Origin of the sequence: Methanoculleus marisnigri JR1 (assembly GCF_000015825.1) — an archaeon.
Lineage (GTDB): Archaea > Halobacteriota > Methanomicrobia > Methanomicrobiales > Methanoculleaceae > Methanoculleus > Methanoculleus marisnigri.
Window position 1 is genome coordinate 2,075,186 of sequence record NC_009051.1, and the last position, 402,916, is coordinate 2,478,101.

Consider the following 402,916-nt stretch of genomic DNA (forward strand, 5'->3'; position numbering starts at 1 on the left):
GGCGGAGAGAGCGCCTCGTCGCGAGGGGATCTCATCTTCCGGTAGGAGGTCGTCCGGGTGAGAACGGATTGCATAATCTCAGAAAAGCTCCAGGTGATACCTCCTTTGGTTTCTCCAGAGGGTTGGCCCCCACACGAGCGGTAATCAAATGAGCAGGTAACATCATGACCAGCATAAAGGGGTTTACGATAACTTCTACAGACCATGGTGGCCGAATGCGTGCCGGATCGACGCATGGATCGCGAGAACAAAGAAGAATTGGAGGGCTGATGGTAATCCTCTCAGTCCTTCTTTTTTGCTGTACGGGTTGCGTTGAAGAGCAACCGGTGAATCAATCGGAATATATCAATATCTCACTTACAGAACCCATCTCTCAAGCAGATGCAGTCATCGTTGCCCTATCCCACCCGGGAGTTGCTAAAACAATTGAGAACGATTCGTTCCGGATCACCGTCGGAAAGTTCAGCGCCTCTGACGTACGTGAGGGAAGGCTTAAAGAATTCCATATGGTCTACATCGATCGCTTCAATAGCACTACGCACGAACCGCTCGAAAGTTTACAGGTTATTGTGGCCTACGACGGGAATGTTTACAAAATTTGGCGGTCGTTCCCTCCGGTTAATTCTTCAGTTTCTGAAGAGTGAAAAGCCAGTCTATCGCTTCATTGTATCTGAGCAGGCGCATGGGCAGATAGCGTGATCCTCCACCGCCCTACTCCCAGCAGAACGTCTCCATATCGTACCCGGCGTGGGGCATCCCCGGCGGAACCAGGTGGCTCATGTGGACGCACCGGTAGTCCCTCGCCCCGACGCCGCGGGCGAACCGGACGGCCTCGACGTAGTTCATGTGCTTGGTGATATTATAGCCCTCGGGAGCGATGGCGTCGACGAAGAGGAGATCGATGTCGGCCTTTTGGAGGAGATCCCTGCTCGCTTCCGGGATATCCTCCCGCGTGTCTGCGGTGTAGGCGACCGCCACGTCGTCGTGCTCGAGGAGGAGCCCGCAGGTGTAGACCGGCGGGTGGTTCACCTCAAAGAACGTGAACGTCACGCCGAAGAGGTCGAACGGCTCGTAGACCGGAACCGGGTGCTTCTCGAACGGCAGGAAGTGGAGGTAGCCCGAGCAGTAGTCCATCACCGGCGGCGCCGCGTAGGCCGGGGGCACCTTCTGCACCCGGTAGAACTCGCCGAACCCGATGAAATGGTCGTAATGGCCGTGCGACCAGAGGACGGCGTCGATATGGGGGGAAGAGGCCCGGAGGAGCTGCTGCCGGAGGTCCGGGGACGACTCGATGAGGATGTGCTTGCCCTCAATCTCGACGAGGAAGGACGTCCGGAGCCGTGACCGCCCCGCCGCGACCATCGCCCGGCAGTTCTCGCAGTCGCATCCAATCTTCGGCGTCCCGATGGCGTCCCCGGTCCCGAGCAGCGTGATCTGCATCTCAGCGCCCTGTCCGGATGACGTTCCTCTCCTCCGCCCGAAGGAGACCCTGCTCGATATCCACCGGGCCGACCCGGTGCCGGTCTTCCATCAGCGCCGACATCACCGCCTCTTTCATCATCATCCGCAGATCGGAGCCCGAGAACCCTTCCGTCCGGGCGGCAAGGTCCGCGAAGTCGCAGTCGCACTCGATCGTGGCGGCGACCTTCTCGAGGATCGCCTGCCGCATCTCGCGGTCGGGGAGCGGGAACTCCACCACCTCATCGAACCGCCGCCAGGCCGCCTCGTCGAGGATCCTGGGGTGATTCGTCGCCCCGATGAGGAGGACGCCGTTTTTGACGAAACTGATCTGGTCGATGTTTTTTAAGAGCATGTTCACCGCGCGCTTCATCGCACCGTGGTCGTCGCTGACCCGGGTCTTCGCGACGAAGTCGAACTCGTCGATGAAGAGGATGCAGGGGGCGATTTTCTTCGCGAGGTCGAAGATCCGGTCGATGTTCTTCGAGGTCTCGCCCAGGTACTGGGAGGTGACCATCGCGAGACGGACCTCGAGCACCGGCATGTGGAGTGCCCGCGACATCGCGAGCGCAAGCGAGGTCTTCCCGGTTCCGGGCGGGCCGACGAAGAGGAGCCGGCCGAACTCGTAGATGCCGTGCCGCTTTAAGAAGTCGCGGTGCTCGAGGGCGACGCCGATCTTCTTGATGGTCTCCTCCTGCCGGGGCGTGCAGACCAGTTTCTCGACGGTAAACTCGACCTCGTTCGGTGCGCTGATGATGATGAGGTCACGGGCCTCCCGCATCTCCTCGCTCTCCCCGATGATCCGGGAGACCTTTGCCTCCACGTACTCCCGGGTATCCTCGAACCGGCGATTTTTCGCCCGGACGTCGCGGTACCGGACTGTGACGCCGTCTTTCCCGTCGAAGAAGTACGCGAGAACAGGGTTCTCACCGACCCGTTCCTCCCCTCCCTTCTTGAGGAACCATCCCGCCGCCGTGTCGAGCGAAGGCAGGCTCAGCCGCTGCCCGAACTCTTCGTAACTGACGAACGGATTTGCGCGAACCGCCTGGTAGACGGCATCCGGGGTATCGAGCACCTTCTTGATCGCGCCCTCGCTCACGATCAGGGGACGCTTCACCTCGGGGCTCCCGCCGCTCCCGGCACCGAAGAACTCCCGGCACCGCGGGTGAAGGTCATTGATATTGAGTTCCTCGTTCCGGTTGAATATCTCCGCGGTGAGCAGGAGTTCCATGATGGCGAGGACATCACGTGTACCAGTGTCGCCGGTCATATCTATGAGCAGACATATTTGCGTGCGGCATCAATAAGCGTAACTCACCGGGTGGTGACCTCGCACCCCTCTTCGGTGACGATCATGGTGTGCTCCGCCTGCGAGACAAACGAGCCCGGGACGTCGTGCAGCATCGGGAAGGGATGAAGGATCCCGTTCCGCACCAGAGTGGCGAGGCCGATCTCGACTTTGTCTCCCGGAACCCAGCGGCGGGAGAACGGGAGCCCCCTGCGCGGCCGTGCGGTCTCGAGGATCCGCTTTGCCGACGGGAGACGTGCGGGCCGGGCTGCGATCTGTTTGTAGATCTCCACGCGCGCCGCCTCGGTGACCTTCCCCGACCCCGTTGTCGCGAAGGGCTCGATTGCAAAGGCCATCCCCTCCTCGAGGACGGTGCCGCCGTTCATCGCGACGTTCGGGATCATGGGCTTTCCGTGGAGGTCGTAGCGATCGAGGCCGTGCCCGGTGAGGTTTGCAACCGGTCTGTAGCCGTGCTCCTCGATCGCCGCCTGGATGATCGTCCCGAGCTCCCCGGTGACGACACCCGGCCGGACGGCCCCGATCGCCGCTTCGAGGGCCGCACGGGACGCCTCGACGAGCGCCCCGTGGTCGCCGAGGTCGACGGTCATGGCGGTGTCGGCGATGTAGCCGTCGACGTGTATCCCGAGATCGACCTTGACGAGGTCGCCCCGGGTAAATACCCGCTCGTCGCCGGGCATGGCGGTATCGTGCGCCGCGGCCTCGTTGAAGGAGACGTTCAGGGGGAAGGCAAGAAGCGCCCCCTCCTCCGTCACCATGTTCTCCGTCTCTTCGACCATGTCGAGGAGGGGCGCCCCCTCCTTCACGAGCCCCGCACCCCGGCGGAGCACCTTCCTTGCCAGCGCTCCTGCTTCCCGGTAGGCGTTGTAAACTTCATCATCCATGTTCATAGCGTGAGCTCCTCTTTGTATTGGGTGAACCGGTCAAACCCGGTCTCTGTCACCGCGCCCATATCTTCCAGGCGGACGCCGCCGGTGCCGGGGTAGTAGAGCCCCGGTTCGATCGTGACGACGTTGCCGGCACAGAGCACCCCACCCTGCGGACCGAGCGACGGCTCTTCGTGCACCTCGAGCCCGACGCCGTGGCCGAGGCTGTGGGTGAACCCCTGCGTGTTGCTCTCGTAGCCGCGGTCGCGGAAGAACTCCACCGTCGCGCGGTAGAGGTCGGCGCCGACGGCACCGGCACGGAGCATCGATGCTGCGTTGGCTTTTGCATCCCGCACAGCCTCGTACATCTCCCGGATTGCAGGAGAGGGCTCGCCTTTCACGACCGTCCGGGTCATGTCGGCGTGGTAGCCGGTCAATTCGTCCTGCGGGTAGATGTCGATGACGATGGGTTCGTTCTCCCGGAGCAGTCCGGTGCCTGCGTTGTGCGGGAGAGCAGTGTCGGGACCGCAGGAGACGATGGTGTCGACCCCGCGGTATCCGTGGGCGAGAAGGTAGGCATGCATCCCGGCGCGGACGGCTTCAGAGGTGAGGGGGGCGCCGTCCCGGTGGAGGATGCCCCCTTTCGGGACCGACGACCGGATGAGCGCCATCCCGTGCTCCATCGCGGCCTCGGTGGCCCGCTGGACCGAGCGTATCCACTCGACCTCTTCCGGCGTCTTGATCGCCCGCATCGCCTCGACAGACCCCTGCTCGTCGAGCACGACCGGCTGGAACGATTCGAGTTCTCTCGCGAGGGCAAGCGGGAAGTTCGCGGGGACGAGGACGGGGCCGCCGGCGAGGTCGGCGATCATGTGGGCGGTCGCACGCCAGCGCGGCTCTCCCGCCTTGATGTACTCGAGGTACCCGGCATCGGCACGGGTGGCGACCGCCGCCGTCGATTCGCGGACGGCACGCTCGTGCTCCATCTGCGGAACGACGATCATCCCGCGCTCGCCCGGCTTTCCCACGTAGACCACGGGATCGGTGGTGCGGAACCGGGTCAGGTAGCGCACGTTGGCATCTATAGACGAGCCGTAGGCCGCGTATGCCGCCGCACCCGCATCGCGGATAGCCGAATCCAGTCCATTCATTCTACCAACTCTTCCGTTGAAACCACAAGTACTTTTACCCCCGCGTTCAAGTATGAATAATGGATGAGGCAACCAAGCAGGTCTTCAAGGCAAAGTTCGTCATGCTGACGGTCATGCTCAACGTCATCGTCCTCTGCTTCGCCATGGGTGTCTTCGTCCTCTTCCGGTTCGCGCCCGAAGGGACCATCGGCCTTGCGATCGGTCTCTTCCTCCTCGCGGTAGGGGCGATCCTCTCCATATCGTTCCGGAAGCAGTATGCCCGGGCGAAGGTCTGGCTGCACGAACAACCATAATGGTGCGCGTGGCACCCACGCAGGCAAACCCATGCTGGCAAAGATCAAATCCGAGATTGAACTTGTCTCAAGGCACCTGGAGGTGATCCGGGCGGTCGTGGAGCACCAGCCCATCGGCATCATGAAACTCGCCGACATCCTGGATCTCCCCTACCACCGGGTCCGCTACTCGCTGCGGATCCTGGAGCAGGAGGGCTACATCCGCGCCTCGCCGGCCGGTGCGGTGGCGACACCCCTTGCAGGCGACCTTCTTTCCACCCTGGACGCCGAGGTCGACGAACTGATCGATCTTCTCCTGGTTATCCGGAAAGAGAATTCCCGTAATGTTTAATACGATTCAGTCAAGACGTTATAGAGCACTTGTGTGCCGCCATAACTCAGTTGGTAGAGTGGCTGGCTGTTAACCAGCATGTCACAGGTTCGAGTCCTGTTGGCGGCGTTTTCGTCTCCTGTCTTTCCAGCAGAATCACGCCATGTTTCACCCCGTTTTTTCATTCCCGTGATCCCTCCCCCCTGAAGGGGCGAAGATCCGTACACCCCACTGTTGTCCCAATCGTTTTCACAACGCCTAAATCCGCAGAACTCAAACCTCCGCCTATGGATGCGCAAATTCCCGGAACGCCGCCGGCAGGTCGCCGGCTGCTCACCGTCACGGGCGCAGTATTGATCGTTCTTGCCGCGCTCTGCGCTGCGGGCTGCACCGCCACATCCCCGGCCGAGACCGTTATAGCGTCCGAAGCCGCGAACGCAACCGAATTTAAAGAACGGATCGACGCCGTCATCTCGCAGGAGCGGTATGATTACGCCACGTGGGGCATGATGGCGCGGGACACCTCCACCGGCGAGGTGCTGCTCTCGATGAACGGCGACCGTCTCTTCACGCCGGGTTCGACGACGAAGGTCTTCACCGTCTCGACCGCTCTCGACGTTCTCGGCCCCGACTACCGGTTCAGGACGCCGGTGTACCGGGTCGGCGACGATCTGGTGCTGGTGGCCTCGGGCGACCTTGCGATGGGCGGTCGGGCCGGGCCGAACGGCACCCTTGCGTTCACGAACGAGGATCACGGCGATGCCCGGGCATTCGGGGACTGCCTGCTCGTCGACGCCGACCCGCTCGCCGGGCTCGAGAACCTGGCCGAACAGGTTGCTGCGGCCGGGATCACGGCGGTAGACGACGTAATCGTCGACGACCGGCTCTTTTGCGAGACGCAGATGATGTCTGAAGGGCTGGTGACGCCGATCGTCGTCAACGACAACCTGATCGACGTGACGATCGTTCCCGGGCGCGAGGGAGAGCCGGCGACGGCCGACTGGCGGCCGCGATCGTCCGCATACACGATCGAGAGCCGCGTCGTGACCGGGGCGCCGGGTTCTGACCCGGCGGTGGCGATCCCCGCCTACACCGGGCAGGCGTTGATCGAGGTGACCGGGACGGTGCCGGCGGACGCAGGACCGGTCAACCTGACCTCGAACGTGGAGATCCCGGCGGCGTTCGCGAGAAGCCTCTTCATCGACGCGCTTGAGAACGCCGGGGTGGCGGTCGTGGCACCGGCGGCCGGGGAGAACCCGTCGGGCCGCCTTCCCGACGAGTACGGGTCGGTCGGGAGAGTCGCCGAACTCGTCTCTTTGCCGTTCTCCGAGTACGCGAAGGTGACCCTGAAGGTGAGCCAGAACCTCTACGCAAACTGCCTGCTCGGGATCATCGCCGCCCACGAGGGCTACGATACGGTCGAGGCCGGGCTCTTTGTCGAAGGGGCGTTTCTCGAAGAGATCGGGGTGAACCCCGACACCCTGCTGCTTGCCGACGGCGAGGGGAGCATCGTGAACCGGATCAGCCCCCTCGCGGCGACCGATCTCGCGGCCTACATGGCGGGGACGGACCTGTATGCCCCGCTCTCCGACGCCCTGCCGGTCCTCGGCGTGGACGGGACGCTTGCAGCCAATGCCAAGCCGGGAGACCCGGGTTACGGTGCGATCCGTGCCAAGACCGGAACCTCGGCGGGCGGCGACCAGCAGGGCGGGATCTTCCTCTATACCCGCGGCCTGCTCGGCTACATGACGACGGCGAAGGGAACGCCGGTCACGTTTGCGATCTACGTCAACAACATCGCCGGCCTTGCGTCGATGGACGACCTGCAGGGCGTGACGGACGATGTAAACGACGTCGCGGTTCTGATATACGAGTATCTCTGAACCCTTTTTTTCGGCCGGACGGTGTTGCGGTCTTTCGGAGGAGGGCGGGGTCGACGGACTGATCGATCTCCTTCTGGTTATCCGAAAAAAGAATTCCCGTAACGGTTAATACGATTCAGCCGAAGTCTTTCTGAATCCCCGTTGCCCTTCGCGAAGGCTATTCGACCGGGTCGGGATAAGCCACCGTACCGAAGTCTCCACCCTTCGACGGTGAATGTCGATCTGCGCCGCTACGCACAGAACCTCATGACGAGACGGGTCCTGTCGGGCAGGGTTACCTGCTCCAGGGCGATTGACCCGAGACCAGGAATCTCTCCGACGGGTGCTCTCCCTGGCCGGCGTCCTGCTTTGCCGCCGCTTCCCGGCACTCCACGCTGCAGAACAGTCCGCTTTCGCCTGCGGCTCGCTCCTTTATCGGGAACTCCCGCCCGCAGTATCCGCAATAGGCTGATTTCGGCATCCGAACTCACCTGAGATGATAGAAGGCGTATCAGAGGATAAACCTTTCCTCAGGATCCGGATAATCGCCATACGACGATCCAGAACAGTCCATTCGGCTAACCGATGAGCAAAACCCGGCGGTTAGTCGCGTGTATGGGAGTGCCGCCTATTTTTACCGGCAGCAGGAGACGGTGCCAGGGACTTTTGCGCAGCCGGCTTCAGCGTAAACCGGAACGCCGCCCCCTCCCCCGGCCGGCCGGGCACCCGGATGCGGGGGCGGCGTTTGTGTTCACGCTGAGGAAAGCCTCGGCCGTCCACGAATAGAGTCACGAGTTCTATCTGTTTCTTCGATAAAGGCCATGCAGTCCTGGAGCACGAAAGGAAACGTTCGTAACCCCTGAAGTCGAGCTCCATGCATCGATGGGGAGGTCGGGATGCCGAGGCTGGTACTGATCGATACGGCGACGGGAACGCGGGTCCGGCACCGCATCAGGAGCTGGAAGCAGGCCTTGAAGCAGCAGGAGTGGTACGAGGCGAAACTCGGGCGGCGTGTGCGGATCGAGAAGGAGTTTACGCGGTAGCGCTGCCGGGGAACACACGGTGCCGTCGACCGACCCCCGTCCACCCGCATAACCCCCTCACCTCAGCCACCCGAGCTTGTAGAAGACCCAGCCGACCACGAGCATCGAGATGATCGTCCAGGCGGTCACCTGCCAGATGGAGAGGCTGAAGGGGGTGCCGAGGATGTTCGTCCCGAGCACCTGCCCGATCAGGGTCGGGATCAGCACGAGTGCCGAGAGGACGGCGATCACCCGCATCGCCCGGTTCATCTCGTAGGAGACGGTGTTAATGTGGACGTCGATCAGGGAGAGGAGCCCCTCCCGGATGTTCCCGGCGCTCTCGTGCAGATAATCCGTCTCGTTCGCGAGCGCGTCGAAGATGCTCTTCTCTCCTGCCCGCGATTTCGTAGAGGGGAGATCCCTCGCGATGACCGTCGTCACCTCCCTCTGGTGGAAGAGGCTTGAAGCCAGAACGCTGCTCACGCGCTTGAGCTGGAAGACGGTATCAAGGAAGTCCTTCGACATCTCGTTGTTGGGGGTTCCCTCAAGCCGCATCAGTTCGGCCTCCAGCTCCGCGAGGATCCGGGCGTAGTTCTCGTTGATCCCATCAAGGGAGCCGTAGAGGACCCGGGTGTCCAGGGGCACGCCGGCGAGTGCGCTCCCGTCGAGGCCCGCCCGGATCGGTCCGAAGAAGCGGTCTTCTGCTTTCGAGACGGTGACGATCGTCTTGCCCCGGTTCACGATGATGAGCCCGACGTTTGTCACGACCGGGACCCGCACCCCGTTTTGAACGCGGAGCGTCCGCTCCGGCGCCTGCACGAAGATGAGCCGGGTCTTGTCGGCAAACGTAATCCCGGGGTGCGACGGTCGCATCAGCCGGCTCTCGAAGAAGACGCCGGGCAGATCGAGGAGCCCGGAGAGCACCGGGAAGTCCGGACGCGACACACCGGAGAGGTCGAACCAGGCCTCGACCCGGGGGTCGTCAAGATACCTCTTCACCTCGGCGGGGGTGAACCCCCTCTCGCCGTCTCTGGAATCCCCCACTCTCCCCCGGATCCGCATCGTCGAGAACGCCGGTTCCGCAGGCACCGCGACGGCAGTCTCCGGCTCGATCCGCCGCTCAACCGATCTTCCGCCGGCCGCCGCCACCCGGACCACCCGGAGGAGCCGGAGCGCCGGCGAAGACCTCGCGAGGGTCGAACCGGCAACCGGCACCACCTCGAGGACCGGGAGCGTGATGATGACAAGATCGAGGAGATGCCAGCGGTCCAGGAAATGACTCACCGGGTCCTCCGCAAGGGCCAGTTTGAGGACGTATTCGAGGACGAAGATGGCGATGATCGTGGTATCGGCCATATTGAGGAATTCGACGACCGGTGGGGAGAGGGTCGGGAGCAGGAGAGGTATGATGACGATGGGGGCCATTACCAGGCCGAGGAAGATCATCAGGCCGTCGGAAAGGATGCGGTAGACGAGACCCCTGAGATCTGCCTTCCTCTCCTGTCGGGTCTTTCCTGCAGCCTGTTGCATACCGTCACCAGAAACCGGACCCGCAGATCCCGGCGTCACCGGGTATACGCCTTTCCGTATATAGCAGGTGGGAGGCCGATCGCCGGGGACGGACCGGAACCCGTGCATGCCCCCTCTCGGGAACCCGGGAAAGAATGATAGTCCTGCCGGGCGTACCTGACAATCATGGACGGCGATGCGGCGGAACGGGTCTCGCTTGCGGACGCTATAGCGGCGGCGGAGGTATCCCGCCGGGAGAAGAAAAAGAACCCGGCGATAGCCGCAGGGCTCTCGCTCCTCTTCAACGGTCTCGGGCAGGCCTACAACGGGCAGTTCGCACGGGGCGTCCTGGTGCTGCTCGGAAGCCTCCTCGGCCTCTTTGTCATGATCGTTCCGGGAGTGGCGATCTGGGCCTGGGGCGTTTACGATGCCTACCGGACGGCGAAAGGGATGAACGAGGGGCTCCTCCCCTACCGGGAGACGAGCGCGCTTGCGGTTGTCGCGTTCGTGGCCGTCTGGGCGGTGACGATCTTCTCGCTCTCGGCGGCGTCGGCGATGCTGCTCGTCTTGCTGGGGCAGCAGGGGATGCTGTAGGCGACCGGGCCACCAGCCCGATATACTTCCGAACACCCGATCTTCAGACTTGTTAGCACATTAAGAAACATTCATATTACCTGATCGACAAACGCAAACCCATGATGGGTCTCCCGGCAAACCGTCTCTTCTGCCTCGTCCTCCTGTTTCTCTTCGTTCCGGCCGCGGTCTGCGGCGCCTCGGTCACCCGGACGCTCTCGACCGCCGAACCGGGGGCGGGGGAGGTCTTTACCGTCTCGCTCTCGATCGACGGCATCGACCTCGGCGGGGTGGTCGAGACGCTGCCGACCGGCTACGCCTTTGCGGGGACCGACCACCCGGACGATCGGGTCCTCGTCCGGGGGCAGAAGATCGGGTTTGCCGTGATGAACGATACCGCCATCACCTACTCCGTCACGGCCCCCGCCTCCGGGAGCGGGGATATCACCGGCACATGGGAGGACTTCCTCGATGAGACGGACGGGGAGGTAGCCGTCTCGCACGTCGCGGTGGACGGGATCGAGACGGCGGCGGAGAGCGCCGGGGAGAAGCCTGCCGCACAGGAGGCAGCCCCGCGGTTTGCGGTCGTCGCTGCGGCTGCCGCTCTCCTTCTTGCCGGACGGGGTGGTCGGCGATGAACCGGTGGTACCTCCTCACCTTCCTCCTGCTCCTCGCCGTCCCGGCATCGGCGGCAGAGGGCATCCCGGGGGACGCCGACGCCGACGGGACGCTCGCCCGTGCCGAGTACGCCTCGGCGGCCCTCGCCTACCTCGACGCCGCTTACATGGACGGCGCCGGCGACCTCGACCGGGACGACATCCGCGACGCCGCCTGGGTCTACGCCCGCTGGGACGGGAAACCCCGCGAGGTCACCGACTCCACGGGGAGAACGGTGACGCTCTACCGCCCCCTGCGCCGGGTGGTGACCTTCAGCGGCGAGTCCCTCGAGACCCTGCGGTCGCTCGGGTTCGATATGGACAAAGTCGTCGCCGTCGACAAGTACAGCCACGAGAAGGAGACCTTCTTCCCCGAGTGCCGGGATAAGGCGAACGTCGGGTCGATCTGGTCTCCCGACATGGAGAAGGTTCTCATCCTCAGGCCGGACACAGTCATCCTCTACGCGACGATCAGCACCGCGGCCTGCGACGACATCCAGAAGAGGCTCGAGGCGAGCAGCCCCGGGATCCGGGTGCTGCGGTTCGACTGCTTCAAGCCCGCCACCTACGCGGGCGAGATCCGCACGATCGCCTCGATCGTCGACGAACCCGAACGGGGAGAGGAGTTCGCCTCCTTCTACGGCTCGACGATGGACCGGATCCGGGACGGCACGGCGGGGATCCCGGACGATGAGAAGACCCGGGTCTACTTCGAGTACTGGTTCGACTACACGACCGTTGCCGCCAGTGCGGGCTACAACGAGAAGACCGAACTCGCCGGCGGGAAGAACCCCTTCGCCACCGGGACGACCGAGTATCCCGTCGTCGACCCCGAGGCGATCATCGTCGCGGACCCGGAAGTCGTCGTCAAACTGGCCGGGCAGGGCCTGGCCGTCGGCGGCTACGCGGGACACGATCCCGAAGCGCTCGCCGCGATCAGGTCCGCGCTGCTCGAGCGGCCCGGGTGGTCGAGGATCTCCGCGGTGAAGGACGACCGCGTCCACGTCATCCACTCCGACATCCTCGGCGGCGCCCAGCACTTCATCGGGACGGCCTACCTCGCGAAGTGGTTCTACCCCGACCGGTTCGCCGACCTCGACCCGCACGCTATCCACCAGCGCTACCTCACCGGGTTCCAGGGGATCGACTTCGACCTCGCATCCCAGGGGACGTTCGTCTACCCGTGACCGGTGACGCCATGGAACAGCACGTCATCATCCAGGAGGGGTATACCCGGCTGAAGAAGACCCGCGCCCTCTTCATCGGCGGTCTTCTTGCCGGCCTCGTCATCCTCATCGGCATCGCGGTCACGCTCGGGTCGGCCGGCCTCACCGTGGGTGAGTCCTACCTCGCGATCCTGGCCGGCCTCTTCCCCGGGGTATTCAGCGCACCCGACCTCGCGACGACCATCGTCTGGGACTTCCGGCTCCACCGGGTGCTCTTCGCGGTCTGTGCCGGGTTCGGGCTCGCGGTGGCGGGCTCTGTCATGCAGGGGATCCTCAGAAACCCGCTCGCAAGCCCCTTCACCCTCGGGATCGCCTCGGCGGCCGCCACCGGCGCCTCGATCGCCATCGTCCTCGGCGCCGGGGTCGTCGGCGGGGAGTACCTCGTCATCGGCAACGCCTTCCTCTTCTCTCTGCTGGCGGCGCTCGCCATCTACGGGATGGCCCGCTACCGGGGCATCGGTTCCGAGACGATGGTGCTTGCCGGCATCGCGCTCATGTACCTCTTCTCGGCGGTGACGTCGCTGCTGCAGTACGTCGGCAGCGCCGAGCAGCTCCAGGCGGTGGTCTTCTGGATGTTCGGCTCGGTGGACAAATCCACCTGGCCGAAACTCGGCATCGTCGCCCTCGTCCTCGCCTGCACCATACCCTACCTCCTCTACCGCGCCTGGGACTTAAACGCCCTCGCGGAAGGAGATGAGGTGGCCGCCAGCCTCGGGGTTCCCGTCGAGCGGTCGATGACCGTCCTGATGATGATCGCCTCCCTGATCACCGCGGTGATCATCTGTTTCACCGGGACGATCGGGTTTATCGGGCTCGTCGCCCCGCACATCACCCGCATGGCCATCGGCAGCGATTTCCGCACGCTTCTTCCCGCTTCGGGCCTCGTGGGGGCTCTCCTCCTTCTTTCTGCCGACAGCATCGCACGCAGCGTCCTTGCTCCGCAGGTCCTTCCCGTCGGGATCGTGACCGCGTTCCTCGGGGTGCCGTTCTTCATCTACCTCTTCCTGCACCGGAGGAGTGCCTGATGGTGCGGCTCTCGGTCAATGATCTCTCGTTTGCCTACCGCGACCGGGAGGTGCTCTCCGGAATCACCTTCTCGGTGGACGCGGGCGAGGTCCTCGGGCTCGTGGGGCCGAACGGGTGCGGGAAGACGACGCTCATCCGGTGCGTCGACGGGATGCTCTCCCCCGACGGGGGGAGGGTGATGCTTGACGGGCGGGAGCTTCGCACGATGCACCGCCGCGAGGTCGCGCGGGCGATGGCCTACGTGCCGCAATCGGCCGGGAACGGGACCGCGGCGACGGTCTTCGAGACCGTCCTGATGGGGAGGCGGCCCTACCTGAACTGGACGGTGAACAGGACCGACGAGGAGAAGGTGGTTGCGGCGCTCGACCTCCTCGATCTCGGGGATCTCGCGCTCCGCAAAGTCGCCGAACTCTCGGGCGGGGAGCGCCAGCGGGTGATGATCGCCCGGGCGCTCGTGCAGGAAACCGGGGTGATCCTCCTCGACGAACCGACGAGCAACCTGGACGTCTGCCACCAGATGGGGGTCATGGAAGTCCTCCGCGGGCTTGCCGGGGAGAAGCGGCTCGCGGTCGTCATCGCGCTCCACGACCTGAATCTCGCCGCCACCTACTGCCACCGCCTCATGGTGATGAAGGCCGGGGCGGTCTACGGCTACGGGACGCCGGACGAGGTGCTCACCGAGGAGATGCTCAGGGAGGTCTACGGGATCGAGGCGGTGGTGAAACGGGACCTTTCGGCGCCATACATGGTCCCTGTCCGGCCGGGGCACCTGAGGGAGGGGGCGTGAAAGCCCCTCCTCAGCCCCTGAGAATGGTCAACGCTTCTTTTGATTCCATGACCGGATGCACTTCTCTGTAGCCGAGGTCACTCCAGGAAAAACCGACCTTCATGAGGGCGACGGGGTCGTCGGTCTCGATCAGCCGGAAGACCATGTTCCCTACGAGGTCGACCCACTCGTTGATCAGGGTCACGCCTTCCGGAATCTCCTCCCTGGCCCGCGCCTCCATGATCTCGGCCGTCTTCCCGGGCTCCCAGGTGAATATGTGTATGAACTGCATGTTCTTCCCCCCTCGTTGCCGCATCCCGGCGTGCCGGGATGGACGGTCGGCGCCATGGGTTCCGGAGTATAAAAGCCTGGTGCAGGGCGGACCGTCCGCTACGGCTGCCCTCCCATTCTCTCCTTCACGGCGGCAGCGATGACCATGGCGGTGACGGCGGAGATCACGAGGAGCACGACCGTGTACTGGTCGGCCGTGCCCACGACCGCGACCAGGAGGATGGAGGTCAGGGGCGCCCCGAGGGCGAGGGTGAGGGCCGCGACCTCGATGCAGAGCACGAAGATGCCGAGCGGGATGCCCGGGAAGGCGAGGTTTAAGGCGAGCCCGATCAGGGTGGACGAGAAGATGATGGGAAAGAGGGGGCCGCCGATATACCCGCTCTTGAACGAGAGCGCGAGCAGGAGGATCTTCAAGACCGCTACGCCGAGCAGCATCCCGACCCCGAGCCGGGCCGGGTCGGCGATGATCCCGTGGATCTGGGCCTCCCCGGAGAAGAGCACCTCCGGGATGAAGTAGCCGACGCAGGCGATGACCGCCCCGGCGGCGAGGACGCGGGCGACGGGCGCGTCGCCGAATATCCGGTCCATGACCGTCCCGGCGGCCTGCATGGCGCCTCCTGCAAATACCGCAAGCAGCGATCCGAGGATCCCGAGGGCGATCGCGCAGAGGATGTAGCCGGGATGCAGCTCGCCGATCGGCTCGAACGGGATGCTCCGCGCAAAGGAGGGGAGCCCGAGGAGCAGGTAGAAGAGGTAACCGACGGTGCCGGCGAGCAGGTTCCAGGTGAGGAACCGGAAGGCGTTCCTGTTTCCGCCGATCTGGAACTCGGTGGCGAAGACCCCGGTAAAGAGCACGTTGCCGACGATCCCGTTGAACGCCGATGCCAGAGCGGCGACGTCGAACCCGAGCGCGGCCCCGGGGGACCCGATCCTGAGCCGGTCGCGGACGTACGAGGAGACGTAACCGATGAGAACGGTGATTGTTCCTTCCGGCCCGATGCTTGCCCCGGAGAGAAGCGAGAAGAGCGACGAGAGGAGGGCACCGGGAAACGTCCGGTAGTTGGGTTTCTCGCCTCCGCCTCTGAGCGATTCGGCGAACCCGCCATGGATCACGTCGGGTGCGTGCAGATACCTGCGGCAGAGGCCGACGAGCAGCGAGAAGGCGAGGACGCCTGCCGGAACCGCCCAGGGGTTGGCCTGCACGAAGTTGTTCTGAGACCAGACGACGTTGTTGAGCAGTCCGTAGAGGGCGAGGTAGGCGACCGTAAAGAGGATCGCGATTACGGCGATGAGGGCGACCTGCCGGAGGTTTGGGGTTCCTTCCCGGCTACCGGGCTCAACGCAGATCCGCTCTTCCGGCGGCGCCGGACCGTCTGCAGGTGCTGGCATGGCAGGCACGATGCGGCCCGTTCGGCGGTTCCGGGTAATCTTCCTTGCGGTCGACTTCCTATGCCTGCCGGAAAAAGAGTGGTCGTTCCCCGAACCCGGAGTCCGGGGTTACCTCCGCCTGGGCCGCGTCTCGACCCGCTCCGTCGTGATGACCTCGGACGGCGGGGGCTCCTCCCGCTTCATGGCTTCCGCCTCCTCACGGGTCGGCGGGGTCATGGTTCCGGCTGACTGGATCAGGCTGTAGTCCGCTTCCCGGGGCCAGAGGTCTTCGTCGAAGCCCGGCTCGTCGTCCAGCCGCTGCTTGTCGATGTTCACGACAAAGTTGTCGTCCCCGGGGCGGTAGATCACGGCTTCGGGCGGGACGGCGAACCTCTTTGCCGCCATGCCGAGCACGCCGCCGTACCTGAGCACCAGGTACTTCACCTTGCCATCGGGGAAGCCGATCCGCATATCCGAGATCTCCCCCAGATCGTCTCCCTGCGGGTTGATCACGTTTTTATCCAGGATGTCGTCGGCCGACATGAACCACTCTTCGCCGGCCGTCCGCGTCCTGCGTTCCAGGATAACCTCCGATCTCTCCTGCATCTTCTTCATCTCCATCGCCCCCGTATCCGGGGGGGACACGCCCCACATCGGGGGCGTGCACTGAGTGCCGGGAGTCCTTAAAATGATTTGCACACCGCGGCCGGGGGGTAGCCCGGCCTCCGGGGAGGCGGGGCCCCGGCCCGAATGAACGCTTTTGAGTCGCGCATCACCCCTGAGGAGCCCTATATGGGCCCTGAGTGAAATGGATGAAGTTATTACCGGGTGAGTCAATCCCCTTTTCATGGGGCCTACTGTCAAACTGGATCTCACCACGATCCTCGAGGCAACAGGCGAGTTGCAGCACTTTCTTGATCTGGGCGCTGCCCGCCTGCGTGCGGAAGGGCCGTTGCCGGAAGAGGCATCCGAGGAGTTGATATTTTCCATGGCCGACGAACTTGAGGAACACCTGCGGGCGATGCGCGACCGGCAGGGGTCCGCCAGCATCGGCGATCTCCGGGTCTGGACCCGGACATGGATCGACGGGCGGCAGGAGGCGCTCGCCCAGAAGCAGTTGCAGGGTGGCGAACGGGGGTAACCGTCCCGGGCGCGCGGCCCCCTTCGGCAGACCCCATGGTTTATCAGCCCGCGCACCCATGCGCACCCGATGCCTCACTTCGACCTCTTCTTCAAGACCGAAGATCTGCGGCAGAGGCTTGAGCCGCACCTCCGGCTCATCCCGCCGTACTTTCAGTTCACCGTCCGGACCGGCACCCCGGATGTCCGCTTCTTCGACCAGAAGGACCCGATGTGGAAAGGCTTCCCGTTCCCGGTTCCGAAAGGAACGGTCTACGTCTTCGACGATGCGATCCCCGCCCGGGCCCTCGGGGGCGGGATGCATATGCGGGCGAGCGTCCGGGTCACGCGCGAGGACAGGGACGACGAGGCGATTGTCCTCCGTATCTGGCACGAGATCCTGCACGCGATCGGGCAGCCGGCGGACGACATGGCCAGACGGGCGGGCGAGTGGCAGAGCGTGTCCGAGAGGGTTATGTGGGCGGCCTGGCAATCTCTTTCCCGGCCGCTCGACGTGCCGTTCTGGCACCGGAAGTTTTACGTGTGGCTGACGGAGCGGGCGGAGAGCGGCGCGGGGGGGAGGTAGGAATGCGGCCGGGTCCCGTCCCGGCCCGTCACCGGTAACGGGTGGCTGCATGTGGAATCGGGAGTTGCTCGCTTCATCGCCTCCGAAATAGGGTTGCCACGGATCAAAATTCTTATTCCTGGAAAAGAGACAATCTCCTTGTGAAATACATTCTTCTGACCATTCTCCTGATCGTATGCCTCGCCTGCGCCGGATGCGCCGACCCGGCCGGGACAGCGGTTCCCGGCGATGTATCGCAGTCGCCCGGGAGTGGATTCGCCCTCAACGAGTCCGTCCATCCGGGCGACGACTTCTATGCCTACGTGAACGATGCATGGATAGCGGAACACCCTATCCCGGCAGATAAGCAGTACTACGCAGTATTCACCGGGATGAGGGACGGGGTGGATAACGACCTCCGTGCTCTCCTCGAGGATGCGGCCGACGCGCCGGAGAGTGCCGATCGGAACGCCACCCTCCTCGGAACGTTCTACCGGTCGGGCATGGATACCGGGACGATCGACCGGGAAGGGCTCGACGGTCTCTCCGATCTCCTCGCGGCGATCGACGCGATCGATTCCCGTGGCGATCTGACCGAAACCACGATCGTTCTCCTGGAACAGGGTTTCCCGCCGGTCTACTTCTACGGGGCCGGGACCAACCCCGAGAACAGCAGCGAGATGATCCCGTGCCTTTACCAGGGCGGGATCGGGCTGCCCGACCGGGACTATTACTTCCGGAACGATGCGGGAAGCCCTGGGCTCCGGGATGCCTACCGTGAGCACATAGCCCGGGTGCTGGTGCTCGCCGGCAGGTCCCCCGAAGAGGCGGCCGCCGACGCAAAGACCGTCTATGCCATGGAAGCGGCCCTTGCCGCGGCCCACCTCGGCCGGGAGGAGAATCGCGATCCCCAGAAGACCGCGAACATCCATACTCTCGCCGAACTCGAAGAACGGTACCCCGCCGTCGGGTGGGGGACTCTCGCCGCCATCCCGGGTTCCGGGTCGGTCGGCAGGGTGCATGTCTACCAGCCGGGATACGTAGAGGAACTTGACTCCCTGCTCGCGACCGCGCCGCTCGACGACTGGAAGGTCTACCTGCGCTACCGGCTGATCGATCAGGCGTCTCCCTATCTTGGGGCATCGTTCGAGGAGGAGCACTTCGCCTTCTACGAGACGACGCTCTATGGTGTCCCGGAGATGAAGCCCCGGTGGCAGCGCGTCGTGGCGGCGGAGAGCGAGTTCCTCGGCGATCTGGTCGGCCGGGCATACGTCACCGGATACGTGGACCCCCGGACACGCGGGATGGTGTCGGGGATGGTCGTTGCCATCCGGGAGACCTTTGATGCGCGAATGGCAGACCTCACCTGGATGAGCGAGCCGACAAAAGCCGCGGCCCGCGAGAAACTTGCCGCCATGGGGGAGAAGATCGCGTATCCCGACCGGTGGACGGACTACTCCGGGCTGAACCTCTCGGATTCGTATGTGGAGAACGTCCGCGCCGCAAAAGCGCACGCCTTCATCCACGGCCCCGAAGGGCTTGAGAGGGTCGGCGGGCCGGTCGACCCGGGCACCTGGTTCATCACCCCGCAGACGGTGAACGCCTATTACGACCCGACCAGAAACGAGATGGTCTTCCCCGCGGCCGTCCTCCAGCCGCCCATCTTCGACCCCGACAGAGACCCTGCCTTCAACTACGCCATCCTCGGCTGGTTGATCGGGCACGAGATGACGCACGGCTTCGACGACCAGGGAAGACAGTACGATAAAGACGGGAACCTGAAGGACTGGTGGACTGAGGAGGACGCCGCGAACTTCAACGACCGGACGGCCCTGCTCGTCGCCGAGTACAACGCGTTCGAGGCGCTCCCCGGCCTTTACGTCAACGGCAACCTCACTCTCGGGGAGAACATCGCCGACTTCGGGGGTCTGACCATGGCCTACCACGCGTGGAAGAAGGCGGAGAACGGGTCGGCCGACCCCGCCGCCGACCGGAAGTTCTTCCTCGCGGCCCCGTGCCTCTGGCGGGTGAACGACCGGGGGGACTCGCTCCGGAACCTGGTGCTGGCCGATCCGCACTCACCGGAGAAGTTCCGGGTGAACGGCGTCCTGTTCAACATCCCGGAGTTCTAAGAGGCTTTCCCGGAGATCCGGCCCGACAACGTCCTCTACCGCGAGGTCGAGGAGAGACCAGTCATCTGGTGACGGGTTTTAGAATACACTTTTTCTCGTCTTCGAGCCACCCGATCATGACCGGAAGGGTTCCGGACGCGGCGGGGACGGCTCCTGCACGCCGCGCCCTTCCACGCTCCTCTGCACCCACCGTCGGGCGGGGCTTGCCGCGAACGAAACGATAAACAGTGCTGCAATACCGACAACCCCGCACCACCATTCGGGAACAGCCGGGTAAGCGGTGATCCGGAGGCCGATGTAGAAGAGGAAGATGACGAAGCATACCGCCGAAACCGTCACGTACTGTAGCGGCCGCTCGTGAGGGGTCACGATTGCGTGGTATTCCGGGAGTAAATATACGATGGTATAGTATAGCCCGAGAATCCCGAGGAGCGTCCCGGCGATAAAGATTAACCATGGTGAGATCCCGAGCCCGTGATTGATGTTGCCAAAGTCGTCGTGTTGCAGGAAGGAGCGGGTGAAGACATACTCGAAGACCATCGCGAACGTGATGACGCACGTCCAGAAGGTGCAATGGTATATCCAGCGGTGGTTCTTCACGCTTTTTGTCGACATGAGCCCGACGGTCACGAAGAAGAGCATGATGTTTGAGAAGGGGCCGGCAAATGCGATGGCCGCGGCGGCCGGACCCTCTCCCGCGGCAAAAATAGCCGAATAATCGACGTTCTCGTCCCAGTGCGCTCCTATTATGCTCCCGTAGATGATATCCCACGGATCGGGTTTCCAACCGAGGAAGTACGCATAGAAACTATGCGAGAACTCGTGCATCACGATAATCAGGAGGTGCAGGAAGAGGAAGGAGACGACCGTTATCGTGAGGAGCATTAAGACCGTTTTTAACTGGAAAAACCGGTCCGACCGGCCGGTTCCCGTTCCAGGAACGGTCTCCGCGGCCCCGGACGCCCCTCTCCGGCGGTCGATCTCCGGCAGGATATACCCGCAGTAGACCAGGTACACGAGGAGGACCGAGAAGAGGACAGGCGATGTCTCCAGAAATTCCATCGCTATGGCGAAGAGAAGAAACATCCCGCCTGCTGTCGCTATCAACCGGGCTGCAGCATTAAGATAGTTTCCAGCCTCTCCGGTCATACGAGTTCCTTACAAAGAGTAAAAATGCCCGACGTCCGGATTAATCTTCTGAAATGCATTCCACGGCAGATCGGGGGCGTACCCGTGTTCCGGCACGAGCCGTCGTGGCGGTTTCTGCGGGTAGTCGAACTGCGGAATAATGGATCTCTGGTCATGCAAGGGACGGCCCCGGGGACTGCAATGACCCCTGGGCCGATCGGTTCCGGATCAGGTGCATTATTAAGAACGGTTCTTCAAACCGGGCGAGTTCTTCATCACTCTCGCGTCCGGCCGGCCCTGTCCGGGACAACACATTTAGGATGTGTTATATGGATCTAATCCAATGATATAATATTTTCCATTGGGAAAAATCGTTGATTCCGAGACACACCGGATTACGGAGGAGATTAATTCTATATTACTGAATTCACTGAATTTCCAGGGGTGTTGAGCAACAATGGCAAACGACGACAAAGTGAACGAAATTTTTGGCAGGTGCAAGGAAGTCGCATCCGTTGCCGCCGATAAGGCAACCGTGATGATTGACTCTGCATCGGCCAATGTTTCAGCGAGTATCAAGGAGATGCGCGAAGAATCTGCGGCATCTTCGCGTACAGACGACGGCAACTATGCCCGGGACGGCGACGCCCGCGCAGCGGCGGAGGCGGGCGAGTGCGTGCTCTCCGGCGAGCTGGCCGTGTCCGGTGCGGCGGACGATGCGGCAGGCATACCGGTCAAGCATTCTGCGGGCGAGGTCGTGAAAGGATGCGTGCACAAGAGGATCGAGGGATTCAAAAGCGGTCTGCACAATAAAAAACTCCTGATCACCGCGGGAATCATGGCTCTGGTCTGGCTGGCGCTGACCATACTTCCGGCCCTGGGGTTCAACCCGGCGCCCGTGCAGTCCCTCTCCTTCCTGACCTTCGCGCGGGGCGGGCTCTCCGGCGGCGTGCCGGGGCTCATTGGCGGCCTCATCGGGAAGGGCCTGATCGCCTACTTCGTGACGCTGCTCATCGTCGGAGGAATATCCGGCGAGAGCATCGTCTCGAACGTCCGCTCTCTTGCCGCGCAGTTCTCCGGAGGGAAGTGGGACCTGGCGGCGATCTCCCCGCTTCTCGTCGGCGGCGGCGCGGCCCTCTTCGTCTACAACTTCCTCGCGGGAACGTCGACGATCATGAACTGCATGGTGGGAGTCGTGGCGTTCCTCATTGCGGCCCGTGCGCTGGCGAACCGGGCGGGATGCGTGCGGCAGGTCTTTGCCGCGGTCTTTGCGAGAGAGGGCAGGGCCGACTCCGGGCTGGTCACGAAGGTGATGGCGGGATGGGCCGGAGGGTTCGCTCTCGGCGTCGTCCTCTCCGTCTTCGGGGGGTATATCTGTTACATCGCCGGTTTCGTCCTCCTGGCGGTCGGTGCTGTTCTCATGGTTACGGTTCAGAAGCAGGCAGGGGGCGTCCCGGCATGAGGGCGATGACGAGACTTCTGCTCGTACTCCTTGCAGCCTCACTCCTCTCCGGAACCGCGGCTGCAAGCTACTCGCTCACCGATACCAACAACTACGACTACAAACTGGCGAGCAAGTACATCCACAGCATGGAAGACGAGGGGTTCGTCGTCGAGATGCCGATCGGCGTCTACAAGAAAGGGACGGACGAACTTCTTGCGACCGAGAACACGCTGCTGATCATCGGCAACCTCGGAAAGATTGACCCCGAGGCTGAACGGCTTGTCCTGACCGAGATCCCGACAGACGTCTACAGTTACACCTATCAGGGCGACGCAGGCGGCGGCGAGATCAGGAAGAGTACGGGAGAAGTCACCTGCGGCCGCTACATCTTCACCGAGTTCGGCCTCACCACGAAGTACAAGACGGTGAGCGAGTATGCCAGCTACTTGAAGACCGAACTCGAAAAATCGGTCGCAACTTCCAGCGCAAGGATCGAGTACGTGGATACGACCATAAACGGACACCGCGTCGTCGGCGTGCGCGAGTTGACGGACGACTCCAACTGGGCGGCCGGCGGCGGCTCCATGGACAACCACCTGGAGAACACGTTCACCTACTACGTGATCCGTGAGGACTTCTACCCGGCGGGCTCGGGGCTCGCCCACATCAGGTTGCGCGGTCATGTCGGCCTCGAACATGACAACGGCCGGTCATTGACGTATGATCCGTATCCCTCGGAGAACCAGGTAGCTATAGCACTCTCCGAGATGAAAAGGGCGTACGAGGATGCGAACGAGGTCGTGGACTCGATCATCGCCGATGCGGCGAACGCAAAGGCAACGCTCATCGTCGGGAACTATGAAGAGGTCTTCGGCGGCTACGGCGCCGGCTCGTTCACCATCAACACTCCGGGCGGGGGCGCCGGTGAGAGCGATTACGGCATACCGCTCGCGGTTATAACCGGGATCGGTGCCGCGGGGGCCGCGGTTGCGGGCGCTGCAGCGGCGGCCGGCGGCGGTGGCGGCAACGGCGGCAGCGAGACGGAACGCACCAGCACCTACCGGATGAGGACCCGCAAAGACTTCGAGGATTATATCGTCTGCGGAAAGAGCCCCGAGACCATCTACGCCCAGATGATCGAGATCACCGCGGAAGGCCAGACGATCGAGCGTGACGACCTCACCGCGACGCTCTCGATAACCTCCGGCGGCGGGCTCCGGGTCGAGGATCAGACGCTCGCCGGCAGTTACATGGGAGCGTTCGTGTCTGCGGACGAGAACGAACTCGCGGAAGAGGGTATCGTCAGGGTGGCCTACACCGGAAAGGGCGGGTCGTTCACGAACAACATCCACTTCCGGATCATCGGCGAGCCGAGGATCAAGTTCCCCGAGCAGGGGGCGGCGATGGACATGCGGCTGAACGTCCTCTACGGCGACGGGCTGACCTACGACGTCGAGGTCGAACTCGTCGACTTCATCGAACCGCCCAAGGAGGTCACGATCACCCAACTCGACGAGGCGCCGTTCACGAGCTCGCTAGAGAAGATCGACGATACGCACTACATTGCAAAGATCGTCAACACGAGCCCGCTGCCCGAGAAGGGAGCGCCGGTGACGAGATACGGCGCCAGAGTCATCGCCACCTGCGAGGATGACGAGATCGTCGAAGAAGCGTTCACGGTGATCTTCTATCCCGAGGGTCTCAGCGTCACCGACGTCGTCTACGACGACGAGGGACACGCCCAGTTTGCAGCCTACGACGATCTCGACACGGAAGAAGACGACGTTGCAGCGACCGGATTCATCGTGAACCTCGCCGTCAGGGTGACCGAGAACGAGAAGGAAGTGGTGAAACTCCTGGACGGGACGGAGTACGCGCCCGAGTTCGGCGAGCTCAAGGGAACCGACCAGAGGACGGAGGTCCTTGCCTCGAGGTTCAAGTACACCATCGAGAAGAAGCCGGACAACACCAACAAGGCCTACAAGTTCACCCCCGCCCAGCAGATCGGCGAGGACGAGAGGAACCCCTACTTCCTGGAACTCCCGATCACCTGCGAGTACGGCGACGAGACCTATGAACTCGATCTCCCGATCCGCCTCATCGGCGACAAACTCGGGGTGCGCAAGGACCGCGAGACCGAACTTGCGAACTTAAAGAAGAGGATCCAGAAGTTCGGCATCAATCCGGACACCGCCCGGTTCCTGCGGGAGAACGTGCAGAACTTCAATGCCGCCGAGCTCCGCCTGATGAGCAAGAAGATCGTCTATGACTCGATCGTCTACTACACCCAGGAGTCGGCGGACTTCATGGAGACCGCCGACACCATGGACGACTGGATCACCTTCCTCTCCGTCGTGAAGTGGTTCGGCGACCAGGCGTTCTCCTACCTCATGACCATCTACACGGGGCCTGCGGGAGAGGCGATCCTCACCCCGACGAAGGAGCTTACGGTCGAACTGATCGGCGAGCTCTCGGCCGACCTCTTCATGGGTAACGGGGTGAACTGGGATGAGATCAAGGTCGGTGTGCACATCTCCGAGATGATCGAGAACTACACCAAGTCGTGCTTCGAGGATATCGGGAAGGCGAACCCGAAGAAGCTCGCCCAGGTGATCGCGGGGCTCTGCGTATTCAACCTGGTGCGCCACTACACCTTCGATCTCGACGAGAACGGCAAACGCAGCCTGTACAACGCGATCATCTCGTCGTTCTCCGACATCTCGCTCGAGTTCTTCAAGAACAAGTTCGGCAGTTTCCTCAAGGGCAAGGTCAACGACCCGAATTCGAGCCTCTCCAAGCTCCTGAACTCGTCGGCGGCCAAGATGCTCGAGGACATGATGCCGGAGGGCAAACTCGCGGTTCCGGGCGTGAACACCCTCACGGAGGACGTAGCGGTAGGCCCCATCCTCCAGAAGTACGTGGAGGAGATCTTCGGCTTCGGCGCGTCCTATGTGACGCAGGAGTTAGGAACGGCGGCTGCCGAGACTCTCTATGTGAAGGTGAAGGTCGGCGTCCCCAATTCGGACCGGGAGATCGACTGGTATGTCTTCATAGACCCGATCAAAGCGGCCGACAAACTCCTGGACTACATCTTCACGTCGCTCTTCGAGAAGTTCCCGTTCCCGACCGCGGAACTGGGAGAAGCCTCCAAACCTCGCGACCCGCTCTACATGGATCCGAAGACCAACCAGCGGATCGGATAATCCTCTTTTTTTGAGTGGTTGCCCGGCACTCTCGGGCAGCAGGGAACCGTCTCGCGAAGGGGTGTCGCGGGCGGCGCCACGCAGATTTCGCGAGACTATATGATCATTGCGGGTACCGTGTTCTTTACCGCTGTTTGTGATATTATTTTTCCTTAAATCCCAGAATCCGCCAATATTATTCACACCCGGCGGTTTTCTTTACTAATATTTTTTATACAAGATATTTCATTCACTATTATGCAATCCCTATCGAACTGTTGTCGTCTCCTTCTCATCTTCGGGCTCCTCATGCTCTGCGTTCCGCCGGCAGCGGCGCAGGCCGGCTCGCATACCACACTGCAGGTCTACACGGATGAGACTGTTCTCGGTCGAATCGTCTCGATCACCCCGGCTTCGGATGTCGGTGCGTATTCCATCACCATCACGCGCGGCACGAGCGTTCAGCCTGCCGGCGTGGGCGACACACTCCGCCATAAAGATATCATCACCCTGCAGCGCGGCTCGTTTGCAGACATCCAGCTCGTCGACAGGAGCGATACGACGATGCTCGGCGGAGGCACCGGGGGAACCGCGATCCTGATCGAACGGGCAGGCGGCAGCTCCGGACAGGCGGCGGCTCCCGAGGTGACGGAAACCCCGTCGGGCAGCGGGATAATTTACGTGGATTACGGACAAACTGAAGCAGGAACGGTGACATCTATTCAGGGCAGAGCGGAGATCCTTAGAAATGCCCGGATCTTTCCTGTATATAGAGGAGATAGCCTGCTTGTCGGCGATACCCTGTTTATCAGAGAGGGTGTGGTGACCGTTGAGATCTGGGACTCCGGGACAAGGACGATCTATGAGGGAGGGATACTCAGCGTTGAACAAAGAGCGAAACCCCAGGAACTGCTCGAACCGGTCTTCACCTTCTTCAACGATCTAAAGAATTCCCTTGAACGCGCTCTGGGATTTGAAGTCAGGGTCCCAACCGACACAGCCGGGGTCCGGGGATAACGGGATACGGGGGAGGAGCCCTCCTCCGGCTATTTTTATCGCTACGACCGAACCGGTCAGCGCTTCGTGCGGCGGTCGAGGTCTTCAGCCGCCGCCCTGAACTCTTTTAGGCGGTCTTCAACCGATCCGTCGGCGTCGCGAAGGGTCACAAGCCTGCCGCAGCCGCCGCAGACGATCGGTCTGTTCTCTTGCAGGTGCTCGACCGTAACCTGAAGCGGAAGATTGCAGTCCGGGCAGCGTATCGTTGGTATGGGGTGGGTTCCGGGGTTCATATTCAGGATTGCGGACGTTGATGGAATAATCTTTTCATACGCAGTTTCTTACCGCTCTAATCCTGTCAAACCGGATTACGATGCGCTCTCCCCACCTCCGCCACGGGGATCTTCGCGGATTCCGCGGGGGATCGCCAACCGCAAGCCGACGGGATTGCATACACTCCGCTCTCACCCCTGCTCATCCGGTCTCGAGTGGAACAACGACGAATCATCGATCACGGCAATCTGCTACTGTATTCAGGTGCACTTCCTTCATGTCGCATTACGGACAACTGAATAAGGCATGGTTACACCGTTCAGACCAACGAGATGGACGCTGCTTTTCCTCCTGCTTGCAGCCATGATGGTTCTCATGGGAGGAGCTGCAGTCGCGCCGGCTCTACCGTTGATCAGCGAAGCATTTCCCGATGAACCAGAAGCCACGATCTCCATGATCATTACACTTCCCGCGCTTGCGATAGCCCTCACCGGCTTTTTCGTCGGAGAACTCTCGGACAGGATCGGTAAAATACCGGTCCTTGCCGTCTCTGTTGCTATCTTCTCCATCGCGGGATGCTCCGGATATTTCCTCACCTCCTTACCCGCAATACTGGCCGGGAGGTTCATCCTCGGGATCGGCATCGCCGGGATCATCTGCACGACGTCCGCCCTGATCGTCTGTTATTACGATGGGATCTCCCGCACCAGGGTGCTCGGATACCAGGCGGCCGCAATGGGCATGGGAGTGGTGGTCCTCGAGACCAGCGGCGGTTATCTCGCAGGGATATCCTGGCGTGCGGCGTTTCTCATCTATCTGGTCGGTGTCGTCATTCTCGCGGGCGTTCTCCTGACGATGAGGGAACCCGCTCGCGTGAACGTCGAGAAGACGGCGGGAGCACCCGAAGAGACCTTCCCGGCCTCCCTCCTCCTCCCTGCATATGCAACCGTGTTCCTCGGGAACCTGCTCTTCTTCCTGGTGCCCACGAAGTTCCCCTATCTGATTGCGAATCTGGATGCAGCGCGGATCCTGGGCGAAAACTTCGCGCTTACCGCCGGGATATTCCTCGGAGCCATGGGCTGCGCCTCCTCGCTCGTGGGACTCGTTTACGGGAGAGTTGCCTGGAGGTTCCACCGGTATACCCTGCTCACCCTCTGCTTTGCCTGCTTCGGAACCGGTCTGTGCGGCCTCGGGTTTGCCACGTCGCTTCCCGCCGTCGGGGTCTCCGTGATCCTCGTCGGTCTGGCCCAGGGCATCCTGATGCCGACGATCCTGAGCTGGATCGCCGCGATCACGCCGAAACCGTTCATCGGCAGGGCAAGCGGCGGGTTCTCGGTGGCCATGAACCTCGGCCTGTTCGTCTCCACGCTTGCCATGGTGCCGGTCATCGCGGTTGTCGCGACCTACGGCAACCTCTTCCTGGCGTTCGGATCTGCGGCGTTTGCGCTCGCTCTGCCGTATCTTTTCTCGATGGTGAAACGGCAGTTTGCCCCGCCGGGGGTTGCCGTCGACGTGAAGCCCGGGGCGGAGTGAAACCTTTTTTTGCGGGGTTCTGTAGTTCAGGTTGTGCTAAAAACCGGGTCCGGTTGAGTACGAGAGCGTTGTCATCACCCTCCGCCGGGCGCACCTCTGCGATCACGGGGAGGGCGTCCCGAACCCCCCCCTGTATCGCTGCCCAGCTCATCATACCACCGGCGCATGGCGGGGCCGGACAGTTATGCAACCTTTTTTTAATAGGCGACGTATCGAGAGTCCGCACGAACATCGCAACCATTATCTCCCCTGTTACGTGATCCTTTTACGATCCACCGTGAAACCCGGCAGAACCCTGATAACCACGATCACCCTTTTCATCGCAATCCTCTCCGTCGTCTTCGCGGGCTGCAGCGCGACGGGCGAGCAGTCGCCAGTATCGCCTCCCGCCACGCCGGTTGCCGCACAGGCCTCCGACTGCCCGGCGCTCGTGTTTACGGATCGGGAGTTTGCGTTCGAACTCCAGCGGACACTCGGCGCCTCGTATTCGGGAGAGGCCGATATCGGCGAGTGCCTTGCCACTGCGTCCAGGATCAGGGAAGGGGACTTCGAGAGCTGGTATGGCGAGTGGAAAGCGACCGCAGACAACTTCAGGGCGGCGGGCGACGAGAGTCTCGCCGCCGGGCACAGGGTCACCGCAATGGAAGCGTACTACCGGGCCGCGACGTATTACCGCACGGCCGAGTTCTTCCTGCACGGCAACGCCACCGACCCCCGCATCGTGGAGACGTGGGGGATGAGCCGGGAAATGTTCCGCAACGCGCTCGCGCTCGACGCCGTCCCCTACGAGATCGTCGCCATCCCGTACGAGAATACCACGCTGCCGGGCTACTTCTATGCGGTCGACGACTCCGGCGAACCCCGGCCGCTGCTCATCGTCCAGACCGGCTTCGACGGCTGCCAGGAGGAACTCCACCCGTACGCGATGGAGGGGATCCGGCGCGGATACAACGTCCTGACGTTCGAGGGGCCGGGCCAGGGCGAAGTGATACGGGTTCAGCAGATCCCGTTCCGCCACGACTGGGAGAAGGTGATCGGGCCCGTCGTGGACTACGCGGTGAGCCGGCCCGACGTCGACGAAGGTCGGATTGCGCTCTGGGGGATCTCGCTCGGGGGCTACCTCGCTCCCCGCGGTGCCGCATACGAGCCCCGGATCGCGGCGCTGGTCGCGGACGGGGGCACCTACGATGTCGGACAGACGCTCCTCGCGAACCTGGAGGCCGGCGGGGCAGGGAACCTGACGGAAGACGAACTCCGGGAGTGGCTGCAGACGGATCCGGTCGAGTTCAACGACGCCATCCGCGACGTCATGGCCCACGATACCGGCACCCGATGGCTGAACGAGAACGGGATGTTCGTCTTTGATGTCGGGTCGCCGGCGGAGTTCTGGGCGAAGTGGATGGAATTTTCGCTCGCCGGGGTTGCCGAAGAGATACGCTGCCCCACGCTGGTCTGTGCCGGTGCGGCCGACCACTTCGACCCGGACGGGGTGCAGGCGAAGGCGCTCTACGACCACCTCACCTGCGAGCGGGAACTTATGGTCTTCTCCGACGACTACGGTGCCGGGTCGCACTGCCAGCTCGGGGCGTTCGCGCAATCGTTCGGCGCCAAGTTCGACTGGCTCGACGATAGGATGGGGATGGCGGGGACTTCTCCCGGCGATCACGGGGAAGGCGTCTCGAACCCCTCTCCTGCAAGATAACCGGAGACTATCTCGAAGATCTCCCCGGCATCGTGCACGGTTCCGTTTGCGGAGGCTTCACCGTACGTCAGACCATAGTCGGCGGCCTCCCGTGCGGTCTTCGCCCTCCGGAGGTCGGAGACAACTGCAGCAGGGAGCACACCTTTTTCGACGAATAGCTCTTCGATGGCGGCTATAAGGCACTCGTGGCTTTTCTCGACGTAACCGGCGCTAAAGAGCAGCGATTTGCAGGTGTGGAACATAGAATAGTATGCCTTGATGATCGTCCACTTGAAGTCCGAGTCACAGAAAGAGTTCTTCGCCGAATCGAGATCTCGTTTCGCTTCGACTAACTCCTTCTCGACCATCGCCCTGCTTGCGGGGCGTTTGACCACACCCCGGCGGTTCACGCAGTCCTGAAACCTGTATGACATTCTTCACCCGCTTAGAACAATCCCCTGTCGGATACTATCGAAGAATGGGGCATCCCCAGTCTTTAATCGATAGGTTTCGTCCGGGGTATGGACGACCGGGGAGAGTTCCCGCGAGAGAGCGGCCCGGTGCCGTTCCAGCACCTCCCGGACGGGTTCTTTTTCGGCGGTCTCGATATAGAGGTCGATATCGCTCGCAGACGTGTCTTCCCCTCGTGCACAGCTGCCGTAGAGGATGACGCTCGTCGTCACCTCCTGCAGGTCGCGGACGAGGGGCTGCAGTTCCAGGAGTGTGAACCAGACCTTCGTCTGCCGGAGGAGGACGCTCTCCATCCTCGCCTGGTAAAAGGCAAGGTTTCCCACGTCTTCACGGGCGACCAGACCCATCGCCTCCAGGTCTTTGAGGTTTCTGCTGACGAGCGAGACGTCGCGCCCCACCATCCGCGAGAGATCCCGGACGTGAAACTGTTTCGTGTATTCCCTTCCGAGGACGACGAGGAGGATCAGCGACGACTTCCGGAGGAGCGAGCCGTAATCGTCCAGGAAGTCCCAGGGGTGGAGGTCCCCGGCCGGGGTGGGCTCCGGGGTCTTGTTGTGCGGGGGTTGCCGGGTGGGGTTATCCATTTGTTGAGTTAAATTCAACACATGTTGATCCCTTGTCATCATTTGTTGAGTATATGTCAACTGAGATACATAAAGGCATCTGTGGGGAATTGTCATCTGCACAGGCGTACCCGAGCAACCTCTCTATCCCCTCATCTACAACATCTATCAATTTGTTACATTTTGATAGATAATGATAATAAGGATCGAAGCAATAGATGAAATTAAACCATGAAACCCCCTCGCACTCCCGAATACTCTCCGGCAGATGTAAAGAAGGCCTGGGAGCATGCGGATACCAGAGATGTGATCGACGCGGTCTTCAACTACAACAAACGGTACCTGCACTGGGAGGAACTCAAATGGCGCGATCTCCCGGTAGACCCCCTTTACGTCTGGATACTGATGAAGGCCTTCAGAGAGAGGGATATGAAATATGTCTCGTTCGACGATCTTCGGCTGAAATATAACCTTCTTGATGATTTTCTCGAAAACCTTCATTTTCTCGACAGATCGGCAGCGGAGATCATCTCATCGGGCCTCGATTCGCGGCCCCAGGATCGGAACCGGTTCATCACCAACTCCCTGATGGAAGAGGCGATTGCATCGAGCCAGATTGAAGGAGCCGCAGTCACGAGGACGATTGCAAAAAAGATGCTCCGTGAACAGAGGAAGCCCGCCACGAAAGACGAGAGGATGATCCTGAATAACTACATCACGATGAAGAGGATCACGCAGGTAAAAGACGAAGATCTGACCCCGGAGTTGATCTTAGAGATCCACAAGACCATCACCCGGGATACGCTCGAAGATCCGAACGACGAAGGGAGATTCAGGGACAACAACGAGATCAGGGTCTTTGATATGCGGGGCAATGTCCTGCACACGCCTCCCGATTTCGCGTTGATCGAAGGACTCATCGAGGAACTCTGCGCCTTTGCAAACAACGACGACGGGCAGTTCATCCATCCGGTGATCAAAGGCATCATCCTGCACTTCCTGATAGGATACATACATCCGTTCAATGACGGAAATGGTCGGACTGCACGGAGTATCTTTTACTGGTATATGCTGCGGAAGGACTACTGGCTGTTCGAATATATGGCGGTATCGAGAGCGATAAAAGACGCGGAGGGGCAGTACAAACTCGCATACCTCTACACCGAGAGCGACGAAAACGACCTCACGTATTTCATCCGCTACAATCTCGCGGCAGTAAAGACCGCGGTCGACAATATCCGGAAGTACATCGAGAAGAAGCAGGGAGAGAGCAAACAGACGTTGACCATTCTTCAAAAGAACGAGGGGCTGAGCCTTCGCCAGGCAGAGATCATCAAATCCCTTATCAAACATCCGGATAAGCCGATCACGATCAAGGAGATCGTCGAGACATACCGTGTGGCCTATGGAACGGCAAGAAGCGATCTCTTCCGACTCGAAGAGCTGGGATACCTGGCGAAGCGGAAGTCGGGCAAGGAGTATATCTTCATATTCAGGGGTTTGAAGGAGTGAACTCCTGATGTCGTTCAGGTACCTATTATTATTGAAGTTGCTCTTTCTCGGCCAGCCGGATTGCAACCTGCAACATCTCACGCCCGCGTTGCGGCAGCTCCTCATGGCCTTCCATATACCGGTGAAAACGCAGCGCATCTTCTCCAGTCAGTTCCAGCCCGGTTTCCAGTGGCTTCGCCATGGTTTCACAATCGTCGTTCGGTGAGATATTATTATCGGAATCAGTAGTCCGGATCCTTTGGCATTCCCTCTCATTAGGGCCGATTTGGGGAGTTGCCCATATCATTCCCAATATCTGGATTCTTTGGGATGAGTTTGGGAAGCCGGCGGGTGTGAGAACACGGTCCGGGTGGACGGGGATCCAGACAATGACAGCAATGACAGCAGTTTTCAGCAGAGTGACAGCAACTGCTGTCAACGCCCGCCAGATTAATGGAAGATTATCAGTATACTCATACTGGAAGGAGTTCGATCCAATCACGGCAGAGGACGAAGCAGGTGCAATCCATCAAATGGCCCGGCGGATGGCGGCCGCGGTAACAAAGGGAGATCTCGGATTGCTCCTCGCCGAAGAAGTCAGTCGTTACTCGCTCATGGATCTTCAGATCATCGGGGGGCGGCTGCACGCGGAGATTATCCGGCTGCCCGAACCCTACCGGAAACAGGTGCACCCCTTCATCACCGAGCAGTTATTCGGCGCTCACCACCAGCTTCTCGCCATGCACCGGTCGGGCCGGTTCCGGTCCATGACCGAACCGATCACTGATCGTGCAACGTTCGTTGAGTTCTGCAATATGATTCCCGATGGATGCTTCCGGCGGGATGAATCTCCGGAACGGATCCCGTTTCGGAATACACCCCGACATCGGGCCTTTTATTACCTGGTCTCGGCATTTACGATCTTCGTGCTCGACCGCCCGGGTCACCCGGTGGGAATGCCGTTCCCGGGAGGGTTCCGGGTCGAAGAGCACAATGGGTCTTTTTATTGTCTCATCCGTGACCGCGAAAAGGATGTCCCGTTCTCGATCTGCAACTTCTGCCCCGCACTGCAGACCGAGGACGGGTGATCCCGGATCTCCTGTCCGGATGCAATCACCGCGTCTCCGGCTCCGGGGCCGGGGAGATCTCCCTAAAAAAGAATGACTTCTACTAAAATGAGTATTTTCACAGATCGTTGTCGATCGCTTCCAGGATATCGAGGAACCGTTCGTTCCCGTCCCTCATAACGGCACTGCCTCGTTGAATATCCGCTTTTTGTAGCGCTCCTTGAGTGCCGTCTCCGTCACCACGTCCACCCGGCACTCAAGGTCTTCCTCCAGGTCCTGGATGAGCGCGATGTGGTCAAGGAGGCTCCTGCCCGGCTCCAGTTCCACCAGGAGGTCGAGGTCGCTCTCCGGCCCGGTCTCTCCCCGGGCGACCGAGCCGAAGACCCGCAGGTTTGTTGCCCCGTGCCGCCCGGCTATCGCGAGAATCCTGGACCGCTTTTTCCGGATCTGATCCAGCGTGACGAGAATAGGTGTTCAATGCATTCTATCGGGAGCAGGGGATATGAATTTGCCTCACCGTGGTGTATTGTAGAAAAGAACCGGCTGCCGGAATCCGGATGGTTATGTGTTGTCAACAGCGCCGGCCTGGATGCACGCGTCGACCACCTTGACAATCTTTCAGACACCTCGTTTGCAATATCTATCAGAATGTATCAAACTGATAGATGGCGGTAATAACAATCGAAGCAATTTCTGAAATTCCAGAAGTACATCGAGAAGAAGCAGCGAGGACAAGCGGGCGCTAATCATACTTCAGAAGAACGAAGGGCTGAGCCTTCGCCAGGCAGAGATCATCAAGTTCCTCATCAAACACCCGGATAAGCCGATCACGATCAAGGAGATCGTCGAGACATACCGTGTGGCCTATGGAACGGCGAGAAGCGATCTCTTCCGCCTCGAAGAATGGGAATACTTGGCTGCATTTTGCTCAAAAACTGAACTCTATCTCCATTTTTGCCTGCATTCATCCTAATGGTAACTCTTTATATGAGAATGCTTATAACCTACCTTTAGGCGTTATATGGGATTTATTGTAGAAGTTTTAAGAACACTTGAAGTAATGGGGTTTCTAATTGCAAACGTCATAGCTTATCTGTTTTTCAATCAATTCCTTCCAGGGCTACCGTTGCTTCTCTTTCTAGGGGCCGGGGTTATATCGGTACTACTTTTAAAAACACATTGGGTCTTTTGGTTATATGAGAGATTAAAGCACGAAAAATCACCAATATTTCTTGAAAACCCTGCTACTGTCGATAAGATCTCAAATACAACCTCTAAAACGATATCAAAGCTGCGGAACATTTCATTGATCAAGGGCGGTCCAATAGGGTTCAAAACAATGAGTTTTAATGTTCTTTACGAACTTTTTCCCGTTTTCCTGATCTGGTTAGGAGTAATTGGGGCAGCGTATCTTATCAGCAACGTGCTCTTGGAAGTCTCTTATTCCCCAAGTCCACATTTTTTTGAGATTATTGCATCATTTGGGATTATCTTAGGAGTTTTCCAGTATTATCTACAAAGGCAAGAAGGAAAGATTGCCGTCAGGATTAGTATATATGGTAAAGCGATTTCTGAGATTATTCGCGAAGAAACGACGTTTGATAAGTTTTATGAAAGTCTTTCAGATATAAGGTTCGGCCTGGAAATCCAGAGATGGATTGATAAGAAAATTGACCCAAAATTGCAATTAATCGAGGTTCTAAGGACATTATCAGAGAATAAAGCTGCGAAAGAAGTGGCCGTACACATGCTGAAACGAACCAGACCAAGTACACTCTTCAATGTCCACCTAACATACTTGGACTCGGACAAAAAGTATGAAATGTTGGAAGCATCTGCTTCGGCTGAGCAGATGAAACTAAAGTTGATTTCGGCTTACGATTCTTTCTTCAATTCTACAGAAAAAATTGACGAAATCATCTTGAAAATCAATAGTATGATAGATGTCCGTGAATTTGGAAATCTTTGCCTTAGCAATATCAATATGGTCCCGGAGGTCTTTGCCCAACTGATCAATAGTCAATTGCAAAGCTCTGTTGAGGATCTATTGATCGAAGGGGGCGAGGATATTGGTATTGAGAATACTTTTTCATTCCGAAGGCAGAGAGAGTTGCTTGAGGGGCGGGTTACTAAACGGTTATTAGATGATATCTTTAATTGAACCGGAGAGGTATCCTCACAACACTGCCTTCCGAAGATTCTCTCAAGAAGATCTAGATACTAGTGCCATCACGCCCTCAAATATTCGATCTCGTTTGATGTTATGGTAACTCATACCTCACCAAATTGTCGGTACTTGAAAGCCAAGAAACTCTTATCCAATCTCTTGATCGAGCAACTGAAGAAATACGTAAATCTCTGTATTCATTGAAGCACCTACTAAAGGGATAGAACTCTATCGTCCAACCTTTGTAGTTTAGGGGTGGTTCTCTGGGTGTACCAATTATTTTGTGAAATGTATTATATACAAGAGCTCTTGGTTTTTTCTCAAAATAAATGACATTTGACCAGCAGATTGTGATTTCATCAAGGCCTCCAACTTCCACTTCATCAAGGTGCTTTACCACGTCTTGAATTTCATCTGTATCTAGAAGACCAAGTATGGTGCAGTCCTCAAAGGAAGTAAAGCGATCCTTACCATATTCAGATATGTCCAGTATGAGATGCCACAAGTGTTCGCCATCTTTTAGAAACTTTTCAGAACTTGAGAATTGTTCGAGGGAACTATTGATCCGCTTTTGTGCTTTTGCAATGATGTGCCGAATAAGTTCTTCTCGTCCTTTTATTTCCCGCGACGGATGAATTCGCTTACATTCAATTAATGTTGGCGAGATTCCATTACCTTTAACTTGGAAGTCACATGCTGGCATCCCTTTCGGGGCTACACATCTCAAGTCCTTGCTGATATGATACTGCGGAGATTCACTTCGGATCCAACCTTGAAACAGCGTAGCACACATGTTTTGGCGTACTTGATGATCTGATCCTCTGTATGCTCCCTTTAAATCTCTCTTTCGACCAATAAGTGTCGTATCGCCGAGTTTCAATGGTTGTATGCTACCTTTAGTCGCGGACACAAGCCCTATACAATCGAGTAGTAAACTGAAAAACTGGAAAAGTTCATTGTTGCGAACCTTGCCTAATGTTAGATTGCTCGTTTTTTCAATATTTTTCAAGAATTTTATTGCTTGAATAACAAAGTTATTATCGCTATCAGAAAGTGATTTTTCGGAAATTAATGTTTCATAGACCTCTATGATTTCACTCATTAATTGTGGGAATGGGTCCTGCTGATTCATGGAATATTGCTCCTTTAATCATCATTTTCAGGGGATGTTCTTATCTTTTCAAACTTCTAAAACAATATAGGGACATTCACTGCAGAAGAATGTCGTATAAATTCTATATAGCAGATTAGGGTATAGCTCACTTGGCATCAGGGTTTCAGTCGTTCATTCACTTATTATCTCGAAATAATTAACATTGTTATACTCGGGATTAACGTCTCAGTATCTCTATAAGTTACCTGAGATCCGTCCCCTTGCCAGATTATTCCTTCTACACCGTCAAAAACCTTCTGCCGCCGCCCTCGTTATGTTGCATTTCCAATGTAACTTCTCCAGATTACAGAACTGGAGAAACATCTATCTGGATAGAACCGATCATGCAGAGGGTATCGTGAATGTGCATCTGTGGAAACAGAGGGGTAAACAGGAAGATCGTATGGCTACTAAGATCGCTTGGATGCCAATTTTGCTCTTTGTGTTTGGTTTGCTCATTAACAAGGGACTGTAATTTGTAGATCCTTCCTTTTAGTTAAGTTCTATGCTTGAGATTAGAGTTTCAACAAAGTCGTTACGTAAAATTTTTTCATTAAGGATCATATGTTGATACATGGAAATATCTGAAAATGAAAGGTTAATCCTCATAAAGAAGAAAGAAGAGATTGCTGAATTAACAAGTGAGATTTTGAACATATATCGTAAACCCGAGCATGCAGACGAGGTTAAAGCCAAAATAAGTAAGATTCTGTCAAATATATCTACAATATCGTGGTATTCAAGTTCAAAAAACGGGGGAATCGACACTCTCGTCATGAGAGCCTGTCAAATAAACGATGTGATGGAGAAGGAGGGGTGGAGTTGGGATTTTGTGATAAAAGATGTGGATGAATTTTGTGTTTTAGCAAATGCGATTCAAATTGAGTTTACTAACAGTGGCTTGAATATTCATATCCCAAAGGTTGAAATTCCGGTATTTCAAGTAAAATTATGATAAGGAAATCCCTTTTTTGCGTATTTTGATAGCCAACCTTTGTACTACTGAAGAGTCCCGAAACGGTCAGAAACGTGGTTTAAAATACTTATCAATGTGAACTTGTTAATTAATGAATGATATTAAATTGCACTTTTCACGAAAACTGGTGTTCAGGAGCAAAATGCGAGTGGCAGGATTCGAACCTGCGAACTCCTTCGAGAATCGATCTTGAGTCGATCACCTTTGGCCGCTCGGTAACACTCGCGCCTGTACCTCTTGAACCTCAAAAGTAATGAGTTTGATGGCGGGCGGCCCCGCCGGGACGGACACCCCGACATCCGCCGGCCGCCGGAGCCCCGGCCGCGAACCCGCTCTCACATAAAATCCGCGAGCCCCAGTTGCTTCTCCGGGGGCTCGCCGAAGGTCGACTCGATCTGCATGAAGAGCACCTCCACCCGCTGCTTCGTGTAGTCCGATATCGCGTAGGTTGCGCAGATGTTGCGCGACATCTCCAGGTACTTCTTCACCGAGCCCTCGTGGACCGTCGGGATGACGTGCCCCCCGCAGCGGGTGCACTTCCCCGCGAGCGGCATCCGGCGGTACTTCGCGTTGCACTTCATGCACCGGACTTTCTGCTTGGAAAACGCGTTGAGGTTCCCCTGGAGGTCGCGGATGAAGTGGGTGTTCAAGACCCGCTCGGCGACGTCGTCCTCGTCCACCGCCCGGATCCTCTTCGCGAGGTCGAGCTCCGCCTCGAGTTTGTCGAGCATCGACCCGAGCCTCGTGTAGGTGGACTCGAGCGGCCCCGCCGAGATGTTCGATGTCTGGTGGGTGAAGAGGAACCCCTCGCACTGCGCCGGGGTCCCGAGCCGCCGCTCCACCCGGTCGACGAACGCATCGAGGTCTTTGGGGTGGGCGTAGGCGAGACAGCCGTTGTAGACCTCGATCGGATAGTGGTCGCAGACGTCGACGTTGTGGCTCTCCTTGTCGACCTCTGAGGGGTCGATCCGGGTCGTCAAAACCAGCGGTGCGTCCATCGTCCCGCCCCGGGTCTCGGGGAGGTAGGCGCGGGAGAAGTTGATCAGGCCGTCGAGGAGGAGCATCACGCAGTCCTCGTCGCCGTCGCACTGCCCGCAGAAGATACCGTTCGCGACCAGCGTGTGGTTCTCGGCGACCGTCAGGCAGTAGACCCGGTCGTCGAGCGCCTGCACCGTCTCGCGGGAGACGACCTCGTCCGCCACGACGAGCCCGCCCTCCTCCACCGGGACGCGGTCGCCGACCGCGACCTCGAGCGCCTTGATCTTCCGGAGGTAATCCGTGTCCCAGACCAGCATCGCGTGATCGGGCGTCACCGTAAGGACCCTCCCCCGCCTTGTCGCGAACCGGACGAGGTGCGCCGGGGCGCGGTGGACGGAGACCGAGGTCACCCTCTTCAGGCTGGTCTTCCCCTGCGAATCGATGCTCCGGACGTAGAACGGCTGGCGGGGATCGGAGTAGAACGTCCCCACGTGGTCAAGCCCCGGCTTCGATATATCGAAGTTCTCCGTCACGAACTGCCGGATCGGCAGCGACATCCACCGCCGCCCGTCGGAGACGGTGATCTCCGTATCGCCTGCGAAACAGTTCCGCCGTTTCGCCGCGTGGAAGAACGGGTGGCCGTAGCCGACCGGGGCCTTCGAGAACCCGATCAACCGGACGAGCACCCCGGCGCTCGTGTGCGGGGCAAGCCCCATCAGGAGGTGGCCCACGAGGTCGAGGGGTTTCTCCGCCTTATAGAACGGTTCGAGCCCGTACAGCCGCACCAGGAGATCGTCGACGAACTTCGCCACCCGGACGAGCCACTCGCCGCAGCCCTCCGAGACCAGGATGTCCTGGTGACGGAGTTCCAGCACCTGGTCGTCCGAGACGAGTTCCCGGCCGTAAGTATCGTGGGTGTAGCCGAGCTCGCGGAGCCGCTCGATCGGAACACCGACCTCGTCCGGCCGGAAATGAGTCAGGGGAAGGTCGATCATATCGTAGCGGACGGTGCCGTCCTTGAAGACATAAAGGTTCTGCAACGCCCGGAGGATCCCCTTCTCGATCGGCTCCACCGGCCGTTCGCGCGAGATCAGGCCCTTCACGCCCTTTAAGAGCGCGACCGAGGACTCGCGCACCCCGAGGCTCTCCATCGCCGCCAGGTACTCCGCTTTCACGTTGATCGTGACCTTCTGGAGGCAGACCGTCTCCGCATTGCACCGGGGGCAGACGTCCTGCCCGACGTCCTTGCCGCACCTCGGGCACCGGAAGACCGGGTTCGTGTGCGCCCCGCACTCGCAGAGGTTCTTGTAGGTGAAGGCGCCGCAGGCAGGGCACTGCCGCTCCCCGACCTCCGCCTCGATCACCCCGCCGTCGGTGTTCGACCGGGGTTTCGAGGAGCAGGCCGCCTGGAACGACCGGCGGGCACCGCCCTCGTCGCCGATCGGGAAGAGCGAGTGGGGCGGCGGGCGCATCTCCCGCGGCTTCGACTTCCCCGGCCGCCCCATCCGGCCGCCGATCCGGGTTCCCGCCCGCGAACGCACCGTAAAGCCCGAGAGGTGCATCACCAGATCGAGCGAGTTCTCCATCGGCGCGTCCTGCCACGCCGGCCGCTTCGTAAGCTGCAGCGTCAGGCCGAGGCAGGCGAGGAACGCCAGATGCTCGCGGATCGCCAGCCGGTCCCCCGAGAGGTGGTGGGGTATGAGGAGTTCCTCGAGGATCGCCTTCGTCTCGGGGGTGTTTCGGATCATCAGCACCCCGTCCTCGACCGTCCCGCCGGTGCCGACCGCTTCCGCGAGGCGGGCGATATCGGCCGGGGCGACGTCGTCCCACATGTAGGTGTAGTCGGGATGGAGCGGAACCCCGTCGAGCGCAAACTCGATCGCTTCGAGTTCGTTCTCCGGGTGGCGGGGGCCGCCCTCGAGCATCCACCACTCCTCGCAGTAGGCCGGGGGCATCAGCGGGTGGTTGTTCTCCATGAACTCCCCAAAACTGACCAGCATCTCACCGACGTCCAGGATCTCGTCCACCTGCCCGGCAAGCCGCCGGGCCTCCGCCGCGTCGTCCACCCGGCGCACCTCCCCGCTCCGGAGTTTGACCGTCGGTCCCTGGATCGAGTCCACCGGCACGACCCCCGCCGCCTTCCCCGGCCGCTCGACCTTCATCTGCGTCCCGACCGCGAGGAAGTCGCCGAGGATGTGCAGCGTCGCCGGGTTGAAACCTGCGGCCGCAAACCCGGTGTTCCGCGCCCGGCCGAGGCGCAGCCGGAACCCACCCTTCCGCATCGGGTAGGAAAAGACCGGCCGGCCGCCGATCAGGTCGCGGATGTACTTGTCTTTCGGCTTGATCGCGGCACTCGCATCGTCGTCATCGCTCTTCGGGCCGCCGCCGATCATCTCCTCGATCCAGTCCCAGCCCTCCATCTTCATCTTGCGGACGTTTTTTAAGACTTTCGGGGCCTTCAGCGCCAGCCCTTCCGCGACGACGAGCGCCATCCCGCCCCGGACGGTGTTCGTCTCCACCCGCTCCAGGTTCCGGTAGCCGCTCACCTCCTGCTGCTCCGTCGGCTCGCCGTCGATGCAGACCGGGCAGTTCTCGATGATCATCCGGAGTTCCTTCTCGCTCGGGAGATACTGCAGGCTCATGATGTTGTTGTACTGCCGGATCTCCTCGATGTAGCGCTCCACCTCCTCGGGCCGGGGAATGTAGCGGTTGATCCCGAGCGCCTGGCGCACGTAGTCGCCCACCAGCACCGAGAGCGCCTGCGCCGTCCCGCCGGCGCTCCGGATGGGGCCCGCGTAGTAGATCTTTAAGTAGTCCGTCCCGTCGTCGTTCTTCCCGAGACTGACCTTCCCGATCCCCTCCGTCGGGGCGGCCACCACGCCCTCCGTCAGGAGCGCCATCGCCGCGCGGATGGCGTGGTCGAGGATCTCCTCCGGCGTGGTCTCGCCGAACTTTCGTGCCGCAAAATCGTCTCCGATGCGGAGCGCCGCCTCTTCGCGGGACATCTCCGCCTCGAGTTCCCGTATCCGGGCCGCGATCCCCTTGTAGCCGAGGAGCGCCTCCACGCGGTCGGCGAGGTCGCTTGCCACCGGGATCTCGATCTCCGTTCTCGGATCGAGTCCCCGGGCGCGTGCGGCGGCGGCGAGCCGTATCGCGGCATCGAGCTCTCCCTCGAGTTCCTCGAAGTACCGGGCGATAGCAGGCGAGACCTCCATGCATGAAGTATGGGCCCTTCACGCATTTAGAGCAGTCGTTCGGGTTCGCCGGCCCCGGTTCAGGCAGGCTGCAACAAAGGCCCGAGCGTCAGATGATTCCGGCGAAGCGGATGATATTCTCGCGGATCGCATCCGGCGGGAGCATCTGGTCCACCCGCCCGGTCGCGAACGCGGCGCGGGGCATGTAGTGGATGGCGCAGGTCCGGAGGGCCTGTGCGAAGGTGGTCCCCCCGATGGACTTGATGTGGGAGATCCCTTCGGCGCCGTCGCTCCCCATCCCCGAGAGGATCACCCCGGCGAACCGGTCGGTGCCGCGCCGCGTAAGCGACATCATGGCGACGTCGATCGAGGGGCGGACGTACTGCACCTTCGCGTCGTCAAAGAGGCTGATCGTTCGGTTTTCGACGAGTTTCAGGTGGAGATCGCTTGGAGCCACGTAGATCGTGCCGTGCTCGATCTCTTCGCCGTCCTCCGGAACCCGGACATCCATGAAAGAGATCTCTTCGATATGCCTGCAAAGCGCGCTGTTCATAGAGTGCGGCATGTGCTGGACGAGGATGACGGCGGCATCGACGAGCGGGAACTGGGAAAAGACGACCTCGAGCGTTCGCGCCCCACCAGTCGACGAACCGATGACGACAATCGTCCGCCCATCGCGGGGAAGAGATAAGGGATATTCCATGCAATCTCCACCTTACGGAAGGTAATTGAGGTACCCCTTCACGAGGGCCACGATCTCGTCCGGCTCGAACGGTTTCGTGATGTAGTCGATGACGTGCTCCTTGAGACACTCCAGTTCCATGTCCGGGACGTCTTTTGCCGTGAGCATCGCGATGACGTTCCTCTCCATGAGATCGCGATCGATCATCTCCTGGATCGTCTCCCACCCGTCCTTTCGGGGCATCATGATGTCCATCAGGATGACCCCCCGAAACCCGTCTGCGAGTTGTGCGATACATTCATCGCCGCTCTCCGCGGCAACGACCTCGATCCCCTCCGGTGCAAGGAGTTCCTCCATCACCTCGAGGATGAACACGTCGTCGTCGACGACCATAATCCGCCGGTTCGATTCCTCCGCCATCTGCTGCCTCCCCGGGACCCGCCGGGTTGTTAATTAACTTCTCTCGCCCGGAACAATATATAACCCTGCGGATTCTTTACAGCGTTTCTACTGCCTCAAGGGTGAATATGATGGTCGAACCCCTCCCCTCGCCGGCACTCTCGGCCCATATCCGTCCTCCGTGCCGTTCCACGATCCGCCGGCAGATCGTGAGGCCGAGCCCCGGCGACTCGAGGTCGTGGCGGGAGGCGTCGGCCTTGTAGAACTCGGCAAAAGCCTTTTCGAGCTGCTCGCGGGACATGCCGATCCCGGTATCCCTGACCGAGACGACCACGGCCTCCTGCTCGCGGGCGGCGTCGATGGTGATCGTCCCTTTCCCGTCCTCGATGTACTTGACGGCGTTGGCGATCAGGTTGTTGAAGATCTCCCCGAGGAGAACCCGGTCGGCCCTGACGGCGATCCCGGCCGGGATGTTGTTGTTGAGGGTGATGGTCTTCGTCTTGAAGAGGACGGCGTAGTTCCGGAGCGTGTTGTCGAGTTCCGTCTTGAGGTCGAGGGGTTCGAGATCGAGCTCGACGTAGAGGGAGTTCATCCGGGCGAGCTGCAGGGTTTTCTGGACCAGGTCCTTCATGTAAGTGACGTTGTGGCCGGCGATCTCGAGGAGGCGCCGGAGATCCGGGTCCTGCTCCCGCGCGACGATCCTCGGCATGAGGGCGACCAGCGGCGTTAAGGGCGTCTTCAAGTCGTGGCCGAGCTGCGATATGAACTCGTCCTTCTGGGCGAGGAGTTTCTCCACGTCGGCGGTCCGCTCCCGGACCATCGCGTCGAGTTCCTGGTTGACGACGGAGAGCTGGCTCCGTAGCATCTCCAGTTCCCGGTTCTTCGTCTGGAGGTTCCCGGCAAACCCCTTGAGCGCCTCTTCCGCCTGCACCCGCTGGGTGATATCGATCCCGAGCTGCAGCATCAGGGGCGCCCCGTCCGTATCGGTGAACGGGTAGGCGTGAACCTCGTAGGTTTTCCCGTTCATATGATCCCATTCCCAGTGCTGCGGGCTCCGGAGGGTGAAGACCATCGCCCCCTTGCAGGGGTTGCAGGGTCTGCGGGAGCCGCGTTGCACCTCGTAGCAGAGCCCGCCCTCCGGGTCGCCGAAGGTCTCCCGGAACGCCCTGTTGGCAAACCGGATGGTGTGATCCTCCCCCTGCAGGGTGACGTAAGCGGGAAGGGTGTCCAGGATAGAGAAGAGACGGCGGCGTTCGGCGTTCAGGGCCGCTTCCGCCTCCTTGTACCGGGTGATCTCCGAGACCCGGCAGGTGACGACGACATCGTCGAGGCAGCGCCCCCGGAGAACGAGCCAGCGCGTTCTGCCGTCCCGGCCGAGGAACTGCGTCTCGACGACCACGTTGCCTGCGCCCGGCTGCGCCTGCGCAAAGAACCGCTCGCGGTCGTCGGCATACGGCCAGATCTTCGATAGCGGGAGGTTTTCCAGGTCTCCCCTTGCATACCCGAGGAGTTCCGCAAAGTCGCGGTTCGCGTCCGCTATCGATTCGTCATCCCGCCTGAGAAGAAACGCGCCGCCGGGAGCCCGTTCCATGGCCTCCCGGTAGTGGATCTGCTCCCGGGCCGAGTAGCCGACGGTCGAGGCGAGCGACGCAAGAGCGACCATGGCGACGAAGGGGAGGAATATACTCGGGTTGGGCGGGTAGGCGCGCCCTGCCGTGATGCCGAGATAGACGAGCCCGAGCACGGTGGCGGCAACGATCCCCTTCTCGCGGTAGAGGTAGCCGACCGCCGCGGCCGGGACGAAGAGAAGGGCCCAGAGAATGAGGTTGGTGCCGGGCGGCTCCACGAGAAGGGCGGCTAAGATCGCCGTGCCCGAAGCGCCGGCTACCAGAATTTTCCCGGGTTCGCGGAGGTCGCCTTCCTGCAGGTGCCGGAGGGGGCCCTCCGTCGTACGAGATGCCATCAGACCTTAGAGATCTGAAGGCGTCTCGATCATTTATTGTTCGCGGATTGGTCTTTCGCCTCCAGCGCCTCGGTGAGCGGGCCGGCGCCCGTCTCTCCCATCTTCCAGAGGAGGAGTGCAGCGCGTTCCTGCGTCTTCGCATCAGGGCTCTGCATCAGGCGGACGAGCGGTTCGACCGCCGGATCCCCGATCCGGCAGAGGGCCATCGCGGCGAACGGCTGGAGATCGGCGTCGGCGTTCTCGACGACGGCAACGAGGGGTTCGACGGCGGCGGCGCCGATCCCCGCGAGAGCCGCCGTGGCGTATCGCCGGAAGTCGCGGTCGTCCGCGGCGCGCATCGCCGCGAGGAGGGGATCGATCGCCGGCTCCCCGATCCGCACCAGCGCACGGGCGGCGTACCACCGGACGTCGTTGTTTCCGGCCTGCATCACGCCGATGAGCGGTTTTACGGCCGCTTCTCCGCTCTCACCGAGATCGGCGGTCGCCGCCCGGCGCGCCGCGAGAGGGCCGTCCCGGAGATCGGCGATCAGTTCCTCGATCCGGGTGCTGTCAGTCATAGCGTTCAGGTGCACACTTGCTGTTGTTATGTCTTCCTGATGCCGCCGAGCGCCTCCCGGGCAGCCTCGCGCACCTCTTCCCGCTCGTCTTCGAGCGCCCGGATCAGGATACCGGCCGATCCGCGATCCCCGATCTCCCCGAGAGCCCGCGCGGCTCCCGCGCGGACGCGCCGGTCGTCGCCGTGCCGGAGCGCCATCGCGAGCGCGGGGACGGCGGGCTTCCCGACAAGGCCGAGAGCGGCGACCGCCCCCCGCCGGAGGAGTTCGCTCTCCGTCCCGAGCGCCTCGATGAGGGGCCGGACGGCGGGCTCGCCGATATCGCCGAGCGCACCGGAGGCCCGCAGCCGCACCTCCCCGTCCGGGTCGCGGAGCGCTTCGATGAGGGCCGCGATACCGCTCTCCCCTCCGATGCTCCCGAGCGCGATCGCCGCCCCCCACCTGACGTGCTCGTTCCCGTCAGAGAGGGCGGCGATGACCTCCTCACGGGCCGGCTCGCCGATAGCCCCAATCGCCAGGGCCGCCCTGCTCCGGACGTAGGTGTCCTCGTCATCGAGTGCGGCCATCAGCGCCGGGACTGCCGAGGGATCGCCGATATCGCCGAGAGCGACCGCGGCCATCCAGCGGACGTCGACGTTCTCGCTCCTGAGGCTCTCCGTGAGCGGCCCGACGGCCGGGGACCCCAGTCTTCCGAGCGCCTCCGTCGCCTTCCACCGGACGCCGACCTCCGGGTCCGCGAGGAGGGCGGCGAGCGGTTCGACCGCAGCGGGATCGCCCGCGTCGCCCAGGCACCCGGCCGCCCGGTAACGGGTATCGGGGTCGCGGCTCGAGAGCCGGCCGATCAGCCGTCTCGTGTCCCGGTCGCACGCGATTTCGCCGGAAGGCTCGCCGATGCGAAAGTGGAGACCGCCGGCACGCCTGCCCGCGGCCTCGAAGAGGTAGCCGAGGAGGTATGCGGCGACGACGAAGGCCCCCGCACTCACGAGGATTCCGGCGTTCGGGATGCCGTAGAGGAAGGAATAGACGGTGACGTGGACCACGGCGAGCAGAATCCCGACGACGATCGCATGCCGCCGATACCAGAACGCGGCGAGGATGAGCACCAGGTGAAAGAGGTGGGTGTACGCGACCGTGCCGAAGGCGAGGTCCAGGAGAACGGCGAGGGCCGTGATGAGGACGATGACTGCGGGCCTGCTCCATGCCTCTCCCGACAGACCTGCAGGACTCATCCTGAAGAGGAGGTGCGGGCCGCACCCATAAAGAGTTTATGCGGTGCGGCTCCCGCCTCACTGCTGCCCTGCAGCCGCAGCCCGGGTCTCCTGGCCCGGGGTCTCCTTGAGTTTCGCGAGCGACGCCTCGATGAACGCGGGGATGTCGTCCGGCTGCCTGCTCGAGACGATGTTGCCGTCGACGACCACCTCCTGGTCGACGTACTCCGCACCGGCGTTCCTGATATCCTGTGCGACGGACTTCCAGCCGGCAACCTTCCGGCCGCGGAGCACCTGCGCGGTGATCATGAGCTGGGGCGCGTGGCATATGGAGAGAACCGGTTTGCCGCTCTCGACGAAGCGGCGCACGAACTCGACGGGCGCATCGTGAGCCCGGAGTTTGTCGGGCGAGTAGCCGCCCGGTATGAAGAGCCCGTCGAAGTCGTCCGGCGAGACATCCGACGCGGCCCGGTCGATCGTGACCGGTGTCCGGTCGGCCTTCCCGTGCACGGTCTCCCCCGCGGAGAGGCCGACGTGGATGAGATCGTGGCCGGCCTCCCGGAACGACGCAGCGGGCTTTGTGTACTCGACATCCTCGAACATATCCGTGATCAGGACTGCTATTCTGCTCATTCTCGTTCCTCCCCGGACCGGTCGCCCGACCCGGCACCGGATCGGTTCGGCCGAAGGATATAATCCTGCCGGAGGTCCGGCAGATCCGGGGACGAACCGGCCGCTGCTGCGCCGGTTTCGCGGCAGGACGAGCGATCTCTATACCTTTTTATAGCCGGGCGCAGAACCGGGAACATATGCCCGTGCCGACTGGAGAGTCTGCAGGTGGAAGACCTCTGCCTGACTGGCACGCCCTCTCCGCGGAGGAGGTGCGCCGGGAGGTCGGCACGGATCCCGCGGGTCTCTCCACGGGCGAGGCGGAGGAGCGGCTGCAGCGCTACGGGAAAAACGTCCTCCGTGAGGAGGCGCGGGAGACCCGGCTCCAGGTATTTTTGCGGCAGTTCAAGAGCATCCTCATCGTCATCCTGATCATCGCGGCCGCGGTCTCGTTCCTGGTCGGCGAAGCCCTTGACGCCGCCGCCATCCTCATCATCGTCGTCTTAAACGCCATCCTCGGGTACTCGCAGGAGTGGCAGGCCGGCGAGGCGATCGAGGCCTTGAAAAAGATGCTCGTCCAGCACGCCGTGGTCGTCCGCGACGGGGAGCGGCGGGAGATCGATGCGGCGGGGATCGTGCCGGGAGACGTCGTGCTCCTCGAGATGGGGGAACGGGTGCCCGCCGACATCTACATCGCCGATGCGACGTCGCTCGAGGTGGACGAGGCGCCGCTGACGGGCGAGTCGTCGCCCGTGGACAAGGCGCCGGGCCCGCTCCCTGCCGGGACGGCTCTTGCCGAGCGGAGCAACATGGCGTTTGCCGGCACGACGGTGACGAACGGGCGCGGCCGGGGGGTTGCGGTCGCCACCGGGATGCAGACGGAGTTCGGGCGGATCGCCGGCCTCTCCCAGAGGGTCGCGGACGAGACGACGCCCCTCGCGCGGCAGATGGATCGGCTCGGCCGCGATCTCGGGCTGATCGCCCTCGGGATCGCCGTTCTCGTGGTCGCCGTCGGCCTCCTGCAGCAGCGGGGCCTCCTCGAGATGTTCCTCGTCGGCGTCTCCCTTGCGGTGGCGGTGATCCCGGAGGGGCTCCCGGCGGTCGTGACGCTGACGCTCGCCATCGGGATCAAGACCATGATGCGGAGGAACTGCCTCATCCGCCACCTCCCGGCATCGGAGACGCTCGGCGCGGTCTCGGTGATCTGCACCGACAAGACCGGAACGCTCACCCGGAACGAGATGACGGTCGTCCGGGTGCGGACGCCCGATACGGAGGTCGCGGTCACCGGGGCGGGGTATCTCCCGATGGGGGAGTTCCTCCTTGAGGAAAAACCCATCGACCCGCTCGCCGACCCGGGGCTCCGGCAGTTCCTCCGCACCGTCCTCCTCTGCAACCACGCGACCCTTGCTCTCGAGGAAGGGGGGTGGCGGATCCTCGGCACGCCGACCGAGGGGGCGCTCGTGGTCGCGGCGGAGAAGGCCGGGCTCTCGCGCGACGACGTCCCGGAGGCCGTGAAGGAGTTCTCGTTCAACTCCACCCGGAAACGGATGACGATCATCTACCCCGAAGAGGGAGGGGACGTCGCCCACGTGAAGGGGGCGCCGGAGGTTCTGCTCGCCCGCTCGTCCCGGCTCCTCCGGGGAGGTTCGGCCGTCCCGCTCACGGACGAAGACCGGGACGCGATTCTTCGCGAGATCGAGGAGTATGCGTCGCAGGGGCTCCGGGTGCTCGGGGCGGCCTGCCGCCCGCTCCCTGCGGGCATCGAGTGGACGGCCGATACCGTGGAGACCGATCTCGTCTTCCTCGGGTTTGCCGGGATCGTCGACCCCCCGCGGCCCGAGGCGGCGGAGGCGATCCGGCTCTGCCGGAGCGCCGGGATCGACGTCATCATGATCACGGGGGACAACCCGCTGACCGCCTACGCCGTCGCCCGGGATCTCGGGCTCTCGAGCGAGGGGGCAATGACCGGGGCCGATCTCGAAGCGCTCGGCGACGACGAACTCGAGGGGCGTCTCAAAACGACGAAGGTGCTCTCCCGGGTCACCGCGGAGCACAAACTCCGGGTGATCGATATCCTCTCCCGCGACCGGGAGGTCATCGCCATGACCGGCGACGGCGTCAACGACGCTCCGGCGCTCAAAAAGGCGAGCATCGGGATTGCCATGGGCATCAAGGGGACGGATGCGGCCAAGGAGTCGAGCGACATGGTACTCGTGGACGACAACTTCGCGAGCATCGTCGCCGGCGTCGAGGAGGGGAGGCGGGAGTACGACAACATCGCCCGGTTCACCCGCTACCTCCTCTCCTCCAACGTCGGGGAACTCGTCGCGATCGTCGGCGCGCTCCTCCTCGGCCTGCCGCTGATCCTCATCCCCGTCCAGATCCTCTGGATCAACCTGGTCACCGACGGTCTCACCGCGCTCGCCCTCGGCCTCGAACCCGCCGAGCGGGACGTCATGCAGAGACGGCCGCGCGACCCGCAGGAGTCCATCCTCACGCGGAGCGCCTACCTTGTCATCCTCGTCCTCGGGGCCTGGCTCGGTCTTCTGACCATCTACGTCTTCATGGGCCACTACGCGGTCGACCTCGACCGGGCGCGGACGATGGCGTTTACCGGGCTCATCATCTTCGAGCTCTACAACGTGCTGAACTTCCGGTCGTTCCGGTATCCCCTTCACCGGATCGGGTTCTTCTCGAACCCCGCCCTGCTCCTCGCCATCCTCGGGAGCCTCGCCCTCCAGGCGCTGGTGGTCTACGTCCCGATCTTCAACGTCTTCCTCGGGACCGCCCCCCTGACCCTCGCCGACTGGGGTCTGCTCGCCCTGCTCGGCCTGCCGGTGCTGCTCGCCGGGGAGGCGTACAAGATCTTCCGCCTGCGGGTCCGGGGCAGGTCCCCCGCGTCGGGCTGAACCGGGCGAACGCCCTCACCCTTCCCTGGTTTTACGCGCCGGATCTTCCCGCATCCATCCTCCCGGCAACGGTGCTGACCGGCATGGTTATGGGAGGAACGCGCATACCTGAATCCTGCAGTTCATTCTTTTCGGAGAGTTCCATGGCATATCGTCAATCTCTCGCGGCATACCTCGCAGTCCGCGGCCCCAACCCTCACCGGGGTGGGAACGCGTGATCGGCCCGGAACTGATCGCCATCGCGGTCTTCCTCTTCACCTACGCGCTCATCATCGACGAGCGGATCCACCGTGCGGTGGCGGCGATGTTCGGCGCTTCCGTCATCGTCTTCCTCCACATCGTCCCGTGGGAGAAGATCCCGGAGTACATCGACCTCGGCACCATCTTCCTCCTGATGGGGATGATGATCATCGTCAACACCGCCCGCGGCAGCGGCCTCTTCGAGTTCATCGCCATCAAGACGGCGAAACTCGCGAACGGGAGCCCCATGCGGGTGCTGCTCCTCTTCTCGCTCGTGACGGCCGTGACGAGCGCGTTCCTCGACAACGTCACCACCGTCCTCCTCCTCACCCCGATGCTCCTCTACATCGCAAGCGTGATGCGGATAACCCCCCTGCCCTTCCTCATCGCCGAGATATTCTCCTCCAACATCGGCGGGGCGGCGACGCTCATCGGCGATCCCCCGAACATCATGATCGGGTCGGCCGCCGGCCTGACGTTCAACGAGTTCATCGTCAACCTCGGCCCGATCATGGTCGTCGACCTCGCCGTCGTCATGGGGATGCTCGTCCTCATCTACCGAAAAGACCTCCACGTCTCGCCCGACGAGCAGGCGGGGATCGAGAAGACGTTTGCGGACTTAAACGAGCGGGAGGCGATCCGCGACATGCCGCTCTTCAAAAAATCGGTCGCCGTCATCGCGCTCGTCATCGGGATGTTCTTCGTCCACGACCTCCTCGGGCTGGAACCCGCTCTCGTCGCCCTGATCGGCGCATCGATCCTCCTCTTCTGGAGCAGGCAGAATCCGGAGGAGATCTTTGAGAAGATCGAGTGGCCGGCGCTCTTCTTCTTCGGCGGGCTCTTCGTCGTCGTCGGCGCCCTCGTCGAGACGGGGACAATCGCGGCCGTCGCCGGGTTCGTCGTGAACAACGTTCACTCGGAGGGCGAGGCCATGATGATCATCGCCTGGTTCGCGGCGATCGCCTCGGCCATCGTGGACAACATCCCGCTCACCGCCACCCTGATCCCCCTGATCCAGGATCTGGGCGTCTCGATGGACACCTACCCGCTCTGGTGGGCGCTCTCGCTCGGCGCGTGTCTCGGCGGGAACGGCACGGCTATCGGGGCGTCGGCGAACGTCGTCGTCATCGGGATCGCGGCACGGAACAACCTCTCCATCTCGTTTCTGGAGTTCCTGAAGGTGGGAATGCTCGTGCTCTTCGTCACGGTCGGGATCGGGACGGCGCTCCTCTACCTCAACTTCGTCGTCCTGTAGGCCGGTGCTACCGGGCGGCCTCGATCTCCCGGAGCCGGCCGACCACCCACTTATACGCGGTCGCGGCCGCCTCCCTGACCGAGGCGCTCGGGTCCTCGCTCTTCACCCTCTCAAGCGGCTCCTTCGCCCTCGGGTCGGCGAGAGTCCCGAGCGAGAGGGCTGCCTGCGACCGGACGAACTCGTCCGGGTCGGCGAGCGCCCGGATCAACCCGTCGACGTCCCGGGCATCCCGCATGGTATCGACCTCATCGATTGTCGGCATAGCAGTCTCCTGGTCGTTTCGCGTAGACGTCCCGGGAATATATATGCCTTACCGGGTGCAGGCTACGATTCGCGGGACCTCCCCTCCGCCGACTTCCTGTCCGCGAGCCTCCCCACCACCCGGGCGTGCGCGAACGACGCGGCCCGCCGGACGCCCGCATCGGAGTCCGAGAACTTCAATCGCTCGAGCGGCTCGAGCGCCCGTTCGTCGCCGACGGAGCCGAGGGCATCGACGGCGGTCAGCCGCACGATCTCTTCGGGCTCGAAAAGTGCTGTAACCAGGCCGTCGATGTCCCGGCGCCTTCGCATGGTGTCGATATCAATTCTTCGTGTCATGTGGCTTCCCCGTTCGGCCGATAAGTGCATCTATGCGTTTTTGGGGATATGAACGTTCCTGCAACGGCCGGGTTTGCGTGAGCGATAGCGGCGGGATGAGGATACAGCGTTACACGGGTTTTCGGCGAACGGAGGTCGGGGGCTCCCGCCGCAGAAGAAAAAAGAGGTCAGTAGGTCGCCAGGTACCGGTCGATCTCCCAGGGGTGGACCGTCGTCCGGTAGGCGTCCCACTCGGCTTCGGCAACGTTCGTGAGCGCCTCGACGACGTGGGGGCCGAGCGCCTTGCAGATGAGGTCGTCGGCGAGCAGGGCGGAGTGAGCCTCGTGGAGGTCTCCGGGAAGCGTCTCGATCCCGTTGTGGCCCCGCTCGGTGGACGTCATGTGGAAGATATTCTTGTGAACATCTTCCGGGGGCTCGATTTCGCTCCGGACGCCGTCCATCCCGGCCGCGAGCATCGCCGTGAAGGCGAGGTAGGGGTTGCAGGTCGGGTCGGGGCTGCGGAACTCGACCCGGGTGCTGTTGCCGCGGGGCGCCGGGACCCGCACCAGCGCCGACCGGTTGCTCGCGCTCCAGCTGATGTAGCAGGGCGCCTCGTAGCCCGGGACGAGCCGTTTATAGGAGTTGATCGTCGGGTTCGCGACCCGGGTGATGGCCGGCGCGTGTTTGAGCAGCCCGCCGATGAAGTGCATGCAGGTCTCTGAGAGCTGGAGGGGGGCATCCGGGTCGTAGAAGGCGTTCTTCCCGTCTTTCGCGAGCGAACAGTTGGTGTGCATCCCGCTCCCGTTGATGCCGTGGATCGGCTTCGCCATGAAGGACGCGTGCAGGCCGCGCATCAGCGCCATCGTCTTGACCGCGAACTTGAACGTGATGACGTTGTCGGCCGTATGCAGCGCGTCGCTGTACTTGAAGTCGATCTCGTGCTGGCTCTCGGCGACTTCGTGGTGCGACGCCTCGATATCGAATCCCATATCGGTGAGCGCAAGAATCGCCTCGCGCCGGAGGTCTTCCGCGAGATCGGTCGGCGCGAGGTCGAAGTAGCCCCCGACGTCCTGGAACTGCGTGGTCGGCCGGCCGTCGAGCATCTTGAAGAGGAAGAACTCAAGCTCCGGGCCGGTGTTGAAGACGTAGCCGTCCTTCGCCGCGTCCTCCATCGCCCGCCGGAGCACGGAGCGCGGGTCGCCCTCGAACGGCGTGCCGTCCGGTTTGCAGACGTCGCAGATGAACCGGGCGACGCTCTTCTCCCGGGGCCGCCAGGGCAGGAGGGTGTAGGTCGAGAGGTCGGGTTTGAGCACCATATCGGACTCCTCGATCCGGACGAACCCCTCGATCGACGACCCGTCGAACCCGATGCCGTCGGTAAGTGCCTTCCCGACCTGCTTCGCCGGAATGGAGACGTTCTTGGGCATGCCCAGGAGATCGGTGAACTGCAGCCGGAGGAACCGGACATTGTCCTGTTCGATGCGCTCGAGCATCGTTGAGATGTTGTCGGCACTCATATGGAAGGAAACTTCCTTCCAATATTATATATAGTTGACGGATATACACCTATCAGAGCGTTCCCCGACCACCCGGAGGTGGAGGGGGGCGGGTCGACCGTGATGGTTATGTGCGGCATAATTGGCGTAATGGACAGATCTCGCCGGACGATGGACGGTTCCGGCATCCGACAGGCCCTCTCCATGATGAACGAGCGCGGCAGCGGCGAGGGTGCGGGGTACGCAGCCTACGGCATCTACCCCGACTACCGGGACTGCTACGCCCTCCACGTCTTCTTCGACAACCCTCGCGAGAACAAGCCGCTCCTCGACTCGACGCTCGCGCAGTGGGGAACGGTCGAGCACGACGAGGCGATCCCCACCTGCGACCGGCCGGGCCTCCGGGCGGTTCACACCCCCTGGCGCTACTTCTTCAAGCCCGACGCATCCCCTGCGGCACCGGAGGACGAGATCGTCAGCGCCCTCGTGATGCAGGTCAACGCCGCCCGCCGCGGCGCGCTCATCTTCTCCTCCGGCAAGGACCTCGGGGTCTTCAAGGCCGGCGGGTGGCCCGAGGACGTCGCGGACTTCTACCGGATCGAGGACTACGAGGGTTACACCTGGCTCGCGCACAACCGCTACCCGACGAACACCCCCGGGTGGTGGGGCGGGGCGCACCCGTTCAACCTCCTCGGCTGGAGCGTCGTGCACAACGGCGAGATCACCTCCTACGGGACGAACCGGCGCTACATCGAGAGTTTCGGCTACACCTGCACGATGTATACCGACACCGAGGTCGTCGCCTACTTAGTCGACCTCCTGGTGCGGCGGCACGGCCTTGACGTCGATATCGCGGTTCGGGCGCTCGCCCCGCCCTTCTGGGAGGAGATCGACCGGATGCCCGCGGCCGAGCGGGAGTGGAACGGAGCCCTCCGGCTCGCCTACGCATCCGCGATGATGAACGGGCCGTTCGCCATCGTGGCCGCGAACCCCGATATGATGGTCGGGTTCACCGACCGGACCAAACTCCGGCCGATGGTCGTCGGCGAATGCGACGACCGGCTCTACATCTCGAGCGAAGAGGCTGCAATCCGGGCGATGGAGCCGCGGGTCGAGTCGATCCGGATGCCGGCCGCGGGCGAGCCGGTGATCGGGAGGGTTGTCTCATGATCGGGAGCCTCCCTCCCCGCTACCGGATCAGTATCGACCCCGTCCGGTGCATGGAGTGCGGGCGGTGCATCGAGAACTGCTCTTACGGCGTCTTCTCCCGGGACGGCGACCGGATCCAGGTCAACTCCCGGAACTGCACCGCCTGCCACCGCTGCGTCGCCTGCTGCCCCCGGGACGCGATCGGCATCGAGGAACACCCCTGCGACTACCGGAGCCACCCGCTCTGGACGAGGGAGGCCCGGGAGGCGATCTACAACCAGGCCCGGACGGGCAAGATCATCCTCGCGGGGATGGGCAACGCCCTCGACTATCCGGTCATCTTCGACCGCCTGGTGCTGGACGCCTGCCAGGTCACGAACCCGAGCCTCGACCCGCTCCGCGAGCCGATCGAACTGACGACCCACCTCGGGAAGAGGCCGGCGCGGCTCGATCTCCGGCGGCGGGAGGGCGGCGACGTCGAACTCAGGACCCGCCTCACCCCGAACCTCCGGATCGAGACGCCGGTGATGATCGGGCACATGAGTTACGGGGCGATCAGCCTCAACGCCCAGCTGGCCATGGCCCGGGCGGCAAAAGAGACCGGGACCTATATGGGCACCGGGGAAGGCGGGCTGCACGCCGCCCTCCACCCCTACCAGGACCGGATGATCGTTCAGGTCGCGTCCGGGCGGTTCGGGGTGAACATCGACTACCTGGAGCGCGGCGCCGCTATCGAGATCAAGATCGGCCAGGGGGCGAAGCCGGGCATCGGCGGCCACCTCCCGGGGGAGAAGGTCTGCGCGGATATCTCCAGGACGAGGATGATCCCGGAAGGCAGCGACGCGATCAGCCCCGCGCCGCACCACGACATCTACAGCATCGAGGATCTCGCCCAGCTCGTCCGCGGCCTCAAGGAGGCGACGGAATGGAAGAAACCGGTCTTTGTGAAGATCGCCGCCGTTCACAACGTCGCCGCCGTCGCCGCGGGCATCGCCCGCTCGCCGGCCGATGCGGTCGTCGTCGACGGGTTCCGCGGCGGAACCGGCGCGGCGCCGACGGTCTTTCGCGACCACGTAGGGATCCCGATCGAGGCGGCGGTCGCGAGCGTGGACAAAAAACTCCGCGAACAGGGGATCAGAAACGAGATATCCGTCATCGCGAGCGGCGGTATCCGGGGAAGCGCCGACGTCGCGAAGGCGATCGCCCTCGGGGCGGACGCGGTCTACATCGGCACCGCGGCGCTCGCGGCGATGGGCTGCCGGGTCTGCGGGAACTGCTACCGCGGCCTCTGCCCCTGGGGGATCGCCACCCAGCGGCCCGATCTCGTGGCGCGCTTGAACCCCGACGAGGCGTCGGAACAGGTGGCGAACCTGATCCGGGCGTGGACGCTCGAACTCGCCGAACTCCTGGGTGCGGCCGGGATCAACAGCATCGAGAGCCTGCGGGGCAACCGCGACCGGCTCCGGGGCTACATGCTCGACGAGAGCCTGATGGAGGTCCTCGACGTCAGAGCGGTGGGGGCGTGAATTGGCCTGTTCGGACAACGGTAGATTCCGGGTGAAGCCGCGAAGGAAGTCGCCTGCACACGTATGCCGAACTTCGCGTCCTTCGCGGCTTCGCGCGAGCTAACAGGTTATAAGCGATGATACGGCCTCACGCGAAGAGCGCGAAGCCGCGAAAGGGAGTTACAAGTAACTATACCGAACTTTGCGCCTTCGCGTGCGATATCGGTTGTTGATAGTGATTCACGGCTTCGGGTGAGGGAATTGGTGAGGATAACGGCACGCCCTCACGACGTCGCGACTTCGACGCACTCTTTCCTCGTCCCGATCCGGGCGAGCGCCCCGCACATCCCGGGGACGTAGGCGAGGGCTTTGCCCGAGTCGACCATGATCGAAGCGAACTCGTCCATCCGGGGCGAGACAACCATGCAGGTGTCCGGGATCACCCGGGCGCCGCTCCGCTCGATGACGCTCACGAGGTCGGGGTTGTGCTTCGCGACCCCCCTCGCGGCGAAGATGTAGAAGGGTTTCGTCGTCGTCTTCCCCCGCAGGAGTTCCGCGAGTTCCCGGAGCTCGTCGGCGGAGCAGTGCGGGCACCCGACCGCGACCGCCTCGACCTCGGTCTCGGTAAAGAGGGCTTCGACCTCGTCCGCCGTCACCGTCACCCGGTCGAGGTTGTCGGTGTCGAACGTGAAGACCCGGCTCTCCGGGGTGATCTTGTCGACGTGGAAGAGGGCGACCGCGCCGGTCGCCGCCATCGCGGCGCCGAGTGCTTTGAGCTGGTCGCGGTTCGGCCGGATCCCCTGGAAGATCGGGATTTTGTTCCCCACTTTCTTCCCGGCGACGTGGCCGATGCCGCCCCAGTGGCCGGCGTGCGGGCCCGTGCCGCACTCGACCTCGACGACGATCTGCGGCCGCCGGTTCTCGACGACGTGGAGGCCGTAATAGGGGGTCTTCCCGACGATCGCCGCCGCAAGAGCGCTCGGCCCGCCTTCCCGGTTCGTCCGGGCGCCGAGAACCGAGTTCGCGTAGGCGACCGCCGAGGACTCCGACCAGGCCAGGTGCTCCCCGTACTCCGTGATCCGCAGGTAATAGGGCGTGCAGGTGCACTCCACCCGGATCCCGAGCTTCCGGTAGGCCTCGACGACCTCTTCCTGACGACGGGCGAACTCCTCGTCGATCCCGAACTCCTGCCACCCCTCCCGCGGCATCCCGATAGGGTTCAAGACCGCCGGGACCGCCGCCCGGGCGTTGAGGCTCTGCAGCCAGGCAAGCCCCCATTTTCCAATGGTCTTGTAGGACGCACCGCTCACCTGGGCGCTCGTGATCGGGACGAGTTTCTCCGCCCCGTAAACCTCCCCGAGCGCGACCAGGATCTCCATCATCTTCTGCCGGGTCTCGCCGAACTCGCCGGCAAGCACCCTCTCGTCATCGTTGTCAAGATACATCTACACCCACTCCGCTCTTCTGAATTCGTCTTCTCTGCCCATGACCATCGTGGCGTCGACCCCGACCTTCACGTTCGTCCCGTCACCCAGCCGCGTCGGATCGAGCGACGAACCCCGGACGCCGGTGACGACCATGATATCGGTGTCGCCCCGCACCCTCGTCGCGATCGCGTATTCGACGTCGTGGGGATCGTGGATGTCGATATCCTCGTCCACCACCACGACATGTTTGAGGGATGTATGGGCGGCGAACGCCGCCATGATGGCGTTCTTCGCGTCTCCCTGCGTATTTTTGCGGATCTGCACCACCCCGTGAAGGTAGCCGGCGCCGCCCTTCGTGAGGAGGACGTCTCTGACCGTCGTCACCTCGCCCACGGCGCGGTAGATCTTCGGCTCGTAGGGCGCTCCCATCAGGAGTTTGTGCTCGTCGCCGGCCGGGAGGATGCCGTGGTAGATGGGGTCCTCCCTGCAGTACATCTTCGTGAACTCGATCACGTGCTGCTGGCGCACGGGGTCGTAGGTGCCGGTGATGTCGACGAACGGGCCTTCCGTCGCCTTTTCGGCACTGATGTAGCCTTCGAGGACGATCTCGGCGTCGGGAACCCGGACACCGTTCTCGCACTCCCGGACAGGGAGTTCCCCGCCCACCAGTTCCGCCGCGTAGGCGAGTTCCTTACCCTCCGGGACGCGGGTGCAGGCGGCGAACGTCACCAGCGGATGGGTGCCGACGGTGACCGCGACCGGGAGTTTCTCCCCGCGGGCGAGCGCCTCTTTGAGGAGGGTATGGGTATGCCGGCCTTCCACCAGGCGGGCGACGACTCTTCCGTCGTCGAGGACCATCATCCGGTGGATGGAGGCGTTCTCGACGCCGTCGTAGCGCGAGAAGACGATCCCGGAGGTGAAGTAGCGCCCGGCGTCGCCGGGGAAGTGTTTCATGACCGGGAGGCGGGAGAGATCGGCAGGAATGCCGCCCTCAAGCCGTCCGGCATCCACGACGCGGCCGTTGTAGGTCATGCCCGCGAGGTGTCCGACGAGGTCCCGCTCCTCCACGCCGAGCGCCGCCGCAAGCGATCGGCGGTCGGAGAGGAGGTTCATCACTCCCCGGCGGCCGTCGAGGTCGTGGAAGAAGAGGATCTTATCCGTCCGGCTCGCCATGCGGGGAGCCTCGTAGACGGTCGAGCAGGGGCTCTCGATCTCCTCGACCCTGCCCTGCTGGCGCATCAGTTCGATAAAGTTACGCATCGTATCCGCTCCATCGGGTTCCGAGGTCGTGTTCGACCCCCATGTGGTCGAGCACCCGGGCCACCACCATATCGACGAGGTCGTCGATGGTCTGCGGGCGCTGGTAGAAGGGAGGGCTTGCGACCATCACGGTCGCGCCGGCATCGTCGGCGGCAAGCATGTTTTTGAGGTGAATCCGGGAGAGCGGCATCTCCCGCAGCAGGAGGAGGAGCGGGCGCTTCTCCTTGAGGCAGACATCCGCCGCCCGGGCGATCAGGTTGTCGGCGAACCCGTTGCTGACGGCGGCAAGCGTCTTCATGCTGCAGGGCACGATCGCCATCCCGTCGTAGCAAAACGATCCGCTCGCGATATCGGCCGCGAGGTTGCTGTTCTCGGCGTATATTGCGTCGAACCCCTCAAGATCGACATTCTCGATCCCGGCTATCTGCCGGGCGGTATCGGAGATGACGATATGCACCGTTGCCCGTTCGCAGAGCACTTCGAGGAGGCGGCGGGCGTAGACGACCCCGCTTGCCCCGGTGACCCCGACGACGAATTCTTTCTTCATGCGCACTCCATATACTATGTCACTACGAGTTTATCCTGTTTTGTTGCCCGCTTCACCCGGAGCACCTCCGTCGCCGCCTGCTCCACGGTGTCCCGGTGCTCCTGTATGGTGTAGACGCCGAGACGCCACTGCTGTCGCCGGGTGTCGTTTAAGGTGTTGATGAGGGGGGAGACCTCCTCGATCTCCACCATCGCGTGGCTGTTCCTGACCCGGACCTCCATCGAGAGCGCCCGGGGGAGCCGGGGGATATCGACGAGAACCTCGTCCTCCGTGACCCCGGCGGTCTCGGCGATCTCGCGGGCGATCTCCCGCTCCCGGGCGGGGCCGAGTTCCTGGCGGAAGGCTGCGGCGTTCACCCGGTCTTCGCCGATATACAGCGCCCGCTTGTAGAGGTCCCGGGCGTAGACCCGGCGGGCGAGGTCGCGGGTAATTTCGCAGGAAGAGTGCTTCAGCCGCTCCATGCAGGCGGCGTCGTCCATCCGCATCAGTTCGTGTGCGTCCGTGCCCGGGGTGTTCTGCACCTCCTCGCGGAGGGCGTGGACGAACATGCTCGTCGCGATCCGGCTCACGTGGTGGAAGTAGACCGCCGGGCGCATCAGGGTCCGGGCGATGAGGAGCGACTCGGCGGCGTTGATCCCGCCTTCGTGCAGAGCGATGCCCGATTCGGTGAAGATGGTGCTCCGGATAAGCCGGTGTGCGTCGACCGTCCCGTAGGGGACGCCGGTGTAGTGGGCGTCCCGCATCAGGTAGTCCATCCGGTCGACGTCCAGGCTCCCGTGGATGATGCTCGCGAGGCGGTGCTTTCCCGCGACGACGGCGCAGACCTCGGCGGGGTCGAGCCCGTCGCCTTCGAGGATACCCGCGGTCGCTCCCTCGCGGACGAGGCGGTCGATCTGGTGGTGGCTCCTTCCCGTGAACTCCTCCATCACCGGCTCGGTGACGTGGGAGAAGGGGCCGTGGCCGATGTCGTGGAGGAGGGCGGCCGTGGTGACGAGTTTCGTCTCATCCCTATCAAGCCCGAGCTGGCCCGACATCAGGCCCGCGAGGTGCATCGTCCCGAGCGAGTGCTCGAACCGGGTGTGGTTTGCCCCGGGGTAGACGAGGTTTGCAAACCCGAGCTGGGTGACGTGGCGGAGCCGCTGGACGACCCCCGAGTCGAGCAGCCGGAGCGCGAGCGCATCCGCCTCGACGTAGCCGTGCACCGGATCTTTGATGATCTTCATCGGTTCTGTTAAGATTCTTGGGAGATGGAAGATAAAGGTATTTGAAGGCGCGCGGCGTGCGGGGCGGTTTTCTTTTGGGGGGAGCGGAGTGTGGGTGTGGGGGTTGAGCGCTCAGGCGGTGGGGAGGGACGTTCCGGCAGGGAAAGGCCGAGTATATCAAATATGAGTTATATGGATAATTGGTGAAGAGTTGCTCTCAGAACAGGATTGATTTGCTTTTTTTCGAGATTAATGACCATAAGTTCATTTCGTTACCTTAAAGCAGGTGTACAAGGAGTCAGTTCATGTGAATAACCATGCCAAAGTTCTGTCCCGAGTGCGGGACGCCGTTACAAAACATCAATGCAAAGTTTTGCCCTGAGTGCGGCACCGGACTGATCCAGGGAACGCCGACGCCCATTGCCACCACCGGAACCCAGACCCAACCTTCTACAGACGATGACTGGTCAAAGCCTATCGACTGGTCGGAAGAGGAATACCCGGAAGAAGTTGCCCAGCCATCTGTGAATGCCTACGAACTCGGCACGAAACTGGAAGAGATTCTTGATTCGATTTACCGTGCGGAGGGCTATAAGACAGAGCGACGGGTCAAAATGCCCGGACAGGGCGGTTACACTAACGAGATCGATGTCATCGCCAGAAGAAAGAATGAGCAGGTAGCCATCGAGTGCAAGAATTTCGCATCTGCAGTCGGCATCAAAGAGATCCGGGACTTCTCCAAGAAACTTGATGACCTCGGTCAGGGCTGGCGTGGTGTCTTCGCCGCTTTCAACGACTTCACGCTCGAGGCCCAGAACTTCGCAGAGAGCAGGAATATCGAGACCCTCGGTCACAAAGACATCATGGAAAAGTGGTTCGCCGTCTCTGCCGGGAGGGTCAGCCGGCAGGGAGAGCGGTTGACGTTAAGGTCCGCCCTGTCCATCAAGTCCGATTATCTCATGGTAACGACATTGCCGCTGCAAAACAAACACCTGGTCGAGGTGAGCAGCGCCCGGCTTACTTTCCATCCCTACGTCAAAGTCCCGTATGCCTTCAAAGCTCGGGTCTACGATCCGACCAAGAAACTTCATAGATTTTCCGACGACGGGACGATCATCATTGATCTGCTCGACGGCAAGGTGCTCAACAAGCAGGCGCGGAAAGGGGGTTCCATTTTAAACTCCCTGAGTTCCTCGAAGCAGAGCACCGACAATGTTCAAGCGCTCAAGACCTTCAAGGAAGTGATGGACTTCTCGCCCTCCCCCGAATACTCCATAACGATCGGTTCAGACTATCAGATCACCGAACTGAAACCCGAAGTTACCAAGCGTACGGTAGAGAGAGCAGCAATCGAATACATCACAGCAAGGAATACTCAGGACATGGCGTATACCCCTGCAAAAGGGGATGTCATTCTGGACACGAGGCACCGAAAGTTCGTGCCGCGAAGGGGCGACATAAAACTCTTCAAGAGTGAAATGGTTCAGGTCCCCAAATGGACGATTTATTTCAACGCGTTCGGCACAATTTACACGAAAGAAGTCTTCGCTCACTCCGGGACTGTCCTTGAGAACACCATCCAGTACTGCCCGCAGCACTTCAAACTCGGTGCCATCAACGTCAAGAAAGAGACCACTGCCGTTTGCGAGGTCTGTGGCAAGGCCTATTGCAGTGAACACATCTCTCAATGTCCTGTCTGCGGAAGATGGGTCTGCAGTGATCACGCTTCGGTCTGCAGTTCATGTGGCAAGACGTTCTGCAAAGAGCACGCGAGTAAGATCTGTCGGGAGTGTCACCAGCCGCTCTGCTCCGATTGCGAGGTCGAATGTCCGATCTGTCACGAGCCATACGGAGCGAACCATACCCTGATCTGCGATAAGTGCGGGGCGGCCGTCTGTCCGAGTTGTATCACGACATCGGGGTTGCTGCGAAAGACGAGAATATGTAAGAACTGCCAATAATTTCCCGAAGAAAATTACGAGAGAACTGATTGAAAACTTACCCACAGAAGGTCAGAGCAGTAGATAACTTATGGAGTGAACCTGATGCATGAGGAAAATCTTCCAATGATCAATTATTTCCTTAGGAATGAAGGATTTACAATACCTAAACCTATTTTCAAACAAGAGTTTCTAATCGGGCTAGAAAAGGCCATTTCAGTAGGAAATTTTGCAATTCTGGCCAAATTTCTAAGAAAAACGGCGGATGATTTCGAAGAGATATGTAACGAAGCAGGCATCCGTTCACTGGTCAAAAGAATAAGTGCTCAGAAAAAAGATCTGGAGAAACTTCACGGATGTTTTTTAACATCGGACGACCTTTCCGCGCTACAGTTCATCGTAGGACTATCAAGTAATCCAATGGGGGATTTTCTGGAGGTATCCGGCCCATTGTATTATTTATCCGAGATCGCTAGTGAATTAGAGAAAAATACAGAGAACATCTCTGAGATTATACTGATCAGTAGCATACTGTGGGTTTATGTGAATTCTTTTGAACTAACACTCCATTTTATCGATAGAAAACTAATCAATCACATCGAAGATAAAAAAATTCCGCTTAACAGGAATATAAAACCGTTCTATAACGTTGAACGGAAATCTTCCTTGAGTCACGCATCCGCGGAGAGAATACACCATACTCTTTGCAATTTAATGGGTGCCGATCCAAACAAATTTGACTCCATTTTAAGTCATTCGAGTAAAACGAAGGGCTTTAGAAATAAGGTGTCGCATTCAAACCTATTTTTCGATTCGCAAAAAAGGGCCATTGTAACTTTGTCTGGAGAAGAATGCTCAATTAGTGAATTTCTAAAGGAATATTATAGAATCAATGCTTTTCTGATAAAATGGCTTGAACTTTCAATAGGTTGTAATATCGATGATCCAGAGGTTACAGAGAAAATAACCACCGGATTGAAAGAATACTATTCAATTTACTCTACGAGATATATAAAACACTCACGTGCTGGGCTTACACCTCACTTTTACAATTTTGTTGTTAGCATCAGGAAAGGAAAAGGCGATGAATACTTAATGAAACAACGGATAAAAAGGAAAATATTGAGGAAACGACCCCTTCCCAAAAGGCACTGTTGGAGGAAGTAGCCGTTCCGTCAACATAGTAATCACCTTAAGCACGCGGTTTCCCAAGTTCCCACTTCACTCGAATCCCATAGACGAACGCCCCCGACCAGTACCACAACGCAGATGGCCGGGAATCGTGGCGGGTCGGGAGGCAGTATAGCCCGATGGCTATTGCGATCACCGGGAGGCTGATTGTTGGAACTAGGGGAGATAGTCCAATTTTCGTAGAGAGTCAGGAAGTCGGAGAGTGAGAGCATTCAACAATCACCCTCCGACATGGTCGCATATACGCCCTCGCCGCGACGGAATGAAACCGTTAACCCCCCGGACACCCCACATACATGACATTCAGCCATGATCACCTTCCTCTCCGGCGGAGCCGGGACGCCTGCGCTCATCCGGGGCGTCCGCCAGATCCTCTACGACAGCGAGATCGCCGTGGTCGCGAACACCGCCGAGGACCTCCGGGTATCGGGCGGCCACTGTGCGCCCGACATCGACACCGCCGTCTTCCTCTTTGCCGGCATCCTCGATACCAACCGGTGGTGGGGGATCAAGGGCGACACCTACACCACCCACAACTACCTCCCGAAGGTGGCGGGCGGCGAACCCTTCCCGGTCGGGGACCGTGCCCGGGCGGTCCAGATCGCCCGGGCGGCGCTCCTTGATGAGGGCCTGACCCTGACAGACGCCGTCCGGGCGCAGTGCCGCTCGCTCAACATCGGGGCGACCGTCCTCCCGATGACCGACGGCGACGCCGCCCTCTTCGTCGATACCGGCACCGGATGCCTCCCGCTCCTCGAGTACCGGATGGCCGCCGATCCCGGGACGGAGGTCCGGGAACTCGTCGGGCAAAAACCCCCGGCGGTCACCGACGGGGTGCGGGCGGCGATCGAAGCAAGCGACGCCGTGGTGATCGGCCCCGCGAACCCGGCGGCGAGCATCCTCCCCATCCTCGGCTGCGCCGGGATGCGGGACCTCCTCCTTGAGAAGTTCGTCGTCGCGGTCTCGCCGTTCTCGGGCGGCGTCGCGCCGGACCCAAAGGACGCCGCCCTCATGTACGCCGTCGGAGAACCACCCACCGCTGCCGCGGTCTCCCGGCTGTATGGGGAGATCGTCGACGTCTTCGTCCAGGACATCCACGACCCCGACGACGTCCCCGGATCGCTCCGCCTCGAGACCCGCCTTTTGCACGAACGGCAGGCCGAATCGCTCGCCTGGGACATCACGGCGGTCATACGCCACGCCGTTTCGTGAAAATAGAGCGTTGACCCCCGGGCAAAGTTTGGGAAAATTCATATACGGATGCATTTGATACGCTAATTATCCTATGATAACCTTCCTCTCGGGCGGGACCGGGACCCCGAAACTCCTCCGCGGGGTGCGGGAACTGCTGGATGAGCGGGACATCGCGGTCATCGTCAACACGGCCGAGGATACCTGGCTCTCCGGCAACCACCTCTCGCCCGACATCGACACGGTCATGTACCTCTTTGCGGGCATCCTCGACACCAACCGGTGGTGGGGAATCCGCAACGACTCCTACATCACCCACGACCTCCTCGCACGGCTCGGCATCGAAGAGTACATCGCCGTCGGCGACCAGGACCGGGCTATCCATGCAGCACGGGGAGAGATGCTCAGGAACGGCATGGGGCTGACGGAGATAACCCGCACACTCTGCCGCATGCTGGATGTCCGGGCGACCATTCTGCCGATGACCGACTCCGTCGTGACGACCTACGTCCGGACGCTCCGGGGCGAGATACACTTCCAGGAGTACTGGGTGAAGCACCGGGGCGACGTCGCGATCGACGGCGTCGTCCGGAAGTTCGATGCGCCGCCGGTCGCGACCCGCGAGGTCATCGAGGCGATCGAGGAAAGCGACGCCGTCGTGATCGGGCCGAGCAACCCGGTCACGAGCGTATCCCCGATCCTCGAATGCGCCGGGGTGCGGGAGGCGCTCCGCCGGCAGCACGTCATCGCGGTCAGCCCGTTCATCGGCGATACGCCGGTCAGCGGCCCGGCGGCTGCCCTGATGCGGGCGTTCGGAAAAGAGCCCTCGTCCGCCGGAACCTACGGTCTCTACGAGGACTTCGTGGACGTCTTCATCCAGGACACCCGCGACCCGGTCGAACTCGAAGGGGCGCTGCGCCAGGACACCCTCATGGTCAACCGGGGCAAGAGCCTCGACCTCGCAAAGAGCATCCTGACCCTGGTCTACGGGTGCTGAGACACCCCCTCACTCTTTCTTCTGCTTCTCCCGGTAATCCTCTATCGCCGCGTGGAGCGCGTCCGCCGCGAGGTTCGAGCAGTGCATCTTTTTGGGCGGCAGCCCGTCGAGTTCGGTCGCGACGTCGTCACGGGTGAGCCTCATCGCCTCGTCGAGCGTCTTCCCCTTGGCGAGATCGGTCACCATGCTGCTCGTCGCGATCGCCGACCCGCACCCGAACGTCCGGAACCTGATATCCTCGATGACGTTGTCTTTGACCCGGATGAAGATCTCCATGATGTCGCCGCAGACGGGGTTACCGACCTTGCCGTAGCCGTCCGGGTTCTCGATCACCCCGACGTTGTGCGGGTTCATGAAGTGCTCCATCACCTTCTGGCTGTATCCGATCTGGTCTGCCAAATCCTTCACCTACAGCGGTGTAATAGCCCGCAGGCGTTTAACTGTTTCTTCGACCCCTCCGGGGCGCCCGGGCGGCGGGGCCGTCGATCCGGGAGAGAAACCAGCACGGCCGGCCGGTCACGTCGCTTTTGCTGCCGGTGCCGCTCCCTTGCGAACGATGAGGGTCGTCACGCCGCTCGCGACGTGCTCTTCCTCGATCGTATGCCCGTTCTCATCGGCCCAGGACCTGACCGCCTCGACAAGATCGTGCCTGTCGGCCGTCACCTGCATGACCTGTCCCCTCTCGAGCACCGCCATCTCCCCCTGGATCAGAAGCATCGGCGACTGGCAGCTGCCGACACAATTTACCGTCTTATCCGCGTACATCCATCTCACCTCACTTCATCTTCCGGACGGAGAACCGCATGGCCCCGTCACCCTCGTGCCCCGCCCGGTTCGCCCGGAGCCGGATATCCTCCTCCGCGGCAGGGTCGGCCGGGAGCGCCTCTTTCGTCATCGCGATCGGCACGGGGCAGTAGAGCCCGATGCAGTCCGCGACCGCTGCAGGTTCTCTCTCCGGTTCCACCGCCGTACCGTCCGTTGCGGGGCGCGCATGGGAACCCGGGTCCGTGACCCGTCCGCGGCACACTCCCCGGGAGCACCCGATGCTGTCCCATCCCATATAAGCGTTCCTTCGAGGGTGTCGGCGGTAGAGAACGGCAACGGGTGGTTCCTGTGCCTCCGGGAGAAGATCAGAAAGATTATACACCATCTCCTGCCACCTACCATCATCGGAGAAGATTGATCATCCGGAGGATACCAATGGGACTATGGAATCGGCTCGGACGCAAGAAGGGGGAGGAAACGGACGCATCGGTCGATGCGGAGGAGGATGCCCGGGTAGCGGGACTCGCCGAATCGCTTGAGAGCGAAGATATCGTGATCAGGTGGAAGGCGGTTCGGGCGCTCGGCGAGATCGGCGAAGCAGCGATGCTCCCGCTGATAAAAGGGCTCGGCGATGAGGACTGGTGTGTCCGGCGGGAAGCGGCGGCCGCCCTCGGCCGGGTAGGGCCGGCGGCGATCCCGCACCTCATCGGAACGTTCGAGCACGCGGACGACGCCATGCGGCAGGACGCCGTCCGGGCGCTCCGGTCGCTCGGGAGCCCGGCGGCGGATGCCCTGAAAGAGGCGGTGCACTACGGGGACGCGGCAGTCCGCCTCGGGGCGCTGAATGCGCTCGAGGGCTTCCGGGCAGGGGACGCCTTCCTGGAGGCGCTCGCCGACGACGACCCCGGGGTACGGCGGTGCGCGATCGCCGGGGTGCAACGATCCCGTGACGAGCGCGGCATCGAGGGACTTGTCGCCCTCCTCCGCGACCCGGACGAGCAGGTTCGGGCGCTCGCCGCCGACGCGCTCGCCGACTTCGGCGAGACTGCGGTCTCGTCCTGCATCGAAGCGCTCGGCGACGAGGACGAGGACTTCCGGCGGCGGAATGCAGCGGTTCTCGCCCGTATCGGCGTTCCCGCGGCCAGCTCCCTCTCAGCGGCTCTCGGGGACGAACGGCCGCCCGTCCGCCGGTGGGCCGCCCGGGTGCTCGGTGAGATCCGATCCGGCGAGGCGGTTGCGTCGCTCATCGGAGCGCTTGCCGACCCCGACCGTGAGGCGAGGTGGCATGTCTGCGGTGCGCTCGCGGGTATCGGTACGCCGGCCGTCGGCCCGCTCGTCGAGGCTCTCGGGAACGGCGACGACGCCGCACGGCACCGGGCAATGGAGGCGCTCTGGCGGGTAGGAGAGGCGGCGGCACCGGCCCTGATCGAACTCACCGGTGCCGGCGATGCCGAAACACGGCGCAGGTCCGCCATCGTTCTCGGCGAGATCGCTGCTCCCGGCGCGTCCGAAGCGCTGCAGCCCCTTCTCCAGGACTCCGACAGGGACGTCCGGCGGGAGGCGTTCGAGGCGCTGGAGGCGATCAAGGCGCGGGGAGAACTCGCCTGACGGATGCGCTCCCCACTGCCCACGGCGGATCCGCGGGGGTTTTTCCGGGGTGCCGGCGAAGGTGACGGCAACCCCGGTTCGGGTCGGTCTTAAGGACTGAACCGGCGTAGCCGCAGTCATTCAGGGGCATACGAACCACCCGCGTTTTTCCGGGTAATTTCCGGTTTTCCGGCATTTCACCCACCTAATGTCAAAATGAGGGGAAATTTCCCCCCTTTTTTGATTTGTGACTGTTATAACCGAAAATATTAAAAAATTCAAGCGATAAGAAGATCTCTAATGTTCGTTCCGACCAAGTGTTTCTTTACGAAAGGTGTAGGCATCCACAAAGACAAACTGGCATCGTTTGAACTGGCTCTCAGGCAGGCGGGCATCGAGAAGTACAATCTGGTCTACGTCTCGAGTATCTTCCCCCCGAACTGCCAGCTGGTCTCGAGGGAGGACGGCCTGAAGGAACTCTCCCCGGGCAGCATCGTCTACGTTGTCATGGCCCGGAACGAGACCAACGAACCGAGCAGGCTCGCATCCGCCGCCATCGGGCACGCGATGCCCAAGGAGAGCAACGCCTACGGCTACCTCTCCGAGCACCACGCCTTCGGGGAGACGGAGGAGATCTCGGGCGAATACGCAGAAGACCTTGCGGCAACCATGCTCGCGACAACGCTCGGGATCGAGTTCGACCCCGACAAAGCATGGCAGGAGCGGGAACAGATCTACAAGGCGAGCGGCCGGATCATAAACACGACCCACACCTGCCAGGCGGCCGAAGGGGTCATGGACGGCCGCTGGACGACGGTCATTGCCGCAGCGGTCTTCCTCTAAGACCCGCATTTTTCAGGACAGCCGTTCCCTTTTTCCTGCGGCTGCCCCGACGAAATTTTCTCCGGGACTGGAGCGCAAAACAAAATACCTCCCGGGGCCCACACTGTATCCAGGTTTTTCACATGCGTCTACCAATACGAGCCGTAACCCCGGAAACGGAATCTGCCGAGATCGTCGGCTGGGTGCACGAGGTTCGCGATCTCGGAGGACTCTCGTTCTTCCTGATCCGCGACCGGACCGGCATCATCCAGGTGACCATCCCGAAGAAGAAAGTCCCGGCAGAGATCCTTGATACCGCCCGGAGCGTCTCGAGGGAATCCGTGGTCAGGGTCCGGGGCACAGTCAAAGCAATCGAGAAAGCGCCCGGCGGGCGCGAGATCGTCCCCGAAGAACTCGAGATCATCAGCACCGCAGAGAGCCCGCTCCCGCTCGACGTCGCCGAGAAGGTTTCCGCCGAGATGGACACCCGGCTCGACTCCCGGTTCCTGGACGCGAGAAAACCGCGTGTCCGCGCCATCTTCTTCATCCGCTCGGCGGTGACCTGCGCCGCGACCGCGTTCCTCGCCTCCCGGGGCTGCATCAACATCGCCACCCCCAAGATCGTCGCGGCGGCGACCGAGGGCGGCACCGAACTCTTCCCGATCGCCTACTTCGAGAAAGAGGCGTTCATGAACCAGAGCCCGCAGCTCTATAAACAGATGATGATGGCTGCCGGGTTCGAGGCGGTCTTCGAGATCGGCCCCATCTTCCGCGCCGAGGAGCACAACACCGTCCGGCACCTCAACGAGGCGACGAGCCTCGACGTCGAGGTCTCGTTTGCGGACCATAACGACGTCATGGAACTCCTCGAAGACCTGATCGTCCACGTTTACGACCATGTCGCGAAGGACTGCAGCGAACACCTCGCGGAACTCGAGATCGACCTCAAGGTTCCGTCAAAGCCGTTCCCGCGGATACCTTATGCAGAGGCGATCGAGATCGCGAACAAGACCATCGAAGAGAAACTCGCCTTCGGCGACGACCTCTCTCCGGCGGCCGAGCGCGCGATCGGGGATACCGTCGGGCAGCACTACTTCATCGTCGACTGGCCGACCGACATCAGGCCCTACTACGCGATGCCGTATCCCGACCGGCCCGAGTTCTGCAAAGCGTTCGACCTGATGCATCCCCGGATGGAACTCTCCTCCGGCGCCCAGCGTATCCACGACCACGACCTCCTCGTGGAGCGGATCAGCGCAAAGGGCCTCTCTCCCGAGAGTTTCGAGTTCTACCTGAAACCGTTCCGCTACGGCATGCCCCCGCATGCCGGATGGGGGCTCGGCATCGAGCGGCTGGTGATGACGATGCTCGACCTGCCAAACATCCGCGAGGCGGTGCTCTTCCCGCGCGACCGGCACAGACTGATGCCATAACATTAATTGCACCGGCGACCCACGGATCGATGTTGTTCCCATGACCCTGACAAGCGTGCTCCTCCCGACCACCGTGGTCGGGAGCTACCCGGTGGTGAAAGGATCGGGGCTTTTCGCCCGCATGGACCCGCTGAAACATGCGGTGGAGGTAGCGGTCGCCGACCAGATCGGCGCCGGGATCGACATCATCTCCGCCGGCCAGGTCCGGGGCGACATGATCCGGGCCTTCACCTCCCACCTCCCCGGGATCCGGGGGTCTTCGGTCGTCGGGAAGGTTCAGCCGGCCGCCCGGCCCATCACCCTCGCGGACACGAAATACGCCCTCTCCCGGCACCCGAAGGTGAAAGGTATCCTCACCGGCCCGAGCACGCTCGCGCACGGTCTCTCGATCGAGACGCCGTTCTACCGGAACAAAGACGAACTGGTTCTCGATATCGCGCAGGCGCTCGCGGTCGAGGCGAACTACCTCCAGGACGCCGGTGTTGCGCTCATCCAGGTAGACGAGCCCATCTTCTCGACGGGGGCGGCAAACCTCGCCGTCGGCCGCGAGGCGGTGAACGCAATCGCCGGCGTGCTCCGCACGCCCGTCTGCCTCCACGTCTGCGGAAACCTCGGGGACGTCATCGACGACGTCCTCAAGATAAACGTCGCAGTATTCGATTTTGAGTTCGCGAACAACCCCCAAAACCTCGAAGTGCTCTCGGAAAAAGACCTGCGCGGCCGAATGATCGGTTACGGCTGCGTGGACTCGGCCGATCCCGGTATCGAGAGCATCGAGACGATCAAAAAACGGATCGAGGCCGGCATCGACGTCTTCTCCCCCGAGACGATGCTCGTCGACCCCGACTGCGGTCTTCGGATGCAGTCGCACGACGCGGCGCTCGAAAAACTGAAGAATATGGTTGCCGCGGCGGGCGAGGTCAGGGCCGAGTATACCGGCTAGACCGTTACAGTTTCACGTAAAAAATACGAAGGGGTCCGGCCTAGACCACCCTGCTCGTCGTCGAGAGCTCGAGCCCCACCGCCATGATGTTGTAGGGGATGACGCGCTGCGGCACATCGGCATCTTTGACTTTCTCGATGGCCAGCACCCGCTCGAACTCGTTGCCGTTGACCTCCTGCCTGAGAGAGAGGAAGATATCGGCTGCCCGCATGATCCGCGCCTCTTCGGAGGGGCTGTGGGCTCCCGTGTAGAGGAGGTAGACGATGTTTGCTTCCCCCTCGATGATCGGGCGGGTGTCTTCGAGGACGAACTTTGCGGCCCTGTCGATCCCCCAGGCGGCGATCAGCGTGGAGAGAGAGTCCACGATGATCTTCTTGCCCTCCATCGCCGCCGCCATCGCCGCGGGATCCATGCCTCGTGCGTCGATCATATTCTCTCCCGGCGCGGTATCGAGCATCAGATAAGATCCCGCCCCCTCTCCTTCCTTCCAGAATTGCTGTGCCAGGAGTTCAAGGCCGCTCAGCGGAGATCCGGAGATGACGATACGGGTGCCCGGAGAGAATCCTCCGTCAAGCGCAAGGTCCAGACCCGCGATTCCTGTCGAACGTTTGTTGGTGTCTGCCACGTCTGTACCTCGGATATTTGTCCTCAAGCAGGATCTTTGCTGCTCTATCCTAATAACTGCTCTGTCGTATGCGCTTCGTCACGCGCCGCCGGCACCGCAGTACTCCTCCCGGAGCCGCTTGCGCAGAAGTTTCCACCCGTTCACCCGGGGTATCTCGCCGGCGATAATGATCCGGCGGGGAACCTTGTAGCCCGCGAGACGTTCGCGGGCGAAGGCGACGATCTCGTCGGGCGAGATGCTGTCGCCGGCGGGAACCACCACGGCCACCGGAACCTCGCCCCGGTGCTCGTCGGTGCACCCGAAGACCGCCGCGTCGCGGACGCCCGGGTGCTGGACGAGGACGTCCTCGACCTCGGTCGGGTAGACCTTCCAGCCCGACATCACGATCATGTCCTTTTTGCGGTCGGTGATGTAGAGCATCCCGTCCGCGTCCAGGTGGCCGACGTCGCCGGTCAGGAACCAGCCGTCGGGGAGGAAGACGGCGGCGGTCTCTTCGGGCATCTGCCAGTAGCCGAGCGCCACCCCCGGCCCGCGGAGGGCGATCTCGCCGTCCTCACCGGGGCCGAGTTCCTGCGCGGGGTCGCCGGCATCGACGATCTTCACCTCCGAGAACCCGACCGGGGTGCCGACGCTCCGGAACTCGTCGGCGGTCGCGTAGTGCTCGGGGCGGATGGCGGTCCCGGTTCCGACGACGACCGTCTCGGAGAGGCCGTAGGCATTGACGACAGGAATACCGAACCGCTCGTGGAAGGGTTTCCAGACGCCGGGCGTCAGGGGGCCGCCGCCGCTGATCATCGCCCGGGCGGTGGCGAGCGCCGTCTCGGTCCCCGGCGGGGTCTGGATGAGGGAGTGGATCACCGGCGGCATCCCGGCGACGATCGTGGCCCGGTACTCGCGGGCGAGGTCGAGGTAGCGGTCGAGCTCGAACCGCTCCATGACGACGTAGGTTCCGCCGGCCCGGAGCGCCGCGATCCCCCAGCTGAGGCCGACGTGCCCCATGGGGTAGATCCCGAGGTAGACGTCCGTATCGGTGATCCGGAGAACGTCCCGCTCGGCGTCCATCGCGGCGATCCAGTTCCCGTGCGTGAGCATGGCGCCCTTCGGTTTTCCCGTGGTGCCGGAGGTATACTGGATCTGGCAGAGATCGTCAAACCGGCAGTGGACGGCACGGCAGTCCGCCGGGGCCCGGAGGAGGTCCGCCCACGGCGTTGCGCCCGCGGCCTCCCCGCCGACGGCGACGACGTGCCGGAGCGACGGCGCCTGATCGCGGATGCGGTCGACAAGCGTCGCACCCTCCGCGTCGGTGATGACGGCGACGGCCCCCGCATCGCGGACCGCGTAGAGAACCTCGCTCTCGCGGTAGACCCGGTTCGTCGGAACGGCGACGGCGCCGATGCGCCAGAGGGCGAAGTAACTGACGAGGTATTCCGTCGAACTGTCGAGGTAGATGCAGACGCGGTCCCCGCGCCCGACCCCGAGGTCGAGGAGGCCGCGCCCGACCCGGCAGACCCGGTCGAGGAGGTCGGCGCGAGTGTAGGACTCCCCGGTCGAGGGGACGATGAGAGCGGTCTTTTCGGGGTTACAGGCGTTGGCGTCGAGAAACGTGGTGCAGTTCGGCATGGGCAGGCTCCGGGCGGCAGGTATGCGCTTTGATGTATATGCTTGTTCATGGGGCGGTAAATAGGTTGCCCCCGGGGATGTGATGCGCCGATTCTCAGGGGTGACGGCGGATAGAGATACACCGCCCGCAGATGCAAGGTGCGACCGGCCCAAGGGCAGGAGTTTGAGCCCGCAGATGCGAAATGTGGCAAACAGAGTAATCAAAACGGGAAAATATCCTCATGGCGATACCACCCCGGAATCCGTGTCCGGGACACAATCGAGACTTCTCTGGAGAGGGTCACAACAAAGCCCGGACAAAAACAAAAGCAAATTACCAAAGAGGCAGATCGAGATATATGCAGAGCGACACGCTGCTCGTCCGGGAAGCCGCCGAAAACGACCTCGCCGCCGTCCTCTCCCTCTATACGCACCTGCACGACGCCGATGAGAAGGCCGACGGCCGTGCGCTGGAGCGAGCCTGGCGGGAGATCCTCGCCGACCCCCGGACCCGTCTCTTCCTCCTCGAATACGAAGGCGTGCCGGTCTCGTCTTGCGTCCTGCACATCCTCCAAAACCTCACCCGGGGCGCACGGCCCTACGGGCTCATCGAGAACGTCGTAACCCGGCGGGAGTTCAGGAACCGGGGGTTCGGCACGGCCCTCCTTGACCATGCGCTGGGTCATGCCTGGCGGCAGAACTGCTACAAGGTGATGCTCCTGACCGGCAGGAGCGAACAAAACGTCTTCCGGCTCTACGAGAAGGCGGGGTTCGTCCGGGGCGCCAAGGAAGGGCTCATCGCGTATCCGCCGCAATGACCCCGGGCTATAGCCGGGAACGCCGGTATCGTCCGGAGTATTTCGTCGTTTCCGGTTACCATAGAGATGATTGCCGGATACGGTTCGACAGGCGTATTACGTGCGATGTGTGAGAATAACATATGGGATCCTCTCCTGCAGAACATCCTTACGACCCCCGCTCTCCGTCGACGGCACGGCGGGAAGTGACCGTCTTTCTGGTGCTTGCGTTTGCCCTGAGCAGTATCGGCTGGTTCTTTACGACCCGGAGCACTGCGGCGGAGGCGCTCCTCCTCTCCACCGTCTTCACGATGTGGTGCCCGGGTATCGCCGCCGTCGTAACGCGGCTCTACTACCAGCGGAACCTGGGGGGATTCGGGTTCCGGGTGGGAAAGACCCGGTGGCAGATGGTCGCGATCTTCCTCCCTATCCTCGTCGGCCTCCTGATATTCGGGCCGGTCTGGGCGACCGGGATCGGGCCGTTTAACCCTGAGAGTGCTGCAACGGTCTTCAGCATCGGATTCATCCCGGTCTTTCTCGTCTCGATCATCTTCAGCCTCTTTGCCGCCGCGGGAGAGGAGATCGGGTGGCGCGGCCTCCTCGTCCCGGAGATGGCGAAGTTCATGGGGTTTACGAAGCTCGCTCTCCTCTCCAGCGCCATCTGGGCCGTGTGGCACTTCCCCCTGATCATCTTCTCCGACTACCACGGGGCGGGCCCGCTCTGGTACTCGCTCGCGGTCTTCGTCCCGTCGGTCATGGGCGCGGGGTTCATCCTTGCCTGGCTCCGTCTCCGGTCGGGGAGCGTCGTTGCGGCCGTTCTCTTCCACGGGTTCTGGAACTACTTCATTCAGCAGTTCTACCCGCTCCTCACGATGGAGACCCCGGAATCGGTGATGATCACCGGAGAGTTCGGGTGGGCGGCCGCGGCGGTCTACATCCTCCTTGCTCTGGTCTGCTGGCACTTCCGGGGAACTGTCGAGTTGGAGAGGCCGGGATCGCCCTCCACGCCCGGCGGGGAACCGTTGCAGTCATGACGGGGGAGACGCCGGAAAGAAACGCAATGGTCAAATTCCGCCGGAGAGCGTGTATTACTGAGAAATATCATTTTCCCGAATCTTTGAGCCGGACGGTGGCCGGCGGTGAGGGCGGGGGAGGAAAGGCCCTCCGTTCACAATACTCCATATAAAAAAGAGTTCTCCGGGGGATAACCCCCCGAGAGCCGCTCACTGGTATTCCGGCGGCTGGATATCCTTCGGCAGCCCGCCCTTGAAGTGCTGCTGCACCTTCCCGTAGTACTGCCGCAGCCGCTCGTTCATCGTCGCGTGCACCTTCTCCCGTGCCTGCTCGAAGTGCGACGGCTTCACGACGGCGGCACCCTCCCGCATGGCGAGCATGGCCGCCTCCCGGGCGAGCGCCTCGAGGTCCGAGCCGACGAACCCGTCGGCGCCGGTCGCCACCTTCTTGACGAGTTGATCCCTCGCCGGGTCGTCGACGGTCACCTTCTGCTGTGCGAGGAGGTCGACGAGTTTCTTCCGCCGGACGTGGCCTGCGAGCCCTTCGTCGTCGCTCGCCTCAATCGCAGCGCGGTGCTCCCTCACTTCTTCGACGGTCACGTGGTGGTTGGCTCCCACGGCGAGAACCAGGTCCTCGAGACCGTTCTCCGAGAGCCCTTCCGTCATCGCCACGAGGTCTTCCATCGTCGAGCCCTCGAGCGGCATGTAGCGGGTGTGGATGGAAAGGATCTTCTCCCGGTCGTCCCGCCCGGGCTCGCCGATGTAGACGAGCCGGTCGAACCGTCCGGGCCGGAGCAGCGCCGGGTCGACCATGTCCGGCCGGTTGGTCGCGCCCATCACCACCACGCCCCGGAGTTCCTCGAGGCCGTCGATCTCGGTGAGGATCTGGTTTAGCACGCTCTCGACCACGTGCGACTCGGTGCCGCCGCCCCGGGCGGGGGCGAGGGCGTCCAGCTCGTCGAAGAAGATGATGGACGGCGCCACCTGCCGGGCCTTCTTGAAGATCTCGCGGACCGCCCGCTCGCTCTCGCCGACCCACTTCGAGAGGAGCTGGGGACCCTTGACCGGCACGAAGTTCGCCCCGCTCTCGCTCGCGACCGCCTTTGCGATGAGGGTCTTACCCGTGCCCGGCGGGCCGTAGAGGAGGACACCCTTCGGCGGCTCGATACCGAGGTTCTCGAACCGCTCGCGCTCGGTGAGCGGATATTCCACCGCCTCGCGGATATCCTGTTTCGCCTCTTCGAGTCCTCCCACGTCTCCCCAGGTGGTGTGGGGCACCTCGAGGAGAACCTCCCGCATGGCGCTCGGGCCCACGTCGCGGAGGGCGTCGCGGAAGTCCCTGGCCTGCACCTCCATCCTCTCGAGGATCTCGGGAGGGATCTCCTCAGCTTCGAGGTCGATCTCGGGCAGGTAGCGCCGCAACGCCTTGATCGCCGCCTCACGGGCCAGGGCGGCGAGATCCGCCCCGACGAACCCATGGGTCTGCTGGGCGACGTCGGCAATCGCCACGTCGTCGGCAAGCGGCATGCCACGGGTGTGGATGTGGAGCACCTGGGTCCGGTCGTCCTCCGCCGGAACGCCGATCTCAATCTCCCGGTCGAACCGGCCGGGACGGCGCAGCGCAGGGTCGATGGCGTCGAGCCGGTTCGTGGCCCCGATCACCACGACCTGCCCCCGTTCCTCGAGCCCGTCCATCATCGTGAGGAGCTGGGCGACCACGCGCCGCTCGACCTCCCCGGTCACCTCTTCCCGCCGGGGAGCGATCGAGTCGAGCTCGTCGATGAAGATGATCGCGGGAGCGTGCTGCCGTGCATCCTCAAAGACCTCACGGAGCCGCTGCTCGCTCTCGCCGTAGTACTTCGAGATGACCTCAGGCCCCGCGATCGAGATGAAGTGAGCGCCGCTCTCGCTCGCGACGGCCTTTGCGATGAGGGTCTTACCCGTGCCCGGCGGGCCGTAGAGGAGGACGCCCTTCGGCGGCTCGATCCCGAGCTTTCTAAAGATCTCCGGGTGCCGCATGGGGAGTTCGATCGTCTCGCGGACACGCTGCAGCTCGCCCTTGAGACCGCCGATATCCTCGTAGCTGATCCTTTTGACGCCCTCGAATCCGGCCGCAGGCTTCTCGGAGAACTCGATCTTCGTGTTCTTGGTGATGATCACGGCGTTCTCCGGCTCGACCACCACCGCCTTGAACGCGACGAGCTGGGGCTGCATGAACGGGAGCCCGGCCTGAATGGGAACGGAGTCATTCTTCACGACAGGAAAGTCGATCAGTTTGTTGACGACGCTGCCGTAGTTGATGGGGAGCTGTTTGGGGAGGTCTTCGGGCGGCGCGAGCACGACCAGTTTCGCCTCGGCCTCCTCATCGAGCGTTCGTATCTTGACCCTGTCGCCTATGCTCGCACCGGTATTGAGCCGGGTAAAATTATCGATCCGGACCTTGCTCTGGTGCCAGTCGTTCACCATGGCGCGCCAGACCTTGGCTACGGTGCGACGCTTTCCTTCGATAGCGACGAGGTCTCCCGGGTTGAGCCTGAGCTGCAACATGGTATCAGGGTCAAGCCGTGCCTTGCCTGCCCCCTGATCCTCCGGATAAGCGCTATCTACCTTCAAGTATATCTCGGGCATTACCTCTAGTTCTTATATTTCGGGGATTTATAAGTACTGGAGACGCATGATTATACTTCTCTTCGATCCGTTCAACGGAGCCGCAGGCGACATGATCATCGGAACCCTTCTCGATCTGGGAGCCGATGAGGGGCTTGTCAGGGCAGCCATGCGTTCCGTCGTCGGGGAACCGACAATCGAACGGGTAGACCGCTCCGGGATCCGGGCCGTCCAGGTGAGAGCGCATGCCCCGGTGCACCACCGTAGCCTCGACGAGGTGCTCGACCGGGTGGCCGAGAGCGACGCTCCCGCCCCGGCTCAAGAGATGGCGCGGCGGGTCTTTCTCCGGATACACCGGGCCGAGGAGAGTATCCACGGAGAGGGGGCGCACTTCCACGAGGTGGGTGCGGACGATGCGATCGCCGACGTGGTGGGGGCCTGCACCGCCCTTCACTCCCTCGCCCCCGACGGGGTCGCCGTCCACCCGCTCGCCCTCGGCCGGGGGTTTGCAGTCGGCGCCCACGGCACCTTCCCCGTCCCTGCACCGGCGACCGTGGCAATCCTCGCGGAATCGGATCTCACGACAGTCTCCGGAGACGAGGAGCGGGAACTCTGCACCCCGACGGGAGCCGCGCTCCTCGCCGAGTTCTCGACCGTCCGGCCCGAAGACCTCGGCCCGACGGAGATCAGGGCGGTCGGCTACGGGGCGGGGAGCAGGAACCCACCGGGAAGGCCGAACGTCCTCCGGTCGATGCTCCTCTCTACAAAAGATGCCCCGGGAGGCGACCGGGTGGACATCCTCGAGACGAACGTCGACGACGTCACCGGCGAAGCCCTCGCCTACGCGATCGGCTGCCTGATGGAAGAAGGGGCACGGGACGCGAGCGTTACTCCCGTCGTGATGAAGAAGGGGCGGAGCGGTCACCTCGTCCGGGTGATCTGCCGCCCTGACGCGACCGACCGCCTCACGGGAGTGATGGCGCGGGAACTCGGGACGCTCGGGATACGGTGCATCCCGATGGTGCACCGGGCCGTCGCGGAACGGACCATCGAACCGGTCACGGTGACCGTGCGGGGGAAGGAGACGACGATAGACGTGAAGTGCGGCTGGTCGGGCGGGAAGATCGTCTCGTTCAAGGCCGAGTACGAACAGGCGGCGGCGTGCGCACGGGAGACCGGACTCCCGTTCCGCGAGGTCGCCGGGACGGTCGAGGCGGCAGCACGCCGGATCTTCGTCGAGCGGGGTGTGCTCGAACCATGAAGACCGACCGGGTCAGTACGGGAAGCACGGCGTTCGACGACCTGCTCGGCGGCGGGCTCGAACGCCGGGCGATCACCCAGATCTACGGCGAGCCCGCGAGCGGCAAGAGCACCCTCTGCCTGATGGCGGCGGTGGCCACCCTCCGGGCCGGGAACTCGGTGGTCTACATCGACACCGAAGGGTTCTCGGTGGAGCGCTTTACGCAGATCGCCGGGGAGAACGCCGGGACACTCGCCGACCGGCTCTACCTCTTCGAACCGCTCGACTTCGCCCAGCAGGGGACGATGATCGCCGATGCGGAAGGGCTGCTCAAGAACGGCCACGCCCCCGTGGGGCTGCTGGTGATGGACTCGGCCACCGCCCTCTACCGGACGGAACTCGATCTCGGGCGGGAGGCGATACGGAAACTCTCGCACCACATGATCAAACTCCTCGGGCTCGCAAAGAAATACGACATCCCCGTCCTGATCACGAACCAGATCTATATGGATGTGGAGCGGGACCGGGTGGCGGGGCTCGGGGGGACGGCGCTCGAGCATCTCTCGAAGGCCATCATACGGCTTGAAAAGAAGGATAGTGCCCGGCGGGCGATGCTCCGGAAGCACCGGTCCCGGCCGGAAGGGCTCTCGTTCGACTTCACGATCACCGAAGACGGGATCAGAACGGTATAACGCCGGAAAAGACCGTCTCGGCGGGACCTTCCATCGTGACGGTCTCGCCGAACCGGATCACGAGCGGGCCGCCTTTTGTCTCTACCCTTACCGTATCCCCGACTTTGCCGAGGTGATGGGCGACCGCGGCGGACGCCGTCGCGCCGGTGCCGCAGCTCTCGGTCTCGCCCTCGACGCCGCGCTCGAACGTCCGGATCCGGATCGTGTCGTTGCCGGCCTCTTCGACGAAGTTGACGTTCGCGCCCTCTACGAAGGAGGGGTGGTTCCTGATGGCCGGGCCGACGGCGGCGATATCGACTGCGCCTATTTCTTTGACGAAAACAACCGCGTGGGGAACGCCGGTGTTCGCGGCATACACGGTGAAGTTGCGGATCTCCTCCTTGTATTCGCCGTTCCCGGCGGCCGGGATGGCGCTCCGCTCGAACGCGGGCGCCGGCATCGTGATCGTCGCGGTGAACTCGTCGTCCGCGTAGCCTGCCGAGACCTGGACGATCCCCGCCCCGGTCTCGACCGAGCAGGACTCTTTCACGTAGCCGGCGTCATACGCGTACTTCGCGAGGCAGCGGATACCGTTCCCGCACATCGCGGCCTCGCTCTCGTCGGGCTGCAAAAGCCGCATCCGGACGTCGGCCTTATCGGACGCCTGGAGGAAGAGGACGCCGTCGGCGCCGATGCCGAACCTGCGGTCGCAGAATAGCGCCGCAAACGCCCCCTTCATATCCTCCGGGATGACCTCGCCGTCGTGCTCGTCGATCAGGACGAAGTCGTTGCCGTTTCCCTGCAGTTTGGTGAACGCGATCTCCATGATGTAGCCTCTCCTGTAGGTATGGCAGCGGCGGGTGATAAACCGTGGGGGTTCGTGGGGGATGCGGGGCCGGGGATCAGGCCCCCCTCATGGTGCACCGCACAGGCGCATCCACCAGGGAGAATGCATTCGAGGACCGAAGACCAGTTCCGGCGGAGAGGTGAATACCGTGATGTTCCCGGGATTCGAAGCGGACGGAGACGAGAATAGAATCGGTGTTTGTCCCATAAAACTCATAAAACACAGGTCACAACAATCCATTATGACATCGGCAAAGAGAAAATACGGGGCTTTTGTCCTGCTGCTCGCCGTTGCCTTCCTTGCCGTGCCTCCTGTATCGGCGAACGAAGGCGTCGGATACACGGTCCGCCCTTCAACATCGGATGACCCGGTGACGACGCTAGGGCTCTCCGACACCGTCGGCCAGGGCGAGACCAACAGGCACCAATTTTATGTCGGAAGCGGCGTCGAGTACCTTGAGGTATACCTTAACTGGGGTTCGACCTCCGATTCTCTGGCGTTGACCATCTACGCCCCATCGGGAAGCAGGATCGGCACGTTCCGCGACAGTAGCGACGGAATGATGGATGGCAAGATTCATATCGACATTGACCCAGATGGCAATTATGTGGACCATGGAACCTGGACGTTCGATGTATACGGCGAGAAGGTATCATCAGAGAGATCATACACCCTCAACCTCTACCAATACTAGGCCCGGTGGACATCTCCGGTTGCTTATCCTCTCGATCCTTTTTCTGGTGCTGCTGGTAGCGGTTGCCGATGCCACCGAATACACGGTCCGGCCCTCAAGAAACGTCGGGCAAGAGCCCGGCATGTCCATATCGGGCGAGAAGGTGCAGGAGGTAGACCCGATACCGCTCTGGCTCTTTCTGCTGCTGTCTGTATTTCCCCAGTTGACGGCAGCCCCGATCGAGACCCTCATTCCGTTGAAGGCCGCCGGATACCTCGGGTACAAACGGATTTGCAAAGAAAACGCCCTTGAGAGTCCGCAGAGACGCAAGATCTTGAGATTTGTCAAGAGGAACCCGGGATTGCACTTCAGGGAGATATTGAGGCGTGTGCCTCTGACGCGAGGGACGCTTGATTACCATATGAAAACGATGGAATCCGTGGGTCTCTTAAAGACGATACTGGAAAGAGGGAGGACTCATTACTTCGTTGCAGGTGCCCCATACTCGGCCGAGGAGGAGAACCTCATCATCGCACTGAGGAATGAGAGTCTGCGGAGAATTATAACAGAGATCTATCTCAATCAAGGCGCATGCAACGAAGAAATTGCAGAAGACGTCGAGTTATCAGGAGTTACAGTTTATGAACACATACGATACTTGGAAGATCTGGGTGTTGTGATCGCAGAGAGGGATGGGCGATGTGTGCGGTATACTCTCGCCGAGAACTATTCTCGTATACTGATGGATATGCGGACCCGCCTTAAACCGGCCCGGAGCGCGGCAGATCCCGCTGGATGGATCAGCCCCGGGGGTGTTCCCTCCCGGTAGGTGAGTTTCAGAGACCCCTGAATGTTATCGGTGTTCCCTCGGTCTCCCGTGTTGGCGATCGTTCGCCGTGACGCTCACTACGGTGGGAAGGTGCGCGCACTCCGCCTGCACACCAGTCTTTGGGGAAAGCACTGGAGTATCAGGCTCTGATACCTGCACTCCCGCTCTTTTCCCTGGACTTGAGGCCTATGAACGCCCGGATGAATCGGTGTTTGTCCGAGAAACGGTATAAAGAAGAACAGCGAAGTCTCCATCGGTGATACCGCACGCGGTATCCCGCGGGAGCCGGGTGTCTCGATTGGCGTCGTGCCCCGGCCCCCACCGCGTGCCCGGAGGCTAATGGTGCTGTTGGCTATCATCAGAGATAGCCGTTGCGGTTCCACGGCCTCCCGGGTACGCATGAACGGAGGTAAAAACATCATGAAACAGAAAAAAATGTTCGGACCGTGTGCCGTTGCCGTCATCGGCCTGCTTCTCGTCTGTATGACGGTGGCGTCGGTCAGCGCTGAGAACGGGCTGCATGCCGTGGCCATTAATGGGGGCTCGCTCCTGATCAATGAGGACGGAGGCATCGACTGCACTGCTTCAGCTGATACGTACGCCGGCTCCTATATACCCGGGGTAACCTACCAGATCGACGTGGATTGTGAATACAGGGATTATAATGAGGTAGTTGGACAAACGGCCCAATTCCGCTTGGAAGGGCCGGATGGTTCCGTAGCCACGAAGTCCATTTTCGACGTTCCGCTCATCAACAACAACTGGAAGGGCAAGCTGTCGGTACCTTTTACGCCCGCCAGTCCCGGTTCGTACCACTGGGAGATCACGTGCAGTGAAGGTTCCGAGAGCGCCTCGGCTCGCGGGGACCTCATCCTGGTGTAAGGATAACCCACAATGGCGGCAGATTCCTCCTCTTCCCAACTTTTTGGCCCCCTCATTGCCGGGATCCCGATCATCGCCGCTTTGCTCCTCCTCGGCACGACGATACCTACCCCGGCCTGTGCCGAGGATATGAATTCATTAACCGAGATCATCGGGGTGCTCACCGACTACCAGCGGGTCCCCGGCTTCGACGACGGACCGGCTGCCGACTACATCGCCGGGAGACTGGAGGAGGACGGATATGACGTACAGCAGGAGGTCTTTGCCGTCGAGACGGATGCGGGACCGGCCACGACCCAGAACGTCATCGGTATCAAGAAGGGCTCCGGGCCGGGGATCGTCGTCGTCTGCGCCCACTACGATGTCTACGGTCCCGACTGCCCCGGAGCGGACGACAACGCCGCCGGGGTCGCCGTGATGCTTGAGGTCGCACGGGCGCTCCGGACGGAATCCCTGGACCGATCGGTCTACTTCATCGCCTTCTCCGGCGAGGAGGTCGGGCTGCAGGGGAGCGCCGACTGGCTGGACCGCCACGCGGACCTTGCCGGGGATATCATCGCGGCCGTCAACCTCGACTGCGTTGCACGCGGCGACGAACTCCATGTCGATACACTCCCCCAGTACAGCTGGATACTGGACACCGTCCCCGAATCCCCGGCGATCAACCATCTGATTGGATCGAGTCTCGGGGGCGACCACTGGCGCTTCTGGGAGCACCATATCCCCGCCGCCCTGATAACCGACAACAGCGGCTACACCCTGCGGCATACCCCGGACGATACCCCCGAGACCCTGAACCTCTCCCTGGCGGCGTCCTGCACCGAAGCGGTGACCGGCATGGTCCGGACCCTTGCCGCCGCAGACGACACGACGCCCCCGGCGGTGGAAGGGTCGGTCGAGGAGGACGGGACGATCCGGTACGCCGTCTCCGAACCCGCGGTGACGCACCTCATCGTCGACGGGACCGACTTTGGCGCCCTCACATCAGGGCAGGTCACCCTCCCGCCGGGCCAGCATAGCGTCCGGGTCATTGCCTACGATGCGGCCGGGAACCGGGGCGTCCTGGACCTGGAGGCCGACGTGCCTGGTACCGGCCGCGACACCCCCGGGTCCGACCATCAGCCGGGGGGTATCAGCATCCCCTGGAAGCGGACGGAAGAAGACCGCGAGAAGTATGGAATGCAGCATTATGGCACCCCGTTTGTCTCCCTCTCCTACGACGGCCCGCGAGAGGAAGACCCAGAGACCCGAGTCGACGGCTACGTCGACGGTATCTGGATCACCGGGCTTGAGGGGGGGCATACCATTATCCATGCCTCGGGGCTCCACCGCTACGAGGTGGCGGCGGTCGCTGGCGGGGATGTCGTAGGGTATGACGAGACGACGTATCTCGTCAGACGATTGTATGACGACCCTATGCGTTACTACATCCAGAACAGCGCTGTGCGGGAGGCACAAGCCCCTGAGGACCCGCTCCCCCTGGTCCCGGTCGCGTGCACGGTCGCCGCCTCGCTCCTCGCTGTCGGGTACCTCATCTCGCGGAGGCGGTAGGCAGAATGAACGATCATATGACACACAAGAGGTAATGATATGGCAGCAGAACGAGTCTTCACCGTGGCCGGGAAGGAGTTCACCGACCACCTCACCAGCCGGAAATTCCTGGTGATCCTTGCGTTGCTCCTGATGTTTGCCCTGCTCGGCATGCACCAGGGGATCGACCAGTACAACAAGAACCTCGAGTCGTATAACCAGCAGTTACAGGAAGCAGGAGATTCCGCAGGACCCGGCATGATGCCTGAGCGGCCGTCGATCCTCTCCGTCTTCGGGTATCTGGTCAGCTCCCTGGTGCCGTTCGGAGGAATGCTCGCGATCGCGACCGGGTTTGACCTGATATCAAAGGAGAAGGAGTCCCGGTCGCTCAAAACCCTCCTCGCACACCCGGTCTACCGGGACGAGGTCATCAACGGCAAGGCGCTCGGCGGGGTTGCGGCTCTCGGGGTTGCCCTCGTCACCGCGTTCGCTCTCACTCTTGCCGTGCTCCTCGTCTGCTCGATCGTGCCGACGGCGGGCGAGGTTGCCGCTATCGGGGTCATTGGGTTCGCCTCGCTCCTCTACCTGCTGGCGTTCTTCGCCCTCGCTCTCGCCCTCTCGGTCGTCACAAAGGAGAGCGGGCATGCGGTGATCTACGGCCTGGCACTCTTCTTCGCTATCGCCTTCCTGCTGCCGGTCTTCGGGACGGCTCTTGGGGATGTGGTCGCGGGCGACCCGCCGCAGAGACCAGAGATGCCGGTGACCGTGGACGGGCGTCCGGTTGATGAAGCGGTATGGATGGCATACGAGGAGGAGTGCAGGCAGCATACCGGGGAGATGGAAGAATACCGGGGCAGACGACAGGTGGTCACTGATACGGTCAACCTCTTCTCCCCAATAGTGAGTTATCATGCGGTGGTCTGGCCGGTCGCCGATCCTTCGGGTATGCCACTGGAAGATGCCGAAGACCAGATCTGGCGGGGTGTTGCGGCGTTGATCGTCTTCCCGTCGGTCTTCTTCGCCGCCGCGTACGGGAAGTTCATGCGGATGGATATCCGGTGAGAGCGGGGAGCGGCCCACCCTGCACGCACTCTGCCTGCACCTGGACCCCGGGGAAAGCACTGGAGTATCAGGCTCTGATACCTGCACTCCCGCTCTTTTCCCTGGACTTGAGGCCTATGAACGCCCGGATGAATCGGTGTTTGTCCGAGAAACGGTATAAAGAAGAACAGCGAAGTCTCCATCGGTGATACCGCACGCGGTATCCCGCGGGAGCCGGGTGTCTCGATTGGCGTCGTGCCCCGGCCCCCACCGCGTGCCCGGAGGCTAATGGTGCTGTTGGCTATCATCAGAGATAGCCGTTGCGGTTCCACGGCCTCCCGGAGCACGCATCGAGGTGTGGAACCATGAAACCAAAATTCCTTTCCGGAATCGGCGCAATGTTTGCGGCGCTGATGATCGTCGGCGCGATCTTCGTGCTGGCGGTGGGTGCCGAGGCAGTTCTCTCTACGAGTACTGCTCAGGAAACGCTGCGAATTGCCCCCAATAGTTCAGGCATGTCTGAAGATGAATTTATGGCCTACGCCGGGAGAATGGAGCAGAAATACGGTTCGGAGGCCGTGAGCGCATTAAGACTGCACATCCCTGACGAAACCCGCGGTCCATCTCAGGGGGCGGGTGCGACGCCGAATATCCGGTATGTGTCGGCATGGAGCGGCAGTCTGGAGATCAGGAACAATGACGGCGTGGTCCTGGCAGATTCCGACAATGCACTGGTTCTCTATGCGTTAGACCTGACCGACGAGCAGGGCAGAGATCATTACTACTGGTGGCAGTGGGGCGCTGCGAAAAACCGCGAGGATACCTGGATAGGCGACGACTCAAACCTTCGGAACTTTTGGAGCCGGGTAGAGTTCGAAAATTCCACATCAAACTTGCTATGGTACGCCCCCGATGGGGATATGCGTGGTGTTGAAAATACAGTTACATTACGGTTCGGACTCGAGTTTTCGGGTCCGGATTGCCACAACATCAGCAAGGACTTCATCCTGCACCAGGGCAAGATCAGGCCGAAACCGGGTGAATGCCGGGTGGGAAACGCCGGGAAGTATGCGGTTGACTGGGTTGGAAGTTATGAAGGAACACAGTCTATCTATGGTATCTGCGAAGAGAGGCGGCAGGACAGCGCGGGTTCGGCAGTTCTATGGACATATTGCCTGACGGCGAGTCAGTTTTAGGCTGTAGTAGCGAGTACCGGAAGCAAATTGGGGGACGTAATGCACGTTCCCGCAGCGGGAGGAGTGAAGAGACGATGGAAAAGGAAAGGAGCAGGCTTAAAAAGACAGTGCCGGCCCCTATGCTCTCTCTTGCTATTCTGGGGTGTGTCCTTCTTATGGCCGGGTGTACGAGCGAGGGGGTACTTGGCGATGTGACTTCGGTACCGACCCCCCACGTTCCAGCCAGACATCTTGGATAAGCCGATCATCAACGCTCCTGCTGGCAAGGAGGGGGCTCCTCCTTTCCTCTTTGAGTTCGATACGGGGAACTCCTCGGGCTTTGAGGAAGTGAGGGTCGATCGCCCGGGAGCGCCGACACTCATTCTGGGATCGAATGCATCGGCGACCCTCCTGATCATCGTCTCCTCGGAGGCCGACACCAGTATTGATGTCAGGGTCGTTCGGACCGACGGGTTGCCCGATGATGTATGCGTCTCCTATGTCCCGGACTCCTTCACCCTTCGGATGGGGGAGAAGGTACGCCTCAAGATGCACCTTACCGCCCTGGACAATCGAACCATGCCGGCAGAGGCGATCGTTGTCTGGATGGAGGGTGTGGGATGGGAGGTTGGGAGAGGTTTCTTCCTCGGACTGGATCATGGCGAGGCGTTGCCGGGAATGCCGGGGGACTGGACGCCTCGTCCGGCAGACAACCCCGGGGAGGATACCCCCTACATCGAGATTCACCGCGCAGGAGGCCTGAGCGTCTTCCTCCACCCGGAAGACCCCGGGTATCCCGCCATCGAAGCAGAATGCGGCGAGCAGATCCGGTGCATCTCTGCTCAGTACAAGACGGGGTTCTCGCCGGAGGAACTGGAGGCCATGAAACAGAACGGCACCTACGTCGCGATGAACTTCCCGATCCCCACGACGTTTGAGACAGGTTATCTCGTTGACGGGTCGCCGAAGGTGGTCACGGTAAACGAGGTGATAATTTTTCTGGATCTCGAAGATTATCCAGAGGCCATGATCATCACGCGGGCAGATGATGAACCCGGGGTCTGGGACACATCGCGCGACCGCAGGGAACTCCGCGACCTGGTCGCGCCGGACGTGCACGGGTCATAAGGACCGGGAGGGATCATCACGCGGCATGGCTCCCCGGCCACAGCGCTCCTGAAGCACTGACGCAGCGGAGGATGATCCGGACCCACCCATACCTATATACTCCTCACAAAACCAAACATAGTTGCGTATGGCCATGAAACTCAAACTCCTGGAGCTGACCGACGATAAAGCCCGGATCCTCTTTGAAGGCGAAGGCAACACCTACATCGACGCGCTCGCCACTGAACTCATCCGCGATCCGCAGGTGGACGTTGCGCAGCGCAAGCAGGCATTCCGGTTCACGGACCCCGAACTCGTCGTCACCACGGTCGGCGGCCGGCCACCTCTTCTTGCAATCACCGACGCGGCAAAGCGGCTCTCCGGCTACGCCGGCGAAATCCTCAGCCAGATGGAAGCGCTCGAAACCGCGTAGGCGTCCCATGAAGAAGAGCGCCGAAGGCTTCGCCCGGATTGCCCGGGAAGTCTTTGCTCCCATCTACCCCGTCATCGCGGAGCAGGCGCTCGCGTGGTCGGGGATACGGGACGGGATCGCGCTCGACCTCGGGAGTGGCCCCGGCCACCTCTCCGTAGCGCTGGCGGAGAAGAGCAACCTCTCCATCATCGCGCTCGATGCCGACCCGGCGACGTCCCGGATTGCCCGAACGACCGCCGCCGGGTGTGGCGACCGGGTGATCCCGGTCACCGGCGACGTCCACTGCATGCCGATTCGGGACAATACCGTCTCGCTCGTCGTCAGCCGCGGCTCGATCTACTTCTGGGAAGACCGGGCGCGGGCATTTTTAGAGATCGAGCGCATACTCCGGCCCGGCGGCGTCGCGTACGTCGGCGGCAGTTTCGGGACGCCTGAACTCCGGGAAGCGATCTTTACAGAGATGCGGCGGCGAAACCCGAACTGGGACAGCGACATCGCCCGGCGAAGCGGGCAGGCGACCCCGGAGACCCTCCGCCGGGAACTTGCCGAAAGCGGTGTCGCCCACGCCCGTATCAGGGACGAAGAAGAGGGGATGTGGGTGGAGATCAAAAAAGACGCGATCAGTCCACGCGCTCGGTGAAGATGATCGTCCCGGCGATCCGGGTGATCTTTATCTTCACGGTCTGGCCCGGTTTTGCATTCGCAACGTACATCGTGTAGCGATCGATCTTCACCACGCCGTCACCGCGCTTCGAGAGGAACTGCGGGGTGACGTCCATGATGGCGCCCTCGGTCGGTTTCGACGCTGCAGAGGGATCGACTATCGCTTTTCGCTTCCGCACCGGCCGGTGACCGCCGCAGGCGTCGCACTTGAGCGTCAGAACCCGCTCGGTCTTGACCAGACGGGTGTCGGGCTTCCCGCACTCCGAGCAGATGACGTAGTCGTCGACGTAGCCCTTGATGATCGTGTTGATCTGCTCCTGCTCGAACTTCCCGGAGAAGACAGCACGTGTCCCCTCCACCTTGCCGGCAGTACCGAGCTCGCCGAGGAGATGCTTCATCAGGTGATCCTGCTCGCGCCGGAGGGTACTCGCGATCTCGGCGAAGTTCTCCAGAACCGTGGTCTTCCCCTCGATAAAGGCGCGGGCGGTCGGAACCGTGAACCGGTCCTCGAACTCCGTCGGTTCCGTGATATTGGTATACGCCTTCTTCAGAAGGTCTTCGTATGACGGGCTCATACCTCACTATTGATCGCGCGACGTCAAAAAGTGGTTACCTTGCACCGGGACTCGCACACGTATGCAGGTGGGCGGCCCACCAGGTCTTCAATATGCTGCCGGCAGAAGACCGTGCGGTGCGTTACTGAGCAGCCATCTCTCTTCGCGACTGCCGGACGAGATCGACCAGGGGCTTCACCGCCTCCGGTCTCTTCGCGGTGCGTGCAGTGAGCGGAACCGCGCCCCGGACGTCGGCACCCCTCTTCGCGAGCATCGCCGTCAGCGTTTCGAGCGTCTTTCTCGGTGACCCGCCCGACGTGCAGAAGACGATCGTGGGTTTCCCCTCGATGCCCCGGAGAGTATTGACCGCAGCGTTGATCGCGGGAGTAGGGTTTCCTGCCCATACAGGGGTTCCGACGACGACCGTCTCGTAGCCGGAGACGTCGATAGCCGCGGGTTCGATATCGGCAGAATCTCCCCTCATGGCCCGGCGAGCGCCCTTCAGGTACATCCCCACCTTCGAGTAGTTCGCAAGGTCCCTGACCCCGATGAGATCGCCGCCGGACGCAGCGGCGACCTGTTCGGCGACCGCCCGGGTGTTGCCGGTCTCCGAGTGATAGATGATGCAGACGGACATACCGGAGGGTGACGCGGCCGGGTATAAACGGGTATCGGGTGGGGCCGCGTGGAGCAATGCTCACGGCCCTCACACGAACTCCGGCGCAGGTACCGGCAACTTCCCTTCGCGCCTTCGCGTGAGGTTACCGGTTCAAGGACGGCGATGTAGTTTCACGCGAAGGACGGAAAAAAGAGGAGGGCCTTACTTCCGGAACTGCGGCATGAACCCGCGGATCTCGGCGCCCACCTGCTCGATCAGGTGCTCCTCATCCGCCCTCGTCAGCGCGTTAAAGACCGGGCGGTTCACCATGTTCTCAAGCATCCACTCCTTCGCGAACTTGCCGTTCTGGATCTCCTCGAGGATCTCCTGCATCGCCATGTAGGTCTCGGGCCCGATGACGCGGGGACCGCGGGTCAGGTCGCCGTACTGGGCGGTGTTGCTGATCGAGTCGCGCATCTTCGTGAACCCGCCCTCGTAGATCAGGTCGACGATGAGCTTCGTCTCGTGCAGGACCTCGAGGTAGGCCATCTCGGGCGCATACCCGGCATCCACCAGGGTCTCGAACCCGGCCTTGATGAGCGAGGTAATCCCGCCGCAGAGAACCGCCTGCTCGCCGAAGAGGTCGGTCTCGGTCTCCTCGGCAAACGTCGTCTCGAACACCACCGCACGGGTCGCGCCGATCCCGCGGGCATAAGCGAGCGCGATGGCACGTGCCTGCCCCGTGGCGTCCTGGTGGACGGCGATGAGGGCCGGCACTCCCTTACCTTCCTCATAGGTCCGGCGGACCATGTGGCCGGGCCCCTTCGGGGCGACCATGACCACGTCGACAGTGGGCGGGGGGACAATCTGGCCGTAGTGAATGTTGAATCCGTGAGAGAACATCAGACAGGCGTTCTCCCTGATATTGGGGCTGATCTCGGCGCGGTAGACGGCCGCCTGGTTCTCGTCGGGGAGGAGGATCTGGATAACATCGGCGCGCTTGACTGCTTCGGCCACGGAGTAGACCTCAAAACCGTCTTCGGATGCCTTCTGCCAGCTGCCTCCCGGCCGCAGGCCGATGACGACCCGGCACCCGGAATCACGCAGGTTCAGCGCCTGTCCGCGTCCCTGGGATCCATAGCCGATGACGGCGATGGTCTTGTCCTCCAGGGTGCGAGGGTCCGCATCGGACTCATAGTATTTTTGCACCATAGGTTCTCACTCCCGGTTAGACAGCAAACCTGATAAATATTATATCGAAGAACCCCGGTGGTGCACTGAGGGTCATTTTAAGGTTGATGAAGAGAAACCTTACTCTCAATACGCTATTGAGGATTTGTAATGGAACTGCCAGATGTCCAGTCCAGCCTGCCGGAGGTCCGGATCAACCTGACCAGGGTGGGTGTCAAAAACGTCCAAAAACTCGTTGAAGTCGCCCGCCCCGGTAAACGGCCGGTCATCTTCATCTCCAACTTCGACGTCTTCGTCGATCTCCCCGGAAGCCTCAAAGGGGCGAACCTCTCCCGGAACTTCGAGGTTATCGACGACGTGCTGCAGCAGGCCATCGACGGGGATGTAAACGAGATCGAGGAACTCTGCAGCGCAGTGGCGAGGAAACTCCTCGACCGGCACGAATACGCGGAACGAACCGAGGTTCGGATGCGAAGCAAGTTCATGGTCCGGCGGGAGACGCCGGTCAGCGAGACGAGTTGCCATGAGGTCGTGAACGTCCACGCGAAAGCAATAGCCCAGAGGAACGAAGGGGACCCGATCATCCGAAAGAGCATCGGCGCCGAAGTGACCGGAATGACCGCCTGCCCCTGCGCCCAGAACATCATGAAGGATCATGCCCTGCATGTCCTCGAGAACCTCGGCGTGGCGGAGGACAAGATCGAGGCGTTCTTCAACGAGGTGCCGATGGCCACGCACAACCAGCGTGGGCGGGGTTTCCTCTGCATCGAGATCGACGACGATCAGCACATCAGCCTCGAGAAGATCATCAAGATCCTGAAGGACTCCATGAGCGCACGTATCTACGAGCTCCTCAAGCGGGGCGACGAGAGTTACGTGGTGATGGAAGCTCACAAGAATCCGCGGTTCGTCGAAGACTGCGTACGCGAGATGGCTCGCAAGGTGATCGCGCAGTTCCACGATCTGCCCGGAGACTCCGTAGTCACTATCAAGCAGACGAACGAGGAGAGCATCCACCAGCATAATGCATACGCTGAGCGAAAGGCAACGATAGCCGAACTCGTCTCGGAGATGGACAAAGGCACACTGTAAATCCGGCATAATTCCACATTTTTATACGCGGCCCGGACATTCTGACATTAAGTACTACTCTTTTACAACATCGTAATATTAGAGTGTGTCCCGAAGCGAAAGATATAAACTCTGTTTTCTTCATAATCCTTGTTGACGTACTCGCGTACGTTTTCAGTACAGAATTGTGTGGTAACACCAGTATAGTGTTCAGAACACCATAATATCGGAATGAGGCGATATATTTGTCGAAAGTTGTAGAGATTTCCCCAACTACGAGACATGAAGGCCATTCAAAGCTCGTTCTAAAGGTCAACGATGAAGGCATCGTCGAGCGTGGAGACTGGCTTAGCATCACCCCGGTGAGGGGTGTCGAGAAACTCGCCATCGGCAAGACGATGGAGCAGGTTCCAAAGATCGCATCGCGCGTCTGCGGCATCTGTCCCATCGCGCACACCCTGGCGGGTATTGAGGCGATGGAAGCATCCATCGGGTGCGAGATCCCCGAGGACGCGAAACTGCTGCGGTACATCCTGCAGTGTGCCAACAGGATGCACAGCCACGCCATCCACAACATCCTGTCCCTCCCGGACATGTACATCCCCGGAACCGACGTAAAGATCAACCCGTTCACCAAGGAAGAACCGGTCAGGAGCGTTGCTCTTCGGATCCAGCGGCTCCGTGAGATCGGCCAGACCATCGGCGAGATCGTCGGCGGAGAGGCCATCCACCCGAGCAACCCCCGTGTCGGCGGTATGTACAAGAACATCACCCCGCGGGCGAAGGCGAAACTCTACGATCTCGCCAAGGAATCTCGTGTCCTTGCCCAGGAACAGATGGAGTTCATGATCGCGGTCTTCCGGAACTACCAGAACCGCGACTGGTCTGAAGTCGGCGGCGTCGAAGTCCCGATCACGAAGGACCTCGGCTACCACAACCAGGGCTACATGGCTACCGCGCCGGTCTACGGCAGCTCGAGCCTCGACGAGACCCCGATGTGGTTCCCCGATCGGTTCACCGAAGTCCGCCCCTGGGACTGGTACATGGGCGAAGTCGAGATCGACGAAGCCGACCCGAACTACCCGATCGGCGGCACGACCCCCGTAGGGAACAAGGCCTGGCCCCAGATGGAGGCCTGCACCGGCGTCCCGCTCTACGACGGCCAGCCCGTCGAGGTAGGACCGCGTGCACGTCTCGTCCAGTTCAAGAACTACGACGAGAAGGGCGCCATGGGCCTGCAGATCGCTCGCCAGATGGAATTCCCCGAGACTGCCTACGGCATCATCGACGCGCTCGACGCGCTCGACACCTCCGGATCGGTCCTCGCGGACGAGATCCCGCAGGGTGACGGATCCTTCGGATGGGCCGCAAACGAGGCTCCCCGTGGAACCGACGTCCACATGGCCAAGGTCAAGGACGGCCGGGTGGAGTACTTCGGGATGCTCGTCCCGACGACCTGGAACTTCCCCACCTGCAGCCGTGCACTGACCGGTGCACCCTGGCGGCTTGCGGAAGTCATCATGCGTGCATACGACCCCTGTGTCTCCTGTGCGACGCACATGCTGGTGATCGACGAAGACAAGAGACTGGTGGCCCAGAAACTCATTCAGTGAGCGTACACGCATGCTATTCCGTGAGATCGTGATCGCAGGATGCGGCAACCCCCTCTTTGCAGATGACGGGTTCGGTCCTGCAGTCGTCGAGGAACTCCAGAAACTACAACTGCCCGACAACGTCAAGGTAATCGATGCCGGCCTTGGCGCCCCTCACTTCCTCTTTACCCTGATGGAAGATGCAGAGGTGCCGGTCAAGAAGCTGATCATCATCGATACCGCCGACTTCGGCGCCAACCCCGGTGATGTGACGAAACTCCGGCCCGAAGACCTGCCGCCGGGCACCTACCGGGATGCCCATTCGTGGGATCTCTCAGAGCCGCTACAACGATTGAAAGACGTCATCGATATCACGATCATCGGGTGTCAGCCCAAGCGTGTCGCGAGCCATGAGTTTGAACTGGGGCTCACTGAGGAGGTTGAGGGTGCCATTCCCAAAACAGTGCGCATCGTGCTGGAAGAAATTGGGGTAGAATATGGGGCTACTATCAACCATCAAGGAACGCATCTTTGGGCGTCGCCGGGAGAAACCACCGGAGATGCCGGGGAGAACCCCGGAGAGAAGGTCTGAGGGGCGGCCGGCGGCAACCCAGCCGCAGGCGAAGCCCGCGGTGAAGCCCTCTGATGTGATTGTAAAAGAAAAGGTGGAAGTTGTACAAAAGGAGGAAAAGCCTGTGGCAGAAAAGATTACGATAGGTGAATTACACCTGAGCGGATGTACGGGATGCCTCGTTACCCTTGCGGATAACTACGAGGGTCTCTTCAAGCTGCTCGATGATTACGCGGACCTGGTCTACGCGTTGACCCTGGTCGACGTGCGCCATGTCCCCGAGATGGACGTGTGCCTGGTCGAGGGTTCGTGCTGTCTGAACGACAAGATCTCGGTAGAGGAACTGAAAGAAGCAAGGGCGAAGTCGAAGGTGCTCGTCGCCTACGGCGGCTGCGCGGCCTACGGCAACATCACCCGGTTCTGCCGTGGTGGTCAGTGGAACCAGCCGGCCCAGGAGGCATTCGTGCCGATCAGCGAGGTCGTCGATGTCGATCTCTACATCCCGTCCTGTCCCCCGTGCCCGCAGCAGGTCAGAAACGTCGCCGTCATGGCCTACCTGCTGCTTCGCGGCAACGACGAACAGAAGAACCTCGCGACCGCCTACCTGACCCCGCTGATGCAGCTTGCACAGCGCGGCAACGAGGCATGCGGCTGCGACCTGATGTATGACGTCATCAACCAGGGTCTCTGCATGGGATGCGGAACCTGCGCCGGCACCTGCCCGGTCCGTGCCATCACCATGGAGTACGGCAAGCCGAACGTGAACCGCGACCTCTGTATCAAGTGCGGCGCCTGCTACGCGCAGTGCCCCAGGAGCTGGTTCAACTTCGACGTCATGAACAACTATGAGGGCATCATGGATGCCATCAAGGGAGCCATGGAGTGAGGTGAGAAAGATGGACGTACTCGGTAACTACAAGTCCGTAATCTCGGCGCGCTCGACCGACAAGGACATCACAAAGAAGTCCCAGGACGGCGGCATCATCACGACGCTCTTCGCGTATGCGCTCGAAGAGGGTATCATCGACGGTGCCATCGTCGCAGGGCCGAGCGACGAGCCCTGGAAGCCGGAGCCCATGGTCGTGACCACGAAGGCCGAACTTCTGGCTGCTGCCGGAACGCGCTACACCATCAGCCCGAACCTCAACCTGATCAAGGAGGCGACCCGGAGCTACGGTCTCGACCGCGTCGGTATCGTCGGCACGCCCTGCCAGATGCAGGCCGTCCGGAAGGCTCAGCTCTATCCGATCGGCATGCGCGATGTCGACGACAAGATCGCCCTCGCGCTCGGCATCTTCTGCATGGAGAACCTCTCCTACCAGGCGCTCGAGGCAATCGTCGAGGACCACTGCAACCAGAAGATGGAGTCCGTCAAGAAGATGGACATCGGCAAGGGCAAGTTCACGGTCTACACCGAACGCGGTGCAGTCAGCCAGATGCCCCTGAAGCTGATCCACAAGTACGTGCAGCCCGGCTGCAACGTCTGCCTGGACTACGTCGCGAACCTCGCCGACATCTCGAGCGGCTCTGTTGGGAGCCCCGACGGCTGGAGCACGGTCTTCGTGCGGAGCATGAAGGGTAACGCGGTCTGGGACGGCGCGATCGCCGCCGGCTGCTTCGAGACGAAGCCGATGGACCAGGTCAAGCCCGGCCTCGACCTCGTGACGAAGCTCGCCACGGAGAAGATCACGAAGAACCAGAAGAACGTGGATGCACGCAAGACTGTGGGCCTCAAGGCGGACGGAACCCCCAAGGGTCTCCGGAACCCCTACGAGTCCCCCTGAAACACTTTTTTTCCGGTCGTTTCGGCCTCCCCTCAATCGGAGATCTCCGATGACTGAGTTTTACCGGGTTTATGTGAAATCAGTCGTCGTTCATACCGAACGCACATAATTTGAACCATGCACCAGTCTTTCTGATCAGTGAGGGGTCAGGATTTGTGCTGTATCTTCGAGACGACAAATAGCCGTCCAACCTCGGCCAAGTTGCCCAGGTCGTCACTGATTGGGCATATCACCATGCAGTGGACCGTGGTGGCCTGCGCACCTTCGCACCTTCGGTGCTCAAACTCCGTTCCTGAAGGAACGTCGTTCTTCGGTGCTCGAATTCCCGCCGTGCCGCCGGTCGTTTATCGCCATTGGGGGAACGACTGTCCACAGGACAGGAGTTCGAGAAACCCGAAGGGTTTCGCTGTGGGGCTGACGGGGAGGGGGCGTGCCCCCTCCCCTGTCTCTCCCTCATAAGACTATCTGCAACCCCCACCCCGCCCGGCCTCCTCCCCCGCACCTTCGGTGCCTCAACTCCGCTCCTCGAAGTCTGATGGCTTCTCAAACTCCCGTCTCGCACCTTCGGTGCTCACGCTCCAGTTCTAGCGAACTGTCGCGTCCTGCGGACGGTCGTTCCTAGCGGAGCGTCGTTCCCCGCCCCAGGGGGGGGGCAGTGCGTGGCGATATCCCACGAAATCCGTGCAACAGGGTCTTACAAAATAGACTCGTCTGGACAGCCCGGTAGGTCCAGACGTCCGGGCCGTCATCGTTGAAAAAATCGAGAGGGGATCTTCCCCCCACGGCGGGTTCCTGTTTAATCGGCGAGAGATGGCAGGTGCTCTCTGCCGTCATACGTTACGCTGAAGTGTTCTTCCGGGTAGTATGTTCGTATTCAGTCCCTGAACAGTACCTGATACGTTACCGATTCTGCTCCAAAAAAGTCCCTGCAAAACTCCGCTGCTCTCGCGGGCTCGTATTCCTTGCAGCTGAAGATATCGAGGTAGGCTGCGTTGGTCTCGTTCGCGAAGTGACCGGAGACGAGCGATGTCTCGATGAGCTGGGTCATGGAGAATCCTGCGACCCTCTCGCAGGGGCCGAAGTGGATGATCTGCGGTTCGCCGAACCTCTTCATCTCGATGAGGTCGCACAGTTCGACGATGAACCGGTGGATCTTCTCTGCGTCCCTGATCGATGCCGGGTCGCACCCCTTCAGGTCCACGCTCGTGTACAGTCCCCAGCACCCGCGCTGCTTGAACTGTGCAACGATCTCTGCGTCGCTTACGGTCTCTGCCATAACGTTGCTTGCAGCAACGTTGTTTGTCATTACTTTACTTGCCATGATCTCACCTTCGAGACAAACTCTGATCGATTGATCTCAGTAGATTTTGATAGTTCTGATTTTAAACTTATCCATGCTGCTAATGAAAAATAGCCCTTATTTCCCGGTTAGGCGTGAGCAATTCCGCGGTATCCACAATTTTAAGGCACATTCTCGACCGATTTTTAAATCGGTGACTTTACTCGGCCTATTCATCGTTTAGTAGTCAAAAACCAATACAACATTCATACCAAGTATGAATAACCCCTGAGGGGAAATTTTTTCCGCGGACTTTGCTCCGGGGGTTTTCAGGCAGAAGGGGCCTTAAAAGACAGATCTTTTTTCGGCACGGCTTCCCGATATCATTTCGGATGTGAAAAACCAATAAGTTGGAGATAGGAAATATCCACCCTCGCACAGGCCTGTATCCCGACCGAAAGGCAGTCGGGCGACGACTACGGAACCCCTCTCCCGGCACCTGAAATCAGGGCATCTTTGCCGGACAACGCGCACCCCCGACCCGCAGTCACGCACCCCGCCGGGGTCTCTGGACACGACCTGCCGCAGGCAGATTCCTTCACCGGACCTCCGGGGGGCGCCGGTGCATGCGCCGGACGTGCGCATGTAGATCTTCAACCGTGGGATACCGCCTGCCGCAGACCGGGCAGATGAACTCGCCCATCTCAGCGGGGATATCGGGGGGCCTCCTCCGCGGCGGCTCGCCCGTCACTCCTTCCTCCCCGCTCCGATCTCCTCGATCGTTCGCCCGGAGACGACCGATCGGGGCTCCGTCGCGACCGGGTTTCTGCCGGGGTCGGCCTCGGCATCGTCCATCTTCACGAGGAGCCAGGCCTCCCCTTTCCCGGTCCTGAAACGGGTGAGAGCGTACCCACCCCGGATCTTCTCCCCATCGAGCAGGAAAGAGACGTGGCCCCTCCTCACGGCCTCAGCGACCTCGATCCTCTCCCCCTTCCTCCCCGTGAGGTTCTGGTAGGTCCCACGGTCCCAGACGAGAACCGTTCCCGCACCGTAACTCCCCTCCGGAATGACGCCCTCGAAGTCGGCGTACTCGAGCGGATGATCCTCCGTCGGCACGGCGAGGCGCTTCTCCTTCGGGCTCATTGACGGCCCTTTCGGAACCGCCCAGGACTTCAGCACCCCGTCGACCTCCAGGCGGAAATCGTAGTGGAGCGTGGTCGCTGCGTGTTTCTGGATGACGAAGATGGGACGGGAGGAAACCTCCCGTTCCCCCGGCGGCTCCGGCGTCCGGGAGAAATCCCTCTTCTCGTGGTACTCATCAAGCATGTCAGGGCCGGCCATACCAGAACACCGGCGCTGCCGGGAGATAAGAGTTTTCCCGGTCAGGGCTTCCGGCCGGATGTCGGGACGATCCGGACGTTCATCTTCTCCGAACCGATGATCAGGATCCCCTCTCCCGGCTGGAAGTTGAGAAGATCCTTCTCGCTCACCTCGAAGAACTTGGCGTTTTCCTGGGCCTGCTTTTTGTTCTCGGAGCGCATACAGAACTTCACGGCGATGTTTGCAAGGATCTCCTCGTTGAAGTGGGCGATCAGCTGCGACGCGAGGATCAGCGAGACCCCGAATTTCCGCATCTCGGTCGCGTACTTGTTCAAGACCGCCTTGATCGAGGACTTCGAACCGCTCTTCTGGCTCACCAGGAGTTTCGCCTCGTCGACAATCACGAAGAGCCGGAACTTCGCCCGCTCGTCCTCCGTTCCGCGCGGGATCTCGCCCGTCGCCTGGAGGGTATAGTAGATCCGCCGGAGGAAGAGGTCCGCGAAGAGGTAGCGCAGGTTCTCCGGGAGAGCGTTTAAGTTGATATGGGTGATCCCGCCGGAGAGGATCGTGGGGATCGAGATCTTCTCCTCCCCCGAGAAGAGCTTGTAGTCGAAGATGTCCTCGAGGTAGGCCGGTATTGCTTCGTCCTCGCAGTTCATGATCTCGCCCTCGATGTCGTCGAAGTCGAGCACCCGTGTCCAGGTCTCGGTCTTCCCCGTGATCCCGGACATCCGGTAGCAGTCCTTGATGATGTTCTTGATCTTCCGGCGCTGCTGGATGCCGAGCGTCGGGAAGTTGATCGAGATGGCGTCGACGAAGTCCGAGGTCGCCCGGAGCGGGGTGATCTCGTCGATATCGGGGTCGAGTTCCAGCGGGTTGAAGTAGTACTCACCGCCCTCGCGGATCTTGTACGACCGGATATCCCCGTCGCTTGCGGCCATGTCCCCGTGGAAATCGATCAGGACGACCGGCATCTCCTTTGCCGCGAGCTCTGAGGCGACGCACCGGATCGTCTCGGTCTTGCCGGCGCCCGAACCGCCGAGGATGATCATGTGGCCGTTGTTGAGCTGGCCGGGCGACCAGTTGACCTGCTGCCCGTCCTGCGCATGCCCGAGGAAGATGTCGAACCCCCCCGACCGGGGTGCTCCTGCCGGGACGTGTGACGGTTCGGGGGAACGGCGTTCCACAAAGACGGCATTTGAGGAAGGGCCGGGGGACGGGGCGGCACGCCGGCGTGCGGGCGGCGGCGTGATCGGGAGCGGTTCCTCCATCTCCTCTTCCTCCTCTTCGTCGGGGAAGACGAACTCTTCCCACTCCTCCTCGGCCGCGGGTGTTCCGACCGGGATCTCTTCCGCGGCGGGAGACGGTTCCTCCGGGGTGGGGGAGGAAGGCTCCGCTGCCGGGGCGGAACCATCGATGACGATCTTCTCGGCGATCTCGGCCATCAGCGCCTGTTCAAGGTCGCGCAGAAGCGTATCGTAGAGGTTGCGGTCCTTGACGATGAACCGGGCGAGGTCGACCCCGTCCTCCTCGCGCACCCCCTCGAGGACGTAGATCGCGTCGTCGAGTTCCGAGAGCACCCTCGCGAGTTCGCGGCGGTGGGCAGGCGATGCGCGGATACGGTCGTAGTCCTCGCCGCAGGCAAGGTAGCGCAGAACGGTGAACGTCGAGTAGAACGACTCGAGGAGCATGTCGTAGTGCTCCCTGATCGCCGGATCGATCTGTTCGAGCACCCCCTTGAGGATGTACGCGAACTCCGGCGGGAAGGTGTAGACGACGCCGTCGGCCTTTGCACCGTCGAGATCGTAGGCGTAGGCGAGAACCGCGCACCCGGCGGCCCTGAGCCGGGAGGCGAACCGTTCGCACTCGAGAAAAAGGCCCGGACTGTTGTTGAGGAGGAAACTGATGAACGTCTCTTCGGTGCGGGGGAGCGTGGATGGGAAGGTCTTGTTGACGAACGACCCCTTCACGGTCCCTGCGAGAAGTGCCGGGACGATCTCGTGGATCTCGCGGGCGAGACTCTCGATGTCCAGCGCCCGGAGCCGTGCCTCCATCAGCGGCCGGGCTATCGCCTCGCCGGTAGAAGTCGCCGTTAACACCGTCGTGCCGTGCCAGGAGGCGGACTCGATGAGGCCGACCTGCCTGAGCGCAAAGAGCGGCCCGGACGTGTAGGCGTAACAACTCTGTTCGACCACCCCCGCCCCTTCTCCCCGGGACGACGCGCTGTTCTGGGCGATGTAGATGTAGAGAAGTGTCTCGACGATGTCGCGAACCTCCTGCAGTCGGAAATCCCGCAGGTACTCGGTGACGGCGGGAGGGAATGACTCCATCAGGGGAGGAATCTCGGCATCTGCATAGCCTGTTGCTTTAAGTGCTTTGGCAAGGTCTGTTGACACGGATTCACCAGCGGGTGCATTCTTCTCGTGGTGCCGGGCTTTCCCGGGCAGTGACGGCACGGTGCGCTGCACGATACCGCGTCACGCGACGCGGCCCTGCGGGCAACCGCACCAGTGAAGCGGGTAGTTGGAATAGTTTCGCTCTACGACCTATTAAACATAGGCAGTTTGCAGAAAACCGGCTGCATCCGGCAGAATGCTCCCGTACCGGGGAAGCGCTCCGTTGCATCCCTCCGGGAGAGGCGGCGGCCACAACCCGGCGGATCTCCTGTTTCCAACCCCCTCAAAAATCGCCACATAGACCCTGATTTCCGACAACCCGCCGGAATCCCGGGGCAGCATTCATACTCACAATTATATATTATTATGATTATATATTTCCCTGCCGAGGTGGTACCCCGTGACTACCCTTACCGAACACCAGCGAGTGGCCATCGTCATGGCACTCCTCGCAATATCGGTCTTCCTGACCTACTACTTCCACGCCATCCTGATGCTCGGGACCGTCTTTTCGCACTTCTTCTACATCCCGATCATCCTGACCGCGCTCTGGTGGGAGAAACGGAGCATACTGGTCGCCATCTTTCTCGGCGGGCTCGTCGTCATCAGCAGCCTCCTTTATCGACCCGAACTCCTGACCCTGAACGACTACGGGCGCGCGCTGATGTTCGTCGTCATCGCTTTCGTCGTCGCGTCCCTCTCCGAGCAGCTCAAAGGGCGGGAGCAGGAGGTGAAGAGACAGAGGGATCTCGTGCAGCGTTACCTGGACGTGGCGGGCGTCCTCTTCGTCGTCATCGGCACCGACCATACCATCCGGCTCGTCAACCGCCACGGGTGCGAGGTGCTCGGCTACCGGGAAGAGGAACTGCTCGGGAAAGACTGGTTCGATACGGTTGTTCCCGGAGCGTTCCGGGAGGTGCGACGGCAGACCTTTAATGAGATGATTGCCCGGAAAACCAGCATTCCAGGGCAGCGGGAGCACCCTGTCGTCACGCGGAGCGGCGACGAACTGATCCTCGCGTGGCAGGACACCGTGCTTACCGGAGACGACGGTCAGCCGATCGGGATAATCGGGTCGGGAGCCGACATCACCGATCGTATCCGGGCCGAAGAGGAGATGCGGAAGGCCCATGACGAGGCAAACCTCTACCTCGACATCATGACGCACGACATCAACAACGCGAACGGCGTCGCTCTCGGGTATGCCGACCTGCTCGAGGCGATGCTCGACGGGGGGGGCCAGGAGATGGTCCGAAAACTCAGGGCCGGCGTCGGCCGGAGCATCGAGATCATCCAGAACGTCACGACGATAAGAAGGCTACATTCCCATGAGACAGCGACGAAGCCCGTCGACCTCGACGCTGTCGTCAGGGCCGAGATTGCCCACCATCCTGGTGCCCGGATCGCCTACAGCGGAGAGACAGTCAGGGTCATGGCCGACGACCTTCTCTCCGAAGTCTTTGCCAATCTCATCGGCAACAGCATCAAGTTCGGGGATCCGGGAGTCGAGATCGCCGTCAGGGTCGAGGAGAGCGGCGATAAGGTTCTGGTCTCGATCGAGGATACCGGGCCGGGAGTATCCGACGCGGTCAAACCAACCCTCTTCACCCGTTTTGCGCGGGGGACGAGCAGCAGGAGCGGAAAAGGGCTCGGCCTCTACATCACCCGCACCCTGGTCGAACGCTACGGCGGTCGGGTATGGGTCGACGACCGGGTTCCGGGGCGTCCCGGACGCGGCGCGGCGTTCCGGTTCATCCTCCCCCGGTCGAGCCGGGCTCGGGAGCCGCCGGCCTCTCCCGCGCCGCCGGCGGCCTGCCGGATAGTCACCGCCAGACCTTGACCGGGTCAATGGCGGCGTCGATGATCAGGTCGAAATCAAGAGCGTCGAGCCAGCCCATCTTCTCAAACATCTGCATGAAACAGATGCCCACGACCTTCGCCCCGGGATGGGCGGCGACGACCGACTGCACCGCTTCTTTCTCGACCGGGACGCCCGGCATCGCGAGCCCGCCCATCAGGACGATCACCTTCGGGTCGAGGCTGACCGCGTCGCCGGAGACCTGCATCCCGACACCCTCGACGGGGCGAACCGTCTTCGCCGCCGCCTCGTCCACGTACGGCACGTAGACCTGCTCGAGGGGGAGATCCCGGACGGCGAACCCCAGGAGTTCGATAAAAGGGGTGCAGGTGCCGGGGCAGCCGTAGTAGACGACCTGATCGCCCTCTTCGAGGCCTGCCTCCTTGAGGTATGCCTTGAACGGCCGGAGCATCCCGGGGACGCCGGAAAGTTGCTCTTTTAATTCCATAAGGGTCTGGTTGTCGCCGGGGCATATACCGTTTCCGGATGCGGCCAATCCTTAGAGCAACCCGCACCCGGAGAGGTGGTAGAGCCGCTCGACCCTCCCGGCCGCCTCCTCCGATACCGCCTCACGGATGCGAACGAGAACGGTCTCGATATCCTCTTCGGGCATGCACCCGAGGTCCTCCCGGCCGGCGAGGATCTGGTCGGCGAGGTACCCCCAGTCCTCGTCCGAGAGCCGGGCGACTCGCTCCGCAAAATCCTCCTCGTCCGCTGCGATGTGGTTGGAGACCGGCGGGAGGATCGAGTGGAACTCGTGGCCCGACTCCGGGCAGAGGACACCGCTGTACTCGGGCGCCAGTTTTCTCAGGATGGCAAAGTCCCTCTCGTCAAGTTCGCGTGCCATGGTTCCGTCCGTTCACGGGAGGCGTCTTTTAGCAAAAAAGTGTTCGGCGATCAAGGTGCTACGACTCCGAGAGGAGTTTTCCTGCCCGGGCGATGCTCTCGGTCTTGAGTTCCTCGAAGAAGATGGTGACCACCTGCGGCTCGACGCCGAACGTCTTCGTGACCGCGGCGGTGATCTCGTCTGCGAGTACCCGTTTCTGCTCAAGCGTCCGTCCTTCGGCCATACGAATGGTTATTACCGGCATGATCTCTCAAAAGAGTGTGGGGCGGAGCGGTATTTATCGTTGCGCAAACGTCTCGAAGCAGGGAATCGGGAACGGCGTGCCGTCACCCGGCAGGCACTTCTCCCGCCATCGTGAGCCCCACGATATCCCTGACCGCCTGCCCGAACGGTTCCCACGCTTCCGGCGGCACCCGCCGCCGTCCGGCGTTCGTGATCCGGGCGGCCGCACCGCTCACCTCCCGCTCGAGAATCCGTCCAAGCGCCTGCCGGGTTCCGTTATTCCCCGGGACGCACCGGAGGAGGAGCGCCTCCGACCCCGGTCGGGAGCCCCGGACCCCCGCACCGGGTGCGCGGAGATCCGCGATGTCGTCGGCGACCTGCATCGCCTTCCCGGCGGCGAGGCCGAACTCGCCGAACGCGGCGACGACCGCATCCTCCTTCCCCGTCACCATGGCACCCCAGGCGGCCGCGAGCGAGAAGAGGCACCCCGTCTTTCTGGCGACGATCGCGTCGTAGAGTTCGGCCGCCGGGAGATCCGGGCCCCCGAGCATCTCCCAGGCCACGCCCCGGGCCATCTTCCGCTGGGCCGACGCAAGCATCGTCACGTATCCGGCACCGTAAGGAGCGGCAAGCGCGTAGGGGAGGGCGAGGATGCCGACGGCGTCGAGAACCGCCCGCCCCTCTCCCCGGGTGAGGTGAAGAGAGGGAACGCCCCGCCGTGCGGTATCCCCGTCCAGCATGTCGTCGAGGATGAGGCTTGCGGCGTGGGCGAGCTCGACGGCGCAGGCGAGGTCGAGTGCCTGTCGGGTGGGTGCTGCCGTGCGGGCGAGACCGGCGTGGATGTAGAGAAGGAGTCCTGCCCGCATCCGCTTTCCCTTCGAGAGGAGAGCGAGGACGGCGGAGTCGATCTCGCCCTCGCCGCCTGCCGTCTCCGCGATCCGGCGGTCGACGACAGGCCGGATCTTCTCAAGAAATTCGCGAAACGGTATCATGGCTCGTCACCCACGCCGATGCCGGTGCACCCGGTTAAGACGTCGGGACGGTAAAAAGGTGTGGGTCTCCACGAGTATCTTCATTGCCCTGCAGAACCTCAGGACCTCCCGGTGGTACGGCAGTTGATCACCGGGAAAGGATACCTGAAGGCCGACGATGCGTTCGGGAACTGGCTCGCGGAAGTCCTCGCCGACCGGTTGGCCGGGTGGCACGGTACGATCCGGGCTTGCCGGATGGAGCCTGCATCGCATGTCGTCTGCCGGTACGAGTTTCCCGGAACGGGATTGACCGTAGTCGGCAAATTCTTCGGCGCGCCGACCGGTGCGAGAACCCGCTACAACGCAGATGCGGCGATGAAAAACGAGTTTTCGCGGCTCCACCGTGTGTCCGGCTGGATCCGCGTCCCCCATGCCATCGCCACGAACAGCCGGTTTAAATTCGTCCTCGTGACCGAGTACGTCCCGGGCCCGACCCTGCGGGAACTCCTCGATGCGGGGGTATCCCTGTACGACCCCCTGACCGGCGTCGCACACCTGCTCCGCCGGCTCCACGACGGCACGCGAACCTCATGCAAACGGGAACGCGATTTCGCCTACTTCCACGCAGTGCTCGACCAGAACGGCCTTCCCGGACCCTTGAGGAAGTGGTTCGACCGCCTGCTCGGGGCGTGGTGGCACAGTACGCGGCTCGACCGGGAGGGGTGCACGGTCCACGGCGATGCCACGCTCAGCAACTATCTCTTCGACGGCGGGGTCTGTGCGATCGACTTCGAAGGGGCCCGGAACCACACCCACCCGGTTCGCGATCTCGGCATCCTGGCCGCGGAACTCAGGGCATCGGGCGGGAGCATTTCGACTGCCGAAGACTACATCGGCCACCTGCTCTGGCACTACAGCCGTAGTGAAGAGGAGTTCCGGCACCATACCGCCGTCCTCCCCTTCTTCATGGCGCTCGGGCACCTCAGGATCGCACGGCTGCCCTGGCGGACGGCGGAACGTGACTGGCTTTTAGCGGAGGCGGAGGCATGTCTCGGCGCGATCCACCGGTAACGGGAGTTCTCTTCGACTGCTACGGGACGCTCATCGACGTCCTGACCGACGAAGGGGATATCGAGACCTACCGGTGCCTCTCGCGATGGCTCATCTACCAGGGGGTCAGGATCGCTCCCGAGGACCTGCAGGATCTCTACACCGGCGGGGTCAGGGAGGCGATCGAGCGGGCCGGAGGCCCCTACTCCGAGGTTCGGGTCGAGGAGGTCTTTGCCGGCATCTGTGCCGAACATGCCGTCTGGAAGATCGACACGAAGCGGCTCGGCATCGAGTCCGCCCGGGCGTTCCGGGCCGCGTCACTCCGGCGTCTCGGTGTCATCGAGAGGACCCGGGAGCTGCTCGACCTCTTCGGCGCAAAGAAGACGGGGGTCGTCTCGAACGGGCAGCGGGTCTTCTCGGAGCGCGAGATGCGGGCGCTCGGGCTCTACGACCGTCTCGGCTTCGTCATCTTCTCTTCAGACCTCGGCTACCAGAAACCGGATGACCGGATATACGCGGCGGCGCTCGAGCGGATGCGGCTTTCCGCCCCCGAAGTTCTCTTCATCGGGGACAACGCCGAGAACGACGTCGATGCTCCCCGGAGATTCGGGATGCAGGCGCTGCACGTCGAGGAGGCGTGGGAGCGCTACGGGGTGTAAGAGTTGCGGACCCAGACACGGGTTTCAAGAGCCGGGGTGCGATGGACCCCCACAATAGACGAAAAACGGCGGGTGATCGCACCCGGCCCGGGCCATATCCTCCTCCCGGTCATGCTCTACGCCAGCTGCGCCCGGATGTGCTGCACCGTCTCGGGATACTGCTTCTCGAGCCTCTTCTTTTTGAGGTTCTCTCTCACGATCCACCGGATATCCTGATCGTCGAGGGTCGCAAGTTGCCGCAGGTACTCAAAGCCAAACGCGGGAAGGGCGGCGATGACCACGCTGAGCGTGTAGCCGAGCGCCTTTCGAAGCGCGCGGAAAGCCTCGGACTGCCGCTCTTTCGCGGTGTAGACGCGGATCAGGATCTTCCGGTGGAACCGGAGCGCCGTCTCTGCGAGGTCGGGTTCGGCCAGGAGGTCCGGCTCGGCAATCCCCGCGACCGCGGCCCGCATGGCAAGCCAGGAACCCCCCTCCACCCAGCCTTCCAGTTCCGGAACCGCCGTATCCCGCTGCCGGGAGAGGAGATCCTGAAGCCCCATCGCCACCGCTTCCCTGATTCGCCACCGCGGATCGGCGGAGGCCTCCGCGAGATGTTTGAGCGCCGCCTCGACGCATGGCGGCGATACCGACCCGATCGCCCCGATACCCCGAACACCGCAGAATCCGAGAAACTCGTGCGGATCGCCCGTCGGGGCATCCTCGGGCGAGACGCAGGCCAGCTCGACGCAGAGGTTCCACAGGATCTGCAGATCGTCGGGATCGGCAACGGCAAACTCCTGCACGGTCCCGGCAAACGCCGCCGCAAGCTCGAGATTCGCCCGGGGCCCGGGAAGACGGCTCTCCGCGCTCAGGTAGGCAAGAAGATCCCCGGCGTCGCCGCTCGAAAGAAAACTTGTGAGCAGCCGGGCAACCTCCTTGATATGGGTCTCTTTGCGGGTCATTGTCCGTAGAAAAGAACGACCCGCTGGCAGTAAAAATGATCGCTACCTGGCGGGCAGAGTCGCGACAAAGGCGTCAAGAGCCGCATGGACGTTCTCGCCGTTTCGCGCGGAGATTGGATGCACCATCTCCCCGGGGAGATCCCGGCTGACGGCCTCGGGCACCGCGCCGGGACTGTCGCACTTGTTCGCCATGAACGCGAGCGGCACCTTGAGGTCTTTCAGCTGGCCATACAGGTGCCTTGTCATCGCGTCCACTCCCGTGGTGGCGTCCACGACGATGATCGCGCCGTCCATCCCCCGCGAGAGGATCTGCCGGACAAACTCGAACCGCTCCTGCCCCGGTGTCCCGAAGAGAAAAACGGCCCTGTCTCCCACCGTCAATCTGCCGAAATCGAATGCAACGGTCGTGGGGCCCTCTTCCGAGGACGCCTCGATGTGACGGCTGCGGGGATCGAGCGCCTGGATGAAACTGGACTTGCCCGCATTGAAGGAACCAAAAACGACAATCTTGAGCCTGCCTTCTGCCATTAGACTTCTATCTGCACCAGGATGTTTTAGGGTTTCGCTATGGTGGCGGCATGGCGAGGATGAGGACGTCTCCGGCCACCCTGAAGAAAAATTATTTCCCCGTGCACCGGCAGAAGAGAAATGATCAATCCCCGGTTCCGCAGGGGGCTTCGCGCCCTCCCCGGTGCAGGCGCCCAACATCCATATAACCGGTAAATCCAAGGTACAGATATGGAGCCGGACGAAGTGGATTCGGTCGCACAGGAGATCATGGCCACCCTGGACAACCTCTTCCTTGCGGAGAGGCAGGCCCGGCTCCAGGTATCCGCACTCGAGGAACGGCAGTACCCCCTGGCCGCGACGTTCGAGATGGTCAGGGACATGGGTGCAGACACCGCCATCGAGGAGGCGCTTTCCGGGTTCGGCTTCGAGTACCACACCATCGACGAAGACGCCGAACTCTGGATCTCGGACGAGCACGGGTTGATGGTCTTCCTCTTCTTCACCGCCCCGGACGGACGGTATTACAACTACAGGATCGTCGCGTTCGACGTCGTCGGCGAGGAAGAAGAAGCATCCGCGTGACCGGCGCGCGGGGCGGCGAATCCTCCGCCGGCAGGGCGGGAAGACGTCGTGCCAGGTGCTATATACCGTAAACGACATCTGGTGTGCGGCGATAATCAGGAGGGATTGAGATGGAGCGCTCGGTAAAACGCCTCATGGAGGACAGGGAGAAGCGGCGCGAGGAGAACATCGGCAAGTACATCGAGCAGCTCTCGGACGAGAGCACCCCCTACCGGCTGCGGGCGGCCGAGGCGCTCGGGGAATGCGCCGATCCGCGGGCAGTCGAGCCGCTGATCGCCGCTCTCGCGGACCGCGAGAACGAGGTCAGGTGGGTCGCCGCGCAGGCGCTCGGGAGACTGCGCGACGCGCGGGCAGTCGAACAACTCCTCGTCCTCCTCGAGGACCGCGACCGGTGGGCGCGGCGCGGTGCCGCCTGGTCTCTCGGCGAGATCGGCGATCGGCGCGCGGTCGAGCCCCTCCTCGGCCTTCTCGGTGACAACAAGAAAGACGTCAGGGCTGCCGCTGCCGAGGCACTCGGGAAACTCCGCGACAGGAGGGCAGCAGGCACCCTCTCCGCCGCGCTCGAGGACGAGGAGGAGCCCGAGGTCCGAACGGCGATCCGCCGTGCCCTCCGCGAGATCACCGGCGAGGCGGGATTTTGACCGGGAGAGAAAGCGGAGAGCGCAGGCTCTTTCGCTACTACCCGGAGGACTTCGGGGCGCTCCCCGTCCGGGTCGTCCACATGGATCTCGTCTTCGACGTCTACGACGGGCACACCCGGGTCGTCTCCGCCCTCACCGCCGAGACCTTTGACGCGCCGCTTGCGTCCCTCGCCCTGAACGCCCGCGACCTGGACATCCTCCGCGTGGAGTCCGCCGGATACACCGTCACCCATACCTACGACCGGGACGCCGCACTCCTCACCGTCGCCTTCGACCCCCCCGTCCCGCCCCGGACACGGTTCACCCTCGATACCGAGACGATCTGCCGGCCGAGCAGCCACGTCCTCGAAGGCCTCTACTACGACGGATTCTACCCCGGCGGGCCGCCCACCCAGATCACCCAGTGCCAGCAGTGGGGGTTCCAGCGGCTGGTTCCCTGCCTCGACGACATGACCGCGAAGTGCACCTACACGACGACGATCGTCGCGGATAGCGGGTATACGAACACCATATCGAACGGGGATCCGGCAGGGCCGCGGATCCCCTGCGCTCCCGGCCGCTCCGTGCAGAGGTACGAGAACACCAGAACCCCCATGGCCCCCTACCTCTTCTTCCTCGGGGTGGGGTGCTACGACACCTATCGGCGCGAGTTCGAGTACCCCGACGGACGGACGTTCTTCCTCGAACTCCTTGCGAAACCCGGCTCGGATGCTACGGCTGCGGAGCGTGCGCTCGAGATCCTCGCGGACGCGGTGATGTGGATCCACCTCTTCACCGGCCAGGCGCAGTACCGTGACCGCGAGACCCGCGAGGAGGTGTGGCGGCTTGTGCGGGTTCGGGACGAGGCGAAACGCTCCGGGGATCTTGAGGCGCTCGAAGAGACCAGGAAGACGCTCAAAGACCTCATCTCGACCATCACGCCGGGCTACGCCTACACCGGGGCGGTCTACCGGGAGATCGCCATGCAGAACTCCGACTTCGGCGGGATGGAGAACGTCGGGAATACGACGATCGCCGCAAACCGGATCATACCCGGCCCCGATACCACCGACCCGGCCCTCGAGTACCTGGTCAGGGTGAAGGTCCACGAGTACTACCACAACGAGAACGGCTCCGAGGTGACGGGGTGGAGCCCGTTCGAGATCTGGCTGAACGAGGCCGTGACCGTCCACGTCGAGAACCAGCACCACGCCTTCCTCTTCGGCGAGGCCTACTCGCGGCTCAAGACCGTGCTCGAACTCCTCGACCCTGCGGACGGGACGCTCACGCTCGACCGGGGCGCGGGTTCGATGCCGATCGAGCCGGACGGGTTCAACGACCCGAACGACCTCATCACCGGCGTCACCTACGTGAAGGCCCCCGAGTTCGTCAGGATGATCGAGACGCTGATGGGAAAAGAGGCGTTTGCAGAAGCGCTCGGCCGCTACCACGACCGGTTCCGGCACGCGAACGCCTCGCGGACGGACTGGATACGCTGCATGGAGGAGGTCTCGGGGCAGGACTTCACGGGGATGGCCGCGGTCTGGCTGAAGGAGAAGGAGTACCCGGTCCTCACGGTAACCTCCTCGTATGACCCGGGCGAGCGCCGGTTCACCCTCGCCTACAGCCAGAACCGCTCGCCCGGCGGCCGTCTCCGGGAGTTCCCGTTCCGGTTCGCGCTCGTCGATGCCGACGGGAGGGATATCAGGGAGACGACCGCCCGGATCGCCGACGAGGCCGGAGAGATCGTCCTCGACGGCGTCGATCGGCCCGCGTTCCTCTCGCTCAACCGCGGCTGCTCCTTCTACGGGAAGACGGCATACCAGCCGCCGGAGGACGAACTCTACCTCCAGGTCGGGAAAGACCCCGATGTCGTCGGCCGGTTCACCGCGTTCCTCGCGCTCGCCGACCGGGAGATGCTCCGGCTCCTCGAGGAGCCGGACGCAGCCGTCTCCGACCGGTTCGCCGACCTCTGCGCGGCCCTCCTCGCCGACGACGCTCTCATGGAGGAGGCGGGCGGGCAGTTCCTGACCATCTTCCCCTCGGTCGAGGACGAGCGGTTCGCCCACCGTTACCGCACACTCCATGACGCGCGGCAGACCATCTATGCCGCCGTCGCCGCACGGGGCGGCGAGACCCTCCTCCGCATCTACCGGCAGGCGGCAAAAGACGCTCCCGCCGCGTCGGGGAACCTGGAGGAAGAGGCCGCGGCGATCCGGCAACGGCAGAGGAAAAACGCCTGTCTTTCGATCCTCGCGACACGCGACACCCCGGAGGTTCACCGGCTGCTCCTCCGCCAGTTCCGGGAAGCAACGGCCGCCACCGACCGGCTCACCGCGTTCTCGCTGATCCTCGAGAGCAGCGCTCCGGAACGGCAGGAGATCCTCGAATCGTTCGCGGCAGAGTCGGCAAGAAGCCCCGGCGCGTGGGAATCCTTCCTCGCCGCCGTCGCCGGGAGCGACTGCGACGACCTCGTTCCCATCCTGCAGCGGATCGAGTCCTCGCCGGCCTTCGCATTCGAGCAGGCCGACCAGCAGCGGGCGCTCTATGGGCGGTTTGCGCTGAACAGGAAGCGGTCGCTCGAGACCGAAGAGGGGCGGGCCTACCTTGCGGAGGTGCTCCGGCGGCTCGCCCCGGTCAACGAGTACAGCGCCGTCCGGGCCCTGGATGCGTTCGCGTTCATCGATGGGATGGAACCCCGCCACCGGGTGCCGGCGGTCGCGGTGCTCGCCGACCTCCTCTCCACCCTCGATCCGGGTGCACACCCGGCGATCTATAACAACGCCCGCCGCTTCCTCCTCGGCGCCCCAAAGGCCGTCCGCGCCTACGAGACGGAGCACGGGGCGATCCCGGCCCTCGGGGGGTCCAACTCCTGAAATCACTTCAAAACCCTCAAGACGGGGAGGGAGAGCCGTTCGCAATGGCAGGTGCAACCCGGAGCATAGGAGCGTGTTGATACATCCCTTCGCGGCTTCGCGCTCTTCGCGTGAGGCTTATTTGCCATCCCGATGACAACCTCGCGCGAAGCCGCGAAGAGCGCGAAGTTCGGTATGTCGCTGAGAGGAACTCCTCTTCGCATCTTCGCGTGAGCCAGTAATGCATGGATCATTGGGAGGGGATTCGATCTCAGGAAAAAGGCGTCTACAGATACCGGCCCTCCGGGAACCCGCCCCCTGATCTACCCGTACTCCAGGTGCAGCCCGACGCCGGTCTCGCGGACGTTCGCCACCTTTGCAAGGGCAATCTTTGCCGCGAGGTCGGTGCAGTGGCAGGGGTGGAGGGCAGCCGGCCGGACATCGGAAAAGTAGTCGAGGATACCCTCTATCTGCTCCGGCGGCGCATCGAGGAGATGGAACCCGCCGATGACGTCGGCAACCCGGTCTTCGTCGCAGACCTCGCGCGCCTGCTCGACAATCGAGCAGATCCCTGAGTGAGAGCAGCCGGTTATGACGACGAGCCCATCCTCGGTCCTGCAGGCGAGCGCGGTATCGTCGACGACGGTGTCGTCCCGGATGCCGTCCGGGGTGTAGATGTAGCCGCACGGGGGCGCCCTCTCGAACTCGAACCGCCGCTCGATCTCGCCGAGGAAGACCAGGTTCTCCGTCAGCCAGAGCGGGGCCGCGGTGAGGAGGACTTTCCCGTGCCGGAAGAGTTCCTCGACCGAGAGGTGGCACCCGATCTCCCCGACGCCGTCGCAGCTCCGGGTGAGGAACGCATCGGGGTGGGCGATGAACGTGGGTTCGACACGCTCGCGGCCCTCGAAGATGGCCTCGGTATGGAGCCGGATGAGAGCGTCGAGTCCCCAGGTGTGGTCAAGGTGACCGTGGGAGATGACGACATCATCGACGCGGAGGAGGTCGATCCCCATCTTCCGGGCGTTCTCGACGAAGATACCCGAGTAGCCGGCATCGAAGAGAACCCGGGTCCCGCCGTCCTCGATGTGGATCGAGAGCCCCGGTTCCGCGAGGAAGTAGCGGTCGGTGAGGGTGGTGTTATCCACGAGGACGGTCAGTTTCATCCGCAACGCCTCCGGCAGATAGCGGCGGAAGGGGTTCTCCGGGACGCTGCTTCGGCCGCAAACGGATCCATGCAGGTACTGGGGATGTCGCGGTTAAGAAAGTATCCCGAAGGCGTGCGGAGCGTGCCGCCGGAGAAAAGAAGTTACTCCCCGTGAAACGCTATGGAGGAGGAAATACCATGACAGAATCGGGTTATGAGACCTTCTCTCCCGGAGAACCGGCGGGACTCGAAGCGATCGGCCTCGCAGTCGGCGGACGGCTCGGGCTCGATCGCCTGAAAGACCTGCAGGAACGCCGCGACGTAGCGATCATCCTCTACTTCGACGAGGACCTCGCCCGGAACTCGACGCTTGATTCGGACTATGCGGACTTCCGGATCGTCCCGGTGCAGGCCCGGCCGTTCATGCCGCTTGCGGTCTTCCTGCGGGTGATGACGAAGCACGATCCGGAGTTCCCGGACCGCATGCGGCGGGAGCCCCCGACAGTCGAGGTTCTCGAGACCGGGACGATCGACCGCTACTCAGGGTGCGTCGCCTGTACGCGGCCGTACGTGAAAGCGCTGCTGTTGTAACTCCGTTCTACCGGCGAGCCGCCGTCCTGCCGCGATCGCCGTGCGCCCGGACGCCGAGATCGAACCCGGCAAGGATCCGGCGGCAGGTACAGTGGCTCCCGAGGTGGCAGAGAGCGGCCTTCGCCGCCTCGAACCGGACGGGGAAGTCGATCCCGGGTATGATCTCCGGGAGATCGCCGAACCCGATCGTGATGTGCGGCGAGTAGTGCTCGTACGCGGAGGTCTTCTGGAACCGCAGAAGGCAGTCGACGGACGGGGCGGACGCTTCCCCGGCAAACATCTCCGGACCCGCCGCGGGCGCCAGGTAGGGTTTCAGGGCGTTCATCACGCTCTTGTGAAAGAGCTGGAGGATCTCCGTCCGGAGGATGTGGAAGGTGGAGACGATCTCTCCCGCGTTCTTGTGTTTCGCAACGGAGTCGATGGTCAGGACCATGGGGGAGCATTGCCGCGCAATCCGCTCAACCTTCGCGGCGATCTCCGGGATATCCCCGCTCCTTGCCGGGAACATCGCGACCGAGATGTGCGGGAGGCAGTTCTCCCTGTCGAGACGTATCCCTCCGTCCAGGTTGCCGGCGAGCAGCGTCCGGTTCGCGCCGACCGCCATATCCATGATCGGGCCGGGCGGCAGGAGAACGACATCGACGGCGATCGTTTCGGGAAGTTCATGCATGGGGCCGAAGAGAGCGGTGGGGTAAAAAAGCGTTTTCCCCCGGAGATTCGCTTCCCGCCGCATGACGCCGCAGGCTCGTCCCGGCCGCGCTCACCACCTTACGCCGAAGATCGGCTCCTCCTCAACGAGGTTCGTTATCCTCCGGACGCTCGCCTCCACCGGGATGTCCTCTCCGCTGCAGAGTCCGAGTTTGAGCTGGTCCAGGCCTGCAGCCACCGAGTCGTCCTTTGAACGAACGCCGCTTACCGTCACCCTGAACGTCAGCGTCACCAGCCATTGGGTCGCCCCCATCTCTTCCCCCCTCATACGTGGACGGGGTATACCGCCGGTGGCTCATAAAGCCAGCTCATGACCGGGAGGCTATACCCGGGATACCCCGTGCGAAGAGCCGGCCCCTCCGGCAAGAACTGCAAAAAATGGTGGACTGATGAGTGAGATCGGAGAGCAGCACGGCGTTATGAGAACGTACAGAGGGGTGTTGAAGCGTTGCATCACGAATGGAGGTATCGTTGCAGTCACGCATCCGGTCAATCGATCCCGTACCGGCTCGCCCGTATCCCGAGCATAATATATTATGCAGGTGATAAAAATGTTTTCGCGATACCCGGCATAACGCACCACCCTGAACAGGCGGGAGCAGCCGTGCACAACGAATATATATAAACACCAGGGACTCCAGGACTCCGACGATCCGCCCGGGAGGGATGGGGAATGATCCAGGTATTTACGGCTGCGCCCCGGAGGGGCATGAAAAGGGAAACGATCGGTTGTTTCACGGGCGCACTCATTCTCATCCTGGTGCTCATCCCGGCAGCGGCGTCCGCGGCCGCCCCGTCGGTGATCGTCTCCAACTACACCGTCACCCCTGCCGTCCTGATGCCCGGCGACGAAGGGACGATCACCGTGGTGCTCACGAGCACGGCTATGCCGTCCTCGGGATCGCCGCTCAACATCATGCTTGACCCCGGCACCGGGGAGACGAACACCTCTGCGGAGACGGAGGAGAACGCCTACATCGAGAACGTGCTCCTGCACAGTACGGACGTCGAGGTCATGAGCGGGAGCTTCCAGGATATCGGCGAGATCGGCCCCGGCCAGTCCTTCCCGCTCACGTTCCGGATTCGCGCCCCGGGAGAAGAGGGGATCTACTTCCCGGAGGTCTGGGTCAGCGTGCGGGACGGGGCCAGCGTGCGGTATCCCGTGCCGGTGAACGTCAACTCCGCGCACGCCCTGATCAAGAGGCCCGCGCTCCGGGTGGAGAGAACCGTCCCGGCGTCCGTCGACCCGGGCGACCCCTTCAACGTCACGCTGACCATCCATAACGACGGTCAGGCAAGCGCGAGCGACATCTCCGTCGGCGTCAACGCCACCTCCGGCGGGATCGCCCCGCGGAACTCGGAGAACTACTACATCCCCGAACTCCAGGCGGGGAATGACGCCGTCCTGAACCTGACCTTCGAGACCGATGCCAGCGCACGGCTCGGGCTTACACCGATCCTCGTCACCGTCGATTACCGGGGTGCCGATCTCGCGCCGTCCAGACAGATCGCGACGATCGGGATCCCCGTCGTCGGCAGCGCCGAGATGGGCGTCGCTTCCGTCAGAACCGAACCCGCCCGGATCGCTGCCGGGGACACGGTCGACCTGACGATCCGGCTGGAGAACACCGGGACGGCGGATGCGGAATCGGTCAGGGCGACCATCGAGGATCTCGCCCTCCCGGGTTCGAAAGAGGCGTTCCTCGGGACGATTGAGCCGGGAAACGACGGGCCCGCCATCTTCTCACTCGTTGCCGACGAGGCGGGAGAGTTCGGCTACACCCTCGTCGTCCGGTATACCGACGACTACGGCGAACATACGGTCAGGCAGCCCCTGCAGGTTGTCGTCACCGAACAAAGCCCGTTTCCGATGATCGTGGCCGTGGCAGCCGTCCTCGTCGTCGCCGTCGCGGCCGCGATCTACTGGTACCGGCGGCGAAAGGAGGAATGACCGCGGTGTTTTCAGGCATCAAGGTCTCCGCGTTCCTGGCATGGAAGTCAATCCAGCGCGGGAGCCAAGGAACGCTCGCCCTCACCATCATGATCATCGCCCTCATCTTCGTGAACCTGGTCTTCCTCCCCTCCATCATCTCCGGGGTCGTCGTGACCTTCGACGCCCAGTCAATCGACTTCGACGTCGGAAACCTGGTCGTCGAGCCCCGGGAAGGCAGCCGGTATATCGACGGCGTGGACGGCCTCCAGAAGAAGGTCGAGCAGATCCCGGGAATCACCGGCACGTCGCCCCGTATAACCGCCGGGGCGACGTTCGTTTACCGGGGGCGCAACGCCGCCAGCACGCTCTACGGCATAACCCCGGAAGACGAGCGGTCGGTGACCAGGATCGCCGAATATATGACCGCGGGAGAGTTCCTCTCGGACGGCGATACCGACGCCATCATCATCGGCGCGACCCTCGCGGGGACGGAAGGGGTGGAGGAAGGCGGCCTCCCTTCGCTCCGGGGGGTCGAGGTCGGCGATTCGGTGGAGGTGGCCTACCCGAACGGCGAGACGCGAACCTACCGGGTGAAGGGAATCTTCGAGACCCAGTCATTCGGCGTCGATACGGCGGCCTTCGTCACCACCCGCGAGATGAGCGAGGTGCTCGGGCTCGATGATCAGGCGTCCGCGATCCTGGTGAAGACCGCGGTAAACGGCAGGGAGGAGGAATACAAGAGGGAGATCCTCTCCTACGGCGTCCAGGAGGATGTCCTGACGTTCCGGGAGAAGTCGGGAGGGTTCGTCGAACAGGCGATCCAGAGTTTCAACATCATCAACGCCATCTCGACACTCGTCAGCCTGATCATCGCCATCGTGGTGGTCTTCATCGTGATCTTCATCAACACCGTGAACCGGCGCCGCCAGATCGGGATCCTGAAAGCAATCGGCATCGACCAGCAGATCATCATCAACTCCTACGTCCTCCAGGTGCTCTTCATCACCGCCGTCGGGGCTCTCGTCGGGATCGGGCTGAACGCCGGGGTGACGACCTACCTGACCGCCTACCCGCTCGTCTTCCCCGGCGGCCCGGTCTACCCGGACGTGGAGGCGTCGGCCATCCTCCGGAGCATCGCAAGCCTCTTCGCGGTCTCGGTGGTGGCGGGCTACATCCCGGCGTGGCGGATCGCGCGGGAGGATATCCTCACCGCAATCAGGGGATGAAGAGATGATCGTCGCGGAAAACCTCATGAGGGTCTACACGATGGGGAAGGTGGAGGTCCGCGCCCTTGCGGGGGTCTCGCTCGAGGTCGCAAAGGGTGAGTTTGTCGGGATCATGGGCGCGAGCGGCAGCGGCAAGTCGACGCTCCTCCATATCCTCGGGCTCCTCGACCGCCCCACCTCCGGTGCGGTCACGATCGACGGAACCGACGTCCTCGCCCTCTCCGACCACCGGCGAACCCTCTTCCGGCTGAACCGGCTCGGCTACGTCTTCCAGGACTACGCGCTCATCGGGGAACTCACCGCGCTCGAGAACGTCTACTTAACGTCGCTCGTCCGGGGAGCACCGAAAGCCGAGTACATCGAGCGGAGCACCGATATCCTCCGGCGGGTCGGCCTCGGCGACCGGATGGATCACCGGCAGAGCGAACTCTCGGGCGGCGAGCAGCAGCGCGTCGCGATAGCCAGGGCGCTCGTGAACAACCCGAGCATCCTGCTCGCCGACGAACCCTGCGCAAACCTGGACAGCCGGACCTCGAAGAGCATCCTCGACCTCTTTGCGCGGTTAAACGAGGAACTCGACCAGACGATCGTGATGGTCTCGCACGAGGAGTGGCACAAGGAGTACTTCTGCCGCATCGTCACGCTCCGGGACGGGCTGATCGGGGAGATGGTGGAATGCAGGAAGGAGACATAACCCCGCCATCCCGGCCAGGGTAGAATCGGAAAAAACGGCGGAGACATTTTCATCTCGCCGACGGCAAAGAAGTTCAGCCCGGAGCATGCGGCGGCGTTGATGGCGGAGGCGGGCCTGGAGGTCAGGACGGTGGCGGAGTCGGGACCGTATCACTACATCGTCACGACCGTGCCGGGGGATAAAAAGAAGGGTTAGGGATTACTTCAGGTTCGCGATGCCGCCGTAGTTGACGGCGTTTACGAACGCATGGAGGTCCTGCTCAGAGCCGCCTTCGACGCTGACGTAGACCATGAACCGTTCGTTCACGCCGACCCAGGTGCCGTAGGAATCGGGTTTGCTGAAATACTCCCAGGACGGGTGGCCGCTGACCGTGCCCTGCTTGTAGTAGCCCTCGGTCGTCTCGAACGAAACAAACGAATCCCAGGACTCCCAGTAGCCCACGTCGTAGTGGGCTGAATCCTGGAGCAGGATCGTCGCCCGGGCATCGTCCCTGTTGTAGTCACGAGACGCCCAGGTCCACTGGCCGTCCTCGACGGTCCATGACGCCCCTACAGGCTCTTCTGCAGTCCATCCTGCAGGCGCATCCGGGAGGAACGAGATCAACGTCGTATACGAAACCGCGGTCACACCGCCCTCTGCGGCCCCGGAGACGGTGGTGCCGGCGGCGGCCGGAACCGTCGTGGCACCGGGGGTAACCCCCGGATCGGTCGTATCCGATGAACCCGATGTACAGCCTGCCGTCATGAGACAAAACGCGAGTAACACGACGAGCGCCGGAAAGATCATTCTGGGAGAGAGTATTTTCATAATAATCCCCTCAAAACGTCGTAAAGGACAGATTAATATTTATAGGTTGTTGTTTTGCAGTGCCGGCCGTTAAAATCATCCCGAAATCATTTTGGAGTGTGCATAGACATCACTCTAAAAGACCGGTTCCGAAACGATCGGATCCGGATACGCTCAAATGGCGAATATCATTGCCAGGGGTTTAAGAAAAGTATTTAACAATCGCGGGATACCTTACCGCATGGTTCAGAGAACGAGCATCTGCAGCGTCCTGGTTGCAGGACTGCTGGTAATGTGCCTCCTCGGTGCCGGCTGCACGTCGCAGCCGACGGAGGAGGGAACCCCGACCGCAACGCCCACTCCGGCAGAGACCACGCCCGCCCCGGCGGAGGAGTACGCCTTCAACGAGACGAACGCCAACGAGACCGTCACCCTCCCGGCAGGGAGCGAGATCACGATCAGCCTCGCCGAGAACCCGACGACCGGCTACGAGTGGAACGTCACCTCGTCGACCGGACTCGAGTACGTGAACGACACCTACATCCCGCCGGAGACCGAACTCGTTGGCGCCGGTGGAGTCCACGTCTGGGAGTACGTCGCCGCCGAGGAGGGCGCCGGTGAGTTCTCCGCGATCTACAAGCGGCCCTGGGAAGAGACGACCGGAAACGAGACCACATTCTCGATGGCGTTCATCATCGAGTAACAACCCATCCCTTTTTCTGCACATCCCCCGTCACCGGCTGTTCCCGAACCGCCCCGACACCTCCGTACCCGACCACGGGCCGCCGTGCGCCGCATAGATCCGTTCCACCCCCAATGCAAGGAGTCCCCGGATGCTTCTCCTCGCCGCGGCAGAGTCCTCCGTCCTGAACGGCAGCCGGGCCCTCCCGCCCGGAAACAGGGCAGAGATCAGGTCGCCGACGATGGCGGTCCCGCCGGCGACGAGAACCGAGACCGAGCCGGGGGTATGCCCCGGCGTGGGGATGACCCTGCCCCTGATCCCGAAGGCCGCAAGGTCGGCAACGCCACCGATGACGATATCGGGTTCAACGCCCCCCGGGCCGGGGGTGGCATTGCCGGCCGCAAGCCCGATCAGGCGCGGGACGATCCCGACCGGAAAGCGCAGGCCGCCGACCCCGACCCGCACGGCATCGGCATCGGCATCGTGAACGGCGATCGGTGCGCCGGTCAGTTCCCGGAGCGCGTCGGCACTCCCGTAATTCTCCTGATGCCCGTGCGTGATCAGGATCAGGGAGACCTCATCGGGCCTGATGCCCGCCTGCTTCATCGCGACCAGAACGACCGCCTCATTCCCGGGGTTACCGGTATCGACCAGGAGCACGCCCTGATCCCTGACGATGAACGCAGAGGTCGCGCCGAGCGGCACGGCGACGACCGCCGGAAGACGGCGGACGGCGGGGCCCTTCCCCTTTCGTCCCGGGGGCCCCCCGCTCCCGGCAGAACCCCCCGCATTCGGACAGTCGGCCTTCATGGCATCCCCACCATGGGATGGCCTCTCCCTACATCAATGATTCGGTCGAGAGAGGAAGAATCCGTGGGACGGAGCAGAAAACGGCCGAAAAAAAGGGAAAATCACCGGACGAGGAGCGAGAGCTCCGACAGCATTTCAATATACATATATATCGTAAAATCAAGTTTGGAACTATGACGTATGAGAAATTGACATCCCGACATCTCCTCGCAATCTTCCTAGTCTTTTCCCTGGCGCTCGCCGTCCCGGCAGCCGCACAGGAGACCGGTATACAGCAGGTGCAGCCCGGCGATACGATCGAGGTGGGGCCCGAACCGATCACCCTCGACCTCCTGGGTCTCCGCAACGCGGATTCGTTCAGCCAGATCACGGAACTCCGGAAATACCAGGATGACAACCCTGCAAAATCGATCCAGCGGGTTATCGGCGTGGCGAAAGACGGTTACTTCACGATCAACGTCTATACGTTCAAAGGGCATTACGGACGGTATTTCCCGTACAGCAAGTCAGACGGCCTGCTCCATGAGAACAGCATCATGTTCGTCCACGCCTCGACCCCTACCGCCACAGAGACCGTAGCCACGGTCACGGAGACGCCTACGGAGGAACCGACGGCCACGGAGACGCCGGAACCGACGCGGGCGCCGCTCCCGGGACTGATCGCGATTACCGCCCTCGGTATCTGCGGGCTGCTCGCGGCGGCACGGAAACGATAGGCGAACCCGCGGCAGAACAACTCCGCACTATTTTTTCTAACGAAACCATCGTCCCGCCCGTCGACGGCCGGGGAAAAAATGAAACGGGAGGGTATATCGATACTCGTTACGCCAGGTAGTCGTCCGGGCGCGGGATCTGTTCTTTTAGGCCCTTGCGCTTGCGGATGTCCTTGACCACATCGTTCACAATACCGGCGGGGACGAGTTCGAACCCGGCGAACTCGGTGCTCCACATCGCGCGCCCTTCGGTTGCGGACCTGATGTCGCCGGCAAACCCGAAGAGCTCGGCGACCGGGGCCTTACCGACGATCGTCATCGTGTCGCCTTCGCTCAGCATATCGAAGACCTGACCGCGGCGACCCTGGATCTGGGAGGTTGCCGCACCCATCTGCTCGCTCGGGACCGTGATCTGGATCTTCTGGATAGGCTCGAGGAGCGAGTCGCCGGCCATCAGCACGCCTGCCTTGACGGCGCTCCTGACCGCCGGGATGACCTGTGCGGGGCCGCGGTGGATGGCGTCCTCGTGGAGTTTCACGTCTACCAGCCGGATCTTCAGGTTCTGGACCAGCTCGTCGGCGAGCGGGCCGCCGCGGAGTGCTTCGCGCCACCCGTCGAGGACCAGTTCCATCGTCTCGTTGAGGTACTGGATACCCTTCGTCATGTCGATGAACATGTTGGTGGCCTCGATCGCCTTGACGTTCTTGGCCTCGTCCTTGTCCATCCCGGCTGCAACGAGAGCGTCACGCCGCTCGATCGCCTGCTGGTTCATCGAGATCTCGCCGTCCAGGATCATCTTCACGATCGCCGGGTCCATCGGTTCGAGCTCGATATAGAACCGGTTGTGACGGTTCGGCGACTTCCCTTCGACCGGGCCGACGCTGCCGGTGATCGTCTCACGGTAGACGACGATCGGCGGGGAGGTGAGGATATCGACACCCTTGTCGCGCTTGATACGGCCGGTGATGATCTCGAGATGAAGCTCGCCCATGCCGCTGATCAGGTGCTCGCCGGTCTCCTCGTTGATCGAGACCTGGACCGTCGGGTCTTCCTTCGCAATCTGGCGGAGAACCTCGACGAGTTTCGGGAGGTCCTTCATGCTCTTCGCTTCGACGGCGACGGTCATGACCGGCTCGGAGTAGTGCTTCAGCGACTCGAACGGAGTCATCTCGATGAGCGACGTGACGGTCGAACCGACGATGGCGTCTTTCAAGCCCGTGACGGCCGCGATGTTGCCTGCCGGGAGCGCTTCCACCTCGATCCGCTCGGCACCCATGAAGATGCCGACCTGAGCGAGGCGGTTGGCGCGCTTCGCCGCGCCTATGATGTAGCACTCGGTACCCCGGCGGAGCGTCCCCGAGAAGAGACGGCCGGTGGCGACCTCGCCCGCGTGCGGGTCGAACGATATATCGGTGACCATCATGCAGACAGGACCGTTCGGGTCACAAGCGACCATGGCCTTGCCCTCAGGAGTATTGTAGTCGCCGTGCCAGATGATGTGGATACGGCGGTCCTGGGCCTGGAGGGGGTTAGGCAGGTGCTTGACCACCATGTCGAGGAGGACGGCGTGCAGGGGACTGTTCTTTGAGAGCCACTTCATGTCGCCGGCATTGCACTTCTCAAAGACATCCTTGAACGAGACCCCGCTGCTCTTCATGAAGGGGACGGAGACGGCCCAGTTGTAGAGCGCGGAACCGAAGGCGACGGTGCCCTTCGCGGCATCGAGCTTCCAGCCGTCGTTGTACATCTTCTCGTTCATGCCCTTGATCAGCTTGTTGACCTTGTCGATCACCTTCGCGAGGCGGATCTGCATCTCCTGCTCGTCCACCTTCAGCTCGTTGACCAGCCGGTCGACCTTGTTGATGAAGAGGACCGGGCGGACACCCTCCTTCAAGGCCTGCCGGAGCACGGTCTCCGTCTGGGGCATGGTGCCCTCGACCGCGTCCACCACGACGACGGCGCCGTCCACCGCACGCATGGCGCGGGTCACGTCACCGCCGAAGTCCACGTGGCCGGGGGTATCGATCATGTTGATGAGATACTCTTCCCCGCCGTACGTGTGGACCATCGAGACGTTGCTCGCATCGATGGTGATACCGCGTGCCTGTTCCTCCTCGTCGGAGTCCATGAAGAGCTGCCGGCCGGCGAGTTCCTCGCTGATCATGCCTGCGCCGGCGAGCAGATTGTCCGAGAGTGTTGTCTTTCCGTGATCGATGTGGGCGACGATACCGATGTTCCGGATGCGATCCGGCTTGTCCATCAGCTCCGTCACCCGCTCTACCATCTTCTTTCGTCTGGTCATGAAAATACACCGAAAAAATAATAGGGAATTTTAGCGGGCTGCCTTTGCAATACGCTCTCTTTCTTCTTTCTTTGAGACGGCATACGAGCGGGTATCACCGTTCGCCGCACCGATCAACTCGTCGGCAAGCGCTTCGCTCACGCTCTTCTTCTTCTTGTGGCTCGCCTGCAGGACACCGGCGGTGATGAACCGGAGCGCAGTGTCGACACGGCGCTGGGGGGCGGTATCGACCGACTTCGGGACGTTGATGCCGCCGTACTTCAGCCGGACGGTCTCCTCGCGGGGCCCGGTGTTCGCGACCGCGTCCACCAGCACCTGGACCGGGTTCTTCTTGGTCTTCTTGTTGACGATCTCGAAGGCGTCCCGGACGATGCGGATGGTAAGTTCCTTCTTGCCGGTGTTGTTCTCGGTCTGCATCATCTTGTTGATCAGCCGCTCGACGATCAGCATGTTGCTCTTGTTGAACTGCTGACCGACGAGCTTGCCGCAGGAGTGCGGCACGATCATCGCGTGCATGTTCACGTAACGGGCAAGGCTCGGATCGTGGATCTCCACCTCGCTCATGTCCCAGCGGTTAAAGAGGAGCTGCTGGGGCTGCTGTGCTCCTGCCTCTGCTTCTACCATTGCTTACTTACCTCCGCGGCTTCTCCTTGCGGCCCGTGACCATTTCACGCAGGCTGACGTTGTTCACCTTGGTCACGACAAAACGGACGCCGGGGATATCACCCTTCGACCTGCCCAGTCTGCCGCCGATGCCCTCGATCTCGACTTCATCGTGCTCGTCGATGAAGTTGATGGCACCGTCGCCGACGGCGAACGCGGTTACCTGCCGGCCGTTCTTGATCAGCTGCACGCGGACGCACTTTCTGATCGCAGAGTTCGGCTGCTTTGCCTCGACACCCACCTTCTCGAGAACGATCCCGCGGCCCTGCGGTGCTCCCTCAAGGGGGTCAGCTTTTACATCGAGCCCGAGCTGGCGTCGCGCGTAGCCAGTGTCATGCCACCGGTTATTATTTGCGTCGCGCTTCAGTTTTCGGGCTGCAAATTTTCCATTTCCCATCGAATACCCTCGAATTAGTTAAATTTGTGGATAGGAGCAACTCCTGGTGTGCTATAAAACAACGCGCGTTACGGATTTATATATTGTGGAACCCGCTTGCACGCCGATCTTCTGCCCTAGGTATTAGATCGGGAGCTGATATAATATTATATCCTGGCGGGCAACCTTCATTGATGAATACCCGGATATACAAAGAGGTTTTTTTCGAGGCGACCCACCGCCTGATCCATTACCGGGGGAAGTGTTTCCGGCTGCACGGTCACCAGTGGCGCGTGGAGGTCTGGATCGATGGGAAGGCCGACGAACGCACGGGGATTGTTCTCGACTACAACTGTATTAAAGAGGTCGTCGGGCGGTTCGACCACCAGGTGATCCTGAACAAAGACGATCCCATGGCGGCATGCATCGAAGAGTTCCACCCGGTCGTCACCACCTCCGGCGACCCGACGAGCGAGCACCTCGCAGGGCTGATAGCAGAGATGATCGACGCCGAGGCCGCGCGGCAGGGACACGACGCCCGCGTCGCAAAGATACGGGTCTGGGAGTCGACAACCTGCTACGCAGAGCGCACCTATGATCGTCAGTGAGATCTTCCGGAGCCTCCAGGGGGAGGGGAAGAACCAGGGACGGCCCTGCACGTTCATCCGGCTCGCCGGGTGCAACCTCAGGTGCGCCTGGTGCGACACCCCCTACGCTCGTGAAGGCGGGGAAGAGATGAGCGTTACGCAGGTCCTCGACCGGGTCTGGCTGCTCCGCGGGACGCACATCTGCATCACCGGCGGGGAGCCGCTCCTGCAGCGGGAGGATGTACTCAAACTCCTCGAGAAGTTCAGCCTGCACGGCTACACCGTCGAGATCGAGACGAACGGCACCTGCGACTTCCGCGATATGCAGCCGTATGCCTCCATCTGCATGGACGTCAAGTGCCCCTCGTCGGGCGAGAAGAGCGATCTATCGCTCCTCTCCTTCATCACCCCGCGCGACTGCGTCAAGTTCGTGGTGGCGGACGAGGACGACCTCCTCTACGCCCGGGCGGTGATGAGCCGGTGCGAGATCCGGGGCGAGGTCTTCATCTCGCCGGTGGAGGGGTCCGACTACCGGGCCGTCGCGGACCAGATCGTCGAGGAGAACCTCCCGGTGAGGTTTCAGTTGCAGCTCCACAAGATCCTGGGGGTAAAATGAAGAAAGCGGTATGCCTTCTCTCGGGCGGCATGGACTCCACCACGCTCGCCTACGTCGCAAAGGATACGGGCTACGATATCGTCGCGCTCCACTTCACCTACGGCCAGCGGACGGAGGCAAAAGAGCGAGAGTGTGCCCGCGCCGTCGCCAAAAACCTCGATGCTCTCGATTTCGTCGAGATAAGCCTCGAACACTTCACAAAGATCGGGGCATCGAGCCTGACGGATACCTCGATCCCGGTCGAGGAGTACGCCGGCGAGGAGGAGGGCGTCCCGAGCACCTACGTTCCTTTCCGGAACGCGAACCTGCTCGCCATCGCGACCAGCCTCGCGGAAGCCCGGCGGGCGGAGGCGGTCTTCATCGGCGTCCAGACCGGGGACTACCCCGGATACCCCGACTGCCGGCCGGAGTTCATCGAGGCGTTCCAGCGGGCTGTCGACCTCGGCACGGCGGCGGAACCGCGGATCGTCCTGATGACGCCGTTCGTCCGGATGTCGAAGGTGGATATCGTCAGAAAGGGGCTCGCGCTCGGCGTCCCCTACGAGCTGACCTGGTCGTGTTACCAGAACGACGACCGGGCCTGCGGGGTCTGCTCCTCCTGCCATTACCGGAGGGAGGCGTTCCGGGAACTCGGGCTCGAGGATCCGATCGAGTACGAGAGGTGACCATGGAAATCTACCGCGGCAAGCGCCTCAGCATCGAGAAGAAAGTGTTTACGCTCCCGAACGGCAGGACAAAGGAGAAGATCGTCGTCCATCCCGGCGGCGCGGTCGCGATCCTCCCGATCGCCGGGGACGACTGCTACCTCATCCGGCAGTACCGGTTCGCCGTCGACGACTACATCTATGAAGCGCCGGCAGGCACCATCGACGAGGGTGAGGAGCCGCACGAGACCGCATACCGGGAACTGATCGAAGAGACCGGGATGAAGGGGGAGACGTTCGTCCCGAAAGGCTGGATTTACCCCTCTCCCGGCTACACCGACGAGCGGATCTGGCTTTACCGGGCCGAAGGGCTCTCCCCCTGCTCCGACTACGGGATGGACGACGACGAGGTGATCGAGGTCGTCCGTGTCCCTATCGCGGACGTCGGGTCGATGATCGCGGACGGCAGGATCGTCGATGCAAAGACGATCTGCCTCATCTGCCGGTGCCTGTGGTGAGGGGGCACACGGGACCGGCGGATGTGCGCAGATTTATGCCCTTCCTCAGAGAAACATATAGTAGCTTCGACAATTGAACAACATTCAGCTGGCCTGGTGAAACCCCCATGGAAGAGACGCAAGAGATGGATACGCCGCGAAAGCGCTACGAATTTAAGAAGATGCTTGAGAGGCTGGCGGAGAAGGAAGGGAGCGGCACCGAGCTGATCACCCTGTATATACCTCCGGATAAGCAGATATACGACGTGACCGCCCAGCTCCGCGACGAGTTCGGGCAGTGCGCCAACATCAAGAGCAAGCAGACCAGGACGAACGTCCAGAGTGCCATATCCTCCATCCTCTCCCGCCTGAAATACTATAAGCGCCCGCCGGAGCACGGCATGGCGGTCTTCTGCGGCACGATCAACGTCGGCGGCGACCGCACCGACCTCGACTGCGAGATCATCGAGCCGCCCGAGCCGCTCAACACCTACATGTACCGCTGCAGCTCCTCGTTCGAACTCGAGCCGCTGGAGCAGATGCTCGGGGAGAAAGAGGTCTACGGCCTCATCGTCCTTGACAGAAGGGAAGCCTACGTCGGGTTTCTCCGGGGCAGCCGGATCGAGCCTGTCCGCGGAGTCACCTCGACCGTACCCGGCAAGCAGCGGAAAGGTGGACAGTCGAGCGTTCGTTTCCAGCGGCTGCGGCTGATCGCCATCAACGAGTTCTACAAGAAGATCGGCGACCTCGCGAGCGAGGTCTTCCTCGCCGAGAAGGACTTCTTCGAGCGGTTCAAAGGCGTGCTGATCGGCGGCCCGACACCAACCAAGGAGGAGTTCGAGGCCGGCGGTTTCCTCCACCACGAGCTGCAGAAGCGGATCATCGGGCTCTTCGACGTCTCCTACACGAACGAGTCCGGGCTTGCCGAACTCGTCGAGAACGCGTCGGATGCCCTGAAAGGCCTCGATATCATCAAGGAGAAGGCCGTGATGAACCGGTTCCTCCAGGAACTGGTCAAGGACGACGGAGCGGCCGCTTACGGGGAAGAGAGTGTTCGAAAGAACCTGGAACTCGGTGCCGTCGACACCCTCCTCCTCTCCGACAAACTCCGGAGAGCCCGGCTGAAACTTGCCTGCCAGAACGGCGATTACACCGAGGAGCGGACGGTCAGCATCGAACCGGGCAAACACATCAAAGACCTCGACCTCGGCACCTGCCCCAAAGACGGCGGATCGCTCTACGTGGCCGAAGAGGCCGATATCATCGACGAACTGACCACGCTCGCCGACCAGAGCAGCACGACGGTCAGGATCATCTCGGACGACTTCGAAGAAGGTTCGATGCTTTACAACGCATTCGGCGGGATCGCTGCAATCCTGCGCTACAGGACAGGATACTAATGATGTATCAGGAGAAGTACCACCAGATCGAGCGCATGCTCCGGGCATGCACCGGCGAGGAGGATGTCCTCCTCGCGAAAGGCGGGGATCACGCCGATCTCGCCTCGACGATAGCATTCAAACTTGCGAAGACTGAGAAACGGGCCCCCCAGAAGATCGCCGCCGATATCGCGGAGAAACTCTCGGGGAACCCCGAGCTCGGCGACGTCCGGGTCGAGGCGGCAGGCCCTTACGTCAACTTCCGGTTCGGCCCGACGCTTCTTTCGGAGGCGGTCAGGGAGGCGATCGAGCCGGGTTACGGGGCCCTCCAGCGCCGTTCCGGCAGGGTCGTGCTCGAACACACGAGCGCGAACCCGAACGGCCCGCTCCACGTAGGCCACATACGAAACACCGTCATCGGCGACACCCTTGCCCGGACGTTCCGGAAGGCCGGGGACCCGCTCGAGGTGCAGTATTACTTGAACGACATGGGCCGCCAGATCGCCATCGTCTCGTGGGGATTCGACCACCTCGATATCGCCCGAAAGGAGGGCGAGAAGGAAGACCACTATGTCGCCCGCGTCTACGTCGCGGCGAACCGGGAGATCGAGAAGAATCCCGGGATCACCGAGGAGATCGACCACCTCATGCAGAAGGTGGAGCGCGGCGACGCGGAGACCGTCGCGAAGTTCCGGAGAGCCGTCTCCCTCTGCGCGGAAGGGATCAAGGCGACCCTCGCGGCCTTAAACGCCCACCACGACCGGTTCGTCTGGGAGAGCGATTTCGTCCGGATCGGCGACGTCGACCGGATCGTCGAGCAGGTGCGGCGGCTGCCGCAGGCCCACGAGGACGAGACGCTCTGGGTCGATCTTTCCGAGCAGGGCTTCGAGAAGAAGTACATCCTCCGGCGGAGCGACGGCACCTCGGTCTACAGCACCCGGGATCTCGCCTACCACACCTGGAAGGCGCGAAACTACGATAGGATGATCGACGTCCTCGGGGCGGACCACAAACTGATCGGTGGCCAGCTCCGTGCGACCCTCGAACTCCTCGGCGAGAAGGCGCCCGAGATCGTCTTCTTCGAGTTCGTCTCCCTCCCCGAAGGCTCGATGAGCACCCGGGCGGGCAAGTTCGTCTCGGCGGACGAACTGATCGAGGAGGTTGCCGCGAAGGCGTTCGACGAGGTGACTGCCCGCCGGCCGGAACTCCCCGAGGAGGAGCGGTGCGCCATCGCAAAGTCGGTCGCCATCGCCGCCATCCGCTACGACATCGTGAAGGTCTCGCCGGAGAAGAGCACGGTCTTCAACTGGAAGGAGGCGCTGGACTTCGAGCGGCAGAGCGGGCCCTACATCCAGTACGCCCACGCCCGGGCCTGCAGCATCCTCGAGAAGGCCGGGGAGTTCGAGCGGGCCTACACGTTTGAGACCGACCACGAGGTCGCGCTCGCCCGGCACCTTGCCCGGTTCCCGGCCGCCATCGAGCAGACCGTGCAGGAACTCCGCCCGCACCTCCTCGCAGCCTACGCCCGCGAGCTCGCCGACCTCTTCAACGCCTTCTACCACTACGACCCGGTCCTGAAGAGCGAGGGCGAGACCCGGAACAGCCGCCTCGCGCTCGTGGACGCGGTCAGGAACACCTTACAGGAGTCCCTCGAGACTCTCGGGATCGATGCGCTCAGAAGCATGTAAGGCCCTCAAAAAGCAGGGCTACCAGTTCATCACCCCGACCTCTTCGGCGGCCGTAAAACCCTGTATGTGGAACAAGCGGGCGCTCAAAGGTGGCGAGATGTGCTACAAGGCGCAGTTCTACGGCATCGAGAGCCACCGCTGTGTCCAGATGACCCCGACTCTCAAGTGCAACCAGCAGTGCCTCTTCTGCTGGCGGTCGTTCGAGCACGAGGTCGTGGAGGAGGAGGAGTGTCCGCCGGACGTCATCGTCGAGAACCTCCGGCGCGTCCAGAAGAGGGCGCTCTCGGGCTACAAGGTCTCGCCCTACGTCGCGCCCGAACGGTTCGCGGAGGCCCTCGACCCCACCATGGTCGCGATATCACTCTCGGGGGAACCGACCTGCTACTCGCGGCTCCCGGAGCTGGTCGATGCCCTCAACGCGGACGGATATACGACGTTCCTCGTCTCGAACGGCACCCGTCCCGACGTCCTCGCCCGGTGCCGGCCCTACCAGACCTACGTCTCCCTTGACGCCCCCGACCGGGAGACCTATCTTGCCCTCTGCCGGCCGCGGGAGGACTACTGGGACAGGATTCACGAGAGCCTTGCCGGGCTCCGGGAACGCCGGTCGGCCATCCGCACCACGGTGGTGCGCGGCTACAACGACTTTTCTCCCGAGCGCTACGCGGCGATCTACCAGGACTCCGGAGCCCGGTTCGTGGAGGTAAAGGGTTATATGTATCTGGGGTACAGTAGAAATCGACTGCAGAGGACGCAGATGCCCGAACACAGCGAGGTACGGGCATTCGCGGAAAAGATCGCGGAATACTGCGACTATTGCATCATGGACGAGAGCCCGGTGAGCCGGGTCGTCTGCCTGGAGCGAGATGTATGAGATTCGATGTGGAAGAGTTCAAAAAGAGGGCGAGAGAGGACTTCGAGCATGCCTGGCACGAAGGGCCGTCGGTTCTGACACCGGCCGGGGTCTCCGGCCGGTACCCCCGGCTGAGGTACACCCGGGCGACACCGCACCCGATCTTCGAGATCGTGCAGCGGCTCCGCGAGACCTACCTCGCGATGGGGTTCGACGAGGCGATGAATCCCCTGATCGTCGAAGAATCGGATATCTACCGGCAGTTCGGTCCCGAAGCCATGGCCGTCCTCGACCGGGTCTTCTACCTCGGCGGGCTGCCCCGCCCGAACGTCGGGATTGCAAGAAAGCAGCTTGATGAGATCGAGGCCATCCTCGGCCGTGCAGTCTCCCCCGGCACCGAGGAGAAACTCCGCGAGACCCTTCACGGCTACAAGAAGGGAACGATCGACGGCGACGAACTGACGCACGAACTCGCGGCCGTCCTCGAGGCAGACGACGCCGCCGTGGTGCATATCCTGGATGCGGTCTTCCCCGAGTTCCGGGAACTGGCGCCCGAGTCGTCGCGCAACACCCTCCGGAGCCACATGACGAGCGGCTGGTTCCTGACGCTCTCCTCCCTCTGGGAGAAGCGTCACCTCCCAATAAGGCTCTTCTCGGTCGACCGGTGTTTCCGGCGGGAGCAGGAGGAAGGCCCCACCCGCCTGATGGCCTACCACTCGGCCTCCTGCGTCGTCGCGGGCGAGGACGTCACCCTCGAAGAGGGCAAAGCCATCAGCGAGGCCCTCCTCTCGGCCTTCGGCTTTACGGAGTTCCGGTTCCAGCCCGACGAGAAGCGGTCGAAGTACTACATGCCCGAGACCCAGACGGAGGTCTACGCCCGCCACCCGGTCCTCGGCTGGGTCGAGGTCGCCACCTTCGGCATCTACTCCCCCTCGGCGCTCGCGGAGTACGGGATCGGCGTGCCGGTGATGAACCTCGGCCTCGGGGTGGAGCGGCTCGCGATGATCGCCTACCAGTCAAACGACATCCGCCAGTTGACCCATCCGCAGTTCTTCCCGCAGGAGATCTCCGACCGCGAGGTCGCCGGCGCCGTCCACCTCCGTGAGGAGCCGAGAACCGTTGCCGGGAAACGGATGGCGGAGGCGATCCGCGCTACGGCCGCCGAGCACGCAACCGCCCCCGGGCCCTGTGCGTTCACCGCCTGGAAGGGCGAGATCGCGGGAAGGGAGGTTGAAGTCATCGTCGAGGAGCCCGAGTCCAACACGAAACTCTGCGGTCCTGCCTGCGCAAACGAGGTCTTCGTCCACGACGGCTCGGTGCTCGGTGTCCCGGACATCGAGAAGTGGGCGACCGTCCGGCAGGAAGGCGTTTCCACCGGGATAACCTACCTCGACGCGGTATCGAGCCTCGCCGCCGCCCGGATCGAGGAAGCGGCACGGTGCGGTGAAGAGGCTCACGTCCAGGTGAAGATGTCGAAACTCCCCTCGGACGTCAACCTGCGCATCGAGGAGTACGCGATGCGGCACATCACCGACCACAACAAAAAGGTGGATCTCCGGGGCCCGGTCTTCCTGACGGTCAGGTCCGTCATCCCGGAGCAGCCGACTCGATAAGGCCCTTCTCTCGCCCCGGCCTCTCTTTTTTCCCGGAAACGCCTTTCTTATCGCACTCGATGCACCTCCGGAGCAGGGGCAGCACGTCCCGCTGGGCAACCAGGTTGAATCTGGCCCTGCTCGGGGCAAGTCCGACCTTGATCGAGTAGGCGTCCGGCGGCATCGCCTCGAAGAGATCTTCGTCGGTCCTGTCGTCTCCGATGGCGAGGATGAATTCCCAGGCGTGCCGGGAGACCCAGTTCAGCGCTGCTCTGCCCTTGTTGACGACATTGTTCTTGATCTCGATGACCTTGTTCCCGTCCATGACGCCGACGTTGAGGTTGGAAGTCAGGTGCAGCAGGTCGTCTTTGAGATCTTTCGCCCGTTGCGCCCCGAGCAGCGGATCGGTTCTCCGGTAGTGCCAGACGAGAGAGTAGTCCTTCTCCTCGATGAAGGCGCCGGGCGTGCGATCCGTGTAGAGTTCGAGGAGCGGGTAGATCTCCCCTTTCCACTCGTCCGAGAGGGGCTCGGGCATCCGCCACTCCCCGGAGCGCTCTTTCACCCAGACGCCGTGCTCGGCGATGATCCCGATATCCAGCTCCCCGAACCAGTTGTCCAGCGTGGACCGGTCCCTGCCGCTGATCACCACCACCTCGTTTCCGGGCGTCCGGGAGAGAGACTTGAGCACCTCCCGGGTTGCGTCGCCGGGAACCGCCTTCTGCGGCCTTGCGGCGAACGGCACCAGGGTGCCGTCGTAGTCGAGGAGGAGGAGCCGGCCCTTGCCGGCAGCGTAGTCGGAGACCAGCTCGTCCCTGATGGCGGGGGTGACGATCTGTTCGGAGCGTTCGACCCGGACCGTCCGGGCGTCGCCGAGGCGTGTGAGGAAGTCGCCGACCCAGTGCTCGATGTCGTAGCGCATCAACCTCCTCTGCATCGTCCGGTTCCGCTCGATCTGCTCCTTCTCCGGCATGGCGAGCGCCGTCTCGATCGCCTCGATCACCGCGTCCCGGTCGTTCGGGTTGACGATGATCGCTTCGCCGAGTTCCTCGGCCGCACCCGCCATCTCGGAGAGGATGAGGACGCCCGTGCCGTCGGTTCTCGTGGCGACGTACTCTTTTGCCATCAGGTTCATGCCGTCCCGGAGCGGCGTCACCAGGGCGACATCGGCGGCGCTGTAGAACGCCACCAGCGTCTCGAACGGGAGGAAGTTGTAGAAGTAGCGGACCGGAACCCAGTCGGTCGTCCCGTACTTCCCGTTGATCCGGCCGACGAGCTCGTCGATCCGTTTCTTCAACGTCTGGTAACTCCTGACGCCGGTCCTGGACGGGACGGCGACGAGGACGAGGGAGACCTTGCCCTGGTAATCCGGCTTCTTCTCGAGGAGCGCGTCGAACGCCTCGAGCCGGAGCGGGATACCCTTCGTGTAGTCCATACGATCGAAGGAGAGGATGATCTTGCGCTTCCCGTACATCTGCCGGATCCGGGTTATCTCCTTCTGGACGGGGGCACTGCCCGCGGAGTCGGCAAACCGGTGGTAATCGATCCCCATCGGGAAGAGGTCGGTTCGCACCACCCGCGTGCCGGTTCTGACCTCCCCGAAGGTATGCTCGTAGCCGAGGAGACGCCGGACGCTGGAGAGGAAATGGCGGACGTAGCCATAGGTATGGAACCCGATGAGGTCCGCTCCAAGGAGGCCGGAGAGGATCTCTTCCCTCCAGGGCAGGTGCCGGAAGACCTCGAACGACGGGAAGGGGATGTGGTGGAAGTAGCCGATCTCGGCATCGGGGAGACGCTCCCGGAGCATCTGCGGGAGGAGCATCAGGTGATAGTCGTGGACCCAGATGGTGTCGTCGGGCCGGGCCACCTCCATCACGGCGTCGCAGAACTTCTCGTTCACCCGCTGGTAGACCTGCCACGTCTTCGGGTCGTACTCTGCATGGAGGTTGAAGTAGTGGAGGAGCGGCCAGAGGGTGTTGTTGCAGAACCCGTCGTAGTAGTGCCGGATATCGTACGGGGAAAGGAAGACCGGATGGCACTGCTCTTTTCTGAGCACATCGACGATCCTCTCTTTCTCTTCGTTCTGCTGCTTCTGGATGTTTATCCCGGGCCAGCCGACCCAGAGGCTCTCGTAGGATTTGTAAAACGAACCGACCCCGGTGGCAAGGCCGCCGACGCTCCGCTGGAGACGGAGATCGCCGTTTTTGCGGGATACGCTGATCGGAAGCCTGTTTGAGACTATCAGTAACCGTTTCATGGTTCGACCCTGTTCACGATAGGATATGATCAGCACCCAAAGAATCTCAACCAAAATTAAGGTTTTGGAGAAATCTCGAGAAATTGCAGACATCGAAGATCGGGAAGTCAACCCTTCTCCCCGGCTCCGCCGTTCCCCGGAGACACCATGCATACCGTGCACGCCCGAACGCGGCGATCCCGCCGGGGCATCCGCGGCAGCGGGGGCGTTTCAGGACGCTAATTCCCCGGAAACGTGATCAGGGCAGGTATTTACGGCCTACCCGGCGTCTCGTCCCCGGAGCCTGACCGCTCAAGACCGATAAAGTTATATTTTTCTAACACCATGTTAGATATACATAACTGGTGCAACGATGAAGAGACGTTATGCGGTTCAGATTGCGGCGGGAGCGGTTCTCGGCGCTGCAGGTATCCTCCTCCCGTTCCTCGTAGACAGGACGGAGGCGCTCTCCTCGCTTATGGTGACGATCGGTCTCGTGATCCTCGCGGTGGCCGTGGTCCGGCACTGGAGGTTCCGGGACGGGCCGGAGAGAGACGAGCGGACGCAGAAGATCGGGGCATACGGCATCTCCTACTCCTGGCTTCTCACCATCGTCTTCCTCGCGCTCCTCTTCTGGGTGGACTATCTCGGCGTGGTCGCCCTCACGGTCGAGGGCGTGCTGCTCTCCGCCATCCTGCTGATGGGGCTCTCCGCACGGCTATTCCAGTGGTACCTCTTCCGGCAGGGGGACGTGGCGTGAGGCCGACGAACGCCATCGGACGGCGCCTGCTCCGGGAGGGGGACGCCGGGTGAAGACCCGGATCCGGGAACTCCGGGCGAAGGCGGGGATTACCCAGGAGGAACTGGCGCAGCAGGTCGGGGTCAGGAGGGAGACGATCGTCTTCCTCGAGAAGGGGAAGTACAACCCCTCCCTGAAACTCGCCTACAAAGTGGCCCACACGCTCGGCTCCACCATCGAGGAGGTCTTCACCTTCGAGGAAGAGGATCTGGCATGACCGTATCATACGGGTGGCTGCACGATGGATTACGACACGAGGGTGACGAACTGCGAAAAAAGATATTGGGGGCAGTTTCTAATGTCTGAAACAGGACATACAAAAACATTTTGCTTCTTTATTTCCGATATATTGCTCCTGATTTGCAAAAAAACATAATTTAAGACCCGTATAGAACATTCGCATTTTTATTAACCGGTAAACATACAATCAAGAAATATACTCACTTTTCGGGATGTGCGCGGTATGGAGGAAGTATTTTTTCATCACCCTCCGGATCGGTCTTGATATTTTCCGTCCCCCCGCCCCTTCCCGGCGGGGACCGGCACGGTGCCGCACCGCCCCCGTCATCTCCCCGGAGAAGCGCGAAGAGCCGGGCAAGCGAGACGATATCCTGCCGGTTATGTTCCACGACCGGGACAAGCGGCCCGGGACTTCCGGTCCGGCGGTAGGTCTCGTAGAACTCCGGCACCATCCGGCTCGGGACGTCGTCCGCCCGGGCGACGCCGAGAACCCCCGTCTCGAGCGCACCAAGCCTGCAGGAGGGGAGCGATCCCCTCCACCGCCGGCGTGCGAAGTGGAGAACGTCGAAGTGAGGAACGGCGAGGTCTGCCGGGATGCCGTGGCAGGCGAGCCTATCCCGGATGTAGGGGACGTCGAACGCCCGGCCGTTGAAGGTGACGAGGGCCGAGCCCTCCGCCTCCAGGTCGGGCAGGACGGCGGCGAGCGCCGCTCCCTCTTCTTCGGCCGACCTCGAGAGATACTGGCGGACGGCGATCGACCCGCCGCTTACCCTGGCGAGGCCGATGAGGATGATCGGCCGTGAAAAGAGCCCCAGCGTCTCGATGTCGAGAAAGACGAAATCTTCGGGTGCGTGGAGCCGGCTGGCCTCGAGGAGGAGCGGATCGCTCCTTCGCCGCCGCCGCTCGATCTCTCCCACGAGATCGCGGGCGTCCCCTTCCGCTATCGAATCGAGGAGCCGTGCGGCATCACGGCGGTAGCGAGGGTGCCTCATAAGATCGGCGACCGACCGGCAGCCCCGTCCCTCCAGCCGCCGCCGGGTCGCTTCGCCTATGCCGCGGACCAGGGTGAGGTCGCCGAGGAGGGCCGCTGCCGCCCGGTCGGGGTCCCGGGCATCGAGGCTCATGGGGCTTTCGGACTCGATGACGTAGCACGTCCCGGAAAGGCACACCGTTTCACGGCCGCAAAAGACGTCTTCAAGCGCCCGGCCCCGGTATCCGGCGACGAGGTCGTCCCGGAGCCTCCGGGCTTCCTCGTCGCCGGAACGGCTGATGAACGGCGACCGGATGCCCGGGGCGTACCTCCCTCTCAGGTTAAACGCGCGAACCATTCTTCCGGCAGAGGGTTTGCACTCCGCCCGCATTCAAGATACCCACCGCACGGTGAAAGTGAACGGGGGGGCGTGCCCTCCCGCGTCACTGCCGTGCAGGCCTCACCACGATCGAGCACGCTTCGTCGCCGGCACAGATGGCGCTCCGGTACTTCGGGGCGTAGTCCCGGTTCAGGCCGGGTATCGCGGCGTTCGTGTAGGCATGACAGGCGTTGCAGGCAGTGAGCGGGTTCTCCCCCAGTTCTTTTGCCCGGGCGGTCATCGCGCATCCCCTGACGGTCAGAACCGCCTCTCCCGGAGCCGAGTCCCGGACCTCGTACCGGTATTCCGGCCCGAAGAGCAACTTCGTCGCCGCCGCAAACGCCTCCGCAACCTCCCGTGCGTTCCCGAGCGGCATCCCGAAAGCACGGGCTATGACGCCCGCTTCCCGGCCCTGCTCCCGCCAGACCGCACGCTCGACCTCGTTGTAGAGGTGGTCGTCGGCGCCGTCCCTGATGACTCTCCGGTAGGCAAGCGGCAGCGCGGAGACCTCCCGGGCGGCGAGTTTCCAGCGTACGTCCACCGGTATCCGTTCGAATGCATCCATATCCTCATCCCCTCCTCATGGCGGTTTTCAGATCGGGGCCGGGTACACCTGCAACCCCATGAAGGTTCTTACGGATGTTCCGCCCCTCCCGGACACCGCATAAATACTCCCACGGACAACAGAAGGAGAGACATGAAGGTAGGAGCAGTCCTGATCGACATCGACGGCGTCCTCTACGTCGGCGACCGACCTGTCGCCGGCGCCGCACACCTGCGGGAAGGGGGTCGGACCCGGTGCTTTCTCCTCACCACCCCCGACGCCCGGACGGACTTCGAGGAGGCCGGCATCACGGCCGTGGAGGAGGGGGCCGATGCGGTCGTGGTCGCCGATGCGGGGGACTGCCTCACCTACGAGTGCCTGAACCGGGCATTCCGCCTCCTCATAGGTGGTGCGGACCTCGTCGCGCTCGAGAAGGACCGGTACTGGATGGGGGCGGACGGGCTGATGCTCTCCGCCGGCCCCTTCGTTACCGCGCTCGAATACGCCGCCGGGAAAGAGGCGGAGGTGATCGGGAAACCCTCCCCGGCGTTCTTCCTCCGGGCGCTCCGGGATATCGGGGCGGAGCCCGGGGAGGCGGCGATGGTCGGCGACGATATCGTCACCGATATCGGCGGCGCCCGGGCCTGCGGGATGAAGGGCATCCTGGTAAAGACCGGCAAGTACCGGGAAGAGACGGTCCGCCACTCAGGCATCACACCGGACCTCGTCATCGACTCGCTCGCGGACCTCCCGGAGTATATCTGATCCGATGCGGCGACAAATCCTCATCGCGTTCGCCCTCGCCACCGTGATCCTCGCGGCCGGGTGCCTGGGCGGCCTCCTCCATCCTGCGGCCGTCCCACCGGCGATCGTGCCGGTCGAGGGGGCGGCCCCGGGAGAGGTGCCGGTCTACACCTTCCCCTTCGGGGACGGGGAGGAGACGATCCGGATCGAGCCCGACCCGGCGGTCTACGCCGGTGCGAAAGAGGCAGACAGGCAACTCTACCTCTATGAAGACCTCGCGAAAGAGGAGTGGATCCCGATCTATTACCTGGCGTTCGTCAACGACTCCCACCAGGAGCCCTTCTATACCGACCTGCTCGCGACTCTCCGCGAGATCCGGGACCGGGAAGAACTCGACGACGACCGCTACCTCGAACTGATCGCGGCGTTCGTGCAGTCAATCCCCTACAGTACCGATGCCTCGATGACCGAACCGAAGTTCCCGATCGAGACCTACGTGGACGCCGAGGGTGACTGCGACGACAAAAGCCTCCTCCTCGCCGGGCTCCTCGCACGGGAAGGTTACGGGGTCGCGCTCCTCTACTTCGGGGAGGAGAAGCACATGGCCGTCGGGGTGAAGAGCGCCGGGTGCCGCTACCGGAACACAACGTATGCCTACATCGAGACCACGAACAGAAGTTACGTCGGCATCCCGCCTGCGGCGCTCGCGGACGGAACGATTCTCTCCTCCGATCCGCTCGTGATACAGGTCGGGGACGGAGACGGACTCTATGCGGCCTGTGAGGAGATTAAGACGATCGAACGCGCCCTCTCCGCATCCCGCGATCGGGTCGATGAACTCGAAGAGGAACTTACCGTGCGCACCCGCGAGCTCGAAGCTGACCGGAAGGCTCTCACGGCCCTGGACTCAAAGATGGCCGATCTCTTCCGGTCGGGAAAGACCGGGGAGTACAACCGGCTCGTCACGGAATACAACAGGATGGCCGGCGACTACAACGAAGCGATAGACGCCTACAACGTCATGCTCGATGAGGCGGAGGCCGCCGTGAACCTCCACAACCACCTCGTCGGCAACGCCCACGACCGACCCGGGTCGTACCTCCGGGCCCGTGAATATCTCACGGGGTGACCGGCTGTTCCCGGACCTACGCGTGGCTCTCTGCCTCGAGAAAGGTGCGGTTCCCGGGGGACCTGGAGGCGAAGTACACCGTCTTACGCATCTGGCTCCGCCGAACAACGGTCGGATACCGGGCGGCCCGCTCGGCGAGACAGGCAAACGTGGTGAATGCAGATTGTTCCATACAAGAAACGGCGTGAGGGCGTTACTTAACCGTAGGCCGCGTGCGGGGTGAAAGTGAACCGCCGCGATTCCGTCTCCAATCCCAACCCCATTTCGATTGGGCGGCAACCCATACCAGCAAATACCCCAAAGCACCGCCAGACCGGCGTCGTTCGACCTCCCTCCGGCCGAAACGAGAACTGTTCCGTTGGCAAGTGTTAATGTATCCCCTGACAAATACATGGAACGGAGTGCCGTATGCTGGATATCAGTGATTTGCACGTGGAAGTGGATGGCACCGAGAAGCTCCACGACATCAACCTCCATATCGGGCAGGGGGAGACCCATATCCTGATGGGGCCGAACGGCTCGGGAAAGAGCACGCTGCTCAAAGCCATCATGGGATTCGGCGGCTACACGATCACGTCCGGGTCCATCGTTTTTAAGGGAACGGATATCACCAGGATGCCGATCCACGAGCGCGCCCATCTCGGGATCGGCATGATGTTTCAGCACCCGCCCGCGATATCAGGGCTGAAACTCGGAAAACTCCTCACCGCCACGTCACATCTCGGCAACGACGCGCTAGAGGCGCTCGCGCAGACGGTCAACATGGAGCACTTTCTCGCCCGGGACACCAACGTCGGGTTCTCCGGCGGCGAGATCAAACGGAGCGAGGTCCTGCAACTGAAGGTCCAGCAGCCCGATTTCCTCATGCTGGACGAGCCGGAGAGCGGCGTCGACCTCGAGAATATGGGCCTGATGGGCAAAGAGATCGCGAACCTCCTCGAAAAGGACGTCCATATCGTCAACCGCCGCAAGAGCGGCCTCATCATCACCCACACCGGCTACATCCTCGACTACCTCGAGGCCGACCAGGGACACGTGCTGATCGACGGCCGGATCCGGTGCCACGGGAACCCCCGCGAGATCCTGCGCGTGGTCAAAGAGAAAGGATACGGAGAGTGTATGCGTTGCAAACAGATGTAGGCGATATCGAACAGCTCTCGCAGGAGGACCGGGAACGTCTCGCTCTGACCGGCCTCGAGGTCGGAATGCAGAACCGGTGCGGGAGTTTCTTCCAGATCGACCAGGATGTGATCCAGACCACCTGCGGGGCCGAAGGGATCGAGATGATCCCCATCAAGGCCGCTCTCGAAAAGTACGACTGGGTGAAAGACTACTACTGGAACGCCGTCTCGCGCGACAAGGACAAATACACGCAATACCTGGCAAAACAGGAGAACCCGCAGGGCCTCGTCGTCATCGCCCACGAAGGCGTGAAGGTCGAGATGCCGCTCCAGGCCTGTCTCTTCCTGCGCGACGAGCCGGTGCAGCACGTTCACAACCTCTTCATCGCGAGGGAAGGCTCGGAGATCAACATCATCTCGGGCTGCGCGAGTTCCTGGCAGAAGGAGCACGGGGCGCACATCGGGGTGACCGAGATCTACGTCGGCAAAGGCGCCAAGGTCACGTCCACGATGATCCACAACTGGAAAGAGGGGATCAGCGTCTTCCCGCGAAGCGCCACCGTCGTCGAGGAGGACGGAACCTTTCTCTCGAACTACGTCTGCATGCAGCCGGTCAACCGGGTCGACATGTACCCGACGGCCCGCCTGGTCGGGAAGAACGCCGTTGCCCGGTTCTCGAGCATCGTCGTCGCGACACCCGGTTCGACCCTCGATCTCGGCTCCCGGGCCATCCTCGGCGCCGAGAACACGAGCGCCGAACTGATCACCCGGGCGATCACCACCGGCGGCACCATCATCTCCCGCGGCCACATCCTCGGCGAGAAGGACAACACCCGCGGCCACATCGAGTGCAAGGGCCTGATCTTAAAGGACGGCATCGTCCACGCCATCCCCGAGATCGAGGGAACGCTGACCGGCACCGAACTCTCCCACGAGGCCGCCGTAGGAAAGATTGCCCGCCACGAGATCGAGTACCTCATGGCCCGGGGACTCTCCGAGGAGGAGGCCACCGCAACCATTATACGCGGGTTTTTGGATGTGAAGATCAGCGGTCTCCCTGCGGTCCTGCAGGAGCAGATCGACGCCGCGATCGACAAAGCTGAATCAGGATTTTGATTCGGGAGACGGGAGGATGGAGGCCGATCCCTGCAGACGGGAACGCGAGGAGATGGTGGAGTTCCAGATCCGGGCACGGGGGATCGGTGACGAACGGGTGCTCGCCGCGATGCGAAAGATCCCCCGCCACCTCTTCGTGCCCAAAAACCTCGAACGTGTGGCCTACGAAGATCGGCCGCTCCCCATCGGCGAAGGGCAGACCATCTCACAGCCCTACATCGTCGCCGTCATGACCGAACACCTGGAGATCCGCTCCCACGACCGCGTCCTCGAGATCGGAACCGGCAGCGGCTACCAGGCGGCGCTCCTCGCCGAACTCGCCGCAAAGGTCGTCTCCGTCGAACGCCTCCCGGACATCGCCGACCGGGCGCGAGAGAACCTCGCGCGGGCAGGGGTCACCGGCATCGAGGTGGTCGTCGGCGACGGCACGCAGGGCTATCCGCCGGAGGCGCCCTACGACGCCATCGTCGTCACGGCAGCATCGCCCGAGATCCCCCAACCCCTCATCGACCAGCTTGGCAAGGGAGGGCGGTTGGTCGCTCCCGTCGGGCCGCGGGAGTGCCAGGATCTCGTCAAACTCGTCAAACGCGAAGGCAGGGTGGAGACGATCCCGCTCGGCGGCGTCTGCTTCGTGCCGCTGATCGGGCAGTTCGGGTGGCAGGGGGAGGTGTCCCCGTGACGGTCTACGACATCACCCGGGACCTCTCCGGGGACGCCGTCCTCTACCCGGGAGACGTCCGGCCCCGGTTCCGCGAGATCGACAACGGACAGTACCGCGTGACCGAGATGACCCTCGGGAGCCATACCGGGACGCACCTCGACGCCCCGTCGCACTACATCAAGGGGGGATTGACGGTCGACGAGATCCCGCTCGCGGTGCTGATGGGGGGCGCACGGGTGCTCGACTGCAGCGACGTAAGGGAGATCATCGAACCAGGTCACCTCGCCGGCCGCCTCGACGGCGCGAAGACGATCCTCGTAAAGACCTGGTTCTCGGGACGGCGGGAGTTCGATCCCGGGTACCCGTCGCTCTCCCCCGCTTCGGCGGAGATGATCGTCGAGGCCGGGATCACCTGCATCGGGACCGACGCCCCGTCGATCGAGTCGTTCAACTGCGACGGTTCCGTCCACCGCCGGCTGCTCGGGAGCGGGACGGTCGTCCTTGAGCTCCTCGATCTCTCCGCCGTGCCGGAAGGAGACTATCTCATGACGGCACTTCCGATGCGGCTCAAAGGAATCGACGGGTCGCCCGTGCGGGCGATCCTGTCGGATACGGAGGAAAAACCATGAGTTTCTGGCACGATGCAATCGAGAGACTGGAGACGATCCTCGCGGACAGCGGGTGCGAGGACGGTATCGTGACGCTCGCCGTGAACCACGACGCAGATGCCTGCCAGTACCCGAAAGGCGTCCGCATGGAGGGGCGCTTCGGCGGGCAGAGCGGGCAGTTCGTCACGAGCGAGCCGGTCCGGGCGAACACCCGGATCTCCTTTATGTTCGGTGCGCCGCTCACGAATCAGAAGCAGCGAAGTGCGGCGGGCGCGATCATCAACACCGTCTCGGCGTTCCTCTGCCTGGCACGGAGGCTCCGGCCCTGCACCCCCGACAGCTACGGTCCCTGTCTTGCGGAACTCTCCCGCGAGGTCGCCGGAAAGAAGGTCTACCTCGTCGGTTCGATGCCGGTGCTCGAGCGGGCGCTTGCGGAACAGATCGTCGATACGCCGGAGGCGGCCGAGATCCTCCTGGTCGGCGGAGACGGCATGACGAGCGATGCGGGGGTCGCCTGCATCGAAGAGTACCGGGAGAAGAAACGGACGATATTCCTCGGACCCTCGGCCGCCGGGGTCAGCGGCCTTATAGATCTCGAGCACTGGTGCCCCTACGGACGATGAATACCTTTTTTTAGGAAAGAAAGGATTATACAGGAGTATGCTTTTCGGCTCTTCCGGCATCCGGCAGGAGTTCGGCCCCGGTCTCGTCGACCTCGCGCTCCGCATCGGAGCAGCGATCGCAGCCGGAGCCCCGGGGATCGCCGTCGGCCGGGACACCCGCACGACCAGCGAACTGCTTGAGCACTGCGTCGTCTCCGGGATGTTCTCGGCCGGTGCAAGCGTCTATTCCTGCGGGATCGCGCCCACGCCGACGGTCGCGCACGCGACGCGGCAGACGGACGCGGGCTGCATGATAACCGCCTCGCACAACCCCGAGTCCTACAACGGGGTCAAACTGTTCAACCCCGACGGGTCGTCGTTCACCCTCCGGCAGCAGGCGGCGATCGAGGACGCAATCGAGAGGACGCACTGGAAGAACTGGGACGAGCAGGGGCACGTCCGACCGATAGACGCGGTGGACGCGCACCGGGAGGCAATCCTCGATAAGGTCAGTCTTTCACGCCCCATCACTGCCGTGCTCGACTGCGGCAACGGTGCCGGAAGCGTCATTACCCCCGACCTCCTCACCGGGGCCGGGGCGACCGTGATCGGCCTGAACTGCAACGTCATGGGCAGGTTTGCCCGCCCATCGGAACCGCTCGAGGCAAACCTCCCCTACATCGGCGAGATCGTCCGGCGGCGGGACGCAGCGTGCGCGGTGATCCACGACGGCGACGCCGACCGGATGATGGCGTTCGACGAACGTGGCCGCTACATCGACGGAGACCACCTCCTCATGCTCTTTGCGAAGTATCTCGACCGCAAGCGGGTGGTCACCACCGTCGACGCCTCGATGGCAATCGAGGAGGTCGCGGAAGTCCGCCGCACGCCGGTCGGCGACAGTTTCGTCTCCGAAGAGCTCCTCTCATGGGGGGATTTCGGCGGGGAGGCGTCGGGGAGCTGGATCTTCCCCGAGCACTCCTACTGCCCGGACGGGATCTACGCCGCGGGCCTGCTCTGCGAGATCGCGTCGGAGTGGTCGATTGCAGAAGAACTCGACCGGATGCCCCGCTACACCCTCCTCCGGGAGTCGCACCGGGCCGGTGCCCCGCGGGAGGTCATGGCGGCGATGGGAGCAGACGAGCCGACGCACGGAATCCGGGTCGAGGATGAAGACGGCTGGTACCTGATCCGGGCAAGCGGCACCGAACCGAAGGTCCGGATCACGGCCGAGGGAAGAACACCCGCAAAGGCAAAAGAGATGCTTGAAGCGGGGCATACCGCCCTTGAGCGGGCGAAACGTATTCTGGAGTAGATAAATGCAGTGTGTCGTACTGGCAGCAGGAGAGGGGAAACGGATGCGTCCCCTGACCGCCCGGCGCCCGAAGGTGATGCTTCCGATCGCGAACCGCCCGATGATGGAGCACCTGGTCGTCGCGGCCCGCGATGCGGGAATCACCGACTTCACCTTCGTCGTCGGGTACTTCGAACGCGAGATCCGGAACCACTTCGGAGACGGCAGCAGCCTTGGCGTGAATATCGCCTACGTGACCCAGCGCCACCAGCTCGGCACCGCCGACGCCCTGCGGTCGACGGCAGGGATGATCGACGACCGGTTCCTCCTCTTGAACGGGGATATGATCCTCAAATCCGACGATATCGGGAGATTCTGCCGGATGGACGCTCCGTGCGTGGGGATTCACGAGACCGACCACCCGCAGGACTACGGCGTCGTGACGGTGAAAGGAGGCCGCATCACCGGTCTCGAGGAGAAGTCCGAAGACCCGAAGAGCAACCTGATCAACGCGGGCGCCTACCTCTTCGAACCCGACATCTTCGACCTCCTTTCGGGGCTCAAGGTATCGGGCCGGGGCGAGTTCGAGCTGACCGACGCGCTCGAGACCTATATCAATGAAGGAACGCTCAGGGCATATTCGCTCGCCTACTGGCTCGACGTGGGGCAGCCGTGGGACCTCCTCGACGCAAACGAGGGGCTTCTCTCCTCGATCCGCCACGAGCGGCACGGAACGGTCGAGGACGGATGCACCGTCCCGGAGACGGTCTGCATCGGAAAAGGGACGGTCATCCGGGCCGGGACCTATATCGAGGGAGCCTGCGTCATCGGCGAGAACTGCGTCATCGGCCCCCACGCCTATATCCGGGGCTCCACCGCCATCGGTGATAACTGCCATATCGGGCACGCGACCGAGCTCAAGAACTCCATCATCATGTCGGGGACGAAGATTCCCCACTTCAACTACATCGGCGACAGCATCGTCGGGAGTAACTGCAACTTCGGAGCGGGCACCAAGGTCGCGAACCTCAGGCACGACAACGGAGCGGTGAAAGTCTGCGGGAAGACTACCGGGCGGAGGAAGTTCGGCGCCATCATCGGCGACGACGTCCTCTTCGGGATCAACTGCTCGGTCAATGTCGGAAGCCTCGTCGGCAGCGGCACCCGGGCGGCTCCCCACTCCCTCGTTGAAGGATGCATCGAGGACAACTCAATCATCAGGTGATATGATGCAGGCAGTCATTCTAGCAGCGGGAGAAGGGAGCCGTCTGCGGCCGCTGACGAGAAGCAAGCCCAAGGCCATGCTCCCGGTCGCAAACCGGCCGATCATCGAGTACGTCATCGACGCCCTCCTGGAGAACGGAATCCGCGACATCGTGGTGGTGGTCGGGTATCGCAAAGAGGAGGTCATCCGGCACCTCAACAGGCTCGACGCCCCGATCCAGGTCGTCGTCCAGGAGCGCCAGCTCGGGACCGCGGATGCTCTCCGGGCGGCCGAGTCGGAGATCACGGACAACTTCCTGGTTCTTCCCGGCGACAACTACATCAACGCCGAATCGATAGCCCGGATCAAGGAGGAGCAGAACGCCATGCTCGTCGCCGAACACCCGAACCCCTCGAACTTCGGGGTCGTGGTGATCAGGAACGGCATCGTTCGCGAGATCGTCGAGAAACCCGAAGACGCCCCGACGTTCACGGTATCGACCGGGATCTACTCGTTCACCCCCGACGTCTTCTCCTACCTCCAGACAAACGAGATCCCCGACGCCCTCTCCACCATGATCGCATCGGGCCGGCGGATACGGGCGATCCCGGCAGACGACTGGCAGGACGCCGTCTACCCCTGGGATCTCCTGAAACTGAACAGCCGGATGCTCAAGGAGATCAAGCCCCGGATCGCGGGGGCGGTCGACGCATCCGTCATTCATCGGGGCACCGTGCATATCGGGACCGGAACGACCATCGGCCCGAACACCGTCATCTGCGGCCCCGTAACCATCGGAAACAACTGCAGCATCGGCCCGAACACCGTGATCATGCCCGATACGAGCATCGGCGACGGGGTGGTGCTCGAACCGTTCACCTACGTCGCCGACTCGCTCGTCATGAGCGACGTCACGATCGGGTCGCATTCGAGGATCGTCTCGGCGGTCTTCGGCCAGGGGTGCATCCTCGCCGACCACACCACCACCTACCCGTCCGCGAGCCTCCTTGAGGTCGGAGGCCTCATACAGAAGGAGGAATTCGGCGCAGTCCTCGGTGAGGGAGTCCGCGCGGCACCATTCACAACGTTTAAGAACTGCATCGCCGGTAACAGTGTCACCGTCGGGGAGGGGAAGACGGTGATCGGCATCATCGAGGACGGGACACGGGTGATGTAGATGTGCGGAATCGTCGGCTATATCGGGAGACGGGATGCAACCCCGGTCCTGATCCAGGGCCTGAAGCGGCTTGAATACCGGGGCTACGACTCCTTCGGCATCGCGACGGTCGGGAGCGCAATCGAGGTTTACAAGAAGACCGGCCGCATCTCGGACGGCGAGTCAGGGGCGGCCGATCTCCGGGGATACGCCGGGATCGGGCATACCCGGTGGGCCACCCACGGCGAACCGAGCGACCTCAACGCCCACCCGCACACCGACTGCTCGGGAAGGATCGCCGTGGTGCACAACGGGGTCATCGAGAACTACGGCGAACTGAAGCGGCAACTCGCAGGGCGCGGTCACACCTTCCGGTCGGAGACCGACACCGAGGTGATCGCCCACCTCATCGAGGAGCACTACGACGGCGATCTCCTCGCGGCGGTCAACGCGACCCTCCCCCTGCTCAAAGGCTCGTACGCCGTCCTCGTGATCGCGGAGGATACGCAGCAAATCGTCGCAGCCCGCGACGCAAGCCCGCTCGTTCTCGGCGTCGGGGACGGCGAGGTCTTTGCCGCCTCGGACATGACGCCGCTCCTCGAGTACACCGAACGCGTGATCTTCCTCGAAGACGGCGACGTCGCCGATCTCGCATCCGGTCGCTGCACCATCTACCACGACGGCCAAACAGTGGAGCGCCCGATCGAACTGATCAACTGGTGCGTCGAGGATACCCGGAAGGGCGGGTTCGCCCACTACATGTTAAAAGAGATCTACGAGCAGCCCCAGTCATTCTACGAGACCATCAGGGCGGGCATCGACGAGCACGTGCGCCGGATGGTCACGGAGACCGACGAGATCACCCTGGTCGCGTGCGGGACGTCCTACCATACCGCTCTGGTCTTCAAGTACCTGGCCGAACCGCTCTGCGGCATACCGGTACGGGTCGAGATGGGGTCGGAGTTCAAGTACTTCACCCCACCCCTTCGCGGCCTCGTGATCGCGGTCTCGCAGTCGGGGGAGACGGCGGACACGATCGCCGCCCTGAAGATGGCGAAGGCCCGCAACTGCCCGACGCTCGCCATCACCAATATGCAGGGGAGCACGGTCACCCGGGTTGCGGACGAGACACTCCTGATGAGGGCCGGGCCCGAGATCGGCGTCGCCGCGACCAAGTCCTACACGGCGCAACTTGCGGCGCTGATGGAGATCGTCAACCTGCGCTGCGAGGGGGCGTTCGACGATACCCTCTCACACGCGCACCTGGCCATCGGCGACGTCCTTCTCCAGGACATCAAGGAAGCGGTCGCCCTCTGCTCGAAGGCCGAACACGTCTTCTTCGTGGGAAGAGGGCCGTTCTACCCGGTCTCGATGGAGGGCGCCCTGAAGATGAAGGAGATCAGTTACGTCCACGCCGAGGGGTATGCGGCGGGAGAACTCAAGCACGGGCCGTTCGCCCTGCTCACTCCCGAGACGCCGGTGGTCGCCGTCTGCACCCCCGGTTCGACCTACGGCGTGATGACCTCGAACATCAAGGAGATGAAGGCAAGGAAAGCCCCGGTCATCGCTCTCGGGGTTGCCGGGGATACGGAACTCGCCGAGATCGTGGACATCTTCATCCCTATTCCGAACACACACCATCTGGTGCAGGTGCTGACCGCGTCGGTCGTCCTGCAGTTGCTTGCTTACCACACCGCATGTGCCCTGCAGCGGGACGTCGACAAGCCGCGAAACCTGGCAAAGAGCGTGACCGTTGAATGATTGAGTATGGACGTAACGCCCTCGGCGAGGGGGCGACGATATTCGAGCCGGTGACCGTCGGGTTTCCCTCCCGCGACCGGATGGGAGAGAGCGACTACCCCGGCACCACCATCGGGAGGGGCGCCGTCCTCCGGTCGGGCACGATCATCTACTGCGACGTCGTGATCGGCGATGCCTTTCAGACCGGCCATAACGTGCTGATCCGCGAAAAGACGACCATCGGCGACCGCGTCGCGATCGGGACGGCGGCGGTGATCGAGGGCGACTGCACGATCGGCGACGACGTCCGGCTCCAGAGCCTGGTCTACGTCCCCACCGGCGCCCGGATCGGGGAACGGGTCTTCGTGGGCCCGAACGCCGTGCTGACGAACGACCGCTACCCGCCCGGCCCGCACGAATCCCTCCGGGGGCCGGTGATCGGGAACGATGCCGTCATCGGTGCGAACGCGACGATCCTCCCCGGCGTCACCGTCGGGAAGGGAGCGTTCGTCGCCGCGGGCGCGGTGGTGACGAAGGACGTCCCGCCCGCGATGCTCGCGGTGGGGGCTCCGGCACGGTTCCGGCCGCTCCCCCCTGAAGCGAGGCGGTGCCGGTGAAGGTTCCCATCGCCCGGCCGCTCGTCGGCGAGGAGGAGATCGCGGCCGTCGCCGACGTGATGCGGTCGGGGATGCTCGCCCAGGGGTCGGTCGTTACGGAGTTCGAGTCACGGTTCGCGGACTACTGCGGTGCCGCCCACGCAATCGGCGTCAACTCGGGCACCGCGGCGCTCCATGCGGCTCTCCTCGCCGCCGGCGTCGGGCCGGGGGACTCGGTGGTCGTCCCGGCATTCACGTTCTTTGCAACGGCGTCAAGCGTCTCGATGTGCGGGGCGACACCGCTCTTTGCGGATGTCGATCCTGCGACGTTCAACATCGACCCGGACTCGGTCGCGGCTCTCATCCGGCCCGACACCCGGGCGGTCGTCGGCGTCCACCTCTTCGGGCAGCCGTTCGACGTCGGTGCGGTTCGCGAGGTCTGCGACGACCATAACCTCGTCCTCGTCGAGGACGCGGCCCAGGCGCACGGCGCGGAGTACCACGGGAGACGGGCGGGGAGTCTCGCCGACCTTGCCTGCTTCTCGTTTTACCCGACGAAGAACATGACCACCGGCGAGGGGGGTATGGTCACGACCGACGATGATGCCCTTGCGGAACGCGTCCGGCTCCTCATCAACCACGGCCAGAGCCAGAAATACCTTCACTCGGCCGTCGGCTACAACTACCGGATGACGAACATCGACGCCGCGATCGGCCTCGTGCAGCTCGGCCGGCTCGAGGGCTTCAACGAGCGCCGGATCGAGAACGCCCGCTACCTCGACCGCCACCTCGCGGGCACGGGGCTCGCGACGCCCTGCGTCGCACCGGGCGTCCGGCACGTCTACCACCAGTACGTCGTTAAACTCCCGGCCGGCTACCCGCTCACGCGAGACACGTTCATGAGCGCTCTCGGCGGTAAGGGGATCGGGACCGCCGTCCATTACCCCATCCCCGTCAACCGGCAGCCCGTCTACGAAAACGAGCGCGCTTCCTGCCCGGCATCGGACGACCTTGCGGCATCGGTCGTGAGCCTGCCCGTCCACCCGGCGGTGACGGACGAAGAACTTGCGTATATCTGTGAGGCGGTGCGGGAACTCCAGGCCGCATAACCCACCATCTACGATAACAATGAAGATCCTCCTCGTCTCCACACAGGACTACATCCACCACCCGATCCCCTCGAGGCATCACAACATCTTCGAGGAGCTCGCGAAACGGCACGAGGTTCATGTCCCCCACTTCCACGTCAGCCGGGGCAAGGAACGCGAGACCCTTCTTCACGTCCACGAGGCGACGCGGTTTCCCGTCGAGAGCCCGTTCCTCCACTACACCCTGAACGCACCCCGTCACTACCGGGTGATCAGCGAGATCATCCGCGACCACGATATCGACGTCGTCGTCGGGGCTCACGTCCTTGCGGGGACGGCGATGGTTCGGGCGGCGAAGAAGTCCGGCGTCCCGGTGGTCTTCGACCTCAAAGACTGGTTCCCCGACTCCGCCGCCGCTTACTACAAAAACCCCGGCGTCCAATGGCTGCTCCGGGAAGGCGTCCTCGCCATAACCCGCTACAACCTGGACCACAGCGATGTCGTCACGACGGTCTCCCCGGGGCTCGTCGAGAAACTCCGGGGGTACGGCTACGATGCCGAGCTGATCACGAACGGCGTCGACACCGACCTCTTCCGCCCGACCGACGACGGGGCGATGCGTTCCGCCCTCGGGATCGCCCCCGACGCCTTCGTGCTCGGGTTTGCGGGAGCGGTTGAGCGGTGGTATGCCCTCGACGAGGTGATCCGGGTATTCCCGGATGTTCTCACGAAGCACCCGAACGCGGAACTCCTGATCGTCGGCGGTTCGCTCTTCACCGGCTACCTGGACGAACTGCGGGCGCTCGCTGCCCGGCTCGGGGTTGCCGGCCGGGTGCACTTCACCGGTGCCGTCGACTACCGCGACCTCCCCGGCTACATCGCGCCGATGGACCTCTGCCTCATCCCGCTCTCCCCCCCGCAGTGGATCGATATTGCGCTCCCGAACAAGTACTTCGAGTACTCGGCCTGCGGGAAACCGATCCTCTCCACCCCCATCCCCGATATGCTCCGGATGGGCGGCGACCATATCGCCGTCTACCGGGACAGAGATGAGTTCCTGGAGCGGGTCGACGAACTGGCCCGCTCCCCGGGGCGGTGCCCGGCCGGGATCGAGGAGCACAGCTGGAAGAAGAAGGCCGAGGCGTTCGAGAAGATCTTTGAGCGGTTGACGGGAACACGCTGAAATCCACTCTTTTCCCAGTGTCGCGGATACGCCAAGGTTATTAATGGTTCGAAGGGAAACAGATTCGTAACAAGGAGTGTCCGATGGCTCAGATGGATCTCAAGAAGTACCAACCCTACATCATTATTGGTATCATCGTTCTGTTTGCCCTGCTCACGCTATGGACGCGGGGCATCCCTTCGGAAGGTCTGGTGACAGCCGAAGGCGTCAATCTCCTGGGCAACGACCCCTGGTACAGCCTTCGCCAGGTGGAGCAGAGCGTCGCGAACTTCCCGAACTACGCCTGGTTCGACACGATGACGCTCTACCCAACCGGCGACGTCATCTACTGGGGGCCGCTCTTTGTTCAGATCATAGCAGCGCTCTGCGTCCTCACCGGCGCAGCGACGCGCCCCGAGATCATGCTGGTCGCGTCCTGGGTCCCGCCGCTGATGGCCGTGGCGATGGTGCCGGTCATCTACCTGCTCGCGAGAAAGATCGCCGACTGGAAGACCGGCCTCATCGCGGCGGGCCTCATCGCGGTCATCGGCAGTAACTACGCCTACCGATCCCTCTTCGGCTTCGTCGACCACCATATCGCAGAGACGCTCTTCTCGACGATCTTCGTCCTCGCCTACGTTGCGGCGCTGCTCGCGGCACGTGACCGGCAGATATCCCTGAAGAACTTCGAGACCCTGAAGATCCCGGTGATCACGGCGGCTCTCGCCGGTATCGCGTACCTCCTCGGGTTCTTCAACATGCCGACGATGGTTCTCTTCGCACTCATCGTTGTAGCCTTCACTCTGGTCCAGTTCATCCTCGACTTCTTCCAGGAGAGATCGAGCGAGTACCTGGTTCTCGTAAACGCCGTTGTCTTCGCCGCCGTCATCGTAGGGATGGCTGCATTCGGCTTCCCGCACCCCGGCCTCGGCCTCTCCCTGTACAGCATCGGGCACGTCATCGCTTACGCCGGCCTCATTGCGGGCACGCTCGCGCTCTACGGGCTCTCGGTCTTCCTGAAAGACCGGCCGAAGTACTATTTCCCCGTCGCGCTCGCGGCCGCCGCGGCGCTCGCCGTCGCGGTGCTCTACGTCGCCCTGCCGGAGATCTACAATCTCCTCATATCGAGCCTCGTCTCCTTCTTCGGTGAAGCGGCGGTCACCACGACCGTCCAGGAGGCACGGGCATGGTCGTTTGCCGCCGCCTGGGCGACGTTCCACTGGGGCCTCGTACTCGCGGCCGGCGGGGCTGCCGCCCTCCTCTGGAAGAACCTTGAACGGGTGAACCCGGCCCATGTCTTCGTCCTGATCTGGTCGGGGATCATCCTGGCGTCGACCGCCGCACACGTCCGCTACGAGTACTACCTCGCCGCAAATATCGCCCTGCTCTCGGCGGTCTTCGCAGGCGCGGTCATAGATGCGACCTGGAAAGACGTTGCACGCCTCCTCGGGAGAGGGGGCGGCAGCAAGGCATCTCCCGCACCTGAAGCCGCCGAAAAGCAGGAGACACCGGCAAAGAAGGGCAAGAAGGGAGGAAAGGCTCCCGATACCCGGAAGGCAAAGGCCCCTAGGCGTGACCAGCCGGATTATCTCAAGATCGGAGCGCTCGCCGCGGTCGTCGCCGTCACGCTCCTCTTTGCCGGGACATCCCTCATGGGGAACATCGCTCTCGCCACCGGCGCGAAGTATTCCGGCATGGACTCAGAGTGGATGGAAGCCCTCGAGTGGATGGGCGAGAACACCCCCGACCCCGGCGTCGATTACTACGCGATCTATGACAAAGAGACCTTCGTCTACCCCGAAGAGGCCTACGGCGTCATGTCCTGGTGGGACTACGGTCACTGGATCACCTTCGTTGCGAAGCGGATCCCGAACAACAATCCGTTCCAGCACGGCGTCACCGGCCCGAACGGCTCTGCGACCTACCTCATCTCGACCGATGAAGAGGCCGCAAACCGGGTTCTCGACAACATCGGCACCCGCTACATCGTCACCGACATCCTGCTCGACACCTCGAAGTTCCATGCCCCGGCGACCTGGGCAGACCCCGACGTGGGGCAAGAGCCCTTCCAGCCCTACTACCTCCTCCCGGAGAGCGGCGGCTCGACGAACTACCAGGCGGTGCCGTTCAACAACCAGGAATACTACCTGACGATGATCTCCCGGCTCCATAACTTCGACGGGTCCATGACCGATCCGACATCGCAGGTGATCTACGCCGAGTACCTGGAACCGGCCAGGGCGAACACGTCCCTCCCGGTCATCACGCGTACCCAGCAGATGAACGCCACGGAAGGCGCGGCCGCGGTGGAGGCCTATAACCAGAACGCGCCGCCGGGTTCGGGCGCGACGCTGCTGAACATGTACTACCAGTACCGTGGGGACTCGATCCTCCAGCCGCTCGAGCGGGTGCCGGCGCTCCAGCACTACCGGCTCGTCCACGAGACGCCCGGAAACGTCTACGGCAACGTCGGTGAAGACGGGCCCGACCTTAAAGCCGTCAAGATATTCGAGTACGTTCCCGGAGCCACGATCAGGGGCGAGGGGATCATCGAAGTCCCCATCGTCACGAACACCGGCCGGGAGTTCACCTACCGGCAGGAGAGCGTGAACGGTACGTTCGTCGTCCCGTACGCAACGTCCGGGTGGTCGGGCGAGGTGAAGGCGACCGGGCAGTACCGGATTGCGGGCACCGGTCAGGCGTTCGATGTCACCGAAGAGGATATCCAGCAGGGACGCACCATCAACTGACGAGGATGCGGTCTTCAGTCATCTACGGTGACGTCTTTACCAGGCACGACATGGAGGCTCACCCCGAGTCGGGTGCCCGGTTACGGGCGGCCCTCTCGGGGATCCCTGAAAACGTGAGGTGGCGTGCTCCCGTCCGCGCCACCGAGAGCGACCTGCAACGGGTTCACGACCCCCGGTACGTCCGGTGGGTGCGGGAGATGGCAACGGGAACCTGTTTTCTGGACGTGAACACCTACGTCACCTGCCACTCATTCGATGCCGCATCCTATGCCGCCGGATCGACCTTCGCGGCGGCGGAACGCACACTCGAGGGCGAGCACCTCTTCGCACTGGTCCGCCCGCCGGGCCACCATGCGGAGCCCGACCGGGCGATGGGGTTCTGTATCTTCAACAACGCCGCCGTCGCGGCGGCGAAAGCACTCCAGTCGGTCGACCGGGTCGCGATCCTCGACTGGGACCTGCACCACGGCAACGGCACCCAGACGGCTTTTTACGGGAGCGACCGGGTGCTCTACTGCTCGGTGCACGAGGAGAACAGTTTCCCGAAGACCGGGTGGGTGGACGAGATCGGCACCGGGAGAGGTCGCGGCTACACCCTCAACGCCCCGATTGCGCCGGGATCGACCATCGCCGATTACGCCCTGGTCTTCGAAGAGGTCTTCGTCCCGGCGATCACCCGGTTCCGCCCCGACGTCCTGATCGTCTCGGCCGGGCAGGACGGCCTCGCCGACGACGAGCACGGGCGGATGAACCTCGAACCCGACGATTATGGGGTCCTCGCCGGGATGCTGATCGACGGCACGGATCTCCCCCTCGCGCTGACGCTCGAAGGGGGCTACGGCCCGTCGATCGGGGAGGCGATTCACGCAATATTTCAGGCCCTCGCGGGGAAGCGGTTCGAACCCGTGGAGAGACCGCTGAACCGGGGGACGAGGAGGGTCGTGGACATCCTGAAGAAGGTCCGGTTCTGTTGAATGCGACGGTTCGTAGAACCGGAGCTTGAGAAAACGCGAAGCGTTTTCGAGTTGCGACGGGCGGAACGCCCGGAGCGGGAGCGCCGCGGAGGTGAGGGGCAGGAACCTCCGGGACTAAAACCTGGGGAGATCCTCGCCCTGCTCCGCCCGCTTCCGGCCGGGATCCATATAGGAGACCTCGAAGCCCGGGACGACGACCCGGACCACCGGCACCGCCGTCCTCGAGAGGTCGCAGACGCAGACCCTGTCTGTGTGGGGGCCGATCTCCTCGAGCACCTGCTGGATGTCGAGGTCGAACCGCCGGGTGCTCGCGTCGGGGACGGCGGTGATATCGACGGTTTCGGCGTCGGCAAACCAGATCCGGTTGATCCGCTTCAGCCGTTCGTATCCGGCCTTCCTGATGACCATCTCTCGCTGGGGGTCGTTCGCGCCACCCTGGAGGTAACTCCCCCGGCTCTGGGCGACCTCGGTCAGGGCACGGAGCGCCGCGATCTCCGGGGAGAGATGCGTCCCCGACCCCATGACGAGCATCGCCGGATCCTTCGTGACGGTATCGTCCGCGGCCGCCGCAACCGTGGGGATACCGGTCTTCCCGTCGAGCAGCCAGAGGTGGATATCGATCCCGTTCTCCTCGAACCGGTCGATGACCTCGCGGGCGGCGCACTCCTTCTCGATGACGAGGCGGCGGCCGAGGTCGCGCTTCTGGTCGGCAATGCTGAGCGCGTCCCGCTCGATCACTTCGAAGAGGGCGTGCAGGATCGCCTCTTCGATGACGTTGCCTGATGCCAGCCCGTTCGTGTCGCTCCGAAAGAGCGGGAACGCCATGCCGAGCGAGTCGTAGGGGTGGAAGACGGCGTTGCTCGGGACGTAGATCTCCTCGCCGTTCAGGAGATCCCACGCCGGCGTCCAGTGAACCATCTCCCCCTGCTCGAGTTTCCGGGGGAGGAGAAGGTCTTCGGGATGCACCGCCCTTCCCGGGCCGATCTCTTCGTACGTCGCACACTCCATCCGGTCGCCCCGATACTCAGCGCAGTAGCGCTCGAGCGCCTCCATCATCGCCGAGACCCGGGCGTGAACCGGCTCCTTACCCTTTCCCGCATGGACGCGGGCCGCTCCCCGGGCCGCTCCCGGCCGAACCGCCGCAAAAACCGGGATCCCGATACGGTCGAGCGGGGTGACGTCGATGATCTCGGTGACGCCGATCTCCGTCATCAGCGGCTCCACGGCGGCACGAGTCTCCTCAGGAGACCGGGAACGGTGGGTTCCATCGAAGTATAGTTTCTCTACCGGGCGAATCGTGATTGCCATTGAAGATACCTTGGAGGTGATACCTTAATAGTATGGCAGATATACTACCTCGTATGAGCACGGATGACGTAGCAGTGGGCGCAGTCGTCCGGTACCCCCGCACCGGCACGACCGGGAAAGTCGTGCGGATCGAGGAGATCGACGGCCGGAGGTACGCCGAGATCGACAGCACCGGACTCTATTACCGGGTGGACGAACTCATCGGCGCCGACAAAACGACCGGGAAGGTAGAGAGAGAAGAACGCTCTCTTGAGGAATACCTCAAGGAGCACAGGGAACTCCAGGAGCAGCTCGAGGAGGTCTGGAATAAAGGGACCGATCAGAGCTGCGAGGGCGGCGGTTAACCCTCGACCGGTATGGTGGTGAGTTTCACCGCCTCAACGCCTTTCTGCGCCATCAGTCTCTCGGTAATGTCCTTCAGTACGGCCCCGTCCCCCCGGATCAGGATCACTTCGAGGCACTTGTTGTGGGTCACGTGCGAGTGCAGAGATGCCTGAATGCTGCTGGCATACTGGTGCTGGATCTCGGTGAGCGTCTGGAGCAGCCCACGCTGGTCATGGTCGTAGACCATGGTGATGACGCCCTGGCGCTCGCCTTTTACGTCGGAGATCCACTGGTAGTGAGTGATATAACTTCGTATTGAATCCCGTATCCCTTCGGAACGGGAGGAATACCCCCGGAGGCTCAGGATCTCGTCGAACTTATCGAGGAGGTTCTTGGGCAGCGAGATCCCGATACGTGAAAGTTCAGCATCGCCTGGCATTGCGATCAGTTTTCATATCTCTCTTCATAGAGTATAAATATTCGCTAACAACCAGGGCATTATTCATACTTCGTATGCCGAACAGGAGGTGGCAACCGGGGGATCACCCGCGCGCAGTATAAAAGCGCGGTACCGGGCGGCAGAATAATCCCTACTGATTATGTATAAGTAGTGTCACTATATATTGGATAAGGAGGTTCGAAAACTTTTGCGAGATGCATTCATTCCCGGTGTCAATATTGGGCTCGTAGGTCATGTCGATCACGGCAAGACCACTCTGGTCAGCGCGCTGACCGGAACCTGGACGGACAGGCACAGCGAGGAGATCAAGCGCGGCATCTCCATCCGGCTCGGCTACGCGGACACGACTTTTTACAAATGCGAGAACTGCGAGGGGGCTGATGCCTACACCTCGCAACCGGAATGCCCGGACTGCAAAGAAAAGGCGGTTCCATTCCGGACGGTCTCGTTCGTCGACGCCCCCGGCCACGAGACGCTGATGGCGACGATGCTCTCGGGTTCCGCGCTGATGGACGGCGCGATGCTCGTCATCGCTGCAAACGAGGTCTGCCCGCAGCCCCAGACCAAGGAGCACCTGATGGCGCTCGAGTTGATCGGTATCAAGAGGATCGTCATCGTCCAGAACAAGATCGACGTGGTTACGCAGGCCGAGGCACTGGAACACTACAAACAGATCAAACGGTTCGTCAAGGGCACCATTGCCGAGAACGCACCCATCATCCCGGTCTCCGCGCAGAAGGGAGTCAATATCGGTGCCCTGATCCAGACCCTCGATACGGTCATCCCGGAGCCCGAACGCGATCCGGAGATCGATCCCCTGTTGCTCGTCGCGCGGTCGTTCGACGTCAACAAACCCGGCTGCAACTGGCGGGACGTGAAGGGCGGCGTCATCGGTGGTTCGCTCATCCGGGGAGTACTGCGTGAGGGGGACGACATCGAGATCCGTCCCGGCCGGCAGGTCCAGATCGAGAACCGGACGAAGTGGGAGCCGATCGAGACGAAGATCACCTCCATCAACGCAGGCAAGATCGGCGTGACCGAGGCAGCGCCCGGGGGCCTCCTCGGCGTCGCGACGAAACTCGATCCGGCACTGACGAAGAGCGACGCCCTCGCCGGGCAGGTCGCCGGGCTCGCGGGAAAACTCCCGCCGGTCTGGGAACGGCTGAAGTTCGACGTTACGCTCATGGACAGGGTGGTCGGCGCGGACAGCGAACAGATCATCGAGCCCTTGAAGCACAAGGAGCCGCTGATGCTCTCGGTCGGCACCGCCGTCACCGTCGGCGTGATCGTGAACACGAAGAAGAACCAGGTGGAGGTTCAGCTGAAACGGGCGGTCTGCGCGGAGGTCGGCGCACGGATCGCCATCAGCAGGCAGGTCGGCGGACGATGGCGGCTGATCGGCATGGGTGTTCTGGTCGAGTGAGGGTGCTCCTCGACACGAACGCCCTGTTGATGCCGGCCCAGTTCGGGATCGACCTGTATGACGAGCTTATGGGCCTCTTCGGGGATTTCGAACCGGTAACGCTCGAAGAGGTGGTCGGTGAGCTCTCGGGGCTCGCCCGGGGCCGCGGCCGCGATGCGGCTGCCGCCCGCGTGGGCCTTGCAATGGCCCGGCGCTCAACGGTCGTCCCGAGCGGGAGTACCGCGGAGCATGTGGACGACCGGGTGATCGAGTACGCCCGGCAGAAAGGATGCGCCGTGGTGACGAATGATCGGGAGCTCCGGAACGCTCTCCTCCGCGAGGGGATCGACGTTGTTTCGATGCGGAGAGGGAGAACACTGGAGCTGATGAGGGGATAAGTGAAACCATGTATTATAAGATGACGCTGGAGGACAAGGTGCGCGTTCCGCCGCACCGCCTCGGGGAAGACCTGGAGAAGGTTATCCTCAACGTACTGCAGGAACAGCTGGAAGGCAGCATCGCAAAGGAGATCGGCATCTTCATTGCGGTGACGAATATTCTCAACGTCGGCGAGGGGGAGTTGATCCCCGGAGACGGTGCCGTCTACTACGACGTCAGGTTCGAGGCGGCGGTGCTCCGCCTGGCGCTCCAGGAAGTGATCGAGGGTCAGGTGGTAGAGACGACGAGTTTCGGCGCCTTCGTCAGCCTCGGGCCCATCGATGCCATGCTCCACGTGAGCCAGATATCGGACGAATACATCAACTACGACGAGAAGAACGGCAGGCTGGTCTGCCAGGACTCGAAGCGAGCGATCACCGTCGGCGACGGTGTCCGGGCCCGGATCGTTGCGCTCTCGCTGAACGAGCGTGAGCCGAGGGAGAGCAAGATCGGCCTCACCATGCGCCAGTCGGGTCTCGGGACCACGACCTGGCTGGAAGAGGAACTCGAAGAGGAGAAGAAGGGGGCGGCATAGGATGGTCGTCCGTAAGAAGGTGCTCAAGGTCTGCCGCGAGTGCCACCGGGTCGTCGAGGGAGAGAGCTGCGTGATCTGCGGCACGTCGAACCTGAGCGAGGACTGGGCGGGCTACGTCGTGATCATCGATCCGGAGCATTCGGAGATAGCAAAGAAGATGAACATCACCATGGCCGGCAGGTACGCGCTGAAGGTCCGCTGATGCTCCGGCTTCCCGAAGCGCACCGGGATCTTTTCAAAAAACCGTTCGGCACCCTTTATACGAGTGTCGACGAACTCCTCCCCCGGCTCGAAGGCCGGGCGGTCTACGCCGTCGGCGATGTGGTGACCCACAACCTCCTTGCCGCGGGAGTCGTCCCGGACATCGCCATCATCGACGGTTACACGATGCGCACACCCTGCAACCGTTCTCCCCTCCTCCGGGCGAGACGATTGACGGTGAAGAATCCTCCCGGCACGATCACCGGGGAACTCACGGACGCAATCGACGAGGCGGTCCGGGGTCAACCCGCAGTGATCTTCGTCGACGGCGAGGAGGATCTCGCGGTCATTCCGCTCGTCCTCGCCGCGCCGGACGGGGCCGCCGTCCTTTACGGCCAGCCGGCGGAGGGAGTCGTCCTCCGGCTCGTGGACACTGCGGCGAAGCAGGAGGCCGCATCGATGCTGAGCATCTTCGTGCGCGAGTGAGGGATGCGGGGAAACCCGCACTCCATCCCAGAGTATAAATAAACCGGTCGACAATATTTTAGGGATATCGATGGACTTCGAAATTACCCGTGATGTGAGGAACGAGGTGTTGAAGAGGAGAGAACTTGAGTTTACTCTCACCTTCGACGGGGCGACGCCCTCGCGGAAGAGCATCCAGGAGAAGCTCGCCGCACTGCAGAACAAGGATGAGAACCTCCTCGTGCTGGACCTGGAGAGAACCCGGTTCGGGAAGATGGAACTTCTCGGCCGTGCCCGGATCTACGACGACGAGGAGACCAAGAAGTCGACCGAGCGGGAGTACCTGCTCAAGCGCGGCGAGCCGAAGGCGGAGAGCGAGGCGTAAGGCATGGCGGTCAAGAGACACGAGTGCTATGAAGTCAAGGGCGATACGGCAGTTCTGCAGAAGCGGCACTGTCCCCGGTGCGGCCCCGGCGTGCTGATGGCCGCGCACAAGGACCGGGTAGCCTGCGGCAAGTGCGGCTACACTGAATTCCAGAAGTAGATCCTCACGCGGATACAAGATACGGACGCGGCAACGGCCGCGGCCGGCCTTTTTCTCGTAACGGAGCGATACCTGTTTTTATGCCGGATATAATGCCCGACGATGGGCTGGTGCTGGGGCTCGAAGGAACCGCATGGAACCTCAGTGCCGCTCTCTTCGGGGACGACCTGGTCGCCCTCCATTCGTCGCCGTACGTGCCGCCGAAGGGCGGGATCCACCCGCGGGAGGCCGCGCAGCATCACGCCTCGGCGATGAAGGAGGTCGTCTCCCGGGTACTTACGGAGCCGGAGCGAATCCGGGCGGTCGCCTTCTCCCAGGGACCGGGGCTCGGGCCGTCGCTCCGGACGGTGGCGACCGCCGCACGCGCCCTCTCGATCGCCCTCGACGTGCCGCTCGTCGGCGTCAACCACTGCGTGGCGCACGTCGAGATCGGGAGGTGGGCGACCGGGTTTTCCGACCCGATCGTCCTGTATGCGAGCGGCGCGAACACGCAGGTGCTCGGTTACTTAAACGGCCGCTACCGGATATTCGGGGAGACGCTGGATATCGGGCTCGGGAACGGGCTCGACAAGTTCGCCCGGAGCCACGATCTCCCGCACCCGGGCGGACCGGCCATCGAGCGGCTTGCGCGCGAGGGGAATTACATCGAGCTCCCCTACACGGTGAAGGGGATGGATCTCGCCTTCTCGGGGCTTGTCAGCGCCGCCCAGGAGAGCAGTGCGCCGCTCGAAGACGTCTGTTTCGGTCTGCAGGAGACCGCGTTCGCGATGTGTGTCGAGGTGACGGAGCGCGCGCTCGCCCACGCGGGCAAAGACGAGGTGCTGCTGGTCGGCGGGGTCGGCGCGAACGGCCGGCTGCAGGAGATGCTCCGGGTGATGTGCGAGGAGCGGGGGGCAGCGTTCGCTGTTCCCGAACGGACGTTCCTTGGCGACAACGGCGCGATGATCGCTTATACGGGCAAGATCATGCTGGAGCACGGTGTCGTCCTCCCTCTTGATCAGTCGCAGATACGCCCCGGTTACCGGGCGGACGAGGTTGAGGTCGCCTGGCGGACGGAGCCCGGCGAAGTCTTTTCTATCGGGCCGCACGAGGGCGGCGTTGCCCGCGGCGCGGAGGCGGTCGTGGAGATCGGGGAAGGAAACGTGATCAAGCGCCGGACGGGCAAGCGCTACCGTTACCCGGCTCTCGATCGGCGTCTGATCGCTGAGCGGACCCGGGCGGAGGCGCGCCTGATCGCGACGGCGCGGCGGGCGGGCGTTCCCACCCCGGTGATCCGCGACATCACCGCGGACACGATCGTGATGGAGCGGATCAAGGGCGAGGTGCTGAAGTACGTCACCGCGCCGGAGACGATCCGGCTCGCGGGCGAGGCGGTCGGGCGGCTGCACGGGACGGGGATCGTCCACGGTGACCTGACGACGAGCAACATGATCGTCCGCGACGGCCAGTGCGTCTTAATCGACTTCGGGCTTGCGTCGACGTCTTCCGAGGTCGAGAGCCGCGGGGTCGACCTCCACGTCTTCTTCCAGACGCTCGAGAGCACGACGGAGAACTTTCAGGAACTGAAGGAGGCCTTCGTCGAGGGCTACACGGCCGTTTTCCCGGGGGCGGGCGAGGTTCTCGCCCGGGAGCACGAGGTCGAACTGCGGGGGCGGTACCTGTGAAGGTCGCGGTGGTGACGAGCAACGCCAACAAGGCGCGGGAGGTGGCGGCCTACTTTGCGGGGGTGCTCACGATCGAGCACGTCGCGCTGGAATGCCCGGAGTTCCGTCACGCCGACGTGGGGGAGATCGCCCGCGGGAAGGCGGAGTTTGCCTACAGGACGCTCTCCCGGCCGCTGATCGTCGACGATACCGGGCTCTTCGTCGACGCGCTCGGCGGGTTCCCGGGCCCGTACGCTGCCTACGTTCACGACACCATCGGCAACGCCGGGGTCCTGAAACTGATGGAGGGCGTGGAGGATCGGAGCGCCCGGTTCGAGACGGCGATCGCGTTCGCGCGCGAGGACGGCATCCGGGTCTTCCGGGGAGTTCTCCCCGGGACGATCGTCGCCCCCCGGGGGGAGGAAGGGTTCGGCTACGACCCGATCTTCGAGTATGACGGTCGGACGCTCGCCGAGATCCCGCTCGCCGAGAAGAGCAGGATCTCTCACCGGGCACGGGCGCTCGAGGCGTTCCGCGCCTGGGTCGAGCGGGAGGCCGGAGACGACAGAACTGTTAATATGAGCAAGAACGAATAGTACCCAACTGACAAGTGGTGTTTTTAACATGGCGAGATTTCCCGAAGCTGAAGCACGTCTGCTCAACGTAAAGATCTGTATGAAATGCAACGCACGGAACGCGATCCGCGCGACCAGCTGCCGAAAGTGCGGCTCGGACGAACTCCGCGCCAAGTCCAAGGAACGGAAGGCGTAACGCCGCTCGTCCGGCCCCCGGCATACCCTTTTTCGCGTTGTTTACGGGTAAGCGCCCGGTTCTTCAGGCGCTATAATAGGTGACTTTTCTGCCCTCTTCGCTGTACTCGCCCTTGTAGGTCTCGATGTTGCGCTTGTAGCCGATCCGCTCCGTAAACCCGAGCTCGCGGAGCCGTTCGCGAACGCGCATCACATCGGCCTCGTCCGCCCAGTCCCGGGTGTAGACGTAGATGACAGACCGCTCGTCGCGCGAGTCCGGGTTCGGTTTGGCGGTGCTGACCTTCGCAGATATCCCGAGGGTTCCCTTCACCGTTTCGTCCCGAACCTTCTGCCACGCCTCGTCTACCTCGCCCGCGGCGACGAATATGAGCCATTTCCCGACCTGATCGTCGTCGAGGCCCCGCCCCGAGGGGGCGGGGGCGTCCTGGACGATCCAGTACATCCGGGTCGTCTTCGAGGGGAGGATCCCTTCGCCCTCCCGGAGGGGCGCATAGATCGCATCGATCCCGCCGAACCGTCGGAGGAGGGCTTCTGCGAGCTCCGGGTAGTCTTCCTCGAACCGCCCGAAGATCTCGCGGACGTCGGCCTCGAAATCAGCTCCCTGTTCGATGAGTTCGAACAGGTACGGGCCGCGGAGACGGATCTCGCGGTTGAGGTAGACCTCAAAGATCCCGTACGCGACCTCGGCCAGGGGTTCCGGATCGATCTCTTCCATACTTATTGGTAACCGCCGGGGCGGTGAAAAGAGTTTTGAAGTGTTACCGGCCGAGCCTCTCCGCAACAAGTTCCGCGGCCCGCTCCCCGGAAAGGAGCATCCCCCCGAAGATCGGCCCCATACGACACTCCCCGGCAACGGCGTTCGCCGCCATCCCGGTGACAAAGAGGCCGGGGAAGACCTCTTTTGTGTGGGCGAGGATCTGCGACTCGGCGCGCTCGGCCCACATGAAACTCTCGCCCTTCACCGTGAGTGCGCCGCCTTTCTTCTCGACCATCCTGGCGATCATGGCGTCGTGGCCGGTCGCATCCACGGTGCAGGTGCAGGCCATGGTGAGCGGGTCGACGTGCAGCCCGGCCATATCGACCGGCGTCCAGTTGACGACGAGGCCGCCGATCCTGCCGTCGCCCCGAATCATGACGTCCTCGACGGTGGTGAGGTTGAAGAACTCGACGCCGGCGTCGCAGGCGGCTGCGGTGAGCTTCGCGACCGCTTCGACCGATTTCGCGACGTAGTAGCCCTCCTCGAACGCTTTGTAGGCGATACCAAACCGGTCGAGGAGCCGGCGCGCGTCTTCCTGGACGACGATCCGGGGAAACATCATCCCGCCGCCCCACATGCCGCCGCCGATGCTGAGTTTCTTCTCGATGAGTGCGCACTTAACACCCTTCTCTCCGAGGAGCGCGGCACAGGCGAGCCCCGAGGGCCCCCCGCCGATGACGGCGGCGTCCATCTCGAGGTGGTCGATGAGCGCCCGGTGCTGCTCCTCGAGAATGGCCCTGCTGATGGTCACTTCGTTCAGCGTCATCCGATTCTTATCTATGGCACCGGAGAGAGATAAGGGCACTGGCGCGTGCGCAAAACGCACCGGAGCGCGGTTCAAACGGAAGCAACCGGAGAGAGTGGCACAGACCTTAATAGCGATCCGGCACAATATTATTTGTACTATGAAGTGGACGCGCGACTTCGGTCTCACTATGAGGATGTTTCTCACGTCGTTCCTGCTCCTCATAGTCTACCTGATCTTCCTAGGCGTCCTTTCCGCCCTGGGATTCCCCTTTGAGTTCCTCCTGCTGGTGGCCGCCGGGATGGCGTTCCTCCAGTTTTTCTTCTCCGATAAACTGGTGCTCTGGAGCACCAGCACCCGGATTGTCGAGGAGGACGAGTACCCGGAGTTGCACCGTATGATCGAGAGCCTGGCCGCGAGAGCGGGCCTCCCGAAACCGAGGGTAGGGATCATGACCTCCCCGGTTCCGAACGCGTTCGCGACCGGCCGGAGCCCGAAGAACGCCGTCGTGGCGGTCACCGACTCGATCATGCGGACGCTCAACCGCGAGGAACTCGAGGCGGTGCTCGCCCACGAGATGTCGCACGTGAAGAACCGGGATATGCTGACCCTGACGATGGCGAGTTTCATATCGATGCTCGCCTTCCTGATCATGCGCAACTGGTTTTTCATGGCTCTCTTCGGCGGCGGCGGCGGCAACCGCGACAGCAACATGGGCGCGCTGATCCTGGTCTACATCGTCTCGATCCTCGTCTGGGTCCTGAGCACCCTGCTCACCCGTGCGCTCTCCCGCTACCGGGAGTTCGCCGCGGACCGGGGCAGCGCCGAACTGACGGACAACCCGCGGGCGCTGATATCGGCGCTCCAGAAGATCAGCGGGCGGATGGACTACGTCCCCGCCGAGAAGAAGCAGGAAGTGGAGGGCGCAAACGCGTTCTTCATCATCCCGGCGCTCTCGGGCAACACCCTGATGGAGCTCTTCTCCACGCACCCGCCGCTTGAGAAGCGGGTGGCCGCCCTCGAGGAGCTGCAGGCGCAGCGGCGCGGGTATTAAACCCGCCCCGGCTCCTCTCTCACCCAATATTTAATATTCAGCACGGTCAATCTATGTAGGCATACCGTGCATTGCATCGATGGTCTAGTGGTATGACTTTGGCCTTCCAAGCCAATAGCCCGGGTTCAATTCCCGGTCGATGCATGGGGCTCGTGGTCTAGCTGGTTATGACGTCGCCTTCACACGGCGGAGGTCTCGAGTTCGAATCTCGACGAGCCCACTCGCAATTGCGGAAACAGTCACTATCGCTGACTGAATCCCCTTTTCCGCTCCTTTTATCAACTCATCTATGAAACGGGACGCATTCGTAACGTTGTTTTGCAGAAAATCACGGGCCTGATCTGATAGGGTAAAGGTGCATTTTCTCCGTTTACGGTCGTATTTCTTTTCTTTCGACGGGCGGGACATTTTCTCTTCTCCGTTCTACTGTCCATATAGTTATTCCACTGACCATACGGTTTCAGGTATACCAAAGATTCAGTGTAAGGAGGCTTACAGAGGCGGTAACCAAAAAAAAGGGTGTAGCGGCCGCGCGCGCAAATATAAATGATTATATATGCGCACTCAGATTCTCAATCAGTGGTATGTCCAACGATGAAGATCCCTTTGTGGTAGAGCGTGAGACTGTTCTCATCAACGGAGAATGGTATGAGGTCGAAAATGCTACTCATTTTGTGGATGACGGCCAAGAATACATCCTACTTGATGATCGGGTGTACGAGCTAAATGGATCTATCTTGGGCGACCCGGTTATGTCTGTAGTGCGGCGCGAGTCTGTTTACTTTAACGGGGAGAGATATGACCTCGAAAATACTCCGCATATGACAATAAACGGGCAGGAATACATTTCGATTGATAGTAAATGGTATGAGGTGAATGGTGCGTTCCTCGGTAATGAAGTGGATGAGGAGGAATTAGATAGACTGATGGAGGGGGACAATAACGACGTGTTCCAGTACGAACCGCCACAGAAGTATGAACCCCCCTCGCAATCTGAAGGATGGGGATCTATTCTCACATCCGTGCTGTACTTTCTCATCGGTGTAGGACTGTTCGTTGTGGCGGCGAATCAGTTAGGGTACATTCAGCTCGGTGGCGGTGGTATCGATATCGACCCTCCGGCTTCCGTGATCGCGGTAGGGACAGCGACCCCGACGGCTACCTCCTCCTCGGTTAGCGTGACCAGGACCGCCACGCCGAGAGTTACACCCACTCCCGTGACGTCATACGGAGATACTCAAGCTTCGAAAATCGTCGAAGCGATGGATTACACTAACCCCACAACCCGGGATTTCGCTCTGAGTCTGATTGATAAAGACCATGGTGGGAATTATAACATCGCGCAGATATGCGACATGTGGGAAAAGATTTACAAGCGATGGACTTATGTGAACGATCCAAAGGGCACCGAGTACTACTCTCCTGCAAGCAGGACTATCAACCTTGGATTGAAGGGAGATTGTGACGATTTTACAATTCTTGTGGCATCAACGATGTTGGCAATAGGTGGTACTCCTCGGGTAATCCTGGCATCGGATAGTGTTGAAGGTCATGCTTATGCAGAGATCTGCATAGCGAACAATAAGGATAGTCTCCAGAAAGCCGCGAACTACATCTGTCAGAGATACAAGTGTAAGAATATCGCATACCGGACAACTAACGCTAACGGACAAACACAATACTGGCTTAACCTCGACTGGAGTTCAAAACATCCGGGAGGATCATATTTCCAGAACGACGGTGCTACCGTCGCGATCTACCCGAACAAGCATTGGGTGAGGCTGAAGTAGTCAGGCCGGACCGCGGCCACGACCTCTTCCACGCACTCCGCCGGGATGCCATAAAGTGCAGAGGCCCCCTCCACGACCTGCTCAGGGGGATATGCCGTCCCAGAGCATCCCGGCAACGGTGCGCTTAACTTCGTAGGTGATCTGCAAGGGATCTCAATCAATGCCCGGACGGGGACGATATCGGGCCCTTCCTCAACTCAGATACTTCTTATTGACAGGGGGAGCAAATCAAGAACTTCCCATAAACATTTCACAACCCCTTTCATGCTGCACACGAAAACCCTGTACACGTACCATGAACAACAGAACGACACCCTACCCGGACCGGGAGATCATCAACAGGTGGGCAATCGCAGAGATCGATGCCGGCATCTCCGGTATCCTCTCCGCGAAAGGACTGATGCGGCCGGACGCGGACAGGTGCATCGGCTTCTTCTACGTCGATCACGAGGACGGAATCACCTTTCGCATCCACTCCCTGTGCCGGACCGGGGCGGGAAAGCCGCCGGAGATCGTCGTAAACTTCGAGAACCACGGCGAAGGCCTCATACTCTCCTCCGATGAAGTCGAGGCGTATACGCTCCTGTCGAACGACGAAGCGAACCGTCTCTCGCTGCTCGAAGAACAGCGATGGCGCATCTACTACGAGCCGGAAGCGCTCCAGGCAGTAAGGAAGAGGGCCGACCTCGACAGGTTCAGGGCTCCGGGGTATTTCGACGACGTATCGGTGATCCTTTGCTCAAAAGACCGCGAAACGATCCCCGAAGGAGTCTGGGTCCGCCTGGAAGGCCAGTCGGACGACGGCGCGTCATTGCGGGGAACGCTCCTGAACGAACCCTATTCGGACTTCGGCGTGCACGAAGGGGAGATGGTCACGGTATGCTTCGCCGAAGGCGAGGAAGGGCGAATCCTGGTCGCGGAGACGGGATCGTAATCCCCGGACCCCTCACAACGCTTCGATCACGTTCTCGACCACGGATTCGAGATCCTCGCCCGAGCACGCGACGGTGAGATCGGCGTACTTCTCATACAGCGGGACCCGTTCGTCGTACATCCCGCGAAGGCTCTGGCCCGGAAGGAGGAGTATCCCCCGGGTCGTGATGTTCTTGAGCCGCTTTTCCATCTCCTCGTACGAAATTTTCAGGTATACGGCCAGCCCTCCCGACTTCAGGTGCGCCATCGCATCGGGGCTGCAAACCACGCTGCCGCCCGTCGCGATCACGGCATTGCGGGGGTGAAGGGAGAGGATCGTCTCCTCCTCGATCCGCTTGAACGCATCCGGCCCGTCCGTATCAAGGATCTCCTGGAGCATCTTCCCGGCCCGTTCCTGTATCAGGATGTCCGTATCGATGAACTGCATGCCGAGCGTTTTCGCAAGGACGACGCCCACGGTGCTCTTCCCCGCGCCGGGCATGCCGATGAGGATGATGTTTTTGTGATGCTGCATACCGCTCTCCCGTGACCCGATGGACAGAGGGGTCCTTTATTGGTACCTAGATGGGATTTCGGGGGAGATGAAGGTTGTTTGGCAAAAGGTGCAATCGCCCGGTGTTATCCCGGTCATGTTCATAGCCGGGAATGAATGTCGGGCGGCGTCACGACCCTGCAAAGCGGAAGTTATTTTACCTGCATCAAAAAACGGCGTTTGATCGAGCATGAATGCGAAAGGAGTTGTTGGAGCACTTCTCGGCGCTTTTATAGGTTTTCTCGGCCTGCTGTGGTTTCTGCAGGGCACGGGAATCCTTCGGATGCGCCCGATAGTATGCATCGCGAACTGCGAGGAGGTCGTCGGCCCATCCCCAACCTGGGCGGCGGCGGGAGCGGTTGCTCTCATCATCGGGGCCATCGTCGTAGCCGTAAGCGTGAGGCGCGGCAGAACACCCTGAGACGCAAGCGGACTGAAATATCGGGATGCAGCAGACAGGCCAGGATTTTAATTCTCGTTCATAGCCTGATGCCTCCGGCCGGTCGAGGCATCTCACCCGGATCTATAAACGAAGAGATCACCGGGGCGAAGCGCCGGTCTCCTCCCCATGATTCACGACCACATCGTCGATCACTTCCGCAAGCGTTGCCGCGGAGGTCGCCCTCATCTCGACTCCCGCCGCCTCAAGCGCGTAGCCGGCCGCCCTCCCAGAGAGCGAGTGATGCACGAAGACCACATCGATCTTTTGCGCGAGCAGCATCTCAGCCACCTGTCCGCCCTTCCGCTTCTCCACATCCGTAAATGGATTGGAGATGGTGTCCTGGCGCTCGATGCGGTTCTTCTCAACGTCATAGTCAAGGATTGCGAAATACGGCGCTTCGCCGAAGTGAGCGCTGACCGACCCCTCCCGGTCCTGCAGCGGCACCGCATACCGTAGATGCGTCTTCTTCCGGGGTTCATAGTGGATGAGGACCCGCTCGACGTTCTGCACCCGGAGCCGTATATCCTGCTCGATGCGCTCGCTCTCCCGGTGCGCCTTCCCAAAATCCGACTCCGCCATCTCGACCATCGCCTCCACGAAGATGTAGCGCCCGGAGTTGCGGCCCGTGATACTCTTGATGCCGCTCACCTTCGGATCCGAGAGGATGATGCTGCGGATCTCGTTGAGCGTATCGTAATCGACCGAGGCATCCAGGAGAGTTCGCATGCTGTCTTTTAAGATCCCCCAGCCCGCCCGGACGATGAAGACAGCGACAACGACGGCTGCGATCCGGTCCAGGGGTATGCCGAAGAACTGCCCGAGGAGCGCAAAGAAGACAACCGAGGAAGAGAGAACATCCACCCGGTGCTGCCTCCCGTCCGCGATCAGGCTCGGGGAGTTGTACTTCCGCCCCACGTTCACCTCGTAGGTGCCGAGGATATACGGCACCGGGATGAAGGCGGCAACGGCGAGGAGGACCCACCCGCTGTAGGGCTGGGCGGCGGCATCGCCCGTCACCGCCTCCGCCGCAATCTCGAAGGCCGTGAAGAAGATGAGGAGGGCAATGGCTACCGCGACGACATTCTCCACCTTATAGAGCCCGTACGGGAAATCCCGGCGTTTGCGCGAGGAGAGGTACACCCCCACGATCAGGGCAAGCGAGGCGACCACGTCCACGAACGAGTGGATGCCGTCCGCACGGAGGGCAAGGCTGCCTGTATAGACCGAGAGTAGCAGTTTTGCGACGACCAGCCCGGCATTGACGGCAAGCGAGAGAAAGGCGACACGGAGGATGACGGACTCCGGCGTCCGGTAAGATCCTGCCGTCTTCCGAACCGCTTCCTGCATACCGGATCGCCCCTTAGTGCATTCCTTGGCGTGATGTTTCCATTAATCTAACTATTATGGCCTATTTGATGGGGAAGAGGGCATCGCGGCAACTCCTCATGACGGAGGATACGGCGGTACTTCGCATGACGCCCACCTGCGGCGATGCATACGTTGCGGCGGACCTGATGACCCGCTCCCAGGAAGAGGGAAACCGAATTCATACGCTCGGAACCATTATGCAACAGGATAGCCGTCCGGTTTTCCGCCGGAACCGTTGAATACCACGGAACCGGTTAAGTCGCCCCTCGACCCATAATACCGTATGGATATCTTCGACTCGGTCTACCGGAGCACGCCACCCTGGGACATCGGCCGCCCCCAGAAGGCGTTCGTCGAACTGGCCCGGGCAGGAGAGATCACGGGTTCCGTCCTGGACATCGGATGCGGAACGGGGGATCACGTCCTCTTTTTTGCAGGCGAGGGGCACGAGGTGCTCGGGATCGACACCGCCTCCCTGGCGATCCGAAAGGCCCGGGAGAAGGCTGCAAAAAGAGGACTCCAGGCACAGTTTTTCGTCGGAAATGCACTGGAACTCTCCGCCCTCAACAGGACGTTCGATACCGTCATCGATTCGGGGCTCTTCCACACCCTCTCCGACGAAGATCGGCCGGCCCTCGCCGAGAGCCTCGCGGCCGTCCTCGCACCCGGCGGGAGATACTTCATGCTCTGCTTCAACGAGCAGAACCCCGGCGAATACCCTCTGCCGAGGAGGATCACGCAAGATGAGATACAGGATGCCTTCCGGGACGGGTGGGTCATCAATTACATCAGGCCGGCGGTCTTTGAGAACAGCATCCAGGCCGACGGGCACCATGCCTGGCTTGCGTCGATATCGAGACCGATGCAGGGTTGACAGGGGCGGATCTGTTGACGGATCCTCCTATTCTCCGCCCCTATTTCCCCCTGTAGCCGCACACGCCTGGCCGGTGCCGGGGAAGAAAACCTATGTATGGGGGATATGCTTCTACTGTTACATGGAAGATCGGCCCATAAAGGTCCTGGTCATCATGGGCAGCGCCCGGAAGGCGAATACCTACCGTGCAGCGGAACGGATCCGCGAGATCCTCGAGGAGGAGGCACCGGTGGACTGGGAGTACGTCATGCTCAAGGACGTCAACCTGGAGCAGTGCCGCGGGTGCTACACCTGTTTTGACCGCGGGGAGGAGTACTGCCCCATCAAGGACGATTCGGCCCTCCTGGAAGAGAAGATGCATGCCGCGGACGGGGTGATCTTCGCCACCCCGGTGTACGGGTTCCAGGTCTCGGGGCTGATGAAGGTCTTCATCGACCGCCACTCCTACATCTTCCACCGCCCCCGGTTCTTCCGGCAGAAGGCGCTCCTCCTCACCACCGTCGGGGTGATGGGGGATAAGGACGTGCTGGACTACCTCAATGCGGTGGCCCGCATCTGGGGCTTTGAGGTTGCCGGTCGGGCGGGGATCGTCTCCCACGCGAAGATGGGCCCTCTCCCCGCCTACCGGCTGCGGGAGAACGAAGAGAAACTGCAGGCGGCGGCAAAGGCCTTTCTCGCCGCGCTCCGGAGGGAAACGCCGAGGAGGCCGGGGCTCTTCAACGTGATGGCGTTTCATATCGGGCGGGCGCCCTGCGACGAGCTGGGCGAATCGGCTCCCGCGGACCACGCCTACTGGAAGGAGCAGGGGTGGTTCGAGAGGGGGAGGCGCTACTACGTGGACGTGCCGGTCAATCCGGTCTACCATGCGTTGGGCATGGCGGCGGAGTGGTATATGCGACGGCGGGTGCGGAGGGATTTGCGGGAAGTGGGGTGAAGGGGGGCGGGTACAGAAGATAGGATGAGTTTGTTGTGACCGCTACGGAATGAGTCGTGGCATGGGTCATGGATTTCTCGAAGGGGCGGGTGCTGCTCTACCATAGACTTCAATTCTTAATGAGAATAATCTCACGGAACTTTTTTTCCAGATATTCATTTCGGAAGGGTTATAAATAGATAGCAATTGTTATTGAATATGGCGAAATGCTATTTCTGTGGTCGCCAAATTGAAGGATTACCCTACGTCTGTAGACGATGTGGAGAAACATTCTGCATGGACCACAGATTGCCAGAATACCATAATTGTGTAGGAAAAACATTTTGCGCGGACCACAGATTGTCAGAATACCATAACTGTGTACAAGAACGATATTCTTACACCGAAAACAGTGAAGATTACTCCCGATATAGTGATAATGCGAATGGCCACTCAAGAAAAACATCCTCACAGAGACTCGCACGGCAAACCGAGCAAGAGATTACGAAAACTCTTGCCGTTTTAGCGATTGTTGTGGGTCTTGCTTTATTCTATCCTCAAATAGTTTTGTTCGTTTCTCAGTTAGAAGACGATTCTGGTGGATCTACTGCCCTGATGCAGCAGGACCCCTCATCAACAAAGGTGACCTTACCGGATACGACACCAGAGAATCAAGCGTTCAAGGCCTCGGATATCCCTATTATTGGCGACATTATTGACCCTTCCGAATCGTTTAAGGACTCCCCAAAACCACACAATTATCCCTACTACGCTGGGGGTCGAAGAACTCTGAGTTTTACAACCTATGGCGGATTAAACGAGTATTTTTCAAAAGAAAGTCACACATACCGGTACAATTACGTGGATGAAGTCATAATGGAGTTGCTAAAAAACTCCTATCAGGATGAGTATTTAGATCCTTTCATTGAGCAGATCGAAAAGACATCCAGTTCACCAGAGGCTCAAGCTCAAGTGGCAATCAGCCTTGTCCAGCATATACCTTACAGTTGGAACCGATATTCTGGGATGGATAGCGACTGGTATTACCCCTACGAAACACTTCACAATAATCAGGGGGTATGCTCCGACAAATCGTTGCTCCTGAGTTACCTCTTATGCCAGTTAGGCTACGATGTGGTATTGTTTGAGTTTTCCGACCATATGGCAGTCGGAGTAAAATGTAACGGCCAATATGACTTCCAGAACAGTGGATACGCGTTCATAGAAACCACACAACCAACAATAATCACGTACATTCCAGAGGATTATTTGGGAGGGTTTAGAGTTACGTCGGATGTGAAGATCATTCACGTACAAGGTGGAGATAAGTCCTTAGACGTGAGCGGGGAGTATCGGGATGCTCAAGAATTAAAGAAACTTGACTCGATGGGACAGGTCTTAGACCAGTATCACTACGCACGGTGGCAAGCACTCACAAAGAAATACGATCTACAATACGACACCTGATTAACCCATTTTCTGCCTTATCCAGAACAGCACACGATTACGTGATGAACAGACAGAATGATATGATAGATGTCCCTAGACATCATAGAAAAGGATATACCGCCCAGTATGGCCCCACATGCAAATTATCTCATTGAATATCGGTTTCAGGGATCCTCCAAACACGATATTCGCAAAATGATTCTGCGTCTTACAAACAAGTTTCACTTACATTATGCCCAACCAAAAAGACCGGTACCCCATATCACGCTTGCAGGAGGATTTACAGCAAATAACGAAAAACAACTCGTGAAAGACTTTGCCTCCCACTGTGCTGCCACCCCACTATGCAGGTTCACCGTGAACGGGTTTGGCTATTTTCACAACCCACGTGTTGTTTTCATTGATATCAATCCAAGCGACAAGTTGAAGCAGTTCCGTTGGGATCTAGCGCAACGCCTTCAGCGATACTGTAATTTAAAAAGTTACGACTATCAAGAGGATTTTGCATTCCATGCTACTCTTGCGTTACACTTAGGGGCATCTGATTTTGCCAAAGTCAGAAGATATATTGACAGCCAACCCAAGCCAAAATACAAGCACTACATGATTCGGGCAACCCTCCTGAAAAATGGGAAAATACTTTGTGAATATGACTTTCTACAGCGGCGATTGCTGAATCGAAGTGAAGCACTTGACGGGCGGTTGCTATCACGTACGTTTCAACTTCTCGATGATTTCTTTAAGGGAAATTACGATCCGAATGTGAAATTAAAACCTCAAGATAGTATACCTGAACAGAGAATCAATGTCCAAAAAGAGGAGAGTCATAGTATAGTTCAGACCATTTTTAGTTTTATTAGATCAACGTTAGGAAAACCATAGAGCCTGTTGCCATCACCAATAAGATCCTCAAAACCCCTCCCCCTTCCTCAATTTAACAACAACCACGCCCCCGCGTTCCTGAACAACAATCCTCCCCATGATCTCCTCCCGCAGCCCCGCGGGGAGCCTTCCCGCCTGCCACTCCCGCTCCCGGGCAACACTCACCGCGGCATTCGCCGGGTCCGCCGCCGCGACGGCTTTCAAAGCGTAATAAGCGCCCCCGTAGGCGTGCTGGGGGACGTGTGCGGTCGCCACAGCCTGGCCCGCGGCCCGCGCAGCGAAGTGAGCCGCGTCGTTTCCCTTCGCTTCGCGGGCGGCGGCATGGGCGGCGAGCGAAGCCCCGCGGATCTCGGCCATCGTGAAGACACCCGTCCGGACCCATGTCCTGCCCGTCTCAATGGCCCTCCGCGGCCGGTCGTCCCCGGGATAGGCCGCTTCAAAGAGGGGAAGCACCCGCTCGGCGCAGTCCGCGGCCCAGGCCGCCATCGTTGTCTGATCCTGTCTGCTGTATTTCTTCATGGACAATCAACTATATTCGCGTCCCTTCCTCGATGATCCTGACGTAATCCACAAACATGTACTGCTTATACCGTTCCTTCCCGGTGATCTCTTCCACGATACCGATATCCTCGAATTTTCCTACAAGCTTGGTTGCGGCCTGACGACTGATGCGCAATTCCTCTGTTATCTGCCCTATTGTGATGATGGGGTGATCAAAGAGCGTATCGATCAGTTTAACCGCATTGACGCCGCCGATATTGTTCTCCAGCAATTTTTCAATCAGCGTTTCCTTGAGTTGAATGATTCTCTTTGCTGTTTCGATGGAATTATTGGATACCTCTATTACGCCCTGAAGGAAGAACTCCAGCCACGCCTCCCAGTTCCCCTGGTACCGGATGCCGTTGAGGAGCGTATAGTACTTCTCCCGATTTCTCTTCAGATAATAACTGAGATACAACAGCGGCCTCGCCAGGACGTCCTTAGAGCAGAGATAAAACGTGATCATCAACCGGCCCATTCTCCCGTTGCCATCCAGGTACGGATGGATCGTTTCCAGTTGAGCGTGGATGAGAGCAGCCTTCACAAGCGTCGGCGTTCTATCGTGGCTCTGGATAAATTGCTCCAGATCCTGCATAAGCCCCGGAACCTGCTCCGGCGGCGGCGGAACGAATACTGCATCCTGGATGGTTCCTCCCGGTACACCGATCCAGTTCTGAACGTGCCGTAACCGGCCTGGAAGTTTATGCGATCCCCGCGTCCCCTGAATCAAAAAGCGGTGAATTTCATTCATCAGATCAAGAGACAGGGGTGAGAACCCCAGTTTCTCTATGCCGTGATGAAGCGCTTTTATGTAGTTCAAGACCTCCTGGATCTCGTTGATGTCGTCTCTGGGCCGGATGTGGGCTTCGAATTCGAGAACACCCTGAAGGGATGCCTGCGTACCCTCGATCTGCGAACTTAACAGCGCCTCCTTTTTAATGTACATCGCCACGAAAAGGTCCGGGTTCGGGAGCACCTGGGTAACTCCGTCAAGGCGGGCAAGAGCGCCATCGGCTCTCGATAATAGATAGAGAATTCCCTCATCGAAAACCAGGTCCGGGGGCGGTAAAGGGTGCGGAATAAACGCGTCATACCCATCTTGGCGGACGAAGACCCCCGCTCTATTATCGGGATACCTCTCCATGCAGTACACTTCAATCTAGAACAATATAAATTGCCTTACAAGTCAACACAAGTTGACTTAGACGCGATTCGGAAATCTAAGTCAACCAGACGTAACTTACAGAGAGGCAGTGGTGTATATGTCAATCCCGGTTGACGTAGCATTGACATCTCCCTTCTAAGTCAACGCAAGTTGACATAGCGTCGACACCTCTCTTCTAAGTCAACCTGCGTTGACGTACACAGACCCGCCTCACCCATGAGCACCGCAACGGAGAACCGGTGGGATCTCCAACAGGGCGACCAATCCCCCGGCGGCACCACAGCCGCAAACGGGCGTGGGAGAGAGGTTCTGAGACGGAATTACCCCCGTTTTCCTGAACTCCCCGGATATTTCCGGTTTTTCACTCTTCTTGCGATCAAGTCGAGAGTATCTCTTCGTACAGCGATATTTATGGTCAGTCGCCGTCACCTCTAATAACGAATAACAATAAGATCACGTTCTACCGAGAATGATCTTCCTTCGTCAAATCACCCAGGACGACATTGCCGTCATCAAAGGATGGCCTCCCTACCCTGCTGAATTCAGCGATCTCGATTACGCGCTCAGAGACAGGGGCTGGCTGGATGAATACTCGCAAAGACCCGACGCGGATATTCTTATCGCCGACGATGAAGGAACGATTGCCGGTTTTTCGATCATTGCACGCGAGCCCGGCGGCATTGCCGAGTTCCGGATCGCACTCCACCCGGAGAGATGCGGGCGAGGGGTAGGAAGAACCGTCATATATCTCTCACTCGTGCATGGATTTTCCGATACCGCAACCGGCACCATCCGCCTTATTGTACGGAAGAATAATCCGCGTGCAAAAAGACTGTATGAAGAGATGCACTTCCGAACTACCGGCGAGTGCATAGAGGAGATCCAGGGAAAACCTGTGGAGTTCTATCGGATGGAGATCAACAGGATTACATTTTACGGGGCCGATACATGATGAAGGAAGCATTACTGGTCATCGATGTCCAGAACGAATATTTCTCCGGCAATCTGCCGATAACATACCCGAAGGCGAGCCTGACCAGCATCCTTCAGGCGATGGACGCCGCACGTGCTGCAGATGTCCCGGTCGTGGTGATCCGGCACACCAGCACCGTTCCGGATGCCCCGTCGTTCCGGTCCGGAACCCCGGCATGGGAACTCCATCCCGAAGTGAAGAAGCGGCCGTATGACCTGCTCATCGAGAAGGCTCTGCCGGGGAGCTTCACCGATACCGGCCTTGATGCCTGGCTTAGAGAACATTCCGTCAGTTCCGTGACCATCTCCGGCTACATGTCCCAGATGTGCTGTGATTCGACCGCCCGGCAGGCATTCCATAACGGGTACGGCGTGAAATTCCTCTCGGATGCCACCGGGACGCTCTCCGTTACCAACCGGGCCGGGACGATCTCCGATGCCGACCTTCACCGGGCAGTCCTCGTGACCCAGCAGATGCGATTCTCGCAGGTGATGACGACCGCAGAATGGATCCGGTCGCTGGAAATTGCGTATGGGTAGCGGTATTCCCCCTGATCACGTCCGCGGGACTCTCGCGGGCTCCTTTCCTCTTCTCCTTTGAGTGGCCGCCGGTGGTGTATGCACCGGACATCCTCGCGTGGGACATCTTGCCCCCCTCCCGATGATCGTTGCCGCACCGGAGTTCTGGAGAGAACGCTCCAGATTCTTATGGTCATCGGCGGCATACAGAGCCTCGCGGGGTTAATCGGCGCGGCGCTTGCCGGTATGGGTATCCGGAACATCGGTATCCTGGGCTACGTCGGGGTCAGTCTGATCGTATTTCCCCTGCTCGCAATCGTCTTCGGGCAGGCCCCGGAAGGGGCCGGGTGACACCGGTCCGCGATCTCCCGGTGAATGATCTCACGGCACTCCCCGGCAAACCTTGAATCACCGGTACATCCTATCCATACCCACACAAGGACGGGAGAGGGCATGAGCAAGACAATCATTACCGTCGTCGGAAAGGATGCCGTCGGCATTATCGCGAAGGTCTGCACGTATCTTGCCGATAACCAGGTCAATGTCGAGGACATCTCGCAGACGATCGTGCAGGGCTACTTCAATATGATGATGATCGTCGATACCGGCAGATCGACAAAACCGTATGCCGGGATGGTAACCGAACTCGACGACCTCGGCGAGGAGATCGGTGTTAAGATCCGGTGCCAGCGGGAAGACATCTTCACGAAGATGCACCGCATCTGAGGGGTTCCATGATCAATATTCTCGAGGTGAACGAGACCAACAAGATGATCGAGCAGGAGAAGCTCGATGTCCGGACCATCACGCTCGGCATCAGCCTTCTCGACTGCTGCGACTCCGATCTCGACGCCTTCAACCGGAACATCTACGACAAGATCACCCGACTGGGCAAAGACCTCGTCTCGACCGGGAGGGAGATCGAGCTCGAGTACGGGATCCCGATCGTGAACAAGAGAATATCCGTAACCCCCATCGCACTCGTCGCCGGGCGGGCCTGCAGGTCCGAGGAGGATTTCGTAGAGGTTGCAAAGACGCTGGATAAAGCCGCACGGGACACGGGGGTCAACTTCCTCGGGGGCTACTCGGCCATCGTCTCGAAAGGCACGACCCCGACCGACGAAGCCCTCATTCGCTCAATCCCGGCGGCTCTCGCCGCGACCGGGAGGGTCTGCAGTTCGGTGAACATCGGCTCGACGAAGACCGGGATCAACATGGACGCCGTGAAACTGATGGGGGAGATCGTGCGGGAGACCGCCGAGGCGACGAAGGAGAACAACTCCCTCGGCTGCGCGAAACTCGTCGTCTTCTGTAACGCCCCCGACGACAACCCGTTCATGGCCGGGGCGTTTCACGGCGTCTCCGAGGCCGATGCGGTCATCAACGTGGGCGTGAGCGGCCCGGGGGTCATCAAGCACGCGCTCGAGGATGTCCGGGGCAAGAACTTCGAGGTTCTCTGCGAGACGGTCAAGCGGACGGCCTTCAAGGTGACCCGCGCCGGGCAGCTCGTCGCCCAGGAGGCGTCGGAGAGGCTCGGGATCCCGTTCGGGATCGTGGATCTCTCTCTTGCCCCCACGCCCTCCGTCGGGGACAGCGTCGCCGGGATCCTCGAGGAGATGGGGCTCGAGTCGGTCGGTGCGCCGGGGACGACGGCCGCCCTCGCCCTCTTAAACGACCAGGTGAAGAAGGGAGGGATCATGGCGAGCTCCTTTGTCGGCGGGCTTTCGGGCGCGTTCATCCCCGTCAGCGAGGACCAGGGGATGATCGATGCGGTGAACCGCGGTGCCCTCACGATCGAGAAACTCGAGGCGATGACCTGCGTATGCTCGGTCGGCCTCGATATGATCGCGATCCCGGGCGACACACCCGCCTCGACGATATCCGGCATCATCGCGGACGAAGCCGCGATCGGGATGATCAACAACAAGACGACCGCTGTCCGGCTGATCCCGGTGATAGGAAAGGATCTCGGCGACACCGTCGAGTTCGGCGGGCTGCTGGGGCATGCACCGGTCCAGAGGGTGAACGGGTTCGGCTGCGCCGACTTCATCAACCGCGGCGGACGGATTCCCGCACCGATTCACAGTTTCAAGAACTGAGTGCCGGGATACCCCCTCACCCGGTCTCGAAACTCGTGACGCCGTAGCACTCATCAAGCGGGAGGTCGGGGATCTCCTTCGTGTACATCCGTGCCGTGCCGAAGACCGGAACCATCCCGTGCCGCTCTGCGAGAAGAATACCGGCGCGGTTCGGCTCCGGCACGTCGAGGAAGAGCGGCTGACCGGGGACCGCCGCCGCAAGGCCGCAGTAGATCCGTTCGGCGATCTCGGGCGTATCTGCAAAGAGCGGACCAATCTTCGCGCCCCTGCGGCACGGCCGCACCTGTCCGTAGCCGCGGACCTCCCCGACCTCGAGGACCCCCAGCGCCGTCGCGCCCGGCTGCGCCAGCCAGTGGCGGAGGAACGCCGGCCGCTCTGCCGGGAAGTGTCGGGCGTCGTAGCGGACGAGGGCGTCGAAGGGAACGTCCGCGGCGTCCGTGAGGCCCGGAGGACGGGAACCCCCTCCGAGACCCTCGTACCTGATGTTCCGGTGCGAGAAGAGGAAGCCGTGGGCCCTGTAGCGGGCCTGCATCTCGAAGACCCCGTCGATCCCGAAGTTGTAGGGCCCGGCGAGCCGGTCGATGTGCTCCATGATCGCAAGGCCGATCCCCTGCCCGCGGTATTCTGGTTCCAGCATGTAAAACCCGCCGAAGGCGAACTCGTCCGAATAGACCACGATCGAGAACGAGCCGATCAGGCGGCCGTCGAGAAGCACCGCGAAGAACGCCTGCGGGTCGATCGCGAAGTAGCATTCTCCGTCGGAGAGGCCGGGGTTCCAGCCCTCCCGTTCCGCCCAGTCGACCGCGACCCCGACCTCGGTCTTCGTCATCGGGCGAATCGCAATCTCACCTGATGCTGCCATACGATACTATGCGTACAACGTAGCGATGAAGGTTCGGAACCGTTCGTGCTCCGGCCGCACCGCGATATCCCCCTCACCGGGCTCCGCCCGTCGTGAGCGATTCACAGCAAACCTTTTCTTCGAAGGAGTCGTGCCGGGAAGACGGAAAGAGGAGATCCGATATGCCGAAAATAGATGTGACCGTACAGTATCCCGTCGTCATCACCCCGAATCTCGAGGATTGCAGGGACTTTTACGTCGAACACTTCGGTTTCGACGTCGTCTTCGATGCCGACTGGTACGTGCAGTTGAGGCACGCAAACGGTATCGAACTCGGGTTCATGAAACCCGGGCTCTCCAGCCAGCCCGGGTTTCTCCACGACGCGTACGACGGAAAGGGCATCATCGTCACCTACGATGTGGCGGACGCCGGAAGAGAGTACGAGAAGGCGCAAAAGATTGAGGGCGTAAAGATCGTATATCCCTACATCGAGGAAGAGTGGGGCCAGAAACACTTCATCCTCGAAGATCCGGCCGGCGTGTTCGTCGATATCGTCGAGCAGGCCTCGTAAGGGTGCCGCCTTCAGGCCCCGGAGAGCGCCGCCGCAAGGTCCCGGCCGCACCGGTATGCCTGCTCCAGAACCTCCTTCTTCGTCCCGACGATCCCCGGCTCGAAACAGTTGAGGACCGGGAGTTCGGCAACCACCTCGTAGCCGAGCGGCCGGAGCGGCAGGGAGAGCGCTTCGAGTGCAACACCGAGGTCGGCGGGGTCCGCCTGCTCGCCCACCGCAAAGACCATGGCCTTGCGCTTCCGGCCCGCAAGACGACTGGAGTAGCCCCGGGGACGCTCGTCGGTGAAGTCGTAGAAGGCGTAGAGCCGATCGATGAACGCCTTCATCTGGCTGGTGACGTTGTAGTGGTAGACGGGCGAACCGAGAACGAGCGCATCCGCTTCCACGATGCGGGGGTACAGCATCGTCATGCCGTCGTTGAAGCGGGTGCAGGTCTTATCAAGCCTGCACCGCTCGCAACCGACGCAGCCGGCGATGGTATATTCGGAAAGACTGGCGGCGCTCACCTCGCCGCCTGCGTCGGAGACCCCGCGGAGAACCTCCGCCAGGAGGCGGGCGGTGTTCCCCCTCGCCCTCGGGCTCCCGCTGATGCCGAGCACCTTCATGATCGGAGTTCTCGCTGAACAGAGGAATAAGGGTTCCGGGGGTGCGGCGAGGGACCGGCCCGCTCACACCTCGACATCCCGGATATGCCGCTCGCCGGACTCCTCCCACGGGGGGACGGTGACGAGCACCTGCCGAAGACGGCCCCGGAAATAGATGCTGTTTCCCGGCGGCACGACGACGACGTCTCCCGGCCGGACCCGGTGCTCGACGCCGTCGATGACGTAGATCCCCTCCCCCTCGACGATGTAATAGATGAACGCGCTCTTCTCGTGGCAGAACTCTTCCGCATGCCCCGATTCCGTCTCCTGGTAGACGACCCCGGCCGGGGCGCCCTCTGCCGTATAGACCCGCATTCTAACACCGCGCTTCTCGAGATTAACCCCCTCCTCGCGCCTGATGACCGCCGGTTTCATGAGAGAAGAGTCGCGCCGCGGGGCTATGAAGGTGGTGTACGCCCTTCCTCCACCGGAACCCAAGGGTTGATATCCATCCCGCCGTATCGTGATGTCCCATGACCCGGGAATACCCCCGGCCCCGCCTCGTCGTCAGCCGCTGCATCGAGTTCGACCCGTGCCGCTACGACGGCTCGAAGATACCCTCCCCCACGGTGGCACGCCTGAGGAAGCATGCCGACTGTATCCCGGTCTGCCCGGAGGTCGAGATCGGGCTCGGCATCCCCCGCTCAACCGTCAGGATCGTCCGGATAGGGGGTTCCGATCGCCTCGTGCAGCCGGCTACCGGGCGGGACGTTACGGAGGAGATGTCCGCTTTCGCAGCCCGGTTCCTCGATTCCCTGCCCCCTGTCGACGGTTTTATCCTCAAAGGCGGCTCACCCACCTCGGGGACCCGGAACGTCCGGGTGTATCCGTCAATGGAAAAGTCCGCGGCGATCGCGAAGTCCGCAGGATTCTTCGCCCGCGAGGTGCTGAAGCGATACCCGGATCTCCCCGTAGAAGACGAACTGCGCCTGAACAATGCACGGATCCGCGACCACTTCCTCTCCGCGGTCTTTACCCTGGCGGCGTTCCGGGGTGTTGAAGCAACTCAGGATCGGGAAGCCCTCGTGCGGTTCCATGCAGACAACAAGCTCCTCCTGCTCGCCTCGAGCCAGAAGATGCTACGGGAGGCAGGAAGGCTCGTAGCAAACCGGGCAGAGGTCAGACCGGGAGAACTCTTCCTCCGGTATCGCCGGATGCTCTCTGCGGCGCTCGCACGGCCTCCCCGGTATACCGGCAACGTCAACGTTCTCCAGCACACCCTGGGCTATTTCCGCGACCGCATCTCAGACGAGGAGAAAGCGCATTACATCAGGCTGATCGACCGTTACAGGGAAGGCCACGCGACGCTGGGCGAACCCCGCGGCCTGCTCCGTTCATGGGTTATCCGGTTCCGGGAGCCGTACCTGATGAACCAATCGTTCTTCGCTCCATACCCCGCCGAACTCGTAGACCTGCCAGGCGATGTGACCGATCGCGGACGGGACGTCTGGAATGGCAGAGGGGAGACGTCATCGTAATTGCGGCCCTGCTCCCGGCAGACCGGCCGCCCAACACAACCGTGATCACCGCGATTACGATCCCGATGAACGATGACCCGAACCCGTACAGCAGGTTCGAGAAGAAATCCCTATCAAGGGTCCCTATGTAGCCGATCCTGAAGCCCGTCCGGTTCCCGGCGCTGCCCGCGAGCGAGCGCTTATAATGTTCCGGGCGAGAGGAACCTGTATGCACCGGATCATCGACTGGAACGAGCTCTGGAAGGCGCTTCACGCCGGTTCGTCCGAACGCGCCGAGAAAGACCGCGATCCCGCCGCCCACTGGGACAAACGCGCCGCCGCCTACCGGCGGATCACCCAGGACGAGAAGAAGGCGACCGAGCACGAACTCGCGATCCTGGACATCCGGCCGGAGGACACCGTGCTCGATATGGGTGCCGGGACGGGGAGGCTGGCCGTGCCGATTGCCCGAACCGCCGCCCACGTGACGGCCCTCGATCCCTCGGAAGGCATGCTCTCCGTCCTCCGGGAGCGGATGGCAGCGGAGGAGCTCACGAACTACTCCACGGTCACGATGCGGTGGGAGGATACCGTGATCGGCAGGGACGTCGAACCGCACGACGTCGTCGTCGCGGCGTTCTCGCTCGGGTTCTACGACCTCGCCGCCGCCCTCGAAAAACTTGATGCCGCGGCTCTCCGGGCGGTCTACCTCTTCTGGCACGCCGGCGAGTGGCGGAACCCCGATGAAATGGCGCTTTATCGGGCGGTCTTTGGGGAGGCGGCGACCGTCCAGAAGGGCTACCCGGACTACATCTACCCCGTCAACATCCTCCACGACGCCGGGATCTACCCGAACGTCACGATATACCGTGCCGTCTGGGACGCGGTCTACGACTCCCCCGAAGAGGCCGTCCGGACCTGGGCGGCGATGCACAACCCCGGGATGGAGGAACTCGCCCCCGTCAGGGATTACTTCGCACGCGCGCTCCGCAAAAACGAGTCCGGGAAGTACGTCGAGACGACGGTGCGGCCGACCGCGGCGGTCTGGTGGGAGAAGACGGACGGTTAATCGATACGCCGCAGCCGCACGGCGGGATGCAGAGATCCGTGCCGGAGAAGCGCCGTCTCCGGAAAAACAATATCCCTATTGTGATTATAGAGTTGTCTATATCCGACGTCGAGAACCAATATACCCCATCATATTCTCGTTCATACCATGGCAGGAAAGAGTCTGTCTGGTGCAACCACGGTTGCCGTCGCCGGCATCCTCGTGGTATTTCTCATGGCGGCCGGGTGTGTCGGCGGCCAGTCGTCCGGTTCTCCGACGTCGGAGCAGATCACGGTAACGGGCTCGACGACGGTGCTGCCCATCGCCGAAAAAGCGAGGGAAGCATTCGAAGAAGAATACACCTCTGCCGAGATCATGGTGAGCGGGGGAGGCTCGAGCGTCGGGATCAAAGCCGTCGGCGAGGGTACCGCGGATATCGGCATGACCTCGCGCGACCTCAAACCTGCGGAGATCGCAGGCTACCCCGGTATCGTCAGGCACCACGTCGCCGATGATGCGATCCTCCTCATCGTCAACCCGGGAAACAGCGTCGAGAGCCTCACGCTTGATGAGGTGCGGGGCATCTACAACGGCACCTACACGAACTGGAACCAGGTTGGCGGGTCCGACCAGCAGATCGTCGTTGTGGGAAGAGACAGTGCTTCGGGGACGCGGGAGTTCTTCTCGGAATACGTGCTGAAGAACGAGGACTTCGTCAAAACACAGGAGGAGTTCAACTCGAACGGCGGAATCCAGCAGAAGGTATCGCGGACTCCCGGCGCGATCGGCTACGTCGGCCTCGGCTACACCGAAGGCGTGAAAGTGCTCTCGCTGGACGTCGACGGAACCCCCGTCGAGCCCACGCTCGAGAAGATCAAGAGCAAACACTACCCGATCAGCCGGCCGCTCTTCATGCTGACGAACGGAGAGCCGGACGGTCTCGCACGGCAGTATCTCGACTTCATCATGAGCGCGGAAGGGCAGGAGATCGTGGCGAGCGTCGATTACATCCCGGTGCAGGAGTGACCCCGCCTCTCTTTTGAGCGCCCGGAGCGACCATGAAGAAAGAACAGGCTGCACCGGTTCCGTTCCAGGGCTTCGGGCGGCTCCGGCAACCCGAAGCCGGGATCGATCCCTCCTCAATCGGGGCAACGAGGCAGATCGTCGACAGAATCGTCGGCAAACTCCTCTTCCTCGTCGCGCTCTTCGCGATCGTCACCGTCTTCTTCATCATCGTCTTCCTGCTCCGCGACGGATACCAGATCGTTCTCGAGACCGGCGTATGGGACTTCCTGACCGGCCCGGACTGGAACCCGGCGGGGCACGATCCGGCTTACGGCGTATTCCCGCTCATCGTCGGGACCGTCCTGGTGACGGCGCTCGCGATGGTCATCGCCGGCCCCCTCAGCATCTGTACGGCCATCTACATCGCGGAGATCGCCGGCCCCCGGACAAGGGAAGTGATCAAGCCGGCCGTCGAACTCCTGGCCGGCATCCCCTCCGTCGTCTACGGGTTCTTCGGCCTGATCCTCCTGACCGACTGGATCCGCATCGCCTTCGACCAGCCGTCGGGATCGAGCTGGCTTGCGGGCTCGATCCTCCTCGCGATCATGGCCATCCCGACGATCACGAGCGTCGCCGAGGACGCCGTCAGTTCGGTCCCCCGGGAGTTCAGAGAAGGCAGCCTTGCTCTCGGGGCAACGCACTGGCAGACGATCCGGAGGGTCGTCGTGCCCGGCGCGCTCTCCGGCATCAGCGCAGCGATCATACTCGGGATGGGGCGTGCCATCGGCGAGACGATGGCGGTGCTCATGATCACGGGGAACGCCGCCGTCATCCCGGACCCAATCTACGACGTCTTCTCCCCCGTACGGACGCTGACCGGGACGCTGGGCATCGAAATGGGCGAGGTCGCGTTCGGAAGCACGCATTACCATGCGCTCTTCGGCGTCGCGGCGGTCCTGCTCTTCATCACGCTCGCGATCAACAGCGCGGCACGGGTCATCATCACCCGGATACAGGGAACGCAGGGTACGGCACGACCCACGCCGTCCGGGCGGGTGAAGACCGCAACCCGGGGCTCCGTGCCGTACCGGGCGCTTACCGCGGCGGCCTCACGCATAACCCACGCCGCATCGGCGCCGTTCGGAAGGCTTCTCCCCCCGAGGGCCTCGCAGCGATGCGCGTTCCTCCTGATATCGCTCTCGGTCGCAATCGTGATCGCGGCTCTCGGGGTGATCCTCTTCGAGATCGTCGTCAACGGGGCCGGAGCGATCTCCTGGGAGTTCCTGACCGGGTCCCCAAGAGATCTCGGGAGAGCGGGAGGAATATTCCCCGCGATCGTCGGGACGTTCTACCTCGTGGGAGGAGCCCTCGCCGTCGCCCTTCCGCTCGGGATCGCGACGGCCGTCTATCTCATCGAGTACACGGCCGAGACCCCGCTGACGCGGAGCATCCGGGCCGCAGTGGACCTGCTGAACGGGACGCCGTCCATCGTCTTCGGGCTCTTCGGGTTCGCGTTCCTGGTGCTCTTCATGGGCTTCGGGGTCTCGCTGATCGCCGGACAGATCACCCTCGGGCTGATGATCCTCCCGACGATCATACGGACGACCGAAGAGGCGCTCCGGTCGATCCCCGGCTCCCTCCGGGAGGGAAGTTACGCTCTCGGCGCCACAAAGTGGCAGACGATCTCGCGGGTGGTTCTCCCCCCGGCACTCCCCGGGATCCTCACCGGAGCGATCCTCTCCATCGGGCGCGCCGCAGGCGAGACGGCACCCATCATGTTCACGGCAGCGATCTTCAGCAGCAGATTCCTGCCGTCTTCGCTCACGGAACCGGTGATGGCGCTCCCGTACCACCTCTTCGTCCTCACCACGACCATTCCGGGGGCGGCCACGCAGAGTTACGGGACCGCGTTCGTGCTCCTGCTGCTGGTCCTCACGATCTATCTCGCCGCGATCCTCGTTCGGCGCCGATACCATCGGGAAACAGTGATGTAAATGACCGGATCCACAATCCTTGAGACAACAAACCTCAACCTCTGGTACGGGCAGAAGCATGCCCTCATCGACATCTCGATCAGGATCCCGAAGAACAGGGTCACGGCGCTGATCGGGCCGTCGGGATGCGGGAAATCGACCCTGCTCCGGTGCTTCAACCGGATGAACGACCTCATCGACTCGTCCAGCGTGACCGGAGAGATCCGCTTCAACGGGAACGATATCCACGATCCTCGTGCGGACGTATACGCGATCCGTGAGAAGATCGGCATGGTCTTCCAGAAGCCGAACCCCTTCCCAAAGAGCATCTACGAGAACGTCGCTTACGGCCCCCGCATTCACGGGATGCGGGAGAAGGGTACGCTCGACCGCATCGTCGAGGAGAGCCTGAAGGGGGCCGCGCTCTGGGACGAAGTAAAGGACAGGCTCCACGAACCCGCCCTCTCCCTCTCGGGCGGGCAGCAGCAGAGGCTCTGCATCGCACGGTGCCTTGCGGTCGAACCCGAGGCGATCCTGATGGACGAACCCTGTTCCGCACTCGACCCCATCGCCACGGCGAAGATCGAGGACCTCATCATCCAGATCGCCCGGGAGCACACCGTCGTCATCGTCACGCACAACATGCAGCAGGCCGCACGGGCCAGCGACTACACCGGGTTCATGTACCTGGGAAGACTGGTGGAGTTCGATAAAACCACGAAGATCTTCGAAGATCCCGGTGAAGAACTGACGGAGAACTACATCACCGGACGGTTCGGGTAGGGAGACCATGGTAGAGAAATTTCATACGGAACTTGCATCCTTAAAAGAGGACGTCCTGGAGATGGGCTATCTTGCGCGGGACATGCTGAATCGGTCGCTCACGGCGCTGGAGACCCAGGATGTGGCGCTGGCCGGATCGATCGACCGGGATAAGAAGAGGATCGCAGACCAGGATCACGAGATCGAACAGAAGTGCCTGAGACTCATCGCCCTCAACCAGCCGATGGCAAAAGACCTGCGGACGATTGCAGCCTCGATGAAAATGATCACGAGTCTGTACCGCATCGGGCGATACGGGAAAGACATCGCCATCGTTGTACCCGATCTCGCCGGGGCGCCGCATGTGGGAAACCTTGTCGGCATCCCCCACATGGGAGAGGTCGTCGGCGGGATGATCACGGACACCCTGGTCGCCTTCGAACGCGAAGACCTCACCGCGATAGACGATATCGTGGAGAGGGAGGTGGCTGTCGACGCACTCAGGTACTCCGTATTCCGCGGATGCCTCGCCTGCATGATGGAAGACCCGAAGAACATCACGCAGTGCACGAACTACGTCATGATCGCCCGGTACCTCGAACGGTGCGGAGACCACGCGTGCAAGATCGCGGAGAAGGTGCACTACATGGTGACGGGGGAGCGGATCGAGATCCGGTGACCCGGCAGCCGCCCGTCACCGCCCGGCATCTTTGCCGGCGAAACGGACGTAGACCACTTCGTCGAAGGCGGCGCCGTTCTTTGTTATGGCCATCCGGTGAACCGCCTCGCGGGTAAAGCCGCATTTCTCGAGGACGTGCATCGAGGCGGGGTTGTTCGAGAAGACGCCCGCCTCGAGCCGGACGATATCGAACCGCTCGAAGGCAACCGGGACGAGCGAGCGCACTGCGTCGGTGACGATGCCCCGGCCCCAGAACGGCTCCGAGAGCCAGTAGCCGATCTCGGCCGTCCTGTGTTTGACGTCATCGAGCGGCTGAACCCCGATACCGCCCACGGCCTCGCCGCAGACCTCGATCGCGAGGTAGAGGTGCGACGTCGTATCCATGGCCGTCTCGATGAACCGGCGGGCGTCCGCAGGCGTATAGGGGTAAGGGAACCTGTCGCGCATCGTTGCCGCGATCCGGGGGTTGTTCGCGTGCCGTGCCAGGGCTCCGGCATCGTCGGGCGTCCAGGTGCGGAGCACGGAACCGGGTGTGACGATCTGCATGCTTCAGGTATACCGGTCGGCGCCGGGGTAATTAATGGTAGCCGGGCACGACTCGTCTGCTATATATGCCCGCAAGCAGATCTTCACAGAGATGCAGAACCAGCAGCCCGTCAACCTCAAGGGCATCGCGTGGGCGGCGATGCAGCAGTACGGTTTTATCCCCGGATTCCCGCCGCCCGTCCTCCGCGAGGTCGAGGGGCTCGACGCAAAGGTCTTTCCGGAGACACTTGACGACCCCCACGACCTCCGCTCGCTCCTCTGGTCGTCGATCGACAACCACGACTCAGAAGATCTCGACCAGATCGAGGTCTGCGAAGAAGGGCCGGACGGCGCGATCCTTGTCCGGGTCGCTATCGCCGACGTCGATGTCTACGTCCCGAAAGACTCGGAGACCGACCGGCGCGCCGCCCACAACGGAACTTCGGTCTACACCGGCGTTACGACCTTCCCGATGCTCCCCGACCGCCTCTCGGCGGGCATCACCTCGCTCCTGCCCGGCCGCGACCGGATGGCGATCGTCATCGAGTACACCGTTCTTCCGGACGGGAGCACGGTACCCGGCGACGTCTACCGGGCAATTGTTGCGAACCGGGCAAAACTCGTCTACGAGGAGGTCGGCGCCTGGCTGGAGGGGACCGGGCCCATCCCGGAGACGGTCGCGGAGACGCCGGGCCTCGAGGAGCAGGTCCTCCTCCAGGACAAGGCTGCCGTGCGGATGAGGGAGCGCCGGACGGAGAGAGGTGCGCTCGCCCTCGAGACGATCGAGGCCGAACCGCTCGTTGAGGAGAACCGGGTCCTGGGCCTCGTCGTCCAGGAGCAGAACCGCGCGCGGTGCCTGATCGAGGAGTTCATGGTTGCGGCGAACGGAACCCTGACGGCGTTCCTGAACACCGCCGATCTCCCCATGATCCACCGGGTCGTCCGCACCCCGAAGAACTGGGACGGGATCGTTGCCGAGGCGGCGGAGCGCGGCGAGACGCTGCCCGCCGGGCCGGACGCCGAAGCGCTCACCCGGTTCCTCATCCGGCAGAAGGCGGCCGATCCCGACCGCTTCCCCGACCTCTCGCTGACGGTGGTGAAACTGATGGGGGCAGGTGAATACGTGGCCTTCCGGCAGGGCGACGAGCCTATCGGCCACTTCGCCCTCGCCGTCACCGACTACACCCACGGCACCGCCCCGAACCGGCGCTACGTCGACCTCATCATCCAGCGGCTGGTGAAATTCGTCGTCGACGGCGGGCGCGACCCGCCCTACACGCCGGCCGAGCTCGATGAACTCGCCGCCCGGCTCACCGACCGGGAGAAGGCGTCCCAGAAGGTCGAACGCTACGTCCGGAAGGCTGCGGCCGCCGTCCTCCTCCGGGAGAGGATCGGCGAGGCGTTCGATGCGTTCGTCACCGGCGCCTCGGAAAAGGGGACCTACGTTCGGCTGATCGACCCGCCGGCCGAAGGAAGGGTCGTCCTGGGCGAGGAGGGGCTCAGGGTCGGCCAGAGGGTGCGTGTCCGCCTGATGGCGGCGGACCCCTACAAAGGCTTCATCGACTTCGGGCGCACCCGGTGAGGGATGGCCGGAGCCGGGCGATGGATATCTACGAGGACGCACCGTCTTCAGCTCGTTGAAACCCGGAAATCCTCCTGGCTCATAGTGAAGATGCAAAGACCGTTAAGATCTTAAAAAAGAAAGGCAGCCTTTCGTTCATCCCGGGCTTTTCAGCCGCGAGAGTTCCCGCTCTGCCGCCTTCACCCCCGGGGTGAATCCTCAGAGAAGCCCCAGGATACCGATGACGATCGCGATGACACCGATGATCGTCTGGAAGCCGCCCAGCCACGTGCCGAACTTCTCGAGATACTTACCGAGACCCGGGATCACGTGGAACGCACCGGTCAGGAGGATGACCCCTACCAGGAAGGCAACTATACCCTGCAGTGAGAAGATCCCCAGCAGTCCGAGGACCATCATGACGATCCCTATGATGACCTGGAAACCGCCCAGGAATTTGCCTGCCTTCTCAAGGAAGCCACCGAGAACGGGCAGGACCCCTATAATCCCTGCACACAATACCAGTCCACCGATTATGTTCATTATCGCGGTTATTGCCACAATTTCACCTCCAACCCATCACGTTACAAAGTGGGGTTATAAATAATCCTCTGATACAGCAAGTTAATTTACGTAACGCCCGGTATTAATTTAACAAAATATATTGACCCGCCGGACAGGAGCTGCCTGCTTAACGCTTGAAAGGCGTCACTTACATGACAACTCATCCTCTTCGCACCGGGAGCATCCAGGAACATTTTCAGCCCCGGTCCGGCATCCTGCAATACAGCCTGGATATCCCGGTGACAGGCAGTCCCGTACCGGGAACGCTTCGGCGATCTCTTTCCGGGGAGCAGGGAACACCGCATCCTCTGCCGGGCGGAGGGAAGCCCTAAAACCACGGGGACGATGTCCATAGAGAGCCCCACAAAACCGGGAAGGCTCCCGACGTAAATCTGCAAAAATAGAAGAGATCTATTGGACCCGGTCCAGGTGGATGTCCACCTGCGGGAAGGCTATCTCGATTCCGGCCTCCTTGAACGCCCCGACGATGTCACGGGTCAGATCCCACTGCACGTCCCACATATCGGACGTCTTCGCCCACGCGCGCAGGGAGAGGTTCACCGAAGAGTCGGCAAGTTCGGTGACGAGAACCGTAGGTTCCGGCGATGGGAGCACCCGTTCGTGGGCCGCCATCAGGTCGGTGGCGACCCGGATCGCTGTATTCAGGTCGCTGTCGTAAGCGACCCTGACCTTGACCTCGGCACGACGGGTATCCATGCGGGTGGAGTTGATCACCGGGCTCCCCCAGACCAGAGAGTTCGGGATGGTGATGTAGGTGTTGTCGAACTTCAGCAGCTCGGTCGCCATGATGCCGACCGAGGTGACCGTCCCGGATATGCCGTTGACCTCGACGAACTCACCCTTGTCGATGGGGCGGAACGCCGCCAGCCAGACCCCGGCGGCGAGGTTGGTGACGGTATCCTGGAGGCCGAAACCGAGGATGAGCCCGATCACCGCCGAGAGCCCGAGCACCATGGAGGAGACGTCGAACCCGAGCGTCGCGAGGACAATGAGGGCGAGGATCACGTAGAGCAGGACCGAGAAGAACCGGACCAGGAATTCGATGACCAGGGCGGGCAGTTTTGACGCCCGGGAGAGCATCTTTGTGAAGACAGACGTAAGCACCTTCACCACGATCCACCCGATGATCGCGACAAGCACGGCGAGAACAACGCTTTCAAGCGTGATGTCGGAGAGCGGAACGGGGAAGCTGAGGATTTCTGCGATCTCCATGCATTAAGGTAGCACGGGCGGTCAGATATACTGAACCCCCGGATTGAGGAGAGAGGGGGGGTAGGGTTGACCCCCGCCTCGCAAAAGAGGTGAACCGGGCATACGCCTGCCGTGAAGACACCGCCCTTCACATGAGCGGGCAGGCCCGGTGCCGCCGCGCGGGACAGCCGGATTCAGTAGCCGAGCCGCTCCCGGATCAGGACCAGGGTTATCCTCCCGTCGGTGTCTTCGTGGTCGAGGATGACGTGTTTGCCGATGTAACTCCCGATATTGTAGGCATGCTGCGCACGCTGGTTCTCGAGAGGCAGGGCGTACTCCCGGCACCGCCGGAGCGCATCGTCGAGGGTCGGCACGATCTTGTTCGTCCCGGAGACGAGGATGAGGTGGGCCGCCGCGTGAGGCCATGCTCCCATCCGGCTCCCGGTCTTGTCGCACCCGACGATCTCGCCCGACTCGGCGATCGCCTGCACCCCGGAGAGGAAGTAGTCCGCGGCGACGCTTTTCCGGCGGAGCGCGTGCCGCTTCTCGGTGTCGTTCTCGCCGGTGATGGCCGCGTGGTAGTCCCGCCATCCCTTCGGGTTCTCTTTGAGCACCCGGTCAAACCCCATCTCGACCAGGGTCGTCGAGTAGCCGTTCATGACCTCGGCTCCTTCGGGCAGCAGGTCGACGAGGGTCCGGAGGCCATCTTCCGCCGTATCGACGAGGAACACTTTGAAGTTCCGGGCCTCCATCGCCTCGACCGTCTTCTTGAGCGTCGTTTCGTCCGGCTTCCGGCTCCACCGCTCCGCATCGACTCCGGCATCGGCCGTCAGGTTGGTCGCACTGTACTCCGTGGCTTTCGCCATCTGCTGGGTAATATTCGCCATCAGATCACCTCACGGTCGGGGGATGCGATCCCACATATACCTCTCGATGAGCGGGATCGTACCGGTTTCACGGCGAGGAAGGTTCCGGCGTGTTTTTTTGGTATTCCACCCCACAGGAAATTATGAAAAGATGCTACCTCGTCGGCATGGCTCTCCTTCTGGTGCTTGCGGCCGGATGCAGCGGCCCTGCCGAACAGAAGGCCGTGGAGGAGAATACGACCACGGGAGACCTTGCGGACTTCGTCCGGGAGGCCGCCGCCTACGCGGCGACCGCCGGAGAAGACGCGGCCCTCGCTGAATTCAACAACGAGGCGGGCAGGTTCTCGCAGGGAGCCCTCTACGTATACGCTTACGATTACAACGGGACGCTCCTTGCCCACCCCTACGAGAAGGAGGCGGTCGGTTCCGACCGCGGGAACTGGACCGATGTCCGGGGGCTGCCGGCGATCCGCATCGGCGCGGATACGGCGGCGAACGGCGGCGGGTACATCGCCTACCTCTACCCGGCACCCGAGAACGGGTCGATCGACGAGTCGGCGGTGGAAACCTATGTCCCGAAGGTCGGCTACGTCGCTCCTGCCGGTGAAACGTGGTGGGTGGCTTCAGGCGTCTACCTCTCCGACGCGGCCGGACCCGGAACCGAGCCGTATCCGGGGCCCGTCTCCGCGATGGTCGACCTCGTCGAGCGCGGGGCCACCTACGGCCGTGAACTGGGGGCGGAAGCGGCGTTCGCCGAGATCTCGAACGCCTCCGGGATATTTGTCGATCCGGAGGGGCACTACCTCTACGCCTACGACTACAACGGGACGCTCCTCGCCCACCCCCACCTGCAGGACGCGATCGGCACGAGCCTGATCGAGCGGCAGGATCCGTTCGGGATGGAGAACATCCGGGCGCTCAGGGATACCGCAGAGTCGGGAGGAGGGTTCATCGTCTTTATCTGGCCGAACCCCGAGCAGGAGAACCGCGACGAACTCAAGATCGGCTACGTCCTCCCGGTCGACGATACCTGGTGGGTCGGCTCCGGGGTCTACTTGAGCGAGATCACGGGAGAGACCGCATCGCTCCCCTCCCCGACACCCTGAAAAATCAGGGGGCCTGACCTGCCCCCACTTCCTCGCTGTCCCAGACCAGGGGGCTCTTCATCTCGGTCATGATCACCCTCGACCCCGCGGGAACCCGGATCGCGTCGCCGATATCCTCCGGGGCCCCCGCCCAGACGACCTGGTGTTTGACGTCCCCGTCGGGCATCAACACGACGACGCTGTAGGTGCTCATACCCTCCTCGGGGACGCCCTCCCCCTCGCCCGGCGTTACCCGGTAGCAGGTGAACGTGACCGGTCCCGACTCCTCTCCCATGCTCTCTTCTGCTCCGCTTTTCATGACACATACCTCCATCACCCGGGTGAGCGCCGGGCTCTCGGGGTTTCGAACGCCCCCCCGGACTGCGGGAGGCCGCGCCCTCCGCCCACCGGAAAACCCGCCTCTCTCCCGGGAGCCACCTCCTCTGGTACCCTCCTGATAATAAGCTTGCCCCGTGCCGCAGCCGTTGCATGCGGGTGATGGGCGGTGTGACGGGGACCGACAGGTGCCGGCGGGGGTCGAAAAAAAGTATTCCCTGGTTCTTACGCTACGTGGAGGAACTCTTCAACCAGTTCCCGGATCGCGTCGTTGTTGCCGTAAAGCCTCTCGCTCAGCCCCCGGTCGTCGAACGCCTTCAGGGTGGCGATCCGACTGTCGATCATGCCTGCCGGGAAGATCCCGTTCTCCTCGAAGATCGCCCGCTTCGCCTCGAGCGCTTCGGCGGACTCGACGCAGGAGGCGGGAAGCTGGCGGAACTCAGCGAGCCGCTCCTTGAACTCGGGACGGAATATATTCCCGCTGACGTAGAGGTTTTCGGCCGCCTCGAGCGCGCCGGGCATCCCGGTTCCGCGCAGCGCCGCCACGATGAGGGCGGAGACGATCAGGTAGGGATCGGCCGAACCGTCGGCGACCCGGTACTCGAACGTCTGCTTCGATGGGCGGTTCGGGGTAAGACCGTTCTCACCGGGGTTGGCGTCATGGGTCATGCTGTCGGCGCCGATCCAGCCGAGAGGCACCCGGACGACGACCGAGCGGTTGCGGTCGCCCCAGCAGACCGTCGTCGGCGCTTCCTGGTGGGGAACGAGACGGAGGTAGGAGGTCGGGATGGTGTTCCCGAAGGCCGTCAGGGCGTCGGAGGCGTCAAGGATACCGGCGATCATCTTCCGGGCGAGCGGGCTCAGTCTGCCCTCCTCGACCAGCAGGTTCCTGCCGTCCTTCTCGACGAGCATGTGGAAGTGCAGCCCGCTTCCCGCCTTGCCGACGGTGATCTTCGGGGCGAAACTGATCTCGACGCCGTACTGGTTGCCGAGCATCCGGAGAACCCACTTCGCGACGATCAACTGCTCGACCGCCTGCTCCACCGGCATCGGCAGGAACTCGATCTCGTGCTGCTCGTAGTAGGTGTCGTCGTTATAGAAGCACCCGACCTCGGAGTGGCCGTACTTGATCCTGCCGCCGGCGCGGGCGACGAGGAGCATCGCCTCGTCCCGCAGGTCCGCGAACTTGACGAAGGGTTCGGCCGAGTGGTAGCCTTTCTGGTCGCGGCCGGGGTAGAGGTCGTCCCGCGGGCTGATGACGTAGTACTCGAGCTCGCCGAGAGCCTTGAAGGTGTATCCGGTCCGGCGGGTGAACTCCTCGTCCGCCTTGCGGAGCACGTACTCGGGCGCGCTCTCGAGAGGTTTCCCGTCGCTGTCGTAGAACGAGCAGAGGAACTCGAGCGTCGGCACCTCGGCGAACGGGCTCACGAACGCCGTGCGGTAACGGGGGATGACGTAGAGGTCGCTGCTCCCCGCCTCGATGAACGAGAAGAGGTTGCTGCCGTCGACGCGCTCGCCGTCCGAGAGGATGGTATCGAGGTGTTCCTTTGAGGATATGACGAAGTTGAGGGTCTTGAGTTTGCCGTCCTCCGCGGCGTAACGGAAGTTGACCATCTCAATCCCGTTCTCCTCGCAAAACCGTGTGATGTCCTCTTTCGTAAAATCGGCCGGATCCTTCTTGAGAAAACGTACCAGCTCATTGGGGTTCATCAGGATCTCAGAATCTTTCATATTTTTTTAACGTTGGCTTCGACCGTATAAAAAAGAGTGTTCTCCTCTCCGCATCCGGTCCGGCGAGGGCATCGTGCTCCCGGATACAGGGGGGTGTTTCTCCGGATCGGAGACGAGAGTGCCCTCTTCCGGGGGTGAAAACGGCACCACGATCATCCCGCCTCCCCTGCGCGACGGATAACGGCTCCGTTCCGATCGTCAATCCGCCCCGTCCAGTCTTCCGGAGAGGTCCCACACCACCATCGGGGCCTTCGGGATGGCGGCACCGGCCTCCTCGTCCCGGAACCCGGCCACCTCCGCGAGCACCGAGAGGCCCAGTTGAGCGTTCCTCTTCGCATACCCTAACGAGACCTGGTCGACGGTGTCGTCCGGGGAATGGGCCGGGCCGTGCTCCTCGCAGTGGGTCGTCACGGCCGGGTAGCCCCGTTCCCGGAAGGATACGTGATCCGAGGTGCAGGTATGGACGTTCTCGGTCAGGGTGAAGTTCGTGGAGTAAAGGGTGTTATGGTCCGCCATGAGTGCCGCGATACCTGCCGATCGCTCGTCGTAGACGATGTCGAGGACCGAACGGTTCAGCGGATCGTAGCAGGCCGAATCGTAGTTGAGGTAGAGCACGATCGGGGTCGCCGCCCGGGCAGCGTGGTCGATGCTGCCGAGACGCCCAACCTCTTCGGCGTTCCAGAACGCGAACTGCACCGTCCGGTTAAACGAGTGCTCGCTCATCACCCGGGCGAGTTCCAGGACGATCGCGACGCCGCAGCCGTTGTCGGTAGCCCCAGGCGCGCGGGTAAGATCCGTCGACGTGCTGTCGTAGTGCGCCCCCACCACCACGACCTCGTCGGAGGCATCGGCGCTTCCCGGGAGCGTGGCAACGATATTGTTGAGTTCGCCGTCCATGGACTCCACCTCGAGCCCGGGGATGGCGGCAAGCCTCGCGGAGAGGTACGCACCCGCCTCCCGGTTCCCGTCGGTGCCGTATGCCCGGGTCGAGAAGTTCTGCAGGTCGTAGGTCGTGTCCCGGAGTTCGGACTCATCGATCTCCGCGAGCATCGCGGCGATCCCGGGGTCGTACTCCCCCCCGGGCGTGCCGGTGGCGGCTGCCGGGGCGGCTACCAGGAGAACCGCTACGCCGGCGAGCAGCAGAACATAGAGAGGCCCCCCGGGGGAGCAGGCATGCCGTCGAGTCTGTTTCCGGTGCGCTGAATTTCGTTCCATACATGATCACGCAGAAGAGACCGAAAGGGGGGGTGGAAATATATACTTTCCGCCGGGAGATGAGAGCGTTATGATCCGATAAAGGGGGGCTTTCGGACCCGGATCGGCGAATTTGCGCCCGGGGTCCCGGATAGGAAGACGCGCCATCCGGGGCCAGGTATATATCGCACGGCAACGAGATCAGTCTCTCAACCCGGCCAGGAGAAAAATCGCCACAGGAGCGGATATGCCCGACCGACCATCAGCAAGCGACGAGTCGACCCTCTTACGATGGATGCGGCTTGAGATCGGCAGGATCAACGACGACGTCGTTTCAGAGCGTAAACGCCTCTCCCGGCTCCTCGCGGAGGAACACCCGTCGTCGGTCACGAAGGGGGGGAGCCGCTACGACTTCGACCGGGACGTCCTCCTCCGCCTCGAGCAGGTTCTGCCGGGCGAGTTGCAGCGGCGGCTCCGGCTCCCGATCCTCTTCTACTTCGACTCCACGGTCCCGGACAGTTTCTTCCTCGCGGACGAGGCCGCCGTGCAGGCCCTCCAGACCCTCGGGGAGATCAGTTCCCTCAGGAGGATGCAGGGCGGGAGGCTCTGGATAGCAAAACCCCTCGTCTACGCCGTCATGAACAGGTACCCGACGGTCATGCAGATCGTGATGGGGTAGGGGATCAATCCCCCACCGAGAACAGGATGAACGTCTCCCCGGCGCCCGACAGGGTACCCGCCACCCGGTGGCCGACGATGGGATACGCGGCCGGCGAGGCGCTCGCCGGCATATCGCCCGCATAACGGGCCTCGGTGATCGGCGGGACCGCGGGAGACGGCCGATCCTGTGTTCCAACGACGATACAGGCTACTAACCCGCCGACAACCAGTATCTGAATGGCGACGGTCAATATTATGGCCACCTTCTGCTGGGAAATTCTATCACCCCGCGTGCCGGTAGCGGGAATCTTATTTATATTTTACTGATTTTATTTTTTCGAATAATATTCGTTGACCTGTATGCATCTTCGGGGTAACGGGGGACGGCACCCGGGGATCCGGCGGCCCGGGCGGTGCACGCACGACGTCACCCGGAACGGCCCGGAGACTGGCCGGAATCGCTCTTCTTCGCGACCGTTCGCCGGAACCGGTCAAGCACCGGGCGGGTGACCTCGTCCATCTGCCGGTCGAAGTAATCCACCCATTCCGCGACGAGGGCGAGTTGCTCCTGCTGCACGGAGAGCCGCTCCTCGAGGTCGTCGACGGCCTTCCGGAGCCGGTCGGCCTCCTCGACCCTCAGTTCACGCTCCCGCTCGAGTTCCTCGACCAGACGCACGATTCGGCGTTCCTGCCGGGCCAGCGTATCCCGCATCACCTGAAGCTCGATCACCACCTCGGGCGGAAGCGGGGCGGCGTCCCGGTCGAACTCTTCTGCCGGTTCTTCCGGCGCGGCCGGCTTCCTGCCGGATTTTACCTCTTCGGCGATCTCATCGGGCGAGAGCCCTCTCCCGGAGAGTTCCGCGAGTTCCCGGACGATCTTCACCGCCTTCTGCGGGAAGAGCCGGGCCCGCCCGATCGTCCGGTAGGTGAAAAGACTATCGTATGTCTGGATGAGTGCCCGGACATCCTGCTCCGAAAGCCCGGTGAGGTGCGCGATATCACCGATCTTCAGTTCCTTCTCGTGCATGCTGCCGTCCTCCGCACCCGCCCACTTCATGGGACGGGAGCCCTACGTAACTCTTTGTCGCCATCAGGTATAGGTACGTGCCGGATCACGTTTTTTTCTGCCGGCGTCCCAGTACTGGTATCATGAACCGGGGAGAGAAGGAGAGCGTCGCGGATGGAACGACCGTCGTTTTGAAGGCGGTGCGGTCCGCCCGCCTCCAGGTGCGGCCGGACGGAACCCTCCGCGTGGTCGCCCCCCCGTCGTTCGACGTCGAGGGGTTCCTGCAACGCAACGCGGCCTGGATCGAGAAGCGGCGCCGGGAACTCGACCGGCTGGCTGCCGAAGGCTGCGGACGGGAGGAGATGCTCCTCCTGCACGGGCGGTTCTGCCGCGTGGTTTCGGGCGCGCGGTTCGCGATCGACGAGGACTCGGGTACCGTCGCCTCTCCGTCCGCCCCCGCTCTCCGGAGAGGGCTCTCCCGGATGCTGAAGGAGGAAGTCCGCGACCGGCTGGAGGCCTGCCCCGACCTCACCGGCCGGTGGCAGGGGCGGATCGCGGTGAAGATGCAGAAGACGCGGTGGGGGAGCTGCTCGGCGCTCGGCAACCTCAACATCAACCTGCGCGTCGTAGCCCTCCCTGAGTCCCTGCGGGAGTACGTCGTCGTCCACGAGGCCGCCCACCTCCGCGAGCAGAACCACTCCAAACGGTTCTGGCGTCTCGTCGGCGATCGTTACCCCGATTACCGGGCGGCGGAAGCCGAACTGCGCCGCTACTGGATCATCCTCGAGCGGAACAGGGTGTGGGGGACGCTCGCGGATACACGGTGAGAGGCATCAGGAGTACTTCCGCCAGAACATGGAGAGTCTCCTCGACTCGCCCCACCGTTCGTCGAGCTGGTCGATGATCCCGTTGATCCGCTGCACCTGCTGGCGGATCTTCTCCGTCGTCTCGGTATCGTCGAGCAGTTCGGCCCGCCCCATGATCGCCTGGAGCGGGTTCCTTATATGGTCGGCGAGGAGAGCGAACTGCTCCATGTTCCGCTCGATCTGATCGTAGGCTTTCGATTTCAGGTCTTCGACCTCCCTCTGGGCAGTGACGTCTCTCGCGACGGTGACGACCCTCGCGACCTCGCCGTGCTCGAAGATCGGGATCCGTATCTCCCGCAGAATCATGGTCCGGTCGCCCGTCTGAAGAGACCGTTCCGACGTCAGCGGCCGGCCGGTCCGGATGACCCGCTCGTAGAGCTGACGCGTGGCGGGGGGGAAGAACGGCACGACGGCGAAGAGATCCTTTCCAACGACGTTTGTTTCGAGTCCGAGGTCTTCGCACCAGGCGACGAAGGCATCGTTCGCGAGAAGAAGGGTGAGGCGGGTATCGACGACGGTGACGGTGTCGGTGATGGCGTCGAGGACGATCTGGTAGAGGTCCTCCGACTCCCGGAAGATGTACTCGGACTGCTTTCGGTCGATCGCGCCCGCGATGATATGGACAGCCGCAGAGAGAAGCGCCACGTCCTCGTCCGTAAAACGGGGCCCTTCGCCGTCCGTATCGAACCCGACAAAGCCGACGACCGACCCGTTCAGCCGGAGCGGGATCATCAGGGCCGCGGTAGCGCCGTGCCGCTCCAGGAAATCGCGCTCTTCCCTCTCCGGCCGCCCGTTCCCGGACACCCCGTTCACGATCACGGTCTCGCCTTCGAGAACCTGCACGGTCCACCGGGGCGGATCGCCCTTGAAGAGGTTGCGCGACTCGCCCCGTAGCGGGGCCTGCCCCGCCCGGCACCATTCATGCGTCGTGCCAAGCAACGTCCGCAGGTCGTTGAAGAGAGCGAGATAGACCCTGGACGCCCCGCACGCGCGGCCGAGATCCTCGAGCGAGTCATCGATCGCCGGATCGATCTCTGCCGGGTCCATGAACCGGGCGGGCGTCGCCGCGACGGCCGCTTCAAGGCTGCGGCGGTGACCGGGTGCATCCTGAGCCCCGCGCCTCACATCGACCTCGATGCAGGAGAGGAGGAGCCAGACCTCGGCGGTTCCGGGGTCACGGACGGTGCTGAGCGATATTCGGGAGGGGAACGAGGAAGCATCCCTCCGCCGGGCGGCAATCGTCCCGGTCCACTGTCCGGAGGCGAGAGCACAGTCGATGCAGTCCCGCCCCCCTTCGGGGGAGAGCCAGAGGCGGGTCACCGGTTTTCCGACCACCTCTGAGAGGTCGTACTCCCACATGGCAAGCAGGGAAGGGTTGGCAAAAGCGATGCATCCCTGCCGATCGACGATACAGATCCCGGAGAGCGAGGTCTCGATCACCTGTTGCAGCATCGTAGCGGTGACATCAGGCACCGCCTTTGGGATCCCGCCGGCCTCCAGGCGGCTCATCATATTCGAATCCATACCCTGACCGTCCCGGGCGACCCATCAAAGCCGCCCCTGGCCGTCCCGGGGAGCGGCGGCACGCGACCTCCCCGGATGGCCAGGATGATTAATCCCCGGGCCCGGTATAATAAATTTTCGTTTGCGCTGCGCCGACTCCCACCTCTCAATGGGATCAGGCGCCGGTTTCAGCCCTTCGCGAATAACTCCGGTAGGTCACGAGAAGTGCGGCGCCGATCAGGAGGAAGACGGCAAGCGAGACCCAGAACCCGGCTCCCGGCGGGATGAGGTTCACGACGTAGTCGATGCCGAGGGCGATGGCAAAACTGCCGATGAAGCCGCCGATGGTGATGCAGGAGATGACCTCCGTCTTCGTCATCCCGAGCACTCTCCCGACGACGGAGCCGACGATGCTCCCCGACCCATCGAAGGGGAGAGCCACGAAAGCAACGAGACCGACGAAGTAGAGCCGCTCAAGCCACGGCCGCCGGTCGAGGAACGTCCTGCCTGCTTCCGTAAACCGGCTGACCCGGGGGCCGATGTGGGGGATGCGGAGAACCAGCGGAAAGTTCCAGGCCATAAAAAGCCCGCCGGCGAAGTCCAGGAACGCCAGGGCGAACGCGGTCAGCCACCACGGAATCCCGCAGAGGATGCAGACCGGGATGATCGTCTCCCGGCCGAGCGGCGGGACGATGTAGGCGACCATCATCCCCAAGAGCAGGAGCCACTGCTCCGCCGGAAGGAAGAACCACACGACGGCAAGGAAGAGCCCGCAGAGCAGGAACGGAACCGAGACCTTCAGCCAGCTCGTCTCATCGCCGTCATCGCCCCACACATCGATCTGCCGCATGAACCGCCGTCACCTGCGGGTATTTCCCGCGCATTCCGGGGGCCCCGGAGTCACTCCTCACCGTGAGAGCCGGTGGGATCCGGGGGCCCCCGGGTATTCAGGATACGTTCGATGATCTTCGACGAACTGGCAAGCGAGCCGGGATACCCGGGTATCCGGACGACGTCCGCGTCGAGCCCGCGCTCCCGGAGTTTCTGCCGGAGATGCTCCTCGTCGAAATGCTGGTTAAACCCGAGCGTGATGATGTCGGGCCGGATCTCCGCTATCGGCCTGAACATATCGTGGAGATCGCCGAGGAGCGCGTGGTCTACCGGCTTTAACGCCCGGATCATCCGGAGCCGCTGGTCTTCCGGGAGGAACGGTCGCGGCTTATGCTTCACGTTCGCGTCCCGCGCCACGATCACGGAGAGCTCGTCGCCGAGGTTCCGGGACTCCTCGAGATAGTAGAGGTGCCCGGGGTGGAGGATATCGAACGTCCCCGTTGCGACCACGCGGATCACTCGACCACCTCGAGGCGTGTCGTGCTGCCGTCCGCCCGGTAGCACCGCCAGTCCCTCTTCCCGTAGGGGTAGCCGACGATGATATGGTACCGCCCCACCGAGGGGAAGAACCTGAGATCCGCCGACGACGGGGAAAGGACGCCGTTCGGGTGGCTGTGGGCGCTGCCGGCCTGGTGGGTGTCCAGCGGGAGCATATCGATGAAGAACGAGGCGCTCTCTTCCCCGACGATGGTGCCGGGCACCAGATCGAGGTCCCGGATAACGCCGTCCCGCTCCCGCAGCACGGCAACGAATTCGTCCGGGTGATGTTCCCGCCCAAGTTCAAAGAGCATCGAAAGCAGATCCCTGCTGATCCCGCATATGGCCATTCCACTGAATGGTAGGGGAGAAGGAAACATAAGCCCTCGCGTCGGGTCTGCGGAGGGTCTTGAGAAAAATGAGATAGGTTAAGGGATGACCCGTTCTTCCTCCGGGCCCTCCGCGGTCACGTTCTCCACCACAGTCTCATTCTCCGCGGTCACGTTCTCCAGCGGCAGGAGATCCGGCGGCACGAGAACCACATCGATGATGTGGACGATGCCGTTGTCGGCCGCAAGATCGGAGGCGACGATGGTGGCGTTTTCTACCGTGAGATTGCCGTCGGCCACGCTGACGTTGAGGCTGTCTCCGGTGAGGGCCTCAAGAACCGTCTCGTTGGTGACGTTCGCCTCTTCCATCAGGTCTTCTACGGTGTAGTTCCCCCTCACCACATGGTTCATGAGGAGGGTGTCAAGCATCTCCGTGTCGTTTAAGAGCGCAGTAAGGGTCTCGTTATCGAGTGCCTCGAAAGCGGCATCGTCCGGAGCAAAGACCGTGTACGGCCCGCCGGCATTAAGCACCGTCTGCGCGAGCCCGGCCTTCCCGACGGCATCCGCAAAGGAAGTCAGGTTCTCGTCCCCGGCGACCAGATCGGCCAGCGTCATCCTCGCCGGTTCCTCCTCACCGGTTTCATTTCCGTTCTCCTCGACCATCGTCCCCTCCGGGACGGCGATAACGACGCCCTGCATGGGCGTCCGCTGCGTCGAAGCGTTGAGCGTACAGCCGTACGGGTAGGTTCCCGTATCGGCAAACGTGTAATTGAACGTCTCGTCCTGCTCTATCGGGCCGGAGTCGAAGACCCCGCCCGCGCTGGTGACGGTATGGCTCACCTCATCGTAATTCATCCAGGTTACCGTTGTATTCCCCTCGACCGTGAGCGAGGCGGGGATGTACTCCCCGCCGCGTATATCGACGTCGGCGGTCGCCGCGAGAACCGGCAGGGCAACGAGTCCGATGACCAGGACGGCTGCGAGCCCGAGTATGGTTGAATTCATTCTCATGCAGTCTCACCACATTTACGTGTCCTGACAGGGAGAACAGCCGGGACCATCCCGGGATCGAACCGGAATGGTTCGGCACCGCTCGCCGCTGCCACGGGCAGGAAAATAACTGCACAATTATATAAGTATTGTTATAAATTTCGGAGATCGACATCCCGGCCGTCCCTGCCCCGCCTCGCATGAGGATCTGCGGGAGCAGGCTGCTCAGAACGGTCCGTCCTGTTCGAAGCTCCTCTTCATCCTGATGGCGAGTTCCGCCTTGAAGAGTTCCTTCCCGAGGTAGGCGGCGTGATCGAGCCGGGAGAGGCTTGCGTTTGCAAGAAGCGTGTAAAAGACGTCTTCCCACCGCTTCCCCCGCACGGCGCGGTTCCGGTGAACCGCGACGATGCAGTCTCCCTCGATGCCGATACGGATGCATCCCAGGGGATCGTAGACGATCTCGTCGGGCATGGGAAGCGCATCCTCGACGCTCCCGTACTCCAGCGGCGGTTCCCGCCGCCGTCGCTTCTCCTTCAGGATCAGGAGATCGAGCCCAAGGTCCTTGGGGTACGGGCGCTCGGTCGTAAGGACCATCATCTCGGTTGCCCGCCGCATCTCCGCGACCGACCCTCGCGTCTTGTCGCTGTGCTCGCTCGTGAAGACGACCGCGGCCCCGACCTCGTGCGCCATCCCCGCAAGCAGGGCGTTCGCCCCGGGGGAGTCGGCGTCCAGCAGTTCCACGACGTTGCCCGCCCCGAAGAAGAGCGGACGGGGGGCATCGGCGAACCCGGCAAGCGAGTCCGTCAGCCCGGAACCCGCCGGCTGGAGGAGGGGATCGGCGATAAGACATCGGATCCCGGCCTCTCCGGCGGCGGCAAGGTTCTCTTCAAGCGTCCGCTCGCGCGGCACCACGACCGCCGCCGCTCCGGCATCCGCGACCGCGCCCCCGACGGCGGGGATATTCCCCTCGTGCAGGGAGAGTACCAGGTCGGCGCGGAAGAGCGCCGCCGCGATGAGGTCCGGGTCCTGCGTATCGACGGCGAGAGGGCCCTCGATATCCGCGAGGGCCGAAAAGCACCGCTCGACGTCGCCGGGGGTCGCGTCGAACCCGAACCCGAGGTCGACGATATCGGCGCCGTCGGCAAAGAACCGCCGGACGTCGGCGGGGAGATCGTCGCGCTTGTGCGCATCCATAATCTCCGCGAGCACCTTCATCCTCGAATCTCCGCCGATCTTCACGCCGCGGACGATGAAGTCAGCCTCCGCCTCCGCTTCCCGGAGCGCCACCTGCCGGCAGGCCTCCTCGCGACGTTTCTGCGCGAGGAACTCGTCGGCGGGGACGGTCTTGGAGAGCCGGACGGTATCCAGCATCGAGAGAACCGGGATAAGATCGGCCGCATGCCGCGGGCCGCGGTAGACCGGGACGCCGGTCTCGCGCTCGACGTCGGCAAACGACGCGGTGCACATCCCGGAGACGATCGCCATATCGTAGTTGCCGCCGGCAAGCAATCGCCGGAGTTCTCCGGGGGCAAGAAACGATGCAATTTCACCGGTGACCGCCACGACTATCTCGTAGCGGTCGCTAAAGCGTTCAGCCGCCGACTTCACGATGCCGACCGTTGCCGATCCGGTCGGGAGGAGAATGCGCATACACTTCACTTATTACTCTGATGATGACAAATAATCTGATCTCATGCTGCGGTGCGATCTGCATGTCCACACCAGGCACTCCAAGGACGGAGAGAGCAGTGTGGAGGAAATACTGCGACGAGCGGAGGCGGTCGGGCTCGACGCCATCGCGATCACCGACCACGATACGGTGGAGGGTGCCCTCTACGCCCTCGAGTGCGACACCCCCGTGACCGTGATCCCGGGCACCGAGGTCTCGACAAAACAGGGCCATCTCCTCGCACTCGGCATCACGGAACCCCTCCCGGACGGTCTCGACTTCTTCGAGACCGTCGCCGTCGCACGTGTCCGGGGCGCTCTCCTGATCCTCCCGCACCCCTACCACCGCTGGCGCCACGGCGTCGGGAGGAGGCTCGCGGCCGGTATCAGCGCGGTGGACGCGGTGGAGGTCTTCAACAGCCGCTACATCACCGGATCGGCGAACAGGAAAGCCGCAGTCATAGCACGGAGGTTCGGGAAGCCCGGTGTTGCCGGGAGTGACGCCCACAACGCCCGTTACGTCGGGTTCGGGGTCACCTACGTCACGGCCGAGCCGGATGCAGCCTCCATCCTCGCCGCGATCCGGGAAGGGCGGACAATGGCGGGAGGGAGGATGACCCCGCTGCACACCTACACCCGCCAGTCCCTCAAGGGCGCCCTCCGTAGAATCCGGCGGACGGTACACCGATGAACCTGGCGTTCCGCTTCTCGTACTTCGGTGACCGGTTCTTCGGTTCGCAGATGCAGCCCGATCTCTGCACCGTGGAGGGCGAGTTCATCGGGGCCTGCAGGCTTCTTCGGCTCTTCGACGACTGGAGGGAGGCGAACTTCGCTACCGCCGGCCGCACCGACCGCGGGGTGCACGCCCGGTCCCAGGTCTGTTCGTTTTTGACCGATAAGCCGGAGCGCGCGATCGAAGCGCTGAACCGGGTGCTCCCGGCAGACATCTGGTGTACGGGGTGGGCCGAGGCCCCGGACGGGTTTCACCCCCGGTATAGCGCCGTATCGAGGACATACCGCTACTACTTCTCTGCCCCCGGTGATGCCGCCGCCATGCACGAGGCGGCGCAGGAATTTCTCGGGCGCCACGACTTCTCGGCGTTCGCCCGTGCCGGCGACCGGAACCCCGAGCGGAGGATCCTCGCATCACGGGTCTTTATCGACGGGGAGTTCGCCGTATTCGAGGTGACGGGCGAGAGTTTCCTCTGGAACATGGTCAGGTGCATGGCAACGATGCTCGGACGGGTGGGAAGAGGCGAGGCCGAAGCCGGGGAGATCGCACGGCTTCTTACCGGGCCAGTGGAGCGGAGAGTCGCTGCGGCTCCTCCCGAAGGGCTGATCCTCTGGGATATCGATTACGGAATTCCCTTTACGCCCCTTCCGATCGACGCCGGGAGCAGCCGGCATCTGGGCGACCGGCATCGCTATCACGTCCTCATGGCAAAAATCTCCGCACACCTCGCACAGGATCACCGGCAGCCCGACACACCCGGAATATAATACTTCCCAATGGAGCACTACGGTTCAGAGGGGATCGGGAAACTGACCTCCCTTATTGCCGCTGTTTTGAAAGGATCAGGCCACAGACAATGGATCTTCCGGAGGCGGTGCGGCAGCGGAAAACAGTCGTTTCTCCCGTCATCCGGGATAACTTCATTTAATCCTTCTGAATAACGGCATTCGATACGACCGGACATAGCAGGAATCGGAGTGTGCGGATCTCCTGCCCACTCCCGGCAAAGGATGGCGACCATTCCTCCCCGGGCCGGAACGTTTATCAGGCCAGATGCGGTTTTAGGGACAATCCAGTAAATAAAAATATCTTTACTTTTTACAATAGTTTAGCATTTTAGGTTAATAATAACCTATTAATATATCCCGGCACAGTCCCGTTTCAGTACGTCAAGAGGGGAAAGTGGATGTACGACAAGGATCCGGTTCGGGCGAGGCCCCCCGCTCACCAGGAGGGGTGGTTCGCCGAAGAAACAACTGTGCCGTTGCCGCAGTACCTAAATGCAGAGAGAGACAGATGGATCGAACGACACGTCCCCCGGAGCGTCGGGCAGGAGAGCGTGACAGGCGTCCCGGCCCTCCGCTGTGAGGTTCAGGAGCAGGTAAACCCCCTGAGAACGCCTGCGGCTCCGGGAAACCGACGGGTGGCGAACGAAACCGCCCAGGGTGCCGCCGTGGTGTCCCGACGGTCGAGCAGGATGCGGACGCTTGCGGCGATCCCCTGTTTCGACGAAGAGGTCGCGATCGGTTCCGTCGTCCTGCGAGCCCGGCAGCATGTCGACGAGGTTCTGGTGATAGACGACGGGTGTACAGACAACACCGTGAAGGTTGCCCGGGAGGCCGGGGCGACCATCATCTCGCACGGAGCCAGGAAGGGGAAAGGACAGGGGATCAAGAGCGCTCTTAAGTATGCAGTCGATCACGACTACGACTGTCTGGTCTTCATGGACGGCGACGGCCAGCACGACCCCGGGGAGATACCCCTCCTGGTCGAACAGATCCGCGCCGATGCCGCCGATCTCGTCATCGGCTTTCGGACACTCGACCAGATGCCGTTTTACAGGCGGTTCGGCCGGGCAGTGCTCGATATCGTCTCCAGCACCGGAAGTCCGATAACCGACTCCCAGTGCGGTTTTCGGGCGCTGAACAGAAAGACCATGGAATCGATGCTCAGCTCGCTACGGATGGACGATTTTTCGACGGAATCGGAGATGCTCCGGATCGCCCAGGAGAGACACCTGCGCATCGGGGAGACGCCGATAAACTGCAAATACGGTGATTTCGACACATCCACAAAGAACCCCCTTTCTCACGGAATGGAGGTAATCGGATCGATATTCTGGCTTGCCGTGGAGAGAAAACCTCTCCTGTACATCGGCCTGCCCGGGCTTGCCGCGATGGTTGCCGGGATTTTTTTCTTCCTCCAGTTCCTCCGGGGATTCAGCGAAACCGGCCTCGTCCCGATCGAACAGGGCATGCTTGCATCGCTCTTCCTGATCCCGGGGACCATCGCAGTCATGCTGGGCCTGGGGCTTGCCCTCGTTGTAAGGATGCGGGAGTGAGCGGGGTGAACAATACGATGCAGAGGAGACGTGAAGAATGATTGGAGTGATACTCGGCACGCGGCCGGAGATCATCAAGATGTCCCCCGTCATCAGGGAATGCGAGCGGAGAGGTATCGACTACTTCCTCCTTCATACCGGGCAGCACTACTCCTACGAGATGGATCGGCTCTTTTTCGAGGAACTCGAACTCCCCGACCCGGACTACAGCCTCGACGTGGGTTCCGGCACCCATGCCGGCCAGACGGCAAAGATCATGACCGGCGTCGAAGACGTCCTCGTAAAGGAGTCGCCCGACGTCGTCCTGGTGCAGGGGGATACGAACACCGTCATGGCCGCGGCTCTCGCGGCATCGAAGTTGCACACGAGGGTGGGGCATATCGAAGCGGGGCTCCGGAGTTTCAACCGCTGGATGCCCGAAGAGATCAACCGGGTGCTCACCGACCATATCTCGGATTACCTCTTCGCCCCGACGGAGAGCGCGAGAGATAACCTTCTCCACGAGGGGATCACCGAGCGGAAGATCTGCGTGACCGGCAACACCGTCGTCGATGCGGTCTACCAGAACCTCGGTATAGCAGAGAAAAAGGGCAACGTACTAAAAGAGTTCGACCTCGAGCCCCGTGAATACTTCCTCGTCACCGCCCACCGGCAGGAGAACGTGGACAACCGGACTCGCCTCAAAGAGATCTTAAAAGGGCTCGAAGGGGTGCAGAGGGAGTTTTCCCTGCCGGTCGTCTTCCCCGTCCACCCGCGAACCGAGAAACGGATCAAGGAACTGGGAATCGGCGTCGACGGGCTGAACCTCACCAAACCCTTCGGGTTCCTGGAGTTCCTGCAACTTGAGTCGCAGGCGAAATTCGTGCTGACCGATTCCGGCGGCGTCCAGGAAGAGGCCTGTGTTCTCGGCGTTCCCTGCGCTACGATGCGTTACGATACGGAGCGGCCCGAGACGCTGGACGTCGGATCGAACGTCCTGGTCGGTGCCGACTCAAGAAAAATACTCGAAGCGGTTCGTTCGATAGAAACCTGGAAATCCGGGTGGAAGAACCCTTACGGCGATGGAATCGCCGGAAAAATGATTGTCATGGTCTGTGCCGCCGCACGGCCCCAATGATTGCCCGAGGAGAATGCACATGAAGATCTGTGTACTGGGATTAGGATACATAGGATTGCCGACTGCACTGCTATTTGCGGCTCACGGAGCGGATGTCGTGGGCGTCGACGTGAAGCAGAGCGTGGTGGATTGCCTCAATAGCGGGAACCTGCCGTTCGGGGAGCCGGGGCTCAACAACCTTTACAGCGAGGCCAAAAGCCGGTTCCTTGTCAGAACCGAACCGGAAGCCGCGGACGTGTTTCTGATTGCCGTGCCGACACCCCTGGATCCGGCAACGAAAGTCTCCAACCTCTCCTACGTCAAGAGTGCAGCCGACATGATCGTCCCCCACCTTCGCGGAGGGAACCTGGTCACCCTCGAATCGACCGTCCCTCCCGGAACCAGCGAACGGGTCGTCATCCCGAGACTCGAGAAGAGCGGTGTTGCCGTCGGAGACTTCCTGTACGCCCACTGCCCCGAGCGGGCGATACCGGGGCGAACCCTGCAGGAGATGACGGGCAACAGCCGCATCATCGGCGGCTACGACCGGGACTCCACCGACCGGGCGACCGCGATCTACCAAACCTTCGTCCGCGGGCAGATATACCAGACCGACACGAGGACGGCCGAGTTCGTCAAATTGATGGAGAATACCTGCCGCGACGTGAACATCGCACTCGCAAACGAGTTCGCCCAGCTCGCGGAAGAGTGCGGGATCAACGTCTGGGAGGCCATCACCCTCGCAAACAAGCACCCACGGGTCACCGTCCTCAACCCCGGCCCGGGTGTCGGGGGACACTGCATCGCCGTCGATCCCTGGTTCCTGACCGAGAACTCGACCCGGTGCAGGATGATCTCCACCGCCCGGGAGATCAACGACTCCATGCCGAACTACGTGCTGCGTGTCGCACGCAGCCTGCTCGCCGGCGTCCGGGACCCGACGATCAGCATCCTCGGCGTCGCCTACAAGGGCAACGTCGGCGACACCAGAGAGAGCCCGGCATTCAAATTCATCCAGCTCGCCGAGAACGAAGGGTATGCCATCCGGTGCCACGATCCGTATGCGGCGGCATTCGCGCACCCCCTCATGGATCTCCCGGAAGCGACCGCCGGGAGCGACTGTATCGTCATCCTCACCGATCACGACTGCTTCCGGAAACTCGACCCGGCAGGGCTCCAGGTGAGGACGAAACTCGTCATAGATGCCCGGAACATCCTCGACCACGAGAAGTGGACCGACCAGGGCTTTGCCGTCCGCGTGCTGGGCGACGGTTCATCGGTGCAGCAGACGGTTCCGGGAGATATCGCGGCCCCGACAGGCCTATATCCCGCAGGCGCCGCGCGGTCGATTGCATCCTCATCGCCACCGTCCATATCCCTGCTCTCTCCGAACGGGCGGGAGGGCTACCTTTAGTCCTCCCGTACGCGGTTTCGCAGGGCGGGAACCATCGACCGGCCTTCCACGATCATTCAAATACCACGAGGAGTTGCATGAAACAGGTATGCATCGTATCACAACACTTTCCGCCGGAGAAATCGGGAAACGCGTCACGAATACACGACACCGCCGTACACCTTGCAAAACTGGGGATCGGCGTGACCGTGCTTGCGCCGCACCCCACGTTTCCTACCGGATCGTTCCCCCGTACCTGGAAGCGCTCGGGCATGCAGGAGGTCGACGGGCTCCGGGTCGTCCGCCTCTGGACCTGGCAGCCGGGCACCGGTGATCCGGGGTTTGGGAGTAGGATGGCCTACTACCTCTTATTCCCGATCCACGCCGCACTCTGGCTCCTCTTCACCCGGAGCCGGTTCGACGCAATCATGACGTCGGCGCCGCCGCTCTTCACCGGGATCCCGGGGTACGTCCTGAAGCGGACATCAAGGGTGAAGTGGATCCTCGATGTCCGCGATCTCTGGATCGATGCATCGATAGGCCTTGGTTTCCTCCGGGAGGGGAGCATCTACGAGAGGATGAGCCGGAAGTTCGAGCAGATGTGCCTTGCCCGGGCAGATCTCATCGGGGTCACGACGGAAGAACTCGGGCGGAGGATCTCGTCGCACTACCGGGTTACCGCTCCCATGGAACTGATGCCGAACGGCGTCAATACCGAGTTCTTCCAGCCCACAGACGGCGGGAAGAAGCGGCAGATCATCTACGCAGGAAACGTCGGACACGCCCAGGATCTCGATAAGGTGGCCCTCGCCATCAAGTCGATGAACGGCACCTATAACCTGAAGTTCGTCATCGTCGGCGACGGCGACACCAGGGAGAGCCTTGAGAGGCTGGTGAAGGCGGAGAGCCTGACCGACTCCGTCATCTTCACGGGCACCCTTCCGCGCGAGGAGATCCCGCGGCTGCTCTCGGAATCGCTCGTGGGGGTGGCGCCCTTAAAGCGGCTCGCGAACCTCGAGTACGCCGCCCCCACCAAGGCCTACGAGTACATGGCGTGCGGGATACCCTTCGTCGGCTGCGGGAACGGCGAGATCGCCCAGCTCGCGAGGGAGTCGGGTGCAGGGGTCATCGCCGACAACACGCCGGAGGCGATCGCCGCGACGCTTTCTGCGCTCCTCGACGACCCGGAGAAGATGGAGGAGATGGGGCGCCGTGGCCGGGAGTACGTCGCGGAGCACTACGACCGGCGATCGATCGCCCTGAAACTGAAGCAATGTATCGAGAGGATGACATGGACGGGCGCGTAAGATCGCTTCTCTCCCGCGTTGCCGGGGAGGTCAGGGGGCTCGCCGTCGTCGACGGGGAGACCGCGTACATCCGCGACCCGGTCTTCCCGGTCATCCGGAACCGCGTGCATGCCGAGGTCGCGAAGACGCTGCTCCGGTTAGACGGCGACCCGCTCGTGGGCCCGATCCTGAACTACGCCGCAGGATGCCAGAACCCGGACGGGTCATGGAACGAGGTTCACGTCAACTACAACGAGCCTTCGGCCCTGATCACGGCGTTTATCGGCGACGCGCTCCTGGAGGCAGCGGAGCGGTATCCGCACGAGGAGGCACTCCAAAAAGCCGGGGACTTCGTCCTCGCCGCCGAAAGAAACCGCGGGTGCTTCCTGAAGTCCCGGGGGTACACCGCCGACCACCTGAACGTCGACGCCTCCTGCGGGGCGTTCCTCGCCCGGTATGCGGAACGCTACGGCGACGAGGACGCCCGTGCGGCGGCGCTTCGGGCGGCGGAGAACGTCGTCAGCCACCAGTGTAAATGCGGCGTCTACCCCTACGCGGTCGATAAGGGGACCTATCCTTTCGTCTTCAAACTCCCCTGCGTGCACTACCAGGGGGTGACGATCTACTACCTCGCCAAGGCAAACGACGTCCTGTGCGACGAGCGGATCGACGAAAGCATCGCTAAAGGGGTGCGGTGGCTCGCGGACGCCCAGCGTCCCGACGGGCGGTTCGACTGGTCGCGGAGCGGGCTATCCTTCGCCTACTACCTTTCCGGTGCATACGCGTTCGCCCTGGCCTCCTTCGTCTATGCGTCGCGGGCGGACGAGCGTTACCGGGAACACGCCAACCTCTGCCTTGGCCGGCTTGAGAAGGACGTGCAGGGGCTTGCACCCCGGTGGGAACCGGGCTCGTGGCTTGGTCTCGTCCCGTCCGTCGCCACGGCGGCGAAGACGGCGTCGCTCGGGCACTACCCATTGCGGCACCGGGCGTTCCGGTTCGGCTACGGCATGTACCGCGAGATCGCCCGCAGGCGGTACGGCGAAACCGCAGAGACGCGATCCTTCGAAGCCCTCTGCCGGGTGCTCGGAATCCGGTCGTCGACCGTGGAACCGTCGAATAACTTCCCCGATCTCTTCATGACCTCGGAGGTGCTCGACTGTCTCAGCCAGTCGGGAATCTGGGGGGAATCTACGTGAAACAGGTATTGCTCAATCTGCAGTCAGGGTCCATCCAGGTGGAGAACGTTCCCGTTCCCGCCGTAACGAGGGGGGTCGTCGTCGAGAACGCCTACTCCCTCATCAGCGCCGGCACGGAGTCGTCGCTGATCAACCTCGCACAGCAGTCGCTCGTCGGCAAGGCGAAGGCACGCCCCGACGACGTGAAGAAAGTCCTCCAGAAGGTCGGAACGGACGGCCCTCTCTCGGCCTACCAGCAGGCGATGAGCCGTCTCTCCAAACCCGAACCGCTCGGCTACAGTTCTGCGGGCACGGTGGTGACAACGGCATCCGACGAGTTCGAGGTCGGCGACCGCGTCGCCTGTGCCGGAGCAGGGTACGCGGTGCATGCCGAGTATGTTGCGGTCCCGAAGAACCTCTGCGTCAGGATCCCCGACGGTGTCGGCTTTAAGGAAGCGGCGTTCACGACCGTCGGGTCGATCGCGATGCACGGCGTCCGGAACGCCGAAGTCTCGGTGGGCGAGAACGTCGCGGTGATCGGGCTCGGGCTGATCGGGCTTCTCTCGGTGCAGATCCTCAAAGCCGCGGGATGCCGGGTGATCGGGATCGATATCGACCCCGAAAAACTTGCGCTTGCGGCTGAGCTCGGTGCGGACGTCGTCTCGAACTACGACGGCCTCTTCGAGAGGGCGCGGGCGTTATCGTCGTTCGGGGCGGACGCAGTCATCATCACCGCGGCCACCAGATCGAGCGCCCCAATCGAGGCCGCCGGCCGCCTGGTCAGGGATAAAGGCAGGGTCGTGGTCGTCGGGAACGTCGGCATGGACGTGCCCCGGGATGTCTTCTACGAGAAGGAGGCGGAAGTCGTCGTCTCCCGCTCCTACGGCCCCGGCCGCTACGACAGGAACTACGAGGAGCGGGGGATCGACTACCCGATCTACGTCAGGTGGACGGAGAAGAGGAACATGGAGGCGTTTCTCGAACTGGTGCGGCAGAAGAAGATCGATCTCGACCGCCTGATCACCCATACCTTTCCGCTCGACGACGCGCCGGGGGCCTACGACCTCATCAACACAGGAAAGGAACGGTTCATCGGGGTTCTCCTGCAGTACAGCCCGAACGGTTCGGGCGCCTCCGGCACCGTCGTCAGCCTCGCAAAGCCCGGCGCACGGAAGCGCAAGGTTCCGGCCGCGGCCCGGACGCTCGGGTGTATCGGCGCCGGGGTCCATGCCCAGAGCGCCCTCTATCCCCTCCTGCCGAACCTCCCGGTGAACCTCGGGGGGCTTGCGACCGCGACGGGACTCTCGGCGCAGACGGTCGCAAAGAAGTACGGCTTTTCCTACTGCACCACCGACTACCATAAGATCCTCGACGATCCCGATATCGACGCGGTGATGATCGCGACGAGAAACGATCTCCACGCGCCGATGGCGATCGACGCGCTCTATGCCGGAAAAGACGTCTTCGTGGAGAAGCCGCTCGCGACCGATATCGAGAGTCTCCGCCGGATCGTCGAGGCCAGAAACGAGTCCGGCCAGCGGCTGATGGTCGGGTTCAACCGCCGCCACTCCCCGCTTGCGGTGAGGATGAAGGGGTTCTTCGCAAACCGGGCAACCCCCGCCGTCCTGCACTACCGGGTCAACGCCGGGCAGATCCCGCCCGAACACTGGGTGCACGACGACGAGCAGGGCGGCGGGATGCTGATCTCGGAGTGCTGCCACTTCATCGACTTCATGCAGTACGTCACCGGGGCGCGGCCGGTCCAGGTCGTTGCCCGGGCAATCGAGCCGACCGGGACGCTCCAGAAGTACGACAACTTCCAGGCGACCCTGACGTTCGACGACGGGTCGCTCGGCACCGTCACCTACACGACGCTCGGGGATCGCTCCTACCCCAAAGAGACCGTCGAGGTCTTCGCCGGCAACGCCGTCGGGAGGATCACCGACTTCCGCGACCTCGAACTCCGGCGGGAGGGGAAGGCATCGAGGGAGAAGCGGTGGCTCGCCCAGGAGAAGGGGTTTGCCGAGGAACTCCTGGCGTTCGTGAAGGGCGAGGAACCGGACTTCGCCGGCAACGTCGCGACGACGCTCGCAACGTTCGCGGCATGGGAGTCGATCGATACCGGGGCGGCGCAGGAGATCGATACCGGGCGGGTGGGGTTGTGATGTGGTTTAAGCGTTGAGAGCAGGTTTTTTGCCCCGCCACAGCGAGGGCAGTGCGTGGTGACATCACCATCGCGGGGGGCGGCTCACGGGGAGTGCGAGCGTAGCGAACACGAGAAGAACGAAGTTCTTCGAGGGGGCATGCCCCTTCCCCTGTCTCTACCCTGCTACAATAATGCCTACAACCCCCCACCCCGCCCGCGCTTCGCGCTCCTCAGACGCACCTGCGGTGCTCAAACTCCCGCCGTTCGCTACGCTCCGGCAGAGTCGTTCCCCGCCCGTGGGGGGCGGGGGCAGTCATAGCGATAAGCGATGGTTCGGAGAACCGGAGCTAGAGCACCGACGGTGCGAAGCCGGGGGAAAGCCGTGTCCCGGAAGCGAGCCGGAACCCCGTTCTTCTCCAGAGCCTCCCCATGCAGTGGACCGTGGGGACTACGCACCTTCGGTGCTCGTGCTCCTGCCCTTCGGCCAGTCGCATATCGCCATGGGGGTGGCGGCCCGCGGGGAGTGCGATGGTTCGTAGAACCGGAGCTCGACCACCGTCAGGTGGGAAGTGCGAGCGAAGCGAGCTTGAGCACCGGAGGTGCGAAGGGGGTGAACCCCCTCCCCTGTCTCTACCAGATTCGAGGACACCACGAACCTCCACCCCGCCCGGCCTCCGGCCTCCTCACTCGCACCTGCGGTGCTCAAACTCCTGCTGTTCCAGCAGTCGTTTTCCCCGCCCCGGCAACGGCCGGTGGAAAGCCGGGACGCCGTTCTTCTCCAGAGTCTCCCCCCATACCCGCGGGTGGTGAAATCCAGACGCAATGCCCCACTAACGGATTCTCATGCTCCGTTCCTGCGAAACATCGCAAGTCGCACCTAAAGGTGCTCCCGCTCCGCTCCTCGCACCTAACGGTGCTCACGTTCGCTTTCGCTCACGCCTCGAAGACCTTCGGTCTTCTCGAACTCCTGTCCGAAACCCTTCGGGTTTCTCAAGCTCCGGAATCGAAGCCTGACGGCTTCTCATGTTCCGTTCGCACTTATCAGTGCTCAAGCTCCTGCCCTTACGGGCAGTCGCATTCCGTTGGAACGTCGCACCCTGCGGGCCATCGCATCCTGCGGACAGTCGTTCTCCGGAGCGTCGAGCAAAAAAACACCCGGGGAAAGCCCGGGCCCCCATATCCGGGCCGGGTTCAACGCTTACGAAGAAGAAGGCTGGGTACTTTGGATATACGCCAGCTGCTCGCGGATCCGCTCCGGGATCGTGCGGGGATCTTCTGCCGTAACGGCCTCCTTCCATTCCTCCCGGCACGAGCCGTCCAGTCCGTCGAACTCTGTCGTGTCGAAACGGGAGTTGTATCGCTGGATCGCCTCCGTGATCTCGGCATCGCACTTCCCGCAGTTCCGGGCCCAGTCGAGCGACTCGACCGAGTAGTTCCAGGGGCTGACGTAGACGTGAGCACGGTTCCCGAACCGCTCCCGGCACTGCTGCAGGAGTTCGACGAGCGTCCAGAGCCACGGCGGGCGGTAAAGGTCGTTCTTCCAGAGTTCGTGCACGACCGTGTTCTTCTCGACCGTCGTCACCTCGAGGTCGACGTAGTCGATCCCGCGGGAGATGCAGTAGGAGATGGTCCGCAGGATATCGTCTATCGCTTCTCCTTCGGTGAGAAACGGCGGTTTTACCAGGAGGAGCGGTTTTGTCAGCACGCCCATCCCCCGCATCCTCGAATGGAAGAGATCGAAGTTGTTCGCCGAGAACCCCTTGTTGATGCAGAGGTTCATCACCTGGGCGTTTGCAGACTCGAACCCGAACGCCACCTCGAGCTGCCGCCCGTTCAAGGCCTTCTTCATCTTTGCCACGTGCTCGTCGGGGGAATAATCGATCCTCGACTCGACGACCACCTTCCGGATGTTTTTGTAGCCGTCGATGTACGAACAGATCTTCTCGATGGCGGCAACCGGCATCTCGCGTTCGTTAAAGATATTGCCGTCGTTGTATATCGAGACGATCGGGTAATCCCCGAGATCGACGGCATCCATCACGTGCTCGAACTGCGCGATGTATTCGTCCGCCGATACCTCCCGGCCCCGGGACGTTGCACAGTAAAAACCGCACATGGTGCACCCTCCCGTCTTCTCGACCCATTCGCACCCCGTGGAACGGAGGAAGATGATCAACCGCCTGATAGGCTGATCGTCGAGGTGCCCTATCCGCTCCTCCCAGCCGATGGGAACCGTAAAATCGAGGTCGTGCGGAGCGTTTCCATTCCGTTTGCGCAGCCCCCCGGCCAGTGCTCGGATCTCGTTTAGAATATCATTCTCCGATGAGTGACCCGTGAAGGTCTCTGCGCTGCTACTGCTATCAGGTACGGCCCTATCTAGAATTATTATCCCCCCTGTTCCGGGCAGGCACCTTCATGCCGAAGGCGCACGTCCCCGGTGACTGTCGCCTTATCTTACCAAGACATACCCCTGATAGGCTTTCGCATATTTATAGTTTATCCAATTAGTCCGATTATCGGGCCATGTTCGCGAAAAGGTTTTCTCTGACAGGAAATCCGGGAAATTTTGACAAGAAATCCGGGAAATCAGGCAGTCCATTGAGAAGAATCGGATCCGGACTCCCACCGTATTCCCCCGGAGGACGATCCGTTCGTCCACAGAACCCTGATCCCGAATGGGAGAGATGACGGTATGCCAATTTTTATATACGTTGTTCAGGGGTATAGTATCCCGATGCACCGGTGGAGGGTCGTCCGGGCGGATCACCCGGAAAACAGGAAAAACGAGCCCGGTAAAAACCGGAAACCAATGGGGCGAAGATGCGATATCACCGTGCATTTTCGGCAGATACGGCAGAAGAGCGTATGAGAAGGGGAACGAAGATTATGATTCGACTGGGAGAGAGGATCTGCGGCAGGGAATCGTTCACTGCAAAAGCTCTCGGGCTTCTCCCGGCCTATAACGTCTATCGAAAGACCTACACCCTCCTCCGGGAGTCCCAGAGGTGGAGCCGGGAAGAACTCGCGGCCTACCAGGCGCAGGCGCTCTCGCGCCTCCTCGACCACGCCTACCGAAACGTCCCCTACTACCGCCGGGTCTTTCAGGAGCGCGGTCTCGTCCCGGAGGACATCCGGACCCCCGACGACCTGGTGCTCCTCCCGTTCCTGACCAAGGAGATCGTCCAGGCCAACCTCCCCGACCTGAAGGCCCGGAACTACCCGGAGTCCGCCTTCGAGTACGTCACCACCGGCGGCTCCACCGGGATCCCGGTCGGCTTCTACTACGAGAAAGGGGTCTCCCGCGCCCGGGAATGGGCGTTCATGAAGACCCAGTGGGACCGCGTCGGCTACCGGTTCACCGACCGCTGCGTCGTCCTCCGGGGCTACATCGTCGGGTCTGCCAGAGACGGCGTCTTCTGGAAGAAGACCCTCTGCGGCCGATGGCTGCTGATGTCCTCCCATCACATGACCGAGGAGACGCTGCCCGCCTACATCGACCGGATCAAGAGGTTCAAGCCACGATTCATCCAGGGATACCCCTCCACGGCCGTGATCCTGGCGCGGCACATGCGGGAGCACGGCATCGAGCCGTTCCCGACCGTCAAAGCCGTCCTCTGCGGGTCGGAGAACCTCTACCCCTGGCAACGCGACCTGCTCGAGGAGGTATTCGGGTGCCGCGTCTTCTCCTGGTACGGCAACTCCGAGCAGACGGTGCTCGCCGGGGAGTGCGAGGAGAGCACCCACTACCACATCTTCCCCGAATACGGGATCGTCGAACTGATCGGGCGCGATGGTCGGCCCGTCGAGGGGCCGGGGGCCATGGGCGAGGTGGTCGCGACCAACCTCACCAACTTCGTCTGCCCCCTCATCCGATACCGCACCATGGACCTTGCCACGGCGGCCGGGAGAGGCTGTTCCTGCGGGCGGAACTACCCGGTGCTCGAGCGCGTGGAAGGGAGGGTTCAGGACTTCATCGTGACGGGCAAAGGCGAACTTCTCTCCGGGATTGCCATGAACATCGATACCAATGCGTTCGATAACGTTAAACAGTTTCAGTTCTACCAGATGAAGGTCGGGGAAGTCATACTGAATATCGTGAGAAAACCGACGTTCAGCAAGCAGGACGCGGAGTACCTCTACCGGGAAGTGAGCCGGAGTTGCGGCGACGACGTTCTTATCACCATCAGGTACGTCGACAACATACCGCTCACTGCCCGCGGCAAGTATCGCTACTTCGTTCAGGATCTGCCGATACACTTCAGCGAACGGGAGGGGGGGGGTGTCGAGCATGTGTCCTCAGATCTGCTCGCCTGATCCGGGAGGTATGGATACGAAGGCAGGTCTTCATCGATGGGTGTCGCGCGCGAACCCGCTCACCGTAAAGGCACTCAGCCTGGTGCCGTCTTACCGCACCTACCGGCAGATGTACGCGCTCCTCCAGCGGTCACAGTGGTGGAGCCAGGAAGAACTCGCGGCCTACCAGACGCAGGCGCTCTCGCACCTCCTCGACCACGCCTACCGAAACGTCCCCTACTACCGCCGGGTCTTTCAGGAGCGCGGTCTCGTCCCGGAGGACATCCGGACCCCCGACGACCTGGTGCTCCTCCCGTTCCTGACCAAGGAGATCGTCCAGGCCAACCTCCCCGACCTGAAGGCCCGGAACTACCCGGAGTCCGCCTTCGAATACGTGCGCACGTCCGGCTCCACCGGCACCCCCATGGGGTTCTACTACGAGAAAGGGGCCTCCCGTGCCCGGGAATGGGCGTTCATGAAGACCCAGTGGGACCGCGTCGGCTACCGGTTCGGCGACCGTTGCGTCATACTCCGGGGACACATCGTGGACGGGGCATCCAGCGGCACCTACTGGAGGCGAGCGCTCTTCGGCCGGTGGCTGATCATGTCCTCCCACCAGATGACCGAGGAAACCCTGCCGGACTATATCATCTGGATCCGGACGTTCAAGCCCCGCTTCATCCACGCTTACCCCTCCACGGCCGTGATCCTGGCGCGGCACATGCGGGAACACGGCATCGAGCCGTTCCCGACCGTCAAAGCCGTCCTCTGCGGGTCGGAGAACCTCTACCCCTGGCAACGCGACCTGCTCGAGGAGGTATTCGGCTGCCGCGTCTTCTCCTGGTACGGCAACTCCGAGCAGACGGTGCTCGCCGGGGAGTGCGAGGAGAGCACCCACTACCACATCTTCCCCGAATACGGGATCGTCGAACTGATCGGAAGGGACGGCCGGCCCGTCGAAGGGCCGGGGGCCATGGGCGAGGTGGTCGCGACCAACCTCACCAACTTCGTCTGCCCCCTCATCCGGTACCGCACCATGGACGTCGCGGTCGCCACGGAGAAGCAGTGCTCGTGCGGCAGACAGTACCCCCTGCTCGAGAAGGTGGAGGGGAGGCTCCAGGAGTTCATCGTAACCCGGAGCGGGCACCTGATCTCCGTCACCCCCATCAACTACGAGTCGGAGGCGTTCGAGAACATCAGGCAGTTCCAGATGTACCAGGAGGAGGTGGGCGAACTCATCATGAAGGTCGTCAAAAAACCCGCCTACACCGAGAAGGACACCCGGCAGCTGACCGACGAACTCCGGTGCCAGCTCGGCGACGGGGTGAACGTCCACGTCCGCTTCGTCGACGAGATCCCCCGCACCGAAGGCGGCAAGTTCCGGTACCTCATCCAGAAGATCCCCATCTCGATCGGCGACCTCTGACGGGCTCAGTCGATGTAGGGGACGACTCTGCGTTTCAGCCGGGGATTGTTGAAGACGGAACTGTATGCCCATTCCGCCAGGGCCCCGACGATATCCTTCCGGCAGACCTCCATGTAAATGCCGAGAACCGAACAGAACTTTGACTTGAAGAAGTTGAGGTCGGGCGTGTTCGCCCCGATGTTCTCCAGGTACGAGTAGCCTTCGGCCCGTGCACGCTGGACCAGAAGCCACTGGAGATACTCGTTCCCTGCGTGAACACTCTCGATCCGCGGCGTGCCCATCCAGAGCAGGAACCGCTTGTACTCCTGGGTGGCGACGGCCCCCGTGAGCGCACCTTCCCGGTCGTAGAGGTAGTATGCCGCGAGATGATCCGGGTACGCCCGGAAGACGTCCTCAAAGTAACGCCTGCTGATCATCGGGATGTTCATGTCCGGCTGGCTGAACCGCCCGGCAAGCGCCGTATAAAGATCCGAGATATCGGTGCTCCGCACGAGATCCATCCCGGCCTTCTCGGCTTTTCTGATCTTATTCCGGAGTTTGTAGTGGAAATCGCCCCAGATCGTCTCGAGCGGCCGCGTAAGATCGATCACGTAGGTGTAGTGGACCTTCGGCGTATACCCCCTCCAGATGAACTGCCTGACGTCGATGAGGCCGGGGACGAAGGTCAGAGAGAAGTAGTGCGGCGATATCGCGTCGATCTCTGCAGAGAGATCCGTCGCAACGAGATCCATGATCGCCTCCTGTTTGCCCAGTTTCAACGCGGCAAAATCCTTCGCCGGGATAAGGCCCAGGTAGGGGATGACCGCCTGCATGGGCGGCGGCGAGAAGAGCGTCTTGACCCCGTGCACGCTCCTGAAGAAGAGCGGGGCGAGGCAGACGAGTTCTTCCCCCTTGTAGATGCCGTACGGGAGGAGCCGGTACCCCGTATGCCGGGCTGTGATCGTTATGTAGTCCCACCTGTGGAAAAGCAGCCCGTACGGACTTGCATCGACAAATGAATCCCACACGCCCCTGTCTTTAACAAGTTCGAGCACCATAGAGTCTGACTTCCAGCCGAACGGTCATGCCTGACCGGGCCCGATACAGGATACCCGGAGGGTATATTTATATCTTTCCCGGTAACGCCGGTGAGAGCGGAGCTGCAGCGATTTAAGCGGACCCGGGAGATTCCTGGCACCTGCAGGCCCCTCCCGATCACCTGACGTAGGGGACAAACCTCTTCTTGATCAGCGGCCTGTTGGCGATGTTGCTGTATGCCCATTCCGCGATCCTGCCCACGCCGTCTTTTCTGCTCACCTCAAAAAAGATCGCAAGATCCGGGTTGTACTTCGCCTTATGCACGTTCAGGTTCGGGTTGTTCGCCCCGGTATTCTCGAACTCCAAGAAACCCTTCTCTTTCGCGTTCCGGATAAGGCACCACTGGAGATACTCGTTCGCCGACGTGCCGTCGATCTTCGGCCCGCCGACCCAGAGGATATAACGCCTGTATTCCAGGGTCGTGCCGACCCCTTTGAGGTCGCCGGCCCGATCGTAGAGATGGTAGACATGGGCGTGATCCGGATACGCCCGGAAGATATCCTCGAAGTAGTCGCGGTTGATCATCGGGATGTTCATATCCGGGCGGCTGAACCGCCGGCGCACCGTCTCGTAGAACAGGGTGAGACCGTCGCCCTCCTCCAGGTGGTAACCTTCCTTCTCGAACCGCCGGAGGCTCGTGCGCAGCTTCGCGTTCACGTTCCCCCAGAGGGTCTCGATCGACGGTGCGAGGTCGATCGTATACGAGTAGTTGACCCCGGTCCGGTATCCGTCCCAGATGAACCGGCGGATGTCGTGAAAGCCCGGGACGAACGTCATCGAGAGGTAGTTCGGCGCGAGATCGCGGAGAACTTCCTCGAGCCCGTCGGCCACCCCCTGCAGCATCGACTCCTTCTTGCTCTGCTTTGCCGCTGCATAATCCCTGCCCATGACCACCCCGAGATACGGTATGACCGCCTGCATGGGCGGCGGCGAGAGCACGACGGTGACGCCGTTCGTCCGCCTGCAGAAGAGGGGGCAGACCGCGAGCAGTTCTTCGCCCTTGTAGATGCCGCAGGGAAGAAACATATACCCGGTATGCTGCTTCGTGATCGTCAGGAAGTCCCACTTATGAAAGAGGAGGCCCGAGGGACTTTCGTCGACAAACGCGTCCCAGGCATCTCTGTCAGCGATGAACTCGACCGGCAAACAGTTCTTCCTCCGCTCTACCGGAGATCTCCGGCAGTATCCACCTCCTGCGGTCGGCCATATAAACGTAACGGCCGGGGAGGTCATGCCGGGGCATAGAGCCCGAGCGGCCGCACGAACACGGCATCCATTCCGGCTTTTCCGGTCATCGGGAGTCCTGAACCGAGATTTCTGGGATACCGTATGTCACCCGATGCCGCGAGACACCGGGGAGAAGAGGGACGGCTGCGAACCCTAAACCCTCCCGGTCGCCATCATCAACCGTTTCACAAAGGAGCGGTATGCCCACTCGGAAAACGCGCCGAAGGCGTCTTTCTTCTCGATCTCAAAGTACATCGTAAGATCGGGGTTGAACTTCGATTTGAAGAAGGCCAGATCGGGGTTGTTCGCACCCATGTTCTCGAACGTCCGGTAGCCTTCGGCATGTGCATGCCGGATCAGGAGCCACTGGAGATACTCGTTCCCCGCGTGAGCGCTCTCGATCTTCGGCGTTCCCATCCAGAGCAGGAACCGCTTGTACTCCTGAGCGGCCACCACGGCTGCGACCTCGTCCTCCGCATCGTAGAGGGTGTAGACCCCGATCCGGTCAGGGTAGGCACGCACGAGATCCTCGAGGTAGTCGCGCCTGATCGGCGGGATATCGAGCGACGGGTCACGGTAACGATCGGAGATGAGTGCATGGAGCGTGGAGATATCGCCGGATTTTTCCAGCCGGAGACCCGTTTTCGCTTCCTTCTTCAACTTGTTCCGGAGCTTGTAGTGGAGGTTGTTCCAGATATCCTCGAGCGGCCGCTCCAGATCGATGGTGTAGGTATACCGGACCCGTGCATCGCACCGGTCCCAGAGGTAGTGGCGTATATCGTGAAAGCCCGGGACAAAGGCTATCGAGAGGTAGTTCGGCGAGAACTCGAGGAACTCCCCGCGTATCTCCTCCGCGATCACCCCGAGAAGGGATTCTTTCTTGCTTCGCTTGAGCGACTCGAACTTCCCGCTCGTCACGCACCCGAGGTGGGGAATCACCGTGAGGGGCGGAGGTGAAAAAACGGCGTTGACGCCATGCATTCGCATCCGGAAGAGCGGAAACACGCAGAGCGGCTCGTCTCCTTTATAGATCGCGTACGGAAGGAGGGTGCTCTTCGTATGTTTTGCCGTCAGGTGCAGATAGTCCCACTTATGGAAGAGGAGGCCCGAAGGGCTCTCGTCGATGAAGGCATCCCAGGTATCTCTGTCCTCGACTCTGATCGCTGTCATCCCTTCCGTCACCCCCGCGCAGTCATACAGTCTGCGGCTCGGCGACCTCTAATCATCTCCCGGACTCATATATACCTTTCTCAGGTTCCGCCGGATCGTCCGGCATCGCGGACAGGAAATCTTTATATACCGGAGCACGTGAGGTAGGGGCATGGTCGCACTCCGCCTCCTCGCCATGGACGACGTTTCGTTCCGCTCGTGGGAAGGCAACGGTTCGGGTGCATACGCCGACATCTGGGTGATCATCCCGGAAAAAAACCTCTTTCCTGAGTTCCTGAAACACTTTTGCCGTGCATCCGACCGGGATCTGATCGCGATCCCGTACTCCGAGAACTTCTTCTGAACCTGCCGGGTGTCCGGGGAAGCCGGTCGTCTTCATGGTGCTGCCGGTGTCGTCCAGCCCTACCGTGAGCAAAACGTTTAATGCAGAGTATGGATATGAGCACCTCCGATGGGTGTGCGGTTGAATCATCGGGAATCGAGGGCTTTCCGGCTTGAGAATTCTGTGACCGCGAGGGCGCTCCGCATCCTCCCCGCATACTCTGCATACATTAAGACCTACACCCTCCTCCGGGAGTCCCGAAGATGGAGCCGGGAAGAACTCGCGGCCTACCAGGCGCAGGCGCTCTCGCGCCTCCTCGACCACGCCTACCGAAACGTCCCCTACTACCGCCGGGTCTTTCAGGAGCGCGGTCTCGTCCCGGAGGACATCCGGACCCCCGACGACCTGGTGCTCCTCCCGTTCCTGACCCGGGAGGATCTTCAGGCCAACCTCCCCGACCTGAAAGCCCGGAACTACCCGGAGTCCGCCTTCGAGTACGTCACCACCGGCGGCTCCACCGGGATCCCGGTCGGCTTCTACTACGAGAAAGGGGTCTCCCGCGCCCGGGAATGGGCGTTCATGAAGACCCAGTGGGACCGCGTCGGCTACCGGTTCACCGACCGCTGCGTCGTCCTCCGGGGCTACATCGTCGGGTCTGCCAGAGACGGCGTCTTCTGGAAGAAGACCCTCTGCGGCCGGTGGCTGCTGATGTCCTCCCACCACATGACCGAGGAGACGCTGCCCGCCTACATCGACCGGATCAAGAGGTTCAAGCCACGGTTCATCCAGGCGTATCCCTCGGTGGCGACGATCCTGGCGCGGTACATGCAGGAGCACGGCATCGAGCCGTTCCCGACCGTCAAAGCCGTCCTCTGCGGGTCGGAGAACCTCTACCCCTGGCAGCGCGACCTGCTCGAGGAGGTATTCGGGTGCCGCGTCTTCTCCTGGTACGGCAACTCCGAGCAGACGGTGCTCGCCGGGGAGTGCGAGGAGAGCACCCACTACCACATCTTCCCCGAATACGGGATCGTCGAACTGATCGGGCGCGATGGTCGGCCCGTCGAGGGGCCGGGGGCCATGGGCGAGGTGGTCGCGACCAACCTCACCAACTTCGTCTGCCCCCTCATCCGGTACCGCACCCTGGACGTCGCGGTTCTCGGGACGGACGCCTGCACCTGCGGTCGTGCCTACCCGATGCTCGAGCGGGTCGAGGGGAGGCTCCAGGAATTCATCGTGACGAAGAACCGCCGGTTCATATCGATGACCGCGGTAAACATGCACTCCGACATCTTCGACAACGTTGCACAGTTCCAGTTTCACCAGGAGAAGGAGGGAGAGACCCTGCTACGAATCGTGAAAAAACCCGGGTACGGCGACCGTGACACGGAACGCATTCTCCGGGAACTCGACAGAAAATTCGACGGCGACGTGGACGTCACCATCCGCTTCGTCGATGAGATTCCCCGCACCCGGCGCGGTAAGTACCAGTTCCTGATACAGGAACTCCCGCTGGGTCAGGGGGGCATTTCGGTGTGAGAACCATGCAAGAACTCAGATTAATTGCAGTAGGAGACATATGGGTTCGGACGGCGAACTATCAATATCCGTTCGGGGAGGTCGGCCATCTTCTCGAGGGTAAGGACGTCCTCTTCGGGAACCTGGAGACCACCCTCTCGGATACGGGTGAACCCGCAGAGAAGCACCACGTGATCTTCACATGCCCGGATTCGGCCCGGCACCTGAAGGAGGCGGGGTTCGACGTCATGAGCGTTGCAAACAACCATTCCGGCGACCTCGGTGCCGAGGGATTCAAGAATACCCTGAACGCACTCGAGAGCCGGGGCATCCTCGCCATTGGCGGCTCGGCGACCGAGGACCGGCAGGAACCGGTCATCCTCGAGAAGAACGGCATCTCGATCGGGTTTGCGGGCTATACGATCGGCAAACTCGCCATATCGCGCGAGCTCTCGGTCAACCGGCTGGTCGAGGAGGACGTCCTCAAGGATATCGAGTCCCTCAAAGGCCGGTGCGATCATATCGCCGTCTCGTTGCACTGGGGGACGGAAATGGCCTACTACCCGTCTCCCGAGCAGATCGACCTCGCCCACCGGCTCATCGATGCCGGGGCCACCCTGATCCTCGGGCATCACCCGCATACCATGCAGGCGATCGAACGCTACCACGGGGGGCTCATTGCCTATTCGCTCGGCATGTTCCAGTTCGAACCGCGCTGGCCCCATAACATCTCGCGGGAGGCGATCATGCTCTCGGTCGACCTGCAGAAGAACGGCGTCGTCGGGGCGCATGAGACGGCGCCGCTCATCATCGACGACGACTTCATACCCCGTCCCGCGGAGGGGCCGATGGCCGAAGAGATCCAGAACTTCCTATCCGAGATCTCGCGGCCGGTCGCCGAAGGCAGGCTCACCAGAAGCAGGTGGTTTGAGGAGATCGCGCCGGTCTACATGAAGATGAACCTCGAGAGTTACCGTTACCGGATACGCCGCAAAGGTCTCTTCCCCCTCATGGAGATGGGAGCCTGGTTTTTCACGCCGTTCTGCCTGAAATGCTGCGCAGGCCTGATCCGGCGGCTGTTTCGCCCGGAGCTGGCGCGCAGGAGGCGCGCCCCGGGACAAAACGCCGGGGACTGAACGAAAGTGAGTGCCGGGGCACGCAGGTGTCCGGTTAAACCGGACGCCGCCCCGGGCCTGTTCTTCGACGGATCCCTCATTGCAGCCGGCCGTTTCCCGGGAAGGCCATCGGGCGCCCGGCGACCGGATCGCAAAACCCTCATTACAATTGATGACAAATATAAACGCGAGGAGTGTAACCAATTTGTCAGCGATTCCAAAGGAGGAGTATCTCTATAAGTGCACGTCCGCCTGCGCGGGGTGCAGCTCTTCCCTGTGTCTGCGTTACGTGCTCAAAGCCGCCGGACCCGACTCCGTCCTGGTCGTACCCGCCTGCTGCACCAGCGTTATCCAGGGGATTTACCCCGCCACGGCGATGAACGTGCCCGTCTACAACGTGGCGTTTGCAGCAGCCGCAGCCTGCGCCTCCGGTATGAGCGAGGCGTTTGCGGCAATGGGGAGAGAGACCAACGTCATCGTCTACGCGGGCGACGGCGGCACGGTCGATATCGGGATTCAGGCCCTCTCCGGCGCTTTCGAGCGCGGCACCAATTTCCTGTACATCTGCTACGACAACGAGGCATACGGCAACACCGGCATGCAGCGGTCGGGTTCGACACCGCTCGGGGCGCGCACCACCACGACTCCCGGCGGCAAGCCCACGACCAAGAAAGACCTCGACAGGATCGTCGAGGCGCACAACCCGCCCTACATGGCGACCGCCTGCAGCGCCTACCCCCTCGATCTCTACAAGAAGGTCGAGAAGGCGCTCTCGATCGAGGGGCCCAAGTTCATCCACATCCTCGCACCGTGCCCGCCGGGGTGGCGCTACCCCACGGAGAAGACGGTCGAGATGGGGAAACTCGCCGTGAAGACCGGGACATGGATCCTCTACGAGCGCGAGTTCGGGAAACTCTCGATCAGCGGCCCGTCGAAGGCGGCGATGAAGCGGCCGGCGCCTCTCGAGGACTACATCGGGGGCCAGGGCCGGTTCAAGAACCTGAGCCCCGAGACCCTCGATCTGATGCGCCAGCAGGTGCAGCAGAGCATCCAGCGGCTCTCCCGCGAGGAGGCAGGCGTATGCTGACGATCGCGACCGGCAACAGGGCGGTGGCCGACGCGGTGAAGGCCGCGAAACCCGGCGTCATCGCCGCATACCCGATCACCCCCCAGACCGAGATCGTCGAGCAGATCGCCGAGTACGTCACCGCCGGCGATCTTGAAAGCCGCTACATCCCGGTGGAGAGCGAGCACTCGGCGATGGCGGCCTGCATCGGGGCGAGCGTCGGGGGCGTCCGGACGTTCACGGCAACGAGTTCTCATGGCCTCCTCTACATGCACGAGATGGTTCACTGGGCCGCGGGCGCACGCCTGCCGATCGTGATGGCGAACGTCAACCGCGCCCTCGGGCCTGGATGGAACACCTGGGCGGAGCACACCGACGCCTTTTCCCAGCGCGACACGGGCTGGCTGCAGGTCTTCGTGGGCACCGTCCAGGAGGCCTACGACGCCACCCTGATGGCGTTCAAGATCGCCGAGGACGAGAGGGTTCTCCTCCCGGTGATGGTCAACCTGGACGGGTTCACGCTCAGCCACATCACGCAGTCGCTCGATACAATGGAGATCGGCGACTTCCTGCCGCCCTTCCACCTCCCGCACGCCATCGACACGGCAAACCCCCTCGGCTACGGGCCCATGACCGGGCCGGCCGACCACTTCCGGTTCCGGTGGGACATCGAGCGCTCGATGCGCGACTCCCGGGGCGTGATCGCGGAAGTCGAGCGTGAGTTTGCGGAGCGGTTCGGCCGTTCCTACGGCCCCACCGAGGACTACCGCTGCGAGGACGCCGACGTCGTCGTCGTCGCGATGGGAACCCTCGGCAAAGAGGCGGAGGTGGCGATCGACCGCCTCCGCGACGAAGGGATCAGGGCCGGTTCCATGCGCCTGCGCTGGTTCCGTCCCTTCCCGGACCTCGATCTCGCCGGGCGCGACGTCGTGGTGATCGACCGCGACTACTCATTCGGCTTCGGCGGCGTGGTGGCGCACTCGATCCGGTCGAAGACCGGCGTCGAGCCCTACAGCGTGATCGCCGGCCTCGGCGGCCAGGAGGTCACTTACAACGATATCGCGGACTTTGTCCGGAACCGCCATCCGGGCGAGGAGATGTGGTTCGGGGTGAGCGACCATGTATGAGATCAGGATCCACTCCCGGGGCGGGCAGGGCGGCGTCACCGCCGCGAAGCTCCTCGCCCTCGCGGCGTTCAGGGACGGAAAGCACGCGACCGCCTGCCCGTTCTACGGGGCTGAGCGGCGCGGGGCGCCGGTCGTCTCGTTCGTCCGGATCGACGACGAACCAATCAAGGTATATAGCCAGATCCACGAGCCGGATCTCGTGATCGTGCTCGACACGAGCATCATGGACGTGGTGGACGTTCTGGACGGCCTCAAGGCCGACGGGACGGTTCTCTTAAACAGCGCCCATCCGGTTGCCGGGTGCAACGGAACCTGCCGTCACGTCGACCTGACCGGGATCGCGCTTGCACAGAACCTGGTGGTCGCGGGAAGCCCGATCCTCAACACCCCGGTACTCGGGGCGCTCGCGAAGGTGGGAATCGTCACCCTTCCGTCGGCACTGCAGGCGATCCGGGAGATGTTTGCCGACGAGCGGAACGTGAAAGCTGCTGAAGCGGCATACGAGGAGCTGAAGGTATGAGAGAGAGACTTGCGCTCAGCAGGCCGAAAGAGGCCGCGTCGGGGAAGACCGGGACGTGGCGGACGTTCCGGCCCGTTGTGGATAGGGAGACGTGCAACGCCTGCGGGCTCTGCGCCCAGTACTGCCCGGACGGGGTCATCGACGAAGACCTCAACATTGACCTCGACTACTGCAAGGGGTGCGGCATCTGCGCGAACGAGTGCCCGAAACAGGCGATCGCTATGGTTCGGGAGGAGCGCTGACCTCCTGGTCGATAGGGCTTTTCGCCATATACTCCAGGTTGAACCGGTAGAAGTGCGCATAACCGCAGTTGCGGCACCGGGTCGTGAAGTGGTTGCACCCGATCGCGAGGTCGTGCGGACCCGCGACCCCGCAATGTTTGCATCGTCCGTCTGCCTCGAGGGTCCATAGATCGTAACGCCCGATCAGCGTGCAGGTCCCGACCACCCCGGTGTTCTCGAACCGCGGGATGAATATCCGGGTCGCCCCGCAGGCAGAGCAGAACACCTGCGCCTGCGCGGAGACCGCTTTTATGATCTGGTCGGCATCCTCGCCGCAGTGGTAGCAGCGGGTGCGGTGCCGGGTGAAGATGAACCGCTCGCTCATGCATGATACTTGAGGAGCGCAAGATAAAACCTCCGTCCCGGAGTACGGCCGCCCGCACTCCGGGTCGGCGGGTTGGTGCCGCCCCCGGGCCGGGTCATGACGGGAGGCAAACGTTAAATAGCACCGCCGCACCTCTGTTGCCGAATAGGAGGATATGAGATGGCAGCGTTGAGAGTCGCACCCTATGTCTGCGCTTACTCGGATGAGAACGAAGAGAACCTTCACATCGAGATCGAGCTACCCGGGGTCGATAAGAAGGATATCACGTTCAAGATGCAGGAGACCAGTTTTTCCATCGATGCAACCCGCGGCGACGTACGCTACGTCGGCACCTACGCGATCGGCTGTCCGGTCGACACCAGCAGGGCGAAGGCGACATTCCGAAACGGCCTCCTCGCCGTGGACGTCCCCTACATGCAGCCGGCCGCGGAGGAGACGAAGGAGATCCCCATCGCGGAGTGAAGGGTCTTCGGCCCGGGCGCACCTTCTTTTTTACCGCGAGGCGCCGCCGGGGGCCCTTCGCCCCGATAGCAGGAGATACGCGTTTCCGCCCCACGGGCACCCCTCCCACCGGGAGGAGTCACCTTTATTAGCCTGCATCCGCACGTCAGGGGTATGAACCCGGCACGCGGACATGACCCGGAAGCACCGGAAGCGCCAATGCAAGAGAAATCGCCACCAAACCGGCTGATCAACGAACAGAGCCCTTACCTCCTCCAGCACGCCCGTAACCCCGTCGACTGGTACCCCTGGGGGGAGGAGGCTTTTTCACGGGCACGGGAGGAGGGAAAGCCGATATTCCTCTCCATCGGCTACTCGGCCTGCCACTGGTGCCATGTCATGGAGGAAGAGTCGTTTGCCGACCAGCAGGTCGCGAAACTCTTAAACGACGTCTTTGTCTGTATCAAGGTGGATCGCGAAGAGCGGCCGGATATCGACCAGGTGTATATGGCGGCCGCCCACGCGCTGACCGGGGCCGGAGGATGGCCGCTCACCATCCTCATGACCGCCGATAAGAAACCCTTCTTTGCAGCGAGTTACATCCCGAAGGAGAGCCGCTACGGGATGACCGGTCTTTTAGACCTCATCCCCCGGATCAGCAAGGTCTGGCAGACCCAGCGGCAGGGACTCGAGAACGCCGGCGACCAGGTGCTCCAGGCGCTGCAGAGCGCGGCCAGAACTCCGCCGGAGGAGGGCGAACTCGCGGAGGCGGTCCTCGACGAGGCTTACAACATGTTCTTCCGGGTCTTCGACGGGGAGAACGGGGGGTTCGGGGATGCGCCCAGGTTCCCTACCCCGCACAACCTCATCTTCCTGCTCCGGTACGGGAACCGGACCGGGAAGGAGCCGGCATACACGATGGTCGAGAAGACGCTGCACGCCATGCGGCGGGGGGGGATCTTCGACCAGGTCGGCTATGGGTTCCACCGTTACTCGACGGACGCGGAGTGGTTCGTCCCGCACTTCGAGAAGATGCTCTACGACCAGGCGCTCCTCGTCATGGCATACACGGAGGCTTACCTTGCGACGGGGAGAGAGGAGTTCGCGAGAACCGCCCGGGAGACGATCGCCTACGTCCTGCGGGAGATGACCGACCCGGATGGCGGCTTCTACTCGGCGGAGGACGCCGACAGCGAGGGCGAGGAGGGGAAGTTCTACCTCTGGACGAAGGACGAGATCCTCGGCGTTCTCGGGGAAGAGGACGGCGAGCGGTTTTCGCGGATCTTCAACGTCACGGAGCCCGGGAACTACCGGGAGCAGCCCGGAGGGAAGAGGACGGGCAGGAACATCCTCCGCCTGCGCCGGCCCCTCGCATCGTGGGCGCACGAGTTCGAAACCCCGGAAGACGATCTGGCGTGGTCCGTGGAGGAGGGACGGCAGAAACTTCTTGCGGCCCGCAAGCAGCGTGTCCGTCCGGGCAGGGACGACAAGATCCTCACCGACTGGAACGCCCTCATGATCGCCGCCCTCGCGAAAGCGGCCCGGGCCTTCGACGAACCGGACTACCTGGCGGCGGCGGAGAGGGCGGCGGCGTTCGTCCTCGCCAATCTCCGCCGGGAAGACGGGCGGCTCCTTCACCGCTATCGGGGCGGCGAGGCCGGCCTCGCGGCGACCCTCGACGACTACGCGTTCATGATCTGGGCGCTCATCGAGGTCTACGAGGCGTCGTTTGCCCCCGGCTACCTCAAGACCGCCGTCGACCTCTCCCGGGACCTCATTGCCCGCTACTGGGACTGCAACGAAGGAGGGTTCTTCTTCGTGCCGGACGACGGGGACGTCCCCGTCCGCCAGAAACCGGTCTACGACGGGGCGATCCCTTCCGGCAACAGCGTGGCCATGTACGCCCTCTTCGTCCTCGGACGGATGACGGCGAACCTCGAACTCGAGGAGACGGCGGAGCGGATACGACGCGTCTTTGCAGGAACCGTCAGCGAGTCTCCTACCGCCTGCTCCCACTTCCTCACCGGCCTCGAGTTCATGCTGGGGCCGAACTTCGAGGTGATCATATCCGGTGTTCCGGACGCGGAGGATACGAGAGCGATGATCGGCGCCATCCGGTCGCACTACGCGCCCGATGCCGTCATCATCTTCCGTCCTTCCGACGAAGAAGAACCGGAAATCGTGGAGGTAGCCGGGTTTACCCGCGATATCGTGATGATCGAGGAGAAGGCGACGGCATACGTCTGCACCAACTACGCCTGCGACATCCCGACGACCGATCCCGACGAGATGGTGCGGCTCGTGAAATCGGCCGGACGGCCGTCGGAACCGATCGTCTGATATAGGGGGGAGACCATGAACGGGCGAAACGGGGTCGATATGGAGCGGGTGGACGCCCTCAAGACAGTGATGCAGGGGGATCCGGCGGCGGGCAGAAAGACCCTCTCCGCCATCACCAGCTGGAACGGCGGCGCCCATTCCACCACGATCGCCCGGAACTTCGCCGTCCCGGCCGACGAACCGGCCGCCCTCGGCGGGACCGACCGGGGGGCAAGCCCGACGGAACTGATGCTGGCGGCACTTTCCGCCTGCATCGCGATCGGTATCGCCTACAGCGCGGCGGAAGACGGGATCGAGGTCGGTTCGATCGAGATCGATGTTGTGGGCGACCTCGATCTCAGGGGGTTCCTCAATATCGGCGATCTTCGACCGGGACTCGCGGAGATCCGCCTGACCGTCCGGGTGGATGCCGACGCACCGCGGGAGACGATCGAGGAACTCGTGAACCGCGGCTACCGGCGCTCGCCGGTCGCGGCATCGCTTGAAGGCAGGGTTCCGGTCAGGGTCTGCATCGGGCGGGAGGAGACGACGCTCTCTGAACCCCGATCCGGGGCCTGAACACGTCCCGGCCCCTACAGCGGCGGAGAGGCGGAAACAGTTCTCTCCTCTTCTTTGACCAGCGGATAATTCGCCGCCCTCCAGCCGATGGTCCCGCCGAGCAGGTTTATGACGTTTCTAAACCCGTGCTTCTCGAGGATGCTCGCCGCAAGGCTCCCCTTGTACCCGGCGTCGCAGTGGACGACGATCCGCTTATCCTCCGGGATCTCCTCGAGATGCTCCTCGAGATGCCCGACGTAGATATGATGCGACCCCTGGATGTGGCCATCCCTCTCCCGGTGGTTGACGTTCCTGACGTCGAGCACCCAGACCGACGGGTCGTCCAGGTTCTCAGCGAGGTCGGGAGGAGACCAGGTGCCGGAGCGCTCGACGATCTCGCCCTGCTTGAACCAGGCCGCAAACCCCCCCGCGAGGTATCCCGCGATGTTGTCGTAGCCGAGCCGGACAAAGTGGCGCACCGCGTGATCCAGGTCCAGGTTGAAGTCGTCCACGAGGACGATCGGGTCCTCGTAATTTAAGTAGTAGCCCATGTAGAGGGGAAGGCCCTCCCGCCAGATGCTGATGGTCCCCGGGATATGCCCGCCGGCGAAACTCGTGGGGGATCGGATATCGACGACCTGTACCCCCCGGTCCATGAGTGAGCGGATATCCCGGGGCGAATACGCTTTCAGGTGCGGCAGGTTGTAGATCAGGGGCGGCCCTTCCCGGTTGAGCTTGCGCATCATCGCAATATACTGCGGCTCGTAGAGCCGCTCGCTCATCTTGCGCTCGACGAACTCCTCCTTCGAGAGGGAGAGCAGCCCGTTCGTCGCCTTCTCAAAACCGATGGTCGTGTACTCCCGGTCGCCGATGTTCCCGCCGCAGACGGATCCCGCGCCGTGGGCGGGGCAGACGATCGTGCTGTCGGGGAGCGGGAGGATCTTCTGGTGCAGGCTCGCATACAGCATCTCCGACATTTCCCGCCGCTTATCCTCGCCGGCGAGATCGGTCCTCCCCACATCCCCGGCAAAGAGCGCATCGCCGGTAAAGACCATCAGAGGATCGCCGGAGACCGATCGGTCGCGGAGCAGGAGCGATATACTCTCAATGGTATGGCCGGGCGTCTCCAGGATCTCAAGCTCGAGCGAGCCGACCGTAAACGTCTCCCCTTCGTGGACGCCGGTGCCGAACCCGAACTCCTCCCGGGCTCCGTGCAGGATCTCCGCCCCGGTCGGGCGGGCGAGCTCACGGGAGCCGATGACGTAATCCTCGTTTTTGTGCGTCTCGAAGATCTTCGTGATCTTCATGCCCTCGCGTTCGGCGACGGCCGCGTAGATCAGGCAGTCGCGCCTTGGATCGATGACCGCCGCCTCCCCGCCCGCCCCGACGATGTATGAGTTGTGAGCAAGGATATCGGACTTAATCTTCTCAAACAACATCCGTATTCATCTCCCCGGGTGGTGGAACCCGTTCCGATGAGCCGGGATATGGGGCGGACATATAAAATGTTTCCGGGAGATACGGGGAGAGACCGGACGCTGCCGGCCGGCTCACGAGGAGCGGAACTCCTCATTCCTGCCGGACGGCCCCGACCTCGAGGATACTGCCCACCGCCTTGAACGCATCCTCGAGCTCTTCGAAGTTCGGGATCCGGGAGCCCCGGAGGATGCGCAGCCCGCTCCTGATGCTGTCGCCGCCGAGCATGCAGCCCACCACCATCTTCTCCGTGTTCCGGGAGAGTCGGACGATTTCGTTCGCGACGTGCGCCGGATCGACGAGCGTGGTCGGCACGGCGATCACGAACACGATGTCCCAGAAGTTCTGGTGCCGTATCAGCACGTCGAAGAGAGCGGCGAACCGGGTGGCGTCGGCGTCCCCGAGGATATCCATGGGGTTTGCGTGGTTCCAGAACGGCGGGAGGAACGCGTTCAACTCGCGGAGCACGTCGTCGGGGAGGTCGACCATATCGACCCCGTAGGTCTCGGCGTAGTCGGAAGCAAGGACGGCGAACCCTCCCGCACTGGTGACGGCGATCGCGCGCTTCCCCTTCGGGTAGCCCTCGGAAGCCAGGAGTTCGGCCAGGTTGAAAGCGTCCCGCAGGCTCCGGGCCACTATCACCCCCGCCTGCCTGAACGCCGCGACGTAGACGTCGTAACTCCCGGCAAGCGACCCGGTGTGGGACGATGCCGCGGCCCGCCCCTTCCGGGACGACCCGGACTTCACCGCCACCACCGGCTTTCTTTTGGCGACCTCACCGACGATCTGCATAAACCCGCGCCCGTCCTGGATCTCCTCGACATAGAGGGTGACCGACCGGGTCTTTTCGTCCTGCTCGGCGAACCGGAGAAAGTGCTCGAACCCGAGATCCGCCTGGTTGCCGACGCTGATGACGGTCGAGAACCCGAACTCTTCAGGGAGGCTCCAGTCGACGACGGTGGTGATGATCGCGCCGCTCTGGGAGATGAAGGCGACGTCTCCCGGCCTCGGCGAGACGGGGTCGAACGTGGCGTTGATCCCCATATGAGGCATCATGATCCCGAGACAGTTCGGGCCGATGATCCGGATTCCGTGTCTTCGGGCGATCGCCGTGACCTTCTCTTCGAGAACCGTGCCTTCGCCGCCGATCTCGCGGAACCCGGCGGTGACGATGACCGCGAGACGGATGCCTTTCTTCCCGCACTCCTCCATCACCTCCGGGACGATACGGGCGGGCACGGCGACGACAGCCCAGTCGACCGGGTCCGGGATGCCCGTAACGGAAGGGTAGGTCTTTCGCCCGAAGAGTTCCGTTCGGGACGGGTTGACCGGATAGAGGTTCCCGGGAAACGAGAGGAGGTTGCGCAGAACTGAGTAGCCCACCTTGTTCGGGCTTGCGGAGGCACCGATCACGGCGATCGAAGCCGGATAGAAGAGATCCGGGGGGGCCCGGACCCTGAGGCGGGCGGGCGCGCCCCCGGCGGTATCCCCGACGATGATCCTCGCGTCGACGACGCTGACCCCTTTCTCGTAGACGATGACGGGGTTCAGGTCGAACTCCCGGATCCGGGGGTCTTCGATGAAAGCCTGTGCCATCGCGGCGATGACGCGGACGAGCGCCTCCTCGTCCTTCGGGGACTCACCCCGGTATCCCCGGATGAGCCGGTACCCCTCGATCTCGCGGATCATGGCACGGATCTCGCTGTCGGTGACGGGTAGCACCCGGATGGAGACATCTTCGAGGAGTTCCACCAGTTTCCCCCCGAGACCGAACGTGATGACCTTCCCGAACGACGGGTCGGTCTTTCCGCCGATCAGCACCTCGAGCCCCGCGGGCATCTGCTTTTCCACGATGATCCCGGCGACCGTCGCCTCCGGGGCACGGGCGGCGGCGTTTTGCATGATTGTCCCAAACGCCTCTTCGGCCCCATCGGGGCTCTCGATCCCGGTGATGACTCCGCCGACGTCGCTTTTGTGGACGATCTGGGGGGAGATGACCTTCATGACGACGGGATAGCCAATCCGCCCGGCGGCTGCCCGTGCATCCTCGGCGCTGGTAGCCAGATGGTTGGGCGGCACCGGTATCCCGCACGACTCGAGCAGGCGGTAGCCCTCAGATTCGGTTAACATCCTCTCCGGCATGGGTATTCCTCGCGGTAGGCCGATCCTGCCAGGCATGACCGGTGCCCTGTTGCACGGGTTGGTCGGACCGCCCATAATAATTATCCACCCCGGAGGAGTGAATCCGATTCCCACCAAACAAACTGCAAAACCGGCATGTGGCGGGACGGCCCCCATGAAGCGGCAGAGGGCGGCTGGAGACGGAGTTTGAACCCCGGTGGATGTCGCAACCGCACCAGTACAACTTCTGTAAGTTTAGTCCCATCATATAAACAAAATTTAGAAAGATATAATAAAGGGTGCTACTATCTTTTTTGATCGTATGTATTCGCCAAAATACACCGGAATGTTCACGGCCGCAGTGCTCGCGGCCCTCGTTCTCGCCATGTTCGCCGCCGGGTGCACCGGCACCGGGACCGTCCAGGGCGGCACCGGCGAGACCGTCACGGTCACCGACGGGTTCGGCCGGACCGTCGCCGTCCCGTCGCCCCCGGAGAGCGTCGTCTGCTCGGGCTCCGGATGCCTCCGCTACCTCGTCTACCTCCAGAGCCAGGACCTCGCCGTCGGCGTCGACGACATCGAGAAAGAAGAGCGGACGATCGAAGGCCGTCCCTACTCCCTCGCCTACGGATCACAGTTCAAAGATCTCCCCCTGATCGGTGAGTTCCGGGGCAAGGACGACCCCGAGAAGATCCTCGGGATAGGCCCGCAAGTCGTTTTCAAGACCGGCTCCACCGGAACGGCATACGCGACCAGTGCCGGTGATGCAGATAAACTCCAGGAGAGAACCGGCATCCCCGTCGTGGCGTTCCCCTACGGCTCGCTCCGGAACGACGCCGAAAAGGCTGAGATGTACACCGGACTCCGCACGATGGGCGGGGTTCTCGATAAGCAGGACCGCGCCGAAGAGGTGATCGCCTACATCGAGGCGACGATCGCCGACCTCAAAGCCCGGACCGCCGACATCCCCGAGGCGGAACGGAAGACAGCCTACATCGGCGGCGTCTCCTCGGCGGGCGCTCACGGCATTATCTCCACAGAACCCGCCTACCCACCATTCCACTGGGTCAACGCAAAGAACGCCGCGGCCGGACTCGGCACCGCCCACGCCGACGTCGCGAAAGAGGCCCTCGTCGACTGGAACCCCGGGTACATCTTCGTCGATGTCGGCACCATCCAGATGGAGAGCGACGGGGCGATCGGGGAACTGAAGAGCGACCCTGCACTCCAGGGGCTCTCCGCCGCGAAGGAAGGCCGGGTCTACGGCGTCCTCCCGTACAACTTCTACAGCACGAACTACGAGACCGTGCTCGCCGACGCCTACTTCATCGGCAGGACCCTCTACCCCGAGCGGTTCGCCGACATCGACCCCGAGGAGAAGGCAGACGAGATTTACACCTTCTTCATCGGGAAGCCGGTCTTTTCCGACCTGAACAGCCAGTACAGGGACCTCGGATTCGCGGAAATCCCGTTGTAACCCGGGACAGGGGCGCGGAAGTGGAAGAGAATCATGCGTGCAGCAGGTAGGACCCCACTTCTTCTCCCTTCCCGGCCGATGTAGCCCGGGCATGGGCTCCTTCTCTCACGCTCCGGGCATGCGAACGGGAGGGTCTGCCGAACCCGGGGGCGTTGCACCGGTTCGGCCGATTATCAGCGCAGGTATTACGAATCAGAATTGAGTCATACCCGATAGGTGACGATTCGATAACTATAATACACAATGTTACTACTACTGATATTAGTATGCCACCGTTCCGATATAGAGGAGCCCTCGCGGCTGCGGTGCTCGCGGCCCTCGTTCTTGCCATGCTCGCCGCCGGATGCACCGGCACCGGGACCGTCCAGGGCGGCACCGGCGAGACCGTCACGATCACCGACGGGTTCGGCCGGTCGGTCGCCGTCCCGTCGCCGCCGGAAAGCGTCGTCTGCTCGGGTTCCGGATGCCTCCGCTACCTCGTCTACCTGCAGAGCCAGGACCTCGCCGTAGGTGTCGACGACCAGGAGAAGAAAGATCAGGTGATGGAAGGCCGTCCTTACGCCCTCGCTTACGGGTCACAGTTCAAAGACCTCCCCCTGATCGGTGAGTTCCGGGGCAAGGACGACCCCGAGAAGATCCTCGGGATAGGCCCACAGGTCATCTTCAAGACCGGTTCCACCGGAACGGCGTACAGCACCAGCGGCCCCGAGGCCGACAAGCTTCAGGAAAAGACCGGCATCCCGGTCGTGGCGTTCCCCTACGGCTCGCTCCGGAGCGACGCCGAAAAAGCCGAGATGTATGCCGGACTCCGCACGATGGGCGGGGTTCTCGATAAGCAGGACCGCGCCGAAGAGGTGATCGCCTACATCGAGGCGACGATCGCCGACCTCGAGAGCAGAACCGCCGACATCCCCGAGGTGGAACGGAAGACAGCCTACATCGGCGGCGTCTCCTCGGCGGGCGCCCACGGCATTATCTCCACAGAACCCGCCTACCCACCATTCCACTGGGTCAACGCAAAGAACGCCGCGGCCGGACTCGGCACCGCCCACGCCGACGTCGCGAAAGAGGCCCTCGTCGACTGGGATCCGGAGTACATCTTCATCGACCTCGGCACCATCCAGATGGAGAGCGACGGCGCGATCGGCGAACTGAAGAACGACCCCGCGCTCCGGGGGCTCTCCGCCGCGAAGGAAGGCCGGGTCTACGGTGTTCTCCCGTACAACTTCTACAGCGTGAACTACGAGACCATCCTTGCCGACGCCTACTTCATCGGCAAGACCCTCTACCCCGACCGGTTCGCCGACATCGACCCCGAGGAGAAGGCGGACGAGATCCACACCTTCTTCATCGGAAAACCGGTCTTCGACGATCACAACAACGAGTACCGGAACCTTGGGTTTAGGGAGATCCCGCTCTGATGCCGGGCTCGATCAGGAGGATATGACGAGATGCACTTTGCAGACGGGGCCATCCCCGCCGACTACATGGGCTACGTGCGCCGAAAGCACCTCTGGATACTCGGTGGAGTGGTCCTCCTCTTCCTCCTCCTGATCGTATCCATATCGGTCGGCGCGGTGAGCATCCCCCCGTACGAGGTTTTTCTCTCTATCGTGAACGGTATCGTCGACCGGATACACCTTCTTCTCAATCCCGGCACCGTCCTCAACCCCACCAGCACCGACCGGATCGTCTGGAACATCCGCCTCCCGCAGGCGCTTGCCGCGATCGTCGCCGGGGTGGGGCTCTCGGTGGCCGGGGTCGCCATGCAGTCGATCCTTCGTAACCCGCTCGGATCGCCGTTCACGCTCGGCATCTCGAACGCCGGCGCCTTCGGGGCGGCCGTCTCGGTCATCGTCCTCGGCACCGGGCAGATGCACTCCTCAGTCGCCGACGCCGTCACCATAAACAACCCCTACGTGACGACGCTGATGGCGTTCATCTTCTGCCTCCTTGCGACAGCCGTGATCCTGCTCATCTCCCGGCTACGCGGGGCGTCTCCCGAGGTGATGGTGCTCGCCGGCGTCGCCCTCTCTTCGCTCTTCACGGCGGGGACGATGTTTCTCCAGTACTTCGCCGACGACACCCAGCTCGCCGCCGTCGTCTTCTGGACGTTCGGCGACGTCGGCCGGGCCAGCTGGCAGGAACTCGGGATCATGGCCTTCGTGACCATAGCGGCCTCGCTCTACTTCATCGCGAACCGCTGGAACTACAACGCGATCGACGCCGGCGACGAGACCGCGAAGGGCCTCGGCGTCAGCGTCGAGGCAGTCCGGGATATCGGGATGGTCGTCGCGGCGCTCGTATCCGCCGTGATCGTCTCGTTCCTCGGGGTCATCGGCTTCGTGGGGCTCGTCTGCCCGCATATGGTGAGGAGGCTCATCGGCGACGACCAGCGCTTCCTGATCCCGGGCTCCTGCGTGATGGGCGGAATCCTCCTTCTCGCCTCGGACACGGTCGCCCGGGTCATCGTGGCTCCCTACATCCTCCCGGTTGCCGTGCTCACGGCATTTTTAGGCGCACCGGTCTTCATCTACCTGCTGCTTAGGGGGTACCGGCGATGATCCTCGACGTCGACGGCGTGGCGTTCAATTACCGGAGCGCTTCGGTCATCCGGGATATCACGTTCGACCTTCGACCGCACCAGACTCTCGCGATCCTGGGGCCGAACGGTGTCGGGAAGACGACGCTCTTGAAGTGCATGAACACCATCCTGCGGCCGAAGGCCGGGTCCGTCCTCATCGAGGGGGCCGACCTCCTCACCGCGGACAGGATGGAGATCGCACGGAAGGTCGGCTACGTCCCGCAACGGTGCGAGGCGGCCCGGTTGACCGTCTTCGACGCCGTCCTCCTCGGCCGCCGGCCGCATATCGGGTGGGACGTGACGGACAAGGACATACGGATCGTCGAGGCAGCAGTCCGGATGCTCCACCTCGAGGACCTGAAGCTGCGCTACATCGACGAGATGAGCGGCGGGGAGCTCCAGAAGGTGAGCATCGCGAGAGCGCTTGTGCAGGAGCCCCGGGTGCTCCTCCTCGACGAACCGACGAGCAGCCTCGACCTCAAGAACCAGCTCGAGATCCTCGGGATCGTCCGGCACGTGACGACGGAGCACGACGTCGCCGCGGTGATGACGATGCACGACCTGAACATGGCGCTTCGCTACGCCGACCGGTTCATTCTCTTAAAGGACGGCATCATCCATGCCGCGGGGGGCCCCGACGTGGTGACGCCGGAGATCATCGAGGCGGTTTACGGCGTCCCCGTGACGGTCGAGCGGTACAACGGATACCGCTTCGTCGTGCCCCTGGAACCGGAGAGCGCCTGAGAGCCCGGGCCCAGTAACGTATAAGCCCCCCGTCGCCGATATGCCCGGCCGGGGGCATATGGTGCTCGAGACGTTCGTCGGGATCACCGCGACGGTCCTTGGGATATTCGGGGCGCTCTTCATCGTCTACGGAGCAGCGATCGCGATCGTCGAACTCCTGATGCGGGAGATGCGCATCAGAGCGATCAGTTACCGCGACATCCGGTGGGTCTTCACCACGCGCATCCTGATCGGTCTCGAGTTCTTCGTTGCCGCCGACGTCATCAAGACGATCCTCGAACCGACGCCCCAGGACCTGGCCATCCTCGGGGCGCTCGTCGCGATCAGGACGGTCGTGAGTTACTTCCTCGGGAAGGAGGTGAGCGAACTCCCGGAGGAGAGAAAATTGTAGCGATGAGCGGGACAGGTTCTTTCGATCACGCGCTCTTTTGGTTCGAAAACGCCTTCAGGTGCTCGTGCGCCCCCTCGACGACTCTTCTTGAGTTCGCGAAGGTGATCGTCTGCAGCGCCTCGTCGTAGGGGAGCCACCGGTAGTCGATGTGCTCGTCCGAGATCGTCACCTCCTCCACCGGGGTCTCGATGAGGTAGTAGACAACCTCCTTGTAGACCGTATGCGCCCGACGCTGGAAGAAGTAGTGAACCTCCTCGCGGAACCCTGGAACGAACTCTGCGCGGGTGATCCCGGTCTCCTCCTCGAGTTCGCGAAGCACCGTCTCCTCCTCGCTCTCGCCACGTATGCCGTGCCCCTTCACCAGATCCCAGTGGCCAGCCCCGTACTGCAGGATGAGGTACTGGAGATCCGCATCCCGTCGGACGACGACTGCCCCGCATGAACGCTCTTTTACCATGATTCCTTCAATCCTGTGTCGTGAAGTCTCCGGCCTCCGCGAGTTCGCGCCCGATGATCAGGAAATCCTCTTCCAGGGACTCCCGGTATCGGGGGTTGTAGAGCGCGGCGGCAGGGTGGAGGGTGGGGATGAGGCGGACCGGATGGCCGAAGAGGAGGCCGGGGTAGACCGTCCCCCGGATCTCCGTGATCCGGTCGAACTCGACCGGCAGGAAGGAGAGGATATACCTGCTCGAGTGCCGGCCGAGCATCACGATCACCTTCGGCCCGATGATCCGGATCTGCTCCTCGAGGTACGGGGTGCAGGCCCGGATCTCCTCTTCACCGGGGTCGCGGTTCCCGGGCGGCCGGTGCTTGACGATGTTCGCGATGAAGACGTCGTCGCGCGATAAGCCGATACCCGATAGGAGGCCTTCGAGGAGTTTTCCCGCCCGACCGACAAACGGCCTCCCGGTGAGGTCTTCCTGTTTCCCCGGCGCTTCGCCGATGAGCATGAGGTCGGCCCGGGGGTTCCCTTCTCCCGGGACTGCATGGTGAGTGTTCTCCCAGAGGAGGCATTTCCGGCATTCGCCGATGACGGCGGCAAGTTCCTCTATCGCCGCCTCTCCCCCCGCATCCTGTACCATGCCCACACTATTGAGGATAACTCGTATAACCTTCTTATGCATTGTGTTTTGGCGCCGGGAATTGTCTTACCCCGGCCCGGAATCGGTCCGAGAGGGGGAGAGGAGCGGTGCCGGCCGTTCGGCTACGGATCTCACCAGACGGCGCGGCACTGTTTTCGTGCTTATAGAGGCCGGTCTTCGGGGGGGTGGTCCGGCACGGGTCTGACGTGTAGATGATTGTCACAGAAAAGGGATATAGAAGAACGTTGAGCTCTCCAGCGCGGGTACCGGAACCGGCATCCTGCCCGACACGTGCAGGGATACCCACTCCCGGTTGGCGCCCCGAACGACGGACGGATGATCTGCATGAGATTCCTTCAAAATGAGAGAACCAGCAGGGTCGCACTCGTTCTCCTCCTAATAGCCGTCGGTGCTTTCGGCGCCCTTTTGCTCCTCGATCTTCTCACGATCGGTCCCGGGCATCCTCCCCCCGGGGCCCTGCAAAAATGGTATATCCCCCGGCCCGGGTATGGGTATGCAGAGAACGGGTCGGTCGTCGTGAACAGAACAATCGATAGAGATGTCATTCTGATCGGGGACGTTGAAGAGGGGTGTCCGCCCCCGTTTCCGGATTGCTCCCCGTACTGCAGCCACGCCGTGTATCTCGACACCGGGTCGGGCGACCGGTATCTGGTCGTCAACTGGTACTTCGACGATGACGCGGATCTCGCGCGGGCGGAAGGGAACCTCTGCAGTGACCTTCGGTCGTCCGGGAACGTCGCCTCCGCCGGGTTGATCCTCCCGGGAGAACCGGATAGATCGCCGGACGCACCGATCGTTAGCCCCATCACCGTGACGAAATACGAGAGCGAAACATCGTCCGGTTACTTCGGCGTCGTTGAAAAGCCGCTATCCCCGGAACACGACGATTACTTCATCGTTTACTACGGGGTCTATGGGCCGGCCGTTCTCCCCGATCACGCCGCTGCACTGGAAGGGCTTATGCTCCGGAGTTCCTCGCTCCGGGGCGCAAGATCGCTCGCGTCCTGTACGTGAGCGGCAGGGATGTGATCGGGCACGGCACAACCAGGCCGGAGAGCCGTCATACAGGCCTGGGACGATCCGGAACTGTGAAACATTACCATGCTGCGCGATCCCGACTAGCAGCCTGTTACGGTAGATTTCAGGTAAGGATTCTACCCGGCAGTCTCAACGTGTAGACGCGTGAGACAGAAATCGTTTATAGAGGGACGCCGAGTCTCAATCATGACGTACAGCCTCCGACAGCCGTCCCTGCCCGGATCGGGTACCACCGGCAGGCGGAGACCGGCCAGAACCCCTCACGGGCACGACTCCATACCCGCGGAGAGAGCCGGATGAGACAGAACCCCGTTCTCCTTGTTGCGCTGCTGCTCCTGGCATTCGGGGCCGGGTGCACCAGCACACCGGAAAACGCCACCCCCGCACAGGTCCTCCACTACGAGCAGGGAAACACCTCGATCCCCATCAACGTCTCCGAGATCCCGGTGAGAACGTTCGATGTCAACGCAACAGAGGTGATCGGGATCGTCCTCGCCGACCAGCGGGCCGGGATCCTGCTTGAGGGCGGCTGGAAGATCGCTTCGATCCGGGCGGGCTTTGAGGAGGAGGACCCGAACAGGGAGCACATCGACGCAGAGTTCAGGAACGATGAACTTTCGCTGTCGTTCTTCATCGAAGTGGACGAACGGGAGGAACGTGCCACGAGGGGGCGCTGTAGCCCCATAGTCTGGGGGGGACGCCCATGGCCCGATTCCAAAGAACCGCGGCCTGAAGACTACTACCAAAACTACTACCTTCCGAAAACGGACCAGTTCGCCGTCATCGATTGTCAGAACGAGCGGATCGTGATGGTCTATAACAAAACGACGATCTTCTACCTCTACCCGTCATACGGGGATGCGAATGTATGGGATCCTGATCGAAGCGAAACCGGCGCACCTCAACCATCGTCATACGGGCAGAACGGCATAAATGCGTAGGAAAGCGCGATCAGAAGAACTGCGGATAAAATCACCGTAGGAGGAAAACAAGATGGACAAAAATACAGGAAGGCGCCCCCTCTGCTCCGGGCTATGTTGCCGGCAGGCGCAAGCCATACCTCTCCTTTCCCTTGCGCTGCTGCTCCTGGCGTTCGGGGCGGGCTGCATCGACTTCCCGGAGCAGAATGCAACGGGAAACGTCACACCCGCCCCGGTCCTCCACTACGAGCGGGGGGACGTCTTGATCCCGATCAACGTCTCCGAGATTCCAGTGCGGGGATTCGACGCCAATGTCACGGAGGTTATCGAGATCCTCCTCGCCGACCCGCGGGCCGGGGCCCTGCTTGAGGGCGGGTGGAAGATAACTTCGGTTCGGACGAACTTTGAGGGGTTCTACTCGGTCGACCCGACCAGGACATATGTCGACGTAGAGTTCCGACGCGATGAACCGTCACCGTCGTTCTTCATCGAAGTGGACGACCAGGAGGGGCACACGGGAAGAGGTTTCTGCAACGTCCCACGCTGGCGCGGGGGGCCGTTTGCAGGTCCACGTCCCGAGGACTACCACAAAGACGAGGCGGTGAGAGATGGCACAAACTGGTGGTATGTTTACGATCACCACAACGACAGGGTGGCAATGGTCTATAATGGAACGACGATCATCTACCTCTACCCATCGTACGGGACACAGTGGTACGAAACCGTAGGGAAAACAGGCGACACGCGCCATCTGGGGGCATTGTAATGTTCCGGAATGGACAGAGGGGCGCGACAATCATCTATCTCTACCCCTCATACGGGAGAGAGTGGTATGAAAGCGTGGAGGCGTCAGGATGAAGCGAATCTTCATTCTCTCCCTTGCGCTGCTGCTCCTGGCGTTCGGGGCCGGATGCATCGGCTCCCCGGAGATGAATGCAACGGAGAACGTCACCCCCGCCCCGGTCCTCCACTACGAGCAGGGGGATGTCTCGATCCCGATCAACACTTCCGAGATCCCGGTGAGAAGGTTTGATGTCAACGTCACGGAGGTGATCGAGATCGTTCTTGCCGACCAGCGGGCCGGGGCTCTGCTTGAGGGCGGGTGGAAGATCGCCTCGGTCCGGACAGGCTTTGATTACGACTTGAGGACGCATGTCGACGTAGAGTTCCGAAGCGACGAGCCGTCACCGTCGTTCTTCATTGAAGTGGACGAACAGGAGGGGCAGACCGGCTGGGGACGCTGCAACGTCCCACGCTGGCTTGGGGGGCCGTTTGCAGGCCCCTATCCTGAAGACTACCACCAGAACCGGACATTCTACCACACCTATGTCTTCGATCACCACAACGATCGGGTGACGATGGTCTACAACGATACGACGATCTTCTACCTCTACCCCTCATACGGGAGAGAGTGGTATGAAAGGGTGGAGGTGTCAGGATGAAGCAGGTCTTCATTCTCTCCCTTGTGCTGCTGCTTCTGGCGTTCGGGGCCGGTTGCATCGACTTTCCGGAGACGAACACCACGAAAACTGCCGCGTCGACCCCGATCCTTCACTACGAGCGGGGGAACATCTTAATCCCGATCAATACTTCCGAGATCCCGGTGAGAACGTTCGATGTCAACGCGACAGAGGTGATCGAGATCGTCCTTGCCGACCCGCGGGCCGGGATTCTGCTTGAGGGGGGCTGGAAGATCACTTCGATCCGGACGGGCTTTGAGGAGGAGGACCCGAACCGGGAGCACATCGATGTGGAGTTCCGGAGCGACGAACTGTCACTATCGTTCTTCATCGAAGTGGACGAACGGGAGAGGCAGACCGGCAGAGGGCGCTGCAGCGCCACGATCTGGAGGGGACACCCATGGACATCGGACCCCTTCCCTGAAGAGGAGGACTATCACCAGGCGGTAAATCCATACATGGGCCTGTTTGTGGTCGTCGATCATCACAACGAGAGGGTGATGATGGCCTATGACGATAAGACGATCTTCTACCTCTATCCCTCATACGGGGATGTGACTGAATGGGAGTGACCGAAGCAGAACCGGCGCCCCTCTCCCCTCTCTCATGGAACAGGGTGATGTGAAAGCGTAGGGGAGGGCGATCCGGGAAAATGCAGGTTGTCGGAACGATCATGAAACCACCATAGGAGGGAAGCAAAATGAACCAAAAAGCGGGAAGGCAGGCGCAAGCCGTACCTGCAACCGGCGGGAGCAATTACGTGAAGCAGATCGCCATTCTCTCCCTTGCGCTGCTGCTCCTGGGCGCGCTGTCTCTCCTGCACGGATCTGGCCCTGCGGCCAGTCGCACTACGCTCCTCCCACCAGATGGTGCTCAAACTCCGGCCGCTCGTAGTCGCACCTCTGGTGCTCTTGCTCCGCTCCTGCGGAGCATCGCACTCCACCCCCGCCCGTCGTTCGTCGCCACTCGCGCCTTACGGTGCTTCGGCTCCTGCTCGAAGACGCTTCCGCGTCTTCTCAAGCTCCTGCCGTTCCGGCAGTCGCACCCTTCGGCCAGTCGACCACTCGCACCTGCGGTGCTCGGGCTCCGCTCCTCACGGAGCGTCGCCAATTTAATACCCCCAGAGATGAACACTATATAGAATTTCCCGGCGACTTCACCGCCCGGTCTCGCCGGAGCGGCGCCTGACCCGGATTTCCGGCCGGGTTCCGGGCTGCAGGAAGAATGGAGCGATTTACACAATGAGCGATATGGATCACACCTGTTTTGACACGGCAAAGATCGATAAGTTACAGGAACTGCGCGAGCGCGGGGTGACGGTCTACCCCTACACCTTCGACCGCAGGGATACCGTCGAGGAGATCAAGGAGCGGTTCTCCGCGATCGAGCACGATAAGAGCGAGGAGGAGGTCAGCACCGCGGGGCGGGTCTACGTCGTCCGCCAGCACGGCAAGACGATCTTCGCCGATATCGGCGACTCCGAAGGCCGGATCCAGCTGTATCTGCGGAAGAACGACCTCGGCGAGGAGCAGTTCGACCTCTTCAAGCAGTACGTCGACGCCGGCGACATCGTCGGCGTCGTCGGCCACGTCTTCCGGACGAAAATGGGCGAGATCACCGTCTGGGTCGACCGGTTCGAACTCCTTACGAAATCGGTCTGCCCGCTTCCCGAGAAGTTCCACGGGCTCAAGAACGTTGAGACCCGCTATCGGCAGCGCTACCTCGACCTGATCATGAACGAGGAGAGCCGCGAGACCTTCAGGGCGCGGAGCAGGATCATCTCCCTCCTGCGACAGTTCCTCTTCGAGCGGGACTACCTGGAGTTCGAGACGCCCACCCTGCAGCCGATCTACGGCGGCGCGAACGCCCGGCCGTTCACCACCCACCACAACGCCCTCGACCAGAAACTCTACCTCAGGATAGCGCCGGAACTCTACCTCAAACGCCTGGTCGTCGGCGGGTTCGATAAGGTCTTCGAGATCGCGAAGAACTTCAGGAACGAAGATATCGACACCAACCACAACCCCGAGTTCACGATGGTAGAGGTCTACGAGGCCTACCGCGACTACAACGACATGATGAACCTCACCGAGGAGATCCTCTCCCACCTCGCGGAGAAGGTGCTCGGGACGACCGTCTGCTCGTTCGCCGGGCACGACCTGGACTTCTCCCGCCCCTGGCGCCGCCTCACGATGGAGGAGGCGGTGCGGGAGTACGCCGGGATTGACTTCCCGGCCATGAGCCTCGAAGAACTCCACGCCTTCGGCCTCGAGCACTGCGTCGAGGGCTGCGAGAGCGCCGCGACCCGGGGCGAGTACCTGGTGCTCTTCTTCGAGCACTTCGGCGAGAAGCACCTCATCCAGCCGACATTCATCTACGACTTCCCGATCGAGAACTCGCCGCTCGCAAAGAAGCACCGCTCAAAAGAAGGGCTGACGGAGCGGTTCGAGCTCTTCATCGCCGGGATGGAGATGGCGAACGGCTTCTCGGAGTTAAACGACCCCCTCGACCAGAAAGCCCGGCTCGAACAGCAGGACGCGAAACGCCGGAAGGGCGACCTCGAGGCGCAGATGATCGACTACGACTTCATCAACGCGCTCGGCTACGGGATGCCTCCGACGGGCGGCGTCGGGATCGGGATCGACCGGCTGGTGATGCTCCTCACCGGCAAGGACTCGATCAAGGAGGTCCTCCTCTTCCCGCAGATGAAGACCGCCGTCCCCGGGCAGAACGGGGACAAAGCGGAAGAAGGCGATGGGGAAGAGTGATCGCCCCTCAATTTTTGTCATGAACGGACGGAACAGGGCCGCCATCAAACCCGGGATGACGGTGGATATCGTGCTCAAACGCGACCAGCGGACGGGGAAGCGCACCCGGGGCGTCGTCGCCGAGATCCTGACGAACTCATCGTTTCATCCCCACGGGATCAAGGTCCGGCTCCGCGACGGGCAGGTCGGGCGGGTTCAGGAGATCGTTGAGTAAGGTCACCCGGCCTTCCGGAGGGTGAACCGGACGGCCGCTCCCTCCTCCGGCTCCCCCTCCACCCGGTCCTCCGCCCATATCCTCCCACCGTAGCGCTCAATAAGCATCCGGCAGATATAGAGACCGAGGCCCCGACCGCTCTTTTCAACTCCCCCGCCGCCGAAACGGGTGAACAGGCGTTCCTTCATCTCGTCGGGGATACCCGGCCCGGTGTCCTCGACCGAGACCAACACGTCTCCGCCGTGCTCCTCGACCCGGATGGCGATCTCGACCGCGGGCCCGCCGAACTTCACCGCGTTGCCGATGAGGTTCGTGAAGACCTCGGAGAGGAGATCGTCGGCGAGCACCCGGGCGGTTGTCCCCGCGTAGGTGATCCGCACATCGGGAAAGTGCTCGATCTCCGCCCGGATAACGGGATCGAGAGCAACCGGGCCGAGGACGGCAGCCTCTTCCCGGATCTGCCTGATGGTGTTGACGTTTCTGATGATCTCGACACTCTTTTTGAGGCTTTTCTGCACCTTTTCAGTATAATTCCGCTGCTCGCCCTCGAGTTCTTCCGTGAGGAGATCGGTGTAAAGCGTGGCGGTACTGATGGTATTTTTGATGTCGTGCGTCATGATGTCCAGGTAAAGGTTCGCCCGCTCGGTCGACTCCTGCAGTTCCGCCGTGCGTGCTGCAACCTGCTCCTCCAGGTGCCCGCTGTACTCCCTGATCGTCTCTTCCGATTCCCTGAGGCTCTTCATCCCCGCTTGGAGAGCCGCGACCATCGTGTTGATGCTCCGCTCGAGTTTCATCACCTCGCGGGTTGCCGAGACACGGATCGTATGGTTGAGGTCTCCCTGCGCGATGACGTCGACGTCGTCGATGATCTCCTCGAGGGGGCGCGTGAGGCGGCGCGCTACAAGGAAGATGACCGCGCTCGAGAGAACGATTGCAAGGATTGCAACGACGGCGCGGGAGTAGAGCAACTGGTCGAGCTGGCTCTGTATGAGTCCCGTATCATAGGTCAGTTCGACGACGACGCTCGGGTCGGACGGGTAATCCGGGTCTTTCAGGTCGATGAAGAGATACTGGATCCGCCTTCCGTGCTCATCCTGCACCGCGTAATCAGTTCGGCCGGGGATGACCGTCCCGGTGACGAACTCCCGTGTCCGGGCATCGACAGAGCCGTCCGGCATCCCGACGGGGTTGCCGAAGATATCGTATACGCGGATCGAATCGAGATACGGGTTCATGGCAACGAACTCCTGCGTGCTCTCCTGCGAGCGCAGACGGTTCCGCTCCTCCATGAACGCATCCGGCGCGAGCCCGAGTTCGAGAAGGTAGCGGTGATCCGGCGTGGGCATATACGCATACTTCCGGACCTGCCCGGTTGCGGGCTCGTACACCACGCGGTCGGGGGAGAACTCGTCTCCAAGACGCATCCGGGTGAGCTCGTCATAAAAACCCGGGACGTTCCTGAAATCGAGGCCTCGATCGGGAGGATAGGTGGTGTACTCGACGACTCCCGACGAGTTGACGACATAAAGATCCATATCTCCCCCGAGCTCGTCTTTGAGCGCCGGGAGGTTCATCTGCGACGGATCCCCTCCCGCCCGCTCATACTCCTCAAGAAAGAGCAAAAACCCCCTCTGCAACCGCAGGTTGAGGGAATCGTCAAAGAGTTTGAGGCCGGTATCCACATCCACGATCGATTCCCTGACGCTCTTTTCGGTGACGCTCTGGAGGGTGGCGAGGTCGGAGGTCATCCTCTCTTCCGCCAGAACGTAGTCGTGGGCCGCGAGGAGGGCGATGGCGGGGATGACGATGAGCAGGATGGCTACGACAAGAGTAGGCGTAAACGGCCAGCCTTCCGAAACAGGTGTGCGGTCGTTCTTCATAAGCCACGGTCATGCAGGGACGGGACGCGCGCTCGACTGGCCGGCGGATACACCCCGGCCGTACCATCTGTACCGGATCGTGCCCGCTCCGCTGAACAGGATGTTCCCATCTTAACGGGCACTAGTGGCTGTCTCTCTACCTTAACCTTCGCGATCAGGATAGGGTCTCGGGGGAGCAGACAGGGTGCGAGCGATCGTTATTCCCCCGGCACCTTCCGGAGCGTGAACCGGACGGCCGCTCCCTCCTCCGGCCGCCCTTCCACCCGGTCGTCCACCCATATACTCCCGCCGTACCGCGTAATAAGCATCCGGCAGATGTAGAGCCCGAGACCTGCCCCCGTAAGCGGGCCTTCCCCTCTCCGGAAGCGGCGGAAGAGTTCGCTCTTCACCGCATCGGGGATACCCGGCCCGGTATCCTCGACCGAGACCAGCATCTCCTTCCCGCGCTCTTCGACCCGGACAGCGATCTCGACCGCCGGCCCGCCGAACTTCACCGCGTTGCCGATGAGGTTCGCAAAGACCTCGGAGAGCAGGTCGTCGGCGAGGACTGCAATCGGGTGCCCCTCATACCGGATCCGGATCGCGGGATGGTTCGCCATCTCCGTGCGGATCACCCGGTCGAGATCCACCCGCGTCAACGCGTTCCCGCTCTCCAGGGCCTCCCGGAGAGTGGCGATGCCCCCGATGATCGCGGAACTCTGTTCGAGCCGGGAGAGCATCTTCTCGGCCATCCCCCGCCGTTCTCCTTCAAGCGCATCGACGAGGTGCCGGGTATACCCGATAGCGACGGCGTTTGCATTGTTGATGTCGTGGACCATGATATCCAGAAAGAGGGTTGCCGCCCGGTTCGATTCCTCGAGGTCGGCGGTCCGTTCCCGGACCTGATCTTCAAGCCGGGTGCTGTACCCTCGTGCCGTCTCCTCCGAAGCGTGAAGGCGCCGGATATTCTCTTTAAGAGCGTCGACCATGGCATCGATGCTTCCTTGGAGACGGGTGAACTCCGTTCCCGCGGATACCCGGATCCGGTGATCGAGATCCCCCCGGGCTATGGTGTTGACGTCGTCGACGATCTCCCGTACCGGGCGTGTTATCTGCCGCGAAACCGGGACCGCGATGCAGCAGGCGGCGAGACTTGCGAAGAACGCGAGGAGAACGTGAGTGAGACGCATCTCGGCAAGCCGGGTATCGAGAGGGGCGGTGCTGTAGGTCAACTCGACGACCCGGCTCGCGTCCGAGGGGGATCCGGCAGCGGAGAGGTCGACAAGGACGTACCGGACGATCTGTCCCGCTACCGGATCCGTTATTGTCCGGTCCCGTTTCTCTTCATAGACCGCACGGGCAACGAAATCGATGGCGGCGGGATCGGTTGGGCTCTCCGACTCGGTCGCGTTGACGGATCTCCCGTAACAGTCGAAGATCCGGATCCCTTCGAGCGCGGGGTTCAACCGCATCAGGTCGTCTTTGAGGGCCCGGTATTTCAGATCGAACCGGTCGGTCCCCACGGAACTGCAGACGAGCCCGAGCTCGAAGAGGTAGCGGTGATCCGGGGAGGGCATGTAGGCGTACTTTCGCAACCGCCCGCTCGCCGGCTCCGCCATGACCCGGTCGGCCGTGAACGCGTCGCCGAGCCGGATTTCCGTTATCCGGTTGTAAAAAGACGGAACCTCACGGAAATCGATGCCGAGGTCCGGAGGGTAGGTGGTATACTCGATGACACCCGAGTCGTTGATGATGTAGACGTCCGTCTCCCCCCCGAGGAGTTCCTTGACGCGGGAGAGATCCATCTCTTCCGGATCTCCTCCCGCCCGCTTGTATTCGGCCAGAACCGGGATGAACGCCTCCTGCATCCGGTGATCGAGCGTGCAGTCGAAGAGGTTCAGGCCCGCGTCCATAAGACGTATCGACTGGACGGCGCTCCTCTCCGTCTGCTCCCGGAGGCGATCCTCCTCGGCTATCAGGGCCTCCTCGACCTGCCGGTAATCCAGGGCCGAGATCAGCCCGATCACCGGGAGCGTGATCACGATCATGACGAGGACCAGGTGCGTACCGAATCGGAGCGGTCTCCCGCCCCCGGCCGCCGTCATGGATCGCCCTCCTCTGTGGCCTTGCGGAGCGTAAACCGGATGGCGGTGCCGCACTCCGGGCACCCCCCCACCCGGTCGTCCGCCCATATCCTCCCGCCGTAGCGTTCGATGAGCATCCGGCAGATGTAGAGACCGAGTCCCGTCCCCGCCGTGCCGTGGGTTCCCCGAACCAGCCGCTCGAAGAGCCGGACCTTTACTGCGTCCGGGATGCCCGACCCGGTATCCTCGACAACGACCAGTACCTCCTCTCCGTGCTCTTCGACCCGGACGACGATCTCGACCGCCGGCCCGGCGTGCTTCGCCGCGTTGCCGATGAGGTTCGCAAAGACTTCGGAGAGGAGGTCGTCGGCGAGGACGATGACCGTGGTGCCGGAATAGGTTATTGGGACGGAAGAACGCTCAATCTCGGCCCTGACAACGGCATCAAGGTTGATCGGGCAAAGCGACGGCACGCCACCCTGAACCCGCTGGATGGTGTTGACGTTGTGGACGATCTCAATACTCTTCGTAAGCCCCTTCCTCGCCTTCCCGAGCACCTCGGCCTCGGGCTCTCCCTCGAGTTCGGCGTGGAGAAGGTCGGCGTAGAGGTTTGCGACGTTGTTTGCGTTTTTGATATCGTGCCCCATGATGTCCAGGTAGAGGGTCGCCATCCGGTTGGACTCCTCGAGGGCAGCGGTCCGTTCCCGGACCTGTTCTTCGAGGACACGGCTGTGCCGGACGATCTCCTCCTCCGACTCCCGGATCTTCTGGATAGTTTCCGTTAAGGATCCGACCATCGCCGAGACGCTCTCCGCGAGGTGTACGAACTCCTCGTCCCCGCTCACCCGCACGGGACGCTCCAGATCGCCGCGGGCGATGGCATCGACGTCCTCGACAAGGATGCGTATCGGCCGCGTCAGGTGGTGCGCGGCGAGGGCCGAGAGAGAGCCGACGCAGAAGAACGCAATGAGCAGGACACCCCCATGCCGGTCGAGCATTCCGGCAAGTTCCGCCTCCGCCCTCCTCGTGGTATAGGTCAGTTCTACGACCAGGCTCATGTCGGATGCGTAATCGAGGTCCGCCATATCGACGAAGACATAGCGTGTCAGTTCGCCTGCAGTGGCGTTCTCCACCTCGATCATGGCCTTCTCCCGGTAAGCCTTGCGGACGAACTCCAACCGCCGGTCATCGTCGGGATGCGCCTCGCCGGTGATCATCTCCCCCAGGCAGTCGAAGATCCGGATCTCGATAACGTCCGGGTTTTCGTCCACAAGTTCCCTGACGGTCTCCCGGTACTTCAGCGCTGTGCGGTACTGCTGGAACTCGGAACTCGCAAGACCGAGTTCGAAGAGGTAGCGGTGATCCGGAGAAGGCCGATACGCGTACTTCCGGAGTTCCCCTGACGAGATCCCGGAGACGACCCTGTCGGCAGCAAACGAATCTCCGAGCCGGATCCCAGTTATCCTGCCGTAAAAATCGGGAATTTGCCTGAAATCAAGACCAAGGTCAGGAGGGTAAGTGGTATAGACGATGACGCCGTCTTCGTCGATAATATAGAGATCCATCCTGCCCCCGAGTTCCTCCTTAACGCGGGAGAGATCCATCTCTCCCGGATCCCTTCCCGCCCGCTCATACTCGGCGATAAACAGATCGAATCCTTCCTCCATCTCCTGGTTCAACGTCCTGTCGAAGAGTTTCAACCCGGTATCCACCAGGTTTACCGCGAGGACGATGCCGGACTCGGTCTGGTTCCGGGACTCTTCGGTATTCACCTCCAGTTCCTGCCGGACCGCCGCCGAATCGACAACCGAGAGCAGGAAGACGACAGGGACCGTCGCGAGGAGAATCGCAAGCAAAAGATAGAGCATGAGTGGAAGCGACGGTCGCACGGGACTCTTCGCCGTCATTTACGTATACACTCCGCTCCTCATGCGATGCCTCCGGGGGGGGGCAGGATCAATTCCTCAAGGAAGGGTATATCTGTAACTATATAGTATGAACGATTTTGACGCGAAAGAAGGAATTTGAACGGATCATTTCGTCGTGAGATGCCGCAGAGAGCAGGATAACGCTCCCCTGCAGACCGGGCTCGGGAGTGGGAGCACCGAAGAACGATGTTCCTTCAGGATACGACGGTTCGTCAGAATCGGAGCTGGAGAAACCCGGAAGGGTTTCGGGAACGGAGTTCGAGCACCGGGGGTGCGAGGTGCGGGTGCAGTTCCCGACGGGGGAAAGGTGCAAAAAAAAGAATACCGGGACCGGATCGCGATCCTGGATCGTATCGTGGGACGGTATGGTGATCTTACATCGGGGGCATGCCCATGCCGCCCATGCCGCCCATGCCACCGCCCATGGCAGCCATCTCCTCAGGAGAGGGGCCGGCGGACTTGGACGAGGCGATGACATCGTCGATCCGGAGGATCATGACGGCTGCCTCGGCGGCGCTTGCGATTGCCTGGGTCTTCACCCGCAGGGGCTCGATGACACCGGCCTTGAGCATATCGCCCGATACGGCGTTGAAGACGTCAAGTCCCATGTACTTTGCGTTCTTGCCGCCCTTCTCGTGGGCTGCGCGGAGGGCGACGAGCATGTCGATCGGGTCGAGGCCCGCGTTCTCGGCAAGCGTCCTCGGGATGATCTCGAGCGCGTTCGCAAACGCTTCGATGGCGAGCTGGGCGCGGCCGCCGACACTTGCGGCGTACTCGCGGAGCCGGAGCGAGAGCTCGATCTCGGGCGCACCGCCGCCGGCGACGAACTTCTTGTCCTCGACGGCAACGCTGACGACCCGGAGCGCGTCCTCGATGGCGCGGTCGAGTTCGTCGACGACGTGCTCGGTGCCGCCGCGGATGATGATCGAGACCGCCTTCGGGTTCTCGCACTCGGTGACGAAGATCATCTCTTCGCCGGAGACCTTCCTCTCCTCGACGCTGCCCGCCTTACCGAGTTCCTCGGGGGAGATGGCGTCGATGGAACTGACGACGGCCGCACCGGTGGCGCGGGCGAGTTTCTCCATGTCGCTCTTCTTGACACGGCGGACGGCAAAGATGCCGGCCTTGGCGAGATAGTGCTGGGCAATGTCGTCGATGCCCTTCTGGCAGAAGAGGACGTTTGCACCGCTTGCAATGATCTTGTCGACGATGCCCTTGATCATCCGCTCCTCTTCATCGAGGAACATCTGGAGCTGGTCGGGGCTCGTGATGCTGATCTCGGCGTCGACCTCGGTCTTCTTGAACTCGACGGCGGCGTTCAGGAGCAGGATCTTCGCGCTCTTGACGGCACGGGGCATCGCAGGGTGGACGCGCTCCTTGTCGATGATCATGCCCTCGACGATCTCGGACTCCTCGATGGATCCGCCGACCTTCTTCTCGACCTTCACGAACTCGGTGTCGACGCTGCCGTCGGCGTCGGCGACCATCGTGATTGCCTTGACGACGAGCTCGGTGAGTTTCTCCTTTGCAGCCTCGGCGCCCTTGCCGGTCATGGCGGTGTCGGCAAGCTTCTTGAGCATCGCCATGTCGTCGGGCTTGACGTCGACGGCGATCTCGTCGAGGATATCCTGAGCCCTGTCGGCTGCCATCCGGTAGCCGTGGGCGATGACCGTGGGGTGCACGTCTTGGTCAAGGAGATCCTCTGCACGCTTCAGGAGCTCGCCTGCGATCACCACGGCGGTCGTGGTGCCGTCGCCGACCTCATCGTCCTGGGTCTTGGCGATCTCGACCATCATCTTCGCGGCAGGGTGCTCGATATCCATCTCTTTCAAGATGGTCACACCATCGTTCGTGATGACGACGTCGCCGATGGTATCGACGAGCATCTTGTCCATGCCCTTGGGCCCAAGCGTTGTCCGTACAGCGCTTGCGACGGCCTTTGCGGCTGCGATGTTGCCCGACTGTGCGTCACGACCGCGGGTACGCTGGCTACCCTCTTTTAGAATAAAGATTGGTTGTCCTCCAAGACTTGACATAGGTATCACCGTTGTTAAGCGATAGAAAGGTAGGTTTGTGGTTCTATATAAACTTATTCACTCGTTTATCATATCTATGAGTTCCGAGCCGTCTTCGAGGGTGTGGAGATGTTCTTCTCCGATAAGAAGCGTTTTGCCGATCTTTTTTTGCTTTTTGTAATCCGTGACGACGCACATGGCAAACGTCTTCGTGATCTGCGAGATGTTGCCGATGAGCGAAGCGCGCTTCACGATCTTCTGGGAGGTGCCGTACGCCGTCAGGATCGTGTGCCGATCGAAGAGCGCCAGCGCCTGGAACGGGGCCTGCCGCATCGCATGGATCTCCATCCCCATACGTTCGAGGTCGGCCAGAACGTCGCCGGGCGTGGACTCCAGATGCTTCTCGGGTTCGGGAGTGCGGTAACCGAGGAGCTCGATCGTCTCGACGAGGGGGGCGTTGAAGATCTCCTCGAGCTTGATGGCAACGTCGAGCGTGGTACCCATCCCGCTCTCGTACTTGCTGATTGTCCGGCGGGAAACCCCGAGGTGCGACGCGAGATCCCCGAGCGACATCCTGAAGCGCTCCCGCACCTCCCGCAGAAGGTCGCCCTTGATCCTCACGTAGAGGCCGCCGGGGGAGGCGTAGACCATCGGCGAGAGCCCTTCCACGAAGTAGTCGTAGAGTGTCTCGGGATTGAGGGCAAAGAGCCCGTAGCGGATGTAGACGACACCGCGTTCGAGATCCGTATCGCGTGCCCGCTCCCCGACGATGAGGGGGGTGGCCTCCAGGTAGCGGGCGATCAGGTTGAGATCCCAGGTGATGTCGGCGCTCACGCTGTCGATATGAGAGGCGACTTTGATGATGACGAGGTTGTCGCCTTTCTTCGCGATAAGGTCGAAACTCCGCGGACGGATGTTGCATCGCTCCGAGACGTCGAAGTTCGCGAGGAGCATGATGCTGATGACCATCTGAGGAAGGCGATCCTGCGACATAACCCGTAAGAATCGATATAGCCGGAGACGATATAAACTAGAGGGTTATGTGGATCGGGATCGACGATACGGACTCGCCTGCCGGGATGTGCACCACCTACCTCGGTGCGGTCCTGGTGCGGCGGCTCGCGCAGGCGGGGTTGCGCGTCGTCGGCGCCCGCCTGGTCCGGTTGAACCCGAACGTCATCCACAAGACCCGGGGGAACGCGGCGATCGCCATCGAGGCCGACGGCGATCCCGAGACGGTCTTCGCACTCGCCACCGCGTGCGTCGAAGAACTCGCGGAGTTCGGCGATGAAAAGACCAACCCCGGCGTGGCGGTGGCGAGCGTCCGCCCGCCGCCGGACTTCTACTACGCGGCGCTCCGGGACTACTGCACCGTGGACGAGGCCGTCGGGGTGCTCGAGGCGGCCGGGGCCCTGTACCGGGGCTACAAGAACCGGCGCGGGCTCATCGGCGCAACGGCGGCGATTTCAAGCGATTTCCCCGACCTGACCTACGAACTGCTCGCCTACCGGAAGCGCCCGGCGTGGGGGACACACCGGCAGGTGGATGCGGCGAGCCTCTTTCGCGCCGAGGAGAGGACCTACCCGCATACCTGGGACACGGTCGACCGGGAGAACGGCGTGGTGGTCGGGGTACCCCACACACCCGACCCTGTCCTCTTCGGCATCCGGGGGGAGAGCCCGGCATGGGTAAAAGAGGCGCGTTCTTTTGTCCGCTCAGAGGAGCCTGCCTGCGAGCAGGTCTACACCACCAACCAGGGAACCGACGCTCACCTGGTGCCGGGATCGGCCGCAACCCTCCGGGAGGGGCGGTCGTACCTGGTGGTGGGCACGGTCGCGGAGATCGCGGCCACCGGGGCCGGCGGCCACGTCACGTTCCTCCTGAAAGATTGCGGCGTCGATCTCCGCTGCATGGCCTACGAGCCGACCAAGGGGTTCCGGGGCGTCGTGAGGGCGCTCGTCCCGGGCGACGTGGTGGCCGCGGCCGGGAGTTACAAGGGAGGGAGCCTGAACCTCGAGAAACTCGGGGTCGCCCGCCTCGCCGACGCGGTTCGGATCCGCCCGCCGGTCTGCCCGGCCTGCGGGAAACGGATGACGAGCGCCGGAACCGGCAAAGGCTACAAGTGCAGGGTCTGCGGCGAGCGTAGTCGCGAGCCCGAGACCGAGGCGTTGGAGCGCCGGATCCGGCCCGGGTGGTACGAGGTACCCCCTACCGCCCGCCGGCACCTCGCACGACCCCTGGTGCGCGGCGTCCCGGCATGGGAAGAGAACGTGCTGCAACACGGCCGGGGATGCGATGCCTCCCCCACCACGTCAATCAAATGAACTTTACAAAAAAAGATTTATAATGTTTGTGAGTTAACTTACTCTCTGGTGATCCCGTGCCGACGATCTGCGGCGAAAGTATGCGTGCCCTGACCTCTCCGTCCGCGACGGTGCCACCCTTGTCGGACGGGGTTTTACGGCAGGCTGTACGAGTTCGCGGCCGAGTATGCACGGAACGAAGACGAAGGTAGGCCTTCTGGACGCCTTTCCGTTTCCGGCCCGAAAGTCCGCTCTCTAGAGAGATGGTCCGGGTATACCGGATCCCGACACGGCGGGACGAGTGGGATCATCCCGTGTCGGATAACCAGTCATCCCCTGTCTGGCAGTGGGGGCCCGACCACCGGGCCCCCGCAATATCATGGCATTTTTAGCAGGACATCCCTTTCAGCCGACGGGCACTCCCCGGCGGCCCGGCGAAAAGACGATCCATTATCGTGCATGAATGCCAATATCTCGTACAGAAGCTGGTGTAACAGTATCATGACCTTCAAGTACGGGGAAGCGGTTCAGCAGGCACGGGTGCACCCCGGGATGACGGTCGGCGAACTCGTCGACGAACTCGGGAAAGCCGGAGCCTACAACGGGGGATCGTTGTGGCAGGCGGTCAACATCTACGAACGGATGCTCCGCGACGAGAAAGCGCTGAAGTTCTTCGGCCTCTCGGGCGCGATGGTGCCCGGCGGCATGGGAGGCATCGTCGCCGACCTCATCGAGAGAGGGCATATCGACGTGCTGGTCTCGACGGGGGCGAACCTCACCCACGACGTCATCGAGGCGATCGGGTGCCACCACTACCACGGGACCGCTCAGGTCTCCGATACCGAACTCTGCGAGGAGGGAGTCAACCGGATCTACGACATCTTCCTCCCGAACGAGGCGTTCATCCGGTTCGAGGAGTTCCTGCAGGACACCTACTCGTCCCTCCCCGAAGGCTCGACGGTCTCGATCTCCGATCTCCTCGGCCGGATAGGGAGCAGGCTTGACTCGGGGATCCTCTCCGCGGCGGCAAAGGCCGGGGTGCCGGTCTACTGCCCGGCCATCCAGGACTCGATGATCGGACTGCAGTACTGGCTCTTCTCCCAGACACACAAGGTCACGGTCAGCGCGTTTGCCGACATGCCCGGGCTCCTCGACCGGTGCTTTGAGGCCGAACGGGCCGGCACCATCCTCGTCGGCGGCGGCGTCCCGAAGAACTACATCCTGCAGAGCAAACTGATGACCGAGACCGGGTTCGATTACGCGGTGCAGCTCACCGGCGACCGGCCGGACCTCGGCGGCCTCTCGGGGGCGACGCTCGACGAGGCCCGGTCGTGGGGCAAACTCACCGGCGAGGCCACCGCCGCAACGGTCTACGGCGACGCGACCATCAACCTGCCGCTCCTGGTTGCGGCAACCCTCGAGAGGCTGGGGTCATGACCGAGCTGATCCTCTCTCTCGACGTCCTCGACCGGAAACAGGCGGTGAGCATCGCGGAGTCGTGTGCACCCTTCATCGACGCGATCAAGATCGGCTACCCTCTGGTCCTCTCGACAGGCCTCTCGATCGTCGAGGAACTCGCCGATCTCGCCCTCCCGCTCATCGCCGACTTCAAGGTCGCGGACATCCCGAACACCAACCGCCTCATCTGCGAAGCGATCTTCTCGGCCGGGTTCGACGCCGTGATCGCCCACGGGTTCGTGGGAGCCGATGCCGCGAGAACCTGCGTCGAGGTGGCTCACAGGCATAGCGGAGCGGCCTACATCGTCGCCGAGATGAGCCACCCCGGGGCGACCGAGTTCTTCCACGGCGGCGTGGGCGAACGCCTCGCGGAGCTCGCCGTCGCCTGCCGGGCCGACGGCATCATCGCTCCGGCCACCCGCCCCGAACGGATCGCCCGGCTCCGGGAGATCGTCGGGAGCAAGGCGATCTACTCGCCGGGCGTGGGGGCGCAGGGCGGCGACCCCGACGCGGTTGCCCGGCTGGTCGACGGGATCATCGTGGGGAGAAGCATCTACGAGGCGGAGGACCCGGGCGCCGAAGCCGAACGCCTCTCCCGCATCCGCCGGTGATGAGTTCTCCGTTCTGATCCCCGTCAGGGGAGATGACGAACCCTATGAGTGATCTGAGGCGGATGCGGCTTATCCCGCATCTGAAGGATTATATATTCTCCCGCAGATACTCGTATCATGAACTGGAGTCCCGAACAACTTAAACTGGCGGAGAAATACCGGAGCCTCGATGAAATCCCCGCGGGAGAACGGCGGTACAAGTGCCACACCTGCCACTTCGTCGTGGACGAGAACCCCTGTCCTCACTGCGGCGAGACGTCGCTCGAGGTCATGTGTCCGCTCGACCACTGCGACTGCCACCACGAAATCGTCGAGAGCATCGAGTACTGTCCGCTCTGCGGCAAGGCCGTCTGCCCGGAGTGCGGGAGCCACGATGTCATGCAGATCAGCAGGGTCACCGGGTACCTCCAGGACGTTGCGGGATGGAACGCGGGCAAGCAGCAGGAACTGAAAGACCGGACCCGTTATTCCGTCGTATGAGACATTTCGTCAGGGACGAGACTCTTTTTCTTCGCGGCCGGTTCAGGGCGGCGAGCACCGGCGTCAACGGTGGTATCGCCGACGTCACGACGGTCCTGAACCACACCGTGCCCCGCGACTTCGCGGGCGATCCGGTGCGCCATCTCGACCTTCTCGCGGCCCGGCACGGGATCTTCCGGGACTACTTCGGCCTCCTGACCGCTGTTCGGATGCACCACCTCTGCGTGCTCCAGTACGACTTCGTCACCGTCTTCATCACCGCCGGGGTGACCAACCCGACGGGGAGGCCCACGAGGGCCGACGCCCCGCACACCATCAACATCATCGTCTACAGCCGGGAGGGGATGTGTGATTCGGCACTCCTTGAGACGATCGTGACCGCGACGGGGGCGAAGGCCCAGGCGCTCCACGACCTCGGCTACGACTTCCCGGGGACCACGACGGACGCGGTCGCCGTCGCCTGCGAGCGGGACACCTTCGGTGTGCAGACCTACGCAGGGACGCTGACGGAGATCGGACGGCGTGTTCACGCGGCGGTTCTGCACGGTCTCCCGGAGGCCCTCGCACGGCAGCAGGGGAAGATCCAGCGGAGCGAGCCGTCATTCTTCATTTACAGCCGCTACGGCGGGGATCACTGGGTGGAATGGCAGAAGGAGAACTGCCCCTACTACCCCTGCCATTTCCCAGGCCAGCGGTGCGACTACTGCTACTGCCCATGCTACCCCTGTGCGGACGAAGAACTCGGTGAATGGGTCGATAGTTCCAACGGCGGCAGGATCTGGGGGTGCGCCGGCTGTACGCTGCTGCACATCCCGGAAATTGCAGATTACATGAAAAGAAATCCGGAGGCCGCTCTCGCCGAACTCAAGCGCCTCCGGGAACGATTATAGTCGGTTACGCCTCGGCGACGCCGAGGGCGGAGAGCATCTCTTCGAGGGGAATTCCGTGCGCCTGGGCGGCCTCCCTGATCGTCTCGTTGTTTGCGATGGCGCAGCCAAGGCAACCCATGCCGAACCGGAAGAGTACCTGTGCCGATTCGGGCTTCTCCCGAAGGAGTTCCGCGATTGTACTGTCCGCAGTCAATGCCATGCATCAGCTGTATGGCCTTGCCCCTATATATACATTCAAGTATCGGGTGCAGAGGTGCCCCGATTTGCTCGCGGACACTTAAACGGCGCATTCGCCCACCCCGGCAGGTGCAGGCAACCAGCGACCCGCATGGATACCGCCCCTCCGGTCAACGGGGACACGTGCGTCGCGTGATAGTCGGGGCGACCGGCTCCTGCCGTGCTCTCTTCCGGCCCGGGCGCACGGCGGGCGTTCAGGGCAGACTCCGAACTTACTTTCACATCGCGGGCCGAGTTCTTAATACCCTCGCGAGGTGAAGTACAGACTGGAGATGTAAGTATGAACCTATCAGAGGTAACAGAGAGAATCTCCCGGAAACTTGAAGCAAAAGGCGCACAGCCCGATCGGCAGAAGATCGAATCACGCCTCAGCCGTCTCGTCGAGGAGTTCGGCGTCAACGTCGACGAGGCCGAACGAACCGTGACGGCCGATCTCGCCCGTGAGTACAACGTCACCGGCGTCGGGAGTTCTTCCACCGAGCTCCGCCCGATACACGAGATCGTTCCCGGCGAGTGGGTCACGATCGAGGGGAAGATCGTTGCCCTGACCCCGCCTGTCTCGCCCTCGATCGCGCAGACCGGGATCATCGCCGACTCGAGCGGCGCCATCCGTTTTGTCACCTGGGCCCGGGCGAACGCTCCCGCGATGGAGTACGGCCACTGGTACCGGCTCGAGTCCGCGGTCGTCGACGAGTACAAGGGTGCGCCGAACCTGAAGATCCACTCGGGCACCACCATCGCCCAGATGGAGAAGGACGCCCCGCTCCTCCCCTCGATCACGCCTATCGCCGAGCTGAAGCCCGGTGTCGGGAGCGTGCGGGCCAAGTTCGTCCAGGAATGGGAAGCCTCCCACGACCGGATGCTCCAGACGGGGCTCCTCGGCGACGAAACCGGCACCATCAAGTTCGTTATCTGGAAAGAGGACGGAGCCGGCCCGGCGGCTCCAGAGGAGACGCCGGGGAAGGATAAGTTAGACCTCGATGCCGTCTACAACATCTACTACGCCACCGTCGACGAGTACAACGGCAGGCTCTCCCTCGCCCTGAACACCGCGATGTACATCGCCGACGAGGGCGATATCGAGGTCGGGCGAACCGAGACCGAGATCCAGGGAGCTCTCGTCCACGTCGCTCCCGGCTCGGGCCTGATCAAGCGGTGCCCCGTCGAAGGCTGCAACCGGACGCTCTCCCGGCAGAACTACTGCCCGGTACACGAGATCCAGCCCGAGTTCCGCTACGACCTCCGCATAAAAGCGGTTCTCGACGACGGCATACGCGCCAGAAACGTCCTGATGCAGCGCGAGGTCGTCGAAGCCCTCGCCGGGATCACCCTTGATGAGGCCATTCAGATCGCGGAGACGAACCCGCTCGGCATGGACGAGATCTTCTACCGTATCAGGAACATGGTGCTCGGGCGCTACTACACCTGCAGCGGGAACGAGTTCGGCGGCAGGCTGCTCGTCAACTCCTGCACCCCGATCGTGTTCCAGCCCGAAGAACTGGCTGCACTGTTGAACCGCGCCGGGGGTGAACCGGCATGAAGCCCCAGAGCGCATTCGAGCGCGAACCGGCACGAAGGGTCTTCGCATCCGAGCTCCGCGAGACTCGCTACCAGTTCAAGGACGGCGAGGACGAGAAGAGCCCGACCTACGTCATCCTCCCGAGCGGGATCCGGAGCAACCGGATCTTCATCGCCGGGACGCTCACCGAGAAGCAGCGGCAGGGCGACCAGAACATCTTCTATCGCGGAAGGGTGGTCGACCCGACGGGCACCTTCTTCATCATGGCGGGCTCCTACCAGCCCGAGGCGATGCAGCAACTTGCCCGGATAGAGCCGCCGGCCTTCGTCGCCGTCGTCGGGAAACCGAACCTCTACACGACCCCGGACGGGAACTGCCTGGTCTCGGTCCGCGTGGAGTCGATCACGGTCGTGGACCGCGAGACCCGCGACCTCTGGGTGCTCGATACCGCCCGCGAAACCCTGGACCGGTTGGATGCCTTCGGCACCACCGACGACTCGAAGAAGGCCCAGGAGGAGTACGGGACACAGCCCGACCTCTACAAAAAGATCGTCTACGACGCGCTCACCCAGGTGCAGTTGTAGAGGTTTTACCTCCGAAAACTCTTTTTTTTGCTGGCAACTGCCATTCGTTCTTGGGGATGCTCCCGAACGCTGCCGCATCTGTTGCGTGATCCCTTGTCCCCGGTTACAGCGGCTCTTTTCCATGAAGGGCGGTATGAAAGCGCCAATCTGTAAAGAGACTGGACAGAAAGAGTATATAGCAAAAGATTCGATTCTTACGCTGGCGATGCAGTCCCGGTTCCGATGCGAGGAACACGGGCGGAACGGTCAGGAGACATCTTCACCATGAACCGAAAAAAGATACTCACCTTCATTCTGGCCTTCGGAACCCTCTCTCTCATCTCGGCAATCTCTTACCTCGTAGACATCTGGGAGGAGGGAGCGAAGAGCGGCTACGCCCGGGTCGTCTTCATGATAGGCGCGGTGCTGGGCATGATCGCGATCCTGGTTATCACCCGGATCGAGTCGTGGATAACAGAGAGATACAACGATCAGGAGTAGCCGGAACAGAGGATTTTCCGGGAGGGATCACTCCTCCGGCTCCTGCCGGGCGCCCTTCCACTCCCCCTTCAGTTCCGGGTAGTCCGCGAGGATCTTGCTGACCGTGCTCCTGCTGACGTCGAACATCCGACAAATCTGGCTGATGCTCGTCCCGGACTGTCGTACCGTGAGGAGAGCCTCGACCTGCCCCTCGTTGAGCGCTTTCGGCCTCCCGATGGGGCGCCCGTCATCCTTCTTCGTCTTCTTCGAGACAGGAGGGGCGGTCTTCCGGCCACTCTCGCGGTACTCTTCCATATACGTGATGAAGTTGCCGATCGCCGCCCTCCTCTGCTCCTGGTCGTCCCGGAACCCGAAGAAATCGTTATTCACGCAGTAGACGGTGTAGTGCTCGTTCATGGTTTTGAGTGCGGCAAGCCCGGCGTCCGGGTCCCTCGCGAGGCCCGCAAGATCGTAGATAACGATATCGGGACAGTTATTGGCGGCGCAATACTCCAGCATCTCCGAAAAACCCTTCCGCTTCTCCGGGGGCGTTGCATTTGCCCGGTGATCGTGGAAGATTTCAACAATCTGAAACCGGTACTTGCAAAAGTCCTCGACATCCCCCTTTTGTGCTGCGAAATCCCCCTTCTTTCTCGTATTCAAGTATGCCACAGCATCTCTTTTCATCCGTTTATGGTGCCGTACAATCGTATATATTGTTTTTGAAAATACACGAGTTGCGCCGTTTTGCGGCGCAACCGGAGAGCCCGAGCACGTTGCGGGCGATGTCCAAAAAGGTCCCGAGGAATACTTTCCGGGAGGCGGGCTTTGCGGGGAAGGATCGAAAAGAGGTGGGTATTATTGCAGTTTCTCCGACTCCCACCGGTCCAGAACGTTTTTCCCCTCGATGAAGACAAGCCCGTGCTTTCTCGCATACTCCATCGCACCCTCCTTCGTGAGGGCAAACCCCGTCTCGTCGTCCAGCATCTCGCAGATCGTGACCGCCGGAGTGATATCGGCCATGGTCGCAAGCGCGATCGAGAGCTCGGTCTGCCCCCGCCGCTCGTCGAGGAGCCGGTCGGCTGCCCGGAGAAGCGCCATGTGTCCCGGTGTCCGGAAGTGCGCCGCAAAGTCGTGCCCGCCGCCGTTGAGCGACTTGCTCACCTCATCTGCAATGGCGGTGACCGTCAGCGCCCGGTCACGGTCGGTGACCCCGGTATAGGTCTCGCGGTGGTTCACCCAGAGGGAGAACGAGGAGTGGTTCTTCGGGTCGTACGGGACCTCCCCGTCCCTCTCAACGAGGCTGCAGGCCCGCAGGACTTCGTGCGCAAACGGCAGACCGAGCCTCTTTGCAGCCTCGGGGTGGACCGCCGTGCAGATCAGCCCGCCGCCGTCTTTACGCATCTGCCGGATGTGGGCGGGCGTGACGGCGTCTGAGCGGATCGCGAAGTCCGTCTCGCGCTCGCGGTTGTCAAAGTCATATAGCAGGACGAATTCGCCCCTTGCAAGGGCCTGTATGGCTGCATCAATCATGGGTAATCTCCACCTCGATCGTATCGTTATCGTTCAGGTTCAGGGCTTTGCGGAGTTCGCACCCGGCGATGACCTCGATGGTATCCTCCGGGTAATGAGTGCGGGAGGGCACGACTATCGCGCACCTGTACCCCCTGATCAGGCAGGGGAGCACCCGTGCGCCGCCGAACGTCCGATCGTCGGCGGTGAATCCGGGAACGTCGATCCACCCGGCGTGATCGAGATGCTTTCTGACCGCGATGCTCGCCGCATCGAGCCTGATGTTCAGGGTTCCGGGGAAGGGTTCGAACCCGAGACACCCGCCGAACTGCTCCTTGTAGTGAGGGATGCTCATGTAGTAACGGCCTTCCCCGAGCCCGCTGATCACCGTCCCGGTCAGGGTGTACCCCCTCTGATCCGGGTTGAAGATCCGGACGTAATCCGCGTATTCCCGCTTCAGCGCCTGCTCGCCCTCCCGGGTGACGGCGACGTACTGACCGTCGGGCTTCATCGATCGGGTGACGAACTGCTGCCGCTCAAGCGCGATCAGCCGCCGCGAAGCGGTCTGGGGGCTGATACCCAGTACGCTACCGAGCGACTGCGACGAGAGCCAGATAGGCCCCCGGCACCCGCCGAGCAGGGCGATCGTCTTCAGGGACTGCAGATCTTCCGCTTCAACCATTATACCATAATTGAGATGCATACTATATACGGGTTGCGCAACGATCCCATCCTCGCGATCTTCGTGAAATGTCGATGTGGGATACGCTAATTATTTAAGTCGGGGGTGCTGACTGTACCTGTATGAAATCCGGGGTGCGGCATCAACTTGCCGAGAAAATGGCAGGAGAAATCACACTCTCGGACTCACCGGGTCAGGCCCTCAAGAAGTGGCGGCAGAGCTTTAACATCCCCCAGGGATTGCTTGCCGAGCGATTGGAGGTCTCTCCCTCAGTTATCAGCGACTACGAAAGCGGACGGCGAAAGAGTCCGGGAACTGCCATCGTTGGAAAAATCGTCGATACGATCCTCTCGATCGACGAGGACAACGGCGGCCGGTTCATCAACAAATTTGCGAAAATCCTGTACAGCGAATTCGACGAAGACGTCATCTACGACATCCACGAGTACGCGTCCCCGGTGACCCTCTCCGACTTTGCAGAGGCCATCGGCGCCGTCACGCTCTGCGGGCCGGCGGATCAGGCCCTCTATGGGTATACGGTGATCAACAGCCTCAACGCGATCCTCCAGCTCTCTTCGAGCGAGTTCAACCGCATCTACGGCTGGAGCACGGAACGTGCCCTCATCTTCACCGAGGTCTCGACCGGAAAGTCTCCCATGGTGGCGATCCGGGTCACGCCGTTCAAACCGCGCTGCGTGGTGCTGCAGGGCATCGGCCCGGACGAGGTGCATCCACTGATCCCGGGTCTCGCGGAACGCGACCGGATCAGCGTGCTCTGCACCGAGATGGATGTCGAGACGATCATCAGTTCACTACGAGGAAAACTATGGTAGGCATCTACTCATACGGCGTCTACATCCCGCGATACCGGATAAAAGTCCCGGAGATCGCGCGGGTCTGGGGCGCCAACGCAGACGACATCACGAGAGGTCTCGGGGTCTTTGAAAAGTCCGTCCCCGATCTCGATGAGGATACCGCAACGATCGCCGTCGAGGCGGCACGCGCCGCACTCCGGCGGAGAAACGTCGACACCGAGGCCATCGGCGCCATCTACGTGGGGAGCGAGTCGCACCCCTACGCGGTCAAGCCCACGGCCTGCACGGTCGGCGAGGCGATCGGGGCGACCCCGAACATGACCGCCGCCGACTACGAATTCGCGTGCAAGGCGGGAACGGCAGGCATCCAGACCTGCATGGGCATGGTCAAGAGCGGGATGATCCCATTCGGGGTCGCCATCGGTGCGGACGTGGCGCAGGGCGCTCCCGGCGACGCGCTCGAGTACACGGCGGCGGCCGGCGGGGCGGCGTTCGTCATCGGCAACGAGGACGTCATCGCCGAGATCAACCACACCTGCTCGTTCACCACCGACACGCCCGACTTCTGGCGGCGCGAAGGCCAGAACTACCCCCGCCACGGCGGTCGGTTCACCGGCGATCCCGGCTACTTCAAGCACGTCCAGGGCGCCGCCCGGCTGATGTTTGAGCAGGCGGGGACGAACCCGAAGGACTACGATTACGCCGTCTTCCACCAGCCCAACGCGAAGTTCCCGCAGCGGGTGGCAAAGACGCTCGGGTTCACGGCTGAGCAGATCGAACCCGGCCTCGTCGTCCCGAGGCTCGGCAACACCTACTCGGGAGCGTCGATGATCGGGCTTGCGGCCACGCTCGATGTGGCGAAGCCTGGCGACCGGATCTTCGTCACCTCGTTCGGGTCGGGAGCGGGGAGCGACGCCTTCGACATCACGGTGACCGATGCCATCGACTCCGTTGAGTTCGACCGGACGGCAGCACCGAGCGTGGAGAAACTCCTCGCAGATCCGACATACCTCGACTATGCACTGTATGCCAAACACAAGGGAAAGATCGTGATGCAGAAATGAGAGACGTAGCAGTAATCGGAGTCGGGTGCACGGAGTTCGGGGAGCACTGGGGAACCTCGTTCCGCGACCTCTTCGTCAAGGCCGGGGCGCTGGCGCTCGAGGATGCCGGTGTCACCGGCGAGAGGCTCGACGCTCTCTATGTCGGGAACATGAGTGCCGGACGGTTCGTCGAGCAGGAGCACATCGGTGCCCTGATCGCGGATTACGCCGGTCTTGCGACGAACAACACTCCCTCGACCCGTGTGGAGGCGGCCTGCGCCTCCGGCGGGCTTGCCTTCCGGCAGGCGGTGATCGCGGTCGCGAGCGGCATGGAAGATGTCGTCGTCGCGGCGGGCGTCGAGAAGATGACCGACGTCGGGACCGGGGCGAGCGTGGACATGCTCGCGAGCGCCGCGGACCGCGAGTGGGAAGGGTTCGCCGGGGCGACCTTCCCCGGGCTGTATGCGATGATTGCAAACGACTACATGCACCGCTATCCCCTCACCCGGGAGCAGCTTGCACTGGTCGCGGTGAAGAACCACGAGAACGGCGCGAAGAACCCGATCGCACAGTTCCGGAACCGAATCACGGTCGATACTGTTCTAAATTCGTCGCTCGTGGCCGACCCGCTGCGGCTCTTCGACTGCTCGCCGATCACCGACGGTGCGGCGGCGGTCGTGGTGGTGCCGCTCGAGCGTGCCCGCGAGTTCACCGATTCGCCGGTCAGGGTGCTTGCAAGCGCCCAGGCGAGCGACACCATCGCGCTCCACGACCGGCGGGACATCTCCACCCTGGACGCCTCGGTCGCCGCAGGCAAACGGGCGTTCACCCAGGCGGGCCTCACCCACAAGGACATCGACATGCTTGAGGTCCACGACTGCTTCACGATCGCGGAGATCTGCGCGATCGAGGACCTCGGGTTCTGCAAGAAGGGCGAGGCAGGGAGACTCACCGCGGACGGGGCGACGGCCCTCGGCGGGGAGATCCCCGTGAACACGAGCGGCGGCCTGAAGGCCTGCGGCCACCCGGTCGGTGCGACCGGGATCAAACAGATCTACGAGATCGTCAGCCAGCTCCGCGGCGAGGCCGGGGGCCGGCAGGTGGACGCGGAGATCGGTATGGCGCATAACGTCGGCGGCACCGGTGCGACGGTCGTCGTGCACATCCTGGGGGCCTGAAGATGTCGGTTTCACGGTTCTGGAGAAAGATCCCGCAGCGCTACAACCTCGTCGGGACGAAGTGCACGACCTGCGGGCAGCACTTCTTCCCGCCCCGGTCGCTCTGCCCCGACTGCCGGCGGAGCGGCAACATCGTCGACCACAAGTTCACCGGCGAAGGATCGGTCGTCACCTACACGGTGATCCGGTCGGCAAGCGACCAGTTCGAGAACACCACTCCCTACGTCCTCGCGGTTGTCGAACTCGACGAGGGGCCGAGGCTCACCACCCAGATCGCATGTCCCATCGAGGATATTAAGATCGGGATGCGGGTCAAAAGCGTCTTCCGCCGGATAGCGGCGGACGGCGAGAGCGGCACCATCCACTACGGCACGAAGTTCGTGCCGGCGGAATAAACACTTTTTCGGGCTGCCCGGAGAGCAGCCCCGGACGGCGTCTTGCGCGTTTGCGCGAGACGCCATCCCTATACCTCCACTTCTATCGCTCTAACCTGCGGAGTCTGCAGGGTTGCCGGAGTCTCTTTCGCGATCTTCACGACATCGCGTGAGACCCAGGAGCTATCCCCTACGACAACCTCGCGCGAAGTTCGGTGGATGGTTACTGGTGACCCCCACTACACGATACACCAGAGAGGGGAGCAACCTGACTGAGGGAAAAACCCGGTACACTGGACCGTGGGAGATATCGCGCCTGGGGGTGGTGGGGCTGGCGGGGAGGGGGGAGCATCCCCCATCGCAGTCTCACCCCCCCACAATGTGATGCTCGGTGAGCAGTGGGAGATATGCCCAGCCAAAAAAGAAGAAGCATATTTGATTACTGAAAATGCAAGAGCTGCAATCCAAGGGATCCCCTTACTTCTCCACCACGATATCATACACCGCGTGCCACCTCCCCGGCGAATACGACCTGACCTGCCGCTCGGCGACCTCCCCACGGGTAACCTCCCTGATCAGGGGGAGGTATTCGCCCTCCTGCTCCTGGAGCGCGTAGAGGTGGATCGTCCCGCCGTCCCGGCAGAGGGCGGCCGCCGCCGGGAGGAACTCCGGCGCGGCGAGGGGGAGGTTCATGACGACCCGGTCGAACGGGGGAAAGCCGAGCCGGGGGAGGTGGGCGGCGTCGGCGAGCACCGGGATGACGTTTCCGGCGCGGTTGAGCGCGATGTTCTCGATCAGGAGGTGGACCGCGGCGGGGTTGAGGTCCGCGGCGACGACGATTCCCGCCTTCCCGGCGAGGGTGATCGCAAACGGCCCGACGCCGGCGAACATATCGAGCACCCGCTCTCCCCCCGCCATCGCCCCGAGAATCCGCTGCCGCTCGGTCGAGAGCCGGGCGGAGAAGTAGGCGAGGGAGAGATCGACGTCGAAGGAGTGACCGTACTCCGTCACCCGGGTGCGGGTGGTGGGAACTCCCGCAAGGACAGAGAACCGGCGGGTGCGGTACTCCCCCTCGACCGCGGTCTCGGGGAAGAGCACCGTCTCAAGCGACGGGCGGGAGGCGAGCAGCCGCTCCGCGCCCCCGGGATCGTTCTCCTGCATGATGGCAATCCCGCCCACGAGCTCGTGGCGGGGGAGGTCGAGGCGTTCCGGCACGGCCTCGAACTCGCACCGGACGGCGCCCGGAACTTCCTCCGTCACCGGGAAGAGGATCACGTCACCCTCCGGACGCGGGCGGAACCGCCGGTCGAGGAGCCCCTCCTCGAGCAGCCGGCGCCGCCTCTCTTCAGCCTCTCGTCTCGGCACCGCAAGGCACCACTGTTCCTTCCCCACATCGACCACCAGCCATCTTTAGGTATGAGTTCTCATACTTATTCATGGATGAGTATATCGAGAGGCTGAAAGACGGGTCTCTCAAACTCTACGCGCTCGAGAAGGAGCTCCCCCCCGAGGAGGCCGTCCGGGTGCGCCGGGCATTCGTCGAGGGCGAGACCGGCGCCGCCCTCCCGAAGGTCGGGTCGTTTTCCATCGGGCTTGACCGGGTCGTGAAGCGCAACATCGAGAACATGATCGGCACGGTGCAGGTGCCGCTCGGTGTCGCGGGACCGCTCCGGGTGAAGGGCGAGTACGCCGACGGGTCCTACTACCTCCCGCTCGCGACAACCGAAGGGGCGCTCGTCGCCTCGGTGAACCGCGGCTGCTCGCTCGTCACCCGGGCCGGGGGCGCGGACGTGCGGATCATGCGGGACGGGATGACCCGGGCGCCGGTCTTCGCCGCCCGGGACGTCGTCCACGCCCGCGAGGTGGCGGCCTGGGTGGAGAGCCACGCCGCGGAAGTCCGCGAGGTCGCAGAGAGCACCACGAAACACGGCGAGTTCCGTGAAGCCGTCACCTACGTTGCCGGGACAAGCGTCTTCGTCCGGCTCGAGTTCGACACCAAGGACGCCATGGGCATGAACATGGTGACGATCGCGGGTCAGAAGGTCGGCGAACTCATCGAGCGGGAGACCGGAGCCCGCCTCGTCGCCACGTCCGGGAACATGTGCACCGACAAGAAGCCGGCGGCGATCAACCTGGTCCGGGGTCGGGGGAAGACCGTGGTCGCGGGCGTGCGGCTCACCGACGCGGCGATCGTGGATCTCCTGAAGACCGACGCGGAGACGCTCATCGAGGTCAACTACAGGAAGAACCTTGTGGGCTCGGCCCGGGCGGCCTCGTTCGGGTTCAACGCCCACGCGGCAAACGTCGTCGCCGCAATGTTCATCGCCTGCGGGCAGGATCCCGCCCACGTCGTAGAAGGGAGCACCGCGATCACCACCGTCGACCGGGTGGACGGCGGGGTCTACGTCTCGGTCACCCTCCCGTCTCTCCCGGTCGGGACGGTCGGCGGCGGCACGGGGGTCGACACCCAGCACGAGTGCCTCGCGATGCTCGGGGTCGCCGGGGGCGGCGACCCGCCGGGAACCCACGCAAAGGCGTTTGCCGAGATCGTCGCCGCCGGGGTGCTCGCCGGCGAACTCTCCCTCCTCGGCGCCCTCGCAGCCCAGCACTTGGCCCGTGCCCACCAGGAGCATGGGCGGGGGTGACGGTCCGATACTCCCCGGCACCACAGCAGCGCCGGGGAGTAAGAGCGCATGAGAACATTTAAGACACGCGATCGTCGTAAGTACTTCTTGGGCATGAATCCGGGAGCAGATATCTATACCCTTCTCATCCAGAAGCGGGATGAGATCCTATCTCTCGCGCACCGGAGGGGAGCCAGAAACGTGCGGGTGTTCGGATCCGTGGCACGAAACGAAGCCCGGGAAGACAGCGATATCGACCTCCTGATCGATCTCGATCCCGACCGGAGTCTCCTTGACGTGGGCGGTCTTGCGATGGATCTCTCGCTCCTGCTTGGTCGTTCGGTTGATGTTGTGACCGAAGCGGGACTTCGGGAGCGTATTCGATCAAGGGTTTTACAGGAAGCGCGGCCTTTATGAGAGACGATCGTGAACGGCTGCTGGATGTTATCGAAGCCATCGAACGAATTGAAAGAGTATCGGCCCGAGGACGCGAGTACTTCTACAATGATGAGATGGCACAGGTTTGGGTGATCCACCACCTTCAGATCATCGGGGAAGCCGTAAGGGGGATTTCATCAGAATTCAGGACCGAAAACCCGGGAATCCCCTGGACGGACATCATCGGAATGAGGAACGTCCTTATTCACCACTATTTTGGGATCGACCGCGATGCGGTCTGGAATGTGATAGAACACGATCTGTTGGAACTGAAAAGCCAGATCCTGTCCAGGGTCGGGGAGTAGGAACGGCCTGGAGCGGTGGTGAGCTGCTCCGGTTCTACGAACCGTCGCAAGTCGAAAACGCTTCGCGTTTTCTCCCGCTCCGCTCCTTGCGGAGCGTCGCGTCTAAAACCTGAACCACTTCATCATGACCAGAGCATCCTCCTCGTTCGCGTAGTATGCGGCGACCTGGAAGACCTCCCGGTAGCCGAGACGGCGGTAGAAGTCCTGCGCCCCGGTGTTCGTTACGCGGACCTCGAGCTGGACAGCGCTCGCGCCTAAAACAACATACTCCCGCTCCAGGCGGCGGACGAGATTCCGCCCGATCCCCCGGCGCCGGTATCCGGGGGCGACCGCGAGGTTCATGATATGCCCGTACACCTCTTCCCCGGTGTCTTCAACGCCCCCGGCGACGAAGCCGGCCACGTCACCGTTGTTCCTGGCCACGAAGAACGTCTCCGGGTAGTAGGCAAGGGATTCCTGGAGCGTCTTCTCGTCCCAGGGGTCGGCGAAGGCCATTCTCTCGACGGCAACTACCTGCGAAATATCTGCGGGCTGTGCCCGGCGAATGATGAGTTGGAGCGGCATCATTATTGGCCTCTCCCTCCTGGAGTGCCTCACCTAATTATAGTGTCAGGAGACAAAATAGTAGGCACATACGAGTGGCGGTATTTATGGTTCAGATCTATAGTTTCGCGGCGGTCCGTCCGGGGCAGCCGTACTCCGAAAAGATTCCCTCCGTGCCCTACGATGTGGTGACGGCGGAAGAGGCCCGGGAGTGCATCGAGAAGAACACCATGAGTTTCCTGCGGGTCAGCAGGCCGGATGCCGAACTCCCCGACCTCCCGCCGAACGACGACCGGGTCTACCGGCGGTCGCGGGAGGTCTTCGACGGGATGCTCGCGGACGGCCTGATGGAGCGTGACCCCGAGCCCGGGGTGTACGTCTACCGGGCAGTCCAGGACGGCGAGGAGTTCGTCGGGCTGGTCTGCTGCGTGGGAACAGAGGACTACGAGAACAGAACGATCCGGCGGCACGAACTCACCCGGTACGACAAGGAGGAAGACCGGACCCGGCACATCGACGTCGTCGGCGCGAATACCGGGCTCGTCTTCCTGCTCTACCGCGACTCGGGCGAGATCTTCTCTCACGTCCGCTCCCTCATCGACGATGTGCAGCCCGACGGGAGCACAACGACCGCATCGGGCGTGCTCCACGAGGTCTACCGGATCGCCGACGAGGCCGTCCTCGCCCGCCTTGAGAGCCTCTTTGCAGCGGTGCCGGAAACCTACATCGCGGACGGGCACCACCGCGCCAAATCGGCGGTGAACGTGGCCGAGCGGCGGCGAAGCGAGGGGAGGTTCACCGAAGAGGCCGGGAAGTTCATGGCGGTCCTCTTCGCCCACGACCGCGTCCGCATCCACGGCTACAGCAGGCTTGTCACCGACCTCGGCGGCTACACCCTTCCGGGGCTCATCGATGCGCTCTTAACGGCGGGCTGGACCGTCCGCCCCTACGGGAAGGTCGATGCAGCGGGCTACCAGATCCAGCCGCTCGCGGCCCGGGATGCGCCGGTGCACGTCATGCACTTCTACCTGGAAGGAACCTGGTATGAGGTCTCCCGGCCGGTCGCGGACCCCGCCGACCTGATCGGGTCCCTCGACGTCTCGGTCCTCCAGAAAGACGTCCTTGAAGGGATGCTCGGGATCTCCGACCCGCGGGGCGATCCCCGGCTCCATTACATGGGCGGGGCAAAACCCCTCCGTGAACTCGAGCGGCTCGTGGACACCGGCAAATACGCCTTCGCGGTAGCGATGCAGCCGGTGCCGGTCGAGACGGTGCTCGCGATCGCCGATATGGACGGCGTTATGCCCCCGAAATCCACCTGGTTCGAGCCGAAACTCCTCTCGGGGCTCGTCGTCCACACCATCGACTGAACGATCCATATCATCATCTTTAAACTCTTTTTTGCCCGATCATCTCTTATGATCACGATTGCGCTCCCGAAGGGGAGCCTTGAGGCGCAGACGCTCCAGCTCTTCAAGGAGGCAGATCTCGAGGTCAGGCGGACAGACCGCGATTACAACCCCCGGATCAACGATTCACGGATCGGGAAGGTGAAGATCCTCCGCCCGCAGGAGATCCCGCTCTACGTTCAGATGGGTTACTTCGATCTCGGGATATCGGGGCTCGACTGGGTGCAGGAGAGCGGTGCCGACGTCGTCGAGGTCGCAAATCTCTCCTACAGCAAGACAGGCGACGGGAACGTCAAGATCGTGGTCGCTGTCCACCGCGACGAGCCGATAGAAGATGTCGCCGCCATCCGCCCGGGCAGCCGGGTGACGACCGAGTACCCGCGGATCACGGAGCGATTCTTCGCGGACCTCGGGGTCCCGGTCACCCTCTTTCCCTCCTACGGGGCATCCGAAGCGAAGGTCCCCGACCTGATGGACGTCGTCGTCGACCTCACCGAAACCGGGAGCACGCTCAAGAAGAACGGGCTCAAGATCGTCGGGCAGATCATGGAGTCGCACACCGCGCTCCTCGCGAACCGTGAGTCCCTCTATGACCCGGAGAAGCGCCGCGAAATCGAGGAGATCACGACTCTCCTCCTCGGCGTGATCGAGGCGCGCCACCAGGTGCTCCTGACGATGAACGTGCCGTCGGCCGCGCTCGACCGCGTCATCGAGGTCCTCCCGGCGATGAAGAAGCCCACCGTCGGCAGGCTGCACGGCATCGACTACTTCAGCATCCAGACGGTGGTGCAGAAAGGGCTCGTCAACGGCCTCATCCCGCCGCTCAAGGCCGCGGGGGCTGAGGACATCCTCGAGATCCCGATTGCAAAAATAGTACGCTGAGGGGTGGGCCCTCACAGGTGCCGGGAATACTCCCGCGAGCAGGCGTAGCAGACGAACTTCCCGTCTTCGACCCTGACGCGGGACTCGGCGGTCATTTCGCCGCATTTTGCGCACGGCACCGACCGGAATATCCGGGCCCGTTCGGGGATCTCGGCGTCGACCTCGCGGATGATGAAGAGCTGCTCGGCGGGCGCCTTCATGATGGCTTCGACGATCCGCCTCGTCCGCTCGTGAAACTCGGCGTGCTCCGCATCGGTCGCCAGCCCCTGCATCACCCGCGCCCGGAGCGGCGCAAGGTCGGGGTCGAGTGAGTCGATGTTGAACGACGGGTTTGACACCACGCGAATTGCGGCCCCGGTGTTGCGGTTGATAAACGTAAACGCGTGCTTGCCGTGATCCTTGAAGAGGAGGTTTCCTTTTCCTGCGGTGCAGCCCGTCAGGACCTGGATGCCATCGACGCCGCAGGCGTCGGTCTCGGCGATGGTGACGAGTTCCTCGTCCTCCGAGCGTCCGGAGCGGAGCCGCGCGAGGGCGACCTCTGCCGCCCGGTAGCCCGTCGCGAGACCGGGACAGACGTGGCCGTGAAAGGCGGCCGCTTCGGCGAACCGGTCATGTGCTTCTCCCGGCGTGCCGGGGGGAATGGTATTACACATATGCTTACCCTGCATCAGATGTTGTTACTATCTTTCGGATATATGTTACGATAGCGCGCCGGAACCCGCGGCCCGGAACGCCGGGCATATAAGGGAGGAGCCACTCCGTCCGGCGAGCTTGCATGCAAAATGAAATATTTTTGCGCTAAGTTCTCTGCACGTTTCCAATATCCCGATTTAGGGGCAAATCTTTGAAGATACAAGAGTGGTGGTTATTTATATGCCCTCGGGTATAATGACTGCTTTACATGAGAGTTCCCGGGGGAGTTCTAGCCCTGCTTGCCGCAGCCTGTATCCTCTGCACCGCGTGTGGTTGTCTCGGCGCATCCTCGCCGCCGCCACCGGGCGGCGGCATCACCTCCATCGATCTGCCGGAGCCGGAGGGCTATACCCTCACCGAGGCTCTCGCGGAACTCGATATGCTCAGCGTCGAAGGCGGCCTGAACATCACCGGCACTTCGATGCGCCAGGTGCTCGGGAACCGCGTAACCCTCGACGGCCGGGCAGCTGCCTGGGCCATCGGCCTTGAGGACGGCGAAGAGGCGCGCTGGTTGACCTCCGGTGTCACGGGCTGGAGGGAGACCTCGCTTCGTGCCCCCTTGCCCGACGAGGAGGTGAATATGACCGGGATCCTCTCCCCGGAGGATCTCCTCGCGGCGCAGGAAGAGGCGATCCGGCCGGCGATGGTGCGCCTCGATGCGAGCACGGTCGATCTCGTGCTCGCGGAGGGAATCTACACCATCACGATTCGTTCGGACGCCGGGGTGGAGGTTCTCACGTTCCGGGCAGATAACGGGGAGGCGATCGTATAAAACCAGCAACAGATGACGGCGTGATGTCGCTTGACTTCCTCGCGGGATTCACGATCTTCATGCTCGCCCTGATCATGGTGGTGAGCATGGTGCCGGGGCTCCTCGCGAGCCTGGAGAGCAGCGGGATCGACTACGATGCGGTCGCCTACCGCACAGGGGTGATCCTGGTGGAGGATCCCGGCTGGCCGGTATACCCACCATGGGAGATGAAGACCGAGGCCTATAAGGACGAGATCGAGCGGATGGGGCTCGCGGTCTCGAAGGAGACCCCGAACATCCTCCTCTCGACGAAGGTTAACGCCTTCTTCAACGACTCGTTCTTCACAGAGGACGACTACCGCGGCAAGGCGATCTTCGGCGACATTCCCTACTCTTACAACTTTTCGCTCCGGAGCGGTGGCGAAGTCAAGCAGGTCGGCGACACACCCCCTTCCGGCTACGGCTACATCCGCCGGGTGGTGAAGATCAAGGAGCCGGGGGTGGCGAATATCAGTTACAACAGCAGTTTCAACGAGACCACGCTCGGCCCTTCGGAACCACGGATGTTCACCGTCCAGCTCAACTTCAGCCAGCTGCTTGACCAGAACATCAGCCCGGCCTACCGGATCGACCCGAGGATCGAACCGGTGAACGTCACGATCACGGAATTCGACAGGTACCTGAACAGGACCGAACCCTCGGTCACGAACGCAAAGCTCAAGAGCGTGGCATTTTTGAAGAAGGATCCGACGAATCCTAACTCGGGGTTCAGCAATATTCCGTTCTTGTATGCTACACTCGATCCCGATCTCTACACCCTGCGCATCGACGGCACCGACATCCAGCACTCGCTCAGACCAGATGCCGCTGTCGAATCCAACATCTCTCTGGTGCTGAAACCGGCGGCCATCTCGCTCTTCACCCTGGACCAGAACAGCATTCTGGATATCCGGTTCACCTTCGATGACGGCAACCCACAGAGAACCTTCATGAACGGCACGTTCCTGTATGACTACAATAACGTCACCCGTCCCGACATGAAGCCCGCTGCCCTGGAGGTGGCGATATGGTGAACGATGGAGGACAACTCTACACGATGGAGGGGGTCGCGGCCGGGGTCATCATGCTCCTCACCGCGTACATCGTCATCAGCACGACGAGCGTCTACACCCCAGGAGATACCCACATCCCGGACATGCAGCTTGAGCAGCTCGGGAGCGACGTGCTCGCGATGATGGATACGCCGGATGCGGATGGGAGCGAGAGTCAGCTCACCACGCTCGTCCAGGGGGGAGTCCCCGACGGCGAGATACTCAGGGAACAGTTCCTCGACTACTGTAAAATGCGAGCGGGAAGCGACGACAACGACCTCAGGGCCCAGGTCTACCTTTCCTACAGGACAACGAGCGGCAGCGTAAACACAACGCCTCTCTCTTTACTGGACCCGGAGTTCACCGGGCGTGAGAACACGGTGCGGGTGACCCGGTGGGTGCACCTGAATGAGAACCCCCCTGGGAATCCCCCCGGAATTCCTTCGGATATAGGGCCTTTCCGCCCCCGGACAGTTCTCCTGGAGGTGCTGCTATGGCGTGCATGAACGAGGACGGCCAGTGGATCGTCCTGATGGGGCTTCTCGTCGCCGTGGGGCTGTTCTTCCTCGCGCTGATCATCAACCAGTCGGCGCTCGTCGGGCAGACGACCGCGGAAGGAGTGCTCGAGTTCCCGAAGAACGATATCCGGGACCTGCGGTCGGAGATCTTTGATCACTATGACCGTTACGAGAGCCTTGGCCCTCTGGATCGTCCAAACAACGTGGAGGACATCGTCAGGATATCCCTTGAGCGGAAGAACGCCGTGGTGTACTTCTGGAACGGTACACCAGAGGAGATCTCCGGGCGCACGCTCTGCCCGATACACATCCACTACTACAACGGGGTGACGAAGTACGATGAGACCGTGTATTACTGAGCCGCCGAACGAAGAAGGCGTCACGAGGCTGATAGAGTACGTCATCATCAGCGGCATGCTCCTCCTGCTGATGGTCGTCATGATCTTCACCGTCAACGCCGTCTTCATGGAAGGGCCGGCGAACAATCTCCGCTACCATGCCTTCGTGGATATCGGGAACGGGGTCAGCACCCGGATCGTCGACCTCTACGTGATCGCACCCGGGAACGGGACGATAGCGACGAAGTTCGATATCCCCGACGACGTTGCCGGGGCGGACTACTTCGTGAATGTAGACATGACACGTGCAAACCAGGTGATCCAGGTGCAGGGCGGTGGAATCCAGAGCAAGATCGCCATCGCCGGCATCGGAGCGACGAGAGGCGTCATCGGCAACACCACCGGCGCCGGATGGAACATGATCCAGTATGACTCAAGCGGGGTTTAGGAGGAGATAACCGTGAAGATAAATGAGAAGGCGGTATCAGAGGCGATCGGGTTCATCCTGATCCTCGGGATCGTCATCACCGGCATCGGGCTGGTTACGCTCTACGGCTACCCGGTGCTCGTCAAGGAGCAGAGCAACACCGACGTAAGGAACATGGAACGGACAATGATCGTCATTCAGAACGACATGAAGAGCCTCTGCTTCAAGAACGTGCCCTACAAGGAGACGGCGCTCCAGGTGAGCGGCGGGACGTTCGAGGTGATCAACGCCAGCGATTACGGCGGCTACATCAACGTCACGAACGGCACCACCCTGTTTCAGGAGAACTACACCGTAGGTGCACTGACCTACCGCTCCGACCAGGGCACCGGGGTGATCACCCTCGAGAACGGTGCGGTGATGATACGCCAGGAGTGGGCGGCGGGGTCGGCGATGCTTGCCGAACCGCGGTGGTTCTATGACGACGAACTGAGCGAAAGAACGTTCGTCATCTACATCATGAACATCACCACCGACACGTATATGGCGAAGTCCGGGATGACGACGGTGAGGATGAGCCTGGAGAGTTCGGAGACGCAGTCGGTACCTGTTCCCGGAGGCAACGTGACGGTAAAGTATACGAGCGGTTCGTCGGGCGACTACTCGACGGCGTGGGAGAATTACCTGACCGGCAGCTCGGTCGGGATGCAGAAGACCGCGCCCGACAACTACAAACGGAACGACGTCGACAAACTCGTCATAAAAGAGTACAGGATCAAGATTCACGACATCTAAACTTTTTTAACCCGATACAGCACTTCTGCTGCTGTTGCCCGATTTTTCGCCGGGCAGGGAGATACGATGTAAAAAAGATATCAGAGGTACCGGTTCTTCCGGAGCCACTCCACCTGAGGTTTCGTGTATCGGTAGACGATATCGCACTTCTCGTCCTGGAAACTCCAGGGGACGATCACCAGGACGTCTCCCTCCCGGATCCAGACTTTCTTCTTGATCTTGCCCTTGATCCGCCCGGTGCGCGTCACCCCGTCAAAGCAGCGGATCCGGATGTGGTTTGCCCCGAGCATCAGTTCGGCGCTCCCGAACATCTCGCGGTTCCTCTTGTTCGGCAGGCGCACACGGATAACTTCATCCCCCGCTTCCCCTCCATTGGACCCGGGTTTGCGCTTCGTAGGATCTGTCAGTTAATCAACCCCATGTTCCAGAGTATTCGGTCTTTTGTGTGTCAAATTTATACAACTGCTAGGTTATCAAATATTCTCCCGCGAGCCCAACGAGCGGCGGACCCGCTCCGGTTGACCGCGATGGAGCCTGAGCACAATTCCAGGAGATTGCCGGCGGAGCGGTTATGTATATTTGTCTGGAGTATCCATTCAACGTCTCCATGGCATGCCCGAACCCCCCGCGCGGGATCTACCTCACCTACATCATCCAGGGTCTCATACTCCTCGCCGCAGTCTCGAGTATCCTGGCAGGCGAGTACTTCCTCGGGATCTCGGCAGGCACCGCGTTCTTCCTGACGATGACGCCGTCCCTCATGACGAGAAATCTGCGCCTCTGCCTCCCCTGGGAGATCAACCTCCTCGTCGCCGTCTCCTTCTACCTCCACGTCATGGGGCACGTCGGGGAGTATTACGTCACCCTCGCGCCCTACTACGACAAACTGACCCACCTCGTCTCCTCGGTCACCGTCGCACTTATTGCCTTCTTTCTCGCGCTCCTTGCCGACCACCAGGGGGAGATCCGGCTGACGGGTCCGGCAATCGCCGTCTTCATCCTGACGTCCACGCTGGCAGCGGGGGCGGTCTGGGAGATCTACGAGTTTGCGGTCGACCAGGTCTTCGGCACGAGCCTCCAGCTCGGCAACACCGATACCATGTCGGATCTCATCGTCGATCTCGTCGGGGGGGCGATCGTCGCCGCCTTCGCCGCTATCGTCCTCGCGAGGGGCGAAGAACATCGATTTGTCCGGTTCTTCACCGAACCGCCCTCCGGTGCGGAACCCTCCGAGATCATGGGCGATCCGATCGATCCGGCTCGCAGCCGCTGACCCGCCCGGATCCGATCCTGCGGATCGTATTTATATTCTAAAAGTAGAATAAAATGCAGTGAATCTGAAGGCACCCGGTGCGCGACATATGGCGATACTCATGCTTATCGTGCTTCCTTCCATGACGGGCTACATGGCCTGGGAAGCACGTGCCGTCGAGGTGACCGTTCTTGATATCGAGGGGGCGCCCGAAGGCATCGTCTATATCACCGATCCACACGTCAGGGCGTCCAACATCGACCACGTCCGGGAGGTGATCGATGAGGTCAACCGCCTGAACCCCTCGCTTGTCCTGATCGGCGGCGATTTCGTCACCGGCGAGGAAGAAGACTTCGCCTCGCAGGAGGTATGGAACTCGCTCGACGCCCCGGCCTATGCCGTGCTCGGGAACCACGACTACCGGGTGGGGATCGACGGCCCGACGGGCATCGAGAGGACGCTCGCCACCCGGGCGTCGGCCGTGGTCACCGCCGACGCCTACGACGTCTCCGCCTTGAACGACGGTTCCGCCGACACCGCGTTTGCCGACAATCTCACCGCAGCGCTGGAGGAGAACGGGGTGCGCGTCCTCAGGAACGATTACGTCCGCACCAGTGTCGGAAACGAGGAGATCGTCATCGTCGGCGTCGACGACGGGTGGGCGGGGATGGCAGACCCGCCCGACGTCCCGGCAACCGATGCATTCACCGTCTACCTCGTTCACGAACCCTCGTGCCGGGCGGACTGGGACGCCGACCTCATCCTCGCCGGCCACACCCACGGCGGTCAGTTCCTCTTCCCGGTCGTCAAACAGCTCAACGACTTCGGCGTCATCGAACTTGCCGGCCTCTTCGACGGCGACGGGAGGACGCCCACCTATATCTCCCGCGGGGTCTGCACCTCGAGTGTTGCAGGAGTGGAACTCCGGTTCAACTGCCAGCCCGAGATCGTCCTCATCAACCCGACCGGGGAGCAACTCCGGGCGCTCGCCTGATCTCACGCCTCAAGGATGGCACGCGCCCGCCCGGCGATCAACAGCACCTTCTTGAGGGGGATGCCCGTGTCGCGTGCGATGGCCGCGGCGTCGCCGTAGGCGACCTGTTTTGCCGTGACGAACCCGGCAGCGGCCAGCCTGGCCGAGACCGACCGGCTCACCCCGGTAACGATGGTGACCGGGTAGGACTGCGTCTTCTCGATCATCGTCCGGAGGTTCTGCTCCTCCGGGTAGTCCCACCCGATATGCCCGATCCCCCGACAGGTGGCGTAACGCTTCGCATGCCCGGAGAGTTTGGTGTTGCAGACGATCAGGGCGCCGTCGATCGAGACGGTGCACCGTCCCGCCCGGAACCCCTCCTGAAGGTCCTCGATGATAGCCCGGGCGATCCGGCCTTCGTCCAGGCCGGTCACCCGGTGGTGGCTCGCGTGGTGCTTCACCTCGACAAAGATGGTGGCGCCGTCTCTCTCTGCGATGGCGTCCACCTCGTGCTCTCCGCACAGTCCGGCGAGAACGCATCCGGTCTCCACCCGGTAGCCGTGCTCCCGGAGGAGGACCCGCACGAACTCCTCGAAGTCCGGTTTCGAGCGCAGAAGGCCAAGCGCTCTCCTGAGGTTCGTCCGGTGCCCGGCGGCGGGGCGGACTGCCTTTGCCCGGGAGCGGATAATCCGGAGAACCGTTGCGGTCTTCACCCCGTCCGGCACCGATTCCTCGATCTCGTGGGCGATCCGTTCTGCATCCTCCGCGCCGACGCCCATGTTCCGGAGCGTCCGCTGCACCCTCCCCCGGTCGAACGGCTGCCGGGCACCGTTGACCTTCGTGACGTGCTTCATCAGGTACGGTAGCTCGGCACCAGGGACGAAAAGCGTTCGCCATCCGGTTCCCGGGGGCTCCGGGCCCGCGATACCGCACCGTTATCATCTTCTGGATCCAACAGCAACTACGGGAAAAATGGAGTCACTAAAACGCCCGGCCGTCCTGATCCTCGGCGCGGGGGCGGTCGGCCTCTCGCTCGCCGGAAGACTGAGCCAGGTCGCGACGGTCTACGCGGCCTGCCGACCGGTGCATGCCGGCGCGATCCGGGACCGGGGCCTCGTGATGGAGGGCGTCTGGGGGGACCGCACCGTCGGCACCGTAGCCTGCGTCTCCGGGCCGGCCGACGTTCCACCTGCGGTCGATGTTGTCGTCGTCACCGCGAAGGGCACCGGCACCCGGGCGATCTGCGAGGAGTACGCCGGGGTGATCCGGGGCCGGCCGACGGCAAGCCTCCAGAACGGGATCGGGAACGAAGAGATCATCGCTGAGTACACCGATACCGTCATCGGCGGAACCGTGACGACGAACTTCTCGGTCGCGGGCCCGGGGCACGTCCGGGTCCTGAGCGAGAGCGCCCCGATGCACCTCGGGGTCTGGTCCGGCGGGGGCGGGGAGGCCCTCGGACGGCTGATCGGGATCATCCGCTCCGCCGGGATCCCGGTCGAGGCCGACAGCGATATCCGCTCCGGCAAATGGACGAAAGCCCTCCTCAACATCGCGGTGAACCCGATCTGCGCTCTCCTCCGCGCCCCGGTCGGGGCGGCCGTCGACGAGGAGATCCGCGAGATCGTCGACGGCCTCGTCCGCGAGACCTTCGCCGTCGCCGGCGCCGAAGGGGTGCGGCTCCCCTGGGCGACCGCCGACGACTACCTCGACTACCTCTTCCGCGTGCAGGTGCCCGACTTCGCCGCGGTCTACCCCTCGATGTACCACGACCTCCGGCAGGGACGCCGAACGGAGATCGACCTCCTCAACGGGTATATCGCGGCCCTCGGGGAACGCCACGGCATCGCAACGCCGCAAAACCGGTGCATCGCCGGCCTCGTCCGCTACGCAGAGGCGCACCCGGACGCGCGGTGACGCATCACTCCCTGCCGAGGTTCGCGGCGAGCCGCCGGGCCGCCTCTTTTGCCTTCGCTTCCGTCATCCAGAACCCGGTCTTCCCGACGGGATGTTCGTCCCGGTCATAGAGTTCCACGTAATAGCCGCCGTCCTGGCGGGCAAACCGGACTTCTCCGACGATGCCGGGGCCGTATTCCTGCATACCCTGAGAATGTGGGCGCGAAGGATATGATGGTTCCGCGTCCTGCTGCTCTCTATGGGATGAGTGCACTACCCCGCCCGGAGGGATGGTGATGATCCTCATCGTATACTACTCCGGCGAGGGGCATACGGAGAAGGTGGCGACGGTGCTTGCAGAAAAGGTCGGGGGCCGGCTTGCGAGGATAGAGCCGGTATCCGAGGTGGGGATGTTTCGAAAGGGCATGATGCCGATGTTCGGGACGCGGGCGGAGATCCGGCCGATGAAGACGGATCTCTCCGACGTCGACTTCCTGGTCGTTGCAACCCCCGTCTGGTCGCGGAAGGTTCCGCCCTACGTGAACGAGTACCTCGCCGGGGTCAAGAACGCCGCGGGAAAACCCTTCTCGGTGCTCGCGGAGATGGGCGGTTCCGGGGGGGAGAACGCCGTCGAGATCGTGAGAAAAAGCCTTGAAGCAAAGGGGATGCGGTTCGTCTCGTCGGCCGTGACCGTCGAGAGCGAGGTCGATGCCGGGCGGTTCGGCCCGACAATCGAGGAGTTCGCCCGGACGATCGCGGGGGTTGCCGCCCCGGCTTCGTAGTTCTCAGAGCGTCAGCGGTATCCCGAGGAGGTGCAGCACCACCGTGATGATGACACCGAATATCCCGCCGATTGCACAGATCAGGACGGTGATGATGTTGATCGGGATGTCGTCGGGCTGACCGAGGAGTTGCATCAGGTCGAGGAGGTTGATCAGCCAGAGCAGGATCACGCCCACGACGGCGTTGATGATGAGACCGGTCACGCTTTTCACGGCCTTGTAGAGGACGAACGCAAGGACGATCACCAGGATCAGAGCAAGGAGTCCCGTGAGTAAGCTCATACCGCTCATATGACGCGCCTGGTATTGAACGTTCCTGCGCGAGGGCCAGGAGACCATTCAGAGGTAGCCCAGCGCCTCAAAGACGGGCTGGAAACAGACCCCTTCCCCGATTTTCACGCACCGGACCGCAGGATTTCCTTCATAAGCGCCCATTGTCCGGCCGTCGCCGAGTTCGACCCAGTCGTGGACGGCAACGCCCTTCCCGAGGATCTCGACGTGGAGGGCGTTTGTCCGGAACGCTTCCGTATCCCAGACCATGATGCCGTGAACCGGCCGGGCAGGGACGCCGTTCCGGCAGAGAACTTCCGCCCTGAGGAGCGCGAGATCGGTGCAGTCGCCTACCCCGCAGGCAAGGGTCGCGTTGAGACCCGAAGGAAACAGGCGGGGGGAACCGTCGACGCAGGCGAACGTCGTTCTGTCCACCCGGTCGATGAGGGTGTCCCGGGTTTGCTCCGGGAGGGGTTCGGAAAGAAGGGCAATCCTGTCTATTTCTGCTTCGCTCACAGTGCTGAACCCATCACCCCCTTCTCCCCCGTCATAGATCAGGTAACCCTGAGGGATGAGGAGAGAGAGAAGGAAAATCGCGTTAAGAATGCCCCAAACCACGTTATTTTCCCAATATATTTTAATGATGTCTCAGATATATCAGGCATTCTATTTTTCTTGCAGAGATATATATGGCGGATATATGATTTGCCGGATTATGATCGAGGAGAGAGGCCCACACGCGCACCCCGCGAGAGATGGATCTTATGATGTACGGTTGAGAGAACCGGGGGTCCCGGAGGTCACCGGGAAGCGTAAACGCCGGCGATATGCCCTGCGGCAAGCGCTGCCGTGGAGAAGGCGGCCTGGAGATTATAGCCGCCGGTGTCGCCGTCGATATCGAGTGTCTCGCCGATGCAGTAGAGGTTTTCGACGATCTTTGACGCCATCGTTTTTTTGTTGATTCCCTCGAGAGCGACCCCGCCCCGCGTCGCCATCGCTTCGTTGAACCCGCCGAGCCTCTCCACCCGGAACGGGTACTCCGCGAGGGATGCGGCGAGCGCGTTCCGGGAATTTTTCCGGAGCTGGGCGCAGGTCTCTCCCGCCGGAATCCCGGCGAGGTCGAGCAGCCGCCGGACGAACCGTTCGGGGAGGGCGAGATCGCAGAGCACGGTCTTTACCTGCCGGGCCCCGCCCGCCGCAATCGCGTCGGCGAGATGCTTTCGCACCTCCTCCGCGCTCGCCCCGGGGAGGAACGTGACCCGGAGTTCGTCGCGGGGGCGGATGGAGCGGGAGAGATCGAGAATACCCGGGCCCGAGAGCCCGGTGTGCGTCAGCAAAAGATCGCCGGCGTGCCGCCCGACCCGCTTTCCGTCGCGGTAGACGGCCAGGGTGAGGTTCTGAAAGGAGATCCCGGCAAGGTCGGCGAACGGGTAGTCCTCGACGTAGACCGGGGCAAGCGCCGGGGCGACCTCCGTTGTCGGCTGCCCGAGCGCCCGGGCGAAGGCGTAGCCATCACCGGTCGAGCCGGTGGCGGGGTAAGAGGCCCCGCCGGTGGCGAGGACGAGGACGCCGGTCCGGACGGCCGCCGTCGCCGTCCGGACGATGAACCCGTCGCCGTCGCGTTCGACGGCAAGGACAGGGTCGTTGCACCGTATCTCCACCCCACGGGCGGCGCACTCCGCGAGGAGGACGGCGAGGACATCGGCGGACTTCCGGGTCGCCGGGAAGACCTTACCCCCGGGCTCGGTTTCCATCCGAAGGCCGCGGTCGGCAAAAAACGCAATGAGATCCCGGTTCGTGAAGTTCATGAGCGCCGGCCGGAGGAACGCCCCGTGATCGCCGTAATGGGAGAGGAAGTCAGCGATATCGCCGTCGTGGGTGATGTTACACTGCCCCGACCCGGCAATGAGGAGTTTCCTCCCCGCTACGGGCTTCTTCTCGAAGAGGACGACGTTTTTCCCGGCTTCTATCGCCTGCAGGGCGCAGAAGAGCCCGGCAGGGCCTCCCCCGATGATCGCGATGATCTCGTTCACGGCATTAACCGGTGTACCGTGCTCTTCCACGAAGCATCAGCGTTGGGGTGCGGCAGCCGCTAGTTGCATATAGAAGCGGGTTCCCACGGGGGGCGGATTACCATGGATGCCATCTGGATTGTTCTCGTCGGAGGGGGCGCCGCTCTGCTCCTCGCGGCCGTTGCCGGGGCTGCTGCAGAGCTCCCGGACGCCGCCGTCCCCGTTACGGATACACCCGCGGACGTGACCCCGCACTACTGGTTGGGCGGCGATACCCCCGGGGTCTTCACCCACCACCGGACGGTGTCGATCGACAACCCCTCCGACGTCGATGGTCTTGCGGTCCTCTTCAACGCAACCCACCTTCCCGGGATGCGGCCGGACTTCGCCGACATTCGCTTTACGGAAAGAGACGGGACGCCTATCCCCTACTGGATCGAGAACGCGAGCGCCGGCTCCCATGCCCGCATCTGGCTCGCCCTCCCGGCGAACGCGACGGCGGTCACGATGCTTTATAGCAACCCAGAGGCCCGGGACGCCGGCGATCCCGACGCGGTCTTCCTCTTCTTCGAGGACTACGAGAGAGGCGGCCTCTCGCGGTGGTCGTTCTGCGGTTCGAACGCCGGGATTCAGTCCGACGTTGTCCGAGACGGTGCATACGCCGGGGATATCAACGTCTCCGAGCCGGATCTCCCGGAGTTTTCCAACAACCGGATATGCCTTGCAGACATCTCCGCGGGCCCGATGGTCATCGAGGGGGACTTCCAGGTCAGCGAGTTCGGGAGATGGTGCGGTTCGGGCTACATCCAGGCCTGGAACGGGACCAACCGGCTCTACGCCCTCCACCTCCGGAACGGCTCCGTGCAGCACTACGACGGCGATCACCGGAACTTCTCCGCCGATGCCCGGGCCGAGACCGATACCTGGTACCACGTCAGGGTCGTCCTGGATACGCCGAACGCCACCGAACACGCCTGGATGGACGGCGAGTACCTGGGGAGCGCCCCCATGCGGTTCTCCGACGGGTCACCGGTGCCGAAGGATACGGTCTTTGACGACTTCGCCCTGATCGGGTCTTCGGCGTGGTACTCCGGCAATCCGCACCACTTCTACGCCGACAACGTCGTCGTCAGGAAGTACGAGCCCGCCCCGCCGGTGCTCTCCTACGCGGACGACGCATAGGGGACAGAAGGCTGCGGCAGACCCATATCCAGGAAAAGTATACAAGGCCTGCATATGGCGCCCCACCATCGCCCTCGGCGGGGTCGCGGTCCGAGAATGTCACCCCGGGGTGCATCGACCTTTCGCTCCGGCTGGTCGTCGACAACCCTGGAATCTATCGGAGCCGGAATATGAGTACAGGCTACTTCCAAGTTATTGTCTCACAAAGTGGCTGAGGAGGGATGCATCGCTCCTAGCGGGGACATCCTGGGATCATCGTCTCGGTCATAACGTTATATTGATTTAAGACTAGCAGTATAGAGGAACAATCAATAAAAAATAGGGGCACCGCCCCCGCGGAATGGCAAATCATGGTTCATATTATAGCACAACTAAGGGATCTCCATAATTTGTTCAGACATCCCTTGTATCTGAATTCATTTTATATTTTACTTACATATCTATCAAGTGCGTTTTTTGGGTTCATTTTTTGGATCGCTGCCGCGAAGATGTATACCCCACAAGAAGTCGGGATCGCTACAGCTCTGATCTCCTCTATGAGTCTGATCGTTCTCCTAGCAAAAGTGGGTTTGGACTTCTCGATCATCCGGTATTTTCCTGCGCGGGATAAGAGCGTAGTATACAGCACATCTATAGTCATCACGACACTATTTTCCCTGATCTTCGGGTTGATCTTCATCCTCGGAGCGGATCTCTTCTCGCCGGAATTAAAAGACATTTATACCCTTGAATCAGCAGGATTGCTGTTCATATTCATCATTGCAAATGCAACAGCCAACTTAGCGGGAATCGCATTTGTAGCGCTTCGGCGTTCAGAATACTATTTGCTTCAGAACCTTCTTGCAGGGTCGAAAATTCTCTTCCTATTCCCACTGGCGTACCTTGGAGCGTTCGGGATCTTTGGTTCCGTTGGTATTTCGTTCATACTCACCGCCGTATTCTCGTCGTTGCTGATCGCGAAGTCCGGCATAAAGCACTCGTTCCGTGTGGATAGGGAATTTATAGCAGGATCTTTTCACTTCTCATTGGGAAACTATCTTGTCGGGCTCTTTCAGACCGCCCCAAACTTGGTCCTGCCAATCATGGTGTTAAACATCCTCGGAGCTGATGCGGCCGCGTATTATTATATTGCATTTTCCGTCGCCTTCATTCTGTTCATCGTCCCAAACGCAATCAGCACATCACTGTTTGTCGAAGGCAGCAATGGTGAATCCTTGCGACAGAGCACGATCCGATCCTCGATCGCGATCTACGCGCTGCTCATTCCTGCAGTGGTAATCCTATATTTCTCCGGGGATATCATCCTGGGGCTCATCGGAAAAGAGTATGCAGCGAACGGGTTTGAGCTCTTCCGGGTGATGATCTTCACGAGCCTCGTCCTGCCCGTGACCTACATCTACTCCGCGGTGAAGCGCGTCCAGAACGGGGTGCGCGATCTGGTACTGCTGAACGGGGTTGTTTTCGCGTCGCTGATACTTCTTGCCCAGACCTGTACGACGGCGTACGGGATCGTCGGGATCGGCTACGCCTGGGTGATCAGCTACGCCGTCGGTGTTCTTTTGATCGGTCTGGGCACACTCTGGGAGCGGATTGCAACGGCCGGTACCGGATCGCACGTCTAGTGAGGCGCGTCCATGCATGGGAGGAAGTACCTCCTCACAGATCCGAAGAGCAGCAAACCAATTTATGCATACCTGCTTACACAGCCGATGTCACCGGAAGAGTATATTTTATTCAGAAGAGGATTCTCGTCGAGGGTGCTCCGGTAGTTGGACCAGGAGTTGAACGTCACCCAACTCTCGGCGGAAAAGTAGGTCAGCCGATAGTTGATGATGAAAACATCGTCTGGATTTTTCAGCCCTTCATCATCATGCAGCAAGAGCAACGCCATCTGGTCTTCAGAGAACGTCCGGGGGTAGTACCTATCGACCAGCTCCGTCTTCTTCATCCCGGCCGCTATAAGGCCTCCGGTAAATACGTCCGTATACAGAGACCCCTCTACACTTGGGTCATCGTAAGGGGCTTTCTCTACATACCAGTCGGCGGGAACAGTGACGTATCCGAAGCTGTTGTAGTCCCGAATCCCCCGGTACTGATCTTCATATGACATCATCGTAATGTAGCCGTTCAACGCCAGCAGGACGAGCAGGGAGGCTACAACAAGGTGCCGATGCATCGTTGAGCCTCTCGCTATACTGTATAGCAAGAGGTAACCGATCAACCCCGAGTATACAAGGTACTCAAAGACGGACAGCCCCAGGAGATTATAAATGCCAAATACGCTGATACCAGCGAGGATAAACCCAAAAGTGACTTTTTCACCGTTCGAAAGTTCCTCGCCCCGGTAGAATTTATATGCGAGGTACAGCGTGGTCACCAGTACGCTGAGCAGTAGCAGTGCCAGCCAGACGGTCAGGGCATTCCGCACGCCCGCAGGGTATGTGAAGTAGTATGCGTCGAATGGCGTTGCATTCGGGTTGTAAAACGAAAGAATTAGTTTATCCAAGCCCGAGAACGGCGATTCCGAGGCTTCCTGCAGTCGGGGGATGAAACCCTGGTATAGGATCTGATTAAAGGCAAAGGTGAACACTATCGAGAAGAGGGCCAGTTTCGTAAGGCCCGGGCGGAAGCGAGACTCACCCCTCCACCGGAAGTTATACAGCCAGTCGACGACCAGAACGCCAACTACGAGAACAACACTGAAGAATACCAGTTTGTACGAGATGTAGTTCAGACTGAACACGATCAAAATGATGAGTATCGATAACGCCTGCCGTTTTTCGAGAGCGAGCGACTTTAAGTAGAGCAAAAGAGTCAAGCACAGAGTTATTGCCAGTACAAACCCCAACCCGTGGCAATAATACATGAAATAACTTTTGTTCCCATACTTCGAGACGAACACCAGCATAGCCAGAATGAGGGCGAGGGCAGAGTAAGATCTCCGGCCGACGACCCCTCTCAGCAGCGCGATAGAGACGATGATGACCGCAACTGCTTGGAGCGGCAACGTCGGCAACGCTTCATAGGGCAGGGAAGCCAACTCGGCTATCATGACTCCAAAGACGTAGTAGCCCGCATTCTGATAGTCCGGCTCTATATGCCCGCTCATACCAACGGATATTGCCTTTCCCACATGCCAGAAGTCGAAGTTGTCGGATACGACAGGGTAGTAGAAGAGATTAAAGAACGATAGGAAGACGCACAACACAATGATTGAGACGTAAGTGATTCTCATTGAGGAAAAAGAACTGTTTTCCATACTCTACCTGGCCATCACAGGATCATTCCATGCCAACGACGAACACCTGTCTGTAGAATCAAGTCATATGTCAGGAGCCGGAGTACCGGCGGGCATATATGACCTCTAAATCCGCACAGATCCTCTCCCAGTTGAACTTCTCGGACACGAGGCTCCTGCAATTCTCGCGGAACTGCGACGTCCGCACATCTTGGCTCAGTATACGTGCCATGGCTTCGCTCACTTCAGTCACAGAATACGCCGTCGAGAACCCCGCGACGCCATCGATCCAATCCAGGTAGTCTCCCGCATTGGTCGTGACGATCGGGAGCCCGCAGGCGCACGACTCCGCAAACGTTATCGGAAACCCGTAGAATTTGGGCGTCACGAAGACGTCGCTGTCAATGAACGCCGCATACTTCTCCCGCTCCGGCACAAGCCCGGTAAACCGGACCTTCTCTTCGATACCCAGGTCGGTGATCTGTCTCTGCAGATCAGACTCGAACCCGCCATCGGGCCCAACGAGCACAAGCCGTGCGTCCTCTATACGCGGCGCCAGATCTGCGAACGCCTCGACGAGGAGGTCAATCCCCTTGCTCTTATGCAGTCGCCCCAGGTAAAGGACGACCTTCGCATCGGGTTCGATCCCGTACTTCCGCCGGAACTCACCCCGACCGGGTAAGTCCTTGAACCGCTCCAAGTCGACCCCGTTCGGCAGCACGTGAACCTTCTCCCCGGCAACCCCGAGCCGCCGGTGCGCGTCGGCCTCGCTCTGCGAGAGCGCGATGAAGGCCGAAGCGCTCGCAAGCAGCCTGCTCCCCCACACCTGGTCGTAGAGCCACTTGATCCCCTTCCGTTCCACAATCCGCATGATCGACCCGTGCGCCTGGAGGACGATAGGAACGTCGTTCTTGGTGGCCTGGCTCATGACCACGGAGTTCTGGTAAGAGCGCGCCCCGTTCAGATGCACGACGTCGTATTCGCCGATATGCGTTCTGCACCAAGCCTTCAGGCTGGGAGAGGGGATGTAAAGGCAGTAGTTGAAGAGGTGCTCGAACGGGATGACCTCGACACCGATCTCCTTGATCGTCGCCGCGTAGTCCGCATCGAAGAGGTAGTCGGTCGTCGCAATTGTCACATCGTGCCCGCGCAGGGCGAGGTGCTTGGAGAGGTTGTAGGCTACGTCGACGCCACCACCGAGGCTCGGGTTGAATCGTGGAATGACCTGCAGTACCTTCATGACCAAGACCTACCCAATCAACTCGGCAACGAGCCTCGCGTTGAGGAGAGTTCTCTCGCGGAGTACCTCTGCTGCCTGCCGTTGTTTCGCCGCATAGAGCGCTCTGTTCTCCCAGACCGTCTCGAAGTTCTTGCAGAACTGTCCAGCAAAGGTCTCGGTACCCAGATCCTCGACATCAAGGTAGAAGCCCTCAAGGCCGACCAACTCCAGATAACTCTTCACCTTACCGCAGTAGGAGATCGGGACGACTGGCACCCCCATCATGGTGGCGAGGATCAGCGAGTGGAGGCGCATCCCCACCAGGACATCGGCACGGGACAGCGCCGCGAAGACCGCGGTGAAGTGGGGGTTGTACTCCAAGACATCTGCCTTTTCCGACGAGGGCATGAGGTCCCGGATGGCCGCATAGCCTTCGCGGTCCACCTTTACCGTCGGGACGAGCAGCATCCTCTGATCGTGTTCGCGGACAATGGACTCGAAGATCCCGGCCAAACTCTCTCTCCGATCCCGAAGATCCTGTGCTGCCTCAACCGCGTTCCGGGAGAGATCTGAATCGTGCAGCCAGTTGTAGGCAGTACTCGCGATGTAACGGTCGCCGTTGGTTATGTTCAGTGACGTGAGATAGGTGCCGATCACCGTCGGATCGGGCACCTCGATCCCGAACGCCGGGTCCGCGGTGCGGATGACGTCCCGGACGCCGCATCTTTCGAGAACCTCCTTCGACATCGAGTCGCGGACGGTCACGAGGTCGGCCTCGTTCAGGATGGAACTGCACAACTTCCGGCCGAGGTGGGTATCGATGGGGCCTGCACCGATGCCATAGATAACCGTCTTCTTCCCGTATCTCTGCGCCAGTCTGACGAGGGAGAGGAGGGCGGGAAGATAGTAGACCCTTAAGTCCTGCAGAAGGGAGCCCCCGCCGAGGATGAATATATCGCAGTTTCTGATCTCCCGCTGGATGGCCGCAAGCTCCCCTTCGAGGATCGTCCTTCCGATGAACCTCAGAACTCCCTTCTTGAAGGACTGCCGCACGGGCCTGACGTTGTGCAGCGTCCGGGTCTCCTCCAAGTTGTTTGTTATGACCGAGACGTGCGGATCGTCGATGTACTTCCTCAACGAGGTCACCATCCCGGCGAGTATCGCTTCGTCACCGATATTGCCGAGCCCATAGTAGCCCGCTATGAGAACATTCGTCATCGTCATCCCTCTCAACAGCCCTCATACGCTCCGAATCGCCTGGCGCTTCTCTGCACCGAGGTATTCGAGGAACACTTTTGCAGACATGAGCATGATCTTCAATTCGTGAAGACCATGCCTCCGCAAGATGTTGCTCAACGCGACGGGCACGAACGATGGGTTTAGATAGTACTCTTTGAGCGCCCTGTTGACGTAGTGCTCGATATCGACCTTGGTGAAATCAGGATACGAAAGGATGCATTTCTGGTAACCACTCTGATCAATACTCTCCTCAAGGTTGTCAACCAGCAGGTACCCATTCTCTTTGGCCCAGTCGTAGAACTTCGTTCCAGGTATCGGGGTTGCCACAGCCACCTGAAGAATATTTGGCTTTAGTTCTCTGATGAACTTAAGCGTCTGCTCTGCGGTCTCGTTTGTCTCACCGGGAAGGCCGATAATGAAGTCACCATGAATCATCAACTTGGCTCTCTTTGCATCCCTGGTGAACGCTCTCATCTGCTGGGTACCCACACCCTTCCTGATGGTCTTCAGGATCTCATCATTCCCAGACTCATACCCCACGATCAAGAGCCTGCAACCGGCGCTCTTCATCTCTTGCAATGTTGAGTAATCAAGGGTAGCCCGGGCATTGCAGGACCAGGTAATATCTAGTTTTCGTTCTTTTATTTTCCTGCAAACATCGAGAACCAGATTTTTGTTTATGGTATACGTATCGTCCTCGATGAAGATCTCTTTGACTTCCGGAAGATTCTGACAGATATATTCGAACTCGTCAACGATGTTGTCAGCTGTTCTTGAGCGGTATTTCCTCCCCATCAAATTCTCAGGCCAAGAACAGAACGTACAGTGAAACGGGCACCCTCTCCCCGTGAAGATCTGGACTTCCGGGTAGAGAGTCTGGCTCAAATAGTAATCCTTGATGTTCAGGTGCCTCTTATAGACAGACGATACAAAGGGTATCCGGTCAAGATCCTCGGAAGTAGTGTACTCTCTGATGGGGTTGTGAGCGATCTGCCCGTTCTCTTTATACGAGATGCCGTGAACGTTCTTTAGTGGCAGACCCCGCCCCACAGCTCTGGCAACATCAAGCAACGTAAAATCATATTCATAGAGAGCAAGGATATCTACCCCCCCATTGCCAAGGATCTTCTCCGGGAACCGTGCTGTCGGGGGACCGACCATAACTGTCGTTGCACCGCACGCTTCCTTGAGTTTCTGCGTAACGCCGATGTCATTTCCAAGGCTGGAAAAGTTTGTCTCAACGACGACCAGATCAGGCTGAAACTGCTTCACATCGTTGATAATATCGGCTGTGTGTAACTGACTCGCTGGTGCATCGACCAGTTTTACCGCGTGCTCCGTCTCCAGTAACCCGGTTGCATATGCAAGCCACTTCGGATAATCAAGGCCGCCACTGCGGGCTGCAGCACCCTGCCATCTGCCGCACCGGACAAAATTTTCAACGAACGGTGGATTGAGCATGTATATTTTCATAACTAGCACCCCGCTTTAATCAAAATACGATCTAATTTCTTTGCGATGGCGGCCCACTGATACTCATCCGCGACGATGCGGCTACCCTCTGCTCCCAACCTGCTACATAACTTGGGGTCCTGATACAGTTCCATGATCCCCTGTACATACTCGTTGACATCGGAGACAAACCGAACCGTCTGACCGAAGCCTTTCTCGATAGCATCTACGTGAGTGGAAATGACCGGTATGCCGCACGCCATGTATTCAAACAATTTCAGGGGGAGTGAGTTGTTTGAAACGTTATCCTGTTTGAACGGAATCACGCCCACATTCATACACGATATGTATTCAGGTACCTGAGAGTACGGAACCGTGCCGGTGAAGACAGTATGTTCCTGTATCCCCAGGTCTCTTGCCATCTCGACAGTTTTATCATAACCTGCGCCTCCACCGACAATAAGTAACTTGACATTGCTCTTCGAGGCTAACTCTCTGATCGCAATGAAAAGCGGCTCCAGATCCAGCCACTCTCTGAGGACACCAACATGACCAACAACGAATGAATCTTCAAGGCCGTATTTCTCTTTGATATGGCCACAAGGCCGGGGCGAAAATAATTCGATATCAACTCCGTTCGGTAGCAGCTCCCACTTCTCGCACGGAATGTCATAGGTTTGGCAGAGTGATTCCGTTGTTATCGTGACTCTCTCTGAAGTACGGATACTCCAGTTCAGGATCGCTTTCCCGACCCAGCCGCAAGTAGACCTCATAAATGAGGGAATTTGGGGAGACGTCCGGACCATTTCCGGCAGATCGTCAGCGATGTCGTATACCGTCGGGATTCCGCGGGAGTGGGTAGATCTTCCAACTGCATACCCAGAAACCATGCCATTGTAATTGAAATGCACATCGTAGTCCGATATCCCGATCTTATCAAGGGTGCCTCCCACAGTTGCAACCGATAGAGCTTCCTGGACGACCGGGCTTACCTGCCTATCGGTTAGGTAAAAAAGATCGATGTTCTCAAAGAGATCCTTAAAGCTCTGATTGTAGTTTTCTGCCGTCCGGTCCCACCTGGCTTTCCAGCAGTCGTTTACACTTAAGACGGAAATGTCATGATCGCGTGAAAGGTACTTCAAAAACTGGTGGAGCCTGCTGTTATGGACAGAGTTTTTAAGATCGATGATCGATGAAACCAGGATTTTCATTATAATCTCCCTTGACGGCGCTTATTCGTGTTTGAAATCCGGAAAGATTGACGAGGACATGTCTAGACCTGGTCGATGCAGCTCGGTGTATTGGATTTGATCGGTACCTTCCTCATTCCAGGCAAACCCCCGCAAATCGTAACAATCATCCTGCCCGCCATACCGTCCCCAAAGGGGTTCTCCCAGGTCCCTGTTCGGGAGAGCATCTGCCCGACAGATGTCAGAATCTTACCGGCCCCCGTCCCGGCCAGGACGTTCGCCCCCACCTCGATCGTCTCGGGGCGCTCGGTGTTCTCCCGGAGGGTGACACAGGGCACCCCCAGGATGCAGGTCTCCTCCTGGACGCCGCCGGAGTCCGTCATGACGAGGCGGGCGTTGGACTCGATCTGCAGGAATTCGAGGAAACCGATGGGGTTCATAACGGATACCCCGTCCAGGGACATTCCGAACTGCTCGACCATCTTCCGGGTACGGGGGTGCATCGGGAAGATGACGGGGAGCGAGTACTCCCGGTGGACTGCCTCCAGCCCCGTGATGATGTTCCGGAGGTTTTCGGGATTGTCGACGTTCTCCTGCCGGTGGGAGGTAACAAGGAAGTACTCACGGGGCTCCAGTCCAAGAGTATCGAGGATGTTTGCTCTCTTCTTCGAGATCTCCCTGTTCTGGAAGACCGCGTCGACAATAGTGTTCCCGGTCCTGCAGATCTTGTTCTCCTCGATCCCCTCGTTCAGGAGGTAGCGTCGTGCATTCTCCGTGGGGACGAAGAGGTAATCGGAGATGTGGTCCGCGACCACCCGGTTGATCTCTTCGGGCATCGTCCGGTCGAAGCTCCGGAGGCCGGCCTCGACGTGGCCGACCCGGATGTGGAGTTTCGCGGCAGCGAGGGCCCCGGCCATGACAGTGTTGGTGTCGCCCTGGACGAGGACGATATCGGGCTTCTCCTGCATGAGGACCTTCTCGATGCCGGTCAGGATCTTCCCGGTTTGTTCGGCCTGAGTCCCGGATCCGACATCGAGGTTGTACTTCGGCTCGGGCAGTTCGAGATCCTCGAAGAACGCCCAGTCCATCTCATAGGAATAGTGCTGCCCGGAGTGGAGGATGAAGTAGTCGAGGTTTCGTGCTTCGCATTCCCGGATGATCGGGGACATCTTGACGATCTCCGGTCGGGTTCCAAGTACAACCGCAATCATTCGCAGATCCTCCCTAGTGGGAGCTCCCCTGCTCAGCCTTTCCGGCCCCCTTTCCAACTGCGGTTCCGACCGCGGGAGCGATTACTGCTCCCCCGCCCCCCTGCATCAACTGCACGAGCGAGTACAGGGCGACCCCCATCGTCGCGAGCAGGAGCCCCAGGATCAGCATGGAGAACCCGCCGGTGAAGACTATGTAGTGGAACTGGGCGGTGCGGTAGTACTCGGAGAACGTGTAGATCTCCGCAATAATCCCGATAAACACAAAGAGCGCCCCGGGAATCCCGAAGAGGAGGAGCGGTCGGCGGAGACTGATGAGCCGCACAATGTTCATCAGCACCCCGACACCGTGGGAGATCGGGTTCGCGCTTGAGGTCCCTTCGATGTCGTAGCGCACCTTGATCGGTACCTCGGCGACCTTCAGGCGGTGGTCGCTGATCTGGATCAGGATCTCCGAGCCCGCGCTCATCCCCTCGCCGCTGATTCGGATCGCCTCGATCGCTTTCCTCCCATAGGCCCGAAAACCGCTCTGGGAGTCGGTGATCGCGAGGTTGTTTCCGGCCATCGTGGTCACGGTATCGAGGACCTTCATCCCGACCTTACGGTAGGCCGGGATCTTGCCTGCAGAGCCCTCGACGAACCGGGAGCCGATGACGACATCGTTCCCCTTTCGGAGTTCGGCGAGGAGCCGGGGTATGTCCCGGGGGTTGTGCTGGCCATCGGAGTCGATGATGACGAGCTCCTCCGCGCCGAGGTCGCAGGCGGCGGCAAAGATCGACTGGAGCGCCCCCCCGTAACCCTTGTTGGTCTCGTGCCGGACTACGCGTGCCCCAAGGGCCTCCGCAATCGGGACGGTGTCGTCCGTCGAACCGTCGTCGACAACGAGGACGGCACTGGCATACTGTCCGGCACCGATGACGGTCTTTGCTATATACGCCTCCTCGTTGTAGGCCGGCATGGCGACGAGGGTTCGGATGCTGCCGGCCTGTTTCCGGGATTGTTTTCCGGAGGCGTGGCCTGCGTTTTTCCCGAAGGGGAAAGTTGCCCTTCCCCCGTTATCGCCGTATTCGAGGACCGTATCCACACCACCCGCTACAGGGGTGGCACTCATGCGGCCGGTCACCGTGATCCCCCCGCAGATGTGGTGAACCGACCCTGTCCTCGTGATCTCCTGCAGCCGGGTCCCCGGAGCCTGCGGCTCACCGGGAGTCCGGTGACCTGCCGCTCGTTGCGCACCGACTCTGCAACGTGTGTCGCATGGGTGCTTCCTCTTCGCGAGAGGTGTTTGAAGTTAACCGACTCTGTCATAGGCCATCCGGGGATACGGGCCTCTCTGAGGGGACCGGACAGTCGCAGGACTCCAGACATGGGCCCGTACCGATATAGGTGAATACCCGGGCCTTATTAAAAAATTTTTCGATCCTTCCCCAGGAGTCGCCGTTGATTTAGAGGTACGGGATCCGCCCTATAGATAAAAGAAGCTCATAAAACGATTTACACAATTTGTAAATATAAGCAGATCCGGAACATACAGTATAAATATATTTCCAAATCATTCGAGGACATACCCGTAGCCGATTCGAATAAAATTACCTCTAAGGGAACGTTCGCGGAAAATTGTTTCGTTTGCCCTGTCTCGACGGGGCTCTCTGCAGGGATGGCCCGGAAGATAGATGTATAACTGTTATAACCCGAAAACTCGGGTCAACAACGATTTTTAGCCGCGGAGCGACGATGAGGGCGGTCCGGTTCATGACCCGGCGGCAGGTTGGCCGGAACCGGCAACCCGGCGGACCCGCCGGATCCCCCCGTGGGAGCGGAATACGGATTTGCGGGGTTTGATGAGTATGCGCGCCACCGAATCGGCGCCAATCTGAGATGAGACCAATATCCAACGATTTTCGGAATGTCCCCGGTGCGGGGAGCCCCCGAGCCCGCGGCATGCCCGTCATCGCCTGCGAGCGGGAGATCGTACCGGCTCGCTCCCTGCATGCCGGGGTCTGTAGGTTCCCCTGTCGTTCGGAGCCGCACCTTCTCCAGAACCCGTGAGTTAAAAAAAGCGTTCCCGATTCTCATACGCTCCGGTGGGAGAACACAGGAGGCCTGAACCCTTTTTTACGCAAGGCCGGGAGTGCTCTGGCTGGCTCCCGGGGTTGAACTGCCGCGCTCTCCGGCTCGGGCCGGGCAGAAAGATCAGAGGGTTCGCTGCCGCGATTCCGGGAAGCCTGTTTATCCCCGGCGTACGGGGTGGAGGGCAGTGGAGGACCGACGATATTGTCCGGGACGCACCGGCCCGCACGCATCCGGGACAACAACAATTCAATACCATTATTTGCCGCAGTGAGAATGTAAGGTTCGATGGCGGGTACAAAGAAGTACTCTGCGGTGGCCGTACTCGCAGCCTGGCTCATGGTCGTGGCCTTCTTCATGGTCCTGAACCGTACGCTCGACCTCGAGGTCTTCTTCGCCCTCTCCCTCATCGGCCTCCTCGTCGTCGCGGTCCTGATCGATGGGGCCTTCTCGCGCCCGCGTTACATGCGCTACCTCGGGTACCTCATCGCCGCCGAGGTCGCCCTCTTCGCCTACATCATCACAGAGAAAATCCTGGAGATCCTTGCTGCATGAAAACCTGGACATCGCATGCCATCCTCGCGGTCGCCACCGTCGCGACCCTTCTCCTCCTCGCGGGAGAAGCGACCGCTCCGGTCCTCTACACTGCGGCAAACATCTCGACCGCTGCCCACGCCGACCCCACAACGATCGAGAAACGATCCCCGGGCGACGCCGCCGCCGCCGTCCCGCTGATGGACGACCTCCTCGGCGAGACCGGAACCCTCGCTCTCACGATCCGGCTCAAGGACTACGAGAGCGCCGAGCGCGACCTCGCCCGCTACAGCGAACTGTCGGCCCGGTTCGACCGGCTTGTCGTCACCCTGGACGTCTCCGGCACCGATATCGGCGAATTCCAGCGGAACAACCGACAGAACCTTGCCTCCCTTGAGACACTCCTCAACGACACCCGGCGGTTCGACGACTTACAAAGGCTTGAGATCGAAGTCCGGGGAGACGACGACCAGCACATGGCCGTCGTCTACGAGGGCGAGGCCCTCCGGCAGAAGATGCGGGAGGGGTTTGCCGCCTACGCGGATCGCGAGGCCACGATGACCGGGATAGCCGGACACTACAACATCAATGCCACCCCGTATAAGAAGAGCATCGAAGACTTCGCGGTGATCGCCGACGCAGCGGACGACTGGCAGGCGGGGACCAGGGTGGATACAAAGTCTCCCCTCGACATCGCGGTCGCCCCGGGCGAGGGGCGCTACGGGGACCTCCTCACGATCACCGGGACTTACACCGGCGGTCTCCCGGGGGCCTCCATCGAGATCTACGTCGATAGCCGGATCGCAGGTAACGTCAGCCTCGACGAGAGCGGTAACTACATCTACCCCTACCGGATCGACCGGCTCCTCGCCGGGCCACACCTCGCCTATGCGACCGCAGGTGCGGTCTACTCAGATATCGCGACGTTCCGGGTCCACCCGGGCGATACCGCCATCACCCTTGCCCTTGCAGAGGTGAACCGGACGGCATTCGCCTGTACCGGGAATCTCACGACCGGGGGAGATCGGCCGGTCGCGGGCGCCCCCGTCCTCCTCCGGATCGACGAGACAACCCTGGTCAACACGGAGACCGATCGAAACGGCACGTATGCCCGGGACATCGTCCTCCCCGCCGGGGAACATACCGTCCGTGCTGAGTTCCACCCTGCAGGATACCCCCTGAACGCCTCCGAAAGCCCGATGGAGACGACCGTCGTCCGTGGAGAAGACCTCTCCCCCCTCCCGTTCGCCGCGGCAGTCGGCGCCGTGCTCGGTACCGGCTGGTACCTCAGGCGCCGGTATCGTGCGACGGAGGAGAATCCTGCCGTGGAGCCGCCTGACATCGTGGTGGAGGACGAGGCCGTCAAGACCCCGCCGCAGGTGGAGATCGCGGGGCTTCCTCCCCGCGAGGCCGCGACCATCCTCTTTTGCGCCTTCCGTACCCGGCTCGGCCTCCCCGAGACGAAGACCCCGCGCGATTGCACCCGACTCTGCCCGGCTCATGCCGGATTCTTCGAGCGCTACGAGCGGATCCGGTACGCGGGAGAGATCCCGTCGGAGGAGGAACTTCACGCGATGGAGGGAGAAACTCTCGGGAGTGATGAAGGTGCGGCGTGAGGTTTGGGCGGTCATCCTCATCCTTCTCCTCGCCGGTGCCGCGGCGTACGTCCACGTCACCACCACCGCCGAAGAGTACAGCCGCTACAACATCGGCTGGAACGGCACCTCGGGCTTTGCCGGGGAGGAGCTCTCCGACCTCCGGGACCTCGGGCAGCACCCGGAGGAGACGCTTCTCATCCTCGCGCCTGGGACGGAGTTCACGGCCGACGAGGTGGGGTACTGCCGGGCGTTCCTTGATGCAGGCGGGCGGATTGTCGTTGCTGACGAGGAGGGGGCGGCAAACCGATTCCTCACCGATCTCGGGAGCACGATGAGAGTTCGGCCCGGAAACCTCGCGAGCCTTGAGAGGGATCACATCGACCCGGGCCTCTTCACCACCAGGGTCGTCGGGAACGCAAGTCTCTTTGCCGGGGCCGAGACTGTCCTGGTCAATCGCCCGGCGGCGGTCGAAGGCGGCGACCCGGTCCTCGAGACCTCGGTCCTCACCTGGGACGACGCGGACGGCGACGGCCGACCCGGTGCCCGGGAAACCTTCGGGACCATGGTCGTCTGCGCACAGGAGGGCAACCTCACCGTCCTCGGTGACCCGAGTCTCTTCATCAATGCCATGCTCGGCGAAAACCCGCGGTTCATTGAGAACCTTCAGCCGGCCCTCATCGACGGCGTCCACAGCAGGACCGGCACTAAAAACCCAATCATCAACATGGTCATATGGCTACAGAAGACGCCGCCGGCAGCGGCTGCAATTGTCGGCCTGGCCATCCTGCCGGTTGCCTACCGGTTCGGGAGGAAGGAAGATGAGTGACGAAAACCTGAGAGAGCGTATCGGAACAATTGCCAGAACTTACGAAGACATCAGACAGATCACCCAGCAGGTGGTGGTCGGGAATGCGACCCTCATCGAGGAGATCTTCATCAGCATGATCAGCGGCGGCCACCTTCTCATCGAAGGTGTTCCGGGAACGGCCAAGACCACCATCTGCAAGATCGTTGCCCGCCTGATAGATTACGAGTTTCGGCGGGTCCAGGGGGCCGTAGACATCCAGCCCGCCGACATCATCGGAGTCCGGGTCTACGACCGGAACAGGAGTGAGTTTGTCCTCCAGAGAGGCCCGATCTTCACGAACTTCCTGATGGTCGACGAGATGAACCGCCTGACCCCCAAGACCCAGAGCGCCCTCCTCGAGGCGATGAGCGAGCGCCAGGTGACGATCGACGGGACGACATACCTGCTCCCCGACCCCTACTTCGTCATCGCCACCCAGAACCCACACGAGGCCGAAGGGACCTTCCCGCTCATCGAGGCGCAGCGCGACCGGTTCATGTTCAGCACCGTCCTCACCCATCTCGACCCGAAGGACGAACTCGAGGTCCTCCGGCGGGAGTGCTCCGGGGAACTGGACTGGGGTGTCTACCGGGACCGGATCACGCCCATCCTCGGCCCCGCAGAGATAAAGACCATGGCCGCGACCATCCGGGAGATCCGGGTCGACGAGACGGTCCTCGGCTACATGCGCGACCTCGTACTCGCCACACGTGCCCACAGCGATATCCGACTCGGTGCGAGTTCCCGTGCGTCCATCGCTCTCTTCCGGGGTTCGACGGTACGTGCGGCCCTGAACGGCCGGACCTACGTCATCCCCGACGACGCCCGGGCTCTGGCCCTCCCGGTCCTCCGGCACCGCATCCTCCTCACCCGCGAGGCGTTGATCACGGGGGTCACGCCGGAGGCGGTCGTCAGCGAGATCGTCGAGAGCGTCGGGGTGTCCTAGATATGATCCGGCCGACCCGCACGAGCGTGGGAATTGCGGCCCTCGCGCTCGCACTCACCGTCGTCGCCCTTCTCCTTTTGATGCCGGCTGCAGCTCTCGCCGCCGGCTCTCTCGCTCTCTTCCTCCTCTGGCGGGGCTGGCGGTTCGAGTGCGACCTCATGTCTGCAGTCGCCTCTCTTGCCGTCGACCGCGAGGTCGACCGGACGATCCTCCGGCAGGGGGCGACCGTGAACGTCAGGGTGCAGGTTACCCTTGCCGTCCCGACCGGGATGGAGGTCAGGGTGCGCGACCTCCCGCCGGCGATCGCGGCTGGTGAAGGCGCCCTCTGCGACCCCGGGCGAACCGCGGCCTACACCTTCCGACCCATGGCCCCCGGCGAGACAGCGTTTTGCGGAGTCGTCCTCGAGGCGAGCGACGCTTTCTTCTCGCGGGATCTCGTCTGCCGCCGGTTCGGTGCCCCGCATCTCCGGGTCTTCCCTGCAGGAGCCACGGAAACCGGCCGGGGTAAGGGTTCCAGCGGCGGGGACGCCGAGGTGGACCGGCAAGCGGAACTTTCCGGCCAGAGCGTACGCGGGTTCCGGCCCTACCAAACAGGCGACGATCCGGGGCTGATCGACTGGAAACTCTCTGCGCGGCGCAACGCACCCTACATACGCCAGTTGACCGCCCTTGAAGGCGGCACGCCCCTCATCGTCGTCGACCTCCCGGCCCGGATCGAGGATGATCCGGAGGGCTTCGCCCGCTTCTCGATGGCCGCCTGCAGCGCGGTCGAGGGTGCGATCGATTCCCATGACGGCTGTTCCCTCATGGTCGTCGCCGGCGGAGAGATTGTCAGGTACCTTCCCCTGACACAGGATCTCCGGGAAGCGCTCGCTGTTCTCGGCGGGCTTGCCCCGGTCGAGCCCCGCACTCCTCTTTACCGGGCGCCGGGACCCGCCGTCCTCGCAGCCCGGGTCCATCGTTCCGGTGCAAAGGGCAGCCCGGGGGAAAGGACATACGGGGAGAGGCTCGGCGGCGTCCTTTCGGCGTTTGCAGCAGAAAGCCCGGCGCCTTTCACGGCGGCGGTGCGGTCGGCGCTCGGCCGGGCGGGGACCACGGAGGCCTGGATCTACTCCCTCCTCCCGGCCGGAGACATGAGTCACCTCATCCAGATTACCTATGAGGCGAAGGTCCGGGGGATGCGGGTCGTCCTGAAGGCTCCCTCCGGCGCTGGTACAATTCCCGGAATCGATGCCGTGGAGGCGCTCTGATGGAGGTCGATCGTCGATTTCTCCTCCTCTGCGCGGGTGAAGTGCTGGTCGTTGCCGCGGGCAACCTTCTTCTTTTAACGCTCTTCCTCCAGGCGCTTGTCCTCGGTGCATTCCTCGAAGACCGGCGGGGCTACCCGATCTTCGTCTTCGGAGTGAGTCTGATCGGTGTCGTCCTCGCCGTCAGCGGCACCGTTTTCCTCCCCCTTCTCGCTCTCGCAGCCGCCCTCGGGTGCGGCTACGTTGTCCTCGCCCTCCGGGACTACCGACTCGTCCGGTGGGCGGGAGGTGAGACATGATTGTAAACAGCCCCTATCGGGCGGCCTTCCTCCTCATCGTCGCGGCCGCAGCCCTCCTCGCCCTTGCGACCGGGACGGGCCGGGGTGACCTCACCACCGCGACCCTCGTCCTCGCAGGCACGGGGTGCTTCATAGCCGGGGTTTTTCTTCTCGCGCTTCACAAAGGCGAGCCCCTCGACCCCGAGATCACAGCTCTCCTCCCCGTCCAGGGGACGATCGGGATCGCCACCCTCTGCGCGGACCTCGGGGTCCAGGGAGACGCCTGGTTCGTTCCGGAGGGGGAAGCGGTCATCGAGATCGTTCCGGTCGCGACCAGCCTCCCGGCGGCGGCCGATGACGACTACTCCTACATCACCGGTGAGGGCGGATGCGCCGTCCGGCTCGTCCCGACATGCGCCCCGCTCCTCGCGCGGCTCCGGGAGAAGCACGCTCTCGAGATCCCCAAAGAGGAGGAGGACCTCCTCGCCTGCATCACCGAGGTCTGCGACGACCTCCTCGAGATTGCAGGCAAGACCGGGGCCGTGAAAGACCGCGCAAACATCGTCGTCACCCTCGCCGGCTACCGGCTCGTGCCCGGATGCCGGGCGGTCCGGGCGGCATCCCCGAAGTGCTGCACCATGGTCGGCTGCCCGGTCTGCAGCCTGCTTGCCTCGATCGCCGCCCTTGGGACCGGAGCCCCGACAAAGATCGAGCACGCCGCCGTCGATGAAAATAGGGGAGTACTCCGGGTTATTCTCACCGGACCCGCACCCAGAGATGCAGGTCCCGGTAACTCGCGTTGATCCGGTCCTGCTCCGTGACCCCCTCCCCCGGCACCGTCTCGTTGAAGAGCAGGAACTCGATCCGGTTGTATTCCGGCGAAGAGACGGAGAAATTCCAGATGACCTCTTCTGTCTCGTTGTGCGGGACCGTGATCGCGAACCGATCGAGCGGCACGGTCGCGTGAATCGTAGACGTATTCGTCACGGGATCGAAAGTCCGGTTCATGGCGAGCACCTCGACCGTGTAGGGAACCTCCCGATGCTCGTGGTTTCCGACCCCGACGATCAGCGTCTGCGTCGAGCCTGCCGGGAAGTCAGTCGGGTAGTCTGCGGCCTTCCCACCCGGGCCGAGGATGTAGAACTCGGTAAAGTGTTCTCCCTCCTTCGGCACCGCGACGACGTAGACCGTCGTCGCGAGTGCCGTCACGATCGAGACCACGAGGAGAACGGAGAGCCCCCGGTCGAGCCGGGATGCCGCGGGGTCATATAACTCAGCCCACGCCCCGCCGATCATCTCCCTCGCCGGAACCGCAAAACGCTCGTCGGCCGGGAGAAGGAGCCGCCGGTACCAGGCGATCAGGGTCATCGCGAGGGTGAAGAGGGTCAGCGATACAAGGATCGGGTCGAGCCGGATCCCCCAGGGGGTGTAGTTCAATGCAAACCCGATCAGGGGGGATACGGCGATCGAGAGCCCGAACGAGAGGGCGACCCGCTCGATCCCGTCGAGATCCCCGCGCGCCGGGAAGAGCGCGGCGATCAGGGCGTAGCCGGGGATGAAGAGAACCATCGTCACGCCGAGGAGAATCCGGAGAAAACTCTCGTTCAGCACCGGGACGTAGACGCAGGCAAGGGCCGCGACCGTGACGGCAACGACCGTAAGGAGGTCACCGGGACGGTACCCGGCGATCTCGAGGAACAGGGGGTTCTGGTCTTTCGTAGTCATGGGCAGGTCTGTTAGTCTCTTCTCTTCCACCCGAACATCAATATGGCGAGAGCGATGGCGGGGAGGAGAGGGGTGACAGGTGCGGCGGCGGGGGTCGTCGTTACGGGGGGTGCCGAAGTCGTCGTCACAGGTGCGGCCGGCTCAGCCGCCGATACGGGGACGAGGAGGAGATAGGATCCCGCCCGGGAGACTGATGCCGTGATCCGGTCGCCCCCGATCTTCGAGGGGATCGGCGTCCAGGCACCGTTCTCGTAGCGGGCGAGGGTTGCCGTCGCGTCGGCCGACAGGAGCCGGAAGGAGAGGGTCGCGGCGGGGTCGAACACCCGGCCCTCCGGAGTCACGGCGTAGGCGCTCTCGGGAGCGGACCAGCCGCCGGGGACGATGCCCTCCACGGCGAGGGGGAGGAGGCCGACGTCCTCGAGATCGGTTCCGGTGAGGGAGACCTTCCCGTCGGTTGAGGCCACCGTCGCGGACCCGGCAGCGGGCGCGGGGGTGCTGCTGCCGTTACTGATGCCGTTGCTGCTGCCGGGAGAGCCGCCACTGCCGCTGCCGCCGCCCTGCGTGGTGGGCGGTCTCGGGGAGGTCCCGATCGCGATCGTCCGGGCAAGGGTTTCGCTCCCGTCGACGTAGACGGTGACCGTCGCGGTGCCGTGTTCGATCCCCTCGACGGCAAAGGAGATTGTGCCATCGTCAGGCCCCTGCTTAACGCCCTGCATCACCACCTCGGCGATGACGCGCTCGGTCGTGGGCGCGGCCCGCCCATCCAGGGTGATCGCCGCGTAGGTTCCGCTGGAGATGTTGTAGGCCTGGGTGGTCCGGAACTCGCCGTTCGCGTCGGCGTTGTTGCTCAGGCTCACCGAAGCCCCGTCCGGCATCTGCACCGCAAGCCCGGTCCACTCCGTACCCCTGCTGTAGGCGCTCACCTCGCCCGAGCCGAGGGAGAAGGGGAGAACGAGGTTTCGGGCCGTGAACGCAAACCGCTCGCCGGGGATCACGGTGAACTCACCGCGGATCCCGAGTGAGAAGGCGGCGCCGTCGGGAAGGCTCTGCACGTCCACGGTAACCACGTCACCGGGGTCGATCGCGTCGGGGGTGATGGAGATCGTCGCCGCTGTTGCGGCGGGAATCAACAGAACAAGCACCAATAGAGGCAAACCAAGTCTAGACATAGGGGAACTCCGTTTTGGTTGAACAACCTATAGACAACCGATTCAAATAAAAAGGTTTATGTTATGGGAAAGAAAAGCGAGGCTCATGACTCAGCAACGTAGGTATCTCCTCCCGGGCGTTATCCTCGCCCTCCTACTCCTCCCCGTGGTGGCAGCAGCCACGGGAGGGACTTATATCACAGTGGAGGGGGACGTCAAGGAGTATAAAAAACTGTGCATCGGCACTGTCGATGCCCTCGATCCTCTGCATGTAAGCAACACACTGGTGACCCTTGGCAGCACCGAAACGGGCGACCTCGACGAATTCGAGTACCCGCTGTTCGGGGACATCGTCCGTGAGTTCGATCCGGCAAGCGGCACCTACCACGGTGTGGACGTGACCGTGCACTATCCGGAAAAGACCGTCGACGGGCGCACCCTCCCGTGCGAGTACCGGGTTTATGTCAAACCGACGATCCCGAGCTTCACCGTCAAGGTTCCCGGCCGGTGCGGCAACGTCCTCCTGATCAAAGTCCCGGAGAACCTTCCTGAAGGCGCCACCTTCACCGAGCTCTTCAAGGCCGCGTCGAAGGAAGGCTACCTCTTCAAGAGCGACGCCATCATCTACATGAACCAGACGGGCATCACGGCCCACGGCACCATCTCCAGCGATGACTACGACGTGAACAACCTGACCTACACGCTGCTCAAGAACGAGGTCAATCTCAACTGCTTCCAGACAAGAGCGAACCTCGCGCGGAGCATGATGGACGCCAAGCCCTACACGCGGCCCGAGGCCGGGGAGTACCTCATCGCGGCGGTGGAGTATGACAGTGACTGCGACACGATGCATCTCCTTGCCGCCATGCCGGTCGTCATCCTCGATGGGAACCAGGCCGTCGGCTGGGACGGTGGCGACCCCTACTACCAGGACCAGAACAAGGACGTGAACGTCTCCTTCTCCGGCGCGGACAAGGTCGCCTACGCCCTGGTCAAGGAGGGGACAAGGTACGCTCTCTCGATGACGGTCGATACCGGGAAACTCGCAGAGCAATCCATCCCGGTCTCGGCTGCAGATCTGGTAGAGATGCTGAGAACGATCGCGGGTGAGGCGAGCCCGGTCACCTACACCCTGTGCTGCGACGGCTCCCCGGTCGACGTCGACGTACACTCCGGCTTCGTCACCGCCGAAGGTTACGGATGCTCCGGGTATGCGAACGCGTCTTCGGTGACCGTTGCGGCAGCGACCCTCAAGACACTCAAACCCGGTACTTATTCTCTCTACGCCCAGGGCCTGGACGACAACAGGGTCATTGCAATCGACCAGAAGTCCATAACCATCGCTGCCGTCGCACCGACACCGACACCGACATCCACCCAGCACCACGGCGGTGGCGGTGGCGGTGGCGGCAGCGCACCCTCCTCTTACACGGAGACCGGCACCCTGAAGATCAGTAGTTCAGGCACCGTGCTGCGGTCCATCATAGTTAAGGCCGGGGACAACGTCGGGAGCCTCCTCGTTCCGATCGGTGTCAAAGCGCTCGACGCGAACGGCAACCCACTCACCAATATCTCCCTCACCCCCCTCAGCAGCGATACGATGCCCGCAGTCCCGGGCGGAGCGGTGTTCCAGTTCGCCGGATTCGTCTACGAAGCCAAACCCAAAGCCGCAACCTTCGGCCCGGGGATCACCCTGACCCTTAAGCTCCCCGAGGATGTCTGGAACACGCTCGACCTCCCCGACCAGCAACTCACGGTGAAGTGGTGCAACAAGGAGACCGGCCAATGGGAGGACGTCCCGACAACCACCTCTCAGAGCACAAGAAGCGTTGATGCAACGTTAACTCACTTCAGCATCTTCGCGCTCTTCACCGAACCGGTGACGACGGCCACGCCAGTTGATACAGGGACCTCAGCAACCCCGACAACAGCAACGGGCGAAGAACAGCCTGCTGAAGGACTGCCCATTACAATGATCCTCTTCGTCGTCACCGCCGTCATCATCGTCGCGGCGGTTGGCTACTACTTCATGACGAGGAAGTAAAACACCCCTCTTTTTCAGGCCGAAACGGCCGCGTAGATGAAATAGATGACGACAAGCCCCTGGAAGAGGAAGTAACCCACGATATTCGCGACTGCGAAGGGAAGGGTACACGCCCGTCCGGCGCACCGGTGCAAGAACCCCCACAGAGCAATCCCGAGCGGGATGAGGGATACGAGCGCGACCGGCCAAAAGTCCACGGGCGCGAAGAAATCGGTGAGGGCGAAAACGGCGAGCGACGCGGTCGCGAGGGTCGCCGCGAGGGCGATGAGCCAGAACCCGAAGACGCGGCCTTTCCGGACGACGAGCGTCCGCTTGCCCCCGGCGATGTCGCCTTCCCTGTCCGGGATCTCGACGCTCGTGATGAAGACGAGCCCGTAAAGGCAGAGCGGAACGGCAAAGGCAAAGAAGGCGGCATCAAGCGTTCCCATCGCGACGAAGTAGCCCGCCCCCGGCATCAGGAGGCCGAAGGTGATCATGTTCGTGACCTCGCCGAGGTTATGGTAGGCGAAGGCGAGCGGCGGCGCCGTGTAGAACCAGCCGAGCAGGTTGCCCGCGATGCCGAAGACCAGGAAGACAACCGGGTAGGCGTAGACAGTCACGAAGAAATACCCGATCAGGACCGAGACCGCCATCAGGGCGACGGCCGCCCGGAACGCAACGGGTTTCAGGTCCGGGTTGGCGGCAAGGACGCCGCTCCCCCCGGATATCGGCGTCGTCTCGACGAACCGGTCGGCGTCGGCGTCGAAGTAGTCGTTGCTGTAGTGGACGGAGAGGTGCGCCGCCGCCATGGCCGCGTAGCCGATAAGGAACTGGGCCGGGGTGAACCGCGCCCCGAGGAGGAACGCGAGGAGCGCCCCGGCGGTGAACGGGATAAAGCCCGAGAGGAGGAAGGGGAACCGGCCGAGCCGGATGAACTCGCGGAGGGAACGGGTGTCCATGAAAGAGTCTCCCGTTGCGGGATGGGCGGAGCGGGTATATAGCCTTTTTCCGGTCCCTACCCAGTCCGGCCGTACGCGAGGAGCGGCACCACGGCCCGCAACGCATCGACACCCCCTTCGACGTAGATAAGGCCGAGAACCGCCCGGGCAAGGGTCTCCTTCTCTTGCTCGAGTTTCTCGCCGTCCGGAGAGCAGCGGAACCCGGAACCGATCCGGCTCTCGTGAAGACCCCACCGGTCGCAGAGAGCGGCGAGGCCTGCCGCCCCGACGTCTCCGCCGGGGAGGACCTTCAGCCGCAGGGTGACGTCACCGATGAGAGCAAGGGCGTGAGAATCGTCGGCGAAGTTCCCGAGCATTGCCAGGTCGTTTGCACAGATCGGGAGCGCATCTTCGGGGAACCCGGCAAGTATCTCCGAAAAGAGCTGCTTTGTAGGAGGGGCCATCAGAACCCGGGCAAGCCCGTCCGGGCCGCGGAAGGCATGCCCGGTCTCCTGCTCGATGCGGGGAAGGGTGCGCTGTGTCACACAGGCGGCCTGCTCCGCCAGGCGGCCGGTCGCCCTCCACCACCCGCGTATCCGCCGGAGCCGCCGCGATCGGCGGGCCGAACGCCGGTGAGCGGGGAGGTAATCCAGACGGTACTCGCGCATGAGCCCCTCCTGCAACGCCGCGAAGACCTCCTCGAGCGGGCGGGAGAGCGCCCCGTACTCGTACGCCATACGATATGGTGGGATAACGGATTGATTATAACTTTGTCCCCATGTAAACCCTCATCAGTTGATGAGAGGTTACACAAATCCCGTGACGAGCGCGGTGGCAAGCACGAGGTGGAGGAAGAGGAAGAAGGGGACGAGCCGAAAGAGCGGCTTCTGGGTCTTGTGCCGGAAGGCACGCATCGCGGCAAAGGCCCCGAACGGCCCGAAGAGAGCGATGACGAGGAGCGTCTTCTCCGGCGTTCTCCACGCCGATCGTTTCGCCGACCGTTTGTCGCGGTAATAGGCGATGAACGAGACGGCGTTTGCAAGGAGGTAGACCGCGATCGCGGCGAGAGCAGGGGTCACGCAGATTGTTTCTCCTGCCCGGGCGTTTTTCGCCGGATACGTTCGCAGATCCCGGAATCCGATTGAAGTACCTCGACCAGAAGCCGGATCTGCCGTATCGTCTCCGGGTGGAGTTCGTGCTCCATATAACAGGCGTCGGAGTTGGCAATCTTCTCCGGGACGTTGATGGCCATCAAGAACTCCTTTAAGGTATCGTGACGGAATTTGACGGCCTCGGCAACCTCGCGCCCGGTAGGGGAGAGCACCACCCCTTCGTAGCGCCGGTACTCGACAAGGCCCATACCGTCAAGTTTCTGGAACATCTCCACGACTGTGGACGGGCTGATATCCAGCTCGCACGCCACGTCCTTGGTGCGGGCGTATCCTTTCTCCAGCGTGACGTTGAGGATGGCCTCGAGGTAATCCTCGACCCTCCTGCTGAGGTTTACTGCACATCCCCGGTGTCTCATACGGCACATATGTTTCATACGGCAAACGATATATGATCTTTTGGGACGAACCCATATATCAGCATTCCATCAGTTTGATGAAACGTAATCTGTTTTCAGTGCATTTTGTCAGGGCACGATCCGAGATCCCTCTACCGGGTCATCTCCACCCGCCTTTCTATCCGATCCCTTTCGGAATTGTTGCGTTAAAAAGAGGCGGCGATCCTGTGGACCCCCTCATCCAGGGTATCCATGCACACTACCTGCGCTTCTTCCCCATCAGCACGATACCTGCACCCATTATGCAGAGCAGGGCCAGAAATACCCCGCCGCCCAGGACATCCAGTTCCTCCTCTTCAGGAGGCTCGATCTCGATGAACAACTCATAGTCCGGTTTTTGCAGGAGATCGGCCCTGAGAGAAGACCACTTCTCCAGGAATTCGGCACTCTCGGCCTCGGTCGCAGTCTTATCAACGTTCACCGCCCTGCGCAGTTCAAGAAAGTCTTCCGGGAAGACGTCCTCGCGGAGCGTGAGCGTCGCGGACTCACCCGTGGAAAGCCGGGTTACTTCAAACCGGTAGTCGTCAAGGCACCGGTTCTTTGCAATCCCCATCCTCGCCTGTGTTGAATAGTCGGTCAGTGCAGACCCGTTGGGGGCAACCAGCGTCAACCGACCGGCGGAACCGGCGTCCATCCCGGGGCCGGTGCCGGTCACGTACCAGGCGGTATGGAGAGCTCCGTCCGAAACCAGGCGGCTCTGCACGCCGATATCGGACCGTTCGGGGATTTCATCGCCCCAAACCTCGCTAATACCGGCCAGCAGGACCCTGTACATGCAGACGCAACAGATACAGGCATCGGGCTCTTTTCCTTCCAGCCCACCATGGTATGCCGCAATATCGTCGATGCCGATCTCCACCGGGACACCGTTATCCAGAACAACAATCGGACCGAGATCCGCCTCGGGCGCCGGATCGGCGCCGGGCATGTGGGCAAGAGCGCCCTGGCAGAGCACCAGGGCGGCAATCAACACAATGAATCCTTCTCTCCTCATACCTCATCAAACCTCCCGTTGAAGAGGAAGTAGACGATCCCCAGCGTAAACGGCAGGAGGAGGATCGCCGGCGAGTAGGGCGGGGCAAACCCGCCGACGAACCCGGCAACCGAGTTGAAAAACTCCGGCGCCTCCTCGCCGGCGGGAATGCTCTCGCATAACCGGGCGAAGATATCGGTGCCGGCAATGATCCAGATCATGATCGCGCCGAGCACCGTCTTCCCGAACTGTTCCATGGTTCCACGGCCCCTCAGGCTGCCGAGCATGAACAGGCCGCCGAAGACCAGAATGGCGCCTCCCCATGCCCAGCGGAAGAAGTCGCCGCCGGCGATCTCAAGAATGCCGATTGAAAAGCCGGGACTCGCCCCGGCCCAGACGAGGATGTCGGCGAGGCCGAACGCAAGCGTAACGAGGCCGAGCAGCCCGGTGTAGAGTGTAAACATACTGGAATTCCGGTTCATTTATGCAACCCCCATGAGGATGCCGACGGCATGGATCAGTCCGCCGTAGATGAAGACCGTCGCCACGAGCACTGCAACCGCCGCGGCAAGTTCCTTCCACCCCTCCCGCAGCATCACCACGAAGGTGGCCACGCAGGGGAAGTAGATGGAGACGAGCACCACGGCGGTGATCATCTGATACGGCGTCATGGCGATGGCGGAGAGCTGAGCGACAGCGAGGTCTTTCCGGAGGAAAGCCGCAATGAGCGGCCCCACCGTCTCTTTCGGCACCCCGAACCAGGTGACGAAGAGCGGTTCGAAGAGATCGGCGAGTGCGCCGATGATACCGGCCAGATAGAGAACGTTGACGACCAGTACCCCGAAGAGGACGAACGGAACCGCATCTTTGAGGAAACTCTTCGTCCGGTTCATGAGCTTTTTAGCGACGTTCTCCCACAACGGCCAGTGATAGGGCGGGACGTCGATGAGGATCTCGGGGTTGCTGCCGGGGATGATCCGGTCGAGGATAAACCCGAAGATTCCGAATCCGATAAGCAGGAAGAGCATGACCCACCCTACCGCATCGGGAATGACCTCGAGCATCACGCCGAGCTGGGCGCCGCAGGGGATGAATATGGCAAGCAGGGTCATCATGATGAACCGCTGTTTCCGTGTCTCCAGGACACGGGTCGCCGTCACCGCCGGGGCGTTGCACCCGAGCCCGAGGATCACCGGGACGATGGCGTAGCCGTGCAGCCCGATCCGGTGGAAGACAGTGTCCATCAGGACGGCGAGGCGCGGGAGGTAGCCGGAGTCCTCAAGGACCGTCATCATCAGGTAGAAGATGAGGACGGCCGGCAGAACCACCCCGATCGAGACGAAGAGCCCCGACGTGAGCATCCCGAACGCCTCGAAACAGTTTTCCGCCAGCGGGTCACCGACGAAGAGGAAGTAATGGATGCTTGCCGGATCGGGCCAGACTTCCTGGAGCCACGGAAGCCAGTAGTTGTCGAAGGCCTTGACCATGAAACCGTCCGTGACGAGGGCACCCGCGAACGAGGAGAAGATACTCCAGAACGCGTAGAGCACCGCAACCGCGACGGAAATGCCGGTGAGCGGCCTGACGGTGAGGTCACCGAGAACGTCGCCGAGGTTCTGCCGGTAGACCCCGGCGGTCACCGTTTTTCTGGCGATTGCATCGACAAGGTCCCACCGTTCCTGCACGGGAAGCGCCATCCTAGCATCCCCCGCACAGGCCGCACCCGGCACACTTGCCGGACCGTTCCGGCTCATCGAACCGTCCGTCGGCCCGAGCCCGTACCTTCTCTATATCGGCCTTCTGCGCCTTGCGGATCATCTCCGCAAGGTCCCGGACGCCTTCGCCGCTGACGGCCGATGTCGGCACCACCGGCACGCCGAGGATCTTCTGGAGCACGTGGGTATCGACCACGATCTGCCGGTCGCGTGCGGCGTCGATCATGTTCAGCGCGATGACCGCCGGACGGCCCCGTTCGATCACTTCCAGAGCCAGGTAGAGCCCCCGTTCGACGCGCGTCGCATCGAGGACGACCAGAACCGCCGCATCCGAATTCTCCGAGATCAGCCGGACCGTCACGCTCTCGGCGGCGTCCCGTGCCTCCAGGGAGTACGTCCCCGGTGCATCGATGACCTTGTATTCCCGCCCGGCGACGACGAGGACTCCCTTCGTGTAGTCGACCGTCGTTCCCGGGTAATTGGAGACGACCGCGTCTCCCCCGGTGAGCCTGTTGAAGAGCGCGCTCTTCCCGACGTTCGGGTTGCCGACCATCAGCAGTGTTCCGAACGGTTCCGTCATACCCCGGCCTCCCCGTGGCCATCGGTCTCAATGACGACCCCTTCGGCGATCTCCAGCCCCATCGCCACTTCCATGTCGTCGACGACGACGACAACGGGACCTTTGATAGGCTGGCGGGTGACCATCTTCACCTGTTTTTTCATCCTGATGCCGAGACAGTTGAGTTCGTGTTGCGAGGCTCGAATCTCCCGGACCAACCCGGATTCGCCATATTCCAGTTCGGACAATCTTTTCACGAAATTACACCTTCCGTACCTGAATTTTCCGCGCCATCCCCCGGCCGAGGACGAGCGTCTCATCGCTAATCCGAACGACAACCGGGCCGAATCGGCCGGAGAGGGCGGTGAGGGTGCACCCCCCGGCAAGCCCGCGCAGCGCGAGGTGCTGGCAGAGGCACTGCCCGCCTTCGATCGCAACAACCCGGGCACGTTCATTCGGAAACAAGTCAGTCAGTTGCATTTTCTCGTAAAACGGGTATCCAATTCGGCCGTAATCAACCAGAGCCGAACACTTTTCGGAAAACCGGGGATTCCCCGGAGAGGTTTCGGAAGAAGATGGTGAACCGAAAGCCGACCGGCTCTCTGGCGAGCAGCGCCACACGCCCTTTCATGGGAATGCGATGCGCTCAACAAGATATGAAACAGGATCCCGTCCACCCTGCAGCGTGAGTCTCAGCCTCACGGGAATTCAAAAAAGAGTCGTTTATCGGATGATGTAAGATCTGGTACGTTGTACAGAGTGAGGCTCTACCATGGTTATTCTATCCTCTCCCTGACCCGAGTGATAACCTGGGAGAATGCTGACTTCAGCGAACAGCTACACCGGATCACCTCCGGGGTTTCGGCCTGCATGGTTCGGTGCCGGACAGGTTCCCTCCTCCAGGGGAACGATCCGGAGGGACTCCGGGCCAGAGAATGCCGCGCAACCGTCACCCGTCTCGAGTCGCGCGATCACGGCGAACGCCTGCGCGGGTTCTCCGCCCCTCTGTGGGGCTGCTTTTTTCGGCTTCATCACTTTTTGTCTCCTGGCGGACTCCGCCGCCACATACCCTGTGTGTTGTTCGGGGGGCATGTACTCTCCCCGCATCCTGTTCGGTTTTGCCCTGAAAACGAGAGAACTGTTCGGTTCATCGCCAAAACCAAAACCCCCGGAGGCAGGGGTTCGACCCGGGCTACCCGGCCCGTGGTTCTTCCCGCCGCTCCGGGTCCAGGCAGGAGAGGCGTCGGACGAACTCCTGGATCGCCTCTGGATCCCGGACACCGCGGATCGAAGCGCCGCTGCTCATCTCAACCCCCCCTGAACAGGAATTCCGACTCTGTATCAGCGGAAAACTCTTCTTCGTCTTCTCATATCTCGTGCCTTTCATCTTCATGGCCTCCCGTTCCCGGTATATCCGGTAAGGTGTTCGGGAGAGATGATTCTCACCCGAAATGAGTTTGGATCCGTACAAATGCCCGGAAAACGAGACGAACTGGAGAGCCCACCCGGCAAGAGGGGGCGGGAAGCGCCAGTCCCCCGGGAGGACTTCAAACGCGGCTCACGGCGGAGAGCCCGCATCACCGGTCATTTCGTCATAGATGTGCCCGCATATCGAGCAGCGGCAGGTCTGCATGGTCGTGGGGTGTGCCTGCAACGCTTTTTAACCCGGAACGTAGATCTCAGGAGGTAGATCATGAGAGAGACCCTCGCGGCGTTCGCGGACCTGACCCGCGCCCACTTCTTCTTCGTCTGGCCCCTGCTCTTCTGCTCGGGGCTCGCCCTCGCGTTCGCCAACTACGGCGGGTTCTCGTGGGAACTCGTCGGCCGTGCGGCGCTGATCGGCCTCTTTGGGTTCGAGGCCGGGTTCGTCCTGAACGATTACGTCGACCGGGAGTACGACAGGAGAGATGTTGACGGCTCGCTCACCCGCTACTGGCGGCCGTTCGGCGAACGGCCGATACCGGCAGGGAAACTCTCCCCCGGGGCGGCATTCGCCGTCTTTCTCGTCCTCGCCGGCCTCGCGGCCGCGCTCGCCGCAACCCTTCCTTCGCCGCACAACCTCTACGTCCTCGGGATCATGGGCTATTCATACCTGGTCGAGTACTTCTACCAGACAAAGAAACGGAATCAGACCGTTCCCGTCGCCCAGATGGTCGGGCGGACGGATTTCGCCCTCTTCCCCGTCGCCGGCTACCTGGTGTACGGGAATCCGGACGCGACCGCTCTCCTCTTCTTCCTCTTTTTCTACCCCTGGACGCTGGCGCACCTCGGGGCAAACGACATCGCCGATATCGTGAACGACCGCGCCCGGGGGATGGCGACGATCCCGAGTCTGACCTTCGGTCTGACCGGGTCGGCTCCGGAGGACCCGACTCCGGTCCTCTACGGCATGAAGGGCGCGGCCGCCTGGGTTCTCGGCTTCTCGGCCATTCACGCGGGTATGGCGCTCGTCTTCGGCCTCACGCTCGGGCCGATCGCCATCGCCGGGTTCGGTGCGGGGCTCATCCTCCTCGGGGCTGCAAACTACCTCATCCTCCGGGGGAAGACCGCGGACGCTGCGATGCGGGCGCTCCCGCTCATGCACGCATCGCTGCTCATCTACGCCGCGGCGATCATCGCGGGTGCCGTTCTTTAGAGGCTCTTCTGCATCCAGACGACGTCGAAGAGGGAACTTCGCGCCCGGCTCCGACGTTCTGGAACCGGGTGCGATCGCCGCGAACCCGAAGGTTGCCGGCGGGGCCTCCTACGTCACGATGAACGCCCCGTGCATCGCAGGATGGACGTCACACCGGAAGAAGTAGTTTCCCGGGGTCTCGGGCGCCGTGAGGGTGTAGGTGGCGCGGGTGGGGCCCATGACGATCTCGCCGACGAAGATCGCATCGCTTGCTGAGGAGTCCGTGTAGACCGCGACGTTGTGCGGAACCCCGTCATCCCGGTTGTCGAACTCGATCGTCACCTCCGCGCCTGCGGGGACCGTTATTGTCTCCGTACTGAAGCCGAAGTTCTCGGCCGCGATTGCGACGGTCACCCTCGCGACGACGCGGGCCGCTTCCGGGGTCACGCCCGCACCCCCGTACCGGACGCCATGACTACGGTTATTCGTGCCATGAGTCCCCCTCCAGGCGGCCGGGAGGCATAAAGGTTGTCTTGCCTGCGCTATAGCAACCCCCCGGTGCGGCGACCACGCTCTAAAAAGGAGAGGGAGGCTCCCTCTACTCAACAACGAACTCTCCGTCCATCGGGGGATGGACGTCGCACCGGAAGTAGTAGGTTCCGGACTCCTCCGGCGCCGTGAAGGTGTAGGTCACCTGGCCCGGGCCGTCGATGATCTCGCCGACGAAGATCTCCTCGGCCACGGAAGAGTCCGTGTAGACCGCGACGTTGTGCGGGATGCCGGTATCCTGGTTATCGAAGACCATCGTCACGTTCGCCCCCGCCGGGACGGTGATGGTGGACGTGTTGAAGGCAAAGGCTTCGGCCACAACCCCCACGGTCACGTTCCCGGCCGCGGCCGGCGTAACGTTTCCAGTCGGGATTGCGGTCACGTTCGTGGTCACGGCAGGTGTCGTGGTCACGTTCGCAGTCGGAACCGCCGTAACGTTTTCAGTCGGCGTTACGGTCACATTCCCGGTCACGGTCGGCGTTGCAGTCATATCCGCACCCGGAACCATCGTCACGTTCGCCGTCGGAGTCGGCGTCTCCGTCACGTTCGCCGGGACGATCTTCCAGACCGTCCCGGTCGCATTGGCGGCGTCCGGGCCCGCGTCTTTGGACGTGAGCGCGTAGAGTTCCGACTCTCCATCCTCACCGAATCCCAGGAGGTAGGCGTCCAGGGTTCCCGCGGGCGTCCCGGTCACGTTGAGCCTCTGCAGGCTCCACATCGCGACGTCTTCGGGAGTGAGGTTCTCCGCGGAGTCCGGGAACGCCGATGCGTTCCACCCCGCCGGGGGTGTCGCGACGAGCAGGGTGGCGTTCCCGACGCCGAAGCCGGTGCTCCAGTAGCCGAAGATGTAGCGTCCCATAAGATCCGGGAGCGCCGTGCCGTTGTAGACCCGGCCGCCGACGAAGACGACACCCAGGTCATGCCCGCCCTCGATGACGGGGCCGATCAGGGGTTCGCCGGAGGAGCCGTTTGCCGGGCAGGTCGCCGGGGGCGTTTGGGGGTTTTCCGGATCGAAGCAGTGGGTTCCCTCCCGGAGGCGCCACCCGTAGTTGCCGCCGTTCACCACAAGCGAGACTTCCTCAAAGAGATTCTGGCCGGCATCCCCCACAAAGAGGTTGCCTTCGGCGTCGAACGTGATGTACGCCGGGTTCCGGAGACCGTAGGCGTAGATCTCGGGCGGGATGCTTTCGTTCGCGACGAACGGGTTGTCCGCCGGGATTCCGTAGAGGGGACCCGCCGCCGTCGTCCGGGTGGCGTTCTCCAGCGGCTCCGTCACGTTCCTGGCGGTGACGTTGTCCACGTCGATCCGGAGCACGCTGCCGTAGATCTTCGTCAGGTCCTGGGCGTTCCCGATCTCCGGGGTGTGGCCGGTGCCGTTGTCGTTCGCCGCGCCCCCGTCCCCGAGCGGCACGTAGAGGTAGCCGTCACGCGGGCCGAAGGCGATGCTCCCGCCGTTGTGGGTGGACTGCGGTTTGTCGATCTCCATTAAGATCTTCTCCGAGGTCGCGTTGACCTGGTCGGGGTTTGCGGGGTCGACCTTGAACTCGGAGAGGCGGTTCGTGCAGTCCCAGTCATCAGGCGCCTCCTCGCGGAGGGGCGTGCTGTAGAATGCAAATACCCGCCCGTTCTCCCCAAAGTCGGGGTGGAAGGCGATCGAGAGGAGCCCGCGCTCGTCGAACGACGGGGTGAGGTTGACCATCCGGTCGCGGACGTCGAGGAACGGTTCCTTGATGAGTGTGCCGTTCTCGTCGATGATCGAGACCGTCCCGACCTGGTCGACGACAAAGAGCCTGCCCGTGCCGTCGCCGGCATCCGTGAGCATCAGCGGCGCGACGAGGCCTTCGGCTACGAGTTCGAGACTCACGTTAATCGTCTCGTTCTCCCCGGCAAATCGGGTGAACGAGGTGTTGTTCAGGAGTTCCGCCGCGTACGCCGACCCGGCGTTCGTCAGGTTTCCGGCAAAGGCCGTTATATCCTCTTCTTCGGGAGCGGAAGTCTGCGTGAGGCCGGTTCCACCGTCCGGGTACACCCCGGCCCCGGCAACGCCTGCCAGGGCAAGGAGCACGAGGACGGATATCATGACTGCAGTTACTCGTGTCATGGGCCCCTCCTGTCGGGGACGAGCATATATTCGTTACCCTCCCCGTTCGTATATCCTGACACCCCCCTCGTCGTAGATGAGACGAAGCTCCCGGTCCGGCAGCCGGACGTCGTAGCGCTCGTGCTCGGGCTCGCCGACGTAGAGGAGGGTCGCGTTGTACTTCTCCATCAGCGCGACGGTCTCCTCCGGATTCTCATAGATCGCCCGAATATCAGCCGGACGCTCCGTGTACCAGGCGCCGTTTCCCCGCCACGTCAGTTCGTGGCCGATCTGCCCGAGAATCGTCGGGATGCCGGAAAAAGACGAGACCCTCGAGTAGTAGCCGTAGTCGCCGTTCTCCGCCTCGACGATCCGGTGATCGCCGTCGAGCGTCCGGAGGAAGTCGATCGCCGCGGCTTCACCCGGCCGCGTGGCCTCGAGGTAGGCAAGCCCGTCCAGAGTGGTGTAGCCCGCCGGGGGGTAGTCGATCCCGAGGAGGCCCCGGCCGATATCGACGTCGAGAGCGAACGGGGCGACGATGAGGGCGACGGCTGCGGCGACGGCAAGCCACCGCCCCGCCGGGAGGGCCGGCCGCCGTCCTGCAAGCCACTTCCCGGCGAGGAGGAGGGAGCCCGTGCCGAGAAGGATCCAGGCGTCGAAGTAGAACTTGAAGATGGTGTTGAACCGGCTGTAGTCGCCCCCGAGCATCTCCTCAAGGTAGAAGACCTCGCAGAAGATGAGCACCGAAAGACCGGCGATACAGAGGAGGTCCGGGAACGCGTGACGCCTCCGCAGGAGAAGGTAGGCGAGCGGCACCAGGAGAATCGCGAGCGCGGCGTAGCCGGCGACGAGGGGCGGGACGGCGACGGCGAGCGCCACCGGAAATCGCCGGATATCCCGGACGACGGCTGCGTAGACGATTGCGAGGAACCCGCCCCAGACCGCGAGGAAGGCGAGCGGGTCGGTGGGAGGAAGGCCCCACCCGATCCCGCCGATACCCGCGGGTTCGAGGTACAGGTAGTAGGGGAGATAGATGAGGAAGGCGACCGCGGGGACCACGGCGGCGGCGACGAGGGGGGAGCGGTCGCGGAGAGAGAGCACGAGGAGGAAGGCGGCGACGATGGGGCCGTAGACGAGGGCGTCCCAGGAGGAGAGGAGCGGCATCGAGCCGATGGAGAGGGCCAGGAGAAGGGCGAGGGTCCCACGCGCCCGAAGATCGAGCCCGCCCCACCGGCACCATGCAAACCCGAGGAGGAGGAGAAGGAAGGCCTGGTTGAACACGGCCATCTCGAAGGCGTGGACGTTCCCGAGAAGGAGTGAGAAGGCCGGAAACTCGAACCGGGCGCCGGCAATGATCCAGTTGGCGTCCTGCAACGCGTTATAGAGGTCGGCGCCCGCGGCGAGGAACCAGACGACCGACGGCGGGACGAGGAGGAGGGGCGCGAGGGGGAGCCACCGCCACCGCGAAAGAAGGAGATGCCCGAGGGCATAGAGCGCGACAAACGACGTCCCGTAGACCGTGGCCGGGATGAGGTTGAAGGCCACCTCCGACGGTATGGCGGTGACGATTGCAAGGCAGCCCATCAGCCAGTGCCCGAGGTAGTAGTAGACCGTAAGGTGCCCGCCTGCAAACCAGGGATCGAGCGGCGGCACCACGGGCTCCCGGATGACGCTCGCGAGGAAGGCGTGGTTCATGTACTGCTCGCTGAAGTAGCCGATGGGCGGGTTTACGAACCGGACCGCAAGCGCAAATAAAAAGCCGACAAGGAAGACCGCGTCCCAGAAAAGGAGGCTCCGAAGCTCCCCTAACCGGTAATCGCCCCGCTGGATGCCGTATACGGCGAGACCAACGAAGAGGAGGAGGGCGAGGGCGACCGGGACGCGGAGGAGGCCGCAGTACCAGGTCGCGAGGGCGAAGAGGAGGAGGGAGGCCGGGTAGGCCGCCGGGTAGGCATGGTCCCCGAGTGCCGGGCGGAGCCGGGGCCAGAGGGCGAGCTGGAGGCCTTTGAGGAGGGCGGCCCAGAGGAGCACGTCGTACGCCTGCAGGATGAGTTCCACACCCTGCTATCGGGGGCCCGGGTATATGCGGTTTGCGCTCGCCCCCAACGGGATGATTTAACCAGGGGTCCCGCCATACCACTCAGCCAGGATATGATCGACACAAAGAAGACCAGGACTTCGGGGGTCATCAGCCTCCGGGAGAGGGGGAAGATCGCCATCCGGGGAAAGGTTCTCGCCGGCGTGATGACCGCGCCGCAGATGGCGGCAGTGTCCCGGATCGCAGAGGAGTTCGGGGACGGCACGGTCGGGCTGACGGCCCGGCTCAACGTGGAACTCCCCGGGATCGACCGGCGGGACGCGGGAGTGGTTGCAGAGCGGCTCCGGCAGGCCGGGATAGAGCCGGGGAGCACCGGGGCCACCCTTCGATCCGTCGTCGCCTGCAAGGGTACCGTCTGCAGGCACGGGTGTTACGATACCCAGGGGCTCGCCCGGGCGATCGAGGAGCGTTACGGGGGGTGCGACCTCCCCCGGAAACTGAAGATCTCCGTTGCAGGGTGCCCGAACAACTGCGCAAGGGTTCAACTCAACGATATCGGGATCATGGGGAGGCGGTTCCCCCTGTTTGCCGATGAATGCGAAGGCTGCGGGGCGTGCGAGAAGGTCTGCCGGGAGGGAGCCGTCCGGGTCACCGACGGCAAGGTTCTCTTCTCGGAGGAGGCCTGCATCGGTTGCGGCGACTGTATCACAATCTGTCCAGGAGAGGCGATCGGTACCGCTTCGGAGGGAGTGCGCTTCTTCCTCGGCGGGAGGTCGGGCAGGGTGCTCCGGGTCGGCACCGGGGCCGACGATCTCGTCGCCGAAGAAGAGGCGGTCGCGATCGTCGGAAGGTTGATTGACTGCTTCCGGGAGAACGCATTGCCGGGCGAACGGCTCGGGGAGATGATGGAGCGCGTGGGGACGGGGATCATCTTCGCAGCCGCCGGGATGAGGCCGCGGGAGTGAGCCCCTCTCCCTTACTGCGGCGGCGCCTCCGCTCTCGGCCCGCCGTCCCAGTCACCGCACTCGGTGACGGTCAGCCATGTCTCCCTGAACCTCTCCTCCTCCAGCCGCACGATCCGGGCGGTCCCGCCGAGGCTCTCCTCGACCTCGAAGAACTCCCGCGCCTTCTGCGCGTTGAACGGGCCGTAGCGCCTGATGCCGTCACGGTCGTCGAGGACCTCGACCCTGTACTTCAGTCGGGAAACGTTCATCGTCATTCACCGGACGGGAGAATCGCCTGCGGATCCATAAACCTTGGGGCGTCCTGCCGGAATCCAGTGGGTCGGGAAAGTGTCGGGGGCAGATTGGAGAGGGCGATCCGGATTCCACCGCGCGGCATCGCCCCGAACACCAATCATCTCCCGGCGTAACGCTTGATGAGAGAAGCTCAAGGGGATTGACTGCGCATTCTTTTTACGGCTCTCCTGCTGTCTGCCCGTCCCGATGAGCTACAATATATACTATCCAGTCATATCTCTACAGGCAGTGTTCTATCTGCATGAGCAATCCAATGGATTATAACAGAGGAAACAGAAATTTTGGCGGTCCCAGAAACTTCGGCGGCCCCCGTGAAATGACGAAGACCGTTTGTTCGGACTGTGGAAAAGAGTGCGAAGTCCCCTTCAAGCCGACCGAAGGCAGACCCGTGTATTGCCAGGACTGCCTCCCGAAGCACAGAAAACCCCGGTTCTAAACCAATACATTCTTCTTTTTCGAGAATCGTTAGAGTGAGGTTCCGGTCGAGACCGGAGAGTCACGAGACAGTCTTGCCGGATCACCGGCAACACCCAATTCCTCCGGAGCGGAGCGTCCCGGGGTACCGTGACAACCCCGGGAGAGCGGGCTCACCGGAGCCCGAGTTCAGAGAAGAGATTGTCCCGGAGCGCCCGGAGAGCATCCCCCGCCGCCGAGTCACCCCGGGTCACGGGGCGGCCGTTCCGGACGGCGTCGACTACTGCCGGATCGAACGGGATCTTCCCGGCCACCGCGATACCTTCTTTCTCGCAGTAGTCCTCGATCCTTGCACAGATATCCTCCGCAAGGTCGAACCGGTTGATGGCGACGAAGATCCGGACGCCGAACCGGCGGCAGACCGTCACCAGCCGCTCGAGGTCGTGGAGCGCCGAGACCCCCGGTTCCGTGACGATGAGAACCGCGTCCATGCCGCTGATCGTCGCGATCAGCGGGCAGCCTATTCCCGGCGGGCCGTCGGCAAGCAGCAGGTCGGCGCCGTCCGCAAGGCTCGCGGCCCGCTTCTTCACCTCGGTGACGAGCAATCCTGAGTTCCCGGAGCCCGGGAAGAGCCGGGCATGGGCGAGGTTGCCCCGGTCGGTCGCCGAGGTGTAGATCTCGCCGCAGACACGGGGTTCCATCGAGATCGCTCCCGTGGGGCAGACATACGTGCAGACAGCGCAGCCCTCGCAGTGCATCGTGTCCACCTCCCAGGCGTCGTCGCGGCGCACGATTGCCCCAAACCGGCAGTGGTCGGCGCAGATACCGCAGTCGCGGCACCGCTCCGGGTCGATCCGGGCCGCCGCAAGCCCCCGGAACTCTTCCGTGGTGAGCCGCCGGGGCTCGAAGAGGAGCTCCAGGTTCGCGGCGTCCACGTCGCAGTCAGCGAGAACCTGGGGCACAGCGCTCACATCCGCGAGCGCCGCGGCCACCATCGTCTTCCCGGTGCCGCCCTTGCCGCTGACGACCGCAAGCCGGATCACGGGCTCACCCCCGCGATCTTTACGATCGCTTCAAAGAGGGCGGCGAACCGCTCCTCCCACCCGGGAAGGTCGCGGCAGATGAGGCCGCCACGGTTCTGGACGGCGGCGATCTCCCGCGAGAACGGGATGGTCATGATGACGGGAAGCCCGCGCTCCCGGCAGAAGTCGAGGGTCTCCTCGTCCTTTCCGTCGCTGCGGTTGATCACGACGCCAGCGGGAATACCGACCCTCTCCACCACCTCGGCCGCGAGGCGGAGGTCGTGCAGCCCGAACGGGGTCGATTCCGTCACCAGGATGCAGGCATCGCTCCTCTCGAGGGTCTCGATCACCGGGCAGGCGATCCCCGGGGAAGCGTCGTAGAGGGTGAGCGGGTGCCCCTCCGCGAGCAGTTTTGCCGCCCTGATGACCGCCGGGGCCATCACCTCACCCTCGTTCAAGACGCCGCTGATCAGCGTGAGGGCGGGCAGCGGGCGGGAGCACGCGACCCGGCCGACGGTGCGCGGGACCTCCCGGACGGCTCCCTGCGGGCAGACAAGGGAACAGCCCCCGCACGAGTGGCAGAGTTCCGGGAAGACGAGGACGCGGTCTTTGAGGACCGAAAGCGCCCCGAACCGGCAGAACTTCCCGCACTCACCGCAGAGATTACAGCGGGCGGGATCGATCTCCGGGACCGGTGTCGTCACCGGCACGTCCACGGCAGGAGCCGGAAAGAAGAGGTGGAGGTTCGGCTCCTCGACGTCGCAGTCGACGAGTGCCACCTCGCGGGAGCAGGAGAGCGTGCAGGCAAGGTTCGCCGCCACCGTGCTCTTCCCGGTGCCGCCTTTCCCGCTTGCAATCGCGATCTTCATGCTGAATCCCGGCTCAGGCGAGGGGGAGCGGCTGCAGGTTCCCGGCGGTATATTCCGCGAGGGCATCGGCCACGCTGCCGCTTCCGCGGTAGGCGTAGACTTTGAGCCCGCCCACTTCGAGCGCTTTCGCGGCGTTCCCGCCGACCTGACCGGTGATGACCACCGTCGCGCCGTGCTCCGAAAACATCTGGACCGCCCGGGGGCCGACCCCCCCGGCAGCGTCAACGAGGGGGTTTTCGATCGATTCCGCTTTCCCCGTCTCCGTGTCGACGAAGACGAAGTAAGGTGCCCGGCCGAACCGCTGCTCGACCGGGGCGTCCGTGCCTGCTGCACGTGCCGTGATACCGACTATCATGCTAATACACTCCTCTGTTGCTTTTTGCTCATATGAGCATAATACTATGGTTGGTGCACCCGCCTCAGTGGTGCCCGTCGCACTCGCCGCCGTCTTCGTGGTGGCAGGAGCTCTTCCCCGGAGAAAGACGGCCAGCAATATAATCCTGTGCCACGTAATCAGTGTTTCCACTGACGCCGAGGAGAACCTGAATACCGTTTTCGTTGAAGAGTTCGACGGCCCGCGGCCCCATCCCGCCCGCGAGGATCAGGTTGACACCGTGCTCCGCGAGAAAGACCGGGAGCCGCCCGGGTTCGTGACCGGGGTTCGGGAGATCGTCCCTCCTGTAGATGATCGAATCTTCGACGTCGAATATGGCGTAACCCTGGCAGTGCCCGAAGTGTTCGGATACCCTGTTTTCGTCCTGTGCAATTGCTATTCTCATAATATCTCCTGTTCCTTGCGACTTCGTGCATACCGCCGGCCGCAGACAAACGTACTACACATATGCGCGAAAGAAAGTAAAACCACCTATCGTACCATCCGGTGCCGGGCCGGGGAACCTTTTTTAAGGGGAGCGACATCCTGCGGTGTGAGTTGCAGAAACCTGGTGAGATTGATGATTCAGCCCTTGGATATCGGAGAGTACCGGAACGTCTACGAACCGGGAAAGGTGGAGTGCGCCAGCACCGAGGAGATGCGGCCGCTCGAGGAGATCATCGGCCAGGAACGGGCGCTCCGGGCGCTGCAGTTCGGCCTTGAGATCCGGGAGGCCGGGTTCAACGTCTACGCCGCGGGCGCTCAGGGAACCGGCAGGATGAGGGCCGTCCGGAGTTTCCTCGACGAACTCGCGAAGGCCAAGCCCCGGGCGCGTGACTGGGTCTACGTTCATAACTTCGAGAACCAGTACGAGCCCAACGCCGTCGCCCTCCCTGCCGGGAGAGGAACGGAGTTCCGGGAGGAGATGAAACGATTCATCGAGGAGGCGCGGCAGGCGCTTCCCCGGGCGTTCCAGAGCGAAGAGTACGCCAAACGGCGGGACGAAACGCTTCAGGCGCTCCAGGGGAACAGGACGGATCTCATCGCCCGGATCAACCAGAAAGCCCAGGAGGCGGGGTTCGTCATCCAGATGAGCCCCATCGGCCTCCTGACCATCCCGGTCATCGACGGGAGGCCGGTCCCCGAGGAGGAGTTCATCACCCTTCCCGACGACGTGCGGGCGGAGGTCCAGCGGCGGCGTGACGCGTTGAACGCCGACCTCCGGAGCACGCTCCGGCAGGTACAGGATATCGAGCGGCAGGGGGCCGAGACGGTCAAGGACTTAAACCACGACATCGCCCTCTACGCGATAGGCAACCTCGTCGCCGAACTCAAGGAGAAGTATGCCGACGTCCCGGAAGTCCCCGGGTACATCGACGCCGTCCAGAACGACATCCTCGAGAACACCCAGCTGTTCCTCGGTCTCCCCGAGCAGCAGGGCGTCCCGCCCCAGTTCCAGGCCCTCATGCGTGAGATTCCGTTTCGGAAGTACGAGGTGAACGTCGTCGTCGAAAACGCCGCGACAGAAGGCGCGCCGGTGATCTTCGAGCAGAACCCCACCTACCAGAACCTTCTTGGAAAGATCGAGAAAGAGGTGCAGTTCGGGATCTTCACGACAGACTTCACGATGATCCGGCCGGGCTCGCTGCACCGGGCCAACGGCGGCTATCTCGTCCTCGACGCCGAAGACCTCCTGCGTGCCCCGCTCTCCTGGGACGGGCTCAAGACGGCTTTGAAGACCGGGGAGGCCGTCATCGAGGAGCCGGGAGAACGGATGGGGTTCATCACGGCAAAGACGATCAAGCCCGAACCCATCCCCCTCGACATCAAGGTGGCCCTCATCGGGACACCGATGATCTACCAGCTCCTCTACCGGATGGACACCGACTTCAAGGAGCTCTTCAAGGTCAAGGCCGACTTCGACATCGTGATGGAGCGAAACAATGAGAACGCCAATAAATACGCCGACTTCATCTGCAACCTCGTCAGGGAGGAGAACCTCCGGCACCTCGAGCGGGAGGCGATCGCCCGGGTGATCGAGTACGGATCGAGACTCGCTGCTGACAGGGAGAAACTCTCGACCCGGTTCTCGGCGGTTGCCGACCTCATCCGCGAGGCGAACTTCTACGCCGTGAGCGACGGGACCGATCGGATCGAGAGGAGGCACGTCACGAAGGCGATCGAGGAGAAGATCTACCGCTCGAACCTGATCCAGAAAAAGATCGAGGAGGCGATCCGGCGGGGGATCTTCCTCATCGATACCGAGGGCGAGAAGGTCGGGCAGGTGAACGGCCTCTCGGTCATCGGGCTCGGGGACTTCGCGTTCGGCCGGCCATCGAAGGTGACCGCGAGTATCGGGGTCGGCCGCGAGGGGATCATGGACATCGAGCGGGAGGCTGCGCTCGGCGGGCCGATCCACACGAAAGGCGTCCTGATCATCAACGGTTACCTCAACAACAACTATGCACACGATAAGCCGCTTTCCCTCTCCGCCCGGCTCGTCTTCGAGCAGAGCTACGAGGGGATCGAGGGGGACTCCGCGTCGAGCACGGAGCTCTACGCCCTCCTCTCGGCGCTCTCGGGGCTTCCGCTGAAGCAGTACCTCGCCGTCACGGGCTCGGTGAACCAGAAGGGCGAGGTGCAGGCGATCGGGGGCGTGAACGAGAAACTGGAAGGGTTCTTCGAGGTCTGCAAGGCCAAAGGGCTCGACGGGAACCAGGGGGCGCTGATCCCGGCGAGCAACGTCCAGAACCTGATGCTGAAAGAGGAGATCGTCGAGGCCGCGAAGGCCGGAAAGTTCCGGATCTACCCGGTGCGGACGATCGACGAGGGGATCGAGGTCCTCACGGGAGTTCCGGCGGGCGTGCGCCAAAAAGACGGCACCTACGAGGAGGGGACGGTGAACTACCTGGTGGACCGGCGCCTGAGGGAGATGGCCGAGACGATGCGCGGGTTCCAGCCGACGATGGCGAAGTGACCGGGATGGAGCGGAAACGGTCGGTCTACATGGACCATGCGGCGACGACGCCGGTGCGGCCGGAGGTCGCCCGGGCGATGCTCCCCTACTTTTCGGAGCGGTTCGGGAACCCCTCCTCGCTCTACTCCCTCGCCCGCGAGGCGGAGGAGGCGGTCGAGGAGGCACGGGGACGCGTGGCGGCCGCGATCGGGGCAAACCCGGAGGAGGTCTTCTTCACGTCGGGCGGGACGGAGGCCGACAACTGGGCGATCAAGGGGGCGGCGGCGGCGAGCCGGAAGAAGGGCGACCATATCGTCACCTCCGCGATCGAGCACCACGCCGTCCTCCATACCTGCCGGAGCCTCGAAAAACAGGGCTACCGGGTCACCTACCTCCCGGTCGACGAGTTCGGGCGAGTGGAGCCGGGATCCGTCGAGGAGGCGATCACGGATGCGACGATCCTCGTCTCGGTGATGGCCGCGAACAACGAGATCGGGACGATTCAGCCAATCAGAGCGATCGCGGAAGTCGCGCACGACCACAAAATCCCGTTCCATACCGACGCCGTCCAGGCGATCGGGGCCTTCCCGGTGGACGTGGACGAGATGGGAGCCGACCTCCTCGCCCTCTCCGCCCACAAGTTCGGCGGCCCGAAGGGGACGGGAGCACTCTACATCAGAAAGAGAACCCACATCGGGACGTTCATGGACGGCGGGGCGCAGGAGCGGGGGAAGCGGGCCGGAACCGAGAACGTTCCCGGAATCGTGGGGCTCGGGCGGGCGATCGAACTCGCGGTCGCCGGGATGCCCCGGAACGCCCCCAGGCTCGCCGCGATGCGGGATAGGCTGATCCGGGGGATCCTGGACGCGATCCCGGACACCCGGTTGAACGGCCACCCGACCGAGCGGCTGGCAAACAACGTGAACGTCGCGTTCCGCTACGTCGAGGGGGAGTCGATCCTCCTCATGCTCGACGCCCTCGGGGTTGCCGCCTCGACGGGAAGCGCCTGCACCTCGGCGTCGCTCGAGCCCTCCCACGTCCTGACCTCGTGCGGTCTGGCGCCGGAGCACGCCCACGGCTCGCTCCGGCTCACCCTCGGGTACGCGAACACCGAAGAAGACGTCGACTACGTTCTTGAGGTGCTCCCCGGGATCATCGAGCGGCTGCGGGCTATCTCGCCGCTCCGGGGGGAGGCGTGAATGACCGGGATCTTTCGGGCCTACGACATCCGGGGGCGCTACCCGGACGAGCTCGATGAGGCGACGGCGAAGAAGATCGGGAACGCATTTGTAGCCCTTCTTGCGGCGGAGCGGATCGTCGTCGGGCGGGACATGCGCCCATCCTCGGAGCCGCTTTCGCGGGCGTTCATCCGGGGTGCGGTCGAAGCCGGGGCGGAGGTTGCGGATATCGGGATGGCGAGCACGCCGCTCCTCAACTACGCGATCGCTGCCGGGGGGTTCGACGGCGGGGCGATGGTGACGGCCTCCCACCTGCCCGGAGAGATGAACGGGTTCAAGCTCGCCCGCGAGAACGCCGTCCCCCTCTCCGGCGACCGCGACTTGCCGCTCCTCGAAACACGAACCGGGGAGGAGGAGGTCGCCCGCGCCGGGGGGTCGTGCCGCGGGACCGGGATGCTGGACGCCTACATCGGGACGATGGCCGGGTTCGTCCGGGCGCCGAAGCCGCTCACGGTCGTCGTGGACGCGGGGAACGGGATGGCCGGCCCGGAGGTCCCCCGGCTCTTCGACCGGATCCCTGCGTGGCGGCTTGTGCCGATGTACCTCGAGCCCGACGGCCGGTTCCCCCACCACCACGCAAACCCGCTCGACCCGGAGACCACCCGGGAACTGCAGGAACGGGTCGTGGCCGAGGGCGCGGATATGGGGGTGGCGTTCGACGGCGACGGCGACCGGTGCGGGCTCATCGACGAGCGGGGCGAGCGCGTCCGGGAAGACCTGGTGACCGGGCTTATCGCGGAGTTCCTGCTTGAAGAGAACCCGGGGGCGACGATCCTCTACGATCTCCGGTCGAGCCGGGCGGTCCGCGAGGCGATCGAGCGGGCCGGGGGCCGGGGCGTCCGCTCGAGGGTTGGCCACGCCTTCATCAAGGCCGCGATGCGCGAGGAGGACGCCCTCTTTGCCGGGGAACTCTCCGGGCACTACTACTACCGGGACATGGGGTTTTCCGACAACGGGCTTCTCACGCTGGTCATGGCTGCAAACATCCTCGCCGCGAGCGGTCGGACGCTCTCCGAGCTCATCAGGCCTCTCGACCGCTACCCCTCGACGGGGGAGATCAACCTCGCGGTGCGCGACCCCGCGGCGGTGCTCGCGGTGCTTGCGGCGCGCTACCGGGACGCGGAGCTTGACCGGCTCGACGGGCTGACGGCGACCTATCCCGACTGGTGGTTCAACATCCGCCGCTCCCACACCGAGCCGGTGGTGCGGCTGAACATCGAGGCGGACACGAGGAGCCTCCTCGACGAGAAGGAGCGGGAGGTGCTCGCGGCCATCCGGGAGGCCGAAGGTGCGTAAGGACCGGCCCGGCACGGAACGAGGGGCGGCGCGAACTGCCTACTCACGCGAAGGCGCGAAGGCGCGAACCCCCCCGGGTTTCTTGAGCCCGGGCCGTCGCGCTTCGCGTTCTTCGCGGCTTCGCGTGTGGCCGAAGAAATGTAAAGCAGGAAGCCCCCCTTCAGGGCGGGGTGGTTCACCAGCGCTGTCATTCCCGGATTCTGTGGATCGGACGTTTGTTCCCGGGCGGTCGCGGATCGGGATCGCAGCGCCGCCGGCATGCCCCACGAAAAAGAGCCGTTCGATTCTTCACCGCCCAAGAAGGCGCCGTTAATCCATTGCTTCGACGGGAAGAAGACGATGGCCGGTGGCCGCAACTTATAAGTACCCGATATCCCACTGTTGCCCGGCAGGCTGCAGCTTGCAACCGAAACGGGGCCGGGCGGAGCTCCCGGAAACCATTATCCGGGGTGCAACGGGCACCCGGGCCTCGAGCGGGAAGAGAGAACGGGTAATTGATGTGGTGATGAAAATGGCAGGACAGCAGATGGAGTCCCGGCCCTGGCAGCAGACCATGGTCCGGAAGACCAACAACCAGGAAGAGCAGTTCAACCCTGACAAGATCAGGAGGTCGGTGCAGAACGCCGGAGCAAACCAGCAACTGGCGGACGAGATCACCCAGCAGATCCAGGGGAGCACGCACAGCGGGATGACGACCACCGAGATCGACAACAGTGTCCAGGATATCCTCAAGCAGAAGGATATGGACGCCTACAACAACTGGATGCGGTGGAAAGAGCAGCACCAGAAGATGCAGTAAGGAGTTTCCCGGAGCATTCTGCAGGCAGTCCCGCATACTCCAGGTGCCGGATGTCCGTCCACGTGTTTGGACGGCGGATTTCTGGACGTTACGCCTGTCGGGTATGCTGACGCCCTGCAGAACGCGCACAATGTTTTTATGATCAAAGAACAATATTTATATGCAGTGAGATTCCGGGAATACCCCGGAGATCTGAACTGAATGCGCCGTTTCCGAATTCAGGTCGGCTGCACCACAATTCTCGGGCCCGTAGCTTAGTCCGGTCAGAGCGCCCGGCTCATAACCGGGCGGTCGTGGGTTCGAATCCCTCCGGGCCCATGTTTTACAGGTACTCCGTGAGAAAACGCTTACGTGAAGGGCCGGTTCTGCGAAGCAGTTCCACGAATGAGGGCTTATCCAATGCATCGCAGGAAAACCCGTTAGAAAGGCCTATTTACCGGGACGTGAGAGTTTCCTGGGACTATGATCGAATGGGCCGTCATCCTTTTGCTGTTTCTTGCTGTTTTGGTTCTATTTTACAAATACTCCAGGATCCAGGGTCAGGTCGAGCGAAAAGCACGCGAGATATTCGAATCCTGGCGCCAGAGAGAACGAGAAGATATCGAGAACTGGAAAGAACAGGAGCTCAAACGCCTTTCGGACGAAAAAGCAAAGATCCTGTTTGAGACGTGGAGACAGGACGAAGAGGGGAACATCCGCACCGATGCCATCAAGCGCAGCCAGTCGGTGACCCGGGGGAGGGTCACGGAGTGCCTCATCCCGTATTTCCCGGACTTCCCCTACAATCCAAAGGATGCACGGTTTTTGGGGACTCCAGTCGATCTCATCATCTTTGACGGGTTGTCCGACGCCGACGAGGTGCAGAACGTAGTGTTCGTCGAGATCAAAACGGGTAAAGCCGCCAACCTGAGTAAACGGGAACGTGCCGTCAGGGAGTGCATCAAAGCCGGGCGGGTGCAGTATTTCACCATCCACCAGTCGTTTGATGAAAGCGCCAATCAACTGCGCGATATGGGAATGAACTAGTCATCCACTGCCGGATCGGGTTTTGAACCGTCCCAAAAAAGGTACAGGGCGTATGCCCTCATCCCGGCGCCGGATCGAAGGAGGCGTCCTCGTCATCCGGGCACCCCTCCTCCCGCCGGCGATCGCACCCGACGATCCGGATCGTCTTCCCGTGCACCAGGGCGTCGGCGACCTTCGTCCGCGCCTCGTGGAGGTCGCGCCAGAGGGTCTTTCGGGAGACGCCGAGGGCGGCGGCGGCCTCCTCCTGCTCGAGTCCCTGGAGGTCGACGAGCCGCAGGGCCTCCACCTCCTCGGGGAGGACGACGACAAACTCGTCGGGTCCCCCGCAGAGCGGGCCGAAACACCGGAACGCCCCCTGGTCCCCGATCATCCGGCGAACCCGGGGCCGGCCCCGCTGGCGGCGGCCACGCCCCTCGCCGGGTTCTCTCTCGTTCATGCTACCGATCTCCTGAGTAGAGATCGGTCTCCGGTACAGATAGTGCCTTCGCTCCGGCACCGGCCGCTATCACCGGCCGCCGCGACGAAAACCGCGGCCGCACCCCCACGGGATGCCGCCCCGGCCGATACCGCGAAGCACCGGCGTGGAAGATTCGCCTTCCGCCACAGACGTCCCGGGCAGGACGCACCGGCCCCGACGGCCACCCGTCATCGGGCCACGGCCGGCCGGGCCGGTTCCATCAAATCCTGGCATGGTGTATCACCTCGATTATTACTCATATGTGTAAAAATATATTAAAATATTCAATGCGGCAGATCCGGTGTTCCGGGATGTGGCGGTCGAGTCGTGGTCTAGCTGATTGTGACGCCGCCTGATCAGGGCGACGCCTTAACCGCCTAGACCAGTGTGCCTACCCGCCCTGAACGCCGCATATACAGCCCGGCCGCCGTTCCACACCGATCTACTACGCCCCTCGAGCCTCGTGATCTAGCTAAAACCCTCGCCCTTCCACGGCGACGTCGTAACCACCTGGACCACAGTATCCCGGGGCAACCTATATCCCGCACCCCGCACCCACAACCGGGCATGCCCGCCGGTGAGACAAACTGGAGGAGGAGCCTCCCGGCCGACCTCGCCGCCGGGGCTACCACCGCCCTCGTCGGCATCCCGCAGGGGATGGGGTTCGCCCTCGTCGCCGGGGTCAACCCCGTCTACGGCCTCTATACCGCCGCATTCTCGACCGCGATCGGGGCGCTCCTCACCGGTTCCTCCTACCTCAAGGTGATGCTCTCGAACGTCCTCGCGGTCTCGATCTACTCCGTCCTCGCCCCCGTCCCCGAGGCCGACGTCCCGGCCACCCTCTTCGTGCTGACTATCCTCGTCGGGGCCTTCCAGCTCGGGTTCGGGCTCCTCCGGGCAGGCAGCCTGACCCGGTTCATCTCCACCGCCGTCCTCACCGGGTTCGTCACCGGCGCGGCGCTCCTCATCGTCCTCGGCCAGCTCGGGAACCTCACCGGCTACCGGCTCCCGCGGGAGGCGATCCAGGTCCTCGCCATCCCCGAGTTGCTCCTCCACGCAGGCGAGATCCAGCCGCAGGCGCTCTTCGTCGGCCTCCTCACCATCAGTCTCGCCCTCGCCCTTCAGCGGGTGCCGCGCCTCACTTCCTTCTCGCTCCTCCTCCCGGTCATCATCGCGGCCCTCCTCGTCCGGACCGCATTCCCGGGGGTCGCGCTCGTCGGCGACATCGCCGCCATCCCCGCCGGCCTCCCGGCCCCCGTTGTCCCCGACCTCGCCCTCGCGCCCGGCCTCCTCATCCCGGCGCTCGCCCTCGCCATCATCGGGCTCGTGATGGCCGTCGGGGTCACCGAGACGACCCCCGAGCCGGACGGCAGCATCGCCGACGTGAACCGGGACTTCTCCGGGCAGGGGATCACGAACATCCTCACGAGTTTCCTCCAGTGCGCCCCGTCGGCCGGCTCCCTCTCGGCGACGGCGCTCAACGTCGCCGCCGGGGCAGAGACGCGGGCGGCAAACCTCATCTCGGGCATCCTCGTCGGGGCGGTCATCGTTGTCGCGGGCCCGCTCGCGGAACAGATCCCGCTCCCGGCTCTCGCCGGGATCCTGATCCTCATCGGGGCCGAGCTCATGAACCAGCCCCACGTAATCGCCTGCATCTGGAGATATTCCCGCCCCGGGCGCTGGGCGATGCTCGCCACGTTCATCTCCACCCAGGTCCTCCCGCTCCAGTACAGCATCTACATCGGCGTCCTCCTCTCGCTTGCCATTTACCTGGTCACCTCCACCCGGGAGGCGACCGTGGTCCGCCTCGCCCCGGTCGAGGGGGGGATGTTCCGGGAAGAACCGGCGCCCGAACGACTTTTGGACGACAGCATCACCGTCCTCTCGGTCTCCGGGAGCGTCTACTTCGCCACCCTCCGTGCCATCGAGCGGTCGCTCCCGTCCCCGGGAGGGGCAGAGAGCGCCGTCGTCATCCTTGCCCTCCCCCGAAGGGTCGAGGCAGGAACCGGGCTCTTTCGGATGCTGACACGCTACGCCCGGAAGGTCACGGCCGGTGGGAACCGGCTCATCCTCGCCGAAGTCAATCCCCGGCTCCTTGCAGGACTTGAAGAAGGGGGCGTCGTCGAGGCCATCGGCCCCGGGAACATCTTCCCCGCGACACCGGTCATCGGCGAGTCGCTCCGGGCCGCTATCCGGGCGGCGAAGGCCGGAACGTGATAACCCCGCCGGAAAACTCTTTCTCTGTGGAGCGCCCATACCGTTCCTGTGAACATCGCCGGGAACCTCCCTCCCCCTGCCCGCATCGCGATCGTCGGGGCGGCGGTCGTCATCGTGCTCGCGGGGATACGGGTGGCCACACCGATCCTCGGCCCGCTCCTCGTCGCCGCCTTCTTCGCCATGATCACTGCTCCCGCCATGAAATGGTTGACCCGGCGGAGAGTTCCCCCGCTCCTCGCCGCCGCAACGGTGGTCGCGGGGCTGATCGGGATCTTCGCCGGAATGATCATCTTCCTCGGTGCGGCCTTTACCGGGTTTATCCGAACTCTTCCGCAGTACCAGGCGAGCCTCGAAGCCCATGCGGCCGTCCTCGCCGATTACGGCATAGATATCGGCAGGTTCACGATATGGGACTACATCGACCAGGGGTTCATCCTCCAGCAGGCGACCGAACTTGCCCGGCAGATCGGGAACATCGCCGTCGATGCCTTCCTCGTCTTCGTCGGAATCGGGTTCCTTCTCCTGGAGGCACCCCGTCTTGCGGCCGTTCTCGCGCGCCACCTGGGACCGGAGAGCGCCCCCTACCGGCACCTATCCCAATCGGGCAAGATCCTGATCGACTACGTGGTGGTCAGGACGAAGGTGAACCTGATCACCGGCGTCGGTACCGGACTCTTTCTCACCCTCCTCGGGGTCGACTTCGCGGTGCTCTGGGGGTTCATCGCCTTCGTCCTGAGTTACGTCCCCTACATAGGCCTGGTCGTGGCCGCGATCCCCCCCACCCTCCTCGCGCTCATCGAGTTCGGGCCGGCCGGGGCGGTTGCCGTCATCGCTGCCGTCGCCCTCATCGACGCCGCTGCAGAAAACCTCTTCCTCCCCCGGATAGCCGGGCGGGAACTCAACCTCTCGCCGTTCGTCGTCCTCTTCTCCGTCATCTTCTGGGGATTCATCCTCGGTGCGGTCGGTATCTTTCTCGCCATACCGCTGACGATCGCGGTGAAACTCTTCCTCGAGAGTTGGGAAGAGACCCGGTGGATCGGGGAGATGATGGGCAACGGAGACTGGGAGGGGTAGCGGCGGCACAAGATGTTTACGAGACGACGACCAACCCGTGATCCATGAAGAGACCAGCCGGGCTCTACCTCGCCTACCTCTTCCAGTTCCTCATCGCCGCGAACGTCCTCCTCGCGCTCTCGCTCGGCGAATACTCGCAGGTCTTCGGCGGCGTCGTCGCGTTCTGCCTGACCCTGGTTCCCGCCGTCGTCACCCACAGGTGGAACATCACGCTCCCCTGGCAGGTCAACCTCCTCATCGTTCTCTCGCTCTACCTCCACATCGCCGGCGAGATCCGGGGGTTCTACATGCTCTACTACCCCTACTACGACAAGATCGCCCACCTCATCTCCGGGATAACCGTCTCGGTGCTCGCTTTCGTCATCGTCCTGCTGCTCGACCGGTTCAGCAGGTTGAACCTCTCCCGGTTGATGATCGTCGGGTTCGTCGTCATCGCCGCGATGGCGATGGAAGGGTTCTGGGAGATCTACGAATGGCTCTTCGACACCTTCCTCGGGACAAACCTCCAGTACGGGCTCGACGACACCATGCTCGATATGATCTTCGTCCTCATCGGCGCGGTCGTCGTCGCGCTCGCCGGGAACCGTTACCTCCCACGGTTCTCAAAGGAGGAGATCACCGGCAGGCTGGTGATCCCGGAAGAGTCCCCGGCCGAATGACGACCGGAACCTTTTTCTCATCCGCCCCGGAGAGGGGGCGGCATGCTCGAAGGGATGGCAACAGGTGCGGAAAACGTCGTCGGGTTCCGGTTCGACGGCGAGATGACGGCAGGAGATTACGACGTGACGCTGATTCCGGCGCTCGAGGACGCAAAGAGAAGCCACCCGGTTCTCCGGATACTCTTTCATATCGTGAGCTTCCACGGCTGGAAGCCGCACGGCTACTGGGAGAAGCTCAAGGACTGGCCGGGGATGGAGAAGGTCGACCGGATCGCGATCGTCGGCGGGGAGAAGTGGGAAGAGTGGATGAACCACCTGCCGGGACTCTTCACGGGCTTTACGGGTATCGACGTCCGCTATTTCACCGAAGGCCACCTGGACACCGCCATCGGCTGGCTTCGGGAGCCGATACCCGCCGAACTGTAGGTGAGATAGGCGCCGTTGTGGCCCGTTCCCGGAGAAGAGGCAACCTTTTTTCATCCCGGGACACCTACCGGTGATCAGACAGAACCCCCATGCGGTATTATAAAGACATCATATTCCAGAAACCTCTGCCTGAAGAGATCCGGCATCTCGGGCTGCTCCCGGCGGACCTTCACTTTCATACCCGGCACTCCGACTCCCCCACCCGCGTGCGGGACGCGCTGAAACTCGCGGCACGGCGGGGGATCGGGCTTGCGATCACCGACCATAACCAGGTCGGCGGCGTCTCCGAGGCAGAGCGGCAGGGGATCCGGGTTCCCCTCGTCCCCGGGATCGAGGTCAGCGCCAACGACGGCCCGCACATCCTGCTCTACTTTTACTCGGCGTCCGATCTGCGGGACTTCTACCGGCGCCATGTCGAGAGAAATCGGAGGAACGGCCCGTTCACCGCGATACACCTCGATACTTCCGAGATCCTCGACCGCCGGGAGGGCTACACCTGCATCGCCGCCGAGGCGCACCCCTGCGGCTACGCCTTCCTGAACCGGGGGGTCGAGCGGTGCGTCGCCGGTGAGTGCATCGGCGAAGAAGTCTTCTCGCGCCTCGACGCCCTCGAGGTGATCTGCGGCGGGATGGCCCGGAGCCACAACCTGAAGGCGGCCGGGCTCGCCGCCGCCCACGGTCTCGGGCGGACCGGCGGAACCGACGGCCACCTCCTCTTCGAACTCGGGGGGGTCGTCACCTGCGCCGAGGCCGATACCGTCGAAGAGCTCCTGGACGCCATCCGGGCAAAAAAGACCGTCATCATCGGGCACGAGCGACCGCTCTACGAGAAGGCGGTGATGGGAACCGCGGTCCTCCCGCACCACCTCCCCTACACCGTCCCCATCCTCCAGGCCCGCTGGGAGCAGGGCCTCCCCCGGATCAGGAAGTTCGTCGAGGGCCGGCTGAACCGGTGAGAGAGATCACCCGAGCGGCGAGAAGAGGCGGGAGACCGACTCCTTCACCCGGACGGCGAGGGAGCGCGCCAGGTAGTTTTCCGGCGTGATCTCGGTGCAGACGGCGAGATCCTCCTCGAACGCCCGCACAAGATCGGCCCCGACGGCAGCGTCGTAGAAGAACGCGTTCGCCTCGAAATTCAGCCGGAAACTCCGGACGTCCCAGTTCGCGCTCCCGACCGAGCCCGCCTTCCCGTCGACGACGATCGTCTTCGCGTGGAGGAACCCCCCGTCGTAGGTGTAGGCCCGCACCCCGGCATCCAGCAGGTCACCGATGAACGAGAGGGTCGCCCAGTAGACGAACGGGTGATCGGGCTTGCAGGGGATCATGATCCGGACGTCGACCCCGGAGAGCGCCGCGAGGCGCAGGGCATCGGCGACGCTCTCGTCCGGTATGAAGTAGGGTGTCTGGATGCAGATCGATTCCCGGGCGGAGTTGATCAGTTTGAGATACCCCTCCTTTATCGGGTTCCACCGGGTATCCGGGCCGCCGGAGACGATCTGGACGGGCGTCGCGCCGGGAGTGCTCTCCTGGGGGAAGTAGCAGGTCTCGATGCCCGGGTACTCGCCGGTCACGTAGTTCCAGTCGAGGAAGAACCGGAGCTGGAGCATCCGGACGGCTTCTCCCGTGATCCGGACGGCGGTATCGCGCCAGCAGCCGAGCGGCCCCTTCCCGAGATAGTCGTCCCCGATGTTGAACCCGCCGATGAACCCCACGGTCCCGTCGATGACGGCGATCTTTCGGTGATTGCGGTAGTTGATCCGATAAACCGAGGGAAAGAAGACACCGATCTTCCCGCCCACGTCCTCCAGTTCAAAGAACGCCTTCCGCGACCCGCCACCGGCCCGGGAACCCATCGCGTCGAAGAGGAGGCGGACCTCGACGCCCTCCCGTGCCTTCTCTGCAAGGGCGCGGACAACCGCCCGCCCGAGTTCGTCGTCGTTGATGACGAAATACTCCAGGTGGATGCTATGGCGTGCTCCCCGGATCGCGGCAAAGAGCGCGTCGAACTTATCCTCGCCCCGGGTGTAGACGTCGACCCGGTTCCCCTCGGTCAGGTAGGCCCGGTTGTTCCGGAGGAGGAGGAAGATCGCATCGCGGAACTCCTCCGCCGCCGGGGTGGCGAACCGGTGATGGTTGCCGGCGAGTGCCCGGTGCTGTCTTTCGAAGACCCCCTGGAGAAAACAGCGGTCCTCGTGCTCCTTGACGACGAACATCCTCTGCCGGGTGTAGTTCTGCCCGAAGAAGAGGTAGAGAGCGAACCCGACGGGGGGCAGCAGGAAGAGAACAACCAGCCAGGCCGTCGTTGCTGTCGGGTTCCTCCGCTCGAAGAAGACTATCGTGACGGCGAAGACGACGTTGAGCGCCAGGATGAACCCTATCGAGAGCAACAGTTCCACTCAAGAGACCCCCTGCCGGAACAGGGCGTTCCCGTCTATCTCCCCGCAGAGGTATATACATACCCGCCGGGATATCACCGGCGGTCAGCCATACCTTTTTTTCTTCGGAGGGCTATAGGAGCACCCATGCTTGACCGGATGAAGGAAAGTTCGGGAAGTGTTCTCGGGTTCCGGTTCGACGGAAAGTTGAGCGAGAGCGATTACGCCACCGTTCTGATCCCGGAACTGGAACGAGCAATAGAGGAACATCAGAACGTCCGGATCCTCTTGAAGATCGAGGGATTCCGGAGCTGGAGGCCGGGGGAGGGCTGGGATGCCTTCAAACAGTGGCCCGGGATGGAGCAGGTCGACCGGATCGCCGTCGTCGGCGGAGAGCGGTGGCGGGAATGGATGAACCACCTGCCGGGGCTCTTTGTCGGGTTTGACGGGGTCGACGTGCGCTACTTCCCGGAGACCCGCCTCCGGGACGCCTGGGGCTGGCTTCGCGAAGGGCTCGTAGTCACGGCGCCGCGGGCGGCGTGAAACGCCTATATACCGCGGGCTCCAACGCATCGATATGCATTGTCCGGTCTGCGGGCACGACTGCGTCACGGACGCCCGCACACTTTTTGCAGAACTTCCCGGTCGATTCGCCCCGTGCCCAGACTGCATGGGGCTCGTCTACGACAAGAGGAGTCCTCCACCCGATATCGATACGGCCGAACCCTGCCCCTCCTGCGGGAAGCGGTTCATCGACGAAGTCTTCGCCCACATATACCGGATGATGGCCGCAGAAGGGGATCTCGCCGGGACCGAACCCCTTGCGGCCGCCGGAACGCCGCTCGTCCATCCCGGGTATGCCATGCGTTCCGCCCCCTACCTCCCGCCCGATTCACTCGTCCTCCTCACCCGGTCGGCCGGGGAGCGTGCCGCCGCCCGTCTGGTCGCCGAGGTCCCGGAGGTCCGGGGAGTCGTCAGGACGGGTGCCGGAGCACCGGGACTCAGCGACACCGACGCGGAGCCCGCCGAGCATACCCTCCTTGCCGGGTGCGACGTCCGGGCCGACGTCTTCCCGACCCGCGCGGGACCTATCATCGTCTACAAACAGCAGTCTGTCCTGCACGTCGAGTTCCCCCGGGGCCGGGACGAGAAGATCCTCTCGATTGAGCGCGAGATAGGACGGCACCGCCCCCGGACGTTCGTCGACACCTGCTCAGGCGCCGGCACCCTCGGCCTCGCCGCCGCCCGGGCGGGCGTTCCCCATGTGATTGCGAACGACGCCTGGTACGCGGCTGCTTTCTGGACCGCCTGCAACTTCGGGGTGAACCGGGAGGTTCTCGGTATCGGGGAGGTGGCAATGCACCGGTCATACGACGACCTCCGCCGCCGACCGGTCGCGCGGGACCCTGTTCTGGTCGCCACCGCCGCCGGAGCGCAGGAGATCGAGGTCTACCAGGGCGATCTGCGGCTGCTTCCGGCCGTCCTCCCACCCCGGATAGACCTTACCGCCCTTGACCTCTTCGATAAGGCGGACGGACGCAAGGTCGAGGAGATCACCCGGGTCTGGCAGGTTCGGGTGGGCGGAGCTATTTTTATCCCATAGACTCCAGTATATACGGGGACTAGCCTGGGTGGCTCGGCGTCACCTGTTACCCGAAACCGCCGTCAGCGGGGGGCGAAGTCTGAGGAAGGCCGCAGCGGCCTGCAGGATCCTCTGCGTCCCGACGGAGAAGCCTCGTCCCATGAGGTCGGCGGAAAGGGATCAATGCCCCGGAGGGGGCGGCGACCTTTTGCCGCGGGTACCGGTTCAGGCCCGGAAGGGAGCAGACTTACCGTGGACGTTCGGCGCCCATGGGGTTGCGGGGTGGAGGAGGGATGCAGCGGTGAATGCTTGTGCGCACGGTCGACCAAGGACGTGTCCCCAACGGCGATTTCCATGGCAAAAGTAACGATTCTCGGGGCTACAGGGAACGTCGGCATATTTGCGGCCCATACCATATCCGAGATCCCGTACGTCAGCGATATGCTGCTCGTCGGGAGGCCCGGACGCGAAGATTTTCTCGCGGGCTGCTGCCGTGACTTATCCGACTCGTTTGCTGCACGAGGCACCGACATCCGGCTCTCGTACAGTACGAGCATTCTCGACGCAAAAGACTCGGATGTCGTAATCTGTACGGCAGGCGTACCACGCCGGCCAGGACAGGACAGGAACGACCTGGCCTTTGAGAACGCAAAGATCATCGCCGAGACCGCCGAGACGATCGGTCGGTCATCGCCCGATGCCATTCTCTTTCTCGTAACGAATCCCGTCGACGTCATGACCGCCGTCGCTCTGAAATATTCGGAGTTCCAGCCGAGACAGATCTTCGGCCTCGGGACGCATCTCGACTCGATGCGCTTGAAATCCCTGATCGCGCACTACTTCCGGGTCCACGTCAGCGAGGTGCATACCCGTATCATCGGCGAGCATGGCGACAGCATGGTTCCGCTCTGGTCGGCGACGACGATCGGCGGCATCCGGATAAGCAACCTGCCCACCTTCTCGGGACTGCCCGCGCAGGAGATGATCGAGACCGTCAGAACGAGCGGCGAGGCGATCATCAGGGATAAGGGCTCTACCGTCTACGGGCCGGGAGAAGCGATTGCAACCCTGGTAAAGACGATCCTCGGGGACGAGAACCGTATCCTCACCGTCTCAAGTTACATCAAAAGCGAGATCCACGGGATCGGCGACGTCTGCATCGGCGTACCCGCCCGTATCAACCGGGACGGCGTCTTTCCGGTTCCGCTCAGCCTCGAAGAGAACGAAGTCGCCGGGTTCCGCGAGTCGGTCAAGAAGATCCGCAAGGTCACTGCCGACGTGATGGAACGGCTCGAAGAAGTTCGTTAGGAAAAGTGGGTATCGAAAGTCCCACTTACACAAGAGTGGATTCGACGATCTCGGCGCTTGCGACGCCTTCTATCTTCTGGAGCGCTGCTTCGACCTCATCGGGAGCCCCGGCTTTGTCGGGGACGACTACGGCGGCTTTCAACGCCACGAGACCGAAGCCGATCGGCTCTTCCTGAATATCGTCGACCGGGACGGCCGCCCTGACCGCCGCTTTGAGCGCTTCACGGTCGACTTCCGGGGATTCCGGCATTATCTTCACGATTATGGCTACGTTTCCCATGGTTATGGCCCCTGGAATCCGCACTTCGGGCACGTATACCCTATGCTCTGCTCTCTGCACCGGTAGCATCGGCTGATCTCGTGCGCGCACACCGGGCACGGGAACCAGGTGGAACCTTCCTCGGCCAGTGTGGCGTTGCAGGAGGTACATCGGTCTCTCGTTGTCATCGTTACTTCCTCGAATGTTAACTTATCATATCGCCGCCGCAACAATTAAAATCTCGGATCGACGAGCGTCCCGACGACTGCCTCATCCCGGAGCGCCCGGCGAACCCGGTCGTCGTGCCTGCCGTTCACCACCCGGGCCACGAGGTTGTTATCGAAGACGAACCGGATGAACGCGGGATCGACATCGTCGGAGGTGATGGAAGGGTCCTCGACCCTTGAGAGGAGCCTGCGGCGGTGATGGATGCCGTCGACCGATTTCAGGAGAAGCAGGTCGGCCGAGAGCTCGCGAGCAACCCAGGCGGCGATGGTGTCGGAGGTGACGTTCCAGGAATGGGGGAGGGGATCGATCTCGCGGAGAGCGCAGTAGGGGAGGAGGACCGTCACCTCCGCGGGAAGCGCGAGGGCGGAGGTCGCCGGGATGCCGTGCGAGGCGATGTACCACGAAAACTGCTCCATGCCGGCGATCGCCATCCAGTGGGCGGCGTCCTCGGAGACGTCGAGCCGCCGGACGAGGTCGGCGAACTTCCCGCCGCCGGGTACGATCAGCACCGGGCGGCCGGCCTCCCTGAAAATCTCGAGCAGGGGGACAACCCGGTCGAAAAGGCTCCCCCCGACCTTGACGACCAGCGGGGATGCGGGCGAATTCATATCGCTCTGCTATTAAACCGGAGATGACATAACCCTGCGTATGCGCCGGATCGCCGCCGTCATACTACTCCTCTGCCTCCTTGCCGGCACGGCCGGCGGTATTCAGATCGTCGAGTTCTGCCCGGACCCCTACCAGCCTGGCGATCCCGACGAGTATCTGGTGCTTGAGGGGACGGGGATCCTCGACGGCTACGTCCTCTCGGACGGCGAGGGCGGCTACCGGTTCCCGCCGGGAACGCGGATCGATGGACGGCTGACGGTGGCAAGGAGCGGGCCGGCGTTCGAGCAGTCGCACGGCTATCTTCCCGACTTCGAGATCGAGGAGCGGACGCCGGCCGTGCCGGACGTGATCCCGAACGGGAACCTCCTGATGGCAAACCGGGCGGACGAACTCCTCCTCTACCGGGGGACCACCCTCGTCCAGCAGATCGCCTGGCCCGGCGACGTCTGCGCCCGGGAGGGGCAGATTCACTACTTCGAGGACGGTGCCTGGGACCCGCGCCCGCTCTCCATCGGCCAGTCCCGCCTTAAGCCCCAAACATTCGAGGGCGTCGCGGTGACCGCGTTCGTCGCCCCGGACTGCTCCTACGAGATCTTCTCGGCGGCCGTCGCGGAGGCGGAGCGCGAGATCCTGGTGAATGTCTACGAGTTCACCGACGAAAAGATGGCAAACGACCTCATCTGCGCCCTTGATAGAGGCGTAGCCGTGACCGTTCTCCTCGAGGGCGGGCCGGTGGGCGGCGTCTCACCGGAGGGGCGCGCGGTCGCGGGTGCCCTCAACCGGAGCGGTATCCCGGTCCTTTCGATGACGACGACCGATGCCGGCCATGCGAAATACCGCTACGACCATGCCAAGTATCTCGTCATCGACGGGAGCACCGTCCTGCTCGGGAGCGAGAACTTCAAGCCCGGCGGCTATCCGGCGGCGGGGTTGCAGGGCAACCGCGGGTGGGGGGTCCTCCTGAAAGACCCCGAACTCACGGCCTACTTCCGCGAGGTCTTCCTCTTCGATGCGGCGGGCGGCGACATCGTCCCGCTCGGGGGCACGGCTGCCGAACTCTACACGCCCTGGGCGCCCGATTATACGGTCGAGTTCGCCCCCTGCCATGCGGAGGGGGCGCGGGTAACCCCGGTCGTATCCCCGGATACGAGCGTCCTCATCCTCGGGCTGATCGAGGGGGCAGAGGAGAGCATCGCGATCGAGCAGGCCTACATCACGAACGAGACTCCCTGCGACTTCAACCCCTACCTCGCAGCCGCGATCGACGCCTCCCGGCGGGGCGTCGCGGTGCGGGTGCTTCTCGATGCCGCCTGGTTCAACACCGAAGGCGACGCGGACAACGACGAGATGGCCGCGATCATCAACCGGCTTGCCGCGGCAGAAGGGCTGCCACTCGAAGCAAGGCTCGCCGACCTCGAAGCGAACAACCTCGACAAGATCCACAACAAGGGCGTGATCGTCGACGGAACGAAGGTGCTCGTCAGCAGCATCAACTGGAATGCCAACTCACCGGCGTTCAACCGGGAAGCGGGGGTGATCGTCGAACACCCGGATATCGCCGTGTACTACCTCGCCGTCTTTGAAGACGACTGGGATGCTTCGGACAGGAGTAAAGCGAGCAGCGCTCCGGAAACCGACCGGCTCAAAATAGCGGCGGCGGCGTGCATACTCGCCGCGCTGGCGGGACTCTACCTCTACCGGCGGAGGCGCACGTGATACGTCATCGTTTGCCGGCAAGATCGGCGGAGCGGCAGACGTCGCAGATGGTGATCGTCCCTTCGCCCGAGGCGACGGCGGAGACCCATCGTTCGATGACCGATTCAAGGTTGTCGGGGAGATCTTCCCGGTTAAATCCGCGCTTCCGGCTCATGTACTGGGATATAGCGGCCCTGCTGATCCCGAGACGCTTCGAGGCCTCGCTCTGGCTGATCCCGCGCTCGTTCACCAGGCGGTAGACCATCTCGGCACGCATCTGGGGGAGCAGTCTCCGTGCAAGAGTGTCGCACCGCATGATGTCGCAGGAGGAAGGCTCGGTCATTGCGCAGACACCATCTGGGAGTCTTTGTACTCGTAGAGGATCTGCCGGGCATCCCTGAAGTTGAACTTCTCCACGATCATATCGTTGTCTTTGAGTCGTTTTAAAGCATACCGGACGGTGCGGGGGGCAAGGCTGCTGAGGCGGACGAGCTCCTTGTGGGTCAGGGCACCCCCGCCCTCTAAAAGCAGGAGGATCTTTCTCGAGGAGGGGGGAAGGTTCACATCATCCATACAGGGTAGTTAACGCTGTTAACATATCAAACTGACGGAAGTTATTAGTCCGGACGTCGATAGGCTTTATCATGCTGGAACGGCAGGAGAAAGCGGCACTTGCCGTCCTCGTATGCGTCGTCGGGATCGTGCTTGCGGCGCACGTCCTCTTCGACGCCGTCGGACGATCGCTGGTGGCGGAGCCGTATTCGCCGGAGGTCCCTGACGGGGCGCTGGTTCTCCTCGAGGGAAGCATCGAGGAGATCACAAAGACCGCGACCGGCGGACACCTGATCCTCACCGTCAACGGCACCGCGGTCTTCCTGCCGGAGAACGTGGCTGCCGGGCTCGAACTCCACGAAAACGAGACCGTAACCCTATACGGGATCGTTCAGACCTATCGCGGGAAACGGGAGGTGGCGGTGGCCTCCTCCGGGGACATCCGGGTGCTGAAATGAACTACTTCGTCTTCGTGTAGAAGATATCGGCGTCGTCGCCATCTCCGAAGAGGGGCTGCCCCCGCCGGGACTTCCCGCGGCCCTCTTCCTTCTTCGCGGTCTCCCGTTCGGGCTCCCGGCAAGCAGGGGCCGGGGTCTCGTCGGGCTTCTTCTTCCGTCCCCCCTCCACGCCACTCCCGGAAGGGAGGTCTCCGTCGTTGATCCGCACGCTCGGCATACAGGATAATCACCCTGCCCGGTATATGACACCTCTGGATCGCCCGGCGGCCATGTGCGGTTTTCCCGGTATAACGCGCTTCATCTCCGCCTCCGACAGGGTCCGAACACCGGGAGGGAGAGGGAAACGAGATAAGATCGGTTTTCACCCCACGGCGGGCCGCCGCGCGGATATCGCACGGCAAAACTGCCCGGAAAGAATTTTCCCTTCCGGGAGAGATACTCAACCATCGCGAGAACAACAGTAATTCGGACCGAACGGGGCGGCGAGCCGGGATGGAGCAGCACGGAGGATTATCCGCTCTCCGCGGTCCCGGACGAGGCGCGGCGTGGATTCTGGCCGATGACACTGGTGCTGCTCGGATTCACCTTCTTCTCCGCCACGATGTGGGGCGGCGCGACCATCGGGGTTGCGTTCCCGTTCTGGCCCGATCTCGCTCTGGTCATCCTCCTCGGGAGCGCGATACTCGCGTTCTATGTCGCCGGCCTCGGGTACGTCGGCTTCAGGAGCGGCCTTTCCACCGTCCTCTCCGCGCGGTTCGCCTTCGGGGACGCGGGGAGCCGATGGCCCGACATCCTCCTCGGGCTCACTCAGGTCGGATGGTATGCCTGGGGAACCGCGACGATCACGATCGTCCTTGCCCGCCTGCTGGACCTTGATCCGGGGTGGAAAGCGCCCCTGATGCTCGTCTTCGGGTTCGTCTTCTGCCTGACGGCGTATATCGGCTACCGCGGGATTGCAGCCCTCTCGTGGATCTCGGTTCCGGCGATGCTCCTCCTCATCGCCGCAAGCGCCTCGGTCGCCCTCAGGGACGCCGGGAGTGCGGCCGATCTCCTCCCGCCGGGCACCGTGGAGGCGCTTACGGTCGCCGAAGCGCTCACGATCGTCGTCGGCACCTTCGTCTCCGGCGGCACCCAGGTCGCGAACTGGACCCGCTTCTCCGGGTCGGCGCGCACCGCCGTCGGTTCTACGTTCCTCGCCTTCTTCTTCGGGAACGGACTGATGGTCGCCGTCGGGGCCTTCGGTGCCGCCGTCTACGGCCTCTCCGACATCGTCGAGGTTCTGGCGGTTCAGGGTCTTCTTTCCGCCGGCATCCTGATGCTCTTCTTGAACATCTGGACGACCCAGGACAACACCATCTACAACTTCTCGGTTGCCGGCTGCCACTTCTTCAGGACAGAACGCCGAAGGCTGGTCACCTTCGCCGGCGCCGCTGCAGGGACAGCCCTCGCGCTCCTCGGGATGTACAACTGGTTGATCCCCTACATGACCCTCCTCGGAACGTTCATCCCTCCGCTCGGCGGGGTGATCATGGCCGACTTCTTCGTCCGCCACCGGGGACGCTACCCCGCACCCGGGGAGGAGGCCGTCCCCCGGTTCAACCTGCAGGGGATCGCGGCGTATGCTGTCGGCTCTCTCGCCGCCCTCCTGGTTCCGGGCATCCCCCCGGTGAACGGCATCGTCGCCGCGTTCCTCGCCTACGCCTGTCTCGTCCGGCTCCCGGCTCACATAAACCGCTCGAACCGGTCGCGGGAGACCCGGCAGATGGGGCAGGTCTCGGGCGGCTCGTTCCGGGCGCAGAGGTAGCCGCAGACCCGGCACCGCCAGACCGGGTAGTTCAGGGTCCCCGGTGCGCGGCCCACCAAGGCGCGCTCCTCTCTCTGCCGCTTGCGCTCCGCAGGCCCCGGCCGGCGTTCCGGGACGGGGGCGGCGGCACGCTTCCCCCTCTCCACGTCGGCGGTGACGTAGAGCGCGCAGTAGCAGGCCCCGTAATCGGCGAGATCGGGGTCCCGGTAGTCGCAGGGGCAGATGATGTCAAGGTCGTCGTCCCGGTCTCCCGAAGCAAGCCTGCAGGGGCAGGAGATGTAACCGTACCGCTCCCGGTTCGCGAGCAGACCCCGGACCAGGTCGCGGGTGAACTCCCGGTCGGGATTGAGGTGGTATCCGCCGGCCTCCACCTCGACTTCGAGGTCGCGCATGAGCCGGTCCACCTCGCCGTCACTCACTGTGCCGGGCACCGACCGCCTCCCGGATCTCCTCTTCCCTGAACCCCACGATCACCTTCGCCTCGTCGATGACGACCGTCGGAAACGAGACCTGGGGGTTCCAGCGTTCGACCTCCCTGACCACATGATCGCGCTCCTCCCCCGCAAGCAGATCCACGTAGACGTACGAGAACCCGACGCCGAGGTCGGTGAGAAGTTCCTTCGTCCGAGCACACCAACCGCAGGTGCTCAGGGCGTAAAGCACCACTCTGCCGCGGTCGACTCCAGGCACGCGCTGCATCTCTACCAAACAACTTCCTCCGTCTCACCCCGCTACGGGGGCCAGAGGTAAGTATCTTGCCCCGGAACGGGGAGGGTCAGGAGGAAGCGGGCTTGAAGAGCAGGAACAGGCCGGCGCCGTTCCCGGAGATCGCAAGCGTCGCTCCCGAGAGCCCGAACTTCCGCCGGTAGAACCGGAGTTTCCGGGGAGACAGGAGGGCAGAGCCCTCGATCAGGAGCCCGGCGGCCGCCCCCTCCCGCCGGAGGGCGAGCCGGATCTCCCGGGCGCCGGCGGCCGCCATATCCTCGAGGACGCCGACGACCTCGTCGCAGAATCGTTCCCGGTCGACCAGCACCGGCGGGAAAGATCCTTCGGCGTCCACAACGAGGTCGGCGTCCACAACGAGGTCGGCGTCCACAACGAGGTCGGCGTCCTCCAGGAGCGGGAGGTAGGCGAGGCGAGAGACGAGCTCCACCCGGTACGCCACCGGGTCGTCCGCCGCCTCGATGAACGCCTCGTCCGAGAACGGAGGTGTCGAGACGCCGGCGACGAGATCGCGGAGCATCGACGGGGCGTCCACGGTGGAGAGGCAGCCGGCGTCCCGGTAGCCGAAGACCGTGTTCATGAAGTCGGTGAGCAAGCGGTCGGCCCGGCGGAGGAGCGCTGCGTCGACGACGTGGTTCAGCCGATCGCCTGCAAAGTGAGTCTCGATCCGCTGGATCGCCTGAACGGCTTTGAGAACGAGCTGGACCTCAAGCCTCCTTCCGGCGTTGAACTCGTCGGCAAACCGTGAAAAATCTTCGAGAACCCCGTCAATCCGGTCGGACTCCAGAAGTTCCTGGTAGCGCCGGGCCTCTTCGTCCTCACCGAGATCGTCGAGGCGGTAGGCGAGGGCATAAAGCCGCCCTGAAACCGCCGCAAAGACCCGGTTGGCCTCCTGGAGCAGGTCGACGGCGTGCTCCAGGGAGTCGTCGAGCCGGCTTCGGTCGAAGGGGCCTATGCTGGCGAGCTCCGCAACATCTCTCTCGAGCCGGTCGAGGAGTGCCGGCATCGCCGTAGCCAGGAGATCCCTGCCGTGGCCCGGACAGCAGAGGCTCACCGGTTCGTGAGCAAATATCCACCGGACCCTTCCTGCGGTCTCGAGCAGCGCCGGCTGATCCCAGCCGGCAAGCCCGGCGATCCCGGGGCTCGCGGAGAAGAGGAGGTCACCTATAAAGAGGTATTCACCAAGCCGGATGCAGATGCTGTCGGGCGTGTGCCCGGGGGTGTGGTAGACCGTAAGGATATCTCCGGAACGGAGCGGTATCTGCTGGCGATGGAGGACGAAACCGTCGTCCGTCTCCAGGGTCTCGCGGTCGCGGGCGGCAAGAAGGGGCAGGGCGACCGGGAGCGGCTCGATCTCCCACCCCATCAGTTCCGCAACCGTCCGGACGGCGTCGCCGGCCTCGAGAGACCGGGCGCCCGTCTCCTCTGCGGCAATGCTGAGATCCGGGAGGGCCCGGAACCGGGGGTTCCGGATGGCCTGGAAACAGTGGTCGGCGTGGCAGTGGGTGAGGAAGAGGAGAATCGGACGAGGTGCCTCCAAAAGAAGGTCGCCCACCAGTTCGAGGATCCGCTCCATCTGTCCGGCGTCGGCCCCGGTATCGATGAGCAGGATCTCGCCGGGTGTCCGGATAAGGTAGGCGTTCGAACAGGTGACGTCCGGTTTTCGGAGGAAGGGGTAGATCTCGGCACCGGCGGTGCCCGGCACCGGCTGCCATTGTTGGTCTTCGAGCATGTCTGTACCTGCAAGGATAACTGACCAGTGTTGGACTGCAGGGGAGAAAAAACAGGCTGTTTTTCCCTGGAAAAGGGATCATTCGGCCCGGATACCCGGACCCGAGTAGGTTCTTATCCTGCCGTGCAGGAAGGGGAGATGAGGTGAAACGAGGCATGGGTATCAAGGGACTTGCCGGAATCGCAGCCGCGCTCGTGCTCGTGGCATGGGTCTGCGGCACTGCCGCCGCACAGCAGACGGGTATCGACGAGATCAGGACTGTCGCCGCCAACGAGACGGTCACCGTCGGCGGGACGACGAACCTCGCCCCCGGGAACCGCCTGCTCGTTACGGTGACGCCGGTCGGGTTCGGGCCGACGAACAAGTCCGCCCCCCAAGGGACGGGAGGGACATCGGGAACGGCCGTTGTAGAGGAGGGAGACGCCGCCAACACCTGGTCGTTCGAGATCGACACGACCGGGTTCGAGCCCGGGGAGTACACCGTGACCGTGGACTGGATCGAGGGCGACGCCACCGCAAGCACCACCTTCACCGTCGTCGAGGCGGCGGGGGTGACCCCGACACCGACAGGAACCCCGGCCGCCACCACGCCGTCGACGACGGCGGCGACGACGGCGGCGACGACGAGCCCCACGCCGACCGCGGCAGGATCCGTTCTCCCGGCGGCGGCGACCCTTGCGGCAGGGCTGGCCGGCTACCTGGTGCGGCGGCGGTAGGGGGGATGCCCCCTTCGAACCCTACCGCCGGTCCACGATCCGCTTCGGCCGGCCGGGCGCCCGGTGGAGTTCGAGCCCGCCCGGCGACGTGACGCCGCAGAGGATCTGGAGAGAGCCGTCCTCGTATGCCCCCGAAAGCGCCGGAACCGACCGCAGGAGGGCGGCAAGGAACGTCTCTTCGATCTCGTCCGCATCGACGTTGGCGGGATCGAAGCACTCCACGCTCACCCGGAGAACGGTCTCCCCCGCCTCGTCGCCGCCGTAGATGAACGCCTCGTACTCCCCGTTCAGGCGGGCCATGTTCCCGGGCGCAAAGACCGCCGCCTCCACGTCCACGCGGTTGAGCGCGATATCCCCGATCCGGACCGTCTCCGCCTCGCGCCGGGGGGAGGCGATCCGCATGTGCGTCCGCCCGCACCCGCACCGCTCCCGGGAGACGACCGAGCAGGTATCCTCCGTATCGTAGTTGATGAGGAGCGTCCCCGCCCTCTTGCCCGGAGCAAGGAGCGTCGTATAGACCAGCCGCCCGGTCTCGCCGTCATGGACGAACCGGTTCATCCCGGGGTCGTAGAGGTCGAAGTGAACCAGATCCTCGGGGACATGGAGCCCTGCCTGGCGGGTGCACTCGCCGCACATCGTCCCCTCGGTGCTCCCGTAGGAGTTGTAGACCGGACATCCCCAGACCTCCTCCAGGTAGCGCCTCGATTCCGGGGCGAAACTCTCGCCCCCGACGACGAGGCGCTTCACGCCCGCGTCCTGTGGCGGGTGGCCTTCCGCCTCCATCCTGCGGGCGAGCCGCAGAAGCTTGAAGACGCTCCCGATCAGCGCCGTCGGGCGGTACTGTTCCATCACCCTGACCGGGAAGGTGCACTTCCCCTCCGGGACGATCGCCATCCCGATGTCGCGGGCGGCGAGGGTCATGGTGTTCGCGCCGACGTTCATCCCGTAGGAGGCGCAGACCACCACCCGGTCGCCGGCCTCGAACCCCTGCGAGACAAAGAGCCGGGCGTACTTCTCCGCATACCGCTCCCAGTCCTCCCAGGTGAGGAAGAAACTCTTCGGGATACCGCTCGTCCCGGAGGTCTCGTTGACCGTGAAGACCGCTTCCCAGGGAACACTCTTGAAGCAGAACTCCTGCTCGTGCGGGGGCTGGTATCGCCGGATCGTCGCCCCGGAGATGATGGGCAGATCGCGGAGATCCTCGTGCTCCCGGATAGCCTCCGGGCGGATGTTGTGCCGCTCGAACCACCGGCGGTAGAAGGGCGAATGCTCCACTGCATACCGGACGGTCAGGCGAATCCGCTCTTCGATCAGCGCGTCGAGATCCGATCTCGCAAGCGTCTCGACCGCCGGGTCATGATATCTGTTGCCTGTCATCCGGCCGGGATAGACGCAGGGGATAAAATAGGTGCCGGGGGATCAGAGTGCCCAGGCGGGAATGTCCAGGGGAACCCCGAGTGCCCAGAGGACGATCGTGTAGAGGCAGACCATCCAGAGCGCCACGCCGATGAGGTCGAGCGCCCAGCCGGACCGGAGCAGGTCTCTTGCGGAGATGTAGCCGCTCCCGTAGGCGACGGCGTTCGGCGGGGTGGCGACCGGGAGCATGAACGCCATGGATGCGCAGACCGCGGCGGTCATCATCAGGACGATCGGGTTTAAGCCCATGCTGACGGCCGTGACCGCCATGATCGGCATCAGAACGGCGGCCATGGCCGTGTTCGAGGCGATCTCCGATGCAAACGAGACTCCCAGCGCCACGATGAGGATCAGGAGGATGACCGGGAGCCCGTGGATGAGCGTGAGGGACTCGACGATCGTCGTGGCAAGCCCGCTCGCGAGGAACCCGTTCGAGAGAGCGATGCCGCCGCCGAAGAGGAGGAGGATGCCCCAGGGGATCTTCACCGCCCACTCCCATTCCATCGTAAAGATGCCCTTCTTCGCGTCGACCGGGAGGACGAAGAGGAGGAGGGCACCGAAGATCGCGATGGTGGAGTCCTTGATCCCGGGGAAGATCATGTCCAGACCGGGGATGACGAACCCGCCGATCTCTTTCGTCTGCGCAAATACCCATGCGAGGGCGGTCAGGGTAAAGACGATCAGCGTCCACCGCTCCCCGGTGGAGATCGAACCGAGTTTCTCGAGCTCCTCGCGGATGATCCCTTTGGCGCTCGGGAGGGTCGACCCCATCCGGCGGTACGGGACTTCAATGAGCCAGAGCCAGGCAATGACGAGGAATACGGCGGCGAACGGGACACCGAACTTCATCCAGGTGAAGAAATCGATGGTGGGCGCGTCGGGAAAGATCGTCGCGAGCTGGGAGATGAAGATCCCGTTCGGGGGCGTGCCGATGATCGTGGCGATCCCCCCGATGCTCGCGGCGTAGGGGATGGAAAGGAGGAGACACCGGGCGAGAGCCTGCTCTTTCCCGTCGAGATTCTCAAGGGCTTTGTCGGTCCCGGGAATGATCGTCAGGATGATCGCGACCGCGATCGGGATCATCATCATCGCTGTTGCGGTGTTCGAGATCCACATCGAGAGGAACGCGGTGGCGACCATGAACCCGAGCACCAGGCGGCGCGGGCTCGTCCCCACGAGACGTATGATATGCAGCGCGATACGCCGGTGCAGACCCCACCGCTGCATCGACATCGCGATGATGAAACCCCCGAGGAAGAGGAAGATCACCTCGTTACCGTACGATTCCGCCACCTTCACCGGCGAGAGAACCCCGAGCACCGGAAAGAGAACCAGCGGAAGCAGGGCGGTCGCCTCAAGGGGGATGACGCCCGTGACCCAGAACAGGACCATCAGGATGGTCACTGCCGCGACGGCTTTGGCCTCGGGCGCGAGGACGGTGGGGTCGACGGGAATCGCCAGAACCACAAAGAAGACGAGGAGTGATGCGATGATGAAGGCGACCCTGCTCATTATCAGAAATTGGGGAAGAGAATATTTAAGCATAAGGAATCGAATTGCAGGGAGTTTAAGGGATTATTCACGAATTTGAGCGACTTGAACGCCGCTTAGACGTGACAGGCCGATCCGGGCGCGGCCGGAACCCGTCCCGCCGGAGAGAAGCCGTCGCGCCGCCATACCAACCTATATCAGCAGAATCAGCCATACGAGATACCATGGCACCAGAGTGGATCCGCAGGCGAGGCCTCGTCATCCTCCTCGCCATCTGCATCATTGCCCTTTGTGTGGGGCAGGCCGGAGCCCGCGGCCCGACGATCCGCGATATCCAGCCTTATGACACGATCTTTATCTACGAAGAGGGGCTCGACCTCTCGCAGCTGAGGAACGCGACCACGGATAACCCCGTCACGGAACTGCGGCGATACCAGGACGACAACCCCGACCGGGGGGTCACGAGGAGCATCCCGGTCGCCGACGACACCAACTTTGAAGTGCAGGAGATCTACCTGCAGGAGGACTACGGGACATACTACGCCTACAACCCCGAGGACGGGACGTCGGCGCAGGTCATGATCCGCGAACCGAGGCTCTTCCTCGACGTGGTGCTCGCGAACCCCCACCACAACGAACCCCTGGAAGGGCTGACCGTCTCCCCGAACACCCGGATCGCGTTCAGGGTGTCCTCTCCCGACGTCGGGGCGTTCTACCAGGCGGGCGGCGTCTACCCGGCGACGATTGATATCGTGCTCACCACACCGGGCGGCGCCGAGACCACCGTCATCGGAGGACGCAACTTCGCGGGGTTAAACGTCAGTTCGACCCGGTTCTACACCGACGACCCCGGCTGGCCGGGCGCAGTCCGGCTCGGCGACCTCGGTGAGCCGGGGACCTACTCCGTCAGGGCAGTATGGAGGACGCCTTCGGGGTTCGACGCCTACGCTCCAGACTCCGAGCGGGTGACGTTCGCGGTAGCAAACCGCGTCGGGGTGGATACGACCGCGACGCCGACGCCCACCGCAACCGTGACGGCCACGCCGACGGCAACACCAACGGAGATGACCGTGCCCACGACCGAACCAACGGCAACGGAGACGGCAACACCGGTCACAACCGCGACGACGGAGCCGACGACCCCGACACCGACCGCAGCGCCGCTCCCGGCCGCCCTGGCCGTAGCAGCGGCCGGGTTCGTCCTGACGCTCGCCGGCAGGCGAAGGTAAAGAGAGATCAACAGAACCGGCAGCCGCACCCGCCGTCAGCGTCCCTGATCCGGCGGAGGGCTGCAGCCGCCCATCTTGTGACACCCGGATCGGCGTCCTCGAGCGCCTGCACGAGCGCCGGGACCGCTCCCGCATCCCCGATCATCCCGAGGGTGTAGGCCGCCCACATCCGGAGGCGGGGATCGGGATCGTCGAGCGCAGGAAGAAGGGGCGGAAGGGCGGCCGGACCGAGGGCGGCGAGGTTCGCCGCCGCTGCCATCCGGTCGGCGGTTCCACCGTCGCGGAGAGTCCGGATTAGCGCCCCGGCATCCACCGTCACGGAGACGTGCTCTCCTCTTCTCTCTTCTCTTCGTCGCCCGCGGCCAGGATCTCGTCGAGACCCACGTAGATCGGGAAGACCTCGTGGACGCCCGCCATCAGGAAGACCTTGTAGACATCGGGCTGGACCGCGCAGAGCGCCATCTCTCCGTCCACCCTTCTGAGATCACGAAACTTGCCGAGCAGCACCCTGAGACCGCTGCTGCTCATGTAGGCCGCCTTCTCCAGGTTCACAAGCACCCGTTTTCCGCCCCGCGCCAGCACTCCGGCAATTACCGTATCCAGGCGTTTTGCCGATTCCGCATCGATTCTGCCGTCAACGGATACGACTGCCGTATCGTCCCGCTCACTGACCGTTACGTCCATGGTTGTTTTTCTGTGCGAGAGGAGAAAAATCGCGCGTTTCTCACCGGGCGCATACAGCACTTACGCTATACTCACGTGACGCTTCGCTTTTCCAAAAAAGAGGTCAGTGGGTCTGCCGGTAGTAGTCCCAGGCGTCGACTGCGGTGCCGTTTGCAAAGATACAGACACCGTACTCGCTGCCGTCGGGGTTCTTCCGGATCTCGTAGGTGTGGCCCTGCTCCTTACACCAGACCGCGGCCGGGTTCGCGAGGCCGACGGTTTCACTGCACCGGGCGCAGGCCCACGGGATGTCAACGATCTCGATAGGGGTTCCCCACTGCTGGATCGTCGCGGTATCCCGGGCTATCTCCCCGACGAAGGTAAGGCGCATTCCGTCGACGCGGTAGGTCTCGTCGAGATCGAGCGGAAGATAACGTTCGCCGTCGTCGGCGACGATCCCGTAGAACCCGCCCTCGAGGTCGACGAACGTGACCGTCCCGGTCTTTGCGACGTAGGTCGCGTTCCCTGCCGTATCGATGGCGATGACCTCGACCGGGGTGCCCCACTGCTGGATGGTCATGGTGTTCTCCTTGATCCGGGCAACGAACGTCACGTTCGCCCCGTCCGTCTGCCAGGCTTCGTCGAGACCGAGCGGGAGGTAGTGCCTGCCGTCGTCGGCGACGAGGCCGTAGAACCCACCCTCGAGATCGATGTAGGTGACCGTGGCGTTCCCGGAGACGAGCAGGACGCCTTCAACCAGTTCGATCGACCGGATCTCCACAGGAGTTCCCCACATCCCAATCCCCGCGACGTCATCCTGCACGTCGGCGCTGAACTGCACTAAAAGACCGTCCTGCCGGTACTCCGCCGGGAGGTTTCCGGGCAGGAATTTCCTGCCGTCGTCGGTGACGAGGCCGTAGAACCCGCCCTCGAGGTCGATGTAGGTGACCGTAGCGTTCGCCGCGACCGTCCGGCGGGTGTCGCCCGCCGCGATCTCGACTATCTCGACCGGCGTCCCCCACTGCTGGATGGTTGCCGTCTCGTTCATGATATTGACGGCGAACGCGACACGGAGGCCGTCCTGCCGGCATTCAGTCGGGAGGTCGGCGGGGAGGTAACGTTCGCCGTCATCGGCGACGATCCCGTAGAACCCACCTTCAAGATCGACGAACGTGATCGTGCCGTTCCCGGAGATGCGCTCGGCCGGCTCGTCCTCTCCCCCGGCAGCCATGCACCCGCATGCAACGACAGCCCCGAAGAGAACGAGGAAAATAACCAGATAGCTCGGATAGGATCCCGTCATAGGCTTCAACAGGGATACATTACGCCGGGGGAGGTAAGTAGGTTTCTTTAACTACGAAGGAATTCGGACTTATTTGACGGGAGGGCCATGTATCGGGTAAAAAAGGATCGAAGAAGAGCGTCAGCGCCCCCCGACGCCACCGCCGCCAAAGCCGCCGCCGCCGCCGAACGACCCGCCCCCACCGAACCCGCCGCTGCCGCCGCCACTCGACGGCGGGGAGTAGAGGACGATCGGGGCAAAGATCACCGGCATGTTCGAGTAGAGCGGCACCCCGACATCCGGGATGTTGATATGCAGGTTCTTCATCGCCTGCTCCACCTTATCCCCGATGCCGAGCGCCGTCCCGTAGACCAGCCACTCTCCCCACATCGAGAGGTCGGCAGGGGAGTACTGCCGGATCAGCGCGAGATCCGAGAGGAAGTAGGAGAACGCGTCCCACTCGAGTTTCTCCTTGTAATGGTCGCCTTTCCAGAACCCAAACAGCGTCGAGGGGAAGATGGCCGCGATCCCGACCTGGACCGCGGCGATGAAGGCGAGGGTGCCGGCCGGGATCAGGAGATTGGCCGCGCCCGGCGCGAGGATGAACGCGAGGATGGATAGCCCGCAGGGGATGGCGCCGAGGAAGACGAGCGGGAGGATCATCGTCCGCCCGTCCTTGATGTACCGGTGGGCGAGCGAAGTGTCCACGTCCCGGGTCAGGCCGGCAAGCGACTGCTGGTACTGCACGATCCGGTGCTGGTATCCGGGGCTCCTCCGGGCGGTCCGGGCGAACTCCTCGAGTTCGGCGGTGTCCACGACGTGATCGTCGGCGATGTTTCCAAGGAAATTGAGCACCCGCTGCTCGTAAGGATCGCTCGACACCCCCGAGACGATCCTGACCGTGACGCCTTTGCCGTCCGGCTTTTCGGTCACCACGATCTTCTTCTGCCGGTGAAGATCGAGGATCGTCGCGTAGAACCCGTTCTCGTCGTAATCAAGTGCGTCGCCCTTGAAGAGGAGGTTCACCTGCCAGGGTTTGAGCGCGGTGTTCGGCGTGAAACTCAGGTACTCCGGCACCGTGAACGGTTTTTCCCTGCCGTAGCGGAGGTAGACGCCGAGGAGGATGAACGGCATCGCGAGGACGAGGACGGTCGCAAGGCCATAGAGGATCTTCGCCGCCGCATACAGGATCGGGGGCCAGCGGTTGGCGTCGGCTGCCTGCTGCCGCACGTCCGGGACGTACCCGGGGAACCCATCGATCTCTTCCATGAACGCCGGATCGAGAACCATCTCGATATTCAGCGCATCGTCCTGCGGGGCGGCCCCCGTGACGACGACGGACTCCGCCGTCCGCTCGACCTCAAGGGTCGGGGGATGCGTGTAGACCTCCTCGATCTGCCCGGCGAACGGCAGCGTGACCCGGAGGTTGCGGAAGGAGACGTGCTCGTCCACGAGTTTCAGATTCAGGTGCGCCCATTCCTCGTCGTACTCGATCGGCGGCCGGACGATGTAGCGGTACTCCACCGTATAGGTGCCCGGGGCGAAGTAGTCGGGGTTGTAGAGGCCCACTTCGCTATCGAACGCAAGATTCCGGATCGCCGCGATATCCGAGGTGGTCGGGCTCCCCGCGGCCGGGCGCACCTCACCCCAGTGATCTTTGACATAGCCGATGGTTCCGGGCGGAGCAGCCATCCCGGCAAACTCGATATGCGGCCGATCGATTGCGGAAAAAGCAAGCGGTGCGTCCCAGTACCGGAAGAGCATCCGGTACTCGCCTGCGGCGCGGACGTCGTAGGTGTAGCGCTCGACCAGGGTTCCGTTCTCGCAGAAGACGGCTTCATACTGCTCGACCTCAAGATTCCCCCGGAAGAGGGCAGGGAGCGCATTCGCTCCGACGACCGCCAGCACCCCGATAACCAGGGTGACGGCGAGGAGGGTGAGTATCTGTTGCCGCTCGGTTATCCGCATGGTCTATCAGAACGATATCGTCGGGACCCGCTCGATCTCCTCGCCGAACTCCAGGTACTCGAGCTTCGTAAAGCCCATGACGCCGGCGATCAGGTTCGAGGGAACCGTGTCGGTCATGGTGTTGTACTGCTGGGCGATGTTGTTGTAGGTGTAGCGGTGCCGGGCGATCTCGTCCTCGACACCCTGGACCGCGCCCATCAGGTTCTGCACCGTCTGGGAGGTCTTGAGATCGGGGTAGTTCTCTGCGACCGCGAGCAGCCGCCCGAGAACCGAGCGCGATTCGCGCTCGAGTTCGTTCAGGTCACCCGGGCCGGCGCTGCCGATGCGCGCCCGCATCTCGGTCACCCCGGTCAGGGTCTCCTTCTCGAAGGCCGCGTAGCTCTTCACCGCGCCGAGGAGCTGCTCGATCATGTCCAGCCGCTTCTTCATCGCGACCTTCACCTGCCCGACCGTCGCTTCGGCGGAGTTTTTGAGGGAGAAGAACCGGTTGTAGATGCCGATTGCTGCCGCCGCGACGCCGATGACGATCAACACCACGACGACGATAAGGACAATGGAAATGATGTCCAACGTTGTCACCACTACTCTATGTACCCCGCGGCGTATTTAAGAGGTGACCCCTGAGACAGCAAAAATGAAAGGGAAGCCGCAGAAACCGAAAGACCAGGCGGGATTCTCCACACCGACCGCGGTTTCCGGGACGGCCGCTACTCCGCAACCTCTTCCCCGGAACTCACCATCGCCACCACGTTGCCGTCCGCGTCCCGCAGAAGGGCGTTGTGCCAGAGGATCGGCCGCTCCCGCCCGTCCCGCGTGACGACCGGACTCTCCTCGAACGGCGGAGGTTCGACGCCGCAGGCCACGAGACGGTTGAAGTTCTGCGCGAGCCGGTCGCGCAGCCGCTCGGGAACGACCGTCGCAAACCAGTTCTTTCCCGCAAGATCTCCCTCGGCGTATCCCAGGGTTTCGCTCGCCTTCCGGTTGACGAGGTCGATGGTGCCGTCCGCCCCGATCACCGCGATCATCACGCCTGCCGCCTCCAGGTATCCCTGCGCCCGGTCGCGCTCGGCGATCAGGAGAATCTCCGCGGCGGCGCGATCGGTGACGTCCTCGGCGATCCCGAGCATGTATTTCAGCATGCCCCTTGAACTGAAGATCGGGATCTTCTTCATGGAGAGCGTCCGCCCGCCCTCTGTCCGGATCTCCTTCTCAAGGGCGGCCGCCCGCTCCACGAGTTCCCGGTCGCCGTCGGCAAAGAATGTCGCCATCTCCGGCGGGAAGATCTCCGCGGCCCGTTTTCCCGCCATCTCCTCCTGTGTCATCCCGAGGAACGTCTCGGCGGCCTTATTCGAGAAGACAAACGTGTTTTCTTCCACTTCCCGGACAAAGACCATGCTCGGGATGTTGTTGACCACCGAGTAGAGGAACGACTTCCACTGGGCTACCCTTTTTGCGGCACGCGTCCGCTCGGTGACGTCGCGGCAGACCATCCGGTAACCGGTGAAGTCGCCGATCACGTCGTAAACCGGCGTCCCGCTCACCTCGAGAACGACGGGGCTTCCGTCCCGGTGGAGCATCGTCCATTCGAAGAGGACTCGCGGTCTCGGCTCGGCTAAAAGTGCGGAAAACTGTTCCCTGACGGGTTCCGCCTTCTCCGGGGCCATGAAGTCGCAGGGGGTCTTTCGGAGCATCTCTTCGGGCGCGTAGCCGAGGATCTCCCGGCTTTTGGGGCTGACGTAGGTGAACGTGCAGGCTTCGTCGACGTTCAGGATCAGGTCGCTGATGTTCTCGACGAGGCTTCTAAAGAGGAGCTCGCTCTCGCGCAGAGCCTCTTCCGCCCGCCGTCCCTCGGTGATCTCCTCGAGGATGATGGTGACGCCCGGCGCCCCGTCGTTGAAGACAGTGGGGAGAAACTTGATCCTGAAGAAGAGTTCCTCGTCCTGCCGCAGAAACCGGAGTTCTTCGGTGACCTCGCGGCCGTTCAGGGCGTCGGTGATCCGGCTCCGTATCAGCGGGTGGTCGAACGCGGCGAGCGGCGACGCCTCGATGGAGTTCCCGATGATATCGTCTCGCTCCCTCCCCGCAAACGAACAGACGGCGTCGTTTGCCTGGACGATCCGACGATCCCGGTCGAGCACCAGCACGAGATCCGACGAGAAGTTGAGCATGGCGGCGATGGGAACCCTCTGCGAGAGGTAGAAGACTTTGGCCTTCCCGTAGGTCTCCATCTCCACCTGGCCCGATACCAGGAGGACGTCGAGGTACCGGGAGACGGTGTTCCGGTTGATCCCGACGGCTGCGGCAAGATCGGAGACCGACATGCCGCGCGGATGCTCTTTCAGGGCTCGCAGCAGGAGAGAGAGTGCGTCGGTAGTGGGATCCATGTGCAAACAGTGTTTCGTGCCGGGGGATATAGGGTTTTGCAGTGCTGCATGCTATGTCGCTACATGCAACGCCACACCACAATGCAAGGCAATAACAGAAAAGAATATATACCAGACAGATCAACACATGATCCCCAGAGTCGAGAGACGGGGAATCTCTCCGACAATCCGGACCGCACAGGCACGGCGGGCCGGGCCGGCGCAGGAACGGCTGGGATCGGTGAACGGAACATTCACCACGCTGACTGCATCAACGTCACGATGCACCGGGAGACCCGGTGCACACAGGCACACCTCTCTAAACACTCATACCGGCACGGTGGACGCGGCGCCGGAGCGGGCGGCACAACCGCTCCGGGACCCGCCGCAGACACCGCATGGTTATCACACACCCTACAATACTTCTTTTTTGCTCTCTCAGCAAGACGCCCGAAAACAGAGAGCAACATCTATCTCCCATCAGAACAAAAAAAACTATTAAATGAGCGGGCACTTCGAGATCACCGAGGAAAAGGCCGGCACCGTCGATATCGTCACGATGAAAGGGCGGCTGGACGCCGGCTCTTCGGAGACGGCACAGGAGCGGATCAACAGGGTGCTCGACGCCGGAGGGAGGAACCTCCTCGTCAACCTCTGCGACCTCGACTATATCAGCAGCTCCGGGCTCCGGGTGCTGCTTGCCACGCTGAAGCGGCTGAAGACCAACGGCGGGGCGCTCCGGATTGCCTGCGCACAGCCGCAGATCCTCGAGGTCTTCACCATGGCGGGGTTCCACCGGATCTTTTCGCTCTCTCCCGACGAGGCAACTGCGCTTGCCGGTTTTCCGGCGGGATCCTGATCGGCAACACGGGTGGTAGACCGGCATGGCGTTCTCCGGCTTCGGCGATATGTTCTTCGTGCTCCTGCAGATGATCTGCGTCATCGTAGTGGTCGCCTACCTGATCACGCGGACGAAATCGTTTACGCAGGTGCTCGACGGCATATTCACCTGGAAAGGCCAGGCGATACTCATCCTCCTCTTCGGGGCGCTCTCCATCTACGGCACCGAGAGCGGCATCACCATCCTCGGCGCCACGGCAAACGTCCGCGACCTCGGGCCGATGGTCGGCGGGCTCGCCTGCGGCCCGGTGGTGGGGCTCGGCGCCGGGCTGATCGGCGCGGCGTATCGCTTCTCTCTCGCGGGGTTCACCGCCGTCCCGTGCGCGACCGCGACCGTCCTCGCGGGGCTCTTCGGGGGGCTGATCTTCCTCTTTGCCGGTCGTAAATTCATCGGGATGCACGGCGCAGTCCTCTTCGCCGTCGGGATGGAGGCGTTCCACATGGGGCTCACCCTTCTCCTCTGTCGGCCGTTCGACCAGGCGCTCGAGGTCGTCGAGGGGGTGGCCGTTCCGATGATCATCGCCAATGCCACCGGGGTCTTCATCTTCGCGTTCATCATCGGGAATCTGATCGCCGAGCGGCAGACGAAGGATGAGCGCGACTCCTTCCTCTCGGAACTCGAGCGTAAAAAGGCCGAACTGAAGATCGCGCACGATATCCAGATGAGTTTCCTCCCCGAACGGCTGCCGGAAGTTCCGGGCTTCGAACTCGCCGCCCTCTCGCTCCCGGCAAAGGAGGTCGGCGGGGACTTCTACGACGCGATCCCCCTTCCCGGCGGCCGGACAGCCTTTGTCATAGCCGACGTCTCGGGAAAAGGCGTCCCGGCGGCGCTCTTTATGGCGCTCTCGCGGACGGTGCTGCGGGCGAACTCGCTGATCCCGCGGAGTGCCCGCGACGCCGTCACCGAGGCCAATATGCTGATAGCCGAGGACGCGAAGTCCGGGATGTTCGTCACCCTCTTCTACGCGGTCGCCGACCCGGGCAAGAAGACACTCACCTACGTCAACGCGGGGCACAACCCGCCGCTCCTCTTCCGGCCGGGCAGCGGCCGGCCCACAGGGCTGAAAGGAACCGGGATCATCCTCGGGGTCATGCCGGAGGCCGAGTACGGCGAGGAGACGATCCATCTTGTGAGCGGCGACCTCGTCCTCCTCTACACCGACGGCGTCACCGAGGCGATCAACCCCGATGAAGAGCAGTTCGGGGAGGAGCGGCTGATAGAGACCGTCTCGGCCTCTCTTGACCTGCCGCCGGCCGAGATCGTCGAGAGAGTCCGCGACGCGGTCATGGCGTTCTCGGGCGACGAGCCGCAGTTCGATGACCTGACCCTCATGATTCTCCGGGTGGTCTGATGGCGGAACTCACCGTGCGGGCGGATCTATCGGCGCTCGAAGCGATTGCGGACTTTCTCGCGGAGACACTCGCCGGGTGCGGCGACGAACTCGTCTTTGCAATCCAGCTCGCCGTCGACGAAGCCTGCAGTAACATCATCCTCTACGGGTATGGCGGGGAGCCGGGATCGATCTCGATCGCCTGCACCGCAGACGAAGACGCCGTCCACGTGACGATCACCGACGACGGGGTTGCATTCGATCCGCTCACCGCCCCGCCGCCGCCCCTCGATGTCCCCGTGGAAGAGCGGCCGATCGGGGGGCTCGGTGTTCACTTCATCCGGACGGTGACGGACAGCGTAACCTACGCCCGCGAAGGTGAGAAGAACATTCTCTCGATGGAGAAGAAGCGACCGGCGTCAGGATGACGCCGTAAGGAACGACCCGAGCGCCCGGGGCAGATCTTCTTTTTTCGTGACCACGGCCGCGGACTCTTCGAGCATCAGGTTGACCCGCTCGTGGTGGCCGACGACCCGGAAATCGGTGCGGAGCGCGACGACTCGCTTCCCGAGAGCATACGCGTACCCCATCTCCCACGAGGTTCCCGAATCGGCGTCCGCGCCGTCGATGACCGCGACGACGGCATCGACATCCCGGAGCGCCGCGGCGTGCTGCGCGAAGATGTCCCGGTGCTCCTCCCGGCTCCGGGTGCGGCTCGTGTCCCCCACCTCCTGGGGGAGGTAGACGTCGAAGAGGTGCGCTTCGAGGAGTTCCTGGAGCGCGAGGTTGTAGGTCACCTCAGCCTCCGAAAAGAGCGGGGCGGCGAGGTAGACCCGGTAGCGGGCGAACTCCTTCACGTCGATCGCCGGGATGTCCGGGAACCTGGCGAGAAACACCCCGCGTCCGGGCTGTCTTTCCGACGAGTAGTAGGTGGCGTTCACCCCGCAGGTGGGAGAGGAGTCCACCCCGACGATCGCGAGCGGCGGCTCCCCCCGCGCCCGTATCGCGTCACGGACCTCTGATTCGAGCCGGTCGAGGAGGGCGGCAAACTCATCGGTCGCGAACCTATCGAGGAACGAGCCCGGTTCGCGGTCGGGACCGAGGTAGATCGTCTCCGGGCAGGGGAGCGGGACAACCTCGATCGAGAAGCGCCGGCAGCGCTCCAGGGCGCGCCCAAAGCAGCGAATGTCCTCATCGGTCGTTATCCCGCGGGCGCGGCACGCGGGGTTCTGTATGCAGGGAGCGACGAGCACGTACATTGATAGTACCTCGACGGCGTACCATAACTAGACAGATGATACCGCTCTACGCCTACCGGGACGACACCTGCGATCCCCGGAAATGCACGGTGAAGAAACTCGCCCGGCGCGGGCTTCTCCGGATCGTCCCGAGCATCGCGAAGATCCCCCGTCAGACCCTCCTCCTCGACCCGACGGCGGAGAGAGCGGTATCTCCCGCCGACCGGGACCTCCCCTCGATAACGGCGCTCGACTGCTCCTGGGAGGTCCTCGATACCGGGGCCGTCGCCTCCTGGCGCAACCGCCGGGCGCTCCCCTTCCTCGTGGCCGCAAACCCGGTGAACTTCGGCCGGCCGTTCCGGCTCACCTCAGTGGAGGCGATGGCCGCGGCGCTCTACATCATCGGCGAGAAAGAGCAGGCACATGACGTTCTCGCCCCGTTCGGGTGGGGGCTCCGGTTCCTCGAGGTGAACGCCGACCCCCTCGAGGACTACTCGCGGGCAAAGGACAGCGCCGAGGTCGTCGCTCTCCAGGCGCTGTATATGTAGCCGGACTGCCAGCGACCGTCTGAACGTAGAAGCCCACGTAAAGCGACTGCGGGCGAGAGCATGGAACAGGAAGGTTCCCTCCGGTTACGCGTACCGGAATGGAAAAGAGCGCACACCGATGCTCAAGGGGGTGCAGGGGGTGGATTCCCACCCGACCGCCCAAACGCGGCAAATACCGCACGCGACGAGTGAGTGCGAGCACCTCCCACCGGGACGTGCTCCACTCGCGTCTACAGTTCTCTCATGTCACCGGGGTAATAGTTCCCCAAGATATTAGATGATGCATGCGATATTTATACAATTCTATTTTATATCGCCGATCAACCCCCGTTTTCGCCCTAATTTGCCGAACAACATTCAAAAGGCCGGGTATTTTCCCGCAGGATTATTGCGTCACGGCTCCTGAATTGAAAAAAACGAGAAAATGACGGCGTAATGAAAAGACAGTCGTTTTTTGCCGTCAGACGGGTGGCTTACACCAGAAGAGGCGCGCCATGGTTCTCGCGTCCTCGAGCATGGCATGATCGTTGTTGAAGAAGATATACGCCCGTTCCGGGCCGATACCGGCAATCCGATCCCGGATGGCGGCGAGTTCACCCTCCGCATAGTCGTGCCGGTACCAGCCTTCCCGCCCGTGCATTCTGAGGTAGACGACGTCGCCGGAAAATGTCCGCTCCCGGAACACGGGAGAGTCGACCGAGACCGGGACGGCCGTTTCCTGCAGCCTCCGGCACGCCTCGTCGTCGCCGAGCACCGCAGGATTCCTGATCTCTATGGCACACCGGCGTCCAAGATCGACCGCCTTGATGAATGCGACAATTCGGTCGACGTCCGCGAACGCCGGCGGGGCCTGGAAAAGGTAGAAGTCGACGAGATCGTCGAGCGGGAGAAACCTCTCCAGGAATCGTTCCCAGACGGGGACGGCCTTCTCGTTGAACCGGTGCCGGTGGGTGACCGACCGGTTCACCTTGACGCTCCACCGCAGTCCCGACCCTGCAGCGGCCCATGAACAAACGGATTTCTCCGACGGGAACCCGTAGAAGCTCGCGTTCAACTCGATGGCGTCGAGACCCGAATGCTCGACGAACCACGCAAGGCTCCTCCCCCGGTTCCACGCGTACGACCAGCCGCTCGTGCCGACATGAACCTCCATGCCGGGGGACTTCGGCGGGCGGGCAATACAATCTTTCCGGCCGCAGCCGAAGGCGCTCCGGAGACTGCAAGGGCTGCTATCGAATCCCTTTTCACGATCAATCCTGCGAAAATCCAGCATATTTAATAACACTTTCAGATAATTTCGATTATGCGAATAACTGCAGTAATTGCCGCCCTTCTCATCACCGTCGCGGTGCTTGGGGCAGGCTGTGCGGAAGAGAACCAGCCCTCTTCGGGGGAGACCGGGGAGTCGCTTCTTCAGGATGCCGTCGCCGGAATAAACGGCGAACTGGAGGCAGTAAAGGCCTCGGCAGGCGAGAGCGCCCGGGTGCTCGGCGCGGCCGGGCTCACGAACGCCGCCGGGAAGGAGGCGGTGCGGCAGGCGATGCTGAACCACCCCTATACGGAATCGACCCTGGTGGTGACGAAAGACGGCATCGTGGTCATGGCCGTGCCCGATAACTATGCCGGCACGGTGAACAGCGATATCTCGTCCCACCCGGAGACAGGGCGGGCGGTTCGGGAACAGGTGCCGCTCGTAAGCGAGGTCTTCCCCCTTGAAGAGGGGTACGCCGGAGTTGCCCAGAGTTATCCGGTCTTTGGGAAGGATAGAGAGTACCTCGGGTTCGTGAGTATCGCCTACCGTCCCGACGCCCTCATCGGCCGGGTGGTCGCGCCTCTGGCGAACGGCACCCCGTACGACGTCTGGGTGACGCAGACCGACGGTCGCGTGATCTACGACACGACTCCCGAAGAGATCGGAAAGAACCTCTTCTCGGACCTCAAATACCAGTCCCCGGCACTCCAGGAGGCGTTCTCCCGTATCGTTGCCGAGCCGTCCGGGTCGCTTGATTACTCGTTCTGGGACCGGAACTGGGAGCGGAACGTGACGAAAGAAGCAGTATGGGACACCGCCGGCATCGACAGTGCGGAGTGGCGCGTCGTCGTCACGCGGAGCCAGGATGCGGGAGAGCAGCAGGGCGCAATAAGCGAGAGGCCGCCTGCGGCGGATGCCGCCGACGAGATGAAGGCTTTTGTTGCCGAGGCGGCCCTCTATGCACGTGAGCACGGGCGCAACGACACGATTGCCGCGTTCAACGACCCGGACGGTGAGTTCGTCAGGGGCGAGCTCTACATCTTCGCCTACGATACGAACGGCACCGTCCTTGCACTTCCTTTCCAGCAAGGGTTCGTCGGCACGAACCGCAGCGAGGTGCACGACTCGAGCGGTGTGGCCTATATCTCCGGCATGAGCAGGATTGCGACGGAAGGTGGCGGCAGCATCAACTACGTCTACCCGAACCCGGCGCAGGGGTATGCCGAAGAGCTCAAACTCAGTTACGTCCTCCCCGTGGACGAGACCTGGTTCGTCGGTTCGGGCATTTACATCCCGGAGGTCGGAACCGAGTTCGATATGAGTGTCAGGGAGGCGCTCGTGCAGCGGGTGAAGGCTGCACGGGACTACGCGCAGGAGCACGGAAGAGAGGCGGCGTGCGCCGCGTTCAACGATCTCTCCGGTGACTTTGCCGACGGCGGAGAGTATATCTTTGCCTATAAAACGGACGGAACGACACTCGCCCTCCCTTACCAGCCGGAATATGTCGGGGAGAACCGCTTCGACCTCGAAGACCGGTACGGTGTCAGGGTGATCCTGCTCGAGATCGCCGCCGCAGAGAGCGGGGGCGGGTTCGTCTACATCACCTACTACAACCCGGACACCGGGCTTGACGAACTCAAACTCTGCTACGTGGCCCCGGTTGACGAAGAGTGGTTCGTCGGCTCCGGCGTATACGCCGGGGCGTAACCGGAACCATCCTTTTTTCCAGGCTGCTCAATAAAACCCGGGCACCAGGACGTAGAGCGCCCAGCCCATGTGCTCGCGGCCGTAGCCGAAGTACTCGTCCTGGAGGCGGTGGAGGTAGTCGATCATGAAGTCGCGCCCGGGATGATCGGGATGACTGCCAAGCCAGGAGATGACCGACTGCCAGATCCCCGACTCGTAGCGGTCCCAGTCGTCCGCGCCCGACCGGACGACGGCGGCGACGTCGAGCCCGGCCTCCCGCACGGCGCCGAGGATCTCGTACTCGGTCAGGACATCGGGCCACTCCCGGGCGAATTCCGGCGGGGTGCGGTCGGACCGCCAGCAGCGGTCGCCGATGACGATGGTCCCCTCGTCGTGGACGAGATCGAGAAGAGCGTCGAGCGTCGCTGCAAACCCGCCCCGGATGTGGGATGCGCCGATCGCTATCGCGCAGTCGAACGGCTCGTCGGGGACGTAACTGCGGGCGTCCATGCACCGGACGGAAAGCCGGTCACCAAGCCCCGCGGCCCGGAGCGTCTCTTCCGCCCGGGTGCAGGCGTCCTCGCGGGTCTCTATCCCGAGGCCGGATATCCCGTATTCGCGCCCCCAGAGGGCGAGTATCGTCCCGTTCCCGCACCCGACCTCCACGACGCGGGAGCCCTCCCGGAGCCCCGCCGCCTGCCCGGCGGCGAGCACCTTCTCGGCCGAGGTGGGGTTCATGATCGCGAGCGTTCCCTGCGTTATGCTGACGAGTTCATCGTTCTCCATGATTGGCGTTCCTCCGGGCGCCTGGCCTGTCGTACAGGATACGCCCTCCCCGCTTAAATCCCTGCACCCCGGTCGGACCTTCGCCCTGCCGCCTCTGTTTCCCGGGCGCCGCCCGACGCCGGAGGAACGGGCCCGATCCGCTGTCGATACGGCCCTGCCGCAATGGAGGAGGTAATATATACCTGCAGAAGAGTACCGCGCCAACACGGAATGCAGCCGGAGCAGGACATCCCGGGGAGAACCCTACGAACTCTCAAATTCCGGCCGAAGGGCATGACGATCACCGAGATCGCGAAGGCCCTCGGGGCAAACCGGAACTCGGTCTCGAAGCACCTTGAGGTGATGCAGGCGGCAGGCCAGGTCGAGGCCCGGCTCGTCGGCAACGCCAAGGTCTATTCCGTCACGCAACGCATACCCCTCTCGGCGTTCCTCTGCTTTACGAAGAACCTGATCCTGGTTCTCGATGCCGACCTCACGGTCGTCCAGACCAACGACCAGTGCCTCGGGGGATTCGGGCGCCCAAAAGCGGAAATCGTGGGCCGAAACATCCGCGATGCCGATCTCCCCGTCGTCTCCTCCCCCGAGGCCCTTGCCGTCGTCGAGAGTCTCGATCGGGAGCAGGTGATCGCCGACATCTCCCACCGGTGGGATGACGGCAGCGAGTCTTTCTACCAGATGCAGGCGATCCCGACGACGTTCGAGGACGGAGAGAAGGGGTGTACCATCGTCCTCGAGGATATCACCGAGCGGAAACAGTATATCCGGAACACGATGTTCCTCGCCCGAACGGCGATCGACCTCGTCGATCTGCCGCCGGGCAACATCTACCAGTACATCATCGATCGGCTTACGGAACTCGCGCCGGGAACGTTTGCTTACTTCTTCTCCTACGATGAAGCCGACCGGCAGTTCGTCATGCGGGCGGTCGCGGGCGACGGATTCCGGGAAGCGTTCACGGAACTCCTGGGACGGGACCCCGTCGGCCTGACCCTCCCCGTCGCCCGGGCCTTCGATGCCCCCTTCAACCAGACCCCGGGGTCGATGCGCAGCCTCCAGGAGTATGTCCTCCGCCCCGAACTATCCTCGTGGTCGTTCTACGACCTCTGCTTTGGGGGGATCCCGGAAGAGGCCTGCGAGGCGATCCTTACCCAGTTCGGTATTGCGAAACTGTACACCATGGGGCTGGTCTGGCGGGAGGAGATCTTCGGCATCACGGGCATCTTCCTCCCACCGGGAAGAGAACTTGAGAACCGCGAGACGATCGAGTCGTTCATCCGGCAGGCATCCATCGCCCTCGCCCGGCGGCAGACCGCCGAGCGGCTCCGGCAGAGCGAGGAACGGTTCCGGGGGATGGTCGATTCGTCTCCCTTCGGGGTCGCGCTCATCGACCGCGAGAGGCGGTTCGTCTACGTCAACCGGAGGTTCGTGGAGATCTTCGGCTACGGTCCGGACGAAGCACCCACGGTCACAGAGTGGACCCGGCTGATCTTTCCGGACGAAGGTCGCCGGCAGGAGGCCATCGGTGCCTGGCGATCGGATCTCGAGCGCTCGGTCCCGGGCCAGGTCAGGCCCCGGACGTTTACTGTCCGATGCCGGGACGGGACGAAAAAGACGGTTCTTTCACGCTTCGTAACACTTTGCGACGGGACAGAGTATTCGACCTGCGAGGATATCACCGAAGAGACGCGGGCCTACCACCTCCTCGTCGCGGACATCGCCGACCTGCGGCGGCGGGAGCAGGAACTCCTCATCAAAGACCACGCGATAGCCTCCACCCGGCAGGCGGTCGCGCTCCTCGCCCCGGACGGGGTGGTGACCTACGCGAACGCCACTTACCTCGCCCTCTGGGGCTACCCGACCGAAGGAGCGGTGCAGGGCTCGCACTTCTCCCGGTTCTGGGTACGGCCGGACGAGATCCTGGACGTCATCCGGACAGTCATCGAAGGCCGGTCCTGGCACGGTGAACAGACCGGCATCCGGAGTGACGGTGCAACGTTCCGGGTGGATCTCCTCGGGACGCCGATCGTCAGCCACGACGGCAGGGTGCTCGGGGTGATGATGGCAGCGACGTTCCGGAGGAACGGAGCTTGAGAAAACGCGAAGCGTTTTCGATGGCGACGGGCCGAAGGGCCGGAGTTCAAGCACCGCCACCCTCGAAGGTATAAAAACCTATGCCCGGCAGTACCGTTCCGCGGTACCGCACGGCGATTCTGGTTCGTAAAGGTTTATTGTAGTCCCGGGACACCCCGCATCCGCACAGAGGAGGTGCAGAGATGCAGAAGACCATCGAGAGGAGAGAGGTACGGGAGGAAGGCAACGCGGAGATCCGGGAGCTGATATACGCCATGCTCAACGGCGACACCTACACCAGCCTGCAGGCGATCGGCGCCCTCGGGGCAATGGGGGCTCCGGTGGTCGAGCCGCTGGTGCGGACGCTGCTTACCGTCGACAGCGACGCACGGTGGAGCGTGGCGATGGCGCTCGCCCGGGCCGGAACTGAAGCGGTGGAGCCTCTGGTCGGGGTGGTGCTCGTCGCGGACGACGGGATCAAGAATCCGGCAATCTGGGCGCTTGCCGAGATCGGCGACCGGCGGGCGGTCGACCCGCTGGTCGGCACCCTCCGGACCAGCCGGTCCGAGTGCTGCCGCGCCCTGACCGCCGCGGCCCTGCTGAAACTGGGGGACCCGGCCGGGATCGCCGAGGTGGAGAAAACGTTCGAGCAGTCGGGCGAGGGGTTCGCGGGCCTTGTCATGGAGGCCTTCGAGGGGACATGAGGTTCCCCTCCGGATACACTTTTTTTTTGGCCGCCTCCGGGGGCGGCGTTGATGGGTAACTTCTAATAGAGCCCACAAACAAGAGATCAGTATGCAAGGGCGCCATATCCTGGTCCTGATCCTCCTTGCGGCCGCCGTCATCGCCGGAGGCTGCACGGCAGAGGAGGATATCGCTGACGCGCAACCGGTCTCCCCGACACCGGCGCCGACGGAGGCGCAGGCGGTGGGAGGGAGCCTGCCGGTTCCCACGCCTCCCGTGCCTGTTCGCGGGGAGGGCGGACCGCAGAGCGTGGGGTTCGTCGACCCCGCGACCTATCATCTCTCGGTGACCCCGACGCCCACGGCGACGATGGTGAAACCGCCAAACGATATCCGCATATCCGAGAAGATGGTGGAGTATGCGGTGGTCTCCTGCGATGGCGGCCTTTACGGGCGCCGTGTTCTCACCACCGAGGTTTACCATATCCCGTTCCCCTACTGGGAAGCCACCGTGAGCGCAACGGCGGCGACCGAATACCCCTGGCTCGTGGTGGAGATCCGCGATCCCGACGACCCGAACCGGCTCGTCGAGGAGATCCGGCACTTCCGGGGCGATATACTCGAGGTCGAGAGCAACGCTACAAGAAACAACCCCGTAGAAAAGGAGAAGACGTTCGTCATCCAGGAAGGCTACGACGACTACTACTTCGTCACCCGCTCGGAGTCGCTGGAATCCTTCAAGATCGTCATCTCCGTCCCGGAGAAGTACCTCGTCTAGGCGGGAGGAACTTCCGTCCCCTCTTCTACGGCGCGGAGTTCGCGGTCGTAATCGGTGATCGCGGTGTTGTACTCCCGCCAGGCCCTGTCCGCTTCTCCGATGTTCCGGTTTGCCGCGGAGTAATCACGCATCTCGTAGGCGCCCGCGGCCGACGACCAGAACGTGAACGCGCGGTTCAGGTTGTCGAGCGCCCGGACGTAGGCCGACCGCGCTCCGGCGTAGGCGCCCGGGACGGTATCGGCTGCGACAATCTGGCGGTGATAAGCCGTAACGGCCCTGCCGTAGTTCGCGATTGCCGCGAACTCCCGCACATGGGCGTCACATTCTGCAACCGAGAGGTCGTTTGTGGGGATACGCATATGCGAGGTGATCTTCCCGGAGACCAGGAAGAGGTCGGCCTCCGATGCCGAGACGTGGCTGTGAAACGCCGCAATCTGCTGATCTTCGGAGTAGTTGAGAAGGATCGCCCCCCCGATGAAGGCGACCACCACCACGAAGACCGCCGTCCCGGCGGCCGCGAGCGCCTTCTCCCGGGTGACGGCGATCTTCGGAAGTTTCGGGATCTTCAGGTCCGGGAGCTTCGGGATCTTCCGGCCGCCGGATGGTTCGGGGCTATCGCGATCCATGCCTCTCACGCCCCCCCCGCCGGCAGACCGACGGGACGGATCCGGTACTCCCCCGGCTCGGGGACGTAGCGGAGCGGGATGATCTGCGGGGTCTCCGACTGCACGCTCGGGATACCCGTGCCGGAAATGTCCCCGATGGGGTGCGGTCTTCCCCAGATCGTCGTCGAGCCGGCCGAGACGTTCCCCCAATCAAAATCCGTTCCCTCGACGTAGTAATAGTGCTGTCCCTCATACATGAAGTATCTCGGCGTGTATCTCGCGTAGTAGGGGTCGAACTCGTTCATCCGGATGCCGAGGGCCATGTGATTCGAATATCGGAGCAGCACCGTATCGTAGCCGAGGGCGTCGAGGAGCCCCCCCATCAGGATGGTCGCATCCTCGCAGTCCCCCCTTCCGTCGACGAGCATCTCGACGGGGTACTTCGGATACTCGACGCCGTCCTTCATGTACATGGCGTGACGGGGGAGGACGCCCTCGGTGTAAGAGGTCGCGTTGTCGTCGAGCTCATAGGGGATTTGCTGGACGAAGAAGACGAGGTTCATCAGCCGGAAGTAGCCCTCGTCCGGGTTGGCGGTCGGGGGCGCGATCCGGCGGGCGAGATCCTCGAGGAGCGGCCGGTCGGCTTCCGCGAGCGCATACCTCCCCCAGGAATTAAAGTCGCTGAACCGCGGGGTTCCCCGGTGCGCGAGGAAGAGCGCCTCCGGGACTCCGACCTCCGTCGTCCGGACGCCGCCGTCGATCCCCGTCCATCGGAAATTCCGGGTGTAGACCTCACCGTCGTCCGCGAGCGGCGTCGGCGTCGGTACCGGCGCGGGCGGGACGTATACGGGCGGGTCGCCGGCCGGCACCGAACCGCGAGAGACGAGGCCGATCGGCTCCCCGAGGAGAGCGGGTTTCACTACGAGGGCGAAGAACAGGATCACGACCGCACCCGCGAGAACCGGGACAACGTCCTTCCACTCCATAGCAGAACCAGCAACGGCCTCCGGTAGAGATGTTTGCTATCTACCGTTAAAAAACGTTAACTGTTGTTCTCGGGTTGCGGATCATTCCGAAACAGCTTAATACGAGAATAAAATGCAGACGGGGAGCGGGAGTCTTCCTGCCGGAACCGCTCAGCGGGAGAGACGCCGCCTCTTCCCCTTCCGCTGGCGGCTCGGTATCACCTCATCCTGGGCGCGGGGCCCGGAGGGCAGACCCCCTCGAGTCCGGCCAGCTGCTCTCCCGGCCCGGCCGCATACCTGCAGACCGAAGGGTAGTACCGGGTGACGTATTCCTTGAGCATCCGGAGAGAGCAGTACTGCGGGGCGATGCTCTTTATCGACTCCCTCATCATCCGAACCCACTTGTGAGGGACATCATCCATCGTCCGCGAGTAGTAGAGCGGCGCAACCTCGTTCTCGATGAGGTCGTAGATCGTCTCCGCATCAGCCCGGTTATCTCCCGGGGAGGCCGCGTGGCCCTCGAAACCCCAGCCGTTCCTGCCGTTGTAACCCTCGACCCACCAGCCGTCGAGGACCGAGAGGTTCAGGACCCCGTTCATCCCTGCCTTCATGCCGCTCGTGCCGCTCGCCTCCATGAGCGGGACGGGGGTGTTCATCCAGACGTCGACGCCGTGAACCATGTAGCGTGCAACCTGCTCGCCGTAGTCCTCGATAAACGCTATCCGGCCGCCGAACCGGGGATCCTGCGAATACTGGTAGATCTTTTGCAGGATCCGCTTACCCCGATCGTCGGCCGGGTGGGCCTTCCCGGCGAAGATGAACTGCACCGGCCTCCAGCGGTTGTTCACGATCCGATCGAGCCGGTCCAGGTCCTCGAAGATGAGATCCGCCCGCTTGTACTCGGCGAACCGGCGGGCGAATCCGATCGTCAGCGCCGAGGTGTCGAGCATGAGCCCTTCGGCCGCGAGATTCGCGGGTTCACCCTGGTGCCCTGCCCATTTGCGGCGTTTCCGGTCCCGGATCCGGGAAAAGAGCTTCATCTTCAGCCACTGGTGCTCGCGCCAGAGTTCTTCGTCAGGGATCTCGTCGACAACCTCCCAGATGATAGGGTTGTCGTAATCCTCCCGCCAGTTCGGGTAGACCGGGTCCATGTAGCGGTCGATGAGCGCTTCGATCCGGTGGTTCAGCCACGTCGGCACGTGCACGCCGTTCGTGACGGCGTCGATCGGCACTTCCTCGGGAGGAAGGTCGGGCCAGAGGGGCTGCCACATCTCCCGGGCGACCTCGCCGTGCTTTTTGGAGACACCGTTGTGGAACCGGCTCATCCGGAGCGCAAAAGCGGTCATGTTGAACCCGGCGCCCGGGTTGTGAGGATCGTCGCCGAGCGCCATGAACTCGTCCCAGGCGAGGTCGAGCGACGGGCAGTAACTCCGGAAGTACTTCGCCATCAGATCCTCGGGGAAGACGTCGTGGGCGGCCGGGACGGGGGTGTGGGTGGTGAAGACCGAGGTGCCGCGGACCTGCTCGCGCGCTTCGTCGGGCGGCATCCCGGCCACGAGCCGCTCACGGAGCCGCTCGAGGAGGGAAAACGCAGAATGCCCTTCGTTTAGGTGCATCGCCGAGTACTCCACGCCGAGAGTATGGAGAACCTTCCTCCCGCCGATGCCGAGCACCAGTTCCTGCCGGAGCCGGCACTCAAGCTCTTTTAAGTAAAGGCGGTGCGAAATGTTCCGGTTCTCGGGGAGGTTCTCGTCGATATGGGTGTCGAGGAGGTAGAGGGGAACCCGTCCCACCTGCACCTTCCAGACCGCGACGTAGATGGGGGGATCGATCAGGGGCACCTGCACCACGAGCTGCTTCCCGTCGTCGCCCATCACCCGGAGAACCGGGGCGGCGTCGCGATCCAGGATCTCCGCAACGTTCTTCTGCCACCCGTCAGCCTCGATGTGCTGGTGGAGATAGCCTTCGGCGTACATAAACCCGACGGCGACCGTCGGCACGCCGAGATCGCTCGACGCCTTGACGTGGTCGCCCGCGAGGATGCCGAGCCCGCCCGCGTAGAACGGGAGCGAATGGTGCAGCCCGAACTCGCTCGAGAGGTAGGCGATCGTCAGCGGCGTCCGTGAGGGGTAGTGCTGCGCAAACCAGCTCGTTCCCGGCACCATGTACTCCCCGAACCGGTGCATGATGATGTCGTAGCGGCGGAGGTACTCCGGGTTCGCCGCCGCCCGCTCGAAGAACCGCGGTGGGGTATCGAGAAGCATTCTGACGGGGTTGTGACGGCTCATCTTCCACTCCGCCCGGTTCAGCATCTTGAAGAGCACGCTCGCCGAGGAGTGCCAGCTCCACCAGAGGTTGTACGCGAGGTCGACCAGCCCGAATATCCGTTCCGGGACGTGAGCGAACCGGTCGTAGGGTATCTCCGTCTTCATCGCGACGGGCATTATCTGCCTCACAAGATAAGTGCTTCTGTCAGGAGGGGCAACGGAGCCGGAATCGGCTCACCGCCGCTCTTCACGCTCCATGAACTCCCGGATCTTCTTCTCCTCCCAGTCTCTGCCGAAGATCCGGCCTTCGACAAAGACGCCGAACCCATGGAGCACCACGCCAATCCCCCAGAAGAATGTCACCCAGTAGAACCAGAGCGAGTCCGGGCTGAAGAGCATGTTGATCCCGAATAGAACAAGGTTGACGGCGGTATAGAGTACGAGGTGCTCGTAGAACCCCCGGATCTCCTCGACCCGTCTCCTCGCACGGGCATACCGTTCCTGCTCGTCCATGGGATTCCGGTAACCGGCATGCAGGATACTTATACCTATCCACCCCGGTGCAGCGGGGAGCGGGAGGCGTACGGCGGCTGGCGGACCGCTCCCCGCAGTCTTCTGGGGCGGTGCCGGAAAACAGCGTAACAGTAGTGATTATTTTTGCGGATACGGCCCGAAGACGGGCCGGCGAAATGGAAAGGTATTATATGCACCGTTTACCGATGTTCCTTCAAGAAGAACCCGAAGGAGCGTGTCTCGCGTGCGGCAGATGATAGAGGCAACCGAACTCACGAAGAACTACGGCAACGTCACCGCGGTGAACAGGGTATCGTTCTCCGTTGCGGAAGGGGAGCTCTTCGGCCTGCTCGGGCCGAACGGCTCGGGGAAGACGACGATGATCCGGATGCTGACCGGGCAGATTCCGCCGACCTCCGGGTCGGCCCGGGTGATGGGGCTCGATGCGGCGAAGGATCCCATCGGGGTCCGGGGGCTCGTCGGGATCATCCCCGAACAGGAGACGCCGCCGAGTTTCCTCACCGCGGAGGAGTACCTCCGTTTCGTGGCCAGCATCCGAAACCTCGACTCGGTGGACGAGCGGTGCGACCGCTGGTTCGACCTGCTGGAGTTTGGCGACAAGCGGGACGTCCTCTGCAAGGATCTCTCCCGGGGCACCCGGCAGAAACTGATGTTTGCGCAGGCGTTCCTCCACGAACCAGAGCTCGCCCTCATCGACGAGCCGCTGATCAACCTGGACCCCATCATGCAGCGGACGGTCAAAGACTTCCTGCGCGAGTATGTCCAGGGCGGCGGGACCGTCTTCTTCTCCACCCATATCCTCGAGATCGCCGAAGAGATCTGCGACCGTATCGGGGTCATCCACAACGGCAGGATCCTTCACTCCGGCCCGGTCGAAGACCTCGTCGGATCGGGCCGGCACCTCGAGTCCTTCTTCCTCGACCTGGTCAAGGGTGATGCCGGTGCCTGACCTCTTCTGCGCGATGATGAAGGAAGAGTGGCGGATGCACTCGACGATCTTCGGGAGCCTCGGGTTCGCCCTCTTCCCGGCGGTCATTGCGGTCTTTGCCCTTCTCGGGTCGCTCACCCTCCCGCTCTTTGCAGACGTGTTTCCCTACGACGTGGTCGCGCTCTTTGCGCACGCTCTCTTCCTGCTCATGGGCGTGATGGTGGGGTCGTTCGGCCTCATGGGCCGGGAGTTCATGAACCGGCGGTTCGGGCAGGCCAGCCTGATCGCCTACGCTTCCCGGAGCCTCCCCGTCTCCGAGCGGCGGATATTCGGCGCGTTTCTCGTGAAGGATACCGTCTACTACATCCTGCTCTACGTCCTTCCCTTCGCGGCCGGGTTTGCCGTGGCGACGCCGTTCATCGGCCTCGATCCGGGTCTGGCGGTCCTCGCGTTCGTCTCGCTCGCGCTCGCCTTCCTCCTCGGCCTCTCCGCCGTCTGCTTCCTCTCGACCCTCTACGCACGCTCTGTTACGCTCCTCGCCGGAACTGCGACGGTGCTCGCGGTGCTCGCGCTTGCGGCGTTCCGCCTCGGGGCGATCACCGTCTCCGCCGTCCTCCCCCCGTACGCCTTCTTCCTCGACCCCGCGGTGGAACCGCTCGCGATCTCGCTCCTCCTCATCCTGGTCCCGGCAGCCGCCTCGGTGCTCTTCGTCACCGTCGACTACCCGGACCGGACGAAACGGTTTAAAAACAGCCTCGATCCCCTCGCGGAGAGGGTCGGCACCCTCGGGAGCGCCCACTTCATCGCGAAGGACGCCCTCGACCTCCTCCGGAGCGAAGGCGGTGCCGGGAAGGTGATCTTCTCGTTCCTCCTCCCCCTCGGCCTCGTCTGGGTCTGCCTCCGGGTCCTGATCCGGTTCATCCCCGGGATCGACCCTCTCGTCGTCTTCGCGGTTCTGCTCGGGGTGATATCGGCCACCATCTATAACTGGCTGACCGAGTTCGACTCCTTCACCTCCTACGCCTTCCTGCCGGTGGAGGTCTCGGAGGTGATCGACGCGAAACTGAAGAGTTATGCGCTTGCAAACCTCCTCCCGCTCGGAGTGCTCGTGCTCGCGGCGGCGACCTCCGGCGGGGCGGGGACGTTCTTCCCGGCACTTGCCGCGTTCGCCTCGGTCTCGGCCTACACCCTCGCGGTGACGGTCTACCTCACGGGGCTCCACCCGAACGTGATGCTCTACTCCGCCTGGGTCTTTCTCCGCTACCTGCTCGCGATAAGCCCGGCGCTCCTGCTCCTCATCTTCGCCTCGATCCTCGACCCCGCCTACGCGGCCTCAAGCCTCCTCCTCGTCGCGCCGGCGGCGCTCCTCCTCTCCCGCGGGCGGATGAAGTGGCAGGCGTGGGAGATGCCGGGGTACTGACGCAACTGGAATTTTTGGGGTGGGAAGAAGATCTCGCGCGAAGACGCGAAGGCGCGAAGAGGGGGACGTCAACCCATATGCTGGACTTCGCGTTCTTCGCGGCTCGAAGCCTACGGCTTCTCACGCTCCCGTCCTGTGGACAGTCGCGGCTCGAAGCCTACGGCTTCTCATGCTCCGTTCCGTTGGAACGTCGCACTTCGCGTGAGTTAGCGGTTGAGGAATAGCGGCGAGATCCCATCTCACGCAAATTTCGCCGCGTCGCGTGAGCGACAGGGTGTGGCAGGGATAATTCCCGGCAATCTGGCCGCCAGCCCGTGAAGGGTATCTCACTTTCACCCCCCGCACGGCGCGGCTTTTAAACCCCTCCGGGAGACTCAGGGAGTATGCTAGAGAGAGCTGGCTACCTCCAGAACAGCAGGTGCGCCGCGGCCGACGAATGGGGGCGGCCCTGCCGGATCGTCGAGATCGCTCTCGACGGCAGGCGGTTCGGAGCGCGGGCCGGCGACCTCCAGCAGGCGCTCGGCGGCCGGTACCCGGCCCGGGTCAGGCTGCTTCGCGACGACTGGGGCCCGGTTCTCGGGGATACGGTCGGCCGCGCGGAGCGGTCGCGGACGGGCAAAGCGGTCGTCTTCGAGCTCGTCACCGGCGAGCGCTACACGGTGCCGGCCGCGGCGCTCCGGGCCGTCCTCGCCCGGGCTGCCGCCTTCGCCCCCGTCTCGGCAATCCTCCCCGCGGGCATCCCGGCCGCCCGGCAACAGGTTCTCGTCACCGGGTAGTCCCTGCCTCGCGGATCGCCGCCTCCCCGGCGTCGCGAAACGCCCGTCCGACGTTCCCCGGACCGAGGAGGACTCCGCCGAAGATCCTCGAGACCACCAGCGCGTGGCTCTCAAGGCCGTGCTTGCGGAGCAGGGCGAGGAGGATCCTTCCCGGCCGGCCGACCTCGCCGTCGTTCCTGGACTCCTCCAGTGTTCCGCACCGGAGGGCGGCGCAGTGGTGGGCGGCCTTCCGGTAGGCCTCCCGGTGGCCGGCGAGAACCCGGGCGACGTCTTCCGATCCTTCGACCCGGTAGAGGTGAGCGTAGAACCGCGACCGCCGGACCTCGGTCGCGGCGGTGCCGAGGGGTTCTGCGGTCACGCCGCCACCCGCCTCCTTGCGTACTCGTCCCAGTGCGCCTCGAGAAAACCCCTGATCCCCCGGCCGGGTTTGTAGGGCGGGTATATCTTACGGAAGGCCTCCTCGGCGTCGGCAAACCTCTCCCTCGGCAGGACGTCGGTGTAGGCCGCAAGGTAAAGAAGCCCGATCGCCGCCGACCGGGAGACGCCGAAACCGCAGTGGACCAGCACCTGCCGGCCCTCCGATAGGCACCGGTCGATGAAGGCGAGAGCGGCATCGACGGCTTCCTTCGGGACGTCGGCGGGATCCTTCGCATCGACCAGGTTGAGCATCAGCCGGTTCCCCCGCCGGGCGACCAGGTGCTCGGGGTGATCCGGCGGCACCGTGCCGAGCGGGGAGTAGGTGACTGCCAGGCAGTGGTAGGGGCTCCGGCAGGCGTGCACCACGCACCAGGTCTCGTGCGCCTCCACCGCGACCTCGTAGTCCTCCTGCGTCCCGATGTAGAGGTTCTGGTAGATCTCGATCATATGCCCTCCTCACCGCGCCTCGAGCGCGTATGCCGCCGCCCCGAGAAGCGGCGCCTGCCCTGCGAGATCCGATACGACAAGCCGGGGAAGGGCGAGGTAGCGGTCGATGAACGGTTCCATCTGCCGGATCACGATATCTCCGTAGTACCGGGCGAGCGGTCCGTCGAAGACGATCACCTCGGGGTTGTAGGCGACGATGACGCTGGAGACCCCCCGGGCGTTCATCTCCCCGAGCGCCTCCATGAAGGCGAGGGCGACCGGGTCCTCCGCCCTGGCCGCCGTAAAGATCGCCCGGGTTGAGGAGGGGTCGAAGGCCGCATCCCGGACGTCGGCCGCATCCCGCCACGCCGCGAAGAACCCGGGGATGTTCTTTGCAGAGGCGTAGGCCTCCCAGTGGCCGGCAAACCCGCACCCGCAGACGAGGTTGTAGCGGGTATCGACGGGGATATGCCCGATCTCCCCGGCGTTCCCGCTCATCCCGAGGAGCAGGCGGCCGTTCACCACCGCGCCCCCGCCGATGCCGGTCGAGAGGGTGATGTAGACGACGTTATCGGAGCCGCGGGCGGCGCCCGCCCATCGTTCGCCGAGGACGCCGGCCCGGGCGTCGTTGATCAGGGCGACCGGCAGCCCGAACCGCTCCCGGAGCGGTTCGACGATCTCCACGACCGGGAAGGCGATGTTTGGGGAGTCGACGACCCACCCACGGGCGGGGTCCAGCGGACCGGCCGACGCGACGCCGATGGCCGCGGCCTCCCGCCCCTGCGGCGACGCGAGGAGGGTTTCCACCCGGGCGGCGATCGCGGCGGTGATCACCTCCCCGGATGCTCCTGCAGTCGGCGTCGGGACGGCGTCGTGGGCGAGCAGGGTCGCGTCGGAGCCTACCAGGGCGGCGCGGAGGTTGGTTCCGCCGAGGTCAACGGCAATCACGGTCGTCATATGGGTCACTCCTCTGGACAGCAGGTGCTTCTCTTCTCGGATTACGCGAACCACCGGGATAAACCTTGCTTCCGGCCGGGCCGGCGGATCCGGGAGAGAGACCGCGGCTACAAAAGTAAGGTATATCTACTTCCCACACCAAGATTTAGGTATACCTAAAAATGATCACCATGGAGAAGACGCTGCTTGAACTGGAACCGGGCATGCAGGGAGCCATCGCCCGATTTATCGGGAATCCGGGCTTTATCCGGAAACTCAGAACCATCGGAATCAGGGAAGGCAAGAACCTCACTGTCGTCACCCGTCACCCCCTCGGCGGTCCGGTGGTGATCGAAGTGGATGGCCGGGAAGTGACGCTCGGCCGCGGAATGGCCGTAAGGGTCGTCGTGGACGTTGCCGCATGAAGACCGTCGTCCTGATGGGCAACCCGAACGTCGGGAAGAGCGGGATCTTCTCGCGGCTGACCGGCACCCGGGTCATCACCTCGAACTACGCCGGGACCACCGTCGACGTCTCCCGCGGGAAGATGCATCTTCCGGACGGCCCCGCCGCGGTGATCGACGCGCCCGGCACCTACTCCCTCACCCCCACGAACCCGGCCGAAGAGGTCGCCGCGGAGATCCTCGGAGAGGCCGACGTCGTCGTCAACGTCGTCGATGCGACCAACCTGGAGAGGAACCTCTACCTGACCCTCGAGACCCTGGAGCGCGGGGTCCCGGCGACCGTCGCGCTCAACCTCTGGGACGAGGCCGGGCACCAGGGCATCACGATCGACGTCGCCGGGCTTGAAGCGCTCCTCGGGGTGCCGGTCGTCCCGACCGTGGGCCTTTCCGGGGAGGGGATCCGGGAACTCGTGGAACGGCTCGGCGAGGCACGCCCCTCGGCGACGATACGGCCCATGAGCGAGGAGGAGCGGTGGGTGGCGGTCGGCCGGATCACCGGAGCGGTGCAGACGATCGCCCACCGGCACCACACCCTCGCCGACCGACTCAGCGAGGCGAGCATCCGGCCGACCACCGGCCTCTTCATAGCCCTCGCGGTCATCGCCGCCGCGTTCCTGGCGGTCAGGTGGATCGGCGAAGGGCTCATAGCGTACGTCTTCGAGCCGCTCTTCGACCTCTATACCCCGATCGTCATGAGGGCGAGCGACCTCCTCGGCCCCGGGATCCTGCACGAGATCCTGATCGGGCACCTCATCGACGGCGAGATCGATTACGTCCAGTCGATGGGGCTCCTGACGACGGGGCTGTACGTTCCGTTCGCCATGATCCTCCCCTACATCGTGGCGTTCTACCTCGTCCTCTCGATCCTCGAGGATACCGGTTACCTCCCCAGGCTCGCGACGCTGGCCGACACCTTCTTCCACCGGCTCGGGATGCACGGCTACGGCATCATCCCGGTCTTCCTCGGGTTCGGGTGCAACGTGCCGGGGGCGCTCGCCACCCGGGTGCTGGAGACGAAGAAGCAGCGGTTCATCGCCGCCACCCTCATGTCGCTTGCGATCCCGTGCATGGCGCAGATCGCGATGGTCTTCGGGGTTCTCGGGCCGTTCGGCCTCCAGTACGTGGTGATGGTCTTTGTGACCCTCGCGCTCGTCTACGTCGTTGCGGGCCTGATCCTGAACCGGGTCGTGCCGGGCGAGTGCCCGGAGATATTTTTAGAGATCCCGCCCTACCGGGCGCCGGATCTGCGGGCGACCGTCACGAAGACCTGGATGCGGGTTCGGGGCTTCATCGGGGAGGCGATCCCCTACCTCTTCCTCGGTATCCTGCTCGTCAACCTGCTCTATTCGGTCGGGTTCCTCGACCTGCTCGCGGCCGCCTTCGCCCCGGTGATGGAGGCCTGGCTCGGTCTCCCTGCCGGAGCGGCCGTCGCGCTCCTGGTCGGGTTCCTCAGAAAGGATCTCGCGGTGGGGATGCTGGTGCCGCTCGGGATGAGCCCGGAGCAGCTCGTGATCGCGGTGACGATGCTCACGATCTACTTCCCGTGCGTGGCGACGTTCGTGGTGCTCCTCCGTGAACTCGGGGCGCGGGGGATGCTCGCCGCCGCAGGCGTGATGGTGACGACAGCCCTCCTCGTCGGGGGCGCGCTGCGGATGATCCTGATCGGGTTTTAAGGAGGAAGGAGAGATGCGGAGGAAGACGACGGAAGAGTACATCGAGATCATATGCCTGCTCGAGAGACAGGAGGGGCGGGCGCAGACCGGCAGGATCGCGGAAGCGATCGACGTCAAACCGCCATCGGTCACGGAGATGCTCCGGAAACTAGAGCAGGAGGGGCTCATCGTATACGAGTCCTACGCGGGCGCGACGCTGACCCCGGCAGGGGAAGAGATGGCCCGCGATCTCCAGAGAAGGCACAGGACGTTTGCGGATCTGCTGGAGCTCCTGGGGGTCGAGGGAGAGACCGCGGAGACGGACGCCTGCCAGTTCGAGCATCACGTGAGCCCGGAGACGCTCGAGCGCCTCCGGCTCTTTCTCGAGTTCCTGAGCGAGAGCCCGGACGGCCAGCGGTGCCTCGCGGCGTTCGAGGAGTTCCAGAGACACGAATAGTGAGACAGGTTCGCGTCAGACGTCCTCCCCCACCATCATGCAGGGAAACTTCTCCCGCGGGTACCTGCCTTCGATGGACTCGCGGACGAACCGCTCCCTCGACGGGGCTGCAAGGAGACCGTCGTAGACCTCTTTTGGAACGCCGGCGTAACGGTAGGCACCGGCGTTCTCGCAGATGACGAGGAGTGCTTTTGTCGTCGGGTCGTAACCGACGGAACGCACGGCGCCGGAGCGTCCGGCTGACTGTCGGAACATGCGGGCAGATTGTGGCGGGCGGAGATGATAGCGGTTACGGGGGGTTCACCGGACCTTCTCGTAGGAGTAGCGCAGCCGGATGAAGTCGCCGAAATACCGCCCCTTCGACCGGGCCGCGAGCATTCCTTCGTAGACGTCGGGCGGCACGCCGACATAGTGGTAGACCCCGCCGCTATGGAACTCGACCTCCAGAACCTCGTCTTCCGGGTCGTAGCCGATCGACTTGATACTGGTAGACTCGACGAGCTGGCGCTGCATGGGCGGGAGTAAAGGGGGTTGTGGGCATAAGAGTTGCGGGGGGCATGCGCCGCGATCGGGCGGAGGGTCTATGCCGCCACGGTGAAGGCCGCGAACGCCGCGAGCGCGAGAAGGGTGAAAAACACGAGCACCCCGACCATCCAGACCGCCATGAAGAGAACGACCGAGGCGAAGCGCATCTCGCGGAACGGGACGACGCCGGCGTTCATCCGGCGGGCAGTCGCCCGGGCGTCGTAGATCCCGAATATCCAGACGACCACCCCGGGGATGAGCATCACGAGAAGCCCCGCGAGCACCCCAAAAAGCACCAGGATACCCTTGCCGGTCTCTCCGTTATAGACCTGTCCGAGCCCCGGGAAGAGGAGGGAGAGACCTGCCGCAAAGACCGGGTTCTTCTCCTCCCGCACCGGGTCATCCCCTTCCGTCATGGTTGTACTTACCGTGCTCGCCGGGAAAAGAAGGAGGTTTCGGCTCGTCCGCCTCACGCCTCCGTCAGGCTCATAACTTCGCGAAGCTATCCCCCTCCGGGGAGACCCACATGGCACGAAGAGACGTAACATCGGAAGAAGCAAGGGCGATGGGCAAGCAGCTCGGCATCACCTGGGAGGAGTTCGACGTCGAACAGTTCCGGCGCGGTATGGTCGTGGAACTCGAGCACGGTCTCCGGGACCCGGGGACGAACGTCACCGACGACGACCTCTTCCTGACGGCAAAGATAGCGCTTGCGCACTTAAACGAGTTTCCGGACTACTACGACCGGCTCGAGGAGATGGAAGAAGAAGCGGAGGCCTACTGGGAGGAGCGAAAAGCGCAGGCACAATAACGCCTGACGATTGTGCCCGGCGGGAGCAATGCACAACAACTATTGCCTGCCCGCTGAAACGATAAACCATGGATCGGAGTTCGAGGGAGAACTGGATCAGGATCCGGCAACGTCGGGCCATCGACGGAAGGGAATACTACGCCGACCGGCTCTACGAGACCCAGCAGGCTGCAACGGCGCACGCCCAGCAACTGGAGCGGCGGGGAGATGACGTACTCGTACTCGGGACCGCCACCGAGGGCGGGCACCGGGGCTACGCCGTCTTTGTCGAGAGATAAGACCTCAAACAGCCGACCGGCTCTCCGGTGAAAACGGTCATTCCAAACAGGCGGGGCGACAACAGAGTGGGGGGCGAACCCCGTCCACATTCCCCATTACTCCATCACCGGGAGGGGTAATATAATCCCCGTACCGCAGGAGCTCGTGGATTGAACCTCCCGGTTCAATGCTCCGGGGATCCCCGGGTTGGCGGATCATTACACCGCTCCCGCCAATCGTCGCGGAGAATCCCCCAGACCTCGACGTCCTCAAAGACCCCCCACTTCCTCGCGTGCTCCCGAAGGTGCGCCTCGTGCACCATCCCGCACTTCTCCATCACCCGGCCGGATGCGGGGTTGCGGGAGAAGTGCATGGCATGGATCCGGTGCAGCCCGAGGACACAGAACCCGTACTCGATCACCGCACGGACGGCTTCGGTGGCATACCCTTTGCCCCAGCAGGACTTCGCAACCCAGAACCCGAGTTCGCCGCGGGCATGAGCGGTCTCGATCCGAAGACGGGCACCGCCGATGAGCACTTCGTCCCGGGCAAGGGTGACGGCGAAAGCCGCGGCCTCGCCGCGTTCGGTGCCTTCGCGAAGGGAGGCGATCCAGAGCTCGGCAAGGCCGTCCGGATACGGGTAGGGGAGAAGGGTCGTCGCGGAGACGGCGTAGTCCCCGCAGAGCCGCTGCACGGCGCAGGCATCTGCCAGGGTATACGGCCGCAGGAGCAGGCGGTCGGTTATGAGGACGGGGGGCTGATCCATGGACATACCTCCATGGCGCCGATTGGATATAAGTCCTGCCGCACCGCGTCCAGACCTCCGGGGAGGGGGGAGGTAGAGAACCGGCAGGAGCCGTCCCGCGATTTTTGGATCCGTACGGACCCTGCCGTGTTTATATCTTGAGGTTCCATCCGCTCCTTTTACGCGGAGTTCCGGGAATTGTCGGACCCCGGAAGAGTCCGTTTTCGATAAGAATATCTAATATACTTCCTATTTGCAAACCAGCAACCTTTATTAATTTTTGTTCTGTATTCCATCTTGCATGATCAAAGTCGCGATCAACGGGTACGGCACCATCGGCAAACGGGTCGCCGATGCGGTCGCCGCACAGCCCGATATGGAAGTCATCGGGGTTTCCAAGACGAGCGTCTCCGCCGAGGCATACATCGCGAAAGAGCGCGGGTACCCTCTCTACATCGCGGACCTCGGGAAGAAGCCGGCGTTCGAGAAGGCCGGGATCGAGGTCGCCGGCGACGTCGAAGCGATGCTCAAGGCCGCCGATATCGTCGTAGACGCCACCCCCGGCGGCGTCGGCGAGAAGAACAGGCCGATCTATGAGAAACTCGGCAAGAAAGCAATCTTTCAGGGCGGCGAAGATCACGAGGTCGCCGGGTTCTCCTTCAACGCCCACGCGAACTACAACGAGGCCGAAAACCACCAGTTCGCCCGGGTCGTCTCGTGCAACTCCACCGGGCTCGTCCGGATCATCCACGCCCTGGACCAGGCCTTCGGCGTCGCACGGGTTCGGGCGGTGATGGTCCGGCGCGGCGCGGACCCCGACGACGTGAAGCGGGGACCGATCGATGCCATCGTCCTGAACCCGGCGTCCATCCCGAGCCACCACGGCCCTGACGTCAACACCGTCCTCCCGCACATCAACATCGTCACGCTCGCGATGATCGTCCCGACGACGTTTATGCACATGCACTCGATCCAGATGGACTTAAAGAAGGAGACCACCCGCGAGGAGGTGCTGAAGGTCTTTGAGAACCACAGCCGGATCGGGCTCGTCCGCAAGACCATGGGGATCAAGAGCAACGCCCAGCTCCGGGAGTACACCCAGGATCTCGGCCGGCCGCGGACGGATCTCTGGGAGAACGGGGTCTTCGAGGAGTCGGTCTCGATCCTCGACGGCAAAGAGTTCTACTGCTTCCAGGCGATCCACCAGGAGGCCGACGTCGTCCCCGAGAACATCGACTGCATCCGCGCCCTGATGGGAACGGTAAAGGATCCGCAGGAGTCCATCCGGATGACCAACGAAGCGCTCGGTCTCGTCGCTATCGGGTGAACAGAGAGCGGGGGAGGAAGAAGGATTAACTCTCCGGCAGACCCACTATTTTTAATGGATCCGTATGAACTGGTGACGCGGAATACGGTAGAGGTCGTCACCGACGAGGAACTGCGTGCGCTCATCGACCGTCCGGTCAGGCGGGTCTACACCGGCTACGAGCCGAGCGGGGAGATTCATCTCGGCCACATGGTGACGGTGAACAAGCTGATGGACCTGCAGCAGGCGGGGTTCGAGGTGACGGTGCTCATCGCCGACCTCCACGCGTTCTTGAACCGCAAGGGAACGATGGAAGAGATCCGCGAGACGGCCGAGTACAACCGCCGCTGCTTTGAGGGGCTCGGCCTCCGCGGCGCAAACTACGTCCTCGGCTCGGACGTGCAGCTCACGCCGGAGTACGAGCTTGCCGTTCTCGAACTCTCCCAGGCGATCACCCTCAACCGGGCGAAGAGGAGCATGGACGAGGTCGGGCGGCAGATGGACAACCCGACGGTCTCGCAGATGGTCTACCCCATCATGCAGATGGTCGATATCGCGACTCTTGGGGTGGACGCCGCCGTCGGCGGGATCGACCAGCGAAAAATTCACATGCTCGCCCGGGAACACCTTCCCTCGATCGGGTATCCGGCGCCGGTCTGCATCCATACGCCGATCATCAACGGCCTCGACGGGAAGAAGATGTCGTCGTCGGCCGGAAACGTCATATCGGTCGCCGACTCCGAGGAGGATATCAAAAAGAAGATGAAGAAGGCGTTCTGCCCGCCCGAGGTCGAGAACAACCCGGTGCTCGAGATCCTGCGCTACCACGTCTTCCCCCGGGCGGGTGCGGTCGCCATCCGCCGGCCCGAGAAGTTCGGCGGCGACCGTGAGTTTGCCGCCTACGAGGACCTGGAACGGGCCTACGCGGCGGGCGAGATCCACCCGCTGGACCTCAAGAACGCCGCCGCCGCGCACCTCATCGATATCCTCGCCCCCGTACACGACTACGTCTGCAGCAGGTGATCCGGCCGTGGGTCAGAGAGACGAGCACGAGCGGTTCGACCGCAAGATCGAGGCGATGGGCGTCAGGATAAAAGACGCCAACACCGTGAAGGTACGGGACGACGTCTTCGACGAGGTCACCCTTCTCGCCCTCTACAAGCTCGTCCAGAAAAAACTGATCACGGTCATCGGCGGGCCGATCAGCACCGGAAAAGAGGCGAACGTCTTCTACGGCGAGCGCGACGGGCAGGGGCTCGCGATCAAGATCTACCGTATCCAGACCGCGAACTTCAAGGCGATGAACGAGTACCTGGCGGGGGACCGCCGGTTCTCGAGCGTCCGGGGGACGCGCAAGGGCCTCATCTTCGCCTGGACCAAAAAGGAGTTCAGCAACCTGGCCCGGGCACACGAGGCGGAGATTCCGGCCCCCGAACCACTCGCATTCGACCGGAACATCCTCCTGATGGAGTTCCTCGGGCGTGACGAGGTGCCGTATCCCCAGATCCGGAACGCCGAGGTCGAGGATTACGGGAAGGTATACCGCGAGATTCTCGGCTACGTGGAGAAACTCTACCGGGAGGCGCGCCTGGTTCACGCCGACCTCTCCGAATACAATATCCTCTACCACGAGAAACCATACCTGATCGATATGGGACAGGCAGTCACCCTGGATCACCCGCGGGCGTCGGTGTTTCTGGTCCGGGATATCAAGAACCTCAATCGATATTTCTCCCGCTACTGCGACGTGGTCGACGAGGAGGAGATCATCGGAACGCTCGTCGGCACCGGACGCCGGGAGCCCTGAACACCGGAAGGAGGGATGCAACCATGACCATACAGGAGATGAAAGTTTCAACAGCGAGGATCGGTGTACTCATCGGGAAGAGCGGGTCCACGAAGCGCGAGATCGAAGAGAAGACCGGGATAACCCTCCGGATCGACAGCGAGGAAGGGCTCGTGACGCTCGAAGGGGAGGACCCCGTCGGCGTCATGACGGCGACGAACGTCGTCTCCGCGATCAACCGGGGGTTCTCGCCGGAGCGTGCGTTCCGTCTCCTCGACGATGAAGATATGATGCTCGATATCCTCGACCTCGCCGACCTTTCGGGGACGACGCGGCAGCTCGAACGGCTCCGGGGCCGGATCATCGGGAAGTCGGGAACGTCCCGCGCCCAGATCGAGGATATGACCGCGACAGAGATCTCGGTTCACGGCAAGACCGTCGCGATCATCGGTCTCCCGGATCAGGCCGAGACCGCGAGGAAAGCAATCGAGATGCTGATCCAGGGCGTGCCGCACGAGCACGTCTACGGATTCCTCGACCGGAAGAAGAAGGAAGCCAAGCAGGCGATGCTGGAGTACTACTCGTGATGCGGCCGGGTCGGACCGACCCCGCCCATGACGATACGGAAGATATGCGGTTTGCAGTGGAAATGAAGGGGTACACATGGAGATAGCCGACCTCCCCGTCCCGCCGGACCTCGCGGCCGGCTACGCACGCCGCGGGATCACGGAACTCTACCCGCCGCAGGCCGCCTGCGTCGAAGCGGGCCTTTTTTCGGGAAAGAACCTCCTCGTCGCCATCCCCACCGCGAGCGGCAAGACTCTGGTCGCCGAGATGGCGATGCACCACCAGGTGGCGAGGGGCGGCAAGTGCCTCTACATCGTCCCTCTCCGGGCGCTCGCGAGCGAGAAGTTCGAGGAGTTCTCGGGGAAGGGCCTCCGTGTCGGGATCGCGACCGGCGACTTCGATCGAAGAGACGAGTATCTCGGGAGAAACGACATCATCGTCGCGACGAGCGAAAAGGTGGACTCGCTCCTGCGGAACCGGACGCCGTGGCTCGCGGAGATCAGCCTGCTCGTCGTCGACGAGGTCCACCTGATCGACGACCCCTCCAGGGGGGCGACGGTCGAGATGGTGATCGCGAAACTCCGCCACAAGAACCCCGGGATGCAGATCATCGCCCTCTCGGCGACCATCGGGAACCCTGCCGACCTCGCCGGATGGCTGGATGCCGAACTCGTCGAGAGCGAGTGGCGGCCGGTCGATCTCCGGGAGGGGGTCTTCTTCGAAGACGGCATCAGGTTTGCCGACAGCGTCCGGGAGGTTGAGCGAAAGAGCAAGTACGAGGACCTGGATCTCGTCCTCGACACGGTCACGGAGGGCGGGCAGTGCCTGGTCTTCGTCAGCTCGAGGAAGAACGCCGAAGCGTTCGCGAAACGCGCGGCATCGGGCTTAAAGATCGCAAACCCCATCCTCGCCGGCTACGCCGATAAGATACGGTCGAGCGCCTCGACCGATATGGGAAAGATCCTCGCCGCCTGCGTCGCCCAGGGAGCGGCGTTCCACCACGCCGGGCTCTCGCGGGAGGAGCGCCAGCTCGTCGAGGCGGGGTTCCGCGAGGGGCAGATCAAGGTCATCTCCTCCACCCCGACGCTTGCGGCCGGCTTGAACCTCCCCGCCCGGCGGGTGATTGTCCGCGACTACCTCCGGTTCAACGCCGGGGAGGGGATGATGCCGATCCCGGTCCGGGAGTACCGGCAGATGGCCGGGCGGGCCGGGCGGCCGCGCCTCGACCCCTACGGCGAGGCCGTCCTGATCGCGAAGTCCGAGGAGATGGTCGACGAGCTCTTCGACTACTACATTGAGGCGATGGCAGAAGACGTCCGGAGCCGGTGCGCGGAAGAGGCGGTCCTCTGCACCCATATCCTCTCGCTCATCGCGACCGGCTTCGCCCGCGAACGCGGGGAGGTGCTCGGGTTCATGGACGGGACGTTCTACGCCCACCAGGGCGAGAGCCCGCGTGCACTGAAACGGGCGGTCGACCGGGTGCTCGAGTTCCTGCGGGAAGCGGAGATGATCACCGAGGTGGGGGAGTGGCTCGAGGCCACGGAGTACGGGTCGCTCGTCTCCCGGCTCTACATCGATCCCCGGAGCGCCGAGGTGATCGTGAACGCGATGACGCGCCAGAAGGAGTACACCGATATCGGCTTCCTCCACCTCCTCTGCGCGACGCCGGACATGCCGACGCTCTTTGTCCGCAAAAACGACATGTACGCCCTCGACCGGTTCCTCGCCGACCACCGGGACGAACTCTGGATGGAGATCCCCTGGGACGCGGACGAGGGGTTCGACCGGAGCCTCAAGACCGCGCTCCTCCTCGCCGACTGGGGGGACGAGGTGGGCGAAGACGTCATCTGCGAACGATACAGCGTCGGGCCGGGCGACGTCTACGGGATGGTGGAGAGCGTCGCCTGGCTGGTTCACGCGAGCCGGCACCTCGCCGGGCTCTTCGCCCCGCACCTCAAGGCCCCCATCGAGGAGATGGAACTCCGGACCAAGCACGGTATCAAGAAGGAGCTCCTGCCGCTCATCAGGATCCGGGGGATTGGCCGGGTCCGGGCCCGCCGGCTCTTCAACAACGGTATCGACTCGATCGAGGCGCTCCGGGAGGCGGGGCCGGAGAAGGTCGGGAAGGTTCTCGGGCAGGGGATCGCCGCACAGGTCTTCGAGCAGCTCGATGGTGTCCGGGACGAGATCGGGGGTGTCGGCGAGGAGCAGTCGACCCTCTCCCGGTTCGGGTGAATGAACAATGGCAGAACCAGAGATAGCATGCGAAGTCTACCGGGCGGTCTTTACGATCGAGGACAAGATCGGGTTTTTAAACGAGATCCGGAGGATCGCCGACGAATTTGAGACGCACATCATCCTCTTCGACGCCGACCGCCTGACGGGACGGGATCACGTCGAGGCGGCGCTCAGGCATGCCTGCCGGTCGTGGACCGGCGGTGAAGCGATCGCGAACTCGCTTGAGATGGAGGCACTCCTCTACGCCGCGGGAACCAGGCAGTGCCAGGTGGCCTCGTCGTTCGGGATCCACCCGGGCGAAAACCGGTCGTATGTCGCCGTCTGTCCCCCGGTGCCCGGCGTCCGGGACCGGCTTGCCGGTCTCGTGAGGTTCGTTGACGATGAACAGGGAGGGGAGGAGATCGATCCCGCAAAAAGGGCGCTTCTTGCGGACCTCTTTTCGATCACCCCCGAGGAGGTTGCAGTGGTCGGGGAGGAGCGGTTCCGCGAACTGGTGCTCGAGCGGGTGGCGCTCCTCGACGTCTACCGCTGACCCCGACGAATTTTTTTTCGCGGCTTCGCGTCTTTCGCGTGAGACCTTGTTGCTATACTTCACAGGTGAAACGGCGCACTACCGCTGACCGGCCGACGCGTGACTGAGGATATGCCGGATCTCGGGGATGATGATCTCCCGTGCGGCGAGGGTGACCGCCTTCGTCGAGCCCGGGATGCAGAAGACCGCCCGGCCACCGACGACCCCGGCGATCGCCCGCGAGAGGATCGCGGACGTCCCGATCTCTTCGTAACTCTTCAACCGGAAGAGTTCCCCGAACCCGTCGATCGTTTTTTCAAGAATCGGTGCGACGGCCTCGATGGTCACGTCGTCGGAGGTGAGCCCGGTGCCCCCGGTGACGATGACGCAGTTTGCACGCGAGAGCGCCGCGCGGACCTCGGAGCGGATCCGCTCGAGATCGTCGGGGATGACGGAATAGTGGGTCACCTCGATCTCCGCGGCGGAGAGGAGGTCGATGAGCGCCTTCCCGCTGGCGTCGGTCTCGGGTTTCCGGGTCGTGGAGACGGTGATGACCGCACCGGTCACGGTGAGCGGTTTAAGATGGCTGCTGTCCATAGGTTCTTCCAGTACCCCTGTACCATGTATTTTACTTGATTCTATCCCCCATCCGGGAGAGTTCAATCCCCGACCCCTTTGTTTCGCGTGGAGAAAAGAAGGACGCCGCGGGCCAGGGATGGAGGAGGGCAGAGGGGGGAGGAACCTGAATACAGGATTTGCGGAGAGGAAACCTGTTAACCCACAAGGATTGACAGGATCGTCTTCATGAAACCGATCGGATGAAACCCGGGTGCCCGGCAAAATGCTCTCCCGCGAACCGATCGGACCTCCCGATCCGTTCTGCACCGGGACTTCCCCGGGCTCTCTTCCGGCGGATCGATCGATCGGAGAGGATGCCCGATCGGGTTCCTGCCGGAGAAGATGTACCCTGCCCTGGTTTGCTCTTTTGTTCCCTCTCGGTATCCTGTTTTCCGTACCCTGCTCTCTTTTCCCTTTTTACTCT

The 402,916-nt window shown here is 62.5% G+C and carries 414 protein-coding genes, 5 tRNA genes, 1 other RNA gene and 1 pseudogene (1 of these 421 only partly in view); 244 read left to right on the forward strand and 177 right to left on the reverse strand.

The annotated features are described in order from the left end of the window. Both MEMAR_RS10300 and MEMAR_RS12815 read left to right on the forward strand, forming a co-directional pair. Positions 1-45: the final stretch of a hypothetical protein gene (locus MEMAR_RS10300; RefSeq protein WP_011844920.1), read on the forward strand. It extends 519 nt beyond the left edge of the window; only the last 45 of its 564 coding nucleotides appear in the window; the start codon falls outside the window, past its left edge; its stop codon occupies positions 43-45. Positions 46-164: 119 nt separating this feature from the next. Continuing rightward, positions 165-644: a hypothetical protein gene (locus MEMAR_RS12815; protein ID WP_011844921.1), complete on the forward strand. Its 480-nt coding sequence runs from the start codon at positions 165-167 to the stop codon at positions 642-644. A 67-nt stretch (positions 645-711) separates the two neighbouring features. Here the strand turns inward: MEMAR_RS12815 and MEMAR_RS10305 are convergent, their stop codons facing one another. From MEMAR_RS10305 to MEMAR_RS10320, 4 genes are read right to left on the reverse strand one after another with little or no spacing between them, the layout of a single operon-like run. Then, positions 712-1,440, reverse strand: a complete 729-nt coding sequence (locus MEMAR_RS10305) for an MBL fold metallo-hydrolase (RefSeq protein ID WP_011844922.1) — start codon at positions 1,438-1,440, stop codon at positions 712-714. A gap of 1 nt (position 1,441) precedes the next feature. Next, the gene (locus MEMAR_RS10310) at positions 1,442-2,728 is read right to left on the reverse strand and encodes an ATP-binding protein (RefSeq protein WP_011844923.1); all 1,287 of its coding nucleotides are present in this window, start codon (positions 2,726-2,728) and stop codon (positions 1,442-1,444) included. A gap of 44 nt (positions 2,729-2,772) precedes the next feature. After that, positions 2,773-3,654 (reverse strand): type II methionyl aminopeptidase, encoded by an 882-nt coding sequence (gene map / locus MEMAR_RS10315; protein ID WP_011844924.1) that lies wholly within the window; start codon positions 3,652-3,654, stop codon positions 2,773-2,775. Continuing rightward, positions 3,651-4,781 carry a M24 family metallopeptidase gene (locus MEMAR_RS10320; RefSeq protein WP_011844925.1) on the reverse strand — a complete coding sequence of 377 codons (1,131 nt, stop codon included), beginning with the start codon at positions 4,779-4,781 and terminating at the stop codon, positions 3,651-3,653. Before MEMAR_RS10320 ends, map begins: the two co-directional genes overlap by 4 nt. A gap of 59 nt (positions 4,782-4,840) precedes the next feature. Here MEMAR_RS10320 and MEMAR_RS10325 point away from each other — a divergent pair, with 59 nt between their 5' ends. From MEMAR_RS10325 to dacB, 4 genes are all read left to right on the forward strand, one after another. Further along, positions 4,841-5,074: a hypothetical protein gene (locus MEMAR_RS10325; RefSeq protein WP_011844926.1), complete on the forward strand. Its 234-nt coding sequence runs from the start codon at positions 4,841-4,843 to the stop codon at positions 5,072-5,074. Between the two features lie 31 nt (positions 5,075-5,105). After that, a complete protein-coding gene (locus MEMAR_RS10330; RefSeq protein ID WP_011844927.1) occupies positions 5,106-5,405 on the forward strand; it encodes a hypothetical protein in 300 nt (99 codons plus the stop codon). 35 nt (positions 5,406-5,440) lie between these two features. Beyond that, a tRNA-Asn gene (locus MEMAR_RS10335) sits at positions 5,441-5,513 on the forward strand. Between the two features lie 158 nt (positions 5,514-5,671). Beyond that, positions 5,672-7,267 carry a D-alanyl-D-alanine carboxypeptidase/D-alanyl-D-alanine endopeptidase gene (gene dacB / locus MEMAR_RS10340; RefSeq protein ID WP_011844928.1) on the forward strand — a complete coding sequence of 532 codons (1,596 nt, stop codon included), beginning with the start codon at positions 5,672-5,674 and terminating at the stop codon, positions 7,265-7,267. Positions 7,268-7,541: 274 nt separating this feature from the next. Here dacB and MEMAR_RS13015 read toward each other — a convergent pair whose 3' ends face one another. After that, positions 7,542-7,727 carry a hypothetical protein gene (locus MEMAR_RS13015; RefSeq protein WP_143706390.1) on the reverse strand — a complete coding sequence of 62 codons (186 nt, stop codon included), beginning with the start codon at positions 7,725-7,727 and terminating at the stop codon, positions 7,542-7,544. A 415-nt stretch (positions 7,728-8,142) separates the two neighbouring features. On the opposite strand from MEMAR_RS13015, the gene MEMAR_RS13180 reads away from it, so the two are divergent. After that, on the forward strand, positions 8,143-8,289 hold the full coding sequence (locus MEMAR_RS13180) for a hypothetical protein (RefSeq protein ID WP_156168367.1): 147 nt from the start codon (positions 8,143-8,145) through the stop codon (positions 8,287-8,289). 57 nt (positions 8,290-8,346) lie between these two features. Here the strand turns inward: MEMAR_RS13180 and MEMAR_RS10345 are convergent, their stop codons facing one another. Continuing rightward, positions 8,347-9,798, reverse strand: coding sequence for a CorA family divalent cation transporter (locus tag MEMAR_RS10345; RefSeq protein ID WP_011844929.1), 1,452 nt, complete (start codon positions 9,796-9,798; stop codon positions 8,347-8,349). A gap of 165 nt (positions 9,799-9,963) precedes the next feature. Between MEMAR_RS10345 and MEMAR_RS12520 the strand changes: the two genes are divergently transcribed. The 5 genes from MEMAR_RS12520 to MEMAR_RS10370 all read left to right on the forward strand — a co-directional run bounded on the left by MEMAR_RS12520 (position 9,964) and on the right by MEMAR_RS10370 (position 14,045). Then, complete coding sequence (locus MEMAR_RS12520; protein ID WP_011844930.1) at positions 9,964-10,371, forward strand: hypothetical protein; 408 nt, start codon at positions 9,964-9,966, stop codon at positions 10,369-10,371. A gap of 101 nt (positions 10,372-10,472) precedes the next feature. After that, a complete protein-coding gene (locus MEMAR_RS10355; RefSeq protein WP_011844931.1) occupies positions 10,473-10,988 on the forward strand; it encodes a hypothetical protein in 516 nt (171 codons plus the stop codon). Further along, a complete protein-coding gene (locus tag MEMAR_RS10360; protein ID WP_011844932.1) occupies positions 10,985-12,193 on the forward strand; it encodes an ABC transporter substrate-binding protein in 1,209 nt (402 codons plus the stop codon). Before MEMAR_RS10355 ends, MEMAR_RS10360 begins: the two co-directional genes overlap by 4 nt. Positions 12,194-12,204: 11 nt before the next feature. Next, positions 12,205-13,257: a FecCD family ABC transporter permease gene (locus MEMAR_RS10365; protein WP_011844933.1), complete on the forward strand. Its 1,053-nt coding sequence runs from the start codon at positions 12,205-12,207 to the stop codon at positions 13,255-13,257. Continuing rightward, a complete protein-coding gene (locus MEMAR_RS10370) occupies positions 13,257-14,045 on the forward strand; it encodes an ABC transporter ATP-binding protein (RefSeq protein WP_011844934.1) in 789 nt (262 codons plus the stop codon). The genes MEMAR_RS10365 and MEMAR_RS10370 overlap by 1 nt, the downstream gene beginning before the upstream one ends. Before the next feature lie 10 nt (positions 14,046-14,055). On the opposite strand, the gene MEMAR_RS10375 is transcribed toward MEMAR_RS10370, so the two are convergent. The 3 genes from MEMAR_RS10375 to MEMAR_RS10385 all read right to left on the reverse strand — a co-directional run bounded on the left by MEMAR_RS10375 (position 14,056) and on the right by MEMAR_RS10385 (position 16,304). After that, positions 14,056-14,316, reverse strand: coding sequence for a DUF3303 domain-containing protein (locus MEMAR_RS10375; RefSeq protein WP_011844935.1), 261 nt, complete (start codon positions 14,314-14,316; stop codon positions 14,056-14,058). 98 nt (positions 14,317-14,414) lie between these two features. Further along, positions 14,415-15,704 (reverse strand): chloride channel protein, encoded by a 1,290-nt coding sequence (locus tag MEMAR_RS10380; RefSeq protein ID WP_011844936.1) that lies wholly within the window; start codon positions 15,702-15,704, stop codon positions 14,415-14,417. Between the two features lie 108 nt (positions 15,705-15,812). Continuing rightward, positions 15,813-16,304, reverse strand: a complete 492-nt coding sequence (locus tag MEMAR_RS10385) for a PRC-barrel domain-containing protein (protein ID WP_245526596.1) — start codon at positions 16,302-16,304, stop codon at positions 15,813-15,815. 226 nt (positions 16,305-16,530) lie between these two features. On the opposite strand from MEMAR_RS10385, the gene MEMAR_RS10390 reads away from it, so the two are divergent. From MEMAR_RS10390 to MEMAR_RS10400, 3 genes are all read left to right on the forward strand, one after another. Continuing rightward, positions 16,531-16,824, forward strand: coding sequence for a hypothetical protein (locus MEMAR_RS10390; protein WP_011844938.1), 294 nt, complete (start codon positions 16,531-16,533; stop codon positions 16,822-16,824). Positions 16,825-16,893: 69 nt separating this feature from the next. Continuing rightward, positions 16,894-17,388, forward strand: coding sequence for a hypothetical protein (locus MEMAR_RS10395; RefSeq protein ID WP_011844939.1), 495 nt, complete (start codon positions 16,894-16,896; stop codon positions 17,386-17,388). Between the two features lie 140 nt (positions 17,389-17,528). Beyond that, the gene (locus MEMAR_RS10400) at positions 17,529-19,499 is read left to right on the forward strand and encodes a M13 family metallopeptidase (protein ID WP_011844940.1); all 1,971 of its coding nucleotides are present in this window, start codon (positions 17,529-17,531) and stop codon (positions 19,497-19,499) included. 114 nt (positions 19,500-19,613) lie between these two features. Here MEMAR_RS10400 and MEMAR_RS12525 read toward each other — a convergent pair whose 3' ends face one another. Beyond that, a complete protein-coding gene (locus tag MEMAR_RS12525; protein ID WP_011844941.1) occupies positions 19,614-20,585 on the reverse strand; it encodes a hypothetical protein in 972 nt (323 codons plus the stop codon). Positions 20,586-21,084: 499 nt separating this feature from the next. Here MEMAR_RS12525 and MEMAR_RS10410 point away from each other — a divergent pair, with 499 nt between their 5' ends. The 3 genes from MEMAR_RS10410 (at position 21,085) to MEMAR_RS10420 (ending at position 26,270) form a co-directional block, all read left to right on the forward strand. Then, complete coding sequence (locus MEMAR_RS10410; protein ID WP_011844942.1) at positions 21,085-22,089, forward strand: hypothetical protein; 1,005 nt, start codon at positions 21,085-21,087, stop codon at positions 22,087-22,089. 5 nt (positions 22,090-22,094) lie between these two features. Next, positions 22,095-25,274, forward strand: a complete 3,180-nt coding sequence (locus MEMAR_RS10415; RefSeq protein WP_245526597.1) for a hypothetical protein — start codon at positions 22,095-22,097, stop codon at positions 25,272-25,274. A 237-nt stretch (positions 25,275-25,511) separates the two neighbouring features. Then, positions 25,512-26,270, forward strand: coding sequence for a hypothetical protein (locus MEMAR_RS10420; RefSeq protein WP_011844944.1), 759 nt, complete (start codon positions 25,512-25,514; stop codon positions 26,268-26,270). Between the two features lie 56 nt (positions 26,271-26,326). Here MEMAR_RS10420 and MEMAR_RS10425 read toward each other — a convergent pair whose 3' ends face one another. Continuing rightward, complete coding sequence (locus MEMAR_RS10425; protein WP_011844945.1) at positions 26,327-26,542, reverse strand: hypothetical protein; 216 nt, start codon at positions 26,540-26,542, stop codon at positions 26,327-26,329. A 286-nt stretch (positions 26,543-26,828) separates the two neighbouring features. Between MEMAR_RS10425 and MEMAR_RS10430 the strand changes: the two genes are divergently transcribed. After that, positions 26,829-28,055, forward strand: a complete 1,227-nt coding sequence (locus tag MEMAR_RS10430; RefSeq protein ID WP_011844946.1) for an MFS transporter — start codon at positions 26,829-26,831, stop codon at positions 28,053-28,055. A 277-nt stretch (positions 28,056-28,332) separates the two neighbouring features. Next, a complete protein-coding gene (locus MEMAR_RS10435) occupies positions 28,333-29,757 on the forward strand; it encodes an alpha/beta hydrolase family protein (RefSeq protein WP_011844947.1) in 1,425 nt (474 codons plus the stop codon). On the opposite strand, the gene MEMAR_RS10440 is transcribed toward MEMAR_RS10435, so the two are convergent. Continuing rightward, on the reverse strand, positions 29,718-30,104 hold the full coding sequence (locus tag MEMAR_RS10440; RefSeq protein WP_187147921.1) for a HEPN domain-containing protein: 387 nt from the start codon (positions 30,102-30,104) through the stop codon (positions 29,718-29,720). The two genes, MEMAR_RS10435 and MEMAR_RS10440, sit on opposite strands and share 40 nt — an antisense overlap. Before the next feature lie 69 nt (positions 30,105-30,173). Further along, positions 30,174-30,791, reverse strand: a complete 618-nt coding sequence (locus MEMAR_RS10445) for a nucleotidyltransferase domain-containing protein (protein ID WP_011844949.1) — start codon at positions 30,789-30,791, stop codon at positions 30,174-30,176. Between the two features lie 210 nt (positions 30,792-31,001). Here MEMAR_RS10445 and MEMAR_RS10450 point away from each other — a divergent pair, with 210 nt between their 5' ends. Further along, entirely contained in the window at positions 31,002-32,282 is a 1,281-nt protein-coding gene (locus MEMAR_RS10450; RefSeq protein WP_011844950.1) for a Fic family protein, read from the forward strand. A 28-nt stretch (positions 32,283-32,310) separates the two neighbouring features. Here the strand turns inward: MEMAR_RS10450 and MEMAR_RS13185 are convergent, their stop codons facing one another. Then, complete coding sequence (locus MEMAR_RS13185; RefSeq protein ID WP_187147922.1) at positions 32,311-32,463, reverse strand: hypothetical protein; 153 nt, start codon at positions 32,461-32,463, stop codon at positions 32,311-32,313. On the opposite strand from MEMAR_RS13185, the gene MEMAR_RS10460 reads away from it, so the two are divergent. Further along, positions 32,462-33,349: a DUF2115 domain-containing protein gene (locus tag MEMAR_RS10460; protein ID WP_245526598.1), complete on the forward strand. Its 888-nt coding sequence runs from the start codon at positions 32,462-32,464 to the stop codon at positions 33,347-33,349. The genes MEMAR_RS13185 and MEMAR_RS10460 overlap by 2 nt on opposite strands. A gap of 153 nt (positions 33,350-33,502) precedes the next feature. Here MEMAR_RS10460 and MEMAR_RS10465 read toward each other — a convergent pair whose 3' ends face one another. Then, positions 33,503-33,796 (reverse strand): nucleotidyltransferase family protein, encoded by a 294-nt coding sequence (locus MEMAR_RS10465; RefSeq protein ID WP_048063839.1) that lies wholly within the window; start codon positions 33,794-33,796, stop codon positions 33,503-33,505. A gap of 553 nt (positions 33,797-34,349) precedes the next feature. Between MEMAR_RS10465 and MEMAR_RS10470 the strand changes: the two genes are divergently transcribed. Further along, positions 34,350-35,489 carry a hypothetical protein gene (locus MEMAR_RS10470; protein ID WP_011844953.1) on the forward strand — a complete coding sequence of 380 codons (1,140 nt, stop codon included), beginning with the start codon at positions 34,350-34,352 and terminating at the stop codon, positions 35,487-35,489. Between the two features lie 100 nt (positions 35,490-35,589). On the opposite strand, the gene MEMAR_RS13025 is transcribed toward MEMAR_RS10470, so the two are convergent. Continuing rightward, positions 35,590-36,627: a hypothetical protein gene (locus MEMAR_RS13025; RefSeq protein WP_011844954.1), complete on the reverse strand. Its 1,038-nt coding sequence runs from the start codon at positions 36,625-36,627 to the stop codon at positions 35,590-35,592. A gap of 595 nt (positions 36,628-37,222) precedes the next feature. On the opposite strand from MEMAR_RS13025, the gene MEMAR_RS10480 reads away from it, so the two are divergent. Next, positions 37,223-37,603: a hypothetical protein gene (locus MEMAR_RS10480; protein ID WP_011844955.1), complete on the forward strand. Its 381-nt coding sequence runs from the start codon at positions 37,223-37,225 to the stop codon at positions 37,601-37,603. A gap of 164 nt (positions 37,604-37,767) precedes the next feature. On the opposite strand, the gene MEMAR_RS10485 is transcribed toward MEMAR_RS10480, so the two are convergent. From MEMAR_RS10485 to MEMAR_RS10520, 8 genes are all read right to left on the reverse strand, one after another. Continuing rightward, positions 37,768-37,850 (reverse strand) — tRNA-Leu (locus tag MEMAR_RS10485). 109 nt (positions 37,851-37,959) lie between these two features. After that, positions 37,960-41,817: a DNA-directed DNA polymerase II large subunit gene (locus tag MEMAR_RS10490; RefSeq protein ID WP_011844956.1), complete on the reverse strand. Its 3,858-nt coding sequence runs from the start codon at positions 41,815-41,817 to the stop codon at positions 37,960-37,962. Positions 41,818-41,905: 88 nt separating this feature from the next. Then, positions 41,906-42,499: a CheB methylesterase domain-containing protein gene (locus tag MEMAR_RS10495; RefSeq protein WP_011844957.1), complete on the reverse strand. Its 594-nt coding sequence runs from the start codon at positions 42,497-42,499 to the stop codon at positions 41,906-41,908. Between the two features lie 12 nt (positions 42,500-42,511). After that, complete coding sequence (locus MEMAR_RS10500; protein ID WP_011844958.1) at positions 42,512-42,898, reverse strand: response regulator; 387 nt, start codon at positions 42,896-42,898, stop codon at positions 42,512-42,514. A gap of 76 nt (positions 42,899-42,974) precedes the next feature. Then, complete coding sequence (locus MEMAR_RS12530; RefSeq protein ID WP_011844959.1) at positions 42,975-44,840, reverse strand: sensor histidine kinase; 1,866 nt, start codon at positions 44,838-44,840, stop codon at positions 42,975-42,977. Positions 44,841-44,869: 29 nt separating this feature from the next. Then, positions 44,870-45,397: a HEAT repeat domain-containing protein gene (locus MEMAR_RS10510; protein ID WP_011844960.1), complete on the reverse strand. Its 528-nt coding sequence runs from the start codon at positions 45,395-45,397 to the stop codon at positions 44,870-44,872. 26 nt (positions 45,398-45,423) lie between these two features. Beyond that, a complete protein-coding gene (locus tag MEMAR_RS10515; protein WP_011844961.1) occupies positions 45,424-46,623 on the reverse strand; it encodes a HEAT repeat domain-containing protein in 1,200 nt (399 codons plus the stop codon). A 57-nt stretch (positions 46,624-46,680) separates the two neighbouring features. Next, positions 46,681-47,235: a type 1 glutamine amidotransferase domain-containing protein gene (locus MEMAR_RS10520; protein ID WP_011844962.1), complete on the reverse strand. Its 555-nt coding sequence runs from the start codon at positions 47,233-47,235 to the stop codon at positions 46,681-46,683. 176 nt (positions 47,236-47,411) lie between these two features. Between MEMAR_RS10520 and MEMAR_RS10525 the strand changes: the two genes are divergently transcribed. After that, on the forward strand, positions 47,412-50,123 hold the full coding sequence (locus MEMAR_RS10525) for a cation-translocating P-type ATPase (RefSeq protein WP_011844963.1): 2,712 nt from the start codon (positions 47,412-47,414) through the stop codon (positions 50,121-50,123). Positions 50,124-50,337: 214 nt separating this feature from the next. Beyond that, positions 50,338-51,618, forward strand: coding sequence for an ArsB/NhaD family transporter (locus MEMAR_RS10530; protein WP_011844964.1), 1,281 nt, complete (start codon positions 50,338-50,340; stop codon positions 51,616-51,618). Between the two features lie 7 nt (positions 51,619-51,625). Here MEMAR_RS10530 and MEMAR_RS10535 read toward each other — a convergent pair whose 3' ends face one another. From MEMAR_RS10535 to MEMAR_RS10545, 3 genes are all read right to left on the reverse strand, one after another. Then, entirely contained in the window at positions 51,626-51,880 is a 255-nt protein-coding gene (locus MEMAR_RS10535) for a HEAT repeat domain-containing protein (RefSeq protein WP_011844965.1), read from the reverse strand. 62 nt (positions 51,881-51,942) lie between these two features. Then, complete coding sequence (locus MEMAR_RS10540) at positions 51,943-52,215, reverse strand: HEAT repeat domain-containing protein (protein WP_011844966.1); 273 nt, start codon at positions 52,213-52,215, stop codon at positions 51,943-51,945. Between the two features lie 167 nt (positions 52,216-52,382). After that, the gene (locus MEMAR_RS10545) at positions 52,383-53,711 is read right to left on the reverse strand and encodes a glutamine synthetase family protein (protein WP_011844967.1); all 1,329 of its coding nucleotides are present in this window, start codon (positions 53,709-53,711) and stop codon (positions 52,383-52,385) included. Between the two features lie 108 nt (positions 53,712-53,819). On the opposite strand from MEMAR_RS10545, the gene MEMAR_RS10550 reads away from it, so the two are divergent. Further along, on the forward strand, positions 53,820-54,860 hold the full coding sequence (locus tag MEMAR_RS10550) for a class II glutamine amidotransferase (RefSeq protein WP_048063842.1): 1,041 nt from the start codon (positions 53,820-53,822) through the stop codon (positions 54,858-54,860). Beyond that, positions 54,857-56,365, forward strand: a complete 1,509-nt coding sequence (locus tag MEMAR_RS10555) for a glutamate synthase-related protein (RefSeq protein WP_011844969.1) — start codon at positions 54,857-54,859, stop codon at positions 56,363-56,365. The genes MEMAR_RS10550 and MEMAR_RS10555 overlap by 4 nt, the downstream gene beginning before the upstream one ends. Before the next feature lie 263 nt (positions 56,366-56,628). Here the strand turns inward: MEMAR_RS10555 and MEMAR_RS10560 are convergent, their stop codons facing one another. The 4 genes from MEMAR_RS10560 to MEMAR_RS10575 are packed head-to-tail and all read right to left on the reverse strand — an operon-like array spanning position 56,629 to position 60,801. Then, positions 56,629-57,789, reverse strand: coding sequence for an aconitase X (locus tag MEMAR_RS10560; RefSeq protein ID WP_011844970.1), 1,161 nt, complete (start codon positions 57,787-57,789; stop codon positions 56,629-56,631). Further along, on the reverse strand, positions 57,790-59,031 hold the full coding sequence (locus MEMAR_RS10565; RefSeq protein WP_011844971.1) for a UbiD family decarboxylase: 1,242 nt from the start codon (positions 59,029-59,031) through the stop codon (positions 57,790-57,792). Further along, positions 59,024-59,578 (reverse strand): UbiX family flavin prenyltransferase, encoded by a 555-nt coding sequence (locus tag MEMAR_RS10570; RefSeq protein ID WP_011844972.1) that lies wholly within the window; start codon positions 59,576-59,578, stop codon positions 59,024-59,026. The genes MEMAR_RS10565 and MEMAR_RS10570 overlap by 8 nt, the downstream gene beginning before the upstream one ends. 14 nt (positions 59,579-59,592) lie before the next feature. Continuing rightward, complete coding sequence (locus MEMAR_RS10575) at positions 59,593-60,801, reverse strand: HD domain-containing protein (protein ID WP_011844973.1); 1,209 nt, start codon at positions 60,799-60,801, stop codon at positions 59,593-59,595. Positions 60,802-61,097: 296 nt separating this feature from the next. Here MEMAR_RS10575 and MEMAR_RS12535 point away from each other — a divergent pair, with 296 nt between their 5' ends. The 4 genes from MEMAR_RS12535 to cofD all read left to right on the forward strand — a co-directional run bounded on the left by MEMAR_RS12535 (position 61,098) and on the right by cofD (position 66,099). Beyond that, entirely contained in the window at positions 61,098-62,741 is a 1,644-nt protein-coding gene (locus tag MEMAR_RS12535) for a restriction endonuclease (protein WP_011844974.1), read from the forward strand. An 84-nt stretch (positions 62,742-62,825) separates the two neighbouring features. Beyond that, the gene (locus MEMAR_RS13030) at positions 62,826-63,887 is read left to right on the forward strand and encodes a hypothetical protein (protein ID WP_143706392.1); all 1,062 of its coding nucleotides are present in this window, start codon (positions 62,826-62,828) and stop codon (positions 63,885-63,887) included. Between the two features lie 333 nt (positions 63,888-64,220). Further along, entirely contained in the window at positions 64,221-65,123 is a 903-nt protein-coding gene (locus MEMAR_RS10585; protein WP_011844976.1) for a 2-phospho-L-lactate transferase CofD family protein, read from the forward strand. Positions 65,124-65,196: 73 nt separating this feature from the next. After that, positions 65,197-66,099, forward strand: a complete 903-nt coding sequence (gene cofD / locus MEMAR_RS10590; RefSeq protein WP_011844977.1) for a 2-phospho-L-lactate transferase — start codon at positions 65,197-65,199, stop codon at positions 66,097-66,099. Positions 66,100-66,108: 9 nt separating this feature from the next. Here cofD and nifU read toward each other — a convergent pair whose 3' ends face one another. The 3 genes from nifU to MEMAR_RS10605 form a co-directional block, all read right to left on the reverse strand. Continuing rightward, on the reverse strand, positions 66,109-66,498 hold the full coding sequence (gene nifU, locus MEMAR_RS10595; RefSeq protein ID WP_011844978.1) for a Fe-S cluster assembly scaffold protein NifU: 390 nt from the start codon (positions 66,496-66,498) through the stop codon (positions 66,109-66,111). 117 nt (positions 66,499-66,615) lie between these two features. After that, positions 66,616-66,864 (reverse strand): sulfurtransferase TusA family protein, encoded by a 249-nt coding sequence (locus tag MEMAR_RS10600; protein WP_011844979.1) that lies wholly within the window; start codon positions 66,862-66,864, stop codon positions 66,616-66,618. A 10-nt stretch (positions 66,865-66,874) separates the two neighbouring features. Next, entirely contained in the window at positions 66,875-67,063 is a 189-nt protein-coding gene (locus tag MEMAR_RS10605) for a sulfurtransferase TusA family protein (protein ID WP_048064009.1), read from the reverse strand. A gap of 236 nt (positions 67,064-67,299) precedes the next feature. Here MEMAR_RS10605 and MEMAR_RS12540 point away from each other — a divergent pair, with 236 nt between their 5' ends. From MEMAR_RS12540 to MEMAR_RS10625, 4 genes are all read left to right on the forward strand, one after another. Beyond that, positions 67,300-68,472: a HEAT repeat domain-containing protein gene (locus MEMAR_RS12540; RefSeq protein ID WP_011844981.1), complete on the forward strand. Its 1,173-nt coding sequence runs from the start codon at positions 67,300-67,302 to the stop codon at positions 68,470-68,472. A gap of 279 nt (positions 68,473-68,751) precedes the next feature. Further along, positions 68,752-69,294: a pyruvoyl-dependent arginine decarboxylase gene (locus MEMAR_RS10615; protein WP_011844982.1), complete on the forward strand. Its 543-nt coding sequence runs from the start codon at positions 68,752-68,754 to the stop codon at positions 69,292-69,294. Between the two features lie 122 nt (positions 69,295-69,416). After that, a complete protein-coding gene (gene aspS, locus MEMAR_RS10620; RefSeq protein ID WP_011844983.1) occupies positions 69,417-70,706 on the forward strand; it encodes an aspartate--tRNA(Asn) ligase in 1,290 nt (429 codons plus the stop codon). A 40-nt stretch (positions 70,707-70,746) separates the two neighbouring features. Beyond that, entirely contained in the window at positions 70,747-71,649 is a 903-nt protein-coding gene (locus MEMAR_RS10625) for a methionine synthase (protein ID WP_011844984.1), read from the forward strand. 40 nt (positions 71,650-71,689) lie between these two features. Here MEMAR_RS10625 and MEMAR_RS10630 read toward each other — a convergent pair whose 3' ends face one another. Together MEMAR_RS10630 and MEMAR_RS10635 are read right to left on the reverse strand one after the other, a co-directional pair. Then, complete coding sequence (locus tag MEMAR_RS10630; RefSeq protein WP_011844985.1) at positions 71,690-72,274, reverse strand: RAD55 family ATPase; 585 nt, start codon at positions 72,272-72,274, stop codon at positions 71,690-71,692. 78 nt (positions 72,275-72,352) lie between these two features. Then, positions 72,353-73,894 (reverse strand): class I adenylate-forming enzyme family protein, encoded by a 1,542-nt coding sequence (locus MEMAR_RS10635; protein ID WP_011844986.1) that lies wholly within the window; start codon positions 73,892-73,894, stop codon positions 72,353-72,355. 338 nt (positions 73,895-74,232) lie between these two features. Here MEMAR_RS10635 and MEMAR_RS10640 point away from each other — a divergent pair, with 338 nt between their 5' ends. Together MEMAR_RS10640 and MEMAR_RS10645 are read left to right on the forward strand one after the other, a co-directional pair. Next, entirely contained in the window at positions 74,233-74,691 is a 459-nt protein-coding gene (locus tag MEMAR_RS10640) for a GNAT family N-acetyltransferase (protein WP_011844987.1), read from the forward strand. 122 nt (positions 74,692-74,813) lie between these two features. Then, positions 74,814-75,704, forward strand: coding sequence for a CPBP family intramembrane glutamic endopeptidase (locus tag MEMAR_RS10645; RefSeq protein WP_011844988.1), 891 nt, complete (start codon positions 74,814-74,816; stop codon positions 75,702-75,704). 189 nt (positions 75,705-75,893) lie between these two features. Here the strand turns inward: MEMAR_RS10645 and MEMAR_RS10650 are convergent, their stop codons facing one another. Further along, positions 75,894-78,311 (reverse strand): CDC48 family AAA ATPase, encoded by a 2,418-nt coding sequence (locus MEMAR_RS10650; RefSeq protein ID WP_011844989.1) that lies wholly within the window; start codon positions 78,309-78,311, stop codon positions 75,894-75,896. Between the two features lie 46 nt (positions 78,312-78,357). Between MEMAR_RS10650 and larC the strand changes: the two genes are divergently transcribed. Both larC and radB read left to right on the forward strand, forming a co-directional pair. Then, on the forward strand, positions 78,358-79,551 hold the full coding sequence (gene larC, locus MEMAR_RS10655; RefSeq protein WP_011844990.1) for a nickel pincer cofactor biosynthesis protein LarC: 1,194 nt from the start codon (positions 78,358-78,360) through the stop codon (positions 79,549-79,551). Then, a complete protein-coding gene (gene radB, locus MEMAR_RS10660; protein WP_011844991.1) occupies positions 79,548-80,222 on the forward strand; it encodes a DNA repair and recombination protein RadB in 675 nt (224 codons plus the stop codon). The genes larC and radB overlap by 4 nt, the downstream gene beginning before the upstream one ends. Here the strand turns inward: radB and dapF are convergent. Further along, positions 80,209-81,027 carry a diaminopimelate epimerase gene (dapF, locus tag MEMAR_RS10665; protein WP_011844992.1) on the reverse strand — a complete coding sequence of 273 codons (819 nt, stop codon included), beginning with the start codon at positions 81,025-81,027 and terminating at the stop codon, positions 80,209-80,211. The two genes, radB and dapF, sit on opposite strands and share 14 nt — an antisense overlap. A gap of 160 nt (positions 81,028-81,187) precedes the next feature. On the opposite strand from dapF, the gene MEMAR_RS10670 reads away from it, so the two are divergent. The 9 genes from MEMAR_RS10670 to MEMAR_RS10710 all read left to right on the forward strand — a co-directional run bounded on the left by MEMAR_RS10670 (position 81,188) and on the right by MEMAR_RS10710 (position 89,358). Then, entirely contained in the window at positions 81,188-81,742 is a 555-nt protein-coding gene (locus MEMAR_RS10670) for a peptidase (protein ID WP_245526599.1), read from the forward strand. Between the two features lie 19 nt (positions 81,743-81,761). After that, on the forward strand, positions 81,762-82,550 hold the full coding sequence (locus tag MEMAR_RS10675) for a winged helix-turn-helix transcriptional regulator (RefSeq protein ID WP_048063843.1): 789 nt from the start codon (positions 81,762-81,764) through the stop codon (positions 82,548-82,550). 420 nt (positions 82,551-82,970) lie between these two features. Beyond that, positions 82,971-83,432, forward strand: a complete 462-nt coding sequence (locus tag MEMAR_RS10680; RefSeq protein ID WP_011844995.1) for a hypothetical protein — start codon at positions 82,971-82,973, stop codon at positions 83,430-83,432. A 129-nt stretch (positions 83,433-83,561) separates the two neighbouring features. Further along, positions 83,562-84,983, forward strand: a complete 1,422-nt coding sequence (locus tag MEMAR_RS10685) for a M20/M25/M40 family metallo-hydrolase (protein ID WP_245526600.1) — start codon at positions 83,562-83,564, stop codon at positions 84,981-84,983. 39 nt (positions 84,984-85,022) lie between these two features. Further along, on the forward strand, positions 85,023-86,024 hold the full coding sequence (locus MEMAR_RS10690) for an ABC transporter permease subunit (RefSeq protein WP_011844997.1): 1,002 nt from the start codon (positions 85,023-85,025) through the stop codon (positions 86,022-86,024). A gap of 344 nt (positions 86,025-86,368) precedes the next feature. Then, a complete protein-coding gene (locus tag MEMAR_RS10695; RefSeq protein ID WP_011844998.1) occupies positions 86,369-87,199 on the forward strand; it encodes a hypothetical protein in 831 nt (276 codons plus the stop codon). A gap of 231 nt (positions 87,200-87,430) precedes the next feature. Next, positions 87,431-88,306 carry a hypothetical protein gene (locus tag MEMAR_RS13190; protein ID WP_187147923.1) on the forward strand — a complete coding sequence of 292 codons (876 nt, stop codon included), beginning with the start codon at positions 87,431-87,433 and terminating at the stop codon, positions 88,304-88,306. A 133-nt stretch (positions 88,307-88,439) separates the two neighbouring features. Continuing rightward, positions 88,440-88,718, forward strand: a complete 279-nt coding sequence (locus MEMAR_RS10705) for a DNA-directed RNA polymerase subunit L (protein ID WP_011845000.1) — start codon at positions 88,440-88,442, stop codon at positions 88,716-88,718. Between the two features lie 7 nt (positions 88,719-88,725). Then, positions 88,726-89,358 carry a class I SAM-dependent methyltransferase gene (locus tag MEMAR_RS10710; RefSeq protein ID WP_011845001.1) on the forward strand — a complete coding sequence of 211 codons (633 nt, stop codon included), beginning with the start codon at positions 88,726-88,728 and terminating at the stop codon, positions 89,356-89,358. Here the strand turns inward: MEMAR_RS10710 and MEMAR_RS10715 are convergent. The 3 genes from MEMAR_RS10715 to ilvC form a co-directional block, all read right to left on the reverse strand. Then, positions 89,339-89,956 carry a translation initiation factor IF-2 subunit beta gene (locus MEMAR_RS10715; protein WP_011845002.1) on the reverse strand — a complete coding sequence of 206 codons (618 nt, stop codon included), beginning with the start codon at positions 89,954-89,956 and terminating at the stop codon, positions 89,339-89,341. The two genes, MEMAR_RS10710 and MEMAR_RS10715, sit on opposite strands and share 20 nt — an antisense overlap. A gap of 121 nt (positions 89,957-90,077) precedes the next feature. Beyond that, complete coding sequence (locus MEMAR_RS10720) at positions 90,078-90,572, reverse strand: flavodoxin family protein (protein ID WP_011845003.1); 495 nt, start codon at positions 90,570-90,572, stop codon at positions 90,078-90,080. Between the two features lie 183 nt (positions 90,573-90,755). Continuing rightward, positions 90,756-91,745, reverse strand: coding sequence for a ketol-acid reductoisomerase (gene ilvC / locus MEMAR_RS10725; protein WP_011845004.1), 990 nt, complete (start codon positions 91,743-91,745; stop codon positions 90,756-90,758). A 129-nt stretch (positions 91,746-91,874) separates the two neighbouring features. Between ilvC and mptA the strand changes: the two genes are divergently transcribed. The 5 genes from mptA (at position 91,875) to frhB (ending at position 96,742) form a co-directional block, all read left to right on the forward strand. After that, positions 91,875-92,816 carry a GTP cyclohydrolase MptA gene (gene mptA / locus MEMAR_RS10730; RefSeq protein WP_011845005.1) on the forward strand — a complete coding sequence of 314 codons (942 nt, stop codon included), beginning with the start codon at positions 91,875-91,877 and terminating at the stop codon, positions 92,814-92,816. Between the two features lie 224 nt (positions 92,817-93,040). Next, a complete protein-coding gene (frhA, locus tag MEMAR_RS10735; protein WP_011845006.1) occupies positions 93,041-94,408 on the forward strand; it encodes a coenzyme F420 hydrogenase subunit alpha in 1,368 nt (455 codons plus the stop codon). Positions 94,409-94,418: 10 nt separating this feature from the next. Further along, positions 94,419-94,979 (forward strand): coenzyme F420-reducing hydrogenase, FrhD protein, encoded by a 561-nt coding sequence (gene frhD / locus MEMAR_RS10740; protein ID WP_011845007.1) that lies wholly within the window; start codon positions 94,419-94,421, stop codon positions 94,977-94,979. A 103-nt stretch (positions 94,980-95,082) separates the two neighbouring features. Then, on the forward strand, positions 95,083-95,844 hold the full coding sequence (frhG, locus tag MEMAR_RS10745; protein ID WP_048063844.1) for a coenzyme F420 hydrogenase subunit gamma: 762 nt from the start codon (positions 95,083-95,085) through the stop codon (positions 95,842-95,844). A 10-nt stretch (positions 95,845-95,854) separates the two neighbouring features. Continuing rightward, a complete protein-coding gene (gene frhB / locus MEMAR_RS10750; protein WP_048064012.1) occupies positions 95,855-96,742 on the forward strand; it encodes a coenzyme F420 hydrogenase subunit beta in 888 nt (295 codons plus the stop codon). 874 nt (positions 96,743-97,616) lie between these two features. On the opposite strand, the gene speD is transcribed toward frhB, so the two are convergent. The 3 genes from speD to MEMAR_RS10765 form a co-directional block, all read right to left on the reverse strand. Next, on the reverse strand, positions 97,617-98,063 hold the full coding sequence (speD, locus tag MEMAR_RS10755) for an S-adenosylmethionine decarboxylase (protein WP_011845010.1): 447 nt from the start codon (positions 98,061-98,063) through the stop codon (positions 97,617-97,619). A gap of 705 nt (positions 98,064-98,768) precedes the next feature. After that, positions 98,769-99,362 (reverse strand): DNA polymerase ligase N-terminal domain-containing protein, encoded by a 594-nt coding sequence (locus MEMAR_RS10760; protein ID WP_011845011.1) that lies wholly within the window; start codon positions 99,360-99,362, stop codon positions 98,769-98,771. Positions 99,363-99,403: 41 nt separating this feature from the next. Beyond that, positions 99,404-101,671, reverse strand: a complete 2,268-nt coding sequence (locus MEMAR_RS10765) for an ATP-binding protein (RefSeq protein WP_245526601.1) — start codon at positions 101,669-101,671, stop codon at positions 99,404-99,406. A gap of 466 nt (positions 101,672-102,137) precedes the next feature. Between MEMAR_RS10765 and MEMAR_RS10770 the strand changes: the two genes are divergently transcribed. Then, positions 102,138-103,577: a sensor histidine kinase gene (locus MEMAR_RS10770; protein ID WP_143706396.1), complete on the forward strand. Its 1,440-nt coding sequence runs from the start codon at positions 102,138-102,140 to the stop codon at positions 103,575-103,577. Here MEMAR_RS10770 and MEMAR_RS10775 read toward each other — a convergent pair. The 4 genes from MEMAR_RS10775 to MEMAR_RS10790 all read right to left on the reverse strand — a co-directional run bounded on the left by MEMAR_RS10775 (position 103,561) and on the right by MEMAR_RS10790 (position 105,656). Then, positions 103,561-104,043 (reverse strand): DUF2124 domain-containing protein, encoded by a 483-nt coding sequence (locus MEMAR_RS10775; RefSeq protein WP_011845015.1) that lies wholly within the window; start codon positions 104,041-104,043, stop codon positions 103,561-103,563. The genes MEMAR_RS10770 and MEMAR_RS10775 overlap by 17 nt on opposite strands. A gap of 51 nt (positions 104,044-104,094) precedes the next feature. Continuing rightward, a complete protein-coding gene (locus MEMAR_RS10780) occupies positions 104,095-104,442 on the reverse strand; it encodes a hypothetical protein (protein ID WP_011845016.1) in 348 nt (115 codons plus the stop codon). Between the two features lie 58 nt (positions 104,443-104,500). Next, entirely contained in the window at positions 104,501-104,686 is a 186-nt protein-coding gene (locus MEMAR_RS10785) for a 2-hydroxymuconate tautomerase (protein WP_011845017.1), read from the reverse strand. A gap of 82 nt (positions 104,687-104,768) precedes the next feature. Further along, positions 104,769-105,656 (reverse strand): polyprenyl synthetase family protein, encoded by an 888-nt coding sequence (locus MEMAR_RS10790; protein ID WP_011845018.1) that lies wholly within the window; start codon positions 105,654-105,656, stop codon positions 104,769-104,771. Positions 105,657-105,779: 123 nt separating this feature from the next. Here MEMAR_RS10790 and MEMAR_RS10795 point away from each other — a divergent pair, with 123 nt between their 5' ends. Together MEMAR_RS10795 and MEMAR_RS10800 are read left to right on the forward strand one after the other, a co-directional pair. Then, complete coding sequence (locus MEMAR_RS10795; protein WP_048063845.1) at positions 105,780-106,706, forward strand: phosphotransferase; 927 nt, start codon at positions 105,780-105,782, stop codon at positions 106,704-106,706. Beyond that, positions 106,682-107,344 (forward strand): HAD family hydrolase, encoded by a 663-nt coding sequence (locus tag MEMAR_RS10800; protein WP_011845020.1) that lies wholly within the window; start codon positions 106,682-106,684, stop codon positions 107,342-107,344. Before MEMAR_RS10795 ends, MEMAR_RS10800 begins: the two co-directional genes overlap by 25 nt. Positions 107,345-107,460: 116 nt before the next feature. Here MEMAR_RS10800 and MEMAR_RS10805 read toward each other — a convergent pair whose 3' ends face one another. Together MEMAR_RS10805 and MEMAR_RS10810 are read right to left on the reverse strand one after the other, a co-directional pair. After that, positions 107,461-108,285, reverse strand: coding sequence for a hypothetical protein (locus MEMAR_RS10805; RefSeq protein ID WP_011845021.1), 825 nt, complete (start codon positions 108,283-108,285; stop codon positions 107,461-107,463). Positions 108,286-108,327: 42 nt separating this feature from the next. Continuing rightward, complete coding sequence (locus MEMAR_RS10810; protein WP_011845022.1) at positions 108,328-108,813, reverse strand: GTP-binding protein; 486 nt, start codon at positions 108,811-108,813, stop codon at positions 108,328-108,330. A gap of 210 nt (positions 108,814-109,023) precedes the next feature. Here MEMAR_RS10810 and MEMAR_RS10815 point away from each other — a divergent pair, with 210 nt between their 5' ends. From MEMAR_RS10815 to MEMAR_RS10825, 3 genes are all read left to right on the forward strand, one after another. Further along, entirely contained in the window at positions 109,024-109,377 is a 354-nt protein-coding gene (locus MEMAR_RS10815; protein ID WP_011845023.1) for a hypothetical protein, read from the forward strand. Positions 109,378-109,487: 110 nt separating this feature from the next. After that, positions 109,488-110,018 carry a HEAT repeat domain-containing protein gene (locus tag MEMAR_RS10820; protein ID WP_011845024.1) on the forward strand — a complete coding sequence of 177 codons (531 nt, stop codon included), beginning with the start codon at positions 109,488-109,490 and terminating at the stop codon, positions 110,016-110,018. Continuing rightward, complete coding sequence (locus MEMAR_RS10825) at positions 110,015-112,873, forward strand: M1 family metallopeptidase (RefSeq protein WP_011845025.1); 2,859 nt, start codon at positions 110,015-110,017, stop codon at positions 112,871-112,873. Before MEMAR_RS10820 ends, MEMAR_RS10825 begins: the two co-directional genes overlap by 4 nt. A gap of 302 nt (positions 112,874-113,175) precedes the next feature. Here MEMAR_RS10825 and MEMAR_RS10830 read toward each other — a convergent pair whose 3' ends face one another. Beyond that, entirely contained in the window at positions 113,176-114,015 is an 840-nt protein-coding gene (locus MEMAR_RS10830) for an MBL fold metallo-hydrolase (protein WP_011845026.1), read from the reverse strand. A gap of 179 nt (positions 114,016-114,194) precedes the next feature. On the opposite strand from MEMAR_RS10830, the gene MEMAR_RS10835 reads away from it, so the two are divergent. Beyond that, on the forward strand, positions 114,195-114,587 hold the full coding sequence (locus tag MEMAR_RS10835; protein ID WP_011845027.1) for a hypothetical protein: 393 nt from the start codon (positions 114,195-114,197) through the stop codon (positions 114,585-114,587). Between the two features lie 7 nt (positions 114,588-114,594). Here MEMAR_RS10835 and MEMAR_RS10840 read toward each other — a convergent pair whose 3' ends face one another. Together MEMAR_RS10840 and MEMAR_RS10845 are read right to left on the reverse strand one after the other, a co-directional pair. Further along, positions 114,595-115,320, reverse strand: a complete 726-nt coding sequence (locus MEMAR_RS10840; protein WP_011845028.1) for a 2'-5' RNA ligase family protein — start codon at positions 115,318-115,320, stop codon at positions 114,595-114,597. Between the two features lie 27 nt (positions 115,321-115,347). Further along, the gene (locus tag MEMAR_RS10845; protein ID WP_011845029.1) at positions 115,348-115,563 is read right to left on the reverse strand and encodes a hypothetical protein; all 216 of its coding nucleotides are present in this window, start codon (positions 115,561-115,563) and stop codon (positions 115,348-115,350) included. Positions 115,564-116,004: 441 nt separating this feature from the next. On the opposite strand from MEMAR_RS10845, the gene MEMAR_RS10850 reads away from it, so the two are divergent. The 3 genes from MEMAR_RS10850 to MEMAR_RS10860 are packed head-to-tail and all read left to right on the forward strand — an operon-like array spanning position 116,005 to position 119,148. Next, positions 116,005-117,246 (forward strand): COG1361 S-layer family protein, encoded by a 1,242-nt coding sequence (locus MEMAR_RS10850; RefSeq protein ID WP_245526602.1) that lies wholly within the window; start codon positions 116,005-116,007, stop codon positions 117,244-117,246. Continuing rightward, a complete protein-coding gene (locus tag MEMAR_RS10855; protein WP_052291870.1) occupies positions 117,243-118,454 on the forward strand; it encodes an ABC transporter permease in 1,212 nt (403 codons plus the stop codon). The genes MEMAR_RS10850 and MEMAR_RS10855 overlap by 4 nt, the downstream gene beginning before the upstream one ends. 4 nt (positions 118,455-118,458) lie before the next feature. Beyond that, positions 118,459-119,148: an ABC transporter ATP-binding protein gene (locus MEMAR_RS10860; RefSeq protein WP_011845032.1), complete on the forward strand. Its 690-nt coding sequence runs from the start codon at positions 118,459-118,461 to the stop codon at positions 119,146-119,148. 198 nt (positions 119,149-119,346) lie between these two features. Here the strand turns inward: MEMAR_RS10860 and MEMAR_RS10865 are convergent, their stop codons facing one another. Continuing rightward, positions 119,347-119,955: a hypothetical protein gene (locus MEMAR_RS10865; RefSeq protein WP_011845033.1), complete on the reverse strand. Its 609-nt coding sequence runs from the start codon at positions 119,953-119,955 to the stop codon at positions 119,347-119,349. 220 nt (positions 119,956-120,175) lie between these two features. On the opposite strand from MEMAR_RS10865, the gene MEMAR_RS10870 reads away from it, so the two are divergent. Then, positions 120,176-120,637: a protease inhibitor I42 family protein gene (locus MEMAR_RS10870; RefSeq protein ID WP_143706398.1), complete on the forward strand. Its 462-nt coding sequence runs from the start codon at positions 120,176-120,178 to the stop codon at positions 120,635-120,637. A gap of 30 nt (positions 120,638-120,667) precedes the next feature. Here MEMAR_RS10870 and MEMAR_RS10875 read toward each other — a convergent pair whose 3' ends face one another. Beyond that, positions 120,668-121,426 carry an MBL fold metallo-hydrolase gene (locus MEMAR_RS10875; RefSeq protein WP_011845035.1) on the reverse strand — a complete coding sequence of 253 codons (759 nt, stop codon included), beginning with the start codon at positions 121,424-121,426 and terminating at the stop codon, positions 120,668-120,670. Positions 121,427-121,599: 173 nt separating this feature from the next. Here MEMAR_RS10875 and MEMAR_RS13195 point away from each other — a divergent pair, with 173 nt between their 5' ends. Next, a complete protein-coding gene (locus tag MEMAR_RS13195) occupies positions 121,600-122,142 on the forward strand; it encodes a hypothetical protein (RefSeq protein WP_011845036.1) in 543 nt (180 codons plus the stop codon). A 106-nt stretch (positions 122,143-122,248) separates the two neighbouring features. Here MEMAR_RS13195 and MEMAR_RS10885 read toward each other — a convergent pair whose 3' ends face one another. From MEMAR_RS10885 to MEMAR_RS10895, 3 genes are read right to left on the reverse strand one after another with little or no spacing between them, the layout of a single operon-like run. Next, complete coding sequence (locus MEMAR_RS10885) at positions 122,249-124,441, reverse strand: elongation factor EF-2 (protein ID WP_011845037.1); 2,193 nt, start codon at positions 124,439-124,441, stop codon at positions 122,249-122,251. 30 nt (positions 124,442-124,471) lie between these two features. After that, positions 124,472-125,065, reverse strand: a complete 594-nt coding sequence (locus tag MEMAR_RS10890) for a 30S ribosomal protein S7 (protein ID WP_011845038.1) — start codon at positions 125,063-125,065, stop codon at positions 124,472-124,474. Between the two features lie 7 nt (positions 125,066-125,072). After that, a complete protein-coding gene (locus tag MEMAR_RS10895; protein ID WP_011845039.1) occupies positions 125,073-125,501 on the reverse strand; it encodes a 30S ribosomal protein S12 in 429 nt (142 codons plus the stop codon). Between the two features lie 173 nt (positions 125,502-125,674). Between MEMAR_RS10895 and MEMAR_RS10900 the strand changes: the two genes are divergently transcribed. From MEMAR_RS10900 to sepS, 8 genes are all read left to right on the forward strand, one after another. After that, complete coding sequence (locus MEMAR_RS10900; protein WP_011845040.1) at positions 125,675-126,088, forward strand: 6-pyruvoyl trahydropterin synthase family protein; 414 nt, start codon at positions 125,675-125,677, stop codon at positions 126,086-126,088. Beyond that, positions 126,075-126,683 (forward strand): 7-carboxy-7-deazaguanine synthase QueE, encoded by a 609-nt coding sequence (locus MEMAR_RS10905; protein WP_011845041.1) that lies wholly within the window; start codon positions 126,075-126,077, stop codon positions 126,681-126,683. Before MEMAR_RS10900 ends, MEMAR_RS10905 begins: the two co-directional genes overlap by 14 nt. Beyond that, the gene (gene queC, locus MEMAR_RS10910) at positions 126,680-127,348 is read left to right on the forward strand and encodes a 7-cyano-7-deazaguanine synthase QueC (protein ID WP_011845042.1); all 669 of its coding nucleotides are present in this window, start codon (positions 126,680-126,682) and stop codon (positions 127,346-127,348) included. The genes MEMAR_RS10905 and queC overlap by 4 nt, the downstream gene beginning before the upstream one ends. 2 nt (positions 127,349-127,350) lie before the next feature. Continuing rightward, entirely contained in the window at positions 127,351-127,845 is a 495-nt protein-coding gene (locus MEMAR_RS10915) for an NUDIX hydrolase (protein WP_011845043.1), read from the forward strand. Positions 127,846-127,952: 107 nt separating this feature from the next. After that, on the forward strand, positions 127,953-129,224 hold the full coding sequence (gene prf1, locus MEMAR_RS10920) for a peptide chain release factor aRF-1 (protein ID WP_048063848.1): 1,272 nt from the start codon (positions 127,953-127,955) through the stop codon (positions 129,222-129,224). Between the two features lie 2 nt (positions 129,225-129,226). Next, the gene (gene argS, locus MEMAR_RS10925) at positions 129,227-130,891 is read left to right on the forward strand and encodes an arginine--tRNA ligase (RefSeq protein ID WP_048063849.1); all 1,665 of its coding nucleotides are present in this window, start codon (positions 129,227-129,229) and stop codon (positions 130,889-130,891) included. After that, entirely contained in the window at positions 130,872-131,765 is an 894-nt protein-coding gene (gene twy1 / locus MEMAR_RS10930; protein ID WP_011845046.1) for a 4-demethylwyosine synthase TYW1, read from the forward strand. The genes argS and twy1 overlap by 20 nt, the downstream gene beginning before the upstream one ends. Continuing rightward, positions 131,762-133,357 carry an O-phosphoserine--tRNA ligase gene (gene sepS, locus MEMAR_RS10935; RefSeq protein WP_011845047.1) on the forward strand — a complete coding sequence of 532 codons (1,596 nt, stop codon included), beginning with the start codon at positions 131,762-131,764 and terminating at the stop codon, positions 133,355-133,357. The genes twy1 and sepS overlap by 4 nt, the downstream gene beginning before the upstream one ends. Here sepS and MEMAR_RS10940 read toward each other — a convergent pair. After that, on the reverse strand, positions 133,332-135,590 hold the full coding sequence (locus MEMAR_RS10940; protein ID WP_011845048.1) for a bifunctional alpha,alpha-trehalose-phosphate synthase (UDP-forming)/trehalose-phosphatase: 2,259 nt from the start codon (positions 135,588-135,590) through the stop codon (positions 133,332-133,334). The two genes, sepS and MEMAR_RS10940, sit on opposite strands and share 26 nt — an antisense overlap. Before the next feature lie 352 nt (positions 135,591-135,942). On the opposite strand from MEMAR_RS10940, the gene MEMAR_RS10945 reads away from it, so the two are divergent. Beyond that, entirely contained in the window at positions 135,943-136,329 is a 387-nt protein-coding gene (locus tag MEMAR_RS10945; protein WP_011845049.1) for a hypothetical protein, read from the forward strand. Positions 136,330-136,378: 49 nt separating this feature from the next. Further along, positions 136,379-136,585 carry a helix-turn-helix transcriptional regulator gene (locus MEMAR_RS10950; RefSeq protein ID WP_011845050.1) on the forward strand — a complete coding sequence of 69 codons (207 nt, stop codon included), beginning with the start codon at positions 136,379-136,381 and terminating at the stop codon, positions 136,583-136,585. 223 nt (positions 136,586-136,808) lie between these two features. Here the strand turns inward: MEMAR_RS10950 and MEMAR_RS10955 are convergent, their stop codons facing one another. Next, entirely contained in the window at positions 136,809-137,936 is a 1,128-nt protein-coding gene (locus MEMAR_RS10955) for a ribonuclease H-like domain-containing protein (RefSeq protein ID WP_052291871.1), read from the reverse strand. An 85-nt stretch (positions 137,937-138,021) separates the two neighbouring features. Beyond that, a complete protein-coding gene (locus tag MEMAR_RS10960; RefSeq protein ID WP_011845052.1) occupies positions 138,022-138,522 on the reverse strand; it encodes a hypothetical protein in 501 nt (166 codons plus the stop codon). 132 nt (positions 138,523-138,654) lie between these two features. Here MEMAR_RS10960 and MEMAR_RS10965 point away from each other — a divergent pair, with 132 nt between their 5' ends. Next, the gene (locus MEMAR_RS10965; protein ID WP_011845053.1) at positions 138,655-139,266 is read left to right on the forward strand and encodes a TIGR01458 family HAD-type hydrolase; all 612 of its coding nucleotides are present in this window, start codon (positions 138,655-138,657) and stop codon (positions 139,264-139,266) included. A gap of 4 nt (positions 139,267-139,270) precedes the next feature. Continuing rightward, complete coding sequence (locus tag MEMAR_RS10970; RefSeq protein WP_011845054.1) at positions 139,271-140,374, forward strand: hypothetical protein; 1,104 nt, start codon at positions 139,271-139,273, stop codon at positions 140,372-140,374. 16 nt (positions 140,375-140,390) lie between these two features. On the opposite strand, the gene MEMAR_RS13200 is transcribed toward MEMAR_RS10970, so the two are convergent. Beyond that, positions 140,391-140,546 carry a hypothetical protein gene (locus MEMAR_RS13200; protein ID WP_187147924.1) on the reverse strand — a complete coding sequence of 52 codons (156 nt, stop codon included), beginning with the start codon at positions 140,544-140,546 and terminating at the stop codon, positions 140,391-140,393. A 236-nt stretch (positions 140,547-140,782) separates the two neighbouring features. Between MEMAR_RS13200 and MEMAR_RS10975 the strand changes: the two genes are divergently transcribed. The 14 genes from MEMAR_RS10975 to MEMAR_RS11040 all read left to right on the forward strand — a co-directional run bounded on the left by MEMAR_RS10975 (position 140,783) and on the right by MEMAR_RS11040 (position 156,446). Continuing rightward, positions 140,783-141,514, forward strand: a complete 732-nt coding sequence (locus MEMAR_RS10975) for an ABC transporter ATP-binding protein (RefSeq protein ID WP_011845055.1) — start codon at positions 140,783-140,785, stop codon at positions 141,512-141,514. Continuing rightward, positions 141,499-142,611: a SufB/SufD family protein gene (locus MEMAR_RS10980; protein WP_011845056.1), complete on the forward strand. Its 1,113-nt coding sequence runs from the start codon at positions 141,499-141,501 to the stop codon at positions 142,609-142,611. Before MEMAR_RS10975 ends, MEMAR_RS10980 begins: the two co-directional genes overlap by 16 nt. A 16-nt stretch (positions 142,612-142,627) precedes the next feature. Continuing rightward, complete coding sequence (locus tag MEMAR_RS10985; protein ID WP_011845057.1) at positions 142,628-143,290, forward strand: protein-L-isoaspartate(D-aspartate) O-methyltransferase; 663 nt, start codon at positions 142,628-142,630, stop codon at positions 143,288-143,290. Continuing rightward, on the forward strand, positions 143,287-143,901 hold the full coding sequence (locus tag MEMAR_RS10990) for a cyclase family protein (RefSeq protein WP_011845058.1): 615 nt from the start codon (positions 143,287-143,289) through the stop codon (positions 143,899-143,901). Before MEMAR_RS10985 ends, MEMAR_RS10990 begins: the two co-directional genes overlap by 4 nt. Then, on the forward strand, positions 143,898-144,503 hold the full coding sequence (locus MEMAR_RS10995; RefSeq protein WP_011845059.1) for a hypothetical protein: 606 nt from the start codon (positions 143,898-143,900) through the stop codon (positions 144,501-144,503). The genes MEMAR_RS10990 and MEMAR_RS10995 overlap by 4 nt, the downstream gene beginning before the upstream one ends. A gap of 37 nt (positions 144,504-144,540) precedes the next feature. After that, positions 144,541-145,797 (forward strand): phosphoglucosamine mutase, encoded by a 1,257-nt coding sequence (gene glmM, locus MEMAR_RS11000; RefSeq protein WP_011845060.1) that lies wholly within the window; start codon positions 144,541-144,543, stop codon positions 145,795-145,797. A gap of 4 nt (positions 145,798-145,801) precedes the next feature. After that, positions 145,802-147,001, forward strand: a complete 1,200-nt coding sequence (glmU, locus tag MEMAR_RS11005) for a bifunctional sugar-1-phosphate nucleotidylyltransferase/acetyltransferase (RefSeq protein WP_011845061.1) — start codon at positions 145,802-145,804, stop codon at positions 146,999-147,001. A gap of 1 nt (position 147,002) precedes the next feature. After that, positions 147,003-148,157, forward strand: coding sequence for a bifunctional sugar-1-phosphate nucleotidylyltransferase/acetyltransferase (gene glmU / locus MEMAR_RS11010; protein ID WP_319638631.1), 1,155 nt, complete (start codon positions 147,003-147,005; stop codon positions 148,155-148,157). After that, positions 148,158-149,897 carry a glutamine--fructose-6-phosphate transaminase (isomerizing) gene (gene glmS, locus MEMAR_RS11015; RefSeq protein ID WP_011845063.1) on the forward strand — a complete coding sequence of 580 codons (1,740 nt, stop codon included), beginning with the start codon at positions 148,158-148,160 and terminating at the stop codon, positions 149,895-149,897. Beyond that, entirely contained in the window at positions 149,894-150,493 is a 600-nt protein-coding gene (locus MEMAR_RS11020; protein WP_011845064.1) for an acyltransferase, read from the forward strand. The genes glmS and MEMAR_RS11020 overlap by 4 nt, the downstream gene beginning before the upstream one ends. Next, positions 150,490-151,581: a DegT/DnrJ/EryC1/StrS family aminotransferase gene (locus MEMAR_RS11025; protein WP_011845065.1), complete on the forward strand. Its 1,092-nt coding sequence runs from the start codon at positions 150,490-150,492 to the stop codon at positions 151,579-151,581. Before MEMAR_RS11020 ends, MEMAR_RS11025 begins: the two co-directional genes overlap by 4 nt. Before the next feature lie 19 nt (positions 151,582-151,600). Further along, the gene (locus MEMAR_RS11030; protein ID WP_011845066.1) at positions 151,601-152,743 is read left to right on the forward strand and encodes a glycosyltransferase; all 1,143 of its coding nucleotides are present in this window, start codon (positions 151,601-151,603) and stop codon (positions 152,741-152,743) included. An 83-nt stretch (positions 152,744-152,826) separates the two neighbouring features. Further along, entirely contained in the window at positions 152,827-155,472 is a 2,646-nt protein-coding gene (locus tag MEMAR_RS11035) for an oligosaccharyl transferase, archaeosortase A system-associated (RefSeq protein WP_011845067.1), read from the forward strand. A gap of 5 nt (positions 155,473-155,477) precedes the next feature. Then, positions 155,478-156,446, forward strand: a complete 969-nt coding sequence (locus MEMAR_RS11040) for a histone deacetylase family protein (protein WP_011845068.1) — start codon at positions 155,478-155,480, stop codon at positions 156,444-156,446. A 114-nt stretch (positions 156,447-156,560) separates the two neighbouring features. On the opposite strand, the gene MEMAR_RS11045 is transcribed toward MEMAR_RS11040, so the two are convergent. Continuing rightward, on the reverse strand, positions 156,561-157,754 hold the full coding sequence (locus MEMAR_RS11045; RefSeq protein ID WP_011845069.1) for a YcaO-related McrA-glycine thioamidation protein: 1,194 nt from the start codon (positions 157,752-157,754) through the stop codon (positions 156,561-156,563). 53 nt (positions 157,755-157,807) lie between these two features. On the opposite strand from MEMAR_RS11045, the gene MEMAR_RS11050 reads away from it, so the two are divergent. After that, positions 157,808-158,098 (forward strand): DUF2098 domain-containing protein, encoded by a 291-nt coding sequence (locus tag MEMAR_RS11050; RefSeq protein WP_048063850.1) that lies wholly within the window; start codon positions 157,808-157,810, stop codon positions 158,096-158,098. On the opposite strand, the gene nikR is transcribed toward MEMAR_RS11050, so the two are convergent. Next, entirely contained in the window at positions 158,095-158,517 is a 423-nt protein-coding gene (gene nikR / locus MEMAR_RS11055; protein WP_011845071.1) for a nickel-responsive transcriptional regulator NikR, read from the reverse strand. The genes MEMAR_RS11050 and nikR overlap by 4 nt on opposite strands. A gap of 208 nt (positions 158,518-158,725) precedes the next feature. On the opposite strand from nikR, the gene MEMAR_RS11060 reads away from it, so the two are divergent. From MEMAR_RS11060 to MEMAR_RS11105, 10 genes are all read left to right on the forward strand, one after another. Further along, positions 158,726-159,961 carry a translation initiation factor IF-2 subunit gamma gene (locus MEMAR_RS11060; protein WP_011845072.1) on the forward strand — a complete coding sequence of 412 codons (1,236 nt, stop codon included), beginning with the start codon at positions 158,726-158,728 and terminating at the stop codon, positions 159,959-159,961. Further along, positions 159,958-160,338: a type II toxin-antitoxin system VapC family toxin gene (locus MEMAR_RS11065; protein WP_011845073.1), complete on the forward strand. Its 381-nt coding sequence runs from the start codon at positions 159,958-159,960 to the stop codon at positions 160,336-160,338. Before MEMAR_RS11060 ends, MEMAR_RS11065 begins: the two co-directional genes overlap by 4 nt. Before the next feature lie 8 nt (positions 160,339-160,346). Continuing rightward, entirely contained in the window at positions 160,347-160,913 is a 567-nt protein-coding gene (locus MEMAR_RS11070; RefSeq protein ID WP_011845074.1) for a DNA-directed RNA polymerase, read from the forward strand. Between the two features lies 1 nt (position 160,914). Beyond that, entirely contained in the window at positions 160,915-161,115 is a 201-nt protein-coding gene (spt4, locus tag MEMAR_RS11075; protein WP_011845075.1) for a transcription elongation factor subunit Spt4, read from the forward strand. Next, entirely contained in the window at positions 161,115-161,600 is a 486-nt protein-coding gene (locus MEMAR_RS11080) for a GTP-dependent dephospho-CoA kinase family protein (protein ID WP_011845076.1), read from the forward strand. Before spt4 ends, MEMAR_RS11080 begins: the two co-directional genes overlap by 1 nt. Before the next feature lie 70 nt (positions 161,601-161,670). Next, the gene (locus MEMAR_RS11085; protein ID WP_011845077.1) at positions 161,671-161,964 is read left to right on the forward strand and encodes a 30S ribosomal protein S24e; all 294 of its coding nucleotides are present in this window, start codon (positions 161,671-161,673) and stop codon (positions 161,962-161,964) included. A 3-nt stretch (positions 161,965-161,967) separates the two neighbouring features. Continuing rightward, complete coding sequence (locus tag MEMAR_RS11090) at positions 161,968-162,123, forward strand: 30S ribosomal protein S27ae (protein WP_011845078.1); 156 nt, start codon at positions 161,968-161,970, stop codon at positions 162,121-162,123. Positions 162,124-162,203: 80 nt separating this feature from the next. Further along, entirely contained in the window at positions 162,204-163,787 is a 1,584-nt protein-coding gene (locus tag MEMAR_RS11095) for a bifunctional N(6)-L-threonylcarbamoyladenine synthase/serine/threonine protein kinase (RefSeq protein ID WP_011845079.1), read from the forward strand. Next, the gene (rdgB, locus tag MEMAR_RS11100) at positions 163,784-164,362 is read left to right on the forward strand and encodes an RdgB/HAM1 family non-canonical purine NTP pyrophosphatase (protein WP_011845080.1); all 579 of its coding nucleotides are present in this window, start codon (positions 163,784-163,786) and stop codon (positions 164,360-164,362) included. Before MEMAR_RS11095 ends, rdgB begins: the two co-directional genes overlap by 4 nt. A gap of 28 nt (positions 164,363-164,390) precedes the next feature. Then, positions 164,391-164,537 carry a 50S ribosomal protein L40e gene (locus tag MEMAR_RS11105; protein ID WP_011845081.1) on the forward strand — a complete coding sequence of 49 codons (147 nt, stop codon included), beginning with the start codon at positions 164,391-164,393 and terminating at the stop codon, positions 164,535-164,537. Between the two features lie 63 nt (positions 164,538-164,600). Here MEMAR_RS11105 and MEMAR_RS11110 read toward each other — a convergent pair whose 3' ends face one another. Together MEMAR_RS11110 and MEMAR_RS11115 are read right to left on the reverse strand one after the other, a co-directional pair. Next, positions 164,601-165,251: a putative phosphothreonine lyase domain-containing protein gene (locus MEMAR_RS11110; RefSeq protein ID WP_011845082.1), complete on the reverse strand. Its 651-nt coding sequence runs from the start codon at positions 165,249-165,251 to the stop codon at positions 164,601-164,603. Positions 165,252-165,294: 43 nt separating this feature from the next. Further along, positions 165,295-166,059 carry a sulfide-dependent adenosine diphosphate thiazole synthase gene (locus MEMAR_RS11115; RefSeq protein ID WP_011845083.1) on the reverse strand — a complete coding sequence of 255 codons (765 nt, stop codon included), beginning with the start codon at positions 166,057-166,059 and terminating at the stop codon, positions 165,295-165,297. 139 nt (positions 166,060-166,198) lie between these two features. Here MEMAR_RS11115 and htpX point away from each other — a divergent pair, with 139 nt between their 5' ends. The 5 genes from htpX to MEMAR_RS11140 all read left to right on the forward strand — a co-directional run bounded on the left by htpX (position 166,199) and on the right by MEMAR_RS11140 (position 169,816). After that, a complete protein-coding gene (gene htpX, locus MEMAR_RS11120) occupies positions 166,199-167,092 on the forward strand; it encodes a zinc metalloprotease HtpX (protein ID WP_011845084.1) in 894 nt (297 codons plus the stop codon). A 73-nt stretch (positions 167,093-167,165) separates the two neighbouring features. Beyond that, positions 167,166-167,236, forward strand: a tRNA-Gly gene (locus MEMAR_RS11125). Positions 167,237-167,238: 2 nt separating this feature from the next. After that, positions 167,239-167,312, forward strand: a tRNA-Val gene (locus MEMAR_RS11130). Between the two features lie 364 nt (positions 167,313-167,676). Next, positions 167,677-168,882 (forward strand): hypothetical protein, encoded by a 1,206-nt coding sequence (locus MEMAR_RS12545; RefSeq protein ID WP_011845085.1) that lies wholly within the window; start codon positions 167,677-167,679, stop codon positions 168,880-168,882. 295 nt (positions 168,883-169,177) lie between these two features. Then, complete coding sequence (locus tag MEMAR_RS11140; RefSeq protein ID WP_011845086.1) at positions 169,178-169,816, forward strand: hypothetical protein; 639 nt, start codon at positions 169,178-169,180, stop codon at positions 169,814-169,816. A gap of 12 nt (positions 169,817-169,828) precedes the next feature. Here MEMAR_RS11140 and MEMAR_RS11145 read toward each other — a convergent pair whose 3' ends face one another. After that, entirely contained in the window at positions 169,829-170,329 is a 501-nt protein-coding gene (locus MEMAR_RS11145) for a shikimate kinase (RefSeq protein WP_011845087.1), read from the reverse strand. Positions 170,330-170,630: 301 nt separating this feature from the next. Here MEMAR_RS11145 and MEMAR_RS13205 point away from each other — a divergent pair, with 301 nt between their 5' ends. Beyond that, a complete protein-coding gene (locus tag MEMAR_RS13205) occupies positions 170,631-170,768 on the forward strand; it encodes a hypothetical protein (protein ID WP_187147925.1) in 138 nt (45 codons plus the stop codon). A gap of 117 nt (positions 170,769-170,885) precedes the next feature. Here the strand turns inward: MEMAR_RS13205 and MEMAR_RS11155 are convergent, their stop codons facing one another. Continuing rightward, on the reverse strand, positions 170,886-172,136 hold the full coding sequence (locus tag MEMAR_RS11155) for a cation diffusion facilitator family transporter (protein ID WP_011845089.1): 1,251 nt from the start codon (positions 172,134-172,136) through the stop codon (positions 170,886-170,888). A gap of 304 nt (positions 172,137-172,440) precedes the next feature. On the opposite strand from MEMAR_RS11155, the gene MEMAR_RS11165 reads away from it, so the two are divergent. The 5 genes and pseudogenes from MEMAR_RS11165 (at position 172,441) to MEMAR_RS12825 (ending at position 176,275) form a co-directional block, all read left to right on the forward strand. Further along, positions 172,441-173,031, forward strand: a complete 591-nt coding sequence (locus tag MEMAR_RS11165; RefSeq protein WP_011845091.1) for a class I SAM-dependent methyltransferase — start codon at positions 172,441-172,443, stop codon at positions 173,029-173,031. Between the two features lie 121 nt (positions 173,032-173,152). Continuing rightward, positions 173,153-173,965, forward strand: a complete 813-nt coding sequence (locus MEMAR_RS11170; RefSeq protein WP_011845092.1) for a flavodoxin family protein — start codon at positions 173,153-173,155, stop codon at positions 173,963-173,965. Between the two features lie 198 nt (positions 173,966-174,163). Beyond that, positions 174,164-174,271, forward strand: a pseudogene (locus MEMAR_RS13390) (AN1-type zinc finger domain-containing protein); the annotation flags it as partial. Positions 174,272-174,559: 288 nt separating this feature from the next. Then, entirely contained in the window at positions 174,560-175,411 is an 852-nt protein-coding gene (locus MEMAR_RS13210; RefSeq protein WP_187147950.1) for a transglutaminase-like domain-containing protein, read from the forward strand. 108 nt (positions 175,412-175,519) lie between these two features. After that, positions 175,520-176,275: a 2'-5' RNA ligase family protein gene (locus MEMAR_RS12825; protein ID WP_011845094.1), complete on the forward strand. Its 756-nt coding sequence runs from the start codon at positions 175,520-175,522 to the stop codon at positions 176,273-176,275. Positions 176,276-176,302: 27 nt separating this feature from the next. Here the strand turns inward: MEMAR_RS12825 and MEMAR_RS11180 are convergent, their stop codons facing one another. Then, entirely contained in the window at positions 176,303-176,794 is a 492-nt protein-coding gene (locus MEMAR_RS11180; protein ID WP_011845095.1) for a putative immunity protein, read from the reverse strand. 10 nt (positions 176,795-176,804) lie between these two features. Beyond that, positions 176,805-177,959 carry a Fic family protein gene (locus MEMAR_RS11185; RefSeq protein ID WP_011845096.1) on the reverse strand — a complete coding sequence of 385 codons (1,155 nt, stop codon included), beginning with the start codon at positions 177,957-177,959 and terminating at the stop codon, positions 176,805-176,807. A gap of 490 nt (positions 177,960-178,449) precedes the next feature. On the opposite strand from MEMAR_RS11185, the gene MEMAR_RS11190 reads away from it, so the two are divergent. The 5 genes from MEMAR_RS11190 (at position 178,450) to MEMAR_RS11205 (ending at position 181,570) form a co-directional block, all read left to right on the forward strand. Then, a complete protein-coding gene (locus MEMAR_RS11190; RefSeq protein ID WP_011845097.1) occupies positions 178,450-178,932 on the forward strand; it encodes a GNAT family N-acetyltransferase in 483 nt (160 codons plus the stop codon). Next, positions 178,929-179,492: a cysteine hydrolase family protein gene (locus MEMAR_RS11195; RefSeq protein ID WP_011845098.1), complete on the forward strand. Its 564-nt coding sequence runs from the start codon at positions 178,929-178,931 to the stop codon at positions 179,490-179,492. The genes MEMAR_RS11190 and MEMAR_RS11195 overlap by 4 nt, the downstream gene beginning before the upstream one ends. Positions 179,493-179,660: 168 nt before the next feature. Then, entirely contained in the window at positions 179,661-179,822 is a 162-nt protein-coding gene (locus tag MEMAR_RS13215; RefSeq protein ID WP_155937417.1) for a hypothetical protein, read from the forward strand. Positions 179,823-179,924: 102 nt separating this feature from the next. Beyond that, on the forward strand, positions 179,925-180,197 hold the full coding sequence (locus tag MEMAR_RS11200; protein ID WP_011845100.1) for an ACT domain-containing protein: 273 nt from the start codon (positions 179,925-179,927) through the stop codon (positions 180,195-180,197). Positions 180,198-180,205: 8 nt separating this feature from the next. Continuing rightward, positions 180,206-181,570, forward strand: a complete 1,365-nt coding sequence (locus tag MEMAR_RS11205; RefSeq protein ID WP_011845101.1) for a PFL family protein — start codon at positions 180,206-180,208, stop codon at positions 181,568-181,570. A gap of 16 nt (positions 181,571-181,586) precedes the next feature. On the opposite strand, the gene MEMAR_RS11210 is transcribed toward MEMAR_RS11205, so the two are convergent. Next, positions 181,587-182,399, reverse strand: a complete 813-nt coding sequence (locus MEMAR_RS11210; protein ID WP_245526603.1) for a GNAT family N-acetyltransferase — start codon at positions 182,397-182,399, stop codon at positions 181,587-181,589. 194 nt (positions 182,400-182,593) lie between these two features. Here MEMAR_RS11210 and MEMAR_RS11215 point away from each other — a divergent pair, with 194 nt between their 5' ends. Next, a complete protein-coding gene (locus MEMAR_RS11215) occupies positions 182,594-182,983 on the forward strand; it encodes a VOC family protein (protein ID WP_011845103.1) in 390 nt (129 codons plus the stop codon). An 11-nt stretch (positions 182,984-182,994) separates the two neighbouring features. Here the strand turns inward: MEMAR_RS11215 and MEMAR_RS11220 are convergent, their stop codons facing one another. Continuing rightward, positions 182,995-183,588, reverse strand: a complete 594-nt coding sequence (locus MEMAR_RS11220; RefSeq protein WP_011845104.1) for a flavodoxin family protein — start codon at positions 183,586-183,588, stop codon at positions 182,995-182,997. 63 nt (positions 183,589-183,651) lie between these two features. Next, the gene (locus MEMAR_RS11225) at positions 183,652-184,002 is read right to left on the reverse strand and encodes a cupin domain-containing protein (RefSeq protein ID WP_011845105.1); all 351 of its coding nucleotides are present in this window, start codon (positions 184,000-184,002) and stop codon (positions 183,652-183,654) included. A 98-nt stretch (positions 184,003-184,100) separates the two neighbouring features. On the opposite strand from MEMAR_RS11225, the gene MEMAR_RS11230 reads away from it, so the two are divergent. From MEMAR_RS11230 to phoU, 6 genes are all read left to right on the forward strand, one after another. Beyond that, a complete protein-coding gene (locus MEMAR_RS11230; RefSeq protein WP_011845106.1) occupies positions 184,101-185,105 on the forward strand; it encodes a YbgA family protein in 1,005 nt (334 codons plus the stop codon). Positions 185,106-185,313: 208 nt separating this feature from the next. After that, on the forward strand, positions 185,314-186,153 hold the full coding sequence (locus MEMAR_RS11235; protein ID WP_011845107.1) for a class I SAM-dependent methyltransferase: 840 nt from the start codon (positions 185,314-185,316) through the stop codon (positions 186,151-186,153). A 147-nt stretch (positions 186,154-186,300) separates the two neighbouring features. Then, positions 186,301-187,158 (forward strand): phosphate ABC transporter substrate-binding protein, encoded by an 858-nt coding sequence (locus MEMAR_RS11240; RefSeq protein WP_011845108.1) that lies wholly within the window; start codon positions 186,301-186,303, stop codon positions 187,156-187,158. Between the two features lie 32 nt (positions 187,159-187,190). After that, positions 187,191-189,131: a phosphate ABC transporter permease PstA gene (gene pstA, locus MEMAR_RS11245; protein WP_011845109.1), complete on the forward strand. Its 1,941-nt coding sequence runs from the start codon at positions 187,191-187,193 to the stop codon at positions 189,129-189,131. Further along, complete coding sequence (gene pstB, locus MEMAR_RS11250) at positions 189,132-189,893, forward strand: phosphate ABC transporter ATP-binding protein PstB (RefSeq protein ID WP_011845110.1); 762 nt, start codon at positions 189,132-189,134, stop codon at positions 189,891-189,893. It abuts the gene before it with no gap. Between the two features lie 7 nt (positions 189,894-189,900). Continuing rightward, a complete protein-coding gene (phoU, locus tag MEMAR_RS11255) occupies positions 189,901-190,551 on the forward strand; it encodes a phosphate signaling complex protein PhoU (RefSeq protein ID WP_011845111.1) in 651 nt (216 codons plus the stop codon). Positions 190,552-190,566: 15 nt separating this feature from the next. Here the strand turns inward: phoU and MEMAR_RS11260 are convergent, their stop codons facing one another. After that, on the reverse strand, positions 190,567-191,097 hold the full coding sequence (locus MEMAR_RS11260) for a GNAT family N-acetyltransferase (protein ID WP_011845112.1): 531 nt from the start codon (positions 191,095-191,097) through the stop codon (positions 190,567-190,569). A gap of 91 nt (positions 191,098-191,188) precedes the next feature. On the opposite strand from MEMAR_RS11260, the gene MEMAR_RS11265 reads away from it, so the two are divergent. After that, positions 191,189-192,658 (forward strand): RNB domain-containing ribonuclease, encoded by a 1,470-nt coding sequence (locus MEMAR_RS11265; protein WP_011845113.1) that lies wholly within the window; start codon positions 191,189-191,191, stop codon positions 192,656-192,658. A 198-nt stretch (positions 192,659-192,856) separates the two neighbouring features. Here the strand turns inward: MEMAR_RS11265 and MEMAR_RS11270 are convergent, their stop codons facing one another. From MEMAR_RS11270 to MEMAR_RS11280, 3 genes are all read right to left on the reverse strand, one after another. Continuing rightward, positions 192,857-193,198, reverse strand: coding sequence for a hypothetical protein (locus MEMAR_RS11270; protein ID WP_143706401.1), 342 nt, complete (start codon positions 193,196-193,198; stop codon positions 192,857-192,859). A gap of 414 nt (positions 193,199-193,612) precedes the next feature. Then, on the reverse strand, positions 193,613-194,434 hold the full coding sequence (locus MEMAR_RS11275) for a mechanosensitive ion channel family protein (protein WP_011845116.1): 822 nt from the start codon (positions 194,432-194,434) through the stop codon (positions 193,613-193,615). Between the two features lie 173 nt (positions 194,435-194,607). Next, positions 194,608-195,300 (reverse strand): lactate utilization protein, encoded by a 693-nt coding sequence (locus MEMAR_RS11280; RefSeq protein WP_143706402.1) that lies wholly within the window; start codon positions 195,298-195,300, stop codon positions 194,608-194,610. Between the two features lie 122 nt (positions 195,301-195,422). Here MEMAR_RS11280 and MEMAR_RS11285 point away from each other — a divergent pair, with 122 nt between their 5' ends. Next, positions 195,423-196,385 (forward strand): cache domain-containing protein, encoded by a 963-nt coding sequence (locus MEMAR_RS11285; RefSeq protein ID WP_011845118.1) that lies wholly within the window; start codon positions 195,423-195,425, stop codon positions 196,383-196,385. Between the two features lie 4 nt (positions 196,386-196,389). Here the strand turns inward: MEMAR_RS11285 and MEMAR_RS11290 are convergent, their stop codons facing one another. The 3 genes from MEMAR_RS11290 to MEMAR_RS11300 form a co-directional block, all read right to left on the reverse strand. Then, positions 196,390-196,683 carry a hypothetical protein gene (locus MEMAR_RS11290; protein WP_011845119.1) on the reverse strand — a complete coding sequence of 98 codons (294 nt, stop codon included), beginning with the start codon at positions 196,681-196,683 and terminating at the stop codon, positions 196,390-196,392. Between the two features lie 242 nt (positions 196,684-196,925). Next, the gene (locus MEMAR_RS11295; RefSeq protein WP_011845120.1) at positions 196,926-198,431 is read right to left on the reverse strand and encodes a glutamine synthetase family protein; all 1,506 of its coding nucleotides are present in this window, start codon (positions 198,429-198,431) and stop codon (positions 196,926-196,928) included. A 198-nt stretch (positions 198,432-198,629) separates the two neighbouring features. Beyond that, the gene (locus MEMAR_RS11300) at positions 198,630-199,646 is read right to left on the reverse strand and encodes a M28 family metallopeptidase (protein ID WP_011845121.1); all 1,017 of its coding nucleotides are present in this window, start codon (positions 199,644-199,646) and stop codon (positions 198,630-198,632) included. Positions 199,647-199,872: 226 nt separating this feature from the next. Here MEMAR_RS11300 and MEMAR_RS11305 point away from each other — a divergent pair, with 226 nt between their 5' ends. Beyond that, positions 199,873-200,304 (forward strand): DUF61 family protein, encoded by a 432-nt coding sequence (locus tag MEMAR_RS11305; protein WP_011845122.1) that lies wholly within the window; start codon positions 199,873-199,875, stop codon positions 200,302-200,304. A 4-nt stretch (positions 200,305-200,308) separates the two neighbouring features. Here MEMAR_RS11305 and MEMAR_RS11310 read toward each other — a convergent pair whose 3' ends face one another. Continuing rightward, positions 200,309-200,536, reverse strand: a complete 228-nt coding sequence (locus MEMAR_RS11310) for a hypothetical protein (protein ID WP_143706403.1) — start codon at positions 200,534-200,536, stop codon at positions 200,309-200,311. 176 nt (positions 200,537-200,712) lie between these two features. Beyond that, complete coding sequence (locus tag MEMAR_RS11315; RefSeq protein ID WP_011845124.1) at positions 200,713-201,342, reverse strand: MerR family transcriptional regulator; 630 nt, start codon at positions 201,340-201,342, stop codon at positions 200,713-200,715. Between the two features lie 92 nt (positions 201,343-201,434). Between MEMAR_RS11315 and MEMAR_RS11320 the strand changes: the two genes are divergently transcribed. After that, positions 201,435-202,118: a M48 family metallopeptidase gene (locus MEMAR_RS11320; protein ID WP_011845125.1), complete on the forward strand. Its 684-nt coding sequence runs from the start codon at positions 201,435-201,437 to the stop codon at positions 202,116-202,118. Between the two features lie 6 nt (positions 202,119-202,124). Here the strand turns inward: MEMAR_RS11320 and MEMAR_RS11325 are convergent, their stop codons facing one another. The 6 genes from MEMAR_RS11325 to MEMAR_RS11350 all read right to left on the reverse strand — a co-directional run bounded on the left by MEMAR_RS11325 (position 202,125) and on the right by MEMAR_RS11350 (position 207,997). After that, positions 202,125-203,681 carry a PAS domain-containing protein gene (locus tag MEMAR_RS11325; RefSeq protein WP_011845126.1) on the reverse strand — a complete coding sequence of 519 codons (1,557 nt, stop codon included), beginning with the start codon at positions 203,679-203,681 and terminating at the stop codon, positions 202,125-202,127. Between the two features lie 154 nt (positions 203,682-203,835). Further along, a complete protein-coding gene (locus MEMAR_RS11330; RefSeq protein WP_011845127.1) occupies positions 203,836-204,510 on the reverse strand; it encodes a small multi-drug export protein in 675 nt (224 codons plus the stop codon). Positions 204,511-204,560: 50 nt separating this feature from the next. Next, positions 204,561-205,010, reverse strand: coding sequence for an adenylyltransferase/cytidyltransferase family protein (locus MEMAR_RS11335; RefSeq protein ID WP_011845128.1), 450 nt, complete (start codon positions 205,008-205,010; stop codon positions 204,561-204,563). After that, positions 205,007-205,378, reverse strand: coding sequence for a Mov34/MPN/PAD-1 family protein (locus tag MEMAR_RS11340; RefSeq protein WP_011845129.1), 372 nt, complete (start codon positions 205,376-205,378; stop codon positions 205,007-205,009). The genes MEMAR_RS11335 and MEMAR_RS11340 overlap by 4 nt, the downstream gene beginning before the upstream one ends. 78 nt (positions 205,379-205,456) lie before the next feature. Further along, a complete protein-coding gene (locus MEMAR_RS11345) occupies positions 205,457-206,362 on the reverse strand; it encodes a fasciclin domain-containing protein (RefSeq protein ID WP_011845130.1) in 906 nt (301 codons plus the stop codon). A 210-nt stretch (positions 206,363-206,572) separates the two neighbouring features. Continuing rightward, positions 206,573-207,997 carry a dihydropteroate synthase-like protein gene (locus MEMAR_RS11350; protein ID WP_011845131.1) on the reverse strand — a complete coding sequence of 475 codons (1,425 nt, stop codon included), beginning with the start codon at positions 207,995-207,997 and terminating at the stop codon, positions 206,573-206,575. A gap of 43 nt (positions 207,998-208,040) precedes the next feature. Here MEMAR_RS11350 and MEMAR_RS11355 point away from each other — a divergent pair, with 43 nt between their 5' ends. The 8 genes from MEMAR_RS11355 (at position 208,041) to MEMAR_RS11390 (ending at position 218,204) form a co-directional block, all read left to right on the forward strand. Beyond that, complete coding sequence (locus tag MEMAR_RS11355) at positions 208,041-208,706, forward strand: CehA/McbA family metallohydrolase (RefSeq protein WP_011845132.1); 666 nt, start codon at positions 208,041-208,043, stop codon at positions 208,704-208,706. Further along, positions 208,703-209,515, forward strand: a complete 813-nt coding sequence (truA, locus tag MEMAR_RS11360) for a tRNA pseudouridine(38-40) synthase TruA (protein ID WP_011845133.1) — start codon at positions 208,703-208,705, stop codon at positions 209,513-209,515. The genes MEMAR_RS11355 and truA overlap by 4 nt, the downstream gene beginning before the upstream one ends. A 656-nt stretch (positions 209,516-210,171) precedes the next feature. Next, the gene (locus MEMAR_RS11365) at positions 210,172-211,089 is read left to right on the forward strand and encodes a glycosyltransferase family 2 protein (RefSeq protein ID WP_245526604.1); all 918 of its coding nucleotides are present in this window, start codon (positions 210,172-210,174) and stop codon (positions 211,087-211,089) included. A gap of 37 nt (positions 211,090-211,126) precedes the next feature. Next, positions 211,127-212,206 (forward strand): non-hydrolyzing UDP-N-acetylglucosamine 2-epimerase, encoded by a 1,080-nt coding sequence (wecB, locus tag MEMAR_RS11370; RefSeq protein WP_011845135.1) that lies wholly within the window; start codon positions 211,127-211,129, stop codon positions 212,204-212,206. 19 nt (positions 212,207-212,225) lie between these two features. Next, a complete protein-coding gene (locus MEMAR_RS11375) occupies positions 212,226-213,599 on the forward strand; it encodes a nucleotide sugar dehydrogenase (protein ID WP_011845136.1) in 1,374 nt (457 codons plus the stop codon). 77 nt (positions 213,600-213,676) lie between these two features. Next, on the forward strand, positions 213,677-214,885 hold the full coding sequence (locus MEMAR_RS11380; protein ID WP_011845137.1) for a glycosyltransferase family 4 protein: 1,209 nt from the start codon (positions 213,677-213,679) through the stop codon (positions 214,883-214,885). Continuing rightward, positions 214,870-216,060, forward strand: a complete 1,191-nt coding sequence (locus tag MEMAR_RS11385; RefSeq protein WP_011845138.1) for a prenyltransferase/squalene oxidase repeat-containing protein — start codon at positions 214,870-214,872, stop codon at positions 216,058-216,060. The genes MEMAR_RS11380 and MEMAR_RS11385 overlap by 16 nt, the downstream gene beginning before the upstream one ends. Further along, on the forward strand, positions 216,057-218,204 hold the full coding sequence (locus tag MEMAR_RS11390; RefSeq protein ID WP_011845139.1) for a bi-domain-containing oxidoreductase: 2,148 nt from the start codon (positions 216,057-216,059) through the stop codon (positions 218,202-218,204). The genes MEMAR_RS11385 and MEMAR_RS11390 overlap by 4 nt, the downstream gene beginning before the upstream one ends. Before the next feature lie 1,179 nt (positions 218,205-219,383). Here MEMAR_RS11390 and MEMAR_RS11395 read toward each other — a convergent pair. Continuing rightward, positions 219,384-220,592 (reverse strand): archaeosine biosynthesis radical SAM protein RaSEA, encoded by a 1,209-nt coding sequence (locus tag MEMAR_RS11395; protein WP_143706407.1) that lies wholly within the window; start codon positions 220,590-220,592, stop codon positions 219,384-219,386. A gap of 479 nt (positions 220,593-221,071) precedes the next feature. Between MEMAR_RS11395 and MEMAR_RS11400 the strand changes: the two genes are divergently transcribed. Continuing rightward, the gene (locus tag MEMAR_RS11400; RefSeq protein WP_011845142.1) at positions 221,072-222,499 is read left to right on the forward strand and encodes a phenylacetate--CoA ligase family protein; all 1,428 of its coding nucleotides are present in this window, start codon (positions 221,072-221,074) and stop codon (positions 222,497-222,499) included. Positions 222,500-222,509: 10 nt separating this feature from the next. Further along, positions 222,510-223,904, forward strand: coding sequence for a phenylacetate--CoA ligase family protein (locus MEMAR_RS11405; RefSeq protein WP_011845143.1), 1,395 nt, complete (start codon positions 222,510-222,512; stop codon positions 223,902-223,904). 5 nt (positions 223,905-223,909) lie between these two features. On the opposite strand, the gene MEMAR_RS11410 is transcribed toward MEMAR_RS11405, so the two are convergent. The 3 genes from MEMAR_RS11410 to MEMAR_RS11420 form a co-directional block, all read right to left on the reverse strand. Further along, complete coding sequence (locus MEMAR_RS11410) at positions 223,910-224,911, reverse strand: GNAT family N-acetyltransferase (RefSeq protein ID WP_319638633.1); 1,002 nt, start codon at positions 224,909-224,911, stop codon at positions 223,910-223,912. Between the two features lie 187 nt (positions 224,912-225,098). Beyond that, on the reverse strand, positions 225,099-226,127 hold the full coding sequence (locus MEMAR_RS11415) for a GNAT family N-acetyltransferase (RefSeq protein ID WP_011845145.1): 1,029 nt from the start codon (positions 226,125-226,127) through the stop codon (positions 225,099-225,101). 234 nt (positions 226,128-226,361) lie between these two features. Continuing rightward, positions 226,362-227,378 carry a GNAT family N-acetyltransferase gene (locus tag MEMAR_RS11420; protein ID WP_011845146.1) on the reverse strand — a complete coding sequence of 339 codons (1,017 nt, stop codon included), beginning with the start codon at positions 227,376-227,378 and terminating at the stop codon, positions 226,362-226,364. Positions 227,379-227,529: 151 nt separating this feature from the next. On the opposite strand from MEMAR_RS11420, the gene MEMAR_RS11425 reads away from it, so the two are divergent. From MEMAR_RS11425 to MEMAR_RS11455, 7 genes are all read left to right on the forward strand, one after another. Continuing rightward, positions 227,530-227,721 carry a hypothetical protein gene (locus tag MEMAR_RS11425; protein WP_011845147.1) on the forward strand — a complete coding sequence of 64 codons (192 nt, stop codon included), beginning with the start codon at positions 227,530-227,532 and terminating at the stop codon, positions 227,719-227,721. A 162-nt stretch (positions 227,722-227,883) separates the two neighbouring features. Beyond that, positions 227,884-229,236, forward strand: a complete 1,353-nt coding sequence (locus MEMAR_RS11430; RefSeq protein WP_011845148.1) for a phenylacetate--CoA ligase family protein — start codon at positions 227,884-227,886, stop codon at positions 229,234-229,236. Between the two features lie 5 nt (positions 229,237-229,241). After that, on the forward strand, positions 229,242-230,351 hold the full coding sequence (locus tag MEMAR_RS11435; RefSeq protein WP_011845149.1) for a CapA family protein: 1,110 nt from the start codon (positions 229,242-229,244) through the stop codon (positions 230,349-230,351). Positions 230,352-230,502: 151 nt separating this feature from the next. Continuing rightward, complete coding sequence (locus MEMAR_RS11440) at positions 230,503-231,417, forward strand: thiamine pyrophosphate-dependent enzyme (RefSeq protein ID WP_011845150.1); 915 nt, start codon at positions 230,503-230,505, stop codon at positions 231,415-231,417. After that, positions 231,411-232,523, forward strand: coding sequence for a transketolase C-terminal domain-containing protein (locus MEMAR_RS11445; RefSeq protein WP_011845151.1), 1,113 nt, complete (start codon positions 231,411-231,413; stop codon positions 232,521-232,523). Before MEMAR_RS11440 ends, MEMAR_RS11445 begins: the two co-directional genes overlap by 7 nt. Then, entirely contained in the window at positions 232,516-233,043 is a 528-nt protein-coding gene (locus tag MEMAR_RS11450; RefSeq protein WP_011845152.1) for a 2-oxoacid:acceptor oxidoreductase family protein, read from the forward strand. The genes MEMAR_RS11445 and MEMAR_RS11450 overlap by 8 nt, the downstream gene beginning before the upstream one ends. Then, positions 233,040-233,285, forward strand: coding sequence for a 4Fe-4S binding protein (locus MEMAR_RS11455; RefSeq protein WP_011845153.1), 246 nt, complete (start codon positions 233,040-233,042; stop codon positions 233,283-233,285). The genes MEMAR_RS11450 and MEMAR_RS11455 overlap by 4 nt, the downstream gene beginning before the upstream one ends. Here MEMAR_RS11455 and MEMAR_RS11460 read toward each other — a convergent pair. Next, positions 233,263-233,649 carry a hypothetical protein gene (locus tag MEMAR_RS11460; protein ID WP_011845154.1) on the reverse strand — a complete coding sequence of 129 codons (387 nt, stop codon included), beginning with the start codon at positions 233,647-233,649 and terminating at the stop codon, positions 233,263-233,265. The two genes, MEMAR_RS11455 and MEMAR_RS11460, sit on opposite strands and share 23 nt — an antisense overlap. 159 nt (positions 233,650-233,808) lie before the next feature. Between MEMAR_RS11460 and MEMAR_RS11465 the strand changes: the two genes are divergently transcribed. The 3 genes from MEMAR_RS11465 (at position 233,809) to MEMAR_RS11475 (ending at position 236,988) form a co-directional block, all read left to right on the forward strand. Further along, entirely contained in the window at positions 233,809-234,111 is a 303-nt protein-coding gene (locus MEMAR_RS11465) for an Hsp20/alpha crystallin family protein (RefSeq protein WP_011845155.1), read from the forward strand. Between the two features lie 198 nt (positions 234,112-234,309). After that, positions 234,310-236,430 carry a thioredoxin domain-containing protein gene (locus MEMAR_RS11470; protein ID WP_048063857.1) on the forward strand — a complete coding sequence of 707 codons (2,121 nt, stop codon included), beginning with the start codon at positions 234,310-234,312 and terminating at the stop codon, positions 236,428-236,430. Positions 236,431-236,445: 15 nt separating this feature from the next. After that, the gene (locus MEMAR_RS11475; RefSeq protein ID WP_011845157.1) at positions 236,446-236,988 is read left to right on the forward strand and encodes an OsmC family protein; all 543 of its coding nucleotides are present in this window, start codon (positions 236,446-236,448) and stop codon (positions 236,986-236,988) included. Between the two features lie 14 nt (positions 236,989-237,002). Here MEMAR_RS11475 and MEMAR_RS11480 read toward each other — a convergent pair whose 3' ends face one another. After that, positions 237,003-238,406, reverse strand: coding sequence for an MBL fold metallo-hydrolase (locus tag MEMAR_RS11480; protein ID WP_011845158.1), 1,404 nt, complete (start codon positions 238,404-238,406; stop codon positions 237,003-237,005). Positions 238,407-238,536: 130 nt separating this feature from the next. Further along, positions 238,537-240,585, reverse strand: coding sequence for an acetate--CoA ligase family protein (locus MEMAR_RS11485; protein ID WP_048063858.1), 2,049 nt, complete (start codon positions 240,583-240,585; stop codon positions 238,537-238,539). A gap of 301 nt (positions 240,586-240,886) precedes the next feature. On the opposite strand from MEMAR_RS11485, the gene MEMAR_RS11490 reads away from it, so the two are divergent. The 5 genes from MEMAR_RS11490 to MEMAR_RS11510 all read left to right on the forward strand — a co-directional run bounded on the left by MEMAR_RS11490 (position 240,887) and on the right by MEMAR_RS11510 (position 245,760). Then, positions 240,887-242,041: an iron ABC transporter substrate-binding protein gene (locus tag MEMAR_RS11490; RefSeq protein WP_011845160.1), complete on the forward strand. Its 1,155-nt coding sequence runs from the start codon at positions 240,887-240,889 to the stop codon at positions 242,039-242,041. A gap of 266 nt (positions 242,042-242,307) precedes the next feature. After that, the gene (locus MEMAR_RS11495; RefSeq protein WP_011845161.1) at positions 242,308-243,462 is read left to right on the forward strand and encodes an iron ABC transporter substrate-binding protein; all 1,155 of its coding nucleotides are present in this window, start codon (positions 242,308-242,310) and stop codon (positions 243,460-243,462) included. 30 nt (positions 243,463-243,492) lie between these two features. Then, positions 243,493-244,605: a FecCD family ABC transporter permease gene (locus MEMAR_RS11500; protein ID WP_011845162.1), complete on the forward strand. Its 1,113-nt coding sequence runs from the start codon at positions 243,493-243,495 to the stop codon at positions 244,603-244,605. Next, positions 244,602-245,369: an ABC transporter ATP-binding protein gene (locus MEMAR_RS11505; RefSeq protein WP_011845163.1), complete on the forward strand. Its 768-nt coding sequence runs from the start codon at positions 244,602-244,604 to the stop codon at positions 245,367-245,369. Before MEMAR_RS11500 ends, MEMAR_RS11505 begins: the two co-directional genes overlap by 4 nt. 58 nt (positions 245,370-245,427) lie before the next feature. Continuing rightward, positions 245,428-245,760: a DUF1622 domain-containing protein gene (locus MEMAR_RS11510; RefSeq protein ID WP_011845164.1), complete on the forward strand. Its 333-nt coding sequence runs from the start codon at positions 245,428-245,430 to the stop codon at positions 245,758-245,760. 25 nt (positions 245,761-245,785) lie between these two features. Here MEMAR_RS11510 and MEMAR_RS11515 read toward each other — a convergent pair whose 3' ends face one another. Beyond that, on the reverse strand, positions 245,786-246,217 hold the full coding sequence (locus MEMAR_RS11515; protein ID WP_011845165.1) for a bis(5'-nucleosyl)-tetraphosphatase: 432 nt from the start codon (positions 246,215-246,217) through the stop codon (positions 245,786-245,788). 7 nt (positions 246,218-246,224) lie between these two features. Next, positions 246,225-246,842, reverse strand: a complete 618-nt coding sequence (gene udg, locus MEMAR_RS11520; protein WP_048063859.1) for a type-4 uracil-DNA glycosylase — start codon at positions 246,840-246,842, stop codon at positions 246,225-246,227. Between the two features lie 537 nt (positions 246,843-247,379). Here udg and MEMAR_RS11525 point away from each other — a divergent pair. The 7 genes from MEMAR_RS11525 (at position 247,380) to MEMAR_RS11555 (ending at position 253,263) form a co-directional block, all read left to right on the forward strand. Then, positions 247,380-247,877: a hypothetical protein gene (locus tag MEMAR_RS11525; RefSeq protein ID WP_143706408.1), complete on the forward strand. Its 498-nt coding sequence runs from the start codon at positions 247,380-247,382 to the stop codon at positions 247,875-247,877. A 320-nt stretch (positions 247,878-248,197) separates the two neighbouring features. After that, positions 248,198-248,842: a hypothetical protein gene (locus MEMAR_RS11530; RefSeq protein WP_011845168.1), complete on the forward strand. Its 645-nt coding sequence runs from the start codon at positions 248,198-248,200 to the stop codon at positions 248,840-248,842. Between the two features lie 52 nt (positions 248,843-248,894). Next, a complete protein-coding gene (locus MEMAR_RS11535) occupies positions 248,895-249,587 on the forward strand; it encodes a hypothetical protein (protein ID WP_011845169.1) in 693 nt (230 codons plus the stop codon). An 88-nt stretch (positions 249,588-249,675) separates the two neighbouring features. Further along, a complete protein-coding gene (locus MEMAR_RS11540; RefSeq protein WP_011845170.1) occupies positions 249,676-250,263 on the forward strand; it encodes a hypothetical protein in 588 nt (195 codons plus the stop codon). After that, a complete protein-coding gene (locus tag MEMAR_RS11545; RefSeq protein WP_011845171.1) occupies positions 250,260-250,853 on the forward strand; it encodes a hypothetical protein in 594 nt (197 codons plus the stop codon). Before MEMAR_RS11540 ends, MEMAR_RS11545 begins: the two co-directional genes overlap by 4 nt. A 669-nt stretch (positions 250,854-251,522) precedes the next feature. Next, positions 251,523-253,049, forward strand: a complete 1,527-nt coding sequence (gene lysS, locus MEMAR_RS11550) for a lysine--tRNA ligase (RefSeq protein WP_011845173.1) — start codon at positions 251,523-251,525, stop codon at positions 253,047-253,049. 19 nt (positions 253,050-253,068) lie between these two features. Beyond that, entirely contained in the window at positions 253,069-253,263 is a 195-nt protein-coding gene (locus MEMAR_RS11555) for a YwbE family protein (RefSeq protein WP_048063861.1), read from the forward strand. Positions 253,264-253,265: 2 nt separating this feature from the next. On the opposite strand, the gene MEMAR_RS11560 is transcribed toward MEMAR_RS11555, so the two are convergent. The 5 genes from MEMAR_RS11560 to MEMAR_RS11580 form a co-directional block, all read right to left on the reverse strand. Then, the gene (locus MEMAR_RS11560; protein ID WP_011845175.1) at positions 253,266-255,143 is read right to left on the reverse strand and encodes a sensor histidine kinase; all 1,878 of its coding nucleotides are present in this window, start codon (positions 255,141-255,143) and stop codon (positions 253,266-253,268) included. A gap of 197 nt (positions 255,144-255,340) precedes the next feature. Further along, positions 255,341-257,227: a sensor histidine kinase gene (locus MEMAR_RS12550; protein ID WP_011845176.1), complete on the reverse strand. Its 1,887-nt coding sequence runs from the start codon at positions 257,225-257,227 to the stop codon at positions 255,341-255,343. Then, positions 257,224-259,113: a sensor histidine kinase gene (locus tag MEMAR_RS11570; RefSeq protein ID WP_011845177.1), complete on the reverse strand. Its 1,890-nt coding sequence runs from the start codon at positions 259,111-259,113 to the stop codon at positions 257,224-257,226. Before MEMAR_RS11570 ends, MEMAR_RS12550 begins: the two co-directional genes overlap by 4 nt. 395 nt (positions 259,114-259,508) lie before the next feature. Beyond that, positions 259,509-261,170 (reverse strand): thermosome subunit alpha, encoded by a 1,662-nt coding sequence (thsA, locus tag MEMAR_RS11575; protein WP_011845178.1) that lies wholly within the window; start codon positions 261,168-261,170, stop codon positions 259,509-259,511. Between the two features lie 57 nt (positions 261,171-261,227). Further along, positions 261,228-262,142 carry a transcriptional regulator gene (locus MEMAR_RS11580; RefSeq protein WP_011845179.1) on the reverse strand — a complete coding sequence of 305 codons (915 nt, stop codon included), beginning with the start codon at positions 262,140-262,142 and terminating at the stop codon, positions 261,228-261,230. Between the two features lie 47 nt (positions 262,143-262,189). On the opposite strand from MEMAR_RS11580, the gene MEMAR_RS11585 reads away from it, so the two are divergent. The 5 genes from MEMAR_RS11585 to MEMAR_RS11605 all read left to right on the forward strand — a co-directional run bounded on the left by MEMAR_RS11585 (position 262,190) and on the right by MEMAR_RS11605 (position 266,891). Then, on the forward strand, positions 262,190-263,473 hold the full coding sequence (locus tag MEMAR_RS11585; protein WP_011845180.1) for a tRNA(Ile)(2)-agmatinylcytidine synthase: 1,284 nt from the start codon (positions 262,190-262,192) through the stop codon (positions 263,471-263,473). A 480-nt stretch (positions 263,474-263,953) separates the two neighbouring features. Further along, a complete protein-coding gene (locus MEMAR_RS11590) occupies positions 263,954-264,889 on the forward strand; it encodes a deoxyhypusine synthase (RefSeq protein ID WP_011845181.1) in 936 nt (311 codons plus the stop codon). Beyond that, the gene (pyrF, locus tag MEMAR_RS11595) at positions 264,886-265,521 is read left to right on the forward strand and encodes an orotidine-5'-phosphate decarboxylase (RefSeq protein WP_011845182.1); all 636 of its coding nucleotides are present in this window, start codon (positions 264,886-264,888) and stop codon (positions 265,519-265,521) included. Before MEMAR_RS11590 ends, pyrF begins: the two co-directional genes overlap by 4 nt. Positions 265,522-265,638: 117 nt before the next feature. After that, positions 265,639-266,001 (forward strand): anaerobic ribonucleoside-triphosphate reductase, encoded by a 363-nt coding sequence (nrdD, locus tag MEMAR_RS11600; protein ID WP_011845183.1) that lies wholly within the window; start codon positions 265,639-265,641, stop codon positions 265,999-266,001. Then, a complete protein-coding gene (locus tag MEMAR_RS11605) occupies positions 265,998-266,891 on the forward strand; it encodes an adenosylcobinamide amidohydrolase (RefSeq protein WP_011845184.1) in 894 nt (297 codons plus the stop codon). The genes nrdD and MEMAR_RS11605 overlap by 4 nt, the downstream gene beginning before the upstream one ends. A 4-nt stretch (positions 266,892-266,895) precedes the next feature. Here MEMAR_RS11605 and MEMAR_RS11610 read toward each other — a convergent pair whose 3' ends face one another. Continuing rightward, entirely contained in the window at positions 266,896-267,090 is a 195-nt protein-coding gene (locus MEMAR_RS11610; protein ID WP_011845185.1) for a DUF1858 domain-containing protein, read from the reverse strand. Positions 267,091-267,408: 318 nt separating this feature from the next. Between MEMAR_RS11610 and MEMAR_RS11615 the strand changes: the two genes are divergently transcribed. From MEMAR_RS11615 to MEMAR_RS11625, 3 genes are all read left to right on the forward strand, one after another. Continuing rightward, complete coding sequence (locus tag MEMAR_RS11615) at positions 267,409-268,668, forward strand: nucleotide-binding protein (RefSeq protein ID WP_011845186.1); 1,260 nt, start codon at positions 267,409-267,411, stop codon at positions 268,666-268,668. Beyond that, a complete protein-coding gene (locus tag MEMAR_RS11620; RefSeq protein WP_011845187.1) occupies positions 268,665-269,231 on the forward strand; it encodes an RPA family protein in 567 nt (188 codons plus the stop codon). Before MEMAR_RS11615 ends, MEMAR_RS11620 begins: the two co-directional genes overlap by 4 nt. Positions 269,232-269,495: 264 nt before the next feature. Next, positions 269,496-269,711, forward strand: coding sequence for a hypothetical protein (locus tag MEMAR_RS11625; RefSeq protein WP_011845188.1), 216 nt, complete (start codon positions 269,496-269,498; stop codon positions 269,709-269,711). A 27-nt stretch (positions 269,712-269,738) separates the two neighbouring features. On the opposite strand, the gene MEMAR_RS11630 is transcribed toward MEMAR_RS11625, so the two are convergent. The 3 genes from MEMAR_RS11630 to MEMAR_RS11640 form a co-directional block, all read right to left on the reverse strand. Continuing rightward, complete coding sequence (locus MEMAR_RS11630; protein WP_245526607.1) at positions 269,739-270,362, reverse strand: recombinase family protein; 624 nt, start codon at positions 270,360-270,362, stop codon at positions 269,739-269,741. A 186-nt stretch (positions 270,363-270,548) separates the two neighbouring features. Continuing rightward, positions 270,549-271,223 carry a 3,4-dihydroxy-2-butanone-4-phosphate synthase gene (gene ribB / locus MEMAR_RS11635; RefSeq protein WP_011845190.1) on the reverse strand — a complete coding sequence of 225 codons (675 nt, stop codon included), beginning with the start codon at positions 271,221-271,223 and terminating at the stop codon, positions 270,549-270,551. Continuing rightward, positions 271,216-271,884 carry a DUF120 domain-containing protein gene (locus MEMAR_RS11640; RefSeq protein ID WP_011845191.1) on the reverse strand — a complete coding sequence of 223 codons (669 nt, stop codon included), beginning with the start codon at positions 271,882-271,884 and terminating at the stop codon, positions 271,216-271,218. The genes ribB and MEMAR_RS11640 overlap by 8 nt, the downstream gene beginning before the upstream one ends. A gap of 122 nt (positions 271,885-272,006) precedes the next feature. Between MEMAR_RS11640 and MEMAR_RS11645 the strand changes: the two genes are divergently transcribed. The 4 genes from MEMAR_RS11645 to MEMAR_RS11660 are packed head-to-tail and all read left to right on the forward strand — an operon-like array spanning position 272,007 to position 275,315. Next, positions 272,007-272,717, forward strand: coding sequence for a helix-turn-helix domain-containing protein (locus MEMAR_RS11645; RefSeq protein ID WP_011845192.1), 711 nt, complete (start codon positions 272,007-272,009; stop codon positions 272,715-272,717). Beyond that, a complete protein-coding gene (locus MEMAR_RS11650) occupies positions 272,711-273,763 on the forward strand; it encodes a hydroxymethylglutaryl-CoA synthase (RefSeq protein WP_011845193.1) in 1,053 nt (350 codons plus the stop codon). The genes MEMAR_RS11645 and MEMAR_RS11650 overlap by 7 nt, the downstream gene beginning before the upstream one ends. Further along, positions 273,760-274,920, forward strand: coding sequence for a thiolase domain-containing protein (locus MEMAR_RS11655; protein ID WP_011845194.1), 1,161 nt, complete (start codon positions 273,760-273,762; stop codon positions 274,918-274,920). Before MEMAR_RS11650 ends, MEMAR_RS11655 begins: the two co-directional genes overlap by 4 nt. Before the next feature lie 2 nt (positions 274,921-274,922). Then, positions 274,923-275,315: a Zn-ribbon domain-containing OB-fold protein gene (locus MEMAR_RS11660; protein ID WP_011845195.1), complete on the forward strand. Its 393-nt coding sequence runs from the start codon at positions 274,923-274,925 to the stop codon at positions 275,313-275,315. Positions 275,316-275,771: 456 nt separating this feature from the next. Here MEMAR_RS11660 and MEMAR_RS11665 read toward each other — a convergent pair whose 3' ends face one another. After that, positions 275,772-276,686, reverse strand: a complete 915-nt coding sequence (locus tag MEMAR_RS11665; RefSeq protein WP_011845196.1) for a class I SAM-dependent methyltransferase — start codon at positions 276,684-276,686, stop codon at positions 275,772-275,774. A gap of 44 nt (positions 276,687-276,730) precedes the next feature. On the opposite strand from MEMAR_RS11665, the gene hmgA reads away from it, so the two are divergent. The 3 genes from hmgA (at position 276,731) to MEMAR_RS11680 (ending at position 278,661) form a co-directional block, all read left to right on the forward strand. Then, positions 276,731-277,939, forward strand: coding sequence for a hydroxymethylglutaryl-CoA reductase (NADPH) (gene hmgA, locus MEMAR_RS11670; protein ID WP_011845197.1), 1,209 nt, complete (start codon positions 276,731-276,733; stop codon positions 277,937-277,939). A gap of 93 nt (positions 277,940-278,032) precedes the next feature. After that, entirely contained in the window at positions 278,033-278,335 is a 303-nt protein-coding gene (locus MEMAR_RS11675; protein WP_048064021.1) for a nucleotidyltransferase family protein, read from the forward strand. Continuing rightward, positions 278,332-278,661 carry a HepT-like ribonuclease domain-containing protein gene (locus tag MEMAR_RS11680; protein ID WP_011845199.1) on the forward strand — a complete coding sequence of 110 codons (330 nt, stop codon included), beginning with the start codon at positions 278,332-278,334 and terminating at the stop codon, positions 278,659-278,661. The genes MEMAR_RS11675 and MEMAR_RS11680 overlap by 4 nt, the downstream gene beginning before the upstream one ends. A gap of 102 nt (positions 278,662-278,763) precedes the next feature. On the opposite strand, the gene rimI is transcribed toward MEMAR_RS11680, so the two are convergent. Next, positions 278,764-279,228, reverse strand: a complete 465-nt coding sequence (rimI, locus tag MEMAR_RS11685) for a ribosomal protein S18-alanine N-acetyltransferase (RefSeq protein WP_048063862.1) — start codon at positions 279,226-279,228, stop codon at positions 278,764-278,766. Positions 279,229-279,311: 83 nt separating this feature from the next. Here rimI and MEMAR_RS11690 point away from each other — a divergent pair, with 83 nt between their 5' ends. Beyond that, positions 279,312-280,574 (forward strand): DUF1015 domain-containing protein, encoded by a 1,263-nt coding sequence (locus tag MEMAR_RS11690; protein WP_011845201.1) that lies wholly within the window; start codon positions 279,312-279,314, stop codon positions 280,572-280,574. 48 nt (positions 280,575-280,622) lie between these two features. Continuing rightward, positions 280,623-281,495 (forward strand): ATP phosphoribosyltransferase, encoded by an 873-nt coding sequence (gene hisG, locus MEMAR_RS11695; protein WP_011845202.1) that lies wholly within the window; start codon positions 280,623-280,625, stop codon positions 281,493-281,495. An 11-nt stretch (positions 281,496-281,506) separates the two neighbouring features. On the opposite strand, the gene MEMAR_RS11700 is transcribed toward hisG, so the two are convergent. Continuing rightward, positions 281,507-282,148, reverse strand: coding sequence for an FmdE family protein (locus MEMAR_RS11700; protein ID WP_011845203.1), 642 nt, complete (start codon positions 282,146-282,148; stop codon positions 281,507-281,509). Between the two features lie 248 nt (positions 282,149-282,396). Here MEMAR_RS11700 and MEMAR_RS11705 point away from each other — a divergent pair, with 248 nt between their 5' ends. From MEMAR_RS11705 to MEMAR_RS11730, 6 genes are read left to right on the forward strand one after another with little or no spacing between them, the layout of a single operon-like run. Next, positions 282,397-282,960 carry a hypothetical protein gene (locus MEMAR_RS11705; protein ID WP_011845204.1) on the forward strand — a complete coding sequence of 188 codons (564 nt, stop codon included), beginning with the start codon at positions 282,397-282,399 and terminating at the stop codon, positions 282,958-282,960. A gap of 23 nt (positions 282,961-282,983) precedes the next feature. Further along, on the forward strand, positions 282,984-284,012 hold the full coding sequence (locus MEMAR_RS11710; protein WP_011845205.1) for a DUF7287 family protein: 1,029 nt from the start codon (positions 282,984-282,986) through the stop codon (positions 284,010-284,012). Beyond that, positions 284,006-284,536 carry a DUF7288 family protein gene (locus MEMAR_RS11715; protein WP_011845206.1) on the forward strand — a complete coding sequence of 177 codons (531 nt, stop codon included), beginning with the start codon at positions 284,006-284,008 and terminating at the stop codon, positions 284,534-284,536. The genes MEMAR_RS11710 and MEMAR_RS11715 overlap by 7 nt, the downstream gene beginning before the upstream one ends. Continuing rightward, positions 284,524-284,907, forward strand: a complete 384-nt coding sequence (locus tag MEMAR_RS11720) for a hypothetical protein (protein WP_048063863.1) — start codon at positions 284,524-284,526, stop codon at positions 284,905-284,907. Before MEMAR_RS11715 ends, MEMAR_RS11720 begins: the two co-directional genes overlap by 13 nt. Further along, the gene (locus MEMAR_RS11725; protein ID WP_048063864.1) at positions 284,888-285,334 is read left to right on the forward strand and encodes a hypothetical protein; all 447 of its coding nucleotides are present in this window, start codon (positions 284,888-284,890) and stop codon (positions 285,332-285,334) included. Before MEMAR_RS11720 ends, MEMAR_RS11725 begins: the two co-directional genes overlap by 20 nt. Before the next feature lie 12 nt (positions 285,335-285,346). After that, positions 285,347-286,108, forward strand: a complete 762-nt coding sequence (locus MEMAR_RS11730) for a DUF7289 family protein (RefSeq protein ID WP_011845209.1) — start codon at positions 285,347-285,349, stop codon at positions 286,106-286,108. Between the two features lie 80 nt (positions 286,109-286,188). On the opposite strand, the gene eif1A is transcribed toward MEMAR_RS11730, so the two are convergent. Continuing rightward, positions 286,189-286,515 (reverse strand): translation initiation factor eIF-1A, encoded by a 327-nt coding sequence (gene eif1A / locus MEMAR_RS11735; protein WP_081432619.1) that lies wholly within the window; start codon positions 286,513-286,515, stop codon positions 286,189-286,191. 164 nt (positions 286,516-286,679) lie between these two features. On the opposite strand from eif1A, the gene MEMAR_RS11740 reads away from it, so the two are divergent. Further along, on the forward strand, positions 286,680-287,381 hold the full coding sequence (locus MEMAR_RS11740) for a hypothetical protein (protein WP_245526609.1): 702 nt from the start codon (positions 286,680-286,682) through the stop codon (positions 287,379-287,381). Positions 287,382-287,469: 88 nt separating this feature from the next. Further along, complete coding sequence (locus tag MEMAR_RS11745; protein ID WP_048063865.1) at positions 287,470-288,354, forward strand: metallophosphoesterase; 885 nt, start codon at positions 287,470-287,472, stop codon at positions 288,352-288,354. A gap of 2 nt (positions 288,355-288,356) precedes the next feature. On the opposite strand, the gene MEMAR_RS11750 is transcribed toward MEMAR_RS11745, so the two are convergent. Then, positions 288,357-289,187, reverse strand: coding sequence for a restriction endonuclease (locus tag MEMAR_RS11750; protein WP_011845213.1), 831 nt, complete (start codon positions 289,185-289,187; stop codon positions 288,357-288,359). A gap of 118 nt (positions 289,188-289,305) precedes the next feature. On the opposite strand from MEMAR_RS11750, the gene MEMAR_RS11755 reads away from it, so the two are divergent. After that, positions 289,306-290,250, forward strand: a complete 945-nt coding sequence (locus MEMAR_RS11755) for a ketopantoate reductase family protein (protein ID WP_011845214.1) — start codon at positions 289,306-289,308, stop codon at positions 290,248-290,250. 4 nt (positions 290,251-290,254) lie between these two features. Here the strand turns inward: MEMAR_RS11755 and MEMAR_RS11760 are convergent, their stop codons facing one another. Next, a complete protein-coding gene (locus MEMAR_RS11760; protein WP_011845215.1) occupies positions 290,255-290,434 on the reverse strand; it encodes a hypothetical protein in 180 nt (59 codons plus the stop codon). A gap of 91 nt (positions 290,435-290,525) precedes the next feature. Here MEMAR_RS11760 and MEMAR_RS11765 point away from each other — a divergent pair, with 91 nt between their 5' ends. Then, positions 290,526-291,011 (forward strand): flavodoxin family protein, encoded by a 486-nt coding sequence (locus MEMAR_RS11765; RefSeq protein WP_011845216.1) that lies wholly within the window; start codon positions 290,526-290,528, stop codon positions 291,009-291,011. A gap of 3 nt (positions 291,012-291,014) precedes the next feature. Here MEMAR_RS11765 and MEMAR_RS11770 read toward each other — a convergent pair whose 3' ends face one another. The 3 genes from MEMAR_RS11770 to MEMAR_RS11780 form a co-directional block, all read right to left on the reverse strand. After that, a complete protein-coding gene (locus MEMAR_RS11770; RefSeq protein ID WP_048063866.1) occupies positions 291,015-291,293 on the reverse strand; it encodes a pro-sigmaK processing inhibitor BofA family protein in 279 nt (92 codons plus the stop codon). Between the two features lie 57 nt (positions 291,294-291,350). After that, positions 291,351-291,797: a transglutaminase-like domain-containing protein gene (locus tag MEMAR_RS11775; RefSeq protein WP_245526610.1), complete on the reverse strand. Its 447-nt coding sequence runs from the start codon at positions 291,795-291,797 to the stop codon at positions 291,351-291,353. A gap of 284 nt (positions 291,798-292,081) precedes the next feature. Next, entirely contained in the window at positions 292,082-293,314 is a 1,233-nt protein-coding gene (locus MEMAR_RS11780; RefSeq protein WP_011845219.1) for a BaiN/RdsA family NAD(P)/FAD-dependent oxidoreductase, read from the reverse strand. A gap of 102 nt (positions 293,315-293,416) precedes the next feature. On the opposite strand from MEMAR_RS11780, the gene MEMAR_RS11785 reads away from it, so the two are divergent. Both MEMAR_RS11785 and MEMAR_RS11790 read left to right on the forward strand, forming a co-directional pair. Then, positions 293,417-294,475, forward strand: a complete 1,059-nt coding sequence (locus MEMAR_RS11785; protein ID WP_011845220.1) for a DUF2341 domain-containing protein — start codon at positions 293,417-293,419, stop codon at positions 294,473-294,475. Between the two features lie 536 nt (positions 294,476-295,011). Then, positions 295,012-296,097 (forward strand): lipopolysaccharide biosynthesis protein, encoded by a 1,086-nt coding sequence (locus MEMAR_RS11790; protein ID WP_143706412.1) that lies wholly within the window; start codon positions 295,012-295,014, stop codon positions 296,095-296,097. A gap of 62 nt (positions 296,098-296,159) precedes the next feature. Here MEMAR_RS11790 and MEMAR_RS11795 read toward each other — a convergent pair whose 3' ends face one another. From MEMAR_RS11795 to MEMAR_RS11825, 7 genes are all read right to left on the reverse strand, one after another. Further along, complete coding sequence (locus MEMAR_RS11795) at positions 296,160-297,710, reverse strand: hypothetical protein (RefSeq protein ID WP_048063867.1); 1,551 nt, start codon at positions 297,708-297,710, stop codon at positions 296,160-296,162. 94 nt (positions 297,711-297,804) lie between these two features. Further along, a complete protein-coding gene (locus tag MEMAR_RS11800) occupies positions 297,805-298,953 on the reverse strand; it encodes a glycosyltransferase (protein ID WP_011845223.1) in 1,149 nt (382 codons plus the stop codon). 9 nt (positions 298,954-298,962) lie between these two features. After that, positions 298,963-300,150 (reverse strand): polysaccharide pyruvyl transferase family protein, encoded by a 1,188-nt coding sequence (locus MEMAR_RS11805; RefSeq protein ID WP_011845224.1) that lies wholly within the window; start codon positions 300,148-300,150, stop codon positions 298,963-298,965. 21 nt (positions 300,151-300,171) lie between these two features. After that, a complete protein-coding gene (locus tag MEMAR_RS11810) occupies positions 300,172-301,644 on the reverse strand; it encodes a B12-binding domain-containing radical SAM protein (RefSeq protein WP_011845225.1) in 1,473 nt (490 codons plus the stop codon). Positions 301,645-301,646: 2 nt separating this feature from the next. Beyond that, on the reverse strand, positions 301,647-302,834 hold the full coding sequence (locus MEMAR_RS11815; RefSeq protein ID WP_011845226.1) for a glycosyltransferase: 1,188 nt from the start codon (positions 302,832-302,834) through the stop codon (positions 301,647-301,649). A gap of 62 nt (positions 302,835-302,896) precedes the next feature. Next, entirely contained in the window at positions 302,897-304,024 is a 1,128-nt protein-coding gene (wecB, locus tag MEMAR_RS11820; protein WP_011845227.1) for a non-hydrolyzing UDP-N-acetylglucosamine 2-epimerase, read from the reverse strand. Between the two features lie 13 nt (positions 304,025-304,037). Then, positions 304,038-305,132 (reverse strand): glycosyltransferase family 2 protein, encoded by a 1,095-nt coding sequence (locus MEMAR_RS11825; protein ID WP_245526611.1) that lies wholly within the window; start codon positions 305,130-305,132, stop codon positions 304,038-304,040. Between the two features lie 1,247 nt (positions 305,133-306,379). Between MEMAR_RS11825 and MEMAR_RS11830 the strand changes: the two genes are divergently transcribed. Genes MEMAR_RS11830 through MEMAR_RS11860 form a run of 7 tightly spaced genes read left to right on the forward strand, consistent with a single transcriptional unit; the run spans position 306,380 to position 312,344 of the window. Then, positions 306,380-306,646, forward strand: a complete 267-nt coding sequence (locus tag MEMAR_RS11830) for a hypothetical protein (RefSeq protein WP_011845230.1) — start codon at positions 306,380-306,382, stop codon at positions 306,644-306,646. Then, complete coding sequence (locus MEMAR_RS11835) at positions 306,643-308,241, forward strand: carboxypeptidase-like regulatory domain-containing protein (protein WP_011845231.1); 1,599 nt, start codon at positions 306,643-306,645, stop codon at positions 308,239-308,241. Before MEMAR_RS11830 ends, MEMAR_RS11835 begins: the two co-directional genes overlap by 4 nt. Continuing rightward, a complete protein-coding gene (locus tag MEMAR_RS11840; protein WP_245526612.1) occupies positions 308,225-309,049 on the forward strand; it encodes a DUF4350 domain-containing protein in 825 nt (274 codons plus the stop codon). Before MEMAR_RS11835 ends, MEMAR_RS11840 begins: the two co-directional genes overlap by 17 nt. After that, entirely contained in the window at positions 309,042-310,016 is a 975-nt protein-coding gene (locus MEMAR_RS11845; protein WP_011845233.1) for an AAA family ATPase, read from the forward strand. The genes MEMAR_RS11840 and MEMAR_RS11845 overlap by 8 nt, the downstream gene beginning before the upstream one ends. A gap of 2 nt (positions 310,017-310,018) precedes the next feature. Beyond that, entirely contained in the window at positions 310,019-311,266 is a 1,248-nt protein-coding gene (locus MEMAR_RS11850) for a DUF58 domain-containing protein (protein WP_011845234.1), read from the forward strand. Continuing rightward, the gene (locus MEMAR_RS11855; RefSeq protein ID WP_011845235.1) at positions 311,266-311,562 is read left to right on the forward strand and encodes a hypothetical protein; all 297 of its coding nucleotides are present in this window, start codon (positions 311,266-311,268) and stop codon (positions 311,560-311,562) included. The genes MEMAR_RS11850 and MEMAR_RS11855 overlap by 1 nt, the downstream gene beginning before the upstream one ends. Then, the gene (locus tag MEMAR_RS11860) at positions 311,559-312,344 is read left to right on the forward strand and encodes a hypothetical protein (RefSeq protein ID WP_011845236.1); all 786 of its coding nucleotides are present in this window, start codon (positions 311,559-311,561) and stop codon (positions 312,342-312,344) included. The genes MEMAR_RS11855 and MEMAR_RS11860 overlap by 4 nt, the downstream gene beginning before the upstream one ends. On the opposite strand, the gene MEMAR_RS11865 is transcribed toward MEMAR_RS11860, so the two are convergent. Then, positions 312,298-313,266 carry a DUF1616 domain-containing protein gene (locus MEMAR_RS11865; protein ID WP_011845237.1) on the reverse strand — a complete coding sequence of 323 codons (969 nt, stop codon included), beginning with the start codon at positions 313,264-313,266 and terminating at the stop codon, positions 312,298-312,300. The two genes, MEMAR_RS11860 and MEMAR_RS11865, sit on opposite strands and share 47 nt — an antisense overlap. A gap of 11 nt (positions 313,267-313,277) precedes the next feature. Then, positions 313,278-314,435, reverse strand: a complete 1,158-nt coding sequence (locus tag MEMAR_RS11870) for a hypothetical protein (RefSeq protein WP_011845238.1) — start codon at positions 314,433-314,435, stop codon at positions 313,278-313,280. 85 nt (positions 314,436-314,520) lie between these two features. Between MEMAR_RS11870 and MEMAR_RS11875 the strand changes: the two genes are divergently transcribed. Further along, on the forward strand, positions 314,521-316,458 hold the full coding sequence (locus MEMAR_RS11875; RefSeq protein WP_011845239.1) for a hypothetical protein: 1,938 nt from the start codon (positions 314,521-314,523) through the stop codon (positions 316,456-316,458). A 14-nt stretch (positions 316,459-316,472) separates the two neighbouring features. Here MEMAR_RS11875 and MEMAR_RS11880 read toward each other — a convergent pair whose 3' ends face one another. The 10 genes from MEMAR_RS11880 to MEMAR_RS11925 all read right to left on the reverse strand — a co-directional run bounded on the left by MEMAR_RS11880 (position 316,473) and on the right by MEMAR_RS11925 (position 322,669). Next, entirely contained in the window at positions 316,473-317,396 is a 924-nt protein-coding gene (locus tag MEMAR_RS11880; protein WP_011845240.1) for a prenyltransferase, read from the reverse strand. 56 nt (positions 317,397-317,452) lie between these two features. Continuing rightward, positions 317,453-318,112, reverse strand: a complete 660-nt coding sequence (locus MEMAR_RS11885; RefSeq protein WP_011845241.1) for a hypothetical protein — start codon at positions 318,110-318,112, stop codon at positions 317,453-317,455. A 69-nt stretch (positions 318,113-318,181) separates the two neighbouring features. Continuing rightward, positions 318,182-318,454, reverse strand: coding sequence for a DUF1294 domain-containing protein (locus MEMAR_RS11890; RefSeq protein WP_011845242.1), 273 nt, complete (start codon positions 318,452-318,454; stop codon positions 318,182-318,184). Next, a complete protein-coding gene (locus MEMAR_RS11895) occupies positions 318,451-318,903 on the reverse strand; it encodes a metal-dependent transcriptional regulator (RefSeq protein WP_143706413.1) in 453 nt (150 codons plus the stop codon). Before MEMAR_RS11895 ends, MEMAR_RS11890 begins: the two co-directional genes overlap by 4 nt. A gap of 238 nt (positions 318,904-319,141) precedes the next feature. Beyond that, positions 319,142-319,936, reverse strand: coding sequence for a hypothetical protein (locus MEMAR_RS11900; RefSeq protein ID WP_011845244.1), 795 nt, complete (start codon positions 319,934-319,936; stop codon positions 319,142-319,144). Beyond that, positions 319,933-320,379 (reverse strand): hypothetical protein, encoded by a 447-nt coding sequence (locus MEMAR_RS11905; RefSeq protein WP_245526613.1) that lies wholly within the window; start codon positions 320,377-320,379, stop codon positions 319,933-319,935. The genes MEMAR_RS11900 and MEMAR_RS11905 overlap by 4 nt, the downstream gene beginning before the upstream one ends. A gap of 18 nt (positions 320,380-320,397) precedes the next feature. Then, entirely contained in the window at positions 320,398-321,612 is a 1,215-nt protein-coding gene (locus tag MEMAR_RS11910) for a nucleoside recognition domain-containing protein (RefSeq protein ID WP_052291873.1), read from the reverse strand. A 1-nt stretch (position 321,613) separates the two neighbouring features. Then, positions 321,614-322,210, reverse strand: a complete 597-nt coding sequence (locus MEMAR_RS11915) for a FeoB small GTPase domain-containing protein (protein ID WP_048063870.1) — start codon at positions 322,208-322,210, stop codon at positions 321,614-321,616. After that, entirely contained in the window at positions 322,207-322,446 is a 240-nt protein-coding gene (locus MEMAR_RS11920; RefSeq protein ID WP_011845246.1) for a FeoA domain-containing protein, read from the reverse strand. The genes MEMAR_RS11915 and MEMAR_RS11920 overlap by 4 nt, the downstream gene beginning before the upstream one ends. A gap of 4 nt (positions 322,447-322,450) precedes the next feature. Next, positions 322,451-322,669 (reverse strand): FeoA family protein, encoded by a 219-nt coding sequence (locus MEMAR_RS11925; protein WP_011845247.1) that lies wholly within the window; start codon positions 322,667-322,669, stop codon positions 322,451-322,453. A 1,213-nt stretch (positions 322,670-323,882) separates the two neighbouring features. Here MEMAR_RS11925 and MEMAR_RS11940 point away from each other — a divergent pair. Further along, positions 323,883-324,824 (forward strand): prenyltransferase, encoded by a 942-nt coding sequence (locus MEMAR_RS11940; RefSeq protein WP_011845249.1) that lies wholly within the window; start codon positions 323,883-323,885, stop codon positions 324,822-324,824. Between the two features lie 108 nt (positions 324,825-324,932). On the opposite strand, the gene MEMAR_RS11945 is transcribed toward MEMAR_RS11940, so the two are convergent. The 3 genes from MEMAR_RS11945 to MEMAR_RS11955 form a co-directional block, all read right to left on the reverse strand. Continuing rightward, the gene (locus MEMAR_RS11945) at positions 324,933-325,250 is read right to left on the reverse strand and encodes a cupredoxin domain-containing protein (protein ID WP_245526614.1); all 318 of its coding nucleotides are present in this window, start codon (positions 325,248-325,250) and stop codon (positions 324,933-324,935) included. Between the two features lie 151 nt (positions 325,251-325,401). Beyond that, positions 325,402-327,453: a PQQ-dependent sugar dehydrogenase gene (locus MEMAR_RS13325; protein ID WP_143706415.1), complete on the reverse strand. Its 2,052-nt coding sequence runs from the start codon at positions 327,451-327,453 to the stop codon at positions 325,402-325,404. Between the two features lie 33 nt (positions 327,454-327,486). After that, a complete protein-coding gene (locus tag MEMAR_RS11955; RefSeq protein ID WP_011845252.1) occupies positions 327,487-329,490 on the reverse strand; it encodes a DUF2298 domain-containing protein in 2,004 nt (667 codons plus the stop codon). A gap of 93 nt (positions 329,491-329,583) precedes the next feature. Between MEMAR_RS11955 and MEMAR_RS11960 the strand changes: the two genes are divergently transcribed. Then, positions 329,584-330,435: a 4Fe-4S binding protein gene (locus MEMAR_RS11960; protein WP_011845253.1), complete on the forward strand. Its 852-nt coding sequence runs from the start codon at positions 329,584-329,586 to the stop codon at positions 330,433-330,435. An 11-nt stretch (positions 330,436-330,446) separates the two neighbouring features. Here MEMAR_RS11960 and MEMAR_RS11965 read toward each other — a convergent pair whose 3' ends face one another. After that, positions 330,447-330,683, reverse strand: a complete 237-nt coding sequence (locus MEMAR_RS11965; RefSeq protein WP_011845254.1) for a hypothetical protein — start codon at positions 330,681-330,683, stop codon at positions 330,447-330,449. Positions 330,684-330,970: 287 nt separating this feature from the next. Here MEMAR_RS11965 and MEMAR_RS12830 point away from each other — a divergent pair, with 287 nt between their 5' ends. Continuing rightward, positions 330,971-331,165, forward strand: coding sequence for a CxxC-x17-CxxC domain-containing protein (locus MEMAR_RS12830; protein ID WP_011845255.1), 195 nt, complete (start codon positions 330,971-330,973; stop codon positions 331,163-331,165). 151 nt (positions 331,166-331,316) lie between these two features. Here MEMAR_RS12830 and MEMAR_RS11970 read toward each other — a convergent pair whose 3' ends face one another. The 4 genes from MEMAR_RS11970 to MEMAR_RS11985 all read right to left on the reverse strand — a co-directional run bounded on the left by MEMAR_RS11970 (position 331,317) and on the right by MEMAR_RS11985 (position 333,813). Next, positions 331,317-332,186: an ATP-binding protein gene (locus tag MEMAR_RS11970; RefSeq protein WP_011845256.1), complete on the reverse strand. Its 870-nt coding sequence runs from the start codon at positions 332,184-332,186 to the stop codon at positions 331,317-331,319. Next, on the reverse strand, positions 332,183-333,034 hold the full coding sequence (locus MEMAR_RS11975; protein ID WP_011845257.1) for a nucleotide-binding protein: 852 nt from the start codon (positions 333,032-333,034) through the stop codon (positions 332,183-332,185). Before MEMAR_RS11975 ends, MEMAR_RS11970 begins: the two co-directional genes overlap by 4 nt. A 13-nt stretch (positions 333,035-333,047) precedes the next feature. Further along, a complete protein-coding gene (locus tag MEMAR_RS11980; RefSeq protein ID WP_011845258.1) occupies positions 333,048-333,389 on the reverse strand; it encodes a NifB/NifX family molybdenum-iron cluster-binding protein in 342 nt (113 codons plus the stop codon). Positions 333,390-333,453: 64 nt separating this feature from the next. Beyond that, positions 333,454-333,813, reverse strand: a complete 360-nt coding sequence (locus MEMAR_RS11985) for a NifB/NifX family molybdenum-iron cluster-binding protein (protein ID WP_011845259.1) — start codon at positions 333,811-333,813, stop codon at positions 333,454-333,456. A gap of 174 nt (positions 333,814-333,987) precedes the next feature. Between MEMAR_RS11985 and MEMAR_RS11990 the strand changes: the two genes are divergently transcribed. From MEMAR_RS11990 to MEMAR_RS12015, 6 genes are all read left to right on the forward strand, one after another. Continuing rightward, on the forward strand, positions 333,988-336,384 hold the full coding sequence (locus MEMAR_RS11990) for a Lon protease family protein (protein ID WP_011845260.1): 2,397 nt from the start codon (positions 333,988-333,990) through the stop codon (positions 336,382-336,384). Between the two features lie 5 nt (positions 336,385-336,389). Next, a complete protein-coding gene (gene nifS, locus MEMAR_RS11995) occupies positions 336,390-337,562 on the forward strand; it encodes a cysteine desulfurase NifS (protein WP_011845261.1) in 1,173 nt (390 codons plus the stop codon). Beyond that, positions 337,563-338,897 carry a phosphomannomutase/phosphoglucomutase gene (locus MEMAR_RS12000; protein WP_011845262.1) on the forward strand — a complete coding sequence of 445 codons (1,335 nt, stop codon included), beginning with the start codon at positions 337,563-337,565 and terminating at the stop codon, positions 338,895-338,897. 511 nt (positions 338,898-339,408) lie between these two features. Then, on the forward strand, positions 339,409-339,696 hold the full coding sequence (locus MEMAR_RS12005) for an ATP cone domain-containing protein (protein ID WP_011845263.1): 288 nt from the start codon (positions 339,409-339,411) through the stop codon (positions 339,694-339,696). 243 nt (positions 339,697-339,939) lie between these two features. Beyond that, positions 339,940-340,014, forward strand: a tRNA-Ile gene (locus MEMAR_RS12010). Positions 340,015-340,158: 144 nt separating this feature from the next. Next, positions 340,159-340,722, forward strand: a complete 564-nt coding sequence (locus tag MEMAR_RS12015) for a Holliday junction resolvase-like protein (protein WP_011845264.1) — start codon at positions 340,159-340,161, stop codon at positions 340,720-340,722. Positions 340,723-340,780: 58 nt separating this feature from the next. Here the strand turns inward: MEMAR_RS12015 and MEMAR_RS12020 are convergent, their stop codons facing one another. Together MEMAR_RS12020 and MEMAR_RS13045 are read right to left on the reverse strand one after the other, a co-directional pair. Further along, a complete protein-coding gene (locus MEMAR_RS12020; protein WP_011845265.1) occupies positions 340,781-341,158 on the reverse strand; it encodes a DUF134 domain-containing protein in 378 nt (125 codons plus the stop codon). Between the two features lie 69 nt (positions 341,159-341,227). Beyond that, positions 341,228-341,413, reverse strand: coding sequence for a DUF5320 domain-containing protein (locus tag MEMAR_RS13045; protein WP_143706417.1), 186 nt, complete (start codon positions 341,411-341,413; stop codon positions 341,228-341,230). A gap of 333 nt (positions 341,414-341,746) precedes the next feature. On the opposite strand from MEMAR_RS13045, the gene MEMAR_RS12025 reads away from it, so the two are divergent. The 5 genes from MEMAR_RS12025 (at position 341,747) to MEMAR_RS12045 (ending at position 346,511) form a co-directional block, all read left to right on the forward strand. Next, the gene (locus MEMAR_RS12025; RefSeq protein ID WP_011845266.1) at positions 341,747-343,396 is read left to right on the forward strand and encodes a SulP family inorganic anion transporter; all 1,650 of its coding nucleotides are present in this window, start codon (positions 341,747-341,749) and stop codon (positions 343,394-343,396) included. 48 nt (positions 343,397-343,444) lie between these two features. Beyond that, positions 343,445-344,470, forward strand: a complete 1,026-nt coding sequence (locus tag MEMAR_RS12030) for an AI-2E family transporter (RefSeq protein WP_011845267.1) — start codon at positions 343,445-343,447, stop codon at positions 344,468-344,470. 44 nt (positions 344,471-344,514) lie between these two features. After that, positions 344,515-345,129 (forward strand): hypothetical protein, encoded by a 615-nt coding sequence (locus tag MEMAR_RS12035; RefSeq protein WP_011845268.1) that lies wholly within the window; start codon positions 344,515-344,517, stop codon positions 345,127-345,129. Positions 345,130-345,171: 42 nt separating this feature from the next. Beyond that, positions 345,172-345,555, forward strand: a complete 384-nt coding sequence (locus MEMAR_RS12040) for a SpoIIAA family protein (RefSeq protein ID WP_011845269.1) — start codon at positions 345,172-345,174, stop codon at positions 345,553-345,555. Between the two features lie 89 nt (positions 345,556-345,644). Continuing rightward, positions 345,645-346,511, forward strand: coding sequence for a PHP-associated domain-containing protein (locus tag MEMAR_RS12045; RefSeq protein WP_011845270.1), 867 nt, complete (start codon positions 345,645-345,647; stop codon positions 346,509-346,511). Between the two features lie 6 nt (positions 346,512-346,517). On the opposite strand, the gene cls is transcribed toward MEMAR_RS12045, so the two are convergent. Continuing rightward, the gene (gene cls / locus MEMAR_RS12050) at positions 346,518-347,951 is read right to left on the reverse strand and encodes a cardiolipin synthase (protein ID WP_011845271.1); all 1,434 of its coding nucleotides are present in this window, start codon (positions 347,949-347,951) and stop codon (positions 346,518-346,520) included. Positions 347,952-348,077: 126 nt separating this feature from the next. Here cls and MEMAR_RS12055 point away from each other — a divergent pair, with 126 nt between their 5' ends. The 4 genes from MEMAR_RS12055 to MEMAR_RS12065 all read left to right on the forward strand — a co-directional run bounded on the left by MEMAR_RS12055 (position 348,078) and on the right by MEMAR_RS12065 (position 350,820). After that, positions 348,078-348,473, forward strand: a complete 396-nt coding sequence (locus MEMAR_RS12055) for a SpoIIAA family protein (protein WP_011845272.1) — start codon at positions 348,078-348,080, stop codon at positions 348,471-348,473. A gap of 34 nt (positions 348,474-348,507) precedes the next feature. Continuing rightward, positions 348,508-349,533, forward strand: a complete 1,026-nt coding sequence (locus MEMAR_RS12060; RefSeq protein WP_011845273.1) for a hypothetical protein — start codon at positions 348,508-348,510, stop codon at positions 349,531-349,533. A gap of 12 nt (positions 349,534-349,545) precedes the next feature. Then, positions 349,546-349,855: signal recognition particle sRNA (gene ffs / locus MEMAR_RS12835), an RNA gene on the forward strand. A gap of 11 nt (positions 349,856-349,866) precedes the next feature. After that, the gene (locus MEMAR_RS12065; RefSeq protein ID WP_011845274.1) at positions 349,867-350,820 is read left to right on the forward strand and encodes a malate dehydrogenase; all 954 of its coding nucleotides are present in this window, start codon (positions 349,867-349,869) and stop codon (positions 350,818-350,820) included. A 25-nt stretch (positions 350,821-350,845) separates the two neighbouring features. On the opposite strand, the gene MEMAR_RS12070 is transcribed toward MEMAR_RS12065, so the two are convergent. From MEMAR_RS12070 to MEMAR_RS12075, 3 genes are read right to left on the reverse strand one after another with little or no spacing between them, the layout of a single operon-like run. Then, positions 350,846-351,100: an elongation factor 1-beta gene (locus tag MEMAR_RS12070; protein ID WP_011845275.1), complete on the reverse strand. Its 255-nt coding sequence runs from the start codon at positions 351,098-351,100 to the stop codon at positions 350,846-350,848. A 2-nt stretch (positions 351,101-351,102) separates the two neighbouring features. Further along, a complete protein-coding gene (locus MEMAR_RS12840; protein ID WP_011845276.1) occupies positions 351,103-351,267 on the reverse strand; it encodes a zinc finger domain-containing protein in 165 nt (54 codons plus the stop codon). A 45-nt stretch (positions 351,268-351,312) separates the two neighbouring features. Beyond that, on the reverse strand, positions 351,313-351,915 hold the full coding sequence (locus MEMAR_RS12075; protein WP_011845277.1) for an amino acid kinase family protein: 603 nt from the start codon (positions 351,913-351,915) through the stop codon (positions 351,313-351,315). A gap of 40 nt (positions 351,916-351,955) precedes the next feature. Between MEMAR_RS12075 and MEMAR_RS12080 the strand changes: the two genes are divergently transcribed. Next, positions 351,956-353,632 (forward strand): phospholipase D-like domain-containing protein, encoded by a 1,677-nt coding sequence (locus MEMAR_RS12080; RefSeq protein ID WP_011845278.1) that lies wholly within the window; start codon positions 351,956-351,958, stop codon positions 353,630-353,632. 4 nt (positions 353,633-353,636) lie between these two features. On the opposite strand, the gene MEMAR_RS12085 is transcribed toward MEMAR_RS12080, so the two are convergent. Together MEMAR_RS12085 and MEMAR_RS12090 are read right to left on the reverse strand one after the other, a co-directional pair. After that, positions 353,637-353,954, reverse strand: a complete 318-nt coding sequence (locus MEMAR_RS12085; protein WP_011845279.1) for a transcriptional regulator — start codon at positions 353,952-353,954, stop codon at positions 353,637-353,639. Beyond that, complete coding sequence (locus tag MEMAR_RS12090; protein ID WP_011845280.1) at positions 353,951-354,184, reverse strand: winged helix-turn-helix transcriptional regulator; 234 nt, start codon at positions 354,182-354,184, stop codon at positions 353,951-353,953. The genes MEMAR_RS12085 and MEMAR_RS12090 overlap by 4 nt, the downstream gene beginning before the upstream one ends. Before the next feature lie 71 nt (positions 354,185-354,255). On the opposite strand from MEMAR_RS12090, the gene MEMAR_RS12095 reads away from it, so the two are divergent. Further along, positions 354,256-354,621: a hypothetical protein gene (locus MEMAR_RS12095; protein ID WP_011845281.1), complete on the forward strand. Its 366-nt coding sequence runs from the start codon at positions 354,256-354,258 to the stop codon at positions 354,619-354,621. A 1-nt stretch (position 354,622) separates the two neighbouring features. Here MEMAR_RS12095 and MEMAR_RS12100 read toward each other — a convergent pair whose 3' ends face one another. Beyond that, positions 354,623-354,838 (reverse strand): hypothetical protein, encoded by a 216-nt coding sequence (locus tag MEMAR_RS12100; RefSeq protein ID WP_011845282.1) that lies wholly within the window; start codon positions 354,836-354,838, stop codon positions 354,623-354,625. A gap of 246 nt (positions 354,839-355,084) precedes the next feature. Here MEMAR_RS12100 and codB point away from each other — a divergent pair, with 246 nt between their 5' ends. Further along, complete coding sequence (gene codB, locus MEMAR_RS12105; protein ID WP_048063875.1) at positions 355,085-356,425, forward strand: cytosine permease; 1,341 nt, start codon at positions 355,085-355,087, stop codon at positions 356,423-356,425. On the opposite strand, the gene MEMAR_RS12110 is transcribed toward codB, so the two are convergent. The 3 genes from MEMAR_RS12110 to MEMAR_RS12120 all read right to left on the reverse strand — a co-directional run bounded on the left by MEMAR_RS12110 (position 356,344) and on the right by MEMAR_RS12120 (position 358,880). Next, positions 356,344-356,856, reverse strand: a complete 513-nt coding sequence (locus MEMAR_RS12110; RefSeq protein ID WP_143706418.1) for a ferredoxin-thioredoxin reductase catalytic domain-containing protein — start codon at positions 356,854-356,856, stop codon at positions 356,344-356,346. The genes codB and MEMAR_RS12110 overlap by 82 nt on opposite strands. Continuing rightward, the gene (locus MEMAR_RS12115) at positions 356,837-357,124 is read right to left on the reverse strand and encodes a glutaredoxin family protein (RefSeq protein WP_011845285.1); all 288 of its coding nucleotides are present in this window, start codon (positions 357,122-357,124) and stop codon (positions 356,837-356,839) included. Before MEMAR_RS12115 ends, MEMAR_RS12110 begins: the two co-directional genes overlap by 20 nt. Before the next feature lie 76 nt (positions 357,125-357,200). Continuing rightward, the gene (locus MEMAR_RS12120; RefSeq protein ID WP_011845286.1) at positions 357,201-358,880 is read right to left on the reverse strand and encodes an MBL fold metallo-hydrolase; all 1,680 of its coding nucleotides are present in this window, start codon (positions 358,878-358,880) and stop codon (positions 357,201-357,203) included. Between the two features lie 143 nt (positions 358,881-359,023). Here MEMAR_RS12120 and MEMAR_RS12125 point away from each other — a divergent pair, with 143 nt between their 5' ends. Then, positions 359,024-359,596, forward strand: coding sequence for a hypothetical protein (locus tag MEMAR_RS12125; protein ID WP_143706419.1), 573 nt, complete (start codon positions 359,024-359,026; stop codon positions 359,594-359,596). Between the two features lie 21 nt (positions 359,597-359,617). On the opposite strand, the gene ftsA is transcribed toward MEMAR_RS12125, so the two are convergent. Both ftsA and MEMAR_RS12135 read right to left on the reverse strand, forming a co-directional pair. Further along, positions 359,618-360,973: a coenzyme F390 synthetase gene (gene ftsA, locus MEMAR_RS12130; protein WP_011845288.1), complete on the reverse strand. Its 1,356-nt coding sequence runs from the start codon at positions 360,971-360,973 to the stop codon at positions 359,618-359,620. A 42-nt stretch (positions 360,974-361,015) separates the two neighbouring features. Continuing rightward, positions 361,016-362,524 carry an SLC13 family permease gene (locus tag MEMAR_RS12135; RefSeq protein ID WP_048063876.1) on the reverse strand — a complete coding sequence of 503 codons (1,509 nt, stop codon included), beginning with the start codon at positions 362,522-362,524 and terminating at the stop codon, positions 361,016-361,018. A 203-nt stretch (positions 362,525-362,727) separates the two neighbouring features. On the opposite strand from MEMAR_RS12135, the gene MEMAR_RS12140 reads away from it, so the two are divergent. Next, complete coding sequence (locus MEMAR_RS12140; RefSeq protein WP_011845290.1) at positions 362,728-363,732, forward strand: DUF3821 domain-containing protein; 1,005 nt, start codon at positions 362,728-362,730, stop codon at positions 363,730-363,732. A gap of 7 nt (positions 363,733-363,739) precedes the next feature. On the opposite strand, the gene MEMAR_RS12145 is transcribed toward MEMAR_RS12140, so the two are convergent. The 6 genes from MEMAR_RS12145 to MEMAR_RS12170 all read right to left on the reverse strand — a co-directional run bounded on the left by MEMAR_RS12145 (position 363,740) and on the right by MEMAR_RS12170 (position 370,029). Further along, the gene (locus tag MEMAR_RS12145) at positions 363,740-364,051 is read right to left on the reverse strand and encodes a HEAT repeat domain-containing protein (protein WP_011845291.1); all 312 of its coding nucleotides are present in this window, start codon (positions 364,049-364,051) and stop codon (positions 363,740-363,742) included. After that, entirely contained in the window at positions 364,048-364,416 is a 369-nt protein-coding gene (locus MEMAR_RS12150) for an STAS domain-containing protein (RefSeq protein WP_048063877.1), read from the reverse strand. The genes MEMAR_RS12145 and MEMAR_RS12150 overlap by 4 nt, the downstream gene beginning before the upstream one ends. Before the next feature lie 103 nt (positions 364,417-364,519). Beyond that, positions 364,520-365,698 (reverse strand): putative hemolysin, encoded by a 1,179-nt coding sequence (locus MEMAR_RS12155; protein ID WP_011845293.1) that lies wholly within the window; start codon positions 365,696-365,698, stop codon positions 364,520-364,522. A gap of 120 nt (positions 365,699-365,818) precedes the next feature. Beyond that, on the reverse strand, positions 365,819-367,645 hold the full coding sequence (locus MEMAR_RS12160; protein ID WP_011845294.1) for a DUF2207 domain-containing protein: 1,827 nt from the start codon (positions 367,643-367,645) through the stop codon (positions 365,819-365,821). A 6-nt stretch (positions 367,646-367,651) separates the two neighbouring features. Further along, positions 367,652-368,215, reverse strand: a complete 564-nt coding sequence (locus MEMAR_RS12165; RefSeq protein WP_048063878.1) for a LemA family protein — start codon at positions 368,213-368,215, stop codon at positions 367,652-367,654. 137 nt (positions 368,216-368,352) lie between these two features. Then, complete coding sequence (locus MEMAR_RS12170; RefSeq protein ID WP_011845296.1) at positions 368,353-370,029, reverse strand: PAS domain S-box protein; 1,677 nt, start codon at positions 370,027-370,029, stop codon at positions 368,353-368,355. A gap of 481 nt (positions 370,030-370,510) precedes the next feature. Between MEMAR_RS12170 and MEMAR_RS12175 the strand changes: the two genes are divergently transcribed. Genes MEMAR_RS12175 through MEMAR_RS12185 form a run of 3 tightly spaced genes read left to right on the forward strand, consistent with a single transcriptional unit; the run spans position 370,511 to position 372,667 of the window. Further along, complete coding sequence (locus tag MEMAR_RS12175) at positions 370,511-370,867, forward strand: STAS domain-containing protein (RefSeq protein WP_011845297.1); 357 nt, start codon at positions 370,511-370,513, stop codon at positions 370,865-370,867. Between the two features lie 25 nt (positions 370,868-370,892). Next, a complete protein-coding gene (locus MEMAR_RS12180) occupies positions 370,893-372,260 on the forward strand; it encodes a PP2C family protein-serine/threonine phosphatase (RefSeq protein ID WP_011845298.1) in 1,368 nt (455 codons plus the stop codon). After that, entirely contained in the window at positions 372,260-372,667 is a 408-nt protein-coding gene (locus MEMAR_RS12185; protein WP_011845299.1) for an ATP-binding protein, read from the forward strand. The genes MEMAR_RS12180 and MEMAR_RS12185 overlap by 1 nt, the downstream gene beginning before the upstream one ends. Here the strand turns inward: MEMAR_RS12185 and MEMAR_RS12190 are convergent. Beyond that, positions 372,659-373,498: a nucleoside 2-deoxyribosyltransferase gene (locus MEMAR_RS12190; RefSeq protein ID WP_011845300.1), complete on the reverse strand. Its 840-nt coding sequence runs from the start codon at positions 373,496-373,498 to the stop codon at positions 372,659-372,661. The two genes, MEMAR_RS12185 and MEMAR_RS12190, sit on opposite strands and share 9 nt — an antisense overlap. Positions 373,499-373,533: 35 nt before the next feature. Here MEMAR_RS12190 and MEMAR_RS12195 point away from each other — a divergent pair, with 35 nt between their 5' ends. Further along, on the forward strand, positions 373,534-374,025 hold the full coding sequence (locus MEMAR_RS12195) for a DUF367 family protein (RefSeq protein ID WP_011845301.1): 492 nt from the start codon (positions 373,534-373,536) through the stop codon (positions 374,023-374,025). A gap of 460 nt (positions 374,026-374,485) precedes the next feature. On the opposite strand, the gene MEMAR_RS12200 is transcribed toward MEMAR_RS12195, so the two are convergent. Further along, complete coding sequence (locus MEMAR_RS12200) at positions 374,486-375,178, reverse strand: DUF72 domain-containing protein (RefSeq protein ID WP_011845302.1); 693 nt, start codon at positions 375,176-375,178, stop codon at positions 374,486-374,488. Between the two features lie 150 nt (positions 375,179-375,328). On the opposite strand from MEMAR_RS12200, the gene MEMAR_RS12205 reads away from it, so the two are divergent. Continuing rightward, positions 375,329-376,984, forward strand: a complete 1,656-nt coding sequence (locus MEMAR_RS12205) for a cache domain-containing protein (protein WP_011845303.1) — start codon at positions 375,329-375,331, stop codon at positions 376,982-376,984. A 27-nt stretch (positions 376,985-377,011) separates the two neighbouring features. On the opposite strand, the gene MEMAR_RS12210 is transcribed toward MEMAR_RS12205, so the two are convergent. Beyond that, on the reverse strand, positions 377,012-377,749 hold the full coding sequence (locus tag MEMAR_RS12210; RefSeq protein ID WP_011845304.1) for an SAM-dependent methyltransferase: 738 nt from the start codon (positions 377,747-377,749) through the stop codon (positions 377,012-377,014). A 273-nt stretch (positions 377,750-378,022) separates the two neighbouring features. On the opposite strand from MEMAR_RS12210, the gene MEMAR_RS12215 reads away from it, so the two are divergent. The 3 genes from MEMAR_RS12215 to MEMAR_RS12225 all read left to right on the forward strand — a co-directional run bounded on the left by MEMAR_RS12215 (position 378,023) and on the right by MEMAR_RS12225 (position 381,280). Beyond that, positions 378,023-379,840, forward strand: coding sequence for a PAS domain S-box protein (locus tag MEMAR_RS12215; protein ID WP_245526615.1), 1,818 nt, complete (start codon positions 378,023-378,025; stop codon positions 379,838-379,840). Between the two features lie 182 nt (positions 379,841-380,022). Then, complete coding sequence (locus tag MEMAR_RS12220) at positions 380,023-380,523, forward strand: HEAT repeat domain-containing protein (RefSeq protein ID WP_011845306.1); 501 nt, start codon at positions 380,023-380,025, stop codon at positions 380,521-380,523. 91 nt (positions 380,524-380,614) lie between these two features. Continuing rightward, complete coding sequence (locus MEMAR_RS12225) at positions 380,615-381,280, forward strand: hypothetical protein (RefSeq protein ID WP_011845307.1); 666 nt, start codon at positions 380,615-380,617, stop codon at positions 381,278-381,280. Here MEMAR_RS12225 and MEMAR_RS12230 read toward each other — a convergent pair. The 4 genes from MEMAR_RS12230 to MEMAR_RS12245 form a co-directional block, all read right to left on the reverse strand. Beyond that, positions 381,277-381,906, reverse strand: a complete 630-nt coding sequence (locus MEMAR_RS12230; protein ID WP_011845308.1) for a hypothetical protein — start codon at positions 381,904-381,906, stop codon at positions 381,277-381,279. The two genes, MEMAR_RS12225 and MEMAR_RS12230, sit on opposite strands and share 4 nt — an antisense overlap. A gap of 5 nt (positions 381,907-381,911) precedes the next feature. After that, positions 381,912-382,871 (reverse strand): hypothetical protein, encoded by a 960-nt coding sequence (locus tag MEMAR_RS12235; RefSeq protein WP_011845309.1) that lies wholly within the window; start codon positions 382,869-382,871, stop codon positions 381,912-381,914. 197 nt (positions 382,872-383,068) lie between these two features. Next, the gene (glgP, locus tag MEMAR_RS12240; RefSeq protein ID WP_245526616.1) at positions 383,069-385,306 is read right to left on the reverse strand and encodes an alpha-glucan family phosphorylase; all 2,238 of its coding nucleotides are present in this window, start codon (positions 385,304-385,306) and stop codon (positions 383,069-383,071) included. Between the two features lie 45 nt (positions 385,307-385,351). Continuing rightward, complete coding sequence (locus MEMAR_RS12245) at positions 385,352-385,630, reverse strand: 2TM domain-containing protein (protein ID WP_011845311.1); 279 nt, start codon at positions 385,628-385,630, stop codon at positions 385,352-385,354. A 253-nt stretch (positions 385,631-385,883) separates the two neighbouring features. Here MEMAR_RS12245 and MEMAR_RS12250 point away from each other — a divergent pair, with 253 nt between their 5' ends. The 3 genes from MEMAR_RS12250 to MEMAR_RS12260 all read left to right on the forward strand — a co-directional run bounded on the left by MEMAR_RS12250 (position 385,884) and on the right by MEMAR_RS12260 (position 388,775). Continuing rightward, positions 385,884-386,600, forward strand: coding sequence for an ABC transporter ATP-binding protein (locus MEMAR_RS12250; RefSeq protein WP_011845312.1), 717 nt, complete (start codon positions 385,884-385,886; stop codon positions 386,598-386,600). Next, the gene (locus tag MEMAR_RS12255; protein ID WP_052291874.1) at positions 386,587-387,999 is read left to right on the forward strand and encodes a hypothetical protein; all 1,413 of its coding nucleotides are present in this window, start codon (positions 386,587-386,589) and stop codon (positions 387,997-387,999) included. The genes MEMAR_RS12250 and MEMAR_RS12255 overlap by 14 nt, the downstream gene beginning before the upstream one ends. Before the next feature lie 383 nt (positions 388,000-388,382). Further along, positions 388,383-388,775 (forward strand): hypothetical protein, encoded by a 393-nt coding sequence (locus tag MEMAR_RS12260; RefSeq protein WP_011845314.1) that lies wholly within the window; start codon positions 388,383-388,385, stop codon positions 388,773-388,775. Here the strand turns inward: MEMAR_RS12260 and MEMAR_RS12265 are convergent. The 3 genes from MEMAR_RS12265 to MEMAR_RS12275 are packed head-to-tail and all read right to left on the reverse strand — an operon-like array spanning position 388,765 to position 390,575. After that, on the reverse strand, positions 388,765-389,133 hold the full coding sequence (locus MEMAR_RS12265; RefSeq protein WP_011845315.1) for a YigZ family protein: 369 nt from the start codon (positions 389,131-389,133) through the stop codon (positions 388,765-388,767). The two genes, MEMAR_RS12260 and MEMAR_RS12265, sit on opposite strands and share 11 nt — an antisense overlap. Then, entirely contained in the window at positions 389,130-389,639 is a 510-nt protein-coding gene (locus MEMAR_RS12270) for a dual specificity protein phosphatase family protein (protein WP_011845316.1), read from the reverse strand. The genes MEMAR_RS12265 and MEMAR_RS12270 overlap by 4 nt, the downstream gene beginning before the upstream one ends. 9 nt (positions 389,640-389,648) lie before the next feature. Next, entirely contained in the window at positions 389,649-390,575 is a 927-nt protein-coding gene (locus MEMAR_RS12275; RefSeq protein WP_011845317.1) for an ROK family protein, read from the reverse strand. Between the two features lie 170 nt (positions 390,576-390,745). Between MEMAR_RS12275 and MEMAR_RS12280 the strand changes: the two genes are divergently transcribed. From MEMAR_RS12280 to MEMAR_RS12290, 3 genes are read left to right on the forward strand one after another with little or no spacing between them, the layout of a single operon-like run. Continuing rightward, positions 390,746-390,979, forward strand: coding sequence for a FeoA family protein (locus MEMAR_RS12280; RefSeq protein WP_011845318.1), 234 nt, complete (start codon positions 390,746-390,748; stop codon positions 390,977-390,979). Further along, positions 390,976-392,691, forward strand: a complete 1,716-nt coding sequence (locus MEMAR_RS12285) for a ferrous iron transporter B (RefSeq protein ID WP_011845319.1) — start codon at positions 390,976-390,978, stop codon at positions 392,689-392,691. The genes MEMAR_RS12280 and MEMAR_RS12285 overlap by 4 nt, the downstream gene beginning before the upstream one ends. A gap of 13 nt (positions 392,692-392,704) precedes the next feature. Continuing rightward, on the forward strand, positions 392,705-393,127 hold the full coding sequence (locus tag MEMAR_RS12290; protein WP_011845320.1) for a metal-dependent transcriptional regulator: 423 nt from the start codon (positions 392,705-392,707) through the stop codon (positions 393,125-393,127). A 15-nt stretch (positions 393,128-393,142) separates the two neighbouring features. Here the strand turns inward: MEMAR_RS12290 and MEMAR_RS12295 are convergent, their stop codons facing one another. The 3 genes from MEMAR_RS12295 to MEMAR_RS13220 all read right to left on the reverse strand — a co-directional run bounded on the left by MEMAR_RS12295 (position 393,143) and on the right by MEMAR_RS13220 (position 394,068). Beyond that, positions 393,143-393,382: a KTSC domain-containing protein gene (locus tag MEMAR_RS12295; protein ID WP_011845321.1), complete on the reverse strand. Its 240-nt coding sequence runs from the start codon at positions 393,380-393,382 to the stop codon at positions 393,143-393,145. A gap of 45 nt (positions 393,383-393,427) precedes the next feature. Continuing rightward, the gene (locus MEMAR_RS12300; RefSeq protein WP_011845322.1) at positions 393,428-393,640 is read right to left on the reverse strand and encodes a KTSC domain-containing protein; all 213 of its coding nucleotides are present in this window, start codon (positions 393,638-393,640) and stop codon (positions 393,428-393,430) included. Positions 393,641-393,708: 68 nt separating this feature from the next. After that, the gene (locus MEMAR_RS13220) at positions 393,709-394,068 is read right to left on the reverse strand and encodes a hypothetical protein (protein WP_011845323.1); all 360 of its coding nucleotides are present in this window, start codon (positions 394,066-394,068) and stop codon (positions 393,709-393,711) included. Positions 394,069-394,178: 110 nt separating this feature from the next. Between MEMAR_RS13220 and MEMAR_RS12310 the strand changes: the two genes are divergently transcribed. Further along, the gene (locus MEMAR_RS12310; protein WP_011845324.1) at positions 394,179-394,463 is read left to right on the forward strand and encodes a DUF5661 family protein; all 285 of its coding nucleotides are present in this window, start codon (positions 394,179-394,181) and stop codon (positions 394,461-394,463) included. Between the two features lie 68 nt (positions 394,464-394,531). Further along, positions 394,532-394,741 carry a hypothetical protein gene (locus MEMAR_RS12315; RefSeq protein WP_011845325.1) on the forward strand — a complete coding sequence of 70 codons (210 nt, stop codon included), beginning with the start codon at positions 394,532-394,534 and terminating at the stop codon, positions 394,739-394,741. Positions 394,742-394,905: 164 nt separating this feature from the next. Here the strand turns inward: MEMAR_RS12315 and MEMAR_RS12320 are convergent, their stop codons facing one another. Further along, a complete protein-coding gene (locus MEMAR_RS12320; protein ID WP_011845326.1) occupies positions 394,906-395,487 on the reverse strand; it encodes a GNAT family N-acetyltransferase in 582 nt (193 codons plus the stop codon). Between the two features lie 280 nt (positions 395,488-395,767). On the opposite strand from MEMAR_RS12320, the gene MEMAR_RS12325 reads away from it, so the two are divergent. From MEMAR_RS12325 to cgi121, 6 genes are all read left to right on the forward strand, one after another. Beyond that, complete coding sequence (locus MEMAR_RS12325) at positions 395,768-396,793, forward strand: type II glyceraldehyde-3-phosphate dehydrogenase (protein ID WP_011845327.1); 1,026 nt, start codon at positions 395,768-395,770, stop codon at positions 396,791-396,793. A gap of 54 nt (positions 396,794-396,847) precedes the next feature. Continuing rightward, positions 396,848-397,795 carry a tyrosine--tRNA ligase gene (locus tag MEMAR_RS12330; RefSeq protein ID WP_011845328.1) on the forward strand — a complete coding sequence of 316 codons (948 nt, stop codon included), beginning with the start codon at positions 396,848-396,850 and terminating at the stop codon, positions 397,793-397,795. Between the two features lie 7 nt (positions 397,796-397,802). Further along, a complete protein-coding gene (locus MEMAR_RS12335; protein WP_011845329.1) occupies positions 397,803-398,579 on the forward strand; it encodes a serine protein kinase RIO in 777 nt (258 codons plus the stop codon). A 23-nt stretch (positions 398,580-398,602) separates the two neighbouring features. After that, a complete protein-coding gene (locus tag MEMAR_RS12340) occupies positions 398,603-399,145 on the forward strand; it encodes a KH domain-containing protein (protein ID WP_011845330.1) in 543 nt (180 codons plus the stop codon). 76 nt (positions 399,146-399,221) lie between these two features. Further along, a complete protein-coding gene (locus tag MEMAR_RS12345) occupies positions 399,222-401,360 on the forward strand; it encodes an ATP-dependent DNA helicase (RefSeq protein ID WP_011845331.1) in 2,139 nt (712 codons plus the stop codon). A 7-nt stretch (positions 401,361-401,367) separates the two neighbouring features. Beyond that, positions 401,368-401,895, forward strand: a complete 528-nt coding sequence (gene cgi121, locus MEMAR_RS12350; RefSeq protein WP_011845332.1) for a KEOPS complex subunit Cgi121 — start codon at positions 401,368-401,370, stop codon at positions 401,893-401,895. Between the two features lie 78 nt (positions 401,896-401,973). Here cgi121 and MEMAR_RS12355 read toward each other — a convergent pair whose 3' ends face one another. Then, entirely contained in the window at positions 401,974-402,471 is a 498-nt protein-coding gene (locus MEMAR_RS12355; protein ID WP_011845333.1) for a MogA/MoaB family molybdenum cofactor biosynthesis protein, read from the reverse strand. Between the last annotated feature and the right edge of the window lie 445 nt (positions 402,472-402,916).

Coding starts and splice junctions, on each gene's coding strand:
- MEMAR_RS12115 (WP_011845285.1), bottom strand. CDS start 357,124: ATGCAGCGCGTGCCTGGAGTCGACCGCGGCAGAGTGGTGCTTTACGCC.
- larC (WP_011844990.1), top strand. CDS start 78,358: ATGATTATACTTCTCTTCGATCCGTTCAACGGAGCCGCAGGCGACATG.
- MEMAR_RS10905 (WP_011845041.1), top strand. CDS start 126,075: ATGATCGTCAGTGAGATCTTCCGGAGCCTCCAGGGGGAGGGGAAGAAC.
- MEMAR_RS10945 (WP_011845049.1), top strand. CDS start 135,943: ATGAAGAGACGTTATGCGGTTCAGATTGCGGCGGGAGCGGTTCTCGGC.
- MEMAR_RS11460 (WP_011845154.1), bottom strand. CDS start 233,649: ATGAGCGAGCGGTTCATCTTCACCCGGCACCGCACCCGCTGCTACCAC.
- MEMAR_RS11810 (WP_011845225.1), bottom strand. CDS start 301,644: ATGAAAATATACATGCTCAATCCACCGTTCGTTGAAAATTTTGTCCGG.
- MEMAR_RS11885 (WP_011845241.1), bottom strand. CDS start 318,112: ATGGCGTACGAGTACGGGGCGCTCTCCCGCCCGCTCGAGGAGGTCTTC.
- MEMAR_RS12085 (WP_011845279.1), bottom strand. CDS start 353,954: ATGACCGAGCCTTCCTCCTGCGACATCATGCGGTGCGACACTCTTGCA.
- MEMAR_RS12065 (WP_011845274.1), top strand. CDS start 349,867: ATGGCAAAAGTAACGATTCTCGGGGCTACAGGGAACGTCGGCATATTT.
- MEMAR_RS10330 (WP_011844927.1), top strand. CDS start 5,106: ATGCTGGCAAAGATCAAATCCGAGATTGAACTTGTCTCAAGGCACCTG.
- cofD (WP_011844977.1), top strand. CDS start 65,197: ATGATAACCTTCCTCTCGGGCGGGACCGGGACCCCGAAACTCCTCCGC.
- MEMAR_RS11870 (WP_011845238.1), bottom strand. CDS start 314,435: ATGTCTAGACTTGGTTTGCCTCTATTGGTGCTTGTTCTGTTGATTCCC.
- MEMAR_RS10955 (WP_052291871.1), bottom strand. CDS start 137,936: ATGGTTCGCGCGTTTAACCTGAGAGGGAGGTACGCCCCGGGCATCCGG.
- MEMAR_RS11865 (WP_011845237.1), bottom strand. CDS start 313,266: ATGACTACGAAAGACCAGAACCCCCTGTTCCTCGAGATCGCCGGGTAC.
- MEMAR_RS11915 (WP_048063870.1), bottom strand. CDS start 322,210: ATGACGGAACCGTTCGGAACACTGCTGATGGTCGGCAACCCGAACGTC.
- MEMAR_RS13030 (WP_143706392.1), top strand. CDS start 62,826: ATGCATGAGGAAAATCTTCCAATGATCAATTATTTCCTTAGGAATGAA.
- twy1 (WP_011845046.1), top strand. CDS start 130,872: ATGCGCTCAGAAGCATGTAAGGCCCTCAAAAAGCAGGGCTACCAGTTC.
- MEMAR_RS11625 (WP_011845188.1), top strand. CDS start 269,496: ATGAACCGAAAAAAGATACTCACCTTCATTCTGGCCTTCGGAACCCTC.
- nrdD (WP_011845183.1), top strand. CDS start 265,639: ATGAACTGGAGTCCCGAACAACTTAAACTGGCGGAGAAATACCGGAGC.
- MEMAR_RS12215 (WP_245526615.1), top strand. CDS start 378,023: ATGACGATCACCGAGATCGCGAAGGCCCTCGGGGCAAACCGGAACTCG.
- nikR (WP_011845071.1), bottom strand. CDS start 158,517: ATGCCAGGCGATGCTGAACTTTCACGTATCGGGATCTCGCTGCCCAAG.
- MEMAR_RS10415 (WP_245526597.1), top strand. CDS start 22,095: ATGACGAGACTTCTGCTCGTACTCCTTGCAGCCTCACTCCTCTCCGGA.
- MEMAR_RS12230 (WP_011845308.1), bottom strand. CDS start 381,906: ATGGATCGCGATAGCCCCGAACCATCCGGCGGCCGGAAGATCCCGAAG.
- MEMAR_RS12830 (WP_011845255.1), top strand. CDS start 330,971: ATGAGCAATCCAATGGATTATAACAGAGGAAACAGAAATTTTGGCGGT.
- MEMAR_RS11275 (WP_011845116.1), bottom strand. CDS start 194,434: ATGGAGATCGCAGAAATCCTCAGCTTCCCCGTTCCGCTCTCCGACATC.
- MEMAR_RS12140 (WP_011845290.1), top strand. CDS start 362,728: ATGGCACCAGAGTGGATCCGCAGGCGAGGCCTCGTCATCCTCCTCGCC.
- MEMAR_RS11470 (WP_048063857.1), top strand. CDS start 234,310: ATGCAAGAGAAATCGCCACCAAACCGGCTGATCAACGAACAGAGCCCT.
- MEMAR_RS10395 (WP_011844939.1), top strand. CDS start 16,894: ATGCCTCACTTCGACCTCTTCTTCAAGACCGAAGATCTGCGGCAGAGG.
- MEMAR_RS11905 (WP_245526613.1), bottom strand. CDS start 320,379: ATGTTTACACTCTACACCGGGCTGCTCGGCCTCGTTACGCTTGCGTTC.
- MEMAR_RS11230 (WP_011845106.1), top strand. CDS start 184,101: ATGACCCGGGAATACCCCCGGCCCCGCCTCGTCGTCAGCCGCTGCATC.
- MEMAR_RS11805 (WP_011845224.1), bottom strand. CDS start 300,150: ATGACGAATGTTCTCATAGCGGGCTACTATGGGCTCGGCAATATCGGT.
- radB (WP_011844991.1), top strand. CDS start 79,548: ATGAAGACCGACCGGGTCAGTACGGGAAGCACGGCGTTCGACGACCTG.
- MEMAR_RS10305 (WP_011844922.1), bottom strand. CDS start 1,440: ATGCAGATCACGCTGCTCGGGACCGGGGACGCCATCGGGACGCCGAAG.
- queC (WP_011845042.1), top strand. CDS start 126,680: ATGAAGAAAGCGGTATGCCTTCTCTCGGGCGGCATGGACTCCACCACG.
- MEMAR_RS11375 (WP_011845136.1), top strand. CDS start 212,226: ATGAAGATCTGTGTACTGGGATTAGGATACATAGGATTGCCGACTGCA.
- MEMAR_RS11170 (WP_011845092.1), top strand. CDS start 173,153: ATGGAAGATCGGCCCATAAAGGTCCTGGTCATCATGGGCAGCGCCCGG.
- glmS (WP_011845063.1), top strand. CDS start 148,158: ATGTGCGGAATCGTCGGCTATATCGGGAGACGGGATGCAACCCCGGTC.
- MEMAR_RS11480 (WP_011845158.1), bottom strand. CDS start 238,406: ATGTTGTTTGAGAAGATTAAGTCCGATATCCTTGCTCACAACTCATAC.
- MEMAR_RS10965 (WP_011845053.1), top strand. CDS start 138,655: ATGAAGGTAGGAGCAGTCCTGATCGACATCGACGGCGTCCTCTACGTC.
- MEMAR_RS12160 (WP_011845294.1), bottom strand. CDS start 367,645: ATGCGGATAACCGAGCGGCAACAGATACTCACCCTCCTCGCCGTCACC.
- MEMAR_RS10650 (WP_011844989.1), bottom strand. CDS start 78,311: ATGCCCGAGATATACTTGAAGGTAGATAGCGCTTATCCGGAGGATCAG.
- MEMAR_RS12290 (WP_011845320.1), top strand. CDS start 392,705: ATGCGGAGGAAGACGACGGAAGAGTACATCGAGATCATATGCCTGCTC.
- MEMAR_RS10320 (WP_011844925.1), bottom strand. CDS start 4,781: ATGAATGGACTGGATTCGGCTATCCGCGATGCGGGTGCGGCGGCATAC.
- MEMAR_RS12045 (WP_011845270.1), top strand. CDS start 345,645: ATGCGGTATTATAAAGACATCATATTCCAGAAACCTCTGCCTGAAGAG.
- MEMAR_RS12175 (WP_011845297.1), top strand. CDS start 370,511: ATGAGCGGGCACTTCGAGATCACCGAGGAAAAGGCCGGCACCGTCGAT.
- MEMAR_RS11755 (WP_011845214.1), top strand. CDS start 289,306: ATGGAGTCACTAAAACGCCCGGCCGTCCTGATCCTCGGCGCGGGGGCG.
- MEMAR_RS11960 (WP_011845253.1), top strand. CDS start 329,584: ATGATCGACACAAAGAAGACCAGGACTTCGGGGGTCATCAGCCTCCGG.
- MEMAR_RS11515 (WP_011845165.1), bottom strand. CDS start 246,217: ATGGTAAAAGAGCGTTCATGCGGGGCAGTCGTCGTCCGACGGGATGCG.
- MEMAR_RS11880 (WP_011845240.1), bottom strand. CDS start 317,396: ATGGACACCCGTTCCCTCCGCGAGTTCATCCGGCTCGGCCGGTTCCCC.
- MEMAR_RS13015 (WP_143706390.1), bottom strand. CDS start 7,727: ATGCCGAAATCAGCCTATTGCGGATACTGCGGGCGGGAGTTCCCGATA.
- MEMAR_RS11040 (WP_011845068.1), top strand. CDS start 155,478: ATGCGGTCTTCAGTCATCTACGGTGACGTCTTTACCAGGCACGACATG.
- MEMAR_RS11340 (WP_011845129.1), bottom strand. CDS start 205,378: ATGGCCATATGCGGGATCAGCAGGGATCTGCTTTCGATGCTCTTTGAA.
- MEMAR_RS10495 (WP_011844957.1), bottom strand. CDS start 42,499: ATGGAATATCCCTTATCTCTTCCCCGCGATGGGCGGACGATTGTCGTC.
- MEMAR_RS12185 (WP_011845299.1), top strand. CDS start 372,260: ATGGCGGAACTCACCGTGCGGGCGGATCTATCGGCGCTCGAAGCGATT.
- MEMAR_RS11590 (WP_011845181.1), top strand. CDS start 263,954: ATGACCTTCAAGTACGGGGAAGCGGTTCAGCAGGCACGGGTGCACCCC.
- MEMAR_RS11850 (WP_011845234.1), top strand. CDS start 310,019: ATGATCCGGCCGACCCGCACGAGCGTGGGAATTGCGGCCCTCGCGCTC.
- wecB (WP_011845135.1), top strand. CDS start 211,127: ATGATTGGAGTGATACTCGGCACGCGGCCGGAGATCATCAAGATGTCC.
- ilvC (WP_011845004.1), bottom strand. CDS start 91,745: ATGGTGCAAAAATACTATGAGTCCGATGCGGACCCTCGCACCCTGGAG.
- MEMAR_RS12540 (WP_011844981.1), top strand. CDS start 67,300: ATGGGACTATGGAATCGGCTCGGACGCAAGAAGGGGGAGGAAACGGAC.
- MEMAR_RS12315 (WP_011845325.1), top strand. CDS start 394,532: ATGGATCGGAGTTCGAGGGAGAACTGGATCAGGATCCGGCAACGTCGG.
- MEMAR_RS12055 (WP_011845272.1), top strand. CDS start 348,078: ATGCTTGACCGGATGAAGGAAAGTTCGGGAAGTGTTCTCGGGTTCCGG.
- MEMAR_RS12550 (WP_011845176.1), bottom strand. CDS start 257,227: ATGACGGCGGCCGGGGGCGGGAGACCGCTCCGATTCGGTACGCACCTG.
- MEMAR_RS11350 (WP_011845131.1), bottom strand. CDS start 207,997: ATGCGCATTCTCCTCCCGACCGGATCGGCAACGGTCGGCATCGTGAAG.
- argS (WP_048063849.1), top strand. CDS start 129,227: ATGTATCAGGAGAAGTACCACCAGATCGAGCGCATGCTCCGGGCATGC.
- MEMAR_RS12100 (WP_011845282.1), bottom strand. CDS start 354,838: ATGCCGAGCGTGCGGATCAACGACGGAGACCTCCCTTCCGGGAGTGGC.
- MEMAR_RS11645 (WP_011845192.1), top strand. CDS start 272,007: ATGAAATCCGGGGTGCGGCATCAACTTGCCGAGAAAATGGCAGGAGAA.
- MEMAR_RS10365 (WP_011844933.1), top strand. CDS start 12,205: ATGGAACAGCACGTCATCATCCAGGAGGGGTATACCCGGCTGAAGAAG.
- dapF (WP_011844992.1), bottom strand. CDS start 81,027: ATGGAGATCGCGTTCACCAAACTGCAGGGAAACGGCAACGACTTCGTC.
- MEMAR_RS11530 (WP_011845168.1), top strand. CDS start 248,198: ATGAGACAGAACCCCGTTCTCCTTGTTGCGCTGCTGCTCCTGGCATTC.
- MEMAR_RS12095 (WP_011845281.1), top strand. CDS start 354,256: ATGCTGGAACGGCAGGAGAAAGCGGCACTTGCCGTCCTCGTATGCGTC.
- ftsA (WP_011845288.1), bottom strand. CDS start 360,973: ATGACAGGCAACAGATATCATGACCCGGCGGTCGAGACGCTTGCGAGA.
- MEMAR_RS10560 (WP_011844970.1), bottom strand. CDS start 57,789: ATGTATCTTGACAACGATGACGAGAGGGTGCTTGCCGGCGAGTTCGGC.
- MEMAR_RS11425 (WP_011845147.1), top strand. CDS start 227,530: ATGGTCGCACTCCGCCTCCTCGCCATGGACGACGTTTCGTTCCGCTCG.
- MEMAR_RS10680 (WP_011844995.1), top strand. CDS start 82,971: ATGAAACAGAAAAAAATGTTCGGACCGTGTGCCGTTGCCGTCATCGGC.
- MEMAR_RS11790 (WP_143706412.1), top strand. CDS start 295,012: ATGAGTCTGATCGTTCTCCTAGCAAAAGTGGGTTTGGACTTCTCGATC.
- MEMAR_RS10355 (WP_011844931.1), top strand. CDS start 10,473: ATGATGGGTCTCCCGGCAAACCGTCTCTTCTGCCTCGTCCTCCTGTTT.
- MEMAR_RS11835 (WP_011845231.1), top strand. CDS start 306,643: ATGAAAACCTGGACATCGCATGCCATCCTCGCGGTCGCCACCGTCGCG.
- MEMAR_RS10460 (WP_245526598.1), top strand. CDS start 32,462: ATGGTTTCACAATCGTCGTTCGGTGAGATATTATTATCGGAATCAGTA.
- wecB (WP_011845227.1), bottom strand. CDS start 304,024: ATGATTGCGGTTGTACTTGGAACCCGACCGGAGATCGTCAAGATGTCC.
- cgi121 (WP_011845332.1), top strand. CDS start 401,368: ATGGCAGAACCAGAGATAGCATGCGAAGTCTACCGGGCGGTCTTTACG.
- truA (WP_011845133.1), top strand. CDS start 208,703: ATGAACCTGGCGTTCCGCTTCTCGTACTTCGGTGACCGGTTCTTCGGT.
- MEMAR_RS10710 (WP_011845001.1), top strand. CDS start 88,726: ATGAAGAAGAGCGCCGAAGGCTTCGCCCGGATTGCCCGGGAAGTCTTT.
- MEMAR_RS11155 (WP_011845089.1), bottom strand. CDS start 172,136: ATGCAGGAAGCGGTTCGGAAGACGGCAGGATCTTACCGGACGCCGGAG.
- MEMAR_RS12530 (WP_011844959.1), bottom strand. CDS start 44,840: ATGGCATCTCGTACGACGGAGGGCCCCCTCCGGCACCTGCAGGAAGGC.
- MEMAR_RS11490 (WP_011845160.1), top strand. CDS start 240,887: ATGTATTCGCCAAAATACACCGGAATGTTCACGGCCGCAGTGCTCGCG.
- MEMAR_RS10860 (WP_011845032.1), top strand. CDS start 118,459: ATGATCGTCGCGGAAAACCTCATGAGGGTCTACACGATGGGGAAGGTG.
- MEMAR_RS10780 (WP_011845016.1), bottom strand. CDS start 104,442: ATGGCACGCGAACTTGACGAGAGGGACTTTGCCATCCTGAGAAAACTG.
- MEMAR_RS10690 (WP_011844997.1), top strand. CDS start 85,023: ATGGCAGCAGAACGAGTCTTCACCGTGGCCGGGAAGGAGTTCACCGAC.
- MEMAR_RS10385 (WP_245526596.1), bottom strand. CDS start 16,304: ATGGAGATGAAGAAGATGCAGGAGAGATCGGAGGTTATCCTGGAACGC.
- glmU (WP_011845061.1), top strand. CDS start 145,802: ATGCAGTGTGTCGTACTGGCAGCAGGAGAGGGGAAACGGATGCGTCCC.
- MEMAR_RS10695 (WP_011844998.1), top strand. CDS start 86,369: ATGAAACCAAAATTCCTTTCCGGAATCGGCGCAATGTTTGCGGCGCTG.
- MEMAR_RS12025 (WP_011845266.1), top strand. CDS start 341,747: ATGCCCGCCGGTGAGACAAACTGGAGGAGGAGCCTCCCGGCCGACCTC.
- MEMAR_RS10540 (WP_011844966.1), bottom strand. CDS start 52,215: ATGACACGAAGAATTGATATCGACACCATGCGAAGGCGCCGGGACATC.
- MEMAR_RS11910 (WP_052291873.1), bottom strand. CDS start 321,612: ATGGCGCTTCCCGTGCAGGAACGGTGGGACCTTGTCGATGCAATCGCC.
- MEMAR_RS10810 (WP_011845022.1), bottom strand. CDS start 108,813: ATGGCAGAAGGCAGGCTCAAGATTGTCGTTTTTGGTTCCTTCAATGCG.
- MEMAR_RS11405 (WP_011845143.1), top strand. CDS start 222,510: ATGGATACGAAGGCAGGTCTTCATCGATGGGTGTCGCGCGCGAACCCG.
- pstB (WP_011845110.1), top strand. CDS start 189,132: ATGACCGGATCCACAATCCTTGAGACAACAAACCTCAACCTCTGGTAC.
- MEMAR_RS11165 (WP_011845091.1), top strand. CDS start 172,441: ATGGATATCTTCGACTCGGTCTACCGGAGCACGCCACCCTGGGACATC.
- phoU (WP_011845111.1), top strand. CDS start 189,901: ATGGTAGAGAAATTTCATACGGAACTTGCATCCTTAAAAGAGGACGTC.
- MEMAR_RS11455 (WP_011845153.1), top strand. CDS start 233,040: ATGAGAGAGAGACTTGCGCTCAGCAGGCCGAAAGAGGCCGCGTCGGGG.
- MEMAR_RS11095 (WP_011845079.1), top strand. CDS start 162,204: ATGCCGGATATAATGCCCGACGATGGGCTGGTGCTGGGGCTCGAAGGA.
- MEMAR_RS11450 (WP_011845152.1), top strand. CDS start 232,516: ATGTATGAGATCAGGATCCACTCCCGGGGCGGGCAGGGCGGCGTCACC.
- MEMAR_RS11345 (WP_011845130.1), bottom strand. CDS start 206,362: ATGAATTCAACCATACTCGGGCTCGCAGCCGTCCTGGTCATCGGACTC.
- MEMAR_RS11675 (WP_048064021.1), top strand. CDS start 278,033: ATGAATCCGGGAGCAGATATCTATACCCTTCTCATCCAGAAGCGGGAT.
- MEMAR_RS10640 (WP_011844987.1), top strand. CDS start 74,233: ATGCAGAGCGACACGCTGCTCGTCCGGGAAGCCGCCGAAAACGACCTC.
- MEMAR_RS12040 (WP_011845269.1), top strand. CDS start 345,172: ATGCTCGAAGGGATGGCAACAGGTGCGGAAAACGTCGTCGGGTTCCGG.
- udg (WP_048063859.1), bottom strand. CDS start 246,842: ATGGTACAGGATGCGGGGGGAGAGGCGGCGATAGAGGAACTTGCCGCC.
- MEMAR_RS11320 (WP_011845125.1), top strand. CDS start 201,435: ATGAACCGGGGAGAGAAGGAGAGCGTCGCGGATGGAACGACCGTCGTT.
- MEMAR_RS10805 (WP_011845021.1), bottom strand. CDS start 108,285: ATGACCCGCAAAGAGACCCATATCAAGGAGGTTGCCCGGCTGCTCACA.
- MEMAR_RS10490 (WP_011844956.1), bottom strand. CDS start 41,817: ATGGAGGTCTCGCCTGCTATCGCCCGGTACTTCGAGGAACTCGAGGGA.
- MEMAR_RS11325 (WP_011845126.1), bottom strand. CDS start 203,681: ATGGATTCGAATATGATGAGCCGCCTGGAGGCCGGCGGGATCCCAAAG.
- MEMAR_RS11555 (WP_048063861.1), top strand. CDS start 253,069: ATGAACGGACGGAACAGGGCCGCCATCAAACCCGGGATGACGGTGGAT.
- MEMAR_RS10510 (WP_011844960.1), bottom strand. CDS start 45,397: ATGACTGACAGCACCCGGATCGAGGAACTGATCGCCGATCTCCGGGAC.
- speD (WP_011845010.1), bottom strand. CDS start 98,063: ATGGCAAGTAAAGTAATGACAAACAACGTTGCTGCAAGCAACGTTATG.
- MEMAR_RS11545 (WP_011845171.1), top strand. CDS start 250,260: ATGAAGCAGGTCTTCATTCTCTCCCTTGTGCTGCTGCTTCTGGCGTTC.
- MEMAR_RS11115 (WP_011845083.1), bottom strand. CDS start 166,059: ATGACGCTGAACGAAGTGACCATCAGCAGGGCCATTCTCGAGGAGCAG.
- MEMAR_RS11895 (WP_143706413.1), bottom strand. CDS start 318,903: ATGAGACACCGGGGATGTGCAGTAAACCTCAGCAGGAGGGTCGAGGAT.
- MEMAR_RS13045 (WP_143706417.1), bottom strand. CDS start 341,413: ATGCCAGGATTTGATGGAACCGGCCCGGCCGGCCGTGGCCCGATGACG.
- htpX (WP_011845084.1), top strand. CDS start 166,199: ATGAAGTGGACGCGCGACTTCGGTCTCACTATGAGGATGTTTCTCACG.
- MEMAR_RS12250 (WP_011845312.1), top strand. CDS start 385,884: ATGATAGAGGCAACCGAACTCACGAAGAACTACGGCAACGTCACCGCG.
- MEMAR_RS10515 (WP_011844961.1), bottom strand. CDS start 46,623: ATGAGTCCTGCAGGTCTGTCGGGAGAGGCATGGAGCAGGCCCGCAGTC.
- MEMAR_RS10520 (WP_011844962.1), bottom strand. CDS start 47,235: ATGAGCAGAATAGCAGTCCTGATCACGGATATGTTCGAGGATGTCGAG.
- MEMAR_RS10325 (WP_011844926.1), top strand. CDS start 4,841: ATGGATGAGGCAACCAAGCAGGTCTTCAAGGCAAAGTTCGTCATGCTG.
- MEMAR_RS11400 (WP_011845142.1), top strand. CDS start 221,072: ATGATTCGACTGGGAGAGAGGATCTGCGGCAGGGAATCGTTCACTGCA.
- MEMAR_RS10720 (WP_011845003.1), bottom strand. CDS start 90,572: ATGTCCGTCTGCATCATCTATCACTCGGAGACCGGCAACACCCGGGCG.
- thsA (WP_011845178.1), bottom strand. CDS start 261,170: ATGTCAAGTCTTGGAGGACAACCAATCTTTATTCTAAAAGAGGGTAGC.
- mptA (WP_011845005.1), top strand. CDS start 91,875: ATGGAACTGCCAGATGTCCAGTCCAGCCTGCCGGAGGTCCGGATCAAC.
- MEMAR_RS12090 (WP_011845280.1), bottom strand. CDS start 354,184: ATGGATGATGTGAACCTTCCCCCCTCCTCGAGAAAGATCCTCCTGCTT.
- MEMAR_RS11285 (WP_011845118.1), top strand. CDS start 195,423: ATGAAAAGATGCTACCTCGTCGGCATGGCTCTCCTTCTGGTGCTTGCG.
- MEMAR_RS11195 (WP_011845098.1), top strand. CDS start 178,929: ATGATGAAGGAAGCATTACTGGTCATCGATGTCCAGAACGAATATTTC.
- MEMAR_RS11570 (WP_011845177.1), bottom strand. CDS start 259,113: ATGACGGCGAAGAGTCCCGTGCGACCGTCGCTTCCACTCATGCTCTAT.
- MEMAR_RS12320 (WP_011845326.1), bottom strand. CDS start 395,487: ATGGATCAGCCCCCCGTCCTCATAACCGACCGCCTGCTCCTGCGGCCG.
- spt4 (WP_011845075.1), top strand. CDS start 160,915: ATGGTCGTCCGTAAGAAGGTGCTCAAGGTCTGCCGCGAGTGCCACCGG.
- MEMAR_RS11760 (WP_011845215.1), bottom strand. CDS start 290,434: ATGCAGGAATACGGCCCCGGCATCGTCGGAGAAGTCCGGTTTGCCCGC.
- MEMAR_RS11700 (WP_011845203.1), bottom strand. CDS start 282,148: ATGTGTAATACCATTCCCCCCGGCACGCCGGGAGAAGCACATGACCGG.
- MEMAR_RS11705 (WP_011845204.1), top strand. CDS start 282,397: ATGAGAGTTCCCGGGGGAGTTCTAGCCCTGCTTGCCGCAGCCTGTATC.
- MEMAR_RS13025 (WP_011844954.1), bottom strand. CDS start 36,627: ATGAATCAGCAGGACCCATTCCCACAATTAATGAGTGAAATCATAGAG.
- MEMAR_RS10450 (WP_011844950.1), top strand. CDS start 31,002: ATGAAACCCCCTCGCACTCCCGAATACTCTCCGGCAGATGTAAAGAAG.
- MEMAR_RS13220 (WP_011845323.1), bottom strand. CDS start 394,068: ATGACGGAAGGGGATGACCCGGTGCGGGAGGAGAAGAACCCGGTCTTT.
- MEMAR_RS10360 (WP_011844932.1), top strand. CDS start 10,985: ATGAACCGGTGGTACCTCCTCACCTTCCTCCTGCTCCTCGCCGTCCCG.
- pyrF (WP_011845182.1), top strand. CDS start 264,886: ATGACCGAGCTGATCCTCTCTCTCGACGTCCTCGACCGGAAACAGGCG.
- pstA (WP_011845109.1), top strand. CDS start 187,191: ATGAAGAAAGAACAGGCTGCACCGGTTCCGTTCCAGGGCTTCGGGCGG.
- MEMAR_RS12120 (WP_011845286.1), bottom strand. CDS start 358,880: ATGCTCGAAGACCAACAATGGCAGCCGGTGCCGGGCACCGCCGGTGCC.
- MEMAR_RS10445 (WP_011844949.1), bottom strand. CDS start 30,791: ATGGATAACCCCACCCGGCAACCCCCGCACAACAAGACCCCGGAGCCC.
- MEMAR_RS11495 (WP_011845161.1), top strand. CDS start 242,308: ATGCCACCGTTCCGATATAGAGGAGCCCTCGCGGCTGCGGTGCTCGCG.
- MEMAR_RS11765 (WP_011845216.1), top strand. CDS start 290,526: ATGATCCTCATCGTATACTACTCCGGCGAGGGGCATACGGAGAAGGTG.
- MEMAR_RS10800 (WP_011845020.1), top strand. CDS start 106,682: ATGTCTCGGCGCGATCCACCGGTAACGGGAGTTCTCTTCGACTGCTAC.
- MEMAR_RS11290 (WP_011845119.1), bottom strand. CDS start 196,683: ATGAAAAGCGGAGCAGAAGAGAGCATGGGAGAGGAGTCGGGACCGGTC.
- MEMAR_RS13325 (WP_143706415.1), bottom strand. CDS start 327,453: ATGACACGAGTAACTGCAGTCATGATATCCGTCCTCGTGCTCCTTGCC.
- MEMAR_RS11110 (WP_011845082.1), bottom strand. CDS start 165,251: ATGGAAGAGATCGATCCGGAACCCCTGGCCGAGGTCGCGTACGGGATC.
- MEMAR_RS11680 (WP_011845199.1), top strand. CDS start 278,332: ATGAGAGACGATCGTGAACGGCTGCTGGATGTTATCGAAGCCATCGAA.
- map (WP_011844924.1), bottom strand. CDS start 3,654: ATGAACATGGATGATGAAGTTTACAACGCCTACCGGGAAGCAGGAGCG.
- MEMAR_RS10535 (WP_011844965.1), bottom strand. CDS start 51,880: ATGCCGACAATCGATGAGGTCGATACCATGCGGGATGCCCGGGACGTC.
- MEMAR_RS11445 (WP_011845151.1), top strand. CDS start 231,411: ATGCTGACGATCGCGACCGGCAACAGGGCGGTGGCCGACGCGGTGAAG.
- MEMAR_RS11475 (WP_011845157.1), top strand. CDS start 236,446: ATGAACGGGCGAAACGGGGTCGATATGGAGCGGGTGGACGCCCTCAAG.
- MEMAR_RS10570 (WP_011844972.1), bottom strand. CDS start 59,578: ATGAAGAAAGAATTCGTCGTCGGGGTCACCGGGGCAAGCGGGGTCGTC.
- MEMAR_RS12150 (WP_048063877.1), bottom strand. CDS start 364,416: ATGGACGTAACGGTCAGTGAGCGGGACGATACGGCAGTCGTATCCGTT.
- MEMAR_RS11145 (WP_011845087.1), bottom strand. CDS start 170,329: ATGCAGCATCACAAAAACATCATCCTCATCGGCATGCCCGGCGCGGGG.
- MEMAR_RS10545 (WP_011844967.1), bottom strand. CDS start 53,711: ATGAGTGCCGACAACATCTCAACGATGCTCGAGCGCATCGAACAGGAC.
- MEMAR_RS11215 (WP_011845103.1), top strand. CDS start 182,594: ATGCCGAAAATAGATGTGACCGTACAGTATCCCGTCGTCATCACCCCG.
- MEMAR_RS11940 (WP_011845249.1), top strand. CDS start 323,883: ATGAGAGAGACCCTCGCGGCGTTCGCGGACCTGACCCGCGCCCACTTC.
- MEMAR_RS12815 (WP_011844921.1), top strand. CDS start 165: ATGACCAGCATAAAGGGGTTTACGATAACTTCTACAGACCATGGTGGC.
- MEMAR_RS12205 (WP_011845303.1), top strand. CDS start 375,329: ATGCGAATAACTGCAGTAATTGCCGCCCTTCTCATCACCGTCGCGGTG.
- MEMAR_RS11020 (WP_011845064.1), top strand. CDS start 149,894: ATGATTGAGTATGGACGTAACGCCCTCGGCGAGGGGGCGACGATATTC.
- MEMAR_RS12060 (WP_011845273.1), top strand. CDS start 348,508: ATGCATTGTCCGGTCTGCGGGCACGACTGCGTCACGGACGCCCGCACA.
- MEMAR_RS12220 (WP_011845306.1), top strand. CDS start 380,023: ATGCAGAAGACCATCGAGAGGAGAGAGGTACGGGAGGAAGGCAACGCG.
- MEMAR_RS10480 (WP_011844955.1), top strand. CDS start 37,223: ATGGAAATATCTGAAAATGAAAGGTTAATCCTCATAAAGAAGAAAGAA.
- MEMAR_RS11660 (WP_011845195.1), top strand. CDS start 274,923: ATGTCGGTTTCACGGTTCTGGAGAAAGATCCCGCAGCGCTACAACCTC.
- MEMAR_RS11235 (WP_011845107.1), top strand. CDS start 185,314: ATGCACCGGATCATCGACTGGAACGAGCTCTGGAAGGCGCTTCACGCC.
- MEMAR_RS12190 (WP_011845300.1), bottom strand. CDS start 373,498: ATGTACGTGCTCGTCGCTCCCTGCATACAGAACCCCGCGTGCCGCGCC.
- MEMAR_RS12525 (WP_011844941.1), bottom strand. CDS start 20,585: ATGTTTCTTCTCTTCGCCATAGCGATGGAATTTCTGGAGACATCGCCT.
- MEMAR_RS11220 (WP_011845104.1), bottom strand. CDS start 183,588: ATGAAGGTGCTCGGCATCAGCGGGAGCCCGAGGGCGAGGGGGAACACC.
- MEMAR_RS12535 (WP_011844974.1), top strand. CDS start 61,098: ATGCCAAAGTTCTGTCCCGAGTGCGGGACGCCGTTACAAAACATCAAT.
- MEMAR_RS12280 (WP_011845318.1), top strand. CDS start 390,746: ATGGAGAAGACGCTGCTTGAACTGGAACCGGGCATGCAGGGAGCCATC.
- hisG (WP_011845202.1), top strand. CDS start 280,623: ATGATCACGATTGCGCTCCCGAAGGGGAGCCTTGAGGCGCAGACGCTC.
- MEMAR_RS11860 (WP_011845236.1), top strand. CDS start 311,559: ATGATTGTAAACAGCCCCTATCGGGCGGCCTTCCTCCTCATCGTCGCG.
- MEMAR_RS11720 (WP_048063863.1), top strand. CDS start 284,524: ATGGCGTGCATGAACGAGGACGGCCAGTGGATCGTCCTGATGGGGCTT.
- MEMAR_RS12340 (WP_011845330.1), top strand. CDS start 398,603: ATGACCATACAGGAGATGAAAGTTTCAACAGCGAGGATCGGTGTACTC.
- dacB (WP_011844928.1), top strand. CDS start 5,672: ATGGATGCGCAAATTCCCGGAACGCCGCCGGCAGGTCGCCGGCTGCTC.
- MEMAR_RS11225 (WP_011845105.1), bottom strand. CDS start 184,002: ATGAAACCGGCGGTCATCAGGCGCGAGGAGGGGGTTAATCTCGAGAAG.
- MEMAR_RS10715 (WP_011845002.1), bottom strand. CDS start 89,956: ATGAGCCCGTCATACGAAGACCTTCTGAAGAAGGCGTATACCAATATC.
- MEMAR_RS11300 (WP_011845121.1), bottom strand. CDS start 199,646: ATGGAACGAAATTCAGCGCACCGGAAACAGACTCGACGGCATGCCTGC.
- lysS (WP_011845173.1), top strand. CDS start 251,523: ATGAGCGATATGGATCACACCTGTTTTGACACGGCAAAGATCGATAAG.
- MEMAR_RS10635 (WP_011844986.1), bottom strand. CDS start 73,894: ATGCCGAACTGCACCACGTTTCTCGACGCCAACGCCTGTAACCCCGAA.
- MEMAR_RS10615 (WP_011844982.1), top strand. CDS start 68,752: ATGTTCGTTCCGACCAAGTGTTTCTTTACGAAAGGTGTAGGCATCCAC.
- MEMAR_RS11485 (WP_048063858.1), bottom strand. CDS start 240,585: ATGCCGGAGAGGATGTTAACCGAATCTGAGGGCTACCGCCTGCTCGAG.
- MEMAR_RS11610 (WP_011845185.1), bottom strand. CDS start 267,090: ATGGCATTGACTGCGGACAGTACAATCGCGGAACTCCTTCGGGAGAAG.
- MEMAR_RS11330 (WP_011845127.1), bottom strand. CDS start 204,510: ATGCGGCAGATCGATGTGTGGGGCGATGACGGCGATGAGACGAGCTGG.
- MEMAR_RS11715 (WP_011845206.1), top strand. CDS start 284,006: ATGGTGAACGATGGAGGACAACTCTACACGATGGAGGGGGTCGCGGCC.
- MEMAR_RS10685 (WP_245526600.1), top strand. CDS start 83,562: ATGAATTCATTAACCGAGATCATCGGGGTGCTCACCGACTACCAGCGG.
- hmgA (WP_011845197.1), top strand. CDS start 276,731: ATGGATGAGTATATCGAGAGGCTGAAAGACGGGTCTCTCAAACTCTAC.
- MEMAR_RS10525 (WP_011844963.1), top strand. CDS start 47,412: ATGCCCGTGCCGACTGGAGAGTCTGCAGGTGGAAGACCTCTGCCTGAC.
- MEMAR_RS12235 (WP_011845309.1), bottom strand. CDS start 382,871: ATGGAGTGGAAGGACGTTGTCCCGGTTCTCGCGGGTGCGGTCGTGATC.
- MEMAR_RS11205 (WP_011845101.1), top strand. CDS start 180,206: ATGATCAATATTCTCGAGGTGAACGAGACCAACAAGATGATCGAGCAG.
- MEMAR_RS12070 (WP_011845275.1), bottom strand. CDS start 351,100: ATGGGAAACGTAGCCATAATCGTGAAGATAATGCCGGAATCCCCGGAA.
- MEMAR_RS13200 (WP_187147924.1), bottom strand. CDS start 140,546: ATGGAACAATCTGCATTCACCACGTTTGCCTGTCTCGCCGAGCGGGCC.
- MEMAR_RS11465 (WP_011845155.1), top strand. CDS start 233,809: ATGGCAGCGTTGAGAGTCGCACCCTATGTCTGCGCTTACTCGGATGAG.
- MEMAR_RS10895 (WP_011845039.1), bottom strand. CDS start 125,501: ATGGGAAATGGAAAATTTGCAGCCCGAAAACTGAAGCGCGACGCAAAT.
- MEMAR_RS10410 (WP_011844942.1), top strand. CDS start 21,085: ATGGCAAACGACGACAAAGTGAACGAAATTTTTGGCAGGTGCAAGGAA.
- MEMAR_RS11655 (WP_011845194.1), top strand. CDS start 273,760: ATGAGAGACGTAGCAGTAATCGGAGTCGGGTGCACGGAGTTCGGGGAG.
- ribB (WP_011845190.1), bottom strand. CDS start 271,223: ATGATTGATGCAGCCATACAGGCCCTTGCAAGGGGCGAATTCGTCCTG.
- MEMAR_RS10985 (WP_011845057.1), top strand. CDS start 142,628: ATGGAGGCCGATCCCTGCAGACGGGAACGCGAGGAGATGGTGGAGTTC.
- MEMAR_RS10565 (WP_011844971.1), bottom strand. CDS start 59,031: ATGCGTAACTTTATCGAACTGATGCGCCAGCAGGGCAGGGTCGAGGAG.
- MEMAR_RS12035 (WP_011845268.1), top strand. CDS start 344,515: ATGAAGAGACCAGCCGGGCTCTACCTCGCCTACCTCTTCCAGTTCCTC.
- MEMAR_RS11540 (WP_011845170.1), top strand. CDS start 249,676: ATGAAGCGAATCTTCATTCTCTCCCTTGCGCTGCTGCTCCTGGCGTTC.
- MEMAR_RS12260 (WP_011845314.1), top strand. CDS start 388,383: ATGCTAGAGAGAGCTGGCTACCTCCAGAACAGCAGGTGCGCCGCGGCC.
- MEMAR_RS11585 (WP_011845180.1), top strand. CDS start 262,190: ATGTGGATCGGGATCGACGATACGGACTCGCCTGCCGGGATGTGCACC.
- MEMAR_RS10830 (WP_011845026.1), bottom strand. CDS start 114,015: ATGAAACTGACCGTCCTCGTGGATAACACCACCCTCACCGACCGCTAC.
- MEMAR_RS10625 (WP_011844984.1), top strand. CDS start 70,747: ATGACCCTGACAAGCGTGCTCCTCCCGACCACCGTGGTCGGGAGCTAC.
- MEMAR_RS12545 (WP_011845085.1), top strand. CDS start 167,677: ATGTCCAACGATGAAGATCCCTTTGTGGTAGAGCGTGAGACTGTTCTC.
- MEMAR_RS10430 (WP_011844946.1), top strand. CDS start 26,829: ATGGTTACACCGTTCAGACCAACGAGATGGACGCTGCTTTTCCTCCTG.
- MEMAR_RS11190 (WP_011845097.1), top strand. CDS start 178,450: ATGATCTTCCTTCGTCAAATCACCCAGGACGACATTGCCGTCATCAAA.
- MEMAR_RS10470 (WP_011844953.1), top strand. CDS start 34,350: ATGGGATTTATTGTAGAAGTTTTAAGAACACTTGAAGTAATGGGGTTT.
- MEMAR_RS10550 (WP_048063842.1), top strand. CDS start 53,820: ATGTGCGGCATAATTGGCGTAATGGACAGATCTCGCCGGACGATGGAC.
- MEMAR_RS11745 (WP_048063865.1), top strand. CDS start 287,470: ATGGCGATACTCATGCTTATCGTGCTTCCTTCCATGACGGGCTACATG.
- MEMAR_RS11105 (WP_011845081.1), top strand. CDS start 164,391: ATGGCGAGATTTCCCGAAGCTGAAGCACGTCTGCTCAACGTAAAGATC.
- MEMAR_RS12295 (WP_011845321.1), bottom strand. CDS start 393,382: ATGTTCCGACAGTCAGCCGGACGCTCCGGCGCCGTGCGTTCCGTCGGT.
- MEMAR_RS10865 (WP_011845033.1), bottom strand. CDS start 119,955: ATGAAAATACTCTCTCCCAGAATGATCTTTCCGGCGCTCGTCGTGTTA.
- MEMAR_RS12330 (WP_011845328.1), top strand. CDS start 396,848: ATGGATCCGTATGAACTGGTGACGCGGAATACGGTAGAGGTCGTCACC.
- MEMAR_RS12355 (WP_011845333.1), bottom strand. CDS start 402,471: ATGGACAGCAGCCATCTTAAACCGCTCACCGTGACCGGTGCGGTCATC.
- frhB (WP_048064012.1), top strand. CDS start 95,855: ATGGACGTACTCGGTAACTACAAGTCCGTAATCTCGGCGCGCTCGACC.
- MEMAR_RS10440 (WP_187147921.1), bottom strand. CDS start 30,104: ATGGTCGAGAAGGAGTTAGTCGAAGCGAAACGAGATCTCGATTCGGCG.
- MEMAR_RS11500 (WP_011845162.1), top strand. CDS start 243,493: ATGCACTTTGCAGACGGGGCCATCCCCGCCGACTACATGGGCTACGTG.
- MEMAR_RS11315 (WP_011845124.1), bottom strand. CDS start 201,342: ATGAAGTGGGCGGGTGCGGAGGACGGCAGCATGCACGAGAAGGAACTG.
- MEMAR_RS11825 (WP_245526611.1), bottom strand. CDS start 305,132: ATGAGTGCCACCCCTGTAGCGGGTGGTGTGGATACGGTCCTCGAATAC.
- MEMAR_RS11505 (WP_011845163.1), top strand. CDS start 244,602: ATGATCCTCGACGTCGACGGCGTGGCGTTCAATTACCGGAGCGCTTCG.
- MEMAR_RS11855 (WP_011845235.1), top strand. CDS start 311,266: ATGGAGGTCGATCGTCGATTTCTCCTCCTCTGCGCGGGTGAAGTGCTG.
- MEMAR_RS11580 (WP_011845179.1), bottom strand. CDS start 262,142: ATGTCGCAGGATCGCCTTCCTCAGATGGTCATCAGCATCATGCTCCTC.
- MEMAR_RS11180 (WP_011845095.1), bottom strand. CDS start 176,794: ATGAAGAAATACAGCAGACAGGATCAGACAACGATGGCGGCCTGGGCC.
- MEMAR_RS11990 (WP_011845260.1), top strand. CDS start 333,988: ATGATTCAGCCCTTGGATATCGGAGAGTACCGGAACGTCTACGAACCG.
- MEMAR_RS11140 (WP_011845086.1), top strand. CDS start 169,178: ATGAACAACAGAACGACACCCTACCCGGACCGGGAGATCATCAACAGG.
- MEMAR_RS12020 (WP_011845265.1), bottom strand. CDS start 341,158: ATGAACGAGAGAGAACCCGGCGAGGGGCGTGGCCGCCGCCAGCGGGGC.
- MEMAR_RS12345 (WP_011845331.1), top strand. CDS start 399,222: ATGGAGATAGCCGACCTCCCCGTCCCGCCGGACCTCGCGGCCGGCTAC.
- MEMAR_RS12520 (WP_011844930.1), top strand. CDS start 9,964: ATGGACGGCGATGCGGCGGAACGGGTCTCGCTTGCGGACGCTATAGCG.
- MEMAR_RS12245 (WP_011845311.1), bottom strand. CDS start 385,630: ATGGACGAGCAGGAACGGTATGCCCGTGCGAGGAGACGGGTCGAGGAG.
- MEMAR_RS11440 (WP_011845150.1), top strand. CDS start 230,503: ATGACAAATATAAACGCGAGGAGTGTAACCAATTTGTCAGCGATTCCA.
- MEMAR_RS11650 (WP_011845193.1), top strand. CDS start 272,711: ATGGTAGGCATCTACTCATACGGCGTCTACATCCCGCGATACCGGATA.
- MEMAR_RS11035 (WP_011845067.1), top strand. CDS start 152,827: ATGGCTCAGATGGATCTCAAGAAGTACCAACCCTACATCATTATTGGT.
- MEMAR_RS13210 (WP_187147950.1), top strand. CDS start 174,560: ATGCAGCAGGACCCCTCATCAACAAAGGTGACCTTACCGGATACGACA.
- MEMAR_RS11050 (WP_048063850.1), top strand. CDS start 157,808: ATGAGCACGGATGACGTAGCAGTGGGCGCAGTCGTCCGGTACCCCCGC.
- rimI (WP_048063862.1), bottom strand. CDS start 279,228: ATGATGCCGCTCCAACTCATCATTCGCCGGGCACAGCCCGCAGATATT.
- MEMAR_RS10845 (WP_011845029.1), bottom strand. CDS start 115,563: ATGAGGGGGGAAGAGATGGGGGCGACCCAATGGCTGGTGACGCTGACG.
- MEMAR_RS10975 (WP_011845055.1), top strand. CDS start 140,783: ATGCTGGATATCAGTGATTTGCACGTGGAAGTGGATGGCACCGAGAAG.
- MEMAR_RS12155 (WP_011845293.1), bottom strand. CDS start 365,698: ATGACGGGATCCTATCCGAGCTATCTGGTTATTTTCCTCGTTCTCTTC.
- MEMAR_RS11815 (WP_011845226.1), bottom strand. CDS start 302,834: ATGAAAATCCTGGTTTCATCGATCATCGATCTTAAAAACTCTGTCCAT.
- MEMAR_RS11265 (WP_011845113.1), top strand. CDS start 191,189: ATGCAGAACCAGCAGCCCGTCAACCTCAAGGGCATCGCGTGGGCGGCG.
- MEMAR_RS11420 (WP_011845146.1), bottom strand. CDS start 227,378: ATGACAGCGATCAGAGTCGAGGACAGAGATACCTGGGATGCCTTCATC.
- MEMAR_RS11875 (WP_011845239.1), top strand. CDS start 314,521: ATGACTCAGCAACGTAGGTATCTCCTCCCGGGCGTTATCCTCGCCCTC.
- MEMAR_RS12825 (WP_011845094.1), top strand. CDS start 175,520: ATGGCCCCACATGCAAATTATCTCATTGAATATCGGTTTCAGGGATCC.
- MEMAR_RS11690 (WP_011845201.1), top strand. CDS start 279,312: ATGGTTCAGATCTATAGTTTCGCGGCGGTCCGTCCGGGGCAGCCGTAC.
- MEMAR_RS11840 (WP_245526612.1), top strand. CDS start 308,225: ATGAAGGTGCGGCGTGAGGTTTGGGCGGTCATCCTCATCCTTCTCCTC.
- MEMAR_RS13180 (WP_156168367.1), top strand. CDS start 8,143: ATGCCGAGGCTGGTACTGATCGATACGGCGACGGGAACGCGGGTCCGG.
- MEMAR_RS10775 (WP_011845015.1), bottom strand. CDS start 104,043: ATGGAATTAAAAGAGCAACTTTCCGGCGTCCCCGGGATGCTCCGGCCG.
- MEMAR_RS10875 (WP_011845035.1), bottom strand. CDS start 121,426: ATGAAGGCCGACTGTCCGAATGCGGGGGGTTCTGCCGGGAGCGGGGGG.
- MEMAR_RS11535 (WP_011845169.1), top strand. CDS start 248,895: ATGGACAAAAATACAGGAAGGCGCCCCCTCTGCTCCGGGCTATGTTGC.
- MEMAR_RS12135 (WP_048063876.1), bottom strand. CDS start 362,524: ATGAGCAGGGTCGCCTTCATCATCGCATCACTCCTCGTCTTCTTTGTG.
- MEMAR_RS11560 (WP_011845175.1), bottom strand. CDS start 255,143: ATGAAGAACGACCGCACACCTGTTTCGGAAGGCTGGCCGTTTACGCCT.
- MEMAR_RS11800 (WP_011845223.1), bottom strand. CDS start 298,953: ATGAAGGTACTGCAGGTCATTCCACGATTCAACCCGAGCCTCGGTGGT.
- MEMAR_RS10840 (WP_011845028.1), bottom strand. CDS start 115,320: ATGCGGCGGGAAGCGAATCTCCGGGGGAAAACGCTTTTTTACCCCACC.
- MEMAR_RS12300 (WP_011845322.1), bottom strand. CDS start 393,640: ATGCAGCGCCAGCTCGTCGAGTCTACCAGTATCAAGTCGATCGGCTAC.
- MEMAR_RS12255 (WP_052291874.1), top strand. CDS start 386,587: ATGCCGGTGCCTGACCTCTTCTGCGCGATGATGAAGGAAGAGTGGCGG.
- MEMAR_RS11385 (WP_011845138.1), top strand. CDS start 214,870: ATGGACGGGCGCGTAAGATCGCTTCTCTCCCGCGTTGCCGGGGAGGTC.
- MEMAR_RS11975 (WP_011845257.1), bottom strand. CDS start 333,034: ATGAAGATCGCGATTGCAAGCGGGAAAGGCGGCACCGGGAAGAGCACG.
- MEMAR_RS11605 (WP_011845184.1), top strand. CDS start 265,998: ATGAGACATTTCGTCAGGGACGAGACTCTTTTTCTTCGCGGCCGGTTC.
- MEMAR_RS10765 (WP_245526601.1), bottom strand. CDS start 101,671: ATGGAGTCATTCCCTCCCGCCGTCACCGAGTACCTGCGGGATTTCCGA.
- MEMAR_RS10585 (WP_011844976.1), top strand. CDS start 64,221: ATGATCACCTTCCTCTCCGGCGGAGCCGGGACGCCTGCGCTCATCCGG.
- MEMAR_RS10940 (WP_011845048.1), bottom strand. CDS start 135,590: ATGAAACGGTTACTGATAGTCTCAAACAGGCTTCCGATCAGCGTATCC.
- MEMAR_RS12015 (WP_011845264.1), top strand. CDS start 340,159: ATGATCGAATGGGCCGTCATCCTTTTGCTGTTTCTTGCTGTTTTGGTT.
- MEMAR_RS10390 (WP_011844938.1), top strand. CDS start 16,531: ATGGGGCCTACTGTCAAACTGGATCTCACCACGATCCTCGAGGCAACA.
- MEMAR_RS11080 (WP_011845076.1), top strand. CDS start 161,115: ATGCTCCGGCTTCCCGAAGCGCACCGGGATCTTTTCAAAAAACCGTTC.
- MEMAR_RS11980 (WP_011845258.1), bottom strand. CDS start 333,389: ATGATAGTCGGTATCACGGCACGTGCAGCAGGCACGGACGCCCCGGTC.
- MEMAR_RS11200 (WP_011845100.1), top strand. CDS start 179,925: ATGAGCAAGACAATCATTACCGTCGTCGGAAAGGATGCCGTCGGCATT.
- MEMAR_RS12195 (WP_011845301.1), top strand. CDS start 373,534: ATGATACCGCTCTACGCCTACCGGGACGACACCTGCGATCCCCGGAAA.
- MEMAR_RS11295 (WP_011845120.1), bottom strand. CDS start 198,431: ATGAAAGATTCTGAGATCCTGATGAACCCCAATGAGCTGGTACGTTTT.
- MEMAR_RS11280 (WP_143706402.1), bottom strand. CDS start 195,300: ATGGCGAATATTACCCAGCAGATGGCGAAAGCCACGGAGTACAGTGCG.
- MEMAR_RS11380 (WP_011845137.1), top strand. CDS start 213,677: ATGAAACAGGTATGCATCGTATCACAACACTTTCCGCCGGAGAAATCG.
- MEMAR_RS11240 (WP_011845108.1), top strand. CDS start 186,301: ATGGCAGGAAAGAGTCTGTCTGGTGCAACCACGGTTGCCGTCGCCGGC.
- MEMAR_RS12270 (WP_011845316.1), bottom strand. CDS start 389,639: ATGATCGAGATCTACCAGAACCTCTACATCGGGACGCAGGAGGACTAC.
- MEMAR_RS11830 (WP_011845230.1), top strand. CDS start 306,380: ATGGCGGGTACAAAGAAGTACTCTGCGGTGGCCGTACTCGCAGCCTGG.
- MEMAR_RS10970 (WP_011845054.1), top strand. CDS start 139,271: ATGCGGCGACAAATCCTCATCGCGTTCGCCCTCGCCACCGTGATCCTC.
- MEMAR_RS10380 (WP_011844936.1), bottom strand. CDS start 15,704: ATGCCAGCACCTGCAGACGGTCCGGCGCCGCCGGAAGAGCGGATCTGC.
- MEMAR_RS11710 (WP_011845205.1), top strand. CDS start 282,984: ATGTCGCTTGACTTCCTCGCGGGATTCACGATCTTCATGCTCGCCCTG.
- MEMAR_RS13205 (WP_187147925.1), top strand. CDS start 170,631: ATGCGCCCGATAGTATGCATCGCGAACTGCGAGGAGGTCGTCGGCCCA.
- sepS (WP_011845047.1), top strand. CDS start 131,762: ATGAGATTCGATGTGGAAGAGTTCAAAAAGAGGGCGAGAGAGGACTTC.
- MEMAR_RS10995 (WP_011845059.1), top strand. CDS start 143,898: ATGAGTTTCTGGCACGATGCAATCGAGAGACTGGAGACGATCCTCGCG.
- MEMAR_RS12840 (WP_011845276.1), bottom strand. CDS start 351,267: ATGACAACGAGAGACCGATGTACCTCCTGCAACGCCACACTGGCCGAG.
- MEMAR_RS10575 (WP_011844973.1), bottom strand. CDS start 60,801: ATGAAGATCATCAAAGATCCGGTGCACGGCTACGTCGAGGCGGATGCG.
- MEMAR_RS10310 (WP_011844923.1), bottom strand. CDS start 2,728: ATGACCGGCGACACTGGTACACGTGATGTCCTCGCCATCATGGAACTC.
- MEMAR_RS13185 (WP_187147922.1), bottom strand. CDS start 32,463: ATGGCGAAGCCACTGGAAACCGGGCTGGAACTGACTGGAGAAGATGCG.
- MEMAR_RS12275 (WP_011845317.1), bottom strand. CDS start 390,575: ATGACGACCGTGATTGCCGTTGACCTCGGCGGAACCAACCTCCGCGCC.
- MEMAR_RS12075 (WP_011845277.1), bottom strand. CDS start 351,915: ATGAATTCGCCCGCATCCCCGCTGGTCGTCAAGGTCGGGGGGAGCCTT.
- MEMAR_RS10850 (WP_245526602.1), top strand. CDS start 116,005: ATGAAAAGGGAAACGATCGGTTGTTTCACGGGCGCACTCATTCTCATC.
- prf1 (WP_048063848.1), top strand. CDS start 127,953: ATGGAAGAGACGCAAGAGATGGATACGCCGCGAAAGCGCTACGAATTT.
- glmM (WP_011845060.1), top strand. CDS start 144,541: ATGCTTTTCGGCTCTTCCGGCATCCGGCAGGAGTTCGGCCCCGGTCTC.
- MEMAR_RS10345 (WP_011844929.1), bottom strand. CDS start 9,798: ATGCAACAGGCTGCAGGAAAGACCCGACAGGAGAGGAAGGCAGATCTC.
- MEMAR_RS12325 (WP_011845327.1), top strand. CDS start 395,768: ATGATCAAAGTCGCGATCAACGGGTACGGCACCATCGGCAAACGGGTC.
- MEMAR_RS12210 (WP_011845304.1), bottom strand. CDS start 377,749: ATGGAGAACGATGAACTCGTCAGCATAACGCAGGGAACGCTCGCGATC.
- MEMAR_RS10835 (WP_011845027.1), top strand. CDS start 114,195: ATGACAGAATCGGGTTATGAGACCTTCTCTCCCGGAGAACCGGCGGGA.
- MEMAR_RS10375 (WP_011844935.1), bottom strand. CDS start 14,316: ATGCAGTTCATACACATATTCACCTGGGAGCCCGGGAAGACGGCCGAG.
- MEMAR_RS11750 (WP_011845213.1), bottom strand. CDS start 289,187: ATGAAGCACGTCACGAAGGTCAACGGTGCCCGGCAGCCGTTCGACCGG.
- MEMAR_RS11510 (WP_011845164.1), top strand. CDS start 245,428: ATGGTGCTCGAGACGTTCGTCGGGATCACCGCGACGGTCCTTGGGATA.
- MEMAR_RS11615 (WP_011845186.1), top strand. CDS start 267,409: ATGAACCTATCAGAGGTAACAGAGAGAATCTCCCGGAAACTTGAAGCA.
- MEMAR_RS10915 (WP_011845043.1), top strand. CDS start 127,351: ATGGAAATCTACCGCGGCAAGCGCCTCAGCATCGAGAAGAAAGTGTTT.
- MEMAR_RS11845 (WP_011845233.1), top strand. CDS start 309,042: ATGAGTGACGAAAACCTGAGAGAGCGTATCGGAACAATTGCCAGAACT.
- MEMAR_RS10855 (WP_052291870.1), top strand. CDS start 117,243: ATGACCGCGGTGTTTTCAGGCATCAAGGTCTCCGCGTTCCTGGCATGG.
- MEMAR_RS11985 (WP_011845259.1), bottom strand. CDS start 333,813: ATGAGAATAGCAATTGCACAGGACGAAAACAGGGTATCCGAACACTTC.
- MEMAR_RS12285 (WP_011845319.1), top strand. CDS start 390,976: ATGAAGACCGTCGTCCTGATGGGCAACCCGAACGTCGGGAAGAGCGGG.
- MEMAR_RS12310 (WP_011845324.1), top strand. CDS start 394,179: ATGGCACGAAGAGACGTAACATCGGAAGAAGCAAGGGCGATGGGCAAG.
- glmU (WP_319638631.1), top strand. CDS start 147,003: ATGATGCAGGCAGTCATTCTAGCAGCGGGAGAAGGGAGCCGTCTGCGG.
- MEMAR_RS10370 (WP_011844934.1), top strand. CDS start 13,257: ATGGTGCGGCTCTCGGTCAATGATCTCTCGTTTGCCTACCGCGACCGG.
- MEMAR_RS11795 (WP_048063867.1), bottom strand. CDS start 297,710: ATGAGAATCACTTACGTCTCAATCATTGTGTTGTGCGTCTTCCTATCG.
- MEMAR_RS10885 (WP_011845037.1), bottom strand. CDS start 124,441: ATGACCAGACGAAAGAAGATGGTAGAGCGGGTGACGGAGCTGATGGAC.
- MEMAR_RS10890 (WP_011845038.1), bottom strand. CDS start 125,065: ATGGTAGAAGCAGAGGCAGGAGCACAGCAGCCCCAGCAGCTCCTCTTT.
- frhD (WP_011845007.1), top strand. CDS start 94,419: ATGCTATTCCGTGAGATCGTGATCGCAGGATGCGGCAACCCCCTCTTT.
- MEMAR_RS10790 (WP_011845018.1), bottom strand. CDS start 105,656: ATGATACCGTTTCGCGAATTTCTTGAGAAGATCCGGCCTGTCGTCGAC.
- MEMAR_RS10870 (WP_143706398.1), top strand. CDS start 120,176: ATGGTTCAGAGAACGAGCATCTGCAGCGTCCTGGTTGCAGGACTGCTG.
- MEMAR_RS11620 (WP_011845187.1), top strand. CDS start 268,665: ATGAAGCCCCAGAGCGCATTCGAGCGCGAACCGGCACGAAGGGTCTTC.
- MEMAR_RS10820 (WP_011845024.1), top strand. CDS start 109,488: ATGGAGCGCTCGGTAAAACGCCTCATGGAGGACAGGGAGAAGCGGCGC.
- MEMAR_RS12200 (WP_011845302.1), bottom strand. CDS start 375,178: ATGGAGGTTCATGTCGGCACGAGCGGCTGGTCGTACGCGTGGAACCGG.
- MEMAR_RS10760 (WP_011845011.1), bottom strand. CDS start 99,362: ATGGCCGGCCCTGACATGCTTGATGAGTACCACGAGAAGAGGGATTTC.
- MEMAR_RS12080 (WP_011845278.1), top strand. CDS start 351,956: ATGCGCCGGATCGCCGCCGTCATACTACTCCTCTGCCTCCTTGCCGGC.
- MEMAR_RS11785 (WP_011845220.1), top strand. CDS start 293,417: ATGGATGCCATCTGGATTGTTCTCGTCGGAGGGGGCGCCGCTCTGCTC.
- MEMAR_RS11260 (WP_011845112.1), bottom strand. CDS start 191,097: ATGCAGATCGTCACACCCGGTTCCGTGCTCCGCACCTGGACGCCCGAC.
- MEMAR_RS10705 (WP_011845000.1), top strand. CDS start 88,440: ATGAAACTCAAACTCCTGGAGCTGACCGACGATAAAGCCCGGATCCTC.
- MEMAR_RS10555 (WP_011844969.1), top strand. CDS start 54,857: ATGATCGGGAGCCTCCCTCCCCGCTACCGGATCAGTATCGACCCCGTC.
- MEMAR_RS11770 (WP_048063866.1), bottom strand. CDS start 291,293: ATGAGCTTACTCACGGGACTCCTTGCTCTGATCCTGGTGATCGTCCTT.
- MEMAR_RS11965 (WP_011845254.1), bottom strand. CDS start 330,683: ATGAACGTTTCCCGACTGAAGTACAGGGTCGAGGTCCTCGACGACCGT.
- MEMAR_RS11640 (WP_011845191.1), bottom strand. CDS start 271,884: ATGGTTGAAGCGGAAGATCTGCAGTCCCTGAAGACGATCGCCCTGCTC.
- MEMAR_RS10960 (WP_011845052.1), bottom strand. CDS start 138,522: ATGGATGCATTCGAACGGATACCGGTGGACGTACGCTGGAAACTCGCC.
- MEMAR_RS10420 (WP_011844944.1), top strand. CDS start 25,512: ATGCAATCCCTATCGAACTGTTGTCGTCTCCTTCTCATCTTCGGGCTC.
- MEMAR_RS11090 (WP_011845078.1), top strand. CDS start 161,968: ATGGCGGTCAAGAGACACGAGTGCTATGAAGTCAAGGGCGATACGGCA.
- MEMAR_RS12000 (WP_011845262.1), top strand. CDS start 337,563: ATGACCGGGATCTTTCGGGCCTACGACATCCGGGGGCGCTACCCGGAC.
- MEMAR_RS11900 (WP_011845244.1), bottom strand. CDS start 319,936: ATGAGGAGAGAAGGATTCATTGTGTTGATTGCCGCCCTGGTGCTCTGC.
- MEMAR_RS11925 (WP_011845247.1), bottom strand. CDS start 322,669: ATGCAACTGACTGACTTGTTTCCGAATGAACGTGCCCGGGTTGTTGCG.
- aspS (WP_011844983.1), top strand. CDS start 69,417: ATGCGTCTACCAATACGAGCCGTAACCCCGGAAACGGAATCTGCCGAG.
- MEMAR_RS12180 (WP_011845298.1), top strand. CDS start 370,893: ATGGCGTTCTCCGGCTTCGGCGATATGTTCTTCGTGCTCCTGCAGATG.
- MEMAR_RS12225 (WP_011845307.1), top strand. CDS start 380,615: ATGCAAGGGCGCCATATCCTGGTCCTGATCCTCCTTGCGGCCGCCGTC.
- MEMAR_RS13195 (WP_011845036.1), top strand. CDS start 121,600: ATGACGTATGAGAAATTGACATCCCGACATCTCCTCGCAATCTTCCTA.
- MEMAR_RS11210 (WP_245526603.1), bottom strand. CDS start 182,399: ATGACGAAGACCGAGGTCGGGGTCGCGGTCGACTGGGCGGAACGGGAG.
- MEMAR_RS11740 (WP_245526609.1), top strand. CDS start 286,680: ATGTATATTTGTCTGGAGTATCCATTCAACGTCTCCATGGCATGCCCG.
- MEMAR_RS11085 (WP_011845077.1), top strand. CDS start 161,671: ATGGACTTCGAAATTACCCGTGATGTGAGGAACGAGGTGTTGAAGAGG.
- MEMAR_RS10785 (WP_011845017.1), bottom strand. CDS start 104,686: ATGCCGGTAATAACCATTCGTATGGCCGAAGGACGGACGCTTGAGCAG.
- MEMAR_RS12170 (WP_011845296.1), bottom strand. CDS start 370,029: ATGGATCCCACTACCGACGCACTCTCTCTCCTGCTGCGAGCCCTGAAA.
- MEMAR_RS10600 (WP_011844979.1), bottom strand. CDS start 66,864: ATGTACGCGGATAAGACGGTAAATTGTGTCGGCAGCTGCCAGTCGCCG.
- MEMAR_RS11030 (WP_011845066.1), top strand. CDS start 151,601: ATGAAGATCCTCCTCGTCTCCACACAGGACTACATCCACCACCCGATC.
- MEMAR_RS11305 (WP_011845122.1), top strand. CDS start 199,873: ATGCCCGACCGACCATCAGCAAGCGACGAGTCGACCCTCTTACGATGG.
- MEMAR_RS13215 (WP_155937417.1), top strand. CDS start 179,661: ATGGTCATCGGCGGCATACAGAGCCTCGCGGGGTTAATCGGCGCGGCG.
- MEMAR_RS10425 (WP_011844945.1), bottom strand. CDS start 26,542: ATGAACCCCGGAACCCACCCCATACCAACGATACGCTGCCCGGACTGC.
- MEMAR_RS11070 (WP_011845074.1), top strand. CDS start 160,347: ATGTATTATAAGATGACGCTGGAGGACAAGGTGCGCGTTCCGCCGCAC.
- MEMAR_RS11185 (WP_011845096.1), bottom strand. CDS start 177,959: ATGGAGAGGTATCCCGATAATAGAGCGGGGGTCTTCGTCCGCCAAGAT.
- MEMAR_RS11725 (WP_048063864.1), top strand. CDS start 284,888: ATGAGACCGTGTATTACTGAGCCGCCGAACGAAGAAGGCGTCACGAGG.
- MEMAR_RS10500 (WP_011844958.1), bottom strand. CDS start 42,898: ATGGCGGAGGAATCGAACCGGCGGATTATGGTCGTCGACGACGACGTG.
- MEMAR_RS11435 (WP_011845149.1), top strand. CDS start 229,242: ATGCAAGAACTCAGATTAATTGCAGTAGGAGACATATGGGTTCGGACG.
- MEMAR_RS12005 (WP_011845263.1), top strand. CDS start 339,409: ATGGCAGGACAGCAGATGGAGTCCCGGCCCTGGCAGCAGACCATGGTC.
- nifS (WP_011845261.1), top strand. CDS start 336,390: ATGGAGCGGAAACGGTCGGTCTACATGGACCATGCGGCGACGACGCCG.
- MEMAR_RS11045 (WP_011845069.1), bottom strand. CDS start 157,754: ATGGCAATCACGATTCGCCCGGTAGAGAAACTATACTTCGATGGAACC.
- MEMAR_RS10645 (WP_011844988.1), top strand. CDS start 74,814: ATGGGATCCTCTCCTGCAGAACATCCTTACGACCCCCGCTCTCCGTCG.
- MEMAR_RS10900 (WP_011845040.1), top strand. CDS start 125,675: ATGAATACCCGGATATACAAAGAGGTTTTTTTCGAGGCGACCCACCGC.
- MEMAR_RS10815 (WP_011845023.1), top strand. CDS start 109,024: ATGGAGCCGGACGAAGTGGATTCGGTCGCACAGGAGATCATGGCCACC.
- MEMAR_RS11355 (WP_011845132.1), top strand. CDS start 208,041: ATGCTGCGGTGCGATCTGCATGTCCACACCAGGCACTCCAAGGACGGA.